The organism is Bradyrhizobium dasycarpum (assembly GCF_042019905.1).
Taxonomy (GTDB): domain Bacteria; phylum Pseudomonadota; class Alphaproteobacteria; order Rhizobiales; family Xanthobacteraceae; genus Bradyrhizobium; species Bradyrhizobium japonicum_B.
In genome coordinates this window covers 5,383,158-5,840,092 of sequence record NZ_CP169574.1, presented here as the reverse complement: position 1 = coordinate 5,840,092, position 456,935 = coordinate 5,383,158, and the positions used below count along the sequence as shown (strand labels likewise).

391 protein-coding genes, 5 tRNA genes, 1 other RNA gene, 46 pseudogenes and 1 riboswitch (2 of these 444 cut by a window edge) are annotated in these 456,935 nt (G+C 65.1%); of the genes and pseudogenes, 186 read left to right on the top strand and 257 right to left on the bottom strand.

All coding sequences use genetic code 11. From position 1 onward, the window contains the following. The 7 genes and pseudogenes from ACETMP_RS27850 to ACETMP_RS27820 form a co-directional block, all read right to left on the bottom strand. Positions 1-406: the 5' portion of an endonuclease domain-containing protein gene (locus tag ACETMP_RS27850; RefSeq protein WP_375158653.1), read on the bottom strand. It extends 2 nt beyond the left edge of the window; only the first 406 of its 408 coding nucleotides appear in the window; the start codon lies at positions 404-406; the stop codon is cut by the window's left edge — 1 of its three bases falls inside, at position 1. Between the two features lie 279 nt (positions 407-685). Continuing rightward, positions 686-1,459, bottom strand: a complete 774-nt coding sequence (locus tag ACETMP_RS27845) for an SDR family NAD(P)-dependent oxidoreductase (protein WP_375158652.1) — start codon at positions 1,457-1,459, stop codon at positions 686-688. Positions 1,460-1,604: 145 nt separating this feature from the next. Continuing rightward, positions 1,605-2,747: a pimeloyl-CoA dehydrogenase small subunit gene (gene pimD, locus ACETMP_RS27840; protein WP_375158651.1), complete on the bottom strand. Its 1,143-nt coding sequence runs from the start codon at positions 2,745-2,747 to the stop codon at positions 1,605-1,607. Positions 2,748-2,933: 186 nt separating this feature from the next. Further along, positions 2,934-4,126: pseudogene (gene pimC, locus ACETMP_RS27835) on the bottom strand (pimeloyl-CoA dehydrogenase large subunit). A 134-nt stretch (positions 4,127-4,260) separates the two neighbouring features. Continuing rightward, positions 4,261-5,448: an acetyl-CoA C-acyltransferase gene (locus ACETMP_RS27830; RefSeq protein WP_375158650.1), complete on the bottom strand. Its 1,188-nt coding sequence runs from the start codon at positions 5,446-5,448 to the stop codon at positions 4,261-4,263. Beyond that, positions 5,445-7,127, bottom strand: a complete 1,683-nt coding sequence (gene pimA / locus ACETMP_RS27825; RefSeq protein WP_375158649.1) for a dicarboxylate--CoA ligase PimA — start codon at positions 7,125-7,127, stop codon at positions 5,445-5,447. Before pimA ends, ACETMP_RS27830 begins: the two co-directional genes overlap by 4 nt. A 124-nt stretch (positions 7,128-7,251) precedes the next feature. Next, positions 7,252-9,348 carry a 3-hydroxyacyl-CoA dehydrogenase NAD-binding domain-containing protein gene (locus ACETMP_RS27820; RefSeq protein WP_375158648.1) on the bottom strand — a complete coding sequence of 699 codons (2,097 nt, stop codon included), beginning with the start codon at positions 9,346-9,348 and terminating at the stop codon, positions 7,252-7,254. 128 nt (positions 9,349-9,476) lie between these two features. Between ACETMP_RS27820 and ACETMP_RS27815 the strand changes: the two genes are divergently transcribed. The 10 genes and pseudogenes from ACETMP_RS27815 to ACETMP_RS27770 all read left to right on the top strand — a co-directional run bounded on the left by ACETMP_RS27815 (position 9,477) and on the right by ACETMP_RS27770 (position 20,823). Then, positions 9,477-10,343: an IclR family transcriptional regulator gene (locus ACETMP_RS27815; RefSeq protein WP_375158647.1), complete on the top strand. Its 867-nt coding sequence runs from the start codon at positions 9,477-9,479 to the stop codon at positions 10,341-10,343. Positions 10,344-10,409: 66 nt separating this feature from the next. Further along, positions 10,410-11,207, top strand: coding sequence for an ABC transporter ATP-binding protein (locus ACETMP_RS27810; RefSeq protein ID WP_375158646.1), 798 nt, complete (start codon positions 10,410-10,412; stop codon positions 11,205-11,207). Further along, positions 11,204-11,918: pseudogene (locus ACETMP_RS27805) on the top strand (ABC transporter ATP-binding protein). The gene ACETMP_RS27810 and the pseudogene ACETMP_RS27805 overlap by 4 nt, the downstream one beginning before the upstream one ends. A 13-nt stretch (positions 11,919-11,931) precedes the next feature. Beyond that, positions 11,932-12,811, top strand: a pseudogene (locus tag ACETMP_RS27800) (branched-chain amino acid ABC transporter permease). A gap of 2 nt (positions 12,812-12,813) precedes the next feature. Beyond that, on the top strand, positions 12,814-13,833 hold the full coding sequence (locus ACETMP_RS27795; protein WP_375158645.1) for a branched-chain amino acid ABC transporter permease: 1,020 nt from the start codon (positions 12,814-12,816) through the stop codon (positions 13,831-13,833). A gap of 38 nt (positions 13,834-13,871) precedes the next feature. After that, on the top strand, positions 13,872-15,107 hold the full coding sequence (locus ACETMP_RS27790; protein WP_375158644.1) for an ABC transporter substrate-binding protein: 1,236 nt from the start codon (positions 13,872-13,874) through the stop codon (positions 15,105-15,107). Between the two features lie 119 nt (positions 15,108-15,226). Continuing rightward, the gene (locus tag ACETMP_RS27785) at positions 15,227-16,450 is read left to right on the top strand and encodes an ABC transporter substrate-binding protein (protein ID WP_375162006.1); all 1,224 of its coding nucleotides are present in this window, start codon (positions 15,227-15,229) and stop codon (positions 16,448-16,450) included. A 258-nt stretch (positions 16,451-16,708) separates the two neighbouring features. Continuing rightward, entirely contained in the window at positions 16,709-17,938 is a 1,230-nt protein-coding gene (locus ACETMP_RS27780) for an ABC transporter substrate-binding protein (RefSeq protein ID WP_375158643.1), read from the top strand. A 178-nt stretch (positions 17,939-18,116) separates the two neighbouring features. Beyond that, on the top strand, positions 18,117-19,346 hold the full coding sequence (locus tag ACETMP_RS27775) for an ABC transporter substrate-binding protein (protein WP_375158642.1): 1,230 nt from the start codon (positions 18,117-18,119) through the stop codon (positions 19,344-19,346). Between the two features lie 193 nt (positions 19,347-19,539). Beyond that, positions 19,540-20,823 carry a glycerate kinase gene (locus ACETMP_RS27770; protein ID WP_375158641.1) on the top strand — a complete coding sequence of 428 codons (1,284 nt, stop codon included), beginning with the start codon at positions 19,540-19,542 and terminating at the stop codon, positions 20,821-20,823. 119 nt (positions 20,824-20,942) lie between these two features. Here the strand turns inward: ACETMP_RS27770 and ACETMP_RS27765 are convergent, their stop codons facing one another. From ACETMP_RS27765 to ACETMP_RS27735, 7 genes and pseudogenes are all read right to left on the bottom strand, one after another. Continuing rightward, a complete protein-coding gene (locus tag ACETMP_RS27765) occupies positions 20,943-21,467 on the bottom strand; it encodes an NADH-quinone oxidoreductase subunit B family protein (protein ID WP_375158640.1) in 525 nt (174 codons plus the stop codon). Between the two features lie 3 nt (positions 21,468-21,470). Next, positions 21,471-22,986, bottom strand: a pseudogene (locus ACETMP_RS27760) (NADH-quinone oxidoreductase subunit C). Between the two features lie 3 nt (positions 22,987-22,989). Further along, positions 22,990-24,429 carry a hydrogenase 4 subunit F gene (locus tag ACETMP_RS27755; protein ID WP_375158639.1) on the bottom strand — a complete coding sequence of 480 codons (1,440 nt, stop codon included), beginning with the start codon at positions 24,427-24,429 and terminating at the stop codon, positions 22,990-22,992. Then, positions 24,426-25,088, bottom strand: coding sequence for a hydrogenase-4 component E (locus tag ACETMP_RS27750; RefSeq protein ID WP_028138582.1), 663 nt, complete (start codon positions 25,086-25,088; stop codon positions 24,426-24,428). Before ACETMP_RS27750 ends, ACETMP_RS27755 begins: the two co-directional genes overlap by 4 nt. Position 25,089: 1 nt before the next feature. Continuing rightward, a pseudogene (locus ACETMP_RS27745) lies at positions 25,090-26,045 on the bottom strand (respiratory chain complex I subunit 1 family protein). Next, a pseudogene (hyfB, locus tag ACETMP_RS27740) lies at positions 26,042-28,041 on the bottom strand (hydrogenase 4 subunit B). The pseudogenes ACETMP_RS27745 and hyfB overlap by 4 nt, the downstream one beginning before the upstream one ends. 13 nt (positions 28,042-28,054) lie before the next feature. Beyond that, a complete protein-coding gene (locus tag ACETMP_RS27735) occupies positions 28,055-28,327 on the bottom strand; it encodes a helix-turn-helix transcriptional regulator (RefSeq protein WP_028138585.1) in 273 nt (90 codons plus the stop codon). 136 nt (positions 28,328-28,463) lie between these two features. Here ACETMP_RS27735 and ACETMP_RS27730 point away from each other — a divergent pair. Further along, a pseudogene (locus ACETMP_RS27730) lies at positions 28,464-28,631 on the top strand (MOFRL family protein); the annotation flags it as partial. A 225-nt stretch (positions 28,632-28,856) separates the two neighbouring features. Here the strand turns inward: ACETMP_RS27730 and ACETMP_RS27725 are convergent. Next, positions 28,857-29,378: a MarR family winged helix-turn-helix transcriptional regulator gene (locus ACETMP_RS27725; protein ID WP_375158638.1), complete on the bottom strand. Its 522-nt coding sequence runs from the start codon at positions 29,376-29,378 to the stop codon at positions 28,857-28,859. 176 nt (positions 29,379-29,554) lie between these two features. On the opposite strand from ACETMP_RS27725, the gene ACETMP_RS27720 reads away from it, so the two are divergent. From ACETMP_RS27720 to ACETMP_RS27710, 3 genes are read left to right on the top strand one after another with little or no spacing between them, the layout of a single operon-like run. Then, entirely contained in the window at positions 29,555-30,595 is a 1,041-nt protein-coding gene (locus ACETMP_RS27720; RefSeq protein ID WP_375158637.1) for a branched-chain amino acid ABC transporter permease, read from the top strand. A gap of 7 nt (positions 30,596-30,602) precedes the next feature. Continuing rightward, positions 30,603-32,372 (top strand): ATP-binding cassette domain-containing protein, encoded by a 1,770-nt coding sequence (locus tag ACETMP_RS27715; protein ID WP_375158636.1) that lies wholly within the window; start codon positions 30,603-30,605, stop codon positions 32,370-32,372. Continuing rightward, the gene (locus ACETMP_RS27710) at positions 32,369-33,100 is read left to right on the top strand and encodes an ABC transporter ATP-binding protein (RefSeq protein WP_375158635.1); all 732 of its coding nucleotides are present in this window, start codon (positions 32,369-32,371) and stop codon (positions 33,098-33,100) included. Before ACETMP_RS27715 ends, ACETMP_RS27710 begins: the two co-directional genes overlap by 4 nt. A gap of 39 nt (positions 33,101-33,139) precedes the next feature. Here the strand turns inward: ACETMP_RS27710 and ACETMP_RS27705 are convergent, their stop codons facing one another. After that, positions 33,140-33,772 (bottom strand): pyridoxamine 5'-phosphate oxidase family protein, encoded by a 633-nt coding sequence (locus tag ACETMP_RS27705; RefSeq protein ID WP_375158634.1) that lies wholly within the window; start codon positions 33,770-33,772, stop codon positions 33,140-33,142. A 119-nt stretch (positions 33,773-33,891) separates the two neighbouring features. On the opposite strand from ACETMP_RS27705, the gene ACETMP_RS27700 reads away from it, so the two are divergent. Continuing rightward, on the top strand, positions 33,892-34,776 hold the full coding sequence (locus ACETMP_RS27700) for a LysR family transcriptional regulator (RefSeq protein WP_375158633.1): 885 nt from the start codon (positions 33,892-33,894) through the stop codon (positions 34,774-34,776). Positions 34,777-34,929: 153 nt separating this feature from the next. Here ACETMP_RS27700 and ACETMP_RS27695 read toward each other — a convergent pair whose 3' ends face one another. After that, positions 34,930-35,349, bottom strand: a complete 420-nt coding sequence (locus tag ACETMP_RS27695) for a PaaI family thioesterase (RefSeq protein ID WP_375158632.1) — start codon at positions 35,347-35,349, stop codon at positions 34,930-34,932. A gap of 255 nt (positions 35,350-35,604) precedes the next feature. Continuing rightward, positions 35,605-36,774 carry a 4-hydroxybenzoate 3-monooxygenase gene (gene pobA / locus ACETMP_RS27690; protein WP_375158631.1) on the bottom strand — a complete coding sequence of 390 codons (1,170 nt, stop codon included), beginning with the start codon at positions 36,772-36,774 and terminating at the stop codon, positions 35,605-35,607. Positions 36,775-37,037: 263 nt separating this feature from the next. Here pobA and ACETMP_RS27685 point away from each other — a divergent pair, with 263 nt between their 5' ends. The 9 genes and pseudogenes from ACETMP_RS27685 (at position 37,038) to ACETMP_RS27645 (ending at position 45,978) form a co-directional block, all read left to right on the top strand. Further along, positions 37,038-38,054 carry a TRAP transporter substrate-binding protein gene (locus ACETMP_RS27685; RefSeq protein WP_375158630.1) on the top strand — a complete coding sequence of 339 codons (1,017 nt, stop codon included), beginning with the start codon at positions 37,038-37,040 and terminating at the stop codon, positions 38,052-38,054. 209 nt (positions 38,055-38,263) lie between these two features. Then, a complete protein-coding gene (locus tag ACETMP_RS27680) occupies positions 38,264-38,773 on the top strand; it encodes a TRAP transporter small permease (RefSeq protein WP_375158629.1) in 510 nt (169 codons plus the stop codon). Between the two features lie 2 nt (positions 38,774-38,775). After that, the gene (locus tag ACETMP_RS27675; RefSeq protein ID WP_375158628.1) at positions 38,776-40,095 is read left to right on the top strand and encodes a TRAP transporter large permease; all 1,320 of its coding nucleotides are present in this window, start codon (positions 38,776-38,778) and stop codon (positions 40,093-40,095) included. An 11-nt stretch (positions 40,096-40,106) separates the two neighbouring features. Further along, positions 40,107-40,568, top strand: a complete 462-nt coding sequence (locus ACETMP_RS27670; RefSeq protein WP_375158627.1) for a DUF3237 domain-containing protein — start codon at positions 40,107-40,109, stop codon at positions 40,566-40,568. 258 nt (positions 40,569-40,826) lie between these two features. Continuing rightward, a pseudogene (locus ACETMP_RS27665) lies at positions 40,827-41,635 on the top strand (crotonase/enoyl-CoA hydratase family protein). After that, positions 41,632-43,515, top strand: coding sequence for a feruloyl-CoA synthase (locus ACETMP_RS27660; RefSeq protein WP_375158626.1), 1,884 nt, complete (start codon positions 41,632-41,634; stop codon positions 43,513-43,515). The pseudogene ACETMP_RS27665 and the gene ACETMP_RS27660 overlap by 4 nt, the downstream one beginning before the upstream one ends. A 23-nt stretch (positions 43,516-43,538) precedes the next feature. Continuing rightward, on the top strand, positions 43,539-44,300 hold the full coding sequence (locus ACETMP_RS27655; protein WP_375158625.1) for an SDR family NAD(P)-dependent oxidoreductase: 762 nt from the start codon (positions 43,539-43,541) through the stop codon (positions 44,298-44,300). 13 nt (positions 44,301-44,313) lie between these two features. Continuing rightward, positions 44,314-44,733: an acyl-CoA thioesterase gene (locus ACETMP_RS27650; protein ID WP_375158624.1), complete on the top strand. Its 420-nt coding sequence runs from the start codon at positions 44,314-44,316 to the stop codon at positions 44,731-44,733. A 93-nt stretch (positions 44,734-44,826) separates the two neighbouring features. Further along, positions 44,827-45,978, top strand: a complete 1,152-nt coding sequence (locus ACETMP_RS27645) for an ABC transporter substrate-binding protein (RefSeq protein WP_028138603.1) — start codon at positions 44,827-44,829, stop codon at positions 45,976-45,978. A 193-nt stretch (positions 45,979-46,171) separates the two neighbouring features. On the opposite strand, the gene ACETMP_RS27640 is transcribed toward ACETMP_RS27645, so the two are convergent. Next, positions 46,172-46,900, bottom strand: coding sequence for a glutathione S-transferase family protein (locus ACETMP_RS27640; protein WP_375158623.1), 729 nt, complete (start codon positions 46,898-46,900; stop codon positions 46,172-46,174). A gap of 36 nt (positions 46,901-46,936) precedes the next feature. Then, positions 46,937-47,197 (bottom strand): hypothetical protein, encoded by a 261-nt coding sequence (locus tag ACETMP_RS27635; RefSeq protein WP_375158622.1) that lies wholly within the window; start codon positions 47,195-47,197, stop codon positions 46,937-46,939. Positions 47,198-47,309: 112 nt separating this feature from the next. Here ACETMP_RS27635 and ACETMP_RS27630 point away from each other — a divergent pair, with 112 nt between their 5' ends. Together ACETMP_RS27630 and ACETMP_RS27625 are read left to right on the top strand one after the other, a co-directional pair. Beyond that, positions 47,310-48,008, top strand: a complete 699-nt coding sequence (locus tag ACETMP_RS27630) for a YafY family protein (RefSeq protein WP_212087737.1) — start codon at positions 47,310-47,312, stop codon at positions 48,006-48,008. 5 nt (positions 48,009-48,013) lie between these two features. Further along, positions 48,014-48,337, top strand: coding sequence for a YkgJ family cysteine cluster protein (locus tag ACETMP_RS27625; protein WP_375158621.1), 324 nt, complete (start codon positions 48,014-48,016; stop codon positions 48,335-48,337). Here the strand turns inward: ACETMP_RS27625 and ACETMP_RS27620 are convergent. Beyond that, entirely contained in the window at positions 48,334-48,732 is a 399-nt protein-coding gene (locus tag ACETMP_RS27620; RefSeq protein WP_375158620.1) for a hypothetical protein, read from the bottom strand. The two genes, ACETMP_RS27625 and ACETMP_RS27620, sit on opposite strands and share 4 nt — an antisense overlap. Before the next feature lie 220 nt (positions 48,733-48,952). Next, the gene (locus tag ACETMP_RS27615) at positions 48,953-49,300 is read right to left on the bottom strand and encodes a DUF3307 domain-containing protein (RefSeq protein ID WP_049820470.1); all 348 of its coding nucleotides are present in this window, start codon (positions 49,298-49,300) and stop codon (positions 48,953-48,955) included. A gap of 415 nt (positions 49,301-49,715) precedes the next feature. Here ACETMP_RS27615 and ACETMP_RS27610 point away from each other — a divergent pair, with 415 nt between their 5' ends. From ACETMP_RS27610 to ACETMP_RS27600, 3 genes are all read left to right on the top strand, one after another. After that, on the top strand, positions 49,716-51,161 hold the full coding sequence (locus ACETMP_RS27610) for a TAXI family TRAP transporter solute-binding subunit (RefSeq protein ID WP_375158619.1): 1,446 nt from the start codon (positions 49,716-49,718) through the stop codon (positions 51,159-51,161). A 249-nt stretch (positions 51,162-51,410) separates the two neighbouring features. Further along, the gene (locus ACETMP_RS27605) at positions 51,411-51,629 is read left to right on the top strand and encodes a hypothetical protein (protein ID WP_028138611.1); all 219 of its coding nucleotides are present in this window, start codon (positions 51,411-51,413) and stop codon (positions 51,627-51,629) included. Between the two features lie 221 nt (positions 51,630-51,850). Next, positions 51,851-52,636, top strand: coding sequence for an enoyl-CoA hydratase/isomerase family protein (locus ACETMP_RS27600; RefSeq protein WP_375158618.1), 786 nt, complete (start codon positions 51,851-51,853; stop codon positions 52,634-52,636). Here the strand turns inward: ACETMP_RS27600 and ACETMP_RS27595 are convergent, their stop codons facing one another. Further along, the gene (locus tag ACETMP_RS27595) at positions 52,637-53,071 is read right to left on the bottom strand and encodes a DUF6157 family protein (RefSeq protein WP_375158617.1); all 435 of its coding nucleotides are present in this window, start codon (positions 53,069-53,071) and stop codon (positions 52,637-52,639) included. 17 nt (positions 53,072-53,088) lie between these two features. After that, entirely contained in the window at positions 53,089-53,733 is a 645-nt protein-coding gene (locus ACETMP_RS27590; protein ID WP_375158616.1) for a glutathione S-transferase family protein, read from the bottom strand. Positions 53,734-53,821: 88 nt separating this feature from the next. Between ACETMP_RS27590 and ACETMP_RS27585 the strand changes: the two genes are divergently transcribed. Together ACETMP_RS27585 and ACETMP_RS27580 are read left to right on the top strand one after the other, a co-directional pair. Then, positions 53,822-54,841, top strand: a complete 1,020-nt coding sequence (locus ACETMP_RS27585) for a helix-turn-helix transcriptional regulator (RefSeq protein ID WP_375158615.1) — start codon at positions 53,822-53,824, stop codon at positions 54,839-54,841. Positions 54,842-54,939: 98 nt separating this feature from the next. Continuing rightward, positions 54,940-55,188, top strand: coding sequence for a hypothetical protein (locus ACETMP_RS27580; RefSeq protein ID WP_028138614.1), 249 nt, complete (start codon positions 54,940-54,942; stop codon positions 55,186-55,188). Between the two features lie 55 nt (positions 55,189-55,243). Here the strand turns inward: ACETMP_RS27580 and ACETMP_RS27575 are convergent, their stop codons facing one another. The 4 genes from ACETMP_RS27575 to ACETMP_RS27560 all read right to left on the bottom strand — a co-directional run bounded on the left by ACETMP_RS27575 (position 55,244) and on the right by ACETMP_RS27560 (position 59,688). Then, on the bottom strand, positions 55,244-56,476 hold the full coding sequence (locus tag ACETMP_RS27575; RefSeq protein ID WP_375158614.1) for an EAL domain-containing protein: 1,233 nt from the start codon (positions 56,474-56,476) through the stop codon (positions 55,244-55,246). Positions 56,477-56,766: 290 nt separating this feature from the next. Beyond that, entirely contained in the window at positions 56,767-57,714 is a 948-nt protein-coding gene (locus ACETMP_RS27570; RefSeq protein ID WP_375158613.1) for a fatty acid desaturase, read from the bottom strand. A gap of 16 nt (positions 57,715-57,730) precedes the next feature. Continuing rightward, positions 57,731-58,747, bottom strand: coding sequence for an alpha/beta fold hydrolase (locus ACETMP_RS27565; RefSeq protein WP_375158612.1), 1,017 nt, complete (start codon positions 58,745-58,747; stop codon positions 57,731-57,733). 137 nt (positions 58,748-58,884) lie between these two features. Continuing rightward, positions 58,885-59,688: an MBL fold metallo-hydrolase gene (locus ACETMP_RS27560; protein WP_375158611.1), complete on the bottom strand. Its 804-nt coding sequence runs from the start codon at positions 59,686-59,688 to the stop codon at positions 58,885-58,887. 173 nt (positions 59,689-59,861) lie between these two features. Between ACETMP_RS27560 and ACETMP_RS27555 the strand changes: the two genes are divergently transcribed. After that, positions 59,862-61,064 (top strand): MFS transporter, encoded by a 1,203-nt coding sequence (locus ACETMP_RS27555; protein WP_375158610.1) that lies wholly within the window; start codon positions 59,862-59,864, stop codon positions 61,062-61,064. A gap of 34 nt (positions 61,065-61,098) precedes the next feature. Here the strand turns inward: ACETMP_RS27555 and ACETMP_RS27550 are convergent, their stop codons facing one another. Next, a complete protein-coding gene (locus ACETMP_RS27550; RefSeq protein ID WP_375158609.1) occupies positions 61,099-62,712 on the bottom strand; it encodes an acyl-CoA synthetase in 1,614 nt (537 codons plus the stop codon). Between the two features lie 209 nt (positions 62,713-62,921). On the opposite strand from ACETMP_RS27550, the gene ACETMP_RS27545 reads away from it, so the two are divergent. From ACETMP_RS27545 to ACETMP_RS27530, 4 genes and pseudogenes are all read left to right on the top strand, one after another. Beyond that, a complete protein-coding gene (locus ACETMP_RS27545) occupies positions 62,922-64,127 on the top strand; it encodes an ABC transporter substrate-binding protein (RefSeq protein WP_375158608.1) in 1,206 nt (401 codons plus the stop codon). 246 nt (positions 64,128-64,373) lie between these two features. Next, positions 64,374-65,441 (top strand): HlyD family secretion protein, encoded by a 1,068-nt coding sequence (locus ACETMP_RS27540; RefSeq protein ID WP_375158607.1) that lies wholly within the window; start codon positions 64,374-64,376, stop codon positions 65,439-65,441. Next, positions 65,438-68,213, top strand: a pseudogene (gene rbbA / locus ACETMP_RS27535) (ribosome-associated ATPase/putative transporter RbbA). The gene ACETMP_RS27540 and the pseudogene rbbA overlap by 4 nt, the downstream one beginning before the upstream one ends. Positions 68,214-68,215: 2 nt before the next feature. Further along, entirely contained in the window at positions 68,216-69,328 is a 1,113-nt protein-coding gene (locus tag ACETMP_RS27530; RefSeq protein WP_375162005.1) for an ABC transporter permease, read from the top strand. Positions 69,329-69,445: 117 nt separating this feature from the next. Here the strand turns inward: ACETMP_RS27530 and ACETMP_RS27525 are convergent. Continuing rightward, positions 69,446-72,499 (bottom strand): annotated as a pseudogene (locus tag ACETMP_RS27525) (AAA family ATPase). Between the two features lie 285 nt (positions 72,500-72,784). Here ACETMP_RS27525 and ACETMP_RS27520 point away from each other — a divergent pair. Then, entirely contained in the window at positions 72,785-73,276 is a 492-nt protein-coding gene (locus ACETMP_RS27520; protein WP_375162004.1) for a hypothetical protein, read from the top strand. Positions 73,277-73,577: 301 nt separating this feature from the next. On the opposite strand, the gene ACETMP_RS27515 is transcribed toward ACETMP_RS27520, so the two are convergent. The 3 genes from ACETMP_RS27515 to ACETMP_RS27505 all read right to left on the bottom strand — a co-directional run bounded on the left by ACETMP_RS27515 (position 73,578) and on the right by ACETMP_RS27505 (position 75,420). Next, positions 73,578-74,414, bottom strand: a complete 837-nt coding sequence (locus ACETMP_RS27515) for a hypothetical protein (protein WP_375158606.1) — start codon at positions 74,412-74,414, stop codon at positions 73,578-73,580. A 23-nt stretch (positions 74,415-74,437) separates the two neighbouring features. Beyond that, positions 74,438-75,148: a hypothetical protein gene (locus ACETMP_RS27510; RefSeq protein WP_375158605.1), complete on the bottom strand. Its 711-nt coding sequence runs from the start codon at positions 75,146-75,148 to the stop codon at positions 74,438-74,440. 195 nt (positions 75,149-75,343) lie between these two features. After that, a tRNA-Met gene (locus ACETMP_RS27505) sits at positions 75,344-75,420 on the bottom strand. A 309-nt stretch (positions 75,421-75,729) separates the two neighbouring features. Between ACETMP_RS27505 and ACETMP_RS27500 the strand changes: the two are divergent. Continuing rightward, positions 75,730-77,164: pseudogene (locus ACETMP_RS27500) on the top strand (coniferyl aldehyde dehydrogenase). Positions 77,165-77,282: 118 nt separating this feature from the next. Next, a complete protein-coding gene (locus tag ACETMP_RS27495) occupies positions 77,283-78,881 on the top strand; it encodes a GMC family oxidoreductase (protein WP_375158604.1) in 1,599 nt (532 codons plus the stop codon). Positions 78,882-79,123: 242 nt separating this feature from the next. On the opposite strand, the pseudogene ACETMP_RS27490 reads toward ACETMP_RS27495, so the two are convergent. Then, positions 79,124-79,884: pseudogene (locus ACETMP_RS27490) on the bottom strand (SDR family oxidoreductase). Positions 79,885-80,015: 131 nt separating this feature from the next. On the opposite strand from ACETMP_RS27490, the pseudogene ACETMP_RS27485 reads away from it, so the two are divergent. Continuing rightward, positions 80,016-80,529, top strand: a pseudogene (locus ACETMP_RS27485) (CvpA family protein). 125 nt (positions 80,530-80,654) lie between these two features. Continuing rightward, on the top strand, positions 80,655-81,437 hold the full coding sequence (locus tag ACETMP_RS27480; RefSeq protein ID WP_028138631.1) for an SDR family oxidoreductase: 783 nt from the start codon (positions 80,655-80,657) through the stop codon (positions 81,435-81,437). Between the two features lie 164 nt (positions 81,438-81,601). Here ACETMP_RS27480 and ACETMP_RS27475 read toward each other — a convergent pair whose 3' ends face one another. Then, entirely contained in the window at positions 81,602-82,078 is a 477-nt protein-coding gene (locus tag ACETMP_RS27475) for a DUF3775 domain-containing protein (protein ID WP_257176245.1), read from the bottom strand. A gap of 212 nt (positions 82,079-82,290) precedes the next feature. Here ACETMP_RS27475 and ACETMP_RS27470 point away from each other — a divergent pair, with 212 nt between their 5' ends. From ACETMP_RS27470 to ACETMP_RS27435, 8 genes are all read left to right on the top strand, one after another. Then, entirely contained in the window at positions 82,291-83,139 is an 849-nt protein-coding gene (locus tag ACETMP_RS27470; protein ID WP_375158603.1) for an MBL fold metallo-hydrolase, read from the top strand. Positions 83,140-83,381: 242 nt separating this feature from the next. Then, the gene (locus ACETMP_RS27465) at positions 83,382-84,224 is read left to right on the top strand and encodes a fumarylacetoacetate hydrolase family protein (RefSeq protein WP_126259631.1); all 843 of its coding nucleotides are present in this window, start codon (positions 83,382-83,384) and stop codon (positions 84,222-84,224) included. A gap of 152 nt (positions 84,225-84,376) precedes the next feature. Further along, a complete protein-coding gene (locus tag ACETMP_RS27460; RefSeq protein WP_135167272.1) occupies positions 84,377-84,988 on the top strand; it encodes a glutathione S-transferase family protein in 612 nt (203 codons plus the stop codon). Between the two features lie 16 nt (positions 84,989-85,004). Then, complete coding sequence (locus tag ACETMP_RS27455; protein WP_375158602.1) at positions 85,005-85,874, top strand: MBL fold metallo-hydrolase; 870 nt, start codon at positions 85,005-85,007, stop codon at positions 85,872-85,874. 208 nt (positions 85,875-86,082) lie between these two features. Continuing rightward, positions 86,083-87,231 carry an alpha/beta fold hydrolase gene (locus tag ACETMP_RS27450; RefSeq protein ID WP_375158601.1) on the top strand — a complete coding sequence of 383 codons (1,149 nt, stop codon included), beginning with the start codon at positions 86,083-86,085 and terminating at the stop codon, positions 87,229-87,231. 67 nt (positions 87,232-87,298) lie between these two features. Then, the gene (gene mbfA / locus ACETMP_RS27445; RefSeq protein WP_028138638.1) at positions 87,299-88,270 is read left to right on the top strand and encodes an iron exporter MbfA; all 972 of its coding nucleotides are present in this window, start codon (positions 87,299-87,301) and stop codon (positions 88,268-88,270) included. A 244-nt stretch (positions 88,271-88,514) separates the two neighbouring features. Continuing rightward, on the top strand, positions 88,515-89,987 hold the full coding sequence (locus ACETMP_RS27440) for an amidase (RefSeq protein WP_375158600.1): 1,473 nt from the start codon (positions 88,515-88,517) through the stop codon (positions 89,985-89,987). Between the two features lie 517 nt (positions 89,988-90,504). Beyond that, positions 90,505-91,746, top strand: a complete 1,242-nt coding sequence (locus ACETMP_RS27435) for a hypothetical protein (RefSeq protein ID WP_375158599.1) — start codon at positions 90,505-90,507, stop codon at positions 91,744-91,746. 25 nt (positions 91,747-91,771) lie between these two features. On the opposite strand, the gene ACETMP_RS27430 is transcribed toward ACETMP_RS27435, so the two are convergent. Beyond that, complete coding sequence (locus ACETMP_RS27430; RefSeq protein ID WP_375158598.1) at positions 91,772-92,860, bottom strand: Zn-dependent alcohol dehydrogenase; 1,089 nt, start codon at positions 92,858-92,860, stop codon at positions 91,772-91,774. A gap of 75 nt (positions 92,861-92,935) precedes the next feature. Then, a pseudogene (locus ACETMP_RS27425) lies at positions 92,936-94,721 on the bottom strand (acyl-CoA dehydrogenase family protein). A 228-nt stretch (positions 94,722-94,949) separates the two neighbouring features. Between ACETMP_RS27425 and ACETMP_RS27420 the strand changes: the two are divergent. Together ACETMP_RS27420 and ACETMP_RS27415 are read left to right on the top strand one after the other, a co-directional pair. Beyond that, positions 94,950-95,651, top strand: a complete 702-nt coding sequence (locus ACETMP_RS27420; protein WP_375158597.1) for an SDR family NAD(P)-dependent oxidoreductase — start codon at positions 94,950-94,952, stop codon at positions 95,649-95,651. Positions 95,652-95,764: 113 nt separating this feature from the next. Then, positions 95,765-96,595, top strand: a complete 831-nt coding sequence (locus ACETMP_RS27415) for an enoyl-CoA hydratase (RefSeq protein WP_375158596.1) — start codon at positions 95,765-95,767, stop codon at positions 96,593-96,595. A 214-nt stretch (positions 96,596-96,809) separates the two neighbouring features. On the opposite strand, the gene ACETMP_RS27410 is transcribed toward ACETMP_RS27415, so the two are convergent. Continuing rightward, on the bottom strand, positions 96,810-97,433 hold the full coding sequence (locus ACETMP_RS27410) for a GNAT family N-acetyltransferase (protein ID WP_375158595.1): 624 nt from the start codon (positions 97,431-97,433) through the stop codon (positions 96,810-96,812). A 68-nt stretch (positions 97,434-97,501) separates the two neighbouring features. Next, a complete protein-coding gene (locus tag ACETMP_RS27405; protein WP_257176233.1) occupies positions 97,502-97,705 on the bottom strand; it encodes a DUF1127 domain-containing protein in 204 nt (67 codons plus the stop codon). Positions 97,706-97,815: 110 nt separating this feature from the next. Between ACETMP_RS27405 and ACETMP_RS27400 the strand changes: the two genes are divergently transcribed. Further along, a complete protein-coding gene (locus ACETMP_RS27400; protein WP_375158594.1) occupies positions 97,816-98,715 on the top strand; it encodes a transcriptional regulator GcvA in 900 nt (299 codons plus the stop codon). A gap of 161 nt (positions 98,716-98,876) precedes the next feature. Here the strand turns inward: ACETMP_RS27400 and ACETMP_RS27395 are convergent, their stop codons facing one another. From ACETMP_RS27395 to ACETMP_RS27385, 3 genes are read right to left on the bottom strand one after another with little or no spacing between them, the layout of a single operon-like run. Further along, a complete protein-coding gene (locus tag ACETMP_RS27395; protein ID WP_375158593.1) occupies positions 98,877-99,290 on the bottom strand; it encodes a Rieske (2Fe-2S) protein in 414 nt (137 codons plus the stop codon). Further along, complete coding sequence (locus ACETMP_RS27390) at positions 99,290-100,399, bottom strand: amidohydrolase family protein (protein ID WP_375158592.1); 1,110 nt, start codon at positions 100,397-100,399, stop codon at positions 99,290-99,292. Before ACETMP_RS27390 ends, ACETMP_RS27395 begins: the two co-directional genes overlap by 1 nt. Before the next feature lie 25 nt (positions 100,400-100,424). After that, the gene (locus ACETMP_RS27385) at positions 100,425-101,483 is read right to left on the bottom strand and encodes an amidohydrolase family protein (protein ID WP_375158591.1); all 1,059 of its coding nucleotides are present in this window, start codon (positions 101,481-101,483) and stop codon (positions 100,425-100,427) included. Between the two features lie 144 nt (positions 101,484-101,627). Between ACETMP_RS27385 and ACETMP_RS27380 the strand changes: the two genes are divergently transcribed. Then, on the top strand, positions 101,628-102,110 hold the full coding sequence (locus ACETMP_RS27380) for a CinA family protein (protein WP_375158590.1): 483 nt from the start codon (positions 101,628-101,630) through the stop codon (positions 102,108-102,110). A gap of 166 nt (positions 102,111-102,276) precedes the next feature. Here the strand turns inward: ACETMP_RS27380 and ACETMP_RS27375 are convergent, their stop codons facing one another. The 12 genes from ACETMP_RS27375 to ACETMP_RS27320 form a co-directional block, all read right to left on the bottom strand. Beyond that, entirely contained in the window at positions 102,277-102,552 is a 276-nt protein-coding gene (locus ACETMP_RS27375; protein WP_028138652.1) for a DUF1488 family protein, read from the bottom strand. Between the two features lie 79 nt (positions 102,553-102,631). Then, positions 102,632-104,101: an AMP nucleosidase gene (locus tag ACETMP_RS27370; RefSeq protein WP_375158589.1), complete on the bottom strand. Its 1,470-nt coding sequence runs from the start codon at positions 104,099-104,101 to the stop codon at positions 102,632-102,634. Between the two features lie 196 nt (positions 104,102-104,297). After that, positions 104,298-105,632 (bottom strand): HlyD family type I secretion periplasmic adaptor subunit, encoded by a 1,335-nt coding sequence (locus tag ACETMP_RS27365; protein WP_375158588.1) that lies wholly within the window; start codon positions 105,630-105,632, stop codon positions 104,298-104,300. A 10-nt stretch (positions 105,633-105,642) separates the two neighbouring features. Next, positions 105,643-107,391 (bottom strand): type I secretion system permease/ATPase, encoded by a 1,749-nt coding sequence (locus ACETMP_RS27360; protein WP_375162003.1) that lies wholly within the window; start codon positions 107,389-107,391, stop codon positions 105,643-105,645. 258 nt (positions 107,392-107,649) lie between these two features. Then, complete coding sequence (locus ACETMP_RS27355; protein WP_375158587.1) at positions 107,650-107,919, bottom strand: GlsB/YeaQ/YmgE family stress response membrane protein; 270 nt, start codon at positions 107,917-107,919, stop codon at positions 107,650-107,652. Between the two features lie 110 nt (positions 107,920-108,029). Continuing rightward, on the bottom strand, positions 108,030-109,007 hold the full coding sequence (locus tag ACETMP_RS27350; protein WP_375158586.1) for an ABC transporter ATP-binding protein: 978 nt from the start codon (positions 109,005-109,007) through the stop codon (positions 108,030-108,032). After that, a complete protein-coding gene (locus tag ACETMP_RS27345; protein WP_375158585.1) occupies positions 109,004-110,419 on the bottom strand; it encodes an amidase in 1,416 nt (471 codons plus the stop codon). Before ACETMP_RS27345 ends, ACETMP_RS27350 begins: the two co-directional genes overlap by 4 nt. Further along, complete coding sequence (locus ACETMP_RS27340; RefSeq protein ID WP_135164504.1) at positions 110,416-110,613, bottom strand: hypothetical protein; 198 nt, start codon at positions 110,611-110,613, stop codon at positions 110,416-110,418. The genes ACETMP_RS27345 and ACETMP_RS27340 overlap by 4 nt, the downstream gene beginning before the upstream one ends. Next, positions 110,610-111,668: an ABC transporter ATP-binding protein gene (locus ACETMP_RS27335; RefSeq protein WP_375158584.1), complete on the bottom strand. Its 1,059-nt coding sequence runs from the start codon at positions 111,666-111,668 to the stop codon at positions 110,610-110,612. The genes ACETMP_RS27340 and ACETMP_RS27335 overlap by 4 nt, the downstream gene beginning before the upstream one ends. 2 nt (positions 111,669-111,670) lie before the next feature. Continuing rightward, positions 111,671-112,573, bottom strand: coding sequence for an ABC transporter permease (locus ACETMP_RS27330; protein ID WP_375158583.1), 903 nt, complete (start codon positions 112,571-112,573; stop codon positions 111,671-111,673). 231 nt (positions 112,574-112,804) lie between these two features. Further along, on the bottom strand, positions 112,805-113,758 hold the full coding sequence (locus tag ACETMP_RS27325; protein ID WP_024338965.1) for an ABC transporter permease: 954 nt from the start codon (positions 113,756-113,758) through the stop codon (positions 112,805-112,807). A gap of 227 nt (positions 113,759-113,985) precedes the next feature. After that, positions 113,986-115,644: an ABC transporter substrate-binding protein gene (locus ACETMP_RS27320; RefSeq protein ID WP_375158582.1), complete on the bottom strand. Its 1,659-nt coding sequence runs from the start codon at positions 115,642-115,644 to the stop codon at positions 113,986-113,988. Positions 115,645-115,843: 199 nt separating this feature from the next. On the opposite strand from ACETMP_RS27320, the pseudogene ACETMP_RS27315 reads away from it, so the two are divergent. Further along, a pseudogene (locus ACETMP_RS27315) lies at positions 115,844-117,438 on the top strand (ABC transporter substrate-binding protein). A gap of 128 nt (positions 117,439-117,566) precedes the next feature. Here the strand turns inward: ACETMP_RS27315 and ACETMP_RS27310 are convergent. Both ACETMP_RS27310 and ACETMP_RS27305 read right to left on the bottom strand, forming a co-directional pair. Next, positions 117,567-119,798: a CHASE2 domain-containing protein gene (locus ACETMP_RS27310; RefSeq protein ID WP_375158581.1), complete on the bottom strand. Its 2,232-nt coding sequence runs from the start codon at positions 119,796-119,798 to the stop codon at positions 117,567-117,569. A gap of 144 nt (positions 119,799-119,942) precedes the next feature. Further along, complete coding sequence (locus ACETMP_RS27305; protein ID WP_375158580.1) at positions 119,943-129,353, bottom strand: VCBS domain-containing protein; 9,411 nt, start codon at positions 129,351-129,353, stop codon at positions 119,943-119,945. 620 nt (positions 129,354-129,973) lie between these two features. Between ACETMP_RS27305 and ACETMP_RS27300 the strand changes: the two genes are divergently transcribed. Together ACETMP_RS27300 and ACETMP_RS27295 are read left to right on the top strand one after the other, a co-directional pair. Further along, entirely contained in the window at positions 129,974-130,705 is a 732-nt protein-coding gene (locus ACETMP_RS27300; protein ID WP_375158579.1) for a transglutaminase-like cysteine peptidase, read from the top strand. Between the two features lie 114 nt (positions 130,706-130,819). After that, the gene (locus tag ACETMP_RS27295; RefSeq protein ID WP_375158578.1) at positions 130,820-131,944 is read left to right on the top strand and encodes a lysozyme inhibitor LprI family protein; all 1,125 of its coding nucleotides are present in this window, start codon (positions 130,820-130,822) and stop codon (positions 131,942-131,944) included. Between the two features lie 164 nt (positions 131,945-132,108). On the opposite strand, the gene ACETMP_RS27290 is transcribed toward ACETMP_RS27295, so the two are convergent. The 6 genes from ACETMP_RS27290 to ACETMP_RS27265 form a co-directional block, all read right to left on the bottom strand. Next, on the bottom strand, positions 132,109-133,308 hold the full coding sequence (locus ACETMP_RS27290) for an ABC transporter substrate-binding protein (protein ID WP_257182515.1): 1,200 nt from the start codon (positions 133,306-133,308) through the stop codon (positions 132,109-132,111). Positions 133,309-133,440: 132 nt separating this feature from the next. After that, positions 133,441-135,279 (bottom strand): AMP-dependent synthetase/ligase, encoded by a 1,839-nt coding sequence (locus ACETMP_RS27285; protein WP_375158577.1) that lies wholly within the window; start codon positions 135,277-135,279, stop codon positions 133,441-133,443. A 91-nt stretch (positions 135,280-135,370) separates the two neighbouring features. After that, on the bottom strand, positions 135,371-136,159 hold the full coding sequence (locus ACETMP_RS27280; protein ID WP_028138669.1) for an ABC transporter ATP-binding protein: 789 nt from the start codon (positions 136,157-136,159) through the stop codon (positions 135,371-135,373). 3 nt (positions 136,160-136,162) lie between these two features. Then, complete coding sequence (locus ACETMP_RS27275) at positions 136,163-136,921, bottom strand: ABC transporter ATP-binding protein (RefSeq protein WP_126259595.1); 759 nt, start codon at positions 136,919-136,921, stop codon at positions 136,163-136,165. Continuing rightward, a complete protein-coding gene (locus ACETMP_RS27270; RefSeq protein ID WP_375158576.1) occupies positions 136,918-138,069 on the bottom strand; it encodes a branched-chain amino acid ABC transporter permease in 1,152 nt (383 codons plus the stop codon). Before ACETMP_RS27270 ends, ACETMP_RS27275 begins: the two co-directional genes overlap by 4 nt. Before the next feature lie 5 nt (positions 138,070-138,074). Continuing rightward, positions 138,075-138,950 carry a branched-chain amino acid ABC transporter permease gene (locus tag ACETMP_RS27265; RefSeq protein WP_028138672.1) on the bottom strand — a complete coding sequence of 292 codons (876 nt, stop codon included), beginning with the start codon at positions 138,948-138,950 and terminating at the stop codon, positions 138,075-138,077. Between the two features lie 275 nt (positions 138,951-139,225). Between ACETMP_RS27265 and ACETMP_RS27260 the strand changes: the two genes are divergently transcribed. The 4 genes from ACETMP_RS27260 to ACETMP_RS27245 all read left to right on the top strand — a co-directional run bounded on the left by ACETMP_RS27260 (position 139,226) and on the right by ACETMP_RS27245 (position 143,006). Further along, positions 139,226-139,975 (top strand): ABC transporter ATP-binding protein, encoded by a 750-nt coding sequence (locus tag ACETMP_RS27260; RefSeq protein ID WP_375162002.1) that lies wholly within the window; start codon positions 139,226-139,228, stop codon positions 139,973-139,975. Further along, on the top strand, positions 139,972-141,498 hold the full coding sequence (locus ACETMP_RS27255; RefSeq protein ID WP_375158575.1) for a permease: 1,527 nt from the start codon (positions 139,972-139,974) through the stop codon (positions 141,496-141,498). The genes ACETMP_RS27260 and ACETMP_RS27255 overlap by 4 nt, the downstream gene beginning before the upstream one ends. A 108-nt stretch (positions 141,499-141,606) precedes the next feature. Continuing rightward, positions 141,607-142,419, top strand: a complete 813-nt coding sequence (locus tag ACETMP_RS27250) for an MBL fold metallo-hydrolase (RefSeq protein WP_375158574.1) — start codon at positions 141,607-141,609, stop codon at positions 142,417-142,419. A 65-nt stretch (positions 142,420-142,484) separates the two neighbouring features. Further along, entirely contained in the window at positions 142,485-143,006 is a 522-nt protein-coding gene (locus ACETMP_RS27245; protein ID WP_375158573.1) for a hypothetical protein, read from the top strand. Positions 143,007-143,111: 105 nt separating this feature from the next. Here ACETMP_RS27245 and ACETMP_RS27240 read toward each other — a convergent pair whose 3' ends face one another. The 3 genes and pseudogenes from ACETMP_RS27240 to pcaB form a co-directional block, all read right to left on the bottom strand. Beyond that, complete coding sequence (locus tag ACETMP_RS27240) at positions 143,112-143,561, bottom strand: cupin domain-containing protein (RefSeq protein WP_375158572.1); 450 nt, start codon at positions 143,559-143,561, stop codon at positions 143,112-143,114. 285 nt (positions 143,562-143,846) lie between these two features. Further along, positions 143,847-145,103, bottom strand: a complete 1,257-nt coding sequence (locus tag ACETMP_RS27235; protein ID WP_028138678.1) for an aminopeptidase — start codon at positions 145,101-145,103, stop codon at positions 143,847-143,849. 113 nt (positions 145,104-145,216) lie between these two features. Then, positions 145,217-146,579: pseudogene (pcaB, locus tag ACETMP_RS27230) on the bottom strand (3-carboxy-cis,cis-muconate cycloisomerase). Positions 146,580-146,945: 366 nt separating this feature from the next. Here pcaB and ACETMP_RS27225 point away from each other — a divergent pair. Beyond that, positions 146,946-148,516, top strand: a pseudogene (locus ACETMP_RS27225) (winged helix-turn-helix domain-containing tetratricopeptide repeat protein). A gap of 22 nt (positions 148,517-148,538) precedes the next feature. On the opposite strand, the gene ACETMP_RS27220 reads toward ACETMP_RS27225, so the two are convergent. The 4 genes from ACETMP_RS27220 to ACETMP_RS27205 form a co-directional block, all read right to left on the bottom strand. Next, complete coding sequence (locus tag ACETMP_RS27220; RefSeq protein ID WP_375158571.1) at positions 148,539-149,267, bottom strand: hypothetical protein; 729 nt, start codon at positions 149,265-149,267, stop codon at positions 148,539-148,541. An 86-nt stretch (positions 149,268-149,353) separates the two neighbouring features. Further along, positions 149,354-150,064 carry a hypothetical protein gene (locus ACETMP_RS27215; protein ID WP_375158570.1) on the bottom strand — a complete coding sequence of 237 codons (711 nt, stop codon included), beginning with the start codon at positions 150,062-150,064 and terminating at the stop codon, positions 149,354-149,356. A gap of 136 nt (positions 150,065-150,200) precedes the next feature. After that, entirely contained in the window at positions 150,201-150,449 is a 249-nt protein-coding gene (locus tag ACETMP_RS27210; protein ID WP_375158569.1) for a hypothetical protein, read from the bottom strand. A 129-nt stretch (positions 150,450-150,578) separates the two neighbouring features. Beyond that, on the bottom strand, positions 150,579-151,553 hold the full coding sequence (locus tag ACETMP_RS27205; protein ID WP_375158568.1) for an NAD(P)H-dependent flavin oxidoreductase: 975 nt from the start codon (positions 151,551-151,553) through the stop codon (positions 150,579-150,581). Positions 151,554-151,677: 124 nt separating this feature from the next. On the opposite strand from ACETMP_RS27205, the gene ACETMP_RS27200 reads away from it, so the two are divergent. Then, positions 151,678-153,240 carry an AMP-binding protein gene (locus ACETMP_RS27200; protein WP_375158567.1) on the top strand — a complete coding sequence of 521 codons (1,563 nt, stop codon included), beginning with the start codon at positions 151,678-151,680 and terminating at the stop codon, positions 153,238-153,240. Positions 153,241-153,726: 486 nt separating this feature from the next. On the opposite strand, the gene ACETMP_RS27195 is transcribed toward ACETMP_RS27200, so the two are convergent. The 7 genes from ACETMP_RS27195 to ACETMP_RS27165 all read right to left on the bottom strand — a co-directional run bounded on the left by ACETMP_RS27195 (position 153,727) and on the right by ACETMP_RS27165 (position 159,361). After that, entirely contained in the window at positions 153,727-154,500 is a 774-nt protein-coding gene (locus ACETMP_RS27195) for a thioesterase family protein (RefSeq protein ID WP_375158566.1), read from the bottom strand. A 146-nt stretch (positions 154,501-154,646) separates the two neighbouring features. Then, positions 154,647-155,615 carry an NAD(P)H-dependent flavin oxidoreductase gene (locus tag ACETMP_RS27190; protein ID WP_375158565.1) on the bottom strand — a complete coding sequence of 323 codons (969 nt, stop codon included), beginning with the start codon at positions 155,613-155,615 and terminating at the stop codon, positions 154,647-154,649. Positions 155,616-155,807: 192 nt separating this feature from the next. Further along, entirely contained in the window at positions 155,808-157,208 is a 1,401-nt protein-coding gene (locus ACETMP_RS27185; protein ID WP_375158564.1) for an aspartate ammonia-lyase, read from the bottom strand. A gap of 36 nt (positions 157,209-157,244) precedes the next feature. Beyond that, entirely contained in the window at positions 157,245-157,781 is a 537-nt protein-coding gene (locus ACETMP_RS27180) for a hypothetical protein (protein ID WP_375158563.1), read from the bottom strand. Positions 157,782-157,827: 46 nt separating this feature from the next. Further along, complete coding sequence (locus tag ACETMP_RS27175; RefSeq protein WP_375158562.1) at positions 157,828-158,409, bottom strand: YqaA family protein; 582 nt, start codon at positions 158,407-158,409, stop codon at positions 157,828-157,830. Between the two features lie 66 nt (positions 158,410-158,475). Next, positions 158,476-158,880, bottom strand: a complete 405-nt coding sequence (hisE, locus tag ACETMP_RS27170) for a phosphoribosyl-ATP diphosphatase (protein WP_375158561.1) — start codon at positions 158,878-158,880, stop codon at positions 158,476-158,478. Positions 158,881-158,890: 10 nt separating this feature from the next. Further along, complete coding sequence (locus tag ACETMP_RS27165; RefSeq protein ID WP_375158560.1) at positions 158,891-159,361, bottom strand: hypothetical protein; 471 nt, start codon at positions 159,359-159,361, stop codon at positions 158,891-158,893. 228 nt (positions 159,362-159,589) lie between these two features. Here ACETMP_RS27165 and ACETMP_RS27160 point away from each other — a divergent pair, with 228 nt between their 5' ends. The 6 genes from ACETMP_RS27160 (at position 159,590) to ACETMP_RS27135 (ending at position 167,292) form a co-directional block, all read left to right on the top strand. Further along, a complete protein-coding gene (locus ACETMP_RS27160; protein ID WP_375158559.1) occupies positions 159,590-160,642 on the top strand; it encodes an ABC transporter substrate-binding protein in 1,053 nt (350 codons plus the stop codon). 86 nt (positions 160,643-160,728) lie between these two features. Beyond that, positions 160,729-162,525, top strand: coding sequence for a glucan ABC transporter ATP-binding protein/ permease (locus ACETMP_RS27155; RefSeq protein WP_375158558.1), 1,797 nt, complete (start codon positions 160,729-160,731; stop codon positions 162,523-162,525). A gap of 188 nt (positions 162,526-162,713) precedes the next feature. Then, positions 162,714-164,240, top strand: coding sequence for a D-alanyl-D-alanine carboxypeptidase family protein (locus tag ACETMP_RS27150; RefSeq protein WP_375158557.1), 1,527 nt, complete (start codon positions 162,714-162,716; stop codon positions 164,238-164,240). A 188-nt stretch (positions 164,241-164,428) separates the two neighbouring features. After that, on the top strand, positions 164,429-166,114 hold the full coding sequence (locus tag ACETMP_RS27145; protein ID WP_375158556.1) for a long-chain fatty acid--CoA ligase: 1,686 nt from the start codon (positions 164,429-164,431) through the stop codon (positions 166,112-166,114). Between the two features lie 12 nt (positions 166,115-166,126). Beyond that, positions 166,127-166,699, top strand: coding sequence for a DUF924 family protein (locus ACETMP_RS27140; protein ID WP_375158555.1), 573 nt, complete (start codon positions 166,127-166,129; stop codon positions 166,697-166,699). Positions 166,700-166,806: 107 nt separating this feature from the next. Beyond that, entirely contained in the window at positions 166,807-167,292 is a 486-nt protein-coding gene (locus ACETMP_RS27135) for a peroxiredoxin (protein WP_375158554.1), read from the top strand. Between the two features lie 228 nt (positions 167,293-167,520). On the opposite strand, the gene rnhA is transcribed toward ACETMP_RS27135, so the two are convergent. Genes rnhA through ispH form a run of 3 tightly spaced genes read right to left on the bottom strand, consistent with a single transcriptional unit; the run spans position 167,521 to position 169,940 of the window. Further along, on the bottom strand, positions 167,521-167,985 hold the full coding sequence (gene rnhA / locus ACETMP_RS27130) for a ribonuclease HI (RefSeq protein ID WP_375158553.1): 465 nt from the start codon (positions 167,983-167,985) through the stop codon (positions 167,521-167,523). After that, positions 167,982-168,965, bottom strand: a complete 984-nt coding sequence (locus ACETMP_RS27125) for a homoserine kinase (protein WP_375158552.1) — start codon at positions 168,963-168,965, stop codon at positions 167,982-167,984. Before ACETMP_RS27125 ends, rnhA begins: the two co-directional genes overlap by 4 nt. A gap of 6 nt (positions 168,966-168,971) precedes the next feature. After that, entirely contained in the window at positions 168,972-169,940 is a 969-nt protein-coding gene (ispH, locus tag ACETMP_RS27120) for a 4-hydroxy-3-methylbut-2-enyl diphosphate reductase (RefSeq protein WP_126260369.1), read from the bottom strand. 265 nt (positions 169,941-170,205) lie between these two features. On the opposite strand from ispH, the gene ACETMP_RS27115 reads away from it, so the two are divergent. Then, positions 170,206-170,901, top strand: coding sequence for a DUF1013 domain-containing protein (locus tag ACETMP_RS27115; RefSeq protein WP_028138702.1), 696 nt, complete (start codon positions 170,206-170,208; stop codon positions 170,899-170,901). 464 nt (positions 170,902-171,365) lie between these two features. After that, the gene (locus ACETMP_RS27110; protein WP_375158551.1) at positions 171,366-172,595 is read left to right on the top strand and encodes an IS4 family transposase; all 1,230 of its coding nucleotides are present in this window, start codon (positions 171,366-171,368) and stop codon (positions 172,593-172,595) included. Between the two features lie 60 nt (positions 172,596-172,655). On the opposite strand, the gene ACETMP_RS27105 is transcribed toward ACETMP_RS27110, so the two are convergent. The 5 genes and pseudogenes from ACETMP_RS27105 to ACETMP_RS27085 all read right to left on the bottom strand — a co-directional run bounded on the left by ACETMP_RS27105 (position 172,656) and on the right by ACETMP_RS27085 (position 178,679). Continuing rightward, positions 172,656-173,402 (bottom strand): OmpW family protein, encoded by a 747-nt coding sequence (locus tag ACETMP_RS27105; RefSeq protein WP_375158550.1) that lies wholly within the window; start codon positions 173,400-173,402, stop codon positions 172,656-172,658. Between the two features lie 192 nt (positions 173,403-173,594). Continuing rightward, entirely contained in the window at positions 173,595-173,864 is a 270-nt protein-coding gene (locus ACETMP_RS27100; RefSeq protein WP_028138704.1) for a hypothetical protein, read from the bottom strand. A 153-nt stretch (positions 173,865-174,017) separates the two neighbouring features. Then, positions 174,018-175,928, bottom strand: a complete 1,911-nt coding sequence (locus ACETMP_RS27095) for a propionyl-CoA synthetase (protein WP_375158549.1) — start codon at positions 175,926-175,928, stop codon at positions 174,018-174,020. A gap of 392 nt (positions 175,929-176,320) precedes the next feature. After that, positions 176,321-177,711, bottom strand: a pseudogene (locus ACETMP_RS27090) (tetratricopeptide repeat protein). Between the two features lie 203 nt (positions 177,712-177,914). Further along, positions 177,915-178,679, bottom strand: coding sequence for a tetratricopeptide repeat protein (locus ACETMP_RS27085; RefSeq protein WP_375158548.1), 765 nt, complete (start codon positions 178,677-178,679; stop codon positions 177,915-177,917). 448 nt (positions 178,680-179,127) lie between these two features. Between ACETMP_RS27085 and ACETMP_RS27080 the strand changes: the two genes are divergently transcribed. Continuing rightward, positions 179,128-179,898, top strand: a complete 771-nt coding sequence (locus ACETMP_RS27080) for a hypothetical protein (RefSeq protein WP_375158547.1) — start codon at positions 179,128-179,130, stop codon at positions 179,896-179,898. 69 nt (positions 179,899-179,967) lie between these two features. Here ACETMP_RS27080 and ACETMP_RS27075 read toward each other — a convergent pair whose 3' ends face one another. The 5 genes from ACETMP_RS27075 to ACETMP_RS27055 form a co-directional block, all read right to left on the bottom strand. Further along, positions 179,968-180,774 (bottom strand): SDR family NAD(P)-dependent oxidoreductase, encoded by an 807-nt coding sequence (locus ACETMP_RS27075; RefSeq protein ID WP_375158546.1) that lies wholly within the window; start codon positions 180,772-180,774, stop codon positions 179,968-179,970. 92 nt (positions 180,775-180,866) lie between these two features. Continuing rightward, positions 180,867-181,280 (bottom strand): DUF1850 domain-containing protein, encoded by a 414-nt coding sequence (locus ACETMP_RS27070; RefSeq protein ID WP_375158545.1) that lies wholly within the window; start codon positions 181,278-181,280, stop codon positions 180,867-180,869. After that, positions 181,241-183,361 carry a TRAP transporter permease gene (locus ACETMP_RS27065; RefSeq protein ID WP_375158544.1) on the bottom strand — a complete coding sequence of 707 codons (2,121 nt, stop codon included), beginning with the start codon at positions 183,359-183,361 and terminating at the stop codon, positions 181,241-181,243. Before ACETMP_RS27065 ends, ACETMP_RS27070 begins: the two co-directional genes overlap by 40 nt. 192 nt (positions 183,362-183,553) lie before the next feature. Next, the gene (locus ACETMP_RS27060; protein ID WP_028138712.1) at positions 183,554-184,501 is read right to left on the bottom strand and encodes a TAXI family TRAP transporter solute-binding subunit; all 948 of its coding nucleotides are present in this window, start codon (positions 184,499-184,501) and stop codon (positions 183,554-183,556) included. 334 nt (positions 184,502-184,835) lie between these two features. Next, positions 184,836-185,315 (bottom strand): hypothetical protein, encoded by a 480-nt coding sequence (locus ACETMP_RS27055; protein WP_375158543.1) that lies wholly within the window; start codon positions 185,313-185,315, stop codon positions 184,836-184,838. 191 nt (positions 185,316-185,506) lie between these two features. Here ACETMP_RS27055 and ACETMP_RS27050 point away from each other — a divergent pair, with 191 nt between their 5' ends. Continuing rightward, entirely contained in the window at positions 185,507-185,824 is a 318-nt protein-coding gene (locus ACETMP_RS27050; protein ID WP_375158542.1) for a hypothetical protein, read from the top strand. Between the two features lie 168 nt (positions 185,825-185,992). On the opposite strand, the pseudogene ACETMP_RS27045 reads toward ACETMP_RS27050, so the two are convergent. Further along, a pseudogene (locus ACETMP_RS27045) lies at positions 185,993-187,176 on the bottom strand (hypothetical protein). A gap of 53 nt (positions 187,177-187,229) precedes the next feature. Then, the gene (locus tag ACETMP_RS27040; RefSeq protein ID WP_375158541.1) at positions 187,230-187,856 is read right to left on the bottom strand and encodes an NUDIX hydrolase; all 627 of its coding nucleotides are present in this window, start codon (positions 187,854-187,856) and stop codon (positions 187,230-187,232) included. Between the two features lie 70 nt (positions 187,857-187,926). Here ACETMP_RS27040 and ACETMP_RS27035 point away from each other — a divergent pair, with 70 nt between their 5' ends. The 4 genes from ACETMP_RS27035 to ACETMP_RS27020 all read left to right on the top strand — a co-directional run bounded on the left by ACETMP_RS27035 (position 187,927) and on the right by ACETMP_RS27020 (position 191,841). Beyond that, positions 187,927-188,352: a PaaI family thioesterase gene (locus ACETMP_RS27035; RefSeq protein WP_375158540.1), complete on the top strand. Its 426-nt coding sequence runs from the start codon at positions 187,927-187,929 to the stop codon at positions 188,350-188,352. 264 nt (positions 188,353-188,616) lie between these two features. After that, complete coding sequence (locus tag ACETMP_RS27030) at positions 188,617-189,627, top strand: aldo/keto reductase (protein ID WP_028138718.1); 1,011 nt, start codon at positions 188,617-188,619, stop codon at positions 189,625-189,627. A gap of 16 nt (positions 189,628-189,643) precedes the next feature. Then, positions 189,644-190,978, top strand: a complete 1,335-nt coding sequence (locus ACETMP_RS27025; RefSeq protein ID WP_375158539.1) for a tetratricopeptide repeat protein — start codon at positions 189,644-189,646, stop codon at positions 190,976-190,978. A 281-nt stretch (positions 190,979-191,259) separates the two neighbouring features. Then, positions 191,260-191,841 (top strand): hypothetical protein, encoded by a 582-nt coding sequence (locus ACETMP_RS27020; protein WP_375158538.1) that lies wholly within the window; start codon positions 191,260-191,262, stop codon positions 191,839-191,841. Positions 191,842-191,845: 4 nt separating this feature from the next. Here the strand turns inward: ACETMP_RS27020 and ACETMP_RS27015 are convergent. Then, positions 191,846-193,406, bottom strand: a pseudogene (locus tag ACETMP_RS27015) (oleate hydratase). A gap of 94 nt (positions 193,407-193,500) precedes the next feature. Continuing rightward, on the bottom strand, positions 193,501-195,327 hold the full coding sequence (locus ACETMP_RS27010; RefSeq protein WP_375158537.1) for an AMP-dependent synthetase/ligase: 1,827 nt from the start codon (positions 195,325-195,327) through the stop codon (positions 193,501-193,503). Between the two features lie 209 nt (positions 195,328-195,536). Here ACETMP_RS27010 and ACETMP_RS27005 point away from each other — a divergent pair, with 209 nt between their 5' ends. Further along, on the top strand, positions 195,537-195,884 hold the full coding sequence (locus tag ACETMP_RS27005) for a DUF3088 domain-containing protein (protein WP_375158536.1): 348 nt from the start codon (positions 195,537-195,539) through the stop codon (positions 195,882-195,884). Positions 195,885-196,172: 288 nt separating this feature from the next. Beyond that, positions 196,173-196,481: a hypothetical protein gene (locus ACETMP_RS27000; RefSeq protein ID WP_375158535.1), complete on the top strand. Its 309-nt coding sequence runs from the start codon at positions 196,173-196,175 to the stop codon at positions 196,479-196,481. 36 nt (positions 196,482-196,517) lie between these two features. On the opposite strand, the gene ACETMP_RS26995 is transcribed toward ACETMP_RS27000, so the two are convergent. The 4 genes from ACETMP_RS26995 to ACETMP_RS26980 all read right to left on the bottom strand — a co-directional run bounded on the left by ACETMP_RS26995 (position 196,518) and on the right by ACETMP_RS26980 (position 199,752). Continuing rightward, positions 196,518-197,789: a flavin monoamine oxidase family protein gene (locus tag ACETMP_RS26995; RefSeq protein ID WP_375158534.1), complete on the bottom strand. Its 1,272-nt coding sequence runs from the start codon at positions 197,787-197,789 to the stop codon at positions 196,518-196,520. Positions 197,790-197,797: 8 nt separating this feature from the next. Next, positions 197,798-198,508, bottom strand: coding sequence for a RibD family protein (locus ACETMP_RS26990; protein WP_375158533.1), 711 nt, complete (start codon positions 198,506-198,508; stop codon positions 197,798-197,800). A 21-nt stretch (positions 198,509-198,529) separates the two neighbouring features. Continuing rightward, positions 198,530-199,204 carry an FABP family protein gene (locus ACETMP_RS26985; RefSeq protein WP_375158532.1) on the bottom strand — a complete coding sequence of 225 codons (675 nt, stop codon included), beginning with the start codon at positions 199,202-199,204 and terminating at the stop codon, positions 198,530-198,532. 299 nt (positions 199,205-199,503) lie between these two features. Continuing rightward, a complete protein-coding gene (locus ACETMP_RS26980) occupies positions 199,504-199,752 on the bottom strand; it encodes a hypothetical protein (protein ID WP_028138727.1) in 249 nt (82 codons plus the stop codon). A gap of 298 nt (positions 199,753-200,050) precedes the next feature. Here ACETMP_RS26980 and ACETMP_RS26975 point away from each other — a divergent pair, with 298 nt between their 5' ends. The 4 genes from ACETMP_RS26975 to ACETMP_RS26960 all read left to right on the top strand — a co-directional run bounded on the left by ACETMP_RS26975 (position 200,051) and on the right by ACETMP_RS26960 (position 202,219). Continuing rightward, on the top strand, positions 200,051-200,596 hold the full coding sequence (locus ACETMP_RS26975; protein ID WP_375162001.1) for a sigma-70 family RNA polymerase sigma factor: 546 nt from the start codon (positions 200,051-200,053) through the stop codon (positions 200,594-200,596). After that, a complete protein-coding gene (locus tag ACETMP_RS26970; RefSeq protein ID WP_375158531.1) occupies positions 200,593-201,234 on the top strand; it encodes a ChrR family anti-sigma-E factor in 642 nt (213 codons plus the stop codon). Before ACETMP_RS26975 ends, ACETMP_RS26970 begins: the two co-directional genes overlap by 4 nt. A 78-nt stretch (positions 201,235-201,312) precedes the next feature. After that, entirely contained in the window at positions 201,313-201,897 is a 585-nt protein-coding gene (locus ACETMP_RS26965) for an RNA polymerase sigma factor (protein ID WP_375158530.1), read from the top strand. A 19-nt stretch (positions 201,898-201,916) separates the two neighbouring features. Next, a complete protein-coding gene (locus tag ACETMP_RS26960; RefSeq protein ID WP_375158529.1) occupies positions 201,917-202,219 on the top strand; it encodes a hypothetical protein in 303 nt (100 codons plus the stop codon). Positions 202,220-202,281: 62 nt separating this feature from the next. Here the strand turns inward: ACETMP_RS26960 and ACETMP_RS26955 are convergent, their stop codons facing one another. Together ACETMP_RS26955 and ACETMP_RS26950 are read right to left on the bottom strand one after the other, a co-directional pair. Beyond that, the gene (locus ACETMP_RS26955) at positions 202,282-202,671 is read right to left on the bottom strand and encodes a DUF2177 family protein (protein WP_375158528.1); all 390 of its coding nucleotides are present in this window, start codon (positions 202,669-202,671) and stop codon (positions 202,282-202,284) included. A 164-nt stretch (positions 202,672-202,835) separates the two neighbouring features. Further along, positions 202,836-203,627 carry a DUF1295 domain-containing protein gene (locus ACETMP_RS26950; RefSeq protein ID WP_375158527.1) on the bottom strand — a complete coding sequence of 264 codons (792 nt, stop codon included), beginning with the start codon at positions 203,625-203,627 and terminating at the stop codon, positions 202,836-202,838. A 166-nt stretch (positions 203,628-203,793) separates the two neighbouring features. On the opposite strand from ACETMP_RS26950, the gene ACETMP_RS26945 reads away from it, so the two are divergent. The 3 genes from ACETMP_RS26945 to ACETMP_RS26935 all read left to right on the top strand — a co-directional run bounded on the left by ACETMP_RS26945 (position 203,794) and on the right by ACETMP_RS26935 (position 207,121). Next, on the top strand, positions 203,794-205,107 hold the full coding sequence (locus tag ACETMP_RS26945) for an NAD(P)/FAD-dependent oxidoreductase (protein ID WP_375162000.1): 1,314 nt from the start codon (positions 203,794-203,796) through the stop codon (positions 205,105-205,107). Positions 205,108-205,201: 94 nt separating this feature from the next. Beyond that, positions 205,202-205,900, top strand: coding sequence for a DUF1365 domain-containing protein (locus tag ACETMP_RS26940; RefSeq protein WP_375158526.1), 699 nt, complete (start codon positions 205,202-205,204; stop codon positions 205,898-205,900). A gap of 3 nt (positions 205,901-205,903) precedes the next feature. Then, positions 205,904-207,121, top strand: coding sequence for a class I SAM-dependent methyltransferase (locus tag ACETMP_RS26935; protein WP_375158525.1), 1,218 nt, complete (start codon positions 205,904-205,906; stop codon positions 207,119-207,121). Between the two features lie 65 nt (positions 207,122-207,186). Here the strand turns inward: ACETMP_RS26935 and ACETMP_RS26930 are convergent. From ACETMP_RS26930 to ACETMP_RS26870, 13 genes are all read right to left on the bottom strand, one after another. Next, positions 207,187-207,262: transfer RNA gene (locus tag ACETMP_RS26930), tRNA-Phe, on the bottom strand. 174 nt (positions 207,263-207,436) lie between these two features. Further along, complete coding sequence (yacG, locus tag ACETMP_RS26925; RefSeq protein WP_375158524.1) at positions 207,437-207,619, bottom strand: DNA gyrase inhibitor YacG; 183 nt, start codon at positions 207,617-207,619, stop codon at positions 207,437-207,439. A gap of 143 nt (positions 207,620-207,762) precedes the next feature. After that, the gene (locus ACETMP_RS26920; RefSeq protein WP_126260329.1) at positions 207,763-208,392 is read right to left on the bottom strand and encodes a Maf-like protein; all 630 of its coding nucleotides are present in this window, start codon (positions 208,390-208,392) and stop codon (positions 207,763-207,765) included. Positions 208,393-208,670: 278 nt separating this feature from the next. Next, positions 208,671-209,138 carry a low molecular weight phosphatase family protein gene (locus ACETMP_RS26915; RefSeq protein WP_375158523.1) on the bottom strand — a complete coding sequence of 156 codons (468 nt, stop codon included), beginning with the start codon at positions 209,136-209,138 and terminating at the stop codon, positions 208,671-208,673. Between the two features lie 71 nt (positions 209,139-209,209). Further along, positions 209,210-209,707, bottom strand: coding sequence for a UPF0262 family protein (locus ACETMP_RS26910; protein ID WP_028138739.1), 498 nt, complete (start codon positions 209,705-209,707; stop codon positions 209,210-209,212). Further along, a complete protein-coding gene (hisD, locus tag ACETMP_RS26905) occupies positions 209,704-210,999 on the bottom strand; it encodes a histidinol dehydrogenase (protein ID WP_375158522.1) in 1,296 nt (431 codons plus the stop codon). Before hisD ends, ACETMP_RS26910 begins: the two co-directional genes overlap by 4 nt. A gap of 147 nt (positions 211,000-211,146) precedes the next feature. After that, a complete protein-coding gene (locus ACETMP_RS26900; protein ID WP_028138741.1) occupies positions 211,147-211,596 on the bottom strand; it encodes a DUF2948 family protein in 450 nt (149 codons plus the stop codon). Between the two features lie 32 nt (positions 211,597-211,628). Next, a complete protein-coding gene (locus ACETMP_RS26895; RefSeq protein WP_375158521.1) occupies positions 211,629-212,339 on the bottom strand; it encodes an epimerase in 711 nt (236 codons plus the stop codon). Between the two features lie 104 nt (positions 212,340-212,443). Further along, on the bottom strand, positions 212,444-213,268 hold the full coding sequence (locus tag ACETMP_RS26890) for an alpha/beta fold hydrolase (protein ID WP_375158520.1): 825 nt from the start codon (positions 213,266-213,268) through the stop codon (positions 212,444-212,446). A gap of 129 nt (positions 213,269-213,397) precedes the next feature. Next, positions 213,398-213,907, bottom strand: coding sequence for a hypothetical protein (locus ACETMP_RS26885; RefSeq protein ID WP_375158519.1), 510 nt, complete (start codon positions 213,905-213,907; stop codon positions 213,398-213,400). A 191-nt stretch (positions 213,908-214,098) separates the two neighbouring features. Next, positions 214,099-214,407, bottom strand: coding sequence for an EthD family reductase (locus ACETMP_RS26880; protein WP_028138744.1), 309 nt, complete (start codon positions 214,405-214,407; stop codon positions 214,099-214,101). 236 nt (positions 214,408-214,643) lie between these two features. Next, positions 214,644-216,350, bottom strand: a complete 1,707-nt coding sequence (locus tag ACETMP_RS26875) for an FAD-dependent oxidoreductase (RefSeq protein ID WP_375161999.1) — start codon at positions 216,348-216,350, stop codon at positions 214,644-214,646. Between the two features lie 24 nt (positions 216,351-216,374). Continuing rightward, the gene (locus ACETMP_RS26870) at positions 216,375-216,563 is read right to left on the bottom strand and encodes a hypothetical protein (RefSeq protein ID WP_375158518.1); all 189 of its coding nucleotides are present in this window, start codon (positions 216,561-216,563) and stop codon (positions 216,375-216,377) included. A gap of 317 nt (positions 216,564-216,880) precedes the next feature. Here ACETMP_RS26870 and ACETMP_RS26865 point away from each other — a divergent pair. Beyond that, positions 216,881-216,955: transfer RNA gene (locus ACETMP_RS26865), tRNA-Thr, on the top strand. Positions 216,956-217,034: 79 nt separating this feature from the next. Here ACETMP_RS26865 and ACETMP_RS26860 read toward each other — a convergent pair. Both ACETMP_RS26860 and ACETMP_RS26855 read right to left on the bottom strand, forming a co-directional pair. Continuing rightward, a complete protein-coding gene (locus ACETMP_RS26860) occupies positions 217,035-218,162 on the bottom strand; it encodes an acyltransferase family protein (RefSeq protein WP_375158517.1) in 1,128 nt (375 codons plus the stop codon). Next, a complete protein-coding gene (locus ACETMP_RS26855; RefSeq protein ID WP_375158516.1) occupies positions 218,147-218,821 on the bottom strand; it encodes an SGNH/GDSL hydrolase family protein in 675 nt (224 codons plus the stop codon). The genes ACETMP_RS26860 and ACETMP_RS26855 overlap by 16 nt, the downstream gene beginning before the upstream one ends. Before the next feature lie 1,341 nt (positions 218,822-220,162). Between ACETMP_RS26855 and ACETMP_RS26850 the strand changes: the two genes are divergently transcribed. Continuing rightward, a complete protein-coding gene (locus ACETMP_RS26850) occupies positions 220,163-221,647 on the top strand; it encodes a hypothetical protein (protein ID WP_375158515.1) in 1,485 nt (494 codons plus the stop codon). Positions 221,648-221,690: 43 nt separating this feature from the next. On the opposite strand, the gene ACETMP_RS26845 is transcribed toward ACETMP_RS26850, so the two are convergent. The 3 genes from ACETMP_RS26845 to ACETMP_RS26835 all read right to left on the bottom strand — a co-directional run bounded on the left by ACETMP_RS26845 (position 221,691) and on the right by ACETMP_RS26835 (position 223,410). Then, positions 221,691-222,167, bottom strand: a complete 477-nt coding sequence (locus tag ACETMP_RS26845; protein WP_375158514.1) for a cyclic nucleotide-binding domain-containing protein — start codon at positions 222,165-222,167, stop codon at positions 221,691-221,693. Positions 222,168-222,264: 97 nt separating this feature from the next. Further along, on the bottom strand, positions 222,265-222,894 hold the full coding sequence (locus tag ACETMP_RS26840) for a ferric reductase-like transmembrane domain-containing protein (protein ID WP_375158513.1): 630 nt from the start codon (positions 222,892-222,894) through the stop codon (positions 222,265-222,267). A gap of 12 nt (positions 222,895-222,906) precedes the next feature. Then, positions 222,907-223,410, bottom strand: a complete 504-nt coding sequence (locus ACETMP_RS26835; protein WP_375158512.1) for a Twin-arginine translocation pathway signal — start codon at positions 223,408-223,410, stop codon at positions 222,907-222,909. Positions 223,411-223,816: 406 nt separating this feature from the next. Here ACETMP_RS26835 and ACETMP_RS26830 point away from each other — a divergent pair, with 406 nt between their 5' ends. Continuing rightward, entirely contained in the window at positions 223,817-224,824 is a 1,008-nt protein-coding gene (locus ACETMP_RS26830; protein ID WP_375158511.1) for an LLM class flavin-dependent oxidoreductase, read from the top strand. Positions 224,825-224,994: 170 nt separating this feature from the next. On the opposite strand, the gene ACETMP_RS26825 is transcribed toward ACETMP_RS26830, so the two are convergent. The 6 genes and pseudogenes from ACETMP_RS26825 to ACETMP_RS26800 form a co-directional block, all read right to left on the bottom strand. Beyond that, positions 224,995-225,870, bottom strand: a complete 876-nt coding sequence (locus ACETMP_RS26825) for an amidohydrolase family protein (RefSeq protein WP_375158510.1) — start codon at positions 225,868-225,870, stop codon at positions 224,995-224,997. A gap of 12 nt (positions 225,871-225,882) precedes the next feature. Continuing rightward, complete coding sequence (locus tag ACETMP_RS26820; RefSeq protein WP_375158509.1) at positions 225,883-226,278, bottom strand: RidA family protein; 396 nt, start codon at positions 226,276-226,278, stop codon at positions 225,883-225,885. 24 nt (positions 226,279-226,302) lie between these two features. Then, positions 226,303-227,106, bottom strand: a complete 804-nt coding sequence (hpaH, locus tag ACETMP_RS26815; RefSeq protein WP_375158508.1) for a 2-oxo-hept-4-ene-1,7-dioate hydratase — start codon at positions 227,104-227,106, stop codon at positions 226,303-226,305. 3 nt (positions 227,107-227,109) lie between these two features. Beyond that, positions 227,110-227,971: pseudogene (locus ACETMP_RS26810) on the bottom strand (fumarylacetoacetate hydrolase family protein). A 51-nt stretch (positions 227,972-228,022) separates the two neighbouring features. Then, entirely contained in the window at positions 228,023-228,640 is a 618-nt protein-coding gene (locus ACETMP_RS26805) for a flavin reductase family protein (protein WP_375158507.1), read from the bottom strand. A gap of 3 nt (positions 228,641-228,643) precedes the next feature. After that, positions 228,644-229,609, bottom strand: coding sequence for a Bug family tripartite tricarboxylate transporter substrate binding protein (locus tag ACETMP_RS26800; RefSeq protein WP_375158506.1), 966 nt, complete (start codon positions 229,607-229,609; stop codon positions 228,644-228,646). Between the two features lie 128 nt (positions 229,610-229,737). Here ACETMP_RS26800 and ACETMP_RS26795 point away from each other — a divergent pair, with 128 nt between their 5' ends. The 4 genes and pseudogenes from ACETMP_RS26795 (at position 229,738) to ACETMP_RS26780 (ending at position 233,325) form a co-directional block, all read left to right on the top strand. Continuing rightward, positions 229,738-230,529, top strand: a complete 792-nt coding sequence (locus tag ACETMP_RS26795; protein ID WP_375158505.1) for an IclR family transcriptional regulator — start codon at positions 229,738-229,740, stop codon at positions 230,527-230,529. A 140-nt stretch (positions 230,530-230,669) separates the two neighbouring features. Then, a pseudogene (locus tag ACETMP_RS26790) lies at positions 230,670-231,966 on the top strand (O-acetylhomoserine aminocarboxypropyltransferase). Between the two features lie 4 nt (positions 231,967-231,970). Continuing rightward, complete coding sequence (locus ACETMP_RS26785) at positions 231,971-232,753, top strand: alpha/beta fold hydrolase (protein ID WP_375158504.1); 783 nt, start codon at positions 231,971-231,973, stop codon at positions 232,751-232,753. Positions 232,754-232,821: 68 nt separating this feature from the next. Further along, on the top strand, positions 232,822-233,325 hold the full coding sequence (locus tag ACETMP_RS26780) for a DUF6496 domain-containing protein (RefSeq protein WP_375158503.1): 504 nt from the start codon (positions 232,822-232,824) through the stop codon (positions 233,323-233,325). 22 nt (positions 233,326-233,347) lie between these two features. Here ACETMP_RS26780 and ACETMP_RS26775 read toward each other — a convergent pair whose 3' ends face one another. The 3 genes and pseudogenes from ACETMP_RS26775 to ACETMP_RS26765 all read right to left on the bottom strand — a co-directional run bounded on the left by ACETMP_RS26775 (position 233,348) and on the right by ACETMP_RS26765 (position 235,492). Continuing rightward, positions 233,348-234,286 (bottom strand): TauD/TfdA dioxygenase family protein, encoded by a 939-nt coding sequence (locus ACETMP_RS26775; RefSeq protein WP_375158502.1) that lies wholly within the window; start codon positions 234,284-234,286, stop codon positions 233,348-233,350. Between the two features lie 28 nt (positions 234,287-234,314). Then, positions 234,315-235,269 (bottom strand): annotated as a pseudogene (locus ACETMP_RS26770) (aliphatic sulfonate ABC transporter substrate-binding protein). Between the two features lie 28 nt (positions 235,270-235,297). Next, the gene (locus tag ACETMP_RS26765) at positions 235,298-235,492 is read right to left on the bottom strand and encodes a hypothetical protein (RefSeq protein ID WP_375161998.1); all 195 of its coding nucleotides are present in this window, start codon (positions 235,490-235,492) and stop codon (positions 235,298-235,300) included. A 389-nt stretch (positions 235,493-235,881) separates the two neighbouring features. On the opposite strand from ACETMP_RS26765, the gene ACETMP_RS26760 reads away from it, so the two are divergent. Continuing rightward, positions 235,882-236,613: an SDR family NAD(P)-dependent oxidoreductase gene (locus ACETMP_RS26760; RefSeq protein WP_375158501.1), complete on the top strand. Its 732-nt coding sequence runs from the start codon at positions 235,882-235,884 to the stop codon at positions 236,611-236,613. 58 nt (positions 236,614-236,671) lie between these two features. On the opposite strand, the gene ACETMP_RS26755 is transcribed toward ACETMP_RS26760, so the two are convergent. The 9 genes and pseudogenes from ACETMP_RS26755 to phnG form a co-directional block, all read right to left on the bottom strand. Then, positions 236,672-237,283 carry a pyridoxamine 5'-phosphate oxidase family protein gene (locus ACETMP_RS26755; protein WP_375158500.1) on the bottom strand — a complete coding sequence of 204 codons (612 nt, stop codon included), beginning with the start codon at positions 237,281-237,283 and terminating at the stop codon, positions 236,672-236,674. A 24-nt stretch (positions 237,284-237,307) separates the two neighbouring features. Next, a complete protein-coding gene (gene phnN / locus ACETMP_RS26750; RefSeq protein ID WP_375158499.1) occupies positions 237,308-237,904 on the bottom strand; it encodes a phosphonate metabolism protein/1,5-bisphosphokinase (PRPP-forming) PhnN in 597 nt (198 codons plus the stop codon). Beyond that, positions 237,901-239,055: pseudogene (locus ACETMP_RS26745) on the bottom strand (alpha-D-ribose 1-methylphosphonate 5-triphosphate diphosphatase). The gene phnN and the pseudogene ACETMP_RS26745 overlap by 4 nt, the downstream one beginning before the upstream one ends. 11 nt (positions 239,056-239,066) lie before the next feature. After that, positions 239,067-239,767: pseudogene (gene phnL, locus ACETMP_RS26740) on the bottom strand (phosphonate C-P lyase system protein PhnL). A gap of 22 nt (positions 239,768-239,789) precedes the next feature. Then, complete coding sequence (gene phnK, locus ACETMP_RS26735) at positions 239,790-240,587, bottom strand: phosphonate C-P lyase system protein PhnK (protein WP_375158498.1); 798 nt, start codon at positions 240,585-240,587, stop codon at positions 239,790-239,792. After that, entirely contained in the window at positions 240,580-241,470 is an 891-nt protein-coding gene (locus ACETMP_RS26730) for an alpha-D-ribose 1-methylphosphonate 5-phosphate C-P-lyase PhnJ (protein WP_375158497.1), read from the bottom strand. Before ACETMP_RS26730 ends, phnK begins: the two co-directional genes overlap by 8 nt. Beyond that, positions 241,467-242,569, bottom strand: a pseudogene (locus ACETMP_RS26725) (carbon-phosphorus lyase complex subunit PhnI). Before ACETMP_RS26725 ends, ACETMP_RS26730 begins: the two are co-directional and overlap by 4 nt. Positions 242,570-242,580: 11 nt before the next feature. Then, positions 242,581-243,180 (bottom strand): annotated as a pseudogene (gene phnH, locus ACETMP_RS26720) (phosphonate C-P lyase system protein PhnH); the annotation flags it as partial. Positions 243,181-243,184: 4 nt separating this feature from the next. Next, positions 243,185-243,649 carry a phosphonate C-P lyase system protein PhnG gene (gene phnG / locus ACETMP_RS26715; protein ID WP_375161997.1) on the bottom strand — a complete coding sequence of 155 codons (465 nt, stop codon included), beginning with the start codon at positions 243,647-243,649 and terminating at the stop codon, positions 243,185-243,187. Between the two features lie 119 nt (positions 243,650-243,768). Here phnG and phnF point away from each other — a divergent pair, with 119 nt between their 5' ends. Next, positions 243,769-244,497: a phosphonate metabolism transcriptional regulator PhnF gene (gene phnF / locus ACETMP_RS26710; RefSeq protein WP_375158496.1), complete on the top strand. Its 729-nt coding sequence runs from the start codon at positions 243,769-243,771 to the stop codon at positions 244,495-244,497. A 131-nt stretch (positions 244,498-244,628) separates the two neighbouring features. Here the strand turns inward: phnF and phnE (ACETMP_RS26705) are convergent, their stop codons facing one another. The 4 genes from phnE (ACETMP_RS26705) to phnC all read right to left on the bottom strand — a co-directional run bounded on the left by phnE (ACETMP_RS26705) (position 244,629) and on the right by phnC (position 248,248). Next, positions 244,629-245,474, bottom strand: coding sequence for a phosphonate ABC transporter, permease protein PhnE (gene phnE, locus ACETMP_RS26705; RefSeq protein WP_375158495.1), 846 nt, complete (start codon positions 245,472-245,474; stop codon positions 244,629-244,631). Next, a complete protein-coding gene (phnE, locus tag ACETMP_RS26700; RefSeq protein WP_375158494.1) occupies positions 245,471-246,355 on the bottom strand; it encodes a phosphonate ABC transporter, permease protein PhnE in 885 nt (294 codons plus the stop codon). The genes phnE (ACETMP_RS26705) and phnE (ACETMP_RS26700) overlap by 4 nt, the downstream gene beginning before the upstream one ends. A 73-nt stretch (positions 246,356-246,428) precedes the next feature. Next, the gene (gene phnD, locus ACETMP_RS26695) at positions 246,429-247,364 is read right to left on the bottom strand and encodes a phosphonate ABC transporter substrate-binding protein (RefSeq protein WP_375158493.1); all 936 of its coding nucleotides are present in this window, start codon (positions 247,362-247,364) and stop codon (positions 246,429-246,431) included. A gap of 74 nt (positions 247,365-247,438) precedes the next feature. Beyond that, on the bottom strand, positions 247,439-248,248 hold the full coding sequence (gene phnC, locus ACETMP_RS26690) for a phosphonate ABC transporter ATP-binding protein (protein WP_028138777.1): 810 nt from the start codon (positions 248,246-248,248) through the stop codon (positions 247,439-247,441). A 173-nt stretch (positions 248,249-248,421) separates the two neighbouring features. Here phnC and ACETMP_RS26685 point away from each other — a divergent pair, with 173 nt between their 5' ends. The 3 genes from ACETMP_RS26685 to ACETMP_RS26675 are packed head-to-tail and all read left to right on the top strand — an operon-like array spanning position 248,422 to position 250,988. After that, positions 248,422-249,081, top strand: coding sequence for a chloramphenicol acetyltransferase (locus ACETMP_RS26685; protein WP_375158492.1), 660 nt, complete (start codon positions 248,422-248,424; stop codon positions 249,079-249,081). Beyond that, a complete protein-coding gene (locus ACETMP_RS26680; protein WP_375158491.1) occupies positions 249,078-250,271 on the top strand; it encodes an alpha-D-ribose 1-methylphosphonate 5-triphosphate diphosphatase in 1,194 nt (397 codons plus the stop codon). The genes ACETMP_RS26685 and ACETMP_RS26680 overlap by 4 nt, the downstream gene beginning before the upstream one ends. An 18-nt stretch (positions 250,272-250,289) precedes the next feature. Continuing rightward, positions 250,290-250,988, top strand: a complete 699-nt coding sequence (locus ACETMP_RS26675; RefSeq protein WP_375158490.1) for a DUF1045 domain-containing protein — start codon at positions 250,290-250,292, stop codon at positions 250,986-250,988. Positions 250,989-250,997: 9 nt separating this feature from the next. Here the strand turns inward: ACETMP_RS26675 and ACETMP_RS26670 are convergent, their stop codons facing one another. From ACETMP_RS26670 to ACETMP_RS26615, 12 genes and pseudogenes are all read right to left on the bottom strand, one after another. Next, positions 250,998-251,585: a hypothetical protein gene (locus ACETMP_RS26670; RefSeq protein WP_375158489.1), complete on the bottom strand. Its 588-nt coding sequence runs from the start codon at positions 251,583-251,585 to the stop codon at positions 250,998-251,000. Positions 251,586-251,668: 83 nt separating this feature from the next. After that, a pseudogene (locus ACETMP_RS26665) lies at positions 251,669-253,070 on the bottom strand (selenium-binding protein SBP56-related protein). Positions 253,071-253,412: 342 nt separating this feature from the next. Further along, the gene (locus tag ACETMP_RS26660) at positions 253,413-254,309 is read right to left on the bottom strand and encodes a dihydrodipicolinate synthase family protein (protein ID WP_375161996.1); all 897 of its coding nucleotides are present in this window, start codon (positions 254,307-254,309) and stop codon (positions 253,413-253,415) included. Next, entirely contained in the window at positions 254,228-256,564 is a 2,337-nt protein-coding gene (locus ACETMP_RS26655; protein ID WP_375158488.1) for a methyl-accepting chemotaxis protein, read from the bottom strand. The genes ACETMP_RS26660 and ACETMP_RS26655 overlap by 82 nt, the downstream gene beginning before the upstream one ends. A gap of 123 nt (positions 256,565-256,687) precedes the next feature. Next, positions 256,688-257,458, bottom strand: coding sequence for an enoyl-CoA hydratase (locus tag ACETMP_RS26650; RefSeq protein WP_375158487.1), 771 nt, complete (start codon positions 257,456-257,458; stop codon positions 256,688-256,690). Beyond that, complete coding sequence (locus ACETMP_RS26645; protein WP_375158486.1) at positions 257,455-257,937, bottom strand: MarR family winged helix-turn-helix transcriptional regulator; 483 nt, start codon at positions 257,935-257,937, stop codon at positions 257,455-257,457. Before ACETMP_RS26645 ends, ACETMP_RS26650 begins: the two co-directional genes overlap by 4 nt. A gap of 48 nt (positions 257,938-257,985) precedes the next feature. Further along, positions 257,986-259,647 (bottom strand): tannase/feruloyl esterase family alpha/beta hydrolase, encoded by a 1,662-nt coding sequence (locus tag ACETMP_RS26640; RefSeq protein ID WP_375158485.1) that lies wholly within the window; start codon positions 259,645-259,647, stop codon positions 257,986-257,988. 175 nt (positions 259,648-259,822) lie between these two features. Then, on the bottom strand, positions 259,823-261,067 hold the full coding sequence (gene serA, locus ACETMP_RS26635) for a phosphoglycerate dehydrogenase (RefSeq protein WP_375158484.1): 1,245 nt from the start codon (positions 261,065-261,067) through the stop codon (positions 259,823-259,825). Between the two features lie 149 nt (positions 261,068-261,216). Next, positions 261,217-262,449, bottom strand: coding sequence for a rhodanese-like domain-containing protein (locus ACETMP_RS26630; protein ID WP_375158483.1), 1,233 nt, complete (start codon positions 262,447-262,449; stop codon positions 261,217-261,219). Between the two features lie 71 nt (positions 262,450-262,520). Beyond that, positions 262,521-263,702, bottom strand: a complete 1,182-nt coding sequence (locus ACETMP_RS26625; RefSeq protein ID WP_375158482.1) for a PepSY-associated TM helix domain-containing protein — start codon at positions 263,700-263,702, stop codon at positions 262,521-262,523. Positions 263,703-263,704: 2 nt separating this feature from the next. After that, complete coding sequence (locus ACETMP_RS26620) at positions 263,705-266,029, bottom strand: TonB-dependent siderophore receptor (protein ID WP_375158481.1); 2,325 nt, start codon at positions 266,027-266,029, stop codon at positions 263,705-263,707. Between the two features lie 212 nt (positions 266,030-266,241). Next, entirely contained in the window at positions 266,242-267,126 is an 885-nt protein-coding gene (locus tag ACETMP_RS26615) for a dihydrodipicolinate synthase family protein (protein ID WP_375158480.1), read from the bottom strand. A gap of 179 nt (positions 267,127-267,305) precedes the next feature. Here ACETMP_RS26615 and ACETMP_RS26610 point away from each other — a divergent pair. The 3 genes and pseudogenes from ACETMP_RS26610 (at position 267,306) to ACETMP_RS26600 (ending at position 271,789) form a co-directional block, all read left to right on the top strand. Further along, positions 267,306-268,719, top strand: a pseudogene (locus ACETMP_RS26610) (FAD-binding oxidoreductase). A 9-nt stretch (positions 268,720-268,728) separates the two neighbouring features. Next, positions 268,729-269,424, top strand: coding sequence for a GntR family transcriptional regulator (locus tag ACETMP_RS26605; protein WP_375161995.1), 696 nt, complete (start codon positions 268,729-268,731; stop codon positions 269,422-269,424). A 343-nt stretch (positions 269,425-269,767) separates the two neighbouring features. Beyond that, complete coding sequence (locus ACETMP_RS26600; protein WP_375161994.1) at positions 269,768-271,789, top strand: YgiQ family radical SAM protein; 2,022 nt, start codon at positions 269,768-269,770, stop codon at positions 271,787-271,789. 116 nt (positions 271,790-271,905) lie between these two features. On the opposite strand, the gene ACETMP_RS26595 is transcribed toward ACETMP_RS26600, so the two are convergent. Then, on the bottom strand, positions 271,906-272,199 hold the full coding sequence (locus ACETMP_RS26595; RefSeq protein ID WP_028138794.1) for a hypothetical protein: 294 nt from the start codon (positions 272,197-272,199) through the stop codon (positions 271,906-271,908). A 350-nt stretch (positions 272,200-272,549) separates the two neighbouring features. Between ACETMP_RS26595 and ACETMP_RS26590 the strand changes: the two genes are divergently transcribed. The 3 genes and pseudogenes from ACETMP_RS26590 (at position 272,550) to ACETMP_RS26580 (ending at position 274,550) form a co-directional block, all read left to right on the top strand. Next, positions 272,550-273,008, top strand: coding sequence for an Rrf2 family transcriptional regulator (locus ACETMP_RS26590; protein WP_375158479.1), 459 nt, complete (start codon positions 272,550-272,552; stop codon positions 273,006-273,008). A 27-nt stretch (positions 273,009-273,035) separates the two neighbouring features. Further along, positions 273,036-273,718 (top strand): annotated as a pseudogene (locus tag ACETMP_RS26585) (class I SAM-dependent methyltransferase). 193 nt (positions 273,719-273,911) lie between these two features. Beyond that, the gene (locus ACETMP_RS26580; RefSeq protein WP_375158478.1) at positions 273,912-274,550 is read left to right on the top strand and encodes a cation transporter; all 639 of its coding nucleotides are present in this window, start codon (positions 273,912-273,914) and stop codon (positions 274,548-274,550) included. A 937-nt stretch (positions 274,551-275,487) separates the two neighbouring features. Here the strand turns inward: ACETMP_RS26580 and ACETMP_RS26575 are convergent. From ACETMP_RS26575 to ACETMP_RS26555, 5 genes are all read right to left on the bottom strand, one after another. Then, positions 275,488-275,628 carry a hypothetical protein gene (locus tag ACETMP_RS26575; RefSeq protein WP_375158477.1) on the bottom strand — a complete coding sequence of 47 codons (141 nt, stop codon included), beginning with the start codon at positions 275,626-275,628 and terminating at the stop codon, positions 275,488-275,490. Between the two features lie 155 nt (positions 275,629-275,783). Continuing rightward, on the bottom strand, positions 275,784-276,383 hold the full coding sequence (locus tag ACETMP_RS26570) for a hypothetical protein (RefSeq protein WP_375158476.1): 600 nt from the start codon (positions 276,381-276,383) through the stop codon (positions 275,784-275,786). 36 nt (positions 276,384-276,419) lie between these two features. Then, positions 276,420-278,132: a methyl-accepting chemotaxis protein gene (locus ACETMP_RS26565; RefSeq protein ID WP_375158475.1), complete on the bottom strand. Its 1,713-nt coding sequence runs from the start codon at positions 278,130-278,132 to the stop codon at positions 276,420-276,422. 56 nt (positions 278,133-278,188) lie between these two features. Further along, complete coding sequence (locus tag ACETMP_RS26560) at positions 278,189-278,644, bottom strand: protoglobin domain-containing protein (protein ID WP_375158474.1); 456 nt, start codon at positions 278,642-278,644, stop codon at positions 278,189-278,191. A 221-nt stretch (positions 278,645-278,865) separates the two neighbouring features. Continuing rightward, the gene (locus ACETMP_RS26555) at positions 278,866-279,876 is read right to left on the bottom strand and encodes a PAS domain-containing protein (protein WP_375158473.1); all 1,011 of its coding nucleotides are present in this window, start codon (positions 279,874-279,876) and stop codon (positions 278,866-278,868) included. A 711-nt stretch (positions 279,877-280,587) separates the two neighbouring features. Here ACETMP_RS26555 and ACETMP_RS26550 point away from each other — a divergent pair. Continuing rightward, the gene (locus ACETMP_RS26550; protein WP_375158472.1) at positions 280,588-280,899 is read left to right on the top strand and encodes a hypothetical protein; all 312 of its coding nucleotides are present in this window, start codon (positions 280,588-280,590) and stop codon (positions 280,897-280,899) included. Between the two features lie 695 nt (positions 280,900-281,594). Here ACETMP_RS26550 and ACETMP_RS26545 read toward each other — a convergent pair. Next, positions 281,595-282,779, bottom strand: coding sequence for an HWE histidine kinase domain-containing protein (locus ACETMP_RS26545; protein WP_375158471.1), 1,185 nt, complete (start codon positions 282,777-282,779; stop codon positions 281,595-281,597). Positions 282,780-283,014: 235 nt separating this feature from the next. Further along, complete coding sequence (locus ACETMP_RS26540; RefSeq protein ID WP_375158470.1) at positions 283,015-283,302, bottom strand: hypothetical protein; 288 nt, start codon at positions 283,300-283,302, stop codon at positions 283,015-283,017. 182 nt (positions 283,303-283,484) lie between these two features. Between ACETMP_RS26540 and ACETMP_RS26535 the strand changes: the two genes are divergently transcribed. The 4 genes from ACETMP_RS26535 to ACETMP_RS26520 all read left to right on the top strand — a co-directional run bounded on the left by ACETMP_RS26535 (position 283,485) and on the right by ACETMP_RS26520 (position 286,063). Beyond that, complete coding sequence (locus ACETMP_RS26535) at positions 283,485-283,643, top strand: hypothetical protein (RefSeq protein ID WP_375158469.1); 159 nt, start codon at positions 283,485-283,487, stop codon at positions 283,641-283,643. 245 nt (positions 283,644-283,888) lie between these two features. Next, positions 283,889-284,353 carry a hypothetical protein gene (locus tag ACETMP_RS26530; protein WP_375158468.1) on the top strand — a complete coding sequence of 155 codons (465 nt, stop codon included), beginning with the start codon at positions 283,889-283,891 and terminating at the stop codon, positions 284,351-284,353. 127 nt (positions 284,354-284,480) lie between these two features. Beyond that, positions 284,481-285,503, top strand: coding sequence for an LLM class flavin-dependent oxidoreductase (locus ACETMP_RS26525; protein WP_375158467.1), 1,023 nt, complete (start codon positions 284,481-284,483; stop codon positions 285,501-285,503). A gap of 98 nt (positions 285,504-285,601) precedes the next feature. After that, positions 285,602-286,063, top strand: coding sequence for a DUF2846 domain-containing protein (locus ACETMP_RS26520; RefSeq protein WP_375158466.1), 462 nt, complete (start codon positions 285,602-285,604; stop codon positions 286,061-286,063). A 192-nt stretch (positions 286,064-286,255) separates the two neighbouring features. On the opposite strand, the gene ACETMP_RS26515 is transcribed toward ACETMP_RS26520, so the two are convergent. Continuing rightward, positions 286,256-286,978, bottom strand: coding sequence for a hypothetical protein (locus ACETMP_RS26515; protein WP_375158465.1), 723 nt, complete (start codon positions 286,976-286,978; stop codon positions 286,256-286,258). A 338-nt stretch (positions 286,979-287,316) separates the two neighbouring features. Between ACETMP_RS26515 and ACETMP_RS26510 the strand changes: the two genes are divergently transcribed. Next, the gene (locus ACETMP_RS26510) at positions 287,317-287,715 is read left to right on the top strand and encodes a VOC family protein (RefSeq protein ID WP_375158464.1); all 399 of its coding nucleotides are present in this window, start codon (positions 287,317-287,319) and stop codon (positions 287,713-287,715) included. A 23-nt stretch (positions 287,716-287,738) separates the two neighbouring features. Here ACETMP_RS26510 and ACETMP_RS26505 read toward each other — a convergent pair whose 3' ends face one another. Further along, positions 287,739-289,058: an aminotransferase class V-fold PLP-dependent enzyme gene (locus ACETMP_RS26505; protein ID WP_375158463.1), complete on the bottom strand. Its 1,320-nt coding sequence runs from the start codon at positions 289,056-289,058 to the stop codon at positions 287,739-287,741. Between the two features lie 360 nt (positions 289,059-289,418). Between ACETMP_RS26505 and ACETMP_RS26500 the strand changes: the two genes are divergently transcribed. The 5 genes from ACETMP_RS26500 (at position 289,419) to ACETMP_RS26480 (ending at position 291,926) form a co-directional block, all read left to right on the top strand. Continuing rightward, positions 289,419-289,763: a DUF1236 domain-containing protein gene (locus tag ACETMP_RS26500; protein ID WP_375158462.1), complete on the top strand. Its 345-nt coding sequence runs from the start codon at positions 289,419-289,421 to the stop codon at positions 289,761-289,763. Between the two features lie 72 nt (positions 289,764-289,835). Then, positions 289,836-290,219 carry a hypothetical protein gene (locus ACETMP_RS26495; protein ID WP_375158461.1) on the top strand — a complete coding sequence of 128 codons (384 nt, stop codon included), beginning with the start codon at positions 289,836-289,838 and terminating at the stop codon, positions 290,217-290,219. Positions 290,220-290,455: 236 nt separating this feature from the next. Further along, positions 290,456-291,064: a hypothetical protein gene (locus ACETMP_RS26490; protein ID WP_375158460.1), complete on the top strand. Its 609-nt coding sequence runs from the start codon at positions 290,456-290,458 to the stop codon at positions 291,062-291,064. Between the two features lie 314 nt (positions 291,065-291,378). Further along, positions 291,379-291,501, top strand: coding sequence for a hypothetical protein (locus tag ACETMP_RS26485; protein WP_375158459.1), 123 nt, complete (start codon positions 291,379-291,381; stop codon positions 291,499-291,501). After that, a complete protein-coding gene (locus ACETMP_RS26480) occupies positions 291,498-291,926 on the top strand; it encodes a hypothetical protein (RefSeq protein WP_375158458.1) in 429 nt (142 codons plus the stop codon). Before ACETMP_RS26485 ends, ACETMP_RS26480 begins: the two co-directional genes overlap by 4 nt. 53 nt (positions 291,927-291,979) lie before the next feature. On the opposite strand, the gene ACETMP_RS26475 is transcribed toward ACETMP_RS26480, so the two are convergent. From ACETMP_RS26475 to ACETMP_RS26435, 9 genes are all read right to left on the bottom strand, one after another. Further along, entirely contained in the window at positions 291,980-292,438 is a 459-nt protein-coding gene (locus ACETMP_RS26475; RefSeq protein ID WP_375158457.1) for a hypothetical protein, read from the bottom strand. A 10-nt stretch (positions 292,439-292,448) separates the two neighbouring features. Next, the gene (locus ACETMP_RS26470; protein WP_028138811.1) at positions 292,449-292,667 is read right to left on the bottom strand and encodes a hypothetical protein; all 219 of its coding nucleotides are present in this window, start codon (positions 292,665-292,667) and stop codon (positions 292,449-292,451) included. A gap of 109 nt (positions 292,668-292,776) precedes the next feature. After that, complete coding sequence (locus tag ACETMP_RS26465) at positions 292,777-294,336, bottom strand: hypothetical protein (RefSeq protein WP_375158456.1); 1,560 nt, start codon at positions 294,334-294,336, stop codon at positions 292,777-292,779. Positions 294,337-294,429: 93 nt separating this feature from the next. Beyond that, entirely contained in the window at positions 294,430-295,572 is a 1,143-nt protein-coding gene (locus ACETMP_RS26460; RefSeq protein WP_375161993.1) for a glycoside hydrolase family 5 protein, read from the bottom strand. A gap of 2 nt (positions 295,573-295,574) precedes the next feature. Then, positions 295,575-295,931, bottom strand: a complete 357-nt coding sequence (locus ACETMP_RS26455) for a hypothetical protein (protein ID WP_375158455.1) — start codon at positions 295,929-295,931, stop codon at positions 295,575-295,577. Beyond that, a complete protein-coding gene (locus ACETMP_RS26450) occupies positions 295,928-297,736 on the bottom strand; it encodes a GumC family protein (protein WP_375158454.1) in 1,809 nt (602 codons plus the stop codon). Before ACETMP_RS26450 ends, ACETMP_RS26455 begins: the two co-directional genes overlap by 4 nt. A 215-nt stretch (positions 297,737-297,951) precedes the next feature. Next, positions 297,952-298,731 (bottom strand): sulfite exporter TauE/SafE family protein, encoded by a 780-nt coding sequence (locus ACETMP_RS26445; RefSeq protein WP_375158453.1) that lies wholly within the window; start codon positions 298,729-298,731, stop codon positions 297,952-297,954. 147 nt (positions 298,732-298,878) lie between these two features. Then, the gene (locus tag ACETMP_RS26440) at positions 298,879-299,205 is read right to left on the bottom strand and encodes a rhodanese-like domain-containing protein (RefSeq protein ID WP_375158452.1); all 327 of its coding nucleotides are present in this window, start codon (positions 299,203-299,205) and stop codon (positions 298,879-298,881) included. A gap of 20 nt (positions 299,206-299,225) precedes the next feature. Beyond that, positions 299,226-299,558 carry a helix-turn-helix transcriptional regulator gene (locus ACETMP_RS26435; RefSeq protein ID WP_028138816.1) on the bottom strand — a complete coding sequence of 111 codons (333 nt, stop codon included), beginning with the start codon at positions 299,556-299,558 and terminating at the stop codon, positions 299,226-299,228. A 95-nt stretch (positions 299,559-299,653) separates the two neighbouring features. Between ACETMP_RS26435 and ACETMP_RS26430 the strand changes: the two genes are divergently transcribed. Continuing rightward, on the top strand, positions 299,654-300,538 hold the full coding sequence (locus tag ACETMP_RS26430) for an MBL fold metallo-hydrolase (RefSeq protein ID WP_375158451.1): 885 nt from the start codon (positions 299,654-299,656) through the stop codon (positions 300,536-300,538). A gap of 109 nt (positions 300,539-300,647) precedes the next feature. On the opposite strand, the gene ACETMP_RS26425 is transcribed toward ACETMP_RS26430, so the two are convergent. The 3 genes from ACETMP_RS26425 to ACETMP_RS26415 are packed head-to-tail and all read right to left on the bottom strand — an operon-like array spanning position 300,648 to position 302,369. Then, positions 300,648-301,691, bottom strand: coding sequence for a zinc-binding dehydrogenase (locus tag ACETMP_RS26425; protein ID WP_375158450.1), 1,044 nt, complete (start codon positions 301,689-301,691; stop codon positions 300,648-300,650). Between the two features lie 13 nt (positions 301,692-301,704). Beyond that, entirely contained in the window at positions 301,705-302,154 is a 450-nt protein-coding gene (locus ACETMP_RS26420) for a class I SAM-dependent methyltransferase (protein WP_375161992.1), read from the bottom strand. Between the two features lie 14 nt (positions 302,155-302,168). Beyond that, positions 302,169-302,369 (bottom strand): hypothetical protein, encoded by a 201-nt coding sequence (locus ACETMP_RS26415; protein WP_375158449.1) that lies wholly within the window; start codon positions 302,367-302,369, stop codon positions 302,169-302,171. Between the two features lie 233 nt (positions 302,370-302,602). On the opposite strand from ACETMP_RS26415, the gene ACETMP_RS26410 reads away from it, so the two are divergent. From ACETMP_RS26410 to ACETMP_RS26390, 5 genes are all read left to right on the top strand, one after another. Continuing rightward, on the top strand, positions 302,603-302,929 hold the full coding sequence (locus ACETMP_RS26410; protein ID WP_375158448.1) for a hypothetical protein: 327 nt from the start codon (positions 302,603-302,605) through the stop codon (positions 302,927-302,929). 286 nt (positions 302,930-303,215) lie between these two features. Next, entirely contained in the window at positions 303,216-303,680 is a 465-nt protein-coding gene (locus ACETMP_RS26405) for a GreA/GreB family elongation factor (protein WP_375158447.1), read from the top strand. Between the two features lie 10 nt (positions 303,681-303,690). After that, positions 303,691-304,131, top strand: coding sequence for a nucleoside diphosphate kinase regulator (rnk, locus tag ACETMP_RS26400; RefSeq protein WP_049820418.1), 441 nt, complete (start codon positions 303,691-303,693; stop codon positions 304,129-304,131). A gap of 248 nt (positions 304,132-304,379) precedes the next feature. Beyond that, positions 304,380-304,643: a hypothetical protein gene (locus tag ACETMP_RS26395; RefSeq protein ID WP_375158446.1), complete on the top strand. Its 264-nt coding sequence runs from the start codon at positions 304,380-304,382 to the stop codon at positions 304,641-304,643. A gap of 124 nt (positions 304,644-304,767) precedes the next feature. Further along, positions 304,768-305,133, top strand: a complete 366-nt coding sequence (locus ACETMP_RS26390; protein WP_375158445.1) for a BA14K family protein — start codon at positions 304,768-304,770, stop codon at positions 305,131-305,133. A 104-nt stretch (positions 305,134-305,237) separates the two neighbouring features. On the opposite strand, the gene ACETMP_RS26385 is transcribed toward ACETMP_RS26390, so the two are convergent. The 3 genes and pseudogenes from ACETMP_RS26385 to ACETMP_RS26375 all read right to left on the bottom strand — a co-directional run bounded on the left by ACETMP_RS26385 (position 305,238) and on the right by ACETMP_RS26375 (position 309,169). Beyond that, entirely contained in the window at positions 305,238-306,293 is a 1,056-nt protein-coding gene (locus tag ACETMP_RS26385; RefSeq protein WP_375158444.1) for a tripartite tricarboxylate transporter substrate binding protein, read from the bottom strand. Further along, positions 306,286-308,373: an acetate--CoA ligase family protein gene (locus ACETMP_RS26380; RefSeq protein WP_375158443.1), complete on the bottom strand. Its 2,088-nt coding sequence runs from the start codon at positions 308,371-308,373 to the stop codon at positions 306,286-306,288. Before ACETMP_RS26380 ends, ACETMP_RS26385 begins: the two co-directional genes overlap by 8 nt. Positions 308,374-308,376: 3 nt before the next feature. Next, positions 308,377-309,169 (bottom strand): annotated as a pseudogene (locus ACETMP_RS26375) (enoyl-CoA hydratase/isomerase family protein). Positions 309,170-309,287: 118 nt separating this feature from the next. Here ACETMP_RS26375 and ACETMP_RS26370 point away from each other — a divergent pair. Next, on the top strand, positions 309,288-310,064 hold the full coding sequence (locus tag ACETMP_RS26370) for an IclR family transcriptional regulator (protein WP_375161991.1): 777 nt from the start codon (positions 309,288-309,290) through the stop codon (positions 310,062-310,064). Positions 310,065-310,079: 15 nt separating this feature from the next. On the opposite strand, the gene ACETMP_RS26365 is transcribed toward ACETMP_RS26370, so the two are convergent. From ACETMP_RS26365 to ACETMP_RS26345, 5 genes and pseudogenes are all read right to left on the bottom strand, one after another. Beyond that, positions 310,080-310,982, bottom strand: coding sequence for a hypothetical protein (locus ACETMP_RS26365; RefSeq protein WP_375158442.1), 903 nt, complete (start codon positions 310,980-310,982; stop codon positions 310,080-310,082). A gap of 86 nt (positions 310,983-311,068) precedes the next feature. Continuing rightward, positions 311,069-312,933: pseudogene (locus ACETMP_RS26360) on the bottom strand (tetratricopeptide repeat protein). 270 nt (positions 312,934-313,203) lie between these two features. Beyond that, a complete protein-coding gene (gene queD, locus ACETMP_RS26355) occupies positions 313,204-313,560 on the bottom strand; it encodes a 6-carboxytetrahydropterin synthase QueD (protein WP_375158441.1) in 357 nt (118 codons plus the stop codon). A gap of 82 nt (positions 313,561-313,642) precedes the next feature. After that, a tRNA-Arg gene (locus ACETMP_RS26350) sits at positions 313,643-313,719 on the bottom strand. Positions 313,720-313,980: 261 nt separating this feature from the next. Continuing rightward, positions 313,981-315,474 carry an ATP-binding protein gene (locus ACETMP_RS26345; RefSeq protein ID WP_375158440.1) on the bottom strand — a complete coding sequence of 498 codons (1,494 nt, stop codon included), beginning with the start codon at positions 315,472-315,474 and terminating at the stop codon, positions 313,981-313,983. Positions 315,475-315,839: 365 nt separating this feature from the next. Here ACETMP_RS26345 and rpmH point away from each other — a divergent pair, with 365 nt between their 5' ends. The 11 genes from rpmH to dapE all read left to right on the top strand — a co-directional run bounded on the left by rpmH (position 315,840) and on the right by dapE (position 325,529). Beyond that, the gene (gene rpmH, locus ACETMP_RS26340; RefSeq protein WP_008542748.1) at positions 315,840-315,974 is read left to right on the top strand and encodes a 50S ribosomal protein L34; all 135 of its coding nucleotides are present in this window, start codon (positions 315,840-315,842) and stop codon (positions 315,972-315,974) included. A gap of 27 nt (positions 315,975-316,001) precedes the next feature. Beyond that, entirely contained in the window at positions 316,002-316,388 is a 387-nt protein-coding gene (rnpA, locus tag ACETMP_RS26335) for a ribonuclease P protein component (RefSeq protein ID WP_375158439.1), read from the top strand. A 16-nt stretch (positions 316,389-316,404) separates the two neighbouring features. After that, the gene (gene yidC, locus ACETMP_RS26330) at positions 316,405-318,279 is read left to right on the top strand and encodes a membrane protein insertase YidC (RefSeq protein ID WP_375158438.1); all 1,875 of its coding nucleotides are present in this window, start codon (positions 316,405-316,407) and stop codon (positions 318,277-318,279) included. A gap of 114 nt (positions 318,280-318,393) precedes the next feature. Further along, positions 318,394-319,047: a ribosome biogenesis GTP-binding protein YihA/YsxC gene (gene yihA, locus ACETMP_RS26325; RefSeq protein ID WP_375158437.1), complete on the top strand. Its 654-nt coding sequence runs from the start codon at positions 318,394-318,396 to the stop codon at positions 319,045-319,047. Then, positions 319,047-319,412 carry a DUF423 domain-containing protein gene (locus tag ACETMP_RS26320; protein WP_375158436.1) on the top strand — a complete coding sequence of 122 codons (366 nt, stop codon included), beginning with the start codon at positions 319,047-319,049 and terminating at the stop codon, positions 319,410-319,412. The genes yihA and ACETMP_RS26320 overlap by 1 nt, the downstream gene beginning before the upstream one ends. 269 nt (positions 319,413-319,681) lie before the next feature. After that, complete coding sequence (gene argB / locus ACETMP_RS26315; protein WP_028138885.1) at positions 319,682-320,569, top strand: acetylglutamate kinase; 888 nt, start codon at positions 319,682-319,684, stop codon at positions 320,567-320,569. A 158-nt stretch (positions 320,570-320,727) separates the two neighbouring features. Next, positions 320,728-321,714, top strand: coding sequence for a DUF1036 domain-containing protein (locus ACETMP_RS26310; RefSeq protein ID WP_375161990.1), 987 nt, complete (start codon positions 320,728-320,730; stop codon positions 321,712-321,714). A gap of 194 nt (positions 321,715-321,908) precedes the next feature. Next, positions 321,909-322,598, top strand: coding sequence for a pyrimidine 5'-nucleotidase (locus ACETMP_RS26305; protein WP_375158435.1), 690 nt, complete (start codon positions 321,909-321,911; stop codon positions 322,596-322,598). A 147-nt stretch (positions 322,599-322,745) separates the two neighbouring features. Continuing rightward, complete coding sequence (dapD, locus tag ACETMP_RS26300) at positions 322,746-323,591, top strand: 2,3,4,5-tetrahydropyridine-2,6-dicarboxylate N-succinyltransferase (protein ID WP_375158434.1); 846 nt, start codon at positions 322,746-322,748, stop codon at positions 323,589-323,591. Positions 323,592-323,739: 148 nt separating this feature from the next. Further along, positions 323,740-324,366: a DUF805 domain-containing protein gene (locus ACETMP_RS26295; protein ID WP_375158433.1), complete on the top strand. Its 627-nt coding sequence runs from the start codon at positions 323,740-323,742 to the stop codon at positions 324,364-324,366. Further along, positions 324,363-325,529 carry a succinyl-diaminopimelate desuccinylase gene (gene dapE, locus ACETMP_RS26290; protein ID WP_375158432.1) on the top strand — a complete coding sequence of 389 codons (1,167 nt, stop codon included), beginning with the start codon at positions 324,363-324,365 and terminating at the stop codon, positions 325,527-325,529. The genes ACETMP_RS26295 and dapE overlap by 4 nt, the downstream gene beginning before the upstream one ends. 171 nt (positions 325,530-325,700) lie before the next feature. Here dapE and truA read toward each other — a convergent pair whose 3' ends face one another. The 3 genes from truA to def all read right to left on the bottom strand — a co-directional run bounded on the left by truA (position 325,701) and on the right by def (position 328,114). After that, positions 325,701-326,438, bottom strand: coding sequence for a tRNA pseudouridine(38-40) synthase TruA (gene truA, locus ACETMP_RS26285; RefSeq protein WP_375158431.1), 738 nt, complete (start codon positions 326,436-326,438; stop codon positions 325,701-325,703). Between the two features lie 110 nt (positions 326,439-326,548). Continuing rightward, a complete protein-coding gene (gene fmt / locus ACETMP_RS26280) occupies positions 326,549-327,472 on the bottom strand; it encodes a methionyl-tRNA formyltransferase (RefSeq protein WP_375158430.1) in 924 nt (307 codons plus the stop codon). 117 nt (positions 327,473-327,589) lie between these two features. After that, positions 327,590-328,114, bottom strand: coding sequence for a peptide deformylase (def, locus tag ACETMP_RS26275; protein ID WP_375158429.1), 525 nt, complete (start codon positions 328,112-328,114; stop codon positions 327,590-327,592). A 171-nt stretch (positions 328,115-328,285) separates the two neighbouring features. Between def and ACETMP_RS26270 the strand changes: the two genes are divergently transcribed. Next, positions 328,286-329,485, top strand: a complete 1,200-nt coding sequence (locus ACETMP_RS26270) for a DNA recombination protein RmuC (RefSeq protein WP_257178512.1) — start codon at positions 328,286-328,288, stop codon at positions 329,483-329,485. A 140-nt stretch (positions 329,486-329,625) separates the two neighbouring features. Then, entirely contained in the window at positions 329,626-330,981 is a 1,356-nt protein-coding gene (locus ACETMP_RS26265; RefSeq protein ID WP_375158428.1) for an MFS transporter, read from the top strand. 134 nt (positions 330,982-331,115) lie between these two features. Here the strand turns inward: ACETMP_RS26265 and ACETMP_RS26260 are convergent, their stop codons facing one another. From ACETMP_RS26260 to ffs, 5 genes are all read right to left on the bottom strand, one after another. Further along, positions 331,116-331,550 (bottom strand): hypothetical protein, encoded by a 435-nt coding sequence (locus ACETMP_RS26260; RefSeq protein ID WP_028138897.1) that lies wholly within the window; start codon positions 331,548-331,550, stop codon positions 331,116-331,118. A gap of 27 nt (positions 331,551-331,577) precedes the next feature. Beyond that, positions 331,578-332,180, bottom strand: a complete 603-nt coding sequence (gene recR / locus ACETMP_RS26255; RefSeq protein ID WP_028138898.1) for a recombination mediator RecR — start codon at positions 332,178-332,180, stop codon at positions 331,578-331,580. Position 332,181: 1 nt separating this feature from the next. Beyond that, positions 332,182-332,502: a YbaB/EbfC family nucleoid-associated protein gene (locus tag ACETMP_RS26250; RefSeq protein ID WP_028138899.1), complete on the bottom strand. Its 321-nt coding sequence runs from the start codon at positions 332,500-332,502 to the stop codon at positions 332,182-332,184. Positions 332,503-332,528: 26 nt separating this feature from the next. Beyond that, positions 332,529-334,352, bottom strand: coding sequence for a DNA polymerase III subunit gamma/tau (locus ACETMP_RS26245; RefSeq protein WP_375158427.1), 1,824 nt, complete (start codon positions 334,350-334,352; stop codon positions 332,529-332,531). 95 nt (positions 334,353-334,447) lie between these two features. Further along, positions 334,448-334,544, bottom strand: an RNA gene (gene ffs / locus ACETMP_RS26240) — signal recognition particle sRNA small type. A 211-nt stretch (positions 334,545-334,755) separates the two neighbouring features. On the opposite strand from ffs, the gene ACETMP_RS26235 reads away from it, so the two are divergent. From ACETMP_RS26235 to ACETMP_RS26220, 4 genes are all read left to right on the top strand, one after another. Beyond that, the gene (locus tag ACETMP_RS26235; RefSeq protein WP_375158426.1) at positions 334,756-335,175 is read left to right on the top strand and encodes an HIT domain-containing protein; all 420 of its coding nucleotides are present in this window, start codon (positions 334,756-334,758) and stop codon (positions 335,173-335,175) included. 10 nt (positions 335,176-335,185) lie between these two features. Next, positions 335,186-336,124 (top strand): NAD(+) diphosphatase, encoded by a 939-nt coding sequence (nudC, locus tag ACETMP_RS26230; protein ID WP_375158425.1) that lies wholly within the window; start codon positions 335,186-335,188, stop codon positions 336,122-336,124. A gap of 6 nt (positions 336,125-336,130) precedes the next feature. Then, entirely contained in the window at positions 336,131-337,081 is a 951-nt protein-coding gene (locus tag ACETMP_RS26225) for a sugar kinase (protein ID WP_375158424.1), read from the top strand. Positions 337,082-337,151: 70 nt separating this feature from the next. Then, positions 337,152-337,661: an Lrp/AsnC family transcriptional regulator gene (locus ACETMP_RS26220; RefSeq protein WP_028138904.1), complete on the top strand. Its 510-nt coding sequence runs from the start codon at positions 337,152-337,154 to the stop codon at positions 337,659-337,661. A gap of 64 nt (positions 337,662-337,725) precedes the next feature. On the opposite strand, the gene ACETMP_RS26215 is transcribed toward ACETMP_RS26220, so the two are convergent. Together ACETMP_RS26215 and ACETMP_RS26210 are read right to left on the bottom strand one after the other, a co-directional pair. Then, positions 337,726-339,075, bottom strand: a complete 1,350-nt coding sequence (locus ACETMP_RS26215) for a sensor histidine kinase (protein WP_375158423.1) — start codon at positions 339,073-339,075, stop codon at positions 337,726-337,728. Next, complete coding sequence (locus ACETMP_RS26210) at positions 339,075-339,797, bottom strand: response regulator (protein ID WP_375158422.1); 723 nt, start codon at positions 339,795-339,797, stop codon at positions 339,075-339,077. Before ACETMP_RS26210 ends, ACETMP_RS26215 begins: the two co-directional genes overlap by 1 nt. 183 nt (positions 339,798-339,980) lie before the next feature. Here ACETMP_RS26210 and ACETMP_RS26205 point away from each other — a divergent pair, with 183 nt between their 5' ends. From ACETMP_RS26205 to ACETMP_RS26195, 3 genes are all read left to right on the top strand, one after another. After that, positions 339,981-340,202 (top strand): hypothetical protein, encoded by a 222-nt coding sequence (locus ACETMP_RS26205; RefSeq protein ID WP_028138907.1) that lies wholly within the window; start codon positions 339,981-339,983, stop codon positions 340,200-340,202. Positions 340,203-340,275: 73 nt separating this feature from the next. Beyond that, positions 340,276-340,590 carry a cysteine rich repeat-containing protein gene (locus ACETMP_RS26200; protein WP_375158421.1) on the top strand — a complete coding sequence of 105 codons (315 nt, stop codon included), beginning with the start codon at positions 340,276-340,278 and terminating at the stop codon, positions 340,588-340,590. 9 nt (positions 340,591-340,599) lie between these two features. Next, complete coding sequence (locus ACETMP_RS26195; RefSeq protein ID WP_375158420.1) at positions 340,600-341,439, top strand: sterol desaturase family protein; 840 nt, start codon at positions 340,600-340,602, stop codon at positions 341,437-341,439. A gap of 12 nt (positions 341,440-341,451) precedes the next feature. On the opposite strand, the gene ACETMP_RS26190 is transcribed toward ACETMP_RS26195, so the two are convergent. The 4 genes and pseudogenes from ACETMP_RS26190 to ACETMP_RS26175 all read right to left on the bottom strand — a co-directional run bounded on the left by ACETMP_RS26190 (position 341,452) and on the right by ACETMP_RS26175 (position 347,763). Next, entirely contained in the window at positions 341,452-342,951 is a 1,500-nt protein-coding gene (locus ACETMP_RS26190) for a phosphomannomutase/phosphoglucomutase (RefSeq protein ID WP_375158419.1), read from the bottom strand. Positions 342,952-343,104: 153 nt separating this feature from the next. Next, on the bottom strand, positions 343,105-343,617 hold the full coding sequence (locus ACETMP_RS26185) for a TIGR02281 family clan AA aspartic protease (RefSeq protein ID WP_375158418.1): 513 nt from the start codon (positions 343,615-343,617) through the stop codon (positions 343,105-343,107). Between the two features lie 156 nt (positions 343,618-343,773). Further along, positions 343,774-346,248, bottom strand: a pseudogene (gene hrpB, locus ACETMP_RS26180) (ATP-dependent helicase HrpB). Positions 346,249-346,446: 198 nt separating this feature from the next. Then, entirely contained in the window at positions 346,447-347,763 is a 1,317-nt protein-coding gene (locus ACETMP_RS26175) for a UDP-glucose dehydrogenase family protein (RefSeq protein WP_375158417.1), read from the bottom strand. A gap of 202 nt (positions 347,764-347,965) precedes the next feature. On the opposite strand from ACETMP_RS26175, the gene ACETMP_RS26170 reads away from it, so the two are divergent. The 3 genes from ACETMP_RS26170 to ACETMP_RS26160 all read left to right on the top strand — a co-directional run bounded on the left by ACETMP_RS26170 (position 347,966) and on the right by ACETMP_RS26160 (position 353,319). Then, positions 347,966-349,033, top strand: coding sequence for an acyltransferase family protein (locus tag ACETMP_RS26170; protein ID WP_375158416.1), 1,068 nt, complete (start codon positions 347,966-347,968; stop codon positions 349,031-349,033). Positions 349,034-349,358: 325 nt separating this feature from the next. Next, positions 349,359-352,460: a DNA polymerase I gene (gene polA / locus ACETMP_RS26165; protein ID WP_375158415.1), complete on the top strand. Its 3,102-nt coding sequence runs from the start codon at positions 349,359-349,361 to the stop codon at positions 352,458-352,460. Positions 352,461-352,683: 223 nt separating this feature from the next. Next, the gene (locus tag ACETMP_RS26160; protein ID WP_375158414.1) at positions 352,684-353,319 is read left to right on the top strand and encodes a LysE family translocator; all 636 of its coding nucleotides are present in this window, start codon (positions 352,684-352,686) and stop codon (positions 353,317-353,319) included. Positions 353,320-353,438: 119 nt separating this feature from the next. Here the strand turns inward: ACETMP_RS26160 and ACETMP_RS26155 are convergent, their stop codons facing one another. Continuing rightward, positions 353,439-354,065, bottom strand: a complete 627-nt coding sequence (locus ACETMP_RS26155; RefSeq protein WP_375158413.1) for a glutathione S-transferase family protein — start codon at positions 354,063-354,065, stop codon at positions 353,439-353,441. A gap of 184 nt (positions 354,066-354,249) precedes the next feature. Here ACETMP_RS26155 and pyrE point away from each other — a divergent pair, with 184 nt between their 5' ends. Together pyrE and ACETMP_RS26145 are read left to right on the top strand one after the other, a co-directional pair. Then, complete coding sequence (gene pyrE, locus ACETMP_RS26150; RefSeq protein ID WP_375158412.1) at positions 354,250-354,813, top strand: orotate phosphoribosyltransferase; 564 nt, start codon at positions 354,250-354,252, stop codon at positions 354,811-354,813. Positions 354,814-355,028: 215 nt separating this feature from the next. After that, the gene (locus ACETMP_RS26145) at positions 355,029-355,808 is read left to right on the top strand and encodes a DUF2865 domain-containing protein (protein ID WP_375158411.1); all 780 of its coding nucleotides are present in this window, start codon (positions 355,029-355,031) and stop codon (positions 355,806-355,808) included. Positions 355,809-355,935: 127 nt separating this feature from the next. On the opposite strand, the gene ACETMP_RS26140 is transcribed toward ACETMP_RS26145, so the two are convergent. The 6 genes from ACETMP_RS26140 to ACETMP_RS26115 all read right to left on the bottom strand — a co-directional run bounded on the left by ACETMP_RS26140 (position 355,936) and on the right by ACETMP_RS26115 (position 362,821). After that, the gene (locus tag ACETMP_RS26140; RefSeq protein WP_375158410.1) at positions 355,936-356,367 is read right to left on the bottom strand and encodes a hypothetical protein; all 432 of its coding nucleotides are present in this window, start codon (positions 356,365-356,367) and stop codon (positions 355,936-355,938) included. A gap of 269 nt (positions 356,368-356,636) precedes the next feature. Further along, positions 356,637-357,308: a ligase-associated DNA damage response endonuclease PdeM gene (gene pdeM, locus ACETMP_RS26135; protein ID WP_375158409.1), complete on the bottom strand. Its 672-nt coding sequence runs from the start codon at positions 357,306-357,308 to the stop codon at positions 356,637-356,639. A gap of 42 nt (positions 357,309-357,350) precedes the next feature. Further along, the gene (locus ACETMP_RS26130) at positions 357,351-359,936 is read right to left on the bottom strand and encodes a ligase-associated DNA damage response DEXH box helicase (RefSeq protein WP_375158408.1); all 2,586 of its coding nucleotides are present in this window, start codon (positions 359,934-359,936) and stop codon (positions 357,351-357,353) included. A gap of 231 nt (positions 359,937-360,167) precedes the next feature. Next, positions 360,168-360,533, bottom strand: coding sequence for a nuclear transport factor 2 family protein (locus ACETMP_RS26125; protein ID WP_375158407.1), 366 nt, complete (start codon positions 360,531-360,533; stop codon positions 360,168-360,170). Positions 360,534-360,643: 110 nt separating this feature from the next. Continuing rightward, positions 360,644-360,994 carry a RidA family protein gene (locus ACETMP_RS26120; protein WP_375158406.1) on the bottom strand — a complete coding sequence of 117 codons (351 nt, stop codon included), beginning with the start codon at positions 360,992-360,994 and terminating at the stop codon, positions 360,644-360,646. A gap of 168 nt (positions 360,995-361,162) precedes the next feature. Continuing rightward, positions 361,163-362,821, bottom strand: coding sequence for an FAD-binding dehydrogenase (locus ACETMP_RS26115; RefSeq protein WP_375158405.1), 1,659 nt, complete (start codon positions 362,819-362,821; stop codon positions 361,163-361,165). Positions 362,822-363,084: 263 nt separating this feature from the next. On the opposite strand from ACETMP_RS26115, the gene ACETMP_RS26110 reads away from it, so the two are divergent. The 5 genes from ACETMP_RS26110 to ACETMP_RS26090 all read left to right on the top strand — a co-directional run bounded on the left by ACETMP_RS26110 (position 363,085) and on the right by ACETMP_RS26090 (position 367,521). Next, on the top strand, positions 363,085-363,603 hold the full coding sequence (locus tag ACETMP_RS26110; protein WP_375158404.1) for a hypothetical protein: 519 nt from the start codon (positions 363,085-363,087) through the stop codon (positions 363,601-363,603). A gap of 110 nt (positions 363,604-363,713) precedes the next feature. Further along, on the top strand, positions 363,714-363,908 hold the full coding sequence (locus tag ACETMP_RS26105) for a hypothetical protein (RefSeq protein WP_375158403.1): 195 nt from the start codon (positions 363,714-363,716) through the stop codon (positions 363,906-363,908). A 24-nt stretch (positions 363,909-363,932) separates the two neighbouring features. Continuing rightward, a complete protein-coding gene (locus tag ACETMP_RS26100) occupies positions 363,933-364,523 on the top strand; it encodes an SCO family protein (protein ID WP_375158402.1) in 591 nt (196 codons plus the stop codon). A gap of 247 nt (positions 364,524-364,770) precedes the next feature. After that, positions 364,771-365,706 (top strand): transporter substrate-binding domain-containing protein, encoded by a 936-nt coding sequence (locus tag ACETMP_RS26095; protein ID WP_375158401.1) that lies wholly within the window; start codon positions 364,771-364,773, stop codon positions 365,704-365,706. 171 nt (positions 365,707-365,877) lie between these two features. Continuing rightward, entirely contained in the window at positions 365,878-367,521 is a 1,644-nt protein-coding gene (locus ACETMP_RS26090; RefSeq protein ID WP_375158400.1) for a lysine--tRNA ligase, read from the top strand. A gap of 190 nt (positions 367,522-367,711) precedes the next feature. On the opposite strand, the pseudogene ACETMP_RS26085 reads toward ACETMP_RS26090, so the two are convergent. Together ACETMP_RS26085 and ACETMP_RS26080 are read right to left on the bottom strand one after the other, a co-directional pair. Then, positions 367,712-367,795, bottom strand: a pseudogene (locus ACETMP_RS26085) (carbonate dehydratase); the annotation flags it as partial. A 15-nt stretch (positions 367,796-367,810) separates the two neighbouring features. Beyond that, positions 367,811-368,464, bottom strand: a complete 654-nt coding sequence (locus tag ACETMP_RS26080; protein ID WP_375158399.1) for a helix-turn-helix transcriptional regulator — start codon at positions 368,462-368,464, stop codon at positions 367,811-367,813. A gap of 213 nt (positions 368,465-368,677) precedes the next feature. On the opposite strand from ACETMP_RS26080, the gene ACETMP_RS26075 reads away from it, so the two are divergent. Together ACETMP_RS26075 and ACETMP_RS26070 are read left to right on the top strand one after the other, a co-directional pair. Beyond that, complete coding sequence (locus ACETMP_RS26075) at positions 368,678-369,022, top strand: DUF952 domain-containing protein (protein WP_375158398.1); 345 nt, start codon at positions 368,678-368,680, stop codon at positions 369,020-369,022. Beyond that, positions 369,019-370,114, top strand: a pseudogene (locus tag ACETMP_RS26070) (quinone-dependent dihydroorotate dehydrogenase). The gene ACETMP_RS26075 and the pseudogene ACETMP_RS26070 overlap by 4 nt, the downstream one beginning before the upstream one ends. An 86-nt stretch (positions 370,115-370,200) precedes the next feature. Here ACETMP_RS26070 and ACETMP_RS26065 read toward each other — a convergent pair. The 5 genes and pseudogenes from ACETMP_RS26065 to ACETMP_RS26045 form a co-directional block, all read right to left on the bottom strand. After that, the gene (locus ACETMP_RS26065) at positions 370,201-371,526 is read right to left on the bottom strand and encodes an MATE family efflux transporter (protein WP_375158397.1); all 1,326 of its coding nucleotides are present in this window, start codon (positions 371,524-371,526) and stop codon (positions 370,201-370,203) included. A gap of 2 nt (positions 371,527-371,528) precedes the next feature. After that, the gene (locus tag ACETMP_RS26060) at positions 371,529-372,263 is read right to left on the bottom strand and encodes an MBL fold metallo-hydrolase (RefSeq protein ID WP_375158396.1); all 735 of its coding nucleotides are present in this window, start codon (positions 372,261-372,263) and stop codon (positions 371,529-371,531) included. An 18-nt stretch (positions 372,264-372,281) separates the two neighbouring features. Continuing rightward, the gene (locus ACETMP_RS26055) at positions 372,282-372,587 is read right to left on the bottom strand and encodes a DUF6460 domain-containing protein (RefSeq protein WP_018644944.1); all 306 of its coding nucleotides are present in this window, start codon (positions 372,585-372,587) and stop codon (positions 372,282-372,284) included. Between the two features lie 307 nt (positions 372,588-372,894). Continuing rightward, positions 372,895-374,770, bottom strand: a pseudogene (locus ACETMP_RS26050) (ATP-dependent DNA ligase). Then, positions 374,767-375,804 (bottom strand): ligase-associated DNA damage response exonuclease, encoded by a 1,038-nt coding sequence (locus ACETMP_RS26045; RefSeq protein WP_375158395.1) that lies wholly within the window; start codon positions 375,802-375,804, stop codon positions 374,767-374,769. Before ACETMP_RS26045 ends, ACETMP_RS26050 begins: the two are co-directional and overlap by 4 nt. Before the next feature lie 130 nt (positions 375,805-375,934). Between ACETMP_RS26045 and ACETMP_RS26040 the strand changes: the two genes are divergently transcribed. Beyond that, entirely contained in the window at positions 375,935-376,861 is a 927-nt protein-coding gene (locus ACETMP_RS26040; protein ID WP_375158394.1) for a methyltransferase domain-containing protein, read from the top strand. A 115-nt stretch (positions 376,862-376,976) separates the two neighbouring features. Beyond that, complete coding sequence (locus ACETMP_RS26035) at positions 376,977-378,206, top strand: ABC transporter substrate-binding protein (protein WP_375158393.1); 1,230 nt, start codon at positions 376,977-376,979, stop codon at positions 378,204-378,206. Between the two features lie 228 nt (positions 378,207-378,434). On the opposite strand, the gene ACETMP_RS26030 is transcribed toward ACETMP_RS26035, so the two are convergent. From ACETMP_RS26030 to ACETMP_RS25995, 8 genes and pseudogenes are all read right to left on the bottom strand, one after another. After that, positions 378,435-379,292, bottom strand: coding sequence for an amidohydrolase family protein (locus ACETMP_RS26030; protein ID WP_375158392.1), 858 nt, complete (start codon positions 379,290-379,292; stop codon positions 378,435-378,437). 3 nt (positions 379,293-379,295) lie between these two features. After that, positions 379,296-380,273 (bottom strand): aldo/keto reductase, encoded by a 978-nt coding sequence (locus tag ACETMP_RS26025; RefSeq protein ID WP_375161989.1) that lies wholly within the window; start codon positions 380,271-380,273, stop codon positions 379,296-379,298. 102 nt (positions 380,274-380,375) lie between these two features. After that, positions 380,376-381,308 (bottom strand): sugar-binding protein, encoded by a 933-nt coding sequence (locus tag ACETMP_RS26020; protein ID WP_375158391.1) that lies wholly within the window; start codon positions 381,306-381,308, stop codon positions 380,376-380,378. Positions 381,309-381,403: 95 nt separating this feature from the next. After that, entirely contained in the window at positions 381,404-382,486 is a 1,083-nt protein-coding gene (locus tag ACETMP_RS26015; RefSeq protein ID WP_375158390.1) for an ABC transporter permease, read from the bottom strand. Next, on the bottom strand, positions 382,486-383,244 hold the full coding sequence (locus ACETMP_RS26010; RefSeq protein ID WP_375158389.1) for an ATP-binding cassette domain-containing protein: 759 nt from the start codon (positions 383,242-383,244) through the stop codon (positions 382,486-382,488). Before ACETMP_RS26010 ends, ACETMP_RS26015 begins: the two co-directional genes overlap by 1 nt. A gap of 16 nt (positions 383,245-383,260) precedes the next feature. Next, a complete protein-coding gene (gene xylA / locus ACETMP_RS26005; protein WP_375158388.1) occupies positions 383,261-384,583 on the bottom strand; it encodes a xylose isomerase in 1,323 nt (440 codons plus the stop codon). Beyond that, positions 384,580-386,038 (bottom strand): annotated as a pseudogene (gene xylB / locus ACETMP_RS26000) (xylulokinase). Before xylB ends, xylA begins: the two are co-directional and overlap by 4 nt. A gap of 71 nt (positions 386,039-386,109) precedes the next feature. Continuing rightward, positions 386,110-387,150, bottom strand: a complete 1,041-nt coding sequence (locus ACETMP_RS25995) for a LacI family DNA-binding transcriptional regulator (RefSeq protein ID WP_375158387.1) — start codon at positions 387,148-387,150, stop codon at positions 386,110-386,112. 114 nt (positions 387,151-387,264) lie between these two features. Here ACETMP_RS25995 and ACETMP_RS25990 point away from each other — a divergent pair, with 114 nt between their 5' ends. After that, positions 387,265-387,795 carry a DUF1003 domain-containing protein gene (locus ACETMP_RS25990; RefSeq protein WP_375158386.1) on the top strand — a complete coding sequence of 177 codons (531 nt, stop codon included), beginning with the start codon at positions 387,265-387,267 and terminating at the stop codon, positions 387,793-387,795. A 30-nt stretch (positions 387,796-387,825) separates the two neighbouring features. Here the strand turns inward: ACETMP_RS25990 and ACETMP_RS25985 are convergent. Continuing rightward, a pseudogene (locus tag ACETMP_RS25985) lies at positions 387,826-388,291 on the bottom strand (GNAT family N-acetyltransferase). 54 nt (positions 388,292-388,345) lie between these two features. Beyond that, a complete protein-coding gene (locus ACETMP_RS25980; RefSeq protein WP_375158385.1) occupies positions 388,346-388,927 on the bottom strand; it encodes a helix-turn-helix domain-containing protein in 582 nt (193 codons plus the stop codon). Between the two features lie 169 nt (positions 388,928-389,096). Between ACETMP_RS25980 and ACETMP_RS25975 the strand changes: the two genes are divergently transcribed. Then, positions 389,097-390,089 (top strand): alpha/beta fold hydrolase, encoded by a 993-nt coding sequence (locus ACETMP_RS25975; protein WP_375158384.1) that lies wholly within the window; start codon positions 389,097-389,099, stop codon positions 390,087-390,089. Positions 390,090-390,093: 4 nt separating this feature from the next. Here the strand turns inward: ACETMP_RS25975 and ACETMP_RS25970 are convergent. Further along, positions 390,094-390,167: transfer RNA gene (locus ACETMP_RS25970), tRNA-Gly, on the bottom strand. Positions 390,168-390,341: 174 nt separating this feature from the next. On the opposite strand from ACETMP_RS25970, the gene ACETMP_RS25965 reads away from it, so the two are divergent. The 5 genes and pseudogenes from ACETMP_RS25965 (at position 390,342) to ACETMP_RS25945 (ending at position 393,324) form a co-directional block, all read left to right on the top strand. Then, complete coding sequence (locus tag ACETMP_RS25965) at positions 390,342-390,920, top strand: methylated-DNA--[protein]-cysteine S-methyltransferase (protein WP_028138953.1); 579 nt, start codon at positions 390,342-390,344, stop codon at positions 390,918-390,920. Positions 390,921-390,930: 10 nt separating this feature from the next. After that, positions 390,931-391,771, top strand: a pseudogene (locus ACETMP_RS25960) (helix-turn-helix transcriptional regulator). 56 nt (positions 391,772-391,827) lie between these two features. Beyond that, a complete protein-coding gene (locus tag ACETMP_RS25955; protein WP_375158383.1) occupies positions 391,828-392,187 on the top strand; it encodes a VOC family protein in 360 nt (119 codons plus the stop codon). A 143-nt stretch (positions 392,188-392,330) separates the two neighbouring features. Continuing rightward, a complete protein-coding gene (locus ACETMP_RS25950; RefSeq protein ID WP_375158382.1) occupies positions 392,331-392,732 on the top strand; it encodes an SRPBCC family protein in 402 nt (133 codons plus the stop codon). Between the two features lie 112 nt (positions 392,733-392,844). Then, a complete protein-coding gene (locus ACETMP_RS25945; RefSeq protein ID WP_375158381.1) occupies positions 392,845-393,324 on the top strand; it encodes a hypothetical protein in 480 nt (159 codons plus the stop codon). Here ACETMP_RS25945 and ACETMP_RS25940 read toward each other — a convergent pair. The 4 genes from ACETMP_RS25940 to ACETMP_RS25925 all read right to left on the bottom strand — a co-directional run bounded on the left by ACETMP_RS25940 (position 393,321) and on the right by ACETMP_RS25925 (position 397,772). Further along, positions 393,321-394,757 (bottom strand): MATE family efflux transporter, encoded by a 1,437-nt coding sequence (locus tag ACETMP_RS25940; RefSeq protein ID WP_375158380.1) that lies wholly within the window; start codon positions 394,755-394,757, stop codon positions 393,321-393,323. The two genes, ACETMP_RS25945 and ACETMP_RS25940, sit on opposite strands and share 4 nt — an antisense overlap. Positions 394,758-394,920: 163 nt before the next feature. Next, positions 394,921-395,973, bottom strand: a complete 1,053-nt coding sequence (locus ACETMP_RS25935; protein ID WP_375158379.1) for a hypothetical protein — start codon at positions 395,971-395,973, stop codon at positions 394,921-394,923. A 104-nt stretch (positions 395,974-396,077) separates the two neighbouring features. Further along, positions 396,078-396,494, bottom strand: a complete 417-nt coding sequence (locus ACETMP_RS25930) for a PAS domain S-box protein (RefSeq protein WP_257197594.1) — start codon at positions 396,492-396,494, stop codon at positions 396,078-396,080. Between the two features lie 141 nt (positions 396,495-396,635). Further along, a complete protein-coding gene (locus ACETMP_RS25925) occupies positions 396,636-397,772 on the bottom strand; it encodes a 2'-deoxycytidine 5'-triphosphate deaminase (RefSeq protein WP_375158378.1) in 1,137 nt (378 codons plus the stop codon). Positions 397,773-397,852: 80 nt separating this feature from the next. Further along, positions 397,853-397,932, top strand: a riboswitch (SAM riboswitch). Between the two features lie 74 nt (positions 397,933-398,006). On the opposite strand from ACETMP_RS25925, the gene ACETMP_RS25920 reads away from it, so the two are divergent. Next, a complete protein-coding gene (locus ACETMP_RS25920) occupies positions 398,007-399,194 on the top strand; it encodes an O-succinylhomoserine sulfhydrylase (protein ID WP_375158377.1) in 1,188 nt (395 codons plus the stop codon). A 115-nt stretch (positions 399,195-399,309) separates the two neighbouring features. Here ACETMP_RS25920 and ACETMP_RS25915 read toward each other — a convergent pair whose 3' ends face one another. From ACETMP_RS25915 to ACETMP_RS25905, 3 genes are read right to left on the bottom strand one after another with little or no spacing between them, the layout of a single operon-like run. Next, the gene (locus tag ACETMP_RS25915) at positions 399,310-400,302 is read right to left on the bottom strand and encodes an SGNH/GDSL hydrolase family protein (RefSeq protein WP_375158376.1); all 993 of its coding nucleotides are present in this window, start codon (positions 400,300-400,302) and stop codon (positions 399,310-399,312) included. Between the two features lie 11 nt (positions 400,303-400,313). Beyond that, entirely contained in the window at positions 400,314-401,093 is a 780-nt protein-coding gene (locus tag ACETMP_RS25910) for an SGNH/GDSL hydrolase family protein (RefSeq protein WP_375158375.1), read from the bottom strand. After that, positions 401,093-402,343 (bottom strand): OpgC domain-containing protein, encoded by a 1,251-nt coding sequence (locus ACETMP_RS25905; RefSeq protein ID WP_257178566.1) that lies wholly within the window; start codon positions 402,341-402,343, stop codon positions 401,093-401,095. The genes ACETMP_RS25910 and ACETMP_RS25905 overlap by 1 nt, the downstream gene beginning before the upstream one ends. A gap of 202 nt (positions 402,344-402,545) precedes the next feature. On the opposite strand from ACETMP_RS25905, the gene apaG reads away from it, so the two are divergent. Continuing rightward, positions 402,546-402,938 carry a Co2+/Mg2+ efflux protein ApaG gene (gene apaG / locus ACETMP_RS25900; protein WP_164718924.1) on the top strand — a complete coding sequence of 131 codons (393 nt, stop codon included), beginning with the start codon at positions 402,546-402,548 and terminating at the stop codon, positions 402,936-402,938. A gap of 964 nt (positions 402,939-403,902) precedes the next feature. Here apaG and ACETMP_RS25895 read toward each other — a convergent pair. From ACETMP_RS25895 to ACETMP_RS25885, 3 genes are all read right to left on the bottom strand, one after another. Then, complete coding sequence (locus tag ACETMP_RS25895; protein ID WP_375158374.1) at positions 403,903-404,922, bottom strand: Hsp33 family molecular chaperone; 1,020 nt, start codon at positions 404,920-404,922, stop codon at positions 403,903-403,905. 236 nt (positions 404,923-405,158) lie between these two features. Then, a complete protein-coding gene (gene argF / locus ACETMP_RS25890; RefSeq protein WP_375158373.1) occupies positions 405,159-406,094 on the bottom strand; it encodes an ornithine carbamoyltransferase in 936 nt (311 codons plus the stop codon). Next, complete coding sequence (locus tag ACETMP_RS25885; RefSeq protein ID WP_375158372.1) at positions 406,094-407,302, bottom strand: aspartate aminotransferase family protein; 1,209 nt, start codon at positions 407,300-407,302, stop codon at positions 406,094-406,096. The genes argF and ACETMP_RS25885 overlap by 1 nt, the downstream gene beginning before the upstream one ends. Positions 407,303-407,761: 459 nt before the next feature. Here ACETMP_RS25885 and ACETMP_RS25880 point away from each other — a divergent pair, with 459 nt between their 5' ends. Beyond that, entirely contained in the window at positions 407,762-408,271 is a 510-nt protein-coding gene (locus tag ACETMP_RS25880; RefSeq protein WP_257179407.1) for a GcrA family cell cycle regulator, read from the top strand. Positions 408,272-408,511: 240 nt separating this feature from the next. Here the strand turns inward: ACETMP_RS25880 and phoB are convergent, their stop codons facing one another. From phoB to ACETMP_RS25830, 10 genes and pseudogenes are all read right to left on the bottom strand, one after another. Further along, complete coding sequence (gene phoB, locus ACETMP_RS25875; protein ID WP_008143479.1) at positions 408,512-409,219, bottom strand: phosphate regulon transcriptional regulator PhoB; 708 nt, start codon at positions 409,217-409,219, stop codon at positions 408,512-408,514. 23 nt (positions 409,220-409,242) lie between these two features. After that, entirely contained in the window at positions 409,243-409,959 is a 717-nt protein-coding gene (gene phoU, locus ACETMP_RS25870) for a phosphate signaling complex protein PhoU (RefSeq protein WP_094892504.1), read from the bottom strand. An 11-nt stretch (positions 409,960-409,970) separates the two neighbouring features. Next, on the bottom strand, positions 409,971-410,792 hold the full coding sequence (pstB, locus tag ACETMP_RS25865) for a phosphate ABC transporter ATP-binding protein PstB (RefSeq protein ID WP_126257258.1): 822 nt from the start codon (positions 410,790-410,792) through the stop codon (positions 409,971-409,973). Then, positions 410,789-411,634, bottom strand: a complete 846-nt coding sequence (pstA, locus tag ACETMP_RS25860; RefSeq protein ID WP_375158371.1) for a phosphate ABC transporter permease PstA — start codon at positions 411,632-411,634, stop codon at positions 410,789-410,791. The genes pstB and pstA overlap by 4 nt, the downstream gene beginning before the upstream one ends. A 4-nt stretch (positions 411,635-411,638) precedes the next feature. Beyond that, entirely contained in the window at positions 411,639-412,628 is a 990-nt protein-coding gene (pstC, locus tag ACETMP_RS25855) for a phosphate ABC transporter permease subunit PstC (protein ID WP_375161988.1), read from the bottom strand. A gap of 190 nt (positions 412,629-412,818) precedes the next feature. Then, positions 412,819-413,832, bottom strand: coding sequence for a phosphate ABC transporter substrate-binding protein PstS (gene pstS / locus ACETMP_RS25850; RefSeq protein WP_375158370.1), 1,014 nt, complete (start codon positions 413,830-413,832; stop codon positions 412,819-412,821). Between the two features lie 143 nt (positions 413,833-413,975). Continuing rightward, a pseudogene (locus ACETMP_RS25845) lies at positions 413,976-415,275 on the bottom strand (ATP-binding protein). 45 nt (positions 415,276-415,320) lie between these two features. Beyond that, a complete protein-coding gene (locus ACETMP_RS25840; protein ID WP_257179403.1) occupies positions 415,321-416,376 on the bottom strand; it encodes a lysylphosphatidylglycerol synthase domain-containing protein in 1,056 nt (351 codons plus the stop codon). Positions 416,377-416,853: 477 nt separating this feature from the next. Further along, positions 416,854-417,150 (bottom strand): hypothetical protein, encoded by a 297-nt coding sequence (locus ACETMP_RS25835; RefSeq protein ID WP_375158369.1) that lies wholly within the window; start codon positions 417,148-417,150, stop codon positions 416,854-416,856. A gap of 2 nt (positions 417,151-417,152) precedes the next feature. Next, positions 417,153-418,547: an OmpA family protein gene (locus ACETMP_RS25830; protein WP_375158368.1), complete on the bottom strand. Its 1,395-nt coding sequence runs from the start codon at positions 418,545-418,547 to the stop codon at positions 417,153-417,155. Between the two features lie 164 nt (positions 418,548-418,711). Here ACETMP_RS25830 and ACETMP_RS25825 point away from each other — a divergent pair, with 164 nt between their 5' ends. After that, a complete protein-coding gene (locus ACETMP_RS25825; protein WP_375158367.1) occupies positions 418,712-419,770 on the top strand; it encodes a polysaccharide deacetylase family protein in 1,059 nt (352 codons plus the stop codon). A 107-nt stretch (positions 419,771-419,877) separates the two neighbouring features. Continuing rightward, positions 419,878-420,678, top strand: a complete 801-nt coding sequence (locus ACETMP_RS25820; RefSeq protein ID WP_375158366.1) for an SDR family oxidoreductase — start codon at positions 419,878-419,880, stop codon at positions 420,676-420,678. 177 nt (positions 420,679-420,855) lie between these two features. On the opposite strand, the gene boxB is transcribed toward ACETMP_RS25820, so the two are convergent. From boxB to ACETMP_RS25800, 4 genes are all read right to left on the bottom strand, one after another. After that, on the bottom strand, positions 420,856-422,307 hold the full coding sequence (boxB, locus tag ACETMP_RS25815) for a benzoyl-CoA 2,3-epoxidase subunit BoxB (protein ID WP_375158365.1): 1,452 nt from the start codon (positions 422,305-422,307) through the stop codon (positions 420,856-420,858). Between the two features lie 138 nt (positions 422,308-422,445). Then, positions 422,446-424,134, bottom strand: coding sequence for a 2,3-epoxybenzoyl-CoA dihydrolase (boxC, locus tag ACETMP_RS25810; protein WP_375158364.1), 1,689 nt, complete (start codon positions 424,132-424,134; stop codon positions 422,446-422,448). Between the two features lie 134 nt (positions 424,135-424,268). Beyond that, on the bottom strand, positions 424,269-425,087 hold the full coding sequence (locus tag ACETMP_RS25805) for an alpha/beta fold hydrolase (protein ID WP_375158363.1): 819 nt from the start codon (positions 425,085-425,087) through the stop codon (positions 424,269-424,271). 129 nt (positions 425,088-425,216) lie between these two features. Continuing rightward, on the bottom strand, positions 425,217-426,758 hold the full coding sequence (locus ACETMP_RS25800; protein WP_375158362.1) for a benzoate-CoA ligase family protein: 1,542 nt from the start codon (positions 426,756-426,758) through the stop codon (positions 425,217-425,219). Positions 426,759-426,879: 121 nt separating this feature from the next. Between ACETMP_RS25800 and ACETMP_RS25795 the strand changes: the two genes are divergently transcribed. The 5 genes from ACETMP_RS25795 to ACETMP_RS25775 all read left to right on the top strand — a co-directional run bounded on the left by ACETMP_RS25795 (position 426,880) and on the right by ACETMP_RS25775 (position 430,344). After that, positions 426,880-427,788 (top strand): helix-turn-helix transcriptional regulator, encoded by a 909-nt coding sequence (locus ACETMP_RS25795; RefSeq protein ID WP_028133942.1) that lies wholly within the window; start codon positions 426,880-426,882, stop codon positions 427,786-427,788. Positions 427,789-427,790: 2 nt separating this feature from the next. Beyond that, the gene (locus ACETMP_RS25790; protein WP_375158361.1) at positions 427,791-428,186 is read left to right on the top strand and encodes a group II truncated hemoglobin; all 396 of its coding nucleotides are present in this window, start codon (positions 427,791-427,793) and stop codon (positions 428,184-428,186) included. 94 nt (positions 428,187-428,280) lie between these two features. Continuing rightward, positions 428,281-428,961: a transglutaminase family protein gene (locus ACETMP_RS25785; RefSeq protein WP_375158360.1), complete on the top strand. Its 681-nt coding sequence runs from the start codon at positions 428,281-428,283 to the stop codon at positions 428,959-428,961. 100 nt (positions 428,962-429,061) lie between these two features. Continuing rightward, positions 429,062-429,793 (top strand): helix-turn-helix domain-containing protein, encoded by a 732-nt coding sequence (locus tag ACETMP_RS25780; protein ID WP_375158359.1) that lies wholly within the window; start codon positions 429,062-429,064, stop codon positions 429,791-429,793. Between the two features lie 116 nt (positions 429,794-429,909). Beyond that, a complete protein-coding gene (locus ACETMP_RS25775) occupies positions 429,910-430,344 on the top strand; it encodes a VOC family protein (RefSeq protein WP_375158358.1) in 435 nt (144 codons plus the stop codon). Positions 430,345-430,384: 40 nt separating this feature from the next. On the opposite strand, the gene ACETMP_RS25770 is transcribed toward ACETMP_RS25775, so the two are convergent. Continuing rightward, positions 430,385-431,170, bottom strand: a complete 786-nt coding sequence (locus tag ACETMP_RS25770; RefSeq protein ID WP_375158357.1) for an IclR family transcriptional regulator C-terminal domain-containing protein — start codon at positions 431,168-431,170, stop codon at positions 430,385-430,387. Between the two features lie 111 nt (positions 431,171-431,281). On the opposite strand from ACETMP_RS25770, the pseudogene ACETMP_RS25765 reads away from it, so the two are divergent. Beyond that, a pseudogene (locus ACETMP_RS25765) lies at positions 431,282-432,640 on the top strand (Rieske 2Fe-2S domain-containing protein). Positions 432,641-432,770: 130 nt separating this feature from the next. Further along, positions 432,771-434,220 (top strand): annotated as a pseudogene (locus ACETMP_RS25760) (glutamine synthetase family protein). 162 nt (positions 434,221-434,382) lie between these two features. Here the strand turns inward: ACETMP_RS25760 and ACETMP_RS25755 are convergent. From ACETMP_RS25755 to ACETMP_RS25725, 7 genes are all read right to left on the bottom strand, one after another. Next, on the bottom strand, positions 434,383-435,096 hold the full coding sequence (locus tag ACETMP_RS25755; protein ID WP_375158356.1) for an ABC transporter ATP-binding protein: 714 nt from the start codon (positions 435,094-435,096) through the stop codon (positions 434,383-434,385). Further along, the gene (locus ACETMP_RS25750) at positions 435,089-435,856 is read right to left on the bottom strand and encodes an ABC transporter ATP-binding protein (RefSeq protein WP_375158355.1); all 768 of its coding nucleotides are present in this window, start codon (positions 435,854-435,856) and stop codon (positions 435,089-435,091) included. Before ACETMP_RS25750 ends, ACETMP_RS25755 begins: the two co-directional genes overlap by 8 nt. Next, positions 435,849-436,793, bottom strand: coding sequence for a branched-chain amino acid ABC transporter permease (locus ACETMP_RS25745; RefSeq protein ID WP_375158354.1), 945 nt, complete (start codon positions 436,791-436,793; stop codon positions 435,849-435,851). The genes ACETMP_RS25750 and ACETMP_RS25745 overlap by 8 nt, the downstream gene beginning before the upstream one ends. A 13-nt stretch (positions 436,794-436,806) precedes the next feature. Continuing rightward, positions 436,807-437,724, bottom strand: a complete 918-nt coding sequence (locus tag ACETMP_RS25740; RefSeq protein WP_126257231.1) for a branched-chain amino acid ABC transporter permease — start codon at positions 437,722-437,724, stop codon at positions 436,807-436,809. 291 nt (positions 437,725-438,015) lie between these two features. Further along, on the bottom strand, positions 438,016-438,234 hold the full coding sequence (locus ACETMP_RS25735; RefSeq protein WP_375158353.1) for a hypothetical protein: 219 nt from the start codon (positions 438,232-438,234) through the stop codon (positions 438,016-438,018). Position 438,235: 1 nt separating this feature from the next. Further along, positions 438,236-438,895: an acyl-homoserine-lactone synthase gene (locus ACETMP_RS25730; RefSeq protein ID WP_375158352.1), complete on the bottom strand. Its 660-nt coding sequence runs from the start codon at positions 438,893-438,895 to the stop codon at positions 438,236-438,238. Between the two features lie 85 nt (positions 438,896-438,980). After that, a complete protein-coding gene (locus ACETMP_RS25725; protein WP_375158351.1) occupies positions 438,981-439,718 on the bottom strand; it encodes an autoinducer binding domain-containing protein in 738 nt (245 codons plus the stop codon). Positions 439,719-439,886: 168 nt separating this feature from the next. Between ACETMP_RS25725 and ACETMP_RS25720 the strand changes: the two genes are divergently transcribed. The 10 genes and pseudogenes from ACETMP_RS25720 (at position 439,887) to ACETMP_RS25675 (ending at position 449,997) form a co-directional block, all read left to right on the top strand. Next, positions 439,887-440,063 carry a hypothetical protein gene (locus ACETMP_RS25720; protein ID WP_375158350.1) on the top strand — a complete coding sequence of 59 codons (177 nt, stop codon included), beginning with the start codon at positions 439,887-439,889 and terminating at the stop codon, positions 440,061-440,063. A 280-nt stretch (positions 440,064-440,343) separates the two neighbouring features. Further along, positions 440,344-441,282, top strand: a complete 939-nt coding sequence (locus ACETMP_RS25715; RefSeq protein ID WP_375158349.1) for a LysR family transcriptional regulator — start codon at positions 440,344-440,346, stop codon at positions 441,280-441,282. A 145-nt stretch (positions 441,283-441,427) separates the two neighbouring features. After that, positions 441,428-442,329: pseudogene (locus ACETMP_RS25710) on the top strand (shikimate dehydrogenase). Positions 442,330-442,387: 58 nt separating this feature from the next. Further along, positions 442,388-443,517, top strand: a pseudogene (locus ACETMP_RS25705) (ABC transporter substrate-binding protein). A gap of 197 nt (positions 443,518-443,714) precedes the next feature. Beyond that, positions 443,715-444,590 (top strand): branched-chain amino acid ABC transporter permease, encoded by an 876-nt coding sequence (locus tag ACETMP_RS25700; RefSeq protein ID WP_375158348.1) that lies wholly within the window; start codon positions 443,715-443,717, stop codon positions 444,588-444,590. Further along, positions 444,587-445,584, top strand: a pseudogene (locus tag ACETMP_RS25695) (branched-chain amino acid ABC transporter permease). The gene ACETMP_RS25700 and the pseudogene ACETMP_RS25695 overlap by 4 nt, the downstream one beginning before the upstream one ends. Next, on the top strand, positions 445,581-446,324 hold the full coding sequence (locus ACETMP_RS25690; RefSeq protein WP_375158347.1) for an ABC transporter ATP-binding protein: 744 nt from the start codon (positions 445,581-445,583) through the stop codon (positions 446,322-446,324). Before ACETMP_RS25695 ends, ACETMP_RS25690 begins: the two are co-directional and overlap by 4 nt. Positions 446,325-446,336: 12 nt before the next feature. After that, the gene (locus ACETMP_RS25685; protein ID WP_375158346.1) at positions 446,337-447,074 is read left to right on the top strand and encodes an ABC transporter ATP-binding protein; all 738 of its coding nucleotides are present in this window, start codon (positions 446,337-446,339) and stop codon (positions 447,072-447,074) included. Then, positions 447,071-448,129, top strand: coding sequence for a Gfo/Idh/MocA family protein (locus tag ACETMP_RS25680; protein WP_375158345.1), 1,059 nt, complete (start codon positions 447,071-447,073; stop codon positions 448,127-448,129). The genes ACETMP_RS25685 and ACETMP_RS25680 overlap by 4 nt, the downstream gene beginning before the upstream one ends. Beyond that, on the top strand, positions 448,126-449,997 hold the full coding sequence (locus ACETMP_RS25675) for a bifunctional sugar phosphate isomerase/epimerase/4-hydroxyphenylpyruvate dioxygenase family protein (RefSeq protein ID WP_375158344.1): 1,872 nt from the start codon (positions 448,126-448,128) through the stop codon (positions 449,995-449,997). The genes ACETMP_RS25680 and ACETMP_RS25675 overlap by 4 nt, the downstream gene beginning before the upstream one ends. Positions 449,998-450,040: 43 nt before the next feature. Here the strand turns inward: ACETMP_RS25675 and ACETMP_RS25670 are convergent, their stop codons facing one another. Continuing rightward, the gene (locus tag ACETMP_RS25670; RefSeq protein ID WP_375158343.1) at positions 450,041-451,213 is read right to left on the bottom strand and encodes an ABC transporter substrate-binding protein; all 1,173 of its coding nucleotides are present in this window, start codon (positions 451,211-451,213) and stop codon (positions 450,041-450,043) included. 318 nt (positions 451,214-451,531) lie between these two features. Here ACETMP_RS25670 and ACETMP_RS25665 point away from each other — a divergent pair. After that, positions 451,532-452,793: pseudogene (locus ACETMP_RS25665) on the top strand (NAD(P)/FAD-dependent oxidoreductase). A gap of 128 nt (positions 452,794-452,921) precedes the next feature. Here the strand turns inward: ACETMP_RS25665 and ACETMP_RS25660 are convergent. The 3 genes from ACETMP_RS25660 to ACETMP_RS25650 all read right to left on the bottom strand — a co-directional run bounded on the left by ACETMP_RS25660 (position 452,922) and on the right by ACETMP_RS25650 (position 455,763). After that, positions 452,922-454,133 (bottom strand): ABC transporter substrate-binding protein, encoded by a 1,212-nt coding sequence (locus tag ACETMP_RS25660; protein WP_375158342.1) that lies wholly within the window; start codon positions 454,131-454,133, stop codon positions 452,922-452,924. Positions 454,134-454,207: 74 nt separating this feature from the next. Beyond that, positions 454,208-454,531 (bottom strand): 2Fe-2S iron-sulfur cluster-binding protein, encoded by a 324-nt coding sequence (locus tag ACETMP_RS25655; protein ID WP_375158341.1) that lies wholly within the window; start codon positions 454,529-454,531, stop codon positions 454,208-454,210. An 11-nt stretch (positions 454,532-454,542) separates the two neighbouring features. Next, the gene (locus tag ACETMP_RS25650) at positions 454,543-455,763 is read right to left on the bottom strand and encodes a cytochrome P450 (protein ID WP_375158340.1); all 1,221 of its coding nucleotides are present in this window, start codon (positions 455,761-455,763) and stop codon (positions 454,543-454,545) included. 83 nt (positions 455,764-455,846) lie between these two features. Here ACETMP_RS25650 and ACETMP_RS25645 point away from each other — a divergent pair, with 83 nt between their 5' ends. Next, entirely contained in the window at positions 455,847-456,353 is a 507-nt protein-coding gene (locus ACETMP_RS25645; protein WP_375158339.1) for a MarR family winged helix-turn-helix transcriptional regulator, read from the top strand. Between the two features lie 375 nt (positions 456,354-456,728). On the opposite strand, the gene ACETMP_RS25640 is transcribed toward ACETMP_RS25645, so the two are convergent. Next, positions 456,729-456,935, bottom strand: the 3' portion of a protein-coding gene (locus tag ACETMP_RS25640; protein ID WP_375158338.1) for a feruloyl-CoA synthase. The gene runs 1,647 nt beyond the window's last position; 207 of the gene's 1,854 nt are visible here — the last part of the coding sequence; its start codon lies off the right edge, out of view; it ends in the stop codon at positions 456,729-456,731.

Genomic DNA, 456,935 nt, shown 5'->3' with positions numbered 1-456,935 from the left:
ACGTTGGCGTTTTTCGCTTGCGCCGGTGAGCGAGGTGCATCGTTTCCGCCTCGCTCGAGCCATAGAGCTCAACATAGATCCGCTCCATCACCGCGGTCAGATCGTTTGAGAGCTCCGAATTCCAGAAGCGGATAATGCGATAGCCTTCGTTCTCGAGCCAGCGTTGACGTTCGCGATCGTGGGCGGCCGTGGCGTCTTCGTCGTGGTGTCCGCCGTCGAGCTCGATGATGAGGCGCTTGGCCGGGCAGAAGAAGTCGACGACATAAGGACCGATCGGCGCCTGGCGGCGGAAGTGCGAGCCGTCCATCGGAAGGTCTTTGAGGGCACGCCATAACATTCGCTCGTGCGGTGTCGTGTTCGCTCTCAGCTTCCTTGCGGCGGCGCGTCGGATCGATGTTGAGACCATTTGTGTGGCTTCACCCCACCCCGCTCGCGCTGTGCGCGATCGACCCCCTCCAGGGCAGGGCTATCGCACGTGCACATTTTGCAGGGGGCGTCATGCCCGGGGCTTGTCCCAGGCATCCACGTTCTTGTGCCGCGTGGAAACGCGTGGATGGCCGGGACAAGCCCGGCCATGACGCTGTAGAAACAGTCGGTGCCCCACAACTCACATGCGATGGCCCTGCCCTCCAGGAGAGGGCAAGTGAAGCGCGCTCGTACTGCAATTGAAAGTGGTGTGTCGCCGCTACACCGCGGCGGTGGTCACGCCGCCGTCGATGACGATGGTCTGGCCGGTCATGAAGCTCGAGGCGTCGGAGGCGAGGTAGGCGACGGCGCCGGCGATCTCGTCGGGCTCGCCGATGCGGCGCAGCGGCGTGGTCGCCGTGCGGCGCTTCAGGTTGGCTTCGTCTTCCCACAGCGCGCGAGCGAAGTCGGTCTTGACCAGGCCGGGCGCGATGCAGTTGACCCGGACGCCTTTGGGTCCCCATTCGCCGGCGAGCGAACGGCACAGCGCGAAGTCGGCGGCCTTGGAGATGCCGTAGGCGCCGATCACGGTGGAGCCGCGCAGGCCGCCGATCGAGGAGATGATGATCACCGAGCCATTGCCGCGCTCCGCCATCTGCGGGATCGCGAGCGCGGAGAGCCAGATGTTGCTCTTGACGTTCGAGCCCATGATCTTGTCGAACGCCTCATCCGTGATGTCGAGCAGCGGGCCGTAATACGGATTCACCGCGGCGTTGCAGACCAGGACGTCGATCTTGCCGTAATGCTTGGTGGCACCGGAGATCAGCGCCTCGACCTCGGCCTTGCGCGCGATGTTGCAGGGAATGACGATGGCGTCGCCACCGGCAGCAATGATGCCGTCGGCGACTTCCTTGCAGGCGTCGGCCTTGCGCGAGGAGACGACGACCTTGGCCCCGAGCTTGGCCAGCAGCTCCGCCGACGAGCGGCCGATGCCGCGGCTGGAGCCGGTGACGACGGCGACCTTGCCGGTGAGATCGAACGGGGTGTTTTTCATTTGCGCCCTCTCTTCTTGGTCATTCCGGGGCGCGCGTAGCGCGAACCCGGAATCCATTTCACCGCGCGTACTGCCGCCCGATGCATCCCGGGTTCATCGCTACGCGATGCCCCGGGATGACAGTCGTCGTGTGGCTCAGATCGACTCAGACCAACCCGCCCGCGTCGGCGACGCGGCGCTGGTGGTAGTCGGTGTCGCCGAAGGTGTTCTCGATCATGGTGAGGCGCTTGAAGTAGTGACCGATCTTCGCCTCCATGGTCATGCCGATGCCGCCGTGGAGCTGGATCGACTGCTGGCCGACGAATTTGGCCGACTTGCCGATCTGCACCTTGGCCGCGGCGATCGCGTTGCTGCGCTCCTTGGCGTTCTCGAAATCGTTCGCCATGGTCGCGAACATCGACATCGAGCGCGCCTGCTCGGCCGCGACGAACATGTCGGAGGCGCGGTGCTGCAGCGACTGGAACGAGCCGATCGCAACGCCGAACTGCTTGCGCGTCTTGATGTACTCGACCGTGGTCTTGAGCGATTCGTCCATCAGCCCGACCGCCTCGGCGCAGAGCGCGACGCGGGCCTCATCCACCACGCGCTCGATCAGCGCGAGCAGATCCTCGGGGTTGCCGAGCACGGCATCGGCACCGACCTCGACACCGGTGAAGGTGATGTCGGCGGCGTGCAGGCCGTCCTGGGTCGGATAGCCCTTCCTGGCGACCCCCTTGGCATTCGCCGGGACCAGGAACACGCCGATGCCGGACCTGTCGCGGCGCTCGCCCTTGGTGCGCGCGGTGACGACCAGCGTGTCGGCGTTCTCGCCGTTGAGCACGACGAACTTCTCGCCGTCGATCACCCAACCGTCACCCTTCTTCTTCGCGGTCGTGGTAACGTCGAACAGATCGTAGCGCGAATTCTTCTCGAGCTGGGCGAAGGCGAGCGTCTTGCTGCCGTCGATGATCGAAGGCACGTGCGCGGCCTTCTGCGCATCGGTGCCGGCATGGCGCAGGAAGCCGCCGCCGATCACGACCGTGGCGAGATAAGGCTCCAGCACCAGCGCCTTGCCGAGCGCTTCCATCACGATCATGGTCTCGACGCCGCCGCCGCCGAAGCCGCCCTCGGCCTCGCTGAAGGGCAGGCCGAGCAGGCCCTGCTCGGCGAGCTTGAGCCATACCGTTCTGCTCCAGCCGCCCTTCTCCGCCATGTATTTCTTGCGCTGCTCGAAATCGTAGGAATCGGTCAAGAGGCCGTCGATGCTTTCCTTGAGAAGCCGCTGCTCCTCGTTCAGATCAAAATCCATTTCTTTGGTTCCTCGTACCCGGAATTACTTTTGCTTCGTCATTCCGGGATGGCCCGAAGGGCCAGGCCCGGAATCCATTTCGCCTCAGCGTATGCGGCCCGATGGATTCCGGGCTCGCGACTTCGTCGCGCCCCGGAATGACGGTGGAAACATTGCCCTCCCCACCTCCGCGGAGAGGAAGCGGGATCACAGCCCCAGCACCGCCTTGGCGATGATGTTGCGCTGGATCTCGTTGGAGCCGCCGTAGATCGAGACCTTGCGGTTGTTGAAGTAGCTCGGCGCGATCTGGGCGGTCCAGTCCATGGCCTCGTTCGAGCCGTCGTCGCCGTGCACGTCGTAGGGCGCGGCGAACGGCCCGATCACTTCCATGAGCAGCTCGGTGGTGGTCTGCTGGATCTCGGAGCCCTTGATCTTCAGCACGGAGGACGCCGGATTGGGCTTGCCCTTGCCGTGCTTGCCCTCGTCGGCGACGACGCGCAGCTGGGTCAGCTCGAGGCGCCTTCAGCTCGATCTCGCAGGCCGCCAGCTTCTCGCGGAACGCGGCATCCTGGAGGATCGGCTTGCCGCCGGATTCGACCTTGCCGGCGAGATCGCGGATGCGGCGCAGCCGCTCCTTGGAGACGCCGACACGGGCGATGCCGGTGCGCTCGTTGCCGAGCAGGAATTTTGCGTAATCCCAGCCCTTGTTCTCCTCGCCGATCAAATTCTCGACGGGCACCTCGACGTCGTCGAAGAAAACCTCGTTGACCTCATGGCCGCCGTCGATGGTCTGGATCGGGCGCACGGTGACGCCCTTGGACTTCATCGAGAACACGATGAAGGAGATGCCCATCTGCTTCTTGGCATTGTTGTCGGTGCGGCAGAGGCAGAAGATCATGTCGGCGTGCTGCGCCAGCGTGGTCCAGGTCTTCTGGCCGTTGATGATCCACTTGTCGCCACGGCGCTCGGCCTTGGTCTTCAGCGAGGCGAGGTCGGAGCCGGAGCCTGGCTCGGAGAAGCCCTGGCACCACCAATCGTCGACATTGGCGATGCGCGGCAGGTACTTCTTCTTCTGCTCCTCGTTGCCGAAGGTGTAGATGACCGGACCGACCATGCTGACGCCGAAGGCGAAGCGGCTGCGGCGCCGGATGGGCCTGAAGCTCCTCGTTGAAGATGTAATGCTGCACGGCGGTCCAGCCGGTGCCGCCATATTCCTTCGGCCAGTGGCTGACGCCCCAGCCCTTCTTGTTGAGGATGCGCCACCAAGTCACCATCTCGTCCTTCGAGAGATGACGGCCCTCGACCATCTTGCGCCGCGTATCCGGCGGCACGTTGTCGCGGAAGAACTGCCGCACTTCCTCGCGAAACGCCTGCTCTTCCCTAGTGAATGCGAGATCCATCGGATCCTCCTGTGAGCGTTATTCTCTGTTCGTCACTCCGGGGCGCGCAACGCGCGAACCCGGAGTCCGGAAGTTTGTGGCGCGAGGTTCCGGGTTCATTCGCGTACCGCGAATGCCCCGGAACGACGGGCCGGTTACTGCAGCACCTCGAACAAACCCGCCGCGCCCATGCCGCCGCCGACGCACATGGTGACGACCGCGTATTTCGCCTTGCGGCGGCGGCCTTCGATCAGGGCGTGGCCGGTGAGGCGCGCGCCCGACATGCCGTAGGGATGGCCGACCGCGATCGCGCCGCCGTCGACGTTGATCTTGTCGGGGTCGATGCCGAGCTTGTCGCGGCAATACAGCACCTGCACCGCGAAGGCCTCGTTGAGCTCCCACAGGCCGATGTCGTCGACGGTGAGGCCGTGGCGCTTGAGCAGGCGCGGCACAGCGAAGACCGGGCCGATGCCCATCTCGTCCGGCTCGCAGCCGGCCGAGACGAAGCCGCGGAAGATGCCGAGCGGCTTGAGGCCGCGCCTGGATGCTTCCTTGTCGCTCATGATCACCGAGGCGCTGGCGCCGTCGGAGAGCTGGCTGGCATTGCCGGCGGTGATCGAGAAACCTTCGCCGCGCACCGGCTTGAGGCCGGCAAGGCCTTCGATCGTGGTCTCGGGACGCGGGCCTTCGTCCTGCGACAGCGTGACCTCCTTCATCGACACCGCGCCGGTGGCCTTGTCGGTGACCGCCATCTGCGTCGTGATCGGCGCGATCTCCTCCTTGAACTTGCCGCCCTGCTGCGCCGCCGCGGTGCGGCGCTGGCTTTCCAGCGAGTATTCGTCTTGGCGTTCGCGCGAGATGCCGTAGCGCTTGGCGACCACCTCCGCCGTGTCGATCATGGGCATGTAGACCTCGCCCTTGATCTTGAGCAGCGCCGGATCCTGGGCGTGGAAGCCGTTCATCTTGTCGTTCTGCACGAGGCTGATCGATTCGCCGCCGCCGCCGACCGCGATCTCGACGCCGTCGAAGATCACCGAACGCGCCGCGAGCGCGATCGCCTGCAGGCCCGAGGCGCATTGCCGGTCGATGGTGGTGCCGGCGACGGTGACGGGAAGGCCGGCGCGCAGCAGCGCCTTGCGCGCGATGTTGCCGCCGGTCGCGCCCTGCTGCAGCGCGGCGCCCATCACGACGTCCTCGATCTCCTTGGGATCGACCTTGGCGCGCGCGACGGCTTCGCCAATGGCGTGGCCGAGCAGCGTGGCGCCCTCGGTGGCGTTGAGCGCGCCGCGATAGGCCTTGCCGATCGGGGTGCGGGCGGTGGAAACGATGACGGCGTCGGTCAAGAACGACCTCCTGATGCTTGTTGAACGGATTGTGACGGTTTCTGCTGCTGACGCAATTCGTGGCGCGACAATTTTCCGACCGGCGTGCGCGGCAGATCGTCGACGAATTCGATCGCGGCCGGCACTTCGTGCTTGCCGAGCTTGCCCGCAAGCTGGCTGCGCAGCTCGTCGAGCGAGAACGGCTTTGCGCCCGGCTTCAGCTTGATGAAGGCCTTGGCGGCTTCGCCCCGATAGGGGTCGGGAATGCCGAGCACGATCACCTCGTGCACGCCTGGAACGGTGTAGATCGCCTGCTCGATCATCTGCGGATAGACGTTGAAGCCGCCGGAGATGATCATGTCCTTCTTGCGGTCGACCAGGAAGAAATAGCCGTCGGCATCGACATAGCCGATGTCGCCGGTGAGGAAACGGCCGTCGACGAAGGCGTCCGCCGAGCCCTCCGGCTTGTTCCAATAGCCCCTGGTGACGTTCGGGCCCTTGATACGGATCTCACCGACTTCGCCGGGCGGAAGCACGCGCCTGGGATCGTCCAGCGCGACGACGTCGAGCTCGATGCCGGGCAGCATCAGGCCGATCGAGCCGGGCTTCTCCGGCCCGGTGGGCGGATGGCCGGTGCCGGGCGAGCAGGTCTCGGTCATGCCCCAGCCGCTCTTCAGCTTCTTGCCGACCTTGCGCTCGAAGAAGCTCGCGATCTCCACCGGCAGCGGCGCGCCGCCGGAGCCGATGGTGACGAGCGAGGAGAAGTCCCGCTTGTCGAGGTCGGGGAGCGCCGCGATCGCGATCCACATCGTCGGCACGCCCGGAAAGTAGGTCGCGCGCTTGACCTCGATGTCGCGCATCACGGCTTCGACGTCGAAGCGCTGGTGCAGCGAGATCAGGTTGCCGCGGCTGAGCGAGGACAACAACACCACGGTGAGCGCGTAGATATGGAACAGCGGCAGCACGCAGATCACGCGCTCGATCACGTCGCCGCGCGTGGCGCGCCCCGGCTTGCCCCAGACATCGTAGATCGACACGGCGGAGGTGAGGTTGCCGTGGGTCAGCATGGCGCCCTTGGGCAGGCCGGTGGTGCCGCCGGTATATTGCAGCAGCGCGACGTCGTCGGCCGTCACGGATGGCCATTGCCCCGGCGCAGGCGCGCCTTCGACGAAGGCCCTGAAGGTGACGATGCGGGGATCGTCGGGGATCGCCGCCTGCGGCGTGCCGACCTTGCCCCACGTGTCGTCCTCGCAGACGACGAGCTTGTCGATCAGGCCCTTGTCCAGGAATTTGAGCGCGGTCGGCAACAGGGCCTGGAGGTTGGAGGTGACGAGCAGGCGCGCGCCGGAATCCGACACCTTGTGCGTCAGGGCGATCTCGCCGTCGAGCGGCGAGAGATGGGCCACGCGAGCGCCCGCCTTCAGCGCGCCGAAGAAGTTGACGGGGTGGTCGGGCGAATTGCCGAGGAACAGCGCGATCGACGTGCCCTTGCCGCAGCCGGCGCGGAGGAACGCGGCGGCGGCGCGCTCGGCCAACGCGGCGAGCTCGGTGTAGGTGATGGCGCGATCGCGGAATTCCAGCGCGGTGCGCGGACCGTAATCGGCGGCAGCCTTCGAGAGGATGTCCGGGAGCGTGCCCTGGGCGATGGGATCGTCCCAATGCACGCCCTCGGGGTAAAACTGTTCGCCGGGATGGGTCATGGATTCCCTAAACCACACTAGCCGTCATTCCGGGGCGATGCGAAGCATCGAACCTGGAATCTCGAGATTCGGGTTCGCCCTGCGGGCGCCCCGGAATGACTGAGAGCTGGAGCGCGACGCTCCATCAAGCGGCCTTCGACGCAGCCGCCAGTGACGCGAACGTCTTGCCTTCGGCGGCGAGCTTCTTCAACAGCGGCGCGGGCTCGAGGCTCGGATCGTTGGTCTCCTTGGCGTAGTAGGAGAGCCGATCGGCGATGTGCTTGAGGCCGACGCTGTCGGCCCAGAACATCGGGCCGCCGCGGTAGATCGGCCAGCCATAGCCGTAGAGCCAGACCACGTCGATGTCGGAGGGACGTGCCGCGATGCCCTCCTCCAGGATCTTCGCGCCCTCGTTGATCATCGGATACATCATGCGCTCGAGGATCTCTTCATCGCTGACGACGCGCTTCTTGCGGCCGAGGCGGGCAAGCGTCTCGTCGATCAGCTTCTCGACCTCGGGATCGGGCAGCGGCGCGCGGGAGCCGGCTTCGTATTTGTAGTAGCCCTTGCCGGTCTTCTGGCCGAAGCGGCCGGCTTCGCACAGCGCATCCGCAATCTCCGACTTGATGCCGCGGTCCTTGCGCGAGCGCCAGCCGATGTCGAGGCCGGCGAGGTCGCCCATCGCGAACGGTCCCATCGGCATGCCGAATTTGGTCACGACGGCATCGACCTGCTGCGGCAAGGCGCCCTCGAACAAGAGCTTCTCCGACTGCTTGCCGCGCTGGGCCAGCATGCGGTTGCCGACGAAGCCGTCGCAGACGCCGACCACGGCCGGCACCTTGGCAATCTTGCGCGCGATATTGACGGCCGTCACGAGGGCGTCCGGCGCGGTCTTGTCGGCGCGCACGATCTCACACAACTTCATGACGTTGGCCGGCGAGAAGAAGTGCATGCCGAGCACGTCCTGCGGACGCTTGGTCGACTTCGCGATCTCGTCGATGTTCAGATAAGACGTGTTGGAGGCGAGCACGGCGCCTTGCTTGGCGTATTGGTCGAGCTTGCCGAACACATCCTTCTTCACCGCCATGGTCTCGAACACGGCCTCGATGACGAGGTCGGCATCGCCGACATTCTCGATGCCGACGACACCGTTGATCAGCGCCATGCGCTTGGCGGGGGCATCGGCCGGGATGCCGCCGCGCGCCGCGGTCGCTTCCCAGTTCTTCTGCATGATGCCCATGCCGCGCTTGAGCTGTTCCTCGCCGGTCTCGATCAGGGTGACGGGGATGCCGGCATTGGCAAAGGACATCGCGATACCGCCGCCCATGGTGCCGGCGCCGAGGATGGCGACGCGGTTCACCGGACGCGGCTTGGTGCCTTCGGGGACGCCGGCGATCTTGGCGGCTTCGCGCTCGGCGAAGAAGGCGTAGCGCTGCGCCTTGGACTGGTCGCTGGCGACGAGCTTCAGGAAGCCCTCGCGCTCTTTCTTCAGACCTTCGTCGAAGGGCAGGTCGATGGCGTAGCCGACCGCGTCGGCGGCGGCGAACGGCGCCTCCAGGCCGCGCGACTTCTTGGTCATGGCGGCGACCGCGTTGGTGAAGATCGAGCGGTCGGCCTTGGCAGCCGCGATCTTGGAATCGTCGTCGCGCAGACGCCGCAGCGGACGCTTCTCCGCGATGAGCTTGCGCACGAAGGCTTCGCCGCCCGATGCCGGCCCCTCGACGATTTCCTCGATCAGGCCGTTCTTGAGCGCTTCCGCAGCGCCGATCGGGTCGCCGCCGACGATCATCTTGACCGCGAGCTCGGGACCGACCGCGCGCGGCAGGCGCTGGGTGCCGCCGGCGCCCGGCAGCAGGCCGAGCTTCACCTCCGGCAGGCCGAGCTTGGCCTCTTTCACCGCGACACGGAAATGACAGGCGAGCGCGACCTCGAGGCCACCGCCGAGCGCCGTGCCGTGGATCGCGGCGACCACCGGCTTCGGCGAGTTCTCGATCTCGGACAGCACGTCGTTGAGGGCGGGCGGCTTCGGCGGCTTGCCGAACTCGGTGATGTCGGCGCCCGCGATGAAGGTGCGACCGGCGCAGGTCAGCACGATGCCCTTGATGGCGGGATCGGCGATGGCGGCCTTGATGCACTCCAGGATGCCACCGCGGACCGCGGCGCTCAGCGCGTTGACCGGAGGGCTGTTGACCGTGACGATCCCGACCTCGTCATGACGCTCAAGCTTGACCACTTCGCTCACGGTGTTCCCTCCTTGGTGGGGATTAACTTTTCGATTTCGCGGTGCGGAATTTAATTCCGCATCTTGACGGCAGGGTTATTTTGAAGCACGTGGCTTGTCAACGACTCCGCGCAAGAAGCAGATCAGGGATGAAGCGTACAGGAAAGAAGACAGCGACCGATCGGAATTTCGTCGTCGCGCTTTCCCGCGGACTGGACGTATTGCGAGCATTCCACCCCAATGACGGCCTTCTGGGCAATCAGGAGATTGCGGCGCGCACCAATCTGCCGAAGCCGACGGTGTCGCGGCTGACTTACACGCTGACCAAGCTGGGTTATCTCGCGCCGGTTCCCCGCTTCGAGAAGTACCAGCTCACCCCCGCCGCGATGTCGCTCGGTTACGCCGCGCTTGCCAATCTCGGCGTTCGGCATTTGTCCGAGCCGTTCCGCGAGGAGGTGATGCGCGCGACCGGCGGCGCCGTCGCGGTCGGCGGCCGCGACCGTCACAGCATGATCTATTTCGGGCAAAGCCGCGGCAGCGAGACGGTCGGCGTTCAACTTGACGTCGGCTCCCGCGTGCCGATCGCAACCAGTGCGATGGGCCGTGCCTATTTCTGGGCGCTCGACGACGCGGATCGCGCGGAGCTGTCGCGCCTGTTGCGCGAGCATTACGGCAGCCGCTGGCCGAAGATGCGCGACGGGCTGGAGCGTTCCGGCGAAACCGTCGCGAAGTACGGTTTTGCGATTTCGGTCGGCGACTGGCACGACGACATCGGCGCCGCCGGCGTCGCGCTCAGGCTCAACGACGGAACCGGACCTTACGCATTCAATTGCGGAGCACCCGCATTCCGCTTCACGGAAGAGCGTTTGATCAACGACATTGGACCCCGTCTGCTAGCGATGGTAAGGAACATCGAAGCGGCGCTCGGGGGTCTGATGCCGCATTCCAAAAAAGACGTCAGCAAAAAGCTGAAATCAGGAGGGAAAGTTGCGCGTGTGGCCGAGGGGATCAGATAGCCTTTGTCGTCGTCGGGAGCGGTTCGCATCGCCCCGTCGCTCACTGCAAGACGTGAGCGAGACGAGATGACGCAGGCCCAGTTCGCGCAGGGGACATCGCCCCTGCTCGCCGTTCGCGACGTCAGCGTCGTGTTCGGCGGCATCGTCGCGCTCAACGGCGTGTCGTTCGACATGCACAAGGGCCAGATCCTCGGCTTGATCGGCCCCAACGGCGCCGGCAAAACCACGCTCTTCAACTGCCTCTCGCGGCTGTACCAGCCGTCGTCCGGCGACATCCTGATGGAGGGCGTGAGCATCCTGACACGGGCGCCGCACCGCATCGCAGAGATCGGCATTGGCCGCACGTTCCAGAACGTGGCGCTGTTTCCGAACCTCACGGTGATGGACAACGTCCGCGTCGGGGCGCATGCGAAGACCTCCAGCGACATCATCAGCGACTCCCTGAGGCTTGCCTGGGTGCGGCGCAGTGAGACCAGCATCAACAAGAAGGTGCAGGAGATCCTCGCTTACCTCGACCTCGGGAATGTCGCCCACACGGTGGTGTCCGGCCTGCCGTTCGGCACGCAGAAGCGGGTGGAGTTGGCGCGGGCGCTCGCGGCTGATCCAAAGATCCTGCTGCTCGACGAGCCGGCCGGCGGTCTCAACCACGAAGAGGTCCATGTGCTCGGCGACCTCATCCGCCGCATCCGCGACGAGCGTCACATGACCGTGCTGCTGGTCGAGCACCACATGGGCCTCGTGATGTCGATCGCCGACCACGTGGTCGCACTGAATTTCGGCAAGAAGCTCGCGGAAGGCACGCCCGCCCAGGTGCAGGCGGACCCGGACGTCATCAAGGCCTATCTCGGGAGCAAGGATCAATGACGCCACTGCTCAACGTCAAGGACCTGCGCGCCTATTACGGCCAGGTCCAGGCGCTCCATGGCCTGTCGTTCTCGCTCAACGAAGGCTCGCTCGTGACGCTGCTGGGTGCCAACGGCGCCGGCAAGACCACCACGCTGCGCGCGATCTGCAACATGGTGCGCTCCACCGGCGGCGTCGAGTTCGAAGGCAAGCCGCTGAACAACCGCTCGACCGAGAGCATCGTGCGGTTCGGCATCGCCCATGTTCCGCAGGGCCGCGGCACCTTCACCAACATGACCGTGGAGGAGAATCTCCAGCTGGGGGCGATCACCCGCAAGGACCGCGCCGGCATCGTCTCCGACATCGAGCGCATGTATGCGCATTTCCCGGTGTTGAAGCAGCGCCATACCCAGCAGGCCGGCACGCTGTCCGGCGGCGAGCAGCAGATGCTCGCGGTCGCCCGCGCGCTGATGCTGCGACCGCGGCTGATGCTGCTCGACGAGCCCTCCTTCGGTCTTGCGCCGCTGGTGGTGCGCGACCTGTTCGGCATCCTCGGCAAGATCAACCGCGAGGACAAGGTGTCGATCCTGGTGGTCGAGCAGAACGCCCAGCTCGCGCTTCGAGCTCGCCGACCAGGCCTACGTGATCGAGACTGGCCGCATCGTGATGTCGGGCAAGGCCAAGGACATCGCGAACAACGAAGAAATCCGCAAATCCTATCTGGGTTACTGAGGGAGCCGGGACAATGGAACTGTTTACCAACCAGGTCCTGGCCGGCATCGCCACGGGCGCGATCTATGCCTGCATGGCGCTCGCCGTGGTCATGATCTACCAGGCCATCGACCATCTCAACTTCGCGCAAGGCGAGATGGCGATGTTCTCGACCTTCATCTCATGGCAGCTGATGCAGTGGGGCGTGTCCTATTGGGCCGCCTTCGTAATCACGCTGGCATTTTCCTTCGTCGCCGGCATCGCGATCGAGCAGAATCCTGTTCAAGCCCCTCGTGAAGGCGCCGGTGCTCACCAACGTCGCCGGCTTCATCGCGCTATTTGCGATCATCAACTCCTCGGCGGGCCTGATCTGGGACTTCACGATCAAGCAGTACCCGACCCCGTTCGGCTCCGCACCGTTCCTCGGCAGCCAGCTGATCTCGACCCACCAGGCCGGCATGATCGGCGTCACCGTGGCGCTGCTGCTCGCGCTCTACTTCTTCTTCCAGTACACGCGGATCGGCCTTGCGATGCGCGCCGCGGCCTCGGTGCCTGAATCGGCCCGCCTCGTCGGCATCAACACGAGCTGGATGATCGCGCTCGGCTGGGGCATGGCGACCGCGATCGGCTCGATCGCCGGCATGCTGATCGCACCGGTGGTGTTCCTGGAGCCGAACATGATGGGCGGCGTGCTGATCTACGGCTTCGCCGCGGCGGTGCTCGGCGGGCTGAGCAGTCCGTTCGGCGCGGTGGTCGGCGGCTTCCTGGTCGGCGTGTTCGAGAACCTCGCCGGCACCTACATCCCCGGCGTCGGCAACGAGTTGAAACTCCCGATCGCGCTCGCGCTGATCATCTCCGTCCTGGTCGTCAAACCCGCCGGCCTGTTCGGCCGGCACATCGTCAAGCGAGTTTGATCATGAGCGCAGCAGAAGAAGTCGTCGCCGAAGGCCACGCGGCGGTCGAGGCGGTTCCGAAGCGGGCCATGACCCTGGGCACCGGCACCTCGCTGGTGGTGCTGGCGGCGCTGTTGATCGTGCCGGCGTTCGTCAAGAACTTCATCATCTTCCAGATGACGATGCTCCTGATCTACGGGCTCGCCGTGCTAGCGCTGAACATCCTGACCGGCGGAAGCGGCCAGTTTTCGCTCGGCCAGAGCGCGTTCTACGCCGTCGGCGCTTATACGTCGGCGGTGCTGATGGAGTACTTCAACGTCAATTACGCGCTGACAATTCCGGTTTCCGCCGTGATCTGCTTCGGATTCGGCTACCTCTTCGGCAAGCCGGCGCTGCGGCTGTCGGGCATCTATCTCGCACTCGCGACGTTCGCGCTTGCGACCGCGATGCCGCAGCTGCTGAAGTTGAACTTCCTCGAGCACTGGACCGGCGGCGTGCAGGGTCTCGTCGTCACCAAGCCGGACGCGCCGTTCGGCCTGCCGATGTCGCAGGACATGTGGCTGTACTATTTCACCCTGGCCGTGACGGTCGCGATCTACATCTTTTCGGTCAACCTGTTGCGCTCCCGCTCCGGCCGCGCCTTCATGGCGATCCGCGACAACGAGATCGCGGCCTCCTCCATGGGCGTCAACGTCGCGCTGTACAAGACGCTGGCGTTCGGCGTGTCCGCCGGCATCACCGGCGTCGCCGGCTCGCTCGGCGCCATCGCGGTGCAGTTCGTCGCGCCCGACAGCTACACCATCACGCTGGCGATCTCGCTGTTCCTCGGCATGGTGGTCGGCGGCGTCGGCTGGCTGCCCGGCTCGTTCGTCGGTGCGGCCTTCATCATCTTCGTGCCGAACATGGCGGAAAGCATCTCCAAGGGCCTCTCCGGCGCGGTGTTCGGCGTGCTGCTGTTCCTCGTCATCTACCTCGTGCCGCATGGCGCAAGGCAGGTCGCGATCGTGGGCCAGCAACTTGCCGGCAAGCTCAGAAGAAACTGAAACACTAGAAGACTGTTGTTTAAACGAAGGAGACCGAATTGCGATTTGGAAGAACACTGCGAGCCGCCGCGCTGGTCACGGCAACGGCGGCCATTGCCCTCACCTCCGGCGCTGCACTCGCCCAAAAGAAATACGACACCGGCGCGTCCGATACCGAGATCAAGATCGGCAACATCATGCCGTACAGCGGTCCGGCATCGGCCTACGGCATCATCGGCAAGACCGAGGAAGCCTATTTCCGGATGATCAACGACAAGGGCGGCATCAACGGCCGCAAGATCAACTTCGTCACCTATGACGACGCCTATTCGCCGCCGAAGGCGGTCGAGCAGGTGCGCAAGCTCGTCGAGAGCGACGAGGTGCTGGCCGTGTTCAACCCGCTCGGCACGCCCTCGAACAGCGCGATCCAGAAATATCTCAACGCCAAGAAGATTCCGCAGCTGTTCGTCGCCACCGGCGCCACCAAGTGGAACGATCCGAAGAACTTCCCCTGGACCATCGGCTGGCAGCCCTCCTACCAGAGCGAAGCCCAGATCTATGCCAAATGGCTGATGAAGGAGAAGCCCGACGCCAAGATCGCGATCCTCTATCAGAACGACGATTTCGGCAAAGACTACCTCAAGGGCACCAAGGATGGCCTCGGCGCCAAGGCCTCGTCCATGATCATCATGGAGGAGAGCTACGAGATCTCCGAGCCGTCGATCGACGGCCACATCGTCAAGATCAAGGCCGCCAATCCCGACGTGCTCCTGATCTACACCACGCCGAAGTTCGCGGCCCAGACCATCAAGAAGACCGCCGAGCTCAACTGGAAGCCGCTCCAGATCCTCACCAACGTGTCGATCTCGGTCGGCAGCGTGATGAAGCCGGCTGGTTTCGATGCCGCGCAGGGCGTGCTGTCGGCGGCCTATGCCAAGGACTCCACCGACCCGCAATGGGCCAACGATCCCGGCATGAAGAAGTGGAACGAGTTCGTCGACAAGTACATGCCCGGCGCCGACAAGACCGACACCGCCATGGTCTACGGCTACGGTGCGGCCTCGACCCTGGCCAAGGTCCTGGAAATGTGCGGCGACGATCTGACCCGCGCCAACCTGATGAAGCAGGCGGCTTCGCTGAAGGATTTTGCGCCGGACACGCTGCTGCCCGGCGTCAAGATCAACACCGGCCCCACCGACTTCGCCCCGATTTCGCAGCTGCAGATGCAGCGGTTCAAGGGTGAGAAATGGGAACTGTTCGGCGAGATCATCAGCGGCGACGTCGCCTCCGAGTGACACGCTGACGCAATAGTCCGAGCCCAAGAAGCCCCCACGAGCGATCGCGGGGCTTTTTGTTGACGTCACGGGTCAATCTTGTTCAATGCGGCGCCGATCCAACTCGGGGTGGGAGAATGATGACTTCCGTTCGATGTCAGGTTGTGGCACTGGCCGCAGTCGTGTTGTGCACTGCAATGGGCAGCCCGGCACTGGCGCAGAACAAATACGACACCGGCGCCTCCGATACCGAGATCAAGATCGGCAACATCATGCCCTATAGCGGCCCGGCTTCGGCCTATGCCGCGATCGGCAAGGTCGAGGAAGCCTATTTCAACAAGATCAACGCCGAGGGCGGCGTCAACGGCCGCAAGATCAAGTTCATCTCCTACGACGACGCCTATTCGCCGCCGAAGACAGTGGAGCAGGCGCGCAAGCTGGTCGAGGGCGACGGGGTGCTCCTGATCTTCGGCTCGCTCGGCACCTCCACCAACAGCGCCATCCGCAAATACATGAACGAGAAGAAGGTGCCGCAATTGTTCGTCGCGAGCGGAGCCTCGAAGTGGAACGACCCGAAGCAATATCCCTGGACCATGGGCTGGCAGCCCAGCTACGCCAGCGAGGCGCGCATCTACGCCAAGTACATCATGAAGGAGAAGCCGGACGGAAAGATCGGCGTGCTCTACCAGAACGACGATTTCGGCAAGGACTATCTGAAGGGGTTGAAGGACGGCCTCGGCGCCAAGGCCTCGATGATCGTGCTGCAGGAATCCTACGACACCTCCGAGCCCGCGATCGACGAGCACATCGTGAAGCTGAAGGCCTCAGGCGCCGACGTCTTCATCAGCATCACCACCCCGAAATTCGCCGCGCAGGCGATCAAGAAGGCGGCGGAGATCAACTGGCATCCGGTCCACATCATCTCCAACGTCTCGGCCTCCGTCGGCGGTGTGATCGAACCGGCCGGCCTTGAGATATCCCAGGGCATCCTGTCGGCGACCTACACCAAGGACAGCTCCGATCCGCAGTGGAATGCCGACGACGGCATGAAGAGGTTCCATGACTTCCTCGCGAAGTACGATCCCAAGGCCAACAAGCTCGAGACCGGCGTCGTGTTCGGCTATGCCGCCGCGCAGACGATGGTGAAGGTGCTGCAGATGTGCGGCGACGATCTGACCCGCGAGAACGTCATGAAGCAGGCGGCTTCCCTGAAGGATTTCGAACCCGACACGCTGCTGCCCGGCATCAAGATCAACACTGCGCCGGACAATTTCGCCCCGATCGAGCAGCTGCAAATGATGCGCTTCAAGGGCCGGAAATGGGAGCTGTTCGGCGACGTCATCTCCAGCGAGATGGGGCATTGAAGCCGCGCAAGGACGCAATTGAAAATAGCCTTGGCTTCACAAGACAACCTCTGCGCAGCTGAGTGACGGCCCGCTTCATCTCGCGCGCCGGAATATTCCGCATCCCCTCGAAAAAGAAGCACCTCGCCGCGATGGCACCGGCCGGCGTTCTCCTTGCTGGGCGCCCGAGAAGGGTATTCAATGCGTATCGGAGCGGCGCGCAATGATCGCTCTCGACAAGAACAATCGACACATTCAAACCGAGCTAGGGAGAGCAAGATGCCTGCAATGCATGTGCGATTGGGGGCCTTCTCGGCCGCCCTCGTACTGACTGCCACCCTGTCCACGACAGCGTTCGCGCAGAAGAAATACGACACCGGCGCATCGGACACCGAAATCAAGATCGGCAACATCATGCCCTACAGCGGACCGGCCTCCGCCTACGGGGTGATCGGCAAGACCGAGGAGGCATATTTCCGCAAGATCAACGCGGAAGGCGGCATCAACGGCCGCAAGATCAACTTCGTCTCCTATGACGACGCCTATTCGCCGCCGAAGACGGTCGAGCAGGCGCGCAAGCTGGTCGAGAGCGACGAGGTGCTGGTGATCTTCAATCCGCTCGGCACGCCGCCGAACTCGGCGATTCAGAAATACATGAATCAGAAGAAGGTGCCTCAGCTGTTCGTCGCCACCGGCGCCACCAAGTGGAACGACCCGCAGAACTTTCCCTGGACGATGGGCTGGCAGCCGAACTACCAGAGCGAGACGACCATCTACGCGAAGTATATCCTGAAGAACAAACCCGACGCCAAGATCGCGGTGCTCTATCAGAACGACGATTACGGCAAGGACTATCTGAAGGGCTTCAAGGACGGGCTCGGAGCCAAGGCGGCCTCGATGATCGTCATCGAGGACAGCTATGAGGTCTCCGAACCGACCATCGATTCGCACATCGTGAGATTGAAGGCCACGGGCGCCGACGTCTTCATCAACATCACCACGCCGAAATTCGCGGCGCAGGCGATCAAGAAGAACGCCGAGCTCGGCTGGAAGCCGCTGCATTTCCTCAACAACGTCTCGGCCTCCATCGGCAGCGTGATCAAGCCCGCCGGCTTCGAGAACGCGCAGGACATCATCTCCTCGCAATATTTCAAGGACCCGACCGACGCCCAATGGAAGACCGACGCGGCAATGACCGCCTGGAACCAATTCCTGGACAAGTACTATCCGGAAGCGAACCGCGCCGACGCCTCGGTGATGTACGCCTACATCGTGAGCCAGGGTCTCGTTCACGTGCTCAAGGCCTGCGGCGACAATCTGACCCGCGAGAACGTCATGAAGCAGGCCGCCAGCATCAAGGACTACGAGCCGGCCGGCCTGCTGCCCGGCATCAAGGTCAACACCTCGGCCACGGACTTCGCGCCGCTCTCGCAGCTGCAGCTGATCCGCTTCAAGGGCGAGCATTGGGAGCGATTTGGCGAGATCCTGAGCGGGGACGTCGGCGGCTGATCTTAACCAGCCGCTAAAGATGTCGTCTCAATCGACTAAAGACGCAGCTCCTGCGGCTTTGCCGCAGGGGCTTTTCCTTGAAGCTTTCGAGCAAATCGTATTGAATTGCGGCCGCGTCACCAAGAACCGTCAAGCCAAGAACAAGGACGCGCACATCAAGAAAAATAGGGAGATTGGAATGCCTGCAGTTACCGGCAAGATTGCCGCTGCGTCACTGGCGCTTGCGCTCTTTGCGGCTACGACATCCACCGCGTCGGCCCAGAAGAAATACGATACCGGCGCGACCGACACCGAGATCAAGATCGGCAACATCATGCCCTACAGCGGACCGGCATCCGCCTACGGCGTCATCGGGCGGACCGAAGCCGCCTATTTCAAGAAGGTCAACGACGAGGGCGGCATCAACGGCCGCAAGATCAATTTCGTCTCCTACGACGACGCCTACTCGCCGCCCAAGACGGTGGAGCAGGCGCGCAAGCTGGTCGAGAGCGACGAAGTGCTGCTCATCTTCAACTCGCTCGGCACGCCGCCGAACTCGGCGATCCAGAAATACATGAACTCGAAGAAGGTGCCGCAGCTGTTCGTCGCGACCGGCGCCACCAAGTGGAACGATGCGCAGAATTTCCCCTGGACGATGGGCTGGCAACCCAACTACCAGAGCGAGACGCAGATCTACGCGAAATACATCATGAAGGCGATGCCGAACGCCAAGATCGGTGTGCTCTTCCAGAACGACGATTACGGCAAGGACTACCTGAAGGGCTTGAAGGACGGCCTCGGCGCCAAGGCCGCCAGCATGATCGTGCTCGAGGAAAGCTACGAGACGTCGGAGCCGACCATCGACAATCACATCGTCAAGCTGAAGGCGTCCGGCGCCGACGTCTTCGTCAATATCACCACGCCAAAGTTCGCGGCGCAGGCGATCAAGAAGATCTCCGAGATCGGCTGGAAGCCGACCCACTTCCTCAACAACGTCTCGGCCTCGGTCGGCAGCGTGATCAAGCCCGCCGGCTTCGAGAATTCGCAAGACATCATCTCAGCCGCCTATCTGAAGGACGTGTCCGACCCGCAGTGGAAGGACGACGCCGGCATGAAGGCCTTCCTGGAGTTCATGGCGAAGTACTTCCCTGAAGGCGACAAGCTCGACGGCGGCACCGTCGTCGGCTACGGCGTGGCCCAGACCCTGGTGGAAGTGTTGAAGAAGTGCGGCGACGACCTCACGCGCGCGAACGTCATGAAGCAGGCGGCGAGCCTGAAGGACTTCCGCACCGAGGTGCTGCTGCCCGGCATCAAGATCAACACCGGCCCGAACGACTTCGCACCGATCAGCTCGCTTCAGCTCATGAAGTTCAAGGGCGAAAAGTGGGACCTGTTCGGCGACGTGATCAGCGCCGACGCCGGCGGCTAGCCCCGCGCCACCTGCAAATGCCACGCCCCCTGCGCCGACCGCGCAGGGGGCTTTTGCTTGCGCGTCGATCATGATGACGCGATTGCACAATCGAATAATGGCAGCGGCCGCTTACGCTTTTGCGCCCGATGCGATAGGCATGTGAGCGGCGCGTGACCCGCCAGCTTGTTCCGTCTGCTCAAGGCCTTTCGTGATGACCGATCGACGCCCCCTGCTCCGTGCACTCTATGATGCCGCCGTCGCCGCGGCCCATCCCAATGTGGTGCTGGCGCCGCACTTGCCGCCCGCGCCCAAAGGACGCGTGATCTGTCTCGCCGCCGGCAAGGGCGCAGGCGCCATGGCCGCAGCGGCCGAGCGGCATTATCTCGACACGCTCCGGCTCGCACCGGACCGCCTCGTCGGCATCGCCACCACGCGCCACGGCTACGGCGTGCCGACGCGCCGGATCCGCGTGGTCGAAGCCGGTCATCCCGTGCCGGACGAGGCCGGCCTGAAGGGCGCCGCCGACACGCTGGCGCTCGCAGGCGAGGCCGGGCCGGATGATCTGCTCCTCGTGCTGCTCACCGGCGGCGGCTCGGCCAACTGGATCGCACCGAGCGAGGGCATCAGCTTCGCGCAGAAGCAGGCGGTCAACAAGGCGCTGCTGCGCTCGGGCGCGCCGATCGGCGAGATGAACGTCGTGCGCAAACATCTCTCGCGGATCAAGGGCGGCCGTCTGGCGCGCGCCGGCAAGAATGCCGCCGAGATCGTGACGCTCGCGATCTCGGACGTGCCGCATGACGATCCTTCCGCAATCGCCTCCGGCCCGACCGTGCCCGATCCGACCACGCTGGCGGACGCACGCGCCATCGTCGCGAAATACAGGCTCGACATCGAAGACGCCGTCCGCCGCGCGCTCGACAATCCCGCCAACGAAAGCTGCAAGCCTGACGATGCCGCCTTCGCGCGCGCGCGTTTCGAACTGATCGCGCGGCCCAAGCAGTCGCTCGACGCCGCGGTAGAACTCGCGCGCGAATCCGGCTACGAGACCATCGACCTCGGCGCCGATCTCGAAGGCGAGGCGCGCGAGGTCGCCGCCGCGCATGCCAGACTGGCGCTGGAGGCGCGCGCGCAAGGCAAGCGCCTTGCGATCCTCTCCGGCGGCGAGCTCACGGTGACCGTGCGCGGCCAGGGGCGCGGCGGACCGAACCAGGAATATGCGCTGGCGCTGGCCAACCTGCTCAAGGACACGCCGGACGTTTCGGCGCTGGCCGGCGATACCGACGGCGCCGACGGCGGCGCCGGCCACCCCACGGACCCCGCCGGGGCGCTGATCGACGCGGCGACGTTCGCCAGGATGAAGGCGCAGGGGCTGCAACCGCAGGAATATCTGGACAACAACGACGCCACCGCGTTCTTCGAGGCCACCGGCGACCTGCTGCTGCCCGGCCCGACGCTGACGAACGTCAATGACATCAGGGTCATCCTGGTGGGTTAGGGCTCGCCCGTTCGACGCGATCGCGGCTTGGCCCAACCGCTTCGAGCCTGCCCGGCCACGATACCAGTGCCGCTCCGTGCCGAGCCGATCGAGGACATGAACGGCGGAGCGTGAGCGGCCTAGCGTTTGCCGCCGGCGTGCTCCAGCAGCGCGAGCAGGCCCTTCAACAAGTCCGTCGGTGACGGCGGGCAGCCCCTGATGTGCAGATCCACCGGGACCGTCTCGGATACGCCGCCGACGCAGGCGTAGCTGCTTCTGAAGATGCCGCCATCGACCGCGCAGGCGCCGACCGCGACGACCCATTTCGGGTCCGGCGTCGCGTTGTAGGTCCGCTCCAGGGCTTCCCGCATGTTCTTCGTCACGGGACCCGTGACCAGCAGCACGTCGGCATGACGCGGCGAGGCGACGAAGCGCAGGCCGAAACGTTCGACGTCGTAGAAGGCGTTGGAAAGCGCGTGGATCTCCAGCTCGCAGCCGTTGCAGGATCCGGCATCGACCTCGCGAATGGCCAGAGAACGCCCCAGCCGGGCCTGAGCAGCGCGGTCGACTTTCGCTGCAAGCTCGGCCAGCGCCGAACCATCCGGCGCTGGAGCGGGCTCCGTCAGCGAACGATGGGTGAGGCTTTCGAACAGGGTGTTGCGCATGGCTTAGAGGTCCACGCCCGAATAGGAACAGTTGAAGGACTTGTTGCAGAGCGGGAAGTCGGCGATGATGTTGCCTTCGATCGCGGTTTCCAGCAGTGGCCATTGGAACCACGAGGCGTCGCGCAGATGGCAGCGGTCGACGCGCAACTCGCCATCGAGTCGCAGCCACACCAGCACGTCGCCGCGGAAGGCCTCGGTCAGCGCCATGCCTTCACAGGCACCCCCGCCGCTCCGGGCCGGCAGCGCGGTCTCGAGGCCCGCCCGGCCCAAGCCGGTCGAGAATCTGCTCGATCAACGTGACACTCTGCTCGACCTCGCGAATTCGGATCCAGACCCGCGCATTCACGTCACCGGCCTCCAGGACCGGCACCTCGAACGACAGCGCGTCGTAAGGCCCGTAGGCCAGCGCCCGCCGCGCATCAAAATCGCGGCCCGAGGCACGGCCGACATAGCCGCCGGCGCCAAACTGGCGCACATATTCCGCCTTCACGATGCCTGTGGTGACGGTGCGGTCCTGCAGAGACGCCGTATTGTCGTAGAGCTCGATCAAGCGCGGAAAGACCTTGCGCAGCTCGGCGACCAGCGCGCGTAGCGCGGACACGCCGTCCGGCGCAATGTCACGCCTCACGCCACCGGGCATGATGACGTCCATCATCAGGCGATGGCCGAACGCGGCGTCCGCAGCGCGCAGGCAGCGCTCGCGCAAGACGCCGGTCTGGGCATGCATCAGCGCGAACGAAGCATCGTTGCAGATGGCCCCGATGTCGCCCAGATGATTGGCGAGCCGCTCCAGCTCTGCCATCAGCGCTCGCAAGAGGTTTGCTCGCCTGGGCGCCTCGATCTGCAGGGCCGCCTCCACGGCACAGGCGAAAGCAAAGGCGTAGGCGACGGTGCTGTCGCCGGAGGCGCGGCCGGCGAGCTTTGCCGCGGCCTCGAGGCTCGCCCCCTGCATCAGCGACTCGATGCCCTTGTGGGTGTAGCCAAGCCGTTGCTCCAGCCGCACCACATGCTCGCCGTTGGCAGTGAAGCGGAAATGGCCGGGCTCGATGATCCCGGCATGGACCGGGCCGACCGCCACCTGATGCAGCGCCTCGCCCTCGGCCGGCAGGAACTGGTACGGCCGCACGTCGCGCGATGCGCTGCGGCCGGAGAGCGGATAGGATTGGCCCCAGGCATCGTGATCGAGCCATGGCCGCAGATCGTCGGCAGCGGTCGGAACAAGCCCGAACAGGTCATGGATGGTCCGTTCCAGCCGAAGCGCCGGCGGATGACGGTTGGCGACGCTTGGAAATGTGCCGGCCCTACACTCGTAGCTGACGACCGCGATCGCGGCCGAGCCTGCATCGAGCATCGCCATATGCACCGCGGCCGGCTCGCCCCAGAAGCCGAGCAATGTGAGCTCCCCTTCGGCGAGCCGATCGATCGCCACCCGCCAGCCCTCCTCCGTCACGATCGCGCGCGGCCAGGGCCGGTGCGACGGCACCGCTTTGACATGGGGAATGCTGTCGAGGATGCCCATCGCCTATCCCAGCAGCTTCGCGACGTTCTGGAAGCCGGTAACCACCACCGGCGGCAGATAGATGCCGGCCATCAGCACCAATCCGAGGTGCGTGAACATCGGCACGTAGGAGGCTTCAGCGGGTGCGGTCTTGCCCTTGGGCTCGCCGAACATCACCACGCCGACCCGCAGGAAAAGCCCGCCGAGCGCGATGATGATGCCGAGCACCAGGATCACCGTCAGCCATGGCGCGCGGGCGAACGTCGAGCTCACCACCAGAAACTCGCTCATGAAGATGCCGAACGGCGGCAGCCCGACGATGGCGACGACGCCGAGCATCAGGCCCCAGCCGAGCACGGGGTTGGTCGTCGTGAGGCCGCCGATATCGGCGATCTTCTGTGTGCCCTTGACCTGTGCGATATGGCCGACGGCGAAGAAGATTGCCGACTTGGTCAGCGAATGCATGGCCATGTGCAAGAGAGCCGCGAAATTGGCGAGCGGGCCGCCCATGCCGAAGGCGAAGACGATGATGCCCATATGCTCGATCGAGGAATAGGCGAACATCCGCTTGATGTCGCGGCGCCGGTACAACATCAGCGCGGCGAAGATCACCGAGGTCAGGCCCATGGTCACCATCAGCGGACCCGGCGCGATCGCCTCGGAGTTGACCGCGAGCATCATCTTGAATCGCAGCAGCGCATAGAGCGCGACATTGAGCAGCAGACCGGACAGCACCGCCGAGATCGGCGTCGGACCCTCGGCATGCGCATCCGGCAGCCAGGCGTGCAACGGCGCCAGCCCGACCTTGGTGCCGTAGCCCAGCAGGAGGAAGACGAAGGCGACGTTGAGCAACGCCGGGTCGAACTGTGCGGCGTGCTTCACCAACACCGTCCACACCATGCCGTCGAGCCCCTCGCCCACCGCCGGGCGCGCCGCCATATAGACCAGGATGGTGCCGAACAGCGCCAGCGCGATGCCGACGCTGCCGAGGATGAAGTATTTCCATGCGGCTTCCAGCGCCTCATGGGTGCGGTAGATACCGACCATCAGCACGGTCGTCAGCGTCGCCACCTCGACCGCGACCCACATCAGGCCGATATTGTTGGCGACGAGCGCGAGGTTCATCGCGAACATCAGCATCTGATACATCGCGTGATAGAAACGCAGGAAGGCCGGCGTCAGCCGCCCGATCTCGATCTCGTGGTGGATGTAGCTCGCGCTGAAGATAGAGGTCGTGAAGCCGATGAAGGTCGTCAGAACTATGAAGACCTTGTTGAGATCGTCGAGCAGCAGATATTGCCCCGACGCCGGCTCGATCACGAACAGGGACAGCGACGTGAGGAAGGTCGCGAGCGCCGCGACGATGTTGAGCTTCGCCACCAGCATGTAGCCGGGCAGGATCGCGAGCAGAGCGGCCGAGAGGGACGGGATCAGCAGGATCGCACCGAGCGCATCGATCGTCATCGCCGCTCTCCCCGGAAGCGATCGAGTGCCTGTACGTCCACGCTGTCGAAGCGCTCGCGGATGCGGAACAGGAATATCCCGATCACGATGAAGGCGATCAGCACCGAGAAGGCGACGCTGATCTCGACCACCAGCGGCATGCCCTTGGCTCCGGTTGCCGCCAGCACCAGCCCGTTCTCCAGCGACATGAAGCCGACGACCTGGCTCACGGCGTTGCGTCGCGTAACCATGATCAGGAGCCCCAGCAGCACCACCGACAGCGCGAAGGCGAGGTCCTCCCGCGCGAGGGCGTCGGCGCCCGGCGTCACCCGCAACATCACCACCATCGACAGCGCGACGAGGCCGATGCCGGCCATCATCGTCAGCCCGATGCCGATCACGTTCTCGATCTCGCGGTGGATACCGAGCCGCTTGATGATCCGATGCAGCGCTACGGGAATGATGATGGCCTTGAACACCAGCGCGATCAGCGCCGTGATATAGAGATGCGGCGCTTGCTGCACATAGGCCTGCCAGCCCACCGACAGCGCCAGCACGCCGGCATGCAGCGCATAGACGTTGAGCAGCGCATAGAGCCGATCCTGGTAGAGCATCATGAAGCTCGCCAGCACGAGGGAGCCGGCGAGCAGATGGGCGATGTCGAATTGCAGGCTGCTCATCTCAGAGGCTCCCCGACACGAAGCGCAACAGCGTGGCAAGCAATGCCAGCATCAGCGCCGCGCCCAGGAATTCCGGAATCCGGAACACGCGCATCTTGGCAATCGCGGTCTCGAACACGGCAAGCAGGAAGCCGAGGACCGTCAGCTTGCCGAGATAGACCAGCGCGCCAAGAGCGAGCCTTGCAACGCTCGCATCCGCGGTCGCCGTGCCCCATGGCAGGAACACGCAGGCGATCAGGGAGACATAGAGCAGGAGCTTGAGCTGCGAGGACAAGTCGATCAGCGCGAGATGCCGTCCCGAATATTCCAGCACCATGGCCTCGTGCACCATGGTGAGCTCGAGATGGGTGGCGGGGTTGTCGACGGGGATACGAGCGTTCTCCGCCAGCGCCACGATGGTCAGCGCCACGAACGCCATTCCCAACGACACACGCAGGCCGACCGCGTCCGAGCCCATGAACTCGGCCACCGTGGAAAGCTGCGTCGAGCCGGCGATCATTGCGACCGAGAACGCGGTGATCAGCATCGCGGGCTCGGCGAGGAGGCGATCATCACCTCACGGCTGGAGCCGATGCCGCCGAAGGCGGTTCCGACGTCCATCCCGGCGAGCGCCTGGAAGAAACGGGCGCTGCCGAGCAGCGCCGTGATGGCGATGAGATCGGCGGTCCAGGAGAACAACAGACCATTGCCGAAGGTCGGCACCAGCGAGGCGGCGACCCAGGTGCCCGCGAAGATCAGATACGGAATGACGCGGAACAGCCAGGAGGCGTTGTCGGCGAGCACGACGTCCTTGCGCATCAGGCGGATGAGGTCGCGATAGGGTTGGAGCAGCGGCGGCCCGCGCCGGCGTAGCAGCCGTGCCTTCACCTTCCGCACGAAGCCCGTCAGCAGCGGCGCGAGTCCCAGCACCAGCGACATCTGCGCACCCTGGGAGAGGATGTCGCGCAGCCCGCTCATAGGGCCACCACCAGCAGCAGCACGACCAGCGCCACGAACACCAGCGTCAGGTAGCGGCGGATGCTGAAAAACTGCAGGATATTGATGCGGTCCGTCGCAAAGCCGATGGCCTTCGCGATCGGCGCGTACAGCCCATCCCAGATCAGATCGTGCAGTTCGACCTTGAGCCGCGCGGGAAGCGGCGAGGACGGCGGCGGCATCTCGCCGATCTCGCGGGCGCCAAAGATGACGCTGCCGAACACGCGGCGGATCGGTTGCGAGAAGCTGGAGGCCGAGTACTGGATTGCCGGGTCCGCGTCGGGATAGCCGCAATCCCAGGCCGGCGCGCGGCGTACGCGGTCGGAGGCGAGACGGTGAATGGCTGACGCCGCCGCCGTGCCGCACAGTGCCGCGAACAGGAACACCAGAAGGCCGTTATAGGAGCTGCGGCTTTCCGCGATCGGCACGATGGTGAGCCATTGCAATCCGACCTGATGCGGCATGATGTTGCCGACCATATCCTTGCTCACCGGCGCCAGTACGTCGATGAACAGCCCGGGCAGGATCCCGGCAATGAGGCAGAGGGCGGCAAGCGCCAGCATCGCGGTCAGCGAGAAGCGGTCAGTCTCGTGCGCCGACGCCGCGACATCCGAACGCGGCCGACCGAGGAAGCTGATGCCATAGAGCTTGACGAAGCAGGCCGCGGCAAAGGCGGCCGCGAGCGCCAGCAGACCGCCGACCGCCGGGATGACCAGCTTGAGGCCCCAGGAGGGAAGTTGCGGCGAAAGCAGGATCGCCTGGAAGGTCAGCCATTCCGAAACGAAGCCGTTGAACGGCGGCAATGCCGAGATCGCGACGCAGCCGACCAGCATCGCGAACGCCGTCTTCGGCATGCGATGGATCAGCCCGCCGAGCTTCTCCATGTCGCGCTCGCCGGTCGCGCCCAGCACCGCGCCGGCGCCGAAGAACAACAGGCTCTTGAACAGCGCATGATTGAAGACGTGCAGCATCGCCGCGGTGAAGGCGAGCGCCGCCACCCAGTCGAGCCCTTCCGCCTTGAAAGCCAGCGCCAGCCCGAGGCCGGTGAAGATGATGCCGATGTTCTCGATCGTGGAATAGGCGAGCACGCGCTTGATGTCGCGCTGCATCAGCGCATAGAGCACGCCCAGCGTCGCCGTCGGAGCGCCGACCAGCAGCACCACCATGCTCCACCACCACACCGGTTCGGGCACGAGATCAAAGACGATGCGCACGAAGCCGTAGACGGCGACCTTGGTCATGACGCCGCTCATCAGGGCGGAGACGTGGCTGGGCGCGGCGGGATGGGCGAGCGGCAGCCAGGCGTGCAGCGGCACCAGGCCGGCCTTGGAGCCAGCCCCCAGCAGCACGAGGATGATTGCGGTGCCAGTCAGCGCCGCGGAAGGATGCGAGGCTCGGATCGCATCGAAATCGTAACCGGCGTCGCTCGCGAGCAAGCCGAAGGCGAGCAGCAGCGCCAGCGTGCCGAAACTTGCCATCAGAATATAGACAAAGCCAGCGCGGACATTCTCCGGATCCCGGTGATGCGACACGACCATCGCCCAGGAGGTCAGCGACATGAATTCCCAAGCGACCAGGAAGCTGAAGGCATCGTTTGCCAGCACGACGACGTTCATCGCTGCGAGGTAGGCGGGATAGAACGGCAGCACGCGGCCGGGGAGTCCTCGTGCCGGCCGTAACCGAGCGCGAACAGGCTCGCAGCAGCGCCGCCGAGATTGACGACGACGAGGAAGAAGGCGGACAGCGCATCGAGCCGGAAATGCGCACCGAGCCAGGGCAGTCCGATCGGCAATATCGCGCTCGGCGCGGGCTGAGGGGAATTGAGCAGACCGGACAGCGCCGTGACGCAGAGCGTCGATGTTGCGATCAGGCAGCCGCCGTAAAGGATGATCGAGCCGCGCGGGTGCGTCGACAGCAGGATTCCGGCAGGCGCCAGCGCCAGCAGAGCCGCCACCGACCATAGCGCGACGGCGATCATGGCGGGGCCTCGATCATGGCTTGTCGTCCGCGCCCGGAGGTGGAGACCTCAACCGCACCCCGCGGCCCCCGGCGGTTGACACCGCTCCCTCCGCGATCAGCTCGATGCCGGCAACCGACAGCGCCTCAACCAGCTTCACCAGGGAATCGACATTGCCGCGGATCACCCCTTCGGAGGCCTCCATGCGCTGGATCGTCGGCAGCGACAGCGAACAGCGCTGCGCGAGTTCGCGCTGATCGATCCTGAGCAAGGCACGGGCGGCTCGAAGCTGCGCGGCGGTGATCACGGGCGAATGTCCGTGGCAGGTACAGTGATTGAGTTACCAAGCTTAGAGCGCGCAAAATGACGTTTCAAGCATCATCTTCTAGATGCAACGCATCATTCCCTTCGATGTCCTCGGAGCTTCCACCTGCCGGGCGTGTGGCGCGCTGTTCGATGCTGCGACCTTGCCGAAGGTGAAGGCGCAAGGGCTGCAGCCGCAGGCCTATCTCCACAACAACGACGCGACGACGTTCTTCGAGGCCACGCGCGATCTGCTGCAGCCCGGCCCGACGCTGGCAAACGTGAATGGTATCAGGGTGATTTTGGTGGGTGGATTGAGGCGCGCTTACCCTCCCCTGGACGGGAGGGCTATCGCATATGAGATGTGGGCTATGGGGACCGAGCCTCTCCACGTCGTCATGGCCGGGCTTGTCCCGGTCATCCACGTCTTTCTACGCAGCACTAAGAACGTGGATGCCCGGGGACAAGCCCGGGCATGACGACCTCTCGAATATCCATACGCGATAGCCCTGCCCTCCAGGGGAGGGTCAGAGTCAGAACTCGTTGGCGATCTTCGAGAGCATCGCGATCAGGGCTTCGCGGTTGCTTTGCCCGAGCAGATCGTTCAGCCGGGCCTCGTGCTTGGTGGCGACCAGCTTCTTGGCGCGGGCCAGCACGGCCTTGCCCTTGTCGGTCAGCACCAGGATATGCGAGCGGCGGTCGTTGGTGGAGCGGATCCGCGCGCAGAGGTCGCGGCTCTCGAGGTTGTCGAGCATCGCCACGAAGTTGGGCCTGAGGATGCCGAGGGTGGAGGCGATCTCGGTCTGGTTACGGCCGGGATTCTTCTCGACCAGCAACAGCACGGAGAACTGCGCCGGCGTGAGCTGGAGCGAGGCCATGCAGCGCAGGAAATTCTCGAATACCTTGAGCTGCGCCCGCTTCAGGACATAGCCGAGCTGTTCGGAGAGCTCGCCCAGCTGGAGCGCTTCGGTTTGGAGCTCGCCCGCCTCCTTGCGGCCCTTGCCCGCGTCGGCCGGTTTTTCGGAGGACTTTTCAGCGGTTCTGGAAACGGTCATCGCCTCGTGCTCGTAATCCCGTTAAATTCGGGACGGGTCGTTCCCCACCCTTGATGTTATATTTGATAATTGTTATGGACCATATCAAATATCGCATGCGTGTTTCAACGGCTGTGAGCGGACCGTCCACCGCAATCGAGCGGACCGGTTCGTAATATGAGGGGGAGCGTCCGGTCTTGAATACCACAATCATGCTGTTCCTGGTGCAGGACGGCATCACCAATGGCGCGATCTATGCGCTGCTCGGCCTGGCGCTGGTGCTGGTATTCGCCGTCACCCGCGTCATCCTCATCCCCCAGGGCGAATTCGTCACCTACGGCGCGCTGACCTATGCCTCGCTGGCCGCCGGCCAGATGCCGGGGACGGCAAAGCTCGCGCTGGCGCTCGGCATCGGCGCCTTCGCTTTCGACCTGTTCGTGGCGCGCAAGGCGCTGCACGGGCGGCTGGTCATGCGCAGCCTCATCACGAACATCGCGCTGCCTTCCATCGTGTTGGCGCTGACCGTGTACTTCGCCGCCCAGAAGCCGCCGGTCGCGATCTGCATCGTGCTCTCACTGGTGATCGTCGCGATGATCGGCCTTTATCTCTATCGCATCGCGTTCCAGCCGCTGGCGCACACCTCGGTGCTGGTGCTGCTGATCGCATCCGTGGGCGTCCACCTCGCGCTGCAGGGCCTCGGCCTTCTGTTCTTCGGTGCCGAAGGCCAGCGCGGACCCGCCGTGCTGTCCGGCGCCTTCACCGCCGGCGCGCTGCGCTTCACCGGCCAGAGCATCACCGTCTACGTCATCACGGGCGCGTTCATCGTCGGGCTCTGGCTGTTCTTCGGCCTGACGCTCTACGGCAAGGCGCTGCGCGCGACCGCCGTGAACCGTCTCGGGGCGCGGCTCGCAGGCATCCGCACCACCTTGTCGGGGCAGATCGCTTTCCTGCTGGCCTCCGTCATCGGTGCGCTGTCGGGCATCATGATCGTGCCGATCACGACGCTCTATTACGACTCCGGCTTCCTGATCGGCCTGAAAGGCTTCGTCGCCGCGATCATCGGCGGCCTCGTCAGCTATCCCCTGACCGCCGTCGCGGCGCTGGTGGTCGGCATCGTCGAGGCGTTCTCGTCCTTCTATGCCTCCAACTACAAGGAAGTGATCGTTTTCATGCTCTTGATCCCCGTGCTGCTGCTGCGCTCACTCGCCGCACCGGCGGTCGAGGAAGAGAAGGACTGAGGCCAAGATGCAGAGCCGGCTTCCCATCATTGTCTTCGCGCTCGTGATGGCGGCGATCCCGTTCATCCCGGGCATGCCCCCGTTCTGGATCGTGCTGCTCGACAATATCGGCCTCGCCGCCCTGGTCGCGATGGGCCTCGTGCTGCTGACCGGGGTCGGCGGTCTCACCTCGTTCGGCCAAGCCGCCTTCGTCGGCTTCGGGGCCTACACCACCGCGGTGCTGTCGACGGCCTACGGCGTGTCGCCATGGCTGACGCTGCCGCTCTCGCTCCTCGTCAGCGGCCTGTTCGCGGTGCTGCTGGGTCTGATCACCGTCCGCCTCTCCGGCCATTATCTGCCGCTCGGCACGCTCGCCTGGGGGCTCGGGCTGTTCTATCTGTTCAGCAAGCTGGAATTCCTGGGACGAAACGACGGCATCTCGGCGATCCCGCCGCTGTCGATCGGCACGTTCAAGATGCTCTCGCCCGGCTCGATCTATTACGCGATCTGGATCGCTGTGATCGTTTCGGCACTGCTGACGATGAACCTGCTGGACTCCCGCACCGGCCGCGCCATCCGCGCGCTCAGGCGCGGCCATGTCGCGGCGGAAGCCTTCGGCGTGCACACGCCGCGCGCCAAGCTGCTGGTGTTCATCCATGCAGCGGTGCTCGCCGGCCTCTCGGGATGGCTCTACGCGCATCTTCAGCGCGCGGTGAACCCGACCCCGTTCGGCGCGCATATGGGCATCGAGTATCTCTTCATCGCCGTGGTCGGCGGCGCCGGCTATGTCTGGGGCGGCGTCCTGGGCGCCGCGATCGTCGTGGTCCTGAAGGAGGTGCTGCAGAGCTATCTGCCGCTGATCCTGCCCGGCTCCGGCCAGGTCGAGACCATCGTGTTCGGCATCATGCTGGTGGCGCTGCTGCAGCTTGCGCCCGGCGGCCTCTGGCCCTGGTTGATGGCGTTCTTCCCCGAGCGCGGCGATGGCAAGAAGCCGGATACTTCGCTGAAGCTGGAGCACCGCGTCCGCGCACCCAGCGAGGCCGGCGTCCTGCTCCAGGTCGAGAAGGCGCGCAAGCAGTTCGGCGGCGTGGTCGCCGTGAACAACGTCTCCTTCGACGTACAGGCCCGCGAGATCGTCGCGCTGATCGGCCCGAACGGCGCCGGCAAGAGCACGACCTTCAACCTGATCACCGGCGTGCTGTCGGCGACCTCGGGCTCGATCTCGGTGCTCGGCAAGAAGGTCGACAACGCGCCGCCGCAGGAGATCGTCAAGCTCGGCATCAGCCGGACCTTCCAGCACGTCAAGCTCGTCCCCGACATGACCGTGCTGGAGAACGTCGCGATCGGCGCACATCTCCGCGGCCATTCCGGACCGGTTGCCTCGATGCTGCGGCTCGACCGCGCCGACGAGGCCAGGCTGCTTGCGGAGGCCGCCCGCCAGATCGAGCGCGTCGGCCTCACCGAGCAGATGCACCAGCTCGCAGGTTCGCTGTCGCTGGGACAGCAGCGCATCGTCGAGATCGCGCGGGCGCTCTGCGTCGATCCGATGCTGCTGCTGCTCGACGAGCCCGCCGCAGGCCTGCGCCACATGGAGAAGCAGCGGCTGGCGACGCTGCTGCGTGACTTGCGCGACGGCGGCATGAGCGTGCTTCTGGTCGAGCACGACATGGGTTTCGTCATGAACCTTGCCGACCGCATCGTGGTGCTCGATTTCGGCACCAAGATCGCCGAGGGCACCCCCGCCACGATCAAGACCAATCCCGAAGTGATCAAGGCCTATCTCGGAGTGGCGGCATGAGCGCGCTGTTGTCCGTCACCGACGCCCATGTCGCCTATGGCAAGGTCGAGGCGGTGCGCTCGGTCTCGCTCGAGGTCGGGGCCAACCAGATCGTCACCATCGTCGGCGCCAACGGTGCCGGCAAGACCACGCTGCTGTCCGCCATCATGGGCATCCTGCCGCTGAAAGGCCGCGTCGTCTTTGCGGGGCAGGATCTCGCCCGGCTCGACATCGAGGACCGCGTCGCGATGGGCCTCGGCCTCGTCCCGGAGCACCGCGAATTGTTCGTGACCATGAACGTCGAGGACAATCTCGAGCTTGGCGCCTTCCGTATCGAGAGGTCCAAGGCGAGGGCCTCGATGGAGCGGGTCTACACGCTGTTTCCGCGGCTCAAGGAGCGGCGCAAGCAGCTCGCCGGCACGCTCTCGGGCGGCGAGCAGCAGATGCTCGCGATGGGCCGCGCTTTGATGGGCGAGCCGAAGCTGCTGATGCTGGACGAACCGAGCCTCGGCCTCGCGCCGATCATCGTCGCCGACATCTTCCGCATCGTCGCCGAGCTGCGTGCCGCCGGCGTCTCCGTGCTGCTGGTCGAGCAGAACGCGCAGGCGGCGCTGAAGATCGCGGACCAGGCTTACGTGATGGAGCTCGGCGAATTCGTGCTCAGCGGCAAGGCCAGCGACATTGCCGCAAACGAGCGGGTGGCGGCGAGTTATCTCGGCTTCCAGCACGAAGGCGCGAGTGCGATCTGATCTTTCTTACCCTCCCCTGGAGCGTAAGAATGCAGCGACTTACGGAGCTACACCCGCCGCCTTCTCGCCTTTCAACGCCGCAATCTCCGCTTCCAGCTCCGCAATCCGCGCGTCCCTCGCTGCCAGCGCCGCGGCGACATCGCTTGCATCGAACTTCTGCGGGATGTGCTGCGGGCAGTTGGTGTCCCAAGCCGCGATCTTGAACAGGATCACCTGCTCCGGCCGCGCACGGTAGCCCTTCGGCATCAGCGAGGCCGTCAGCGCCTCGTCGTCCTCGACGACGCGCGCCTCGCCCCAGATCTTCACGCGGCGGCGATGGGCGTAGTCCATCACGAAGATGTAGGCCTTGGCGTTCTCCAAGAGGTTGCCTTGCGTGATGTATTGCCGGTTGCCGGCGTAGTCGGTGAAGGCCAGCGTCTGCTTGTCCAAGACCTTCAGGAAGCCCTTCGGGCCGCCGCGGTGCTGGATATAGGGTTGGCCGTCGGCCGATGCGGTGGCGAAATAGAAGCTGTTGGCGTCGGCGAGGAACGCGGCGAGGTTCTCGTCGACCTCGGTACGCCATCCTCGCTGCTCGGCATGGGCATAACCCTCGCGCGATCCCTTTCGGGTCTGGATCGATTTCACCGCCGGCGAAAAGGCGACGTCGCTGGCATAGGTGCGAGTTGTCGTCATCGGGATATCCCCTGGAATTCGGGCGCATGGTGCGTCTGTTACCAGCTACATGGACCTTCCGGAGGCTAAAACAATCGATCCGCTTGACACTTCATCATTGCAATATATGCAATAATGCGATGGACCGCCTCGAAGCCATGCATGTCTTCGTCACCGTCGCCGATCTCAGCGGCTTTGCCCCGGCGGCGCGAAAGCTGCGGCTGTCGCCCTCGGCGGTGACGCGACTGATCGCGGCGCTGGAGGAGCATCTCGGCGCGCGGCTGCTGCAACGAACCACGCGGCAGGTGACGTTGACCGACGTGGGGAGGCGCTATCTGGAGCGGGCGCGACGGATCCTCGCCGATGTCGAGGAGGCCGATGGCTCCGCACGCGAGGAGCGCAACCGGCCGAGCGGGCGCCTGGTGGTCTCGGCCCCGATCGGCTTCGGCCGGCTGCATGTCGGGCCGATCATGACCGCCTATCTCAAGCGCTATCCCGAGGTCGCCTGCGAGCTCCGCCTGTCGGACCATCTCGTCAACCTGGTGGAGGACGCCGTCGATGCCGCGGTGCGGATCGGCCACCTCGCCGATTCCTCGCTGGTGGCTCGCCAGGTCGGCGAGATGCGGCGGATCACAGTGGCGGCGCCGGGCTATCTCAAGCGTCACGGCGAACCGAAGACGCCGCAGGAATTGCTCGCGCACCAGACCATCGCATTCGGCCCGTCCGCCGCTTGGCGTTTCGTGCAGGACGGCCGTGACATCGAGGTGACGACGGCCCCGCGCTTCGCCAGCAACAGCGCCGACGCCGCGCTGCAATATGCCGAGGCCGGCGGCGGCGTGACACGGGTGCTGGCCTATCAGGCCGCCGAAGGGCTGAAGCGCGGGCGGCTGAAGATCGTGCTGGCGAAATACGAGCAGCCGGCGCTGCCGATCCACATCGTCTATCCGACCTCGCGCCTGCTCTCGGCCAAGGTGCGCGCGTTCATCGATCTCGTGGTGGAGACGGCGGAATGGAGGTTTGGGTGACCGCCTGTGTCCCGGACGCGGTGCGGCGCCGAAGTGCCGCTCCGCAGAGCCGAGACCCAGAAGGCGGCAGGGCTCCATTTCCAGACATGAATCCCGGCTCTGCGCAGCAGCCTTACACGCTGCAGCGCGTCCGGGACACCGAAAGCGAGACCATCACCCCTTCTTCGGCACCACGCGGAACGTCCCGCTCGCCCGCGCGATCACGGCATCGTCGGCTTTCGCCAGGCATTGCGCGAAACAGATGGTAGAGCCGGTCTTGATCGCCTCGCCCTCGACCGCAAGCCATTGGCCGATTTCGGCGGCACCGGCATAGTCGACCGACAACGAGATCGTGACCAACGAAGTCGACCAGCCCGTCGCCTGGGCACAGCTATAGCCCATGGCGGCATCAGCCAGCGCGGCAATCAACCCGCCATGGATCAATCCGCGCGCGTTGGTGTGCGGCGTCGCCAGCCGCAATCCCACGGTGACGCCTCTCTCGGTCTTCTTGGAGTAGAGCGGCTCCCAGGGATCGGTGAGCGGCGCTTTGCGGAAATGCGGCTCGAAGCCGGCGGGGATGTCGGTGAGGGCCATGGCTGTCTCGCGTTGCGTGTCAGCGGCATTGAACACGACGGATGCGACGGCCGCATCAATTACAAAGTTTCAAACGGCATTTGCGTGCGTGTTTGAAACGGGCGGGTGCCGCAAGCACAGATCCCGTAGGGTGGGCAAAGGCGCGTAGCGCCGTGCCCACGATCTCTGCACAATTGAGAAAATTGGTGGGCACGCTCACGCTTTGCTCACCCTACGCTCCGCTCGCAATGACGGGGGATGTGGCGGCGGCACGCCTTAAAACGGCAGCCCCACGTAATTCTCCGAGAGCGACGTCATCGCCGCCTGCGACTGCGTGACGTAGTCGAGCTCGGCGAGCTGGATGCGGGCGCCGATGCTGCCAGTGTCGGGGAATTTGTGCAGCATCGAGGTCATCCACCAGGAGAACCGCACCGCTTTCCAGACGCGTGCCAGCGCCTTGCCGGAATAGGCGTCGATGCCGGCGCTGGACTTCTCGTCGTAGAATTCGCGCAGCGCACCCGCCAGATAATGCGCGTCGCTGGCAGCGAGGTTGAGGCCCTTGGCGCCGGTCGGCGGCACGATGTGAGCGGCATCGCCGCACAGGAACATCCGGCCGAAGCGCATCGGCTCGGCGACGAAGCTGCGCAGCGGCGCGATGCTCTTCTCGATCGAGGGGCCCGTCACGAGGCTGTCGGCCGCCTCCTGATCGAGCCGGCGCTTCAATTCGTCCCAGAAGCAGTCGTCCGGCCATTGGTCGACGTGGTCGTCGAGCGAACATTGCACGTAATAGCGGCTGCGCCTGGTCGAGCGCATGGTGCAGAGCGCAAAGCCGCGGGCGTGATTGGAATAGATCAGCTCGTGGCTGACCGGCGGCGTGTCCGAGAGAATACCGAGCCAGCCGAACGGATAGACCCGCTCGAACTCCTCAATGGCCGAGGCGGGAACGCTGGCGCGGCTGACACCGTGAAAACCGTCGCAGCCGGCGATGAAATCGCAATCGAGCGTGTGGGTGACGCCGTCCTTGACGTAAGTTACGCGCGGGTGACCACCGTCGAAATCGTGCACCTGGACGTCCTTGGCCTCGTAGACCGAGACAAGACCGGCGGCCTTGCGCGCATTCATCAGATCGAGCGTGACCTCGGTCTGCCCGTAGATCATGACCGTCTTGCCGGTCGCGCCCTTCATGTCGATGCGATGACGGCGCCCGGAAAAAGCGAGCTCGATGCCTTCGTGCACCAGCCCCTCGGCATGTGCCCGGGTGCCCGCGCCGATCTGGTCGAGCAGCGCGACGGTTCCCTCCTCCAGCAGCCCGGCACGGATACGGCCGAGCACGTAGTCCGGGCTCTGCCGCTCCAGAATGACATTATCGATGTCGTAAGCGTGCAGCAGTTGCCCAAGCAACAATCCGGCCGGCCCGGCCCCGATGATTGCGACCTTTGTCCGCAATACTTGCTCCTCCCGATCCTGTAGGCTTTCGTGGCGGCCTGCTTGTCGCTTCAAGACGCTCAGGATAATTATACCATATAATCGTTGGGCAAAAGGGAGCGCGGCCGCCGCGAAGGGCGACAAATCCATGCAACAGGGCTGACGGTGGATGCGGCAGAGGTGCGCGCCAATTCCGGCTTGAACCCGTCCGCCATCTAGATAACATGTTAATTAATGAGACCGGGCCATCGAAGCCCACCGTCGACAACAGGGAGAGACGCGTGATGAGAAGAGCCTGTCTGGCATTGCTGCTGGCCGCGAGCGTGACGCCTGCCTTCGCGCAGGACAAGACCTTCGATCTGAAGATCTCGCACTGGGTACCGGCTTCGCATCCGCTGCAGAAGTCGCTCGAAGACTGGGCCGCGGCGGTCGAGAAGGATTCCGGCGGCACCATCAAGGGCAAGGTGTTTCCGGCCCAGCAGCTCGGCAAGGCGTTCGACCATTACGACATGGCGCGCGACGGCATCGCCGACGTCACCTACGTCAATCCCGGCTATCAGCCCGGCCGCTTCCCGATCGTCGGCGCCGGCGAGCTGCCGTTCCTGATCTCCGACGCCAAGGGCGGCTCGATGGGCCTGGACGCCTGGTATCGCAAATATGCCGAGAAGGAGATGAAGGACGTCAAATACTGCCTCGCCTTCGTCCATTCGCCCTCGTCCTTCCATTCCAAGACCAAGAAGATCGTGGTGCCCGAAGACGTGAAGGGCATGAAGATCCGTCCGGCGCACGCCACCATGGCGAACTTCGTCACCTCGCTCGGCGGCACCAACGTGCAGTCCTCGGCGCCGGAAGTGCGCGACATCATCGAGCGCGGCGTCGCCGACGGCGTCACCTTCCCCTGGGGCTCGCTGGTGCTGTTCGGCATCGACAAGGTGACCAAGTACGACATGGAGGCGCCGCTCTACACCACGACCTTCGTGTTCGTGATCAACAAGGACAAGTACAATGCGATGTCCGACAAGCAGAAGGCCGCGATCGACAAGAACTGCTCGGTCGAGATGGCGGGCGTGGTCGGCGAGCACTGGGGCAAGTTCGAGGATGCCGGCATCGCCAAGGTCAAGGCGGAATCCAACCACGAGGTCTACAAGCTGACGGCCGAGCAGACCGCAGCCTGGAAGAAGGCCGCCGAGCCCTTGGTGAAGACCTGGAGCGACGGCGCCAAGAAGGCCGGCGCCGATCCGGATGCCGCGCTCGCGGACCTCAAGGCCTCGCTGAAGAAGTACAACGCGCTGGCGGAGTAAGGCGCAGCAGCGGCCACGCGCTCACTGCACCTCTCCCGCTTGCGGGAGAGGTCGCGCCGAAGGCGCGGGTGAGGGCTCTCTCCTCTTGGGGGCTCTCGATTGTGGAAGCACTCTCTCCCCAACTCTCCCCGCAAGCGGGGGAGGGAGCGCACCTCCGTCGCGGACAAACTGAACCCGGCTTCGCTTGATTTAGATAGGAATCTTCCCCCATGAAGCGCTCCTGGATGGATCGCGTGATCGATTCGATCGAATGGATCGCGGCCGGCTTCGTCGGCATCGTCGCGCTCGACATCTTCCTGTCGGTGCTGCTGCGCAACACGCTGAACTATTCGATTCCCGACAGCTTCGACATCGGCCGCATGCTGCTCGGCATCCTCATCTTCTGGGGCATCGCCGCGACCTCCTATCGCGGCACCCACATCACCGTGGACCTGATCTGGGCCAATGTCGGGCCGCGCTACCAGCGCATGATCGACGTGTTCGCGACGCTGGTGCTGCTGTTCGTCGTGACGGTGCAGACCTGGACGCTGTTCGACAAGGTCCGGCTGACCTACAACGACAATGTCCAGACCTTCGACCTGCACATGCCGACCTGGCCATTCTTCCTCGTCGCCTGGATCGGCGACGTCTGCGCCGTGCTGCTGATCGCGATCCGCACGTACCGGCTGATCTTTCACCCCGAAGAGATGCAAGAACCAAAGATCAAGGTGACGGAGTAACCATGAGTACCGACGCCGTCGCCGTCATCGGCTTCGTATCCCTGTTCGTCCTGATGCTGCTGCGCGTGCCTGTCGGCATGGCGATGGGCCTCGTCGGCGTGACCGGCTTCAGCTACCTTGTCGGTTCGACGCCGGCCCTGAAGATGGTGGGCCAGGTCACCATGCGGACGGTGACCGATTACACGTTCGGCGTGATCCCGATGTTCCTCCTGATGGGCTCATTCGTCAGCAATTCCGGCATGAGCCGCGAGCTGTTCCGCGCCGCCAACGGCTTTGTCGGCCATTTGCGCGGCGGGCTCGGCATCGCCACGGTCGGCGCCTGCGGCGGCTTTGCCGCGATCTGCGGCTCCTCGGTCGCGACCGCCGCGACGTTCTCCGCCGTCGCCTATCCCGAGATGCGCCGGTTCGGCTATCCGCAATCTTTCGCCACCGGCGTGATCGCGGCCGGCGGCACGCTGGGCGCGATGCTGCCGCCGTCCACCGTGCTCGCGGTCTACGGCATCATCACCGAGCAGGACATCGGAAAGCTTTTCATCGCCGGCATCATTCCCGGCCTTCTGGCGATGACCATGTACATGATCACGATCTTCCTGATCGGCTATTTCCGTCCCGATTTCCTGCCCAAGGGCAAGGCGACGTCGTGGCGCGAACGCTTCGCCGGGCTGAAGGACATCTGGGCGCCGGTGCTGCTGTTCGTATTCGTGATCGGCGGCCTCTACGGCCTGCCCTTCCTGCCGCGCTTCACGCCGACGGAAGCCGGCGGCGTCGGCGCCACCGGCGCCTTCATCATCGGCGTGCTGACCGGCCGTCTCGATCGCGAGAAGGTGCTGGCCTCTCTGCTGCAGGCAACCCGCACCGCGGCCGCCGTGTTCACCGTGCTGATCGGCGCCCTGATCTTCGGCTATTTCCTGACGATGACGCAGACGCCGCAGAAGGTCACGGAATTCCTCACCGGCCTCGGCCTCGGCCCCTACGGCGTGCTGGCGCTGATCATGGTGATGTATCTCGTGCTCGGCTGCCTGATGGACGCCATGGCCATGATCATCCTGACCGTGCCGATCATCTTCCCGGTCATCATGCATCTCGGCTTCGACCCGATCTGGTTCGGCGTCATCATCGTCATGACCGTCGAGCTCGGCCTGATCCATCCACCGGTCGGCATGAACGTCTTTGTCATAAAAAGCGTGGTGAAGGACGTCTCCTTCACCACCATCTTCAAGGGCGTGATCCCGTTCGTGGCAACCGACCTCATCCGCCTCGTGATCCTGATCGCCTTCCCGCTGCTGGCGACCTGGCTGCCGACGCGGATGATGGCGAATTGAGAGGTGACGCGATGATCACACCCGCTCTCGAAACCAAATACGCCTTCACCATCACCGCGCGCATTGGCGACGTCGTCACCGCCGGCGAGACCGGGATCGGCGTCCGGCGCATCATCCCGATCATCGGCGGCGAGGTGACGGGCGCGATCACGGGCAAGGTGCTGCCGTTCGGCGCCGATTTTCAGACCATCCGCCCCAACGAGCTGATCGATCTCGAAGCGAAATACGCCTTCGAGACCGACGACGGCGCCGTGGTCTATGTCGAGAACAAGGGCATGCGCTTTGGCCCGGTCGAGCTGCTGCAGAAGCTCAAGCGCGGCGAGCCGGTCGATCCCAAGCTGATCTATTTCCGCACCGTACCGAAATTCGAGACCGGGCATGAGAAATATCGCTGGCTGATGGAGCACATTTTTGTCGGCTCCGCGGCGCGGCACGCGGACCGCGTCGTGATCGACGTGCATCAGGTGCTGTGAGAGCTACGACCTCGTCATTGCGAGCGCAGCGGCGCAGCGAAGCAATCCAGAGTCCCTCCGTGGAAAGATTCTGGATTGCTTCGCTGCGCTCGCAATGACGGAGAGAGGGGCAACAGCAGCGTGTCATAATGCCCCCGAGCCTCTGGCCGCGGCGTCAGACCCCGGCAACCGATCCCTGCCCCGGGGGTGATATCGTCCTGCCCTCCTTGACTCCCCCAAAATTCGTTATACAACATAACTATTCTGACAAGGACGCAAATGACACAGGGAAACGCCGAGACCGCTGCCGCGGGTGGCTCCGGGCTACTCCGATCGAGAGGGCGGACCGGGTTCTGACCGTGGGTTTGAACCGGCCGGCCAAGCGCAATGCGCTCAACGACGGCATCATCCTGGAAATCGGCGAGTGTTTTGCGTCCCTGCCCGAGGACATCGGCGCCGTCGTCATCCACGGCATCGGCGACCATTTCTCCTCCGGCCTCGACCTCTCCGAGCTGACCGAGCATGACGCGACCGGCGGCCTACTGCATTCCCAGATGTGGCACCGGGTGTTCGACCGCATCCAGTACAGCCGCGTGCCCGTGATCGCGGCCCTGAAAGGCGCCGTGATCGGGGGCGGGCTGGAACTCGCCTGCTCGGCGCATATCCGCGTCGCCGAGCCCTCGACCTATTTCGCGCTGCCGGAAGGACAACGCGGCATCTTCGTCGGCGGCGGCGGCTCGGTGCGGCTGCCGCGGCTGATCGGCGTCGCCCGGATGATGGACATGATGCTGACCGGACGCGTCTATAGCGCGACCGAAGGCGCGTCCTACGGCTTCGCACAATATGTGACGGAAGCCGGCAACGCGCTCGGCAAGGCGATGGAGCTTGCGACCAAGGTCGCCTCCAACGCGCCGCTGACCAATTTCGCCGTGCTCCAGGCGCTGCCGATGATCGCCGAGGCCAATCCGCAGACCGGTCTGTTGATGGAATCGCTGATGGCGACCGTGGCGCAGAGCGACAAGGAGGCAAAACGCCGGATCCGTGAATTCCTCGAGCACAAGACCGCAAAGGTAAAGCCGAAGCCATGAGCGCGCAGCCGTCCTCTTCCAGCATGGAGCGCGGCGCGAGCAGTTTCCCGCTGCGGCCCATCTCGTTCGGCGATCCCGCCGTCAACATCGAACGGCGCGACGACGGCACGATCTATCTCAGGCCGAAGCAGCCGCTCGGCGACTATCCGGTCCGCATCACCGATCGCCTGCATCATTGGGCGGCGACCACGCCGGATCGCGTCTTCATGGCGGAGCGCGAAGGCGGCCACGGCTGGCGCAAGATCACTTATGCCGAGCTGCTCGTCGCGAGCCGGCATATCGCTTCAAGCCTGATTGCGCGCGGCCTGTCGGCGGAGCGGCCGGTCGTGATCCTCTCCGGCAACTCGATCGACCACGCCCTGCTCGCGTTCGGCGCGTTCTACGCCGGCATTCCGTTCTGCCCGGTATCGCCGGCCTATTCGCTGGTGTCGAAGGACTACGGCAAGCTGTCCTATCTGATGAAGCTGCTGACGCCCGGCCTCGTCTTCGCCGAGGATGCCGACAAGTTCGCCGATGCGCTCGCCGCCAATGTCTCGCTCGGCACCGAGATCGCCGCCTCCTATGGCCGCGTGCGGGGCCGCGACGTCACGCTGCTCGCCGACCTCATGGCGACGCCGACCCGCAGCGATCTCGACGACGTCCATGGCAGGATCGGTCCCGACACCATCGCGAAATTCCTGCTGACCTCGGGCTCGACCGGCAATCCGAAGGCCGTCATCAACACCCAGCGCATGATCTGCGCCAACCAGGTGATGCTGCGCGAGACGCTCGCTTTCCTGAAGGACGAGCCGCCGGTCATCGTCGACTGGCTGCCCTGGAATCACACTTTCGGCGGCAACCACAATATCGGACTGACGCTCTACAATGGCGGCTCGATGTATCTGGACGCCGGCAAGCCGATGCCCGGCGGCATCGAGGAGACCGTGCGCAATCTCCAGGAAATCTCGCCGACGGTCTATTTCAACGTGCCCAAAGGCTATGAATCGCTGCTGCCCTATTTGCGCGAGGACCAGGGCTTGCGCGCAAAATTCTTCGACCGCCTGCACGCGATGTTCTTCTCGGGCGCGGCGCTCTCGCCGTTCATCTGGGACAGCCTCGACGAGCTTGCGGTGAAGGAAAAAGGTTATCGCGTCCCGATGCTGACCGGGCTGGGCGCGACCGAGACCGCGCCGTTCTTCATGTCGGTCAATCCGCGCACCAGCCGCTCCGGCCATGTCGGCCTGCCCGTTTTGGGCAACGACGCCAAGCTGGTGCCGAACAACGGCAAGCTGGAGGTGCGGGCTAAGGGGCCGAACGTCATGCCCGGCTACTGGCGCCAGCCCGACATCAGCGCGAAGTCCTTCGACGAGGAAGGATTTTACAAGATGGGCGATGCGCTCAAGCCCGCCGATCCCGACGATCTCAACGCCGGCTTCGATTTCGACGGCCGGGTCGGCGAAGACTTCAAGCTTGCCAGCGGCACCTGGGTCAGCGTCGGCCCCTTACGCGCGCGACTCACGGCGGCCTGCGCACCGCTGGTGCGCGACGTCGTCATCGCCGGCATCAACCGCGACGAGATTTCCGCGCTGGTGGTGCTCGATCTCGACGGCTGCCGGCTGATCAATCCGACGCTGCCGGCCGACGATCTCGTCGTCGCGACTCGCGACCGTCTGGTCCGCGAAGCCTTCCGCGAGCGCCTGACCGGTTTCCTCAGCCAAGCCACGGGATCCTCGACACGCATCACGCGGGCGATCCTGATGGACACGCCGCTCTCGATCGACAAGGGCGAGGTCACCGACAAGGGCTCGATCAACCAGCGCGCGGTGCTGGAGCATCGCACCGACCTGATCGAGGAGCTCTACGCTGACAATCCGTCGAACCGTGTGATATCGGTCGCCTAGAATCATCGCCAAAGGAGAACGCCATGTTGTTGAAGGATCAGGCAGCCATCGTCACCGGCGGTGCATCGGGACTGGGCGCGGCCACCGCGCGAAAGCTGGCGGCCCAGGGGGCCAAGGTCGCGGTGTGCGATCTCAATGCCAAGCTTGCCGAGACGGTTGCGGCCGAGATCAAGGGCGTGGCCGTGACCTGCGACGTCTCCGATGCCGCCTCGGCCGAAGCCGCGGTGGCGCAGGCTGCGAAAGCCCACGGTCCGGCGCGCCTGCTGGTCAATTGCGCCGGCATCGGCGTTGCCAAGCGCGTGGTCGGCCGCGACGGCCCGATGGCGCTCGCCGATTTCGACAAGGTGATCAAGGTCAATCTGATCGGCACCTTCAACATGCTGCGCCTTGCCGCCACCGAGATGTCCAAGCTGGAGCCGCAGGCGACCGGCGAGCGCGGCGTCATCATCAACACGGCGTCCGTTGCCGCCTATGACGGCCAGATCGGGCAATCCGCCTATTCGGCGTCCAAGGGCGGCATCGTCGGCATGACGCTGCCGATCGCGCGCGAGCTGGCGCAGTTCGGCATCCGCGTGCTCACCATCGCCCCCGGCCTGTTCCTGACGCCGCTGCTCGCGAACCTGCCGCAGGAGGCCCAGGACTCGCTCGCCGCCGCGATCCCGTTCCCGCGCCGGCTCGGCCAAGCCGACGAGTTCGCCGCGCTCGCGCTGCACATGGTCGAGAACGCCTACCTGAACGGCGAGGTGGTGCGCCTCGACGGCTCGCTGCGCATGGCGCCGAAGTAGAGGCGAGCGACGCATGTTCGTGAACCGGCGCGAGGTCCAGATCCAGTGGGGCGATTGCGACCCCGCCAACATCGTCTACTACCCGCGCTATTTCGCGATGTTCGACGATTCGACCTCGACCCTGTTCGAGGTCGCCGGCTTCTCCAAGCAGGATCTGGTCCGCAAATACGGCCTGGTGGGCATCCCCATGGTCGACACGCGGGCCACGTTCTACATCCCCTCGACCTATGGCGACTGGATCACCATTGAAACGAGAATCGAGAGCATCAAGCGCTCGAGCTTCGAGGTGAAGCACAACGTCTACAAAGGCGACGCGCTGGCGCTCGAGGGGTTCGAAACCCGCGTCCTGGTCGGCCGCGATCCCGTTAACCCCGACAAGCTGAAATCGGCACCATTCCCGGCGGAAATGGTAGCCAAGTTCACGGGGAGTTAGAGCCTGAAGCTAAATCGCCGCATCACCAAAAGAGGGGGCTGAAATACCCCCCGATTTCTGCTTTCAAAGAAACATGTAAAGGGAGGAAATAGAATGAAACGCTTTTACCTGACTGCCGCGATCGCCGCGGCGACGCTGGCCCTGCCGGCGCTGCCTGCGCTGGCCCAGTCCAGCGAGATCACCATCGGCATCACCACCACCACGACCGGGCCCGGCGCGGCGCTCGGCATTCCCGAGCGCAACGCGCTGGAGTTCGTGCCGAAGGAGATCGGCGGCGTGCCGCTGAAGGTGATCGTGCTCGACGACGGCGGCGATCCCACCACCGCGACCACGAACGCCCGCCGCTTCGTGACCGAATCCAAGGCCGACGTCATCATGGGCTCGGCGCTGACGCCGCCGACGATCGCCGTCTCCAACGTCGCCAACGAAGCCGGCATTCCGCATTTCGGCCTGGCCCCGTTCCCGATCACGCCGGAGCGCATGAAGTGGTCGGTCGCAATGCCGCAGCCGATTCCGATCGTCGGCAAGGTGCTCTACGACCACATGAAGGCCAAGGGCGTGAAGACGCTCGGCTATATCGGCTATTCCGACTCCTATGGCGATCTCTGGTTCAACGATCTGAAGGCGCAGGCCGTGCCGATGGGCATGACCATCGTCGACGAGGAGCGTTTCGCCCGTCCCGACACCTCGGTGACCGGACAGGTGCTGAAACTGGTCGCCGCCAATCCCGACGCCATCCTGGTCGGCGCATCCGGCACCGCGGCCGCGCTGCCGCAGACCGAGCTGCGTGAACGCGGCTACAAGGGCCTGATCTACCAGACCCACGGTGCCGCCAGCATGGACTTCATCCGCATCGCCGGCAAAGCGGCGGAAGGCGTGCTGATGGCCTCTGGCCCCGTCATGGCCCCCGAGGAACAGCCGGACAGCGCGCTGACCAAGAAGCCGGGCCTCGCGCTGAACGCGGCCTATGAGGCCAAGTACGGCCCGAACAGCCGAAGCCAGTTCGCCGGCCATTCCTACGATGCGTTCGAGATCCTGAAGCGCGTCGTCCCGGTGGCGCTGAAGACGGCCAAGCCCGGCACGCCGGAATTCCGCGAAGCCATCCGTCAGGCGCTGCTGTCGGAGAAGGACCTCGCGGCAAGCCAGGGCGTCTACAACTTCACCGAAAAGGACCGTTACGGCGTCGATGAACGCGCCCGCATCCTGCTCACGGTGAAGGACGGCAAGTACACGCTGGTGAAGTAGACGCCGCGAAAGATTTGAGACGACGAGAGCCGGCCCATCGGGCCGGCTCTTTTGTTTGGTGCTTCTGGAATGGCATTGCCACTGAGATCGTCATGGCCGGGCTTGTCCCGGCCATCCACGCCTTGTCACGCGGCGTGAAGAACGTGGATGCCCGGGACAAGCCCGGGCGTGACGAAGCGGATACGCCGCGTTCCTACGCCGCCTGCCGCAGCGGGGCCCAGGCGAATTCGGGGTAATACGTCTCCATCATGCGGTCGACAAAGGCGGTGAGGTTCGGAAAGGCCTCGGCGCGCTCGCGCAAGGCCGATTCGAAGAACGGCGTCAGGATGCCGGCGAGCATACCGAAGGCGGTGGCGTCGACGCCGCAGGGCTTGCTGCCCATCAGGTACGCCTTGTCGCCGAGCTGCACCGAGAGCGCAAACAGCGAGCGCACGGCGAGGTCGACGTCGTCATCGGGGGCGTGGCGGCCGAGGCCGGAGAGCAGATAGTTCTCGGCGACGCGGAACTGCGCATCCTCGCGCAGCTTCTCGCGGTTGTGCTCGGGTGCGCCGTCGAAGAAGTGCGCGGGTCCCTTGGCGAAATTCACCGGATCGACCCAGCGCGCCCCGACCAGCCCCCAGTAGATATGGTGCTCCACCATCCGTTCGAACGCCCAGGCCTGCGCACGCTCGGCCAGCGACAGGCCGGCATCGAAATCGAAGCCGTAGCGGCGCTCGATATGGGCGCGGATGAAGGTGGAATCAGCCACCGCCTCACCGCCGTCGTCGATGAACGGCAATTGCCCCTTGGGAGAGGCCGGGGGCATCGCCCGCTCCTTCCGGTAGGGTAGTCCCGCCATCTTGAGCTGCACCTCCGTCTTGGTGACGAAGGGGCTGATTTCCGGCAGGCCGAAGCCGGAGCCGAAGCCGTAAAGCGTGATCATGCGAGCTCTCCTGAACCTCTCGAAAGTCGACGGAACCTAGCGACGGGCTGCTGCCACCATGGTGGCAGCAGCCGTGATATGTTCTGCGAAGCGGGCTCCCCGCCAGGCGCGGCCCATCACGTGGCGGACCAGCGCATCCGCGGCCTGGGTCAGCGAGCGTGCCACGACGCTTGCGAGAGCAAACCGGAGATCGACGGCCATGAGATCGAGCGAAACGAGGCGGCCGAATGCCGATACGGACCACGCCTGTGCCCGCAGCATCGGAATCGCCGGGCCGAAATGGGTTGGAATGATCATGGACAAATCCCCTTCAGTCGATGTGTTGTCCCGGTATAGAACCCCCCTGCTGCCAACATCCTGTCAGCAGCCGCGCGCCGCTTGCTGAAAAACCACCGATAAGAGAATTGTCATGAGACGCGCCGACCGGCTGTTTCAGATCATCCAGGTGCTGAGGCGCACGCGTAAGCCGCTGACGGCGGACGCCATCGCGGCCGAGCTCGAGACCTCGAAGCGCACGATCTATCGCGACATCGCAACGCTGATCGGCCAGCGCGTGCCGATCCGCGGCGAAGCCGGCATGGGCTACATCCTGGAGAAGGGATTTGACCTGCCGCCCTTGATGCTGACGCCCGACGAGATCGAGGCGGCCGTGCTGGGCGCACAATGGGTCGCCGGCCATGCCGATTCGGCGCTGGCGCGCGCGGCCGAAGATCTGATGGCCAAGATCGCCGACACCGTGCCTGAACGCTTGCGCCCCTTCGTGCTGGAGCCGGCGAGCCGCGCGCGCCCAAGCTGGAACAGGGAGCCGGACCGCCTGGACATGGCGCGCACCCGCACCCAGATCCACGAAGGCAAGAAGATCATGCTGCGCTATCGCGACGAGCAGGGCCGCGCCAGCGAGCGCATGATCTGGCCAATCTCGGTCGGTTATCTCGAAGCGGTGCGGCTGCTTGCCGCCTGGTGCGAGCTGCGCGGCGACTTCCGCAGCTTCCGCACCGACCGCGTCGTGGAGGCGAACTATCTCGACGAGAAATATCCGGAACGACGCGACGTGCTGCGCGCAAGATGGCGGCAGAGTCTGGTCTGGGGCCCGCCAAAGGACACGTGACGAGGATGCAGGAGAGCTCCCCCATCGATCCGTCGAGCTGCTGCCAGAGTTGCGGCGCGTGCTGCAGCTATTCGGCCAACTGGCCGCGCTTCTCGATCGAGAGCGACGAAGAGCTTGCTGCGATACCGGAGACGCTGGTCAACGAACGCCAGTCCGGCATGCGCTGCGAGGGCGATCGCTGCTCGGCCCTGCAGGGAGACATCGGGAAAGCCACCGCGTGCGGCATCTATGCGACGCGGCCGGAGGTGTGCCGCACCTGCATGCCGGGCGATGCCGAATGCGCGATGGCGCGGCGGAAGTTCGGGTTGCCCGCGATCGCAATCGCTTAGGCAGGAACGGCTTCGCCGATCTCGTCGTCGAACTCGTCATCAAGCGGGGCGAGCACCGACAGCGGCTTGGTCGACAGCGTGATCGGCTTGCGGCCGCCCGACAGCGACGGCGAGGCTTTCGCAGCGCCCTCCCGCGACAGCGCATAGAGCGTCGAGCCGACACGGCCGCCGTTCTCGATCAGATCGCGCTCGCTGCAGCTCGCTGCGATCACGACCGCCAGCGAATGCAGATGGTTGCGGCGATAGCAGAACAGCGCCAGCCTGGCGCGCGCGTCAGGGGAAACACTCTCAACCAACCTCGGCAGGCCACTCTCGCTGGCGCGGTACATCTCGCCAAGGAGTTCGTCGCGAACCGGGCAGAAATCGCTTTCAAAGGCGTCGCGGCTTGAAAACATTGCAGTTCTCCCTCGTGTGAGGAAGATGCAGCGCAATTCTCTAATGAAAGGTTAACCACGCCGGCCGGTAGTCACCCGGGGTGCTTGCGCGTGGGCCGCGAATCGGAGGCGGAACGGCGTTGCAGATCGCCGTCATTCCGGGGCGGTCCAAAGGACCGAACCCGGATCTCGAGATCCGGGTTCTCGCTTCGCGAGCCCCGGAATGACAGATGCGCAGCCCTCAGTTCGCCGCCATGAAGATGGAAAGGCCGAAGCCGGTCAGATGATGCAGCGCCTGGTCGACGCCGATCAGGGTCCAGAACCAGGGATGCGCCAGGTCGACCCCGAAATTCGCCGAAACGAACCCCTTGGCGCGGTCGATCGTGATGTGGATCACGAAGTCGATGAAGGCCACGAACCAGAATTTCGGCGCCACGATCAGGATCAGCGGCAGTGCAACCGCAAGGTGAACGAGGCAGTGCACCAGAAGCGGCAGGGCCCAGCCGTGTTTCTGGTCCTTGCCGTGCGCCATCCAGGCGGTCTGGAGGACGAAGTCGGCGATGATGTGCTTGAAAGTGAGCAGCAACATCCAGCCAATGAGCGCTTCGACCGGAACCGCCGATGACATGGGTGGAAACGACAAGGCTGACGCCCTCATTGACGTGACAAGGAAAATTGGAGCGTTCAGCGCAACTTATTCTTGGACCAGGTCTGGACCGGTCAAATCGCCGGGAGGCGCGATTTATGACATCTCCCGCGGCGGAATGCAGCCGGGGGAACCGGAAATTCGCCAAGTGTGGCTAACCGGGCATAGGGGCAAGCCATGGTCGCGGAAGCCTCGCGTAAGGTTACCTTCGGCTCGTAATTTGCTTTCCGTGACCTTCGCGCTATCATTCCAAGTAGAGAATACCGTTCTTTTTTCAGACGTTTACGAATTTTGGGGCCTCCCCGCGATCGCATCCGCGAGCTGCCCGCCACCGAGACAATAAGGCCAGAGTGCTGCCATGAGTACTGAAGGCCCGATTTCGTCACTTGCCGAACCGCCGCCCCGGCGCCCCAAGGTGATCAAGACCAATCAGCAGCAGGTCTTCCTCTACGTCGTGCTGACCCTGCTGTTGTCGCTGGCCACCGTCTGGGCCGGCCGCGCGATGCTGCACAATTCGGAAACGCTGACCTTTGCCGTCGGCGCCCCCAACAGCGACGAGGCGCTGTTCGCGGCCAAGCTCGCCACCGTGCTGACGTCCAACGCCTCGCGCTTGCGGATCAAGATCGTCAACAACGCCGACGGCGCCAAGGCGCTCGCACAGTTCGACCGCAAGCAGGCCGACCTCGCCGTCCTGCGCACCGACGCCAAGGTCCCGCTGCGGGCGCGCACGCTCGCGATCCTCGAGCACGATCTCGTGCTCCTGCTGGGTCCCGGCAACAGGAAGATCAAATCGATCGCCGAGCTGAAGAAGAAGAAGGTCGCCGTTCTCGCCGAGAGCGAATCCTCCCTCGCCTTCGTGCGCAGCATTCTCGACATCCCCGACGGTCCGGATGCGGCGAAGATCCAGATGGCGCCGCAGGGCGCAACGCTCGACAAGCTGTTCGCACCGGCAAACGGCTTTGGCGCGGTCATCGCCATCGTCCATGCCTCCAGGGCGGTGCGGGACAAGGCCTATGAGCAGGTCGCCCGGCGCGGCGGCCTCACGCTCAACGCGATCGACGAGGCCAAGGCGCTGGCGCGCAGGCTTCCCGGCATTTCCAGCGAGACGCTCACGGCAGGCACGCTGTCGACATCCCCGCAAATTCCCGATGACGATCTCGACACGATCGGGCTGGAATGGCTGCTGGTCGCGCAATCCAGGATGTCCCCGAGCACGGCAGGCGAGCTCGCCCGCATCGTCTACGAGAACAAATCCGCGCTCGGGCTCGACAACGGCTTTGCCACCAGGATCGAGCCGGCCTCTGTCGAGAAGGACGCCTTCGTGATGGCGCACCAGGGCGCGGCCGATTACATCAACGACGACACCAAGTCGTTCATGGATAAGTACAGCGACTTGATGTATGTGGGCGCCGCCGCGCTCAGCGTCATCGGCTCGATCTTCGCCGCGATCTACGCCAAGATCACCCGCATCGCGCCGGAGAAGGCCAGCGAACTCTCCACCGCCATCCTCGACATCGGCGAGCGGATCGAGCACGCCCACTCGCTGGATCAGCTCGAATGCCTTCAGGACGAGCTCGAGGGCATCCTGCGCGGCGCCGTCATCGGACTGCGAGACGGCACGATCAGTACCGATGGGCTCGACACCTTCAAGCTGGGCTACGAGTTCGTGCGCGACGAGATCGGCATGCGCCGCGACTATCTGAAACGTCATGCCAGCGAGACCGAGAAGTCGGTGCCGGGCGCCGGCCCCGCCCCGCACGACGACAGCAATGTCGTGGTCGTGAAGACCGCCCAGAGCGCCTGAGCAGCCGGGTCGTTTGGGGCCGCCGCCGCTCTTGTTCCGACAAGCCGCATCGCCCAACGGCGTTGCCGCGCAGCGCCGGGACCCACGAGCCGCGGGATGCGCCGCCGAGGGGGCCCCGGCTCTGCAGCGCATCACGAGGTGCTGCGCTGCGTCCGGGCACGAGGCGGGGGCTGCGACCTCCGCCCTGTCGGTAGTTTGGAACCAGCGCGATCTGCAACCGTTGGTTCTGTTGCAACCGGAAACCGCCGCATGCGTGCACTCCTCATCATCCTCCTTCTGGGAATGCTGGCGGCGGCCGGCTATTTCGCCTATTCCGCAATAGCGGTCGAGGGTGAGCCGATTCCGACGGAAGGCTACGTGGCGCTGGCGCTGGGCGCGGGGTTTTCCATCATCGTCGGCGTCGGGCTGATGGTGCTGCTGTTCTTCAGCAGCCGCCGCGGTTACGACGAGCCGCCGCATTTCCGGTAGACCCTCATGACCAAGGCGGCCTGTGCCGCGGTCACCATCGGCGGCGTACTCAGCAGGTCTTGCTGTCGGACCGGCGGCGTGCTCTGGGTGCTCGAAGCGGTGCCGGGCATTCCGAGCCTGCGACAGCTTCGAGATGGCACGGCATCCCGATCTCGCCGAGACCGGCGGCGACGCCGAGGCGAAACGCCGCGCCCTCCAATACAAGTAGGATGGAGACAAGAATGTCGGACGTCACCGACGCAGCGACCAGCCCCCTGCTCCAACGCGACGGCGCACGCGCCACCATCCGCCTCAACCGGCCGAAGCATCTCAACCGGCTCCAGGCGGAAGACCTCGACGAGCTTGTCAGGCTGTTCGACCTGGTCGAGGCCGATCCAGCCATCCGCGTGCTGGTGCTGACCGGCACCGGCCGCGCCTTCTCCGCCGGGTATGACCTCAACTCGGTCGCCGAGCGCGCCGTCAGCGCAAACGAGCAGCAGAGCGCGGGCTCTGCCTTCGAACTCGTCGTCAACCGGCTGGAGGACCTCGGCGTGCCGACGATCTGCCGGCTCAACGGCGGCGTCTATGGCGGCTCGACCGATCTCGCGCTCGCCTGCGATTTCCGCATCGGCGTCGATACCGCCGAGATGTTCATGCCGGCGGCACGGCTCGGGCTGCATTATTACCGGAGCGGCATCAAGCGCTACGTCACCCGGCTCGGCGCCGACAACGCGAAGCGACTGTTCCTGACCGCGCAAAAGATCAGCGCCCCGGAGATGCTGCGGATCGGCTATCTCACCGCCATGGTGCCGGTGGAGTACCTGGACGAGGAGGTCGACCAGCTCGCGACGGTTCTCGCCGGCAACGCGCCGCAGGCGATGGCCGGCATGAAGCGCGCCATCAACGAATTCGCCCGCGGCGAGCTCGATGATCGCGCCGCCGACCAGCGCCACCGCGACAGCATGCGCGGCGAGGAGATCAAGGAAGGCATCAAGGCGTTCGCGGAGAAGAGAGCGCCGAGATTCTGATCACGCCCGCTTTGACCGCATCGCGCGCACCTGCGCGAGGTTGGGATCGCGGGCGAGCGCTTGATAGCGTTTGCTGTCGACCGCGTAGATCGCGATCCGGCCCTCACTATCAGCATGAACGCCCCAGCCGAAACGTTTACCGAGGCTCGACGCTCTCATGCAGGCCTGCCCCCGCGAGAAGAATGCTTCGCGCGCCGCGCGCTTCTCTGCCTTCGTGGTCTTCGCATCAAGCTCGCGTCCCGGCGCAGACGTCGCGAAGATCACATCGTCGGACGTGTACTTGTAAGGTGCCTTGGCAATCATCCCGTATTGCAGGCACGCCACCGTCGGCTGTCCTGCGCGCAGCGGTGGCTCCTCGCCGGTACGCGCGGGACAGTCCTCAGCAACACGGATGAAGGTGTTGAAGCAGTTGGTCGTGTGCGTCAGCTTCGTCATCGACAACCCTGATTCGATCAACCAGCAGCAACCTTAGCATGCTCCGCCGCCATCTCGTCATCCGCCGCGTTGATGCGCTGGAATGCGGGCCGCGAGGTCATGCGATCGGCATAGCGGACGAAGACGTCCTTCTTCGGCACGATACCGAACATCATGGTCCAGCTGAAGGCGACGCCCCACAGCACATCGGCAGCCGTCATGCGCTCGCCGAGCAAATACGGCCCCTTCGACAGCTGTGCTTCGAGCGCTCCTAACATGGTGTCGTAATCGGCATAGGGCGACTGCGTGATCGGCGCCGGCTCGCGCTGCATGAATTTATCGATCAGCGCCGGCTCGAACGACGAGCCGTAATAGGTGATCCAGCGCAGATAAGGCCCGCGCAGGGGATCGTTGAGCGCGGGCGTCAGCCCCGCCTGTGGAAACAGATCGGCGAGATAGATGGTGATCGCGACCTGCTCGGTCACGAGCGCCTCGCCATGGCGAATCGCCGGCACCTTGCCGAGCGGGTTGATGGCGAGATAGGCCGGCTGGCGCTGCTCGCCGGCCTTCATGTTGAGGACGTGGAGATCATAAGGTGCTCCCAGCTCCTCCAGCAGCACCCGCGTGCCGGTGGCGCGCGTCTGCGGCGAGTAATACAGCGTGATCCGGTTCGGATTGGTCATGGCAAATCTCCTGGGCGCCATCTGGCGAGGCGCGTCTTGTAGCGGCCCATACCTGACATCCTGTGTCAGGTATGGTTTAAGGGAGTTTATGCGCGCGAGCCGGATGCTTTCGATCCTCACCACCCTCCAGGCCAGGGGCCAGGTCACCGCGCCCGAGCTGGCGGAGGCCTGCGAGGTCTCGGTGCGCACGATCTATCGCGACATCGATGCACTCGCCGCCTCCGGCGTGCCGGTCTATGCCGACCGCGGCGCGGAGGGCGGCTACCGCCTGCTCGACGGCTATCGCGTGCGGCTGAACGGCCTGTCGCAGAGCGAGGCCGGCGCGCTGTTCCTCGCAGGACTGCCGGGCCCTGCGGCGGCGCTTGGGCTCGATGCGGCGATGATCGCCGCGCAGAACAAGCTGATGGCGGCGCTGCCCATCCACCTGCGTCAGGATGCCAGCCGGATGCAGGAGCGGTTTCACCTCGATGCACCAGGCTGGTTCGGCGAGGCGGAAGAGCCGAAGCATTTGCGCACGATCGCCGGCGCGGTGCTGCGCGGGACATTGATAAAAATCCGCTACCAGAGCTGGCGCGCGGAGAAGCAGCGCCGCATCGCGCCGCTCGGCCTCGTGCTGAAGGGCGGCAGCTGGTACCTCGCGGGCCAGGTCGATACCAGCGTGCGCACCTATCGCGTCGCGCGGGTGCTCGACTGCACAGCGCTCGATGACCGCTGCGAGCGTCCCGCCGATTTCGATCTCGCCGCCTATTGGCAAGCCGCGACACTTCGCCTCGAGGCCGAGATGCATCCCAATGTCGCGGTCGTGCGGCTGTCGCCGTTCGGCGTCAAGCTGCTCGACGCGCTGAGCCAGCCCTACGTCCGGGCACGCACGCAGCTTGAAGAGACCGCTGATGCCGACGGCTGGCGCATTGCGCGCGTGCCTGTCGGCAAGACGTCGTGGCACGCCGCCGCCGAATTGTTGCGGCTCGGTCCCGAGGCCGAAGTGCTGGAGCCCGCCGATCTCCGCGACAAGATGACGGAGATGACGCAGGCGATGGCCGCGCGCTATCGCGCGGCGCGGAAAACATCACACCGGCACATTTCGCCGCAGGCCACGAAACAATCCTGAAACACGATTCTCCTGATCCCGCGTGAACGCGATCGCATCTCGGCCCGACCGAGATGCAGGGACACAACAACGGCCCTAGGGCCAAATGGAGAATGAAGATGTTTCGTAAGCTTGCTCTCGGTCTGATCGCCGCCGGTTCGCTCGGCGTTGCCGCTCTGGCCCCGACCGCCGCTTCGGCCGGCGGTTTCCATCACCATCACGGTCATCACCACTGGGGTCCCGGCTGGGGCTTCGGCGGTATCTACCTCAACACCGGCGTCAGCAATTGCTACCAGGAACGCCTGGTCCGGACCCGTCACGGCCTGCGCGTGCGCGTCGTCAATGTCTGCGCCTACGGGATCTACTGAGCCCGCTTGCATCTGTTGACGAATCCCGGTCGCCTGGCGACCGGGGTTCGCCATCTCAGCCTGCGAGAGCTACCGGCGTCGCCGATGCCCCGTGCTCGTCGGCGAGAGCATTGCGCTCGGAGATCCACCGTTCGGCGCGCGATCGCCGCAGCGAGGGCGCAAAGAAGTAGCCCTGGGCGACATCGCAGCCGATCCGGCGGATGATCTCGAGCGCTTCGTAGCTCTCGACGCCCTCGGCCACGACCTTCATTTTGAACGCCTTCGCCAGCGCCACGGAGGCATCGACGATCTTCATCATGTCATCGTCGGATTCGCAGCCCTTGATGAAGGATTGGTCGATCTTCAGCTCGCTGAACGGCAGCCGCGCCAGGGCCGCGAGCGACGAATAGCCGGTGCCGAAATCGTCGATGGCCGTCCCGATCTTCTTGATCCGCAGCCGCACCAGGATGTCGTTGGCGCGATCGACGTCGGCCATGGCCGATGTCTCGGTGATCTCCACCGTCAGCGAGGTCGGCGAGATGTTCTCGCGGCGCAGGATCTCCTCGATCCGGTCAGGCAAGGCCAGATCGGACATCAGCGAGCCCGAAATGTTGACGGCAATGGTGAAGCCGGGATTGCGCTCGATCAGCTTACGGCCCTGCGACATCGCCGATGACAGGATGCAGTCGGTCACCTCGCGCATGAGGCCGGCCTCCTCGGCGATCGGAATGAAGACCATGGGCGAGACCATGCCGAATTCGGCGGTACGCCAGCGTGCGAGCGCCTCGGCGCCGACGACCCTTCCGGTCTCAAGCGAGATCTTCGGCTGAAACTCGACGAAGAATTCGCGGTCGGCGAGGCCGCGCATGATTCTCGCCGGCGTGATCGGGAGCTGCGGCGAGGTCGATGCCGCGGCCAGCGGCGCACGCCGCGGAGATTCGAGTGCGCTGCGCAAGCGGTTCAGATCGAGCGGCTTTGTCAGGCATCCGCCGACCGACAGCTTCAACCCGTTCGCGACCCGTCGCGTGGCCTTCATGATACGATCGTCGCAGCCGCTGATGATGACGATCGACATCTCGCGGAGGCCTCGCTCGGCGACGAAGTGCAACAGCTCCACCCCGTCCCGCTCTCCGAGCGACAGATCGAGCGCCATGATCTCGAAGGCCTCGCGGCCCAACAGCTCGGTTGCGGCCTCATAGGAGGACGCAACGACCGTCTCGTAGCCGAGTTTCGCCCCGATCTTGCCGATCAGGACCCGCTGCACCAGGTCGTCGTCGACCACCAGAAGACGGCCTCTCGTCGCACTCATCACCAGACTCTCCAGATGTCGGCGGCGTTGATGACCCAGCGCTTACAGCAGCGGTCTCGCCTGGTCATGAATACAACACGGCTAAAACTTTCCCGATCCGGAGGGATTCGTTAGGCATCTTCTTCGAGGCTCTAAGCCATTGATTTTGAACATGTTTATGTCGAGCGCGACGGCACGGTATCGTAATGCTCCGTGCCATCAAGCAAGTGCATGAACGCGTCGTAAAGCTCGCTATCGGAAGCCGGCAAACCCACGACAAGCTACGGGAATCTCCATCGGCGCTCGTCCGCCTAGCCGGCCCGCCGCTGCCGGCGAAACCACGTCCAGGTCTCGCGCGTCGTTCGGATGTAGCCGTGGCCGCGATGGACGATCTCGGCGTCGACGATTGCGTTCAGCTTCGGCAGCGCGTGAAACGGGATCGAGGGATAGGCGTGGTGCTCGACATGGTAGGGCATGTTCCATGCGAACCATTTGACGATCGCGGCGGTGTAGGTGGTGCGGGTGTTCTGGAACGCGCTGCGGGCGCGCTCGCAGCCGGTGTGCTCGGCATAGAGGTAGGGCCGCAGGAAGAACTGCCCGATGAGGAGCGGGACGATCCACACCCAAAGCAGCAGCGCCGAGGAGAACCACAGCGAGAGCGCCAACAGCAGGACATAGAGCGTGACATAGATCCGCGCCTCTCTGACGATGACGGCGCGCTTGCTCTCGGGGATCCACGGCACGGTGACGTTGCCGGTGACCGCGTGACCGAGCATCAGCCGGAGACGGCCGGCGACCTGGAGCAGGCCGCTATAGGCGATCGCGAGCTGCGTGTCGGATGTCGGTTTCACCCCGACGATCAGCTCGGGATCCTTGTCAGGATCCTGGGTGTAGCGGTGATGGTCCCAGTGAAAGAGGCAGTAATATTCGTAAGGCAATCCGATGATGAAGGCCGAGACGTGGCCCACGGCTAGATTGAGGCCGCGACCCCTGAACGCGGTCTTGTGCGCGGTCTCGTGCACCGCCATGAACAGGAAGGCGACGACATAACCCTGCACCGCCATCAACGGCAACGCCCAGAGCACGCCCCATCTCGACGAAACCACAGAGATCGCCGCGCCCACCAGCACGATCGCGCCATAATGGCCAGCGGTCTGCATGGCGCCCTTGAGATCGGAGCGGACCGACAGATCGCGCAGCATCGCCGGCGTCAGCGGCTTCAGGCGGTGGCCGGGTTCTGAAACGGTCGTGTCGGTCATGATCGAAATGCCTGTCCTACTTGCCGAGAAGCGCCGCGACCTCGGCCTTGAGGAAAGCCAGGTCGCGCGGATTGTTGACTGGGTTGCCGGCGCGATGGCCGTGCAGCGACGGAATCGGATGCAGCACGGCCGATTTCGCGTTCACCAGCCGGCGGAGCTCGTCCTCGTTGTCGCGGACGTCGAAATAGCGATCGGTCGCGCCCGGCATCAGCAGCATGTGAGCCTTGACGGCCGCCAGCGCGCGATCGAAATCGCCTGCGAACCTCGCGCAGCGGCTGATATCGCCGTTCTGCCAGATGCCGATCTGCGCCAGCAGATCATTGGCGTCGCGCCGGGCAAACGTCGCGTCCCAGGTGCGGACGAGATAATCCTCCAGCGAGGTGAAGCCAGCCTCGCGCCAGAGCTCGTCGCGATAGAAGCCGTGCGACATCGCCCAGCCGGCATAGACGCGCCCCATGGCGCGATAACCGGCGACCGGCTTCTCGGCGAAGCGGCCGTTGCGGAAGGCGGGATCGGCGGTGAGCGCGGCCTTCACGCTTTCCAGGAAGACGTAATTGTAGGGTGCGCAACGCGCACTGCCGCAGACCACGGCCGCGCGCGCGACCATGTCGGGATGCAGCGCCGCCCAGTGATAGGCCTGCATGCCGCCCATCGACCAGCCGTAGACGAGAGCCAGCTTCGAAATGCCAAGACGCTCGGTGAGAAGCCGGTGCTGGACCGCGATGGCATCGTGATAGCTCACCTCGGGAAATGGCGCGGGGGTATTCGACGGCGAGGATGACAGACCGTTGCCCAGGAGGTTCGGAATGACGATGAAGTAGCGCGTGGGGTCCAGCACACCGTCGGGCCCGATCAGCCATTCGGTGTCGATGTGCTGCGCGCTGAACGAGGTCGGATAGAGGATGACGTTGTCCCTGGCCGGGGTCAGCGTGCCATAGGTCTTGTAGGCGAGCTTCAGCGAGGGGACGACGGCTCCGGATTGCAGCGTGACGTCGCCGGCGTCGAAAATCTCGTAATCCTGCGGCCCCGTCATGCGTCCAACTCCCACTCACGCGGTCACAGCGCGCCGCGGCTTGCACGATGCATCGATCATGCCGGACCGCATGTGCGTCATTTCATTTATACTGTACTTATAGTACAGTTATTTAAGACAAGCAAGATAGATCCGGCTCAGGCGATGGCCGCCAAATAGCGCGCGACCGACGCCGCGAAGGCGGCCTTGGCCCCGCCGGCGATGTTGCGCCCCCACCACGCGCCATAGATGCGATCGAAGGCGAGCGGCTCGACGGCTGCCGCGATCCGCCGCACCGCGGCTGCATTGAGCGGCATGTAGTTGGGATAGGAGTACATGAAGCTGACGAAGCGGCGGTCCATCGTCACCTGCGCGATGTCGCCGGTGAGCAGCGCACCCCTGCCGTCCGCACTGCGCGCCGAGTGCAGCACGGTGGCGCCGGCGAAATGACCGCCGGTTCGCAGCAGCAGCACATCGTCGGAGATCCGATGGCTTTCGCCGGTCCAGTGCACGATGGAAGAATGCGGTCGCGTGACAAAAGCGCGATCGTCCGCGTGCAGATAGACCGGCACGCCGCCAAAGGTGTCGCTCCAGTCGGCGACCGCGCCGTAATAGTGCGGGTGCGAGATCGCGATTGCCTTCAGTCCGCCGAGCGCTGCGACGTATTGGATGGCTTCATCGGTTGCGAGCGGAATGCAATCCCACATGACGCAGCCGTCGCCTTGAGGCACCAGCAGCGCGCGCTGCCCGATGGCGAAGCTCGGTTCCAGGCCGATCCCGGTGAGGCCAAGATCGTCGCGGCCCACCACGCGATGCCCCCGCGCGAGCTCCTCGCGCGTGAGAAAGGTCTGCCCTTTCCAGTTCACGAACTGCCGCTCGTCCTCGCAGATCACGCAGGAGGCGGGCCGATTTCCGCCGCTCGGGAATTGCGCGCCGCAGGTTTCGCAGGTCCAGAGAGGCATGGCTCGAGCTCCGTAGGAAGATCTCAGGATGACATTGCGAACGCGCTTTCGGCAAGATCGATGAGCATCCGCAGCGACGGGAACCAACGCGGCGAGCACCCGTTACGTTCGGATCAACGCCAGATCGATTGGCCAATGGGATCACGACAGACGAACAGCATGCTTGAGTATCGATGACATCGCGGCCTCCCTCCCCGTCCCGTATCTGGCCTCTGTTCGCGCTCAACTTCTTCATGGCCGACATGCAGTCGGGCATCGGGCCGTTCGTCGGCGTCTTCCTCCAGGAGCGCGGCTGGGCGACCGGCCTGATCGGCACCGCAATGACGATCGGCAACGTCGCCGGCATGCTGGTCACGACGCCGATCGGTGGCTTCATCGATGCCAGCCGCAACAAGCGGATGTGGGTCGTAATTCCCGGCATCTGCGTGGTCTCGGCCTCTGCGATCATCCTGATCTCGCAGAATTTCTGGGCTGTGACGTTCTCGCAAGTGGCGCAATCGCTGGCGAGCGCCGCGATCGTGCCGGCCGTCACGGGCATCACGCTCGGCATCGCCAAGCAGAAGGGCTTCAACGCGCTCAACGGCCGCAACCAGGCCTACAACCACGCCGGCAACATGGTTGGCGCTGCGCTCTCGGGCTATCTCGGCTACAAGTACGGCTATTTTGCCGTGTTCGCGCTGGCCGCTCTTTTCGGCGCCATCGCGATCGCCTGCGTCCTGATGATTCCGGCCAAGGCGATCGACGACCGCGCCGCACGTGGCAGCAAGGAGGATGACCCAGACAGTGCCCCCGACGCGCTCTCGATGCTGCTCAAGCACCGCGCCCTGCTCGTACTCGCGCTGGCGCTGGCGCTCTTCCATCTCGGCAACGCCGCGATCGTCCCACTCTACGGACTGGCGGCGGTGGCCGAGGGACAGGCCAACGGCCCGAGCTTCGTCGCGACCACCGTAGTCATTGCGCAGGGCGTCATGGTCGTGACCTCGCTGATCGCGATGAAGGCGGCGAGCAAGCGCAATTACTGGCCGATCATCCTGATCTCCTTCATGTTCCTGCCCATCCGCGGCGTGCTGGCGTTCTTCGTCACGGGATGGTGGGGTGTGGTGCCGATGCAGGTGCTCGACGGCATCGGCACAGGACTGCAGACGGTCGCCGTTCCCGGCATGGTTGCGCGCGCACTCAACGGCACCGGTCGCATCAATCTCGGCCAGGGCGCCGTGATCACGGTGCAGGGCGTCGGCGCCAGCCTCAGTCCCGCGCTCGGCGGCTGGATCGCGCAATGGATCGGCTACGGGCCGACCTTCCTGCTGCTTGGCGGCTTTGGCCTCGCTTCAATGTTGCTGTGGTTCGCGCTCGGGGCAGCGGTGAAGAAGTACTGAGCTTCGCAGGAAGCGTCTCGCCTGTGGCCATCCTTCAGGTGCCAAAGCTCTTCTGCACCGCCTTGTCGAGCGTCTCGCCGCCGACGAAGCGCTGACGCAGCTCGCGCTTGAGCAGCTTGCCGCTCGGATTCTTCGGCAGGGCATCGACGAAGATGACGCGCTTGGGCACCTTGAAATGCGCCATCTGGCCGGCGCAATGCTTGACGACGGTCTCTTCGTCGAGCTTCTCGCCGCTCTTGACCACGACGATGGCCGTGACCGCCTCGATCCAGCGCGGATCGGGCAGGCCGACCACGGCGACCTCCGACACGGCGGGGATGCGATAGACCATCTCCTCGACCTCGCGGCTCGCGACGTTCTCGCCGCCGGACTTGATCATGTCCTTGACGCGGTCGACCACGGTGATGTGGCCCTCGTCATCGACGGTGGCGAGATCGCCGGAGTGAAACCAGCCGCCGGCGAACGCTGCCGCGGTCTTGACCGGATCGTTGTAATAGCCGGAGAGCAGGTGCGGCGAGCGGTGCACGATCTCGCCGACCTCACCCACCTCGACGTCCTCCATCGCGGTGTTGACGACGCGCGTCTCGACATTGAGCACGGGCTTGCCGGCGGAGCCGGCCTTGCGCAGCTGGTCCTCGGGCCGCAGCACGGTCGCGAGCGGCGCGATCTCGGTCTGGCCGTAGAAGTTCCAGAATTTGACGGCGGGCAGTCGACGCTGGAGCTCGAGCAGGACTTCCACCGGCATGATCGAGGCGCCGTAATAGCCCTTCTGCAGGGTCGACAGATCGGTCTTGTCGAAGTTCGGCGAGCGCAACATCGCGATCCAGATCGTCGGCGGCGCGAAGAACGACGTGATCTTGTGCGCCTGGATCAGCGCCAGGATGTTGTCGGCGGTCGGCTTGCCCGTGATGACGCCGGAGGCGCCGAGATAGACTTGCGGTCCCAGGAAGACGTCGAGCTGGGCGCAATGGTAGAGCGGCAGCGCATGCAGGAACTTGTCATCCACGCTCATGCCGCCGTCGATGATGCAGCTGACATATTGCCACATCACGGCTTCATGGGTCAGCATCGCGCCCTTGGGCAGGGATTCCGTGCCTGAGGTGTAGACGATCTGGGCGAGATCGCGGCTGTCGACCGACGCTTCCAGGAACGAGCCGTCGGCGTCGAGCAGATCGTCGAAGGTGGTGAGGCCCGCGGGCGCGGTCGCAGGATCCTCGCCCGGCAGCCAGATCATCTTCTCGACCGCGCAGTCCTTGGCGCTGGCTGCGCGCGCGGATTCGACGAAGTCGGGCCCGGCCGCGAGCAATTTTGCCCCGGAGCTCTTCAGGATGAAATTGATCTCGTCGGGATTGAGCATGAAGTTGACCGGCACCAGCACGGCGCCGATCCGCGCCACCGCAAAGCGCAGCGCGGCGAAGGCATGCGAATTGCGCGACAGCACCGCGATGCGGTCGCCCTTCCCGACGCCGAGACCGAGCAGGCCGCGGCCGAGCCGGTTGCAGATCGCGTCCATCTCGGCAAAGCTCCAGCTGACATCGCCGCAGCTCACGGCGAGCTTGTTTGGCTCGCGGCCTGCGGAGCGGCGCAGCAGGTCGCCGATGGAATGCTCGCGCGCTTTCGAGATGGTGGCTGCGGTGTCGCCGGTCATTTCCGTCCCCTGAATTGGCAATCTGCCGGATATCCACAGAGCATTGGCCACGCCGTTGCATTCGCCGGATTCCGATGTTTGCGCAAAACGTAGACGGCGCGATGAGCCGCGTCAATTCGGCTCGCATGCGCGGCGTCGTTACGCAAGAATTGCAATTACGCCGAGGCAATCTGAACCGGCGCACCAACTATAAAATCAGAGGAAATACCATGTGCCGGATTATTATGCGCGCCGCCTTCGCGGCCGGGCTCGCATCGTTCGCAATCAATCCATCCTTCGCCCAGCAGGCGCCGCTCAAGATCGGAGTGCTCTCCGACTTCTCCTCCGTCTATTCCGACATCGGCGGCATGGGGAATGTCGAGGCGACCAAGATGGCGATCGAGGATTTCGGCGGCCAGATGTTCGGCAAGCCGATCGACATGGTCTCGGCCGACGTGCTCAATAAGCCCGACGTCGCCTCCACCATCGCCCGCAAATGGTGGGAGACCGAGGGCGTCGACATGATCATCGACCTGCCGACCTCGGCGACCGCGCTCGCGGTGATGGAGCTGTCGAAGCAATACGAGAAGATCATGATCGTGACGGATGCGGCGAGCTCCGACATCACGGGAAAATCCTGCTCACCCTACACCGCGCACTGGACCTACGACACCTACGCCAACGCGCACACCGTCGGCAGTGCCATCGTCAGGAACGGCGGCGACACCTGGTTCTTCCTCACCGCCGACTACCTGTTCGGCCATTCGGTCGAGCGCGATACCGGCGATGTCGTGAAGGCCGCGGGCGGCAAGGTGCTGGGCAGCGTCAAGCATCCGCTCAATACGGCGGACTTCTCCTCGTTCCTGCTCCAGGCCCAGGCGTCCAAGGCCAAGATCATCGGCCTCGCCAATGGCGGCGGCGACACCATCAATGCGATCAAGCAGGCCGGCGAGTTCGGCATCGTCGCCAGCGGCCAGAACCTGGCCGCGATCGTGATGTTCATCTCCGACGTGCACAGCCTGGGCCTGAAGCTGGCGCAAGGCCTGATCGTCACCGAAGCCTATTACTGGGATCTCAACGACCAGACCCGCGCCTTCGGCAAGCGCTTCCTCGAACGCGTCAAGCGCATGCCGACGATGAACCAGGCGGCGACCTACAGCGCGACGCTGCATTACCTCAAGGCCGTGCAGGCCGCCGGCACCAGGGACACCAAGACGGTGATGGCCAAGATGCGCGAGCTGCCGGTGAAGGATGCCTTCACCGACAATGGCGTGCTGCGCGAGGACGGCCGCATGGTGCATAGCATGTACCTGTTCCAGGTGAAAAAGCCGGAGGAATCGAAGGGGCCGTGGGATTATTACAAGCTGCTCGCCGAGGTTCCTGCCGACCAGGCGTTCCGCCCACTCAAGGATGGCGGCTGCCCGCTGGTGAAGTGAGGCTGCGAGGATCGAGCCGATCGTAATCCGTCAATAATCCGCTCGTCCGCCTGACCCATTTGGACGGACGATCAGCAACGACGCCGCGCAGCCCAAAATAGAGGCAAGGATGCCTCGCGCCGCGGTCTGATCTGCATCAAGTTGCGACGCAAAATTCGCTGCATGTTGAGGCCGCCCCTTCCGCGCAATCAGCGGCCGGGCGCACGTCTCTCAACAATGGGCGCCACCTCACGGCGTTTTGAACAGATGAACTTGACTTCGGGTCGCGTCATCGCCGCGATCGCCGTCCTCGTTGCAGGTGGCGGCTACTATTATTGGCAGCACCGCGATACCAACACGCTGCCGGCAGGCTTTGCCCGCGGTAATGGCCGCATCGAAGCGGTCGAGATCGACATCGCGACCAAGACACCGGGCCGGATCCGCGACATCCTGGTTGGCGAGGGCGACTTCGTCCGCGCGGGCCAGGTGCTGGCGCGCATGGACACCGAGCAATTGCAGGCGCAGCGCCGCCAGGCCGAGGCGCAGCTGCAGCGCGCCGCGATCAATGTCGAGACCGCGAAGAGCCTGGTGAACCAGCGCGAGGCCGAACGCAGGGCTGCGGAGGCCGTGGTCGACCAGCGCGTCGCGCAGCTCGACACCACGAGCCGCAAGCTCGAACGTTCCGAACAATTGATCAAGACGAGTGCGGTGGCGCAGCAGGTCCTGGACGACGACCGCTCCGCCAACGCCACGGCCAAGGCGGCGCTCGCCGCGTCCCACGCTCAGGTCGCGGCATCCGAGGCCGCGATCAGCTCCGCCCGCGCCATGGTGATCGACGCCGGCGCCGCCGTCGACGCGGCAAAGGCCGCGATCGAAAGCATCAATGCCGACCTCAATGACAGCGTGCTGAAGGCGCCGCGCGACGGCCGCGTGCAATATCGCGTGTCGCAGCCCGGCGAGGTGCTCGCCGCCGGCGGCCGCGTCCTCAACATGGTCGATCTCGGCGACGTCTACATGACGTTCTTCCTGCCGACGGCCGCTGCCGGCCGGGTCGCGATCGGTGCCGAGGTGCGTCTGGTGCTCGACGCCATCCCGCAATACGTGATCCCCGCCAAAGCCACTTTCGTCGCCGACGTCGCGCAGTTCACGCCGAAGACCGTCGAGACCGAGGAGGAACGCCAGAAGCTGATGTTCCGCATCAAGGCGCATATCGCGCCCGAGCTGCTGCGCCAGCACATCGAGCAGGTGAAGACCGGCCTGCCGGGCATGGCCTATGTGCAGCTCGATCCGGCCGCGCAATGGCCAGGCAATCTCAACGTCAAGCTGACGAGATGAGCACCAGGGCCGCAGCCGAGCTGTCTGCCGCGCCCGGCAGCGTGGTGCAGCTCGATAACGTGGGCTTGAGCTACGGCAAGACCCGCGCACTGGAAGCGATCACGCTCGACCTTCCATCCGGCTGCATGGTCGGACTGATCGGCCCCGATGGCGTCGGCAAATCCAGCCTGCTCTCGCTGGTCGCCGGAGCCCGCGCCATCCAGCAGGGGCATGTCCACGTGCTCGGCGGCGACATGGCGAGCGCGCGCCACCGCCGCAACGTATGTCCCGACATCGCCTACATGCCGCAGGGGCTCGGCAAGAATTTGTATCCGACGCTGTCGGTGTTCGAGAACATCGACTTTTTTGGCCGCCTGTTCGGGCACGACAAGGCCGAGCGCAACAGACGGATCGCCGGTCTGCTGCGCGACACCGGCCTCGCGCCCTTCGCCGACCGGCCGGCGGCCAAGCTGTCCGGCGGCATGAAGCAGAAGGTTGGCCTGTGCTGCGCCCTGATCCACGATCCCGAGCTGTTGATCCTGGACGAGCCGACCACCGGCGTCGATCCGCTGTCGCGCCGCCAGTTCTGGGAATTGATCGCCTCGATCCGCGCGGGCCGGCCCGGCATGAGCGTGATCGTCTCGACCGCCTATATGGAAGAGGCGGCTCAGTTCGATTTTCTGATCGCGATGAATGCCGGCCGCGTGCTGGCGACCGGAACGCCGGCCGCGCTCAAGCAGCAGACCGGCGCCGACACGCTCGATGAGGCCTTCATCCGTCTCTTGCCCGAAGCCGATCGCGGCAATCATACCGATGTCGTCATCCCGCCGCGCGGCGAGGACCATAACGAGATCGCGATCGAGGCCGACCACCTGACCCGGCGCTTCAACGATTTCGTTGCCGTCGACGATGTCAGCTTCCGCATCACGAAGGGCGAGATCTTCGGCTTTCTCGGCTCCAACGGCTGCGGCAAGACCACGACCATGAAGATGCTGACCGGCCTCCTGCCCGTGAGCGAAGGCACCGCCCGGCTGTTCGGCAAGACCATCGATGCCCGCGACATGTCGGTGCGGCGGCGCATCGGCTACATGTCGCAGGGATTCTCGCTCTATTCCGAGCTCACGGTCGCGCAGAATCTCGACCTGCATGCACGGCTGTTCCAGCTGCCGGCAGATACCATCGCCCCGCGCATCGACGAGATGATCGCCCGGTTCGATCTCGCCGAGGTCGCCAATTCTCTGCCCGATGCGTTGCCGCTCGGGCTGCGGCAGCGCCTGTCGCTGGCGGTCGCCATGATCCATGCGCCCGACATCCTCATCCTCGACGAGCCGACCTCGGGCGTCGATCCGGTCGCCCGCGACCGCTTCTGGCAGATCCTCGCCGAACTCTCCCGCAAGGACAACGTCACCATCTTCGTCTCCACCCATTTCATGAACGAGGCGGAGCGTTGCGACCGGATCTCGCTGATGCATGCCGGCAAGGTGCTGACGTCGGACACGCCCGCGGCGATCATGGCGGCGCACGGCACCACGACGCTGGAGCAGGCCTTCATCGCCTGCCTGGAACAGGCAATCGCGGACGCGACCGAGCCGGCCGGCCAGCCAGCGGCCGCCCTGCCAGCACCCGCACCGGCCACCGCCGCGCCGCCCGCCCGGCGCAAAGCCGCATTTAATCTAACGCGCATGCTTGCCTATTCGCGGCGCGAGATGCTCGAAGCTGCGGCGCGACCCGATCCGGGCCACGCTCGCGATTCTCGGCAGCGTGCTGCTGCTGTTCGTGCTCGGCTATGGCATCAGCATGGACGTCGAGAATCTGACCTTTGCCGTGCTCGATCGCGACGACAGCGCGATCAGCCGCGACTACAGCCTTCAGATCTCGGGCTCGCGCTATTTCACCGAGAAGCCCCCGATCACCGACTACGCGGATTTGGACCGCCGTATGCGTGCCGGCGAGATCGGCCTCGCCATCGAACTGCCGCCGGGCTTCGGCCGCGAGGTCAGCCGCGGCCGCCATGTCGAGATCGGCGCCTGGGTCGACGGCGCCAATCCGACGCGGGCCGAGACGCTGCGCTCCTACGCCCAGGCGATCCACGCCACCTGGCTCGCGCAGAAGGGACGCGAACTCTATGGCGAGGCGGCGATCGCCGGCGCCTACCAGCTCCAGCTGCGCTACCGCTACAATCCTGACGTCATCAGCGTCGTCGCCATGGCGCCGGGGATCATTCCGCTGCTGCTGGTCCTGATTCCGGCGGTGCTCGCTGCGCTCGCCGTTGTGCGCGAGAAGGAGCTCGGCTCGATCGTCAATTTCTACGTCACCCCGGTGACGCGGCTGGAATTCCTGCTCGGCACGCAACTGCCCTATGTCGTGCTCGCCTTCGCCAATTTCCTCCTCCTGGTCGGCTTCGCGCTCACCGTCTTCGGCGTTCCCTTCACCGGAAGCTTTGCGACCTATGCCCTTGCCGCCCTGTTGTATGTCACGGCGACGACCAGCATGGGACTGGTGATCTCGGCCTTCATGAAAAGCCAGATCGCCGCGCTGTTCGGCACCGTCCTGATCACGTTGATCCCGGCCATCCAATATTCCGGCCTGATCGATCCGGTCTCCTCGCTCCAGGGCCTGGGGGCTGCAATCGGGCAGCTCTATCCCACCACCTATTTCGTTACGATCTCGCGCGGCACCTTCTCCAAGGGCCTCGGCTTCGACACGCTCCACAACGACCTGCTGGCGCTCGCCGTCATGGTACCCGTTCTGATGACCGCCGGCGCAATGCTGCTGAAGAAACAGGCCCGATGATCATGCGTCTCGACCACGTATTTCAGCTCGGGGTCAAGGAACTGCGCGGCCTGGTGCGCGACCCCATGCTGCTCGTGCTCATCGTCTATTCCTTCACGCTCGCAATTTATGCCGGGGCAAAGGCGCTGCCGGAGACCCTGAACCGCGCCGCGATCGCCATCGTCGACGAGGACCGTTCGCCAGTCTCGAACCGCATCGACCTGGCATTCACGGCGCCGTACTTCTCCGAGCCGCGCCTGATCTCGCAGTATGAAATGGATCGGCGGATGGACGCGGGGCTCGACACGTTTGCGCTGAACATTCCGCCGGAATTCCAGCGCGACCTGCTGGCACGGAAGTCGCCGGCCATTCAGCTGAACATCGACGCAACGCGGATTTCGCAGGCGTTCAACGGCGGCGGCTATGTCGAGCAGATCGTCAGCGCGGAAATCGCGGAGTTCCTGGCACGGACGCGCAATGCGCAGAGCGCGCCGATCGAGCTGACCCTGCGGGCCCGCTTCAATCCCGAGCTGAAGAAATCCTGGTTCGGCGCCGTCGACGAACTCATCACCTCGATCACCATGCTCTCGATCATCCTGACCGGCGCGGCGCTGATCCGCGAGCGCGAGCACGGCACGATCGAGCATTTGCTGGTGATGCCGGTCACGCCGCTGGAGATCATGGTCAGCAAGGTGTGGTCGATGGGGCTGGCGGTGCTCGTGGCCTCCGCGCTGTCGATCGTCTTCGTGATCAAGGGCTGGCTGGCGATCACGATCGACGGCTCGGTCGCACTCTTTCTGCTCGGGGCGGCGCTGCAGCTGTTTGCAACCACCAGCATGGGCATCTTCCTCGCCACCGTCGCCGGATCGATGCCGCAGTTCGGATTGCTGCTGATGATGACCCTTCTGCCGCTGCAGACTCTCTCCGGCAGCATGACGCCACGGGAGAGCATGCCGCAATTCGTCCAGGACATCATGCTGGCGGCGCCCAACACGCATTTCGTGATGCTGGCCCAGGCCATCCTGTTCCGCGGCGCGGGCCTGGAATCGGTATGGCCGCAGCTCGCAGCGCTCGCCGTGATCGGCGGCGTCTTCTTCGCGATCGCGCTGCGCCGGTTCCGCGCGTTTCTGGCGTGAGACACGGGGCCGCGCTGTAAAAAAGCGCGAAAACAACCCCATGCACAGTAGCCAAGTCCTTGCTTCGCCTGCAGGATTTACTTGGCTTGTCGGGCAGCCGAGGGGCGGGGGGCGGAGTTAGCTCAGCTCATTGCCCCGGGCCAGCATCCCGGGCAGCATCGCCTCGGCCTTGCGCTGCAGCGGCAGCGCGCCGCTTTCCGACGCGATCGCGATGGCCCCGCGCAAGGACGCGAGGACGGCCGCCTTGCTGTTCTCGCTGGCGACAGGCGTCATCACCGCCTCGCCGAACAGGGCCTCGGCCTCGAGCCCGGAAAATCCCTGCTGGCGGGCGGTATTGCGCGCCTCGCGCAGCATGTTCTGCGCCGCCTGAACATCGCCGAGACGCCAGGTCGCGAGCGCCAGGTAGATCGAGCTGCGCAGCACGGCCGAGGTATAGCCGACCGCCTTCGCCTCCTCGCGCGCCTCGGTCAGCATGCCGCGCGCCCGGTCGAACAGCCCCTGCTCCAGATAGGCCATGCCGAGGTGGCAGGCGAGCACCGGCACGAACAACCGGATGCCGTGCTTCTGCGCCAGCACAAAACCGTCTTCGAGGATGGCGGCGGCCGCCGCCGGCTCGCCCCGGCCGAGCATGAGCCAGCCGCCGCTATAAGCAGAGGCGACGCGATCGTAGGGACGGCCCGTCTCCTCGGCGATCGCGGCCGCCTGTCGCTGGAGTTGCTCGGCGGCGGCGAGGTCGCCCATGACGGTATGGGTGATGCTGTTCATCATGCAGCAGAGGAGCAGCAAGGAGCGCGGCGTCGTGCCGGTCGGGGCGATGGCCTGCGGCCCCTCCAACTGCGCGTGAGCCTCGGTCAATGTCAGCGCCGCCTCGCGAAAGCGGCCGGCGAGGAAATACGCCTGTCCGAGACCGTATCGAGCGAGATTGAGCCAACCCGCATTGCCCCACTTTTCGGCGAGCCGCACCACCTCCTCGGAAACCGCGACGGCTTCGACCGGCGCTCCGAAGAAGTTCTGTGCGCCGGCCCTGACGGTCATGGCCGCGACCTTGCGTCCGATGTCGTCGATCGCCCCCGCCCGGCGCTCGGCGTCCTTTCCGAGATCGAGCCACTCGGTCACCTGGCCGGACGCGATGAACGCCGCTCGCGCTTCCGTCCGCAAATCGATGGCGTCCATCTCCCGCAAAGGCGTCATCGGCGTCTTGTCCAGCGCGCCCATCGCGATCTCGAAATAGCTGGCCGCGTCCAAAAATGCCGAGCGGCTCAAGCATTTTCGACCCGCGCTCCTGCCGTGGCTGAAGGCCTTGAGCCAATCGCGGGCGCGCACCGCGTGATAGCACAGCGCGTCGGGCTCATCCGCGCCCGCCCCGTCGCTCTCCAGCCTTGCAAGAATGCGCGCGTGAATGCCTTCGCGCACCTTTTCGACCATGAAATCATAGGTCACCTGACGGACCATCTCGTGCCGAAACTCGACGACATCGCCCAAGTCGCTATCGATCCTGACCAGCAGTTCGGCGCGATCGAGCGATGCGAGGCAATCCTGCAGCGCGTCCTCGGGCAGCTCGAGCAGCGTACGCAGCATGGCGACGCTCGATCGCGGGCCCAGCGCAGCCGCGACCTGCAGGATGGAGCGCTCCGGCCGCGACACCCGATCGAGCCGCGCGGCAATGACCCCCTGAATACTCGAGGGGATACCGAGCTCCTCGATCGGCCGCACCAGGGCGAGATCGCCCCATTGACCGTGCAGGGTTCCGCTGTCCCGAAGCCCGCGACAAACCTCCTCGATGAACAGAGGGACATTGGCCGTGTGCGAGATGATCCGATTCTTCAGATCGTCGTTCGCCGTGGAGGGACCGAGCATGTCGGCCAGCATGGCCAACCCCGAATCATCGTCGAGAGCCTGCATCGCGACGATCTCCGCGCGGCAGCGCGCAATCCAGACCGGCATGCCGTTTGGCCTGGACGTGAGGAGGACGAGCAGACCCGGCACCTGAAGCGAAGCGATCGTCGCCACGATCGTATCGCTGGCCCGGTCGATCCAGTGCAGGTCCTCCAGCAGGAGAATAGTTGGCTGGCGACGGGCTATACCCTCGACGATGGCGCAGCTGACCTCAGCGATCGCGCGCCCGCGGGCATGAGGCCTCGAGCTGGTGCCATTGTGGATTCGAAATCGGTAGATCAAGCACTGCGTCGAGGGCGCAACGCTGAATCTCCTCCAGACCGTTCCGGGGATCTGAGGGGCCGGCGGCATCCTTGGCGGCCGTCTCCAGTGCAGAAAGCAAGAGACGCTTGAGCGTGCTGAACGGCGCCCCCTGCAGGTTCGGGCTGCACTCGGCGTCGATCAGGCGCCAGCCGTGGGGCCTGAGCTCCTGGACAAATTCGTGCGCGAGTCGCGATTTGCCGATGCCGGCATCGCCCAGCAGCAGAACCGTCTGCCGGCCCGCTCCGGCGTTCTCGACCGCACGAGCCAGTAACGCCCGCTCGGTCGTCCGATCGACGAATCGCGAGACGCTGCGCGCACGCCGCACCCGCCAGCTCGACAAGTCACTCGCCCCAACGATCCGATAGACCGGCACGGACTGATTGAAGCCGCGCAGCGGCTTGTCACCCAAAACTCGAATCGGACGTGCCCTTCAGCAAGCTGCTGGCAGGCCTGCGACACATAGATCTGATTCGCCTCGGCCGCCGCCTCCAGCCGGGCGGCCAGGTGCTGGGCCGCCCCGCCCATCTCGTAGACCTTGGAAAACTCGCTGGCGACCATATAGGCAACGACATGGCCGGAGTGGAGACCCACCCGAACCTGAAGGCTGGGGTCACCGAGACCGGCAACACGCCGGACCAACTCGATCGCCGCGTGGCAGGCCAGCGGCGCATGATTGTCGTCCGCGATCGGAGCACCGAACACCGCGGAGAGCCCGTCGCCCAATTCCTTGCTGACAATGCCCCCGAACTGACGAACCGCGCCTCTCATCGCAGCCAACGCCGGCTCCAGGCGCGAGACCGCCTCTTCCGGATCGAGATCAGCAACGAGCCCGGTCGAGTCCACGACATCGGCACGGAGAATCGTTACGAACCGCCGTTCACTCTCTGGTTCGGAGCGTCGCACGGCCACTCCGCATTTGGAGCACCAGCTGTCGCCTGGGTCGATCGCCGACTGACACGCGGCACAATGCATTTCCGTGCCTTCAAAAGTCGCAGCACCGTCCTTCGATCGGCGCTCGCGAGGAGCCTGACGCAAGATTACCTAACGGAAGATTCATGGCAATCGAACTTGCACGCAGGCGTGGCGGGCATCACCAGCAGGCCTCTCTCTGGACGAAATACAATTTCAGGTGATAGCGTTTACGCGCGCGAACATGGGGCCGCGCGTTCTGGGGGCGCCGAGGGCTTTCGCTTGGCCAACGAGCTTTTCTGGGCTGCGGGTCACCCCGATTGGTTGGATCATATCGAGGACAAGGCGATGGGCGGCAGGACATATAGCGGCAAGGCATTTCGGGACTTGATGAACAGTAATTATTACCCGCTGGCGAACATGAAGAAGAGCGTGGCCAAGCTCAAAGCGTCGGATGACATCGATCTGCCGACCCTGGAATACGGCCAGTACCACTTGATCCTGAACCCGCCATCGAAGTGGCCGCAGGGCAGCGCCAAGTACTGGCACAAGGAGAAGGGCCGGGCCCGCGTCGATCTCAGCACCCAGCCGAACACGGTGCCCTTGTCCAGGGACGAGCCCGGTGTCATCCCGCTGACGCGATGCGACTTGCTCGATGCCTGCGTCCGGAAGTGCTTCAACTCCGAACCGCCGATCCCGATGAAGACCAACATCATCGTCCATGCACCGAGCGATGCCTTCGCCCACCGCCACGAGATCCGGCTGGAATGGGAGTACAAGAAGGGCTCGGACAAGCCGACGCTGCTCAATCTGACGATGGTCTGCCCGTATAGGGAGTGAGCACCATCCCAGCCTCCGGCTTTACGGCAACGGTGCACTCAGCTCGATGAAGACGAATCGCGCTGGCCGAATTCTGAGTCAGACCGGCTGCATCGGTAATTCGGAAGCACGCTGTCGACTTGCATGTGCGCGATGGGACAGCCGCAACTCTCCAATTAGCGATCATCTGCAAAAACAAAAATGGCCCGCATCGAGCGGGCCATTTTCGTATCGGATCCGGTCGATCCGAATTTGGTTGCGGGGAGGCGCAACAGCCGCCCTCTGCGACTCCCCGCTCTAAGATTTGTCGCTTAGGCGTTGCTCAGTCGATTAGTTTTTGGAACTTCGATCTAAGAAGCGGGAACTCTTCGTAAAGATCATTTTCTTGACGAAACTTGACCAGGCCTTTGAGGTCTGCGTCATCAAGCGCAATGATATAGCCGTGGTCGTCAATCCTGCTATCTCGACACCGCTGTTCGAAAAGCGTCTTGTTTTTGAAAGTTCTGCATACCAGCAACCCGACCCGTCCTCGGCTTGGCGAAAACCGACCGATAAGTTGGTCTAACTCGGGGTTTTCCGGATCGCGGGTGTAGTTTTTGCATTCGACGAATATCTGCGGAGCAGGATAATGCGCAGCAACCCACTTAAAGAAGCCAGCGGTCACCATGTTTGTATAGGTAATGTCGATCCGCTTTCGACCGTCATGAATCTTGTGTTGTGAAACAGGCGATGTCAGCGCTGGGTAAAACAAGGCAGTAAACAGCGCTTCAACAGCCTTTTCGTATCGATCCGCATCGTCTTTTCCTGGGCTGAGGGAGACGACGTCATCAAGGAGCTTTGCCCAATCGGGTTGAGCTGCCTTCTGTAGCTCGGCAATCTTTTCGAGAGAGAGCGGGGGACGCTTTTTTGCCTCCTTGCTCTCTTTGTACTCTCTAAGAGCCGCCGGGTATTTCAGCGACTCTCGCACAATGGCCGCCTTGTCTCCCCCGTACTTCTTTACAAGCGCCTTCTTTGTAACTCGGCGTCTGCCGTTCTTCAAAAGCTCAACTAGGGCAGAACCGGCGTCGAGCTCGGCATGCCGCATGTGCGTAATCAAGAAATGACGATAATACTCGCCCGCGTCGAAATCGGGCTTTTGCCGTACAATAGCTTTCGGCACGAGCAGAAGCTTGCCAGTCTCAGTTAGCGGTAGCCTATCCAGCCGACTGACCCAAATCTTGCCGTGAGAGTCCCACAGGGGCCAGTATCAACGCCTTGCGTCGTTGGTATGCCGTGCTGGTCACACATGCGTTGAGTGTACTCGATCAGCGGCCCTCGAATGATATTCGTGGTCATATCAGAAATAATGTCGACGCTGATCCCCTCGATCATTAGGGCCGCATCTTCAAGATCAGTAAGAAGGCCGCTCTTTGCTGCCTCGCTAGTGCTTAGCGCGTGCCAAAGGACCTTGGCTGAACCTTTGCCAAGCGCTCGTCCTTGGGACTTCCCTTTGGATAGTCCAAGATGGGTTTCATTCGGTTCACGGAGAACTAGAAGCAACTCCTCCGCCTCACGATTTTTGCCGGCCTTGATTAGACCGAGCACTTGGCGAAAGAAGCTTTGAATTAGATGAACGCAGTTGTTGCCCCAATCTGACGGCACCGTCGCGAGTGCGGACGGGCTGATAAAAACCTTCGTGTCGTTTCTCGTATCAACGTCAACAAAATCCAATGACGGTTGAGTAAGGCCCAAACGAAACTTCTTTGAAATCCTCAACGGCACCCCCTGAATCAACCCGCAGTAGTTCTTCCTAGGTTCTATTTGATACCGAGGGTTGCCGGAAACGCGAGCGCTTTTGTCTTCGCTGCTGTTGGTAAGCTTCGTTTGCTGCGGCTCGCGCGAGAGCCCGGACAAACTTGCGCAGCGCCTCCTGCGCGTCCACGGGCAATTCAGAAAATGCAGGCTTACGCCGCGGCGGTAAGCGTAATTGAGGCAAGGACCGTCTCCGTGTCCAAGCTTCGTGCGCACCAGTTGGTTGCGGGTTCAGAGGTATTAGAATACAAAAAAAACCCTCGAAATCAAAATGATTTCAAGGGCTTATTGCTTATTTGGTTGCGGGGATAGGATTTGAACCTATGACCTTCAGGTTATGAGCCTGACGAGCTACCGGGCTGCTCCACCCCGCGTTAAACACTTGCACGCCTTCGGTTAAATGCCGGGACGGTCGGTTGAGGCCGGCGCTGTTCGCGTGGCTTTTCCAGTCCGTCCCAAAGGCTTCCTTGGAAGGCAACCCCGGGGCAGTGCCCATCGGGTGCGGGGCGTATGTATCAAGGCGGGCCGGCTTTGGAAAGGGCTGCGGGGACGTTTTTTTCGACTTTATGACAGGGGAATCGACCGATTTGCGCTGCTTTCCCTGAGGTCTTGCCAGAAGTTCCACAAAGGGACAGCTTGCGGCAACAAGATTCAGCTGAAACGCCGCTGAAGGGAGGAACGCCGTGGACAAATCCCTGACGAGCGCCCCGGTCGGAGCGCTGGAGGAGGCCTTTCATGCCATGGTTGCGCGGTCGCGGGACGAGCCCGCGCCCGGCCTTGCCGAGCGGCTCGACCGGCTGGCGCGGCTGCGCAGCGTCGTCGCCGACAACGAGGAGCGCTTCCGCCAGGCGATCTCGGCCGATTTCGGCCACCGCTCGGCGGTCGAGACGACCATCGCCGAGACCATGCTGCTGTTCTCCGAGATCCGGCATGCCACCAAGCACCTGAAGGCCTGGATGGCGCCGCAGCGGGTCGCGACCGCGCTGCAATTCCTCCCCGCCCGCAACCGGCTGATGCCGCAGCCGCTCGGCGTCGTCGGCATCATCGCGCCCTGGAATTATCCGCTGCAGCTCACGCTGGCGCCCGCGATCGGCGCGCTCGCCGCCGGCAACCGGGTGCTGATCAAGCCGAGCGAGCTGACGCCGCACTTCGCAGCCCTGCTGAAGCAGACGATCGCCGCGAGGTTCGATGCGACCGAGTTGCTGGTCACCGGCATCGAGGACGAGATCGCGCAAAGCTTCGCGCGCCTGCCGTTCGACCATCTCGTCTTCACCGGCTCGACCAGGGTCGGGCGGCTGGTCGCGGAGGCCGCGGGGCGCAACCTGACCCCTGTTACGCCTCGAGCTCGGCGGCAAGTCGCCGGCGATCATCGACGCCTCGGCCGACCTCGATGAAGCAGCCGAGCGCATCGCCTACGGCAAGCTGCTCAATGCGGGACAGACCTGCATCGCGCCGGATTACGTGCTGGTGCCGGAGCAATCCCTGCAGGCCTTTGCCGAGAAGGTGCGGGCCCAGATGCGGCGGATGTTCGGCACCGATCCTTCCAACAAGGACTACACCTCGATCATCTCGGACCGGCATTATGCGCGGCTCGAAAGCCTGGTCGCCGATGCGGCGCGGCACGGCGCAAAAATCCTGCAGCCGGCAATGGCGGACGATCCGAACTGGAAGGCGCACCGCAAATTCCCGCCGACGCTGATCGTCGGCGCGACCGCAGCGATGGCGGTGATGCAGGAAGAGATTTTTGGCCCGGTGCTGCCGCTGCTCGGCACGCGCGATCCGGCCGATGCCATCGCCTTCATCAACCATCGCGACCGGCCGCTGGCGCTGTACTGGTTCGGCAAGGACGGCGCCGCGCGCGACGAGGTGCTGGCGCGCACCGTCTCCGGCGGCGTCACCATTAACGACTGCCTGTTTCACTTCACGCAAATCAACCAGCCGATGGGCGGCGTCGGTGCATCCGGCACCGGGGCCTATCACGGTGAATGGGGCTTTCGCACCTTCAGCAAGCTGAAACCGGTGTTCTATCGCTCCAAGTTCAACCGCCTCGCCGACCTTTATCCGCCCTATGGCGGCAAGATCGCGCGGCTGGAGAAGCTGATGCGGTTCATGTCGTAGCGGTTCGTCATTCCGGGGCGCGAAGCGAACTCTGGTGCGCAATTGCGCACCATAGAATCTCGAGATTCCGGGTTCGCGCTTCGCGCGCCCCGGAATGACGATAGAGGGGGAAACTCAAGTGACTGACACATTCGATTTCATCGTCGTGGGCGCGGGCTCGGGCGGCTGCACCGTTGCGGGGCGGCTGTCGGAGGATGCGGGGACATCCGTCGCGCTGCTCGATGCCGGCGGACGGAACGACAATTGGCGGATCACCACGCCCTTCGGGCTCGCCTTGCCATACAGCCCAGCCAACTGGGCTTTCGATACCGTGCCGCAGAAGGGATTGAACGGCCGTATCGGATATCAGCCGCGCGGCAAGGGGCTCGGCGGCTCCTCGGCGATCAACGCCATGGTCTACATCCGCGGCCACAAGCGGGACTACGACCACTGGGCCTCGCTCGGCAATGCCGGCTGGTCGTATGCCGACGTGCTGCCCTATTTCAAGCGTTCGGAGAACAACTCCGATTTCGACGGCGAATATCACGGCAAGGGCGGCCCGCTGCATGTCAACAGGCTGCGCTCGGACAATCCGATCCACGACGTCTTCCATCAGGCCGCGCGCGAGGCGCAGTTTCGCATTCGCGAGGACTTCAATGGCGAGGAGCAGGAAGGCCTCGGCAGCTACCAGGCGACGCAGCACAATGGCGAGCGCTGGAGTGCGGCGCGCGCCTATGTGCAGCCGCACATGGACAAGCGCGCCAATCTGCGCGTCGAGACCGGCGCGCACGCCACGAAGATCCTGTTCGAAGGCAGCCGCGCGGTCGGCATCGAATATGTGCAGGGCAAGCAGACAAAGCAGTTGCGCGCCCGCCGCGAGGTGATCCTCGCCTCCGGCGCCTTCCAGTCCCCGCAATTGCTGATGCTGTCGGGTGTCGGCGACGGCGATGCGCTCCGTGCGCACGGCATCGGCGTCGTGCATCATCTGCCGGGCGTCGGGCGCAATCTGCAGGACCATCCGGATTTCGTGTTCGTCTACGCCTCCGACTATCCGCACTTCGTTCACGCTTCGCTCGGCCGGCTGCCGTCCCTGCTTCGCGCCGTCCAGCAATATCGCCGCGAACGGCGCGGCCCGATCACCACCAATTTCGCCGAGTGCGGCGGCTTCCTGAAGACGCGGCCCGACCTCGACGTGCCGGACATCCAGCTGCACTTCGTCATCGCGATGCTCGACGACCATGGCCGCAAGAAGCACAAGCAGGCGGGCTTCTCATGCCATGTCTGCCTGCTCAGGCCGAAGAGCCGCGGCAGCGTCTGGCTGAAAAGCGCCGACCCGCTCGCAGCTCCCATGATCGATCCGAACTTTCTCGGCGAGGACGACGATCTGGAGACCCTGGTCGCGGGCTTCAAGACCACGCGGCGGCTGATGGAGACGCCGGCGCTGCGCGCGCTGCAGAAGCACGACATGTTCACGGCGAACGTGAAGACCGACGACGACATCCGCGCCATCCTGCGCGAGCGCGTCGACACCGTCTATCATCCGGTCGGCACCTGCAAGATGGGGACGGATGCGATGGCCGTGGTCGATCCGGCGCTGAAGGTGCACGGCGTCGAGCGATTGCGCGTCGTCGACGCCTCGATCATGCCGACCCTGATCGGCGGCAACACCAATGCGCCGACCATCATGATCGGGGAGAAGGCGGCGGATATGATCCGAGCGGAGATGCGGGTGAGTTAGTCGCTATTTCCGCGTTGTCGTCTCAGTGAGGCGCGAAGCCGCCGCGTCATCCTCCGCTGCCGTCCCCGCGAACGCGGGGACGACCCCATATTCACGGGGAGGAGTTTGGCGAAGGCTCGGAGTTGCGATCTCGCACCAAACTTCTCCCTGTGATTATGGGTCCCGGATCTGCGCTCCGCTTCGCTGCGCTTGTCCGGGACGACAGCGGAGTGAAACTCGCTTGCCGAGCAATACGACGGCGGTCAATTCAACAAGAATCCGCCATCCACCGTGACCACGCTCCCCGTCATGTAACGCGACGCCTGCGAGGCCAGCAGCAGGATGGCGCCGTCGAGATCGGACTCGGCGCCGACGCGGCGCTGGGGGATGCGCTTGGCGAGGCGCTCGCCTGCCGGCGTCGACCAGAAGGCGTGGTTCATCTCGGTGTCGATATAGCCGGGCGCGAGCGCGTTGACGCGGATGCTCTGGCCTGCGAGCTCCAGCGCCATCGCCTTGGTCGCCTGGATGATGCCGGCCTTGGAGATCGCGTAGGGCGATACCGCCTTCAGCACGCCGGTGCCGAGCACCGAGGCGATGTTGACGATGTTGCCCGGCTGCTTGCGCGCGATCATGCGCCGCGCGACCTCGGTCGCGAGGAAATAGGCTCCTTCAAATTGGCGCCGATCACCGCGTCCCAATCGGCCTCGGTCTGCTCGGTTGCGAGCTTCTCGATGGCGATGCCGGCATTGTTGATCAGCACCGTGACCGGACCGAGCGCCGCTTCCGCGGCATCCACGGCCGCGGCGATCGAGGACGTATCGGTGACGTCGAGCGCGACGGCGGCAGCGCGGCCGCCCTTGCCGCGGATCTCTGCCTCCAGGCTCTTCAGCTTGTCGGCCTGCCGCGCCGCCAGCGCCACGGCCGCGCCATGGGCCGCCAGCACCCGGGCGAATTGCCGGCCGAGCCCCTGACTCGCGCCGGTGACGAGGATGGTTTCTTGACTGATATCGAACAGGCCTGACATGACGATTTCCTCGACGATTCCTGCGCGCGGCCCCCGGCGCTTTGGAGCCTTCAATACAGACGATTTTAACGATCTGAAACCGGAATGATCGGACTTGCGTTCACTTGCTCCGTCAAGGCAGGGTTGCACGCATGAACAGTTTCGATCTCGCCGTCTTCGCCGCGCTTGCCGTCGCGGTCGGCTTCGGCTTCAGGACCGGCCTGCTGCGCAGCGCCATGACCATCCTCGCCTATCTGCTCGCCGCGCCGATTGCGGTCGCGCTGATGCCGCTGATTGCGCCGCAGATCGCTGGCAACCCGAATTCGCCGCTGCTGCAGAACTGGATCTGGTTCTTCGGCATCTTCGTCGTGGTCGGCATGCTGTTCGGGCATATCGGCCGCATCGCGTTGAACGACACCATCGGCGAGGCCGGCATCGGCGACCGGCTCGGCGGCGCCGCGCTCGGCGCCGTCAGGGGTCGGGCTCGTCGCCACCACGTTGGTCCTGGTGTTCGACCAGATTGTGCCGGCCAATCGCCAGCCGCCGTTTCTGGCCGGCTCGCATCTGCGGCCGCTGTTCTCGATGGCAGGGCAGATGGGCTTCAAATCGCTGCCGCCGGAAGCGGCCTCCGCGATCGACCGCCTCAAGCAGGAGCGGCGGATCTAGAGCGCATTTGCATCGCTAGCGCCGGGTGCATGCATTTTGGTGCGAGCCCGCGGCTTATCAGCGGCGCCACGATTGGTTAAAGTGTCCGCTATCCAAACCTGCCTGACATTTACGGGAGTGAAACAGTGGATCTTGGGATCAAAGGTCGCCGCGCCATCGTCTGCGCATCCAGCAAGGGCCTCGGCCGTGCCTGCGCCATCTCGCTGGCGGACGCCGGCGTTCACGTCACGCTGACCGCGCGCGGCGCCGAGGCGCTGAAGAAGACGGCCGACGAGATCCGCAAGGCCTATCCCGAGGTCACGGTGACCGAGATCGTCGGCGACATCACGACGCCGGCCGGCCGCGAGGCCGTGCTGAAGGCCTGCCCCGAGCCCGACATCCTGATCAACAATGCCGGCGGCCCGCCGCCCGGCGATTTCCGCAACTGGACCCGCGACGACTGGATCAAGGCGATCGACGCCAACATGCTGACCCCGATCGAGCTGATCAAGGCGACCGTGGACGGCATGATGGCGCGCAAGTTCGGCCGCATCGTCAACATCACCTCGGCCGCGGTGAAGGCGCCGATCGACATCCTCGGCCTCTCCAACGGTGCGCGCGCCGGCCTCACCGGCTTCATCGCCGGCCTGTCGCGCAAGACGGTGATCAACAACGTCACCATCAACGGCCTGTTGCCGGGCCCGTTCGAGACCGACCGCCTGACCAGCACTGCGAAGGGCGAAGCCGACAAGCGTGGCGTCACGCCGCAGCAGATCCTGGCCGAGCGCGCCAAGCTCAATCCCGCCGGCCGCTTCGGCCAGCCCGACGAATTCGGCTATGCCTGCGCCTTCCTGTGCGGCGCCAAGGCCGGCTTCATCACCGGCCAGAACATTCTGCTGGACGGCGGCGCGTTCCCGGGGACGCTGTAGTTGCCGTAGTAGGGCGCCGAAGCTTCCACGTCGTCATGGCCGGGCTTGTCCCGGCCATCCACGACTTGCCGCAGCGCACGAAGAACGCGGATGCCCGGGACAAGCCCCGGGCATGACGGTCCTGCGCGGGACGTCTTTGGCTCTTCCCGTGCGAGCGTAGAAACTCACCGCTGTTTGGTCGGCTCGTCCTCGTCCTGCTGGCTTGGGCCTGATGAATCGGCCGTCGTGCGCTCGTCGCTCCAGTCGATGCCGAATGCATCGAGCCCGTCGGCGAGCAAGTCGCCGAGCATGGGTTCGCCGAGCAGATAATGCACCGTTTCGCGGCGCGGGCTGCGATATTCGGTGCGGGCCTCCGCCGCGCGGGCGCGCAGATCGTCCCAATCATCGATCGTGCCGTCACCGCGACCGAGCCAGGTCAGCGCGACGAGATCGAGCTGCTCGTCCTCGTTCAAGGCGATCATGAAGCTGCCGAGTTCCTGGACGACGGGATCGGAGCCGTCGTCCTCGAGGACGTCGAGCGCATCGTCATCGCTCGGGTTCGAGCCGGAATCCGGATCGGAATCGCCCTCCTTGACGTCGAATTCGCGCGCCTTCTCGATGATGAAGGCGACTTTGTCAGCGGAAATCGCAAGCTCTGGCATGGCTCCTCCTCCGGTTCCGGCGATAACGCCGCATCGCGTCAGATGATCCATTGCGCCAAGATGCGGAAGTGCGCATGTTTCCACCGTCTTTCCCGGTCATTCCGGGGCGCGGCGAAGTCGCGAGCCCGGAATCTTGAGATTCCGGGTTCGATGCTTGCGCATCGCCCCGGAATGACGGGAAGTGAAGCAAGAAAGAAATGGGGAGGCGTCGGATGCAGTGGAAGGTCGGTCGGGTCAAGATCACCAAGGTGGTGGAATTGGAGACGGTCGGCTCGACCCGATTCATCCTGCCGCTGGCGGGCCACGCGGAGATCTTGAAGCTGCCCTGGCTGATCCCGCATTTTGCCACCGACGAAGGCCGGCTGAAGATGTCGATCCATTCGCTGGTGGTGGAGACGCCTTCGCGCCGCATCGTGGTCGACACCGGGCTCGGCAACGACAAGCAGGGCCGCAACGTCCCGACCTGGAACAACCGCAGCACGCCGTTCCTGCAGACCATGAGCGCGGCCGGCTTTGCCCCTGAGAGCATCGACACTGTGCTGTGCACGCATCTCCATGTCGATCATGTCGGCTGGAATACGAGGCTGGCTGGCGGCAAATGGGTGCCGACATTTCCCGAAGCGCGCTACGTCTTCGGCAGGACCGAATACGAGCACTGGCGCGACCACTCCACCGAGCCGGACAAGGCGGCGGTGTTCAACGATTCCGTGCAGCCGATCGTCGATGCCGGCCGGGCCGATCTGATCGCGAGCGACCACCGGCTCTGCGAGGAGATCAGCATGATCCCGACGCCGGGCCACAGTCCCGGCCATATGAGCATTCTCATCCGGTCGGACGGCGAACAGGGCTTGCTCACCGGTGACGTCGCCCATCACCCTTGCCAGATGGCGCATCTCGACTGGTCCTCGACCGCCGATTCCGACCCGAGCCAATCGGCCAGGACACGACGCGAATTGTTCGGCCGCTTTGCCGACACGCCGACATTGGTGATCGGCGGCCATTTCGCGGCCGGCCACATCAGGCGGGACGGAGACGCGTTCCGGTTCGTGGCGCTGGGGTAACACTCGTGTCCCGGACGCGACGCAGCGCGAAGCGGCGCGGCGCAGAGCCGGGACCCATGTCCCGGCTCTCTGGGTCCCGGCTCTGCGGAGCAGCGTTGCACGCTGCACCGCGTCCGGGACACGATCGCGCCCACCGAATCCAGAAGCCTGCAATGCGGCGCGTTTTGAGCGGTTGAATTTCCAGCCGCCCTGTTCCATGAAGCTATTAACCGATCGGTCCAATCTTTCAGGGAGAAACGAGAATGAAGCTTGTTCGTTACGGCGAGAAGGGTGCAGAAAAGCCCGGCCTGATCGACAAATCCGGCCAGTTGCGCGACCTCTCCGCGCATGTGAAGGACCTCACGGGCGAGGCCTATTCGCCGGAGAGCCTGAAGAAGCTGGCAGGCCTCGATCCCGCCTCGCTGCCCGCCGTCTCCGGCAAGCCGCGCTTCGGCGCCCCCGTCACCGGCATCTCGAAATTCGTCGCGATCGGCCTCAACTATTCCGACCATGCCAAGGAGACCGGCGCCGACATTCCCAGCGAGCCGATCATCTTCATGAAGGCCAACACCTCGCTGTCCGGCCCGAACGATCCGGTCGAGAAGCCACGCGGCTCGACCAAGCTCGACTGGGAGGTCGAGATCGCCGCCATCATCGGCACCCGCGCCAAGTACGTTTCGGAAGCCGACGCGCTGAACCATGTCGCCGGCTATTGCGTCTGCAACGACGTCTCCGAGCGCGCCTTCCAGATCGAGCGCCTGGGCCAATGGACCAAGGGCAAGTCGCACGACACGTTCGGCCCGCTCGGCCCGTGGCTCGCGACCAAGGACGAGATCAAGGACGTGCAGAATCTGTCGATGTGGCTCGACGTCAACGGCCAGCGCCGCCAAACCGGCTCGACCAAGACCATGATCTTCTCCATGGCCAAGTGCATCTCCTATGTCTCGCAGTTCATGACGCTCTTGCCCGGCGACGTCATTACGACAGGCACCCCGCCCGGCGTCGGCCTCGGCATGAAGCCGCCGACCTTCCTCAATGTCGGCGACGTCGTCACGCTCGGCATCGAGGGCCTCGGCGAGCAGAGGCAGGAGATCGTGGCGGCGTAAGCCGTGCGCATCACTCTCCGTCGTCATGCCCGGGCTTGACCCGGGCATCCACGTCTCACAGTCTGACTACGCGGCCAGGCGTGGATAGCCGGGTCAAGCCCGGCCAGGACCGAGGAAACACCGTTCGCTCAAGATCGACCGCAGGATTTCCCATGAAGCTCACCTTCTCCCCCGCCTCGCCCTTCGCCCGCAAGGTCCGCATCGCCGCGATCGAGCTCGGGCTGATCGACAAGATCGAGCTCACGCCCGCCAGCGTCGCGCCGGGCACGGCCAACGAGGATTATTCGAAGATCACGCCGCTGAAGAAGCTGCCGGTGCTGATCACCAATGACGGCGACGTCATCCTGGACTCCTATGTCATCGTCGAATATCTCAACGAGATGGCCGGCGGCAGCCTGATTCCGGATTACGGCCCGCGGCGCTGGAAGGCCAAGACCAATCACTCCCTGATCAACGGCATGCTCGATTCCATGCTGCTGTGCCGCTACGAGAAGATGGTGCGGCCGCAAGGCCTGCAATGGCAGGCCTGGTCGGACGACCATTGGAACAGGGCCTGGACCGGCATGGCGCGCTTCGAGAACATGCCCGAGGTCCTGAACGGCCCGTTCGACATCTCGCAGATCGGCCTCGTTTGCGTGCTCGGCTATGCCGATTTCCGCTTCGCCGATTGCGGCTGGCGCAAGGCCTATCCGAAGCTCGACGCCTTCCATCAGAAGATGCTGGAGCGTCCCTCCGTGAAGATCTCGGTGCCGCCGGCCGCGTAAATCTTTGGGAGTTCTCATGAGCCTGAAATTCTCGGTCGGCGATCTCACCATCCATCGCATCATCGAGCAGGAGACCTCGTTCGTCCCGGCGCTGGAGATGCTGCCGGGATTGACGGCGGAGGTGCTGGCCGAGAACCGGGGCTGGATGCGCGAGGCAAAGGCGCTGGACGAGCAGGATGTGCTGCTGCTGTGCTTCCAGTCCTACGTGGTGAAGACTCCGCACCACACCATCCTGATCGACAGCTGCATCGGCAACGACAAGCCGCGGCCGCAGCGGCCGAAATGGAACATGAAGACCGACGACACGTATTTACGTGCTCTGGGTGCTGCCGGATTCTCGGTCGACGACATCGACGTCGTGATGTGCACGCATCTGCATGTCGATCACGTCGGCTGGAACACGCGGCTGGAGAACGGCCGCTGGGTACCCACCTTCCCGAAGGCACGCTACGTCTTCGCCAAGCAGGAATTCGACCATTGGTCCGCGCAGAACGCGAAGGCGGAAGTCCCACCCTTCGCCGACAGCGTGCTGCCGGTAGTCGCGGCCAACAGGCACGAGCTCGTCGGCAACGACCACGAGATCGGCGACCACGTCCGCATCCTGCCGACCCCCGGCCACACGCCGGGCCATATTGCCATCACCATGGGCCGCGGCAGGGACGAGGCAGTGTTCTCCGGCGATCTCATGCACTCGCCGCTGCAAACGCTTTATCCGGAGCTGTCGATCAAGTTCGACGTCGATCCGGCCAAGGCGGCAACGACGCGCCGCGGCTTTCTCGAGCGTTATTGCGACACCGATACGCTGTGCTGCACGGCGCATTTTCCCTCGCCCTCGGTAGGGAAGATCCGGCGCAAGGGCAATGCGTTCGTATGTGCGGCGGTGTAATCTAGCGCGGCTCGCGCCGCGAACTCCCATCCTCCCCTGGAGGGAGGATCGGTTAGCATGCAGCGAAGCGAAATGCGAACCGAGGTGGGGTGACGGTCTCTCCTCGTTGAAGCTGCCCGTGTTGAGAGATCACCCCACCCCGCTCGCGCTTCGCGCGATCGACCCTCCCCCTCCAGGGGAGATAAGAGACGGCCTCACGGAGGAAACGATGACCGCACTCCCCGACGTCCCGCTGCCCGCCGGCATCCGCTCGCGCTATGTCGACGGCGTCAACGGCTTGCGCATGCATGTGCTGGAGGCGGGCTTTGAGACCAAGGGGCGGCGCTGCATTCTCCTGCTGCACGGTTTTCCTGAACTGGCGTTCTCCTGGCGCAAGGTGATGCCGGCGCTCGCCGCGACCGGCTATCATGTCATCGCGCCGGACCAGCGCGGCTATGGCCGCACCACGGGATGGAGCGCTGATTACGACGGCGATCTTGCGCCGTTCTCGCTGCTCAACCTCGTGCGCGACGCGCTCGCCCTGGTGTCGGCGTTCGGCTACAGGCAGGTCGACGTGGTCGGACATGATTTCGGCAGCCCGGTCGCGGCCTGGTGCGCGCTGATCAGGCCCGACGTGTTTCGTTCGGTAACGCTGATGAGCGCGCCGTTCGGCGGAGCGCCGGCGCTGCCCTTCAACACCGCAGACGCGCCGGCCAAGCCTGCAGCCGAAGATCCCGTTCATCGCGAGCTTGCCGCACTGCCGCGTCCGCGCAAGCATTATCAGTGGTACTACTCGGCGCGCGAGGCCAACGCCGACATGCTCCGCGCGCCACAGGGCGTGCACGATTTCCTGCGCGCCTACTACCATCACAAGAGCGCGGACTGGACCGGCAACAAGCCCTACCCGCTCGAGTCATGGTCGGCAGGCGAGCTTGCGAAGCTGCCGACCTATTACGTGATGGACCTGAACGAGACCATGGCGGAAACCGTTGCGAAGGAGATGCCCTCGCCGGCGGCGATCGCCGTCAACCAATGGCTGCCGGACAGCGAGCTCGCCTATTACGCCGCCGAATATGGCCGCACCGGATTCCAGGGCGGGTTGCAATGGTATCGCTACGGCACCTCAGGCATGCTGAACAATGAGATGCAATTGTTCTCCGGCCGCAGCATCGACGTGCCCTCCTGCTTCATCTCGGGCCGGCAGGATTGGGGCACTTACCAGCGCCCCGGCGTGTTCGAGGCGATGCAGGCGCGTGCTTGCACGAACATGCTCGGCTGCCATCTCGTCGACGGCGCCGGCCATTGGGTGCAGCAGGAGCAGCCGGCCGAGGTCGGCCGCCTCTTGCTCGACTTCCTCGCGAAGGCCGGCACGGTCTGATTTGACCCGGAAACAATGGGCTCCTATATGATTTAGAATAATTCTAAACTACTGAAATAGGACAGCCGTGAAGACTTTTGCCGATCTGACCGAGCGCGAGGTGCTTGCGGTCGCGATTTCCTCGGAAGAGGAAGACAGCCGCATCTACATGACCTTCGCCGAGGATCTGAAGGAACGCTATCCGGATTCGGCCAAGCTGTTCGAGCAGATGGCCGAGGAAGAGCGCGGCCATCGCCACATGCTGCTGGAATTGTACGAGCAGCGCTTCGGCCAGCATCTGCCGCCGATCCGCCGCGAGGACGTCAAGGGCTTCCTGCGCCGGCGCCCGATCTGGCTGACCAAGAACCTGCCGCTCGACACGATCCGAAGGGAAGTCGAGACCATGGAGCTCGAGGCCGAGCGCTTCTATGCGAAGGCCGCCGAGCAGGCTGAGGACGTCAACGTGCGCCGGCTGCTCGGCGACCTCGCCGAAGCCGAGAAGGCTCACGAGCACACCGCCGCCAGATTGACCGACGAGATCCTCAGGCCCGACGTCCGCGCCGAGGAGGATCGTACGCGGCGGCGGATGTTCGTGCTGCAATATGTGCAGCCGGGCCTCGCCGGCCTGATGGACGGCTCGGTCTCGACGCTGGCGCCGCTGTTCGCGGCCGCCTTCGCCACCCACCAGAACTGGCAGACGTTTCTCGTCGGCCTTGCCGCCTCGATCGGAGCCGGCATCAGCATGGGCTTTGCGGAAGCGTTGTCCGACGACGGCTCGCTGACGGGACGCGGCTCGCCCTGGCTGCGCGGCGTCACCTGCGGCGCGATGACCACGCTCGGCGGGCTCGGCCACACCGCGCCCTATCTGGTGCCCGATACTTGGGCCAACGCGTTCTGGATCGCAACGGCGATCGCCTGCGTCGTGGTGTTCTTCGAATTGTGGGCGATCGCCTTCATCCGCTCGCGCTACATGGATACGCCGTTCCTCCAGGCCGTGTTCCAGATCGTGCTCGGCGGCGCCATCGTGCTCGCGGTCGGGATATTGATCGGGGCGGCGTAGCAACCTCACGCGCGCTGTCATGCCCCGCGAAGGCGGGGCATCCAGTACGCCGCGACAGCAGTTCGTTCACACAACTCCTGCCGCGGCGTACTGGATCGCCCGGTCAAGCCGGGCGATGACTCCGACCTTGTTGTCGGACGTCCCCAATGACCACCAACGAGACACATCAACCGCGATCAAACAGCCGTTGCGACGTTCGGCTAATCTGCGCATCATCCTCCAACAACCAGAGCGGGAGAACGCCGTGGCCGGATCGGAATGGAGTTTCAAGAGCGCGGTAGAATTGTTGGCCGCATTGAGCGCGAGGAAGGTCTCCGCGGTCGAACTTGCCCAGGACGCGATCGCCCGTATCGAGCGTCACGACGGCAAGATCAACGCGATCTGCGTCCGGGATTTCGATCGCGCCCTCGGTGCCGCGCGCGAGGCGGACGCCGCCTTGGCACGCGGCGAGCGCAAGCCGCTGCTCGGCCTGCCCGTGACGGTGAAGGAATCCTTCAACATCGCCGGCCTGCCGACGACCTGGGGATTCCCGCCGCAAAGGAATTTCAAGCCTGCCGAAGACGCGTTGCCGGTGGCACGCATCAAACAGGCCGGCGGCGTGATCCTCGGCAAGACCAACGTTCCGGTAGGCCTCGGCGACTGGCAGAGCTACAACGACATCTACGGCACCACGAACAACCCCTATGATCTCGGCCGCACGCCGGGCGGATCGTCCGGAGGATCGTCGGCAGCCCTCGCCGCAGGTTATTGCGCGCTCGCCACCGGCTCCGACATCGGCGGCTCGCTGCGGGTGCCGGCCTTTCATTGCGGCATCTTCGCGCATAAGCCGACTCTCAATCTCTGTCCGGCGCGCGGTGAGACCCCGCCGCCATTTCCGGCGATTCCGCGCGAGGACGACCTCGCTGTCATCGGGCCGATGGCGCGCACGGCAGCCGATCTCACCTTGCTGCTCGACGTCCTGGCCGGCCCGGAACCGCTGGACGCCGGTGTCGCCTACAAGGTCGAGCTGCCCGCTGCACGGCATCACTCGTTGCGGGACTTTCGCGTCCTGGTGATCGACAGCCACCCGCTGTTGCCGACTGATGGAGACGTCCGCGGCGCGATCGACAGGCTCGCAACTGATCTGTCGAAGGCCGGCGCGCGGATCGCGCGCGAGAGCGGTCAGTTGCCGGACTTCGCGGAAACGTCGCGGCTCTACATGCGCATGCTCCTGAGCTTCCTCGGCGCCTTCTTCCTGCCCGATGAGCTTGCGGATGCCCAAGCCCGGGCGAGCCAGCTTTCGCCTGGGGATCGCAGCCTCGGTGCGGAGCGACTGCGCGGCATCACCGCAAGCCACCGCGCCTGGGTGCTCGACGCAGGCAGCCGCGCCGGCCTGCGTGCGCAATGGCGCGCGCTGTTCAAGAGCTTCGACGCAGTGATCTGCCCGAATATGCCGACGCCGGCCTTTCCGCATGACCATTCGCCGGACCAGAACCTGCGGCGTATTAGCATCGACGGCAAGGACTACCCCTATTCCGATCAGCTGGCTTGGCCGGGGATCGCGACGTTGCCGGGCCTGCCTTCGACGGCCGTTCCGTTGGGTCTGTCGAAGCGCGGCCTGCCTGTCGGCGTGCAGATCGTCGGCCCGTTCCTGGAAGACCGCACCCCGCTCAGGCTTGCCGAGTTGATCGAGCGCGAGTTCGGCGGATTCGTTCCGCCGACGATGTTCGATGATTAGCCGCGCGTCTTGGCGAGAAGGTCTTGCGAGGCAATCCGGAAATCCGTCCGCGCTGCTCGATTGGATGGCTTCGGTTCCGCCTTTGCTCCTCGAGGCGACGGCGGAGAAGTCGCTCGCGATGACGGAGAAGACAATATCGAGATTCCGGGTTTGCGCTCCGCGTGCCCCGGAATGACAGGGCTGGATTCGATGAACGTCTGTAAAGCAATCGCTAACCAAACAATCTTTTCCCAAGCATCGGACAACCTGCACATCTGAAGATTTATACAACTGGCAATTGTTCGCCCGTCAAGACTGCAAGTCACGAAAGGATCGCCAGAGTCTTCGACCTCGAAGGCGTCACGACAATGCGCTGCGAAGCTCGAAGTGCTCGTGAACCTGGCGAGGGGTACCACTCGAATCCTGGAATGATTGCGTGAAAAACGACACAATCGAGATAGGCGCGCTCCGCAATCCCTATCATCGCGTCAATGCAGACCGATCGCTGCCCGAGAGATGGCGCATTCCGGTCGTCCTCATGCTGGCGTGTGGATTTGCCGGCCTTGCACTCCGTTACCTCGCCCGGGAGCACACCAACAGCGACGCCGTTCAGTTCCTGATCCCGTGGTACACCTTTGCTCGGGATCACGGTATTGGCGCGCTGGCCGAGCCCTTCACCAACTACACCCCATTCTACAGCTACCTCCTGCTGATCGCCGCCTCCTTTGATTGGCTCGGCCAGCCACTTTCGCTCGTGAAGACAATCTCGGCGATATTCGAGCTCGGTTGCGCGATCGTCGCCGCCCAGATGGTCTGGCGAGCGACAAAGGTTCCAGTGCGCGCGTCCATGGCCTTCTGCTCGGTTTGGCTTGCACCGACGGTGCTCTTCAATGGAGCGATGTGGGGACAGGCCGATTCGATCTGGACCTTCTTCGCGCTGCTGTCCGTGGCGATGTTCATGCGCAACCGAAATGGCGTTCTGCCTTTCGCCGTCGGCTGCTCGGTGAAAGCGCAGGGCGTATTCCTGGGACCGTTCGTGCTCGGCATGATGTTACGCCGCAAGATTCACCTGGCGTGGCTTGCAGCCATTCCGGGAGCCTATGCGATCCTCGCCATCCCCGTTCTCGTTGCAGGCCGATCTCTGGTCTCCGTGCTCGGCGTCTATCTCGGCCAAGCCAGCACATTTCATCACCTGACCATGAATGCAGCGAACGTCTGGGTGTTCGCAGGAGGAACGCCCTACACAGTCGGAGTCGCCATTGGTCTGGTGCTCGCGGCAGCGAGCGGGCTTGCCCTATCGATCTTCATCGCACAGTCCAAGCGGACCGGGCCGGAGTTCATTCTGCTCGTCGCATGCGCATCGCTCATTCTGATGCCGTACCTGCTTCCGAAGATGCACGAGCGCTACTTCTACGCGTTCGAGCTTGCGAGCATCGCCCTGGCCTGCCTCAACCTGCGCTATCTGCCGTTCGCGGTGATTGCCCAGGTCGACGGCGTTCTGTCCTATCTTGCATTCGAGAGCGAGATCGTCATGGGCCTGTTGCCGGCGGCGCTCTGCAACAGCTTTTTGGTGTTCTACCTCGTGCTCGATCTCCGCCAGGGCGAACGTGGATTTCGCCTTCCGAGACTGGCCTGGCTCGGCTTCATTGCGTCAATGGCAGGATTGTTCTCCTATTTGCTGTTCGCAGGTGCCGGCCTGAACATAACCCCTGCCTATATGCTCACCGCCGGCCTTGCCGCGCTCATGACGCTGCTGCTCATAGGGGAGTCGCGCGTCTGATCGGGCGGCGCCGGCATCAGCCCTTCTAGCTGTCGAACACGATCACGCTGCGCAGCGTCTTGCCGGCCTTCATGTTGGCGAAGCCTTCGTTGATCTCGTTCAGCTTCAATTTCGCGGAGATCCAGTCCTCCAGGTGCAGCCGGCCGCGCAGGTAGAAGTCCACCAGGCGGGGCATGTCGACGCGAAAATGGTTCGAGCCCATCGAGGAGCCCTGGATCCTGCGCTCGCGCAGGAAGTCGAAGCCGTGCAGCTCGATCTTCTGGCCAAACGGGATCATGCCGACGATGGTGGCGGTGCCGCCGGAAGCGAGCATGCCGAACGCCTGCTCGGCGGTCTCCTTGCGGCCGAGCACTTCGAACGAATGATGCACGCCGCCATTGGTGAGGTCGCGGACCTGCTTCACCACGTCGCCGTCGGCAGGGTTGATGATATCGGTCGCGCCCAGCTTGGTGGCGAGCTGGAGCTTGGCCGGATTGGTGTCGATGGCGATGATGCGGCCGGCGCCTGCGATCTGCGCGCCGTTGATCGCGGCCATGCCGACGCCGCCGCAGCCGATCACGGCGACCGTCTCGCCCGCCGTCACCTTCGCGGTGTTCACCACCGCGCCGTAGCCGGTGATGACGCCGCAGCCGATCAGCGCGGCGAGATCGAGCGGCATTTCTCTCCTGATTTTGACGATGGCGTTCTCGTGCACCAGCATCTGCTCGGCAAACGACGACAGGTTGAGGAATTGATGCAGCTTCTCGGGCTTCGACCATTGCATCCGGTTCGAGACGCCCGGCAGCATCTTCACCGTGGTGTCGGTGCAGAGCACGGTGCGGCCGGTGGTGCAATTGTCGCAAGTGCCGCAGAACACCGACAGGCAGGTGACGACGTGATCGCCCGGCTTGACGTAGGTGACATCGGAGCCGACCTGCTCGACGACACCGGCGGATTCGTGCCCGAGCACTGCGGGCAAGGGATGCGGATAGAGCCCTTCCATGAAGTGCAGGTCGGAATGGCAGAGGCCGGCGACCGCCGTGCGGATCAGGACCTCGCGCGGACCCGGCTTCGGCAGGCTGACATCCTCGATGACGAGCGGCTGGTTGACTTCATGGAGGACGGCGGCCTTCATCGGTGTTTCCCCGTTGTTGTGATTATCGTTGCGTGCAGGCTTTCACCACTCCCCCTTGGGAGAGGTGAAAGCAGCCTACGCCGCCAGAACCAGTTCGCCAACCTCGCTCATGCCGGCGTCGCGATCCCCAAGCAGCAGCTCCGCAATCCTCGCCTGCGCGGTATTTTCCGTCAGCCGGAACGGGTCGTTCGGCGACACCCTGTGGTCGATGACGAGGCGCGAGATCAGCAGGCGGCGCGCATCGCCGCGCATATCGTGGATGCGATGCGCCTCCCAGGCGAGCGCGACCGCGCTGGCGACATGATAGAGCAGGCTGGTGGCGCGGCGGGCATCCGCCTCGTTCTCGGACTTGCCCGCGACCTCGCGCGCGAAGCCGACGGCGCGATCCGTGAGGCCGCGCAGACGGTCGCGCCAAGCCTGCGGCACGGAGGCGCTGTCGTCGAGCCGGGCCTGCAGATCGGCCGCGAGCGCGGACTCCGCGCCGTGACGGCCGACCGCGCGTCGCAGCGCATCGATCGCGACGATGTTGCCGGTGCCTTCCCAGACCGAGCCGAGATGGGCATCGCGCAGCAGGCGCGCGGTGGCGAACTCCTCGATATAGCCGATGCCGCCGCGCATCTCGAGGCGCATCGCCGCAGACCTTGCGCGCATCGCGCGTGGCGCGGAATTTCAGCGTCGGGGTGAGGATGCGCAGCAGCGCCGCCGCATCCTGGCTGCCGGCTTCGGCGCGGTCGAGCGCGTCCGCGGTGAGGAAGCTCATCGACAGCGCCTGCTCGACCGGCAGCATGATCTTCAGCATCTGCCGCCGCCCAAGCGGCAGGTCGATGATGCGGCTGCCGAACACCACGCGGTTCTTCGCGACCGTCATGGCATCGTGATAGGCACGGCGCATCAGCGCTGTGGACTTGACGCCGTTGGAGAGCCGCGACGAGTTCACCATCTCGGCCATCTGCACGAAGCCGCGGTCGAGCTTGCCGACCGCATAGGCGATCGCGCCTTCGAGCTTGATCTCGCCGGAGGCCATCGAGCGCGTACCCAGCTTGTCCTTGAGACGCACGATCCGATAGTGGTTCTGCGCGCCGTCGTCGAGAAAGCGCGGCATCAGGAACAGGCCGACGCCGCGCGTGCCGGGGCCGGCGCCTTCAGGACGCGCCAGCAGCATCACGACCTTGGCATCCGCATTCGAGCAGAACCATTTTTCGCCGTAGAGACGCCAATGGTCGCCCTCCTGCACCGCACGCGTGGTCAGCGTGCCGACGTCGGAGCCGCCCTCCTTCTCGGTCATGAACTGGCCGCCCTGCGTCAGCTTGCTCATGTCGGTCGAGGTCAGGCCGTCGAAATATTTCGCCTTCAGCGCCTCGCTGCCGAAATTTGCCAGGAGCTTGGCGCAGCCGTCGGTGACGTTGATCGGGCAGCCCATGCCGAATTCGGTCTGGTTGAACAGGAAGGTGAAAGCATGCTTGGCCACCACGGGATATTTGTCCGGCCAGCCCATGATGCCCTTGCGGATCGAGAGCGCGTGAATGCCGAACTCGCCGAAGGCGGCATTCTCCAGCTCGCGATAGGCCGGGTGATATTCGATCGACTGCACGTCGCGGCCGAACTTGTCGCGCTGGTGCAGTATAGGTGTGTGCCGGTCGGCAAGCCGCGCGCATTCGTCGAGCCTGCCGCCGGCGAGCTCGCCGAGCCGGTCGAGATGCGGCTCGATGTGGCGAAACAGCGGCTCCGGCAGATGGATACGCAAGAGATCCGTCAGCGCGGGATCGGCGCGGTAGAAATTCATGCCTGTGGTATCTGGCGCCAGCAGGCCGGATGGCTCGGCCGCGACGCTGTTCGGCTGTGCTGGGGCCGGCTTGTGCATGATCGTCCTCTATGTTTCCGCCGTGGGGACATTTTGCGCTGATTTGGCGCTTGCCGCTTGGGATGATGTCGATCATGCTCCAGCCGCGGAGAGCGATAAAGCCGCAAATCGTCAGGGAGGCATGATCGCCGTGAAGGAGCAATTCGCTCTGCGGAATTGTGATCGCGCCGGCTGGTTGTTCGCGTCGGCATGCATAGATCTACGGCTCCCATCCCAAGAGATCACGCCATGGAACATCCGAAATACAAGATCGCCCTCGTCGTCGGCGCCGGCGAAGGCCTGAGCGCGTCGCTGGCGCGGCTGTTCTCCGCCCAGAATATTCGCGTGGCGCTGGCCGCGCGCAAGATCGAGAAGCTTGGCGCGCTCTGCAGCGCGACCGGCGCCAAAGCCTATGCCTGCAACGCGGCGGATCCGGAGGAGGTCGAGCGGCTGTTCGGCCTGGTCGAGCGCGAGATCGGCACGCCCGACCTCGTGGTCTACAATGCCAGCGGCCGCACGCGCGGGCCGTTCGTCGACCTCGTGCCGGCCGACGTCGCCAACGCGATCGCGGTCAGCGCCTATGGCGGTTTCCTGGTGGCGCAACAGGCGGCAAGACGCATGCTGCCGAACAAGCACGGTGCGATCCTGTTCACCGGCGCTTCGGCCAGCGTCAAGGGCTATGCGCAGTCGGCCTCGTTCGCGATGGGCAAGTTCGCACTACGCGGACTGGCACAGAGCCTGGCGCGCGAGCTGTCGCCGCAGGGCATTCATGTCGCGCATTTCGTGATCGACGGCGGCATTCGCAGCGCGGCGCGGACAGAGGCCGCGGACAGACCGGATTCGATGCTCGATCCCGATGCGATCGCGCAGAGCTATTGGAACGTCTTGCAGCAGCCGCGCAGCGCCTGGAGCTGGGAGCTCGAACTGCGGCCCTGGGTGGAGAATTTTTGAGTTCAGTTCGTCATTCCGGGGCGGTCCGCAGGACCGAACCCGGAATCTCGAGTTTCCGGGTCTGGTCCTTCGGACCATCCCGGAATGACAACAAATCGAAGGGGAGAGGCGACATGACCACGGAAACCACCATCGACACCGGCACCAACGAGCTCCTCTGCGTCATCCGCGACCGCGTCGCCATCATCACGCTGAACCGGCCGGAGGCGCGCAATTCGCTCTCGGACGCGCTGACGCCGGCGCTACGCACGATGATCCGGACCTGCGGCGAGGATCGCGAGGTCGGCGCGCTGCTGCTCACGGGCGCGGGCGAGGCCTTCTGCGCTGGCGGCAACGTCAAGGGCATGGGTGCGCATCGCGACCCCAAGAAGCTGGAAATGTCGCTGGAGGAGCGGATCGCCGATCTGCAGGAGCGGCAACGGCTGCTGACCGGCGCGCTGGTGTCGGTGCGCAAGCCGACCATCGCTGCGCTGCCCGGCCCCGCGGTCGGCGCCGGCCTTGCCATCGCCATGGCCTGCGACATCCGCATCGCCGCGCAATCGGCCTTCGTCGCCACCGGCTATGCCCGCATCGCGCTGTCGGGCGATTACGGCATCGCCTGGCTGCTGACGCGGCTGGTCGGCACCGCGCGGGCGCGCGAATTGATGTTCACCGGCGACCGCGTCGATGCCGCACGGGCGGAAGCGATCGGGCTCGTCAACCGCGTCGTGCCCGACGACAAATTGCAGACGGAGGCGTTTGCGCTGGCCAAGTCGCTCGCCGAAGGCCCGCGCCTCGCGCTGCGCTACATGAAGGACAATCTCGACGAGGCCGTGCTGTTCGACTTCGAAACCGCGCGCGACCACGAGGCCGAGCGGCTGGTGCGCCTGACCACGACCGCCGATCACAAGGAGGCGGTGCAGGCGTTCATCGAGAAGAGGAAAGCGGTGTTCACGGGGAAGTAGGCGCGCCTAACATCCACGGCGTCATTCCGGGGCGATGCGCAGCATCGAACCCGGAATCCATTGGGCCCAAAGCGAGCCGTGAAATGGATTCTCTGATGCGCAATTGCGCATCACAGTTCGCGCTACGCGCGCCCCGGAATGACGCTGGAGAGAGAAATCGCAAAGCAAAAAAACACCCGGCTCTGGCTTGGCCAGGCCGGGCTTCTCAGTCATGTCAGGCCGAGGCTGAGGGGCGTTCGGCCTGACGGGAAAGGGCGGCGAGGCGCCAGCTCGCGCAGGGGATGTCTTTCGGTGCGACCGAGATCTCCTTGTCGAAGCGCACCAGCTTCCAATCGTCGGGATGATTGACGAATGCGAAGCCGGATTTGCGCGCGAGCGACACCATGGTCTCGTTGGAGCGCAGCGTCTCGCCGAACATGTGCTCGGCGCCAAGCGCGGCGGCGCGGCATTCCAGGTTCTTCATCAGCGCGGTGGCGATGCCGTGGCCCTGCCAGCGGTCATGGACCGACAGGCCGAACTCGAGCGTTGCGGTTTCGGCATGCAGCGCATAGCGCGCCTCGGCGACGATGGTCTCGAAGCCGTCGACCAGCATGGTGGCGACGATCGTGAAGCGCTCGCGATCGCCGATCTGGAGGAAGTCGCGCAGCAACCCTTCCGGCAATTCGCTGACGGCGCCGAAGAAGCGATTGTAGCGCGAGCGGGTCGAGAGCGAGCGGAAATAATGCTGGAGCTCCTCGGTGTCGCGCGGCTCGACGAAGCGGACATTGAGCGCCTCGCCATGCCGGGTGCGCAGCGTGTCCGAATATTGCTTCAGGTCTTCGAGGCGAAGGGTGCCCATGACACATGCCATCCGGGAAAGGGAGCGCCGGCGCCCCTGTGGTCAGGCGGCGCCGGCCTGGCGGCCAATCAGGCCCGCCAGAAGGGTTTCTCGGCCTCGAAGGCGATGTCGGACCAGGACAGTCCGACGTCCTGGAGATCGCGTGCGGTCCATTGCGTGAGCTCGCGCCTGGTGCGGTAGCGCTCATGCCAGACGTGGAGCGTCTCGCCAATCTGCTCGATCAGGCCGGGCGCATGATGATTTGTCATCGAGTTGTGGGTCAAAGTAGACATTTCGAGCTCCTAGAGCTAACTTGGCTGCTAATATCTGCTTCTTGGTGCACCGCGACAAACGACAATTTGTACCTTTTCGCATGAAATAACGTCATGTATCCTGCTGCCAAATGACTGCCAGATTGCCGTCCCTGAACGGATTGCGGGCGTTCGAGGCTGCCGCGCGCCATCTCAGCTTCACGCTGGCAGCCAGCGAGCTGAACGTGACGCAGACCGCGATCAGCCATCAGATCCGCAGGCTCGAGGAGGAGCTCGGCATCCGCCTGTTCATCCGGCAGAACCGCGCGCTGGCCCTGACGCCGGAAGCGCGCGACTACCTGCCGGGCGTCCGTGCCGCCTTCAACGACCTGCGGCTTGCGACCGACCGGTTGCTGCGCAAGGACGACGACAAGGTGCTGACGGTGTCGACGCTGGCGTCGCTCGCCGCGAAGTGGCTGCTGCCGCGGCTGAGCGATTTCCAGGAGCAGCATCCCGGCCTTGATGTGCGCATCACCACCTCGACCAGCCTCGTCGATTTCCAGCGCGACAATGTCGATGCGGCGATCCGCTACGGCCGCGGCCAGTGGCCGGGCCTGCGTGCCGACTGGCTGATGGCGGACGAACTGTTTCCGGTGTGCAGTCCTTCGCTGCTGCACGGCGACAAGCCGCTGCGCCGGCCGGAGGATCTGCGCAACCATGCGCTGCTGCACACCTCGAACGCCAACAGCGACGACTGGCGGCTCTGGCTGACCGCAGCCGGCCTGCCGGCCGATATCGCCAGGCATCCCGGCATCACCTTCGACATGATCTTCATGACCATCCAGGCCGCGATCGACGGCATCGGCGTGGCGATGGGGCGAACCTCCTATGTGCAGGACGACATCGCCAAGGGCCGGCTGGTGGTCCCCTTCAAGATCGCGCTGCCGGCCGATGCCGGTTTCTACCTGGTCGCCCCGGAGGGCCGCCGCGAGGCGCCGAAGCTGACCGCGTTCAGGCAGTGGCTGATTGCTGCCACGCAGAACAAGACCTGACAGATCGGTGGCGTCTTCCCCCTGGGATGTCATTCCGGGGCGCCTCGAAGAGGCGAGCTATGATGCGCAATTGCGCATCAGAGAATCCATTTATCCGAGCATTGCTGTCGCACGATGGATTCCGGGCTCGCGCTATGCGCGCCCCGGAATGACGGCGAGAGTTACAGCTCCACCACGACGTAATCGCTCTCGACGCTCACCGGGATCGTCTCGGCGACATACGGCCCCTTCACCACGTTCGCACCCGGCTCGACATGGGCCGGATAGGCCTTCACGCGAAAGCGGCGGGGGTCGCAATAGGACTGGCCGGTGCGGATGTCGAACTCCCAGCCGTGCCAGGGGCAGCGGATGATCTCCCCAAGCTTGGTGTATTCGATCTCACCGGGATTGCTGGACTGCGCGAGGCCGATCAGCGGACCTTCGCACAGCGCCGCGCCCTGATGCGGGCAGCGGTTCATCAGGCCGAAAAATTCGCCCTTGATGTTGAAGACGGCGATCGGCCGTCCGTCGATCTCGAGGAATTTTCGCGTGCCCGGAGGAAGCTCGTCAACCGGCGCGATGACGTGTCTTGCCATCAGGAAATGCCGTACAGCTTCTTGGCATTGCCGAGGTAGAACGCCTCGCGGTTGGCCTCGCTGACGCCGGCCGGCAGTACGCGCGAGGGCTCGTCATAGTCCCAATGCGGATAGTCGGTCGCGAACAGGAGCCGGTCCCAGCCGATCCAGTCGATGACGTCGAACAGATCCTCGCGCCTTTCAGGATCCTCCATCGGCTGCGTCGTCCACCACACCTGCTCGCGGATATATTCCGAGGGCGGCCGCTTCACATGCGGCACCTCGCTGCGCAGGCGTTGCCAGGCCTTGTCGAGCCGCCAGGCCAGCGACGGCGCCCAGCCGAAGCCGGCCTCGATCATCACCATCTTCAGCTTCGGGAAGCGCTCGAACACCCCCTCCAGCACGAGGCTCGCCAGCGCCGATTGCTGGCACTGCGAATGCCCGACCATCTCCTCGATGTAGTAGCTCGGCCAGCCCGACGGCGTGATCGGGTTGCCGCCGAAGCCGAAGGCGTGAACGCCGACGGGAAGGCCGGCCTCCTCCGCAGCCTGATAGATCGGCCAATAGCGGCGCTGGCCGAGCGGCTCGACATTGCGGCTGAGCAGCAGCACCTGCACGAAGTTCTTGTCGCCGGCGCGCTCGCGGATCTCGGCGGCGGCCGACAGCCCATCCTCATTGCCGACGACGATCGAGGCCTTCAGCCGCTTGTCCTTGCTGGTCCATTTGTCGATCTGCCAGTCGTTGATCGCCGAGCACAAAGCGGCCGACAGCTCGTGATTGCGAATGCCCTGCCCGGTGTTGAGCGGATTGAGCACGCCCAGCTGGACGTTGTTGGGATCGAGCAGCTGCTTCTGCATGAAGGACAGCGAGGATCCCTGCGGCCCGCCCTCCGGCGGATAGGCGTCGCGGCGCGAGGCGTTGGGCTGCGCCTTTGGGTAAGGCGGGCCTTCCATCATGCCCTGATAGGCATGGACGCCGTAGACTTCGAGATGATGCTGCCAGCGTTTGGCGAGATAGGGATAGAGCTCGGTGCGGGTGGCGCGGGCCGGATGGATGTCGCAGTCCGCGATCGCGGTTTTGGCGGTCAGGGGGGACGCGGCTTCTTGGTTCTCGCGAAACTGGATATTCATCGCCTTGCCTCCTTTGGCAGCGGGCTCATTTCAGGCGGGGATAGGTCGCATGCGGATTGTCGATCATGATCTTGCGCACGAGATCGGGGGACAGACCTTCGGGCAGCGCGTCCTGGCCGTCGAATTGCCAGTGCGGATAGTCTGTGGAGAATAGGACCAATTCATCGGACTGCATATGCTCAAACAGGCGATTTAATGTCGCCTCATCCGGCGGCGCATCAAATGGCTGTAACGAGAAGCGGATGTTGCTGCGCACAATATCCAGCGGTGCGCGATCAACCCACGGCGTTTCCATCCGCACCCCGCGCCAGAACTTGTGCAGCCGCCAGAGATAGGGCGAGATCCAGGAGACGCCCGACTCCAGCATTACCATTTTCAGGCGCGGATATTTGGCGAAGACGCCCTCGACGATCAGGCTGGTGAGCTGGGTCTGGAACGCCTGGGCCTGACCGACATAATCCTCGATGTGGTAGGACCCCCATCCCACCGCGGTCGGCGGATTGTGATAGGCGGAACCGGCGTGGATACCGACCGGCAGTTCCAGCCGTTCCGCGGCCTCGTAGATCGGCCACAGCGCGCGCTTGCCGAGCGGCACATCGCCCATGACCAGCATCAGCACCTGCACGAAGCGCTGGTTCCGGGCACAGCGCTCGATCTCGGCCACGGCCTTCTCGACGCTTTGCGTGGGGATCACGATCGAGCCGCGCAGCCGCGGATCGCGGTCGAGCCACTCCGTCACAAGCCAGTCGTTCAGCGCACCGCAGAAGGCCGCCTGCATGTCCTCCGAGAACACCATCTGCACGCCGTAGAGCGGATTGCAGATGGCATGCTTAAGCTGGAAGGGATCGAGCACGTGACGCTGCATGTCCTTAAGGCTCTCGCCGGGCTTGCCTGTCTCGGGACGCCAGTCGGGTCGCGCCGTGATCGGCGACCTCTCGGGATAGGATTGCGAGATGAGGTCGACCATGCCGCGCGTCGTCACCTGATCGCGCCAGTAATCGTTCAGGTAGGGCAGCAGGCTGGTCAGATGCGGCACGGCCGGATGCACATCGCAATCCACCCCGCCGGCGATCAGGGACGCCATGACGTCTCCCTTCTCACGTTTCCTCGCTTGTCTCTTCTGTCCTCGCCATTCAATCAGGCCTGCCCCTCGCCCGCAACTCGGCCAAGGCTTCTGGCATATGCTAGGAAGGCGCAGCTCGGTTGCGGGAAAACAGAGGTTCAGGGAATGAAAGAACTCGTCGGCATTGCGGAACAGATCGCCGCCAAACTGATCGCCCGTAAACAGACCATTGCCGTCGCCGAATCCTCCACCGGCGGCCTGATCGCCGCGAGCCTGCTCGCGGTACCCGGCGCGTCCGCCTATTTCCTCGGCGGCGCAGTGGTCTACACCCGAGACGCCAGGCGCGTGCTGATGGATATTTCGGACGAAGGAATGAGAGGCTTCCGCTCCTCGTCTGAGCCCTACGCAGAGCTGCTGGCCGGACAGATGCGAACGCGCTTCAACAGCGACTGGGGCCTGTCCGAGACCGGCGCAGCCGGCCCCACCGGCAACCGCTATGGCGACGCCGCCGGCCATAGCTGCATGGCGGTTGCGGGGCCTATTCCGGAGGTGATGACGCTGGAGACCGGCAGCAGCGAGCGGTTTGCGAACATGCAGGTATTTGCAGCAACGGCACTGAAGTTGCTATTGAGGAAGCTGGAGGGGTGACGGCATCGATGCGGTGAGCCGGGACAGTCTTGCCACCAATACTGCTGTCATCGCCCGGCTTGACCGGGCGATCCAGTACTCCGAGGCCGTTGTGATTGAATCGATAGGCCGCGGCGTACTGGATGCCCCGCCTGCGCGGGGCATGACAGCAGAGAGTGGGACGATGTCACCGCCCCAAATGCCGCATGAAGATCCGCACCACATATCCCTGCACCCGCGGCGCTTCGTCATAGACATCCGACGCGATCCGCTCGATGGTCTCGCGCAGCGACAGGAATTGCGCCTGACGCGCGCTGCTTTCGGTGCCTTGCATGCCCGCGAGCTCGTCCATCGCGGCGTCGCTGATCTGGCAATGCACGACCTCGCCGTCGTTCAGCATGGTGAAGCGAAAGGCCAGCCGTTCATGGTCGTGGCCGATGATCCTGTCGCGCGTCAGTGGCATCAAGTCGTCCCGGTCGAGCCCCCGCGACGGACAATGCTGAAAATCGCTCCGCTTGTCAGCAGCAAAGAGCACCTTCGCCCTACTGGAATGCCACTTCGGCAAAGCTGCGGAGCTTGCGCGAATGCAGCCGCTCCGATTCCTGCTGCTTGAGCCGCTCCAGCGCCTTCAGGCCGATCTCGAGATGTTGGCCGACACGGCGGCGGTAGAACTCGCTGGCCATGCCGGCGAGCTTGATCTCGCCGTGCAGCGGCTTGTCGGAGACGCACAGCAACGTGCCGTAGGGCACGCGGAAGCGGTAGCCGTTGGCGGCGATCGCGGCCGATTCCATGTCGAGCGCAACGGCGCGCGATTGCGACAGGCGGCGGATCACCTCGGGCCCGGAGATCTCCCAATTGCGGTTGTCGACGCTCGCCACCGTCCCCGTGCGCATCAGACGCTTGAGCTCGAAACCTTCGAGGCCGGTGACGTCCTCGACCGCCTCTTCGAGCGCGACCTGCATCTCGGCCAGCGCGGGAATCGGCACCCACGGCGGCAGCTCGCGGTCGAGCACGTGATCCTCGCGCACATAGCCATGCGCGAGCACGTAGTCGCCGAGCCGCTGCGTGTTGCGCAGGCCCGCACAATGACCGAGCATCAGCCAGGCGTGCGGGCGCAGCACGGCGACGTGGTCGGTGACGTTGCGCGCGTTCGACGGACCGGTGCCGATATTGATCAGGGTGATGCCGCGATAGCCCGATACGACCAGATGGAAGGCCGGCATCTGCGGCATGCGCGCGGGCGCGATGCCGCTGATCGCACCGCCGCTCTGCGTGATGACGTTGCCGGGCGCGACAAAGGCATCGAGGCCGGCCTCTCCCGACTGAAGCCGCTGGTGACAGAGCTGCGCGAAAGCGTCGACGTAGAACTGGTAATTGGTGAAGATCACGAAGTTCTGGAAATATTCGGGATCGGTGCCGGTGTAGTGATACAGCCGGCGCAGCGAGTAATCGACGCGGGCGGCGCGGAACAGCGACAGCGGCTCGGGCGCACCGGGCTGCAGCTCGAACGTGCCGTCGGCGATGGAGTCGTCCATGGTGGCGAGAACCGGCACGTCGAACGCGTCGCGCAGCGACCGCGTCACGGGGGAATTCTCGCTGGTCGTGATGGCCGCCTCGATATTGATGTCGCGGCGATAGGCGAAATGGATCGGGATCGGCTCGGCCGATTCGCCGATCTCGACAGGCACGCCGTGATTCTGGATCAGCAATCCGATCTGCTCGGTGAGATAACTGCGGAACAGATCCGGCCGCGTCACGCTGGTTTCATGCACGCCGGGCCCGGCGACGAAGCCGTAGGCGAGACGCAGATCCAGCCTGGCATGCGTTGCGGTGGTGATGCGCACGAAGGGATAGTAGGCCCGCACCCGCGTCGCGATCGCCTCGCCGCCGACATAGGCCTCGAACCGGTCGCGCAGGAATTTTGTGTTGCGCTCGTAGATCTCTTCGAGACGGGCGACCGCAAGGCCGGCGTCGGAGAAGGATTCAGTGGCGATGGAGGGAGGAGATTGCATGGTTCGGCCGCCGGACGATTTTTGACCTGAGTCGAACTATAGCAAAGAAGGCAGTGCTGTAGGGTGGGTTAGCCCTGCAGATGCGCAAAGCGCATCTACTCGGCGCAATCCACCACTTCTGGTTCCGCGGATAGAGAAGCGGTGGGGTACGGCTTTGCCTAACCCACCCTACGAATTCATGACGCGCTTTCGCGCGTCATTTCTCCCTGAACGCTCGCATCAGCTGGTCGTGCAGCGGCTTCATCAGGTAGGACAGCATGGTGCGGTCGCCGGTCTGGACGAAGGCTTCCACGGGCATGCCGGGAATCATCTTGACGTCCCCGAGGCGGGCGATCTCTTCCGCCGGCATTGAGACGCGGATGGTGTAGTAGCTCTGGCCGGTGCGCTGGTCGGTGGTGACGTCGGGCGAGACGCGACTGACGAGGCCGTTGAGCTCTGGCGTGGTGCGCTGGTTGAACGCGGAGAGGCGCAGCAGCGTCTTCTGGCCGATCTGGAGCTTGTCGATGTCGACCGGATTGACCTTGGCCTCGACCTGGAGGTCGTCGGCCTGCGGCACGATCAGCATGAGCGCGTCGCCGGCGGTGACGACGCCGCCGACCGTGTGCACGTTGGATTGCAGCACCATGCCGTCCTGCGGCGCGCGGATGTCGATGCGGCGGAGCTGGTCTTCGGCCGCGACCTTGCGCTCGATCAGCTCGCCGATCTTGTCGTTGGTCTCGCGCAGATCCTTGGAGACTTCGCTCACCACGTCCTTGTCGACCTGGATGATCTGCAGCTCGGTCTCGGTGATCTTGCCCTTGGCCTGCGCGCGGGCAGCGATGTACTGCGCGCGCTCGCCGTTGAGACGCGCCGAGTCGCGTTCGAGCTGGGTCAGGCGCGAAAGCTGCACCAGACGCTTGTCGTAGAGATCGCGCACGCCGGTGAGCTCGTTCTGCACCAGCGCGATCTCCTGATCCTTGGCCTTCTCCTGGGCGCTGAGACCGGCGATCTCCTCGTTGAGCTGGGTGATGCGCTCGCGCAGCTGCGCCTTCTGTCCGGCGCGGCCGTTGACGCGGACGTCGAACAGCTTGGTTTCGGCGGAGAGCAGCAGCTTGACGTCGGGATCGTTGGCGCGTTCGAGCAGGGTTTGCGGAAATTCGATCCTGTCGACACCGCGCTGCTCGGCCTGCAATCGCGCCGCGCGCGCCTGCGCGGCGTCGAGATTCTTGGTGACGATGGCAAGGTTCGCCCTGGTGACGGTGTCGTCGAGCCGCACCACGATGTCGCCGGCCTTGACCCGGTCGCCGTCGCGGGCGCGCACCTCACCGACCACGCCGCCGGTCGGATGCTGCACCTTCTTGACGTTGGATTCGACCACGATCTGGCCCGGCGCGATCAGCGCGCCCGAGATCAGCACGGTCGACGCCCAGCCGCCGAGCCCGATGACCAGCACCAGCACGATGCCAAGTCCGAGCAGCAGATGAAACCTGATCGAGTCCCGGACGGTGTTCTTCGCGGCAGGCTTCGGGCCGCCGATGGCCATCGTGCTCATGGCTTTGTGCTCATGGTTTGGCCACTCCGCCTTCGCTGACGATCTTGATCGGCGCGGGCGGCGTCGCCCGCGGCTGCAGCACCTGGGCGAGCACCTGTTCCTTCGGGCCGAACGCCTGCATGCGGCCGTCGCGCAGCACCAGGATCTGGTCGACCGCCTCGACGCCGATCGGGCGGTGCGCCACCACGACGACGATGGCGCCGCGCTCGCGGGCGGCGCGGACGGCGCGGGTCAGCGCCTCGTCGCCTTCGGTGTCGAGATTGGAGTTGGGCTCGTCCAGCACGATCAGGAACGGATTGCCGTAGAGCGCGCGCGCCAATGCCACGCGCTGCGCCTGGCCTGCCGAGAGCGCGGTGCCCTGCTCGCCGACTTGCGTGTTGTAGCCTTCGCGCATCTTGATGATCATCTCGTGCACGCCGGCTTCTTTCGCCGCCGCGATGATGGCGTCGGACGTCGCTTCGGGATCGAACCGGCTGATGTTCTGGGCGATGGTGCCGCCGAACAATTCGACGTCCTGCGGCAGATAGCCGATGTGCCGGCCGAGCATGTCGGACGACCATTGATCGAGCGCGGCGCCGTCGAGCCGCACCTTGCCACGCACCGGCTGCCAGACCCCGACCAGGGCGCGGATCAGCGACGACTTGCCGGAGCCGCTCGGGCCGATCACGCCGAGGCCGTTGCCCGCAGTGAGCGTGAAGTTGATGTCCTGCACGATGAGGCGCTGGTCGCCGGGCGGCACCATGGCGACGCCTTCGACAGAGAGCCGGCTGGTGGGTGCCTGCAACTGCGTCGGCGTCGCCTGTGCCGGCATCTGCTCCAGCAGGCGGGTGAGGCGATGCCAGCTCTGGCGCGCGGCGACGAAGGATTTCCAGTGCGCAATGGCGAGGTCGACGGGTGCCAGCGCGCGGGCGGAGAGGATCGAACCGGCGATGATGATGCCGGCGGTCGCCTCCTGGTGGATGACGAGATAGGCGCCGACCGCGAGCACGGCCGATTGCAGCATCATGCGCAGCACCTTGGCGACCGCGCCGAGCCCGCCGGCGACGTCGCTGGCGCGCTGATTGCCGGCGAGATATTTTTCGTTGGCCTCGCTCCAGCGCTGGTTCATCCGGCCGGCCATGCCCATCGAAACCATGACTTCGGCGTTGCGGCGGCTGGCCTGGGCGAGATCGTTGCGCTGGGCGGCAAGGCCCATCGCCTCCTTCGCCGGTTGGCGGGACATGAATTCGGTGACCAGGGTCAGGCCGACCAGGATAATGGCGCCGATCAACGCGGTGACGCCGATCATGACGTGGAAGGCGAAGCAGATGGCGAGGTAGAGCGGCAGCCAGGGCAGATCGAAGAACGCGCTCGGGCCCATGCCGCCGAGGAAGGAGCGGACGTTGTCGAGATCACGCAGCGGCTGCAGACCTTCGTTGCGGCTGCCGACCAGCAGCGGCAGGCGCACGATGGTGTCGAACACGCGCTTGTTGAGCGCCTCGTCCAGCGCGGTGCCGATCCGCCCGAGGATCCGGTTGCGGATCATGTCGAGCACGCCCTGCGCCATGTACAGGAAGCCGGCGAGGATGATCAGGCCGACCAGGGTCGGAATGCTGCGGCTCGGCAGCACGCGGTCGTAGACCTCCAGCATGAAGATCGACCCGGTCAGATAGAGCAGGTTGATCATGCAGCTCATCAGGCCGACGCCGACGAACGCCGTGCGACAGGCGCGCAAGGCGTCACCGAGCTCTGAACGGCGGACGCCGGAGGCTGCCATCAGTCTGGTCTCTTTCTGGTGGGGCCAAAGCCCCTGATTTCACGGGCAATTCAGGCTACGCGTCCCGAATTAACATCATGTTGGCGCTGCGTCCAACGCGGGCCGGTTCATTCAGAACCCCGATAGGCCACATCTACTCCCGACGGCCGGGCACGCAAGCCCGGTATTTCACAGTCTTTGCGGCTTTTTGGTGCAGACGCGGCCGCCCCTCCCCAGGTCTGGAAGAGGCGGCAAGTTCCGATCGATCGGGCCGGGCTGCTGCTAGAGCCGGCCGCCGCCCCGCACCAGCCGCACCACCAGCAGCAGGATGACCGCGCCGATGGCGGAATAGACGATCTCGGAGACCAGGCCCGTGCCGAGGCGGATGCCGAGCTTGGGAAACAGAAGGCTCGCCACCAGCGCACCGCAGATGCCGATCACGATGTCGCCGATCAGGCCGAAGCCGGCGCCCCGCACGATCTTGCCGGCCAGCCAGCCGGCGACCAGGCCGACGAACAGGATGACGAGCAGGCCTTCGTTGGAAATGTGCATCGATGCGGTCCCTCTCCATCAACGCCCGGCATGGAACGGGAACCGGGATGAATGGAGTCTGAATGGCATGAAGCTCGCGTTGCCACGAGCCTGGTTGATCTCGTCCAAGACTATGACACCGCGGTGAAGGGCTCCGCCAGCACACACCTCGCCGCCCGGCCGGGCCCGACCTCCACATTCGCTGGCAGCTGCTCCAGGCAACGCGGCTCGGCGAGCTTGCAGCGGGGGGCGAAGGAGCAATTGTGGGGCATTTCGGCCAGCGAGGGCGGCGTCCCGGGGATGGTCTCCAACCGCTGGCCGCGCCTGGCGCCGTGGATGGTGGAGGCAAGCAGGCCCCTGGCGTAGGGATGCATGGGCGTGCGGACGATGTCGCGCAAGCTGCCCTGCTCGACGATCTGGCCGGCATACATCACCGCGACACGGTCGCAGATCTCGATGGCGACGCCGATGTCGTGGGTGACGAAGATCACGGACATGCCGAACTCGCGCTGCAGCTCGCGCAGCAAGAGCAGGATCTGGATCTGCACGGTGGCATCGAGCGCCGTGGTCGGCTCGTCCGCCAGCAGGATTTTTGGCCGACAGGCCAGCGCCAGCGCGATCATCGCGCGCTGGCGCATGCCGCCCGACATCTCGTGTGGATAGGCATCCAGCCTTCGCTTCGCCGAGGGGATGCGCACGACCTCGAGCATCTCGAGTGCACGAGCCCTGCCCTCCGCATAGGTCTTGCCCTCGTGGCGCACGACGCTTTCGGCGATCTGCGCGCCGATGGTGTAGACCGGATCGAGCGCGAGCGCAGGCTCCTGGAAGATCATCGAGACGGTCTGGCCGCGGAACGACGACAATTGCTCGTCGTTCATGGCGAGCACGTCCTGCCCCATGACGTTGACCTTGCCGGAGATCTGCGTGCGCTTCTTCGGCAACAGCCGCATCAGCGCGCGCAGCGTCACGCTCTTGCCCGAGCCGGACTCGCCGAGCAGGCCGAGCACCTCGCCATCACCCAGCGACAGGCTGAGGTCGTTCACGGCATAGACCGTGCGCTCACCGGTGAAGCGGATGTTGAGGCCGGAGATCTCGACGAGCTTGGTCATGACGGCAGTTTCGGCAATCGATCGTGATAATCGGTGGCACGCTGGAAAGCGGCGCCGATGGTGAGCAGGGTCGCCTCGTCGAAGGAGCGGCCGATCAGCTGCATGCCCACGGGCAGGCCGCTTCTGGTGAAGCCGGATGGAATGGTGAGCGACGGCAGGCCGAGGAAATTCACCGGGCGGGTGAACAGCGTCAGCCGCTGCAACAGCGCCGGCGCGTTCGGGCCGCCGCCGACATCGCTCTCCTCGATCGTCGGCGCCGGCACCGGCGAAGCCGGCGCGATCACCGCATCGACGCCTGCGGTTGCGGCGTTGTGCGCGGCGAGCGCGGGGCCGCGCCAGCGCATGGCCTCCAGATAGGTGATGGCGGGGACGGCGAGGCCGTTCTGAAGCCGCATCAGCACCTGTGGGCCATAATCCTGCGGGCGCTCGATCATCCAGCGCTTGTGGAAGGCGGCCGCTTCCGCGGCGAGCACGAGCTGGCTCGCCGAGGACAATTGCCGCTGATCCGGCAGCTCGACCTTGACGATCTCGGCCCCCTCGCGCCTGAGCAGCGCGATGGTCTCGTCCAGTACGCGCGCGACCTCGGCGTCGAGATCGTCGACATAGAACGAGCTGGGCACGCCGATCCTGAGGCCTTTTAGCGAGCCCTTGGTGGCGGCGACATAATCCGACGGCGGCTCGTGGCTGCACGTCGAGTCGGCGGGATCCGGGCCTGACATCAGGGCCAGCAACAGCGCGCAATCTTCGGCGGTGCGAGCCAGCGGACCGACCGTGTCGAGCGATTGCGACAGCGGCATCGCGCCGGCGCGGCTGACCCGGCCGACCGTGGTCTTCAGTCCCGTCACGCCGCAGAAATGCGCGGGCATCCGGATCGAGCCGCCGGTGTCGGAACCGAGCGCAGCATAGGTGAGACGCGCCGCGACCGCCGAGCCGGAGCCGGACGACGAGCCGCCGGTGATGTGGGCAACGTTCCAGGGATTGCGCACCGGGCCGTAATGGGCGTTGTGGCCGGTCGGGCCATAGGCGAATTCGGCCAGGTGCAGCGTGCCGAGGCGGACCTGGCCGGCATCCTTGAGCCGTTGCAAGGCGGTGGAGGTCACGGTCGGCACGAAGTCGCGGCGGATCAGCGAGCCGCAGGTCGCGACATGGCCGGCGTCATAGTACATGTCCTTGTGCGCAAGCGGCACGCCGTGCAGCGGACCGCGGACCTTGCCCGTAGCAAGCTCGGCATCGGCGGCATCGGCCGCCTTCAGCGCGGATTCTGCCTCAATCGACATGAAGGCATTGAGATGCGGCTGCCATTGCGCGATGCGGTTGAGCAGCGCGCGCGTCACCTCATGCGAGGACAGCTGCTTCATCGCGATCGCACGCGCGACCGCGGTGAGCGTCATCAGTGCGGGCTCGGTGCTCATTTCGACACCTTCTGCGTCTGCACGATCGGGTAGAGCGCGGGCTCGAGATCGAACGGCAGCGTACCGGCGATGGTCGCAAAGCCTTCGAAGGCAGGTCCGATGGAGTTGGAGATGCGGGTCGCGATCTCGTCATCCACGGGCACGCCGGCGATTTGCGCGATGGGCTTGATCTCTTTCGGTGTCGGTCTCGTCATGCGGTCATCTCCCTAGGCGCGCGGCTATGGCCAGAACCCGGAATTGCCATGTAACACGCGGCCTCGTGGCCCATCTTATCCAGCGCTGTCAGCTTTGGTGTCGCATTTGCGCAGAGCGGCTCCGCAAACGGACAACGGGTGTGGAAGCGGCAGCCCGGGGGCGGGTCGATCGGGTTCGGCGGATCGCCCGTGATCGGCGGCGTCTCGGTGCGCCTGTCGGGATCGGAGGACGGCATCGCGGCAAGCAGTGCGCGGGTGTAGGGATGTGCAGGACGATCCCAGACCTGGTCGACCGGACCGAGCTCGACCACCTCGCCGAGATACATCACCAGGACCCGGTCCGAGATGTAACGGACGACGTTGAGGTCGTGGCTGATGAAGAGATAGGTCAGGCCGAATTCGCGCTTGAGGTCGACAAGCAGATTGAGCACCTGCGCCTCGACGGATTTGTCGAGCGCGGAGACGGCTTCATCCAGGATCACCAGCCGCGGCGACAGCGCCAGGGCACGTGCGATGTTGACCCGCTGGCGCTGGCCGCCGGAGATCTCGTGCGGGTAGCGATTGGCGAAGTTTTCGGGGCGCAATCCGACCTTGCCGAGCAGCTCGCGCGCGAGGGTGCGCGCCGCGCCATCGGCCATGCCGTGCACCTTGGGGCCGAAGGCGATCGACTCCTCGATCGTGAGTCGCGGGTTGAGCGAGGCGTAGGAATCCTGGAACACCATCTGCATGCCGCGGCGCAGCTCGCGCAGGCTCAGCGACTGCCCCACGGTCATGCCATCATAGATGATGTCGCCGGTATCGCGCGGCATCAGATGCATCAAGAGCCGCGCGGTGGTGGACTTGCCGCAGCCGGATTCGCCGACAATGCCGACGGTCTCGCCCTTGGCGACGGTAAAGGAGACGTTGTCGACGGCACGTACGGTGCGCTTGGCAGCGAACAGCCCGCCCCGCACCGGGAAGTGCTTGGTCAGGCCGCTGACCTGCAGCAGCGGCTGCGCGACGCCGCCGACGTCCTCCACCGGTTCCAGCATTTCGACGGATGTGCTCTCGCTCATGGCTAGTTCCTGATGTCCATGGCGCTGCGCAGGCCGTCCGAAAGCAGGTTGAAGCAGATCGAGACCGCGAAGATCATCGCGCCGGGCAGGGCTGCGACCCAGGGATTGACGTAGATCGCGGTGCGCAGGGTGTTCAGCATCAGGCCCCATTCCGGCTCCGGCGGCTTGGTGCCGAGACCGAGGAAGGAGAGACCGGCGGCCAGGATCATCGAGACCGAGATGAGACTGGTGGCGTAGACGAAGATCGCGCCCAGCACGTTGCCGAGGATGTGCACGCGCATGATGGTGAAGGGCCCCGCGCCGGAGGCGCGCGCGGCCTCGACGAAATCCATGTTGCGCACGCCCGTGGTGACGCTCTCGGCGACGCGGGTGATCTGCGGCACGAACACGACGGTGAGCGACACAATGGAATTGAGGATGCCGGCGCCCAGTGCGCCGGAGATCGCGATCGCCAGCAGCACGGAGGGGAATGCATAGAATACATCGACCGTGCGCATGATGGCGGTGTTGAGCTTGCCGCCGACATAACCGGCAATGAGGCCGAGCGAGGTGCCGATGCCGAAGGCGAGGATCACCGGCAGGATGCCGATCACCAGCGACAGCCGCCCGCCATAGATCAGCCGCGCCAGCATGTCGCGGCCGAGCTCGTCGGTGCCGAGCGGATAACCAGGCGTGCCGATGTGACGGAGGCGGCGGATCATCGAGCCCTTGTAGGGATCTTCGAGGCCAAGCCAGGGCGCTAGGATCGCGGACAGGAAGATCAGCAGCAGCACCAGCGCACAGGCCATGCTGACCTTGTCGCGCCGGATGCGGCGGCCGACGGTCGCCCAATAACCCCGCGCCTTGGTCGTCGGCGCAGCCTGCAACGCGGCGTCGGCGGTGGCGGACAGGGGAAGCTCGCTCATCGGCTGGCTCCCTGTGCGCATTGCTTCACTCGGTGCAGGCCCGGAAGGCAGTGCACGTCTCCCGCTTGCGGGAGAGGTCGGCGCTCCCGGCGATGCGAAGCATCGTGCCGCGCGCCGGGTGAGGGCTCTCTCCTCTGGGGAGTCTCGCGAGCGGAGACACCCTCTCCCCAGCCCTCCCCCGCTCGCGGGGAGGGAGCGCACCTGTTGCGTGTTCACAGCTGGGCCCATCTTTTAGCCCCGCTTGATGCGCGGGTCGATCGCGGCTTGGGCGATATCGACCAGGAGATTGAGGAAGACGAAGAACAGCGCCAGGATCAGGATCGTGCCCTGCAGCAGCGGCAGGTCGCGCTGGAAGATCGCCGAGTTGAGCAGGAAGCCCGAGCCCGGCCAGGAGAACACGGTCTCGATCAGGATCGAGCCGCCGAGCATGTAGCCGAGCTGAAGCCCCATGACGGCCAGCGCAGTGGGCGCGGCATTCTTGATGACGTGACGGAACACACCGGTTTCGCGCAGACCCTTGGCACGCAGGGCCTCGACGAAATCCTGGCTCAGGATATCGCCGGTCAGCGCGCGCACGGTGCGGGTGACAATGCCCATGGGAATCACCGATGTGGTGATCGCCGGCAGCACCAGATATTTCAGATGCGCCCAGTCCCAGGCCCAGGAATTGGAGCCGCTCGGGCCGGCGCCGACCGCGGGCAGCCAGTTCAGCTGCACCGAGAAGATGATGACGAGCAGCATGCCGAGCCAGTAATGCGGCACCGACACGCCGGCGATGGCGAAGGAGGTCGCGACCTTGTCGATCCAGGTCTCGCGGAAATAGCCGGCGATCAGGCCGAGCAGGATGCCCATGGTGAAGCCGATGATGGCTGCGGCGATCGCCAGCGTGACGGTGTTGCCGACCGCGCGCATGACCTCGGCGAGCACGGGACGCCCCGTCGCGATGGAATTGCCGAGATCGCCGTGCAGGGCACGAAGCAGCCAAAGCCCGAACTGCACCGGCAACGGCCGGTCAAAGCCATAGGCGGTGCGCAGCTGCGCCGCGAGCTCCTGCGAAGCGTCGGCCGGCAGCACGGCGACGAGCGGATCGCCCGGCGTGATGTGCACGAGCAGGAAGCACACCAGCGCGACGCTGATGACGATCGGGACGACATAGACGATGCGTCTGGCGATATAGGCGAGCACTTGGATTACTCAATCTAGAGCGAGAATATCTCAGCCGTCATGGCCGGGCTTGACCCGGCCATCCACACTCTGCTTGCCCTGTCATTCCGGGGCGATGCGAAGCATCGAACCCGGAATCTCGAGATCCGGGCTCGCCCTACGGGCGCCCCGGAATGACGGACCCAGAGGAGAGACGTGGATGCCCGGGTCAAGCCCGGGCATGACGTGAGGATAGAGTGACGACCGCCTCACTGCTTGATCGACACCGGCGAGAAGTCGATGAACCAGCTCTTCGGCTGCACGACGCCTGTCACCTTCGGGCTCATGGCGCGCGGGCCGACGTCGTGGGCGACATAGAGGAAGGCGGCGTCGTCGACGGAGGCCGCGTGCAGCTCGGCGAGCGCGGCGTCGCGCGCGGCTGGGTCGAAGGTCTGGCGTGCCTTCTTCACCAGCTCGTCGAATTTGGGGTTGTTGATGAAGCCCCAATTGTTCGAGACCGGCGGCGCCATGCCCGATTGCAGGAAGCGCACCAGGGCGAAGAACGGGTCCATCGCCGCATAGGTGACGTTGGTCGCATTCGAGCCGTTGGCGCTGGGGTCCTTGGCGCCGCGGCGCCAGTTGGTGAACAGCGTGTTCCACTCGATGACGTCGAGCTTCACGTCGAAATAGCATTCGGCGAGCGCCTGCTGCAGATATTCGTTCATCGCCAGCGGCTGCATCTGGCCGGAGCCGGAGGCCGAGGTCTGCGTCTTCACCGTCAGCTTCTTGTTCGGGCCAAAGCCCGCTTCCTGCATCAGCTTCTGGGCGGCGGCCTTGTCGTACTTGATCTCGAAGCTCGGCTTGCCGCGCCAGGGATGGCCAGGCTCGAAGGTGCCGGTCGCCGGCACCATCAGGCCGGCAAGCAGGCCGTCCCTGAGGCCTTCGCGGTCGATGCAGAGGTTCGCCGCCTTGCGCACGCGGATGTCGTTCCAGGGCGAGCCTTCGACACGCGAGAACTGCCAGGGCCAGACATGCGGCTGCTCGTTGGCGTAGAGCTTGAAGCCCCGCTGCTTCAATTCGGGAATCGCGTCCGGCGCCGGCGCCTCGACCCAGTCGACCTGCCCGGAGAGCAGCGCCGCGGTGCGCGCGTTCGCTTCCGGCATCGGCAGCAGCACCATCTTGTCGACCTTGGGCACGCGTGCCTTGTCCCAATAGCTCGCGTTCTTGACCAGCTCGAGCCGCTCGCGCGGCGTGAAGCTCGCCATCTTCCACGGACCGGTGCCGGCGGCGTCCCTGGCAAACGCGGTCCAGGCGGCTTGCGACTTCGCCTTGGCGTCGGCGCCTTCGGCCTTGTCGTAGAAGTGCTGCCACTTCGCCGGGCTCGCCATGAACAGATTGGTGAGGTTGATCGGCAGGAAGCTGTCGGGCTCCTTGGTGGTGAGCTCGACCGTCAGGTCGTCGATCTTCTTCGCCGAAGCCAGCGTCGGCATGCGCGAGGCCGTGACGCCGACCTGGCTGGCGTCGAATTGCGGCGCATCCTGCTTCAGCACCTTCTCGACGTTCCACACCACCGCGTCCGCGTTGAACGGCGAGCCGTCGTGGAAGGTCACTCCGGGGCGCAGCTTGAAGATCCACTTGGTCTTGTCGGCATCGTCGACCTTCCACTCGGTCGCAAGGCCGGGGATCACCACGCTCGCCTTGTCGGCAGAAGACAGGTCCCAACCGGTGAGCGCATCGTACATGGTGAGGCCGGTGAAGCGATTGCCTTCAAAACCCTGATCAGGCTGGCCCAGCGTGCGCGGAATATCGGCAGCGGTCATGCCGATGCGCAGCACCGTCTCCGCGCTGGCCACGCGCGGCCAGGCGGCCGCCGTCGTTAGAGCGAGCACCGCGATCAGTGCCGCGCGTGTGTTCTTCTGAGTAAGCATCGCCTCAATCCTTTTCCGGCTTCGATGACTATTTTTGATGCAATCGTATGCAATGGCTATGCCAAAGAGAAACTTATTCTGCAGTTTGGCCCTGCGACGACAAGTCCTTGTAGGCATTACGCAGGTGCACGCGTCGCCCTGCCTATTCTGGCATCAAGATTGCAAGTTTGGTCTCGAAATCCCCTGGGAGCTCTGGACCATGCGTCTTCGTCTGTCGATTTGTCTCGCCGTGCTTGCGCTGGCGTCGTCCGCAATCTCGGCGCGCGCCGAAACCGTGCTGCGCTACGGCATCTCGATGGCGGACATCCCGCTGACCACGGGTCAACCCGATCGCGGCGCCGGCGCCTACCAGTTCACGGCCTACACGATCTACGACCCCTGGTGGCCTGGGAGATGGACGTCGCCGATCGTCCCGGCAAGCTGGTGCCGGGGCTCGCAACCGAGTGGAAGGTGGATGATGCCGACAAAACCAAATGGCGTTTCACGCTTCGCAAGGGCGTCAAGTTTCACGACGGCAGCGAGTTCAACGCCGATGCGGTGATCTGGAATCTGGACAAGGTGCTCAACGACAAGGCGCCGCAATTCGACAAGCGGCAGAGCGCGCAGGTGAAGACCCGCCTGCCCTCGGTCGCGAGCTACGCCAGGATCGACGACTTCACGGTGGAGATCACCACCAAGACGGTCGATTCCTTCTTTCCCTATCAGATGCTGTGGTTTCTGGTGTCGAGCCCCGCGCAGTACGACAAGCTCGGCAAGGATTGGGACAAGTTCGCCAGCCAGCCCTCCGGCACCGGCCCGTTCAAATTGACGAAGCTGGTGCCGCGCGAGCTCGCAGAGCTCAGCAAGAACCCCGACTACTGGAACAAGAAGCGCATCCCGAAGGCCGACAAGATCGTGCTGGTGCCGATGCCGGAAGCGCTGACGCGCACCAATGCGCTGCTGGCGGGCCAGGTCGATCTGATCGAGACGCCGGCGCCGGATGCGGTGCCGCAGCTCAAGGCCGCCGGCATGAAGCTCGTCGACAACGTCACGCCGCATGTCTGGAATTATCACCTGTCCGTGCTGCCGGGCTCACCCTGGACCGACATCCGCCTGCGCAAGGCGCTGAACCTTGCGATCGATCGCGAGGCGGTGGTCGGCCTGATGAACGGCTTGGCGAAGCCGGCGAAGGGCCAGGTCGATCCGTCCAGCCCGTGGTTCGGCAAGCCTGCCTTCGAGCTGAAATACGATCTCGCCGCCGCCAGGAAGCTGGTCGAGGAAGCCGGCTACTCCAAGACCAAGCCGCTGAAGACCACCTTCATCATCGCGCAGGGCGGCACCGGCCAGATGCTGTCGCTGCCGATGAACGAATTCCTGCAGCAGAGCTTCAAGGAGATCGGCATCGAGATCGATTTCAAGGTGGTCGAGCTCGAGACGCTCTACACGCATTGGCGCAAGGGCGCGGCCGACGAGATGAACGCCGGCATCACCGCCAACAACATCGCCTATGTCACCTCGGATCCGCTGTATGCGATCGTCCGCTTCTTCCATTCGGGGCAGATCGCGCCCGTGGGCGTCAACTGGGGCGGCTACAAGAACCCGAAGGTGGATGCGCTGATCGATGAGGCCAAGCAGACATTCGATTCCACCAAGCAGGACCAGCTGCTGGCGCAGGCCCACGCCCTGATCGTCAACGATGCCACGCTGGTCTGGGTCGTCCACGACACCAACCCGCACGCGCTGTCGCCGAAGGTGAAGCAGTTCGTGCAGGCCCAGCACTGGTTTCAGGATCTGACGACGATCGGGATGGAGTGAGGGCGGCAAACACCGCTGCCGTAGGGTGGGCCAAGCGCAGCGTGCCCACCATTTCAACATTGCTGCCCCAGATGGTGGGCACGGCGCTTTGCGCCTTTGCCCACCCTACGGCAGCGCCGATGCGGCGACTACTTCGTCAGCAGCGCATACGCTCCGGTCCAGTTCTCCGGCGGCGGATTGAGCTGGAAATCCTTGATGCGCGCCTCGTAGAGCCTGAACAGCTTTTCCAGCGTGTCGGCATCCTCGCTCTTGCGGCCGCGTTCGATCGCATCGAGTGCGCCCTGCCAGTCGCGGCTGCGATAGCAGCTGAGCATCTCGATCGTGATGTTGCGAAGGCGCTGGAACGCGGCGGAATGCATCACATCCTCACGGCCGGCGATGGCGTAGATCACCTCCGGCTCGGTCTTGCCCTTGACCATGATGAAGTCGAGCTCGAGGATCGCGAACTTGTCCTTGGCGGCGAGCGCCGTGCGGGAACCGACGATGATGGGAAAGCCGTATTCCTTCGACTGGCCCTCCAGGCGCGAGGCGAGGTTCACGCTGTCGCCGAGCACCGAATAGTTCTTCTTCAGGTCGGAGCCCATGTTGCCGACCACGCCGATGCCGGTGTTGAGGCCGATGCCGACATTGAGCGGGATGTAGACGTGGCCGCCCTCGGCGGCCTCTTCCTCGCGCTCCTTGTTGACCGCGTCGATCTGCTCCAGCATCTGGATCGCGGCCTCGCAGGCGTTGACCTCGTGCTCGGCATCGTCGAGCGGCGCGTTCCAGAACGCCATGATGGCGTCGCCCATGTATTTGTCGATGTAGCCCTTCCGCTCGATGATGACGTCGGTCAGTGGCGTCAGGAAGCGGTTCATCAGCGTGATCAGGCCTTGCGGGTCGTGCTTGTAGCTCTCCGAGATCGTGGTGAAGCCGCGCACGTCCGAGAACATGATCGTCATCTCGCGCTCCTCGCCGCCGAGCACGAGCTTTTCCGGCGACTGCGCCAGCTGCTCGACCAGGACCGGCGACATGTATTGCGCGAACTGCCCGCGGATCTGCACCCGCTGGCGCTGCTCGCGCACGAAGCTGGCGAAAATCAGCGTCAGATAGACCGCTGTGGTCGAGAGCAGCGGATAGGTGAAATCGATGAGGTAGCGGTACTGCGCGTAAAAGAACCAGGACACGCCGACCAGGATGGCGGCGAAGGTCGCACCCGCAAGCACGAGGCGCACCGGACCGAGATTGGGCGTGAAGATGATGACGAGCAGGCCGATGATCAGCGCGGCGAGCAATTCGACCCCGAGCGCATAGTTCGGCTGCGAGATCACCGCGCCGCTCAGCACGCTCTCCAGCACCTGGGCATGGATTTCGACCCCCGGCATGGTCGCGGACACCGGCGTGGTCTTGATGTCGTTGAGGCCGGCCGCGGAGGTTCCGACCAGCACCAGCTTGCCGGCGAACCTGCTCCGCGACTCGCTGTTGTCGAGCACGTCGGCGGCGGAGACGTAGATCGAGGGATCCCGACGCGCGTAGTGCACCCAGAACTGGCCGTTCTTGTCGGTGGGGATCTCGACACCTTTGATGCGGATCGACCTGATACCGGTCTGGTCAGTCCGGACCAACAGCGTCGGCGTGCCCGTGACGACGCGCAGAATCTCGAGGCTGAGCGAGGGCATGATGTTGCCCTGTGCGCGCATGATCATCGGCACGCGGCGGATGAATCCGTCCCGCTCATTCCTGATTGAAAACAGCCCGCGGCCGGCCGCGACCTTCTCGATGACCGGCACGTTGCGCAGCAAGCCTGGAAATTCGAACAGGAAGCGTTCGGCCCCCTCCTCCCCGACCGTCGCCACTCCCGTGAACGGAAGCGACTTGTCCAGCTCGGACAGGACGGCCGGAAGCCCGGTCTCGCCCAGCACCACACGCGAGCGCTTGATCGCGTCGGCGAGAATCTGGTCGTTGGTTGGCAGCTCACGCAGCTTGGCGCGCGTGGCGTCGTCGAGATAGCGCATCTGGCCAGCAACCAGATCCGGGTTGAGCCGGTCGGGCTCCGAAAACACCACGTCGAAGCCGATCGCCACCGCACCGCTGTTGGTGAGATTCTGGATCAGGTCGGCAATTCGCGTGCGCGGCCACGGCCACTGGCCGAGCTTGGCGAGGCTCTTGTCGTCGATATCGACGATGACGACCGGCCGCGCCGCCTTCTGGCGCGGATCGATCAGCTGAAACATGTCGAAGGTGCGCAGCCGCAATTCCTGGATCGGCGGCGGATCCCACAGCCGCGCGCCGGCGAACAGCACCAGCAGCGCAAGGCACATCAGCCGCGCGAAGCCGAGCTTCCGCGCAAACCACCGCCGCAGGATTTTCAGACGTTTCATGCCGATTGGACTTCCTGCCCACCGCACCGGGTCTATTCGTTGATCGCCATGACGGGATTGGCCATCACGCCGGCCGCAAAGGATAGGGATTTTTTGCCCGGATCAAAGCGGAATGAGAGCCGCTTCCCCCAGAGGGGCGCCCCTCTAGCTCACATGAAGGATGAAATCGCTCGCGTGGAGGTTGTCGGCAACAACGTTTTTCAGGAGAATCTTGTCGTTACCATCGAGATTGAGCAGGGTATCGGCGCCCTGCTGCTCTGCAAGCGACGAAACCTGCGTCCACGATGTGATGCTGCTGAACTGCCGCAGGTCGATCTTGTCGAGGCCCGTCTCGAAGTCGTTCACGGTATGCTGAACCGCCGGCTGCGACGACGTCGGGGCGAACACGAACTGGTCCTTGGCGCCGCCGCCGATCAGCGTATCGCTCTGCTCGGTCGCGAAAATGACGTCCTTGCCGGCGGTGCCTTGCAGAGTGATGCCCTGACCATCGGCTCCCTCGACGAAGATGAAGTTGACGGTGTCATAGTGGCCGACCGAGTCGGCAACGGTCAGTGTGATCTGGTCCGTCGCGGGCGGCTCGGGGATCTCATCGGAGCTGGCGCCGACCGGATCGTAGACGATACCCGCGCCGGTGGCGAGGCCCGTGTTGATCTGCTCGAGCGTGCCGGTCGTCGGATAGACGCTGGCGGTGCTGACATCCGGATGCGCGGTTGACAGGGTGACGGTGAACGTATTCGCAGCGGCGCCTGAATCGGTGTCGATGACGACGAGATCGGTGATGATGTCGTTGCCATTCTCGATGATGTGCTCGACCTGGAAGCCGGAGGTATCGATGACAGGCCCACCGCCGGCCTTAACGACCACATCCTCGGTTATCGTATAGGTGTCCGTCAGCTGCCCGCTCAGGCCGTTAGCGGAGTCGATGACGGTGACGCCGACGTGCAGGTTGAACTCGCCGCGGTACCCGGCCGGGGCAGTCATCGTCAGCCCCGAGTTCGCCAGCGATGCGATTTCTGTCGCCCCGATCAGCCACTGGCCGGCATCAGCGCCGGATCCAGCATGACCGACCGAGAAGGTCGCGCCAGCCGGATAGCCCGAGAGCTTGATCAGCAGCGTTTCGGACCCGTCGCTATCGACTGCCGCCGCAGTGATGGCCGGCAGCTTGATCGGACTGTCGGAGCCAAATCCAGGCATCGCGAATACGCGGGCTTCGACGTCGTTGCCACCGTCGCCCGAGGAGAACCAGGTCGCAACGATCTTGCCGTCCGAAGTCACGGCGGTCGGATTTGAGCGATCGGCCAAGAACAGCTGGTCGCCGGTCGTGATCTCGTTGATGACGAACGACGAGCCGACCGCGTGCAACGATGCATCAAAGCGCTGCCCCAGAAGTCCGAGGCTCCCGGGAGCGTCATGGCCCTGATAGGTAACGAGGAAGCCGCCATCCGGCAGGGCTTGCAAGGTAGCGGTGGTCGCATCCGAGACGCTCACCTCGTTGCCGATTGGCGCACCGGTCGAACTGAAATGCCTCAGCATCATCGTGTTCGCGTCGGTGTACGACACGACGATCGATCCGTCCTTCAGGACGGTGAGTTCGCCGCCATACTGATCGCCGGCGATAGTAGTGTTGACCTGTACCTCACCGCCGAGCTTGTTGCCTTGCGCGTCGAAGCGCTGGAAGTAGACGCCCCAACTGTCCGGCGCGTCCTGACCATAGGAATGCCATGACGCTACGAAGCCGCCGTCGGCGGTCCCGGCGACGGAATCGCCCTGCTGCTGGCTGGCAGTCGTGGTGTTGATCAAGAAGGGCCCGGACGTCGCCGTCCCACCGGCATCGTAGACGATGCCGTACGTGCCTGACGTGCTGCTGTCGGACGAGACGTAGGTGATGACGAAGCCGCCGCTCGACAGCGCCGCAAGCGTCGCGTTCTCGCCATAGCCGCTGAGGGAGATTTCGCCGCCTGCGGGCGAACCCGAGGCATCATAGCGCTGCAAGTGGATGGCCGCTTGATTGTTTGACCCGCAGGTCCAGCTCACGACGAACCCGCCGCCCTCGAGCCCGACCACATAGGGGCCAGACTGATCGCCCGCAGTCGCCGTGTTGACCCGAAACTCGCCGTCGACCCTCGCGCCGGAGCTGTCATAGCGTTGCGCGTAGATCCCGGTGCCGTCGCCGTCCTGTCCCTGCGACACCCAGGCGATGACGTAGCCCCCGTCCGAGAGCGCACCGACCGCGCTGTAAGTCTGGTCGTTCGCGGTGGTGGTGTTGACCAGGAACTCTCCTGCATCAGCGATCGGCGTATGGTCGATGTTGAACACCGGCGTATCGGCCACCGGGGTCACTTCCGTACCGAGCGTCGTCGCCTGGGCCGATACGCTGGAGCCGATCGCCGGCGAGGTGATATCAATCAGGATGGGCGTCGTGACCTCGCCGCCATAGGTATCGTCCAGGGCATGCACGTCGAGGCCGCCCGGCACGCCGCTGTAATCCGCGGCCGGCACGAAGCGGATCAGCGTGTCGGTGGCGAGGACGAGCGCGGCGGTGTTGCTGACACCGGAGATATCAATCCACTGGTCGCCGCCGGCAACTTCGTACTGCCACACGCCCTCGGCCGCCGTGGCGTGGGAGGCGGTGATGACGACGCCCTTGAAGCTGGCGCCGGCGTCGGCATCGTGGAAGCCGGCGGCAAAGAGCGCGCCCACGCTGGATCCGGCGGGTGCGACCGCATCTTCGCTGACCGCTCCGAGTTGCGCCCCAGCCAGCGTCGGCGCGTCGTTCCTGCCTGTAATCGTGATCGTGACCTCGGCCGTATCGCTCTGGCCCTGATGATCATCAAGCTCGATGGTCGAGACCACGGTCGCGGTCTGACCTTCGCCGAGGAAGTCCAGCGCACTGTCGGCGGTCGAATAGCTCCAGGTTACCGTGCCGTTGTTCTTGCCGGTGGTCGCGATCTCCAGCGCTTGTTTGAGCGCGGTTTCCTGGTCAGGCGTCAGGACCAGCGACGGATCATTCGTTGTCACGGACTGGTCGGTGATCTCCGCCGTCGGACGGTCGGTCAGGTCGATATCGGTGAAGTCGATCGAGCCGGTCGCGGCGGGCGCCGGGTTGGACGCGGCGGAGCCGGTGGTGTTCTCGAGCTCGGAGAAGCTCGCGGTCAGCGATGCCGTGGAGGTGTCAAGCGCCGGCGCATCATCGTTCGCGTTGAACGTGATCAAGGTGCCGCCATGGCCGTCGCTGCTGCCGGCAAAATGCCCGTTGCTGTAGTCGGCGCCGGTCAGGTTGAGGCTGATGTGGTTGCCGTCGGCGTCGGTGACCGTCAGCACGCCGCCGGTCGAAGGATCGGCATTGGCGACATAGACCGCGCTGGTGCCGACGCCATATTTGATGGTGGACAGGTCGATCGTGTCGTTGGCGGACAGTTGCGCAATCGATCCGCCAAAGGTCGCCGTGTCGATCTGAAGTGCAGCGCCGTCGCCGGCGAGCGTGATCGTTTGCGTGACGGAGCCCTCGAGTTTCAGCAACGCACCGTCATGGACGGTGGCGGAGCCCGTGCCGGACAGCGAGCCGAACAGTGTAAGCGTCCCGTCGTTGACTTCGATGGTACCAGTGTTGGTGATGGCGCCGGAAATCTTCGCCGTACCCCAGCTGTCGATCTCGTGTGCATTGACAATGGTCAGGCCGTTGCCGGCAATCCAGGCTCCGTTGAGCAGGTCGATGTCGCCCGCATTGACGATCGAGGACGCATTGCCGAAGACGCTGGTGCCGGAAACGGTCCAGGTGCCTCCCGCCTGATTGTTGAAGGTGGCGGTGGCAACCGAGATGTTGCCGTTGATGTCGCCGGCATTGTTGATCGTGATGGGGCCGCCGGTCTCGACGATCGCATACGTCGTCGAGGTCACCGTGCCCGCATCGTCAGGGCCGATCGTGCCGGTATTGTCGATCGTCGCCGTCCCGGTCGCGTTCTCCTGGATATAGATCGCGGCATGGCCGGTCGGAGCTGCGATCGATCCGGAATTGGTGATGTGCGTCGAGCCGGTCGCGCCCGTTCCGTTCTGCGTGACGCTGATGCCGGCGAGGCTCGTGCTGGTGATGCTGCCATGATTGACGATGGTGATATCGCCGCCGCCGGTCGCAAGAGCCGCCACGCCGACCGAACCAGTGGCGGAGCCATTATTGGTGACGCTGACGTCGCCGCCGCCGTGATCGAACGCGCCGATCGCGATGCCTGCGGCGTTGATGTCCGAATTCTGGCCGGTCGTGACCGTGACGTCCCCGGCGCCCCAGGTGAATGCCTCGATGCCGTAGCCTGCGTCGGCCGTGATCGTCGCGTCGCTCGTGACGATGACGTCGCCATTCACCGCGTTCGAGAAGGTGCCGTTCCCGCCGGGCTTGTAGCCGGCGATGATCCCGCCCGGCGTGGTGCCGTCATTGTTGAGCGTCGCGCCGGAATGGATCGTGCCATGCGCCTCGACGGAGATCGTGCTCCCCACGCCGGCGGCGATCGCCGTGGCGTAGTTGACGGCGACGATGCCGGAGCTGCCGGACGTGATGCTGTCGCCGGTCGCCAGGGTGACGCTGATGTCGCCGGCATTGAGGCTGAAGGCCCTGATGCCGTAGCTCGTCGCACCCGAGATCGTGACGTTCTCGCCGAGCGTGACCGTCACGTCGCCCGCGCCGCCGCTCAAGGCCGCGGCATTGATGCCGACACCTTGCGAGCCGGACACCGAGATCGTCGTCCCGGCGAAACTGTTCACCGTGACGTCGCCATTCCCGTAATTAAAGGCGTTGATGCCGTAACCGGCCGCAGCGGTGATGCTGGCATGGTTGTTGACGATCACAGTGGCATTGACCAGCGTGTTCGCACTGGTGCCGTTCGTGGCACCGGTATAGCCGGCTTCGATGCCGGCCGGCGCATTGCCGGCCAGGTTCGGGCTGCTGCCGGAATTGATCGAGCCGTAGGCGGTGATCGTGATGCCGCTCTCGGCCGCGCCGCCGATCGACGTCGCGCGATTGACGGCAACGATGCCCGAACTGCCCGATGTGATGGTGCTGCCCGCCTCCGTCGTGACGGTCTGGCTGCCGCTGCCGTAGCTGCGCGACCGGATGCCGTAGATGGAGCTGCCGGTGATTGCGCCGCCGGCGTCGATCTCGACGTCGCCGTTGCCCAGCGTCACTGCGTCGATGCCATACGCGCCACCCACGGCACCGCCAAGCTGGGTGATCGAGATGCCGCCGCTGTTGGCGACGTTCAAATTCTCGACAAGGACGCCGACCGAATTCGCGCCGGTGCCGGTCGCCTTGCCGGTGAGATTATTGAGGGTGATGTCGCCGGAGCCAGTCGCACTGTGGCGCAATGTGATGCCGTTGCCGGCGTTGCCCGTGATGTCCTTGGTCGCGGTCAACGAGATGTCGCCGACACCGTTCTGGGTCACGACGATGCCGTTTGCCGCGCCGGTCAGAGCGCCGGTCGGCATCAGAATGACGTCGCCGTGATCGTTGCTGGTTCCGCCCGATGCGGTGAGGACGAGCGCGTCTCCGCTCGCGCTGGTGATATCCGCATCGCCCGTGACGGTGAAGGTACCGCCGGTCGAAGCCTCGGCCGTGATGGTGCCGGTGAAGTCATGGCTCGTGGCATCGAGCCGGAGCGTATTGACGCCGCCGGCGAAGGTGACGGTCTGTGCATCCGCGCCGCCCAGCGCGAGGGTCGCGCCGTCGTCTACGATCAGCGTGCCGATGCCGGTGATGCCGCCGGAGAGATTCAGCGTGCCGGCCTGGACTTCGATCGTGCCGGTGTTGGTCACGGCGCCCGTGATCGTGTTGCTGCCGGAGACGCTGTAGAGATTGCCGGCATTGCTCAGGCTGCCGCCATTGATCGAGACGTCGGTCAGATAGAGCTTCGAGGCGCCGTCGACCGCGATCGTCCCGCCGGCATTGGCGATGATGGCCGTCGTCAGCTTCAGCGTGCCGCCGGCCACCGCCTCGATCAATCCCTGATTGGTGATGGCGTGAAGCAAGCCGGGGTCGATCGTCAGCGTGCCGCTGGTGACGGTGACCGTGCCTGTGTTGTTGAGGTCGGCGCCTTGGACCGCGCTCGTGCCGGTGGATTCCAGCGTGCCCGCGATCGTCACCGTGCCGTCGTCGATGGTGGCACCGGAGAGATCGAGCGTGGAGCCCGATGCGACCGACACGATACCGCCGGTGTTGGTCACCGCCAGTGCGGTCAGCTTCAGCGTACCGTCATTGATCGCGGACAGCGTGCCGGTGTTGGTGACGTCCTGGTGGTCGAGCTCGAGGCTCGGCGCCATTGGCCCGAGCGTGCCGGCATTGGCAACGGCGGCCGAGGTCGTGGCGGCGAGCGTCAGCCCGCCGCCGATCGCCTCGATCAGGCCGTTGTTGGTGATGGACGCATCGGTGACCGTGCTGATCCCAATCGCATCCAGCGTACCCACGACGGTGAGCGTGCCGCCCGTCAGGCTCGCACCCGACAGCGTCAGCTTCTTGCTCGCATCGACCTTGACGGTACCGCCATTGGCGATCGCGGTCCCGGCAACGGTGACGTCGCCGAGCGTCAGCGTGACCCCGCTTTCGACCGAGACGGCGCTCGTGCTCAAGATTGCGCCACCGTCGATCTTGCTGGCGCCGGTGACGTCGATCGTGCCACCGCCGTCGATCGTGCCGCCGCTGATGGTTGCTCCGCTGATCGACAGCTTGCCCGAGGCATCGACTGTGACATGGCCGGCATTGGCGACGCTGGAGCCCTGGTCGATGGTCAGCCAGCCATTCGCCAGCACCTTGATCGTGCCCCCGGAGGTATTGGAGACGGTCTGGTTGGCAAACTCGACCGTTCCGTTGACGTTGACCGTGCCGGAATTGTTCAGCGTGCCGTTTTCGATCAGGCTGGTGCCGTCGAGTTCAAGCGTCCCGAGAATCGCGACGGAGCCTCCGTCGACCGTCGTGTCTTCGACGACCAGCGTCGCGCCGGCCTCGACCTGCACGGTACCGCCTGTATTGGCGACATCGCTCTTCAGCACCAGCGTGCCGCCGGTCAGGTCGATCATGCCGGAATTGGCGATGGCGGTCAGCGTGTCGATCGTGCCGCCTGCTCGCAGGGTGAGCGTGCCCGCATTTGTGATCGTGCTGGTGTTGGTGACGACCACGCCGGATGTCCGGGTGATCGTTTCGACGTCGATCGCCCCCTTGACGGTGACGTGACCTCCGAGCGAGTTGGTGAACTTCGCGTCGGCATTCAGGGTAAGCTTGCCCTCGATGGTCAGCGTGCTGTTGTTGATCACCTCGGGCACCTTGTGGCCCGGCGCGGTGTCATAGTCGTCGAGGGTCAACGACTTGGCATAGGCGGCGGTATCGATCGTCACCGGATAGGACGGGGTCAGGCCGTGGAGCTGATCGGTGATGACGATGACGTCGTCATTGCTCGTCGGAACCGTGCCGGTGGCCCAGTTCGCCGCGTCCTTCCAGAAGCCGCCGGAGGGAGCGCCGGGTTTCTCGGTCGCGATCCACACCACCGCCGGCGCATCGGTCCCGGTGATCGTGACGGTGATGGTTTGTTGCGAGGCCCCGCCTTGCGAGTCCGTGAGCGTGACGGTGTAGACCAGCGTCAGCACCGCGCCTTGGGGGATGAAATCGGCGAGATAGACCGGCAGATCGGCCAGCGACCAGTTGATGGTGCCGGTGCCGTCCCCGGTGCTGTCGGCGCCGGCCGCGATCGCGACGGACATCGCGCTCTGGAACGCCGCAAGCGGCCCCGGCGGCACGCTGCCATCAGGCAGAGTCGCACTGGTCAGCGCTACCGACACGGTATGGTTGTCGGTGAGGTCGACGTCGTTGAAATTCAGCGTGCCCGACGTCGGAACCTCGCTGGTGAGCGGGCCACCCGGCACGCTGGTGCCGCCCTCGAAGGTGATGATCGGGACATCGGTGGTGATCACCGGCTTGTCGTTGGTCCCGGTGATCGTGATGGCGATCGGGATGAACTTCGACTCGGGGCTTACTGCGAAATTGGTGTCGACGCGGACCATGTAGGTCAGGGTCACGGTTTCGCCGGCGGCGAGGAAGTCGAAGACGTGGTCCGGGATCGTGTAGGTCCAGACCGCCGAGCCGTTGTTGTTGTTGCCGGGATCCGGGGCCACGCTGATCTGGATCTGCGTCGCCGCAATGGCCTGTTTCTGGAGCGCCGTGAGCGAGCCGGTGACGTCGTGCTGGCCAGCGTCCTTGTAGACATAGTTCGGCGCTTCGGCGAGGCTGATGCTCACCGTCGGCCGGTCGCCGAGGTTTTGGTCGACGAATCGGATCAGGCCGGAGATCGTGTCGGCATCCGTCGCGCCGGTGGCGCCGGCCCGCTCGATCAACGCGAACGCCGTCTTCACATTGCCGCTGGCGTCGAAGCTCTGCGCAATCGGTTGGCCGGGGATACGCACGATCGGCGGCGGGGACGTGCTGGGCCCCTCCTGCCCTTGCGGATTGAGGTTGACGAAGGTCGCGATCGCGATCGGGCCGGAGCTCGACTTGAACACCACGTCCAGGCTCATCGGCGTGAGCGTATCGGTGAAGTTCGTGGTCAGCTTGGTGTTGGTGTTGTTGTCGGAGAACTTCAGCGTGAACACGTCGGTGATCAGCTTCTGCACGTCCGGCGACATCAGCGCATTCGTGATCGAGACGTTACCGCCGCTGATCTGGATCATCTGGCCGGCCTGGTTGACCGTCGCGATCGGCAACAGCGTGACCTTGTCGAACAGGATGTAGGAGCCGGTCGTGCCGTTCGGCTCGACCAGCACCTGGAAGCTCGCTTGCGGCTGCGGATCGCCGCCGCCGGCGGGAACGACGAAATTGATCTGGGTGAGCACCGCGGTGCCGCGGATGCCCATGGTGGCGACCGGGGTGTCGATCTTCATGTCGCCGTGCTTGGCGGTCTCGCCGGCGACGAAGGTGATGGTGCCGGCGACGAGGCTCAGCAACGACGAATTGCTCGACCCGTTGGGGTCGTAGACCATTTCGTTCAGCACCATCCGCGCATTCGAGGACAGGCCGAACACGGTGCCGTCGATGAAGGTGATGCCGAGGGTCGAATCGGAGCCGGTCGAAACCACGTCGCCCTTTTCGACGTTGTCGCCGTTGTTCAGGATGACCGAGACGCCGTTGCGGATCGCGGTCGCGCTGCCGACGAGCTTGGTGACGTGGCCGATGACCTGGGCCGCGGCTGCGCCGGGCGCGGCTTGCGCAACCTGGACATAGCCGGTGAGCGCGCTGACGATTTCGCCGGTGAGGTGGGCGCCATCGGGCGAGGCGAGCGCGGCGCGCTTGTCGCCCCGGAAATAATCGTGAACAACGAACTCGTGCCCCTCGTGGGACAACACGAGATCGAGGCCTGTGCGCTTGAACTCGCCGTTGAAGATCAGGTTGGGGTCGGGAACGACGAACGCGCCCTCGGGCACGTGACCATGCGCTTTCGCCGTAAAGGAATCGACATGGGCGTTTCCGGGCGAGTGGGAACCCTTGCCGTCCAAGGAAATCGCGCCGTCAAACTGGCCAGCGTAATTCAACCGGGCACCGTGAAAAGGGTTAAAATTTAAGTAAGTATCAACTGCCTATGCTTGCATAGCATTAGCAAGTCCTTAGCGATACCACCTATTGCTTGTGTGATTTCGCATCACTTGGCGTCAGAAGCCCCACGGCTTCGACTCCCGTAAGAGGAGAGGAAGTAATTCATCAAATATATTGAAGTCGAATTCGGCCGTCTTGCGCGCATTTCCAGTCATCCAAAGTACTCTGCTGTATAGTTGCGGGAACAGATACTTACGTCATCTTTGCTTCGCGGGGTCCCGTCACATCCTGTGGCAAATACGGGGTTAAATCTGTGACCTAACTAACAGAACCCCATGAAATTGGGGGTGTTAGCCATTGCGCGCAGATTCGGCCCTCCCACAACCTGTGTCTGCATTTGTCTCCGTTTGGAGGCGGCCGGACAGCTCCTAGCCGGCGAATCGTAAAATTTTACGCAATCCGGGCAGGCCCATTTCAGCCTGTTTCCCGGTTTTGCCGCCCCAGCCAGGCGCGTTAAGCAGACCAAAACGGCCCGTCTCCCATTATCTCCCCGAAAGCAACAAAGCCCGGCACGCCGAGGTCGAGGGGGACCCGGCGAAGCCAGGGAAGGGGATGTCAGATGGAGACCGCTGCTCGCTCGCGCGCCTGGCGCGCAATCCTTGTGCTGTGTGGATTGATCCTTTTCGGATCGGCCGCCGAGCTTCGCGCCGGCTCGCTGCTGTCGCCGGGAGCCGGCGTTCTCGTGCGCAAGTCCGCCGAGCCGTTCGGCGTGTTCGCCTTCGCCATTTCGTCCGGCAGCCTGCGGCAGAAATGGCTTGCGCTGAAGGACAGGCTCGACGACGACATGGTGCAGCTGACGCTGTGCGACGGCGACCGGGACAATTGCGCATCGCCTGCGGCCCTGAAGCTGCTCGCCATCGTCGACCAGGCCCGCGCTCGCGACGGCCGCGCCCGCCTCGGCGAGACCAACCGCGCCATCAACCTGGCCATCCGGGCCGCCAATGACGGCATCGACGACGTCTGGAGCTCGCCGCTTGCGACCTTCGCGAACGGCACCGGCGATTGCGAGGACTACGCCATCGCCAAGCTGGCCGCGCTGCGGCTCGTCGGAATTGCCGCCGAAGACCTTCGCATCGTCGTGGTGCGCGACCTCAGGGCCGGTGAAGATCATGCAGTCGCCGCGGCAAAGCTCGACGGCCACTGGCTGATGCTCGACAACCGCCGCATGGCGATGCTCGAGGACGAGGCTGCGCGGAGCTACCAGCCGCTGTTCGCGCTCGACCGGTCGGGCGTGCTGAAATATGTCGACGAGCCCGTACGATTCTCCATGGTCGCTGCCGAGGTCCGTTGACCGGTCCGGCGGACTCATAGCCCGGACATCACTTCAGACTTCCCCCACAAGGCCATTCCACCGCGCCATGCGTGACGCTAGCATGGCCGAGGCCGTGCCGGGGGACGAAAGAGAATGCGCATCACCTTGCTGTCTGTGCTTGCGCTACTGGCATTGCCGGCCGCCCCGGCCCTGGCGCAATCCGCGCCGTCCGACCGCTCCATCGCCGATCGGCTTCCGCTATTCACCAAGAACAATTGCCAGCAGATTCGCGACCCCGGCAACCAATTGTTCTGCGGTGATGCCACGCTCGCGGCCGCCGCCGAGAAGCTGAGCACGGCGATCGAGGCGCGGCTCGCCCGCCTGCCCGATCGCCTGCCTGCGATCGAGGAGAATGCGATCTGGATCCGCCAGCGCAATCTCAGCTGCGGCATCGTCGGGCAGAGTCCCGTCCGCGCCGACGATTTCGATCGGGTGAAGGCGTGCCTGCTCAAGGTGACCGAGGAGCGCGCCGCGATCGTGCGCGATGCCGACTTCGACTGCCTGGCGGCCAACACCACGGCGGGCGCGCTGATCTGCGCGGACCCATCGCTGGCGCTGGCGGAGACCGAGCTCAATGGCCAGGTGCTCGGCCTGATCGGCAAGCTGGACCCGACCGCGGCGCGCTTTGCCTTCGCCGAATTTGGCAGGTGGACCCGCGAGCGCGATCGCAAATGCAACCTGGTCGGCAAGGAGAACGTGCCGCTGCAGGAGCTCGAATCCGCGGAGGACTGTCTCGCCGATCATCTGAGGCGCAAGACCGAGGAAATCCGCGCGGCCAAGGGAGACCCAAGGAAGGCGTTCGGCCGGCAGGTCGCAGCCCGCCTCCCCGATACCGACGCGATCGACTTCTGCGCGGCGCGGATCCATGCGGCCAATTCCTGCGGCAATTTCCTGCGCATCAACCGCGTCTACGCGCTCGACAGCCAGGTGACCGAGCAGGAGGCGCAGGTCACGGGCGAAATCGAGATGGCCGTGCTGGCGCCCTTCACCATGTGCAGCAAGGTCGCGACCACCTGCACCGGCACATGCTGGGACGCACGGACGGGCCGTCCGCAGGCAGGCGCCGCCAACAACGGGCGCTCGGCGGAATCCTTCAACGTAACGCGCCGCCTGCGCATCCAACGGACCTTTGCTTTCGTGAAGGCCGCCGACGGCTGGCGCTGCCGGGAGGACGAGCTGGCCCCGGTGAATGCGGGGACGGCGGGCGGGGGATCGTAGCTTGTCTCTTCTCCCTCTCCCCGCTCTTCGCGGGGAGAGGCTTGGGGTGAGGGGCTGTCTCTGCGATCACGGTGAGAGTTGGACTCGCGAAGTGTCCCCCTCACCCGCATCGCATCTTCGATGCGACGCGGCCTCTCCCCGCACGCGGGGAGAGGCCAGAAGCATCAGAACATCAGATTGTCCTTCACCAGCACCCAGCGGCCGCCCTTGACCTGCTGCACCTGGGTGATGGTGTTGGCGAGGTGGTCGGTCTTGGAGAACTTGGTCGGCGGCGAGTTGAAGATGTCGAGGAACTTCTCGCCCGATTCCAGCGCATCGAGCATCTTCTGGCCCGTGAGATCCTTGCCCGCCTTCTGCGCATAGAAGGCGAAGGTCATCATCGCATTGTAGCCGATGATGGCCTGCGTGTTGGCGTCGGCGCCGAACATCTTCTTGTAGTTGACGAGCCAGTCCTTCACCTTGCCCTTGGCGGTGTCCTCATAGGGAATCTCGAAGCCGCTGGCGGCGTAGAGACCCTCGACGGCCTCCTTGCCCAGTGCAGGAACCTCCATCACGTTGGTGGGGGTGGCACCGAGGAAGGTGACGTCCCAGCCGAGCTTCTTGGCTTCGGACATCGCCCCGATGGTCTCGCGGAGCACGGTGCCGAGCACGACGAGGTCGCAGCCGTCGGACTTCATCTTGGCCACCTGCGCGCTGAAATCGGAGGCGCCGCGCTTGTAACTCGTGATCGAAGCCGGCTGCGCCTTCATGGCGGTGAGCTGCTGATTGAAGCCGTCGAGCACGTTCTTCCCGTACTCGTCGTCCTGATGCATGATGCAGGGCTTCTTGAAGCCCTTCCATTCCATCATGTATTTCAGCGCGGCCCGGGTGCTCTCGACGTAGGGCAGCAGATTGTTGAACTTCAGCCGCTCCTGCGGCTTGGCCGGGTCGAACTTGAAGGTGAACTCGGCCGCCGTCAGCGGGAACAGCTGCAGCACGCCGGCGTCGAACAGGATGTCCTGCGCGGCGAGCACGGTCGGCGATCCCATCGGTCCCACCATCGCGAAGATCTTGTCGCGCTCGATCAGCTTCTGCGAAGCCAGCACCGCCTTCTTCGGATCATAGCCGCTGTCCTCGACGACCAGGCGGATCTTGCGGCCGTTGACGCCGCCCGCCGCGTTGATCTCCTCGGCTGCCATCTTCATGCCGTTGGAGACCGGAACGCCCCATCCCTTGATCGGACCCGACAAGTCCTGATGGGTGCCGACGACGATCTCTGTTGCCGAGATGCCCTCGTTGGTGACCTTGGTCTGCGCCGCGGCCGGCAGACAGGTGAGCACCATTGCACTCACAGCAAGGCCGAACGCGCTGAACGATTTCGACATTGACGTCTCCTCTCCTAAAGGCCCGTGTTACGCGAAGGGCGGGGGCCGTCGCTCCTTCGCTTTCTCAGATGCGACTTTTTTTTTGCGCATGCCCCTTCTCGGAAACCGACTTTTCCGGGGCATGCGCATGCGTCATGCCACAGCGCGCTGGCGATACATCGCTTCGATCTCGGCGGCATAGCGCTTGTTCACGAAGCCGCGCTTCAGCTTCATGGTCGGCGTCAGCTCCTCGTCTTCCGGCGTGAGCTGGCGCTCGATCAGGTAGAACTTCTTGATGGTTTCGACGCGGGCAAAATTGCCGTTGACCTGCTCGATCTCGCGCCAGATCAAGTCCTGAATCTCCACTGCCCGGCACAGGCTGGCATAATTGGTGAAGGGAATGTCGTGGTCCTGGGCGAATTTCTCGACATTCTCCTGGTCGATCATCACGAGGCAGGTCAGATACGGCCGCTTGTCGCCGATCACGACGGCATCGGAGATGTAGGGCGAGAACTTGAGCTGATTCTCGATCTCGGACGGCGTGATGTTCTTGCCGCCGGAAGTGATGATGATGTCCTTCATCCGGTCGGTGATGCGGACGAAGCCTTCATTGTCGATGGTGCCGACGTCGCCGGTGTGCAGCCAGCCGCGTGAATCGATGGTCTCGGCGGTCTTCTCCGGCTGGTTCAAATAGCCCATGAACAGGAAGTCGCCCTTGATCAGGATCTCGCCCTCGGGCGACAGCGCGACCTCGCCCCAGGGCACCGCGGTGCCGACCGAGCCAAGCTTGATCCGCTCCGCCGGCATCATGGTGGCGACGCCGCAATTCTCGGTCTGGCCGTAGACCTCGTGCACGTCGATGCCGAGCGCGAGATACCAGCGGATCAGCTCCGGCGCGATCGGCGCTGCGCCTGTGAAGGCGATGCGGCAGCGGTCGAGCCCGATCATGCGGCGGATGTTGCGGAAGGCGATGCGATAGGCAAGACCATTGGCGATACGCAGCGACAGCGGCGGCGGCTTGCCCTCGAGCCTGTACTCGACCATGCGGTAGCCGATGCCGATGGCGCGGCGATAGACCCATTGCTGCAGCGGCGTCGCATCCTTCAGCGCGATGGTGATCGCTGAGTAGAATTTCTCCCAGATGCGCGGCACCGCGAGGAAGACGGTCGGCTGCACCTCGCGCAGATTGTCCGGTACTGTCTCCGGGCTCTCGGCGAAATTCATCACCGAGCCGAGCGCGACCGAGATGTAATAGCCGCCGATGCGCTCGGCGACGTGGCAGAGCGGCAGGAAGATCAGCCTGTCCTCGTCCTCTCGCGCCGGGATGAAGTCGTTGGCATGCCGCATCTGGTGGATGACGCTGCGGTTGGCGTGCATCGCGCCCTTGGGCGGGCCGGTCGTGCCGGACGTGTAGACGAGGATGGCGAGATCGCCGGGGCCGCGGCTGTCGATCATCTCCTGCCACAGCGCCTCGCGCCCGACCATGTGATTGCGGCCGAGCGCGCAAAATTCGTCGAGGGACATCACCATGTCGTCGGAGAAGCCGCTGAGACCCTCCATGTCGAACACGATGATCTTCTGCAAGGACGGGCAGCGCGCCCGGCAGGCGAGAATCTTGTCGAGTTGCTCCTCGTCCTCGGCGAAGATGACTTTCGTCCCGGAATCGTTGACGAGGTATTCGACCTGGGACGAGGAATCGGTCGGGTAGATGCCCGAGGAGACGCCGCCGGCGCACAGGATGCCCATGTCGGCATGGACCCATTCCGGAACGGCGTTGGCGATGATGGAGGCGACCTCGCCGGGCCTGAAGCCGATCGCATGAAGCGCGTAGGCGATCTCCTTCGAGATTTCCAGCCATTGGCGCCAGCTCGTCGGCTGCCAGATGCCGAACTTCTTCTCGCGGATAGCCGGCCGATCGCCCCGCGTCTCCGCAGCGCGCAAAAAGCTCTTTGCGATCGTATCAGCGACCGTCAGCACCGCCGTTCCGGCCATGCGCGTCTCCTCCTTGTCGCTCTGCCCTCCGCTGCCTGCCTTGCCGGCGGTCTTTGCTTGCGGGCAATCCCATCTTACTGCCGGCGCTTCCTCACCGCCACGTCTTCTTCTTCTTCCAACGCCGCTCGCCTCGCGCGCCGGCTTCCTTGGCGCCAAGGTAGAACTCCTGGATGTCCTGGGAATGCATCAAGCGGTCGCAGCTGTCGTTCATGACGATGCGGCCGATCTCCAGCACGTAGCCGTAATGCGCCGTCTCCAGCGCCACCTTGGCATTCTGCTCGACCAGCAGGATCGACATGCCCTGCTCCTCGTTGACCCGGCGGATGATGGTGAAGATCTCCTTCACCAGCAGCGGCGACAGGCCGAGCGAGGGCTCGTCGAGCAAGAGCAGCGTCGGCCGGTTCATCAGGGCGCGCCCGATCGCGAGCATCTGCTGCTCACCGCCGGAGAGCTGGCCGGCCGGCTGGTTGATGCGCTCCTTCAGGCGCGGGAAATAGCCGTAGACGCGCTCCAGGTCCTCCGCCACGCCGTCACGGTCCTTGCGCGGATAGGCGCCCATCATCAGGTTCTCGCGCACCGACAGGAACGGGAACACCTCCCTCCCCTCCGGCACATGGCTGAGGCCAAGCCGGACGATCCGGTCCGCCTCCATGCGCTGGATCGGCTTGCCCAGGAATTCGATCGAACCCTTCTGCGGGTCGAGAATGCCGGAGATCGTCTTCAACACGGTGGTCTTGCCGGCGCCGTTCGCCCCCAACAGCGTGACGATGCGGCCGCGCGGCACCTCCAGCGAGATGCCGCGGATCGCCATGATCGGTCCGTAATAGCTCTCGATGTTGGAGAGCTTGAGGATGATATCGGGTGTCGCCGCAGCATCCATGCGTCAGGCTCCCAGATACGCGGCGACGACGTCGGGGTGCTGCTGCACTTCGGCGGGCGAGCCCATCGCCAGCACCCTGCCGTAGTTCAGCGCGATGACCCGGTCGGAGACGCGATTGACCAGCGACATGTCGTGCTCGACCATCAGCACGGTGATGCCGAGCTCGCTCTTCATGTCGCGGATCCAGAACGACATGTCGTCGGTCTCCTCGACGTTGAGGCCGGAGGACGGCTCGTCGAGCAGGATCAGCTTCGGTTCCGAGCACAGGGCGCGCGCCAGCTCGATCACCTTGCGCACGCCGTAAGGCAGGCCGGAGATCAGCTTGTCGCGATAGGGTTCGAGATCGAGGAATTCGATGACCTGCTCGACCCTGCGGCGGTGCACCTTCTCGTTGGCCCGCACGCTCGGCAGGAACAGCAGCTCCTGCCAGAGCTGCGTGGTCGAGTGCCGATGGCGGCCGACCAGAAGGTTGGAGAGCACCGTCGCATTCTCGAACAGCTCGATGTTCTGGAAGGTCCGGGCGATGCCGAGCTTGGCGATGTCGTAGGGCGCCTCTTCCGTGATGTCCTGGTCCTCGAAGAAGATCCGGCCCGACGTCGGCCGGTAGATCCGCGAGATCAGGTTGAAGATCGAGCTCTTGCCCGCCCCATTCGGCCCGATGATCGACAGGATCTCGCCCTTCTCGAGCGCGAAGGACACCGCATCGACGGCCTTGAGGCCCCCGAAATGCAGCGACAGGTTCTCGGCGCGGAAATAGCTCATCGGTTGCGCTCCGACTTCACGTAGATCTTCTGCCGCTTGAAGGTGGCGCGCTTGTAGAGCGGGAATAGCTGGAAGAAGAGCTTGATCTTCAGCCAGCGGCCGTAAAGGCCGAGCGGCTCGAACAGCACGAACAGCACGATGATGATGCCGTAGATCGCGCCCTTCAGGCCGTTGAGCGAGGCGAACGCCGCGACCTTCGACTGAATATCTCCCGCGGTGGCCGGGCCGGCGCCGAAGGCCGCCGCGATCCCGGCGATCACGCCGGGCATGTCGTCCTTGAGGTAAGTCAGGAACGGATCGATCATCACGATGAAGATCGCGCCCAGCACCGCGCCGTGCAGGCTGAAGGCGCCGCCGATCAGGATCACGATGATGAACTCGATCGAGAGCTGCAGCGTGAACATTTCCGGCGAGATGAAGGAGAGCTTGTGGGCGAACAGCACGCCGGCAAAGCCCGTGATCGCCGCCGAGATCGCAAAGGACTTCACCTTGTAGAGTGCGACATTGACGCCCATGCTGCGCGCCGCGGTCTCGCTGTCGCGGATCGCGACGAAGGCGCGTCCGGTCGGCGAGCGCAGCAGGTTGAGCGCGCCGACGATGGTCAGCACCAGGACGGCAAGACAGAGATAATAGAAGGTCGGGCTGTCGCGCGGCACCGTGACGCCGAGCAGCGACAGCGTCTTGACCCGCATGCCCTCGTTGCCGTGGGTCACGCTCTCCCAGCGCGCCAGGATCTCCTCGACGATCAGGGCAAAGGAGATGGTGGCGATGACGAGGTAGATGCCGGTGAGGCGCAGGGCGGGAAAGCCGACCATCGCGCCGATGATGCCGGTCAGGCCGCCGGCGACCAGGAAGTACACCGGGAACGGCACGTTGTATTTCTGCAAATATGCGGCGGTGTAGGCCCCGATGGCGAGGAACGCAGCGTGGCCGAGCGAGGCCTGGCCGGTGAAGCCGGTCAGGATCAGAAGCGCGACGCCGACGATCGCATAGATGCAGACGAACACCAGCTGGCTCATCAGATAGCTGGAGAGCACATAGGGCGCGATCAGCAGCAGCGCGAGCAGGATGCTGTACGAGACCCAATAGCCCGAATGCGGGAAAAGCTTGATGTCGTCCTCGTAATCGGTCTTGAACAGGAAGCGCATGGCGTTCAGACCTTCTTGCGGACGTGGTGGCCGAACAGGCCTTCAGGCTTCAGGAGCAGCACGGCGAGCAGCACGAGATAGGGCGCGACATCCTTCCAGCCTTCGGGCAGGTAGAAGCCGGCCATGCTCTCGATCACGCCAATCAGGACGCCGCCGACCACCGCACCCGGGATCGAGCCGAAGCCGCCGAGCACCGCGGCCGGGAACGCCTTGAGGCCGAGCACGAGGCCGACATTGGAATGGATGAACGTGATCGGCGCCAGCAGCACGCCGGCGCAGGTCGCCACCGCCGCGCTGATCGCCCAGACGATCGACACCACCCGCTTGACCGGAATGCCCATGTAATATGCGGCGAGCATGTTCTCGGAGCTGGCCCGCATGGCGGTGCCGAGCGTGGTCTTGTTGAAGAACAGCCACAACAGCGTGCACAGGATCATCGTCGCCGCGATCACCGACAGCTTGTCGTAGGCGAGCACCAGCGAGCCGATCCGCAGCACGCCCTGGCTGAACGGGGTCTCGATCTTCAGATCGTCGGTGCCCCAGATCATGCCGGCGATCGAGCGCAGGAAAAAGCCGAGGCCGATGGTCGCCATGATGATGGAGAACTGTGGATAGCCGAGGATCGGCCGCACCACCACGCGCTCCGCCAGCATGCCGAACAGCGCCATCGCGGCCACCGCACCGGCAAAGCCGATCCAGTAGTTCAGACCCATCATGCCGATGAAGGTGAAAGCGAAGAAGCCGCCGAGCATCATCAGATCGCCCTGGGCGAAATTGACGACCTCGGTGGCCTTGTAGACGAGCACGAAGCCGAGCGCGATCAGCCCGTAGACGCAGCCGAGCGCAACACCGCTGACCAGCTGCTGAACGAAATCCAGCATTGACGCGCATCCTCCCGATGCAACCGGCAGCTCTTCCCGACCGCCGTGCCGCATCTTGTGTCCAGTCGCTACGCAGTCGTTTCGCTGCGTTAGCGCCATTTGTCCGGAACCAATTCAGCCTGAACCGCCCGGCGCTGTCAACAAACGGTGACTTGTCGGTGTGACTTGCCTTTAGTCCAATCCGGATGACGGAATTTGCTGCAGCGCGATTCACCGTGCCGAAACATCTTCGGATCATGCTCGGAAGCGATGCAAAACCGGATGGTGTGGCCGTCATGAAGCCGGACAGCTCGGCGCTCGAAGTCATGGGGTTAATGAAGCGTTTTGACCGTCTGGCGGTCGACAGCCTCGATCTGACCGTCCACGCTGGCGAATTCTATGCGCTGGTCGGCCCCAACGGCGCCGGCAAGACCACGACTTTGCGCATGGTTGCAGGCCTGCTGCGCCCCGATGCCGGCAGCGTCTCGATCTTCGGCATCGATGCGCTCCAGGAGCCCGTGGCCGCCAAGCAGGTAATGGCGTGGGTCTCCGACGAGCCGATGATCTACGACAAGCTGACCCCGCTCGAATATCTCGAATTCGTTGCCGGCCTCTGGGGCATCGCGCCGCCGGTCTCCGAACCGATCGCGCAGGACCTGCTCTCCTCGCTCGGCCTCGCGCCGCACCGGCACGAGCGCTGCGAGGGGTTCTCGAAGGGCATGCGTCAGAAGGTGGCGCTGGCCGGCGCGCTGGTGCACGATCCCCGCCTCATCATCCTCGACGAGCCGCTGACGGGGCTCGATGCGGTCTCGGCCCGGCATGTGAAAGGCCTGCTCAGCGAGCGTGTCCGGGCCGGTTGCACCGTCATCATGACCACGCATATTCTCGAGGTGGCCGAGCGCATGGCCGACCGCATCGGTGTGATCGCTTCGGGCCGCCTCGTCGCCGAAGGCACGCTGACCGAATTGCGCCAACAGAACGGCGATGCCGACACCAGTCTGGAGGATCTCTTCATTGCGCTGGTGACGCTGCCGGAAGCCGCATGAGCTCGGCGACCGCGCTCTCCTGGTTCGCCCGCCACGAGCTCCGGCTCGCCTGGCGCGAATGGTTCGCCATGATGACCGGCGGACGGCGCAAGCGGACGCGCGCCGCAATCATCGGCCTGGTCTGCTTCGCCGCGCTGCTGCACCTGCCGGCCTGGGCGGTGATCGGCCGTTTCGCCGATCTGCAGCTGCCGCTCGACAAATCCTCGCTGATCGTGATCTCGGCGACGATCTTTCTCGCCTGGACCTTGATGTTGTCGCAGGCGATCGAATCGGTGACGCGGGTGTTTTACGCCCGTGCCGATCTCGACCTGATCATGTCCTCGCCGGCGCGGCTCGCCAATCTGTTCTCGGTCCGCATCGCCGCCATCGCGCTGACCGTCACCGCGATGGCGCTGCTGTTCTCGACGCCCTTCATCGACGTGCTCGTGATCGGCGGCGGCGCGCGCTGGCTCGCGGCGTTCGGGGGCGTCGTCGCCATGGGCCTGTCGGCCGCGGCGATCGCGATCGCCGTCACCATCCTGCTGTTTCGCCTGATCGGCCCGGCGCGGACGCGCCTGATTGCCCAGATCCTCGCCGCGATCATCGGCGCCGGCTTCGTGATCGCGCTTCAGGTCGCCGCGATCATGTCCTACGGCACGCTGTCGCGCTTCACCATTCTGACCTCCGGCACCTTGGCCACCTACGCCCCCGATGTCGACAGCATCTGGTGGTGGCCGGCGCGGGCCGTGATGGGTGACACCGAGGCCCTGCTGCTGCTCCTGGCGCTCGCTCTGGTGCTGCTTGGAAGCGTCATGGCGGTCTTCTCGCACCGCTTTGCCGACACGGCGATCGACGCCGCGGCCTACAGCACCTCCGGCGGCAGGCGTGCGAGGGAGCGGCCGTTCCGCAGCGGCTCGCGGCAACAGGCGCTGCGGCGCAAGGAATTCTCGCTGCTCTGGCGCGATCCCTGGCTGATTTCGCAGACCCTGATGCAGCTGCTCTATCTGGTGCCGCCGGCCTTGCTGCTCTGGCGCAATTTTGGCGATAGCTCGGCGGCGCTGACGCTGATCACGCCCGTCATCGTGATGGCAGCCGGGCAGCTCGCCGGCGGACTTGCCTGGCTGACCATCTCGGGCGAGGACGCGCCCGACCTGGTCGCGACGGCGCCGTTGACGCCATCCAGCCTCATCCGCGCTAAGATCGAGGTGGTGCTGATCGCGATCGCCGTCATCTTCTGCCCGCTGGTCGCGGCACTGGCTTTCGCCTCGCCCTATCAGGCCGCGATCAGTGCCGGCGCGGTCATCGTCAGCGCGGCCTCCGCGACCGCGATCCAGCTCTGGTTCCGGGTGCAGGCCCGCCGCAGCCAGTTCCGGCGCCGCCAGACCTCGTCGCGGCTGGCGACCATTGCCGAAGCCTTCTCCTCGATCGGCTGGGCCGCGACGGCAGCGCTGCTGCTCGCGCTCCCTGTCGCGGGCCTCATCAGCGGCCTTATCACCGCGGGCCTCGTTGCAGTCACCTGGAAGTTCAGCCCAAGGCGGGACTAGGATGAGGGGGCGACCGGTGCGACACTGACGCGCTGTTGATCGCCAGCTGTTGGCGCGGCTCGGCATTGCACGCTACACTTTGTCCTGGGCGTCATCGGGGACGGATTCATGTGGCGACTTGTTTCGGCGGCTTTGGCGCTGTTCGGCGCAGCTCTCTCACCTGCCCTCGCCCAGCAGCCCCAGCGCAGCGAGTGCCTGGCGATGGCGAACGCCGCGCCCCGTGCGATGCCGGTCGCGTTCCGGCAGGCGGCGGCTGCGGCCGAGGTCGAGATCAGCTATGCCGGCCATTCCACCTATTACATCGACACGCCCGGCGGCTTGCGCATCGCGACCGATTACAGCGGCGCCTATCAGGTGGGACGGCTGCCCGACGTCGCCACCATGAACCGCGCCCATAGCACCCACTACACTCTTTTCCCCGACAGGCGCATTCCCCACGTGCTGCATGGCTGGAGCGAGGACGGCAAGCCGGCGATCGTATCGGAACGCATCGGCGATGCCTTCATCCGAAATGTCACGACCGACATCCGCCGTTATTTCGGCGACGATGCCGGCTCCGACATGATCCGCGACGGCAATTCGATCTTCATCTTCGAGGTCGCGGGCCTCTGCATCGGCCATCTCGGCCACCTCCATCACAAGCTCGACGACAGCCATTTCGCCCAGATCGGGCGGCTCGATATCGTGATGGTGCCGATCGACGGCACCTACACCATGTCGCTGGACGGCATCTCCGAGATCACCAGGCGGTTGCGGGCCTCGGTGGTGCTGCCGATGCACCGCTTCGCGACCCCGCTCGACGACTTCATGCGCCGGATCGGCCAGCATTTCGAGATCGACCGGCACTCCGGGCGGTCCTTCCGGATGTCGCGGGATGCGCTGCCGTCGAAGCCGACGGTGATCATCCTCGACGGGGTCTGAGACGCAATTTTCTCCAAGCCGGCCGCCGGCCGGTCGTGTTGATCTGCCTGCAACAGGAGAGCGACATGACCGACTTTGCCAGACTCTTGCACGCGGACGGACCGAACCCCGAGCATGCGGCGGCACTTCAGCTCTATGGCCGCTTCGTCGGCGACTGGGATGCCGAGATCACCGCCCATGGATTCGATGGCACGAAACACACCGCCCCCGGCGAGATTCATTTCGGCTGGGTGCTGGAGGGCCGTGCCGTCCAGGACGTCTGGATGATACCCCGGCCGACGGGCGCGCCGGCCTTCCCGATCGCCGGCAATTGGTATGGCACAACGCTGCGCGTTTACGATCCAACCATCGATGCGTGGCGGATCTCCTGGTTCGATCCCGCCCGCAGCATCTTCCGTCACCAGATCGGGCGTCGGCGCGGCGAGGACATCGTGCAGGAAGGTACGACCGAAGCCGGCGAACTGACGCGGTGGAGCTTCACGGAGATCAGCCAGGACTCCTTCCATTGGCTCGGCGAAACCAAGCCCGCAGCGGCGCAGGATTGGCGGCTGATGGTGGAAGTCAAAGCACGACGGCGCTGGCCCTAGGCATCGGCCGGCCGAGATATCGAAACGAGAAGAGGGACCGGGATGTCGTTCCCGGCCTCTCTTCGTCGTGGCCGCTGGGAAGCGTCCTTGAAACTCTTTGTCCCGTCAGCCGGCACCCATCAGCGAAGCCGGACGGGGCGCGCCGGTGGAGACGAACATCTTCTTCAGCTTGTTGATGACGCGGACCAGGAAGCCGATCATCACAGGATTGGTCTTGCGGCAGAAGGCGATCTTCTTGACGTGGCCTTCCACGTGCCATTTGGCATGCGCGCCGTTGCGGAAGAAGATGACGTCGCCGGGGCCGTAGCGCTTGGGCGGCATGCCGTCGCTTTCGAGCACGATCGATCCTTCCATGATCATGATCGTCTCGTCGATGTCGTAGTACCAGTTGAAGCGCCCTTCGGTGCACTGCCAGATGATGGTCTGGGCGGTGCGATCTTCGCTGGTGGACAGGACGCGCGAGCGCGCGACCGGATTACCCTCGATGATCCAGGACGGCTCGATCGGGCTCGGCTCGAGGTCCACATTGAAACTGCCGACTTCAATCAATGCCATTTGCTTCCTCGGAAATGATATTTTGCGGCCGGCTCCGGCCGGGAGTGCTCGAAAGATGCACGGACGCTAATCGCCCGTTTCTAATTCTTTCTTACATCGATTTCGAGAATCAGCCGGAAGCAACACGTGCAGACGGTTAACGTCGTAATTCCCTTGCAAATCCGCGGACATGACCGGGTCCGTCCCGGGTGCGACAAAGTGCGCGCCGGCACCGGAACGGAGCCGCAACAATGCCGTTGCGGCCGCGCTCGGCCGCTCGTCAGCGATCAAACAGAGTGATCCAGACTACTTCGCCCACTCGCCCTTGCGGAACACCGGCACCTTGCTGCCATCGGGCAGGATGCCGTCGATATCGGTCTCGGCGGAGCCGATCATCCAGTCGATATGGATCAGGCTCTGGTTGCCGCCTTGCGCCGCGATCTGCTGCGGGGTGAGCTGCGCGCCATTGACGAAGCATTTCGAATAGCATTGGCCGAGCGCGATGTGAGACGCCGCGTTCTCGTCGAACAGCGTGTTGTAGAACAACAGCCCGCTCTGCGAGATCGGCGAGGAATGCGGCACCAGCGCCACTTCGCCGAGACGGCGGGCGCCCTCGTCGGTGTCGAGCACCTTGTTCAGCACCTCCGCGCCGCGCGAGGCCTTTGCGTCCACGATCTTGCCGTCCTCGAAGCGCACCGCGATGTTGTCGATCAGCGTGCCCTGATAGGACAGCGGCTTCGAGCTCACGACATGGCCGTAGACGCGGCGGCAATGCGGCGTGGTGAAGACCTCTTCGGTCGGGATGTTGGCGTTGCAGCTGATGCCGTTCTTGGAGAGCGAGGCACCGCCTTCCCATTCGTGGCCGTCGGCCAGGCCGATGGTGAGGTCGGTGCCCGGTCCCGAATATTGCAGGGCGCGAAAGCGCTGGCCGTTGAGCCAGTTGGTCCGCTCGCGCAGCACCGCATTGTGGCTGGCCCAATTGGCCATCGCATCCTCGCGATCGACGCGGGACGCCGCGAAAATGGCATCCGCGAGCTTGCCGACCGCGACCTCCTCGGGATCGTTGGGGAAGACCTGCTTGGCCCAGGACGGGCTCGGATAGGCGATGATGTTCCAGTTGGTGTCGAAATTGACGATCTTCTCCAGCGCGGGCTGGTACGCCATCGAATTCGCCTTGCTCGCGCGCGCCACCTTGGACGGATCCTCGCCCGACAGCAGCATCGGGTTGTCGCCGACGATGGCGAGCCGCGCGGTGTTCTCCGAGAACGCCTTGGCCATGCCCTCATAGAGCCAGCCGGCGGCACGATCGAAACTGCTGTCATGGCCGTGGCGATAGCGCGCCAGCGTCATCTCCTCGTCCGACAGGATCGGCGTCACGATACCGGCGCCGGCCTTGTAGGCATGCACGGCGATCCGCCGCACCAGCGGCAGCGCGATCGCGGGCGCGGTCAGCAGCAGATCCTGTCCCGGCCGCAAGCCCAGGCCCACCTTCACCGCCACCTCGGCCAGCCGGTCGAGCTTCGCGGGATCGATGGGAGCGTTGGAATTGCGGTGATCAGTCATGCCGGGCCCTCTGCCGAAAGTCTCTGGTTCAATCTAAGCCTAGCACCGCAAGGCGCAAGTGCGCGAGCACCTTGCGACACGGGGAAGATACGCAGTTTCACGCATATTGGTTTTCAACGCGTTGCCGATTTCAGCACCCGGTCAACCATGGCAGGCGCGAGTCCGAGGTAATTTTTCGGTGAGGTGAGCGCCTCGATTGTGACACGGTCGATGCGGCTCGAGACGCGGGAGTCGGAGGACAGCGCATCCGCCAGGCTCAAGCCTTTGTCGTTGGCGAGCCGGCAAGCGTCATAAACTACGTCATGGGCCTCCTGCCGGCCGAGCTGCGGCGCGAGCCCCATCATGACCGCTTCGGCCACGATCAGGCCGCGGCTGATCGCGAGATTGTCGTTCATCTTCGCCTCGTCCACCATGAGGCCCGCAAGTGCAAACTTCGCCTGATGCAGCGCGCCGGCGGTCAGCACGAAGCTCTCGGGGATGGCCATCCATTCGGCGTGCCAGGGACCCGTGGCGCGCTCGAAATCCTGCACCATGGCGTCGAGCATCAGGCCGGCGTGCTGGCGCACCGCCTTGGACGCCGCCAGCATCAGTTCCGACGAGATCGGATTGCGCTTCTGCGGCATGGTCGAGGAGGCGCCGCGCCCCTTGACGAAGGGCTCGTAGACTTCGCCGAACTCGGTCGAGGCCATGATCATGATGTCGAGCGCGATCTTGCCGAGCGAGCCGGTGACGAGCGCAAGGAAGTTCACCGCCTCGGCAAAGCCGTCGCGCGCGACGTGCCAGGTCGAGACGGGAACGCCGAGCTTCAGCTCGGCGCAGAGCGCCTCCTGCACCTCGAATCCCTTCTCGCCCAGTGAGGCCAGCGTCCCGGCGGCGCCGGCGAACTGACCGACCAGCACGCGCGGCTTCAGCTCCGCCAGCCGCTCGGCGTGGCGATCGAACATGGCGAGCCAGATCGCGGTCTTGTAGCCGAAGGTCACCGGCAGCGCCTGTTGAAGGTGGGTGCGGCCGGCCATCGGCGTATCGCGGTGGCGTCCTCGAGAGGTTCGCCAGGATGCCGCGGAGCTCGTCGATGTCGCGCGCCACGATCTCGAGCGCAGCGCGGAGCTGCAGCACCACGGCGGTATCCATGATGTCCTGGGTGGTCGCGCCCCAATGCACGTAGCGGCCGGCCTCGCCGCATTGCTTCACAATCTGATGCACCAGGGGGAGGATCGGATAGCCGACGATGTCGGTCTCCTGCCTGAGCAGATCGAAATCCAGCGCGGCGACGTCGGTCCGCGCCGCGATCGCCTCGGCCGCCTGCTGCGGGATCACGCCGCACCTGGCTTCCGCCTTCGCCAGCGCCACCTCGACCTCGGCATAGCGCGCGACCAGCCCGACGTCGGAGAACACCTCGCGCATCTCAGGCGTGCCGAAGGCGTCGCGGAACAGCATGGAATCGAGCACGGTGGTGGAAGCGCTGAAGGCGGGCATGGGTGTTTCTTCGTGGTTGGCGTCTTGTATGGCGGCAGCTTACGCAGCTTGCTCGACAGGGCAATCGACATTCGCTGTTCACCACATCTTCGATGCCGTATGATTTGCCGCGGCAGATGTTCTGCCCCGCCCTCCGCTCCGTGATCTGCGGCTTCCGCTGCGCTTCAGCACGTCAGGACGACAGACCGACAGTCCGATCCAACCGCAACATTCCAGCGACGGTTGTATTCCCTCCGAAAACCGCATGACTGCCATCACGCGATAGCGATGAACCAAGAGCGCCAGTCGGCAGACTCACGTTTTTCGACCCAAATTTCATTTTTGTCATTTTGCCTGCTCATTTCGTCACGAGGCTCGAGTTTCCACGTGCAGTTCTTGTTCCGGGACCATCTTCTCGATACCGACCGGCGCGAGCTGAGCCGCGAGCAGGTTCCCATTGCCGTGGAGCCGCAGGTTTTCGACCTCGTCGTCCACCTCATGCAGAACCGCGACCGGGTGGTCAGCAAGGACGAGCTGATCGACAAGATCTGGCACGGGCGCAGCGTCTCCGAATCCACCCTGACCAGCCGGATCAACGCCGCACGCAAGGCGATCGGCGACAGCGGCGCGAGCCAGGCGCTGATCCGCACCATCGCCCGCAAGGGTTTCCGCTTCGTCGGCGACGTCGAGGCCAAGAATGGCGCGGTGAGCGGCGCGATCGCGCCGGACCCTGGCCGCGCCGCCGGGGTGCCGCGCGCTGCGCTGGCGCTTCCCGAGCGGCCCGCGATCGCCGTGCTGCCCTTCACCAATATGAGCGGCGAGGCCGGACAGGATTATTTCTCCGACGGCATCAGCGAGGACATCATCACCGCGCTGTCGAAGCTGCGCTGGTTCTTCGTCATCGCGCGCAACTCATCCTTCGTCTACAAGGGCCGCGCCGTGCATATCCGCGAGGTCGCGCGCGAGCTCGGGGTGCGCTACGTGGTCGAAGGTAGCGTCCGGCGCAGCGGCGAGCGGGTGCGCATCTCGGCCCAGCTCAACGACGTCTCGACCGGCAGTCATCTCTGGGCCGAGCGCTACGATCGCGAGCTCGCCGACATCTTCGCCGTGCAGGACGAGATCACCGAGGCGATCGTCGCCGCGATCGAGCCGCAGCTCTATGCCGCCGAGAGCTTTCGCGCCGAGCAGAAGCCGCCCGGCAGTCTCGACGCCTGGGATCTCGTGATGCGGGCATTGTCGCACCATTGGCGTATCACCCGCGAGGACAACGCCGCTGCGCAAGCGCTGCTCGAACAGGCCGTCGCGATCGATCCCGCCTATGGCAAGGCGCTGGGCCTGCTCGCGACCAGTCACATCTTCGGCGCGCATATGGGCTGGGCCGACATGGAAGCTACGATTCCCATCGCTGAGCGCTCGGCGCTCGCGGCGGTGGAGGCCGACCGCGAAGACGCCTGGGCCCATCACGGCCTCGCCTACACCTATCTGTTCCGGCGCCGCTTCGATGACGCGCTGGCCGAGTTCGAGCTGGCGCTGCAGCTCAACCCGAATTTCGCGATGGCGCACGCCTTTACGGCGTGACGCTGTGCTATGCCGGCCGATGGCAGGACGGCGACGCCGCCGCGCGCCGCGCGCTGCGGCTCAGTCCGCGCGATCCACTCGCGGCGATCTATTGCGGGGTTGCGGCCTATGCCCGGTTCGTCGGCCGCGACTACGAGGGTGCCGTGCAGATGTCGCGGGAATCGCTGCGGCAACGCGGCGATTTCGTCGGTGCGCACCGCGTGCTGACGGCTGCCGCCGGGATGTCGGGAGATCCAACGCTCGCAGCGTCCGCCCTGGACGGTCTACGCCGCGCTCAACCGGCGGTCTCGCTCGCCTGGATCACGCGCGAGCTGCCGATGCTGCGGGACGAGGATCGGGCGCATTACCTGGAAGGATTGCAGCGCGCGGGAATGACGTGACAGCGGCTCGACAAATGATGCCCTAATCGTCGTCAGGCCCGAACAGCCTGATCTGCGGGATGCCGCCGCGCGGCCGGCCGGCATAATCGCGCGCATCGGAATCTTCGCGGATGTTGCGCGCGACGTCGTCCCAATCGGTGCGGTCGCGCATGCCGCGCTGCTCGCGTCCCTCATAGTAGTGGCGGCGCTCGGACCAGCGTTCGCGACGCTCGATGCGGCGCCGCTCGGACGCAGCGCGCCTCACGTCGGAATCCCTCGCCTTGGCATAGGCGTTGTCAGGTGAAGAGGCCGGATCGACTGACGCTTGCTGCTCGCCGGGCTTTGCGGCTCTCGGTGACGATGCGACCGCTGGCTTGGACTGTTCCTTGGACTGTTCCTTGGGCGGCTCAACCGCGGCCGCCTGCGAGGGTGGCGGTGCCGGCGGTTCGGCATTGGCCTGAGCGGGCTGCGCGTCCGGCTTTGCGGCTTCAGACTTTGCGGCTTCAGACTTGGCTTCGGCCTGCGCCGGCGCGGCGATCATGGCGCCGAAGGCTTGCGAGCCGGTGAGATAATTGACGCGTTCGGAGGGTGCGTTTGTCGCCACCGGCGCGCCGGCGGATTCGGCGCGCTGCGCCATCTTGCTGGTGTCCGGGCCCTGTTTGGACGCGACCGGATTCATGATGTTGCCGGCCACGATCCCGCCGCCCAAACCAATGGCGATCGCTGCAACGATGGTTCCGGCACCGACGAAATAGGCTGTCGAGGCGCGCATTGATCCACTCCCTCTTTGGAGCGAGCAACGCGCGTTGATTGCCGGATGTTCCTGGTGTGAAGGCAGTTCCGAAAGGAACTTGAGCGTCAGATCTGCTGTGCGACCTTCTCGAGGCCGATGATGCGGGCGAGCTTGCGCACTTCTTCTTTCTGGTCGTCACGCAACTGGAACAGCAGCGGCATCGCCGCCGACTTCAACTGCTGCACCTCGTCGCAATTCGGATCGATCGGCACGCCCGGCGCATGCGGATTGGAGAGCTTGTTGGCCGAGATCTTGCGGACGACATTGCGCAGCGCGGTCTCGACCGAGGGCCAGTAATATTCCTGCGACGACGACAGCTTCAGGCGGTCCCTGATGCCCGCGATCTGCATGTCGGACAGCAGCGTATAATTCTTCTGCGGCTGCGGCTTGGCCACCACCTTCGGCTTGGCGGGGACTTCGACCGCGGGAACCTCCGCCGCGGCGGGCGCCTCGGACACCGCCGGCTTGGGCATCGGGAAATCGGAGGGTGTTGCAGCAGCGAAGGCCTGGCGCAGCGGCTCGGTCAGCAAGGGTGCTTGCGAGAGCCTGTCGGCGGGCACCTGGACCGGCTCGATCGCGGCCGATGCCAAGGCGAGGGTCGGGACCAGACGGTCGGCCTTGGCGGCGCGGTTGGTTGCGAGCGGCTTGGGCGGAGGCGTCTGGGCGATCATGTCTTCGCTGACGCTGGGGACGCTGTCGCGGCCGAGAATGGCGGTGGTGGCGGCGCCGAGGACGAGGAAGCAGGTCAGCACAACGATGGTGATGGCTTTGGACAAACGTCTCTCCGGGAACCGACGCTTCACGAGTTTGTTAACGATGCCCGGGAAAAGGGCACGAATTATGGCTTGAGTGCGCCTTCGTTGCGACAATCAGCATGTCTGCAGCGACATTTTGCGTAAAAGGCAAAGGAAATCAGGCAGCTGCGGCCAGATCATAGGCGTCCTGGATGTCCGCGACGATCTCCGAGGCCTCCCAGACCGCGCGCGGCTCGACCGATTGCAGCGCCACCGTCCAATTGCCGCCCCGGCGGGTGCGGGGGACGCTGACGATGTCGAAGCGGACGTTGCGGCACAGCGGGTGGCGGGCCAGGGCATGAGCGACGCGGACGCGGATTTCGTCCAGCGAAGCCGCCGTTTTGCAATTGAGATAATCGAAGTCCATCGCCTGTCCCTCTCGGTCCTGATTGGCGGCCGTGAGAGGATTCTTGGCGGGCGATGGTTAATCTGCCGTTAAGTGGGCGGGCGGAAGAGCGCGGGATTAACCGTGATCGGGACGAGCGGAGCCGCAATTCTACGGAGAGCGTCTCGCCCTCGCCTCACGATATTCGGCGACCGTCCGCGCAACGAGATCGTCTACCGCAAGCACGTCGGTGACGCCCGAGGTGGAATGCCCGCCGCTCCAGATGTCGCGCCAGCGCTTCGGACGGCTCTCGCGCGCAGCAACGTCGATATCCGTAGCGATGTCGATCGGCCCGCGCGCCGGCAGATCGTCGGGATCAAGCCCGGCGGCCACGATCGACGGCCTCAACATGCTGGTCTGCAGGCCCGTGAACGCGGACGTCAGCAGGATGTCGTCGGCGCTGCTGTCGACCAGCATGCTCTTGTGGCGGTCATCCGCCATGCTTTCGCGCGTCGCGATGAACTTGGTGCCCATATAGGCGAGATCGCAGCCGAGCACTTCGGCCGCATACAGCGCGCGGCCGTCGCTGATGCCGCCCGCAAGCACGATGACGCCGTCATAGAACGACCGGACGGCGCGAACGAAGGCGAACGGGTTGAGCCAGCCGGTCTGCCCGCCGGCGCCCGCGGTGAGCAGCACCAGCCCGTCGGCACCTGCTTCGGCCGCACGTTCGGCATGACGGATGGAAGCAACGTCCGCCAGCACCAGCGCACCGGCATCGTGGAGCGGCTTCACCATTGCTGCGGGCGAGCCGACCGAGGTGATGACGATCTCCGGCCTGTGCCGCAGCAGCACGGCGAGGTCCTGCTCCAGCCGCGCATTGGAGCGGTGCACGATCAGGTTCGGGCAGAGCGGCGCTGCCTTGCGGCCGGTCTGGTCTTCGTGCTGGCGCAGCCGCGTCTCAATCGTGGTGAGCCATTCATCGAGCTGGTCCGTGCTGCGGCAATTCGCGGTGGGGAAGCTGCCGATCACCCCGCTCCGGCACGCAGCGACCATGAGCTCGACGCCCGACACCAGGAACATCGGCGCTGCGATCAGCGGCAGAGCGAGACGATCGCCGAAGCGTTGCAGCCGATCTGACGTCACGCAAATCTCCTTGTCACGCATGCCTTCCTCGCGCGGGCTTTGTGTTTCCTCCCGCAATCTCTGTGCTAGCGTCGTCGGCAACATTGGCACGTCAGAAGCCGGTGACAAAGCAACGAGGAAACATATGTCCGATCCGCTCCACGCATCGTCCCCGACTTGTGCGCAGACGCTACGGGCGCTGTCGCGCTACCCCGGCCGCACCGCCTTCTCCTGGCCCGGCGGATCGTTGAGCTATCGGGGCACCATCGATCTCATCGGACGCATCCAGGGCGTGTTTATGCGTCTCGGATTGCAGCCAGGCGCGCGCGTCGCCTTCCTCACCGCGAACCGCGCCGACACCTGGTGCGCCGGCGTCGCCGCGCAATTGTCGCGGCTCTGCATCACCTGGCTGCATCCGCTGGGATCGCTGGAGGACCAGCTGTTCCAGCTCGAGGATTCCGAGGCCGAGATGCTGGTGGTCGATGCGGCCGCCTTCCGCGACCGCGGCGGCGAGCTTGCGGCAAGGGCCGCCCGGCTGAAGGCGGTCTTCACCATGGGACCGGCCGGCTATGGTGCCGATCTGCTGGCCGCCATCGAGAGCGCCGGACACGCCAGCGCACGGAGCCTCGCCGGCCTCGACGATCTCTCCACGCTGAACTACACCGGCGGCACCACCGGCAAATCCAAGGGCGCGCTACGCTATCACCGCGAGAATGCCGGAGCCGCGGCCGCGATCCTCGCCGATTTCGAGATCCCCGACGCGGCACGCTACCTCACCGTCGCCCCGATCAGCCACGTCGCCGGCACGAAAGTGCTGCCGACCCTGATGCGCGGCGGCACGGTGCACATGCTGAGGGGATTCGATCCCGAGGCGGTGCTGACGACGATCGCACGCGAGCGCATCAATTTCACGCTGTTCGTGCCGACCATGATCTACGTGCTGCTCGATCATCCCGCGCTTGAAAAGACCGATCTCGCCTCGCTCGAGCTGGTGCTCTATGGCGCGTCGGCGATGTCGCCGAGCCGGCTGGTCGAGGGCATCGAGCGCATCGGACCGGTGTTCTCGCAGCTCTACGGCCAGACCGAGTGCTATCCGGTCTCGGTGCTGCGCAAGGCGGATCACGATCCCAAGACGCCGGAGCTGTTCCTGTCCTGCGGCTTCCCGATCGCGGCCTGCGAGGTCAGGATTCTCGACGACAACGACGAGGAGGTGAAAACGGGCGAGGCCGGCGAGATCTGCGTGCGCGCCCCGCATGCGATGGCGGAGTACTGGAGGCGGCCCGACATCACCGCCGAGACGCTCAAGAACGGCTGGGTTCACACCGGCGACATCGCGCGCCAGGACGAGCGCGGCTACATGTTCATTCTCGACCGCAAGAAGGACATGATCGTGTCCGGCGGCTTCAACATCTTCCCGCGCGAGGTCGAGGACGTGCTGTCGCAACATGCCGATGTCGCCATGGTCGCGGTCGTCGGCATTCCCGACGAAAAGTGGGGCGAGGCCGTCACCGCCATCGTCGTGCCGCGCGAGGGCGCAAGACCGGATCCGGACGAACTGATCAATCTGGTCAGGACGCGAAAAGGCTCGGCGCATGCGCCCAAGCAGATCCGGTTCGTCAAGCAATTGCCGATGACCGGCGTCGGCAAGGTCGACAAGAAGGTGCTGCGCGCAGGCTTCTGGAGCGGCCGGGACCGGATGGTGGGATAAATACCCGGGATTCTACGGGGCCGCTGTGTCCCCGACACCACAACGCGGAACGGAGTGGTTGGCAGCGCGGCCCACGCAATTGCCGGCGAATCGGGGAATCACCTAGACCGCTGCTGGGGCTGGGAAGCGGAGAGTGAGATGAGAGTCGCTTCCCTGGAAAGTGCGGTCGCCGCGGTCACGTTGATCACGGCTATCATCGTGGTGCTGTGGGAGATCAAGATCTTCTACGGAATGTGAACTGGCAGGATGCCCGGGTCGAACCCGACCTCGCATCCCTTCCGCGGCGGCGGAAGCCTGCCGTTCAATCCCGCGATACGCGACACAGCTCGCACACGATCGATGTCATAGCCCGGCGAAGACCGGCCGATCCAGTATTCCAGAGACGGCTGCTATTGTGTCGACGGGCTGCGGCTTACTCGATGCCCCGGTCAAAGCCGGGGCATGACAGTGAGAATGACGCGCGAGGGTCGGCTCCCTAGTCAGGCCTCAGCGCTTCTCGATCACCAGGCTCTGCACCGCGCGGCCAAAATAGCCCTGGCGGTCGGCGAGGCGCGACATGGCAAGCCCGCTGCCGTCGGCGCCGATCCAGGACTCGCCGTCGAGCAGGATCCACTCACCGACCGGCTGACGCGCGAAGCTCACGCTGAGGTCGGCATTGATGTAGGTCCAGGCGCGGAAGTCGAGCGTCGAGGCGGTGCCGTTGGAGAAATCGGCGGCCACCACGGCGCGCATGGCCTGCGAGATCGCTTCCCCCTCGATCAGCGGATGGTCGACGCGAAACCAGATCGCGCCGGCGCCGGCTTGGCCGAAGCGGCCGCGCGCGGCACGCATCGAAACCGAACGCACGAACGGGCTGGTGGCGGCGTGACCGTCCTCGGCCAGCGAGTCCTCCGGCGAGGGCAGCGTGACCGGCGGCTCCTCGACGTCGTCGGGCAGCGCCAGCGCCTGGCGCCGGATCTTGAGCACGGTCGCGCCGACCACCTGCACGCCGTCGGCAAGCAGCTTGATGTTGCAGAGCTGGATCTTGCGGCCCTCACGCAGGACCTCGGTCGCGATCGTCAGCGGCGCCACCGGGACGGGGCGCATCAGGTCGATGGTGACGCGCGCGATGTCCATCGGAGCAGGCGTCGGGATGCGCTCGGCCGCCCACGTCACCAGCGAGGCCGGCGCCGAGCCGTGCTGCATGCGCCGATCCCAGGGACCGGCGGCATCCGGGCTGGTGACGACGCTGTCGCCGTCGACGCGGTAAATCGCGGTCATCCGTTCAACCCGTCTCAGTTGACGTTCCCCGGACGCTGCGCAGCGCGTAGCGGTGCGCTGCCGACCCGGGGGCCATACGTTGCTGCGGTGGGTCCAGGCTCTGCGCAGCAGTGTTGCACGCTGCAGCGCGGCCGGGACAGGGGAAACTACAACGGCGGATCGATCGCTTCGTCGTATTCCTTCTTGAAGCGCGCGATCAGCTCGGCTGCGGGCACCACCTTGTCGATGCTGCCGATGCCCTGGCCGCTCCCCCAGATCTCCTTCCAGGCTTTCGGCTTGGCGCGTTCGCCGGAGGCGTCGGTGCCGAAATTCATCTTGGAGGGATCGGAGGTCGGCAGGTTGTCCGGATCCATGCCGGCGGCAAGGATCGAGGGCTTCAGATAATTGCCGTGCACGCCGGTGAAGAGGTTGGAATAGACGATGTCGTCGGCGCTCGAGCCCGCGATCATCTCCTTGTAGCGCTCGACCGCGTTGGCTTCCTTGGTCGCGATGAACGCCGAGCCGATATAGGCGAAGTCGGCGCCGAGGATGCGCGCGGCGCGGATCGCCTTGCCGTTGCCGATCGCACCCGACAGCGCGATCGGGCCGTCGAACCATTTTCGGGTCTCGGCGACGAAAGCCAGCGGCGAAATGGTGCCGGCGTGGCCGCCGGCCCCGGCCGCGACCAGGATCAGGCCGTCGGCACCCTTCTCGATCGCCTTGTGCGCGAACTTCTGGTTGATCACGTCGTGGAAGACGATGCCGCCCCAGCCGTGCACGGCCTGGTTCAGCTCTTCGCGGGCGCCGAGCGAGGAGATGATCATCGGCACCTTGTACTTGGCACAGAGCTGCATGTCGTGGTCGAGCCGGTTGTTCGACTTGTGCACGATCTGGTTGACGGCAAACGGCGCCGACGGCCGTTCCGGATGGGCGCGGTCATAGGCCGCGAGCTCCTCGGCGATCCGTGCCAGCCATTCGTCGAGCAGCTCCGGCGGCCGCGCGTTCAGCGCCGGAAACGAACCGACCACCCCCGCCTTGCACTGCGCGATCACGAGATCGGGCACCGAGATGATGAAGAGCGGCGAGCCGATCACGGGGATCGACAGACGCCCCTTGAACAAGGCAGGCATGGACATTGCGAGACGATCCTCTGTTGGCCGGTCATGGAAGGTTGGGCGCCATACCAACAAGGCAATCTTTCCACTGTCAAGTATTGCGTTTTGACGCCGGCACGGATGCTCGTTGCCGCAATTCCAAGCAACGGAATTCTTCTTCCGCGTTCAGGGCTCGCGCTTCGCGCGCCCCGGAATGACGGGAGGAGAGACCGCCTACCCAATCAAATCCGGATTGATCAGCCGCTCGAACGAGAACATCTCGTCCCACTTCTCCTGCGTCAGCAGCTGGCGTTCGACCACCACGATCTGGTGCAGCGACTTGCCGCTCTTGTAGCCCTCGCGCGCGATCTCGGCGCATTGCTTGTAGCCGAGGAGCGGCTTCAGCACTGTGACGATGCCGAGCGAGTTCAGCACCATGTTGCGGGTGTGCTCCTCGTTGGCTGTGATGCCGACGACGCAATTTTCGCGCAGGCTGTTGACCGCGCGCTCCATGGTTCGGATCGAGAAGAACAGCGCAAACGAGATCACCGGCTCCATCACGTTGAGCTGGAGCTGGCCCGCCGAGGCCGCCAGCGTCACCGTCGTATCGAGCCCGATGACGAGGAAGCTGGTCTGGTTGACCACTTCGGGGATCACGGGATTGACCTTGCCGGGCATGATCGAAGAGCCTGGCTGCAGCTGCGGCAGGTTGATCTCGTTGAAACCGGCGCGCGGGCCGGAGGCGAGCAGGCGGATGTCGTTGCAGATCTTGGTCAGCTTGCTCGCGGTGCGCTTCAGGACGCCCGAGAGCTGCACATAGGCGCCGGTGTCGGAGGTCGCCTCGACGAGGTCGCCGGCGAGGACGAAGTCGACGCCGGTCAGCGCGCTGAGATGCCGGACCGCGAGCTTGGGATAGCCGACCGCAGCCGTGACGGAGGTGCCGATCGCCGTGGCGCCGAGATTGATCTCGCGCAGCAATGCACGCGCTTCCGAGATGCGGTCGACCTCCTCGCCGATCGTGGTGCCCCAGCCGCGGAATTCCGCCCCGAGCGACATCGGCACGGCATCCTGCAGATGCGTGCGGCCCATCTTCAGAACTCGGTCGAACTCGCGCCCCTTGCCGAAGAAAGCTTCCTGGAGCTGCCGCAGCGCGGTCATGTAGCTCTCGAGCCGCAGGATCAACGCGAGGCGAAAGGCGGTCGGATAGGTGTCGTTGGTCGACTGGCCGTAATTGACGTGGTCGTTGGGGCTGACGTGCTGATAGTCGCCCTTGCCGAAGCCGAGCGATTCCAGCGCGAGGTTCGCGATCACCTCGTTGGCGTTCATGTTGGTGGAGGTGCCGGCACCGCCCTGGATGAAATCGGTGACGAACTGATCCATCATCTCGCCGGCGATGACGCGGTCGCAGCCGAGGATGATGGCGTCCGCGACCCTGGCGTCGAGCACGCCGAGATCGCGATTGGCCATGGCGGCGGCCTTCTTGACGTAACCGAGCGCCTTCACGAAGTAAGGCTCCTGGTTCATCGGAATGCCGGTGATGTGGAAGTTCTCCTTACCCCGGATGGTCTGGACGCCGTAATAGATGTCGTCGGCGATCTCACGCTGTCCGAGGAAGTCCTGCTCCGTCCGGCTCATGGGCGATCCTTGTTGCTTGCGCGCGAGACCACCACGTCAGTTCTGGCACAGCGCGCTGGTCACGAAAGTATCGGTGCGGCAGTCGTCCGGTTTGCGTTGCCGGCCGGGGATCAAGACCTTGGCCGAGCATTTTTCCGCGGAATCGGCATTCAGGCTCTTGCCTTCCTTGTAGCCCTTGCCCTGGCAGAGCTGGTCGGCGGCCTGCTTGCAGTCGGGCGCGCCGTTCGACGAGACCGGGCAGGCCACGCGCCCCGACACCATGGTCGAGGGCTTGGCCAGCCGTGACAGGTCATTCATGGTTTCGCTGGGGCTTTTGATCGGCGGCAGGATCGAGGGCAGCTTGTCGAACAGCTTGCCCATTTCATTGATCAGCCCGGGATTTTCCTCTTGCGCCGGCGGCACCGATGGAGCGGGGGTCGACGGTGGCGGCGCGGGCTGCGCGCCCGGCGCCTGCAAGCCGAGCGATGGCGGCGCAGATTGCGTCAACGCGGTCCCGCCACCCAGCAGGAGCGAAAGCACCGCGAGAATCAGCGTGCCCGGTCGCATGACCTGTTTGCCGGATCGATCCGTCATGACCACAACCGTAGCCGAACCAGAGGCGACGGCAAAGCGCGGAGGCTTAGATCAGCTTGACCGCCACCACGAAGCCGAGCACCAGCACGATGGCGCCGAGGGCGACCCAGAGTCCGAGATGCCGCTCGATCCTGACCCGGATCCAGTCACCGTAGCGGTTGAGCAGGATCGCGACGACAAAGAAGCGTCCGCCGCGCGCGACGATCGAGCACAGGATGAACAGGAGGATGTTGTAGCCGGCAAAGCCCGAGGTGATGGTAACGAGCTTGTAGGGAATCGGCGTCAGCCCCTTGAGCAGAATGATGACGGCGCCCCATTCCGCATAGGAGGCCCGGAAGGCGTCGACCTTGTCGGCGAGGCCGTAGACCTGGATCAGCCATTGGCCGACCGAGTCGAACAGCAGCGCACCGATGGCATACCCGACCACGCCGCCAAGCACCGAGGTCACGGTGCAGATTGCGGCGTAGAGCCAGGCGCGCTGCGGGCGCGCCAGCGACATCGGAATCAGCATCACGTCCGGCGGGACCGGAAAGAAGGAGCTCTCGGCGAAGGATACGGCACCCATGATCCAGAGCGCGTATGGCTTGTGGGCGGCGTCGATGCACCAGTCGTAAATACGTTTCAGCATGGCGCCGCGATGAAGCACCATGGGACGGATTTGTCCATGCCGAGATTGAGGCGAATTGTGAGGTTTCTAGTGGCGCTTGCGCGCGGCACGCCCCTCGAGCGCGACAATTGGCCGCCTGGTGGCCACGCGCGGTGACGCGACCTTGGGCAGCTTCATCGAGGATTTCGGCAGCTTCTCGGCGATGCCGAGCATGTCTTCCCGCCGCGCCATCTCTCGCCAGACGTCCTCGGGGCGCACGCCGGCAGAGGCCCAGAGCACGGTGAGATTGTACAAGAGGTCGGCGCTCTCCCTGATCACGGCCTCGGAGTCGCCATTGACGGCATCGATCACGACCTCGATGGCCTCTTCGGCGAGCTTCTTTGCCATTTTCGAGGGCCCGCGCTGAAACAGCCGGGCGGTCCGCGATGTTGCCGGATCAAGATCTCTGGCCGCGAGCACAGCCAGATATAGCCGCTCAAGCGAATCACTCATGGTACTCAAACTACTCTAAACAAATGGCGGGCGTGTTAACGCTCGGCAATAAAAGCAGAAAACGGGCCGGCGCGGCAAGCGCGACGGCCCGTTCGCCGATGAGGTAGGTCCGATCAGTTAATAGCAGCTGTAGCCGGAATAGCCGTGGGCGCAGGGGTTTTTGTAGCCGCCATAGGTGTAGCGGTTGCTCGAGGCCGTAATAATCGGGACCATAGCCATAGCCTGGGCCGCTGTAATAGGCCGGTCCGCCCTCGTAATAGTAAGCCGGACCGGGATCGTAGGCGTAGGCATTGCGGCTGGCTGCTATCGCCAGGCCGGTCGCGGCCAGGCCGAACATCGCTGCAGCGGCGGCGCCGCCACCGCCATGCCAATGACGACCGCCCGCGTAGGAGGCGGTGGGTGCAACGGCGGTCAGAGCCACCACGGCGGCGGTAGCAAGAACGGCCTTGCGGCCCGCAATCTTGGAGAATCGGTCGAACATGTCTTGGGCCCTCCTTTGGGACCTGGGAATGGATGCCTGCGGACAGGCTCATGCTTTCAAACCCGCATGACCTAAGTTGGGTTCCCCAACCCCAACACAAGCTGAACGGGATTGCGTAATCGTGACGCAACCGCCGCTCATCCGCCGTTCATGTTGGCGCGCGCACGGTGTCGCCGGCCGGCGCTGCGAGCGTCACGAAACCATAACAATGCGGGACCGGCGCAACTGATGTCGGAATTCAAGACGATCGCGCTTCGTTGCCTGCTGGCCCTCTCGATCCCGCTTGCGACACTGATCCCACGCGGTGTCAGCGCGGCCGAGACGCCTGCGCCGTCCTCCATCGCCATTCACTTCAGCTTCGACCGCCCGCCCGACGCGAGCATGGCGCCGTTCTTCCTTGCGGCGAAGGACGGCAGGTTCGGCGCCGAGCGTCTGAACGTGTCCTTCAGCAGTGCGGCCGGATCGCCGGCGGCACTCGCCCGCGTCGCCAAAGGCGACAGCGAGCTTGCTCTCGTCGACATCAACGAGCTGATCCGGTTTCGCGACAAGGAGGATGCGGCGTCGGTCAAGGCGGTGTTCGTGCTGTTCAACCGCACGCCCTACGCGATCATGGCGCGCAGGAGCCGCGGCATCCATCTGTTGCCCGATCTCGACGGCAAGACCGTCGGCGTTGCCGAGGCCGATCTGTCGATGCGGATGTGGCCGGCGCTGGCGCAGCAGAACGGCATCAAGGCATCGCGCGTCAAATTCCACAAGATCAGCGCGGCGGTGCGCGAGCCGATCCTGTCCGCGGGACAGGTCGATGCCGTCGCGGGCTTCAGCCATCTCTCGGCGGTGAACCTGCGCGACCGCGGCGTGCCCGGCGCCGACCTCGTGGTGCTGCGCTATGCCGACTACGGCTGCGAGGCCTATGGCTTCGCCGTGGCGGTCAATGCCGCCTTCGCCGCGGCAAAGCCGGACGCCGTGAAAGGCTTCGTCCGCGCCTTGATTGCCGGCATCGCCGCGACCGTCAAGGAGCCGGCGCGTGCGGCGGATGACGCCGCGAGCCGCGTCGACGGCGGCGACCGCGACCTGGAGCTGGAGCGCCTGCGTACCGTCCTTGCCGACAACGTCCTGACCGACGAGGTCAAGCGCAACGGTCTCGGCGGCATCGAGCCACGGCGCCTGGAGCGCTCGATCGACCAGATCGCGCAGGACTTCAAATTCCGCAAGCGGCCGACCCCCGGCGACGTCTTCGACGACCAATTCCTGCCGCCGGTCGCCGAACGGCTAATCCATTGAGAAAAACTGGCGGCTTCAGCTATATCTCCCGCGCATCCCTGCTTAGAATACGGGCTCCGTCGTCCGCCTCGAGCTTCGTCACCCGCATGTCCATTTTCCGTCTCTATACCCGCGTTCTCGAGTTGCTCGGCAACGAGGCGCGGCTGGGCTGGCTGCTCGCGGTCGCCAATCTGCTGCTGGCGGGCTCGCAATTCGCCGAACCCGTCCTGTTCGGCCGGATCGTCGACGTACTCTCCGGCAAGACCGTGGCCGGCTCGAACTCGGCCTGGCCGTTCCTGGCCGCCTGGGTCGCGTTCGGGCTCTTCACCATCCTGTGCAGCGCGGTCGTGGCCTTGCAGGCCGACCGGCTCTCGCACCGCCAGCGCCAGGCGGTGCTGACCGACTATTTCGAGCACATCCTGCAACTGCCGCTGACCTTCCACTCCGGCACCCATTCGGGCCGGCTGATGAAGGTGATGCTCAACGGCACCGACGCCTTGTGGCGGCTGTGGCTCGGCTTCTTCCGCGAGCATTTTGCCGCGATCCTCTCGGTCGTGGTGCTGCTGCCGCTGTCGCTCTACCTGAATTGGCGGCTCGCCATCCTGCTGTTCGTGCTCTGCATCGTCTTCACCGCACTGACGACCTTCGTGGTGCGCAAGACCTTCGGCATGCAGATGGAGGTCGAGGAGCAATATAGCGAGCTCTCGGCGCGCGCTTCCGACGCGCTCGGCAACGTCGCGCTGGTGCAGAGCTTCGTCCGCGTCGAGACCGAGGTGAAGGGGCTGCGCTCCGTCGCCGATCAATTGCTCGAAGCCCAGATGCCGGTGCTGTCGTGGTGGGCGCTGGTCACCGTCATCACGCGCGCCTCCACCACCATCACGGTGCTGGCGATCTTCACGTTCGGCATCGCGCTGCACGACCAGGGACTGACCTCGGTCGGCGAGATCGTGATGTTCGTGAGCTTCGCGACGATGCTGATCCAGAAGCTCGAACAGGTCGTGAGCTTCATCAACAACGTGTTCATGGAAGCCCCGCGCCTGCGCGAATTCTTCAATGTGCTCGACGCCGTGCCCGCCGTGCGCGACCGCTCCGACGCGATCGACGCCGGCAGGCTGTCCGGCCTCGTCGAGTTCAACGACGTCACCTTCTCCTATGACGGCAAGCGGCCGGCGATCGAGGATCTCACCTTCACCGCGCTGCCCGGCCAGACCATCGCGCTGGTCGGCCCGACCGGCGCCGGCAAATCGACCGCGATCGCGCTCTTGCACCGCGCCTTCGACCCGCAATCCGGCGTCATCAAGATCGACGGCATGGACGTGCGCGGCGTGACGCTGACCTCGCTGCGGCGGAACATCGGCGTCGTGTTCCAGGAAGCGCTGCTGTTCAACCGGTCGATCGCGGAGAATTTGCGCGTCGGCAAGCCGGATGCGACCGAGGCCGAGATGCGCCAGGCGGCCGCGCGCGCGCAGGCGCTCGAGTTCATCGAGCGCAGCGGCGGCTTCGAGACAAATGCCGGCGAGCGCGGGCGCATGCTGTCCGGGGGCGAGCGGCAACGCCTGTCGATCGCCCGCGCACTGCTGAAGGATCCGCCGATCCTGATCCTGGACGAAGCCACCTCGGCGCTCGACGCCGTCACCGAGGCCAAGGTGAATGCCGCTCTCGACGAAGTGATGAAGGGCCGGACTACCTTCGTGATCGCCCATCGCCTCTCCACCATCCGCAACGCCACGCGGATCCTGGTGTTCGAGAACGGCCGGGTGATCGAAAGCGGAACTTTCGATGAACTCGTGGCCAAAGGCGGCCATTTTGCCGAGCTCGCCAGGGCTCAGTTCATGGTGCAGGAAAGCGCACGGGCCAGCGTGACGGCCTCTGAGGCTGCCGCGACGGCCGCCAAGTCCTCCTAGCAAGTCCACACAGTGCCGTCGAAATTCGGCCTATTTCATTGCGGAATACCGCACCCGGCCCCCTATTCTCGACGCATCAGCCGGTATAGGTTCGCTGCGCCGCAAGCGGCGGCGCCGGATTTCAGACCGACAATCAGATCACGAGAGCCGCCGGGAACCGGTGGGCCTCCAAGGACCGGAATCGGATAGTGCACGCCCTACGCCCGCTGCTTCGCAAATCCTTGTTCAACGTGTTCGCTGCGAGTCTCGCATGTGTCGCGCTGCTGGCGCCGCGCGGGGCGAGCGCCGAAGCGCTGCTGCTGATCGAGGCCGACAGCGGCAAGGTGCTGCAGGCGGAAAACGCGACCATTCCCTGGTATCCGGCCTCCGTCACCAAGATCATGACCGCCTATGTGACGTTGAAGGCGGTCAAGGAGGGCAGACTGACGCTCGACACGCTGCTCACGGTTTCGCCGGTCGCTGCCTCGCAATCGCCCTCGAAGATGGGGTTCCGTCCGGGAACGCAGCTCACCGTCGACAACGCGCTGAAGATGGTGATGGTCAAGTCGGCAAACGACATGGCCGTGGTGCTCGCCGAAGGTGTCGGCGGTTCGGTCGACGGCTTCTCCGCGATCATGAACGACACCGCGAGGAAGCTCGGCATGACGCAGACCAGCTACGTCAATCCGAACGGCCTGCCCGCCGAAGGCCAGATCACGTCGGCGCGCGACCTCGGCATTCTCGCGCGCGCATTCCTGCGCGACCTGCCGGAATACGAATATTTCGTGCACATCCCGGCGATCCGCTTCGGCAAGCGCGTCACCGGCAATTTCAACAAGCTGATCGGCCGCTATCCCGGCGCCGACGGTTTCAAGACCGGCTTCATCTGCGCCTCCGGCTACAATCTGGTCGCCTCGGCCACGCGCAATGGTCGCCGGCTCATCGCGGTGGTGCTGGGCGCGAGCTCCGGCACCGCGCGCGCGGTGAAGGCCGCGCAGCTGCTGGAGCGCGGCTTCAGCCAGGACACTCTGACATGGCTTCGCCCCTCGCTGGGCACGGTCGACAACCTCGTGCCGGTCGACGCCTCGCCGCCGAACCTGCGCGACGAGATGTGCGGGCCCCACCGCAAGCGGCCGGCCAGCGACGACGACGATGCGCTGATTGCCGCCAATGGCGGCGCCACCGGATCGGCGTCCGCGACCGGCGGCGAAGCCCAGGTGACCTTCTTCACCGCCGGCCTGCAGCCGCCCCTGATGAAGGCCTCCGAGCTGATGGCCTCGGCGCCGGCGCCGGCCGAGCCCGTGCTGGTCTACACCGGCCCGACCCGTACCGGCACCGCCCTGATCGCGGCGGTCGCGGCCGATGCCGACCAGCAGGCGGCGTCCTCCAAGCCGCGTGGCAAGAAGTCGCGCGTGGCCAAGAAGCCGGATGCGGCCGAGAAGCCGAAAGACGCGGCCAAGGACGCCAGCAAGGACACCAAGACCGCGGCGGTGAAGCCGGAAGCCAAGCCGGCTGGGGTCAAGAGCAACGGTGGGAACAACGGGAAGAGCGACGGCAAGCACGACGCTAAGAGCGACCCCAAGATTGCGGCGAAGCCGGCAGCGCCCAAGCATGCTGCCGCCAAGCCCGATGCGGCGGCTAAACCCGCCGAGAAGCCTGCGGCCGGTGGCGATCAGAAGCCCGCCAAGCCCAAGGCCGCGACCAAGCCCGCGGCCAAGCCGGCCAACAACAGTTAACGGCGCACCCCGGGCCGATCCGGCCCGGCTTCGCACCTGCGACAGCCGTTCGCGACGATTCCAGTAGCCACTTCCCGACCTTTGCCCTAAGCGTCGACGGCTTGCCACCGGTTCCGGCAGGCTCAATACTGGCGGCAATGCGGCAAGCCCGAGACACAACGGGCTCTGGTCAATGAGGGGAGTTTTCCATGGAGCGCATCTGGCTCAAACAATATCCGCCCGGCGTGCCCGCCGATATCGAGCCGACTCAATACGCATCGCTGGTCGACCTGCTGGAGGAGAGCTTCACCAAGTTCGCCGACCGCAAGGCGTTCATCTGCATGGACAAGTCGATCAGCTACCGCGACCTCGACCAGATGTCGGTCGCCCTCGCAGCCTATCTTCAGGGCCGCGGACTGCAGCGCGGCGCCCGCGTCGCCCTCATGATGCCGAACGTGCTGCAATATCCGGTCGCGACCGCTGCGGTGCTGCGGGCCGGCTTCGCTGTCGTCAACGTCAACCCGCTCTACACCCCGCGTGAGCTCGAGCACCAGCTCAAGGATTCCGGCGCCGAAGCCCTCATCGTGCTGGAGAATTTCGCCCACACCGTCGAGCAGGTGATCGCCAGGACGGCGGTGAAGCATGTCATCGTCGCCAGCATGGGCGACCTGCTCGGCTTCAAGGGCGTGATCGTCAACCTGGTCGTTCGCCGCGTCAAGAAGATGGTGCCGGCGTGGTCGCTGCCGGGCTCGGTCTCCTTCAACGACGCGCTGTCCGCCGGCCGCGGCATGACCTTCAGCAAGCCCAAGCTCTCGCCGGGCGACGTCGCCTTCCTGCAATATACCGGCGGCACCACCGGCCTCTCCAAGGGCGCCACCCTGCTCCATCGCAACATCGTCGCCAACGTGCTGCAGAACGACGCCTGGCTGCAGCCGGCGCTGGCCGCGCCGCCGCATGTCGATCAGCTCATGATCGTCTGCGCGCTGCCGCTCTATCACATCTTCGCGCTGACGGCCTGCTACCTGCTCGCGGTCCGCGCCGGCGGCTGCAATCTCCTGATCCCCAACCCGCGCGACATCCCCGGCTTCATCAAGGAGCTGGCGAAATACCAGGTCAACAGCTTCCCGGCCGTCAACACGCTCTACAACGGCCTGATGCACCACCCCGACTTCAAGAAGCTCGACTTCTCCAAGCTGAAGATCTCCAACGGCGGCGGCATGGCGGTGCAGCGTCCCGTGGCCGATCAATGGAAGGCGGTCACCGGCTGCTTCATTGCCGAGGGATACGGCCTGTCGGAGACGTCCCCGACGCTGACCTGCAATCCGGCAACGGCAACCGAATTCACGGGATCGATCGGCATCCCCGTGCCGTCGACTTACATCTCCATCCGCGACGATGACGGCAACGAGGTCCCGCTCGGCCAGGCCGGCGAGATCTGCGCCAAGGGTCCGCAGGTGATGTCGGGCTACTGGAACAGGCCGGAGGAGACCGCCAAGGTGATGACCGCGGACGGCTATTTCCGCACCGGCGACATCGGCATCATGGACGAGAAGGGCTACACCAAGATCGTCGACCGCAAGAAGGACATGATCCTGGTCTCCGGCTTCAACGTCTATCCGAACGAGGTCGAGGAAGTGATCGCGAGCCATCCGGGCGTGCTCGAATGTGCCGTGATCGGCATCCCCGATTCCAAGTCGGGCGAAGCGGTGAAGGCGTTCGTGGTGAAGAAGGACCCCAACCTTACCGCCGAGTCGGTGATCAAATTCTGTCAAGAGCAGCTCACCGGCTACAAGGTGCCCAAGCAGATCGAATTCCGCGCCGACCTGCCCAAGACCAATGTCGGCAAGATCCTGCGCCGGCAGCTGCGCGACGAGAAGAAGGCAGAGGCGGCGTAAGCTGCACCGCTGATGACGGACGTCGATGACATCGCGCCATCAGGCATTCTTGCCTTCTGGCGCGAAGCCGGCCGCAAGCGCTGGTACGGGCGCGACGACGCTTTCGACGCAGAGATCAGGCGCCGCTTTCTTGCGCTGTGGCAGAAGGCGGCCGGCGGCGAACTGGCATCATGGGAAGACAGTGACGCAGGCGCCCTCGCGCTCGTCATCGTGCTCGACCAATTTCCCCGCAACATGTTTCGCGGCACGCCCGAGGCCTTTGCCAGCGACGCGCTGGCGCGCGAGGTCGCTCGCCGCGCCATCGATCGGGGTGTCGATGCCAGGGTCGATCCGATCCTGCGCGAATTCCTCTATCTGCCCTTCATGCATTCGGAGCACCTGCCCGACCAGCTGCATTGCGTCGCGCTGTTTCAAGACGCCGACAATGCCAACAAGGCTGACAATGCCGAGAACCTGAAATACGCCCGGGAGCACGCCGACATCATCCGCCGCTTCGGTCGTTTTCCTCACCGCAACCGCATCCTCGGGCGTTCGACCACGGAGGAAGAGCAGGCCTTCCTCGACAGTGGCGGTTTTGCCGGCTGATGACATCGCGGTGAAGGGCCGCCGCCTCCGCCGCTTTCACCGCCGGCAATATTGTGCAGGCCCGCCACACGGTCTAAAAAGCGGGACCGATTTCAGGGAGACTGACAATGGCGATCCAGATTGGCGACAAGCTGCCCGAGGCGAAGTTCCGCGTGATGACCGCGGAAGGCCCGCAGGTGAAGACCACCGACGATATCTTCAAGGGCAAGAAGGTGGCGCTGTTCGCGGTGCCCGGCGCCTACACCGGCACGTGCCACAAGATGCATCTGCCGAGCATCTTCCTCAACGCCTACGCCATGAAGGACAAGGGCGTCGACAGCATCGCGATCGTCTCCGTCAACGACGCCTTCGTCATGAACGCCTGGAAGCGCGACACCGACCAGCGCGACGAGGCCATCTTCCTCGCCGACGGCAACGCCGACTTCACCAAGGCGATCGGCATGGAGCTCGACGCCTCCGCCAACGGCCTCGGCATCCGCTCCAAGCGCTATTCGATGCTGGTCGAGGACGGCGTGGTCAAGAAGCTGAACCTCGAGGCGATGCCCGGCAAGGTCGAGGTCTCCGGCGGCGATACGCTACTCGGGCAGCTGTGAGCTTGGGGCGCCGCTCTTAGTGCCGTAGGGTGGGCAAAGGCGCGTCAGCGCCGTGCCCACCATCTTTCCCTATTAGAGGACGGTGGGCACGCTTGCGCTTTGCCCACCCTACGAAATTGCTCGGGCAGCTGTAGAATGATGCATTCCGGGGCGCCGCAGGCGAACCCGGATCTCGAGATTCCGGGTTCGGTGCTTTGCACCGCCCCCGGAATGACGAAACACAAAACCCTACTCCATCACCCGCTGCTGCAACCGCGCCTTCACGATGCCGTCGCGCGCGAGCTGATCGGCGCGTTCGTTCTCGGGATGGCCGGCGTGGCCCTTGACCCAGTGCCAGCGGATCTCGTGCTGCTTCAGCGCGGCGTCGAGGCGCTGCCATAGCTCGACATTCTTCACCGGCTTCTTGTCGGCGGTACGCCAGCCGTTGCGCTTCCAGCCGAAGATCCAGCCGGTGATGCCCTGCCGAACGTACTGGCTGTCGGTGTAGAGATCGACGATGCACGGCCTCTTCAACGCTTCGAGCGCCGAGATCGCCGCCATCAGCTCCATCTGGTTGTTGGTGGTGTGCGGCTGGCCGCCGTTCAGCTCTTTTTCCTTGTCGCCGAACCTCAGGATCGCGCCCCAGCCGCCCGGCCCGGGATTTCCCGAGCAGGCGCCGTCGGTATAGATCGTGACATTCGGACGCTCGCTCACGCCACCAGCCCCGAGGGCATCAACCCGTAGTCGCGCACGCTGCTGACGCCCTGGTGAAAGCGCAGCTTGCGGACATATTCCAGCGGATCCTTCGGCTTCACCAGTGCACCGGGCGGCACGTTGAGCCAGTCGACCAGCCGCGTCAGCAAGAAGCGGATCGCCGCTCCGCGGGCCAGCAGCGGCAGCGCGGCCTCTTCCGCCTCCGAGAGCTTTCGCACCCGGCCATAGGCGTTGAGGAAGGCCCTCGCCTTGGTGACGTTGAAGGAATGATCAGGCTCGAAGCACCACGCGTTGAGGCAGATCGCGACGTCGTAGGCCAGCATGTCGTTGCAGGCGAAGGTGAAGTCGATGATCCCGGAGAGCTTGTCGCCGAGGAAGAAGACGTTATCGTTGAAGAGGTCGGCGTGGATCACGCCTTCCGGCAGATCGGTCGGCCAGATTCCGCTCGAGAGATGATCGAGCTCGGCCGCGAGGAATGCCCGCAGGCCCGGCTGCACCTCGTCGGCGCGGTGTGAGGCCGCATCGAACAGCGGCCGCCAGCCCGAGACCGACAGCGCGTTGGCCCGCCTGATCCCGAAGTTCGCGCCGGCCAGATGCATCTTCGCCAGCCCCTCGCCCACTCCGGCACAATGCGCCACGTTCGGCTTGCGCGGCCACATGCCTTCGAGAAAGGTGATGATCGCCGCAGGCCGTCCCGCCAGCTCGCGCAGCGCCTCACCGTCGCGTCCCTTCACCGGCAGCGGGCAATTGACGCCGTGCTCGGCCAGATGCGTCATCAACGCGAGGAAGAACGGCAGATCGTTCTTCGCGACGCGCTTCTCGTAGAGCGTGAGGATGAACGACCCCTGGCTGGTATGCAGCAGGAAGTTGGTGTTCTCGACGCCCTCGGCGATGCCCTTGTATGAGAGCAATTCGCCGAGCTCATACTGCTTCAGGAAATCCGCAAGCTCGTCGGCGGCGACGTCGGTATAGACCGCCATCAAGGTCTACTCGGCGGCGGCTTCGGGACGCACCTGACGCGGCAGCGGGAAGAACTCGTTCTCTTCCGCGGCCGAGACCGTCTCCACATGCAGCGTGTAGCGCTCGGCGAAGGCGTCCATGATCTCTTCGACGATCACCTCGGGCGCGGAGGCGCCGGCAGTGATGCCGAGGCTCGTGAGGTTGCCGAACTTGTCCCAGTCGATGTCCGCGGCGCGCTGCGCCAGCACCGCGATCTTGCAGCCCTCGCGCTCGGCGACCTCGCGCAGGCGCTGCGAGTTCGACGAATTGGGGGCGCCGACGACGATGAGCGCGTCCACCACCGGCGCCACCTTCTTCACCGCGAGCTGGCGGTTGGTGGTGGCGTAGCAGATGTCTTCCTTGTGCGGGCCGTTGATGTTGGGGAAGCGCTCCTTCAACAGCGCCACGATCTCCGCGGTGTCGTCGATCGACAGCGTGGTCTGAGTCACGAAGGCGAGGTTGTTGGGATCCTGCGGCGCGATGGTCTTGGCATCCTCGGCGGTCTCGATCAGGGTCACGGCGCCGGCCGGAAGCTGGCCGAGCGTGCCGACCACCTCGGGGTGGTGGGAGTGGCCGATCAGGAAGATCTCGCGGCCACGCTTGAAATGGATCGCGGCCTCGCGATGGACCTTGGTCACCAGCGGGCAGGTCGCATCCAGCGAGAACAGATTGCGGGACTGCGCGTCGGCCGGAACCGATTTCGGCACGCCATGCGCCGAGAACACCACCGGCGCGGTGGTGTTCTCCGGGATTTCGGCGAGCTCCTCGACGAAGATCGCGCCCTTCTTCTTCAACCCGTCGACGACATATTTGTTATGCACAATCTCGTGGCGAACATAGACGGGGGCGCCATATTTATCGAGCGCCCGTTCCACGGTGTCGATCGCCCGGACCACCCCGGCACAGAAGCCGCGGGGAGAACAAAGCACGATCTTGAGGTCTGGTTTGGCTGACATTGAGCGATCTCGGGACCGAATCACCCGTTTCGCCTTCTGGCGGGGGCGGTCGATGGATGGAATAGGGCTTAAAACGGTCGGGTTGAACTATACCGCGATTTCCAAGGGAATTGGGCCCCCTTTCGGGCGCTGTCAAGGCACTATCTATAGCAGAACCATTGCGTGGCCAGCCCCTCCCGGCTTATATAACGCGAATTCCCTGTCATCGCTGATGACCACCGGTTTCGCCTCCAGAGGGGTGGGCGAAGCACAAAGGAGATTTGCCATGAGCAACGCACCTCTGATGCCCAAGGCGACCGCCGTCTGGCTGCTCGACAACACCGCGCTGACCTTCGACCAGGTCGCCGATTTCACCAAGATGCATCCCCTCGAGGTGCGCGCGATCGCCGACGGCGATGCGGCCCAGGGCATCAAGGGCATGGATCCCCTCTCCAACGGCCAGCTCACCCGCGAGGAGATCGAGAAGGGCGAGAAGAACCCGGATTACCGGCTCCGCCTCCAGGAGAGCAAGGTGGTGCTGCCGCCGCAGCCCAAGCGCAAGGGCCCGCGCTACACCCCGGTGTCGCGCCGCCACGAGCGTCCGAGCGCCATCCTCTGGCTGCTGCGCAGCCATCCCGAGCTCAAGGACGCCCAGATCATGCGTCTGGTCGGCACCACCAAGAGCACCATTGCCAGCGTGCGTGACCGCACCCACTGGAACACGTCCCAGCTCACCCCGATCGATCCCGTCACTCTCGGCCTCTGCTCGCAGATCGAGCTCGATTTCGAGGTACAGCGCGCCGCGAAGGAGAAGCCGATCGATGCGGCCTATGGCGGCGCCACGCTGCTGCCGGCCTCCGAGACCACCCGCAAGGACGAATACGAATCCGCGGAGAAGTCCAGCGACGACCTCAACGTCGACGCCGTGTTCGCCAAGCTGAAGACGCTCGGCGGCAAGAAGCAGGACGACGAGGAGGAGTAGGTCCTCCCTCTTCGTTTGCGATCGACCACAATGCAAAACGCGGCGGGAAAGCCCGCCGCGTTTTTGTTTTTGTCACCCCACCCTCGGTGTCGTCCCCGCGAACGCAGGACCCATAACCCCAGAGAGCAGTTCGGCGAAGACTCGTCGTCCGGTACTCCTACCGGCCGCAACCGAGAGATTCCGCGATATGGGTCCCCGCATTCGCGCTAGGGCATGCACATATCTGGTGCGGCGGATTGACTCGGGTCCGCCTTGGGGGATTCCAGAATCGGAAGTCTGTGTGATTCCTATTGCTGCACTCCATGGTTCGGACGGGGTGCTGCGATGTTGTCACGGATTGACTGGACGCTGGGCCGGTTCGGGGATCGTCGTCTCGATAAAGGGGGGCGGCGTTCGTCGAACGCATGGTTGCGGGCAGAACTGTCTGCCTTCGACAGCTCTCCAGGGGGAACCGCGCGCTGGAAGTGCGGTTCAACCGCTTTCTTGGCCATGACAAGGTGACGGTGGAGCGGATCATCGAAAGCTGGAGCGATAGCACGGTCGCTGCGGTGGAAGGCCGCCACGTGCTGGCCATCCAGGACACCAGCGAGGTCCACTTCAACACCACGCCGCAAAGCCGGCGCGGGCTCGGAGAAATCGGCAAAGGCAATAGCCACGGCGTGCTGCTGCACCCGCTGCTGGCTGTGGATGCCGATGACGGCAGCTGTCTTGGGCTTGTGAGCGGGCAGATATGGACGCGCGCAGGTCGCCGCACGACCTCGCACGACGATCGGGAATTATCGGACAAGGAATCGCAGCGCTGGATATCCTCTGCCGTGGCGGCGCGACCACTGCTTGCCAAGGCCGCGGTGGTGACGTTGCTGGGGGATCGCGAGAGCGATATTTTTGCCCTCTATGCCAGCTCGGCTGAGCAACACTTCCACATCATCGCGCGCAGCATGCATGATCGCAAGCTTGCCGACCGCAGCAGTCTGTATCAGGTCAGCGATGCCATGGCTGCGGTGGACCGGCGTACGATCCAACTGCCTGCGCGCGCCGCGCGGCCCGCTCGCCTGGCCCACCTCGAACTTCGCTTTGACGCAATCGAGCTTGCCCGCCCACAGACTAAGTTCCTGCACCATCTGCCGAAAAGCTTGCCATTGACGGTGGTCGATGTGCGAGAGGTCAATGTCGAAGCCGGCGTAGAGCCGCTGCACTGGCGGCTTCTCACCTCTCACGAGGTTGCCGGCATCGAGGACGCCTGGCGCATCGTCCAATGGTACAAGCAGCGCTGGATTATCGAGCAGTTCTTCCGCACTCTGAAGACGCAAGGTCTCAAGCTCGAAGACAGCCAGATCGGATCCGCCGATCGGCTTCTCAAGCTGGTCGCAATCGCCGCCAAGGCGGCCGTCATCACCATCCAGCTTCTGCAGGCCCGCAATGGTAGTCGCCAGCCTATTGGCGTTGCCTTCGACACCAGCCAAATTGGCGCGCTCATTGCCCTCAACCAGCAACTCGAAGCCGCGAGCAAACGACTAAAGAACCCATATCCGCCCGACCGCCTCGCTTGGGCCGCCTGGATCATCGGCCGTCTCGGTGGCTGGGATGGCTACCCATCGTCCAAGCCGCCGGGCCCCATCACCTTCAAGAACGGCCTCGAATACTTCCACGCCGTCGCGGCGGGATGGAGCCTCAGAGATATGTGCATGCCCTAGCGCATTCGCGGGGACGACAGCGGAATTCGTCGCGACGCCCATGTTCCCTTTTGGCGTCCCTCAGAACTTGTACGTCACGCCCGCGCCGACCAGCCACGGATCGATATGCGCGGTGCCGGTGACCGGCAGGCCGGAGACGGTCGCGCTATAATCCGGGCGCAGCCAGAGCTTCTTGACGTCGACGTTGAGACCCCAGTGCCGGTCGATCATGTAGTCGAAGCCGAACTGGACGGCGCCGCCCCAGGCGTTGCTGACGTGCAGGTTGGTGGTGGTGGCAACGATCGCGGGCGGGCCGGCGATGGCGGCGGGCGCATTGGCCGCCGAATTGTTGAAGAACACGGTGTAGTTCACGCCGGCGCCGACATACGGCTTGAACGCGCCGAACTGGTCGAAGTGATACTGCAGGGTCAGCGTCGGCGGCAGCAGCGTGGTCTTGCCGATCGGCAGGTTCGCGAGCGAGCCGGTGCCGGTGATCGAGTGCCGGGTCACGCCGAGGATCAGCTCGGCCGCGATGTTCTTGGTGAAGAAATAGCTGATGTCGAGCTCGGGAACGACCTGGTCGCTGATCGAGAGGCCGGAGTTCGGCGACGACAGTGAGGGCACGCCCGCCACGGTGACGGTCGAGCCGCCGCCGTCCGGCAGCACGCCGAGCGCACGCAGGCGAATCATCCACGGATTGAATGCCTCCACCGGCGGCGGCGCCTTCTTGTAAACCGGCAAATCGGCGGCCTGCACCGATGCAAGCGTGCCCGCGAGCATCGCGCCAAGAGTCGCAAGCCGCGCCAGGTTTCTTGTCGTTCTCTGCATTTCAATCCCCTTCAGCCATTTCCCGCGCATCGTTGCGCGACATGAGCGTCAGAGCAGAAAGGGGCCGCTGGAGGATTTGATCCCGATCAATTCAGGCGGACGCCGCCACGATTTGGGCACGGCGTTGCAGATGTGTCACGAAAAGCACCAACGCACGGCGCGTGGAGCGGCACCATAATGCCGCGACTCACATCACGGCCGCACGGGATTGTTCAGCATGTACTCGCCGAGGTCGCGCTGGCGGCGGTCGGCGCGGGCGGTGGCGGCATTGCGCTGGACGTCGCGGTCCTTGCGGCAGGCCACGTATTCCGGCGAACCCTGCGCATAGCCGCGGCCCTGGCACACCGCGTCGTCATCGTCGCCGCCCACCGCCACCGGATTCTGGTAGCGCGCGGAGCAGGCGGAGAGAGCGACGGCGAGAGCCAAGGCGATCAGCAGGCGTGGCGCGGCGGCAATTGGCATCGAGGGTCCCTTGTTGACCGACCCTGTTTAGCGGGGAATGAGGAGAATGTACGTCGGCAACACCGTCATTGCGGGGCGGTGCGCAGCATCGAACCCGGAATCTCGAGATCCCGGGTTCGGTTCTGCGAACCCGCCCCGGGATGACGCTTCGCGTCACACCCGCCCCTTCAGCGCCTCCCCGATCTCGTCGAGCGCCTTGGGATCCTCGATCGTCGCCGGCATGGTCCAAGAGTCGCCGTCGGCGATCTTCTTGATGGTGCCGCGTAGAATCTTGCCGGAGCGCGTCTTGGGCAGGCGGCCGACGGTGATGGCGAGCTTGAAGGCGGCGACCGGGCCGAGCTTGTCGCGCACCAGCGCAATGATCTCCTTCTCGATCTCGGCCGGCGGGCGTTTCACTCCGGCCTTGAGCACCAGGAAGCCGCAGGGCACCTCGCCCTTGATCGCGTCCTTGACGCCGAGCACGGCGCATTCGGCGACATCGGGATGTGAGGCCAGGATCTCCTCCATGCCGCCGGTGGAGAGCCGATGGCCGGCGACGTTGATGATGTCGTCGGTGCGGCCCATGACGAAGACGTAGCCGTCCTCGTCCTTGTAGCCGGCATCCGAGGTTTTGTAATAGCCGGGGAATTCGCTCAAATACGCTTCCTTGAAGCGCGCGTCCTGATTCCACAGCGTCGGCAGGCAGCCCGGCGGCATCGGCAGCTTGATGACGATCGAGCCCATCGTGTTGGGTCCCACGGGCTTGGCCGCCTCGTCGACGATGTCGACCTGATAGCCCGGCATCGGTACCGTCGGCGAGCCATGCTTCACCGGCAGCATGCCGAGCCCGACCGGATTGCCGGCGATGCACCAGCCAGTCTCGGTCTGCCACCAATGGTCGATCACCGGCACCTTGAGCTGCTGCTCTGCCCATTCCACTGTCGGCGGATCGGCGCGCTCCCCGGCCAGGAACAGCGTGCGGAACTTGGACAGATCATATTGCCGGATGAACTTTCCTTCCGGGTCCTCCTTCCGGATCGCGCGGAACGCGGTCGGCGCGGTGAAGAACGCAACCGCCTTGTGCTCCGAGATCACGCGCCAGAACGCGCCGGCGTCGGGCGTGCCGACCGGCTTGCCCTCATACATGATCGTGGTCGCGCCGTGCAAAAGCGGACCATAGACGATGTAGCTGTGGCCGACCACCCAGCCGATGTCGGAGCCGCACCACCACACCTCGCCCGGCTTGACGCCATAGAGGTTGAACATCGACCATTTCACCGCGACGAGATGGCCGCCATTGTCGCGCACGACGCCCTTCGGGATGCCCGTGGTGCCCGAGGTGTAGAGAATGTAGAGCGGATCGGTCGCCGCAACGGGCACGCAAGGCGCCTTCTTGCCCTCGTTCAGCGCCTTGCGGCGCAGGCTCGCCCAATCGTAGTCCCGGCCCGGCGTCAGATCGCAGGTGAGCTGCGGACGTTGCAGCACGATGCAGGCTTTCGGCTTGCTGCCGGCAAGCTTGATCGCCTCGTCGAGCAGCGGCTTGTACTGCACGATGCGGCCGGGCTCGATGCCGCAGCTTGCGGAGAGAATGAGTTTCGGCTGCGCGTCGTCGATGCGGGTGGCGAGCTCCTTCGCGGCGAAGCCGCCGAACACCACCGAGTGCACCGCTCCGATCCGCGCGCAGGCGAGCATCGCGACCACGGCCTCCGGCACCATCGGCATGTAGAGGATGACACGATCGCCCTTGGCGACGCCGAAATCCTGCATGATGGCGCCAAGCGCCTGCACCTCGTTCAGCAGTTCGGCATAGGTCAATTTGGTGACGCTGCCGGTCAGCGGCGAATCGTGGATCAGCGCGACCTGGTCGGCGCGGCCGCCTGCGACATGGCGGTCGAGCGCATTGTAGCAGGTATTGACGACACCGTCGCTGAACCAGCGGCCGTAGGTTCCTTGGCTGGAATCGAAGATTGTCTTGGCCGGCTGGATCCAGTCGATCTCCTTCGCCGCCTCGGCCCAGAAGCCTTCGGGGTCGGCGAGAGAGCGCGCATGGACCTCATGATAACGACTTTTACCGTCGACGTTCATTCCCGCGCTCCCGTCCCTTTATCCGCCTGGGCCCTGACCCTTGTGGCAGGACGGGCGTCCCGCCATGACCAGGATCAATCGCCGGCCTTGTTTGGGAGCTATTTTCCCGGGATCGGGCCGCGGTTCAAGCTGAAAAGGACGAGTCGTTTCTCCCTCTCCCCACTTGCGGCAGGGCTATCGCATATGGGGGATGGGCTACCCACATCGTCATGGCCGGGCCCGTCCCGGCCATCCACGGCTTTCCATCACGCACGGATAACGTGGATGCCCGGGCCTTCGCCGCGCCAAAGCGGCTTCGGCCGCGCAGGCGGGACAGGCCCGGGCATGACGACCTCTGCTAGATGTTCAGATGCGATTGCGCTGCCGCTTGCGGGGAGAGGCGAAGAACCCGCCTAGCTCTCGATCGCGTTCAGCTTCTGCAACCGCTCCTGCATGATCTTCTTCAGATCATAGCCCGGGCGGCCAAGCTCGCGTTGCGGGTACTAAGGAAATCGCGCTGGGACTTGCGCAGCTCGCCGGCGGAGCGCTTGCTCGCCGATTTCAGCACGCGCGCGTAGGTCTCGGCGATCTGGCGGTCGAGCACGCCGAGCTGCGGATCGGCGCAGATCACTTGCTCGACCTCGCGCTTTGCGGTGGCGCAATCGAATGACGGACCGCGGTCATCGGGCGAGCGCGCGTGCATGGGACCCGGGGACGCCGCGCCGAATTTCGCGATCTCGGCAATCATGGCTCGGCGGCCATTCGCTGCGTTCTCGTTGCCGGGGTCGAGCTTCAGCGCCATCTCGTAATCCGCCAGCGCCTTCTTACGCTCGCCCATCTTCTTGTAGAGCACGGCGCGGTTGTTGTAGGTCTTTGCGAAATTCGGATCGAGCTTCAGTGCGGCCTCGTAGTCGCTCAGCGCGGCCCCGAGCTCGCCCTTGAATTGATAGGAATCGCCGCGGTTGGTCAGGAAGTTGGCGCGCGGCTCCCGCCGGATCGCCAGGTCGTAATCGGTAATGGCCTTGTCGTACTCGCCCATCGCAGCATAGGTCAGGCCGCGGTTGTCGTAGTACTCCGGCACCTTGGGATCGCGCCTGATCGCCTCGCCGTCATCGGCGACCGCCTTGTCGAGCTGGCCGAGCTTCTTATAGGCCGCCCCACGATTGGTATAGGTGCGGGGCCGGTCGGGGTCGAGCCGCAGGGCCTCGTCGAAGTTCTTGATCGCCTTCTCGTTGTCGCCGCCGAGATAATAGGCCACGCCGCGGTCGGACCAGGCCTGCGCAAAGTCCGGCTTCAGCTTGATCGCCTGGTCGTAGTCGGCGAGCGCGCGGTCGAGCCGGCGCTGATTGGTGTAGACGACGCCGCGCAGCTCGTAGGCCTCTGCGTCTGCAGGATCGAGCTCGATCGCCTTGCTGAGGTCGGCCGCGGCGCGGTTGAGATCGCCGCCGGCCTCGCGCAGGAGGTCGCCGCGCAGGCGCCAGGCCTTTGCATTCCTGCCGTCGAGCGCAATGGCGCGGTCGATGTCCCGCAGGGCCTGGGTGAGGCCGCCCGAAGTCCGGGCATGGGCATCGGCGCGAACCAGCAGGGCCGCGGCGCGATCGGAGACGGGATTGGCGGTCTGGTCGATGATGGTCGTGCAGGTGGCCATCAGCTCCGCTGGAGCAGCCTTGCTGCCCATCACGCAGTCGGTCCCGGCCGAAGCCGGCGCAGCGAGGACGAGGCCCATCGCAGCGCTGAGCAGGAAGGCGCGAAACGAACTCTTGGCAAGCCAAAGCGCTTGCGCGGAATGATGCGTGCCGCACATGGCAGTTTGCTCCGTGACGTCGGGTTTTCACCATTGTCGCGGCGGGTACGGGATGGGTTCAATTCGGGCCTGTCCACGCCGTCGTGGCCGCGCTCGATCCGGCCATCCACGCCTACCCCCTCGGCACGAAGAACGGGGATGCCCGGGCCTTCGCCGCGCCGAAGCGGCTTCGGCCGCGCAGGCGGGACAAGCCGGGCATGACCTCAATACCCGTCCACCCCATTGATCTGTTGCAGCCGCTCCTGCATCGCCTTCTTCAGATCGTAGCCCGGCCGGCCGTACGCCGCGTTGCGGCGGGCGATGAACTCGTCCTGCTCACGCTGGAGCTTCCTGGCATCCGCCGGATTGCGCGCCTCCCGGATCGCGCGCGCGTTGGACCCGAAAATCTCGCGGTCGAGATCGGCCAGCTCGCGATTTCGGCAGATCGCCTTCTCCACGGCCCGGACCGCATTCCGGCAATTGAAGCTGGGCTTGCCGGCGACAGCCATCTGCGCGCCGATGCGCTCGAGCTCGCGCGCCATCGCCTTGTGATTGGCCTTGGCCTTCTCGTGGTTCGGATCGATCTTCAGGGCTGCGGCGAAATCCTGCACCGCCTTGGGCCTGTCGCCCTTCCTGAGCCAGAGCTCGCCGCGCGCATTGAAGATGTCGGCAAGCGTGGGATCGAGCAGGAGAACGCGGCTGTCGTCGGCGATGGCGCGGTCGACCTGATCGCGCCGCGCGTAGAGCGCCGCGCGCGCGATCAGCACCTTGATCAGATCCTCCTTGGCGGTCTTCTCGTTGTCGATCACGGCGGCGCAGGCCGTGGCGGTCCTGTCGATGTCGTCGGCCGCGGCCGCCGCGAGGCATGCTTCGACATCAATCTTGATCACCGCAGCCGGCTCGCCGCCGGTCGCAGCCTGGGCGGCGCCGAGCGAGAGCGCGCAGAGCAACACGGCACCTGACGATTGGATCAGTTTTTGAACACGCATGCTCGTCGCAGTCGGAAATCTTGCTTTCGGTCTTGCTTCGGTCTTGCCTTACGCCTTGCCTGGGGACCGTACAATCCATTAGGGCCGGATTGGTGCGAGCTTGTGGCACCGCGCACATCCGTTTCGGGGATCATCGTGTCGATATTCGAACGGATCATCGCATTCTGCTCGGCGCCATTGGCCTTATCGGCGCTGACGCGGCGGATCAAGTCTCCTGCCCGGCGTTTCTCGCCATCGGCGGCGCGCGGATCGCCTTCGTGCCGTCCAGTCCGCCTGGACGCTGGAGCCCGACCTCGCATTGGCCCTTTTTTCGCACCGGTGATGCTCGACGCCGGGTTCGACACCTCGCTGCGATCGCGCAGAATTGAGCGCTCACGCTTGTGCGGGACGACAGCGGAGGGTGAACGGCCACGTTGAACCAAACCCCGCCTTCCCAGACTCACTCGTGATGACGACCCTGACCGACGACCGTCGTGTGCGCGCGCGTGATGCGTCGCCCGCACGATACTTTTATCTGCATATGTCCCTGGCCTGCGCGGCCACCGCGTTTCTCGGTTTCGCGCCGACCTATTGGGTGCCGCTCGCGCACCGGACGCTGTCCGCAAGCCCCGTGATTCATTTTCACGGATTCTTGTTCTTCACCTGGTCGCTCTATTTCGTGCTGCAGAGCTGGCTCGCGGCCTCGGGCCGCGTGGTCAATCACCGTTCGCTCGGCATCGCCGGCGTGTCGCTCGCCACCGCGATGACGATCTTCGGCTTCCTCGCCTCTGTGCACGTGATGCAGCATTCCGCCGCGCTCGGGCAGCGCGAGGCCGGCATCGGCTTCTCGATCGTGCCGATGAGCGGGATCGCGTTCTTCGCGATCGTGTTCGTGCTCGCGATCGTGAACACGCGCAGGCCCGAGATTCACAAGCGGCTGATGCTGCTTGCTGCGGTCTCCATCCTCGACGCCGCCATCGCGCGCTGGTTCCTGACCTTCCTGGCGCCTCCCGGTCCGCCCGGCCTGCCGCCGGTGCCGGTCACGATCCCGCCGGCCGTCGTCGCCTCGCTCCTCCTCGTCGTCGCCATGGTGCGCGACTGGCGCGCCGAAGGCCGGGTCCACCCGGTCTATATCTACGGCACGCTGGCGCTGCTGGCGGTGAAGGTGCTGAACTGGCCGGTCAGCGAGACGGCGGCTTGGCATTCGTTCGCCGGCGGAATTCTGGCGCTGGCGCAATAGGTCGCTACACACTCCATCGTCGTCCCGGACAAGCGAAGCGCAGATCCGGGACGACAGCGGAGATTGACGCTACGCCCCCGCCTTGCAGGTGATCCCGCCGTCGACCACGAGCTCGATCCCCGTCACGTATTTCGACTCGTCCGACGCCAGGAACAGCGCGGCGTTGGCGACGTCGAAGGCATCGCCCATGTGTCCCATCGGCACCTGCGCATCGCGCGCACGCCACATCGCCTCGACGTCGCCCTTGGCGTAGCTGGCGGCAAGGCCTGCGGAATGTTCGACCATCGGCGTCTTCATCAGGCCGGGCAGGATCGCATTGACGCGCACATGCTGGCGCGCGAACTCGATCGCGGTGGTGCGCGTCATCTGGTTCATCGCCGCCTTCGAAGAGCCGTAGGTGACGTAGGAAATGCCCATGTGGCGGATCGAGGCGATCGAGGAGATATTGATGATCGAGCCGCCGCCCTGCTTCACCATCACGGGGATGACGTGCTTCATGGCGAAATAGGCGCTCTTGAGATTGACGCTGAAGACGCGGTCCCAGCTTTCCTCGGTGACCTCGACCACGCTGCCCATCTCGGCGATGCCGACATTGTTGTCGAGCACGTCGATGCGGCCATAGGCCTTCAGGCACGCCGCCACCATCGCCTCGATCTCGCTCGCGCGGGACACATCGGCCGTGAACGCCGTCGCCTTGCCGCCCTCGCTGGTGATGATGTTCGCGGTCTCCTCGGCCGCAGCGCCGTTGCGGTCGACGCAGAACACCTTAGCTCCCTCGCGCGCGAAGGTCACCGCGGTGGCCTTGCCGTTGCCCCAGCCGGGCCCGATCGAGCCGGCCCCCACCACCATCGCGACCTTGCCCTTGAGCCGATCCATCACATGTCTCCCTGCTTATTGGTCTTGTAGCCCGGGTGGAGCGCAGCGCAATCCGGGACCTCCGCCCCGGATTTCGCTGCGCTCCATCCGGGCTAAGGTTCTTTACAGATGCTCATCTTGGTGACGTTAGCACCAATGGGATGCCCGATAATCTCCGACAGCGTCTGGCACCGTCCGTCATGGCACAGCCGCCATTCGCCGGCCGCGCCGGAATTGCCGAGCACGACCTCTTGCATGGCGGCGCGCTTCGGCTGCCACTGAAACCAGCCGTCGACCAGCCGAGCCTCCGGCGGCGGCTCCATGCCGGGGCCGGTGCCCTTGACGCGGGCCTGCACCAGTTCGAGACCTGCGGCGGTGACGCGCCAATCCTCCTGCCAGTCGACCTTCGCGATCGAGTGCGTCCAGACCAGCGTAAAGGCGGACAGCGCCAGCGCCTTCACGCCCAACGCCGTGGCGAAGCAGAGGCTCACACTGCCTCGACCGGCGCCGGCGGACGCTGCCGCCATTGCCACAGTGCGAGCGCCGCAGCGAGCACGAAGCCGGCGGTGTCGCTGAACGGGAATTCGCCGAGCAGGCAGAACGCCGCACCGAGCGCGACCAGGCGCTCGATGAGCGTCAGCCGCGTGAACAGGAAGCCGATCGCGGCCATGCCGAACAGGCCGATCGCCACCAGCGCCTTCAAGGCCGCCAGCGCCACCGCGCCGTAGAAGCCGAGCTTGGCCGCCATGGGATCGCCGGCTTGCAGCATCAAGGCCGGCGAATAGACGAAGATGAAGGGGATGACGTAGCCGGCAAGCGCGATGCGCATCGCCTCCCAGCCGATCTTGTCCGGGTTCTCCTTGGCGATCGGGGCCGCCGCGAGCGCAGCCAGCGCCACCGGCGGCGAGAGGTCGGCCATGATGCCGTAATAGAACGCGAACATGTGGCTGGCGATCAGCGGCACCCCTAGCTTGGCGAGGGCCGGCGCGGCGAGCGCGGCGGTGATGATGTAGGTCGGGATGGTCGGGATGCCGGTGCCGAGCAGGATCGACAGCAGCATGGTCATGATCAGCGCCAGGAACAGGCTCTTCTCGCCGAGCCCGATCACCCAGCTGCCGAAGATGGTGCCGACGCCGGTCTGCGACATCATGCCGATGATGACGCCGACGATGGCGCAGGCCATGCCGACGGTGATGGCGGATTTGGCGCTCTCGGCCAGTGCGTCGCGGCAGGAACGCAGCGCGGCAAAGCCGCCGCGGACGAAGGCGGTGATCACGATCAATCCGACGACCACGCTCGCCACCGGCGCGATCTGGAGGCCGTCACGCGACAGCGCGGCGACGACGAGCGCGAGCCCGATCCAGAAGATGTAGCGGATGATTGTTGCCGAGACGCCGGCCGTGATGCTGGTGCCCAGGATCAGCGCCACGGTCAGCGCGAGGCCCATGCTGCCGGCATAGAGCGGCGTGAAGCCCTCGAACAGCATGTAGATCAGGGCTGCGAGCGGCAGCACGAGATACCAGCGCGTCACCAGCGCCTTCCACGCGCTCGGAATCTCCGAGCGCTTCATGCCGACGAGGCCGTGCTTGCCGGCTTCCAGATGCACCATCCAGAACGCGGACGCGAAATAGAGCATCGCCGGGATCGCCGCCGCCTTGACGATCTCCGAATATTGCACGCCGAGCGTCTCGGCCATGATGAAGGCGACCGCACCCATCACCGGCGGCATGATCTGCCCGCCCATCGAGGCCGTGGCCTCGACGCCGGCAGCGAAGGCACGGCGATATCCGAACCTGATCATCAGCGGAATGGTGAACTGGCCGACGGTGACGACATTGGCGACGCCCGAGCCGGAGATCGTGCCCATCATGCCCGAGGCGAACACCGCGACCTTGGCGGGGCCGCCGCGGGTGCGGCCGAACAGGCCGAGCGAGACGTCGGTGAACAGCTGGATCATGCCGGCGCGCTCCAGGAACGAGCCGAACAGGATGAACAGAAAGATGTAGGTGGCCGAGACGTAGATCGGCACGCCGTAGAAGCCTTCGGTGCCGAACGACAGGTGCGTGACGATCTGGTCGAAGCCGTAGCCGCGATGATTGAGCGGCGACGGCAGATATTGGCCGAAGAACCAGTAGACCAGGCAGGCGCCGCACATCAGCGGCAACGCCGCGCCCATCAGGCGCCGCGTGCCCTCGAAGATCAGCACCGCCAGCAGCGTGCCGACCACGAGATCGAGCCGCGTCGGGTCGCCGTCGCGCGCGATCAGGTCGGCGTAGAAGATCCATTGGTAGAGCCCGCAGAGGAAGCCGGCGCCGCCGATCACCCAGCCGAGCGCGCGGCCGGCATTGCTCCTCGCCGTGAAGTTGGCGATCAGGCCGAACGTGAGCAGAACGAGGAAGCCGACATGGACGCCGCGCACCACCTGGCTCGGCAGATAGTTGAAGGCGGCGACATAGAGCTGGAAGGTGGCGAAGGCGATGCCGATCCAATAGGCGAGCGCGCCCCAGCCACGCGGGCCGAAGCCTTCCGGGAAACCGTGCTCGAAATTGTCGAACTCGACCTTGACCTTCTCGGGCGCCTTCGCCGTGCCCTCTGCCTTTTCGAGCATATCGTTCGTCCTTAGCCTGTCCGCCCCGGACAGCGATGGCACATGGCCCCAAAACGTCATGCCCGGGCTTACCCCGGGCATTCACGACTTTCCTCTCTCCGTCATTCCGGGGCGATGCGCAGCATCGAACCTGGAATCTCGAGATCCGGGTCTGGTCCTTCGGACCATCCCGGAATGACGACGAAGAGAGACCTACTTGATCAGGCCTTTTTCCTTGTAATAGCGGATCGCGCCGGGGTGCAGCGGAACCGGGCTGCCGCTGGCCGCGGTCTCGAGCTTGATCTCCTTGCCGGCGGCGTGCGCGTTCACGAGCTCCGGTAGCGATTCGTAGACCAGCTTGGTCATCTGATAAGCGAGATCGTCCGACACGGCGGAGCTGGTGACGAGATAGTTGATCACCGCCGCCGTCGGCACGTCCTTGTCCTGGCCGGTATAGGTGTTGGCCGGAATGATCGCGGAGACGAAAGGAGGTCCGATCTTGTCGACCGTCTCCTTCGGCACCGACACCACCGTGATCGGGCTCGAGGTCGACAGGTCCTTCAGCGAGGCGACGCCAAGCCCGGCGGATTGCAGCGTCGCGTTGAGCTGCCGGTTCTTCATCAGATCGACGGATTCGGCGAAGGGCAGATACTCGACCTTGCCGAGATCCTTGTAGCTCATGCCGGCCGCGGCCAGGATCGCGCGCGAATTCAGCTCGGTGCCCGACTTCGGCGCGCCGACAGAGAGGCTCTTGCCCTTGAGGTCGGCCAGCGTCTTGATGCCGCTGTCGGCGGTCGCGACGATCTGGATGTAGTTCGGATAGATCGCGCCGATGGTGCGGAGCTTGTCGAGCTTGGTCTTGAAGCCGGCTTCTTCCTCGCCGTTCCAGGCGGCTTTCAGCGAATCGCCCAGCGTGAACGCCAGCTCGCCGCGCCCCTGCTGCAGCAGGATCAGATTCTCGACCGACGCCTTGGTGGCCTGCACCTGCGTCTTCACGTTCGGGATCTTGTCGCCGTAGATCTTCCCGATCGCGACCCCGAGCGGATAGTACACGCCCGAGGTGCCCCCGGTCAGCACGTTGATGAAGGATTGCGCCTGCGCGCAAGGTGCCGACGCCGCCAGAGCAAGAGCCGCGGCAACGCCGAAAATGGTCCGTTTCATGGTTGTTGTTCTCCCCAAACCAGTGGCGAAATTGGCTGGATGATGCCTGCGGGTCAACCCATCCAAAAGGCAAAACAGGACTGCGGTAAATGGCCGATCCGGCTCGATTTTTTCGGGAACTGGGGCTGCGGCGAGGCGGTGCAGCATAGACGGTCGCATAGGTGGACCAGCGCCACACCACGGACACCACAGCGTCATTGCCGGGCTTGTCCCGGCCATCCAAGCCGTTCCGCTGACCACTGAGAACGTGGATGCCCGGGACAAGCCCGGGCATGACGACCTCCGCTGGATGTTCAAATGCGCTTGCCCCGCCCGCAGGCGGGCAGACGCTCTCTCACTGGAACGTCATGTCCAGGCACTTCGAGATGTCGGAGCCGAGGCCGGAGGAGATGATGATGCAGCCACGCACCTTCTGCGCGGTGACGTCGGCGGCCCAGACCGCATAGCCGCCGGGACCGAAGAACGAGTTGGTGTTCGGCGGCTCGGTCTCGGTCGCATCGAAATCATACTTCCCGTCGGTCTCGAAGATGCGCGGCTTCTTGGTGCAGCCACCGTCGGTTTGGACGTTGATGACCTCCTTGTTGTCGCGGGTCAGCGCCAGCGAAACCTGGCAGCGGAAATATTCCGAGGTCTTGGTGTTGAAGAGATAGGTGTAGGACTTGCAAGTCGCCGTGTTCAGCTTGCCCGGGGCAAGGCCGCGGCTGCACGAAATGCGCTGGTTGTGGCTGAGCTGGTAATCATCGGCCCGGGCGGCCGGCGCCAGCGCCGTCAACGACAATGCAGCAGCCCAGCAAAGTTTGATCACATGGCGCATCCGAATCATCCCTATCGAAAATCTTGTCGAGTTGCGTTCTAGACGGAAAGCGGAACATAGTCGCGAGGGGACGGAGGGAAAATCACAAACTGCAGGACAAGACGTGATGCGCTGCGGCGCTTTCGCAAATTGACCCGGGTACATTGTTCGTGATTTGTTCAAGACCGATGCCCACGACTGGAGGATGGGACATGGCGTTTTCAACGAAGACATTTGCACTTGTTTCGGGCGCCTTGGTAGCGCTGCTCGGCGCGTTCGCTGCGCCCGCATGCGCGCAATCGACGGCAACGCCCTGGGAGCTCAAGCCCGACATGGGCTATGCGTATGACAGGGACGGCAAGACCTATTCCTACAAGATGGGCACCAGCAATGCCGGCGAGCTGCTGAAGGGCGCCAAGAAGGTGCCGAAGGGCACCCTGTTCTTCATCGGCCAGAACGGCCAGCTCTACATGCGCAGCGGCCCCTACCTCGAAGGCGACGGCAAGTTCAGGTTCGGGCCGGATCAGTAGGGCTGCGGCGGGCGGGACGACGCGCGGCCACACTCTCGGTGTCATCACCCGCGAAGGCGGATGATCCAGTATTCCAGAGGCCATTGTGATTGAATCGAGAGGCCGCGGCTTGCTGGATGCTCCGGTCGAGCCGGGCATGACAGCGGAGGATGCGGCAGGGCGACGGGGTTAAAACGCCGCCGCCAATTCCCTGGCGCCGGGTTTGCCGCTGTTCACGTCCATCCGATCGTCCGTCACCGCCAGCAGCTTGGCCACCGTGTTGTGGCGGATCGCAACCGGATTGCGCTCATAGCCGCCGCGCTGGAAGAAGTTCGAGGTCGGCACCTGCTCGCGCATGGCCTGCGGCATCGTCACCATGTCGAGCCCGGTGCCGTCGCCGGTGAGGTTCATCATCTCGAGGCTCGGCCGCCGAGAGCGGGCGCGAGTGTCCCTTGGCCCGGGCGAAATGCACCGACGTCAGCAGCTTGTGGGTCTGCAGCATCGGCCCGACGTCGATGTCGAGCACCATCGCATGCATGGCCCAGCCTTGGGGAGTGCTGCCCATCTTCTCGTGCTCCGACCAGGTGTCGGGCACCGACTTGGCATGCGCCACCATTTTCTTCAGGACAGCGAGCTTGTGCTCGAGGCGCATGCCGCGCTGGCCCTGACGTCCGCGCCACCTTCTCGGACAGCGCGCGGATGAGTTCGTGTCCCTGCTCCGCCAGCAGCTCGACGCTGTTGGTGGTCAGGAGCTGGTTGTAACCCATCGCGGTCGAAATCGCGCGCTTGCCGCCATGCTCGATTCCCGCCTGCACGTCGTGGCTGCCTGTGCCGCCGGTCTCGAAGGCGTAGACCCGCACGGCCTGCTCGCGCGTCAGCCCGGAGGCGAGCGCGTAGCGCGCATAGGCGCGCTTGAACTCCGCCTCGCTGGACGGACGCTGCGGCGTGAACTGGTAGATCTCCTGCGCCGCGCGCAGGAAATCGGCGACGACGGGAATGGGCTTGCGGAGCGGCCGATCCGGCGTTTCCTCCGGCTCCGGATTTACCGGCTTCTTCGGTCCGTTATAGAGCGGCGGATGCTCCAGCACGTAATCGTCGAGCGTCACCTGCTGCCCGCTGCGCCGCTTGGCATTGCGCCCTTTTCGCTTCTCCGAGATCTGGCTCCAATAGGCGCTTGCCTCGGCGTCGAAGGCCGCGCGCGCCGCCTGATATTCGGCGAGCTTGCGGCGATATTCGAGCACGGCCGGCGAAGCCCCCGCGCCTTGCGCAAAGAACTGCGACAGCAGCTGGGCGTTGGCGCCGCGGACGGACGGTGCGATCAGGACAAGCGCAAGTGGAACCAGCGCCAATGTGTTTCGAATCGATCGATGCATGCCGCCCTCTTAGCAGGCATCCGGTAACCGTCACGTTAACGCGCCGTTTACCATCAATTCCAGGCGAATACCGGCTGCTCCAGCTCGGTGACGCGGGTGTGCCGCCCCGCCAGCACCTCGCGGAACTGATAGATCAGCGCCGCCGTCGGCGCGTGGATCAGGCTCATCTGGTGATGGAACCGGATCACGCGGCGCGTGCTTTCGGGAATCGCCGTGAAATCGAAGGCCTCGTCGCGTTCGATCGTGTCGAGCGCGATGCGATGGACGGAGGCGACCTCGTCGGGATTCGGAATGATCGCGGCACTGTCGGCCGCCCAAACCACGACCGGCGTGATCAGATAGCCGGAGCGGGTCGGATAATCGTCGAGCAGGCCGAGCACTGCCTCGGCCGGAAGCTTGAGCGCGAGCTCCTCGTCGAGCTCGCGCAGCGCCGCCTCGACCGGCGTCTCGCCGGCATCGCAGCGTCCGCCGGGCAGCGCCCATTGGCCACGATGCGCGCGCAGGTGTGAGGCACGCTTGGTGAGCAGGAAGGCGGTGTCGCCACCGTCGTTGGATTCGGTCAGCGCCAGCACCACCGCGGCGCGCTTCAGCGCCGACGGCACGGCCGCGTCGGGCAGCCGCGCGAAGGACGCGCAGGCCGCTGCGATATTCCGCCGGGTGGCATCGCCGAAAGGTCTCATGGTGCTTGACTACACCAGGATCGCATCTGATGAAACGAGGCGAGACAGCGTTGCAGGGATGGACGGAGCGATGACGAGCAGGGCCGCGGCGAGGCTGAAATCAGAGGGCTGGAGCATCCTCGAGACCACCGGCTTCATGCATCTGGTCGGCCCGTTGTGGGAGCGCAAGGTCGACGGTCACTACGAGTTCGCGCTCGCGACCGAGGACAAGCACCACAACCGGCGCGGCATGGTCCAGGGCGGCGTGATGATGACTTTCGCCGACCGCACCTGCGGCATGACCGCCCGCTACGTCTCCGGCAAGGAGTTCATGGCGACGGTGCAGCTCGACACCCATTTCGTCGAGGCCGGCCAGATCGGCGACATCCTGATCTCGCGCCCGCGCGTGGTGCGCTCGACCCGCAGCCTGATCTTCATGAGCACCGAGGTGACAGTCGACGACCGCTGCATCGTGATGGCCAACGGCGTGTTCAAGATATTGAAGGGGCCGGCGTAGGCATAAGTTAGGCAGCCCCCGCTGTCGCCAAACACTCCGCTGTCGTCCCCGCACGCGGGGACCAATAACCCCAGGGAGGAGATATAGCGCAAGACAGGTCACTCCGAGTCTTCGCCAAACAACTCCCTGTGGTTATGGGTCATCGCGAGCGCAGCGAAGCCATCCAGAATCCCTCCACGGACACATTTCTGGATTGCTTCGCTGCGCTCGCAATGACGAGATGACGCGACTATGCTGGTGTCTGAAACGCACCGAGGACCGTCCATGCACTACCGCCAGCTCGGCCGCTCCGGCCTGAAAGTGTCGCCGATCTGCCTGGGCACCATGATGTTCGGCGGGCCAACCGATGAAGCCGCGTCGAAACGGATCATCGACAAGGCACGCGGGGCCGGCATCAACTTCATCGACACGGCCGACGCCTATTCGAAAGGCGCATCCGAACAGGTCGTCGGCCGCGCCATTGCCGACAACAGGCACGCCTGGGTGCTCGCGACGAAGCTCGCCAACCCAATGGGTGATGATCCCAACCGTGTCGGCCTGTCACGGCGCTGGGTGCTGCAGGCCGCGGACGAGAGCCTGAAGCGGCTCGGCACCGACCACATCGACATCTATTATCTGCACAAGGAAGACCATTCGACGCCGCTGGAGGAGACGGTGCGCGCGATGGGCGACCTGATCCGATCAGGCAAGGTGCGCTATTTCGGCGTCTCCAACTACCGCGCCTGGCGCGTCGCCGAGATCTGCAATATCTGCGACCGGCTCGGCATCGACCGGCCCGCGGTGAGCCAGCCCTATTACAACGCCATGAACCGCATGCCCGAGGTCGAGCACTTCCCGGCCTGCTCTTATTACGGCCTCGGCATCGTCCCTTATAGTCCTTTGGCGCGCGGCGTGCTCACCGGCAAGTACAAGCCGGACGCCACCCCCGACAAGGAGACCCGCGCGGGGCGCAACGACACCCGCATGATGCAGACCGAATGGCGACCGGAATCGCTTCAGCTCGCGCAGGAGATCAAGGCGCATGCCGAGAGCAAGGGCATAACCGCCGGCCAGTTCGCGGTTGCCTGGGTGCTCAACTCCGCCTTCGTCTCCTCGATCATTGCCGGCCCGCGCACCGAGGAGCAGTGGGACGGCTACATCAGCGCGCTCGACTATCGCTTCACCGCGGAGGACGAGGCGCTGATCGATCGGCTGGTCACCCCGGGCCATCCCTCGACGCCGGGCTACAACGATCCCGCCTACCCGATCGAAGGCCGTCGCGCCCGGACTGCGTGACCTCTCGGAGACGACGATGGCGCATCAGGATCGCTACGGCCTACCGCTCTCTACCGCATCCGACGTGGCTGCCGGTGCCTATCGCGACGGCGTCGACCTCATGCTCTCGGGGTGGACCCGCATGGCGGAGACGCTGGAGCGCGCCATCGCGGCCGATCCCGACTTCGCGCTGCCTCTGGTCGCCCGTGCCCGCGTGCACGCCTTCTATCAGCAAGGCGATCAGGCGCGGAGCAAGGCGGCGCTCGCACGCGAACTGGTGGCGAAGCGCGGCACGGAGCGCGAGCGCTCGCATGTCGAGACGCTGGCGCTGTCGATCGAGGGCCGGCTGCAAGAGGCGATCGCATCGACGCTGAGGCACATCGAGAGCTGGCCGCGCGATGCCTTGGTGCTGTCGCTGCCGCTCGGGGCGTTTGGCTTGTTCGCCTTCTCCGGCATGGACGATCACGACCGCGCGCGGCATGAGCTGTGCGAGCGCGTCGCGCAGCATTATGGCGAGGACTGGTGGTTCCTTACCATGGCCGGCTGGGCCATGACCGAGAATGGCGACGTCGCCCGCGGCCGCGCCGTCACCGAGCACGGCTTCAATTTGCGCCGGGCGAACGCCCATGCCACGCATGCGGTGCTGCACGCGATGTTCGAGGACGGCTCGATCGAGGCGGCCGATCGCCTCGTCGACGACTGGATTCCGACTTACGACCGCGCCGGCCTCTTGCACGGCCATATACGCTGGCACCAGGCGCTCGGCGCGCTCGAGCAGGACGATTCGGCACGCGCGCTCGCAATCTATGCCGACGTGCTCCAGCCTTCGGTCACGCAGGCGCCGCCGCTCAACGTCATCACCGACGCCGCCTCGCTGCTCTGGCGCCTGTCGGCGTACGGCCACACTGTGCCGAACACGCTGTGGCAGGAAGCCGACGCCGCCGCGCAAGAGATGTTTCCGAAGTCGAGCCTGTCCTTCGCCGACGTCCACATGGCGCTGTTCGCGGCGGCGACGCAGAACCACGCGGCGCTCGCCGCGCGCCTTGCGACGATCGAGCAGCGGCTCGCCGAGGGCAAGCTGCCGGCCGGCCCCGTCGTGCCGGCGATCGTCCGCGCGCTGGCGGCCTTTGCCGACGAGGATTACGCCGCATGCGTGCAGACGCTCGCGCCTGTTCTCACCGAGGTCGTGCGGATCGGCGGCAGCCACGCCCAGCGCGAGCTGATCGAGGACACCTTCATCGTCGCGCTGATGCGCAGCGGCGAGCTACCCCGCGCCCGCGCCCTGCTGGACGCCCGCCTGCACCGCCGGCCATCCCTTCGGGATCGGCGCTGGCAGACGGCGATGGGCCAAGGCGCGACGAGATCAGGATGAATTGCATCGCGCTCTAGCTGTTGTTTGCGCATGATCCTTTCGGAAGACCGCTGTGCGCTTTTCCGGATCATGCTCTGCCTCTGCCACGAAAAAAACACCGGCCTGACGGCAAGTGCCGGGCGGACGGGTTGGCGATGTCGGCGAATCGCCGTGGGGGTGGCGCGGTGGTATTCCAGGCGGGTCTTGCAGAACAAACGGGATCGCAACCAATTTGTGGTTCGATGGTTATGCTGCGGAACTTTTCCTCCGCCGCCACAGCCCTCCGGCACACGAGCCCGACGATGCGCCTTCGCCGACCGGTCCTCGCCGCCGCCTTGACCATGGGCCTGGCAAGTCCTTGTTTTGCCGAGACTTCCAACCCCATCCCGGTCAACAATCCGCCGGCGCAGCAGACTGCCTTCATCGACCTGCTGGCGCTGATGTCCGGCCATTGCAAGACATTCAAGGTCGCCGGCCGCACCTATGCCTGCAAGACGGTGGCCTACGCCCATGGCGACAAAGGCCGGGTCAATTTCGCGGTCGCGGTCGACGATCCCGCCGACGACAGCCACGTCGTGTCGTTCTCCGGCGAGAACGGCAAGCGTGCCGACGACAATTCCTACGAGCTGCGGATCGACCGCATGCTGCTCAACTCCAAGCACCGCCCCAAGGTCGACGGCCTGCCGGTGCCGGCCGAGCAGACCTCCACCGGCCTTTGCCGCCAGACCGGCAATTTCGCCGCCAGGAAGGTGAACGACGTCACCTGCTCCGCCACCGACAGCGAGGGCCGGCGCTACGAATTGCTGTTCGTCTCCGACGGCACGCCGGTCAGCGTGCGCCGTATCCGCCAGTCGGCACCGTCGATCCAGGACCCGTTCAAGTAGCTCTTCACGCGAACGCTTTCTCCAGCGTCGCAAAGATCACCGACAGCGATCTGTCGTGCCGCGTCACCGGCGGCACCGGGCGATCGACCTTCATGAGCTGATAGACCGCCATCTGCGCCGCACGCACCGAATATTCGACGGTGAACACGACGTCGTCGGGAATCTCGACGAACTGGCTGACAAAGGCGAGATTGACGGAATTCTTCGGCACCGGCAGCGGTCGGTCGGCCAGATGGCGCGGCATGAACATGCTGGTGATGTAGGGCATGCGGCAGGGGATGCAGATCGCATCCTCCAGCACGACGGGATCGAAGTTCAGGTGGCCGCAGAGCTCCTTCAGGATCTCGGCGCCGCCGCAATCGGACATCGGCTTGGCGACGAAATTTCCGACGCGGTCGGGATGCAGCGCGTAGCCCCAGAACACCTGCACGTTGTTCGGCTGCCCCGTGAAGTGCGGCTGGTGATAGAGCACGACCGACATCAGCCAGTTCGAGTCCTTGAACGTGACGAGACCGCCGGTGCCGGCCCGGTTGCCCGAGAACGCTTCCATCCGGTCAAAGAACCGTGGATCGCGGCAAGTGACGGTGAACGACAGCCAATAGGATTCGGGGATCGAACTGTTGAACACCGACGGGTTGCCGAACTCGGGACGTCCTTGCGCGATCGTCTCCCACAGCGCCCAGCCCTGGCTGTCCTTCTTGGTCAGGTGCGGCGGCGGCTCGGTCATCGTGCCGAGGCTCGAGGGCGTCCGTCATCGAGCCATTCTGGAAGAACACGATGTCGTGGTCCTCGAGCCGGACATTGGCCGTGCGGCTGTCGCGGTCGAGCGTGAGCTGGCGCACGCGCAAGCGCGCGCCCTCGGCCTCGAACGCCATGTCGGTGACGCGCGTGCCGCGCACGAACTGCACGCCCTGGCGCTTGAGCCAGTCGGAGAGCGGCCGCACGATCGCGTCGTACTGATTGTAGACGGTGCGCTTGACGCCGGCGAGCGTCTCGATGCGCGGAAACTCGCTCATGAAGCGATGCAGATAACGCTTCAGCTCGACCGCGCTGTGCCAAGGCTGGAAAGCGAAGGTGGTCTGCCACATGTACCAGAAATTGGATTCGAAGAATCCGGGTGACAGCCAGTCGGTGATGCGGCTGTTGCCGAGCGCCTCTTCCGAGGCCTCGGCGAGCCGCAGCAGCTCCAGCCGGTCGCGCGCGGAAAAGCCCATATGCGAGACGTCGATCTTGAAGCGGTTGCGGTCGACCAGACGTGCCCTGGAGTGCGCCGGATTCTCCACGTTGAAGGCGACCGTTTCGTCGCGCACGCTAAGGCCGGGATGCTCCAGCGAGGGAATGCTCGAGAGCAGGTCCCAGGTGCATTCGTAATGGTCGGTGGTGAGCATGCGGCCGCCGCGCAGCGAATAGGCGCCGTTTGCAAGCTGCGCGCCGTCGAGGCTGCCGCCGATCAGCGGCTGCGCCTCGTAGATCACGATGTCGTGCCCCGGCAGCTGCGCATCGCGAACGAGGAACGCCGCGCCTGCGAGCGATCCAATGCCACCGCCGATGAAATACGCCTTCATGACTTGCCTCGATTGCAGTTCGAATGTCGCGGCAAGATTGCATGGTGTAGCGGTAGCCAAAGTTGCGCTGGATCAAGGCGGAGGCGAAGCGCAATCACGTCGACGTTATCGGGGTCGGCTTCTTCGCGTAGATGTGCTCGATCTCGTCCGCGAAGCGGCGCTCGAGCGCGGGCCGCTTGTTCTTCAGCGTCGGCGTGAGCAGACCGGCCGCAATGGTCCACGGATCCAGCGTCCACCACACCGCTCGCGGTGTCGCGTAGGACGGATAGGCCTTCACGGCCGCGGCGATCCTGGCCAGCAGCGCCGCCCGCTCCGCCGCGCCGCCTTGCTGGCCGCGCGCCGCCAGCCGTTCCTTCTCCTCGACCCAGGCTTTGGCATTCAGCACGACCAGAGCGGTGAGGAACGGCCGCTGCTCGCCGACCACCAGCGCCTGCTCGAACAAGGGATCGGCGAGGATCGCCGTCTCCAGATCCACCGGCGCGATCTTCTCGCCGGTGGAGGTGACCAGGATGTCCTTGATGCGACCGGTGATGGTGATGCGCCCATTCTCGATGCGGGCTTGGTCGCCGGTATGCAGCCAGCCGTCGGCGTCCTTGACGCGGCGCGTTTCCTCCGGCTTGCGCCAGTAGCCCAGCATCACGCTGGGGCCGCGCACCAGCAATTCGTCGTTCTCACCCAGCCTGACCTCGACGCCGTCGAGGACGTGGCCGACCGAATGCGGATCGTTGTCGTCGGGGGTATTGACGGAGACCACCGGCGAGGTCTCAGTCATGCCGTAGCCCTGGAGCACGTCGAGCCCGAGCGCGAGAAACAGCCCGATGACGGGCTCCGCGATCGGTGCGCCGCCTGAGACCGCGACGCGCAGGCGGCCGCCGAGCTGCGCCAGCACCTTGTCGGCGACGAGGCGCTTGAGCAGCGGCCAGGCCAGCCGGTCCAGCAGCGACGGCACGCCATGGCGCTGCCGCGCGTCGAAGCGACGCCGGCCGACGGCGATGGTGAGGTCGAGCAGCGTGCGTTCGATCCAGCGCGCCGATGCGCGATGCTGCATGATCAGCGCGTAGATCCGTTCGTAGATCCGCGGCACCGAGACCAGCACCGTCGGCCGCACATGCTTCAGATCCTCCGAGAGCTGCGGCACCGAGCGCGCATAGGCGACACAGGCGCCGACCGCGATCGGGTAGTAGTAGCCGCCGGTGCGCTCGAAAGTGTGCGAGAGCGGCAGGAAGGACAGGAAGACGTCGTGCGGCTCGGCTTTGACGCGGCGCGCGATTGCCTTCACGTTGGCGACGACGTTGCCATGCGACAGCATCACGCCCTTCGGCCGCCCGGTGGTGCCCGAGGTGTAGACGATGGCGGCGAGATCGTCCGGCTCGATCGCGAGATCGGGCAGCGGCGCGGTCGCGCCAGGTGCTTGCGCCAGCCAGTGGTCGAGCCCGACGATGCGCGCATCCGGCGTGATGGGCCCGCCTGCATCCGCGCAGACGACGCGCTTGAGATGGTCGAGCGGCTGGCCGGTCGCCACGATTTCCTGCCAGCGCTCCAGTGTATCGATGAACAGGACCAGCGCGCCGGAATCGACGAGGACATAGGCAATGCTGTCGGGATTGTCGACGGCGTGCATCGGCACCGGCACCAGGCCACGCGACAGCGCCGCCTGGTCCATGGCGATATGCGCGACGCCGTTCGGCATCAGGATGGCGATGCGCTCGCCCGGCGCGAGCGCCTCCGCGGCGAGCGCCCGCCGCCACAGCTCGAATTTCGCATCGATCTCGCGCCAGGACTGGCTGACCCAGCGCTGGGCGGCCGCGTCGAAATGGCGATAGGCCTCCGCCGCCGGCGTCGCCTTGACGCGCCAGCGTAGCAGCTGCGGCAACGTCCTGATCTCGGCAAGGTCGTCCGGTTGACCCGTCGGCTCCAGCATGGCGCTCTCTCGCATCGAATCGATTCCCGACATTCGGTGCCTCGATACTAAAGCGCGATGAGATTCGGACGAATCGTCAAAACGCTTTAGGTTGTTGTTTGCGCTGATCTTTCCGGAAGACCGCTGCGCACTTTTCCGGATCATGCTTTAGACCGGCCAGTTCTTGGCGCTTTGATCCTCAGCAAGCTGGCCATGCTTTGGAGCGACCCATGACCCGCGACCGCCTGTTTCTGCTGCGCCCCGGATTCGAGGACCCGGCTTTTCCGGGGCGCCTGTTCTACTGCTGGCATTGCGCGCTGATCGACGGCGTGCTGGCCTCGTTTCCGCAACTTGCCGCAAAGCTCGACGTCGAGCGCATTCCGTGGCCGCGCCCGCGGCAGCCGGTGATCACACTGGTCGGCGAGCAGAACCAGTCGCTGCCGCTGCTGGTGCTTGCAGACGGAGCGACATCGCCGCACCAGACCGGCAGCTATCATGGCCGCGCCTTCATCGCCGACAAGGACGCGATCCTCGCCGCACTCTCCGAACGCCACGGCTTTCCCGATCCGCATCCGTGAGCACATAGCTCGCGCAATGTTTCGTCTTCCGGACGCCATCAACGACGAGCTTGCTCGCATCGTGACGACCAGTGAGATGATCGCATCATTCTGAGCGGCGTGAAATCTGGGGCGAACTGAAATCTGGGGCGATACTAAGGCAGCGTGGGCGCGACAATCGAGCGCGCGACCTTGTCTCGTTCACGAACGTTAACGTGTGTTCATCGGAACCAGCGTCTGCGTCGTTTCGACGCCGGAACGCTGCGCGCGCACGCCCGTTGTATCACGACATTCAACTGGAGTGATGACATGAAGTATCTCATTGTCGCGATGGCGGTCGGAGCTGCGGCGCTTGCCGGCGGAACGGCGGCGAACGCGGCCGGCACTTCGAGCGCCAAGCAGAGCGCGCAGGAAAGTCAGACCACCGACATCAGCGCGCACCGCAGGCACCATCGCTGGCATGGCCACCATCATCATTGGCGGCACAGCCACTACCGGCCGTACTACCGCAGCTACGGCTATTACCCGCGCCATCACGGCTATTACGGCGGCGGGCCGTACGGATATTATCGCGGCGGCCCGGGCGTGACGTTCAGCTTCGGCGGCGGACGCTGGTGAGACAGGAGAGGCCCGCAGCAATGCGGGCCTCTCTCTTTATTCCCGCAGGATCAGTCCCGCCGTCTCCAGGCCGCTGGCCAGCGCTGCTTCCACCGTGCCCATGTCGGGCCCGCGATAGAGCGCTTCACCGGAGAACAGCACCCTTCGATCGGCACGCGCCAGAATCGCCTGCGCCGCGCGCGTCCGCGGTGTCGCCCAGGAATAGGCGCCGCGGGCAAAGGGATCGTGCGCCCAGTTGGTGGCCTCCGCGGCCACGAGCTCGCCCGCGACGTCCTCGCGCGGCAGCCTGAAGATGGCGGCGAGCGAATCGAGTCCAGCCTCGATCAATCCTTGCGAATCGAGGCTGTCGAGTGCCGCGGTGCGCAGACCGCCGAACCAGCCGGTGAGCAGCGCATGCCGGCTCGGATATTGCGTCCACCACACCGGGATCCTTTCGTCTGACAGCAGGAAGGTCATGCCTGCGAGATCCCGTTGCCGCTCGCGCCACCATGGTCGCGCAAAGCGCAGCAGGATCTTGATGACATTGCCGAAGCCGATGTCGTTCGTGGCGGCAAGCTTCGCACGCGCGCTCGCCGGCAGGGCGATCTCGCGCAGCAAGGGCAGCGGCACGGTGAGGATCACCCGGTCGCATCCGAGTCCCTCGCCGCTGGCGCAGCGAACGACAACCAAGCGGCCATCCTCCTCGATCGCCGTCACCACGCAGCCGAGATGGATCGCGACGCCGTGCCTGCGGCAGTCCGCCGCCAGGAAGTCGACCAGCCCGCCGTAGCCGCCGTCGATGCGCGCCTGCGGAGCGTGCCCGCCATCCATCCACTCCTCGCGCAGCGCCAGCGTCGAGGCGCGCTCGGGATCGGCCGCGTCATAGCCCTCGACCATCCGCTCGATCGAATGGCGCATCGGCGCATAATCGTCCCCGGCAAAATGCCGGCGCAGGAATTCGGCAACGGGGAGATCGTCCTGCAAATCCCTCAGCACGGCTTGCAGCTCGGCCTCGTGGGCGTCGTCGTGCCGTTCGCGCGAGAGCGTCGTCCCGTCGAAGCTCCACTGCTCGCCTGCGATCTCCTGAAGCGACAGCCCGGCCTCGCGCAGCAGTCGACGCGTGAGCGGTGCTTCGCCGTGGACGAATTCGGCGCCGCCCTCGGCGGCATAGCCGAACTCCGAAGCCGGCAGCGGATGGATGCGGCCGCCGCAGCGCGTGCGCGCCTCCAGCACCGTCACCTTGCGGCCGGCACGCGCCAGCTCGCGCGCCGCGATCAGGCCCGCAGCACCGGCGCCGACGATGACGATGTGCTCCGACGCCTCGGACATGGCGGGCTTCACCGGCCTGTGGCCGGCGAATCGTTCCTGATCAGGTAGCGCAGCAGCAGGACGCCGCCGCCGAGCTCGCGCATGCTCTCCAGCGTCATCGCCGCGATCGGCGCACGCTTGTCGCCGTCCGCCTCCGTCGAGGAGAACACGAAGGGCGCACCGGTGGCGCCGTCGATCGCGGGACTGAGGATCAGGTTGAATTCGTCGATCAGGCCGGCACGCAGGAACGCCCCATTGGCAACGCCGCCGCCCTCGACCAGGAGGCGCTTCACACCAAGCTCGCGGTGGAGGATGTCCAGCACCAGCGCCAGGTCGATTTCCGACTTGCCAGCGAAGATGTAGGACACGCCCTCGCCGCGCAGCCCTGCAAGATGCGAATCCGGCACGCTCTCGGTCAGCACGACGACGATCGGGTCGCCGCCGATGTCCGAGCGGCCCCAGCCGATCTTGCCCTGCGCATCGAGCACGACGCCATAGGTTTTCGCGTCACGCCGCGCGAACCAGTTTTGGCGCGGAAATGTCTCGTGCGTCCCGGTCGGGTACGGCTTGCCCTTGGCGAACTCCGACCCGGTGACGCGGCCGATGACCCAGGCATCGCCGCCGAGCTCCTCATGGATCGTCTCGAACCAATCGGTGCCCGCTCCCTTCGGACGCCAGCGGCTGGGATGCGTGCGGCCGTCCAGGCTGGAGTGCATCAGACAGATCACGTAGGGCTTCATGCAATTCTCCGGAAATGCGCTTCACACCGTGGGCCGATCGCTCTTGTCATGGCCCCCTGCGCGATCGTTGACGATCATTGCGAGCGGATTGGGCTCTGGCGGTGCGACCAGCTGCAGCGTGTTGGTGTCGCGATGATTGAACGGCGCGCCGCGCACGAACAACTCGGTCTGGATCAGATAGGTCCAGCTGCCGTCGTCGTTGAAGGTGATGTCGCAGCGATAGGAATCGGTGCGGAACGCCTGTTCCAGGAAATCGGTCGAGCAGATCCCGTAGGCGGTGTCGCCGCGCCTGGCGGTGACCGAGATGGTCTTGTCGCCGGATGCGGCCTTGCCCGAGGCCAGCAGCACCTGCCCGCGCGGAATCGCCAGCGTCTGCATGATCAGCCCGGTCGCGGGCTCCCACAGCCAATAGCCGACCTGATCGTGGAAGGTGATGTCTTCCTCGGGCGTGTTGATGTGGATGTGATAGCGCAGCCCGTAGAGCAGTTGCGGGCCGTTGGCCTGCGGATCGATCGGGTCCATGCGGATGCGCTCGATGAAGGTCCGTCGTTCCGGCCCGTCCGCCTTCGGATTGATGTCGATGCCCTTGTCCGCCTGCCAACGACCGGCGAGGCGGCGCAGCGGACCGAGATTGGCAAGGCCGTCCGGCGAGACGTCGTCGGGCTCGGTGAAGATGTCGGCGGGAATAGGAAGCATGGAAGTCCTCGCGGCAGATTGCGAGAACAGCCATAGCATGGCGGCGCGAAGCTGGCGTGTGCTCACGCCTCACAATCGCGAATGGACATCGGCGTTGCGCGCGGGGCGATCGTCGGGCTTTTGAGGAAGACCGTGCACTGCCTGTCGCGAGCGTTCTCGGACAATACGCCGGATGGTCGGCATCAGGCGAAACGGTGCCGAACCTGTTCGTTCAACCGGTCACGCGCGGAGGATCGATGCGCCGATCCTCACCAGACGCGCGACATCGCTGCCGCTTCCGATGTCGGCGAAGACCGCTCTCAAGCTGCTTCCGACAGCGATTTCGCGCGCTGCTCGAGCATGGCGATCGTGGCGACCAGATTGTCCCGCCGCGCGCGAAGGTTAAGCGCGAGCAGCGGATAGGTCGGCTGCTGCGCGTCGAACACCCCGGCTTTGGCCTCCACTTCCAGAATATCCGTATTCAAGAGCCGAACGCGCCACCACAGATCGGCGATCAACGCATCGAGCCGGAGTTCGCCGGCAGTACCAGTACGGGACACTTCTTGCATCGCTTGCCTCAACCTGAAACGGGCCTCTCCGCCGAGGCCCGGCTTTGGTCAGAACTGAGCAAGCGGAGTGCCAAGGCCGACGGCCACGCCGGCGGACCTTCCGGAACTCGCAAAAACCCGCGTTCCGCAGTGATCCGGCGGCCGGCCCCGGTCGTTCTCGGTCCAAGAGGTCGCTTGTCGAGGCGCTATGATCGCTGCTATCCGGGCTTTGAATGTGCCAATCCGGGCTGAGGCTGGTTTTCCCCGGAGGGTTGCGGCGCGGCTGTCGATTGGTGCGAGCAAAGGGCCGAAGACAAAGGTGGATTGGGCTGATTTGATCGGACGCGTCGCCTCTGACGGCGACCGGGAGGCTTTCAAGCGGCTGTTCGAGCATTTCGCGCCCCGCATCAAGGGGCTGATGCTCAAAGCCGGCTGCAGCCCCGACGAGGCGGAAGAGATCGCCCAAAACAGCATGATCGCCGTGTGGCGGAAGGCGCACCAGTTCGATCCTGCGACCGCGGGCGCGCCGGCCTGGATTTTTACGATCGCGCGCAATCTGCGGATCGATTTGTTCCGCCGCCGGGCCCGGGTCGACCGTCTGGAAGCCGGATCTGAGCCGCCTGATGCAGCGGATCAAGCCGAACCAGCCGATATCCTGATTTCGCGCGGGCAGGAAGCCGCGCGGATCGCATCGGCGATCAAGCAACTCTCGGCAGAGCAATCCACGGTGGTGAAGCTATCGTTCATCGAGGAAAGACCGCATCCGGAAATCGCGAGCGTGCTCGGGATTCCGCTCGGGACGGTCAAGTCACGGATCAGGCTGGCGATGAACCGGTTACGCGACATTTTGGACGAAGAAGCATGACGATCAGCCATCATCCGCCGGAAGATCTTCTGGCCGATTTCGCGGCCGGCAAGCTGGAAGAGGCCTATCATCTGGTCGTCGGGGTGCACGTGGCTGGCTGCGCGCGCTGCGCACGCTTCGTGCAGGCCATCGAGCAACTCGCGGGCGCTGCGCTGGAGGATGTCGAGCCGGTGCCCACCGCACCGGATGCGTTCGATCGCGTGATGTCGCGGATTCACGACGCTCCGGCACATACAGCCGCGGCCCCCCTCACGTCCGACACGGATGATGATATTCCGCCGGCACTGCGGAAGTATCGCATCGGCAAGCGCCGACGTGTCGCGCCGGGTCTCAGCCTGCGACCGATCGAGCTGTCCGGCCCGGGCACGGCCCGTGCCTTCCTGCTTCGGTCAGCGCCAGGCTCGCGCATGCTCGAACACACGCACACCGGCACCGAGCTGACGCTCGTGCTCGAGGGCAGCTTCAGCCATGAGGGCGGACGCTTTGGCCCCGGAGATTTCGACTACGGCGACGACGAGATCGATCATCGTCCCATCGTCGGCACCGAAGGCCCTTGCCTCTGCCTGGTCGCGATGACCGGCGACCTGCGCATGAACGGCTTGCTCGGCCGACTGATCGGGCCCTTCGTGCGTCTGTAACCTGCTTCGCCCTTCTCCCGCCAAGTGATCCGGCCCTGCGCCCGGAGCGTTTCGTAGGAAACGCAAGGGAGACAGGACATGGCCTGTTCAAGTCCGGCAAATCAGGTGCCGAGCGAGAGGTTGCAGGAAGTGCTGGCCCGCGTCTCCGCAGGCGAGCCACGCGCCTTCGCAGAGCTCCATACGCTGACGCGCGGCAGACTGCGCAGGATCGCGCTGGCCGTTGGAGCCTCGCCGCACGATGTCGATGACATCCTCCAGGAAAGCTTCCTGAAGATCTGGCGCAACGCCGCTCGGTTCGATCCCGGTCGGGCATCGGCCATGACCTGGATGTCCGCAATCGTCCGAAACACCGCGATCGACCATCTGCGGACCAGGCGGCAGCCAAGTGTCGAACTGGACAAGGCGCTTATGATCCCGACGGCGGCCGGGCCATCGCCGGCCGAGGATTTCGATTACGCCGGCGCCGAACCGATAGCCTTGGGAGCATTGGCTCGCTTGCCGGCAGATCGCCGCAGGCTGGTCGCTCTGGCCTATCTCGAAGGTGAGAGCCGCGCGAGCCTGTCTCAGCGCTTCGGCGTGCCGGTCGGCACCATCAAGACCTGGCTGCACCGGACCATGTTGACGGTGCGCAAGGATTGCCTTGCCGCATCGGCCGCGGCCTGAAGCCGGCGAGAACCCGTGCATGGACGCCGAGATCATTGAATTTCCCGAGCATGGACGCGAGAGCCGACTTTTCGCCGCGACAGCAAGGCTCGAAGCGATCGTGCGAGAAGTCGAAAGTATCGCACCCGACGAGCCTGCAGCCGACGCCGATCGGCTGCTCGCAATGATGGAGCGCATGGGCGATCGACTGGTCGCTCTCGCATGCCTTTTGCTCGACCAGGAGTCGAAGCTGCAAGCTCAGAGGGCGCTCAAATCCCTGTCCGGCAAGATCGCGGAAACCCGGGAAGCGTTCGAGCAGCTCGGAGACCGGAAGCAGACCTGACGCGAGGCCCGCTGATGCGAGCTCAACCCAGCTCCGTCGCGCCAGGTCTTGGTTGCGCGGGATCAGTGCGCCAGCTTCTGCGCGACGACAAATCCGATCCAGGCACTGATGCCGGCGAGAAGCGATCCCCAGCAAACGTCCGCAAGAGTCAATCCGGTCGACCAGTTGCGCAGCGTCGCCTGGTTGGTCAGATCGTAGGTCGCGTAGGTGAAACAGCCGAGCAGCAGGCCGGATGTGAACGCGCGCAGCGCGCCGCCATCCTGCTGCGCGGGCAGCACGGCAAACCAAATCAAGCCGAGGGGGTACAACAAGTAAAACGCGGCCGCGGCCGCCAGGTTGGGCTGAGCCCGCAACATATCGCCCAGCACCGGCCGATACAGCCTCTCGACCATGACCGTGAGCCAGACCATGTCGATCGCAACGAAGGTCACGGCCACCGCAAGATAGGTCAAGAAAAGGTTCATGCCCGTGTTCCCAGTCCGGCTGCATCTGACCGGCTCATCGCGCCGATGGTCAGGTTAACGACCCGCAAGCCGTGACGGATCACATCGGCAAGTCACTTGCCTTTGCGGCCAGTCAGCAGTCCGCAATCGCCAGAGCATGATCACACGACCTGTCACGCCGGCCATGGGAAGAATGCGCTGGTGCGCGCCTGATACTGACGATATCGCTCGCCGCGCGATTTCAGCATCTGCTCCTCGAGCGGCGGTATTCCCGTCACATGGACCAGGATCCAGTACATGATCACTGGCGCCGCCAGGCTGGCCCAACCCCATGCATATCCGGGCGACAGCGCGATGACCGGGTAAGCCAGCCACCCCAGCCATTCGAAGAAATAGTTCGGATGACGCGACCAGCGCCATAGACCGACATCGCAGACGAGCCCGGCGTTGGATGGGCTGAGCTTGAAGCGCCGCAGCTGCCGGTCCGCCAATGCCTCCCCGGCGACGGCAATCAGGATGATGACGATCCCGGCATAGTCCTGCAGGCGCAGTTCAGGCGCCGGCGCGTGCGCCGCGAGGAAGACGGCGAACGGCAGCGGCACCGAGACCAGCGCCTGCGACTGCAGGAACAGGAACATCCGGCGAGGGGCCGCAGCTCCCCATTGCCGCGCATAGTTCGCATAGCGTGGATCGTCGATCCCCGCTGCGGAGCGGCGCGCAATGTGCGTTCCAAGCCTCACCGACCAAAGCAGCACCAGCCCTCCGACCAGCAACCGGCGTCCCGGGGAACCGCCGTCGAGCGGCCATAAAGCTGCACCCGCGCCGACGAGGCCGGTCGCGTAGGACCAGATCGCGTCGACCCAGCCGGAATTGCCGGTGCGCTGCTGAACGAGCCAGGCCAGCGCCATCAAAAGGCTGAGGGCCAAGGCAATGCCGCCGATCGCCTGAATGTGCAGAAGAATCATATCCTCACCGGAATCGACCTTTCTGGATACGGCCGCTGGCGGCGCCGGTTTCGATCGGCGGCGGGGCGCCGGACGGCCCAAAGTGATCCGCGCCATCTCGCCAAGCGTTCCCTGACCATTGTTTCGAGGGCCGTCGCTGACGGTACCGCAGTGGGGGCGACAGAGAATGCGTTTGGCCGTGATCGGGACGGGAATTGCCGGCAATGCCGCCGCCTGGCTCCTGTCGAAACGTTACGCCGTCACTGTTTACGAGCGTGAGCTGCAGCCGGGGGGACATAGTCATACCGTTCGCATCGACTATGACGGTGAGCCGATCGACGTGGACGTCGGCTTCATCGTGTTCAATGAGGCGAACTACCCGCAATTGACCTCGCTGTTCAGGCATCTGGGCGTGAAGACCATCGAGACTTGCATGAGCTTCGCCATGTCCGTCGATCATGGCCGCTTCGAATGGCGAGGCGGCGGCGAGACCGCGTTGCAAACGGCCTGCGGCCTGTTTGCGCAACCGCGCAACCTCGCATCGCCGTCCTACTTTCGCATGCTGGCCGAGGTCATGCGGTTCAACCGGCAGAGCGTCGCCGATCTGCACGCTGGCCGGCTGCACAACCTGGCGCTCGGCGAGTATCTGCGCAAGGAATCGTTCGGTTCGCGCCTGTTCTCCGACTATCTCGGCCCGATGGGGGCGGCCATCTGGTCGTCCTCATCGGATGACATTCTGTCCTTTCCGGCGGAGAACTTCGTCGCCTTCTTCAACAATCACCGGCTCTTGCACCTCGATCGACCGCGCTGGCGGACCGTGGAGGGCGGCAGCCGGCGCTATGTCGACAAGCTGACCGCTTTGTTCAAGCACAACATTCGGCTAGGCTGTGCGGTGACATCGATCAACCGAGCTGGGCCTGGCGTGACCGTCCGCGACAGTCATGGCGGTGTGGAAAGTTACGATGCCGTTGTGATGGCCTGTCACAGCGATCAGGCCTTGGCGGCCCTGTCGGATGCCGACGCCCAGGAGCGTTCGATTCTCGGGGCGATCAGATACGCCCCGAACACGGTCTATCTGCACCGTGATCCCAGTCTCATGCCCCGCCGGCGACAGGCATGGGCATCCTGGAACTTCCTGCGGTGGCCACGGCAAACGCCCGTCCGGAACGACGTCGCGGTGACCTATTGGATGAACCGGTTGCAGGGCATCGACGAGCGCAAGCCGTTGTTCGTCAGCCTCAACCCTCCCTTCGAGCCGGCGGCCGAACTGACGTTTGGAAAATTCAGCTTCGCCCATCCGCAATATGACCTGGCTGCATTCGCGGCGCAGCGGCGCCTTCCCACGATCCAAGGGCGTCGGCGAACCTGGTTCTGCGGCGCCTGGACCGGCTACGGCTTTCACGAGGATGGCTTGCAGGCCGGCATCTCAGTTGCCGAGGCACTCGGCAGCGAAGCTCCATGGCGTCAACCGGCCCCATTGCTGGCCGAGGCTGCCGAGTAGCACGATGGCCCGAACGACACCGACCAGAGCGGAGGATACGACAGCGCCCGCCGCACTCTATTGGGGGAAAGTGATGCACGCGCGGTGGCGCCCCGTGCAGCACAGGTTCACCTACAACGTGATGAACCTGCTGATCGATCTTGACCGGCTGAAGGAAGCGGACCGCCAGTCCGGGCTGTTCGGTGTCAATCGCGCGGCGCCCTTCAGCTTTCACGAGCGGGATCACGGTGACGGCAACAACGCGGGCCTCAGCCAATACGTCCGACGCCTCGCAGCGGAACGCGACATCGACCTCACCGGCGGCCGCGTTCTGCTGCTCTGTTATCCCAGGGTCCTGGGCTACGTGTTCAACCCGCTTTCGATCTATTTTTGCCATGGCGCTGCCGGCAATCTCGCGCTGTTGATCTACGAGGTCCGCAACACGTTCGGAGAGATGCATTCCTACGTCCTTCCGGTGCAAGGGGCGGAGCCGGGCTGCGCCATACGCCAAAGCCAGACGAAGGAGTTCTACGTTTCACCTTTCATGGAGATGGAAACGCATTACCGCTTCAGCGTTTCTCCTCCGCAACAGGATGTGAAGGTCAGAATCGTGCAGAGCAGCGAACAGGGCGCGATGTTTGCGGCGGCATTCTGCGGACGACGTCGTGCTCTGACCAGCCACTCCCTGTTGGCGGCGCTGTTCGCTTTGCCCTTCCTGACCATCAAGGTGATCGCAGCCATCCACTGGGAAGCGATGCGGCTCTGGCTGAAAGGTGTTCCTTACGTGCCTCGTTTGAAACAACGCGAGATCTGAACCATGGACCTGGCAGCCACCCATCAAGACCTTCACGTTGATGGCGTCCCGTTCTTTGCCCGCCTGGCTCTGCGCCTTGCATCGCAACTTCGGTGCGGCACCATTCATGTGCGCCTTCCCGACCAGAGAATGGTCACGTTGCGTGGCCAGCTTCCGGGTCCATCGGCCACGATCGAGCTCAACAATTACAGGTTCGCGCGCAGCCTCGTCGTCGGCGGCGATATCGGCATGGCCGAGGCCTATATTCGAGGCGACTGGTCCACGCCCGATCTTGCCCAGCTTCTCTACGTGTTCTGTCTCAACGAAGACCTGGTCGACAGCGCCTTTGCCGGAAACATGCTGGTTCGCCTGTGCCGGCGGGCGCTTCATCGCCTGCGCCGGAATACCAAGGAGGGATCGCGGCATAACATCCACAAGCATTATGATCTCGGAAACGAGTTCTTCGCCGCGTGGCTCGATTCCAGCATGACCTACTCATCGGCGCTGTTCCCGGCCGAGACCGCCGACCTTCCCGCCGCCCAACAGCACAAATACGAGCAACTGGCGCAGGCCATCGAATTGCAGCCCGGCCAGAGCGTGCTCGAGATCGGATGCGGCTGGGGCGGTTTCGCCGAATTCGCCGCCAAGACTTATGGCGCCAGCGTATTGGCCCTCACCATCAGCAAGGAGCAGCATGAATTTGCCCGTCGCCGGATCTACGAGGCCGGGCTTGCCGAAAAGGTCGAGGTTCGATTGCAGGATTATCGCGACCAGGACGGTCGCTTCGACCGCATTGCTTCCATCGAGATGATCGAGGCCGTCGGCGAGCAATTCTGGCCTGCTTATTTCAACCAGCTGAAGCAGCGGCTCAAGCCCGGCGGTCTCGCCGGCATCCAGGCCATCACGGTGCGCGACGAGCTCTTTGGCAGCTATCGGCAGCGCGTGGACTTCATCCAGAGATACATCTTTCCGGGCGGCATGCTGCCGTCGGCCAACATCCTGCGCGCGCTCGGCGAACGCTTCGAGCTGCCCGTCATTCGCGAGCGCCTGTTCGGACAGGACTACGCGAGGACGCTCTCACTCTGGCGCGACAATTTCAGCCAAGCCTGGACCGACCTCACCACGCTGGGGTTCGACGAACCCTTCCGCCGGCTGTGGGAATATTATCTTTGCTACTGCGAGGCCGGGTTCAGGGCCGGAAAGATCGACGTCGGGCAGCTGGTGTTTGCACGGCGGGGGTGAGGAAGCGGGTGGCTTCGCTGGTCGCGAGCCCGACGATGGTTATCGTGTGTTTGGGCTCAGGCGAATGGTGCCCAGGGGCGGAATCGAACCACCGACACTGCGATTTTCAGTCGCATGCTCTACCAACTGAGCTACCTGGGCGTGCTCCAAGAGAGGGGCCAAAGCCCATCGAGCGGGCGGGTTATAGTGGGCCGGAAGCGGCCTGTCCACCCGGCTTCGCCAAGAGGCTTCGCCGGGCGCGGCCCGGCTGTGCACAAGCTGCCGCGGCTGGCGCGCGGCGGGGCGGGCGGTCAACTAACTGATTGATATTTCGTGTTATTCCACGTCATCGACGTCGTCATCGCGGCCGGGGATGACGTAACTGCCTTTCAGCCAGCGGTTCAGGTCGACGTCGCGGCAGCGCGGGGAGCAGAACGGGCGGGTGGCTTCCGATTGCGGCTTGCCGCAGATCGGGCAGGTCTTGAGTGGGCTGGCGGGCTTTTTGACCTGATCGTCCATGATGTCGGCAGCTTGCGCGGGTTAGAGGGTTCAAGAGCCCGTCGGCGAACGGGTTCCCGGCGCGACGGCAGAGGCGCCCCGTCGGGCCATTCTACTGTGCATGGGGTTGCTTTCGCGATTCTGTCAGGCCGCGGCTGGCCGGCTCACACGGCGGTGGAATTGAGCCAGCCGAAGCGGATCGGAAAACCCTCGCCGCCGAGCAGCGTGGTGGTCTCGTAGAGCGGCAGGCCGACGACGTTGGTGTAGGACCCGACCATCTTCACCACGAAGGAGCCGGCGATGCCTTGCACGGCGTAGCCGCCGGCTTTGCCGCGCCATTCGCCGGAGCCGATATAGGCCTGGATGTCGTCCTCTGAGAGGCGCTTGAAGCGGACGCGGGTCTCGACCAGGCGCTGGCGGAAGGCTTCGCGCGGCGTGACCAGGCAGATCGCGGTGTAGACGCGGTGGTTGCGGCCCGACAGCAGGCGCAGGCACTGCGCCGCTTCGTCCACGAGGTTGGCCTTGGGCAGGATGCGGCGGCCGACCGCGACCACCGTGTCGGCGGCGAGGATGAAGGCGCCGCGCAGCTCGTCGTCGAGCTGCACCGATTTCAGCGCCGCATCGGCCTTGGCCCGCGCCAGCCGGTTGGCGCAGGCGCGCGGCAGCTCGCCCCGCCTCGGCGTCTCGTCGACGTCGGCCGGCCGGAGTGCATCCGGCTCGATGCCGGCCTGGTTGAGCAGCGAGAGGCGCCGCGGCGAACCGGAGGCAAGTACGAATTTGGGGCGGCCAAGCATCAGGTGATTTGGGGGATGAAGCGGGGGTGAATTGCGCGCGGAACCTATCGGAAGGGGGCTGATTTCACAACCCGGGAACCCGGGTTTGGTGATTCGAGGTTTCTGAAACGGCTGTGCCTGCGGTCTGTGACGCAGGTGTTACGGGCGCTCTCATGTCCCGGACGCGGCGCGGCATGAAATGTTGCGACGCTGAGCCGGGACCCATGGGCTTGCGCCTGGAGGTGAGATGGGCCCCGGCTCTGCAGCGCACCGCGAAGGGCGCTGCGTCCGGGGCACGATCAGCCTGACGCCGCGCCCACCTTGGCGAAGCGCCGGCGGATGCGCATCAACAGCTGGTCGCAGACGTCGCGATAGGCAGCTAACTTCTGGTCGCGGCTGCCCTCGATGGTGGTGGGATCCTGCGTCGGCCAGTACTCGACGTCGGCCGCGAGCGTCCGCGTCAGCTCCAGTGCCTTGTGGTGCGCCTCGGGCGAGAGCGTGATGATGAGGTCGAAATTCAGCCCCTCCCAGTCCTCCAGCTCCTCGAAAGTCTGCGGCTTGTGGGCGGAGATGTCCTGGCCGAGCTCGGCCATCACCGCCACGGCGAACGGATCGAGCTCGCCCTTTCTGGTGCCCGCGGACTTCACATAGAGGCCCTGCGGAAACATGTGCAGCAGCAGGCTTTCGGCCATCGGCGAGCGCACGCTGTTCATCGCGCAGGCGAACAGCACCGATTGCGGATCGCGTGCGCGTGGCGGCGCCGCCATCGCGCCTAGCCTCTGTCGATGGAGGGCATGGCCTTGTCGGAAAACCGCTGCACACTTTTCCGGGCCATGCCCTAACCCTTCCAGTGCAGGACGGTAATGAGCGTGAACAGCCGGCGCGAGGTCTCGAAATCCACCCGCACCTTGCCCTTCAGCCGCTCCTGCAGCGTGCGCGATCCCTCGTCATGGATGCCGCGACGCCCCATGTCGATGGCCTCGATCTTGTCCGGCGTCGCGGTGCGGATCGCCTGGTAGTAGCTGTCGCAGATCATGAAGTAGTCCTTCACGATCCGCCGGAACGGCGTCAGCGACAGCAGATGCGCGACCACGGGCGTGCCGTCCTCGCGGCGGATGTCGAACATCAGGCGGTTGCCGGTGATGCCGATATGCAGCGTGAACGGGCCCTTCCCCTCCGCGCCCTCGGGCGCGAACAGGTTCTGCTCGATCAGGTCGTAGATCGCGATCGCACGCTCGTGCTCGATGTCAGGCCCGGAACGGCCGATCGACTCTTCGTCGAGCGTGACGCCGACGATGCGATTGGTGGAGTCGTCCTGTTCGGGCGGCTTTGTCATGACAGATTGAGGCGCAATCCAATCGAGCGCGAATGAGCGTCCAGCCCCTCCGCCTTGCCGAGCGTCATCGCGGCCGGTCCCAGCGCACGGAGCTGGTCCGGGCCGCACTTCAGGATCGAGGTACGCTTCATGAAGTCGTGCACCGACAGGCCTGAGGAGAATCGCGCTGAGCGCGCGGTCGGCAGCACGTGGTTGGAGCCGCCGACGTAATCGCCGATCGCCTCGGGCGTATGCGGCCCGAGGAACACGGCGCCGGCGTTGCAGATCTCCGCGGCAAGAGCATCGGGATCGACAGTCATGATCTCGAGATGCTCGGCGGCGATCGCATTGGCGAGCGGAATGCTGTCGGCAAGGCTCTTCACCATGATGACGGCGCCGAAATCAGCCCAGGACGCGCCGGCGATCGCGGCGCGCGGCAGCGTCTTCAATTGCGCCTCGACCGCCCTCTCGACGTCGGCGGCAAGGCGGGCCGAGTCCGTGATCAGGATCGATTGCGCGCTGGCATCGTGCTCGGCCTGCGCCAGCAGGTCGGCGGCGATCCAGTCGGCATTGCCGGTGTCGTCGGCGATCACGAGCACTTCGGACGGACCGGCAATCATGTCGATGCCGACCTTGCCGAACACCAGCCGCTTGGCGGCGGCGACGTAGGCATTGCCGGGGCCGACGATCTTCGCGACGGGCGCGATGGTCGCGGTGCCGTGCGCCAGCGCGGCCACGGCCTGCGCCCCGCCGACGCGGTAAATCTCGGTGACGCCGCCGAGATGGGCGGCCGCCAGCACCAGCGGATTGAGCTTGCCGTCGGGCGAGGGCACCACCATCACGAGGCGCGAGACGCCAGCGACCTTGGCGGGCACCGCGTTCATCAGCACCGAGGACGGATAGGCCGCGGTGCCGCCGGGCACGTAGAGGCCGGCCGATTCGATCGCGGTGTAGCGCCAGCCGAGCTCGACGCCGAGCGCGTCGGTGAAGCGCTCGTCCTGCGGCAATTGCCGCCGGTGGTAGCTCTCGATGCGGTCGCGCGCGAGCTTGAGCGCATCCAGCGTCGCGGCATCGCAAGCCCCGGTGGCGGCCTCGATCTCCGCGGCGGTGACGCGCAGGCCGGAGGCATCCAGCTTGAGGCGGTCGAACTTTGCGGTGGCCTCGAGCAGGGCCGCGTCACCGCGCTTGGCGACGTCGTCGACGATGGCACGCGCGGCAGCCTCGACGTCGGCCGAAGCCTCGCGCTTGGCAGCGAGGAAGGCCGCGAATCGCTGGTCAAAATCGGCGCTGCTGCGGTCGAGGCGAACGGGCATGTCTGGCTTGGCTTCTGGCTGGTCCCGGGGCGGATGGGCGCACCGGGTCCCATGCTCAATGGCGCGGCGGGGAAGCGGCGTCAACCCTCGTAGGGGGCCGGTCGCCCCTCAGGGCCTTGGGGCGGTGGGGCTGGTATAGGGGTCGCCTCACGTCTCACCCTCGATCTCCATCCCCGTTCCCAGTGCGTCCGCCCCGAGATCGGTCAGCTCGCATTCCAGGCATTCGACATCGAGCCGGATGGCGCCGCCTTGGGCGAACAAAAGCAGGGCACTGCCGGCGGGCTCCTCGGCGCGCCCGTCTCTCGGGTGAAACTCGATGCCGACGAGGTCCAGCACCTTGTCCGGAGCAGCCAGGTCGATGTTGCGCGACTTGCAGGCGAGCACGCGGTCGAAGCGGAGCGCGGCGACCAGCCGGCGCGGCTCGGCCTCGCCCTCCAGCGTCTGCTCCCAATCCAGCCGGCTCATTCCGACCACAAGCCGCTTCTCGCTCTGTCGCCAGATGATGTCGGAGGCCTGGACACGGGCGTCCTGGACATGGGTCGAGATCACGGCGAGATCGTCGGCGTCGAGTGCGATCAGTTTGAGCTGGGGCGACATCGCCGACGCTTCTCCTTCGGAACGGACAGGCCTCAACGCACGCGGGCCGCGAAATTTCCCCACCAAATTAACGGACCGGCCGGCCAGAGGCTATTGATATCCTCCATCTCCAGCACCTTCCGCGGATACCCCTCCCGGGCGACGCGGATCATGGCGCGGCCGATCTGCTCGGTCGAGGTGACAAGCCGCGGCGATATCAGGCGCAACACCGACCAGAGCGGCCAGGTTGCGGTATAGACCGCCTGCACCCAGGCCGTCTTGGAACGGGCGCCATGCAGGGGCTGGATCGCCCCGGGCCGGAACATGTACGCGGCCCTGAACGGCAGCTTGAGCAGATCATTCTCGGTCTTGCCCTTGATCCGCGCCCACATTCGCGAACCCTGCTCGGTGGAATCGGTGCCGGCGCCGCTGACATAGGTGAAGACCATCTGCGGGTTGAGGCGCGCCAGCGTCGTCGCTGCCGCAAGCGTGAGATCATAGGTGAGGTGGCGGTAGCACTGCTCGCTCATGCCGATCGAGGAGACGCCGAGGCAGAAAAAGCAGGCATCGAAGCCGGTCAGCTGCGTTTCGATCGCCGAATAGTCCAGAAAATTATCGTGGATGATCTCGACGAGCTTGGCATTGCGCACGCCGGTCGGGCTGCGGCCGACCACGAGCACATTGTCGATTCCGGGGTCGACCAGGCATTCGCGCAAGACGCCCTGCCCGACCATGCCGGTCGCGCCGAAGATGATGACCTGCATCGGGATGGGCCCCAATGGCGTCGCAGCTCATGCGGCGATCGCCCTGTCGAAAGGATACACCGATCGGCGTTCCCGTGCGATCAGGGCGATCGCAAGGTGAGGTCTCACTCCCTGAAGAAGGCCAGCAGGTCGGCGTTGATGGTGTCGGCATGCGTGGTCGGCATGCCGTGCGGAAAGCCCTTGTAGGTCTTCAGGATGCCCTTCTTCAGCAGCTTGGCCGAGAGCGGCGCGGAATCGGCGTAAGGCACGATCTGGTCGTCGTCGCCGTGCATCACCAGCACGGGCACGTTGATCTTCTTGAGGTCATCGGTGAAGTCGGTCTGCGAGAACGCGACGATGCCGTCGTAATGCGCTTTCGCGCCGCCCATCATGCCCTGGCGCCACCAGTTCTGGATCACCGCTTCCGAGGGCTTTGCGCCGGGACGGTTGTAGCCGTAGAACGGGCCGGCGGGGAGGTCGCGATAGAATTGCGTGCGGCTGGCGGCGAGCTGCTTCTGGAGATCGTCGAACACGCTCTTCGGCAGGCCGCCGGGATTGGCGGGGGTCTGCACCATCAGCGGCGGCACCGCCGAGAGGATCGCGGCCTTCGCTACCCGGCTCTCGCCATGGCGCGCGATGTAGTGCACGACCTCGCCGCCGCCGGTGGAATGGCCGACATGGATGGCGTTCTTGAGGTCGAGATGCGCGGTGACGGCCGCAAGGTCGTCGGCATAATGATCCATGTCGTGACCGTCGGCGACCTGTGCCGAGCGGCCGTGGCCGCGGCGGTCATGGGCGACGACGCGGTAGCCGCGCGTGACGAAGTACAACATCTGCGCGTCCCAGTCGTCCGACGACAGCGGCCAGCCGTGGCTGAACACGATCGGCTGGCCACTGCCCCAATCCTTGTAGAAGATCTCGACGCCGTCCTTGGTGGTGATGGTGGGCATTGTGGAACTCCTCTTCAAGTTCGAGTCATTCCGGGGCGCGCGTCCGCGCGAACCCGGAATCTAGAGAATGTTGCGCGAGATTCCGGGTTCATCGCTGCGCGATGCCCCGGAATGACGAGATGTCAGTGATCAAGCAAACGCCATCGGCTTGAAGCGGCGCCAAGCGCCGATGGTGAGCACGACGAAAAACACCAGCACGATGCCCTGCACCACCGCGAACACCGGACCCGACGGCGGCGCCGGTGGCACGGACGGCGCGAGCGCGGCCAGCGCCGGCACCTTGAGGAACGACTGGATCACCAGCACGAAGCAGTTGAAATAGAGCGAGATCATCGCGGTCACGACATAGACCGGACGCCAGACGCCGGCGAGCTTCATGCCGTAGAGCGCGACGCAGGCGATCGCGAGCAACAGCAGCGAGATGAGCCCGATGACGTGCGAGGGCAGCAGCTTCTCGAACGGAAACAGGAAGCCGGTGGCGCTGGTGAGGATGGTGAAAGCCAGGAAGATCGCGGTGAGGCCCGGCATCGATTTCGAGCCGAGCAGGCCAAACATCACGACGAGGCCGGCGGCGATGGCGATCAGGCTGATGACGACATGGACCATCGTGAAGGCGGGCAGGCTCAAGCCAAGGACCATGACATCTCCTCCTACGCTCCATTGAGGTTCAGGAAAATAATATTACGGTCCTCATCGGATTACCACCTGCGTTGTCGTCGCATGAATGCGCGAAGCCATGCGTCATCGTGCGAATCGACAAACGCATGGCTGAATTTTTTGCACGGCTGTCACAAACGTGAGCAGGCCTCAACGAAAGTCGGATCGAAGTCTCACACGTCCTTGGTGTCGAAGATCAAGAGATCGGCGCCGCCGCTGGCGAATTTCGGCACGTCTGCGCCGGTCGCCTTGCCTTCCGGGCTGCCGAATGCGGCCTGGATATCGGCCACGCTGTCGAAGGTGAGAATGGCGACGAGATGGATTCCGGACGGCCCGGTCGGGGATGCGACCGGCCCCTTGCTGACGGCGTATTTCTTCAGGCCGGGAAGTTTCTTGGCGAGCGGAATGTGCGTCTCGGCATAGTACTTGTCGAAGGCGGCAGCATCCTTGGGCGTCTTATAGAGCACGACGACTTCAGCCATTTGGTCCTCCCTTATACGTCATTGTTGGTAAATCCTCATGGTGAGGAGGCGCGTGAGCGCCCCTGCGGACGATGCTTGCGCATCGCCGCGCGAACCATGCAAGCCCGGCAGTTACATCCGGGCCTTCATCCTTCGAAACGCCGCTGGTGCGGCTCCTCAGGATGAGGGGATAGTCTGTAGTTGCCGGCACAATGGCAAGCCTCATTCGACTTGCCATTCTCTTGACTTGTCGTTGCCTAAAGCGCCGGTTTTGCGGCATCGCCGAGATAGCCGTGCAGGGAGGCCACGACCTGGGCGCCCTCGCCGATGGCGCCGCCGACGCGCTTGACCGAGCCGGAGCGGACATCGCCGACGGCGTAGACGCCGGGCACCGAGGTCTCCAGCGGCGCCACGAGGCGGCCCTGGTTCTGCTCGGACTGCGCGCCGGTCACGACGAAGCCGCCGCGATCGAGCGTCACGCCGCAGCCGTCGAGCCAGGCGGTGGCGGGATCGGCGCCGACGAACAGAAACAGATTGCGGATGTCGGCGGAATCCACGTCGTCGGACAGCCGGCTCTTCCAATGGATGCGCCGCAGCAGCGAGGCCTCGTCGCCTTCCAGCGCCGTGATCTCGGTGTTGAACATCAATTCGATGTTCGGCGTCGCTTCGATGCGCTCGATGAGATAGCGCGACATGCTGGCCCCGAGACCGCCGCCGCGGATGATCATCAGGACGCGCCTGGCGTGACCCGACAGGAACACGGCGGCCTGGCCTGCCGAATTGCCGGCACCGACCAGCGCGACCTCCTCGCCGGCGCACAGCCGCGCCTCGATCGGTGAGGCCCAATACCAGACGCCGCGTCCCTCGAACTTGTCGAGGTTTGCGATCTCGGGCCGGCGATAGCGCGCGCCGCTCGCAACCACGACCGAACGCGAGCGCAAGGGATCGCAGCCGTCAAGCGCCACCGCGAACGCGCCGTCCGTGCGCGTGCAATCGAGCGACTTCACCGTCACCGGAATCATGATGTCGGCGCCGAATTTTTGCGCCTGGGTGAAGGCGCGCGCAGTCAGGGCCTGGCCGGAAATGCCGGTGGGAAAGCCCAGGTAATTCTCGATGCGCGCGCTGGCGCCGGCCTGGCCGCCGAAGGCGCGGATGTCGAGCACGGCGACCGACAGCCCTTCGGACGCCGCATACACGGCGGTGGCGAGCCCGGCCGGCCCGCAGCCGACGACGGCGACGTCGTAGATGCGGTCATCCTTGGCGCCGCCGATCATGCCGATGGCGCGCGCAAGCTCGATCTCACTGGGATTGCGCAGCACCGCGCCATCGGCGGCGACGACCAGTGGCCAGTCCTCGGGCTTGGGCGAATAACGCGCGATCACCTCGGCGGCGTCGCGATCGCGCTCGGGATCGAGCAGGTGATGCGGCTGGCCGTTGCGGGTGAGGAAGCCCTGCAACCGCACCACGCCGGCCGAATGCGGCGGCCCGATCAGCACCGGGCCGCCGATGCCGCCCTGGATCAGATTGACCCGGCGCAGGATCAGCGCGCGCATGATGCGCTCGCCGAGCTCGGCCTCGGCGACCAGCAGCGCGCGCAGCCGATCCGGCGGCAGCAGCAGGGTCTCGACATCGCCCTCGGCGCGGCCGTCGACCAGCGCCGGCTGGCCCGAGAGCTGGCTGAGCTCGGCCAAAAATTGCCCCGGCCCCTGGTCGATGATCGGCGTGACGTGACCAAGCCCGTCGCGCTGGGTGATGGCGACGTGGCCTTTCAGCACCACGAACATGCCGGGTCCGGGCTTGCCGGTCTCGAACAGGAACTCGCCGTCCTCGTAGCTGCGGACCTCGCCGAAATGCCTGATCCGCTCGATCTCGGCCGGCGTCAGCGTGGGAAAGGTCTGTTCGGGGCGGGTGAACCGCGACATCAGCGCGTCACCATTGCTTCGTTGCGGTCCGTCCTGCCCCATCGTCATTCTCACCATTGCAATGTCTCAAGTGCCGGCTTTCCCGGCGGTGCCCTCATCGAGGGAACCATCGTCGTTTGGAGAGGGCTCAGCGCCAGCGGCGCGTTCGCGCGCCTGCAGCTTTCGCCGCTTCAGGTTTTCGCGCAGCGCCGATTTCAGCCGGTCATCCCGGGACGTCTTCGCCTGGCGCACGCTCTTCTCGTTCTCGTCAATCATTGGGATCCGATACCGACCATCGGCGATACCATGCCCGGAGATTGCGGCAGCTCAAGAGGCTGCTTGCGATCCGACCGTGCGAAACTCGAAATGGACCGAATCCGATCGCTTGGCCACCTGGCCAGTTGGTGGGGATCAGCGGACCTCGAATCGGCGGAAAGCCGGTGGTTTCGAGCCAAAACGAGCATTTTGGCCCCGATATCGGCCCGATTTTCTCGATTTGACCGGCCTAGCAAGCTTGCGCGGGAGGGGGGCTTGTGGCAGATATCGGCCCGCTTGGCAGGGCCCTTCGGGCGCCCGATTCTTCACCAGCACATGCTGCCGTAGCTCAGTGGTAGAGCACTCCATTGGTAATGGAGAGGTCGACAGTTCAATCCTGTCTGGCAGCACCATCCATCCTGCTGTGAACATTGATTTTATCGAACATTCGGGCCTGAGCCAGGATTATGGCTGCGGACCGGCGCTGCGTGCTCACGCCATGGCGGGGCGGCGGACAGCCTCACCGCGCACCGGCAGCAACGAGGCACGGATCAGCCGCTGCGCCGGTTCTTCGAAATAGCGATAGGTGACATGCGACGCCAGCAGCGTGATGCCGATGAAGGTTGCGAAGAACGCGTCGTCGTAGAGCGGGATCGGGACCTGCATCAGGGAAAAGCCCAGCACCATCGCCAGCTGGATCGGGAAATGCAGCAGATAGCTTGAATAGGTCACGTTGCCGGCCGCCTCGACGATTCGTTGCAGCCGGGCCGGCAGAACGATATCGCGCGAAAGACTATAGAGCAGCAGCGGCGTAAAGATCAGAAGCAGCAACAGGCCGATCGATCGCAGCTGGCCGCCAGTTAGCCAATATCCGCAGACCACGGCCACGACGGCGAGCCAAGCGGCGCCTTCGGCCGCCCGCGCACGAGCGGGCGAGGACTGCAAGGATTGGCGCGCCATCGCCGCGAGCCCGCCGACATAGAAGTAGGTAAAGCAGTCCGCGACCTCTCCGGGAATCGTCAGACAGACGGCGATCAGCGCCACATTGAGCCACCAGGAGCGGGTCGCCAGCAACAGCATGAAGAAGGCAAAGTAGACCAGCACCTCGACCGACACCGACCAGATCGGGCCGTTGAAGCTCAGCGCATCCTGCGACGTCGCGGTGCCGGCCATCACGAGCTGCAGCACGAAATGCGTGAGATCGTTGTTCTGATACACGAACGACGATCCGTGAAGCCCGGCGTAAAGGGGCTGCAGCAGAGCCACGAGCAGGAGCGTGGCGAGGTGCAACGGGTAGAGCCGCGAGAAACGCAGGACGAAGAATTTCCAGCCGTCGAGCACCCGGTCGGCGATCACGCCGCGATACTTCCAGAAAAAGATGAAGCCGCTGATGCACCAGAAGACGCGAACCGCATAGGGCCCGCTCCCATAGAGCGGCGCGAGCAGCCAATGGAGCGGCAGTTGATCCTGGAGAAGCCCCACCTCCCTGTCGCCAACGAAGGCGAATTGGCGATAGTGAAACACCAGAATCGCGAACGCCGTCAGGAAGCGTAACAGCTCCAATCCGAGCAGCTTGTTCGCTCGCGCAGGAGCAATCATCGGCGTCAGCTCGCCTTGCATGCGACGGACGCTCCCTGCAGGACGGCCTGATTCCACAGCTGATACCCGGCAGCGTTCAGATGCACCCCGTCGATCGTGTGCGGCACCGGCATGGGGGGCAGCGCGGCAAAGGTCGCGCCGCCGCGGCTGGCGAGCTCAGGCAAGGCGGAATTGTAGCTTTCGATCAGGCGCATCGCTTTCGCCTGCGTTTCGGCGGCCAGACTCGGTGAAACCTCGAGTGGGGGCACCGCCAGCACGACAATGCGGGCTCTCGTCTGCGAAAGCTTCGCCAGCAGCGCGCTGTAGTTCGCCTTGAACTCCGGCAAATCACGCGCAGCTCCGAGCCCGTCGTTGATGCCCAGGGCCACCACGATCGCAGCGGCAGACCTGCCGTCGAGCACATCCATCAACCAATTGCCGAGGTCGCTGGTGGTGGAGGCGCCGCCCAGGCCGGCATTGACGATGGCATGACCGCAGTGCTCGCGCGGCAGCGCGGCGGCTTCGACCAGGCTGTCACCGAGAACGATGATGGGATCGTCGACCCTGGCCAGCGTATAATGAAGGATGATCTGGCGGTTGCGTCGATGCGATTCGAAGAACGCCTGCTTCTTGGCGACGGAGGTTCCCGCCGCAACAGCGCCGATCAAGACGACCGCAAAGCCGATAAGCACCCTGTTCATGTATCGGCTCGAAACGTACCCAAGTGTTGTGTACCCAAGTGTTACGCACCCAAGTGTTGAGCTTCGAAGTGCCGAGTTGCATCGACCGAGGCATCGCCTGCTCTTCGACGTCAACGGCGCCACGCAGGAATGGCACACAAGATCACATCGCCGGCCCAATAAAATGCGATCAAATTGATGCAAATTGGAATGAATGCGTGCATCTGTCCGGCAGCATCATTCGCCTCGCGCCGACCGCGCACGGATCGGCGTTCTCGCGGCCTGAAACGCCCGAGTTTTGCTCTTCGCTTTCGCCCTCTCTTGTGGAGAGGGCGCAGGGAAGGCCGGGTGCCGACAGGCACCCGCGGTCCGCTGCGCGAAATGCACACGCAGAGAGAACCGCACAGCAGCATACAGGTGGTGCCGATCACTCGGCCTTCCCTGCGCGATGGTCGGACGGCTTATGCCGTGCTCTCCCGGGAGCCGAACTTTCCTTCTGGCCTCCCTCGCCCCGCGAATTGATGCAGTCTGCCCGGTTGGGCTCGCTCGCATCTCCGCTGGACTTGACCGTAGCAACGACGGCCAGGACCACACGGTTTTGCCGTACGCACGGCCCGCCATGTCGCCGCAGTATTCCCGTGCCCCGTCGACGAAGCCGGAAACTTACGGGCGAGACGAAGCCTAGCAGCGCCGTTCGTCCGCACGAAGCCTCGGGCTCACAGGGATTACCCGCCCTGCCCGCACCTCTCGTGCCGACGCTGCCGCGTCCACCGCAAGCCCGGCTCGCGATCAAGACGACCTCGAGATCGCCCCTCCTGGTTGAGCCGGGATGAGCGACACATACGCCAAAACCGAATTTCGGTAAAGTGGAATATTTTCGCGGGAGGGACTTGACGGGTTTCGGGGTGTTTTGCCCGACGGGTCGCGATGGGGCGGCCCAGGTAAGGTTAATCCTTCCTTTCGATTGTCGGTAAAATTTTATCCATTATCGTGCTCGTCATTGATGACGAACCAGAGGTTTCGAGAGTGCTCGCGTTTTGCCTGATCGTGACTGGGACTGCACTGCTTCTCTCCGGCATCGTTGCCTTCGGGTTTCATAGAAATTCGCTGCACGCGATGGCGTTGCTGTAGCCGTATCAAGGCACGGGTTACGGGGGAGGGGCGACCTGCCCGCCGCAGCTCGAGGCGTAAAGGCGGAAGCGATGCCCCTTCCGCGGCTTACCGGTCACTACACACGCTGCGCGCGACACGGTAGTATTCCATGCAGTCAAAGTTGACGCTCCGCCGATATTTGATTCGGCAGCGCGCACTCGGCCTTCACTGCCGAAGCTCACTTTACGGTTGTCCAGATTTGAGGAAGCTATGCCGGAGCGCCGCTTTTATATCGCTTTTGGATTTGACGAAGATGGGGACGTAGACAGATTTTATTTCTCAGAACGCCGCGATCCAGTGGAAAGATGGGTTGCGAACGGTGGAAAGCTCCCGAAGAGCCGTGAAGGCAAGCCATCATCTGAATCAGCGGCAAAGAAAATTAGGCCACGCAAAGACGTTAAAGCCGACTCTTTCCAAAAGATTACAGGAACATTTCTCGACGCTATGAACAAACTACATCGGGTTATCCCCCGAACGATGACTATGCTGCCGTTGGCTGAACAATTCGAACTCAATGATAGATTTTACAAGCCACTAACAAAAGCCAGCACAAGAGTTCTCAAATCCGAAGGATTCGAGATATACGAGTGCGCATTCGATCAATTGAGACTTCTGCATCGAGCTAGGCAAGATTTGACAGCGCTTAGAGACGGTCGCACGAGTCTCCCAGACATGTTTCTGATGGGCCTCATCAGCTCCTATGATGTTTTTCTGGCCAATCTCTTACACTTAGTTTTTCTTCTCAAACCGGAGATGCTGTCGTCGTCGGAACGAAATATCTCGTTCAAGGATCTTGTTGAGTTGGGCTCAATAGAGGCCGCCCGAAATCAAATAATTGAGAAAGAGATTGAGACGCTCCTTCGCCAAAGCCATCACGCTCAATTTGATTCACTTGAGGCAAGGCTTGGTATTCCGCTGCGGAAGGACTTAGAAATTTGGCCCGATTTTGTCGAAATCTGCGAAAGGCGGAATCTTGTCACTCACACCGGTGGGATTGTCTCAAGGCAGTATCTCAGCGTTTGTAAGGAGCATAATGTTCCTTTAGACAATCTAAGCCCTGGGGATCAGCTATCCATCTCACCAAAATATCTAAATCGCTCCATTGACATCATTTCTGAACTCGGATGGAAGCTAATTCAAGTTGTTTGGCGAAAACTGAAGCCGGAGGAAATCGCTAGTGCGGCGAGTTCGTTAAACCGAGAGAGTTACGAACTACTGCTTCGCCGCCGATTCAAGCTGGCTCGCACGATGCTGAAATTTGGGCTGGACTTCAAAAAGCAGGGCGACGAAGAAACTCGTCGGATGATGGTCGTAAATCTTGCGATTGCCGAGAGATCCCTTGAAAATGCCGAGGAAGCAAAAAGAATTCTAACGCGCGAGGACTGGTCGGCCACCAGCAATAAGTTCAAGATCTGCGTCTCCGCTGTGCAGGACGACATCAACGCAGTGCTCACATGCTTGCCGAAAATATCAGACGAAGAAATTTCCAAGGATGAGTTTAGAGAATGGCCCGCGTTTCAGTGGGTCAGAGTCAACCCCGCATTTGTAGCGGCCTTCGAGGAAAAATTTGGCGAAGCATTTGAACCAGATCGAGGCTCAGCCGATGACATCGGGACGCCCCAATTAGCAGCGCTTTCCGGCCCAAACGAAGGCGAAGGCTCACAATTCGAAAACACTGAGACCGGCAAGGCGTAGATAGCGAGACCAAGCGCCACCCTACGCACTACACTATGCACCTTCAATTGTCGTTATCCGCTGCGCGCCTCGCAAACCGCTCGTCCGACCGGCGCAGGCGCCGGCACAGCTCGCGGTTGATGTTCTGCAGGACGATCACATAGGCGTGGATGTCGGTCTTGTAGCAGGCGTAGAGATTCTTGGCGGTCAGCTCGTACAGCACCGTCGGCACCTCCGCGACCACCGTTGCCGAGCGGTTCTGCATTTCGATCAGGGTCATCTCGCCGAAGAAGTCGCCACGCTCGAGAACGGAGATCGGGATGACGCGGCCCGAACTCGCCCGCTTGCTGACCGCGAGCCGGCCGGATTTCACGATGAACATCGAGCGGCCCGGCTCGCCTTCCGCAACGATTGTCGCACCGGGCTCGAAGCGGCGCTCGGCCAGCATCGACACCAGGAGGTCGAGACCTGGGTCCGACAGGCCGCCGAAGAACGGCGTCGCGAGCAGGAACGCTTTCAGATCTGGGGCCGTGGCGTTCATGGCGCGAGGTTACGCCCCGTCACCATTCGGGACAAGCTGAGCGGCAGGGCCCGGGCCACGGACGCGTTGGTCCTGAATGCGATTCGCTGCACCCGGGCTACGGGCTTTCCCCGCGCAGCGTCCTCCGCTTTCGCCTCACCTTGAGGTCCATCATGGCTTTCGCGGCCGCCGCGAGAACAGCTGCGCACAGCACGGCCTTCGAGAACGTCTCCATCGTTCCCTCGATCAGGAGGCAATGGATCACGCTGCCCACGACGATGACGATCGCCAGCGGCATGTGAATGAAGCGCCAGGTGCGCGGCCGCAGCTCGAGCCGCCGGCGCAGGAGGGCGAGGAGCGCGACAATGAAGATCGCCCACATCGCGGTCACGCCGAACGGCGAGAACGGCGTCGGCGACGAATAGGTCAGCGCGTCGATCATGTCAGGCGGGCTGGTGATCCAGAGGCCGGCGACGTGGATCATTACGGCCAGCACCAGCGTGCCGCCGATCCAATGATGGGCACGACGGCCACGATAGGCCGACAGCGGCGCCAGATATCCGCCGATCAGTAGCGGCTGAACCAGCACGAGACCGAGGGCGACGATCCCGGCGAAGCCGGCGAGGATGTAGACCGGATCACGCCAGGCGAGCTGCTCGCTGGTCGCAGCCAGCGCGGTCGGCACGCCGACGGCCAAGGCCAGGGCGATCCAGACCAGGATCGCCCGTGCCGATTTCCATCCCGCCATCCGCGCGCCCGATCAGGCCGGCTGCAGCACGAAATGCGCCTCGAGGCTGGTGTCCTTGGCGCTCCGCATCACCGGCCGCAGGAACACGGTTTTGAATTCGCCGCTGTCATAGGCGAGGTGGCCATGCGGCTGGCCGAAGATTGGAATGATCTGCGGCATTTCCAGCCGGAACCTGCCGTCCTTGTCGGTGAGCGTGGCGCCGTGGCTGTGCGGCTCGTGCTCCCGGCCTTCGACCGTGTGCGCCCAGATCTGGATGCGCTGGCCGGCGAGCGGCGCGCCGTCGCCGGCGCGGCGCACGGTGCCGCTCATCCAGAAGCCGCCCTTGCCGATGCGATCGACGATCGCCGCCCCCTTGCGGTAATTGTTCGCCCCGCCCGACATCGATTCAGTGGCCGCGAGGCCGTTCGCACGCGCGGGCACCAGCAATCCGGATACGCCGGTCGCGAAAACCCCGCTCGCCAGGACGGAGCCGCCGGCGACGAGGAGGCTGCGGCGGTTGAATGCGACCATGGTCATGTCAATTCCTCCTGGACTCACGTGCCGGACGCGGTGCAGCACGCAGTGATGCGCCGCAGAGCCGGGGCGTACAATCGCGGCTTGGGCCCCGGCTCTGCAGCGCAGCGTTTCCGGACGATGCTACGCATCGCCTAAGCTGCACCGCGTCCGGGACACGCGACTGCCTGCGGTCGCTGCGCAGATACAATAGCAGGTCTGGAACGCCCAGTTGAGAAGACCGGCGCAACGGATCGCAATAACAGTGTCGTGAACGGGCGCGGACCGCTCGAACGGCTTCGCCGGATGGGTCGAGCGGAGCCGCACCCGTCCGGCTCGTTCCACGAGACGATCGGTTTCGCAAGTGCCCTACCGATCCTGCGCACCGACACTACATGTGATGGCGCAGCCCTCCACCCGGTACCCCCACATGATCCCCTTCTCCGTGCTCGACCTCGCGCCGATTTGCCAGGGCGGCGATGCCGCGCAGGCGTTCCGCAATTCGCTTGACCTCGCCCGGCATGCGGAAGGCTGGGGCTACAAGCGGTTCTGGCTCGCCGAGCATCACAACATGACGGGGATCGCGAGCGCGGCGACATCCGTGGTGATCGCTCACATCGCCGGCGGCACCAGGACGATCCGCGTCGGCTCCGGCGGCATCATGCTGCCGAACCATTCGCCGCTGGTGATCGCCGAGCAGTTCGGCACGCTGGAATCGCTGTATCCTGGGCGGATTGATCTCGGGCTCGGGCGGGCGCCCGGCACCGACCAGTTCACCGCGCGGGCGCTGCGACGAGACCTTGCGACCACGTCCGAGAATTTTCCGCAGGACGTTTTGGAGCTGCAGGCGCTGCTCGGCGACTTGCAGCCGAACCAGGCGATCCGCGCCGTGCCCGGCATGGGCACCAAGGTGCCGCTGTGGATTTTGGGATCGAGCACCTTCGGCGCGCAGCTGGCAGCGATGCTGGGGCTGCCGTTCGCCTTCGCCTCGCATTTCGCGCCGCAGATGATGATGCCGGCGCTGCGCGAATATCGCGCGCGGTTCGAGCCGTCAGCACAGCTCGCCAAGCCCTATGCGATGATTGGCGTCAACGTATTCGCAGCCGACACGGACGAAGCAGCGCAGCGCATGTTCTCTTCGCTGCAGCAGGCGTTCATCAACCTGCGCCGCGGCACGCCGGGCCCGCTGCCGCCACCGGTCGACGACATGGACGCGCTGTGGTCGCCGGCGGAGAAGGCCATGGTCGGCCAGTCGCTGTCCTGCACCGCGGTCGGCTCGCCCGATGTGGTCGAAGCCAAGCTGAAGGCACTGATCGCCGAGACCGGCGCGGACGAATTGGTCACCACCGGGCAGATCTACGACCATGCCGCGCGGCTGCGCTCGTTCGAGATCGCCGCGGCGGTGCGGGAGAGATTGGCGAAGCAGCCGGTGGGGTGAGGCAGAGCAGAGCCCGACTGTCGCAGCTCCCTCCCCCGCGTGCGGGGGAGGGGCTGGGGAGAGGGTGTCCCCACAATGGGACAATCTCCTAGAGAATAGAGCCCTCACCCCCGCTCTCTCCCGCAAGCGGGAGAGGGAGCGCAGTGCGTTCGTGGCGAGCCTTGAGCCTTCTAATCCGGAAAGCCGAACAGCTTGGCCGGATTGTGCACCAGGATCTTCTCCAGCTCGGCCTGATCAGGCGCGTAGCGGTACATCAGCTCGAGCAAATCGGCATCGTTTGGCGGCTGCTTGACCGAGACCGGATGCGGCCAGTCGCTGGCCCAGACGCAGCGGTCGACCGCCGCCTCGATATAGGCGCGTGCGATCGGGATCACGTCGTCGTAAGGCGCGCCGGCCTTGGAGGTCTTCTCGCCGAGCGACAGCATCACCCAGAAATTGCCCTTCTTGAGCAGCTCCAGCATCTTGCGCAGGTTCGGATCGTCCTTGCCGGCCTCGGGGTCAGGCCGCGCCATGTGGTCGATCAGCACGGGCACATCGAGATTCTCGTACTTGGCGACGCTCGACATGATGCCGTCCTTCTCGGGCTGGATCTTGACGTACCAGCCGAGCTCGCGGATGCGGGCGATGGCACGGGCGAAGTCGGCGTCCGACAGCACGGCGCCGAGCTCCTGACGGAAGCTGAAGCGCGCGCCGCGCACGCCGGCATCATGCAGCTTGGCGAGATAGGAATCGCTCGCTTCGGCGAACACCAGCGCGTTGGCGCAGCCGCGATAGTTCGGGCCCATCGCTTTGAGCCCGTCGAGCACGACGGCGTGATCGGCGCCATAGGTCGTGGTCTGCACGATGATGCCGCGCTCGATGCCGAGCGTCTTGTGCATGCGCAGCGCCGCTTCCCAGGTCGCACTCGGCATCCGATAGGCCGCGCCGGGGCGCTCCGGATATTTGTCGATCGGACCCAGCACGTGGAACTGGCTGTCGACGGTCTTCGGCGGCGGCGCCTTCACCGGCCGGCGGGGATTGGGATCGAACGGCAGATAGGTCGGCATGCAAGCGCTCCTTCAGTCGATCACGGCGGTGAAGTCGCACTGCACCAGCGCGCCGCCATCCATGTTGTCCATCGGCAGCGCGTGGCGCGCCGGGCGCGAATGCTCGTCCGGAAACATCTTGAGCCATTCGACGTTGATGGGCCCGCGGTTGCCGCGGTCTTTCAGCCACACCGTCATCTTGATGATGTCGTCCGTGCTGCCGCCGGCGGCCTCCACCGTCGCCTTCATGTGCGCGAACATGTTGGCGCATTGCGCCTCGAGGCTTTCGGGCATCGCGCTGGTCGCGGGGTCGCGGCCGAGGATGACGCCCGACATCACGAGATTGCCGATGCGGCAGGCGTTCGGAATCGGATTGACGTGCTTGAAGCCGCCGATGTGGATGCTCTTGCGCCGCTTCTGACTTGTCATGGTGCGCTCCCTTTTATTGTTGGTTCAGACGAACTGGCACGACACCGAGCCGAACGGGCCGTAGTCGGCGTGGAAGGTGTCGCCGCGGCGGATATCGACCGGACGCGTGAACGATCCCGCCAGCACCACTTCGCCGGCCTTGAGATGCTCGTCATGCGGCGCGAGGCGGTTGGCGAGCCAGGCGATGCCGTTGGCGGGATGATTGAGCACGCCGGCGGCAAGGCCGGTCTCCTCGACCTCGCCGTTGCGGAACAAGAGCGCGCCGATCCAGCGCAGGTCCGCATCCATCGGGCGGATCGGCCGGCCGCCGAGCACCAGCGCGGCATTGGCCGCGTTGTCGGAGATGGTGTCCATGACCTTGCGGGTCTTGCCGGTCTCGGGATCGACGCGGTGCATGCGCGTCTCCAGGATCTCCAGCGCGGGCGTCACGTAGTCGGTGGCATTGAGCACGTCGAAGATGGTGCAATCGGGCCCGCGCAGCGGCGCCTTCAGCACGAAGGCGAGTTCGACCTCGATGCGCGGCGCGTGGAAGCGGTCGAACGGGATCGGGGTCGCGTCGGCATAGAACATGTCGGCGAACAGCACGCCGTAATCGGGCTCGGAGATGCCGACCGCGTTCTGCATCGCCTTCGAGGTCAGGCCGATCTTGTGCCCTTTGATGATCCGGCCTCGGCTGAGCTGGAGTTTCGTCCAGGCGCGCTGGACCGCGTAGGCATCCTCGATGCTGAAATCCGGATACTCCTTCGAGAACATCGGGATCAGCGTCTTGGTGCGTTCAGCCTCGTCGAGGCGCGCGGCAAGGCGTTCGATCGTCGCAATGTCCAGCATGATCTAGCTCTCCGCCGCGACTTTGTTACGCAGCACGCCGATGCGGCTGGACTCGACCTCGACGACATCGCCGACCTTCAGCCAGCGCGGTGGATCGAAGCGCGCGCCTGCCCCCGTCGGCGTGCCCGTGACGATCATGTCGCCGGGCTTGAGCGTCGCAAAGGTGGAGAGATAGGAGATCAGGAAGTCGAACGGAAACATCAGCCGCTCGGTCGTGTCCTGCTGCCGCACCTCGCCGTTCACGCGCGTGACGATGTCGTGCGGTCCGCGCGGGTCGAGCTCGTCCGACGTGACGATCCACGGGCCGATGCTGCCGGAACGATCGAAATTCTTGCCCTGCGTGACGTTGAACTTGCCGTGGCGCAGCCAGTCGCGGATCGTGCCCTCGTTGCACAGCGTCATGCCGAAGATGTGCGACCACGCCTGGTCGCGCGGAATGTGACGACCACCCTGCCCGATCACGATGACGAGCTCGCCCTCGTAGTCGAGCTGCTCGGAGACCTTCGGCTTCTTCCAGCGGCTGGCCGGAGCCGGTCATCGACGACATGCTGCGCACGAACAGGCTGGGATATTTGGGCAGGTCCGAACTGTCCTTGTATTCGGCGTTGCGCTCGGCGTAGTTGACGCCGATGCACCAGAGCTTTTCCGGCGCCAGCACCGGCGGCAGCAGGACGAGCCCCTCCAGCGCGTAATCAGGCTTCTGCCCAGCGACGGCTTCCCGCGCCTCGGAAAGCGCGTTGGCCGCGATCAGCGTCTTCACGTCGGAATAGTCCCGGCCGATCCGCCTGGTGAGATCGACGACGCCGCCTTCGACGGCCGCGCCGTAACGCGGCTCTCCGTCCACAAGATAGCTCAGGAGTCGCATTGTCATTCTCCGATGATGTCGAGGCGGCCGGGCCGCGACCGGCCCGCGCGCTCAGTCTTTCGATTTGGGCGTCTGGAACACCGTGTTCAGCGTCACGATCTCGCCGAGACGGGCGTAGCGGGGACCGCCGATGCGCGCGATCGGATCGAGCGCCCTGGTCTCGACCTTGCCGTCGTTCGCGAGGCCGTCGCGCAGATGGAACATCACGACTTCGCCGACGATGAGCCGGCTCTTGGCATCGCCGAACTCCAGGCATTGCCGGAAACGGCATTCCATCGCGACCGGCGCGGCCGCGAGCCGCCGCACCTTGATGTGCTCGCAGGGCAATGTCTCCAGGCCGAGATGCTCGACCTCGCTGATTTCAGGCGGATGCTCGACCGAGCTGTCGTGCACCGCATTCATCAGCGGGGTATCGGCGATGTGGATGACGTATTCCTCGGTATCGAGGATGTTGTGCGCGGTGTCCTTGTAGTCGGCGCCCTTGCGGCCGACGCTGATGGCGAGCATCGGCGGCTTCTGCGAGACGAAGGTGAAGGCGCTGAACGGGGCGAGGTTGAGCACGCCCTTCGCTGACAGGCTCGTGACCCACGCGATCGGCCGCGGCACCACGATGCCGGTCATCAGCCGGTAGATGCGCTCCGCGCCGAGCTCGGTGGGATCGATCCGCATCGATCAATCCGCCCTGATGTTGGCCTTGCGCACCACCGGAATCCACTTGGCGTCCTCGCGTTCGAGATAGGCCCTGAATTCGGCCGGCGTCATCGGCGTGGCCTCGCCGCCGAGCTTCTCGAACTTGTCGGCAATGGCGGGGTCCTTCAGGATCGCGACCAGCGTCTCGTGCAGCTTGTCGATGACGGGCGCCGGCGTGCCCGCGGGCGCGAACAGGCCGGTGAAGGTCTGGCCGTCGAAATCCTTGTAGCCGAGCTCGGCGAAGGTCGGCACGTCGGGTAGCGACTTCAGCCGGTGCGGGCTGGTGACGGCCAGCGCGCGGAACAGGCCGGCCTTGATGTGCTGCAGACTGACCGTGAGCTGGTCGAACGCGAACTGCACCTGCCCGCCCAGCAGGTCGTTGATCGCCGGCGCGTTGCCGCGATAATGCGCGGTGACCCATTGCAGGCCGAGATTTGACTGCATCAACTCGCTGAGCAGATGGTTGGTGGTGCCGGGGCCGGGCGAGGCCATGGTCAATTTGCCGGGCTCGCGCTTGGCGAGATCGAGGAATTCCTTGAGCGTCGTCGCCTGCACCGACGGATGCACCTCGAGCACCAGCGGCGTCATCGAGATGGTCGTGATCGGCAGGAAGTCCTTCTTCCAATTGTAGGCGTCGCGCTTGTTGATCTCGGTCGCGAACAGCACCGGACCGTTGGCGCCAACGAACAGCGTATAGCCGTCAGGCGCGGACTTGGCGAAAGCCTCGCCCGCGATCATGCCGCCGGCGCCGGCCTTGTTCTCGATGATGAAGGGCTGGCCGAGCTTTTCCTGCAGCTTGTCGGCGACGATGCGCGCGGCGCTGTCGACATTGCCGCCGGCGGGATAGGGCACGATCAGCTTGACGCTGCGTGCCGGCCATTGCTGGCCCAACGCGGGGCCCGTCAGCATCGCGGCAGCGGCAGCGATGGCAATCCAGATTAATCTCATGTTAACCTCCCGGCAGCGCTTCAATTTCATGCCGAGTGCCTGCCGTTCTGCAAGGCAACTCGATTCGGCCGCAATCTCCAGATGCGCGCTTTACCTGTCGAGTGAATTGTGGCGTTGTTGTCCATATTATGGACAGAACCAAGTTCGCCCGCAACACGACCTCACCCCGGCAGGGCGCGCAGGCGATCCGGCGCGCGCTCGCCGTGCTGCGCATCCTTGCCGCAGGCCGCGAGGCCGGTGTGCCATTGGCCGAGGTCGTGCAGGCGACCGGCCTCACCCGCCCGACCGTGCATCGCATCGTCCACGTGCTGATCGAGGAAGGCATCGTCGAACGCAACGCGCGCAGCGGCCGCTACGCGATCGGCAACCAGGTGCCGGAGCTGGCGCTGGCGCGGCCGCGCCCCTCGCGGCTGCTGGTTGCTGCCAATCCGTCGCTGCGGCGAGCCTCCGCCGAGATCGGCGACACGCTGTTCCTGACCGTGCGCACCGGCAACGACACGCTGTGCGTCGATCGCAGGATCGGCGTCTATCCGATCCAGGTGCTGTCGATCGAGGTCGGTGCGCGGCGGCCGCTCGGCGTCTCCAGCGCGGGCGTCGCCATCCTCGCCGCGATGCCGGCGCAGGAGGCGCGAAAGATCGTCGCGGCCAACGAGAAGCGGTTCGAGGCTTACCGGACCGATACGGCGACGGTGCTCGGCGAGATCACCGCCGCGCGGCGGCTGGGATACGGCATGAGAGAGATCGGCCTCGTGCAGGGCACGAAATCGATCTCGACCTGGATCAAGACGCCAGACGGCCGCCCTGCCGCGGCCATGACCGTTTCCGCGGTGCGAACGAGGCTCGGCCCAAGGCGCGAGCAGGAGGTCGCGGAGATCCTGTTGCGGGAGGCGAAGATCATCGAGCAGGCGATCGGGGGTTGAGGCCTAGACGGCGCTGCCTCGTCTCTCCCCGCAAGCGGGGCGAGGGGGCGCACCGTCTCCGCGGCGCTGTCAATGGGCTGACGTGGCACACCGTTTTGTGGCACAACGCCCCCACCGACGACCGACCAACGAGGCCATGCATGCCCGCGCCGAAACCGCCTGCCTTCGAGACCCTGAGCCTGCATGCGGGCCAGCATCCGGATCCCGTGACCGGCGCCCGGGCGGTGCCGATCTACCAGACCACGTCCTATGTGTTCCAGGATCCCGATCACGCCGCTGCGCTGTTCAATCTGGAGCGCGCCGGCCACATCTATACGCGCATCTCCAATCCGACCACCGGCGTGCTGGAAGAACGGCTCGCCGCGCTCGAAGGCGGCGTCGGCGCGATCTGCACCGCGAGCGGCATGGCCGCGCTGCATCTGGCGATCGCGACGCTGCTCAATGCCGGCGATCACATCGTGGCGTCGAGCTCGCTCTATGGCGGCACCATCAACCTCTTGGCGCACACGCTGCCGCGCTTCGGCATCACGACCGCGTTCGTCAAGCCGCGCGATCCTCGAGGCGTTCCGCAGCGCCATCAGGCCGAACACGAAACTTGTCATCGGCGAGACCATCGGCAATCCCGGGCTGGAAGTGCTCGACATCCCCAAGATCGCGCAGATCGCGCATGACGCGAAGATTCCGCTGCTGATCGACAACACCTTTGCCACGCCCTATCTCAGCCGTCCGATCGAGCTTGGCGCCGACATCGTCATGCATTCGGCGACCAAATGGATCGGCGGCCACGGCATCGCGATCGGCGGAGCGATCATCGACGGCGGCCGCTTCGACTGGCGCTCGTCCGGCAAGTTCGGCGTGCTGACCGAGCCCTATGGCGGCTATCACGGCATCGTCTTCGACGAGCAATTCGGCACGGCGGCCTTCATCATGCGCGCCCGGACCGAAGGCTTGCGCGATTTCGGCGCCTGCCTGTCGCCGACCAACGCATTCCAGCTGCTGCAGGGCGTCGAGACTCTGGGCGTACGCATGGACCGCCACATGCAGAACACCCACCTGGTGCTGGAAGCCCTGAAGTCCAACAAGGCGGTCGACTGGGTGTTGCATCCCTCGCTGGAGACGCACACGGATTATCAGCTCGCCAAGCAGCTCCTGCCGCGCGGCGCCGGCTCGATCATCTCCTTCGGCATCAAGGGCGGACGCCCGGCGGGACGCAAATTCATCGAGAGCCTGCGCATGATCAGCCATCTTGCCAATGTCGGCGATGCCAAGACGCTGGTGATCCATCCCGCCTCGACCACGCATCAGCAGATGGACGCCGAGCAGCTCAAGGCGGCCGGCATCGGCGAGGAGCTGGTGCGGCTCTCGGTCGGCATCGAGACCGCGAGCGACATCATCGACGATCTGGCGCAGGCGCTGCGCATCTCGCAGAAGGTCTGACACCATGAAGCTCTCCGTCAACGGCTCTGATGTGTTCGTCGCAACCGGCGGCCGCGACTTCGACAAGTCCCTGCCTACGGTCGTGTTCATCCACGGCGCCGGCTTCGACCATTCGACCTGGGCGCTGCATACGCGCTGGTTCGCCCATCACGGCTTTGCCGTGCTGGCGCCCGATCTTCCCGGTCACGGCCGCTCTGCCGGGCCTTCGCTCGGCAGCATCGCCGAGATGGCGGACTGGACCGCGGCCCTGCTCGATGCGGCAGGCAGCCCGAAGGCGCATCTGATCGGCCATTCCATGGGATCGCTGATCTCGCTCGAGACCGCCGCCCGGCATCCCGACAAGGTCTCCGCGCTGAGCCTGATCGGCACGGCTGCGACCATGACGGTCGGCCCGGATCTGCTGAAGGCCGCCGAGGCCAACTCACAGGATGCCAACGACATGGTCTCGATCTGGGGCCTCGGCTTCAATGCCGAGCTCGGCGGCAGCCTTGCGCCGGGCTTGTGGATGCATGGCGGCGCGCAGGCGGTGCTGAAGGCGTGCGAGCCCGGCGTGCTGTTCAAGGATCTGTCGGCGTGCAATTCCTATGCGAATGCGCTTCAAGCCGCTGCGAGCGTCAAGGTGCCGACAACGCTGATCCTAGGCGAGCGGGACATGATGACGCCGGCGAAGGCGGGCAAGGCGCTCGCCGCGGCAATCCCGCATGCAAAGACCGTGGTTGTGCGGGGCGCGGGGCACATGATCATGGCGGAACGCCCGGACGAATTGCTGGCGGCCTTGCGGAGCTGAAAAGGGATCAATCCTCCACGTCATGCGTTGCGGTCGAATATCCCTGTGGCTCCCAAGGGAACTCGACCATGCCAAGACAAGAGATCATTCGCAAAGCGAAGCAGGACAAGCGCGCCGGAAAGTCGCCGAGCACGCAGGCCGGTGAATTCGTCAAGGACGAGATCGACAGGATCCGCAAAGGCAAGCACGGCGCCCGCTCGACGAAACAGGCGATCGCGATCGGCCTCTCCGAGGCACGCCGCGCCGGCGTCGACCTGCCGCCACCGCGCAAGGGACGCACCAAGAAGGCGACGCGCCGCAGCGCTCAATATGCCTATGAGGTCGGTCAGGGCAAGCGCACCGCGAAGCGCCGCCCGAAGGTGTCGCGCGCCGTCGAAGGCGTGTTGAAGAAGGAGCCGCGCTCGACGGCGTCGCGGAGCGCGCTGTCGAAGCAGGGCAAGCGTGCCGCGAGCCGGCGGTCCGCCGCATCCCGTTCCGCCGCCGCGCGCAAGGCCAGCCACACCAAGGGCGCCAAGGTCCGCTCCAGTGCGGCGAAGAAGGCGGCACGCACCAGGGCGCGCCGCCGGAGTTAGATGGAGCGCCGCGTCGGCGAAACTACTCGGCAGCCTCGCTGAGATCGAGCCGTGCTCGCGGTGCCTCTCCGGTCACCACCGAAACTCGCTCGCCCCAGCGTTCCCAGGGATAGTAATCCCAGATCGCATGGTGCTGGCTCGCCCAATTGTCCCACACCAACAGCGAATTCGGCTGCCAGTTGACGCGCGTCTGCAGCGCAAGCTGGCTTTCGACATGCCGGAACAAGAGCTGCAGAATGGCGTCGCTTTCCCGCCGCGTCAGTTGCACGATGTGAGAGGTGAAGGACGCATTCACATAAAGGAACTTTCGTCCCGTGCGCGGATGGATCGCCACCACCGGGTGCTCGGTCTGCGGATAGGTCTTGCCGCGATCAGGCTTCGCACCGTAGCCGGCGGTCCAGGCCAGCGCCCCGTCGTGGATCGCGGTCAGGCCGTCGAGCAATTGCCTGATCGGATCGGACAGGAATTCGTAGGCGAGATACATGTTGGCGAAGGCAGTATCGCCGCCGAGCGGCGGGGTCTTCGTCACCCGCAGCAGCGAATAGGCAATCGGACTGGGATCGCAGGACACATCGGGATGCCAGCCGTCGCCGGCAGTGAAGCGTGAGTCCCGGCCGGTCTTCCATGACAGGAATTCCGGATCGAACGGACCATCGCCCTTGAAGCGCGTGGCGGCGAGCTCATGCCGATGCAGCGACTTGCCGAAGCGGCGCGCGAGGCGCTTATGGTCCTGCGGCGACAGTTTCTGGTCGCGAAAGATCACGGCAAGATTCTCGTCGAGCGCCCGCCTGATCTCGGCGAATTGCGGCTCGCTCAACTCCCTGGAGAGATCGATACCGGAGATCTCCGCGCCGACGGTCGGCGAGAGCTGCCTCACCTTGATCGTCTCGAACGGTTCGCGCTGGTGGGTGTTCCATCGTTCGATCGCGAGCTTGTCGTTGAAGTCTTTGTAGAAACTCATACTGCTACTCCTTCAAAGGATGCTCCGCTCAGGAGCCCGAATTCCAATTCCAGACGATGTCGGAGACGCTGACCGGCTTCGGAATCAGGCCGAGCTTTGCGAAGCGATCGGCAACCGCCTGCTGGCTCCTGATCACCTCGCCGTCGATCGGCACCACGCTGAAGTTGGAGCGATCGACGAAGCGCCTGACAGCCTCGATGTCGACGCCGGTAGCTTCGGCCTGCGCCTTGGCGACCTCCTCGTGATGACCGTTGGCCCAACTGCCTTCGGAGGCGAAGGCGGCATTGAGCTTCGCGACCAGCGATGGGTACTTGTCCACGAAGTCGGCACCCGCGATGTAGAAGGCATTCGGCCTGTGCACGTCCTTGTCGAAAGCGATGACGCGCGCCTTTTTCCTTCAGCTCGGCGAGCGCGAGATAGGGATCCCAGATCGACCAGGCATCGACCGAGCCCTTGATGAAGGCAGCCGTCGCGTCCGCCGGCGCGAGCGGCGCCGGCGTGATGTCGGACCAGGACAGGCCGGTTTTTTCGAGCGCGGCAACCAGTAGATTATGCGCGCTCGATCCCTTGCCGAAGGCGACGCGCTTGCCCTTGAGATCGGCCAGCGTCTTGATGGCCGAGTCCTTCGGCACGATGATCGCCTGGGTGTTGCCTTCCGATTTCACCGCAGCGACGTAGCGTATCCTGGCGCCGCCGGCCTGCGCGAAGATCGGCGGGGAGTCGCCGACGAAACCGAAATCAACGCTGCCGACGTTGATGGCCTCCAGCAGCGGCGGACCGAACTGGAAGTCGACCCACTTGATCTCGATGCCGAGCGGCTTGAAGGCGTTCTCGAGCGTCTGGCGCTGGCGCACCGCCGGGAAGAAGCCGCCCTTCTGCGTGCCGATGCGGATCTCGGCCGGCTTGTCCTCGGCGCGCGCGGGCGAACCGGCCGCACTTGTCAGCAACAGAGCGCCGGCGATCATGTGACGTCGCGTGATCATTTGCAAAGTCCTTTCGGTCTACTGGTGCTCAGATTGAGACAAGGTGCCGGCGCTCGGCGAACACGGCGCGTGCGGCGCGTTCGGCGTCGCGGGCCGAACGGAATTGGCGGCCTTCGAGGCTGTCGAACAGTCGCTCGGATGAAAAGAAGCGGAAGCCACGATCGTCGCTGGCGATGATGCCGGCGGTGCGGTCGTGAACTTCGATGATATAGGCTTTGGGCATGGCTGCTCGTTCGCCGAACGGGTCGGCGCTCCTGTCAAGAGATTGCGATCGGGACTTTGGCTCGGCGATCAGCAGCAACAACAGGCGCCGGTCGCGGCCGAGACGCAGCGACGCATCATGCGCTTGCGCATGTCGCTTCTCACTCGCTGGTCATTCGATCTCATGCGGCAGCTTCCGGCTCGACGATGCAGTTTCGATGCTTCGAATATCGAGGGAAAGACTCGATCGGTCAATGAAATGGCTATCCATATTTGCCGCGGTCGCGTGCGCGCACTTCTCCGCGCAGAAGCCGTCGCAGCCGAAATCATCTCGCGATGATGTCAACACGCTAGGGCTCCACAGCGTGGTACCGTTACCCAGAGAGGCGAAAAGAAATGCGGGAGGACGACATGACGAATGCTCTAAAGGGGCGCACGGCGCTCGTCACCGGCGGCTCGCGCGGGATTGGCGCGGCTGTCTGTCATGCGTTGGCCGATGCAGGTGCGGCGGTGGCGATCAATTGCCGCGAGCGAATTGGCCAGGCTGAACAACTCGCGGGGGAGATCGGCAGGCAGGGCGGGCGCGCCATCGTGGTCGCCGCCGACGTCTCGCAGCGCGAAGCCGTGGCTGATATGGTCGATCGCGTCACGGCCGGGCTCGGGCCGATCGACATCCTGGTCAACAATGCCGGCATTGCGATCACGCGCGGCATCGACGATCTCACCGAGGACGATTTCGACCGCACCATCCTGGTCAACCTGAAATCGGCCTTCCTGTGCACGCAAGCGGTGCTGCCATCGATGCGCGCGCGGAAATGGGGCCGCATCGTCAACATCTCCTCCGGCGCCGCGCGCGGCGCCGGCTCGATCGGCCCGCACTACAATGCGTCAAAGGCCGGCATGGAGGGCCTGACGCGCGGCTATGCGGCGCGGCTGGTCAAGGAGGGCATCACCGTCAATGCGGTGGCGCCGTCGCTGATCGAGACCGACATGATGAGCGGCCAGCCCGCGCTCGTCAGCCGCATCCCGCTCGGCCGCTTCGGCACGGCGGATGAGGTAGCGAAGACCGTGATGCTGCTGGTCGACAACGCCTACATGACCGGACAGACCATCGCGCTGAGCGGCGGGATGGCGTTCAATTAGAGGGATGACTCTACCTCTCCCCGCTTGCGGCGAGAGGGAGACGAGAGAGCGCGGACGATCACCACATCGTCGCCGCGGCCCGTTCGGGCCAGGCGCGGTCATATTCCGCGCCGCCGACCTTGTTGTCGCTCATCTCGGCGAGGATCTGGCCCGGCGTCGGCAGCGTCTTCGGGTCGATGCGCTTGTCGGGATTCCAGAGGTCGGAGCGGACGATGGCGCGGGCGCATTGGAAGTAGATCTCGTCGACATGCATCACCATGACGCTGCGCGGCGCCTTGCCTTCGACCTTGAACGAGGCCAGGAGCTCGGGATCGATGGAGAGATGCGCGCGGCCATTGGCCCGGACCGCATTGCCGGAGCCGGGAATCAGGAACATCAGCGACACCCGGGGATCGCGCACGATATTGCGCAGCGAATCGACCCGGTTGTTGCCGCGACGGTCCGGCAGCATCAGCGTCTTGGGATCGTGGACACGGACGAAGCCGGCCAGATCGCCGCGCGGCGAGCAGTCGATGCCCTCGGGCCCAATGGTGGCGAGCGCGGCGAATGGTGCCTTCTCGATGAAGACGCGATAGAGCGGCGTGATATGGTCGGCGACTTTCACGGTCGAGGCGTCGTTGGTGACGCCGTAGATGGACTCCAACTGCTCGACCGTTTCGATCACCGACATTCCGCTCTCTCCGTGGTGGACCGGCTATTCCTGCCGGCCTTCGCTCCTGATGACGCGCACGAGCTCGCGGCTGTGATCCTCTGCGCTGCCGGCGTTGAGGATGGTGATGTCGGCCTGCGCCGTCGCGTCGTCGATGCTGCGGGTGAGACGTTCGGCGATATCGCCATCGCTCTGCCGTGCCCGCGCGGCGAGCCGTTGCGCCAGCACCTCCGGCGGTGCCGTGATCGCGACCACCACGACATTGGCATAGATTCGGCGCAGCCCGCCGATCACCGTGCGCGAGACGTTGGCGACGACCGTGCGTCCGGCACTGATATGGTCGTTGATGTCGCGCGGCAGCGCGTAGGAATGACCGTGTGCGTCCCAGTGCACGGCGAAGTCGCCGTACTCGCGGGCGCGGCGGAATTCATCCGACGTCAGCGCGTCGTTGTCCTCGTCGGCGGAGGATTCGCGCGTCACGGCCCGGCGCGGAAACACGACGCCGGGATCACTGGCGCAGGCCGCCTGCGCCAGCCGCAGCAGCGTATCCTTGCCGGCGCCGCTGGGGCCGACCACGAGCACGAGCCGGCCGGGGCCGATCGCGCCCGCCTTCCCCTCGGCCGTGGTCGCGGTCTCGCTCATGCGACGCGGTGTCCCTCGCGCCAGACGCTGCGGACCACCGGAACGTTTCCTGCAACATGCACGCGGATCAGATCAGCGCGCTTGCCGGTCGCGATCTCGCCGCGATCGGTGAGGCCGACCGCCTCGGCGGGCGCCTTCGTCACGGTGCGGATCGCAGCGGGAAGGCTGATGGCCGGGACATGGTCGGGCAATTGCAGCGCGCCCATCAGGAGGCTCGAGGGAATGTAGTCCGACGACAGGATATCGAGCAGGCCCTCGCGGGCGAGGTCGACCGCGGCGATGTTGCCGGAGGAGATCCGCCGCGCACGACGTTCGGCGCGCCCATCAGGATGTCGATGCCGGCCTGGTGCAGGGCACGCGCGGCTTCCAGCGTAGTCGGGAATTCCGCGACCGAGACCCGGTCGCGCACGGCATCCGCGACGTTCTCCTCGGTGGTGTCGTCGTGGCTGGCGAGCGGGATGTCGTACCGATGCGCCAGCGCCACGATCTCGCGTATATTGGTTGCGGCGTATAGCTTCGATACTCGAAGCGCTTGGCGAACAGCTCGTCGAGCTCGGCATCGGTCTTGCCGCCGCCCTTGCCGCGATAATAATCGCGCAGCTTGACCTCGTCGCGGAACTGGCGCTGGCCGGGGGTGTGATCCATCAGCGACATCAGCTTGACGTCGGGACGGTCGATCAGCTCCTGGCCTCCTCGACCACGCTCGGCATCGGGGTTTCGCAGCGCAGATGCAGGAAGTGATCGGCGCGCAGCAGGCTGGCCTCGCGGGCGGTGGTGATCGCGGCGGCCAGCACGCCGGCGCGGCCGTCGACCTCCTCGGCGCCGTCCTCGCGCCAGACCCGGAGCGAATCGAACACGGTGGTGATGCCCGATGTGGCGAGCTGGCCGTCATAGGAGACCACCGCCGCGACCGGATTCCAGAACACCTTCGGCCGCGGCACGTAATGGGCTTCGAGATGGTCGGTGTGAAGCTCGATCAGGCCGGGCATGACGAGATCGCCGCCGGCATCCTCAGCACCTGCGGGCGCCCGGCCCTCCCCGATCTCGGCGATGCGCCCGTCGGCGAGAGCGAGCCAGCCCTGCTCGATCACCCGCTCGGCCAGCACGATCCTGGCGTTGGCGATCACAATGTCCTTTGGCTTGGCGTTCATTTCCCTGTCCCTCAGGCCGCGGCGGCAAAGCTGGTGACGTCGACGATGCGGTCCGCGATCAGATGACGGATTTCGTCGTCATGGACAATAGCGACCATGGCGACGCCCTGATGCTTCTTTCTTCGGCGATCAGCTCGACCACCACAGCGCGGTTGGCGGCATCGAGCGAGGCGGTCGGCTCGTCGAGCAGCAGGATCGGCAGGTCCGAGATGAAGCCGCGCGCGATATTGACGCGCTGCTGCTCGCCGCCGGAGAAGGTCGCGGGCGGCAGCCGCCACAGCCGCTCGGGGATGTTGAGGCGATGCAGCAGTTCGCCGGCACGGGCCTGTGCATCGGCACGAGCCGCGCCGTTCACGATCAGCGGCTCGGCGACGACGTCGATTGTGGCAACGCGCGGCACCGCCCGCAGGAACTGGCTGACATAGCCGATGGTGGCGCGGCGGACGTTGAGCACCTGCCGCGGCTCGGCGCTGGCGAGATCGATCAACGCGCCGCGATGGCGGATGCCGATGCGGCCGCTGTCGCAGCGGTAATTGCCGAAGATCATCTTGAGGATCGACGACTTGCCGGCGCCCGACGGACCCGACAGCACCACGCATTCACCCGGATCGACCTGGAAGGTCACGCCGCGCACGACCGGCAGCTCGATGCCGCCCTGCAGGTGCATCGTGAAGGTCTTGTTGGCATCGGCGATATCGATCATGGCGGTCATTGCAAAACCCATATCGAGAGACTCATGGCGGCAGAATCGAGGAGACGAGGAGTTGCGTGTAGGGCTCGCGCGGATCGTCGAGCACCTGGTCGGTGAGACCGGTTTCGATGACCCTGCCACCCTTCATCACCATCACCCGGTGCGACAGCAGGCGCGCCACCGCGAGATCGTGGGTGACGATGATGACGGCAAGATGCAGTTCGGCGACGAGGCTGCGCAGGAGGTCGAGCAGGCGGGCTTGCACGGAGACGTCGAGGCCGCCGGTCGGCTCGTCCATGAACACCAGCCGCGGCTCGGTGACGAGGTTACGCGCGATCTGGAGCCGCTGGCGCATGCCGCCGGAATAGGTGCGCGGCGCATCGTCGATACGTGCGATGTCGATCTCGACCCGGGTGAGCCAGTCGGACGCGGTCTCGCGGATGCGGCCGTAATGGTTCCAGCCCACCGCCATCAGCCGCTCGCCGACATTGGCGCCGGCTGAGACCGCCATGCGCAGGCCCTGGGCGGGATCCTGGTGCACGAAGCCCCAATCGGTGCGGAACAGGAAGCGCCGCTCGGCTTCACCGAGCGTGGCAAGATCGCGGGTGATGCCGTCGCGCATCCGGTAGGAGACGTGGCCGCCGCTGGCCGCCAGCTGGCCCGACAGCAGCTGGAGCAGCGTCGACTTGCCGGAGCCGGATTCGCCGACGATCGCCAGCACCTCGCCGGGATAGAGCGCGAACGAGACGTCGCGGCACGCGGCGATGTGGCCGAAGGACTTGCTGAGCGATGTCGCGACCAGCAGCGGCTCGTCGTTCTCAAGCAGATCGTGATCAGCCATGTGAGCTCGCCTTCTCCTTGTACGGCGCGGCACTTTCGCTGCCGTGATGGCCGGCGGCCTGGCGGCCCTCGCAATAATCGGTGTCGGAGCAGACGAACATGCGGCTGCCCTTGTCGTCGGTGACGATCTCGTCGAGATAGGAATTCTCCGCCCCGCACAGCGCGCAGGGCGCGTTGAAGCGGTAGGGTTCGAACGGGTGATCCTCGAAATCGAGCGACACCACCTGCGTGTAGGGCGGGATCGCGTAGATGCGCTTCTCGCGGCCGGCCCCGAACAATTGCAGCGCGGGGCAATTGTCCATCTTGGGATTATCGAATTTCGGCGTCGGCGACGGATCCATCACGTAGCGCGCGTTCACCTTCACCGGATAGGCGTAGGCGGTAGCGATGTGGCCGAACCGGGCGATGTCCTCATAGAGCTTCACATGCATCAGGCCGTATTCGGCGAGCGCGTGCATGCGTCGCGTCTCGGTCTCGCGCGGCTCGAGAAAGCGCAGCGGCTCCGGGATCGGCACCTGATAGACCAGCACCTGGGTCTCGCTCAGCGCCGCCTCGGGAATGCGGTGACGGGTCTGGATCACGGTCGCCTCCTCCGTCGCCGTGGTGGTGGCGACGCCCGCGGTCTTGGCGAAGAATTTCCGGATCGAGATCGCGTTGGTAGTGTCGTCGGAGCCTTGGTCGATCACCTTGAGCACGTCGGAAGGCCCCAGGATCGCGGCGGTCACCTGCACGCCGCCGGTGCCCCAGCCATAGGGCATCGGCATCTCGCGGCTGGCGAACGGCACCTGATAGCCGGGGATCGCGATCGCCTTGAGGATGGCGCGGCGGATCATCCGCTTGGTCTGCTCGTCGAGATAGGCGAAATTATAGGCCGGCGCGTTCATTCCGCGGCCTCCTTCATGGCTTCGGGCGCTTGGGCATCCGCGAACTCCTGCCGCAGCTTGCGCAGCAGGCCGAGCTCGGACTGGAAGTCGACATAGTGCGGCAGCTTCAGGTGCTCGACGAAGCCGGTCGCCTGGACGTTGTCCGAATGCGACATCACGAATTCTTCGTCCTGCGCGGGGGCACGCACCTCCTCGCCCAGCTCGCGGGCACGCAGCGCCCGATCGACCAGCGCCATCGACATGGTCTTGCGCTCGCTCTGGCCGAAGGCGAGGCCATAGCCGCGGGTGAAGCACGGCGCCTCGGTCGCGGAGCCCTTGAACTGGTTGACCATCTGGCACTCGGTGAGCTCGATGGCGCCGAGCGGCACCGCGAAGCCGGCATCTTCCGCGAAGAACTCCACCTCGACCTCGCCGAAGCGGATCTCGCCGGCAAAAGGATGGTTGCGGCCATAGCCGCGCTGGGTGGAATAGCCCATCGCCAGCAAGAACCCTTCGTCGCCGCGCGCCAGATTCTGCAGCCGCAGATCGCGGTCTGCCGGAAAATTCAGTGGCTCGCGAGTGAGATCGCCGACGCCGGCGCCCTCCCCGCCTGCGGCGAGGATTCGATCAAGCCGTCGCGGCCGAGAATGTCCGTCACGCGCGGCGTCGGGGCGGTGGAGGCATCGGCGGTGGCCGGCGTCTCCGGCGCAGATCCCTGCGCGAGCGAGGGATCGAGCAGGCGGTGCGTGTAGTCGAAGGTGGGGCCGAGGATCTGGCCGCCGGGAATATCCTTGAAGGTCGAGGACACCCGCCGCTGCACCCGCATCGCACCAGTGTCGACCGGCTCGCTGGCGCCGAAACGCGGCAGCGTGGCGCGGAAGGCGCGAACCAAAAAGATCGCCTCGATCAGATCGCCGCGCGCCTGCTTGATTGCCAGCGCCGCAAGCTCGCGATCGTAGAGCGAGCCTTCGCTCATGACGCGGTCGACGGCGAGGCCGAGCTGCTCCGAGATCTGGTCGAGCGTGACCTCCGGAACGCTCTGGTCGCCGCGCCGCTTGTGGGCGAGCAGGCGATGGGCGTTGTCGATGGCGCGTTCGCCGCCTTTGACTGCGACATACATGCTTCAGCTTCCTTGCTCACGACGCGCGTGGTGCGGGGGATCGCGACCACGGCGTCATCGGCGACCAGCACGACATCGATGCCGCGCGGAAACAACGCCTCGTTGACCTGCAGGCGCTCGAACAGATCGAACGGCTTGATCGACGCCTGGAGCCTCACGGCGCCGTCGATGCCGGGACCGCGCAGCTCGAAGCTGCGGCCTGCGTTGAGGCTCTCCACCTGGAGGATGATCGTGGTGGAGCGATCCGGATATTCGCTGGTCCCGAGCGCGAAGCGTTCGAGCGGCGGAAGCGCGGCGCCGTCACCGATCAGCGCGAAGCTCGCTACCGAGCTATCCTGCACCAAAGGCGCGCCGGTGTGGAATTTCAGCCATTTCGCCGCGTCCGGGCTCGCCGCCATCCGCGCGTCGAGCCAGAGCGGAGTGTCGTGGTCGAACAGCGTCAGCGCGATCGCGGCGGTGCCGCGCATCATCGTATCAGGCGCCCCCGCCATCGGCACGATGCGATGGACCGAGCCAGGCCGCGCCATCGCGTCCATCACCGAGCGAAAGGTCGATTGCGCCGACAGCACCTTGTCGGCGAAACCCGGCGGCAATTCGGCAATCGTGGTCATGATCTCACCCCTCACCGCGCACCATGGTGTAGAAATCAACCTTCGTGGCGGCGGTCTCCGCCGCCGCCTGATTGCGGCGAATCATAAGCTGCTCACGCAACGGCGCGATTACATCCCGCTCCACCGCGCCGCCGAAGTCGCGGGACTGCACCAGCGCATCGCACAGCGCGATCAGCCGCGCCTTCTCGCCGTCACGCCCGAGCGTGTAGCCGAACCCGACCTCGCCGCTCGCGAGCTTCACCGCTGCTCGCGACACGGTGGCTTCGCCGAGATTGAAGGGTGCGCCGTCGCCGCCGATCCGGCCGCGCAGCATGACGAGGCCATTTTCCGGCGCGCGCAGATCCTGATGGTCAGGGATGCGTAAGTCGCGGAGGCGGGCGGCGATCTCGCCCGCCTCCGCGTGCGCCAGCACGGCCATCGCGGCCTTGCGCTGGGCTTGCTGGTTGTTGTGCTGGGTCACCCGATTCACCGAACCTTTGACGGAGCTTGCCGCATCGAAGTTGTCTATGATAATAGACAACTTCATACGGGAGCGCCATGACTGTTTCGTGACAAGTGCGTGATTTCTGGGCTAGGCTGACCGGCGATATGAGCATGCAAGACACTGCATCGTCCGGCGTCGCGCTGTGGCGCCTCGTTGCCGACGGCATCGAGCGCGGCATCGCCGATGGCCGCTTCGCGGCCGGCGACAAATTGCCGGGCGAGATGGAGATCGCCGAAACCTATCGCGTCAACCGCCACACCGTGCGGCGCGCGCTGGCCGCCCTCGCCGAGCGTGGCCTGGTGCGCGCCGAGCGCGGCAGCGGCACCTATGTCGAAGCGCAGAAGCTGGCTTATCCCCTGCGCTCGCGCACGCGGTTCTCCGAGATCGTCGGTGCCGGCGGCCGCGAGCCGCATGGACGGCTGATCGAGGCGACCGACGATATCGCGACGCGCGAGCTCGCACGGGAGCTGGGACTGAAGGCCGGCGCGCCCCTGGTGCGGATCGAGGCGATCCGCCTCGCCGACCGCACCCCGATCTGCGTCTCCACCACCTGGCTGTCGGCCGAGCTGTTCCCGAATGCGGGCGCCGTGTTCGCGGCGACGCGCTCGATGACGAAACTGCTCGCCCATTACGGCGTGCGCGACTATCGGCGCGGCGCGACCCGGATCACCGCAGGCATCGTGGACGCCACCGACGCGGCGCGGCTGGATCTCGCGCTGGGACGCCCGATCCTCGTGGTCGACGCCACCGACCACGATCTCCACGGCAAGCCGCTGATGACCAAGCATTCGCGCTTCGCGGCGGAGCGGGTGGAGTTTGTGGTGGAGCCGTAGCTCCTCTGCCAGTTGAAGTGAGAGATGCCGTAGGGCGGGCAAAGCGAAGCGTGCCCACGACCTTGATCATGTCGGAGAAAATTCGCGGGCACGGCGCTGACGCGCCTTTGCCCACCCTGCAGCACCGACGGTCAGGCGACTGCTCGCTTGCCGATAATCGCAAAGCGCAGCTTGCCCGAGATGAAATCGATCGCGGCGACCGCGACCAGGATCAACAGGATCAGGAACGACACCCTCTGCCATTCCAGCACACGGATCTGCTCGGCGAGTTGCAGGCCGATGCCGCCGGCGCCGACGATGCCGATGATGGTCGCCGAGCGGGTGTTGGATTCGATGTAGTAGAGCACCTGGCCGGCGATGACGGGCAGCACCTGCGGCATCAGGCCGAAGCGGATCTCGTGCAGGGCACTGCCGCCGGAGGCGCGGATGCCCTCGACCTGCTTCTTATCGGCGCCCTCGATCGCCTCCGAGAACAATTTGCCGAACGCACCGAAATCCGACACGGCGATCGCCAGCACCCCGGCAAACGGCCCGAGGCCCACGACATTGATCCACACCAGCGCCCAGATCAGGGTGTCGACGCCGCGGATCGAATCCAGCACGCGGCGAACCGGGAAGCGCAGGATGCTCGACGGCACCACGTTGCGCGCTGCAAGCAGGCTGACGGGAAGCGCGAACACGGCGGCCAGCGTGGTGCCGAGCAGCGCGATCGACAGCGTCTCGCCGAGCGCCTTGAGATAGACCGGCAGCGAGGAACCGGGATCCGGCGGGATCATCATCAAAGTGATCCAGCCGAGCTGACTGAGGCCGGCGAAGAAGCGCGACGGCGAGAAGTCGAGATCGACCAGGCCGTAAATCAGGATCGCGAACGCCGCGACGATCATCGCCGGCATCGCCAGCCGCGCCGAAGCGGGACGGTCGAACACGTCGGGATAGCGGGCGCGAAGCTCTCGCGGATCGACCTCGTGCGGCGTCACGTCCGCGCCTCCTTGCCGAACAGGCGGCCGCGCAGCCAGCCCGTGCTGATGTCGATGAGGAAGACGGCGACGATGATGGTGAGCAGGATGGCGCTGACATCCGAGTAATAGAACTTGCGAATGGCGACGACGAGCTCCTGGCCGATGCCGCCGGCGCCGACGAACCCCATGACGGAGGCCTCGCGGACGTTGATCTCGAAACGCAGCAGCGCGTAGCTGGCATAGCCCGCCGTCACCTGCGGCACCACGGCAAAGCGCATGCACGACAGCCAGCTTGCGCCGGTCGAGCGGATGCCCTCGACCGGCTTTATGTCGGCGTTCTCGACGACCTCCGAGAACAGCTTGCCGAGCGCACCGGTTGAATGGATCGCGATCGCGAGCACGCCGGCCATCGGACCCAGCCCGAAGGCAATCACGAACACCAGCGCGAACACGATGCCCGGAACGGTGCGGGCGAATTCGAGCAGGCGCCGGACGACGAAGCGCAGCCAGGGTGCGGGCGAGGTGTTCTCGGCGGCGAGGAAGTTCAGGCCAAATGCGAGGATCGCGCCGATCAGCGTGCCGACGTAGCTGATCAGCAGGGTCTCGCCCAGCATCTTCAGCCATTTGCGCCAGCCCCAGAGCCACTCGCCGACATCGGTCCAGACCCGCTGGCCGCTGTCGAGCGTAAAAATGCGGTCGAAATAGCTGACGAAGTTGCCGAAATAGCTGAACAGCGTGCGCAGATTCACTTCCGCGCCGACCGCGGCGAGAACCAGCGCCGCGGCGAACATCGAGGCTCCGAACAGGAGGCGGAGCCGCCTGCGTGCCACCGCCTGCCGATAGGCGGCGTTGAGCACGGCGAGCTGCTGCTCGGGAAGGATCGAAACCGCTGTTGTCATGGGCTTGAGATGAAGTCCCGTCAAAGAAAGAGCCGGGTCGATCGACCCGGCTCCAGTGGTATCGTCGTGATACTCAGGACGCCTTCTTCTTACGCAGGGCGTCGACGAACTTGATCAACTCGATCGTGCCATCCCAATCCTTGGTGGTGGCGGGATGGAAGCCCTTCTTCTGGCCGTCGGAGAGGCGATCGAACGCGGCCTTGTCCTTGGTCGGCGCGTCGAAGAACGCCTTCACAATGGCGGCCTTGGCGTCTTCCGGCAGGTCGGAGTTGAAAGCATAGGGACCATTGATGATCGGCGCCGATTTGTGGATGATGCGAAAGTCGTCCTTCTTCATCGCCGACCCGTCGGCATTCTTCAGCATGCCCTTGGTCAGCATCTGCGCGAGCGTAGAATCGTCGTCGCTGGTCCACTGGTTGGCGGCAACCTCGACCGTGCCTTGTGCCAGCGCCAGCATCGCGTTCTCGTGGCTGCCGGTGAAGACGACCTTGCCGAAATAGCTGTCGGCGTCATGGATACCCAACTTGTCGAGCTCGAAGCGGGGTACGTTGTTGCCGGAGGTCGAGTTCGGGTCGACCAGGCCAAGATTCTTGCCCTTGAGCTGATCGAGGGTCTTGTAGGGGCTGCTCGCCTTGACGAAGAACACCGAATAATAGCCGGTCGAGCCGTCGGCGTTGACGTCATTGGCGAAGGCCTCGGACTTGACGCCGGTCAGGCGGGCGCGAGCGAACGCGGCCGAGCCGTAGCTCGCGATGTGGATGTTGCCGGCGCGCTGGCCTTCGATCACGGCGGCGTAGTCGTTGGCAATGCGCAACGTGACCTTTACGCCCAGCTCCTTGGAGAGATAGCTCATGAACGGCGCCCAGCGTTCGGTCACGCCGGAGGCGTTCTCGGCCGGCACGACCGCGAAGGTCAGCTCGGGATGTTTCGCCTTCCAATCGGCAGCCAGGGCTGAAGTCGTGAACGCGAGCGCGGCGGCGCCGGCGAGGACCAGTCTGCGAGTGATCATGTTACCCTCTTCATCGGTTGGGGTCGGTTGACGCAAAAACTTGCAAAGAAGACTTGCAACGAAACAGGTTTCGCTCAGGCGGCCGCGGCCGTTCCGAGCGCGGGGACGCCCGCGGGCGCCGGCGCAGGCATGGCGCCCATGACATCGGCGGCTTCGAGATCGTAGAGCTCGCGCGCGACGTGATCGGTCAGCGCGGCCGGCGCGCCGTCGAACACCACGCGGCCCTGCGCCATGCCGATCAGGCGATCGCAATAGCTGCGAGCGAGGTCGAGCGAATGCAGGTTGCAGAGCACAGTGATGCCGAAATGCTTGTTGATGCGCAAAAGCGCATCCATCACGATCTTGGTGTTGCGCGGGTCGAGCGAGGCGATCGGCTCGTCGGCGAGGATGATGTCGGGCTGCTGCACCAATGCGCGCGCGATCGCGACGCGCTGCTGCTGACCGCCGGAGAGCTGGTCGGCGCGCTGGGCGGCGAGCGAGGCGATGTCGAACTGTTCCAGTGCGGACATCGCCAGCGCCTTGTCCTGCTCCGGCCAGATTTGCGACAGCGAGCGCCAGGCCGGCATCGTCGCGAGCCGTCCCATCAGGACGTTGGTGAGGACATCGAGTCGGCCGACCAGATTGAACTGCTGGAAGATCATGGCCGACCGCGCCCGCCATTGCCGCAGCTCCTTGCCGCGCAATGCGGTGACGTCGACGCCGTCGAACAGGATCCGTCCCTCGCTCGGCGTCACCAGGCGGTTGATGCTCCGCAGCAATGTCGACTTGCCGGCGCCGGATCGCCCGATCACACCGACGAAGCCGCCGGGAGAAACTTGAAACGAAGCATCGTCCACCGCGGCTTTTGCGCCGAAGCGACACGTCAGACCATCCACCACCAGCATGCAGGGCTCCAGAGTAGCTGGAGCCAATCGCTAACGTCCATGCTTAACACTTGTGTGACACGACCGTTGCAGCGCAGCGATCCTGCACAGCTCATTCCCTGTCATCGCTACGTCATGACATTGTCATGAATCCGCTCGAAGAGGTACGCCCGCCTTCGCACTCCGGATTCGACATGGCCGCCAAAGCTCTTTCAGTTCAGCCGACCATCGATCCCTCGGCCAAGCTGCACGAGGCCCGGCTCGGCGCCTATACCGAGGTCGGCGCCCGCACCATCCTGCACGAAGTGGCGATGGGCGATTATTCCTATGTCGTGAACGATCTGCAGATCACCTACAGTACGATCGGAAAATTCTGCTCGATCGCGGCGATGACGCGCATCAACCCCGGCAACCATCCGATGCACCGCGCGACGCAGGCGCATTTCACCTATCGGTCGAGCGCCTATTTCGACGGCGAGAGCGATGATGCCGAGTTCTTCGAATGGCGGCGGCAGCATCACATCCATATCGGCCACGACGTCTGGATCGGCCACGGCGCGATCGTGCTGCCGGGCCGCAACATTGGCACGGGCGCAGTGATCGCCGCCGGCGCCATCGTCACCAAGGACGTGCCGGTCTACACCATCGTCGCCGGCAATCCGGCCCGCATCGTGCGGCGGCGATTTTCGGAGGAGATCGCCGGGCGTCTTGCGAGGCTTGCCTGGTGGGACTGGGATCACGACAAGTTGCGCGAGGCCCTGCCCGATTTCCGCAAGCTCGGGATTGAAGATTTTCTGGCGGCATACGAAGCACGGGCAACTCTCCCTGCCAGCAAACAAAGCGCGGTCGCGTGACAGATATCTTGCTTGAAGGCGGCCGGACCCTGATCGGCACCGAACTCGTCGAAACGTCATTGGCGGTGTCCGGACAGGACATCACCGCGATAGACGCCTCTCACGGCCGGGCGCGGCTGGCGATCGATGCACGCAACCTATTGGTGCTGCCCGGCATCGTCGATCTTCACGGCGATGCCTTCGAGCGGCAGATGATGCCGCGCGCCGGTGTCGACTTCCCGATCGATGTCGCGCTCGCCGACAGCGACCGCCAGGCCATCAGCAACGGCATCACCACGGTGTTTCACGCCACCACCTGCTCCTGGGAGCCGGGCCTGCGCAGCGCGGACAATGCGCGCGGACTGATGGAGGCGATCGAGCGGCAGCGTCCGCAATTCGCCGCCGACACTCGCTTTCATCTGCGGCATGAAACCTACAATCTCGACGCCGAGGCCGAGATTACGCAGTGGCTCGTGGAAGGCCGCGTCGACTTGTTTGCCTTCAACGACCACATGGACGGCACGGTCGCCGACATGGCCAAGCCACGCAAGCGCAACCGCATGGTGGAGCGCACCGGCTTGTCGGGCGAGGAATTCGACCGCCTGGTCGAGCGTGTGGTCTCGCGCGCCGATGAGGTGCCGGCTTCCGTTGCGCGTCTGGCCGCCGCGGCCCGTGCGGCCGGGGTGCGGATGCTCTCGCACGATGACGCGACGCCGGCGATGCGCCGCGAGTTTCGCGAGCTCGGCGCTTTGATCGCCGAGTTTCCGATCAACGAAGAGACGGCGCAGGCGGCGGCAAGCCACGGCGATGCCATCGTCTACGGCGCGCCGAACGTCGTGCGCGGCGGCAGCCACACCGGCTGGACCAAGGCCTCCGACATGATCGCCAAGGGGCTCTGCTCGGTGCTGGCGTCGGATTACTATTATCCCGCCCAGCTGCTCGCCGCGTTCCGGCTCGCCGCCGATGGCGTGCTGCCGCTGACCGAGGCCTGGAATCTGGTCTCTGCCGGCCCTGCGCGCGCGACCGGCCTGACCGATCGCGGCGTGCTCGCGGAAGGCCGCCGTGCCGACATTCTGCTGGTCGACGACGATGTGTCGATGCGGCCGCGGCTGATCGCAGTGATATCGGGCGGCAAGCTGGTCCATCTCACCGATGCGACGCGGCTCCTGAGTGCGGCGGCGATGCCGCGCGAAGCTGTCGCCGCGGCCTAAACCGGCTATGCTCGCGCGATGACAGGCTTTCCCCGCTACGCGATCTATTTTGCCGCAGGCAACAACAGCCCGCTCTCCCGCTTCGGCGCCGAGCTGCTCGGCTACGATGCCTATGCCGGCAACGAACTGCCGTTTCCGCGCGAGGCGCTGGAGGTCGCACCTGACTGGCGCGATATCAGCGCCGATCCGCGCAAATACGGCTTTCATGCCACGCTGAAAGCGCCGATGGCGCTGGCATCTGGCAGGACCGAAGCCGAGCTGATGACCGCTTGCGCGACCTTCGCCGGCAAGACGCGGCCGCGTCCCGTGATCCGGCCCGTCGTCGATGCCATCAGCGGCTTCATCGCCGTCATTCCAGCCGAGCCGGTCGAGGCGCTGCAAGAGCTCGCCGCCGATTGCGTCCGGGATTTCGACGCTTTCCGTGCGGCGCTGACCGCGGAGGATCGCGCGCGGCGCAAGCCGGAGAAGCTGAGCGAACGGCAGCGCGACTATCTCGACCGCTGGGGCTACCCTTACGTGATGGAGGAATTCCGCTTCCACATGACGCTCACCGGCCGGCTGGATGCAGAGCACCGCGGGCCGATTCTGGAGATGTTGCGGGGACGATTTGCTGCGCTTGATCTTGGCACGCTGGCGATCGACCGCCTCGCACTGTTCAAGCAGGACGAGGCGAAGGCTCGCTTCCGCATCATCGGTGAGTGGGCGTTGACGCGGTAGGCCTCACTGCTAGCTCCCAAGATTGAAGGCGAGCGCCACGGCGCCGACCAGAACGAGGCTCGTCGCCCAGACTGCATCCAGATTGAACCAGCTTCGCGAGACGAACTTCAATCCCAGATAGCGGTAGACCAGCCAAGCCAGACATCCACCGGCGCTGACCATCGCGATAACGTGCACCAGGGACACCAGCACCGCCATCCCGACATTTGCCTTCATCAACTCGCCCGCCGCCTGATGGCCGGCATCGAGCTCGAAGGCCTGGCATAGCCCGAGATAGATCGGCACGAGCATCAAGGCGGCGCCGTGCGCAATGGCAACGGCAAATGACCACAGCGCCAATTGCGTCGGCGGAATTCGTGCCAGCGCGCGCGGATGACGCCGGTCGACCAGCCGATAGACGCCGAAGCCGATGACGAGAAGGCTGGCGACCAGCTGGATCGGACGCTGCCACTCCGCCAGCACGAGCAGGAACGCGAATGGCAGCAGCACGAGAAGCGTTGCAAGGAGATGGCCGGCCGACAGGGCGCACAGCGCGTGGAAAAGCGCGCGCGGGCTCTTGTCCATGAGCCCGGCCGAAACAGCGAGCGGCCATCCCATCCCTGGATTGACCCCGTGATAGAGACCGCTCGCAACAAGCGCGAGCCACAGCCAGCCGAGTGCCGGGCTCGCGTGTCCCCAATCTAGACCGACGGGTAGCAAAAGGAGTCCGTCGAACAATCGCCGCCCTCGAGCCTGATCTGGTGCGCACGATATCCGTCGGGGAAGCTCACGAAATAGTCCTTGTCGAGCCTCGAGGCCTCCGTTGCGACCGACATTGGCCATGACCTCCACGCCCGGAACCCCATCGGGATAGAACTGGTCATCCCAGGTGGAATAGAGCGAATTGGTCCAGTAAACGCGCCTGCCGTCGCGGCTGATCTCGACCATCTGCGGACCCGCCGCAAATGCCTTGCCATTCGGATGCGGCGTGCGGCGCGCGATACCGCCGATGTGGACCGAGCCCGCGTGCTTCGGCTTGCGCGGATCACTGACGTCGTACTGGCGCATTTCACCCGTGCCCCAGCACGAGACATAGAGAAACCGGTCATCCATCGACAGGTCGATGTCGGTCACCAGCGGCGGCACGGCGCCAAAGCCCTGGAGCAGCGGCGGGAGCTTCTCCTTTGGCGCTGGCTCGGGTGGGATCGTCGCGGTCTTCTCCGCATGGAATTTCCCGCCTTCTCGCCACCACGTCCAGATCGATGCTTCGAGATTCGTGGTGTCGACCACGACGCCGACGAAGCCGTACTCGCGAACCGGATCGTGCGCCGGTCGTACCTCCAGCGCCATTTGATGATTGGCGCCGAGGTCGATGGTCTGGACGTTGCGACGTGCGCGAAGATCCCAGAAGTGGAGACGATGTCCATATTTGTTCGCGAGCAGATCCTCCGGGACGATCCCGTTCTCGAACTGCGGCGGCAATGCCCATTCGCTCGTCACCATGTAGTCGCGCGGCAGATTCCACCAGAAATCATAGTGCAGCGTCTGTGGACCGCGGTCGATCTCCCATCGTCCCAGGACCTCGAAGGTCTCGCAATCCATGATGAAGACGCCTGGAGGGCCGTCGGTACCGTCCTTGCCGCCGCCGCCCAGCGTGCTGACGTAAATGCCGTCTGGCCCGCAATGGATCGTGTGAGGCCGCGAGTAGCCGGTCTTCTTGAAGACTTCCTCTGGCTCGATGATCTTGTGGATCTTGGCTTTAGTCGGATCGGGCTTGGTATCGATGATGTAGATGCGCGACGAGCGCAGCCCGGGAATGATGAGATAGCGCCGCTCGATGAAGGCATGTCCGGCGAGCGGCGACAAGGCGGAGGAGCACGCATTCCAGCCGAAGTGATGAAACTCATCGCCCTTGTTGGGCATCGTCACGGTGTGGACGATCTGGCTATAGGTCGGCGATCCCGGCTTGACGTCGATGACCGCGAGAGCATCCGGCTTCGAGAAGTCCGGACTGAGCAGCAATGTGTAGGCAAAGTTCTCCGCAGGTGCTTCCATCGCAAGCTTGGGCGATGCGTGAAAGGTGGGATCCGGCCTCATCGTCATGGCACTGCCTCCCTGTTCTGTCGGTTTGCGCCAACCTGACTCGGGATAACGGCATCGTGAAGAGGTATTGCGCGATGTGTTGGGATTCTCCGCGGGGCCGGTTGGCGAGCGTACAATATGCCATCGCCGAGCTGCGCGAAACTGGCGGAATCGCGTTAATTGGACGCCCTACGGCCGGCGAAGTGAGGTTGGAGGGCGGCCTCTCTCTCGATGTCGTCCCCGCGAACGCGGGGACTCATAACCCCAGGGAGTGGTTATGAAGCGAGCTGCCAACTCCAAGTCTTCGTCATCTGCGCGCGCTTGAGGCGCGCTTGTCGGGACGACACTGAATGTTTGGCTCCGCTATTTCCCCCACCGCAGCGCCAGTGCATCGCGCTCCCTGGCGAGTTCCAGCAATCCCGCGCGCGTTGCCGGATGCAGCGGCTGGAGCGGATGCCGCACGGCTTCCGACTTGATCACACCCCCGGCCTGCATCATGACCTTGCAGGCGATCAGGCCGCATTGGCGGTTCTCATAGTTGATCAGCGGCAGCCAGCGTTCGTAAGCGGCCTTTGCCTTCTCGCGGTCGCCGGCGAAATAGGGATCGATGATCTGGCGGATGCCGTCGGGATAGCCGCCGCCGGTCATCGCGCCGGTAGCACCGGCGTCGAGATCGGCGAGCAGCGTGATCGCCTCCTCGCCGTCCCAGGGGCCTTCGATGTCCTTGCCGCCCGCCTCGATCAGGCTGCGCAGCTTTGAGGCCGCGCCTGCTACCTCGATCTTGAAATAGCGGATGTTCGAGAAGTCGCGCGCCAGCCGTGCGAGCAGCTCGACCGAGAGCGGCGTGCCGGCCACCGGCGCATCCTGGATCATGATCGGAATGTCGATCGCGCCCGAGAGCACCCTGAAGAATTCGACGATGCCCTTCTCGGGGACCCGGAAGGTCGCGCCGTGATAGGGCGGCATCACCATCACCATGGCCGCGCCCGCCGCCTCGGCCTGCTTGCTGCGCGCCGCGCACACGGCCGAGCTGAAATGGGTGGTGGTGACGATCACGGGAACCCGTCCCGCGACATGCTCCAGCACCGCATGCATCACGCTCTCGCGCTCGGCATCGGTGAGCACGAACTGCTCGGAGAAATTGGCGAGGATGCAGAGGCCGTGCGAGCCGGCATCGATCATGAAATCGATGCAGCGGCGCTGTCCCTCGAGGTCGAGCTCACCGCGCTCGTCGAAAATGGTGGGCGCGACCGGGAACACGCCGCGATAGGGGCGCTGGGCCTTGTGGGGGGTGACCGGCATCGAACTCTCCATCCCTGATGCGTCTTGCGTCCGGCGCTGCGCTCACGGCGCGAGGCGGCACAGATGTAGCCGCCGCGCGGACCGGCGGCAATGCCGAACGCACGATCTCGGAATGGAAGAATGAAGCGAAACCAGGCGGTCTTCACCGCGCCCAGGAAGCCCTCAACCGCGACGCGGAGACGATCGGCATCGGCCGACATCTTCTTGACGGATTCCGACAGAACCGTGCCGGCATTGCCGGTCTCCTGGTTGAGCCTGGCGACGCTGCCGATGGTGTCGGTGACCTCGCGAGTGCCTTGCGCCGCCTGCTGGAAATTGCGGGAGATCTCGGTGGTGGCGGCGCGCTGCTGCTCGACCGCGGCGGCAATCGCCGTCATCTTCTCGTCGATGGCGCTGATGGCGCCGCCGATCGAACGGATGGCGGCAACCGCCTGGCCCGTCGCGGCCTGGATCTCCTCGACCTGGCGCGAGATCTCTTCGGTCGCGGTCGCGGTCTGGGAGGCGAGGCTCTTGACCTCGCCGGCGACCACGGCGAAGCCGCGACCGGCCTCGCCCGCGCGCGCGGCTTCGATGGTGGCGTTCAAGGCCAGAAGGTTGGTCTGGGCGGCGATGGCGTTGATCATCTTGACGACTTCGCCGATGCGGCTTGCGGTCTGGTCGAGGATCTCGACCGTCGCATTGGTCTGCTCGGCCTGCGCGACGGCTTCGCGGGCCTCGCGGGCGCTGGACTGCACCTGCGCCGAGATCTCGCCGACGGATGCGGAGAGCTCCTCGGTCGCGGCGGCGATGGTCTCGAGATTGTTGGTGGCTTGCTCGGCGGCGGAGGAGACCGCCGCGGTCTGGCTGCTCGACTGCGAGACCAGCGAGCGCACGCCGGTGGCGGTGGCATCGAGCTCACGCGTCGAGGCCGCAACGCTCTGGATGACCGCCTGCACCGTGTCGTCGAAGCTGCGGCAGGCGGAATCGACGGTGCCGGAGCGCGCGAGTTGCAGCGCCTGCTGCGATCTGCGCTCCCGGCCCAGCCGTTCCGCGGTGGCTGCGCTCTCGCGCAGGCTTTCGAGCGCGGCGGCCATGGTGCCGAACTCGTCGGGATGCCGGGATTGCGGCACCGGCGTCGCATAATCGCGGGCGCTGATGCGGGCGATGGCATCGAGGATGGCGCGTACCGGCCGCATCAGGCGATTGCGCACCACGAACACACCGGTCAGCGTCACGGCCAGCGCGAGCAGGAATGCGAACGACTGCACGATGAGGTTGGTGAGGGCTTTGGCCTGGACGGCTTCCGCACGCGCGATGGACAGGTCGAGAGCCTTGTTGGCGACCGCGACGATCGGCGCGAAGGGCGACTGGCACAACGCGTTCCATTCCGAGGCGGGCATTGCCGGCTTGCCGCTGCCGTCGAGATTTTTGGTGAGATCGCCGATCTGCTTGAGCACGCCGTCGGTCTTGGCCCGCGCCTCCTTCGCCGCATTGACGACATCCGCCGTCACGTCGGGCGCGGCCAGCAATTCCTCCAGGCCGGTCCAGCCGGCGGTGACGATGCCGTTCCAGCCGGCCACGGTCTGCTTCTGAGTCTCGTCGAGCGGCTTCGAGGTGTTGATGTTGGGACGGAGGGTCGAGCACTGGATGCCGTAACGGTCGCGGACCTGCCAGGCCAGGCGGCGGGCCTGGATCATGCGGGCAATGAAGGGATCGTTGGTCCAGGCGCGGTTCGACACCGCGGTGGATGCCAGATTCGCGGTCTCGATCACCTTGGTGACGCCATCGTACCAGGGCGCGGTACGCTCGACCTTGCGCTCGGCGCGCGGCAACCTGGCCTCGTCGTAGAACAGCTGGAACTTCGGCGCAGCCTCGCTCCAGCGCTGTTTCAGCGTGCTGGCGAGCTCGTCGCGGCGGGCGAACTCGACAGTGGAGAGCGCCGCGACGATGGCATCATAGCCGGCCTGCTCGGCCTTCTCGGCGGCGCCGAGCTTGGCACGCGGATCGTCCTCGCCGAGCAGCGCGCTCTGCGCATCGCCGCGATTGTTGCGCAATGCGAGCACGCCCTGGAAGATGGCCTTGTCGGCAGCCGCAAGCCGCTCGGTCTCCAGGCTGTCGCTGTAGCGGCCGAACGCCCCGAGCATCTGGAACGCGGTGCTGGCCAGCGCGCCGGCGGCCAAAAGCGCCATCAGAACAAGAAGTAGCTTGCTTACCGATTTCTTAAAGAATGACATGGCCAAAGGGACCTGCTTTACACGAGCGGGCACCTTGCACCGTGACATGCCAAGGTTTGGTTAAGACTTTAATCAAAGACCTTCAGTCGTACTCCGCCGTCTCTCCCGGCAGACCGCGTTCGCTCACGCGACCTTGGTGAAGTCAGGCGGGCGGCGCTCTGCAAAAGCCGTGAATGCTTCGCGCGCCTCGGCGGTGCGTAGGCGCTGGGCGAACTGCTCGCCTTCGGCCTGCATCTGCGCGACCAGCACCTCTCCGTTGCGCATCAGGCGCTTGGTGGCGGTGAGGGCGCCGGCCGGTTGCCGGGCAAGGCGCTGCGCGAGTGCAAGCGCCTCGGCATCGAGCTTGTCGAGCGGCACCACGCGGTTGGCGATGCCCCATTGCAGCGCCGCCTGCGCCGGCACCGCCTCACCCAGCGCGAACATCTCGTAGGCACGGGCATGGCCGATGCGCGCCGGCATCAGCAGGCTGGAGGCAGCTTCCGGCACCAGCGCGAGGCTGACGAAAGGCGTCGACAATTGCGCGTTGTCGGCGAGCACCACGAGGTCGCAATGCAGCAGCATCGTGGTGCCGACGCCGACGGCGCGGCCCTGCACCGCCGCGACCAGCGGCCGGGTGCAGCGGGCCAGCGACTGGATGAAGCGGACGACGTTGCGGCTGCCTTCGGACTTGCCGGTTGCGACCGCGGCGAATTCGCCGACGTCGTTGCCGGCGGTGAACATGTCGCCCTCGCCGCGGATCAGGATCACGCGAGTGGAGGCGTCGCCCTCGGCGCCTTCGATGGCGTCGGCGAGCTTGCCGTACATCGCATCGGTCAGCGCGTTCTTCTTGTCGGGACGCGCCAGCGTGAGGGTGAGGATGCCGCCATTGGTCTCGATGCGGACGTGCTCGGTCATGGGTTCGCTCCTTCTATTCGTCTGAATGGCTTGTCGTCCGAAGGCCTTGGAAACTTGTCCTGAATGCTGGTCAGCCAGCGCGCGACGATGTCGATCTCGGCAGCCGTGAATCCGTCCGTCAGGGCCGCGTTGATCTCCGCCGCGCCAGCTTTCGCCTGCGCCAGCGCGCTGCGTCCCTTCGGCGTCAGAAAGATGCGCCAGGCGCGTCCGTCCTCGCGGTCGGCCCGCCGCTCGATCAACTTCGCAGCCTCGGTGCGGTCGACGAGGCCGGAAATGCCGGCGGGCCCCATGTCGAGCGCCGCGCCCGCCTCGCCCATCAAGACGCCATCCTGCTTGCCGAGGATGAACAACAACCCCGCCTGCGCCGGCGTCACCTCGCTCTCCGGGCGCGACGCCATCCAGCGCTGCAAGCGGCGCTGCGCGACGCTGAGCAGGTAGATCAGCCGATGATGCCGCGCGTCGGCGCCATTATTTCGCATGCGAAATATCTAGCTGAGCGCGCGGTCGTTGTCAAACGAGCCGTTTGGCTACGGTGCGCAGGCGAAGCTCGCCGCTTCCGTCACCGGTCCCGATTTGTAGTGCGGCCATGCGGGCCAGCGGCACAGCGGCAGCGCACGCAGCGTCGTGAACGAGGGCGCCTCGACCTTCTGCTCGGCCACTTCGAGATCGCCGGGCGCCTTGCCCTTCTCGACCCAGTCGACCAGCACGCTGAGCATGTCGACATTGGCCGGTGCGCCGGAGCCGACATGGTCGACGCCGGGGGCGGTGTAGAGCCGCGCGAACTCCGCCGTCTCGGCCTTGCCGAGCTTGCGCTCGACGCTCTCGAAATAGCGGATGCCGGCATAGGGGCTCTGGGCATAGTCGGCCATGTGCTCGAGCATGATCAGGCGGCCGCCGCGCGCGCGGAAGCGGCTGAGATCGGGATCGGTCGAATCCATCAGCTTCGACACTTCGAGCAGCCGCGCCTTGTGCTCTTCCACCTTGTAGGTGGTGACGTCGAGCTTGGGATCGCGCGCGAAGACATATTGGATGCCGCCGGCGCCGTAGATCCAGGCGATGCCGTTGTTGGGCGCGGGCGGTTGTGCCGGCGGCGCGGTGCCGAGCCACCACGCGGTCCAGCCGCCGGTCGGACCGATCGCCGGAATGTCCTCGCCCGAGACGCCCCAGCCTGGATAATCGTCGAGTCCGTTTTCGAGCGGGAACGGGAATTTGTAGGTCGCGTGCAGCGTCTCGATCGCCTTGATCTGCGCATCGGTGAGACACTGATCGCCGCTTTGGCCGGTCGCGCAACGCAGCGTCTCGACCTTGAAGGCGGCCTTGCAGGCGACGGGGTTCTGCACCAGCGCATCGTCGGAGCCGTCGGCCTTGTCGCAGGCCGCCCGCACCGCCTCGCCGACGAGCTTCACCTGCGCCGGATTGATCCAGCCCGGCCCCATGGTGACGAGACCCGACCGCGTGCCGGCGTGCTGCAGGCCGACCCAGTTGATGACGGGAACGCGGGCGAAGATGCCGTCGAAGTCGTCGGGATAGCGCTGCGCCATGGTGAGACCCTCGCGGCCGCCCTCGGACGAGCCCATGAAGTACATCTTGTCGGGCTTCTTGCCGTAGGCACGCTCCATCAGCGCAACCGCAACGTCGCGCACTCTCTTGTAGGCGCGGTGGGCGAAATTCTCGAAGGCCTCATCGTTCAGCGCAAAGACCTGCGGCGGCTCGCCCGGCTTGGTCTCGTGGCCGGAATCGGTGCCGTAGGTGACGAAGCCGCGCGCCAGCGGCGACGGCTTGTCGAAGGGATAGGCCGGCGGCAGCGCAAGGCCGGTGATCAGCACGCCGTTGAACCCGCCGCCGCCATATTGCAGCAAGCGTCCGTTCCATTCGACGGGAAGGTTGACCTGGAATCTGATCGGCGGCGCCTTGGGATCGGTAGGGTCGATATGACCGAGCACCTTGCAGAAGGCCGGGTTGGCCGGCGTGATACGCGCCGACGGCGTCGGACCGCGTTCGGCGACAATGAGCTGTGAGGGCGCTTGCAGCGTTGCGGAATCTATCTTTACGGCGTCGGCGCCGCCAACGAGGCCCTTGCAGACCGTCTCTGCATCCGCTGTCAGGGTCGCGGCCCCCGCAACGTTCGCGCTCAGGGCCGCCGCCGTACCCACCAGCCATGCGCACAGCTTCGCTCTCGTCAGCGTCATCGTTTCCACCCGGTTGCGTTCTCGTTCAATCCAACAGCGTCCGCATTGAATGCGACCTTCTGCCGGCCGTCAACCAAGCGCTGCAGCCTGTTGCGATGGAATCAGAGCAGGCTGCGGCTTGTTGCTTGACGCGCTTTCTTGACGCGAACCGGTATCCACTTCGCTTGAAACCGCTTCAGTGCTCGAACACCAGCCGCGCGCCGATCGTGCCGTCGAGGCTGCGGATCTGCTGCAGCAGCGCTGCGGAATCCTGCCCCGCGAGATCGGCGTCGAGCACGACGTAACCGAGATCGCCCGATGTCTCCAGATATTGCGCGGCGATGTTGATGTCGCGCTGAAGGAAGACCTCGTTGAGCCGCCGCAGCATGCCCGGGACGTTGCGATGGACATGGCTGAAGCGTGCACCGGAAGGGCGGAGATGCAGCTGCACTTCCGGGAAATTCACCGCGCCCATGGTCGACCCCGTGACGAAATAGTCGACCAGCTTGCGCGCGACCTCGCCGCCGATCCGCTCCTGCGCCTCCTCGGTCGAGCCGCCGATATGCGGCGTGAGGATGACGTTCTCGAGGCCCTGCAACGGGCTGTTGAAGCGATCCGCGTTCGAAGACGGCTCGACCGGAAACACGTCGACGGCCGCACCGGCGAGGTGACCGTCGCGCAGGGCGCGCGCCAGCGCATCGAGATCGACCACGGTGCCGCGGCTGTTGTTGATCAGGAACGAGCCCGGCTTCATCGTCCGCAGCTGCTTCTCGCCGATCATGCCCGCCGTCTCCGGCGTCTCCGGCACGTGCAGGCTGACGACGTCGCTCTGCGCCAGCAGCTCGTCCAGTCGCTCCACCGGCTCGGTGTTGCCGTGGCGAAGCTTGTCGGTGCGGTCGAAATAGATCACGCGCATGCCCATGGCTTCGGCGAGCGTCGAGAGCTGCGAGCCGATATTGCCGTAGCCGACGATGCCGAGCGTGCGGCCGCGCACCTCGCGGCTGCCGGTCGCCGACTTGTCCCAGCCGCCGGCATGGGCCGACACCGAGCGCGGGAAGATCCGCCGCAGCAGCATCACGATCTCGCCGATCACGAGCTCGGCGACGCTGCGCGTGTTGGAGAAGGGCGCGTTGAACACGGGAATGCCGCGCTTGCGCGCCGCCGCGAGATCGACCTGGTTGGTGCCGACGCTGAAGCAGCCGACCGCGAGCAGCTGGTCGGCGACCCCGAGCACCTCATCGGTGATCTGGGTGCGCGAACGGATCCCGAGCAACGAGACGCCGTCGAGCGCCCGGCGCAGATCCGCGCCGTCGAGCGCCTTGGTCAGCCGCTCCACATTGGTGAAGCCCGCGCTCCTGAAAAGGTCGACAGCGCTATCATTGACGCCTTCGAGCAGCAGCGCCTTGGCGTTCCGCTCAGGGCCTTGGCCTGGGGCTGACATGGTGTCTCCGTGGATGATGAGCTTTGCCTGAGCACATAGACCGCGGAGGATGCGCAGTACAATAGGGGGCTGATACGGGAGAAGATGGCGATGCGAGAGATACCTGGCATCCCACCAACTCCGTCATCTGCACGCGACGGCCGGCAGAATCAAATCACGTAAAACCCGTGCGTGCCGTCGCGGCGGAGCTGCTCGACGAGGCCATATTCCCAATCGAGATAGGCCTGCATCGCGGCTTGCGCGACATCGGTGCCTTCATAGGGACGGCGGTAGCGGTGGGCCGGATCGGGCCTAGGCAGCACGCGCGGCGGGCCGAACTCGAGCGTGGCGCCATAGCCGCCTTCCAGCACATAGACCTCCCACCCCATCTGCGCCAGCCACGACGCCGTCATGTCGGCGCGGACGCTCCTGTCGTCGGTGAGCAGAATGCGCGCCCCGCGCACCGGAGCCGCCATGTCGGTTTCCTGCACGAGCTGGCCGCCCGGATAATGCCGGAAGCCCGGAAGGTGGCCGGCTGCATATTCCTCGGCGTCGCGTACGTCGAAACGGTACAGCGTGCGATCCGTCTGCGCGACCAGCGCCGCCATCTCGCGCGCGCCGATGTGGCGCACGCCGGCGCGATAGGCGACATCGCGCGCATTGGCAGGGCCGCCCGCGAATGGCCCGATCTCCCCGCGCCTGTCAGCACCGTGGTCGAGGCTGTGCCCCGCCAGCGTCCAGCCGATGGTGCCGTTGCGCAGCGCGCGCACCTTGTTGGGCACGCCGGCATTGATCAGCGACTGGGTGCCGATGATGGAGCGGGTGCGGCCGGCACAATTGACGATGATGGTGGTGTCGGGATCCGGCGCGGCCTGCCCTGCGCGCAGCACCAATTCGGCGCCGGGCACGCTGACCGAGCCCGGAATGTTCATGGTCGCATATTCGTCGAAACGGCGAACGTCGAGGATGGCGATGTTGGCCTTGTCGGCGATCAGCTTGGCCACCTCGTCGGCGCTGAGCGAGGGCGTGTGCCGCCGCGCTTCGACCAGCTCGCCGAACGCTTTCGAATAGGAATTGACGTCTGCGAAGACTTCATAGCCTGCGTCGCGCCACGCCTTCAGCCCGCCGTCGAGCGCGCTGATACGGGTATAGCCGAGCGCGGCCAGACGCTCGGCGCCGCTCGCGACCAGCCCGTCTCCGTCATCATAGAGCACGATCGGCACGTCCTTGCGCGGCAACCGCGTCTCAGCCTCGATCGCGATCCGGTCGGCGGCCATGTTGGCCGCGAACAGCGGATGCCCGGTCGCAAAGCCTGCCTCGTATCTGAGATCGAGCAGCGCGATCTCCTCGCGCAGCAGCAGCGCGCGGCGGATATCGGCGGGAGTGACGGTCGGAAGCTTCATGGCACGGACCCTAGCGAAGACAGGCCATGGGCTTTTGACCGATTGCAAGCGCGTTGGCTAGCCTTGTCGGCTCACTCGCCGGGGACGAGCCGTCCGAGCGGTGGCGGCGCCGAACGGCGCAGCCTGCGGCGCGACAGGTAGAGCAGGATTCCGGTGATCGAGAACAGCGGCATCAGGATCGCGGCAACCATGAAGGCGAGCTTGCCGGGCCAGCCCAGGATCGCGCCGCGATGGATGTCGTAGATGGCCGCGATGATCGTCCCGCCGAACGTCTTATCGGTAAAGCGCTCCGCGGAAGCCAGCTGGCCGGTGACGGCATCGATGCGGAATTCGTCGCGCGTGGTTTCGAGCAACGAGGCCTTCCCCCACGACCGGATGCGGATCGTCGTGCCCGGTCCGCCCGGCAGCGTCAGCAGGGCTCTGGAGAACCGATCGCCCTCCTCGCGCTGGAACGTGGTCCATGCCGGATCGAAGCCGATTGACGGCACCGGCCCGGAGTTGGCCAAGCGCGGCGGCTTTGCAGGCATCTTCGCTGCGGCGGCGTGCGGACGCGCCAACAGCCAGGTCACGCCGTCCTTGTACCATTCGAAGGAGAAGTACAGCCCGGTGAGCGCCATCGTCAGATAGACCGGCAGGACCCAGGTGCCGATCACGGTGTGCAGCGAGCGATGCAATCCGCGGCCGCTGAGTCCAACGTTCGGCTTCAACCACATCTTCACGCTGCCTGCCCGACGCGGCCAGCGCAGCACCAGGCCCGACACCAGCATGACGATCAGGCCGAGCGCGATGGTGCCGGTAATCGGTCGTCCCCAGCCCTTGCCGTCGCCGGGGATGAGGAGCCAGCGATGCAGCCGGCGCACCGTCGCGAAGAACGCCTCGCCGCGGGGCGAGCCCAGCACGCGCGCGTCATAGGGATCGACATAGAGCGAGGTCGGCCGGTCGCCCCGTTCGTCACGCGCAAAGCGGACATGGACCGACGCCGACGGATCGCTCGACAGCGTGACCGCCGAGACTTTGCCGAGATCCTGTCCTGCCGTCAGCCGCGCCACCAGCTCATCCGGCATCAGCGCCGGTGCCAGACGCGGCGCGACCTGCATGATGCCGGCATTGAGATGATCGACGATCTCGTCCTCGAAGCTCATGATCGCGCCGGTCAGCGCGATCACAGACAGCAGCAGCGCGAGAATCAGGCCCGCAATGGAATGGACCTGGAACAGGACCGCCTTGATGGTGTGTCCAGTCCGCGCCGCCATGACTAGAACTTCACCGTCGCCGACAGCGACACCCGCCGCGCATCCCCGAGGGCGACGTTCAAGGCATTTCCGGTGCTGGACGTATAGTAAAGCTTGTCGAACAGGTTCTTGACGTTGAACTGATAAGTCACGGGCAGATTATTGATCTTCGTGTCGTACGTCGCAAAAATGTCCGCCACGGTATAGGCCGGCATGAAGAAGGTGTTGGCCGAGTCGCCCGCCCGATCGCCGACATAATGCGCGCCGCCGCCCAGCCGCAGGCGTCCGGGGAGCCTGTCGCCGAAATCGTAGACGAGATAGAGCGAGGCCGTGTTCATTGGAACATTGAACAGCCTGGCATTGCCGACAACCGGATCATCGCTCACCCGTGCGTCGGTATAGCCGTAACTTCCGATCATGCTCCATTCGTCGGTCAGTCTGCCCGTCACGTCCAGCTCCACGCCGCGTGACCTGGCCGCGCCGGTTGTGCGCGCCGCAGACTTGCCGCCGCCGATATCGTCCAGCACCAGCACGTTCTTCTTCTGGATGTCGTAGACTGCCAGAGTGCCCGACAGCCGTTTGTTGACATCGAATTTCAGACCGGTCTCCCACTGCGTTCCTTCTTCAGGCGCAATGGTGGAATCGACAACGAAGCCGGCCGTGAACGGCGGAATAACCGATGTCGGCTTCAGCGACTGCGTATAGCTCACGTAATAGGAGAGCTGGTCGTTCAGCTTGAAGATGACGCCGCCGAGCGGCAGAACCTTGTCGCCCGAAAGATCGGTAGCGGTGACGAAACGGGGTCGCCCTTTTCCCGCGAGTTGCTCATATTCCATCCAGCGCACACCGCCGACCACGGACAGCCAATTCGTCAGGTGAAACGTGTCCTGGGCAAAGAAGCTGCGGGTGCCGAGCTTGTCGGTCTGCTCGCTGTCGGTCGCCGAGACGGTCGTACCCGGCACGACCAGTCCATAAACCGGGTTGTAGAAATTGAAGCTCGGTGTCGTCTGGCGAATCAAATCGTGGCGATCGATCGTGCGGTACAGCGCCTCGCCGCCGAACAGAATCTCGTGGCGGAAACCGCCCAGCCAGACGTCGCCTTGCAGATAGGAGGTACCGTAGCTGGCGTTGCTCAGCGAGTTGCGCGTCCCGTCGTTGCTGCGGGTTTCAACACCGGTCGCGGCGTTGACGCCGGTGATGCGAAGCTGGTTCGCGCTGAAAGTCTCGGTGTTGTAGCTGTAGGCCGCCGTGACCTTCCAATTGTCGTCGAGCTTCTGCTCGACGGAAGCCTGCACCAGGTCGGACGTGCCCCACATGTTGTTGAAGGGCTCGTCGAGCCGGCGCGTCTTCGGGATCGTCAGTGGAGCGCCCTTGACGAAGGCCGTGCCGCGGTCGAACGGAGTGATGAACTCGCGGTGCTCATAGGTGAGCTGCACCGTCGTTGTATCGCCGTACCAGGCCAGCGACGGGTTCGCCAGCATCTCGCGATGGCGGCCGAAGTTGCGCCAATAGTCCTCGCTGACGCCATAGCCGATGAAGCGATAGGCGAGGCCCTGATCGCCGATCGGGCCGGTGACATCGAGCAGGCCGTCGGCACCGCTGCGATTGTTCGCATAGGTCGAGCCGAGCAGCGTGACCGAGCCGTGCTGGTAGAGCTCCGGCCGCTTGCTGACGGTGTTGACGATGCCGCCAGGATCCATGATGCCGTAGAGCAGCGTGGCCGGCCCCTTCAGCACCTCGACGCTTTCGACGGCGGGATTGAGACTGCGGCCCTGCACCAGCGGCATGCCGTTGCGCATGATCGAGCCGTCGCGATTGTCGCCGAAGCCGCGGCGGATCACCGCGTCCTGCGTGCCCGCAAGCGTGTTGGCCTGGGTGATCCCGCTGATGTTGACCAGCGCATCGTCGATGTTTCGCGGCAGCTGGTCTTTCAGCACCTGCGCAGGCACCACGTTGACGGTCTGCGAGGTATCGAGCGGCGAGGCGCCGCTGCGCAGCGTGGTCGCGCTCGGCATCGCGCGGTAGCCGAGCTTGGCGGCCTGTTGCGCGGCGGCGTCAGCTGCGGCGCGCTCGGAGGGCGGCGGCGCGGCGGGTACCGGATTGCGATCGCGCCGCCGCGCGGCGGTCTGGAGGCGGCGTGAGGATTGGTCCGAAGCGCGCGCCGGTTTCGACCGCGGTCTCGGAGCCTCCACCGTCACGGGCGGCAGGGCCGACTGCGCCTGTGCGGTCGTGGTGTTGGAGTGGCATTCGGCGAGCAGCACGGCTGCTCCAATGAGAAGACCTGCACGGCGCTTGCCGGCACGGTAACGATGGCTGCTGACGCGTCGGCCATCCAGATGAGCACGCACGTTCGATTCACTTCCAGGTCGGACACGGCATTGAAGCTCGCGCGTCTAACAGCCACCGTGCGCGAAGAGAACCGCAAGCGGAGTTGAATCGCTCTAGTGTTGAATCGTTCTAAGAAGCGAGCGGCAGTGAACGGCAATCTCCAATTGCCGTCGGGCGGCCCGCGACACGTCGCACGCGAACTCGCGGCGACGTATCAGGATTTCGTGCGGTCTCACGCGATCGCAGGCGCCATCACCTCGTCGAGCTTGCGCTTCAACGCAGCGCCGTCGGATGACGCGCGCAGCGGCGGCCGCACCCGCAGCCAGGCTGCATCGCCGGTCTGTGCCGCAAGGATCGCTTTCAACGTGGCGGTGGACGACGGTGTTCTCAGCACGATATCGATCGCGGCCTGCATGCGCGCTTCGACGTCCTTGCCGTCGACCATGCCCTTGACCAGCTCAGGCACGACATTGGCCATGCCGCAGATGGTGCCGGCCCCGCCGGCGGCCATCGCGCGGGCGATATCGGCCTCGTTGCCGACGGTGATGGCGAGCTCGGGCGCGGCGGCACGGAAGGCCTGGAATTGCTTGAAGTCGCCGCTGGAATCCTTCAGGCCGGCGATCACCTTGCCGTAGCGCTTGCGCAAGCTGGCAGCAACGCCGGTCGGAATCGCGACGCCCGACACCTGCGGAATGTGATAGAGATAGGCGCGCAGCCTTTCGTCGGCGACGCCGTCGATGATCGCGGCGAACGCATCCTCGATGCCGTCAGGCGTGACGTTGCGATCGAAGTAAGGCGGCAGCACCAGCACATGACGCAGGCCAAGGTCGAGCGCCGCGCGTGAGAGAGCGATGCTGTCCGAGAAGGCGGGAAAGCCGCCGCCGATCCCGATACGGTCGGCGGCAACGCCGGCCTTGAGCACCGCCTCCACGGTCGCGATGCGCTCGGCGACGCTGAAGGTGGTGCCCTCTCCGGTGGTGCCGAACAACACGACGCCATCGACGCCTTTGCCGAAGAGCTGTTTGGCGTGAGCTGCGAGCTTTGCCGAATCCACGCTGCCGTCGGCCGTCAGCGGCGTCGCCGATGCCACCCAGAACCCGCGAATTGCCTCGGTCATCACACTGCCCTTTGCTTTCGATCCCGAACTAAGCCGCTGATCTTCAACGATCTTCCGAAGCTTGCCCGGGCCTTGTTTTTACTTTACTTTTGGTCTTGTACCTTACATACAAGGTATACGCAAACCCTTTCCACCGCGAAGGCGCGCCTGAGGCGCGGCCAGCTTCCGAGGAGGTCCGCATGAACATGGTGAGCCCCATCGGACGACCCGAGCAATTGCTCGGCGCCCTGCGCGACAAGCTCGGCGCGGCTGCCGTGTTGACCGGCACCGACGTGCCCGCGCGCAATTGCAACGACTGGAGCGCGAGCCTGCCGCAGACACCGCTCGCGGTGATCCGCCCCGTCGACGCGCAAGGCGTGGCCGACGCGATTGCCACCTGCCGTCAGGCCCATCTGCCGTTCGTGCCGCAGGGTGGACTGACCGGACTGTGCCGGGGCGCCTCGCCCGAAGCCGGCTGGGTCGCGATCTCGCTGGAGCGCATGACCGGCATCGAGGAAATCGATGCGGCCTCCGCGACGATGACGGTGAAAGCGGGCACGCCGCTGGAGACGATCCAGAAGGCCGCGGATGAAGCCGGCTTCTTCTTTCCGCTCGACCTCGGCTCGCGAGGCTCCTGCGCGATCGGCGGCAATCTCTCCACCAACGCCGGCGGCAACCGCGTGATCCGCTACGGCATGACGCGCGAGCTGGTGCTCGGGCTTGAGGTCGTGCTGCCCGACGGCACCATCATCACCGGTCTCAACAAGCTGATGAAGAACAACGCCGGCTACGACCTCAAGCACCTCTTCATCGGCTCCGAAGGCACGCTCGGCATCATCACCCGCGTGGTGCTAAGATTGTTCCCGAAGCCGCGCTCGACCATGGCGGCGCTCTGCGCGCTGAAGGACTATGCCGCGGTGGTCGCGCTGCTCGGCGCGGCGCGCAGCGGGCTCGGCCCGCTGCTGTCGGCCTTCGAGGTGATGTGGCCGGACTATTGGGACGTGATCACGAATCGCGCCGGCGTGAAGCCGCCGGTCGCCGCCGGCCAGGGCCTCTACGTGCTGGTCGAGGCGCAGGGTACCGACGAGAGCGTCGACGCGCCGCGCTTCCAGGCCTGGCCTCGAGGAGCTGATGGAGCGCGGGCTGCTGGCCGATGCCGCCGTGGCGCAATCGCTGGCGCAGACGCAGGCGTTCTGGCGTGTGCGCGACATCTGCGCCGAGTTCGGCCAGGTGCTGGGGCCGCACATCTCCTACGATATCGGCCTTGCGGTGGCGCGGATGGACGAGTTCGTCACGCGCTGCAAGGCGGCGCTCGCTGACGGCATCAAGAGCTGCGAGAGCGTCTATTACGGCCATATCGGCGACGGCAATCTGCATCTGGTCTCGTGGGTTACCGGCCTGTCGGTCGCGCAGCAGCCGAAGGACGAGATGGACGCGATCATTTACGGTCTCGTTCGCGAAATGGGCGGCAGCGTCTCCGCCGAGCACGGCATCGGCACGCTGAAGAAGCAATGGCTGGGCCATGCCCGTAGCGAAGCCGAGATCGCGCTGATGCGGACGCTGAAGGCGGCGCTCGATCCCGATCAGCTGCTCAATCCCGGCAAGGTAATCTGAGGCATGCAGATCCGCTCGCTCAAGCTCGATGCGCCGAAATCGCTGTCGCAGCGGGTGATGCAGCGGCTGCGCCAGGCGATCATCGACGGCGAGTTCGCGCTTGGCGCCGCCATCTCCGAGGAGATGGTGGCCAATTCCTTCGGCGTCAGCCGCACCCCGGTGCGCGAGGCCATGGGCCAGCTGCAGGCGCAAGGCCTCGTCATGATCCGGCCGCAGGTCGGCAGTTTCGTGTTCACCCCGAGCGCGGACGACATCAACGCGCTCTGCACCTTCCGCATCGCGCTCGAGCCCAAGGCCGCCGAGCTCGCCTATGGTCACGATTGCGACGGTGCAATCGCCTCGATGAGCGAGGCGATTGCGGCGATGGAGCCGGCAGTGGCGGCGAAGGACAACATCGCCTATGGCCGCGCGGACACCGCCTTTCACGAGGCACTGTTCGCCCATTGCGGCAACCGCTATCTGGCCGAATCCTATCAGCTGGTCTCCGGCCGCGTCGCCGCGCTCCGCACCAACCTGACCTCGCCGATCGACGTGCGGACCCGCACCTCGTTCGACGAGCATCGCAAGCTGCTCGATCTGTTCGCGCGCGGCGAGCTCGCCGCCTTCGAGGAATTGATGACCACGCACATCACCAATTCAGGCGTGGTCTATGCCAAGGCATTGAAGGTGGAGGCCTTGAAGGTCGAGACCCCGAAAGCGGATTGAGCGCGATCATTTCGCGTCCCTCGAGCCCGGCCTGTCCAGGAAATCCAGCGCGGTGTTGATCTGCTCGAGCTGGTGCTCGATCTTGTCGCGATCCTCGACCGACGGCGCCTTTTTCGAGCTGTTCCACGAGCTTCTGCTTCCGCAACAGCAAGTTCTCTATGACCGTGCTCACAGCTCCCCCATCGCCACAGGCGGACGTTCGCGGGCGCGCGCGAGCGGGGCTCGCCGCAACCCTCCATCAGAATGTCCATCGAGACGGATGGTTCCTGGCGACCCGGGAACCTTCGATCTTTCGCGCGTCCGTCGGTTGTATTCGGGAGCTCGGGGTCCTATGCGTATCCGCATGGACACCCAGATCGCCACTGCCACAAAGCCGCTGATGGCCCAGGCCCGGCCGCGCAAGCCGGCGCCGTTCCTTCCCATGAGCCGCGCCGAGATGGATGCGCTCGGCTGGGACGCCTGCGACATCGTGCTGGTGACCGGGGACGCCTATGTCGACCATCCGAGCTTCGGCATGGCGATCATCGGCCGCCTGCTGGAGGCGCAAGGCTTTCGCGTCGGCATCATCTCGCAGCCCGACTGGCACTCGGCCGAACCGTTCAAGGTGCTGGGCAAGCCAAAGGTGTTCTTCGGCGTCACCGGCGGCAACATGGATTCCATGGTCAACCGCTACACCGCGGACCGACGCATCCGCAGCGACGACGCCTACACCGCGGGCGGCGAAGGCGGCAAGCGGCCGGACCGCTGCACCGTCGTCTACGCCCAGCGCTGCCGCGAGGCGTTCAAGGACGTCCCGATCGTGCTCGGCGGCATCGAGGCCTCGCTGCGCCGGATCGCGCATTACGATTATTGGTCCGACAAGGTGCGCCGCTCGGTGCTGGCCGACGCCAAGGCCGATCTGCTGCTCTATGGCAATGCCGAGCGCGCCGTCGTCGAGGTGGCACATCGGCTCGCCGCCGGCGAAGCGCCTCGCGCGCTCGACGACATCAGGGGTGTCGCGCTGTTCCGAAAAGTCCCGGAGGATTACACCGAGCTGCACGCCGACGATCTCGATTCCGCCGACGAGGGCGCGACGCGCCAGAAGGGCGCGACCGTCATTCGGCTGCCGGCGCTGGAGCAGGTGGAGCAGGACAAGGAAGCCTATGCGCGTGCCTCGCGCGTGCTGCACCGGGAGAGCAATCCCGGCAATGCGCGGCCGCTGGTGCAGCGTCACGGCGACCGCGATCTCTGGCTCAACCCGCCGCCGATTCCGCTGACCAGCGAGGAGATGGACGCGGTCTACGACCTGCCTTACGCGCGCGCACCGCATCCGTCCTATGGCGAGGCGAAGATCCCGGCCTGGGACATGATCAAGTTCTCGGTGACGATCATGCGCGGCTGCTTCGGCGGCTGCACCTTCTGCTCGATCACCGAGCACGAGGGCCGCATCATCCAGAACCGCTCCGAAGGTTCTATTCTGCGCGAGATCGAGAAGATCCGCGACAAGACGCCGGGCTTCACCGGCGTGATCTCCGATATCGGCGGCCCCACCGCCAACATGTACCGGATGGCGTGCAAGGATCCCAAGGTCGAGGCGGCGTGCCGGCGGCCGTCCTGCGTCTTCCCCGAGATCTGCCCGAACCTCAACACCTCGCATGACGACCTCATCCGCCTCTATCGCAAGGTGCGCGAGACCCGTGGCATCAAGAAGGTGATGGTCGCCTCCGGCGTGCGCTACGACCTCGCGGTCGAGAGCCCCGAATACATCAAGGAGCTCGTCACCCATCACGTCGGCGGTTACCTGAAGATCGCGCCGGAGCATACCGAGCGCGGGCCGCTCGACAAGATGATGAAGCCGGGCATCGGCGCCTACGACAAGTTCAAGCGCATGTTCGACGCCGCGGCCGAGCAGGCCGGCAAGAAATATTACCTGATCCCGTATTTCATCGCGGCGCATCCGGGCACGACCGACGAGGACATGATGAACCTCGCGCTCTGGCTGAAGAAAAACCGCTACCGCGCCGACCAGGTGCAGACCTTCCTGCCCTCGCCGATGGCGACCGCGACCGCGATGTACCACACCGGCGTCAATCCGCTGCGCGGCGTGCGCCACGGCGGCAGCGACAAGGTCGAGGCCATCAAGGGCCTGCGCCAGCGCCGGCTGCACAAGGCCTTCCTGCGCTACCACGATCCCGACAATTGGCCGGTGCTGCGCGAGGCCCTGATCGAGATGGGCCGCCGCGACCTGATCGGCTCGCAGCCGCACCAGCTCGTGCCGGCACACCAGCCGCCCGGCACCGGCAAGGCCGCGGGCACGCGGCGACCAATGCGCCCCGGCGGCAAGACGCAGAAGTTCACGACCAAGGGTCTGCGGGTAATGAAGTAGCGGCTGGCTTACCGCCTAAAGCGCGATGCGATGAGGATGAATCGTCATCACGCTTTAGGTTGTTGTATAAGCATGGTCTTTTCGGAGAACCGCTGCGCACTTTTGCGGATCATGCTTTAGAGCGCCAGCACGACCTCGCCCGACACGGCATCGGTCACGCCGCGTCCGTTGCCCTGGTCCTCAAGCACCGACCTGAAGCTGTCGAGGGTCTTGATCATCGCCGATCGCGCGGCGACCAGCGCATCCTGGCTGGACCACGTGCCGATGAGGCAAAAGGTTTGGTCTCCGGTCTTGATGATGACGCCATGCTCGAGGCCAGGCCATTTGGCCTTGCCGTTGCGATGCGCGTCGAGAAAGGCGGCTTCCTCGCCCTGCTTCACCCTGAACTTCACCACGTTGTAAACCTGCATGACGCGCCTCCGAAAAATGGACTGATGAAAACGGGCGTCGTGTGAGGGACAGGACGAAAAGTCCATAACGTCGCCCCGACCGAATGTTGCTCCTCGCACATGGAGCCGTCACCGTGACAAATCGGCATGTCTGTCGGGCCGCCTGCGATGGGTCAGGCCAGCCAGAACCAAAAATGTCGAAAACAACCCCATGCACAGTAGGCCGCGCCTGCAGGATCAATGGCTTACGGCTCGTCCGACGCGACCGATGTGTCGGGCAAGAACCTGTTGCCTCGTCGGGCAAAACAGGGGTGCCGCGCCGTCTCCGCATCTGGTTGACTTTCCCGCCGTCATGTAACATATAAAGTTACATGAAGCGAGACAGCCGACTATCCGGCGTGCTGCACGTCCTCTTGCACATGGCGCAGCAGCCGGGGCCGTTCACATCCGAGACACTGGCGAAAGCCATGGACACCAACCCCGTGGTGATCCGACGCATCATGGCGGGCCTGCGGGAGATCGGTTACGTGCGCTCGGAGAAAGGGCACGGCGGCGGCTGGACGCTCGCCTGCGATCTTTCGAAGGTTACGCTGCGCGATATCTATGCCGCGCTCGGGAGTCCCTCGCTGCTGGCGATGGGCAACCGCACCGAAGCACCCGGCTGCCTGGTCGAGCAGGCCGTCAATGCCGCGCTCGGTCAGGCCTTTGGCGATGCGGAGGCGCTGCTGCTGACGCGCCTCGGCGAGGTGACGCTGGCGATGCTGAGCGACGATCTTCGCAAGCGCCTCGGCTCGCGCAAGCCTCACGGCATGAGCGCGCATCACGCCTAACGCGCACGATCCGGCAAGGACAACGCCATGACCAACATTCAAGATATGTTCTCCGATCCGCAAGCCGTGGCGAATTACACCGAGGGACCGCCGCGCTTCGTGCCCGGCTACAACGCCATGCTGTCGATGGCGGCGATCCTGCTGGCCGAGCGCGCGCGTGAGGCGGCGCGCATCCTCGTGCTCGGCGCCGGCGGGGGCCTCGAGTTGAGGACGTTTGCGCAAGCGCAGCCGCGCTGGAGTTTCGACGGCGTGGACCCGTCCGCGGCGATGCTGGCGCTGGCCGGACAAACCCTGGGCCCGCTCGCGCCGCGCGCGCGTCTGCATCAAGGTTACATCGACGATGCGCCGGAGGGTCCTTTGACGGCGCCAGCTGCCTGCTGACGCTGCACTTCGTCGATATCGCGGAGCGGCGTCGCATTGCTTCGGAAATCCGCCGCAGGCTCAGACCGCGCGCGCCCTTCGTGGTCGCGCATTTGAGCGCGCCCGACGGCTTCGAGGAACGTCCGCGATGGCTGTCGCGGTACTCCGCGTTCCTGGCCTTCTCCGGCGTCGAGCCCGACAAGGCGGCAGCCGCGCGAGACGCCGTTACCAACCATCTGGAGATCCTCACGCCGGCTCAGGACGAGGCGGTCCTGCGCGAGGCCGGCTTCTCCGACCCCGTCCTGTTCTATACCGGCTTCGCCTTCCGCGGCTGGGTGGCCTACGCGTGAGGCGGCACGGCTTCGTCAACCGGGCCGGGCATCATGCAATGCCGGGTACGCCCGGGCGCGCAGTCACGACTCATTCGCCGGTGCCACAGGCCGCGTCCGTTCTGCCTTCAGAATCGGACAGCGCTGAAGGGGCACTTGGCCGATTGCACGCTGCGGCAAATCCTCCCATATTCACCCAGAGCGGAGGCGTCATATGTCTGGTTGCGGCGGTTGCTGCGGCAGTGAAGCAAGGTTCGAGGGTCTTTCCGCAGATTACCGGCGACGGCTCTGGCTGGTCATCGGAATAAATGCTGGGATGTTCATCGTTGAAACCGGCGGCGGCCATCTGGCCGGCTCGAAGGCGCTGCAAGCGGACGCGCTGGATTTCCTGGGCGACGCGCTGACCTACGGCATCACCCTTGCCGCGATCGGCACCTCCGCGATAACCCGTGCAAAGGCAGCCTTGTTCAAGGGGCTATCGCTATTCTTGATGGGCTTGTGGGTGTTTGGATCGACGGCCTATCACGTGCTGATCCTTGGCATTCCGCAGGCGGAGATCATGGGTGCCGTAGGCTTCCTGGCCTTGGCGGCAAACGTCACGAGTGTCCTTCTGCTCATGCGGTACAAGGATGGTGACGCCAACGTCAGGTCGGTCTGGCTGTGCTCGCGGAACGATGCCATCGGCAACGTCGCCGTCATGATCGCGGCGGGAGCTGTTTGGCTCACGGCCTCGAAATGGCCTGACCTGATTGTCGCGGCCCTGATGGCGGGCCTGTTCCTTTCCTCAGCGATGCAAATTCTCCGTCAGTCGCTGGAGGAGATGCGCCGGCCGTCGGGTGCACCCGCCGAGTAGCCTCCTGCCGGAGGTGCGTAATCGGCCCATGGGCCGTCACATCTGGCGAGACGTCATCTGGCGAGACTTCTTGGGAAGCTGCTGAGATGAACCCCGCAGCTTCCCTTCTTCGATCAAGCAACGATCTTGTTACCGTCGGGTCGGATCGTTGGACCCGCCAGGACGGATCGTCTGGGGACCGCCCTGGCCGGCGGCACCCGGGCCATTCCCGCTGGTCCCAGCGCTGGATCCACCGGCCGTGCCGCCCCCGGCACCAATACCGCCCGGGCCTGGTCCGGCCGCGCCCGTCGTTCCGCCCGCCGAGCCGGCGCCGGTTCCTCCGGCTCCCGCGCTCGCACCCGCGCCGCCCGCTCCACCTGCGCCTCCGCCCGCGCCCCCCGCACCGCCTGCCTGCGCATGGGCAAAACCGATCGACGCGCCGGCAAGCAACGCACACATGGCCACTGAGAAGATTGTCTTTCGCATTGTTCAGTCTCCGGTTGACGATGACATGCCAATCAAGGCCGCATGCAAACGTTCCTATGAGATTCGTCGCAGGCTCCGCAGCTCGTGGAAGCGATCATGCGCTGCGTCGAACAGGATCTGGTTCCAGCGGTCACGCGATGCCCCTTGCACGAAGGGAGTATAATTTTCGGCAAGCTGCCATTTGTCGGAGCGCGAACTAGAATCAATCAAGTAAGCGCGGCGGAGGCGAGGATGGGAAAAGAAACGAGATGCTGTCCTGATCTCGGGCTTCCTGATCACACTGTGCCGCTCTGCGAACGCGGCAACCAGGCACCCTGCACAGCGGCGCCACCCTCTTGTGCGTCTCCATCAGGCCATGATCTATTTGCCGGTCGGACCGTCCACCCGCTATCGCGTTGCACCGCACAGTTCCATCAACGAGTCTTCTCAGAGCTTCACAGCCCCGACTGAAAAACACGATGTCTCAGCAGCGTCAGGCGACGTGATTGATCGCTCCAGCGATGAGTGCGCGCGAGAAGGAAGCAAGCAGATCTTGTCCGCCATGGTTCGATATGCGGACTTCGTGGAGCGATGCCGCCACTTCGGCGATGGCCCAGAAGGCGACGTTTTTCATGGCGTTTCGCGCCAGTGCGAGCCGTGGGTGTATTGGTCTCAAACACGGCGGACGTGGTCCCACAGCGCGTCGCGATCGTACAGGCGAATGGCGTCCACCCTTCAATCCGGCTCCCATCAGTAGACTGGGTTGAGTGAAATCACAGAAAGCTGTACTCACTCGAAAACCAAATCATCAGGCAAAATCCGCTTGGGCAACTGATCTGCCGCACTGCAATCTATCACCGCGCGGATCTTGGCTCGAGGGAGCCTGCCATTACGCCTCATTAGGTCCTGTATTGCAAACCCGCCATCGATGCTGATTGTCTTCAAGGAGGCAAGGATATTCGAGACCCGACCGGATGAACCAAATGGAAGGAGCAGTCGTTCATATTCGATCTGGCGCTTGCCAACATCCTCCAATTCATCGACCGTATAGACGGGGCTCTGATGCAAAAAGCAGATGCGATAGGCCGGCATGATCACAGGCGCCAAACGTATCCCCACATATTCTTCGAGCTCGCGACCCATGCCCGCTTCGCCATAGGCTTTCGACATTCGCGTGCCTTTGCTTTGAATGATAAAACCCGGAGGCGTCTTCGTCGCATCCACTTGGTAATGGACGAGATCGCTAGCTTCCTCCCGAAGACGACTTGGCTCGTATTCCTGCAGGGAAGGTATGCTCCTGTTGCGATGGTAGAGCCTCAGCCACGTGTTCAGTAGATCACGTTGGCGAATTGCTTTCACCACAGAGGTCCCTATGCTCTGGAAGCGCATCTAGTCCGCTCTCTCATGAAGGCCTGAAGCTCTCGCTCAGGCCGCCCGAAGACTGGCCAAAAACTTGTCCAGCTCGTCCTGCAGTCGCCGACTCTGGACGGAAAGTGATTGAGCTGCCCCCAACACTTGCGAGGACGCGCCCCCGGTCTCGATTGTGCTTCGACTTACCTGCAAGACATTGGCTGACACCTGCGCTGTTCCCTCTGCAGCTTGCTGGACGCTCCGGGCAATCTCTTGTGTTGCCATTCCCTGCTCCTCCACAGCGGCGGCAATCGCCGTTGCAATTTGCGAAACATGGCCCATGGTTCCACCGATCTCCTTAATGGCGCTTACGGCATTCTCAGTAGCTCCCTGAATCTCCGATATCTGGCGTCCGATTTCGGTGGTGGCCTTCGCCGTTTGTTCTGCAAGACCTTTCACCTCGGAAGCAACGACAGCAAATCCTCGACCAGCTTCACCAGCGCGCGCGGCCTCAATCGTTGCGTTGAGCGCCAGCAGATTTGTTTGAGAGGCAATTGCACTGATCATCTCCGCAACATCTCCAATCCGGGCAGCCGCTTCCGACAGCTTCTCTATTCTCGCGTTTGCAAGGACGACCTGCTGTACGGCTCCCGCTGCGATTCGGGTGGATTCCTGAACCTGACGGCCAATCTCCCCGACGGAAGACGACATCTCCTCCGTTGAGGCTGCAACGGATTGGACATTCGTCGAAGCCTCTTCGGAGCCGAGCGCAACAGACTCCGACAAACGTAAGGTCGTGTCAGCTGCTCTCGTCATTGTGGTGGCAGACTCTTCGAGCTCGGTCGCTGCTCCGGAAACCGTTCGAACGATTGCGCCCACGGCAGCCTCGAATTCGCCGGCCAATCTTTGCATCTCCGCTTTGCGCTGTGCTGCAGATCTTTGAGCGGTATCTCTCTTTTGCTCCTGCTCAAATCCAAGTTTGGCCTGAAGCGCTTGCAGGTTTCTCAACGCTATGCCGAGTTCGTCGTCACGTTCGACATTAATACGCGTGTTGAATTTTCCCTGGGCGACCGTGTCCATCACGTCGTTGAGCTGCCGGACAGGATCTCCGATAGCCTTCATGGTCGACAGCCCGATCAGCCCTCCCAGTAACAGGGCAGCCAAGTCGACCGCCAGCACCATGCCCTTCTGAAGTCCAAAGGAATCCGCCGCGCCATCCAGCGTGAGCAGCCCGATGCCGCTGATCACCAGCAAGCTGGCTGCCATACCTGCGAGCAGGGTAACAATGCGAGCGCGCAGCGTTCGCGTGAAGGGCGCGACCAGATCGGCCCAGCCGCGCTTTCGGACGATCCCCGCGTGCAATCGGTAGCGCCCTCCTTCCCCATTCATGATCAGCTTGTAGACGCGTGCCGCTTCCTCACGATGCGATGCCGGTAGCTGCGAGCGAATGGACATGTAGCCGGTGACAACGCCGGCTTCCCAGACTGGCGTCGCACTCGCGAGAACCCAGTAGAAATCGCCGTTCTTGCGTCGATTTTTGACTGCACCCGACCACGGCTTGCCCGCCTGCAGGGTGCGCCAGAGGTCTTCGAACGCGACCGGCGGCATATCAGGATGCCGAATGATGTTGTGAGGCTGCCCCAAAAGCTCGTGGGCCTCAAATCCACTTGCCTTGACGAACTCGTCGTTGAAGTAGGTCAGTTTGCCTTTTAGATCGGTCTTCGAAACGATCAGCGTGTCTTCCCCAATCGGGTATTCCGTGGTCGTAATCGGGAGATTGTTGCGCATGTGGTATCCCAATGATTTTGGTGCAAAACAGCGGAATTCGCGGTGCAAGCAGAGGGTTAGTCGACAAGCCAAGAGGAGTATGTTGAGAGCGCGAGCGCAGTATCCAGCGCGACGTATTTGTCGAGTGTAACAATCAACGCCGATTTCAATCCCATCGGTACAGGCGCTTGCAGCACCTTTTCCGCAAAACGGGATTTGATGAGCGCATAGCCTGCGATGTACCATTTGGGATCAAGGCCGATTTCGTAATGCTTGATTCCGATCATCGTCACGCTTCTCTGATAGGCATCATCGAAGCCGCTGTTGAAGAGCGCGCGCCAATGCTCTTTTTGCTTGATCTTCAGCCGCTCGATTGTCGGCTCATCGAGCAACAAGCCTGCTTCCGACTGTCTGGTGTCGCGATAAAATGAGGCAATGATCTCGGTGCTTGGCTCATCGAGGAAACGCCAAAGCTGCCGCGCAAGTGACTGCGATTGTCGATCGATCCCCAAATACCGAACGAGATCTTGCATGAAGTCCCGGCCACGTCGGCTGCGATTAATTTGGCCGAGCGTACCTTGCTCCAATTAACTCCGTGTTAGCCAAATTTTGCGCCCGGGCCTCACCGAAGTCGGCAGTCTGAGCGCCATCGAGAGTAACTCTCGGTAGCAGCCCTGCAAAATTGGCGACACGCCTGGGGCGGAGCCGCAACAGCGAAACAATTTTGAGCCGCGAAGGTTCTGACCAAGCCAAATTAGCGCGGTCGCAGGCCCGGCTTGCCCGTCTTTGAAAAAAGAAATTCAACACCGGCATCGCGAAAAGCCTGTTCAATAGCGGAAAGCGGCGCATTATCGGTGGGCGCGGGTCCATCGATCTCTTCCAATCGCCTGATTATGGAGCGGGATACTCCGGAGGCCTTGGCCAAGTCCCTGACGGACCATCTAAGGAGGCCGCGAGCGGCTCTTACCTGTGCGCCGGTGATCTGCTGGCTTTCGCTGGGGACTTTCTGAGGCTCAGGCTCAAGGTCGATATTTAGACCCACCCATTCTGTCACATGGCCTTGATCATCAAGTAGCGGCTGTCCGCGAGATCGCTTCCACGTAAAACTTCCGTCTGATTGACGGATCCTGTGCACAACCTCGCAGCTGGCTTTCCTGCGAAGCGCGTCTTGCCATGTGCGACTGGTTTGCTCCCTGTCGTCGGGATGCACGAGATCTATCCAGCCTCTATCGAGGACCAAGTCTTCGTGGTCACTCCGCTTATGCTCCCAATTCATCACCTCTCGGATACTGCCGTCTGCCTTCGCAACCCAAACGATAGCATCAGTGGCCTGGACAAGCGCTCTGTAGCGTTCGTCAACGTGCCGGAGCAGACTTTGTCGCTCCTCGGACTCGGTGACGTCGCTGCAAACCCCGAGTGCTTTTTCAGGAATTCCATCCGAGCCAACGAGCACGATGATCTGGCAGAACAACCATGCAGTGCTGCCACCGGGGCGAATAACGCGGAATTTCCGTTTGACGGCAGACGCGCGCCTTATGACCCGCTCAACTTCGGCTTGGGGCTTGCGGTCTTCAGGGTGAGTCACCTGAAGGATCGCGGCAAACGAAGGAGTCACCTGCCCAGGATCGAGACCTAGAAGATCATAATACCCCTTGGACCACCGCATCTCGTCCGTGCGCAGATCCCAGGTCCAGCAACCAAGCCGAAGTTCGCGCTCCACCAGCCGCAAGGTTTCTGCGGCCGGTCCCCCTAAGAGCTCAAGCATTTGTATCGTTCGCCCTTTTGCAGGGAACTTAGCTTGCGTCTCGCAGGTTCGCAAACCCCAGGCTATGAGCCTTCCAGCTCGTTGACGTATTCTTGCAGCCGCGCATAGTCACCGCTGGCGAAGCGTGTCGTCAAACGCTCGTTCCTACCGTTCATAAGCCGGCTTGCCTGAGACCCTCGCACCGCCTGCCTGCGCATGGGCAAAACCGATCGACGCGCCGGCAAGCAACGCACACATGGCCACTGAGAAGATTGTCTTTCGCATTGTTCAGTCTGCGGTTGACGATGACATGCCAATCAAGGCCGCATGCAAACGTTCCTATGAGATTCGTCGCAGGCTCCGCAGCTCGTGGAAGCGATCATGCGCTGCGTCAGATATCTAATTCCTGCGGTCACGACGTCCCCTTGCCGCCACTCCTGCGGCCAGCGCCGCCAGGCGTGAGCGCCTTTCTCGCAAAGTAATCAGGCCGGAGAAAGACACGTGGGCCATGAAATGCAAATCAGAATGCATTGCTCGATCTGATGCAGCTGGTGAAGTGACGCGGCGAGAGCTCAGGTCGGGCATGAACCGATTGCGCGCCTGCTGCGGCGAGAGGCGGCCGGGCGTGGCGAACAAGTTCATTCCGCGGAAGAGTTTCTTCCTGCACTCCTGGAACCATTGTTCCGCGAGCCTATTGGCTCACTGACACAAACTTCTTTCGGGAGATAGTTCATGAGAATTCTCACAGTCTTGGCAGCCGCGGCCAGTACACTTATCGTGACCGCCGCTGCGGCAGCCCCGCTTTCTCTCGGCACATCGCCGACGCCGGAGAGCAGCCTTCAGAACGTTCGCATGGTCTGCAACGAAGACGGACGGTGTTGGCGCCAACGTAGCGAAAGGCGCGTCATCATCCGCGAAGGGCGCGATGCCTACGGATATGCACCACGTGAGCGCTACATCGAGCGGCGCGGCTATGGCTATGAAGATCGCGGCGGCGTCGGCATCCGCGCTCCCGGCGTGAGCGTCGGGATCGGCACCTACTGAGAGACGAAGCGAGCCGATGCAAGAGGTCGCGGAGCAATCCGCGGCCTTTTGTGTTTCTCAGGCGACCGGGCCGCGGGTGGCTACGCGGAGGAAAGCTGATGCATAGACAGCATCGATCACCTAAATCGTCACGCTGCTCTGGCTATTCCGGGCGTGGAACGCCATATCACCGATATCACCGCCCGCCCCTCGGCTATCATCGGTGACTGAGAGCATCACGCTCCCGCCGCGACCAAGAGGCGGTCAACATGTCACGAATCTCCCCGTCCATCGTGTACGAGGGGCGTGTTCCGCCCGTGCTGCTACCGATCTTTTTCGTGCTGCCGATCGCTTTTGCGATGCTGCTTCAATGGTAGATCACTTCGCGGGACCCACACCATCTGCTCAGGCCGGCAGACCGCTCCGCCAGGCGGCGTCGGCGCAGCCGTCCCTGGCTTCGAAGCTGGACGTCAAGGCATCGCACGCTCGCGACAGAGCCCGGAATATGCCGCTGGGCGAGGAGCGTGCAGAGGCGATGCAAGAGGCTATGATCCTCCGGAACGCTGTCGAAATGCTCAAACACCTCGGCAAGCGGGCCAGCTAAGCCTGCCCACGGCGGGCAAGACCCGGCAGACCGAGTCTTGCGCCGCCGGCACGACTTGCCGTCCACCTGGGCTACCGGGGGGTCGATCTCTCACGGCCCAAACAAGACCAGCTCACGCGACCGCGGCGACCGAGCCGAGTGGCACGTCCAGTGCGTAAACAAATCCGCTCCGTTCAAATGCAAGGCTCACCTGCCCGGTCAATTGCTGGCCCAGAGATCCCATCATCCGGGTGCCGAAACTCCGCCGCGTTGGCGGCTCGACCGGAGGCCCGCCCCTTTCGGTCCAGACCAGGCGAAGCCGCTGCGTCAACTCGTCGATCGCCCAGGAAATCTCGACGCTGCCCGTCTGGACGGACAGGGCGCCGAACTTGGTCGTGTTGGTGCACAGTTCGTTGAACGTCATCGCAAGCGCAATGACCGCGACGGAGGTTATCCTGATATCCGGTCCATTGAAGTGGAAACGTCTGTCGCCCTGACTGTCGTAGGGCTCCGTTGCGCTGCTCAGCGTGTGGGTAAGGCTCGCATCGGCCCAACTCACCTGCATCAGCAGATCATGGGCACGCCCCAATGCGAGCAGCCTGCCCTCCATGGCCTTCTGTCCGTGCTCGATACTCGGCGCTCCGCGGAAGCTCTGGGACGCGATCGCACTCACCATCGCAAGCGTATTCTTGACGCGATGATGGAGCTCGCCGAGGATCAGCTTCTGCAATTTGTCGGCGGCAGTTCGTTGCTCGGCGTCGATGCCGGCCTGAATGATCAGGGCCCGCGCGTCGATCTCGGCCTGTTCGAGCAGCAGGCGAAGACTGTCGTTCTCGGCGGACAGGGAAGCCTCCTGCTCCGACCGGGAGGGGGAGGCGCGCGCGGCGTCAAACGCGCCACCTTGCGTCCAGTCGCCTGCCGTCGGAACGATCTGCAAAGCACCTGCGCCCACCATGGTTTTGAGCTCGGTGATCATTTGCTCGACACTGAGCGGTTTACCGAAGAATCTGCTGTCCGCCGGCCGTTCCGCCTCGGACGGCTTGACCTGGCCAGACACCAGAATGATCTTGATCGAGGGCCAGCGCTCGTGCACCGCGTGGGCGAGCTTGAGGCCATCGATACTTCCCGGCATTTGAATGTCGGTCAGCAGCAGCGAGATGTCCGATCGGGACTCCAGAACCGAGATTGCCTCATCGGCATTGATCGCCTCGATGGGACAGAACCCGGCATCCTCCACGATGTCGACCGCACGCATCCGCAGGATCATCTCGTCCTCCACGACGAGAACGTTCGGCACCTGAACTGGATCTGTCGACATGGTGATCTCGCTCTTTCTCGGCGGGCCGAGGTAGTCTCGGCACCCGCGAATGCTCGTAAGCCGATTGCGTGGACCGAGGCCGCGCCCATGGCTGCGCTTTTCGAGAGGAGAAGGCCAGCCAATTCGCCGTGCCCGGGGTGTCTCGTCTCAGCGCACCGGTCTGATGCGGACTGGGCTGGTTCGGAGGGGAAAAACTGGGGCCTGATCCCTCAGGAGAACTGATCGAACGACCGAACTATCGAGGGGCCGTCACGAGGCGAGCTTCCTGGATCTTCGTTCCAGAGCCGGCGTGTCGCAAACAGGACGTGGTAAAGTCCGGCCAGATCTGTGCCGAGCAATCCGGGAAAGCGGCCCGGATTTCGAGCCGGTCGCCTTTGGCCAGCGCCACGAGCTCATCCGCCTGCACTGCTGGAGCAAAAGGCGGCAAAGCGATCACCGCCGCTCCGAGGAGCATGAAAATCGCAAGGGACGACAGGGATCTCATCATATTGTTCTGCTGACTTCTGGTCTTCGATCCCGCCACGTTCGAGGATCCGTCAGGACAACAACCATCACGAGATATCGTTCCCCTCCTCAACTCAGCTGTTTGGCCTGGTTCATTCCTATGCCAGATGGCCTTGTGCAATCGAGCGGAGCGCCGCGCGGTGGCACGATGGATCTGAACCATTGGCCCCGCCAATCGTCTTCCTCACTGGAGGAAAACAAATGATGGAAGACCAACTCGCCCGCCAAGAGCAGGTCGCTTTTCGCTTAGAACAATCCAAGCGCCTGCTGCGAGGCGCGAAAGATCCCACGACCACGCAGCGCATCGGGAAGCTGATCGGCGACCTGGAGCGAGAGCAAGCGGAAGCAAGCGAAAAGTGAGTCGCCGCTGGCGCGAACGCGCCCCCAAGGTTGCGCCAGCGGCGACATGGAGCGGGCACCGCGTCGATGGCAGCGACAGGTCGTAGCCGCCATTCGACGACATGAAAGAGCCCCGCCAGCTGACATCGGATCGCCAGCGTTAACCCTGTCGGCAAATGATTCGCCGCAGATCGGCCACCGCCGGCAAAGTTGACTTATTGGTGCGGAGAATTCTCAGCGGCACTAACCAAGGTTAGAGGCGCGTTATGCTGAGAATGGCGTTGTTGGGCCTCCTCATCCTGCTGAGCGTGGGAATGCTGTCAGCAATGGAGCTTACGGCTCCACCGCGGCGCGCCGCCGCCATCGTCCCGCCGCCTGCCGAGCAGAGCGCGGGCATCTCTGCATCGCATGATGCGCTGGCGAAGGCCGATCGCCTCGAAATTGCCGCTGCGAGCGGCGCAACGCCGGCAGAGGCAGCTTCGATCGAAAACCCTGTTGCTCGCCAGGACGTCCATGTCGGCTCGCCCGCACCGGCACCAATCGTCCGTCCCCGCCGCGATGCCAAGACGCGGGCGACCGCCATGCGTCCCAAGCCGAAGCCAAAGGTGACCGTCGTCAAACGCACTACCAATGTTCAGCGTGCAAAAGCCGCCAGCGAGACCGAACATTGTCGACTCAAGGCGTTCGGCGGCCTACTCAAAGCGCTGAATTTGACCGGTTGTGAAATCTGAGGATTCCACAAGCAGTCCGAGCCTGTGCCCAGCTTCCTCCAAGAGGCGCTTAGGGGGACACGCCTTGTTGCCATTTTCCCTCGGCCGGCGTCTCGCAAATTCGGCCGGTCATCCCTAGATTGCCCGCATGAAAAAGATCGGATTCCTCTCCTTCGGGCACTGGACGCCCTCGCCGCAATCGCAGACCCGCTCCGCCGGCGACACGCTGCTGCAATCGATCGAGCTGGCGGTCGCGGCCGAGCAGCTGGGGGCCGACGGCGCCTATTTCCGCGTGCACCACTTCGCGCGGCAGCTCGCCTCGCCATTCCCGCTGCTCGCCGCCGTCGGCGCCAAGACGAGCCGCATCGAGATCGGCACGGCCGTCATCGACATGCGCTACGAGAACCCGCTCTACATGGTGGAGGACGCCGGAAGCGCCGACCTCATCGCCGGCGGCCGGCTGCAGCTCGGCATCAGCCGCGGCTCGCCCGAGCAGGTGATCGACGGCTGGCGCTATTTTGGCTATCGCCCGGCCGAGGGCCAGAGCGATGCCGACATGGGACGGCGCCATGCCGAGGTCTTCCTCGATCTCTTGCGCGGCGAAGGATTTGCCGAGCCCAATCCGCGGCCGATGTTTCCGAACCCGCCGGGCCTGTTGCGCCTGGAGCCGCATGCGCAGGGCCTACGCGAGCGGATCTGGTGGGGCGCCGGCTCGAACGCCACCGCGATGTGGGCGGCCAAGCTCGGCATGAACCTGCAGAGCTCGACGCTGAAGAACGACGAGACCGGCGAAGCTTTTCACGTGCAGCAGGCCGCCCAGATCCGCGCCTATCGTGCGGCATGGAAGGAGGCAGGCCATGCCCGCGAGCCCCGCGTGTCCGTCAGCCGCAGCATCTTCGCGCTGATGAACGATCGCGACCGCGCCTATTTCGGTGGGGAGCGCGGCGGCGAGGACCAGATCGGCTTCATCGATCCGCAGACCCGCGCGATCTTCGGCCGGAGCTATGCGGCGGAGCCGGACGCGCTGGTCGAGCAGCTCAAGCAGGACGAGGCGATCGCCGAGGCGGACACCTTGCTGCTGACGATTCCGAACCAGCTCGGCGTCGATTATTGCGCGCACGCGATCGAGGCGATCCTGACACAGGTGGCGCCGGCGCTGGGATGGCGCTGACATCAGCCGGTGCTGCACGACCAGAAGTCGCGATTGACTTCCTACACTACCCCCGCCAAATATCTCCCCGGGGACTATTGGACTCATCAGGGGGCGGAATGCGCTTGTGTCCGGGGATCTTTGTCGTTGCTTTCATGCTGGCGGGATGCGCGTCAGGGCCGACGGGCAGCACGGCTCTGACAGATAACGTGAAGGCAAATACTGCAAGGCTGGTGGTCTATCGCTCATCCGCGCTGGGTTTCGCGGTCCAGCCAAGCTATTCGGTGGATGGCGGCGTCATTGGAGGCAGTCAGGCTGCGGGCTTCGTAGCCTGCGACCTGGCGCCGGGCCGCCACGAGGTTGCGGTCAACAATCTTCCGCTGAGCAGCAATCTGTTTGGGCAAGGAAGTGAGAAGGTGAGCCTCGATCTGCGCGCCGGCAGCACCACCTACCTCTCTGCCCAGCCGCAGATGGGAATCCTCACGCCCGGTGCAATCACGCTGATCCAGGTCACGGAAAGCCAGGGCCGTGCCGACGTCGCCGGCTTGCATCAGAGCAACAGCTCATGTGGCAAGGCGTGATCTGAGGCGCTTCGCCAGGATGGGGCGATCGCCGAGGCGGACACGCTGCTGTTCACCATCCCGAACCGGGTCGGCGTCGCCTATTGTGCGCATGCGATCGAAGCGATCTTGACGCATGTGGCCGCCGGGGCGTTGGGATGGCGGTGAGGGGAATCACCGATTCGAGCGGATGACGTCCCGCACCCGAGGTTCTCAGACCATGGCCGCGACTTTCGGAAAGAGCTGGCTGAGCACATCCGTGTCGACGCCGTCCGTGCCGCGCCACCAGATCGCCGGGTAGGTCCAGTCATTGTTGTGATCGGCGGGTCGGTCCCGGAACTCATACGGCGTAAACGCCTGCAGGAAGCCGCTGCGGCCAGCCGGCTTTAGAACGCCGCAATAGCCGAGAATCTGGATCAGGACGCATCGCTCCGCGCGGTTCGACTTGATCACCTTGCCGATGCGCTTCTCCAGCTCATTCGGCCTCGCGTCCGGAGCGAGGCCTGAGACAATGCCGACGATCTCCGCCAGGATCGAACAATCCTCCTCTGCGGGCTCGACCGGATCAGCCTTTTCGAACTGTGCGAGATCGAACCAGCAGTACAGGGGATCGGCATGACGAATGCCGCCCCATTTCCATCTCTCGAAGCTCAACATGTTGAGGTCCTCTTGCTCGGGGCCCGCGTGACCGTAGCGCCCGCAGATGCGGCAATGCAGCCGGCCACTGGGCACTCGACGGGCGGTCTGCTCCAGAAGTCCATGAAGAGGGAACTGCGCGGCACCGGCGAAGCTGCCCAGCGCCGAGCGCAAGTCGAGCCGGCGGGTGCTGAGGCTGGCGAGGAAGGCGTCCGCCACCCGTCCCAGATTCACGCGAGTCCGAACGGACATGAGCCGCGCGACGATGTCGTCGTGCGTCACGGTGATGGGATCGAACATGTAACCGGCTTGACGGGCATATTCGAAATCCGCCCGATCAACCGTCTCGTTTTGCTTCCAGCCCCTTGGCGACCAATACGCATCGAAGAGGATCTGAAGGGCTTTCCGTCGTAAGGCACGAACCGTCTCCGCACGCCGTTGCGGTCTAGGCGCAAATGGGCGACCGTTGGATCGCCTAAGTTTGTAGCCCACTCACAGTCAGAACAAAATTGCGAACCCAGTGCATGGGAGAGCCCAGCGACTGGCGAGCGAACTTTGGCGATCGCGTAGCTGGACCCAGGTCATGCTATCCTCGTATTCTGGCGGCGAGATTGCCGCCATTTCGCCGGGCCCGCACGATGAACCAGCATCTGTCCCTCGTCAGTCTCGTGGTCGCGGACTATGATGCAGCGATCGCCTTCTTCACGCACGCCCTGAATTTCGAGCTTTGCGAGGACACGCCGCTCGGTGGCGGCAAGCGCTGGGTGGTCGTGCGGCCCCCGGGCCATTTCGGCACCGGCCTGCTCCTGGCGCGGGCGGACGGTTCGGCGCAGACCGCGCGCATCGGCAACCAGACCGGCGGGCGCGTCTTCCTGTTCCTGGAAACCGATGATTTCGAGCGCGATCATGCACGCATGATCGCCGCCGGCGTGCGTTTCATTGAGGCACCACGGCATGAAGCCTATGGCCTCGTGGCGGTTTTCGAGGACCTCTGCGGCAACCGCTGGGACCTGATCCAATCGGTCAAGCGCAGCTGAGGCACCAGGGCGGCTGCCCGCCTTCACCCCGTCTTCGTGCCGGTAATGACGGCCAGCGCCTCGACGAGGCGGTCGAGATCGGCCTCGTCAGTGTAGAGGGCGGGCGTCACGCGGATGCACTGGCCCCTGGCGACGCCGGCCCGGCGCACCGTCAGGATCTTGTGACCGTCCCTGAGCTTCGCCACCGTCGCGTCGTTGTCGACCTTGCTGGTCTTGCCGGCGAGACGGAAGGACGTGATCGCGCCATATGAGCCGGCTTCATCCGGCGTCAGAATCTCGATATCCTTGAAGCCGCGGACGCGCCTCACCCAATAGTCGCGCAGATGGCGCAGGCGCGCCTGCTTTGCCGCCGCGCCGATCTGCTGATGCAGCGCCACGGCCGTGGGCACCGTCAGCACCGTGGCGAAATTGACCGTGCCGGTATGCACCCGCGAGCGGATGTCCTCTTGCGGAAAATCCTCGTCGCACATGTTGCGGTCGATGGCGGCGAGGCGATCTTTCCTGATGTAGAGGAAGCCGACGCCGAGCGGCGCTCCGATCCATTTGTGCAGATTGAATCCGACGAAATCGGCCCCGAGCTCGCCGACCCGGAAGTCGATCTGTCCCCAGGAATGGGCGGCATCGACCATGGTGTCGATGCCCTTGGCCTTCGCCATCCGGGAGATCTCGGCGACCGGCATGACGAAACCGGTGCGGTGGCTGACATGGGTCAGAAGGAGAAGCCTCGTCCTCGGGTTCGCCTCGATGGCGCGGGCATAGGCGTCGAGCACCGACTGGCGGGTGGCGGGCTCCGGCATGTCGATCTTGACCACCTCGACGCCGCGGCGCGCCTTCAGGGCGTTCATCGCATATTGCATCGAATCATAGTCGAGATCGGCATAAAGCACGGCATCGCCGGGCTTCAGCCTGTTGTAGCCGCCGATGAGGAGCTGCAGCGCTTCGGTCGCGCCTCGGGTCAACGCGATCTCTTCGACCGCCGCGCCGACCGCCTCCGCCACCCTGGCGCGCACGGCCTCGAAATCCGTACCCGCGCGCAGCCGCGCGTAATAGGTGTTCTGATTGTTGACCATATCGGCCTGGCGGATGAACTCGCGCCTCACGGGCTCGGCCATGATGCCCCAATAGCCGTTCTCGAGATTGACGATCTCGGGCGTCACGGCATAGAGCCCCTTCACGGCCGCCCAATAGGTCTTGTCGGTGGCGATCGCTGCCACCGAACCGGTCGGCTGCGCCTGAAGGCCCTCGGCCGCCATCGCCGGCGCCGCTAGCGGTGCCACGGCCGCTGCCGCGAGGCCCTTGAGCATCGAGCGGCGGTCAGCCGAAACGGTTTTGTTCAGTTGCATGTCAGCTCTCCCCCAAAGGCGCTTTCAAGCGACGTGGCGTCCGGCGCGGAAAAGAGCAACGGACGATGCAACCAGGATGACCGAAGCATGACAATGCGATGATCTGGAGTCGGGCTTCGCAGGACTACGCGAACCGGAGCCTCTACGTTCAGTGCATGTAGCCGATGAGATAGATGCCGCCTCCGACAATCAGGATCGCCGGCACGGCCCACAGGATCAGTACAGGCATTTTCCTCTCCTCCAATCAGCTGCTCCCGAGGACGTAACGGGAAAAAATGGCAAACGTTCCGCCGCGAACGGAACAGGCAGGGGGATGGCGAGTTCATCGCAGCGCCGCATACAGCGGCGAGGGAGAATGCGATGAAGAGATTCATGCTGATATCGGCCGCCGCCCTGCTCGTGTCGACCAGCGCGATGGCGCAGACCACCGTGACGACGACGACCGGCGCCGGGCACGGCGCAACCGTGCAGATCGAGCCGGAATATCGCACCAAGATCCGGTCCTACGTCACCGAACGCAAGATCCGCCCGGTCGAAACGCGCGAGAAGATCGTGGTTGGCTCGCCCGTGCCGCGCGACGTCGAGCTCGCGACTGTTCCGAGCGACTGGGGGCCGTCGCTCACAAAATATCGCTACGTCTATTCGGGCAGCCACGTGATGCTGGTCGATCCCGAGACGCGCATGGTCGTCCAGCAGGTCGACTAACGCCGCTGTGGCGGGCCGTGGAGGAGCGGCCCGCCGCGCATTTTCCATTGCATCATTGCCCGGTGGCGCCTGATGCCGATCATCCGATATTTCATGTTTGCAAGCGGCTTCATCCTGGCGCTGCTGTTCGCACTCGACCGCTCTCTGCCACCGCTCGCCGAACTTTCTACAGAGACCAGTGTCGATCGCAGCGTCATTCGCATCCACTCGGCACGCGCCTGGCCTGAAAAGATCGTCCTCGACACGTCCACTCAGATCGCAACCGCCGTCTCCTCGCCCTTGCTCGCAAACGAGCGGCAAGACGATCATGCCAGCCAAGCGGTAGCGATGGCGACGCCGGAGAAGCCGGACATGAAAGTCATGGCCGCATCTCCGCCCGACGCTGTTCGCGCAACCAGCCCTCGCTCGAAGCGGACAGCGCGTACGGCGTCGTCCGCTTCTTCGATGGTCAGGTGAAGGTCGGAGCATTCTGACAGAAGCAGGGCCTCGGCAGAGGCGCGCAACGCGCACAGCGTCGCGGTCGGGCACATGAACAATGAATGAATGCGTGCTTGGCCGCCTCGCGCCGAGGAACTTCGCATTGTTGCTGATTCATTGCGTCAGCATGTCCGACAATGAGGAACGTTTGCGCGATTGCCAGTTTATCCCGAGCCTGATTTGGCACTTTTTAGAAAACCCTGGAGGAGACTGACATGAGGATCCTGAAACTCTCCGCGGCTGCGGCCGCGCTGCTCGCCGGCACGGCGCTCGCCGTGGCACAATCGAGCTCGACGGTCGGCACCGGCGGTTCGTCGGCGGGCGGCGGCACCAGCAGCTCGACGGTCGGTACCGGCGGCTCTTCCGCCGGCGGCAGCGGGTCGGGCTCTGCCTCGACGCTCGGCACCGGCGGCTCGTCGGCCGGCGGCGGCACCAGCAGCTCGACCGTGGGCACCGGCGGTTCGGCCGCGGGCAGCGGCTCGGGCAGCGGCTCGGCCTCGACGCTCGGCACCGGTGGCTCATCGGCCGGCGACGGCAAGAGCTCGTCCAGCGTCGGCACGGGCGGTTCGGCCGCGGGTAGCGGCTCGGGCAGCGGCTCGGCCTCGACGCTCGGCACCGGTGGCTCATCGGCCGGCGACGGCAAGAGCTCGTCCAGCGTCGGCACCGGCGGCTCGGCCGCAGGCAGTGGCTCGACCGTTGGTCAGTCGGGCGCCTCGAAGTCGCCCGGCATGGGCGACGGCAAGTCCGGCAGCCATGCCAGCGACACGGGCCTGGAAAAGGGCAAGGGCCACAACAAGGACGAGTGGAAGAAGGACAAGAACTAGTCCGATCCCGGGAGCGGCCACGTGCCGCTCCCTTTGTCCATGTTGAGGAGGAGCCGCAATGAACAAGTCAATCGTTGCGATCGTGGCGCTGGCCCTGATGGGTAGCGCTGCATCGGCGGAAACTATGGAAAAGACCGGCAAGACGGCATCGGGCGAGACCTGCAAGGTCACGGTGGTGAAGCACGCAGACGGCAGCATCAGCGCGGCCGGCTCGTCGGGTTCGGGCACCACCGGATCAACGGCGTCGAGCGGCTCGCTGTCGAGCTCGAGCTCGGCCGGCGGATCGTCCGTGAACGTGCAGGCGGGCGGCGGCCATGTCCGAGCTCGTCGTCGACGTCGGGCGGTCCTGGCAGCACCAGCGCCAGCACCATCACCGTCAACGGCTGCACGATCTCGACCTCGTCACCTTGAGATTCATCGAAAGGATCGAAACATGAGGACTTTGCTTACGACCTCGGCGGTCGCAGTGCTGCTCGCCGCCGCGTCACCGGCGCTCGCGCAGAAAAGCATCACCGGCGGAAGCGCCGGCTCGGCCGCCGCGGGCGGCACCTCGGCCTCGACGGTTGGCACCGGTGGTACGTCCACCTCGGCGACGGGCAGCACCGGCTCGTCGATCGCGGCCGGTGGCAGCGCCGCGGCGGTGAACGGCAAGACGCAGACCGGCGTCAGCATGAACAAGGGCAACGGGCCGGTGCTGAATTCCAACGCCCGCGCGCAAGCCCATGAGGGCGGCACGTTCAGCCGCTCGCATACGCGGACCAAGGTCAAGGCCGGGCAGGAGGTGGGCTCGACCACGAAGACCATGTCGCACGTGCCGGGCTCGAAGCCGACCATGTCGACGACCTCGACGACCTCGCGCTAAACCTCACCACCAGCCGCCCGAGCTTGCTCGGGCGGCTGCTTCCTGGATCCCGTTCAGTCGGCCCTCAGGCTGTGGCTGATCCGCGTGACGATGCGGTCCCAGCGTCGCTTCTCGGCCGCGGGATAATTGATCAGCACGCAGTGCACATAGCCGCGCGAGAAATTGCAGCGGTTGTACCAGATCTTGTCGCGCTTGATGCTGGAGACCACGAAGAATCTCGGCGACACGCGCTTGTAGATGATTCCGGAGGGCGGATTCTTCTCCGCCAGAAATTGCGCCGGCGAAAGACCCTGCCGGTTCGAGACGGCTTGTATCGTGAAATCGGCCCTGCCGTCGCTCGTGCGAAACCGCTGGCCGTAGCCGTCGGGCTTGCCGGCCATCTCCGTGAACAACGACGTGGGAATGTCGATCGACGTTCCGGATTCGGCGATCCGATAGGTCGTCCAGCTCTCCGCGCGAGCGGCAGACAGCGTGGCAAGCAGCGCGAGGGTGGCAGCGAGCGTCGTTTTCATATCCGCCTCTTCAATTGCGGGGCATCAGTTGCAGCTCCATCAAGGCAATCCGTTGCAGGTCGGCGAGATCGCGCTCGCCCGCGCCTGCCGTGCGCAGGATGGATTCGGCGAGCGCATTGACGTGCGAGGCGTGGACCGGCTCCGGCAGGCTCGCGACCGCAGCCTCCAGGGCGCGCGTCATGATCTCGATAACCTCGGGGGAAAATGCAGCGTTGGAAAAGTTCTTCATCGCGCGCGCCGACCGCATGATGCGGACCGCGGCTCAACGCCGGGAAAAAATGGAAGTTCCTGCGTCATAGCGTCAGGCCGGTGCGCGAGACCGCGAGCCCGAGGCCGAGCTACGCTGCGGGCTGGTACTGCGGGAGAGGCTCGATTTCCGCCTCCTCGCTGGCGACCGCCTGCATCCTCACATGGCTGCCGATGACGAGGCCGGTGAGCGAGAGCATCAGCCCCAGCGCGAGCGGCGCGAACAAGGCCTCCTCCTGGAACAATCCGTTGAGCAGCACGACCATGACGCCGAAGCCGGCGAGGCCCTGGGTTAGATAGCCCGACGAGGCATAGAGGCGCCAGGCCTTCAGCCCCATCGCGAAATAGAAGGCTAGCAGCGCGAGGGCGCCAATGCCCATCTGGTACAACAGAACGCCAATGGCGCTCTCGACCGCGCCATCGATCGTTCCGGCCGCCTGCGCGGCGCTCCAGTCGATCGAAAAATAGCTCTCCGACAGATTGCCGCCGATGCCGAGGCCCCGGCCGAGAGGTCTCTGCACGAATCCGTCCAGCCCTCCCATCAGCCCAATGATGTGATAGTCACCGATCTGCAGGCCGAGGCGGATCGCGATGATGGCGAAGGCGATCATGCCGAGGAAGCCGAGCAACAATGTCACCACGGCGCCGAGCAGCCGGGTCGCGATCCAGGCCGCAACCACGAAGATCACCACGATGATCGCGCCCTTCACGCTGCAAAGAACCAGCAGCGGCAAAGCTGCGAGGGCCAGCAGCGGCCGTCCCACCGAGAACAGAAACAGGGCGAGAAAACCGATCCCGTAAGCGAAGCTGATCGGGTGCATGTTGGGACCATTGATGCGCAACAGCTTCGACAGGCCGAACCCTTCGAGCAGGGGCGTGTTCAGAAAGTCGAAGCTGAAGCGGTCCTTGAGATCGACAGGCACATTTCCGGTCTGGCGCATCTGGGCTTCCCAGACACCCGAATGAGTCGCCTTGAGCTCGTCGAACCCCCAGAACGTGTAGCTGTTGGTGATGGCGAGCCAGACATCGCGGAAGACGAGCTCGACATAGCCGCAACAGATGAGGATGGCCGCGAGCGTGACCAGGAACGGCGTAATGCGCACCTCATAGGTCGCCGCCGTCAGCAGCGACAGCTGGAACAGGAACAGCGGCAGCACGATATTGCGCAGATAGACCGCCGCCGGCTGTCCGTCCTGGATGAAGCCGATCGCGAAATACAGCGACACCACGGCGAGGGTGACGACACCCCAGCGCATGATCCGGTTCACCTCGGCCGATTGATTCCTCTGGCCCAGCACGTAGAGGCCGAACGTCGCCAGCCACATCACCGAGCAGATGAGGAAATTGTAGCCCTTGATGAAGTCGAGGTCGGACGGCAGCGGCACCAGCGGCGACAGGATCGAGACGAACAGGTTCTGAAAGAACAGGACGAAGATCGCGATGGCCGGCGCATAGGTCGGGACCACCACGACGATAGCGATGCCGACCAGCACCTCGACGGCAATGGCGAGGATCGGATTGGCGAGGTGCAGGATCGGAGCAGAGCCGATCGTTGCCACGGCCAGGCCGAAGATCAGGACCAGCTCGCGCCAGGCCGGCGGCGATGGGCCGGCCTGCGCCATCTCGACCTGCGGTGAATCCCCGGCGCTCATCGATCGTTCCTTGGATCGTTCCTTGGCATCGCGCGGCCGGCACGATAGCGGGACGATGTGTAAAGATGCGTTAACGATAGCGGACCCGCGCCATCAGCGGCGGCCGGCCCGGGTCGCGCCGAGCAAGGCTCGCATCACGTCGGGATCGGGCCTGCCGGTGGTGCGGTCGACGAGGCCGAAGCCCTGTGCCAGCTCCCAATGCGCCCAGCCCCAGCAATGGTCGCGGGCGTAGGCGGTGACCTCGGCCAGCCAGCGCAACCGGCTCTCTCTGGGCGCGCCGGCCTTCAGCACGCCGAATTCGTTGACGATGATCGGCCGCGCGAATTGCTGCTGCCATTGAAGAGCGGGCGCAAGCCAGCGACCTGCCGCCGGCTTGTCCCTGGCGGCGGCGACCGCGACATCGAGCATGCCCAGCGCCTTGGTCGCGCCCCTCAGCTGTAGATCCTTGCGCAGGGCCTGAACCCTGGGATCGCCGGCATTGATCGGATAAGGCAGATCGATGATGTCGTGCAGCGGATCCTGTGCGTCCCAATGGGCCTGATGGGTGAACACCATCGGATCATAGAAGTGGATGGCATAGACGACGTCGGGGTCGGGCAGCGGACGGAATCGCGGCAGCGAGTCCGCGCGCTGCCAGTTGACCGGACCGACGACGAGGGTATTGGCGGGAAGCAATTTGCGCACGAAGGCGGCGAGCGCCTCGACCTCGGTCTGCCATCTGTCGGCGTCGATATCGGGCTCGTTGAGCAGCTCGGCGAAGACGCGGTCGGCCGGAAAGATTCGAATGACCTCGGCAAGGCCGCTCCAGGCCTCCTGCATCTGACGCGACGCCGCGTCCGGATCTTCCTTGTGCAGGCGGTTGAAGCGATCGCCGGGGTGAAGATCGACGGAGATGGCGTAGCCGAGCGCGGTGAGCTGCTTCAGCGCCGCATCGAGCACGCGCAGCGTCGCCTCGCGCTCGTCCTTCGCGGCGAAACGAGGCATCACGCGCTCTGCCGGCACCGGCAGCCGGACATGGCTCATTCCCGCCCTGCGCAGCTGCTGCAGCAATTCAGGGCTCGGGGCGGCACCGTTGATCCAGCCGTCGGCATTGAAGCCACGAGACAATGCGGCGAGCCTGTTAGGAGCGACCGTCTGCGGCACGGGCACGCAATCGCCGGCGAAGACCGGCGGGCCCGACGAGATCAACAGCAGCAGCATCGCGCTGGCCAGCAGGCGACCACGCCAGCCCGCCATCGTCACACCGCAAGTCCCAAGGCACCGCCCTCGGGGTGCGGCGCCTGCGAGCCGGCAGGCGCATGATTGACGACGAGCCCCGTCGGCACGGCCTCGTACCGCGACAGCGCCGCGGTCACGCGGCGCATCGCCGCCGAACCGAGCTCGCCGGCGCGCGCCACCAGGACGATCAGGTCCGCATGCGCCGCCAGCGCGATGGCATCGGGCTGCAAGGCGAGATTGCCGGCATGGACGATGATCAGATCGAACTCCGAACGAATATCGTCCTCAGGCCGCGCATCGGCCTTGCGGCCGGCGCTCAGGAGTTCGTCGATCGACTGCAGTCCCGCCGTGGTCGACCCATCATTCCATTCCGTCACCGGCGGCTGGTGTCCTTCGAAGCCCCCTGCAGCCGGATCAGGACGCTCATCATGCCGCGTGTCACGGCGGCGCGATTCAGCGAGCGCGCAACGGTGTTGCCGCCGGCACTCTTGCCGACCGACAGCACCAGGGCGACCTTGCAGCCGCGCACCGGCACGCAATCGATCCGCTCGAGCAGCGGCCGCAGATAGGTACCGAGATCAAGCTCGCCGGGAGACGCAATCGGTTTCTGCCAGACGGTGCTGGTCGCGGTCGCGGTCGAAAGTTCGGGGATGCGGGCCCAGACAGGAAGCCGCGGCATCGCGTCCGGCCGGGCCGCGGCAGCCGGAGGCTGGGCTTGCGGCGGAGCTTGTGGCTGGAGCTGCCGCGCCTGCGTCTCCGCCACGGCTGCCTGCATGGGAGCCTCGGTCGGCGCGGATTGATCGGACAGGCTCGTCGTCACCGCGACGGCAGCGGTCGACGTCAGCAGCGAGCCGATCGCCAGCGCCGCCAGCAGCAGCGCGAGCGGCGGGCGCGTCGAGCGCAGCGGCGGAATCGCCGCTGAGGCGATCTTGGTCTGCGAGGCCTGCAGCTGACGCTGCTCGTCGGTGGTCTTGAACCGCGACAGGAACTGCTCGTAGATGTTGCGGTTGGCGTCGGCGTCGCGCTGCAGCTCCTGCAGCTTCACCAGCGCCTGCCCGTCGACCAGCATCTTGGTCTCGACCGCCTTGAGCTGCTTCTCCAGCGCGTTCTGCTGCTCCAGCTGCGCTTCATATTCGGACTTCGCCGTCTCGATGTTCTTCTTCCGCTCGACCTCGATCTGCCGGTTGATATCGGCGAGCTGGCTGTAGGAGATCGCGAGATCGGGATGGCGGTCGCCATACACCGCCTTCTTCTGCGCGATCTGGTCATTCAAGGTCGAGCGCTGCGCCCGCAGCATGCTCAGGAGGTCCTGCTTCACCGGCCCTTCGACATTGGCCTTGAGATCGCGCTGCACCTGGTCATAGCGCGCCTTGGCTTCCTCGGTGCGAAGACGCGCGGCGGAGACCTGCTGATTGAGATCGGTCACCCGCAATTGCTGCGTGGTGGAATCCTTGCCGGCATTGAGGATCTTGTGCTCGAGCCGGAAGGCGGCGACGGCGTCTTCCGATGCGCGCAGGCGCTCGTTCAGCGTCTTCAGCCGGTCCTTGAGCCAGTCGGCGGCCTCGTCCGTGGCCGCGGTGCGGACGCGGCCCTGGCCGGCGACGAACGCCTCGGCGATCGCGTTGGCGTAGGAGGCGGCCCGTTCCGGACGGTTCGAGGTGAAGGAAATCGCAATGACGTAGGTGAGCCCGCGGCGCGTTATCTCGAGGCGGCTGCGGAATTTTTCGAGCAGGCGCGTCATGTCGGTATGGCCGCCCGCGATGTCATCATCGTCAGCGATCTTGAGCTGCTCGATCAGGGGGCGGAGAAACCCGTCCGATTTGGCGATCTCGATCTGGCTCTGAAGCGCCGCGGCGTCCTGGCCGATGCCCGGCAGGACGTCCTGCTCCGTGGTGATGCGCAGCTCCCGGGGATCGAGCACGACCAGGGCCGTCGCGGCATAGCGGACCGGCAGGATCATGAGAACGATGACGCCGAGGGCGAACAGTGCGAGCGCCAGCGTCAGGATGCGCCGGCCGTTCTCGCCCAGGAACGCGAGCGCGCCGGAGACGGTCAGCGATCCCCTGATCAGCGCCGGCGCGGCGCCGTCGGGCCCCGTGCGCGCAGCCCGTGGCGCTTCCCACGAAGCCGCTGGCTCCGTCGGGGCGATGCTTCGCGGAGATGCGCGGCTACCGAACGCCATGGGGTTGGACTCGAAATCAACTGACTGTCATAGCTCAGAGGCTTGCTACACCGTAAATATCCATGGTTAACCGGCGGTTACGGCCGGCGGCGCGAAGCAGTTAGGAGGCGCGGCTCGGCCATGCCGGCAGCGACGGCGCCCGGAACCGCCGGCGGTGCAGGCCGATTTTGGCGCGCACCGCGCCGAGGCGGCTCTGAAGAATCACCAACGATGGATCAAATCCAGCCCAGGCTACGAAGCAGCATGTAGACAGCGACTGCGAATATGAGCGCCGCAAATACGGCGTTCAACGCACCCTTGCGGCCAGCAAGGGAGGTTGCGGAGCGCGCGCCGAGAAGCCCTCCAACAACGCCGCCGACGATGAACAGCCCCGCGAGAGACCAATCCACAAGGCCGGACAGGGCGTAGTTCGCCGCAGTTGTTAGCCCGAACGCGGTGACCGCCAGGAGCGAGGAGCCAACCGCGTACAAGATCGGCATGCCGGTGGCGGCAATCAGAGCGGGCACGATCAGGAAGCCACCGCCGATCCCGAAGAAGCCGGACAAGGCGCCTGTGGCGAGGCCCAAGCCCACAAGCTTCGGAAGATTTTCCCGATTGAGTCTCACCGACGGCTCCCCCTCGCCGGAACGGCCCCTCAGCATCAGCACGCCCACGACCATCATGACGATGGCGAACAGAGCGAGAAGATTCTGACCATCGATGATTTTGCCGAGAGTGGAGCCAAGAAAGGCGCCGGCTATGCCAGCGAGCGCGAACACCGAGGCGCAGCGCCACTTCACGTTGCCGGCGCGGACGTGGTTCGCCAGACTGGCGGCAGCGTTCGCCGCCACCGCGATGGCGCTGGTCCCGATCGCGACATGAGGATCCGCCACACCGACCAGATAGATCAGGAGCGGGACGGCCAAAACCGAGCCGCCGCCTCCGACCAGCCCGAGCGAGAAGCCGACCAGCGAGCCGGAGGCGACGCCAAGCGCGCCTTGGGTCAGGGATAGCATCGTGAGCTCCTCTTGCGATCATGCCGCTACGGCACGTGGTCGTCCGGCAATGCCGGGGCGATCACAGCAAGACGGGCCATGCAACGGGAGGCGGCCGCCGCGACGATCGGTCCGGCACCAGGCTGCATGTGGCGTTGAGCCCGCGGCTCAACGCCGCCCGCCTTCAACCGGGAGCCCCGCCTTGCGCCATGCGTCGAGCCCGCCTGCCACGATGAAGGCTTCGCAGCTTCGGTCCAGTTTCGACGCGAGGCGGGACGCATTGATCTGGGTACGGGCGCCGCTCTTGCAGTGGAAAATGACCTGCTTGCCCTGATGCGCCGCAAGGTCGGCCTGATTGAGCTTCGACAGAGGCAAGTTTCGAGCGCCCACGATCCGTTCGCGGGCGTGTTCATCCGCTTCACGGATGTCGATGAGGATGGCGCCCTTCTCGACGAGATTGCGCGCTTGTGCGGGATTGATCGTGGGTAGCGACATTCCTGGCTCCTTCTGTTGGCTTATCGGCGTTTCGCTCTGACAGGCGCGCAAAACAGCCTATAGAGTGTGGCGAAGAGCTGCTCGATGCGCGGATCGGCGATGCGATACCAGAGCGTTTGGCTCTCCCTTCGGAACGCGACGAGCCCCTCCTCGCGCATTTTCGCAAGGTGCTGAGACAGGGCCGATTGCGACAGGCCGACGGCTTCAGCGAGGGAACTGACGTTGTCCTCGCCGAATTCAACCAGTCTGCACAGAATCATCAACCGGCGCTCATTGGCGAGCGCCCGCAAGATACCGGCGACCTCGACGGCCTGTTTCTCGAAGGTTTCCGGATCAAACGTTGGGGACGCCATCGGCCCGCCTCTCTTATTTTAGATATTGCTTATTTAGAATCTACTAATATATCCGTCAAGACCCAACCGGACGCTGACATCAGGAGGTTCCAGACATGTCACGACCCATCATCCAATCTTTCTTCGACGAGCCGACCAACACGGTGAGCTACCTGGTCGCCGATCCCGCAACCAAAAAGGCCGCCGTCATCGACCCGGTACTCGACTACGACCACAGCTCGGGCGAGGCGGATACGCGGTCCGTCGAGGCGATGCTGAAGGCCGCCGAAAATGCCGGCAACACCATCGAATGGGTGCTGGAGACGCACGCGCACGCCGACCATCTCTCAGGCGCGCCGTTCATCAAGGCGAAGACCGGCGCGAAGATCGGCATCGGGGAGCACATCAAGGACGTCCAACGCATCTTCCGGCCGATCTTCAACGCCACCGACCTAAAGACCGACGGCAGCGACTTCGATCATCTGTTCCGCGACGGCGAGCGCTTCAAGATCGGCGAGTTCGACGCCGAGGTGTTCTATACGCCGGGACACACCCCGGCGGACATCGCCTACAAGATCGAGGACGCCGTGTTCGTCGGCGACACGCTGTTCATGCCGGACTACGGCACCGCGCGCGCCGACTTCCCCGGCGGCGATGCTCACAAGCTTTACCGTTCAATCAAGCGGCTGCTGGCGCTGTCGCCGGAAACACGGCTGTTCATGTGTCACGACTACAAGGCGCCCGGCCGTGATGCGTTTGCGTGGGAGACCACGGTACGCGAGCAGCGCGAGAACAACGTCCACGTCAAAGACGGTGTATCGGAAGACGAATTCGTGGCGATGCGTCAGGCGCGCGATACGAAGCTCTCGGCACCGAAACTGCTGCTACCTTCCATTCAGGTCAACATCCGCGCCGGCAAATTCCCGCCGGCCGAGGCCAACGGGGTGCGCTATCTCACGATCCCCGTGAAGCTGAAGGGCGGCGCGCAAACCTGCGTATAGGTCCAACGCGGTCGCACATGATACCGCCTCTCGACAAGTAAGAGGCGAAGGCCGGACGCGCGGCAATTCGGACGCCTACGTGGAGGCCGTGCGTCCCCCGCCGCCGCGCTCAGCTGATGTTCAGCAGGATTCGCCCCGACGTGCCGCTGCGCATCAGCTCCAGCGCGTCGTTGACGTCGTCGAGTGCGAACTGGTGGGTCACGATGCCGCGGTAGTTCACCTTGCCGGCGTCGCTGAGGCGAACGAGGCGCGGGATATCGCGCGCCGGCTGGCATTGCCCGCCTTCCGAGCCCTTCAGCACTTTCTCGAAGTGGAGCGGCAGCGTGTAGATCTCGGCCTTCTCGCGCGGCACGCCGACCAGGATGCAGCGGCCTTTCTTCGCTGTGATCTCGTAGGCGAGCTCGATCAGATTCTTGACGCCGGTTGTCTCGACCACCTTGTCGGGTCCCTCAGTGCCGGTGATCGACCGGATTTCGGCGGCGACATCCTTGACTGCCTCGGAGTTGATGGTGTGGGTGGCGCCGAACTGCTTCGCCATTTCGAGCTTGTTGTCGAGGCGGTCGATCGCAATGACGGGATAGGCGCCGACCATCGCAGCAAATTGCACGATGTTCAATCCGACCCCGCCGACGCCGAACACCACCACGGCTTCGCCGATGGCGATCTGGGCATCGTTGTTGACGACGCCGAGCGCGGTCGTCACGGCGCAGCCGAGCAGCGGCGCGCTGGTGCGGTCGATCGTATCAGGAACCGGCGTGACGCGATTTTCCGACACCACGGCATATTCGTTGAAGGTGGTGACCCAGCCGGCATTGAGGCGCTTACCGCGCCAGGAATAGACCGGTGTGTTGGACTGGACGCCCTTGCCCGGCCGCCAATGCATGACGACGGTGTCGCCCTGCTTGCAGGAGACCACGCCCGGTCCGGTCTCGACGATCGTCGCCAGCGCCTCGTGCCCCAACAGGTGCGGCAGGAACTTGTCGACGCCCTTGACCGCGTCGATCTCGTTGATCTGCGCGCCGCAGATGCTGGACGTATGCACGTGCGCGAGCACCTGACCGTGTTCGAGCCTGTCCGGCAAGCTGAACTCGTCGACGATCAGCGGCTTGCCCGATTCGACGAGGATGGCCGCCTTGGCGGTCTTGATGTCCATGAGGAGCGCCCGATCACTCGAAATAGATGAATTCGTAGTCGCCGGTGTAACCGAGCTTGCCGTACAGCCAGATCCATTCCGAGGTGTGCAGGATGGACTCCGCCGTCAGCGCCCAGCATTCGAGGTTGTGCAGTTCGGCGACGGTCCGGTAGCCCTCGACCATGACGTATTTGTTCTTGCCGACCCGCTCGATCTCCTTGAGCGCCGCCTCGAGCTCGTAGAGCCGCAGATTGTGCAGGGTGCCGAGCGAGATGACGAGGTCGAAACTGTCGTCGCCGTAGGGATAGATATCCTGGGCGCGATAGTTGAAGAGGTAGGGCTTCACCTGCTCGTGCGCATTGGCAAGACCGTGCTTGGAGATATCGAAGCCGACGACCTTCAAGCCCGGCAGGATCTTCTGCATCTCGTAGAGCAGGAAGCCCTTGCCGCAGCCGACGTCGAGAACGCTGGATCCGTCCTTCAGACCATAGGTCTCGATCAGCGCCTTGGCGACCGGCGCCCAGCGCCCCTCGATGAAGCGGTATCCGCCGTAGCCGAAGCGGCGGTCGCCATCCCAATATCGGCCTCGTATTCCCGCGCCTTCAGCGAGCAGCCGATCTTGTCGTCGTTCATGCGGGCCATGTAGTCGCGCTTGGTCGCCGTATGCAGTGGCGTCACGATATTCAGGAGTCGTCCCATTGAGTCCTCTGATTCCAGGCGCGTTGCGATTGTCGCGATTGGCCGGAAAGGCTCGGATCGCAACTTGCGAATCGCTTTAGCATCTAGGGACGCGATCATCATTGCTTCAGATCAATGACGTGGACTCCGGCGCCGCGCCGCCGGCGTCCGGCGTCGGTTTCTGCCGCCGGCGGCGACACGAAGCCGCGTGGAACAGAATGCGGGGCGCGGCGTTCGCTGCAAGGGAGCCCGTCATGCCGACCAAGCCGACCATCGCCCGCATCTGGCGCGGCCGTACCCGCGGCGATCTCGCCGACGCCTACCAGGCCTACCTGCAGGCCGAGGGCATTCCGCCGCTGCTCGAGACCGCGCTCGGCGTGCAGCAATTGCGCGAGGACCGCGACGAGGAGACTTGGTTCACGACCATTTCCTATTGGGCTGACATCGCAGCCATGACGGCTTTCACCAAGGGCGAGCCCACCAAGGTCCATCATCTCGCGCGCGACGCGGAGTTCCTGATCGAGCTGCCGCAGCGCATCGAGATCCACCGCATCCTGATCGACCAACAAGGGCTACGGTAAAAAAGACTGCGCTACGGAATCTGAAGCTCACATTGCCGCTTGGTGACGAGATCCGACCGCTCGCGGCTGTGCGGTTTCGCCGCAATGTCTCCGGCGGAATGAGTGATTATATCTGGCATGTCATGGCATATGTCGTCGACATAGACGCGCGCACCGCGCGCTTCGGTCTTCACGCCGGCCGCCTCCAAGCAGGCGGTTAGCCGGACGGTGCTTGCGCCGTCCGGGCTCTTTTCCAGCTTTCGTGACCTCTCCCTCCGAGGTCGTATTGAAGCAGAAGGAGTGTGCCGTGCTGCCTCTTCCAAAAATCGCGCTCACCGCATCGGACTATCTTCGTCTCGAACAGCTTGCCCGCCGCGCCGCCCAACGAGGTGATCTGGACGGGATCTTCCTTCTGGGCGAGATCAACCGCGCCGACATCGTGCCGGACGAGATGAACGATCTCGATTCCCGCGTGACTGTCGGATCATGGGTCACTTTTTGCACCAACTGGGGCGTTCCACGCCGCACCGTGCAGTTGGTCTGGCCCGAGGAGTGCTGGTCGGATCCCGCCCGCATCTCGATCCTGTCACCTCTGGGAGCCGCTTTGATCGGCCTGCAGGTCGGCGATCACATGCCGTACCTCGTCGCGGGGTGCCTGAACGTCGTCAGGGTTCAGAGCGTCACGCGATCAAACCCGAACGTGGTCAAGCTGTTTCCGGCGAGCCGGCGCAGCAGGCCGCTCGACGACGATCCCGGACCCACTGCAGCCTAGGAGACATCAAATGCACAATTTCGAAGCCGAGATTCGGCGAGACCAGCCCGCGTTGCCGCCGATCAGGATCGCAGAGGACGATTCGCGGCGTTTGAGCTCGCTGGCGAATTCGACCATGGATCTGTTTCCCGATGTCGCCCAGTTTCTGGCTCGCGAGCTGGACCGCGCGACAGTCGCGGAAGATAACGACTTGCGCGGCGTGGTCAGGATGGGCTCCAAAGTGACCTATCGCGATGACAAGGGTGCGAGCCGCGAGATCGTGCTGGTCTATCCGCACGAGGCCAACATCGCGCTCAGCCGGATCTCGATCCTGACTCCCGTTGGGGCGGCCTTGATCGGGCTCTCGGTGGGACAGCGCATCGCGTTCGAGACGCCGGACAAGCGCGTCAGAGCACTGACCGTTCTGGCTGTCTCCGAATCAGAAATGATCGACAGACCCGACCGAGCATGACTCACTCGCAATAGCGGGCGCGCCGCTCCGGATGCGCCCCTTTGCGAGGGGGACCTGCCGCACGGATTTGACCGACGACCTGGAAGTTGCTCCTGGAACTTGCTGCAGCACAACGAAGCCACTTCCGAGCCTCGCTACCATGTCCCGGCAGGCGAACTCACGGGAGTGGCGAGGAGGTCGGCATCGTCGCGGAACACCTCGTCGTCCTCTGCAATTGACTCTCGTCAGGCACGGGAACGGAAACAGCCATGAAGAATATCAGTGCCGGCCAGATTGCCCTGTTGGTTACGCTCGGAGCCATGTTGATCCTGACGGGCGTCTGGGGATTTTCGGTCTGGGAAACCAGCAGCGGCGTCGAGATGGGCAAGCACGGCTGGATCGCGCTTGGCCTCGGAGCTTTCTTCTCACTGCTGATCGGCTGCGGGCTGATGGCCCTGATGTTCTTCAGCAGCCGCAGCGGTCACGATGAGGTCGCCGATCCCTTCCGCCGCCGGGACGGCGAGGACAGCTAGCCGCATCGCATGCATTCTTACCAACAGTTCATTTTCTGCGACGCTCTGACGCTCGCCCGGCATGAGAGGAACGGAGCGGGCATGCGGCCGTTGCTCCGGCATCCTCGACAACATGGAGTCCGACATGACAATGCGTAAGACTTTCGTCGTCCTTGCGGCCGCTGGAGCGATGCTCTCGACGGCGGCATCACCGGGGCTTGCGGCGCCTTTGCCGATCGGAAATCCCGGTGCTGACTCAGGCGTGCAGCAGGTGCAGTACCGGCATTGGCACGGACATGGGCATGGCTATTACGGGCATCATCGCCGCCACTACGGCGGCGGCGCGGCCGTGCTTGGCGGCCTCGCGGCCGGTGCAATCATCGGCGGCGCAATCGCCAGCAGCCAGGCTCAAGCCAACGCCACGTCATACTGTGCGCAACGCTATCGCTCCTACGATCCCGGCTCAGGAACTTATCTGGGTTACGACGGCCTGCGTCACCCCTGCCCGTGACGCGCGCATGAGCCTGCGGCAGCCTCCTCGCTCCGAGAGAGGCTGCCGACATTCGGCAAGGGCTTGCGATCCATTCAAAGGCGAAACAAGCGCAGCCCGCACGTCTATTGCACCTCGATATTCGCGTCCTTGATCAGCTTGCGCCAGCGTTCCTCCTCCTGGGCGACATAACGATCGAGCTGTTCCGGAGCGCTGCCGACCATGATGAGGCCTTCGTTCGCCTCCAGCTTCTTGAAGGCACCGGACTGAACCGCCTTTGCGATTGCTTGATTGAGACGCGCTATCACCGGAGCAGGCGTCCTGGCCGGCGCATACAATCCGTACCAGGATTCGGCAGCGTAGCCGGGCACCCCGGCCTCGGCGACGGTGGGCAATTGCGGAAACGCCGCTGACCGCTCGGCGGACGTGACGGCCAGCGCCCGGAGCTGACCTGCAGCCACCAGCGAGGCCGCGCTTGCCACCGTGGTGAACATCACGTCGATCTGCCCGCCCAGGAGATCACTGATCGCAGGCGCCGCACCCTTGTAGGGAACCGCCGTCATCTTGACCTTCGCCATCGCATTGAACAGCTCGCCGGCGAGATGCGCCGAGGTGCCGGTGCCGAAGGTTCCGAAATTGAGCTTGCCCGGATTGGCCTTGGCCTCCGTGATCAATTCCGAGATCGAGTTGATCTTCGATGCCGGGTTGACCACGACGATGTTGAACGAGCGCGCGATCAGCGAGATCGCCGCGAAATCCTTGTGCGGATCGAACGGCAGCTTGTTGTAGAGGCTCGGATTGACCGCGTGGGCGAAAGTCGCCATCAACAGCGAATAGCCGTCAGGCTCGCTGGTCGCCACCGTCTGGGTTCCAATGATGGTCCCGGCGCCCGGCTTGTTCTCGATGATGACGGACTTGCCGAGATCCGCCTGGATCTCCTGCGCAGTCGTTCGCGCCATGATGTCGGTGCCGCCGCCGGCTGCGAAGGGCACCACGATCCTGACGATCTTGTCGGGATATTCCGCGCGCGCCGGCGTCAGTCCGAGCCCCCGAGGATTGCACAGGCGAGAATGGCGAGACCTCGCCAGCGCCGCGAGGCAAGAGCCTTCCCACCAGCTTCGTCGTGCTTGATGATGTCGCCAATGGCCATCTCGAGGATCCCTCCGCGTTTGCTTAGACATTGAGAACGACCAATCCGTCCGCTGCCTTCACGCCCTGGCCCGCCGGCAGCACGATCATCGGATTGATCTCGGCCTCCGCCAGGCGCTCGCCGAGCTGCGCAACCATGCGCGAGAACGCGACCACCGCTTCTGCAAGCGCTTCGACATCGCATGCCGGCCGGCCTCGAAAACCGTCAAGCAGCGGCCAGGTGACGAGATCGCGCGCCATCGCTCGCGCCTCGGCCAGATCGAGGCCGCCATTCGGCGGAAGCAGACGCATCGTTGTGTCCTTGAACAATTCGGCCGCGACACCGCCCATGCCGAGCAGGATCGCGGTTCCCAGGGAATCGCGATGCATTCCAAGGATGATCTCGACGCCACCTGAAATCATCTCCTGAACAAGGAATTGATCGGGTCGCTTCCCGGTCCTGGCCTCGACCTCATCGGTCATCGCCGTCAGGCGACCACCGATCACGTCAGCGGTCAGATTGACCACAACGCCGCCGACATCGCTCTTATGCGCGATCTCGCGCGAGAGGATCTTGAGCACGACCCGGTCACCGAGGCTGCGCGCCGCCTGTTCCGCTTCGCGCGCCGTTGCGACCAGTTTCTCCGCAGCGACAGGAATCCCGAAGCGGGCGAACAGCGCCTTGGCCTGTGCTTCATCCAGTGGTCCGGCCGGGATGTCGCTGACATCAACCGTTGTCGGGGACGAGGTGGGTTTCTGGACCTGCTCCGGCATTGTGGCCCGCAACAGCCCATCGAGCGCAGCGCTGCAACTCTCGGCACAGGTATAGGCTGGGACACCGCGCCGCGTGAGGACTGACACCACCTCGGGCGCATAGGGACTGACATAGGCAATGACCGGCTTGTCGCTGAGCGGCAGGCAGTCACGGATGGCGTCGGCCAGCAGGGCCGGCGAACCCACCGCCGACGAGCCGGCAATGACGACCAGCGCGTCATAGGACGGACTTGCGAGCAGGATGCGGATGGCGCCGCGCAGCAGCTCCGGCTGCAGGCCGGCCAGGGTCACGTCGATCGGATTGCGATCGAGATTGGCATGCGATCCCGACTGCAAGGCTCGCAATTGCGCCGCCGTCTCCGCATCGGGTGCGGGTGTCGTAAAGCCGGCGACGCCGAGACTGTCGGACACGATCGTGCCGGCGCCGCCGGTCGAGGTCAGGATCGCAATGCGCCGGCCGGAGAGTTTCCGTCCCGCGGCAAGGACGGCGGGAATGTCGAGCAGATCTTCGAACGTCCTGGCGCGGATCACGCCGAGTTGCGTGAGCAGGGCGTCGTACATGCGGTCGGAGCCGGCCAGCGCGCCCGTGTGCGAGACGGCCGCCTGGGCGCCCGCCTCCGATCGACCGATCTTGAAGGCGACGACGGGCTTGCCGGCGCGGCGCGCCCTGAGGACCGCCTCCCGAAAACGAAGCGGATTGCGGATCGCCTCGATGTAGAGTGCAATGACTCTGGTGGCATCGTCTTCGGCGAGGAAGTCGATGAAGTCGGAGAGCCTCGAGATCGGCCTCGTTGCTGGTCGACACCAGCTTGGACAGCCCGATTCCGCGTGCCGCGGCGCGCGACAACACGGCACCGAGAATCCCCCGCTCTGCGAGATCAGCCCGATGGCCCCCGCCGGGAAGTGATCCATCGCCAGCGCGCCCGACGCCGACAGCACGATATTGTCGGTGAGATTGACGAGGCCAATCGTGTTCGGCCCGAGGATCCGCATCGAGCCCGCGGCTTGCATGAGTTGCTGCTGGCGCGCCGCCCCTTCTGCTCCGGTCTCGGTGAAGCCGCTGGCAAGAACGATCGCCGCGGCCGCTCCGCGCTCGGACAATTCGCGCACCGCGATATGCGCGCGCTCGGCGCCGACAAGGACAAGGCCGACATCAGGCACATCAGGCAGCGAGGCGACGTCCGCGTAGCATTTGAGGCCGCCGATCTCTCCGACCTTCGGATTGACGGGATAGATCTCACCCGCAAAGCCATGCTTCTGGAGATAGGACACCGGGCGGCCCGACGTCTTGCTCGGGTCCGCCGATGCACCGATGACGGCGATGCTGCGCGGCCGGATCAGGCGTTCGATCGCATTCATCGCTCAATCCTTCGACGAGGATTGCGCGAGGAACGCCGCCACGGCGTCGCGATGCTCCGCGCTGGTGTAGCAGATAGCCTGCGCCTGGCTGCCGAGGGTGAAGATATCGTGGGCGGAATGCTCGAAGGTCTCGTTCAAAATCTTCTTGCTCAGCGCCAGAGCAGTGGGAGACCCCTGAGCCAGTTCGGCCGCCCAGGCCTGCGCGGCCGGCAGCAGCTCTGCCGCGGCCACCTTGCGGTCGGCGATGCCGAGCGCAAGCGCCTCGTCAGCCTCGACGACCCGTCCCGTGAAGATCAGCTCCTTGGCCTTCGCGAGCCCGACCCGGCGCGGCAGGAAATACAGACCCCCGCCGTCGGGGATCAAACCGCGCTTGATGTAGGACCAGGTGAATTTCGAGCGTTCCGTGGCCATGACGAAGTCGCAGGCCAGCGCGGTATCCGCACCGAGGCCCGCCGCGGCGCCGTTGACGGCGGTAATCGTCGGCTTCGGCAGGCCCAGCAGCAACGACTGCACGTGGTGCACACTTTGCTGGCGGCTCCAGCCATTGAAGGCGACCTCGCCCTGCGGCGCCTCGAGGCCGGCGTTTCATGCCGCTGATATCGCCGCCGGCACAGAAGGCGTTGCCGCGTCCGGTCAGCACCAGAGCTTTGATGGACCTGTCGCGGGACACGGTGTCGAGCGCGCCGACGAACTCGGCGCGCATCTCGTCGTTCATGGCGTTACGGCGTTCCGGGCGGTTGAAGGCGATGGTCGCGACAGCAGTTTCGACGGAAAATTCGATGAGCTGATAGGACATGGCGTTTCCTCATCAAGCCAGCGCGGGCCGGGCATTCTTCTTCCACCGTTGATAGCGGCTTGCCTCCGCTGGAACATCCGTCTAATTCCACTAAATGGAAATGCTGGCGGAGCTGGGCATGATGCGGGCGCGCAGATATGCGGGCGGGGTTGATGGCAACCGGTCGCTCGAACGAGGGATCGAGATCCTCCGGGCGTTCCGGCCCGGCGTCGACACGCTGGGCAACGGCGAGATCGCGGAGCGTTGCGGCTTGCCGCGATCGACCGTCAGCCGGCTGACACGAACGCTGGTCAATTCCGGTATGCTCGACGAAGTCCGTAGCGAGCGGGCCTACCGCCTGGCTGCGTCCGTCATCAGCATCGGCCACGCGATGCGGACGGGATCACCCGTTCTCAACGCGATCGGACCGATGATGCGGGCCGAATCGGCGAAGCGCCGGCTCAACGTCGGATTGGCTACCGCGGATCGCACCATGATGGTTTATCTCGAATCGATCCGCTACAGCCCGCGCGCGGCGCTGCGCAACGTAGTCGCCGGTCAGCAGGTCCCGATGGAACTGACGTCGCTGGGCCGCGCTTACCTCGCCGGCGTCGCCGAGTCCGAGCGCGAGCGATTGCTGAAGCAGTTCAGGCGGCGCAGCACGGCTGCCACCAGGGCGCTGCTCGCAGACGTCAGGAGATCGATCAGCTCTGTCGCGCGCGACGGCTATTGTGCCGTATCCTGGCAGCCCGCTGTGCTCGCCGTCGCAACACCTGTCGTACTCGACGGGCTTCCGGTCTATGCCCTCAACATGAGCCTGCAGAATGTCGACCGGTCCGATGCGCTGGCGAGCGAACTCGGCGCGTACCTCAATGCCTTCGCGGCGAAGTGCAAGGAGGTGCTGGCGGACGGCTGAAGCGATCGGCGCCCTTTACAACTTTCCATAGACCCGCCCGGCGACCGCCTTCAGGCGTTCGACCGAGCCGGACTCCGGATGCGGCTTGACCGGTGCGAACAGGATCGAAGCCTGCCTGCCCTTCTTCCAGACGAAGATGTTGACGGCGTTGCCGTTGCCCTTGGTGCAGGAATGCTCGCCGAAGGCTTCGCTGCCAAGCTCGGGAATCGCCACGTGCGTGCAGGGGCCTGCGCGCTTCATCATGCCGGCGGCGGTGTCGCGCGAGGTCGCGATCACCGCGACGGTCATGGTATTGGCCTCGCGGTCGAACATCATGCAGCTGCCTGCGCCGGTGCTCTGCACCGTCAGCGTGCCCGCATCGAGGAAGCCGTCGGCATCGGCGGCCGTGAGCCACTCGCAATTGCCGAAGCGCTCGCTGCTCTTGCTCACGCTTCCGATGGCAATGCGCGCGGCTTCGCTGAGCGGTCCGAGCAGCGCATCGTCGGCACGCCGGCCGATCGGATAGACGGTAAGCTGGAGAATGTAGTCGCCCGACAAGGCGACGACCGAGGCCTCCTGGCGCTCCGCGCCGGCGGCGCTCGTTCCGCCCCGGCCTTCGTCGCCGATTCCGGCCACTGCGCTCAGCTTCATGCGCTCGCCCAGCGTCTTGACGAAGGTCGCGTACAATTCCCTGGCGCGGTCCTTGTCGGGATTGCGGAACACGGAGAGCATCATCGTGTCGCCGCGCCCGGCCTGGTAGATGCAGCCTCGGCCGTCCTGATTGGAGATCAGCGACCATTTGAGCGCCGGCATCGCGCGGGCGAGCTCCTGGGCGCTGATGAACGGACAGGTTTCCGCCGCGGCGGCGGGAAGCACCGGAGCGGCTGCGATGGCAAGGAATAAAACGAGGCGGGAGAATAGATGATCGATAATGCGCATCGGACGAACTTACCATCGAAACGGCGCGCCCGACGAGATGAACCTGAGAACTGCTATCTCGCTGAATTCAAGCTACGGGAATCCTATCACGCAGCCCCCGGTGCCTTCGCCACCGTCAGGTCATTCAGGAACTGCTCCATGAGCGGCTTGTTGCCAAACCGGCGATAAGAACGCTCTGCCTCCAACGAAAATGTCGGTTGGGCGGTTACCAGGTTTGCCATCGTCAGCTGCGCCGCTTCTACATCACCGCGCCGCCCTTGCAGCGCAGCCTGGATCAGCAGGCAGTTGGCATCGCGCGGCGCCCTTACAAGGCATTCGGAAATCACGCTAGCCGACTCGTCGCGACGGTCCGCGGCGTAAAGAGCCTGGCCATGCACATAGGCGTAATATTCCGGCGCCATGGGATGAAGGCGACGTGCCCGCTCGGCATTGGCAACGGCGTCCGCGTAGTCCCCGAAACGGACTTGCGCTTTGGCCAAAGCCATCATGCTATCGGGGTCATTGGGATTCAGTTCGACGGCGCGCTTGGCGGCCTGCAAGCCGCCCGCATAATCGCCCTGCACCGCCAGTCCGAAGCTGATCACCTGATAGCCGAGCGAGAGATTGGGATCGAGGCGCACAGCCTGGCGCGCTTCGCTGAGACCTAATTCCAGCTCATGCGCTGTCGCCCGACCATTCGACCTCTTGGCCACATCCGCGATGTAAGTGAGAGCCAAGCCCGCACGGGCGGCGGCATAGGCCGGGTCCATTTCCAGCGCGCGCTGATATAGGCCGCGTGCCTCCATCAATGCTTCCGCATCCTGGACGCCGTGCCGGTAGCGATGACGGGCCCGCAGGAGAAGATCGTAGGCCTGAAGGTTGTCGGTCGGACGTTGCGCGGCAGCGATGGCTTCACTTCGGACGATATACGGCGCGAGCTGGGCGACGATTTCCGTGGTCAGCTCGCTTTGTACGGTGAAGACGTCGGCAACCTGCCTGTCGAAACTGCGCGACCAAAGGTGCGCGCCCGATTTCACGTCGATCAGCTGCGCCGAGACGCGAAGCCGGTCCCCTCGCGGCGCGCGCTGCCTTCCACCACGTAGGAAACGCCCAGCTTTGCCCCGAGCCTGCGCATATCGCTTTCTTGCCCGCGCACGGCAAAGGTGGAATCGCGCGCGATGATCTGAAGCTCGGAATTCCTTGCAAGCGCCGTGGTCACATCCTCGGTCAGCCCGTCTGCAAAGTACGACTGGTCTCCGCCCATGGTCGCAAAAGGCATGACCGCGATTGACGGGCGCGGGTCGGCACGGGTCTGGTCGAAAGATAGCGCGGCCGGGAGCCGGCTGACCATCGCCGCCAGGGACAGCGGTTGGATCTGGGTGCCGATTAGGACGAGGGCTATTGCGGCAACGCCATACGACCAGCGCGCAGCGGTACCGCGTAGAACGCGCGGGACTTTTCGCCAGCGAGCCCACGGGGATTGCGCGCGCCGGACACGGTAGACATTGAGACGTTCGGGAATGTTTTTGGCGCGCCTGCGGCCCACACGCGCGAACACCTCGCCGCGATTGCGGTCTGCGGCCATGACGACAGCGCCGCTGACGAAGATGCTGCCGGGATCGGCCATCGCCTCAAGCCGTGTGGCGACATTGACGCCGTCGCCGTACATATCGCCATTATCCTCAATGACATCACCGAGGTTAATGCCTATCCGCAGCTCGAACGGAGCGTTGTCGAATCCTTGCTGAATGGCAGAGCCTGCATCGACGGCTTCGTTGACGCTTGGAAACATCGCCAGAAAGCCATCCCCGGTCATCTTGAAGATGCGTCCACCATGCTGCGCGACCGTGGGTTCGATCAGATTGTCGAACACCGTGCGCAGCTCTTTGTAGGTGGAGGCCTCGTTCTCGGCCATCATCAGGCTGTAGCTGACGATGTCGGCGGCCATGATCGCGGCGAGCTTGCGTTCCATCAACGGTTTCCCTGTACAGGGGCCAGGCCAGGCACAAGGCCAGGCACAAGTGGCATTGCGGACATTCGACGCCAGCTTGAAACTAAGCCTTCCACCCCACATGCGGTTATCAACACAGCTCATATGTGCGTGAGCAATGAGACCCGTCCGACGGCGTGCAGGCAGCGGCACGCCGCAGACGGTTGACCCCGGGTTTCCGATATGGCGGAGAAGGTGAGCGGCGGGAACTCGTGGCGACGGCGAGGCCGGCGCCGGGTCAGCGCGCCGTCGTCACTGCCCGTTATATTCGGCCCAGCAATCCGCCGTCTCATAAACGCGGACCGCCCACAGCTGCGGCAGGCTCGGCTTCAGCCGGTCCCAAATCCATATCGCGATATTCTCGGCGGTCGGGTTCTCCAGCCCTTTGACCTCGTTCAGGCAGTGATGATCCAGCGCGGCCATGATGTCGGCGAAGCATTTCTCGATGTCGAAGAAATCGGCGACGAAGCCGGTATGCGGATCGACCGGTCCGTCCAATTGGACCTCGACCCGGTAGGAATGTCCATGCAGCCGGCGGCATCGATGGGTCTCGGGCACGTTCGGCAGCCGATGCGCCGCCTCGAACTTGAACGCCTGCGATATCCTCATTCCGCTCCTCACACGGCGAAGCCATCCGGTCTCGGCCCGTCTGGCGACCAGATGCTGCTTTGTCCTGACCTTCGTCGAAGAATGGCGCGCCCGGAACGATTCGAACGTCCGACCCTCAGATTCGTAGTCTGATGCTCTATCCAGCTGAGCTACGGGCGCGTGTTTCGCAAACAGCGCGGGCATAGCCCGCGACGCAGCCTCGGCGGAGCCGGAGGGGGTGCGAAAGAGCGCTCTGACTAACCGCTCTTGTCCCGATTGGCAAGATCCGGGATCGGGAGATTTTGCAGGGAAATGACGGTTTGAACGTCATTCCGGGGCGATGCGCAGCATCGAACCCGGAATCTGGCGCCAAACCTCGGGATTCCGGGTTCTCGCTGCGCGAGCCCCGGAATGACGGGAGGCTGTCGGCCACTGGCCGACTTACGCCCGCTGCCGCTCGTTCCGAATCGAGAGCAGCTCCACGGGGCGGTCGGGAATGACGATGCGGAAGGTGGCGCCGATGGTGCCCTCGACGAGGTGGATGTCGCCGCCATGGGCGCGGACCAGCTCGGCGGCGATGGCGAGGCCCAGCCCGCTGCCGCCGGGGCGCCCGGAGGTCTGGAACGCCTCGAACAGGTGCTCCCTGGTCTTCTGCGGCACGCCGGGACCGGTGTCGGAGACCTCGATGATCGCCACCGCGCCTTCGCGCTTTCCGGTGATCCGGATCTGCTGCGGGCCGCCGTCGCCGGAGGAATGACTCTCCAGCGCCTGGGCGGCGTTGCGGACGAGGTTGAGCAGCACCCGGAACAGCTGGTCGGGATCGGCGTCGACCGCCAGCCCGCGCTCGATCGCGGCAACCCAGGCGATCGAGGCGTCCGAGGCAAGGCCTGCGGTCTCGCGCACCTCCAGCACGACCGGCTCGATCAGGATCATGCGGCGGTCGGGCGCAGCCTCCTGGGCGCGGCCGTAGGACAGCGTGGACTGGCAGAAGGCGATGGCGCGCTCGAGCGAGCGCACCAGCTTGGGCGCAAAGCGCTGCACCCGCGGATCCGGCACGCTGGCGAGCTGATCCGACAGCAGCTGGGCCGAAGCCAGCAGATTGCGCAGATCGTGGTTGATCTTGGACACGGCGAGGCCGAGGGCGGCGAGCCGGCTCTTCTGATGCAGCATCGACATCAGATCGCGCTGCATGTCCGACAATTCACGCTCTGCGACCCCGATCTCGTCGCTGCGTTGGCTCGGCACGATGATTCCCGCCGAGCTTTCGGGATTCTCGTGGAAACCGACCAGGCTCGCGGTCAGCCGACGCATCGGGCGCACGAAGAGATAATGAAGCGCGAGATAGACGAGGCCGGCGGTCAGCGCCGCGATGATCAGCGCGACCACCACGAGGTTGCGGGAGAAACGGTACATCTGCTGCCGCAGCGGCAGCTCATCGGTGACGATCTCCATGAACTGGGCCGTGCCGACGCCTGGCCCGACGATCCGGATGGCCTGGTTGCCAGTCTCCAGCATCATCCGGAACGAGCCGGTGATCGCCTCCCACGCCGTCATGTCGCGCAGGTCGATGTCATGCTCGATGGTGGCTGGAATGTTGTCGCTGGCGAGCAGCCGGCGCTGCTGGCCCATCTTGATGGCAACCGCGCGGGCATTGATGCTCTTGAGGATCTGGCGGGACAGCGAATCGGGAACCATGCCGAGCGGCGCCGCATCCAGCACCAGCGCCGCCGTGTTCGCCGCCGCGACGCGGTCGTTCAGCCGGTTGACCCAGAAATTGGCAATGGCGGGCACATAGAGCAGGACGGCCGCGATCATCACCAGGGGCACGGTCAGCAGCAGCAACTTGCCCGACAGCCCGAGCCCGCCGCGGGCGCGCATCACCGGCTGGTCCGGCTGATCCTGATCCTGGATCGGCTGGCGGTCTGTCGCTGCCACGAAATTCGCCCTCGCTGCCTGGCGGGTGAAGGATTGGCGGTAGAAGGATGCGACCCGGGCCCGGTTCGGTCAAAATTACAGATCGCTAATCTGCCGAGGTGGGATGTAAGCGCTGATATCGCGAGTCGCCACCTCAAGGGTTAAAAACCCCGCACAAACAGCGATATTCACGGAAATCGCGCGCTTGTGCGGCGTTGACGAAAAACAAGGCGCTCGCTTATAAGCCGCGCGAATTGTCCGCGATGACCCGGTGCGACGCCGGGAGCGGCTCTCTTGGGGCCGGAAAAGGGCCCGTTTTGGGCCGCATCTTCCGGACTTTACCATCAATTCTACAGGCAAATTGCCCGGTCAGCGGAGAAAAACCCGTGAAGCGGACTTATCAACCCAGCAAACTGGTGCGCAAGCGCCGTCACGGTTTCCGTGCCCGTCTCGCCACTGCCGGCGGCCGCAAGGTTCTCGCCGCCCGCCGCGCGCGCGGTCGCAAGCGTCTGAGCGCCTGAGCCAGACCCCCTTTTTGGGATTTCATCATGGATCGGCTGAGGCAGCGGGCGGATTTCCTCGCCGTTGCCAATGGCGCGCGGGTGAACAGTCCTGCGTTCGTCCTGCAAAGCCGTCCCCGCGATGACGGCGGCCCGGTCCGGATCGGCTTCACCGTCACCAAAAAGAACGGCAACGCCCCCGAGCGCAATCGCATCCGGCGCCGGCTTCGCGAATTGGTGAAGCGGCTCGATCCGGTGTCGATGCAGCCCCATCATGATTATGTGCTGGTCGGCCGAAGGGACGCGCTCTCGCGCCCCTTCGCCACCATGCTCGACGATCTGCGCATAGCGTTCACGAAGCCCGCGCGGCATACGGCCAAAGCGCGCGGCCACAGGCCGGGTCCCGCCGCAGCGACCAGCCGCAAACCAGATTGATGACGAGACAATCGAGATGACCGACAATCGTAACACCATCCTCGCCGTCATTCTGTCCGGCCTGGTGCTGATCGCGTGGCAGTATTTCTACAACGTGCCGCAGATGGAGAAGCAGCGCGCCCAGCAGCAGACGCAGGCCGAGTTGCAGAAGGGCACAACGCCCCAGCCGAGCGCGTCCGCGACGCCAGGTGGCGCGCCGGCGATGCCCGGCAGCGCGCCGCAGCCCGGCGCTGCCCAGCCGTCGACGCCGGCGGTGAACCAGGTACAGCCGATCGTCGCCCGCGAGACCGCCATTGCAGCCAGCCCGCGCGTCAAGATCGAGACGCCGCGGATCGTCGGCAGCATCTCGCTGAAGGGCGGCCGCATCGACGACATCGCGCTGGTGCAATATCGCGAGACGGTCGATCCGAAATCGCCGCCGATCGTCCTCTATTCGCCCTCGGGCACCGCCGAGCCCTATTACGCCGAGTTCGGCTGGGTGGCGGCGACGGGCGTGACGGCAAAGATGCCGGATGCCCAGACCGTCTGGCAGCAGGAGGGCAGCGGCAGCCTGACGCCGTCGACGCCCGTGATCCTGAAATGGGACAATGGCGACGGCCTCACCTTCCGCCGCACCATCGCCGTCGACGACCATTATCTTTTCACCATCAAGGACGAGGTGAACAACGTCGGCAATGCGCCTGTCACGCTCTATCCGTTCGCGCTGATCTCGCGCCACGGCGCGCCGCAGGTTTCCGGCTATTATATCCTGCATGAAGGCCTGATCGGCTATCTCGGCGACGAGAAGCTGAAGGAATATGGCTACAAGCAGGTCGACGAAGCCAAGCAGGTGAATTTCAACAACGTCACCAATGGCTGGCTCGGCATCACCGACAAGTACTGGGCCTCGGCGCTGCTGCCCGACACCAATGCGCGGCTGCAGGCGCGGTTCTCGTCGAACCCCGTCGGCAAGGTTCACACCTATCAGACCGACTATCTGCTCGACCCCGTCACGGTCGCGATCGGCGGCACCGCGACGGCGAACGCGCGGCTGTTCGCGGGCGCCAAGGAAGCCGGCGTGGTCGGCATCAACTTCCCGCTCGCCGGCCATGGCGGCTACAACAAGGAGCTCGGCCTCAACCATTTCGATCTGCTGATCGACTGGGGCTGGTTCCACTTCCTCACCAAGCCGATGTTCCTCGGCCTCGACTTCTTCTTCCGCTTCTTCGGCAATTTCGGCATCTCGATCCTGCTCGTCACCGTGATCGTGAAGCTGTTGTTCTTCCCGCTGGCGAACAAGTCCTACGCCTCGATGGCGAAGATGAAGTCGGTCCAGCCGCAGCTGCTGGCGCTGAAGGAGCGCTACCCCGACGACAAGGTGAAGCAGCAGCAGGAGATGATGGAGATCTACCGCAAGGAGAAGATCAATCCGGTCGCCGGCTGTCTGCCCGTGCTGATCCAGATCCCGGTGTTCTTCGCGCTCTACAAGGTGCTGTTCGTCACCATCGAGATGCGGCACGCGCCGTTCTACGGCTGGATCAAGGACCTCTCGGCGCCGGACCCGACCAACCTGTTCAACCTGTTCGGGCTGATCCCGTTCGATCCGACAACCATTCCCGTGTTCGGCTATTACCTCGCGCTCGGCATCTGGCCGATCATCATGGGCATCACGATGTGGTTCCAGATGAAGCTGAACCCGACGCCGCCGGATCCGACGCAGCAGATCATCTTCAACTGGATGCCGCTGATCTTCACCTTCATGCTGGCGGGCTTCCCCGCGGGCCTCGTGATCTATTGGGCCTGGAACAATCTGCTCTCGGTGGTCCAGCAGAGCTACATCATGCGCCGCAACGGCGTGAAGGTGGAGCTGTTCGACAATCTCAAGGCGACGTTCGCGCGGAAGGCGACGTAGGTCTCTCTCACTTTGTCATTCCGGGATGGTGCGAAGCACCAGACCCGGATCTCGAGATTCCGGGTCTGGTGCTTCGCATCGCCCGGAATGACAGTGCAACAAAAGAGTCTTCGCATGACCGACGACAAAGATGCGAAGCTGATCGAGGCCGGGCGCAAGCTGTTCGCGCGCGACTGGCAGTTCATCTGGGCTTCGCCCTCGATCCAGACGCTGCCGCCGATGGCCGGGCTGGAGGTCGCCTTTGCCGGCCGCTCCAATGTGGGCAAGTCGAGCCTGATCAATGCGCTCACGGGGCGCAACGCGCTGGCGCGCACCTCGCATACGCCGGGCCGCACCCAGGAGCTGATCTTCTTCGAGGTCCCGGGCAAGACCGACCTGCGTCTCGTCGACATGCCCGGCTACGGCTATGCCAAGGCGCCGAAGAGCCAGGTCGCGTCCTGGACCGAGCTGATCCACAAATTCCTGCTCGGACGCGCCAGCCTCGCTCGCGTCTACGTGCTGATCGACGCACGCCATGGACTGAAGGACGTCGATCTCGAAGTGCTGGACACGCTCGACCGCTCCGCCGTCAGCTACCAGGTCGTGCTGACCAAGGCCGATCAGGTGAAGGCGTCCGAGCTGCAGGCGCGCATCGCCGAGACCGAGGCTGCGCTGGCCAAGCATCCGGCCGCGTTCCCGAACGTGCTCGCGACATCGTCGCGCAGCTCGACCGGCATGGAGAGCCTGCGCGCCGCGATGGCGAAGCTCTTGGAAGAGCGGAGCAAGTAATGCCGGCCCATCGCCTCCTGATCGGGCTTGCCGGATTGATGGGCGCCGCCGGCGTCGCGCTGGCCGCGGCCTCCGCGCACGGCGCGGATGCGAGCCGGCTTGCCACGGCGAGCGCCATGCTGCTGTTTCACGCAACGGCCATCCTTGCGACCACAGCGCTGCTCGCGCGCGGCCTTCTGCATGGCGGAATTGGCCTCGTCGCCGCATTCGGCCTCGTGAGTGGCGCCGCGTTGTTCGCGGGCGACCTCACCTTGCGGCAATATGCGGGACACTCGCTGTTTCCGATGGCAGCACCGACCGGCGGAACGGTGATGATCGCGGGCTGGCTGGCGGTGAGTGTGGCGGCGGTGGCCGCGAGGAAGTGACGCTCCCTCTTACCCTCCCTGGAGGGGTCCGGGACGAGCGTAGCTCGCCCGTGGGTCGCTACGTATGAGCGAAGCGAGATGCGTAGCGGGGTGGGGTGAAGATCTCTCCCCATCCAACAGTGTTCGTGTGGAAAGATCACCCCACCCCGCTCGCGCTACGCGCGATCGACCCTCCCCTCCAGGGAGGGTAAAAAGGAACGCCACACTTTGCGCCGCGCCCGCCAATCGGATAGAACGCGCACCGACCGTCCCGCCAGCGAGACCGCGACATGACCGACATCTCCCCGCTCGACCAGGCCCGCATCCTGTCCGAAGCGCTGCCGCACATGCAGCAATATGACGAGGAAACCATCGTCATCAAATATGGCGGCCACGCCATGGGCGACGAGGAGACCGCGAAGAACTTTGCCCGCGACATCGTGCTGCTCGAACAGACTGCGATCAATCCCGTCGTGGTGCATGGCGGCGGGCCGCAGATCGCGACCATGCTGAAGCGCCTCGGCATTCAGTCGGAATTCGCGGCCGGGCTGCGCATCACCGATGCCGCGACCATCGAGATCGTCGAGATGGTGCTCGCCGGCTCCGTCAACAAGCAGATCGTCGGCTACATCAACGAGGCCGGCGGCAAGGCCGTCGGGCTGTCGGGCAAGGACGGCAACATGGTGAAGGCGTCGAAGACGACGCGCACCATCGTCGACCCGGGCTCCAACATCGAGAAGGCGATCGATCTCGGCTTCGTCGGCGACCCCGAGAAGGTCGATCTTACGCTGCTCAACCAGCTGATCGGCTACGAGCTGATCCCGGTGCTGGCGCCGCTCGCGACCTCCAAGGACGGCCAGACGCTGAACGTCAACGCCGACACCTTTGCCGGTGCGGTCGCCGGCGCGCTGAAGGCCAAGCGCCTGTTGCTGCTCACCGACGTGCCGGGTGTGCTCGACAAATCGAAGAAGCTGATCCCGCAATTGTCCGTCAAGGATGCGCGCAAGCTGATCGCCGACGGCACCATTTCCGGCGGCATGATCCCGAAGGTAGAGACCTGCATCTACGCACTGGAGCAGGGCGTCGAAGGCGTCGTCATCATCGACGGCAAGATGCAGCACGCGGTGCTGCTCGAGCTGTTCACCAACCAGGGCACGGGAACGCTGATCCACAAGTGAGAGACGAGAACACGAGAGACGCCGTCATGGCCGGGCTTGTCCCGGCCATCTACGATCTTTCGTCCGGAGCCAAGAACGTGGATGCCCGGGACAAGCCCGGGCATGACGAGCGGAGAGTTCAGCGCCCGCGCTGCCGCTCCCGCCTCACCCGCTTTCTGATGACGCTGCCGGCCGCGACCGTCTCGTTTTTCTTCTCCTCCGCCCCCGCCTTCGCCGACCTCAAGATCTGCAACCGCATGTCCTATGTGGTCGAGGCCGCGATCGGCATCGACGACAAGGCGGCGACCGCGACGCGCGGCTGGTTCAGGATCGATCCCGCCACCTGCCGCGTGGTGGTGCAGGGCACGCTGACCGCCGACCGCATCTTGCTCCACGCGCGCGCGCTCGGCGTCTATGGCGCCTCCCCGATCCCGCAGAGCGGTCGCGACATGCTCTGCGTCGCCCAGGACAATTTCGTCATCGCGGCGGCCCGGCAATGCCGCACCGGCCAGGCCCAGGCCGCCTTCACGCAAGTGACGCCGACGCAAGGCGCGGACGGCAACCTCATTGCCTACCTCGCCGAGGATTCCGAGTATGACGACGAGCAGGCACGGCTTGCCGGCATCCAGCGGCTTCTGGTGATCGCAGGCTATGACGCCGCGCCGATCGATGGCGTCGACGGACCGAAGACACAGGCCGCGCTGGCCGCGTTCCTGAAGAGCCGCGGCCTGTCGTCGGACATCGTAGGCTCGCCAAGCTTCTTCAAGACCATGGTCGATGCGGTGCAGACGCCGTCTGCGACCGGCCTTACCTGGTGCAACGATACGCCGCACAAGGTGATGGCGGCGATCGCGACCGACGACGGCAAGTCCGTGACCAGCCGCGGCTGGTATCGCATCGATCCCAAGACCTGCCTGCATCCTGACGTGACCGGCCAGCCGAAGCAGATCTTCAGCTTCGCGGAGGCCGTCGACGCCGACAACCGCACCGTCAAGCTGAAGGACAGACCGCTGAACTGGGGCGGCGACAGGCAGCTGTGCACGCGCGAGACCAAGTTCGAGACCAATGAGCAGACCGATTGCGGCGCGCGCGGATTTTCGGCAACGGGCTTTGGCGCGGTTGACATGTCGAGCGGCGGCAAGACGCTGCGCTTCGCCGTACCGTGATGGTGATGTGATGAGGGTAGCGCCACAAACTCCGCCGTCGTCCCCGCGAAGGCGGGGACCCATAACCACAGGGCGTTGTTTGAGGCGAACGCATCACTCCGAGCCTTCGCCAAACTTCTCCCTGTGGTTATGGGTCCCGGATCGGCGCGCGCTTGAGGCGTGCTTGTCCGGGACGACGAACTGAGAACGTTGACATGACCTCTCCCCGCACCTTCGACCACGTCGACACCTGGGTGTTCGACCTCGACAACACGCTCTATCCGCATCACGTCAATCTGTGGCAGCAGGTCGATGCGCGGATCGGGGAGTTCGTGTGCAACTGGCTGAATGTCGGCCCGGAAGAAGCACGCAACATCCAGAAGGATTATTACCGGCGCTTCGGCACCACCATGCGCGGCATGATGACCCTGCATGGCGTTTCCGCCGACGACTATCTCGCCTACGTCCACAAGATCGACCACTCGCCGCTGGAGCCTAACCCCGCGCTCGGCGAAGCCATCGCAAGATTGTCCGGGCGCAAGCTGATCCTGACCAACGGCTCGGTCGACCATGTCGATGCGGTGCTGGCGCGACTCGGCTTCGCCAGCCATTTCGACGGCGTGTTCGACATCATCGCCGCCGAATTCGAGCCGAAGCCGGCGGCGCAGACGTATCGGAAATTCCTCTCCGACCATTCGGTCGATCCGACCCGCGCCGCCATGTTCGAGGACCTCGCCCGCAACCTCACCGTGCCGCATGCGCTCGGCATGACCACGGTGCTGGTGGTGCCGGACGGCACGAAAGAGGTGGTGCGCGAGGACTGGGAACTGGAGGGGCGGGACGCCGCCCATGTCGACCACGTCACGGATGATCTGGCGGGGTTCTTGGCGGGACTGTCGCGGTGATTTCGTAGCCCTGATGACGCTGCGCTCCATCCGGGCTACGGGTCTTCACGGGTGATGACACAGAACGCAGCCTTGACTCCACCCCTGCAAATCCCGAAAAAGCGCTCCAATTCACACGAAACCACGCCTTCCCCAGAGGAAATCCCGATGTCCCTTGCAGCCCTCGAATCCACCATCAACAGCGCCTTCGACGCGCGCGAGACCATCTCGACCTCGACCAAGGGCGAGGTGCGCGAAGCCGTGGATCAGGCGCTGGAGACCTTGGACAAGGGCGAGGCGCGCGTTGCCGAGCGCGGCGCCGACGGCAAGTGGAAGGTCAATCAATGGCTGAAGAAGGCGGTGCTGCTCTCGTTCCGCCTCAACGACATGGGCGTCATTCCGGGCGGTCCCGGCAAGGCGACCTGGTGGGACAAGGTGCCATCGAAGTTCGAGGGCTGGGGCGAGAACCGTTTTCGCGATGCCGGTTTTCGCGCGGTGCCCGGCGCCGTGGTGCGCCGCTCGGCCTTCATCGCCAAGAACGTCGTCCTGATGCCGTCCTTCGTCAATCTCGGCGCCTATGTCGATGAGAGCACCATGGTCGACACCTGGGCCACCGTCGGCTCCTGCGCGCAGATCGGCAAGCGCGTGCACATCTCCGGCGGCGCCGGCATCGGCGGCGTGCTCGAGCCGCTGCAGGCCGAGCCCGTGATCATCGAGGACGATTGCTTCATCGGCGCGCGCAGCGAGGTCGCCGAAGGCGTGATCGTGCGCAAGGGCGCGGTGCTGTCGATGGGCGTGTTCCTGGGCGCCTCGACCAAGATCGTCGACCGCGAGACCGGCGAGGTCTTCATGGGCGAAGTCCCCGAATATTCGGTGGTGGTGCCCGGCGCGCTGCCCGGCAAGCCGATGAAGAACGGCCAGATCGGCCCCAGCACCGCCTGCGCCGTCATCGTCAAGCGCGTCGACGAGCGCACGCGCTCCAAGACCAGCATCAACGAGTTGCTGCGGGATTGATGCAAGGCGAGTAGCGAATGGCCAGTGGCGAATAGGACGCGCACCCTACTCGCGATTGGCCATTCACCATTCGCTGCCAGGATCGAACCCACTCTGCCTCCATCGCGACCAATTTCCGGGCGGCCCCGTTCCGCCCGGAGCCGTTCGCATGCGCTGGACCTGGTACCTCTTCCGCTTCGATGGCCGCATGAGCCGCGCCGGGTTCTGGTGCAGCCTGATCTTGGCCCTGTGCGGCATGATCCTGCTGGTCTTGCTCTGCCTGAGCGTCCTGTCCGCCCTCGGCAGCGAGGTCAAATCCTTCAATCTGAATGCTGAGGACGTCTTCAAGATCATCGATCCCGCGGCCTATCGATGGTCGCTGCTGGACAATTTGCCGCTGCTGCTGCTCAAGCTGGCCGCAACCGCATTGATGCTCTGGATCGATCTCGCGATCATGGTGAAGCGCCTGCATGACCGCGACAAGAGCGCGTGGTGGCTGCTTGCCTATTTCGTGCTGCCGGGCCTCTATAAGCAGTTCGAGGACCGCCTCCCGGACAGCTATTGGATGCTGCCGCTCGGGCTCGCGAGCGTCATCCTCCCCCTCGCCGCCTTTATCGAGACCGGCTTCCTACGCGGCACCGTTGGGCCCAATCGGTTCGGTCCTGATCCGGTAGCCGATGGCGATTCGACGTCCGCCGCGTCTCCTGCGAAACGCTGGGACCAGAGCCGGGAGATCGAATTTGTCCCGCCCCGTGCTAGCCCACCCGGCGGGATGCATGTTAAGCGGGACGCATGACCGATGCTCTCTCCATTGCCCGCGACCTGATCCGTTGCCCCTCAGTCACCCCGGCCGATGCCGGAGCGCTCGGGGTGCTCGAAAAAATCCTCTCCGCTGCCGGCTTCACCTGTCACCGCGTGACGTTCAGCGAGGAAGGCACCGCCGACGTCGACAATCTCTACGCTCGGATCGGCACCGATGGTCCGCACATCACCTTCGCAGGCCACACCGACGTGGTGCCGCCCGGGGACGAGAGCGCCTGGAGCGTCGGCGCGTTCTCGGGCGAGGTGAAGGACGGCGTGCTGCACGGCCGCGGCGCGGTCGACATGAAGGGCGGCATCGCCTGCTCGGTCGCCGCGGTGCTGGAGCATCTCGCCGCCAACGGCGGCAAGCCGCGCGAGGACGGTGCGGGCTCGATCTCGTTCCTGATCACGGGCGACGAGGAAGACGTCTCCATCAACGGCACCATCAAGCTGCTCAAATGGGCCGCCGAGCGCGGCGAAAAATTCGACCATTGCGTGCTCGGCGAGCCTTCCAACGTCGAGACGCTCGGCGACACTATCAAGATCGGCCGGCGCGGCTCGCAATCCGGCACGCTCGTCGTCGACGGCGTGCAGGGCCACGTCGCCTATCCGCACCGCGCCGCCAATCCGGTGCCTGACATTTCGCGGCTGATCGTGGCGATCTCCGACGAGCCGCTCGACCATGGCAGTGCGCAATTCCAGGCCTCCAATCTCGAATTCGTCTCGGTCGACGTCGGCAACAAGGCCTTCAACGTCATCCCCGGCGAGGCCCGCGCCAAGTTCAACATCCGCTATAACGACAACCACACCCAGGCGAGCTTGCGCGAGCTGGTCGAGACGCGTCTCGCCAAAGCCTGCGGCAACCGCATCAAGGCCCGCATCGTCTGGGAGCCCTCGAACTCGAACGTGTTCGTGACCAAGCCGGGGCCGTTCACCGATCTCGCGGTCTCTGCGATTGAGGAGGTGACGGGGCGCAAGCCCGAGCTGTCGACCTCAGGCGGCACCTCGGACGCGCGGTTCATCTCCGGCTATTGCCCGGTGATCGAGTTCGGACTGGTCGGCCAGACCATGCACCAGGTCGACGAGCGCGTGCCGGTTGCCGATCTGGAGAAGCTGACGCGGGTGTATCGCGGGATTTTGGCGCGGTATTTTGGGTAGGGTATTGCTGCCGCTCAACTCTCCGTTGTCATCGCCCGCGAAGGCGGGCGATCCAGTATTCCACCAGCGTCAGTGATTTGAACCGAGAGGCCGCGGCGTACTGGATGCCCCGCCTTCGCGGGGCATGACGGCGGTGGGTGTGGCGAGAACGCAAACGACCAAGGCGCGCACTCAATAATCCACCTTCATCAGATACAGTCCCTCCGGCGGCGCGACGATGCCGCAGGCGGCGCGGTTGCGGGCGGCGAGGGCTGCGGAGAGATCGTCGGCAGTCCAGCGGCCCTCGCCGACCCACACCAGCGATCCCACCATCGAGCGGACTTGGCTGTGCAGGAACGAGCGCGCCGAGGTGAGAATCGTGATCTCGCGGCCGTCGCGCGTGACGTCGAGTTGGTCGAGCGTCTTCTCCGGCGACTTGGCCTGGCACTCGGTATCGCGAAAGGTGGTGAAATCATGCTTGCCGAGCAGGCGCTGGGCTGCCGCATGCATCGCCTCGGCATCGAGCTTGCGCGGCACGCGCCAGGCGTGGCCGGCATCGAGCGCGAGATTGGCGCGGGTGTTGATGACGCGATAGCGGTAGTGCCGCTTCACCGCCGAGAAGCGTGCCTCGAAGTCGTCGGGCACGATCTCGGCCTCCAGCACCGCGATCGGATGCGGGCGCAGATGCGCGTTGAGCCCGTCGCGAAAACGGCCCGGCGGAAACTGCTTGTCGACGTCGACATGCGCGACCTGGCCGCGCGCATGCACGCCGGCATCGGTGCGGCCGGCGCCATGCACCCGCAGATCCGCTCCCGTCATCGCCTTCACCGCAGCCTGCAGCGCGCCCTGGACCGACGGCAGCGTGTCCTGCACCTGCCAGCCGAAGAACGGCGCGCCGTCATATTCGATGGTGAGCTTGTAGCGGGGCATCGATCCGACTTGATCCGGTGTCATTGCCGGGCCTGCCCCGGCAATCCATCGCCTGGAGACAGTCTTGTTGGAAGATGGATACGCGGGTCAAGCCCGCGTATGACGGTTGGTTAGCTGAATTTGGCTCCCGCCTTCAACGGCGCGCCGCGCAGAAAGTCCGCGGCCTGCATCCGGCCCTTGCCCTCGCGCTGGAGCTCGACGATGCGGATCGCGCCCTCGCCGCAGGCGATGGTGAGTTGATCGTCGAGCACCGCGCCCGGCTCGCCCGCGCCTTGCGCCAGCTGACAGCGCAGGATCTTGACGCGCGCGTTCTCCAGCTCGGCCCAGGCGCCGGGAAACGGCGACAGGCCGTGGATGTGGCGCAGCACCTCGCGCGCCGGCTTGCGCCAGTCGATCCGCGCCTCGGCCTTGTCGATCTTGGCGGCATAGGTGACGCCGTCCTCGCTCTGCTTCCTGAGCTGGAGCCCGCCGCGATCGAGCGCGGCCATCGCCCGTACCATCAGATCGGCACCGAGACGCGAGAGCCGATCGTGGAGCTCCGCCGCCGTCATGTTGTCCGTGATCGCGAGCCGCTCGGCCATGGCGACGTCGCCGGTATCGAGACCGACATCCATCTTCATCACCATGACGCCGCTCTCGGCATCGCCGGCCATGATCGCGCGGTTGATCGGAGCCGCGCCGCGCCAGCGCGGCAGCAGCGAGGCATGCAGATTGTAGCAGCCGAGTTTTGGCGCATTGAGGATCGCCTGCGGCAGGATCATGCCGTAGGCGACCACGACGGCGGCATCGGCCTCGAACGCACGAAATTCATCGAGCGCCTCCTGGGTCTTCAGCGTCTTCGGCGTCAGCACGGGCACCCCGAGCTTTCGCGCAGCCTCCTCGACCGGGGTTGGCTGCAATTGCAGCCCGCGCCGCCCGCCCGGCTTCGGCGCACGGGTGTAGACCGCCACGATCTCGTGGCCATGCGCGACCAGCTCGAGCAGCGTCGGCACGGAGAAATCGGGCGTGCCCATGAAGATCAGGCGGAGGGGCATGGGAAGAACCTGCGAGAGACGCTATTCACTGACGGTCATTCCGGGGCGGCTCGAAGAGCCGAACCCGGAATCTCGAGATTCCGGGTTCGATGCTGCGCATCGCCCTGGAATGACGGATTACTCCGCCCGCTTGGCGGCCTTCTCGAACTTCTTCAACACGCGGTCGCGCTTGAGCTTCGACAGATAGTCGATGAACAGCACGCCGTTGAGATGGTCGATCTCGTGCTGGATGCAGGTGGCATAGAGGCCTTCGGCGTCCTCCTCGTGCACCTTGCCGTCGAGATCGGTGAAGCGCACGCGCACCTTCGCCGGGCGCTCGACCTCCTCGTAATATTCGGGGATCGACAGGCAGCCTTCCTCGTAAACCGACAGCTCTTCCGAAGAGGCGATGATCTCGGGGTTGATGAAGACGCGCGGCAGCGGCTTGGTCTCGCCGTTCTCGTCGCGCTTGGCGAGGTCCATGGTGATCAGCCGCAGCGGCTGCGCGACCTGGATCGCGGCGAGGCCGATGCCGGGCGCGTCGTACATGGTCTCGAACATGTCGTCGGCAAGCTTGCGGATCTCCGAGGTGACCTTCTCGATCGGCTTGGAGACCAGGCGCAGCTGCTTGTCGGGCAGGATGATGATTTCTCTGAGGGCCATGGCCGCGATTTAAGCCCCATGCCCGATGCGGTCAATGCAGCCCGGAACCCTGTTAACTCCTCGCTAACCATAAAACTTCAGGTTTCGTTAACCATAAAAATTAACGGAGCATTTACCATAAATGTTCGCTATTCGTTCGTATGCCCAGGCGAATCGGCTAGAAGGGTCGGCATGAACGACATCATCTTCATGCTCGGCGACTGGCCGGTGCGCGTCGTGGACGCGCTGATCGGCTTCGGCGCCCTGGTTCTCATCCTGCTGGTGGTGATTGCGGTCGTAATCGCGCGGTCCGGACGGCGCGGCGCGGAACTCGCGATGGCGCACGCGATCCGGGCCGACGAGCTCGAGGAGCGCCTGAGCGAGGTGCTGCGGGCCCAGAGCGAATCCTCCGGCCGGGTCGACGCCATGACCCAGGCGCTCGCCGGCCGCCAGGCCGAGATGGCGCGGGCCGTCAACGAGCGACTGGATTCGGTGACCCATCGCGTCGGCCAGTCCATGGAACATTCGACCCGCAACACCATGGAGAGCCTGCGCGCGCTGCACGAGCGGCTCGGCATCATCGACAGCGCGCACAAGAACCTCACCGACCTCACCACCCAGGTGACCACCTTGCGCGACGTGCTCGCCAACAAGCAGTCGCGCGGCGCCTTCGGTCAGGCGCGGATGGAGGCGATCGTCCAGGACGGGCTGCCGAAGGGATCCTACGAGTTCCAGTTCACGCTCTCGACCGGCAAGAGGCCGGACTGCGTCGTGTTCCTGCCCGACCAGCGCCCGCTCTGTATCGACGCCAAGTTTCCGCTGGAGGCGATGACGGCGCTGCACGATGCCCGCACCGACGAGGAGAAGCGCCTCGCCACGCAGCGGCTGCGCGGCGACGTGATGAAGCATGTCAGCGACATCGCCGAAAAATATCTCGTCGCCGGCGAGACCCAGGAGATGGCGCTGATGTTCGTGCCGTCGGAATCGGTCTACGCCGAAATCCACGACGGCTTCGACGACGTGATCCAGAAGGCCTATCGCGCCCGCGTCGTACTGGTGTCGCCCTCGCTTCTGATGCTCGCGATCCAGGTGATGCAGCAGATCATGAAGGACGCGCGCATGCGCGATGCCGCCGACCAGATCCGCACCGAGGTGATCAAGCTTGGCGACGACCTCGGCCGGCTGCGCGACCGCGTGCTGAAGCTGCAGAAGCATTTCGCCGACGTCAACGAGGACGTCCGCCAGGTGCTGATCTCCGCCGACAAGATCGAGAAGCGCGCGGGACGCATCGAGGAGCTCGATTTCAGCAAGAGCGACGCCCCGGAGGGACCGCGGCTGGTGGCGACGGCCGCAGGCGAGCTGTTTCCGCGCAAGCTCCAGGCGGGAGAGTGATTCTAGGTCGTCATGGCCGGGCTTGTCCCGGCCATCCACGGCTTTCCGGCGGCATTAAGAACGTGGATGCCCGGGACAAGCCCGGGCATGACGGACTTTGTGGCAGAGGCAGCGCCGCCAGAATCTGCTAACACGACCCCATGACCGCACCCGACGCGACTTCGCCCGCCGCCGCTCCTGCAACCTCCTGGCGCGACAGCCTTGCCGTCTACCTGCAGCCGCGGGTGCTGATCGTGCTGTTTCTCGGCTTCTCCTCGGGGTTGCCGCTGGCGCTGTCGGGCTCGACGCTGCTGGTGTGGATGGCCGAGGCCGGGGTCGATCTCGGAACGATCGGGCTCTTTGCACTGGTTGGAACGCCGTACACGCTCAAGTTCCTCTGGGCGCCTCTGGTCGATGCCTTGCATGTCCCGTTCTTCACGCGCACCTTTGGCCGCCGGCGTGGATGGCTGGTGTTCTCGCAATTGCTGCTGATCGGCGCGATCCTGCTGCTGGCGCTGACCGATCCGGCGCGCTCGCCGCTGTTCGTCGCGTTTGGTGCGCTCTTGGTCGCGACGATGTCCGCGACGCAGGACATCGTGGTCGATGCCTTCCGCGTCGAAAGCCTGCCCGAAAGCGAGCAGGCCGCCGGCATGGCGGCCTATGTCGCGGCCTATCGCATCGGCATGCTGATATCGACCGCGGGCGCCTTGTTCATCGTCACCGGCTTCGAGGCGATCGTCCCTCGTGGCGCCGCCTGGATGTGGGGCTATGTGGTGATGGCGGCGCTGGTGCTGATCGGCACGGCGACGGCGCTGGCCGCCACCGAGCCCGCACAATCCGGGCGCGCCGAAGCCGCCACGCGGGACGAGGACGCACTCACGCGGGTGTTCCATGCCGCGCTGGGCGCGTTCTCGGAATTCCTGCGACGCAAGGAAGCATGGGTCGTGCTCGCCTTCGTCGTGCTGTTCAAGTTTACCGACGCGTTTTCCGGCAACATGACCGTGCCGTTCGTGATCGACATCGGCTTCACGCGGAACGACTATGCCGTGATCGTCAAGGGCGTCGGCATCGTGGCGACCCTGGCCGGCGGTTTTGCCGGAGGCTTCGTGGCCCGGCGCTATTCGCTGGCCACGAGCCTGTGGATCGGCGGCATCGTCCAGGCGATGTCCAACCTGTCATTCTCATGGCTCGCGCTGGTCGGCGTCAATGAATGGGCGCTGACCCTCGCCATCACCTCCGACAATTTCTGCAACGCCATCGGCACCGTGATCTTCGTCGCCTATCTGTCGGCGCTGTGCCAGAACCCGCTGCATACCGCGACCCAGTATGCGCTGCTGACGGCGCTCGCCGCCGTGGGACGCACCTATTTGTCATCGGGTGCGGGCTATCTGGCGAAGGCGACGGGCTGGCCGATGTTCTTCGCGATCTCCGTCCTCGTCGCCATTCCGAGCCTGATGCTGCTGGCTTACTTGCAGAAGCGCGGGCACTTCGAGGCGCTGGGGCCGGTGCGGGTGTAGGCGCCTCTGTCATGCCCCGCGGAGACGGGGCATCCGGTACTCCGAGACAGTCGTGATTGACCGAGAAGCCGCGGCGTCTGGATCGCCCGCCTTCGCGGGCGATGACACCGGAATCGGGGAGACGACTCCAACCCCTACTGCTTCTTGATGATGCTCCACTTCGTGATCACGGCTTCGCTCATCTGGCCGGCATCGCTGGCGCAGGCGATCTCGTCGACCTTGACCGAGATCTCCTTGCCGACGAACGATTTCAGCTGCGTGGCCTGCGCGTCGCTGGAGGTGACGAGCTGGAAGGTCTCGGGGCCGGTTTCGAGATTGCACAGCCCGTTCGGCGCCGGCAGGCGACGCGGCTCGGAGGTGATCTGATACATCGGAACCCGCTTGCCGTTCTTGCCGTCGCGCACCTTCATGGCGTTCAGCTCGCCCGACAGCACGTCGCCATTGTTGATCGGCTTGCCGGGCTTCGACGGCGGCGGGGCCTCGTCACCCGGCTGCGCGGAGATGGCCGGGGTCACCAGCATCGCCATCGTCGCAACCAAAGCCAATCGTGTGGCGAAAAGTTTCGTCATGTCGTCCGTTCCGTGATCTGTGAATGGCTAGAACAGGGTGCGCTGCCGCATCGCTGCCGATAGCGTACCTTCGTCGAGATAATCAAGCTCGCCGCCGACGGGAACTCCATGGGCGAGCCGTGTCACCTTCACATTGGCGTCCTGAAGCAGGTCGGTGATGTAGTGCGCCGTGGTCTGACCGTCCACCGTCGCATTCAGCGCCAGGATGATCTCGTGCACCTGCGAATCATGGGCGCGCGCGACCAGCGCGTCGATGGTCAGATCCTGCGGGCCGACGCCGTCGAGCGGCGACAATGTCGCGCCCAGCACATGATAGCGCCCTTGAGTCGCATTGGCCCGCTCCAGCGCCCAGAGATCGGCGACGTCGGCGACGACGACGATGATGGCGGGATCGCGCTTCGGATCGGTGCAGACGGTGCAGGGATTTTGCGTGTCGATGTTGCCGCAGGTCTTGCAGACCTGGACCTTGTCCAGCGCCACCTGCATGGCGGAGGCCAGCGGCATCATCAACGCTTCGCGTTTCTTGATCAGATGCAGCGCCGCGCGCCGCGCCGAGCGCGGACCGAGGCCCGGCAGCCGTGCGAGCAGCTGGACCAGCCGCTCGATCTCGGGACCTGCAACAGCGCCCATATTACTGGCCGAACAACCCCGGCGGCAGGCCGAGCCCGCCGGTGAGAGCCTGCATCTTCTCCTGCATCGCGGCCTCCGCCTTGCGGCGCGCATCGCCCATGGCGGTGACGAGCAGGTCTTCCAGCACCTCGCGCTCTTCCGGCTTCATCAGCGAGGGATCGATCTTGATGCCCTTCACGTCCATCTTCGCGGTCATGCGCACGGCGACGAGGCCGCCGCCGGAGATGCCCTCGACTTCCACGTTGGCGAGCTGCTCCTGCATCTCCTGCATCTTGGATTGCAGCTGCGCCGCCTGCTTCATCATGCCGAGAAAATCAGCCATCGGTGTCTGTCCTTGAAAAGCTCGGCTCAGAGATCGTCGCCGTCGGAACCGTCGGGCGGATCGTCACTGCCATAGTCGGTGCTTATATCGGATTCCGGCGTCTCGGGGGCAAGCCTGCGGACCTCGACGACCTTGGCGCCGGGGAAACGCGACAGCACCTCCTGCACGCGCGGATCGGCCTCGGCGGTACGCGCATGCTGCTGCTTGGCGGCCTGGTTCACCGAGCGCAGCGTCGGCTGGCCCTGCTCGTTGGAGACGACGATGGTCCAGCGCCGGCCGGTCCACAGCTCGAATTTCTTCGCAAGCTCCGAGATCATGGTCTTGGAGGCGTTGGGCTCGAGCGCGACTTCCAGCCGGCCCTCCTCGAAACGGACGAGCCGCATATCGCCTTCGAGCGCGCCCTTGGTGATGAGATCGCGCTTCTGCCCGGCCAGCGCAACGAGCTGGGTGAAGCTCGTGATGCGCAGTTGCGGCGCTGCCCCTTGCGGATCCGGCGCCGGCGCCGCCATCTGCGGCCGGGCCCCGCCGCCCCCGAACGAAGGCGGCGAGGCGGTCGGCATGCGAACCGGCGCCGCGGACGTCACCGGCGCGGCCGGCGCGCTGCTGCGTGCAGCACTGCCACCGCTCACGACCGGCGAGCCGCCGCCGTTCTGCTCCAGCATCCTGATGGCTTCATCGGGCGTCGGCAGGTCGGCGACATAGGCGATACGCACCAGCACCATCTCTGCGGCCGCCGCGGGCCGTGTTGCGGCCTGCACCTCGGTGATGCCTTTGAGCAGCATCTGCCACATCCGCGACAGCACGCGCATCGAGATCTTCGAGGCGAACTCCCTGGCGCGCACGCGCTCGGTCTCGCCGTAAGCGACGTTGTCGGCGGTCGCCGGCACGATCTTCACGCGGGTGACGAAATTGACGAATTCAGCGAGATCGGAGAGCACGACGATGGGATCGGCGCCGACGTCGTACTGGTCGCGGAACTCCTTGAAGGCAGCCGCGATGTCGCCGCGCGCCAGCGACTCGAACAGGTCGATCACGCGGGTGCGGTCGGCAACGCCCAGCATCTGCCGGACCGCATCGGCCTTCACGGCGCCTGCCGCATGCGCGATCGCCTGGTCGAGCAGCGACAGCGAATCGCGCACGGAGCCTTCGGCGGCGCGGGCGATGATGCCGAGCGCCTCAGGCTCGATCTCGACGTTTTCCTTCGCGGCGATGTTGGCGAGGTGCTTCATCAGCACGTCGGCGTCGACGCGGCGCAGGTCGAAGCGCTGGCAGCGCGACAGCACGGTGACCGGAACCTTGCGGATCTCCGTCGTCGCAAACACGAATTTGGCGTGCTCCGGCGGCTCCTCCAGCGTCTTCAGGAAGGCGTTGAACGCCGCTGTCGACAGCATGTGGACTTCGTCGATGATGTAGACCTTGTAGCGGGCGCTGGCCGGCGCATAGCGCACGCTGTCGTTGATCTGGCGGACGTCGTCGACGCCGGTATGCGAGGCCGCGTCCATCTCCAGCACGTCCATGTGCCGGCTTTCCATGATCGCCTGGCAATGCACGCCCAGGGTCGGCATGTGGATGGTCGGGCCCTTCACCGAACCATCCGGCATCTCGTAGTTGAGTGCGCGGGCCAGGATGCGCGCGGTGGTGGTCTTGCCGACACCGCGGACGCCGGTGAGGATCCAGGCCTGCGGAATCCGCCCGGTCTCGAACGCATTGGAGACGGTGCGGACCACGGCCTCCTGGCCGATCAGATCGTCGAATGAGGATGGACGGTATTTGCGCGCCAGCACCCGGTACGGCGCGTTGCCGGCCGGACCGGCGCTATCGGGATTGGAGGGGGCGCCAGCGTCGGTCATCGGTCGATCCGCAATGAAATGTCTCTTGGCCGGCTTTTGCGGAAAGGAGCGCGCTGGCGGCTGGTGCCGCCGGCGCTGGTTTGCTCGAAAAACAGGTAGGAGACTGACGAGCGACCCGATCCGGACCTCGTTAGGGCTGCTTCCTTCCGGACCTGACCCGGTTGGCGAGTGGCTCGTCCACCGCCAATCTCCCGGTCCCTATTTGGGGCCAAAGGGAGCGGAAAGCAAGCGGGGTCTACGGCTGTTCCGGCGGCCGTTCGGGGGACTTCCAGGCCCGAACCGCATCGTTCCGCCCTCGAACGGCGCGCCCTACCGGGTCCGGAGCATAAGAACTACGGCGCATACGCATGTTGTCTGGGGACCTGGTCTCTGCGACGGTAAGAATCAATCCAGAGAAGCCTTCATGCCCGAACCCGCCTGGTCGCTCCACTCCCGCCTGAAAGAAGACACCATCGACATCGGCGATTTGCCGCTGTCCAAAGTGCTGGTCATCAAGGACGCGCATTATCCCTGGCTGCTGCTGGTGCCTCGCCGACCCGACGCGGTCGAGATCATCGATCTCGACGAGGTGCAGCAGGCGCAGTTGATGACCGAGATCTCCCGCGTCTCGCGCGCGCTGAAGGAGGTCACCAAATGCGACAAGCTCAATATCGCGGCGCTCGGCAATCTGGTGCCGCAGCTGCACGTTCACATCATCGCGCGTCGCACCAGTGACGCCGCCTGGCCGCGGCCGGTCTGGGGCGTGATGCCGCCCTTGGCGCACGATGCCGCAGAGGTTCAGAATTTCATCAGTGTGCTTCGCCGCAAGATCTGGTTGGGTTGAAAGATCGATAATGTCAGCATTCGACGCATTTCCGCTGGGGCAGCCGGCCTTCGTCACCAACATCCTCGACCGCGCCGCGCATCTGCGCCGCGACGAGGAGAAGCTGTTCGCGATGGAGCAGAAGCCGTCCTCGCGCGCCTATGTCGTCTACCGCGACTCGTTGCTGGTCAAGCGCGAGGGCGACAAGGTCCGCGCGCTGCTCACGATCGACGAGGCGCTGAAGTGCGGCGCCAATCCCGGCACGATCTTCCTTGGGCTCCGCGACGGCGCCGCGATGTTCGGCATGGGCCTGTCGCAGGCTGCCGCCGAGAAGCTGGTGGGGCGCGAGGACTACATGTTGACCGAGCTGCGCGGCATGGCGATGCAGGGCGCGATCCCGCCCGGCGAGCTCTCGGCGATCGCGATGGCGAAGTCGATGGTGAGCTGGCACCAGCGCCACGGCTATTGCGCCAATTGCGGCGCGCGCAGCGCGATGAAGGAAGGCGGCTGGAAGCGCGACTGTCCGGCTTGCAAGGCCGAGCATTTTCCGCGCACTGACCCGGTCGTGATCATGCTGGTGGCCTCCGGCGACAAGTGCCTGCTCGGCCGCCAGAAGCAGTTTCCGCCCGGCATGTATTCCTGCCTCGCCGGCTTCGTCGAGGCCGCCGAGACCATCGAAGATGCGGTGCGCCGCGAGATCCTGGAAGAATCCGGCATTCGCTGCACCGACGTGCAATATTACATGACCCAGCCCTGGCCCTATCCGTCGTCGCTGATGATCGGCTGCAGCGCGCGGGCCGTGAGCGAGGATATCGTCGTCGATCGCATGGAGCTGGAGGACGCGCGCTGGTTCACGCGCGAGGAGGCCGCCCTGATGCTGACGCGGACGCATCCGGACGGGCTCGCCGGCCCGCATCCCTTCGCTATCGCCCACCACCTGCTCGGCCGCTGGGTCCACGACAAGAGCTGACCGCCGATGGCGCAACTTGGGGCCGCGCCGCGCATTCTCTGCGTCGGCATTCCCGTCCGCGACCTCACCTTTCGGGTCGCGGCCGTGCCTGCGCGCGGCAGCAAGGCCAACGCCACGCATCTCGCCGAGATCTGCGGCGGCAATGCCCTCAATGCCGCCATCGCGATCGCACGGCTCGGCGGCCGCGTCGCATTCACAGGACCGATGGGTGACGTTGGCGAGACATCGAGCAGCTTCATTCTCGCGCAGATGGCGCAGGAGGGCATCGACACCACGCACATCGTGCGCATGCCCGATGTGACCACGCCGGTCTCCGCGATCATGATCGAGCCCTCGGGCGAGCGGACGCTCACGATCTATCGCGATCCCCGTCTATGGACCGTGAAGCTGCCCGACGCCGAGAAACTGCTCGCCGATTGCCGGGCCCTGCTGGTCGAAAGCCGCTGCGCCGCGTTCGCGATCTCCCTCTGCACCGAGGCACGCCGGCGCGGCATTCCCGTCATTGTCGGCGTCGACCGCGCGATGGCGTTGCAGGACGGCCTGCTCACGGCGGCATCGCATCTGTTGTTCGCCAGCGAGCAGGTGCAGGAGACCGCCGGCATCGCCGACGACGGCGGGGCCTTGAGGCGTCTGGCCCGGCTGACGCCCGCCTTCCTCGCGGCCACCCGCGGTCCGAATGGCACGATCTGGCTGAACGAGACAGGCGCGCTCGAGGAGACGCCGGCCTTCGCGGTCGAGGCGGTCGATACGCTTGGCGCCGGCGACGTCTTCCATGGCGCCTTCACGCTAGGCTTGGTCGAAGGCGAGGATGTGCGGGAGGCGCTGCGCTTCGCCGCGGCCGCAGCAGCGCTGAAATGCACCCGTCACGGCGGTGGTCTCGCTGCCCCGCAACGTATTGAAATCGAAGAACTTTTGCGCTCCGCCCCAGTCCTGGGAGCCGGCGGGGGGCCGCGATAATGAGCTTGCTCTAGAAATATTTTCTCTATATCAGGGAAATACACCCCTGAAATGGAACAAAGTTCTTCAAATGACTGATGTCGCCGTCCAGGTCCCCGAGACCAGCCGCCGCCTCGATGCCATCGATCGCAAGATCCTGATGGTGCTCCAGGAGGATGCCTCGCTGTCCGTCGCCGAGATCGGCGACCGCGTCGGCCTGTCCTCGACCCCCTGCTGGAAGCGCATCCAGCGGCTGGAGGCCGACGGCGTGATCATCAAGCGCGTCGCCCTCGTCGACCAGAACAAGATCGGCCTCGGCATCTCCGTGTTCGTGTCGGTCGAAAGCTCCGACCATTCCGACGCCTGGCTGAAGAAATTCGCCGAAGCCGTCAGCGCCATGCCCGAGGTGATGGAGTTCTACCGCATGGCCGGCGACGTCGACTACATGCTGCGCGTCGTGGTCGCGGACATGCAGGCCTATGACGTGTTCTACAAGAAGCTGATCAGCGCCGTACCGCTGAAGAACGTTACCTCGCGCTTCGCGATGGAGAAGATCAAGTCCGTCACGGCATTGCCGATTCCCGCGGTGGTGGCGGCCTGACGCCGATTCTCATTCTGACGCGTTTTCTTCCCGCGAGCCGGTATCCACTTCGCTCGAAAACGCCTCAAGTCGGCTGAAACACCGGCAGGGTGACGCTGACGCGCGTGCCTCCGCCCGGCGATGCGCCGATCTCGATCGTTCCGCCATGGGCCTCGACCAAATTGCGGACGACCGCGAGGCCGAGGCCGGCACCGCCGGTCGCGCGATTGCGCGACTTCTCCATCCGGTGGAACGGCTCCAGCACGGTCTGGCGTTGATCGGCGGGAATGCCCGGCCCCTCGTCGTCGATCGACACGACGACGGCACCGTCCTTCAGGGCCGCGCGCACATGTGCGGCATGGCCGTAGGCGAGAGCGTTGTCGATGATGTTGGCGAAGACCCGCCGCAAGGCGAGCCGGTCGCCGAGCACGACGACGTTGCGCGCACGCTCGTCCGCGACCAGATCGACGACCGCGCCCTGGACGCGGCGGTCGTGAACGTCGCCCGCCACCAGCGCGGCGAGCTCGATCATTTCCTGCGACAATCCGCCGGCGCCCGCCCGCGTCGACAGCAGCGCGTCATCGAGCAGCCGGATCATGTCGTCGATATCGGCCACGGCCCGCTGCCGCTCGGCATCGTCGGGAATGTGCTCGACGCGCAGCCGCAACCGTGTCGCAAACGTCCTGACGTCATGGGCGATGCCGCCGACCAGCGTCATGCGTGCACGCAGCATCTCGGCAAGCCGTCCCTGCAGGCGGTTGAATGCGGCGATGACGGCGCGGATCTCCGGCGCGCTGCGTCGCGCATCCGGCAATGGCGGCGGATCGGCCGACAGGTCGACGCGATCGACCGCGGCGGCGAGTTGCGCCAGCGGCCGCGTCTCGCGTTGCATGACGAGCAGCGCCAGCAGCGCCACGACCGACCCGAACAGGCCTGCCCCGAAGCCGACGGGCAGGCCGAACGGGGTGACCGGCAGGCGGGTATAGGCATCGATGATCAGCAACTCGCCGCTGCGCAGACCGATGCGGAATTCGACCGCGTTGGCCATCAAGCGCGCGAGGCGGGGAAACCATCGACTGGCGCGATGGTTCGGCGGCGACACGATCTCGACCGGACGGCCTGCAAGGCCGGCCGCATAGCTGTCGCGCAATTCCTGCTGCTGCGGCGGGGTCTCCCCGCCGACCGGCGCACCCGAGGGTACGATGCGCACCGTGAACTGCGGCGAAGTCACCGCATCGAGCACCTCCTGCCGTGAGCCGGCCGCCGTCCGCTCCAGGAGCGTGGCCAGCGCATCGAGACGCGCGGGCGAAGGTCGCGTCAGCTCGTTCTCGCGGAGGGTGGTCCGGTAGAAGATCGCGACGACCACGGTACTCACCAAGATGAATCCCACCAGCCCGATCAGGGCGAGCCGCGCCGCGAGTGTCACGCGCAGCATCACGACACCTGCTTGACGGACGCGGTGAACAGATAGCCGCCATTGCGCACCGTCGTGATCAGGTTGGAGCCGGGGCTGGCGCCATCGAGCTTGCGGCGCAGCCGCGAGATCAGCATGTCGACGGTGCGATCAAACGGCTCCGCCGAACGTCCCCGCGTCCAGTCGAGGATCTGGTCGCGCGTGAGCACCCGGCGCGGCCGCTGCACGAAGCAACCGAGCAGGTCGAACTCGGCGCTAGTCAATTGCAGCTCCGGCGACTCGGCCTCGACCGTCTCGACACTGCGCGCATCGAGATCAATCACGAAGCGGTCGAACGCAAACCGCCTGACCAGCGGCTTTGCCGGAGCCCCGCTGGCACGGCGCAGGATGGCGCGAACCCGCGCCAGCAGCTCCCGCGGACCGAACGGCTTGGTGAGATAGTCGTCCGCCCCCATCTCGAGGCCGACCACGCGATCGATCTCGTCGCTCTTGGCGGTGAGCATCAGGATCGGGAGGGAATCGTCGGCGCGCAAGCGGCGGCAGATCGAAAGCCCGTCCTCGCCCGGCAGCATCAAGTCGAGAATGACGAGGTCGGGCCGCAGGCGCTGGAGCATCGAATCCATCGCCTTGCCGTCGGCGACGCAGGCGACCTCAAACCCCTCGCGCCGCATGAAGTCGGCGACGAGGCGGCTGATCTCGGGATCGTCCTCCACCATGAGGATCGTGGCCGAATGCGCGTTCATCAACCGCATCTTGGACGATCACGCGGTCCGCGCAAGGGCAGCGGCGCCGTTGTTACATAGTGTTACACGGTGTCGACAAAGCCCTAACAATCGTTTCGTCCGGGCAATGCGGCGCAGACGCCGCGGCTCCAGTCTCCGCTCTACGGCTCCCGTTCACGGCAGCCCCCAGAAGGAGACGACGACATGACCAAGCTTTTCCTCACCTCCCTCGTCATCGGCACCCTGTCGGTCGCCGCGGCGGCCGACGCCAACGCCTGGACGAGGTCGGCGACAGCAACCGGACCGCGCGGCACCTCCCACGTCACCGCGACGGGAAGCTGCGCCTACGGAAGCTGCACGCGCAGCGTGACGCGCACCGGTCCTGCCGGCAACACCTACACCCGCACCGGCACGATCTCGCGCTGACGCAGCGCCGCCATCGCCGCGTCAGCCCCGCGCGGCGACGGCGAGCCTTGCCTGATCAGAAAGGACCATCACGGTGTCATCGATCTTCAATCCCATCGCACTGTCGCGACTTGCAGCCATCGCCGCCCTCGGCGTTGCGACCGCGACCTGCGCGCTTGCCCAGACCCAGCTGCAAACCCAGATGACGCCGCAGATGCGCAGCGAAGCGAAGAGCCTGATGCAGGCCTGCCGCACCGACTTCGACAAGCTTTGCAGCAACGTCACGCCGGGCGGCGGACGCGTCCTCGCCTGCCTGCAATCCCATGCCGGCCAGCTCTCCTCGTCCTGCGCCCAAACGTTGCCCCGTGCCCAGGCGCTGCGCAACAGTGCCGGCGCGGCGCCGAAGTAGGAGGATGCCGTGGGCTACGCTTCACTCCTGCTCGATCCGGTGCTCCGGCGCATGATCCTCGCAACCGCGCTCGGCCTGATGCTGCTCGAGTACGGCATCGGCCGCCTCGCGCACCGCGATACCCACGACTGGCGCGAGAGCGTTGCCTCGTTCGGCGTGGCCCTCGGACAGAATCTGCTGCGCGCGGTCGAGGCAGGCATGCTCGCGATGCCGTTCGCGTTCCTGTACGAGCACCGCCTGTTCGACTTCGCACAGACCGGTCCGCTTGCACTCGCAGGGTTATTCCTGGGCAGCGAGTTCCTGTACTATTGGCAGCATCGCGCCTCGCATCGCATTCGCTGGATGTGGGCGACGCATTCGGTGCATCACTCGACAACGCGACTGAACTTGACCGCGGCGATCCGGCTCGGCTGGACCGGAAACGTCTCGGGCAATTTCCTGTTCTTCCTGCCGCTGGCGCTGATCGGATTTTATCCGCTCGCGATCGTGGCAATGCTCGGCATCAACCTGCTCTACCAGTTCTTCATCCACAGCCAGTTCGGACCGAAGCTCGGGGTCCTGGAATGGGTGCTCAACACGCCGAGCCACCATCGCGTGCATCATGCCTACAACGAGCCGTGCCTCGACAAGAACTACGGCGGCATCCTGATCGTGTTCGACCGCCTGTTCGGGACCTTTGCCGAACATCCCTCCGACCAGCCGCTCCGCTTCGGCCTCGTCGGCGGCGTGCAATCCTTCAACCCGATCCGGATTGCGCTCGGCGAATGGACCGCGATGCTGGGCGACGCCCGGAAGGCACGGGGTGCAGGCGCGAAGCTCCGCACACTGTTCGGCCCGCCCGGAGGCTGAGCGCGTTAGCGCTCAGATCTTCTGGTTGTACTCGCCGACCTCAGGATGCGTTCGCAGCACGCTGTTCACCATCTCGAACATGTCGTGCATGCGCTGCTCGGAGACCGGGCTCTCGACCACGACGACGAGCTCGGGCTTGTTGGAGGAGGCGCGCACCAGGCCCCAGCTGCCGTCCTCGACCGTGACGCGAACGCCGTTGACGGTGACGAGATCGCGGATCGACTGGCCGCCGATCTTGGCGCCCCTGGCCTGCAGGCCCTCGAAGTGCTTCACCACCTTGTCGATGACGCCGTATTTGGTCTCGTCGGCGCAATGCGGCGACATGGTCGGCGACGACCAGGTCTTCGGCAGCGCGTCCTTCAGATCCGCCATCGACTTGCCCGGCGCGCGGTCGAGCATGTCGCAGATCGCGATCGCCGAGACCAGGCCGTCGTCATAGCCGCGGCCGAACGGCTTGTTGAAGAAGAAGTGGCCCGACTTCTCGAAGCCCGCGAGCGCGCCCATCTCGTTGGTGCGGCGCTTCATGTAGGAATGGCCGGTCTTCCAATAGGCGACCTTCGCGCCCTGCTTCTGCAGCACCGGATCGGTGACGAACAGGCCGGTCGACTTCACGTCGACCACGAACTGCGCGTCCTTGTGGATCGCCGACATGTCGCGCGCCAGCATCACGCCGACCTTGTCGGCGAAGATCTCCTCGCCGGTATTGTCGACGACGCCGCAGCGGTCGCCGTCGCCGTCGAAGCCGAGGCCGACATCGGCCTTGTGATGCAGCACCGCATCGCGGATCGCGTGCAGCATCTCCATGTCTTCCGGATTCGGATTGTATTTCGGGAAGGTGTGGTCGAGCTCGGTGTCGAGCGGGATCACCTCACAGCCGATCGCCTCCAGCACCTGCGGTGCGAAGGCGCCGGCGGTGCCGTTGCCGCAGGCCGCGACCACCTTCAGCTTGCGCGTCAGCTTCGGACGGGAGGTGAGATCGGCGATGTAGCGCGCCGGGTAATTCTCGTGGAATTGGTAGGAGCCGCCCGCCTTGTTCTTGAATTCGGCATTGAGCACGATCTCCTTCAGCCGCGTCATTTCGTCGGGACCGAAAGTGAGCGGACGGTTGGCGCCCATCTTCACGCCGGTCCAGCCGTTGTCGTTGTGCGAGGCCGTGACCATGGCGACAGCGGGCACGTCGAGATCGAATTGCGCGAAATAGGCCATCGGCGTCACCGCAAGGCCGATGTCGTGCACCTTGCAGCCCGCGGCCATCAGGCCGGAGATCAGCGCATATTTGATCGAGGCCGAGTAGCCGCGGAAATCGTGGCCGGTCACGATCTCCTGTTTGACGCCGAGCTCGGCGATCAACGCGCCCAGCCCCATGCCGAGCGCCTGCACACCCATCAGGTTGATTTCCTTCTGGAACAACCAGCGCGCATCGTATTCGCGAAATCCCGTCGGCTTCACCATCGGCTCGGATTCGAAGGCGTAGGTGTTGGGCAACAATACGGATTTCGGCTTCGGGAACATGAGACGGTCTCGTGAATGGGCAGGAAATGAGGCAGCCTTAGCGAATGCCAGGCCACAGCGGAAGGCGGGAATGCAGGCTTATGGCCGATAATTGCGGCAGTTTGGTAACGAAGAAACGTTACCGCGAGGGCGGCTGATCGCAACCGGCTCTGCCTATTGCTCCAGCACCATCTGGCCGTTGGCGTATTCGAACCGCTTCAGGCGGGACAGGAAGGAGAGGCCGAGCAGGTTCTCCGACAGCGCCGCGTCGGGCAGCACCATGGCGTCGACGTCGCGCACGATGAGACCGCCGACGTCGAGCATGGCGATGCGGGCGCGGGCGGCCTTGATGGTGCCGTTGGCGGTGGAGACGGTGGCGTTGTACTCGCTGCGCGAGGGACGCAGGCCAAAGCGGGCCGCCGAGGTCTCATTGAGCGCGACCACGGAGGCGCCGGTGTCGACCATGAAGCCGATGCGCTGGCCGTCGATCCGGCCCTCGGTCTGGAAATGACCGCGGCCGTCGCGGGAAATGGCGAGGCTGCGGCCGCCGCTCGGCGCGGTCGACGCAACCGCGACCGTCGTGCGCGGCGCTGAGGTGGCGGAAGCCGAGCTCATCTTGTCCGCCATCTGCGCCATGAAGGTGCCGAGGCCGATCATGACGGCCGCGATGATCATAATGTTACGCATCACACCACTTCCGAGCCGAAAGCCCGATTTCACCACGCGGCACGCCCGACCGCGAGCGGAGCTGCGGCCGGGACGGTGTCATTTTGGCGAAAAGGATGAGCGGACGGTTAACGCGGCGACCTAAACTCTCAAGCGCGGGGCGAGGGAGAAGACACGTCACGTCCCGCGCGGCTTCGCTCGCCGGGTCGGCAGCGCATTGGCCGGATCGTCGGGCCAGGGGTGGCGCGGGTAACGGCCGCGCAGGTCGGAGCGCACCGCGCTGTAGCTGCCGCGCCAGAAGCCTGGGAGATCACGCGTTACCTGCACCGGGCGCTGTGCCGGCGACAGCAGCTCCAGCACCAGCGGCACCTTGCCGGCCGCGATCGAGGGATGGGTGTTGAGGCCGAACAATTCCTGCAGCCGCACCGCGATGGTCGGCCCCTGCTCGGCTTCGTAGTCGATCGCGAGCACACTCCCCGTAGGCGCCTCGAAATGCGTCGGCGCCTCGCGGTCTAGCCGCGCGCGCATCTCCCAGGGCAGCAGCCCCATCAGCGCGTCCGAGAGGTCGCCCGGCGAAATGTCCTTGAGCGCGATCTTGTCGTAGAGCGCCGGCACCAGCCAGTCGTCGCACCGGGCGATCAGCCCGGCGTCGGACAAATCCGGCCAACTGTCGCCCTCGGCCTTGCGCAGGAACATGACACGGTCGCGCCACTGCTTGGCGGCCTTCGACCAGGGCAGCCGGTCGAGCCCCGCGGCGACCAACCCATCTGCAAGAATGCGGGCGGTGTCCTCGGATGGCGACACGGCGAGGGTCGATTCGGACAGCGTGATCGCATGCAGCACGCGCTTGCGCCGCGCCCGCAGCGCCATCGCGCCGCGGTCGAACGAGATCTCGTCGGCGGTCTCGATGTGCTCGGCGAAATGGTTCTCGATCTCGTCCTCGGTGATCTGCGCCGCGAGCAGGATCCGCCCGCTCGCCGCCGTGCCCGTCATCTCGCCGACCGCGATATAGGGCGCGCGGGCGAGCGAGGAGGTCTGCTCGACCGCGGCGCCGCGGCCATTGGCGAGCACGAAGCCGCCATTACCCCGGTTGCGCGCGACGCGGTCCGGAAAGGCATAGGCGAGCATCAGGCCGGTCGAGAGCTCCTCCGGCGGGCCGGCCTTCTCCGAGGCCGCGACCTGCGAGGCCCAGCGCCGCGCGAGGTCGCGCGCGCTCGCTGCGCGCGGCGAGCGGTCGCGGCGGAACTGGTCGCGCCGGTGCTCGAGATCCACGCTGTCGCCCCCGAGCCCGCGCTCGGTGATGATGGCCGCGATCTCGGCGGCGGCCTCGCCTTCGCCCGCACGGTGCGAATCCACGATCATTCGCGCCAGCCGCGGCGGCAGCGCCAGCGCGCGGAGGCTTTTTCCTCCGCGGTGATGCGGCCGGCGGCATCGAGCGCATTGAGCTCCTCGAGCAGGCTTTTGGCTTCCTTCCAGGCCGGCCCCGGCGGCGGATCGAGGAACGACAGCACGGCGGGGTCGCCGACGCCCCATTGCGCGAGATCGAGCACCAGCGAGGATAGGTCCGCGCTGAGGATTTCCGGCTGGGTGTAGGGCGCAAGCGAAGCCGTCTGCGGCTCGTCCCAGAGCCGATAGCAGACACCGGATTCGGTGCGGCCGGCGCGACCGCGGCGCTGGTCCACCGCCGCGCGCGAGGCGCGTACGGTCTCGAGCCGCGTCAGGCCGATATCAGGCTCGTAGCGCGGCACGCGAGCGAGCCCGGAATCGACCACGATGCGCACACCCTCGATCGTCAGCGAGGTCTCCGCGATCGATGTCGCCAGCACGACCTTGCGCGTGCCCTTGGGTGCCGGCGCGATGGCACGGTCCTGCACGGCGGCGTCGAGCGCGCCGAACAGCGGCACGATCTCGATCGAAGCGTCCTGCACGCGCTCGCCGAGGAAATTTTGGGTGCGGCGGATTTCGGCGGCGCCCGGCAGGAAGGCCAGCACCGAGCCGCTGTCGGCGCGCAGCGCGGATGCGATCGCGTCCGCCATCTGCCGCTCGATCGGCGCATCCGCCTTGCGGCCGAGATAGCGCGTCTCGACCGGAAAGGCGCGGCCCTCGCTTTCGACGACGGGCGCATCGCCCAGCAGCTTGGCCACGCGCGCGCCATCGAGCGTCGCCGACATCACGAGGATGCGCAAGTCTTCGCGCAGGCCGGTTTGCGCATCGCGCGCCAGCGCGAGGCCCATGTCGGCGTCGAGCGAGCGCTCGTGGAATTCGTCGAACAGGATGGCGGCAACGCCTGAGGAGTTCGGGATCGTCGAGGATCTGGCGGGTGAAGATGCCCTCGGTCACCACCTCGATGCGGGTCGTGCGCGAGATCTTCGAGCCGAACCGGACGCGGTAGCCGACGGTCTCCCCGGTGCGTTCGCCCAGCGACTTGGCCATGCGGTCGGCGCTGGCGCGTGCCGCGATACGGCGCGGCTCCAGCACGATGATCTTCTTGCCCCTGGCCCAGGACGCGTCGAGCAAGGCCAGCGGCACGCGCGTGGTCTTGCCGGCCCCGGGCGGCGCCACCAGCACGGCGGCATTGCTGGCCTCCAGCGTGCGCGAGAGCTCGTCGAGCACGGCATCGATCGGGAGGGGCGTGTCGAAACTGCGGGGCAAGTGTCCATCCACTCGTCATGCCCGGCCTTGTGCCGAGCATCCACGTCTTAACCTCAGGCTCCGTCATTCCGGGATGGTCCGAAGGACCAGACCCCAGGTGCGCAATTGCGACCGGGGAATCTCAAGATTCCGGGTTCGCGCTATGCGCGCCCCGGAATGACAGAGCCACAAGGGCCATCGCGAATAACGAGTCTTCCGTCAGCCCTGCACCGGCGGGCGGCCGACGCTCTCATAGACGAAGCCGGCGGCTTCCATGTCCTCGGGGCGGTAGATGTTGCGGAGGTCGACGACGACGGGCTGCGCCATGACGCTCTTCAGCCGGTCGAGATCGAGCGCGCGGAACTGGACCCATTCGGTGACGATGACGAGCGCATCGGCCCCTTGCGCGCAGGAATAGGCGTCCTCGCAATAGGTGATGTCGGGCAGCTCGCCCTTGGCCTGCTCCATGCCGACCGGATCGAACGCCTTGACCTTCGCGCCCATGTCGATCAGGCCTGTCACCAGCGGGATCGACGGCGCATCGCGCATGTCGTCGGTGTCGGGCTTGAAGGTGAGGCCGAGCACCGCGACGGTCTTGCCGCGCAGATTGCCGCCGAGCGCCTGGCTCACTTTGCGCGCCATCGCGCGCTTGCGGTTCTCGTTCACGGCCAGCACGGATTCGACGATGCGCAGGGAGACGTCGTAGTCCTGCGCGATCTTGATCAGCGCCTTGGTGTCCTTGGGGAAGCAGGAGCCGCCGAAGCCGGGACCGGCATGCAGGAACTTGGTCCCGATGCGGTTGTCGAGGCCGATGCCGCGCGCGACCTCCTGCACATTGGCGCCGGCCTTTTCGGACAGATCGGCGATCTCGTTGATGAAGGTGATCTTGGTCGCGAGGAACGCGTTGGCGGCGTATTTGATCATCTCGGCGGTGCGGCGCGCGGTGAACATCAGCGGCGCCTGGTTCAGCGACAGCGGGCGATAGATATCGCCCATCACCTTGCGGCCGCGCTCGTCGGAGGTGCCGACCACGATACGATCAGGAAACTTGAAGTCGCGGATCGCGGCGCCCTCGCGCAGGAACTCGGGGTTCGAGGCGACCACGACGTCGGCGCTGGGATTGGCCTCGCGAATGATGCGCTCGACCTCGTCGCCGGTGCCCACAGGCACGGTCGACTTCGTCACCACGACAGTGAAGCCGGAAAGCGACTGCGCGATCTCTTTCGCGGCCGCGTAGACGTAGGACAGATCGGCGTGGCCGTCGCCGCGGCGCGAGGGCGTGCCGACCGCGATGAAGACGGCATCGGCTTCTGCAACCGGCTTCTTCAGGTCGGTGGTGAAGTCGAGCCGCTTGGCCTTGACGTTGGTCGCGACCAGCTCGTCGAGGCCAGGCTCATAGATCGGGATCTCGCCGCGGTGGAGCGCCGCGATCTTCTTCTCGTCCTTGTCGACGCAGGTGACGTCGTGACCGAAATCAGCAAAGCAGGCGCCGGACACCAGTCCCACATAGCCCGTGCCGATCATCGCGATACGCATGAAAATCCCTGTTTTTAGATTGGTTAACGAAAATGAAACCCCGGCGCGGGGCGGTTTAGCATTTTCTCGCAGGGAAGGAACAGTCCGCAGCGAAAAAAGCGGCACGGGAAGTGAATCGGTAAAGAAGTGGGAAACCGTAGCGGCCCCACACTGACCCACCCCCGAACAGGACGGGGCGGAACACGCCTCGAAAAGAGACACCATGGCACCATCAGGCACAATCGTAGGCAGCGGAGGCGTTGAGGCCACGGCTGCCGCACGTGTCGACTGGGTCGACTACGCCAAGGGCATCTGCATCATCATGGTCGTGATGATGCATTCGGTGCTGGGGGTCGAGCTCGCCGCCGGCGAGACCGGCTTCATGCATGTGCTCGTAGCCTTCGCGAAGCCGTTCCGGATGCCGGATTTCTTCCTGATTTCGGGCCTGTTCCTGGCGCTGGTGATCGACCGGGACTGGCGGACCTATCTCGACCGCAAGGTGGTGCATTTCGCCTATTTCTATGTCGTCTGGGTGACGATCCAGTTCGGCTTCAAGGCGCCGGCTTTCGCGGCGGAGACGAGCTGGCAGCATGTCGGCCTGATGTATTTGGAATCCTTCATCGAGCCGTTCGGCACGCTGTGGTTCATCTATCTGCTGCCGATCTTCTTCGTCGTCACAAAACTGACACGCAAGCTCCCGCCGCTCGCGATGTGGCTCGTCGCCGCCGCGCTCGAGACGGCCCGCATCACGACCGGCTGGACCGTCATCGACGAGTTCTGCGCCCGCTTCGTCTATTTCTATTCGGGCTATCTATTCGCCCCTTACGTGTTCGCGCTGTCGGATCGCGCGCGGACGCATCCGGCGCTTGCGCTCCTGGCGCTCGCGACCTGGGCGCTTGCCAATGCCGGCCTCGTCGTGTCGGGGGCCAGCGAATGGAAGCTGGTCTCGCTGGTGCTCGGCTTTGCCGGCGCCTGCGCCATCATCACGATGGGCACACTGCTCGCCCGCGCCCAGTGGATGAACGTCCTGCGCTTCTGCGGCGAGCATTCGATCGTGATCTATCTCGCCTTCTTCCTGCCGATGGCGGCGACCCGGACGCTGCTGCTGCGCACCGGGATCATCCCCGACATCGGCACGGTGTCGCTGGTCGTCACCATCGCCGGCGTGATCGGTGCGCTCGCGATCTGGCGGGTTGCACTGCGCTTCAATGCGCGCTTCCTGTTCGAGCGGCCGGACGCGTTCTGGATCGCGCCGAAGAAAGCGTCGCCGGTGTTGCAGGCGGCGGAGTAGCTGCGATCCCGCTGTCGTCGCCCGGCTCGCCGTCTTCGCTGACGCTTCGTCGGCCCAAAACCGACGAGTCCGGCGAAGCTTTCGCGTAGCCGGGACCGGGCGACCCAGTATTCCAGAGATAGCAATTATTGACCGATGCGCCGCGGCGTACTGGATTCCCCGCTAGCCGCCTGCGCTAAAGCTTCGGCGCGCCCAAGACGGAAGCCTCGGCGAAGCCTTGGCGTAGCCGGGTCGCGGGGAATGACAGTGGGGATAGTGGCCGCACCGAGCCAAAAATCCCCCTCTTCAGGCTGTCAAAGCCCGCAAAAATTCATACATTGCGGCCATGCCCAAAACATCGCCGAAGACATCCTCGAAGAGCTCAGCCAAGGCTGACACCAAGGCCGCCGCGACGAAAGCCGCCGACAAGCCTGCTGCCAAGGCGACCGCTGCGCCTGCTGCTGCCAAGCCGGTTGCGGCCAAGGCCGCCGGCAAGGGCGACCACGTGTTCCTGGTCGACGGTTCCTCCTACATCTTCCGCGCCTACCACGCGCTGCCGCCGCTGAACCGCAAGTCCGACGGGCTGCAGGTCAACGCCGTGCTCGGCTTCTGCAACATGCTGTGGAAGCTGCTCCGCGAGATGCCCGAGGACAACCGGCCGACGCATCTGGCGATCATCTTCGACAAGTCGGAGATCACGTTCCGCAACAAGATCTATCCCGAATACAAGGCGCACCGGCCGCCGGCGCCTGACGACCTGATCCCGCAGTTCGCGCTGATCCGCGAGGCGGTGCGCGCCTTCGACCTGCCCTGCCTGGAACAGACCGGCTTCGAGGCCGATGATCTCATCGCGACCTATGTGCGGCAGGCCTGCGAGCGTGGCGCCAGCGCGACCATCGTCTCCTCCGACAAGGACCTGATGCAGCTCGTGACCGATTGCGTCACGATGTACGACACCATGAAGGACCGCCGCATCGGCATCCCCGAAGTGATCGAGAAATTCGGCGTGCCCCCGAACAAGGTGGTGGAGGTGCAGGCGCTGGCCGGCGATTCCACCGACAACGTGCCCGGCGTGCCCGGCATCGGCATCAAGACCGCCGCGCAGCTGATCACCGAATATGGCGACCTCGACCAATTGCTGTTCCGCGCCGGCGAGATCAAGCAGCCGAAGCGGCGCGAGGCGCTGCTCGAGAATGCGGAGAAGGCCCGCATCTCGCGGCAGCTCGTGCTGCTCGACGACAAGGTCGAGCTCGAGGTGCCGCTCGACGACCTCGCCGTCCACGAGCCGGACGCGCGCAAGCTGATCGCATTCCTCAAGGCGATGGAATTCACCACGCTGACGCGGCGCGTCGCCGAATACGCGCAGATCGATCCCGCCAATGTCGATGCCGACCCCGGCTATTCGAGCGGCGCCAGCGTGTTCACGCCGCTGCCGCCCTCGGACGTCGTGCCCGCTCCGGGAACCGGCACACCGCCGCAAGCCGCACAGAGCCGCCCCAACAAGTCGGCAAGCAAGGAGGACAAGGCTGCGAGCCCGAAGGGCGCGCCGATCTCGCTCGCCGCCGCGCGTGAGGAGGCGCTGCGCAAGCTTCCGGTTGATCGCAGCAAATACCAGGCGATCAAGACGCTCAAAGAGCTGAACGCCTTCATCGCCCGCGTTCACGATGCCGGCCATGTCGCGATCGAGATCAAGGCCAGTTCCATCGATCCGATGCAGGCCGATCTCTGCGGCATCGCGCTGGCGCTGGCGCCGAACGATGCCTGCTACGTGCCGCTGGCGCACAAGCAGTCCGGCGGCGGCGCCGGCCTGTTCGACGCGGGCCTCGCGCCCGACCAGGTCAAACATGCGGATGCGATCGAAGCGCTGCGGCCGGTGCTGGAATCGGCCGGCATCCTCAAGATCGGCTTCGACGTCAAGTTCAGCGCCGTGATGCTGGCGCAGCACGGCATCACCCTGCGCAACATCGACGATGCGCTCCTGATCTCCTACGTGCTCGATGCCGGCCGCGGCTCGCAAGCGCTGGAATCGCTGTCCGAGCGCTGGTTCGGTCATGCCATGATGAAGGAGAACGAGCTGCTCGGCAGCGGCAAGGGCAAGATCACCTTCGACCAGGTGCCGATCGACAAGGCCGCCGCGCTCTCGGCCGAAGGCGCCGACGTCGCCTTGCGGCTTTGGCGCGTGCTGAAGCCGCGGCTCGTCGCCGAGCATATGACCACGGTCTACGAGACGCTGGAGCGGCCGCTGGTGTCGGTGCTCGCGCGCATGGAGCGGCGCGGCATCTCGATCGACCGCCAGGTGCTGTCGCGGCTGTCCGGCGACTTTGCGCAGACCGCCGCGCGCGTCGAGGCCGAGATCCAGGAGATCGCCGGCGAGCCGGTCAATGTCGGCAGCCCCAAGCAGATCGGCGACATCCTGTTCGGCAAGATGGGACTATCAGGCGGCACCAAGACCAAGACCGGCGCGTGGTCGACCACAGCGCAGGTGCTGGACGAGCTCGCCGAGCAGGGCCACGACTTGCCGAAGAAGATCCTGGAGTGGCGCCAGGTCTCCAAACTGAAATCGACCTACACCGACGCACTGCCGACCTATGTCAATCCGCAGACCCATCGCGTGCACACGACTTACGCGCTGGCGGCCACCACGACGGGCCGGCTGTCCTCGAACGAGCCGAACCTGCAGAACATCCCTGTTCGTACCGAGGACGGCCGCAAGATCCGCCGCGCCTTCATCGCGACGCCCGGGCACAAACTGGTCTCGGCGGATTATTCGCAGATCGAGCTGCGGCTGCTCGCCGAGATCGCCGACATTCCCGTGCTGAAGCAGGCGTTCCGCGACGGCCTCGACATTCACGCCATGACGGCGTCGGAGATGTTCGGCGTACCGATCAAGGGCATGCCGAGCGAGATCCGCCGCCGCGCCAAGGCGATCAATTTCGGCATCATCTACGGCATCTCGGCGTTCGGACTTGCCAACCAGCTCGGCATCGCGCGCGAGGAAGCTTCGGCCTACATCAAGAAGTATTTCGAGCGCTTCCCCGGCATCCGCGCCTACATGGACGAGACGCGGGACTTCTGCCGCAGCCACGGCTACGTCACCACGCTGTTCGGCCGCAAATGCCACTACCCCGACATCAAGGCCTCCAACGCCTCGGTGCGCGCCTTCAACGAGCGCGCCGCGATCAACGCGCGGCTCCAGGGCACCGCCGCCGACATCATCCGCCGCGCCATGACGCGGGTCGAGGACGCCCTCACCGCAAAGAAGCTGTCGGCGCAGATGCTCCTGCAGGTGCATGACGAGTTGATCTTCGAGGTACCCGACGCCGAGGTCGAGGCGACGCTGCCCGTCGTTCAGCACGTGATGCAGGACGCGCCGTTCCCGGCGGTGCTGCTCTCGGTGCCGCTGCACGTGGATGCGCGCGCGGCGAACAATTGGGACGAGGCGCATTGAGGCTGCTTTCCCCGGATGCTGCGCAGCGCGCCGTCCTTCGCGGCGTGATGCGCTGCTGATCCGGGGTCCATGCCGCATCGACCGGGTCCCGGCTCTGCGGCGCACTGGTCCACGCTGCGCCGCGTCCGGGACACGGGAGCTGAATTGTCCTCGGTGCAATTGCGCGATGGTCCGGCACGGCCTCGCATATTAAAACCAGTGCATCGCCCGCACCGGTCCCGCCATGCCCCACACTTCCGCCCTGCTCGGCTTCGCCCTCGTCTGCCTCGGTCTCGTGCTGACGCCGGGACCGAACATGATCTATCTGATCTCGCGCTCGATCACGCAGGGACCGGCGGCCGGCATCGTCTCGCTCGGCGGTGTCGCACTTGGCTTCGTGTTCTACATGCTGTGCGCGGCGTTCGGCATCACCGCGCTGCTGCTCGCCATTCCCTTTGCCTATGACGTGCTGCGCTTTGCGGGTGCGGGTTATCTGCTCTGGCTCGCCTGGCAGGCGGTGAAGCCGGGCGGACGATCGCCGTTCCAGGTCAGGAAGCTCGCGATCGACAGCCCGCGCAGATTGTTCGCGATGGGCTTCGTCACCAACCTGCTCAATCCGAAGATCGCGATGCTGTATCTGGCGCTGCTGCCGCAATTCATCGACCCCGCCGCCGGCAGCGTGCTGACGCAGTCGATCATGCTGGGCGCGATCCAGATCGCGATCAGCGTCAGCGTCAACGCGATGATCGCGCTCGCGGCCGGCTCAATCGCGCTGTTCCTGGCAAGCCGCCCGAGCTGGATGCTGGTGCAGCGCTGGCTGATGGGCACCGTGCTGGCCGGGCTCGCGGTGCGGATGGCGGTGGAAGCGAAAAAGGTGTGAGGCACGTTGTCATGCCCCGCGAAGGCGGGGCATCCAGTACGCCGAGGCAGCGCGGCTAGAATCGAACCGCCGCGGCGTACTGGATCGCCCGCTTTCGCGGGCGATGACACCGTCCAAAATCAATCCAGCTTCGCCTCCATGCCCCGCTTCACCGCCGGGCGGGCCATCAGGGCCTCGTACCAGCGCTTGACGTTGGGGAAGTCGGCCAGTTCAACCTTGTGGCGAGGGTGGCGCCAGGCCCAGCCCAGGATGGCAAAATCGGCGATCGAGAGCTCGCCGGCGACGAAGTCGCGCCCGTCCAGGCGGCGGTCCAGCACACCGTAGAGCCGGCGCGTCTCCGCCATGTAGCGCTTCAGGCCGTAGGCGCGGTCCTGCTCGTTCTCGAGCGCGATGAAATGGTGCACCTGGCCCGGCATCGGACCGAAGCCGCCCATCTGCCACATCAGCCATTCGTAGACGGGGATCCGCTGCCCAAGCGATTTTGGCAGGAATTTGCCGGTCTTTTCACCGAGATAGAGCAGGATCGCGCCGGATTCGAAGATGCTGACGGGCTTGCCGTCGGGCCCCTCGGGGTCGACGATCGCGGGGATCTTGTTGTTCGGGGACAGCTTGAGAAATTCCGGCGCCATCTGCTCGCCCTTGGTGATGTTCACCGGGATCACCTTGTAGGGCAGCCCCATCTCCTCCAGCGCGACCGAGATCTTGCGGCCGTTCGGCGTGTTCCAGGTGTGCAGCTCGATGGTCATTCCCGTGTCCTTACCCAAGAGGCGTCTCGCCCGATCCGGGCTCTCAACTACTCCAGAAGGTCGCGGCCCCACAACCGGCGGCCGGGGATGGCCGATCCCTGTTGACGAGGGACGCCCCCTCTGGAATGTCGCTTCCGTCGCGGATAAATTGCGCCGCCTCCAAAAAGCTGTTCGAGGGACCGCCGTGTCGAAATCTGCCTCCCGCGCCCGCCTGTTCGAAATCATCCGCCGGCGCTCATTCGGCCGCGGCGAGGTGACGCTCGCGTCGGGCCGCAAGAGCGATTTCTACTTCAACCTCAAGCCGACCATGCTCGACCCGGAGGGGGCGACCCTGCTCGCCGAACTGACCTACGAGGCGCTGAAGGACGACAATCTCGATTTCATCGGCGGCCTCGAGATGGGCGCGGTGCCGCTTGCCGGTGCGCTGGCGCAGATCTCCTGGATCAAGGGCCATCCGATCGCGGCGTTCTTCGTGCGCAAGAAGCCGAAGGAGCACGGCGCCAAGCTCGCGATCGAGGGCCTGCCGAAGGGCGAGACGCTTGCCGGCAAGCGCGTCGTGATCGTCGAGGACGTCACCACGACCGGCGGCTCGGCGATGAAGGCGGTGGAATCCGTGCGCGAGACCGGCGCCAATGTAGTGCTGGTGCTGACCATGGTTGACCGCGAGGAAGGCGCCACCGACACCTTCGCCGCGGCCGGCCTGCCGTTCCGCTCGCTGTACAAGGCCTCGGAATTCTTGAAGGGGTAACTGCTCTCGTGTCCCGGGCGCGGCGCAGCGCGTAGCGGTGCGCTGCGTCCGGAGCACGAGTTCGTCAGGACTGCCCCCTCAACCGCTCATTTACCATCCGGGCTTATGGTGAATCATGTGCTGAGACCCCCTGGGGTCCCGGCCGGTTCAGTAGCGTCGGGTGGAGTGAGCGTTTGCGTACAGTCCGGTCCCATGCGCGCCCGCGGCGTCGCGCGATGCTTGCAGCCGCCATCCTTGCAGCGCCGCTGCTTGCGGCTCCCGCTCCGGTTTCGGCCGAAGGCCTGTTCGACTTCCTCTTCGGCGGCATGCAGCAGCAGCGGCCGCAGCGCGAAGTGCCGCAGCAGGCGAACTCCTACGTCGATCCCTTCAGCGGTCAACAGAACGGCGGAACGCCGCAATATGTGCCGCCGACCCGCGCGGCGGCTGCAGGCGGCTCCGGCCCGGCCTTCTGCGTGCGCAGTTGCGACGGCAAATATTTTCCGCTGATGCGCGGCCTCGTCTCGCCGGCGCAGATGTGTCAGGCGTTCTGTCCTGCCAGCGCGACCAAGGTCTATTTCGGCTCCTCGATCGACGGAGCCCATTCGCAGGCCGGCGAGCGCTACGCCGACAGCGAGAACGCGTTCGCCTACCGCAAGGCGTTGCGCGCCGACTGCACCTGCAACGGCCGCGAGCCAGTCGGCCTCGCCCCGGTCGATCTGGCGCTGGACTCCTCGCTGAAGGCGGGCGACGTGATCGCCACCACCGACGGCCTCGTCGCCTATACCGGCATCCGCGTCGGCAACGACCAAGCTGCGGACTTCACCCCGGTCGCGTCCTATCCCGGCCTCACCGCTCAGGTCCGCGCCCGCCTCGGCGAGATGAAAGTCGCGCCGGTGCGCGCGGAAACGGTGTCGGCGGAGGACCCCGCTGCGGAAATCGTGCGTGAACCGCTGCCCAATGTGACGGTGCCGAAGACGACGGCGCAGAAGCCGGCGAAGCGGGCGGGGCTGGATTAGTTACTTCCGTCATTCCGGGGCATCGCGCAGCGATGAACTCCGGTGCGCGAGTGCGCACCTGAGAATCTCGAGATTCCGGGTTCGGTGCTAACGCATCGCCCCGGAATGACGGCTCGCGAGCGCGCCGTCACCTCCCGATGATCACCCCGATCACGTTCGGCGCCGCCAGATATTTTTCCTCGATCGCCGCACGCGCGGCGGCGCGGTTGTCCGGCGTCAGCAGGCCGCGCTTCTCGGCCAGGATCATCCAGCAGAAACCCCACCAATCGGTCAGCATGCCCTGATCGCCGACCAGATCGTAACCCTGCTCGGCCGCGAAGATGCGCGCCTGCGCTTCGTCCAGCGTGTCCAGAAACAGATGATCCTCGGCCGCGAACAGGTCGTCGCTGACGTCGTCGATGGTGTAGCCCCAGATCGACTGGCACACCGCGTTGAACTCACGGTCGAACTGATCGTCGTCGATGCGCTGGCGCCGCGCCGCCTGATGCAGCCGCGACAGCGAGCGCGCGAAATCGGCGATCCGGGTGAGGGCAAATTGGTCGAAGGCGATGGTGGACATCTAGTCCTCGCAAAGTCTGACAGACGCTAGATATTGTGCCGGCGATGTGCCGAATCACAATGATATATCAAAGACTTGCTAAAGTGTTCTTAATTCGTTCTAGGTGCGTGCGGAATCGAAAGGGGCCGCCCGAGGCGACCCCTTGCCGGTTGCAATCTTGTTCGGGATGAAATTCCAGCCCCGGCGAGCGTGACGTTAAAACCGACAACGGGCATTGCGCGATTCCGGGAAAATACCGACCGTAGTGCTGTCCTAATGCAGGCGGCGCCTCAATGGCAGCGCGACGCCGCGATGGCGTGGACGCGGCGGTCGCCGAGGAGATGGGCGACAAAGCCATTCGCCGGAAAGATCTTTGCGAAGGCTGGATCGCGGATGCTGAGGCCCCCCGCGTAAGCACCGAATGCCGGCATCACGGCGCGCATCCCGTCGCTGGCGAAGCAGCGGCGCTCCATCGAACGGCCGCGCGCCGAGACGCGCGCCTTCGGATGCAGATGGCCCGCGATCTCGCCGTGGGCGCCGGTCGGCTCGTGGCGGAAGGTGATCGGACCGATCGCGACTTCGTCCGCGATGGTGCCGCCGAGATCGCGCGGCAGCTTGGGATCGTGGTTGCCCGAGATCCAGATCCAGTCGCGGCCGGTCTGGAGTGCGGCGACGGCATTGCGATCGTCCGGCGACAGGCGCTCATGAGCGCTGCGGTCGTGAAAACTGTCGCCGAGCGCGATGACTGTTCGCGGGTCATGGCGGGAGATGACAGCAGCGAGCCGGCCGAGCGTCGCGATGGTATCGTAAGGCGGCAGCAGCACGCCACGCGTGGCGAAGCTCGACCCTTTCTCCAGATGCAGGTCGGAGACGACGAGCAGGCGCTGCTCCTCCCAGAACAGCGCGCCTGAGAGATCAGCCGCGAAGGTCACATCGCTGATCGTGACTCTGGAAACGCGCATGTCCTCGACATCTCCCGAAATCAGCGCGCCTGCCGTCACGTCTTACCCGCTTCTATCCATCGCCTCTTTGACGAGCTCGTCGGCGGCTTCGGCCAAAAGCTCGTCTGCAGCTTCGCCATAAACTGACTCGCGGCCGATTTCCAGCATCACGGGCACGGCGAGCGGAGAGACGCGGTCGAGTTCCCGGTGCGTGATGCGGCCGTGGATGCGCATCAGCATGTCGCTGAGGCGGCGCAAATCGAGCAGGCCGGTGGCGGCATCGGCCCGCGCGGCGCGCAGCAGGACGTGATCGGCCTGGTGCTTGCGCAGCACGTCGTAGACGAGATCGGTCGAGAACAGCACCTGGCGGCGGCTCTTCTCCTCGCCGGTGTGCCGGCGCGCGATCAGGCCGGAGATGATCGCGCAATTGCGGAAGGTGCGCTTCATCAAGGCTGACTCGGCGAGCCAGGCCTCGAGATCGTCGCCGAGCATATCGGGGTCGAACAGCGCGTCGAGATCGATGCGGCCATCGCGGATCATGAAGGACATGTCGCCGAGCGCCCAGACCGCGATGGCGTATTCATTGGCGACGAAGCCGAGCGGCCGCGCGCGGGCGCGCTCCAGCCGCCGCGTCAGCAGCATACCGAGGGTCTGGTGCGCGAGCCGGCCCTCGAAGGGATAGCAGACCAGATAATGCTTGTTGGCGCGCGGGAAGCTCTCGACCAGCAGCTCGCGCACCCCAGGCACTTTGCTGGCGTCCTTCTGCAGCGACAGCCAGTCGCGCACCTGCTCCGGCAAGCCGCCCCACGCGCGGCTGTCGTCGAGCAGGCGGCGCACGCGTTCGGCGAGATAGGTCGAGAGCGGAAACTTGCCGCCCATATAAGACGGCACCTTCGGGTCCTTGTCATGCGCGCGCGAGACGTAGACCTGGTCCTCGACCAGGGTCTCGTAGCGCACCACCTCGCCCGAGAACACGAACGTGTCGCCGGGGCTGAGGCCCTCGATGAAGGCCTCCTCGATCTCGCCGAGCAGCCGGCCGCCGCGGGCGATCACGCCGGTCGATCCGCTCCCGCCGCCGCGCGAGCGCACCAGCCGCACCTTCAGCATGTCGTCCTCGACGATGGTGCCGACATTCATGCGGTAGCTCTGCCGCACCTTGGGATTGGCGACGCGCCAGCGCCCCTCCTTGTCCTGCTTGATGCGGGCGAAGCGCTCATAGGTCTTCAGGGCGTAGCCGCCGGAGGCGACGAAATCGACGACGTCGTCAAAGTCCTGCCGCGACAGCTCGGCGTAGGGCGCGGCGGTACGAACCTCGGCATAAAGCTCGTCGGAAAGGAACGGCTCGCCGCAGGCACAGCCGAGCACATGCTGAGCCAGCACGTCCAGCGCCCCGGTGCGCAAGGGCGGCGTGTCCTGCGCGTTCTCGGCAATGGCGTCGATCGCGACGCGGCATTCCAGCACCTCGAACCGATTGGCCGGCACCAGCACCGCGCGCGAGGCTTCGTCGAGGCGATGGTTGGCGCGGCCGATCCGCTGCATCAGGCGCGAGGAGCCTTTGGGCGCGCCGATATTGACGACGAGATCGACGTCGCCCCAGTCGACGCCGAGGTCGAGCGAGGAGGTGCAGACGACGCCGCGCAGTCGTCCTGCCGACATCGCGTCCTCGACCTTGCGGCGCTGGGCGACGTCGAGCGAGCCGTGATGCAGCGCGATCGCAAGGCCGTCGTCGTTCATGCTCCAGAGATTCTGGAACAGCATCTCGGCCTGGCTGCGCGTGTTGACGAAGACCAGCGTGGTCTTGTTGGCCTTGATCAGCTCGTAGATCTCGGGGAGCGCGTGGCGCGCGCTGTGACCGGCCCAGGGTAGTCGCTCGCGCGTGTCCAGCATCTCCACCTCGGGCGGCGCGGCGCCGCCGGCGACGACGATGTCGGCTGCCGCTTCCTGGCCGTCGGGCTGCGGCACCAGGAAGCGCGCGAGCTGCTCCGGCTCGGCCACGGTCGCCGACAGGCCGATCGCCCGCAGCTGCGGTGCCAGCCGCCACAGCCGCGCGAGCCCGAGCGAGAGCAGATCGCCGCGCTTGGACGTCACCAGCGCATGCAGTTCGTCGAGCACGATGCGCTTCAGGGAGGAGAACAGGAACGGCGCGTCGTCGGAGGACAGCAGCAGCGCAAGCTGCTCCGGCGTCGTCAGCAGCACGTCAGGCGGATAGCGCCGCTGCCGCTGCCGCCGCGACACCGGCGTGTCGCCGGTGCGGGTCTCGACCTTGATCGGCAGCGCCATCTCGGCGATCGGCCGCTCCAGATTGCGCGCGATATCGACGGCGAGCGCTTTCAGCGGCGAGATGTAGAGTGTGTGCAGGCCGCCGGAACGTTGCACGCTGCGGCCGGTGGAGACGAGACTTTTCTTCTCAGCCGCCTTCCGTTCGGCCGTCTCGGTCGACAGCTCCACCAGCGTCGGCAGGAATCCCGCCAGCGTCTTGCCGGCGCCGGTCGGCGCGATCAGCAGGGCCGAGCGGTCCTCGCGCGCCTTCTCCAACAGCGCCAATTGATGCGCACGCGGCGACCAGCCGCGGCCTGCGAACCATTGCTGGAAGCGGCGTGGCAGCAGCGCGGCGGGCTCGGCCGATGTCTGGAGGATACGGGGCGGCACACCACGACAGGTAAGCCGTAGGGATGGCTTCGTCGAGGGGTGCCGCCTTCGCCGCCCGCACGAGGACGGCTATCGCTTTGGCATTTTACGCGCTTCGAGCGCGCGCCTCGCCCTTCGAGACGGCCGCATCTGCTGCCACGCATTCCGCCCTCATCCTGAGGGCCCGCCAACGGCGGGCGTCCCGAAAGATGGCCGCGGCGAGATCCCTCCTACACGAAGGCCAGCGCGCTCTCACGCCCCGGACGGCACCTGATCGAGAAACCCGGTCACGCTCTTGATCCGCCCGTCCTTCAGCACAGCGAAATCAGTGCCCTTGATCGGGCTGTCGGCGCCGTCCGGACCGAGGCCCCAGGAAAAGCGGATGTGGTCGCCGAAGCCGTTGGGCTCGCCGATCAGCTGGAATTTGAAATCGGGAAAGCGCTGTTGCACGCCGGCGATCAGGGCCTCGATGCCGTCGCGGCCGTCGCCCTTCATCAAGGGATCGACGTAGCTCGCATCATTCGTCCAGTGTTCGCCGAGCAGCTCGCGGCGCCGGTCGGCCGTGCGCTCGTTCCAGAGCTCGATGTAGCGGCGGGCGATGGTGTTGGGATCGGTCATGATGCTCTCCTTCGATGAAGCCGTGTTCGGCTGACCGTCATCATCGAAGATTCACGCGCGCTGATCGATTACCTCGGAAGTCATCAACGCGCGTGAAATTTTCGCGAAAATTACTTCGCGGCAGTCACCATGATCTCGACGGTGTATTGCGGCGCCGCCAGCTTGGCTTCGACCGTGGCGCGCGCGGGGGTGTTGCCAGGCGACACCCAGGCGTCCCACACCGCATTCATCTCGCTGAAGGTCTTCATGTCGGTGATGTAGATCGTGGCCGAAAGCAGCCTCGACTTGTCGGTGCCGGCCTTGGCGAGATGACCGTCGATGGTCGCCAGGATGTCCTGGGTCTGCTTCGTCACGCTTTCGCCGGCGGCCTTGTTGGCGACAACGCCGGCGAGATAGACGGTGTTGCCGTGCACGACGACCTGGCTCATGCGTGGGCCGGTTTCGAAACGCTGGATGCTCATTGGGGATCTCCTCACTGGAATGGCGGCCCTGTCTAGCCCAGCACCCCGCGCTCTGCCACCCCCGACACGCATGCGTGGCCCGGCACGCATGCGTGGCCGAACGCGCATGCATGTCCGGACGGATTTGCATCTCGGCCGGACGATGCGTGGCGCAACGCAAGGGGCGGTTCAGCCCACCGCCTTTGCTGCCGAGCGGCCCGCATTGCGGCCCGAGAACAGGCAACCGCCGAGGAAGGTGCCTTCGAGCGAGCGATAGCCGTGCACGCCGCCGCCGCCGAAGCCGGCGGCTTCGCCGACCGCATAGAGCCCGGGAATGACGCTGCCCTCGCCGCCGAACACGCGGGACTCGAGGTCGGTCTCGAAGCCGCCCAGCGTCTTGCGGGTGAGGATGTTGAGCTTGACCGCGATCAGCGGCCCCTGCGCGGGATCCAGGATCCGGTGCGGGGAGGCGGTGCGGATCAGCCTGTCGCCGATATAGCGGCGCGCATTGTGGATGTTCATCACCTGCGCATCCTTGACGTAAGGATTGGCGATCTCGCGGTCGCGCGCCTCGATCTGCGTCCTGATATGGTCGAGCTTGAGGAGGTCGCTGCCGGCAAGCTTGTTCATCTCCGCAACGAGATCCTCGAGCTTGTCGCGCACGATGAAGTCGACACCATGGCTCTTGAAGGCTTCGACCGGCGCCGGCGCGCCCTTGTTGGCGGCGCGCCGCAAGGTCATGCGCCAGCTCTTCCCCGTGAGGTCGGGGTTCTGCTCCGATCCCGACAGCGCGAACTCCTTCTTGATGATGCTCTGGGTCAGGATGAACCAGGAATAATCATAGCCGGTCGACATGATGTATTTGAGCTGGCCGAGCGTGTCGGAGCCGGGGAAGAGCGGCGCCGGCAGCCGCGTGCCGGTGGCGTCGAACCACATCGAGGAGGGCCCGGGCAGGATGCGGATGCCGTGGCGCGGCCAGATCGGCGACCAGTTCTGGATGCCCTCGACATAATGCCACATGCGGTCGCGGTTGATCAGCCGCGCGCCTGATTTCTCGGTGATGCCGATCATGCGGCCGTCGACATGCTCGGGCACGCCGGAGATCATGAATTTCGGGGGATCGCCGAGCCGCTTCGGCCAGTTCTGCCGGACCAGTTCGTGATTGCCGCCGATGCCGCCGGAGGCCACGATCACGGCCTGCGCCTTCAGCGCGAACTCGCCGACCACATGGCGCGATGAGCTCTTGCCGCGCTCGACAGCGTCGGGGGCGAGGACGGCGCCGCTGACGCCGTCCACCGTGCCGTTGCTGATCGAGAGCGCGTCGACGCGGTGGCGGAACCTGAAGCTCAGCCGGCCGCTCTTCATCGCCTCGCGCGCGCGGCGCTCGAACGGCTCGACGATGCCGGGCCCGGTGCCCCAGGTGACGTGAAAGCGCGGTACCGAATTGCCGTGCCCCATCGCGTCGTAGCCGCCGCGCTCGGCCCAGCCCACCACGGGGAAAAAGCGGTGGCCCATCGCCCGCAGCCAGGCGCGCTTCTCGCCGGCCGCGAAGGCGACATAGGCCTCGGCCCATTGCCGCGGCCAGAAATCGTCGTCGCGGTCGAAGCCGGCGGCGCCGATCCAGTCCTGCATGGCAAGGTCGACGCTATCCTTGATGCCGAGCCGGCGCTGCTCCGGCGAATCGACCAGGAACAGGCCGCCGAACGACCAGAATGCCTGGCCGCCAATCGACTGCTCGCCTTCCTGGTCGACCACAATGACGCGCTTGCCCGCGTCGGCAATCTCGGTGGCGGCCACAAGGCCCGACAGTCCCGCCCCGACGACGATGACGTCTGTTTCCTCAGCCATGCATGTCCCCCTCCATAGTTCCCCCTGTAATCGCCCGGATTGAAGCCGGCGGTTGTACCTGAGATCAAGGGTGCGGCGCGTAAGACCTCGTTAACTTGTTCCACTTTGGGATAGAGCGCCTCCGAGTGCAGCGCGGACGCAACACTGGATTTGAATTTGTTTTGAGCCAGCCGGCCTGCCTAGACAAAACCTCGGTTACGACGGACGCTAGCCGTGCATCACCACCTGACACGCAGATTCGAATTCGACTGGGGCGGGGGCCAATGAAGTTTCTGACGGGGTTGCTTGCGGCGGTTCTGCTGATCGCTGGCATGGGGGCTTCTCACGCGGTGGTTCGGATCGCGGATGACCGCGGTGGCCGGATTGGAACCTACGTCGACAAGTACCAGGATCTGCGTCAGTCAGGCGAGACCGTCATCATCGATGGCCTTTGCGCATCCGCCTGTACCATCGTCCTCGGCGCCATCCCGCATGACCGCATCTGCGTGACGTCCAGCGCGACGCTCGGGTTCCACGCCGCCTGGGATTTCGGCAGCAATGGCCGCGCCGTCACCAATCCCGAGGCGACCCAGATGCTCTATTCGATGTACCCGTCGCAGGTGAGGCGCTGGATCAGCCAGCGCGGCGGTCTCACCCCGCATATGCTGTTCCTGCGGGGCAAGCAGCTCCAGGCCATGTACAAGCCCTGCTACATGGACGCGCAGGCCTCGACCATCAAGCCGTCGCGCCGGTCTCTTCCGCAAGCGGACCAGATCGAATCCGCCCGGGGCCAGCTGCGCTGACGTTCTCGACCTGACCGGAGCGTTCTGTCCCGCCGGCGGCGCCTTGCCCGCGGGCGGGCCAAAGCCTATGTGAAGGCCTGGAAACCGGGCCTTCGCCCTCGATCATTGTCATGGCTCAACCCCTGCATCCGACGCATCCGTTACAGGACAATTCGTCCACTGCCGGCCGGACGCCGTCCGTGCTGCTGTGGGCGGGCGCGGCGACCTCTGGATTGCTCGTGCTCGGCGCGCTGGCGCTGTGGTTCCACTACGGCACGCAAATGTTCTTCGAAATGATCCGGACCGGCTTCGCCGCCTGCTTCTGATCCGCGACAGGAAGTTTCCCGCTCATGAGCTCCGCCACCCGCCCGCTGGTGATCGCGACCGCATTCGCCGTAAGCCTCATTGTGGGGCTCCTGATCATGTTCTGGGCCATGGGCGGGATCAGCAAGGTGGCGCAGCCGGCTGCGATCGGCGGCCCGTTCCAGCTCACCGACCAGCACGGCAAGGCCGTCACCGACAAGAGCCTCAAGGGCAAGCCCACCCTGATCTTCTTCGGCTATACCCATTGCCCCGACGTCTGCCCGACCTCGCTGTTCGAGATCTCGGAAGTGCTGCGCGTGATGGGCAAGGATGCCGACAAGGTCAATGCCGTCTTCATCTCGGTCGATCCCGAGCGCGATACGCCGGCGACCATGAAGGACTACCTGTCGAGCTTCGATCCGCACCTCGAGGGCCTGTCCGGCGATCCCGCCGAGACCGCCAAGGTCATCACCTCCTACCGGGTCTACGCCAAGAAGGTCCCGACCAAGGACGGCGACTACACCATGGACCATACCGCGCTGATCTACCTGATGGACCGCGACGGGAGGTTCGTCTCGCCGTTCAACCTGAAGCGGACGCCGGAAGAGGCGGCGGCGGAGTTGAAGAAGTATCTCTGAAGGCCCAGCAGTCTGCCGCGAACTCCGCTGCAACCTCTCCCGCTTGCGGGGAGGTCGGCGCGAAGCGCCGGGTGGGGGCTCTCTCCACGGAGGGGCTCTCGCCTAGAGGAGAAACCCTCTCCCCCGCCCTTCCCCGCAGGTGGGGGAGGGAGCGCACCTTCATCCAGCCCGCATTCGGCGCTCGCGTTCCCGGCGGGATGGTCTATAACGCCCTCCGATCCCAACGAAATTCGTTCATTTCCGGCCGATGGCTCCATCGCAACAGGCGAAATCGACCAAATCTGCCCGTAGCTTGCTGACCGGGCTGGCCGCTATCGCGTGCCTGCTCGCGAGCCTGCCCGCCGCCGAGGCCCAGGCTCCGGCCAAGCAGCCTCCGGCCGCACCCCAGGCCACGCCGCAGATCGCGCCTCAAGCCGCCCCGCAGGCCGTGCCCGGGTTCTGGGACCCGCGGCGGCGACCGGAACGGCCGGACCTGTCGCGCCTGACCGTGATCCGCTTCCTGACCGAGACCGATTATCCGCCGTTCAACTATACCGGCGCCGACGGCAACCCGGCCGGCTTCAATGTCGATCTCGCCCGCAGCCTGTGCGAGGAGATCAAGGTCACCTGCACGGTGCAGATGCGCCGCTTCGAGACGCTGGTCGACGCGCTCTCCTCCAACCGCGGCGATGCCATCATCGCCTCGATGGCGGTGAGTCCGCAGCTGCGCGCCCGGGTCGACTTCACCGATCCCTATTACCGCGTGCCGGCGCGTTTCGTCTCCCGCAAGGACGCGGTGATGCCGGAAATCCGGCCCGAATATCTCGAGGGCAAGAAGGTCGGAATCATCGCCGGCTCCGCGCACGAGGCCTATCTCAAGGCCATGTTCACCGACGCGGAGCTGCACGCCTATCCGAGTGACGAGGCGATGCGCGCCGCTTTGCGCAAGGGCGAGGTCGATTTCATCTTCGGCGACGCCATCTCGCTGGCGTTCTGGATCAACGGCACCGATTCCGGCGATTGCTGCGCCTTCTCCGGCGGCCCCTTCGTCGAGAGCCGCTTCTTCGGCGAAGGCATCGGCATCGCCGTGCGCAAGGGCAACGACGTGCTGCGCCAGGCCCTGAACTGGGCGCTGTTCCGCCTCTGGGAAAAGGGCCGCTACACCGATCTGTGGCTGCGCTATTTCTCGGTGAGCCCGTTCTGACCATTCAGTCCCGTCATTCCGGGGCGCGCAAAGCGCGAACCCGGAATCTCCGAGATTGTGGCGCGAGATTCCGGGTTCACATTGCTGATGCGCGTGCCCCGGAATGACGACCAACGTTTTTTGCATTCTGCCGGGAAATCGCTATTTTCCGCGGCCCGGAGGCCCTTCTTGATGTCCGTTGTCGATCCCAGCATGAGCCCGAGCGATCTGCGTGCGCTCGCCGAACAATCCAACGCCTGGCCGTTCGAGCAGGCCAAGGCCATCGTCGCGCGGCTGAAGAAGAGCCCGAAGGACGAGGTGCTGTTCGAGACCGGCTACGGGCCGTCCGGCCTGCCGCATATCGGCACGTTCGGCGAGGTCGCACGCACCTCGATGGTGCGGCACGCCTTCCGCGTATTGACCGAGGACAAGGTCAAGACGCGCCTGCTCGCCTTCTCCGACGACATGGACGGCTTCCGCAAGGTGCCCGACAACGTCCCCAACAAGGAGATGCTGACCGCGCATCTCGGCAAGCCGCTGACGCGGGTGCCGGATCCGTTCTCCAACGAATACCCCTCGTTCGGGCACCACAACAACGCACGGCTGCGCGCCTTCCTCGATCATTTCGGCTTCGACTACGAGTTCGCGAGCTCGACCGATTATTACACGTCGGGCCGCTTCGACGCGACGCTGCTCAAGATGCTCGCCGCCTACGACAAGGTGATGGAGATCATCCTGCCGACGCTGGGCCCCGACCGCCGCGCCACCTATTCGCCGTTCCTGCCGATCAGCAAGACCACCGGCATCGTGCTGCAGGTGCCGATGATCCGCCGCGACGTCGCGGCCGGCACCGTGACCTATGTCGACCCTGATACGAACGAGGAAGTCGAAACGCCGGTCACCGGCGGCAACGTCAAGTGCCAGTGGAAGGCCGACTGGGCGATGCGCTGGGTCGCGCTCGGCGTCGACTACGAGATGGCCGGCAAGGACCTGATCGATTCCGTGAAGCTCTCAGGCGCGATCGCCAGGGCGCTCGGCGCCACGCCGCCGGAAGGCTTCAACTACGAGCTCTTCCTCGACGAGAAGGGCCAGAAGATCTCGAAGTCGAAGGGCAATGGCCTGACCATCGACGAATGGCTGCGCTACGCCTCGCCGGAATCGCTGTCGCTGTTCATGTATCGCGAGCCGAAGGCGGCCAAGCGGCTGTATTTCGACGTCATCCCGCGCAACGTCGATGACTATCAGCAGTTCATCGACGGCTTTGCCAAGCAGGACGGCAAGCAGCAGCTCGGCAATCCGGTCTGGCACATCCACAACGGCAAGCCGCCGAAGGGCGACATGCCCGTGACCTTCCAGCTGCTGCTGACGCTGGTGTCGTCGTCGAACGCGGAGAATGCCGAGACGCTGTGGGGCTTCATCGGCCGCTACCGTCCCGGCGTGAGCCCGCAGACGCATCCCAAGCTGGACGCGATGGTCGGCTACGCCATCAATTATTACCGCGACTTCGTCGCGCCGACGAAGCAGTTCCGCGTGCCGACCGACACCGAGCGTGCGGCGCTGCAGGACCTGCGCGATGCGCTGTCGCAGCTTCCGGCGGACGCCTCGGCCGAGGACATCCAGAACGTCGTCTATGAGATCGGCCGCCGCGAGCCGTTCCTCGACCAGGTCAAGAAGGGCAAGGACGGTCGTCCCGGCGTCACGCTGGACTGGTTCAACATGCTCTACCAGGTGCTGCTCGGCCAGGAAAAGGGCCCGCGCTTCGGCTCCTTCGTCGCGGTCTACGGCGTGCAGAACGCGGTCAACATGATCGACGGCGCGCTGGCAAGGAGCGCGTAAGAAACGCGATGCCCTTCGCTACCACATACGGCTGCTGTCCCGGCGAACGCGGGGACCCATACCGCGCGATCTATCGGAGAGAGGCGGTCCTTGTACCGACATAAGCGCAACTACGGATCTTCGCCTAACCCCTCCCTGGGGCTATGGGTCCCGGCATTCGCCGGGACGACAGTGTGATCGGAGCCGCCGCTCAGATCGACCTCAGCACGTAGCGCCTGTTATCCTTCTGCGCCGGGCGCGCATTCATCGGATAGAGCTTTGCGAACGCGGCGATACCGCGGCCCCGCAGTCACTGGCTCGTCCACACGATCCGCGCGATCCACGCCACCTCCCCCGCCGCCATCGTGCGCACGGCTTGCGAGGCGTTAAGCAATTGCAGCTCCACGACCTTCGCGGTACGGCGCCTCAGCGTTGCGATCGTCATCTCGCCCGTCCTGCTTCGCACCACCACGCGATCGCCCTTGCGGATCGGCGCGCCCGGCGAGACCAGGACGATATCGCCGTGGCGGTAAACGGGGACAAACTCATCGCCGGAAATCTCCAGCGCAAAGCCGTGGCTGTCCTCGGTGGCCGGAAGCGCGGTTTCGGTCCAGGCCTTGCCCGAGGGAAGGCCGGACTCGTCGAAGGCGCCGCTCGCGCCGGCCAGCGCGAAACGAAGCAGCGGCACGGAGCGGCCGTCGCCCGCGTCATCGTCGACCAGCCGCGCAAAGCTGTCGAACGAGGCATCTGCCGCCGCCAGCGCCTTGGCGATCGATTCGGTCGAGGGCCAGCGCTCGCGGCCGTCCGAAGTGACGCGCTTGGACCTGTTGAAGGTGGTGGGATCGAGCCCGGCGCGCTTGGCCAGGCCGGACGGCGACAGACCGGCGCGCGCCGCCAGCCGATCCAGCGCGATCCAGATCTGGTCGTGAGTGAGTATCCTCTGCGCTTTGGCCTGCCTGACCATGCAAGGTCCAGCCCGTCGCAACTCAGGAAAACTGTCCTCAAATCAACCGGTTTTCCGCTTTTCGCGCAAGTGGCGGCGATTTCACCGGACCGGAAAGGCTTGAGGCCTTGAGTTCGGCAGGGGCGGCCTTTACGGTCGCGCCGGGGTTGTTGCGGACCCGCACGAGACGAAAAAACCCAAAAGACTCAAAGAGCAAACAGGACTGCGCAAGCGGTGGTCAAGATCTACAAAATCTGTCCGGCCTCGGCCTGGCGTGAGGCGGAACGGCAGGGTGTCTACCGGGGCAGCGCCGACGATGCGCGCGACGGGTTCATCCATTTCTCGACCGCCGACCAGGTTCCCGAGACCCTGCGCAAGCACTATTTCGGACAGCGTGCGCTGTTCCTGGTCGAGGTCGACGGCGACGTGCTCGGCAGCGAGCTGCGTTGGGAGCGCTCGCGCAACGACGAGCTGTTTCCACATCTCTATGGCGAGCTCGATGTCGGCGCCGTGATCGCGGTGATCAACCTCAACATACGCTCCGACGGCGGTCACGATGTTCCGGAGCTGCTGCCGTGATCCGCGCGTTCGACGCCTTTTCCCTGCCGGTGCTGCGCTGGCTCGATCCCGAGGATGCGCATCGCCTCGCGATCCAGGGCCTGCGCTTCCTGCCGCCGGCCAAGCCGCGAGCCGATGATCCCAAGCTCGCGGTGCGCGCCTTCGGGCTGAATTTTCCCAATCCGATCGGCATGGCCGCGGGCTTCGACAAGAGCGCGGAGGTTCCGGACGCGTTGCTGCGACTCGGCTTCGGCTTCGTCGAGATCGGCTCGGTGACGCCGAAGCCGCAAGCCGGCAACCCGCGGCCGCGGCTGTTCCGCCTCGAGCGCGACGAGGCCATCATCAACCGCATGGGCTTCAACAATGACGGCGCGGACGTCGCCTTGCGCCGGCTCGCCGCGCGCGCAGCACGGCGGCATCGTCGGCGTCAATGTCGGCGCCAACAAGGATTCAACCGATCGCGTCGCCGATTACGTCAAGCTGATCGAGACCTTTGCGCCGGTCGCGAGCTACTTCACCGTCAACGTCTCCTCGCCGAACACGCCGGGCCTGCGCAATCTGCAGGAAGGCGCCCTGCTCGACGATCTCCTCGCGCGGGTGATCGACGCGCGCGAGCGTGTCCGGCAGAAGGCCGGCGACACGCCGGTGCTGCTCAAGATCGCGCCGGATCTCAGCCTCGCCCAGCTCGACGACGTCGTGCAGGTCGCGCGCTCGCGCCGGGTCGACGGCATGGTCGTATCGAACACGACGATCTCCCGGCCGAGCACGCTGCGGGAGGAGACGCGCGCCAAGGAGCAAGGCGGCCTGTCGGGCCGGCCGCTGTTCCGCCTGTCGACGCGGATGGTTGCGGAGACCTATGTGCGCGTCGAGGGCGCCTTCCCCCTGATCGGCGTCGGCGGCGTGGATTCCGGCGGCGCCGCCTTGACCAAGATCCGCGCCGGCGCCAGCCTGATCCAGCTCTACTCGTCGCTGGTCTACAAGGGCCTCGGCCTCGTCGACGAGATCAAGCGCGACCTCACCTCGACGCTGCTCCGCACCGGGCGGGATTCCCTGTCCGAGATCGTCGGTGCGGATGCCGCGACGCTCACGGCGGAAGACTGGCCGGGGATGTAGGGCAGTCGCGTGCCCCGGACGCAGCGCGTCCAATACGCAACGATGTAGCCCGGATGGAGCGCAGCGAAATCCGGGCTACTATTCGTCTACAACTTGGAAAACGTCGCCCTGAACTGCGCCGGATAGCGCACCGCCTGCAGGCCGCCGCGCGAGAGATAGGAGGCCAGCAGCGCCCACCACAATCCGGCATTGCCGAACGATTGCAGCGCCCACCAGGTGCCAAGGAAGATCGCGAGCGAGGCCAGCATCAGATTGCGCATCTCGCGCGCCCAGGTCGCGCCGATATAGATGCCGTCGAACCCGAAGGCGAACACGCCGGGAATCGGCGCGAACGCGACGAAGGGCAGGAATTCGCGCGCGGCGCGGCGAACTTCCTCGCTCGCCGTCATGAAATCGATCAACGCCGGCCCGAACAGCGCGAACAGTGCTGCGACGACGATGGCGAAGCCGAGCCCCCAGAGCAGCACCAGCCGGGTCGAGGCGGCAAAGCCTTTTGCGTCGCGTGCGCCGAGGGTGCGCCCGCAGAGCTGCTGGGCGGCGTTGGCGAGACCGTCGAGGAAAAAGGCGCTGATGAACAGGAAGTTGTTGAGCACGGAATTGGCCGCCAGCGTGACGTCGCCGGCCTGCGCGCCTTTCGCGGTGAAGAACAGAAATACCGTGATCAGCGCCGCGGTGCGGATCATGATGTCGGAATTCACCGCCAGCATCCGCAACAGCTTGTCGCGGTCGAGCAGCGTCCTGTACGGGACCGCGAAGCCACCCTCGGCATAATGGCGGCAGACGATCACGCCGAGGGCGAACCCGACCGCTTCCGAGACCAGCGCGGCGATCGCGGCGCCGGCGATGCCGGCGTCGTAGACCAGCACCAGCAGGATCGTCGCCGCCATGTTGACGAGGTTGATGACGACCTGAAGCAGCAAGGCTGAATTGGCGCGGGCCTGGCCGATCAGCCAGCCGAGGATGACGTAATTGGCGAGCGTGAACGGCGACGACCAGATCCGGATCCCGAAGTAGGTCTGCGCTGCCCGCGTCACATTCTCGCTGCCGCCGATGAGGTCGAACAGCCCCGTGGCCAGCGGCACTTGCAGCACGATCAGCGCGGCGCCGATCAGGCCGGCGACGATGAAGCCGCGCGCCAGGATCGCGGTCGGCTCACGCACCTCACCCGCGCCCAGCGATTGCGCGGTGAAGGCGAGCGTGCTCATGCGCAGGAAGCCGAACAGCCAGAACAGGCAGTCGAAGACGATCGACGCGATCGCGACGCCGCCGAGCAGCGCCGCATCGTCGAGGCGGCCGATCGCCGTGGTCGAGACCACGCCGATCAGCGGCGTGGTCAGGTTGGCGACCATCGCAGGACCTGCGATGGCGAACACGTCTCGTGTGCCGACTCTGGGATGGACGGGCGCGTGCATGGTCAGAATACGACGACCATGCCGTCCTCGGCCGCCATGTAGGGCAACGCGTCGAGGCGCGACAGCATATCGTCGCTCATATGGGTGAGCACGAGCCGTTTGGCGCCGATCGCGGGCAGATGCTGTTCCAAGGTCTTCAGGCTGAGATGGTTCTTGACGACCTTCTCGTACACATAGGCCTCGGCAATGAAAAGATCGGCGCCATGCGCCAGCGGAATGAGCGTCTCCGTCCATTCGGTGTCGGCGCTGTAGGCGAGCGTGCGGCCTTCGGCCTCGACGCGGTAGGCGAGGAAGGGACCACCGGATTCGCCGTGCACGACGGGATAGGGCGTCACCGTCACGGCGCCGAACGTCCGGCTTTGTCCGGGCGCGAGCGCGACGATATCGAGCTCGAAGCGCTGTTTGGTCTTCGAGGAGTGCTCGAACAGCGCCTCCATCACCTCACGCAGGCGCCTCTCGATGCCTTGCGGGCCCGCGATCGTCAGCGGCCGCGTCCGCCGCGAGAACTGCGCGTCGAGCAGCAGGAACGGCAGCCCGGCAAAATGGTCGCCGTGGAAATGCGTGATCAGGATCAGATCGATCTCGTCGCACGCGATCTCAAGCCGCTTCAGCGCCGGCAAGGCCGACGCGCCGCAATCGATCAGGAAGTTGGCCTCGCGCCCGGAGACATGGAAGCAGGTATTGAGCCTGCCGCCGGAACCGAAGGCGTCGCCACAGCCGACGAAACGCAGTTGCATCGGCTGCGGGCTCCCAGCCTACCGACCGCGCGGCGCGCCGAACACGCGCGAGAGCAGCCAGATCGGGATCACGATCACCGCGCCGAGCAGGAAGTAGCGCCACAGCCAGTTGATGGTATCGAAGCCGAGATCCCACAGACGCTGGAACAGGAGGCGGATGCTGTAGATGATGTTCCAGGGATCGAATCCGATCGCGGCCAGCACGACGCCGACCAGAATCGAGAGCAGGACCAGCCGGAACGCGACCGCCAGCGGCGAGCCGCCGAGAAAGCGGTTCAGCCCATCGCTGCGGCCGGCCGGCAAATCTCTGACGTCTTGGACCATCGCAAACTCCTCGAGAAGGATTCGACCCCATTATAGGGCACGGCGAGGCACATGGGGAACCCAGATCGGCGCGTCAATCGGGTTACCGGAGTTTAATTCGGGCACGCCCGAGCGTATCGATCGTGCGCGCTGGTGGCCACGGGCTCCTAAACCTCTTCCGCGTGCGGGAGAGGTCGCGCCGTAGGCGCGGGTGAGGGCTTTATCCTCCAGGAGACTGTCCCAATGCGGAGAGAACCCTCTCCCCGACCCTCTCCCGCAAGCGGGAGAGGGAGCACAGCGCCATCGCGGCGGGATCGCGCCTCATACCTCACACCTCAATCTCCGCCGCCTCCGCCTTCAGCATCCGCTCCAATGTCTCCAGCCGATCGGCCTCGCGCGGCGGCTTGTCCCAGCGCAGGCGGCTGATGCGGGGAAAGCGCATGGCGACGCCGGATTTGTGCCGCGGCGAGCGCTGCAGGCCCTCGAACGCCACCTCCAGCACCAGCCCCTTGTCGCCCTCGTGCACGACATGGCGCACGGGACCGAACTTCTCCGTGGTGTTGCGGCGAACGAAGCGGTCGATCTGCAGCAGCTCCTCGTCGGTGAAGCCGAAATAGGCTTTGCCGACCGGCACCAGCTCGTCGCCGCCCTCGCCCGCGGTCCAGACGCCGAAGGTGTAGTCGGAATAATACGACGAGCGCTTGCCGTGACCACGCTGCGCATACATCAGCACGGCGTCGATGATGTGCGGATCGCGCTTCCACTTCCACCATTGGCCCTTCGGCCGTCCCGGCAGATAGGGCGCATCGCGCCGCTTCAGCATCACGCCTTCGACGGCGTCCGCATCTTCTCCGGCTCCCGCACTCGCGGGATCGGCGCGCGCGGCGGTCAATGCGTCCCAGCTTGCGAAAGGCACGGTGGGCGACAGGTCGATGCGGGGATCACCGAGCTTCGTGATGAAGCTCTCCAGCCGCTCGCGCCGCTCCGCGAACGGCAGCTCACGCAGATCGTTCTCGTCGTCGCCTAGCAGGTCGTAGGCGCGAAGGTGGATCGGAAACTCCTTGATCAGCTTGGGCGAGACAACCTTGCGGTTGAGTCGCTGCTGCAGGACGTTGAAGCTCTGCACGCGGCCCTCACGCAGGATCAGCAGCTCGCCGTCGATCGCACCCGGCAAATGCAGCGAGGGCACGAGGTCCGGAAAGCTGCCCGTGATGTCCTCGCCGGTGCGCGAATAGAGCCGCGCCGTGATGTGGCCGCGCTCGTCGCGGCCGGCAACAGCCTGAACGCGGATGCCGTCCCATTTCCATTCGGCGATGTAGTCGGCCGGATCGAGCCCGGCGAAATCGGTGTCCTCGATCGCATGCGCCAGCATCACGGGCCGGAACGGCGCGGGATCACGGTTGACCGGCTTGTCGCCGCGGCCTTCCAGCCACGCGAACAGGTCGAGATAGGGCGGTGCGAGGCCTGGCCAGATCAGCTCGAGCTCATGCGGATCCTTGTCGCCGAGCGCGGCCGCCGCGGTCTTGGCAAGGCGCGCCGAGATGCCGATCCGCAAGCTCCCGGTGACGAGCTTCAACAGCGCCCAGCGGCCGGTCTCGTCCAGCTCGTCGAGCCAGCGCTCGAGCTGCTTCGGCAGCTCGGTCTTGCCGAGCGTGCGCAGCGTAGTGACGACCTCGGTGAGCGTTGGGGGTGGCGGGTTGTTGTGGTTGCGGGCGTGCGGGGACTCATCAGCATCTCGCCCGGAGTACCCCCTCCCTGCCCCTCCCCCGCAAGGGGGAAGGAACAGTTGGGCTCGTGCGTCCATCACTCGCTAAGCTACTGTCAGTTTTAAATCGCGTCTGCTGCGCCGCGCTCCGCTGCGCTCCCTCCCCCCTTGTGGGGGAGGGCGGAGGAGAGGGGTGGCTCAGGATAGACTCGTTGTCGTAGACATCTCGCCTCGACCACATCAGAGCGACCGTCTCCGAGAGATCGCCGACATAATCGTAACTCAACCCGAACAGCACCTCATCCGTGCGCGACGCGATGAGGTCGCGGATCAGGGCCGGCTTGGCGTGCTTGAAGCTGAGCGCCCCGGTCAGCGCGGCCAGCGCATAGCCGCGGTCGGGGTCGCCGACCTCGCGGAAATAGCCGGTGATCAGCCGCAGCTTGTTGTTGCGGCCAGGCTCATAGGCGAGACGGTCCAGGAGCTCGGCGAAGCGGTTCATGCCTCGGCCTCACCCGTGATCGGCGTCTCGCTTTCCTCCTCGTCGCCATAGCCGACGAGATCGAGCGGTTGCGCTTTCAGGCCCTTGCTCCGGCACCAATGCACCAGCGCGTCTTCCTGGCCGTGGGTGACCCAGATTTCGCCGGCGCCGGTCGCGCCGATCGTGGCGGTGAGGCCGTCCCAATCGGCGTGATCGGAGATCACCAGCGGCAGCTCGACGCCGCGCTGCCGCGCCCGGGCGCGCACGCGCATCCAGCCCGAGGCGAAGGCGGTGACGGGATCGGGAAAGCGCCGCGTCCACAGGTCTGACGTCGCCGAGGGCGGTGCCAGCGTGATGGTGCCGGCCAGCGCCGCCTTCTTGACGCCCTTCACCGGCCGGAGCTCGCCGAGATCGATGCCGCGGCTCTGGTAGTAATGCGTGATCGTCTCCATGGCGCCATGCAGGTAGATCGGGGCATCGTAGCCGGCCTGCCGCAGCAGCTTGATCACGCGCTGCGCCTTGCCGAGCGAATAGGCGCCGACGAGATGCGCGCGTTCGGGAAACAACTCGACCGAGGCGAGCAGCTTGCTGACCTCATCGGCGGCATCGCCATGCCGGAATACCGGCAGGCCAAAGGTGGCCTCGGTGATGAAGACGTCGCAGGGCACCAGCTCGAACGGCGTGCAGGTCGGATCAGATGCGTCCTTGTAGTCGCCGGAGGCGACGATGCAGGTCTGCTTGCACGTCACGGCGATCTGCGCCGAGCCCAGCACATGGCCCGCCGGGTGAAACTTGACGCGAACATCGCCGAGCCGGATCTCCTCGCCATAGCGGATCGCCTGCGTTGAGCCGGCGAAGTTCTCGCCATAGCGCAGTCGCATTATGTCCAGCGTTTCCTGCGTCGCCAGCACCGCGCCATGGCCGGCGCGGGCATGATCGGAATGACCGTGGGTGATCACGGCCCGCTCGACCGGGCGGACGGGGTCGATATGGAAGCCGCCGGGCTTGCAGCACAGGCCGGCAGCAGCTGGCAACAGGATGTCTTGAGGTCGCATGGTCGTGATATAGGCAGTGGGCGCTTCAAATTAAGCTGTCATGCGCGGGCTTGACCCGCGCATCCATCTTCTTAAAGAGTTCTGTTTTTGATGGATTGCCGGGTCAAGCCCGGCAATGACGAGTAGTTCCATGCCGCTCCGCCTGTTCCTGACCTCCGGCGATCTCATGGCCGACCGCCGCTTCGAATTCGCGCGCGACCTCCAGCTCAAGGGCGATCTGCCCGCGGCCGCCGACCTGCTGGAGCAGGCGATCGAGCTGGCGCCCGACTTCACCTCGGCCTGGTTCACGCTCGGCGAAATCCGGCAGCAGCTCGGTGAGCGCGACAAGGCCATCGCGGCGTTTCGAGAAGCGCGGAGGTGCGACCCCGGCGACCAGCACGGCGCCGGTCTGCACCTGATGCGGCTCGGCGAAGCCGAGATGGCGGAGATGCCGAAGGCCTATGTGCAGGCGCTGTTCGACCAGTACGCCCCGCGCTTCGAGCACGCGCTGATCAACGATCTCGGCTACCGCGCGCCGAGCCTGATTTTCAAGGCGGTGCTGGCCGCGCGCGTCGCCGCGAAGAAGCCGACCTACTTCAAGCGCACCATCGATCTCGGTTGCGGCACCGGCCTTGCGGCCGCCGCCTTCGCCAAGCAGGTCGATCATTTCATCGGCATCGATCTGTCGCCCGGCATGATCAAGCAGGCGCGCGCCACCAACCTCTACGCCGAGCTCGAAGTCGCCGACATGATCGAGGGCCTGCGCACGAAGCATGACGCGAGCGCAAACCTCATCGTCGCTGCGGATGCGTTCGTCTATCTCGCCGATCTGGCGCCGGTGCTCGACGAAGCGAGCCGCGTGCTCGCATCGGGCGGCGTGCTCGCCTTCACGCTGGAGACGCATGACGGCAGCGGCATCGTTCTCGGCGAGGGCCTGCGTTATGCCCATCCGGCGGAATATGTTCGCGGCGCCATCGCCAAGGCGAGCCTGAAGCTGCTGACGCTGGAGCCGGCCTCGCCGCGCAACGAGAACAACGAGCCGGTGCGCGGTCTCGTCGTCGTCGCCGAGAAAACTTGAGTCTAGGCGCTAGGCGCCGCGCGATTAAGCGTCATTGCGTCGCAAAGAAGCGACTTCCCACTTGCGAGCCGTGCTGCGTTCCCAGCACAATGCGCGCACCAGGGAGAAACAAATAATGACGAAGAAACCATCGCGGCGCGATTTCAGCACCGCCGCGCTTGCCACCATCGCCGCATCCACCTTGCCCGCGCCCTACGTCTGGGCCGCGGAGAAGAAATACGATGCGGGCGCCAGCGACACCGAGATCAAGATCGGACAGACCGTGCCGCATTCTGGCCCCGGCTCGCTCTACGGCGTGCTGGGACGAATCGGCGAAGCCTATTTCCAGATGCTGAACGAGAAGGGCGGCATCAACGGGCGCAAGATCAAGTTTCTCACCATGGACGACGCCTACAGCGCGCCGAAATGCGTCGAGGCGACGCGGCGCCTGGTCGAGCAGGAGGAAGTGCTCGCGCTCTACGGCTCGCTCGGCACCGCGCCGCAGACGGCCGTGCACAAATACCTGAACTCCAAGGGCGTGCCGCAGCTGTTGCTCAACACCGGCGCGTCGAAGTGGAACAATCCGAAAGAGTTCAAATGGACGATGGCGGGCCTGCCGCTGTATCCGACCGAGGCGCGCATCCTGGCCCGCCACGTCGTCAGCGTGAAGCCGAACGCCAAGATCGGCATCCTCTACCAGAACGACGATTTCGGCCGCGACTTCCTCGGCCCCTTCAAGAAGGTGCTGGCCGATGCCGGCGGCACCGCGCAGGTGATCATGGAGCAGACCTATGATCTGACCGAGCCGACCGTCGATTCCCAGCTCATCAATCTCTCGAAATCGGGCGCCGACGTCTTCTACAACATCTCCACCGGCAAGGCCTCGTCGCAGTCGATCCGCAAGGTCGCCGAGCTCGGCTGGAAGCCGCTGCAGCTGTTGTCGGCCGGCTCGACCGGCCGCTCGATCCTCAGCGCCGGGGGCCTGGAGAACGCCACCGGCATCGTCGCCATCCGCTACAACAAGGAGGTCGGCCTGCCGAAATGGGAGAAGGACCCCGACGTGATGGCGTTCGAGGAATTGCGCAAGAAATACACGCCGGCCATCGACCCCGACAACACCATCGCCTTTGCCGGCTACGGCCAGGCCGTCACCATGGGCGAGATCCTGCGCCGCTGCGGCGACGAGCTCACCCGCGCCAACGTGCTGAAGCAGGCCTCGAACCTCAAGGGCTTCCACTCGCCCTACTTCCTCGACGGCGTCACCTACAGCTACACGCCGGAGGACTACACGCCGATGAAGACTCTGTTCATCTCCACCTTCACCGGCAAGGACTGGGACATCTCCGACAAGCCGATGTCGGAGTAGGTAGGGCGCGACCCGTTCACCTCTCCCGCTTGCGGGAGAGGCGTAGGCCGCCTCCGGCGGCCGTCGACGCCGAGGCAAAGCCTCGGCTATGGCGAAGCGCCGGGTGAGGGCTTTCTCCTCTTGGGGATTGTCCCATTGCGGAAACACCCTCTCCGCAGCCCTCTCCAGCAAGCGGGAGAGGGAGCGCAGCTCCGTCTTTGCAGCGATCGAGCCTTCATTTCATCTCGCTCAGGCGCTGACGCGCGATACCAGCCGGTACGCCCGCGCCGCATTCACAGCAAAAGCCTTGTCCCGCACCTGCGGGCCGAGCTTCCTCAGGCAGGCTTCCAGCGCGCTCTTGATCTCGCCGTAGCTTCCCGCAAGCAGGCACACCGGCCAGTCCGAGCCGAAGATCAGCCTGTCCTCGCCGAAACAATCTGCGGCGTGCGCGACAAACGGAAACAGGCGCTCCGCATCCCAGTCGTTCCAGACTGCCTCGGTCGCAAGGCCTGAGATCTTGCACCAGACATTGCCGCAGGTCCCGAGCGCCTTGATGTGGCCCGACCATTCGGCGCTGCCGCCGTCGGCGATCGGCGGCTTGGCCGCGTGGTCGAGCACGAAGCGCGCTTGCGGAAAGGCCTGCGCGGTTGCGATCGCGGCGGGCAGCTCGCGGGTGCGGACGAGAAAATCGTAGGCAAGATCACGCGCGAACACTGCCGTGAGCCCACGCTGGACGTCCTCGCGCAGCAGCCAATCGGGATCGGCTTCGTCATGCACCTGGTGGCGGATGCCGACGAGCTTGTCTCCGCCCGGCAAACCGCGCAGCCGGGCGAGCGTATCGCTGAGCGCCCCGTCGGTCAGGTCGGCCCAGCCGACGACGCCGATCACCGACGGCGTCGCATGCGCGATCGCTAAGAATTCCTCGGTCTCCTCGAGCGAGGAGCGGCATTGCACCACGATGCTGGCATCGATGCCGTTCGCCTTCAGCAATGGCGCCAGATCGGCCGGGCCGAACGCGCGGCGGATCGGCACGAGCTCGTCCGCCGCCATCCAGGAATAGTCGGCGCGCGCCGGATCCCAGAAATGCTGGTGGGCATCGATGATCATGCCTTACGCTCCCGTCGGCAGCGGCGCGCGCGCATCGACGAGGTTTCGCGCACGCAGCTCCTGCCAGAACGCAGTCGGCACGGTCTTCTCCGACATCGCGATGTTGTCGGCAACCTCGCTGGCGTTGCGCGCGCCCATCACGGCGACGGTGACCGCCGGATGCGCCATGCAGAACTGGAGCGCGGCGGCCCTCAGCTCGGTGCCGTGCTTGCGGCAGAGCCCGTTGAGCTCCAGCGCCCGCGCGACGAGCGAGGCATCGGCGTCCTGATAATTGAACTTCGCGCTCGTGTGCGGATTGGCGAGGATGCCGCTGTTGTAGATGCCGCCGAGCAGGATGCCGATCTTCTTGGCCGTGCAGACCGGAAACAGCGCATCCAGCGCGCCCTGGTCGAGCAGCGTGTAGCGCCCGGCGAGCAGGAAGCAGTCGACCGGCACGGCTTCCGCGAAGCGAACCGGCATCTCCGACTGGTTCATGCCGGCGCCGATCGCCTTGACCGTGCCGTCCTCGCGCAGCCGCTGCAGCGCGCGGAAGGCACCTGTGACGGCCTCGTCATAATGATCGTCGGGATCGTGCACCAGCAGGACGTCGACGCGGTCGAGCCCGAGCCGGCCCAGGCTTTCCTCGACCGAGCGCATCACGCCGTCATAGCTGAAGTCGAACACCGGCCGCTCGCGCGGCGTTCCCTTGTAATGCTCGTCCTCGGCGGCCGCGCGTTCAGGCACACGCAGCAGGCGGCCGACCTTGGTCGAGATGGCGTAGGACTCGCGCGGCTGTTGCCGCAGGAAGGCCCCGAGCCGCCGTTCGGCGAGGCCAAAGCCGTAGAGCGGCGCGGTATCGAAGAATCGTACCCCGAACGACCAGGCGCGCGCGATCGTCGCCTCCGCATCGGCATCGCTCACAGGACTGAACAATCCGCCGAGCGGGGCGGAACCGAGGCCGATCGAGGTGACGTCGAGCGAGCCGAGCCGCGATCGTTTCATTCCCATGGCCTTGTCTTCATTCCAACAGTCCGGATCATCTCTCCCGCTTGCGGAAACCGCAAGCGGGAGAGGCATGCAGGAACGCGGGGCTGGCGGGCGCTCCTACTTCAACATCTGCGCGACGTTGTCCTTGGTGACGAGATCGAGGCCGGTGTAGACGATCTCCGGCACCTTCTCGCCCTTCTTGATGGCGAGCAGCGTATCCATGGCCTTCTCGCCCATCTCGAACGGACGCTGGCCGACCAGCGCATTGGCATAGCCGTCGCGCAGCAGCTCGAGCTGCATCTTCAGCGTATCGGCGACGACAAGGGTGAACTTGCCGGAATCGATGTCCTTCTTGTTCCTGGACGCGAAGGCCTTGAAGCCTTCGGGCGCGAACATCGGCCAGCCGCCGATGGGCACGATCGCGGCGAGATCGGGCGTTGCGGTGCGCATGTCCGTCATCTGCTGCACCGCCAGTGCGGGATCGTCGTTGCAGAAGGTCGGGGAGCCCGCGACCTCGGCCCATTTCGAGCCCTTCAGCGCCTCGCGCACGCCGTCGACGCGCTCGGCGAGATTCTTGGCACCTGGGCCGCCGGAGACCATGGCGTATTTGCCGCCGTCGGGCCGCATCTTCAAGAGTTGCTTGCCGAGCGCGACGCCGAACTCCTTGTTGTTGGTGCCGATATAGGCGAGGCGCTTGGACCCGGGTGCGTCGGCATCGAAGGTGATGACGGGAATGCCGGCGGCGGTCGCCGCCTCGATCGACTTGGTCATGGCCGCGACGTCGGCGACCGAGATGGCGAGACCGTCGACCTTCTGGGTGACGAAGTCCTGGATGATCTGCGCCTGCGTCGCCGGCTCGTGCTCGACCGGTCCCTTGTAGATGCACTCGATGTTGCCGAGCTCCTTGGCCCGCTTCAGGCAGCCGTCGCGCGCGAAGTCGAAGAACGGATTGTTCATCGCCTTCGGCACGATGACGAAGCGGTAGTTCGCGGCGAATGCCGGCGTCGCCATCATCGCAACCGCGATGCCGGCCAGAAGAAATTTCCTCATCGTCTCCTCCACTCTCGTTTGGTGCCCGTCCTTTTCAGATCGTCCGGGAAGCGGACAGGCGGCGTTTTCGTTGCCTTCCCGAGAACCACGTCAATTCAAGTCATCCGCGAGCGGATGCGGTCGACCAGCACGGCCAGGATGATGATCACGCCGACCAGCGTCTGCTGCCAGTAGGAGGAGACCTGCGCCAGCACGAGGCCGTTGCGGATCACTTCCAGCAGCACGCAGCCGACGATGGCGCCGAGCGGGCCGCCGATGCCGCCGGCCAGGTTGGCGCCGCCGATGACGGCGGCCGCGATCACATTGAGCTCGTAGGAGGTCGCCATGTTGGCCGGCGCCGACCCGAGCCATCCCGAGATGATGATGCCTTGCAGGCCGGCGGCCAGCGCGCAGATCACGTAGACCTCGATCTTCACCCGCACCACCGGAATGCCGGTCAGCTCGGCCGCCTTCTCGTTGCCGCCGAGCGCGAAGACGTGGCGGCCGAACGCGGTGTGGTGCAGCACCACGGCCATCGTCAGCGCGAGGATCACCAGATAGATGAACGGCACGGGCACGCCGAGCACGTCGCCCGAGGTCGCGGCGTAGAAATAATCGGCGTCGGGCCCGCCCGGAAAGCTGCCGCGGCCGTTGGAGACGACATAGCCGAGCCCGCGCACGATCGAGAGCATGCCGAGCGTGGTGACGAAGGGCGACAGGCCGAGCACGGCGATGCAGAAGCCGTTGACGAGCCCGGCGATCAGCGCCACGCCGAGCCCGGCCAGGACCGAGACCAGCAGGATCAGCCCGGGCACGTTGGCGAGCACGGTCTTGCCGTCCGCCGCCATGTGCACGAACAAGGCGCCGGCGGGCGAGCCGGGCGCCGACAGCTCGGTCATGACCATCGAGGTGATCATGGCGGAGAAGCACATCATCGAGCCGACCGAGAGGTCGATGCCGCCGGTGATGATCACGAAGGTGACGCCGAGCGTGGCGATGGCGATGAAGGAGAAGTTCTTCGCCACGTTCTGCATGTTGCCTTCGGTGAAGAAATACGGGCTGGCGAAATGCATGATCACCAGCAGCACCGCCAGCGCGAGCAGCACGTAGCCGGTCTGGGAGGCGAAGATGCCGCGCTGCCACCATTTGATCCGGCCCACATTGGTGAAGCTGATCGGAGATTCCATGGGCATGGCCATTATGCCGCCTCCTTCGCGCCGGTGATGAGGGCGGTGACTTCCTCCGGCGAGGTCTCGTGGATCGGCTTGTCGGCTCGCTTCTCGCCGCGGCGCATGACGATGACGCGGTCGCATACCGCGAACACGTCGGGCATGCGGTGCGAGATCAGCATCACGGCAACCCCCTGCTCCTTGAGCCGGTGGATCAGGCCGAGCACCTGCTCGACCTGACGCACCGAGATCGCGGCGGTCGGCTCGTCCATCATCACCAGCCGCGCATTGGAGAGCCGCGTGCGCGCGATCGCAACCGCCTGGCGCTGGCCGCCGGACATCTGCTTGACGAGATCATCGGGCCGCGTTTCCGAGCGCAGCTCCCCGAACAGCTCGAGCGCCCGCGCCGCCATCGCCTTGTGGTCGAGCAGCGCGACGGGCCCGAACCTTCGCTTCAGCTCGCGACCGAGGAACACGTTGGCCGCCGCCGTCAGATTGTCGGCCAGCGCGAGGTCCTGATACACGACCTCGATGCCGACCGCGCGGGCATCGACGGGCCGGCTGAAATGGACCGCGCTGCCGGCAAAACGGATCTCGCCATGGCTGGGACGGAAATTGCCGGCGATGATCTTGACCAGGGTCGACTTGCCCGCGCCGTTGTCGCCCATCAGGCCGACCACCTCCCCCGGCATGACCTGCAGGTCGACCTCGTGCAGCGCGCGGATGGCGCCGAATTCCTTGCCGATGCCGGTGAGCTCGAGGACCGGTGTGGTGTCAGCATGTGCCATCGGCGGTCTTTCTCCCTCAGACATGACGATTGACCAGCGATTCCAGATATTCCTGCCGCCCCGAGCGCGGCTGCGGGTCGAAGCCGGGCTGAAGGGCGCGGTCGGCGAGATCGGCAAGCGAACGCTGGCCGGCGAGAATCGCCCGGCCAGCGGGGCCCGACCAGCCTTCGTAGCGCTCGGCAAGTGGGGCGGTAAGCACGCCGGCGTCGACCATGTCGGCGGCGGCGAGGAAGGCCCGCGCGCAGGCATCCATCGAGCCGACATGGGCGTGGATCAGATCGTCGGGGTCGATCGACTGGCGGCGGATCTTGGCGTCGAAGTTCAGCCCGCCCGAGGTGAAGCCGCCGCGGTTCAGGATTTCGTGAAACACCAGCGCCAGCTCCGGCACGTTCATCGCGAACTGGTCGGTATCCCAGCCGAGCAGATCGTCGCCGCGGTTGATGTCGAGCGAGCCGAACACGCCGAGGGCCTCGGCGAGCGCAACCTCGTGGTGGAAGGAATGGCCGGCGAGGATGGCGTGGTTCTGCTCGATGTTGAGCTTGACGTCCTTGAGCAGATCGTAGCGTTCGAGGAAGCCGTAGCAGGTGGCGACGTCGAAATCATACTGATGCTTGGTCGGCTCCTTCGGCTTCGGCTCGATCAGGATCGGACCCTTGAAGCCGATCTTGTGCTTGTGCTCGACGACGAGCGAGACGAAGCGGCCGAGCTGGTCGAGCTCGCGCTTGAGATCGGTGTTGAGCAGCGTCTCATAGCCCTCGCGCCCGCCCCACAGCACATAGTTCTGGCCGCCGAGCCGGTGCGTCACCTCCAGCGCGGCGCGGACCTGGCCGGCCGCGTAGGTGAAGATCTCGGGGTCGGGATTGGTTGCCGCACCCGCCATGTAGCGGCGATGCGTGAACAGGTTCGCGGTGCCCCAGAGCAGGCGGACCTTCGCTGATGCCATCTTCGCTTCGAACAGATCGGCGATCGCGTTGAGATTGGCGACGGACTCGGCGAGCGAAGCGCCCTCCGGCGCCGCGTCGACGTCGTGGAAGGTGAAGTAGGGCACATCGAGCAGGCGGAACAGCTCGAACGCGACATCGGCCTTGGCCCGCGCCTGCGCCATCGCATCGCTGCCGTGATGCCAGGGCCGCAGGAACGTCTCGCCGCCGAAGGGGTCGCCGCCCGGCCAGCAGAACGAATGCCAATAGCAGACCGCAAAGCGCAAGTGATCCTCAAGCCTGCGGCCGTGGACCATGCGGTCCTTGTCGTACCAGCGGAACGCGGGCACCGGTCCCGCGTCCTGGCCGGCAAAGGCGACAGGTGCGCTCGCATCGAAGAATTTGGCTGACGCGTTCACTTCAGGGACTCCTTCAATGCGGGATAAAGCTCGCGCCATCGCCGATAGGCTTCGTCATAGGCGGCAGCGAGGGAAGCGCGGGGCGTGAAGCTCGCGAGCCGTCGCGGCCGGGTGCAGATCGCCTCGGCTCTCTCGCCGGTGGTAGCGAGCCGGCCGAGCCGCGCGGCGCCGAGGGCTGCCCCCACCTCGCCCTCTTCGACGCGGTGAACGGGAATGCGGAGCACGTCGGCACAGATCTGTGCCCAGAGCGGCGAGCGCGAGCCGCCGCCGACGAGATCGACCTCGGCAATCGGCCCGCTCGCCTGGCTCAGCGCCGCCAGATTGTCGCGCGCGGCAAAGCCGACGCCTTCGAGCACGGCCTGGACGATCTGGCTGCGGCCGGTGGCACCGCGCAGACCGACAAAGGCGCCGCTCGCGGCGGCATCGTTGTGCGGCGTGCGCTCGCCGTCGAGATAGGGCAGGAACCTGATCGGGCTGGGCGCATCGACGCGCTCGCCGAGCGGCGCCAGCAGCGTTGCAGCCGGCACCTCCATCACATCGGAGAGCCAGGCCAGCGAAGCCGCAGCCGACAGCATCACGCCCATCTGATGCCAGAGGCCGGGCAGCGCGTGGCAGAACGCGTGCACGGCCGAGGCCGGCGCCGGCGCGAAGCGATCGGTGACGCGGAACAGAACGCCCGATGTTCCCAGCGACAGGAAGGCATCGCCGGGCGCGATCGCGCCGAGCCCGATCGCGCTCGCGGCATTGTCGCCGGCGCCGCCCGCGACCACGACATCCTTCCTCCAGACCCCAGCGCTGCGCAAAATCCGGAGCGAGCACTGCGCTCGCCGCGCTGCCCTCGACGAGGCGCGGCATGTGATGAAGGTCGAGCCCGGTGGCGTGCAGCAACAAGGCCGACCAGCGCCGCTCGCCGACATCGAGCCACAGCGTGCCGGCGGCATCGGACATGTCCTCGACCATCTCGCCGGTGAGACGATAACGCACATAGGCCTTGGGCAGCAGCACCTTTGCGACGCGCTCGAAAATCTTCGGCTCGTGCCGCGCGATCCACAGCAGCTTCGGCGCCGTGAAGCCAGGCATGGCCAGGTTGCCTGCGATCGCGTGCAGCGACGGACAGCGCCGCTCCAGCACCGCGCATTCAGCCTGCGAGCGGCCGTCATTCCAGAGGATCGCCGGGCGCAGCGGCTTGCCGTCCTCATCGAGCAGCGTCGCGCCATGCATCTGGCCGGACAGGCCGATGCCGCGAACCCTCGCAACCTCGCGCGGATGGCGGCTTGCGAGATCGTCGACCGCGCCGATCGCCGCATCGACCCAGGCATCGGGGTCCTGCTCGGACCACAGCGGCGCCGGATGCGACAGCGCGAGCTCGCGCGCGGCGGTCGCGACGATCGCGCCGGCTTCGCTCACGAGCACCGCTTTCACGCCGGACGTGCCGATGTCCAGTCCGAGATACAAATCGTCCTCCTCTTTCCTCATTGCGCTGCACGATCTTGATGTCGCGCTGTTCGCCACGGCCCGTTCGATAGCTAGGGCAGATTGTCCCGCATCACGATGTCGATCCTGATCTTCTCCTGTTCGCGCAAGATCGGCTCGCCGCGGGCGAGCGCGAGCAGCACGCGCACGGCGGCGCGCGCTTCATGCCCGGGGTTCTGCGAGATCGCGGCATCCATCACGCCCTGCAGCAGCAGGCGGCGCGTCAGCACGGTGACGTCGTGACCGACGAACACTACCTTGTCACGGCCGGCATCGTCCAACGCCTTGGCGACACCTTGCGTGCCGGCGCCGACATTATAGAGGCCGACGATGTCGGCATGCTTGGCGAGCAGCCGCGCCAACACCTGCTCGGAGCGATCGTCCTGGTCGCGCCCTTCCAGCACCGGCAGCACGCTGAGACCGGGGAATTCCGAGGCCATCACCTGGTTGAAGCCGAAGATGCGTTCGGCATGGTCGCGCAGGCCCTGCGAGCCCGCGACGATCGCGACCTTGCCGGACTTCTGGCCGACCAGTCGTCCGACCAGCGCGCCGGCGGTGCGGCCTGCCGCGATGTTGTCGATGCCGACATAATGGTGGCGGCGCGACGACGGCACGTCCGACACCAGCGTCACCACCTGGGTGCCGGCATCGACGAGGTCGTTGATCGCGGCGCGAACGCTGGGGTGATCCAGCGCCACGACGGCGACGCCGTCGCAATCGCCGGAGAGCGCCTCGAGCGAGGCCGCAAGCACGGAGGGATCGAACACGTCGGTTGCGACCATCTCGACGCTGAGGCGGCGGGCCGAGAGCCAGCCCGACATCTCGCCAAGATGGGCCTCGATCTGCTGCATGAACGGGTTCGGCCCCGACGGCATCACGAAAGCAAAGCGGCGGGCGCGGCCGCGGGCAAGCTCGGCGGCGGCGACATGGGGCTGAAACGAATTGCGCTCGATCGCCGCCTTGACGCGCCGCACCGTCTCGGGCCGCACGCCCGGCCGGTTGTGCAGGACGCGGTCGACCGTCGCGAGGCTGACGCCCGCCTCGCGGGCGATGTCCTTCAGCGTCAGCGCGCTCGCGGTCAGGGTCTCGGCCATGGGCTGAAGGCTAGCAGAGGTGTTTTGAGGTACGCAACTCATTTTGAAGAGGCACCGGTCATTTTGGCCGGTCCGGCGCTAGGAACGGCTCTCCCCGAGGGCCGTTGCTGCCGGGTGCGTAACGACATCACCCATGATCCCGGCGAAGGCCTCAGCCCGACGCTCGAGCGCAACATCCAGGCGCTGGTGGAGCGCCGCCACGGGGAACAGCGGGCCGCCTCTGGTCAGGAGAGGCTCGCCGATGCGATCACGGCCTTCACCGGGAGCATGATCTTCGTTTATCTCCACCTCGCGATGTTCGGCTTCTGGATCATCGCCAATCTGCATTGGCTGCCCGGGATTCCGGCTTGGGACGAGAGCTTCGTCGTGCTGGCGATGATCGCTTCGGTGGAAGCGATCTTCCTCTCCACCTTTGTCCTGATCTCGCAGAACCGCATGACCACCGCTGCGGATAAGCGCGCCGATCTCGACCTCCAGATCAGCCTGCTCGCCGAGCACGAGCTGACCAAGGTTGCCCGCCTGCTCACGCAAGTCGCCGAGCGGCTCGATGTCCAACCTGACTCCAAGCGCGAGCTGGAGGAAGCCGCCCGCGACATCGCGCCCGAGCGCGTGCTCGACAAGCTCGAGGAGACGCGGAAGGGTTGAGGCTCGACGCGCCTCACGCCGTCTGCAGGTTCAGCTTGCGGTGAGATCGAGCGTCAGGAAAAGGCTATTGGGATCATCGCGATACCCCTCGAACGGACCGCAGAGGACGAAGCCGTGGGCCTGGTAGAGCGCATGCGCCGGCTTGAAATAGTCCCATGACCCGGTCTCGAGGCTGAGCCGCGTCAGACCGCGCGCGCGGGCCTCCGCAATGATGTGGCGGAGCATCTGGCCACCGAAGCCGCGCCGCCGCGTGGTCTGGAAGCGTATGCATCGACTTCACCTCGCCATGGACGGCCGAAAGTGTCTTCAGCGCCCCGGTGGCGACGAGCAGCTCGCCGTCCCAGCCGGTCCAGAACGCGACATCGTCGGCGCGAAGGCCTGCGAGGTCGAGCGCATGTGCGCTGCCCGGCGCGGTCTGTGCCCGCGCGGACGTGACGTGATGATCGAGCAGCGCGACGACGCGCGGATCGAAGGTATCGCCGGTGCGAATCTGCATGGTAGGCCTCATTTCAAGTTCGTGCGCGGGTGCGGGCGCCTGCGATCAGCGACATCACATCTTCCCGTAGGAGGAGCCGCGCCGCGTGATGATGACGTAGCGCGCGTCCTGCTTGGTTTCGTTCTCGAAGGTCACCGCGCGCATCACGTCGAAATCCAGGCAGTCGCCCTCGCGCAGGCGCACCGTCTTGGCGTCGATGTACACGGCGATCGCGCCCTCCAGCATCAACAATTGCTGGGTGAAGGCGTTGCGGCCCCAGGGGCTGTACGGCACCCGTGCACCGGCCGGCAGATCGACGACGATGATCTCGATGCCGCTCGCCGCATCCGTCGGCGAGGCGTGCCGTCGTCGATAGCCGCTGTCGGGGTCGCGCCAGTGCGGCTGGTCGGCGAGCCGCACCAGCCGCTCCGGCGGCTTCTCGGCGAGCGCGACGACATCGCTGAGCGTGACGTCGAGCGCGGCGCAGAGCTTGTTCAGCAGCGTCGCCGTCGCACTACTCTGCGCCCGCTCCACCCGCCCGATCATGGCCCGGCTGACGCCGGAGCGGCCGGCGAGCTCGTTCAACGTCATGCCCGCCTGCGTCCGCAGCGTCTTCAAGCGGCGACCGATCGCGCGGTCGAGTTTCTGCTGGTCCATCGGCTCTCATCCAGACATCACCCGGCGCAGGGACCGCATCCGCCGGGCGAGAGAAGCTTAAGGCGGGCGAGGCGGCTGTGCCGGGAGCGGCAGGCTAACATATTAGAATCTTTGCGAAGCCTGCAGCGCGGATTAGGATCGCCGACTGCGGTGACCGGGAGGCGATGACATGGGCGAGCCGACGCAGCGGACGATCAAGGCCAATGGCATCAGCCTCAACGTCGCCGAGCACGGCAAGGGGCCAATGGTGCTACTCTGCCACGGCTTTCCGGAAGGCTGGTACTCCTGGCGGCACCAGCTCGAGGCGCTGGCAGCGGCCGGCTACCACGCGGTCGCGCCCGACATGCGCGGCTATGGCAAGAGCGATCGGCCTGACGCGATCGATCAGTATACGATCCTCCATATGGTCGGCGATCTCGTCGGCGTGCTCGACGCCTTCGAGGCGGAACACGCCGTCATCGTCGGGCATGATTGGGGCGCCACGATCGCCTGGCACACGGCGCGCCTGCGGCCTGATCGCTTCCGCGCCGCTGCTATCCTCAGCGTGCCCTATCGGCCGCGGAGCCCGGTGCGGCCGACGAGCGTCATGCCCCAGACGGCAGATGCGCAGTTCTATCAGCTGTACTTCCAGGAACCGGGCATCGCCGAAGCGGAATTCGAGCGAGATCCGCGCGCAACGCTCGGCGCTATGCTCTATGGCGGCTCCGGCGAGGGAGCGGCGGCGATCCGCGCCAATGCCGAGCGCCAGGGCCGGACCGTCGGCGTCGGCATGGTCTCGCGCAAGGACGGGATGCTGCCGAAGGTGCAGGTGCCGCTTCCGTCGTGGCTGAGCGCCGCCGACCTCGACTATTACGGCGCCGAATTCGGCCGCAGCGGATTTCGCGGGCCGCTCAACTACTACCGCAACATCGATCGCAACTGGGAGCTGATGGGTGCCTTCGAGGGCGTGAAGGTGACCGTGCCTTCGCTCTTCATCGCCGGCGATCACGACATGGTCGTCGCCTTCCCCGGCGCGGCCGAGCAGCTCGCCAACATGAAGCAATGGGTGCCGCAGTTGCGCGGGATCAGGATGCTGCCCGGCTGCGGACACTGGACGCAGCAGGAGCGGCCGGCGGAGGTGAACGCGGAGATCGTGGAATTTCTGCGAAGCCTGCCGAAGTAAGCGTTGGAGCGGGCGAAGGGAATCGAACCCTCGTATGCAGCTTGGGAAGCTGCCGTTCTACCATTGAACTACGCCCGCGGAAGCGCTGCTCCGCGCCCGTCCTGATTAGCCGAGACGGCGCCTGCCGCCAAGCGGTTTGGCGCAGCCGGCCGAACGCTTCTTAACGTTTTGGCAAGATTTTGGGTGCGCCGGATTGTGGCGGTGTTATGATCTTATGTCTGGGGAGCAACGTGCACTGAGTGGGGCGTGTGCATGGTGGGGCGCGGCTATTCGATATTCGACACGGCCATCGGCCGCTGCGGCATCATCTGGAGCGGCACCGGCGTCGTCGCCGTGCAATTGCCGGAAGCGCGGGAGATCGACACCCGCCGCCGGATCTTCCAGGTCCATCCCGAGGCGCGCGAGCAGCGGCCGTGCGAGAACGCGGAGCTGGCGATCGAGGGCATCGTGAGCCTGCTGCAAGGCGGCGACCCTGACTTTTCCGAGGTCAGCCTGGATGCCGGCGGCGTGTCCGGCTTCAATCGGCGCGTCTATGAATTCACCTGCTCGATTCCGCGCGGCGAGACGCGCACCTATCACGAGGTCGCCAAGGCGCTGGGTGCCTCAGGCGCGGCGCATTCGGTGGCGCAGGCGATCGCCAGAAATCCCTACATGCTGATCGTGCCCTGCCACCGGGTGCTGGAGGCCGGCAATTACACCGACCGGCTCTCGCCCTATGGCGGAGTGATCTCCAAGCGGCGGCTGCTGGCGCTGGAGGGCGCCCATCCGGTCGCCAGCAAGACGCTGTTCGAGGTGCTGCTGCCCGTTGCTCCGCCGAGGCCGTCCACCTAGATAAGGCGGCATGGATGCGACCACGCTGCTGACGACACAATCGATGACGGTCTGCGAGTTTCGCTGCGACGCGGGACCGGACGATACGCCGTTTGCCGAATGCCGCACCGGGCATTCCATCGCCTATGTGCGCTCGGGCAGCTTCGGCTGCCGTTGCCGCGCCGGGTTCTTCGAGCTGGTGGCGGGCTCGATGCTGGTCGGCGCGCCCGGCGAGGAATACACCTGCACCCATGAGCATGTCAGCGGCGACGTCTGCCTGGGATTCTTCTTCGGCGAGGACATGGTCGATGCCCTCGGTGGACGGCGCGAGATCTGGCAGGTCGGCGCCACGCCGCCGCTGCCCGAATTGATGGTGCTGGGCGAGCTCGCCCAGACGGCGGCAGATGGCAACAGCGACATCGGCCTCGACGAGGTCGGCCAGATCCTGGCCGGCCGCTTCGTCGACGTCGTTTCGGGCAAGCCGCGCAAGCCGGCCACGCCCAATGCGCGCGACCGCCGCCGCGCAGTGGAGGCCGCGCTGTGGATCGACGACAATTCCCACGCCGAGGTCGATCCTCGAGCAGGCCGCCAAGCATGCGGGCCTCAGCCCGTTCCACTTCCTGCGGCTGTTCTCGAGCGTGCTCGGCGTCACCCCGCATCAATATCTGGTGCGCTCGCGGCTGCGGCACGCGGCACGGCTGCTCGCGGACGACGACATCACGGTGACCGATGTCGCCTATGACGTCGGCTTCGGCGATCTCTCCAATTTCGTCCGCACCTTCCACCGCGCGGCCGGCGTATCGCCGACCAAGTTCCGCCAGGCCTCGAAGGGGATGCGCAAGATTCTCCAAGAGCAGCTTGCCCTCAACTGACTAGCTTCGTCTCCGGCGCGCGCCAGTCTCGGCGCGCTTTGCACATGGAGACGAACATGTACGACCACATCGGACTTCGCGTTGCCGACCTCGACGCCGCGACGCGCTTCTACACCGCGGTGCTGGCGCCGCTCGGCTACGTGCTGTGCTCCAGCGGCGACGGCTATGCCGGCTTCGGGCCGAAGGATGCGCCGGCCCTGTGGCTGCACCTCAACAAGGGCCGCAAGGCCGACGGCGCGCACATCGCGTTTCGCGCCGGCAGCCATGACGCGGTCAAGGCGTTCCACAGCGAAGGGCTGAAGAGCGGCGGCCGCGATAACGGCGGCGCCGGACCGCGCAAGGATTACAGCCCGACCTATTATGCGGCGTTCCTGATCGATCCCGACGGCAACAATGTCGAGGCGGTCTGTGCGTGAGCCATGACCTGAGGTGCCTCATACGCCGTCATTCCGGGCTGGTGCGAAGCACCAGACCCGAATCTCGAGATTCTCAGGGCGCAACGGCGCGCCGTAGTTCGCGCTTCGCGCGCCCCGGAATGACTCCAACGAAGGGACTTCCCATGGCCTCCATCCACAACGATATCTCCCTACCCGCCGCGGCGAACGACGTCTGGGACGCGGTACGCGATTTCGGCGCGCTGCATGAACGGCTGGTGCCCGGCTTCGTCACCGCCTGCGCGCTCGACGGCGATGCGCGCATCGTCACCTTCGCCAACGGTTCGGTGGCACGCGAGGTGCTGGTCGATTGCGACGACGCGCGCCGGCGTCTCGTCTACGCCATCAGCAACGAACGGCTGAAGCACTACAGCGCCTCGGTGCAGGTGATCGCCGACGGCGAGCGGAGATGCCGCCTGGTATGGATCATCGACATGCTGCCGAACGAGCTTGCAGCTTACGTCCAGGGACAGACCAAGGATGCCGCCATCGCCCTGCTCAGGGCGTTTCCGGCTGCCGCGGCCTGACCGCCCTCTGTGAGTTTTCGCACAGAGCTCCGCCCTCGCCGGCCGTAACCATCGCGGCGTGCGTCCGGTTGGCCCCGCTGTCCCGGCGGGCTGCGCACGCGAGGAGCATGCCATGAAAGGTGCGGACAAGGTGATCTGCCAGGCGGCCGCCGTGCTGCTGCTGTTTTCTGCCGCAAGCACGCCGGCGAAGGCGCAGTTCGCCGGATTCGGCGGAGGCGGCGCCGGCGGCGAGGACATGATGACCCAGATGGCGCCGATGCTGGAGATGATGAAGGCGAAGATGGGCAAGCGCCGCTTCGCCATGATGATGCAGACCATGGGCCCGATGATGAGCCGCATGATGGAGAACGGCGGCGGCGGACTTGGTAGCATGATGGGCGGCGGCGGCTTCAGCGCGCCGAATTACGGCGGCTACACGCCGATGGCCGGAAGCGGCTATGTGCCGACCGGGCTCGGCGGCATGGGCGGCGGCGACATCATGGGCATGCTCGGCGGCGCCGGTGGCGGCGACATGATGGCGATGATCCCGCAATTGATGCGGCTCGCCAATACCGGCGGCGGCAGCAGCCATCGCCGCCACAAGCATCGCTAGTCGACGGCACCCGACAGCGCTGGCCTGATCGCAGGCTTGCTGCCGCGCGGTCCCCAGCGCGTCAGCACGACGCTGGAGGATGAGAGCAGACCGAGCACGACCATCGAACTCGCGGCCAGCCAGAAAAAACTCTGCGCGCTGGCCTCATGGGTCGACAGCCACCAGCCGACGGCCGAGATATAGACCAGCCGCGCCGTCTGCGCCAGAACCGGCCCGATCACCTTGGCCGCGCCCTGCGAGGAGAAATACATCGTCGTGGCGATGCCGAAAAAGGCGTAGAACGGTCCGACCGTCGAGAGATATTGATGGCTCGCCGCGCGCACGGCCGCGCTGTCGGTGAAGATGTCGATCCAGAGGTCGGGGAACATCGCAACGACACAGGCCGGTGCGCCGACGGCGACGAAGGCCGCCGCACTGGCGATCCAGGCGATGCGCCGGGCGCGTGCAATGTTGCCGGCGCCGATCGCCATCCCGACCATCGGCACGCAGGCGATGCCGAACGAGAACGCGATCGAGGTCAGCAGGAATTCGAGCCGCGCACCGATGCCATAGCCGGCGAGGATCGTGGTCCCGAACTGCGCCAGCATGTGGGTGAAGATCGAGATCGTCAGCACCGATTGCAGCGGCGAGAAGCAGGCGATGGCGCCGACCTTGAGGATGTCGAAAAACATCGCCCATTGGATGCGCAGCCCGCGCAGCTTCGGTGTGACGCGCGCGCGCCCGGAGAACAGGTACCAGGCCATGATGCAGATGTTCATGGAATAGGCGATCAGCGCGCCGGCCGCGACGCCGCGCATGCCGAATTGCGGCACCGGCCCGAGCCCGAGGCCGAGCATGCCACCCAGCACGATCTGCCAGACCGCCGAGTTGAGGATCAGGAACGACGGCAGCTTCATGTTGCCGGTGCCGCGCAGCACGCCGGCCATGGTGTTGAGCAGCCAGGGCAGCACGGCGCCGCCGAAAAACACCTGCGTGTAGGCAATTGCATGGGTCAGCACATCGCCGCGGCCGCCGAGCATCTCCAGCACTTTGGGCCCGAAGATCAGCATGCCCAGCATGAAGACGAGACCGAAGCTGATGCCGATCAGGATCGCGTGCGCGGCGAGCGTGCCGGCGCGCTCGCGATCGCCGGCACCGAGCGCGCGTGCAATGGCGGACGCCACCGCGCCGCCCATGGCGCCGCCCGACATGGTCATGGTCAGGATGATGGTCGGGAACACCAGCGCCATCGCCGCCAGCGCCTCGACGCCGAGCCGGCCGATATAGGAGGTTTCCGCGATCACCGTGCAGGTGCCGGCCGACAGCGCGATCGCGTTGGGCCAGGCGAGGCCGAGCAGCGTGCGCAGGATCGGCCCGTCGGTCAGCGCGTTTCGCACCGGCGGCGGCAGCGGCCGCTCTTGCTCATCGACCGGGATCTCGGCGATGTCGGACATGTCCTCTCCGGGGCACGGGCGCCCCTTGCGGCGCGGCAATGCTTGGGTGTGGCAATCAATTTGTTCGCGCGGGGCGCCGGGAGGCTTGTTAGCACGGCCATGGCCGATTCCTCCTGCGCCGGATGCAGGCGTGCCCTGCGGCAGCGCATTCCGATGGGCAGGGCTACTCGATCGACCAGACCAATGGCGGGCGGCAACCGGCGGCGGGGCGCAGATGCACGGCGATATGCCGCCCGCAGCCTGCGGCGAGGCCTTCGAACAGCCCCTCCAGCACCTTGGCGCAAGCCGGGTGATAGTCAGCGACGTCGTCCATCAGCTTCCACGTCTGCTGGCGGACCTCGAAGGCACCTTCGGATCGTGCGGTCTCGACCGCATCATCCTGCGCGGCAAGCAGCGCGTTCAGGAACGCGACGAATTCGCTTGCCCCGCCGCGGCTCATCGCCAGCGCGGCCGCGACGTCGTCGAAATATTGCATCCCGATCAGCTTGCCGGTGAGGCGCAGCAGATAGCCGGCGTCTTCAGGACCGAACAGCTGCACCATGACGGGCGCGGCGGTGCGCACATATTCCATCGCGTAATTGCGATAGGCTTTTTCCAGACGCGGTTTCGGCCAGCTCGCCACGGGAAGCGCCGGCGCGGTCTTCGCATCGAACAGCGGCGCCTCGAGGTGGCGCGCGAACACCAGCCGCTGGTCCGGCTCGAGCGGATGATCGTATTGGTGATAGTAGCCTTCCAGCCCATCCTGGCCGTCGACGCTCTGCTTGGTGCAGACGAAGCCGAGCCTGAGATCGCCGAGGGCTGCGCCATTGTTGGCGTGCCAGCCGCGCAGCATCGCGCGCGAGACCTCGCCCGGCACGCCGCAGATCGCTGTGCCCTTCCAGATCCAGCGCGGCGGCGGATAGCGGATCCAGGCCTTGGCGTCGCTCTCGTACATGTACTCGACATGCACGCCGCCGATCCAGTTGGAGAGGTAGTGATATTGCGCGGCCGCCACCGCCGGCGGCAGATGATCGATCCCGAGCTTCGCGAGGCCCGGCAGGAAGCGCTCCTGCTGCTGGCGGCGAAACACGCGGAAGACGAACTCGGCGGCGTCAGCGGTGCCGCGCCGCGTCACGACGGTGAGGATGAGTCCGGTGAAAAAAGCGTGATAGAGGTCGGCGACCGCGCGCCAGCGCTTCCATTGGGCTTCCTGCGCGGCGTCCAAAGCGGCGGCCATGTTCGCTCCCGATCGTTGTTTCGATCGAGTGTGTCACTGCACCCCGCGGCAGGCAACATCACGCCCGTGCAGGGCGCCCTGCGCGATGACCCGTCAATTCCGCATCACGAAGTTTGCGGCGGCGCCTTGGCCGCGCGCTCACGCTCGACCCGCTCGGTGACATCGCGCGCCATCGCCACGGATCCGAGGACGTTGCCGGCGGAATCCCGCACCAGGGCGAACGTCATCTCGATGTAGAGCTTGCGTCCGCTCTTGTGCAGCGCGCGGGTCAGCGTCGGCTTGCCCGCAAGCTTCATGCTGCCGCTGGCGAGCGCGGCCTCAAAGCCCTTCCAGTGCGCGGCGCGCAGATGCTCGGGAATGATCAGGTCGAGATTCTGGCCGAGCGCTTCCGCAGCGGAGAAGCCGAACAGGGCCGCCGCGGCACCGTTCCAGCGCATGATCGTTCCCGAGCGATCCGAATAGATCAGCGCATCCGCGACGCCTTCGGCGATCCTTGCATCGAGTTCGGATGGATTGGTCATATGCTCACCTCGTAGCCCGGACAAAGCCACCGGGTCGGCGCCGGAGCGCCGCCCGATGACAGGCTCCGCGTAATCCGGGATCGTGCCACAAGTGAGACTGCCCCGGATTTCGCTTCGCTCCATCCGGGCTACAGGATCGGGCTACACCCGAAAATGCTTCGATAGTTTGAGGCCCTGGGCCTGGTAGTTGGAACCGATACGCTGGCCGTACATCGCATCAGGGCGGGCCAGCATCTTCTCGTAGACGAGACGGCCGACGATCTGGCCGTGCTCGAGGATGAACGGCACTTCGCGCGAGCGCACCTCCAGCACGGCGCGCGCGCCCTGTCCGCCGGCGCCGGCATAGCCGAAGCCGGGATCGAAGAATCCGGCATAGTGCACGCGGAACTCGCCGACCAGGGGATCGAACGGCACCATCTCCGCGGCGTAGTCGGGCGGCACCTGCACGGCTTCCTTCGAGGCGAGGATGTAGAACTCGCCGGGATCGAGGATCAGGCTGCCGTCCGGACGGGCCGACATCGGCTCCCAGAAATCCTCCACCGCGTAGCCGGAGCGGCGATCGACGTCGACGACGCCGGTGTGACGCTTGGCGCGATAACCGACGAAGCCGCCCGCTTTCTCGCCGGAGAGATCGACGGAGACGGCGACGCCGCCCGACAGATCGGCATCGTCGACATCGACCAGACGCTCGGCGGCGTGCAAGCCGTCGAGTTCGTCGGCGTTGAGGATGGCATCGCCGGTGCGGAAGCGCACCTGGCTGAGGCGCGAGCCTTCGCGCACCAGCACCGGAAAGGTCTTCGGGCTGATCTCGGCATAGAGCGGGCCGTGATAGCCGGCGCCGATCATGTCGAAGCGGCGGGTGCCGTCGGCGATCACGCGGGTGAAGACGTCGAGCCGGCCGGTGGAGCTCTTGGGGTTGGCGGCCGCGACGATCTCCGGCGGCAGCGCCAGGCTTTCCAGCAGCGGCACGATGTAGACGCAGTTGGTCTCCAGCACGGCGCCGTCGGCGAGGCTGAACTCGTGCAGCTTCAATTCGTCGATGCGCTCGGCGACGGTGGCGCCGGGACCGGGCAGGAAGCTGGCGCGGACGCGATAGGCGATGTCGCCGAGACGCAGATCGAGGCTGGCCGGCTGGATCTGGCTCTCGACGAAGTCGTAGGCGGGCCGGATGAGCCCCGCCTCCGCCATCGCCGCGATCATGCGGTCGGGCAGGATACCATTGGCGTCGGGCGCGACCGTGAACGTCAACCGGGGGTCCTCATCAGGGCTCAAATGCATCCGGACACGCCGGAAATACAGGTCTTTTACGGCTATCCGATGGACGCCTTGACGGAAAGGGCATTGCCGAATATGAGCATCACTTATCCCGTGGTGATTTGAGCCGGCCGGCTTGCAGCCACGTTAAATAAGTCGCTAAACAGGCCGGGGACCTCTGTGATCCCGGCCCGTGGAGATATCCAGGCCGGTTTTTTTGTGACCGTTTTCGCGTTCACGGTCATGTCGGAGGGTCCTATGTCGAAGTCGCCTGCTGCTTACCGCCCCGAAACCCGCCTGGTCCATTCCGGCACCCTGCGCTCGCAATATGGCGAGACCTCGGAGGCGCTGTTCCTGACCCAGGGCTATGTCTACGACACCGCCGAGCAATGCGAGGCGCGGTTCAAGGGCGAGGACCCCGGCTTCATCTATTCGCGCTATTCCAATCCCACCATCGCGATGTTCGAGCGCCGCATGATCGAGCTCGAGGGCGCCGAGGCCGCCCGCTCGGCGGCGACCGGAATGGCCGCGGTGACGACCGCGATCCTGGCGCCGCTGAGGGCCGGCGATCACGTCGTGGCCTCCCGCGCACTGTTCGGCTCGTGCCTCTACGTCGTGCAGGACCTGTTGCCGCGCTACGGCATCGAGACCACGCTGGTCGACGGCCTCGACCTCGACCAATGGCAGCGCGCGCTGCGGCCCAACACCAAGACGTTCTTCCTGGAGAGCCCGACCAATCCGACGCTGGACGTGCTCGACATTCCCGGGATCGCCGAGATCGCGCACAAGGGCGGCGCGCGGCTCGTCGTCGACAACGTGTTCGCAACCCCGATCTGGCAGAGCCCGCTCGCGCTCGGGGCCGACGTCGTGGTCTATTCCGCGACCAAGCACATCGACGGCCAGGGCCGCTGCCTCGGCGGCATCATCCTGTCCTCGGAAGCCTTCATCGCCGAGCACATCCACAATTTCATGCGCCAGACCGGGCCGTCGATCTCGCCGTTCAACGCCTGGGTCCTACTCAAGGGCCTGGAGACGCTCGGCGTGCGTGTGCGCGCGCAGACCGAGACCGCGGCGCGCATCGCCGAGGTGCTGGCGAGCCACCCGAAGATCTCGCGGCTGGTCTATCCCGGCCGCGCCGATCATCCGCAGGCCGCATTGGTGAAAAAGCAGATGCGTGGCGGCTCGACGCTGGTCGGCTTCGAGGTCAAGGGCGGCAAGGCGGCCGCGTTCCGCGTGCTCAACGCGCTGAAGCTGGCGAGGATCTCGAACAATCTCGGCGACGCCAAGAGCCTCGTCACGCATCCGGCCACCACGACGCATCAGCGCCTGAAGCCGGAAGACCGCGCCGCGCTCGGCATCGGCGAAGGCTTCATCCGCTTCTCGGCGGGGCTCGAGCATGCCGACGATCTGATCGAGGACCTGACGGCGGCGCTGGAGCAGGCGTGAAGCGAAGCGAGGTCTCGTAGGGTGGATTGGCCGAAGGCGCAATCCACCTCTTCTGCATCCGCGGAGATAGACCGTGGTGGGTTACGGCTTCGCCTAACCCACCCTACGCACCCTCTTACATCGGCCGATACGTCCGCACGTCAGCGGGCACGTTGACGCCGAGCTTGATCTGGCCGACCGAGCGGATGATGTCGTCGCCGAGCAGCTGGGCGAAGCAGGCATAGCCCCAATCGTTCATGTGCAGGCCGTCGGCGATCACGAAGCCCTCGACCGGAATGGCCTGCTTCTCGTGCCAGTCACGCATCACCTCGAAGCGCGGGAAGATTCCGACGTGACGGAGCTCGGCGACCTTGCTGAGCAGCTTCACCATCTTGCCGGCGCTCTCGGCGCGCTGGTTGACGGCCGGCGAATATTGCGGATCGACCAGCACGATGTCGGCGCCGCCCGCGGCCTGGATGCGGCTGATGCCGTCCTCCACCATCTTGGCGGTTTCGCCGGGATCGAGATTGCGCAGCACGGCGTTGGTGCCGACCTGCCAGATCACGAGATCCGGATGCATGTCGATCACCTGCGTCTGAAGGCGCTTCATCATCTCAGGCGCGTCCTCGCCGCCGACACCGGCATTGATGACGCTGATGTCGGCGGTCGGATAGTGCCGGCGCAGCTGCGCGGCGAGACGATTCGGGTAATTGAACTCCGGCGAGCTCGCGCCGAACCCTTGAGTCGAGGACGAGCCGAACGCGACGATGACGACGGGCAGCCCGGCGACGAGCTTGCCCGCGACGTGCGGCAGCGAGCCCATCGCCTTCGAGCCGCCCTTCGGCGGCTGGCACGGCACGCGGTTGAAGATGTCGCTGGCGGATTTGGCGGCCTGCTTCACCTTGTCGATGGCGCGCGCCGTGATGCCGCGCTGCTCGGGCGAGGTCGCGGCGACGGCGGTCTGGGACGGCGAGGCGGGCGCGGGATCAGCCGAGTGTGCGGGGGCGGGTGTCGCCTGCATGGCCGGCGTCTGGGCCTGCAATTGCGAGGCCGGCATCAGCGACAGCAGCACTGCGGCTGCAGGCGCGGCCAGCCATGCCGTCAGGCAAAAAGGGCGGAGAGAACTCATTAACGCTAACCTCAATTTTGCTGCTGGGCCGGCTCCCGACGGGCTGCGTCGATCACGAACTGTGCCAACGCCCGGCCAAGGCAATCATGGACCTGCTTCGCCAGCTCGGGCCCGCGGGACGGGCTGAACAGGTCGAACTGACCCTGGTCATTCCACTGCCGCATGATCGCGAAGCGATCGAACAGCGGAATGTCGTGCTCCTGCGCCACCACCCGCATGTTGTCGAGATAAGGCGGCGCCGAGATCATGGTCTCCGTACGCGGGCTGTATTGCAAGTTCATCAAGACGACGTCAGCCCCTGCATTTTGCAGCGCAACAACCCCCTCGGTCACCGCGCTACGAAATTCGTCGGGATCGATGGATCGGATAGCATCCACGGTCCCGGTCTGCCAGATCACCAAAGTAGGCGCTTTTGCTTCCATCAGCTTAACGAACGTGGACGCGGTCTCCTCTGCCGTCTTCTTGCTCTGTATTTCTACGGAGACGTGCACCACCTCGGACGCCGGCAGCTTCTCCTTGAGGATCGCCTCCATTCGCGCCGGATAGGAGCTGCTCTCCGAGGATGGAATCGTGGTCGAGCGGCTGCCGATGACCAGGATGTCGAGCGGCTTGCCGGCCTGGAGCGCATCGGCGACCTTTGTCAGCCGGCTTTCGCTGGTGAGCAGATAGGACGGCAGTTCACAGGCTGCGGGCGCATTGGGGGCGGCAGGCGCAGCATCGCCCGCGCGCGCCACGGGCGCGGCGAGGCTACCGCATAGCAGGATCAGGCTCAGGAGAACCTTCGCCTTCATCAGCCCCCTCCCGCCAGATCGGCGTTGCCGACGGCGTTCTTGGTCTTCGTACCGCTCTTGTCAGCCACGCGCTTGTACCACGAAATCACCCAGGCTACGCCCCACATGATCAGCACCCCGGAGAGACTAATTAGCGCATGCATGGCCGCGCCGCCGGAGACTTCGGCGAGGATGAAATGGCCGGCAAAGGCCAGGAAGACGCCGAGGCAGAAGATCTCGAGGGAATGCTGCCCGCATAGAATCAATGGTCGCAGCCAGCGCGATTTCAAGCCCGGCCAATCCCGGGGCAGGAAGCGCACGGTGAGCGCCGCCAGCGCCAGGAAATGCGTGAAGCGCAGCACGTCCAGATCGGTCTTGTTGATCGGATACATCCATTGCTCGACCAGCTTCGGCATGAACTGGGAGAGCTGCGGCACATACCAGGTCAGCGTCACGTAGAACGACGCGATGAGATAGGCGATCGCCAGCCACATCGTGACGCGTGATGACAGAATGCGCGACATGCGGCGCGCCCCTCCGAGCGCGCACCAGGCACCGAACACGAACAGCAATTGCCAGGCGAAGGGGTTGAAGGCCCAGAAGCCGTTCGGATACGCCGACAGATACAGATCATACTCCCAGGTCACCGCGTAGAGCACGACCGAGAGGGCGAGCGTGACGTCGGGCCGCCATTTCATCGACCACAGGATCAAAGGCAGCGCCAGCATCAGCACGATATAGAGCGGCAGCACGTCCATGTTGACGGGGCGGAAGCGAAGCAGCAGCGCCTGCACGATGGTGACGTCGGGCTGCTTGAGGAAATCCATGATGCCCATCTCTTCGGTGTAGAGCGGGTTCTCGAAGCTGGTCGCGACGTAGGAGATCTCGGCAAGGAAGATCGTGAACAGGAAGACGTGGGCGACGTAGATCTGCCAGACCCGGCGCAGGATGCGCGCGGTGGCGATGACGACGCCGCTCTCCAGCATCGCCCTGCCGTAGACGAAGGCGGCGGTGTAGCCGGAGATGAAGATGAAGATCTCGGTGGCGTCGCTGAAGCCGTAATTGCGGATCGTGAACCAGGTCAACACACTGGGCGGCAGATGGTCGATGAAGATCAGCCACAACGCGAGCCCGCGGAACAGGTCGAGCCGGAGTTCGCGCTCGCCGATGGCGGGCAGCGTGATGGCCGGCGCCCTCGCGCGCGGCTTCGCCCCCTCAGATGCGGCAGTTCCCGTGATCGTCGATCCCGTCACTTGGTCGGCAATGGTCATCGGGGCGCAAAAACCTTCCGCAAATCGCGGCGTGTGTAAGGAGTGTACCGGTCCGGTCGTTACCCCGCAAAGCGGCCGGGTGCCATGGGGTTTTCCGGTGCCTTCCCTGGGGTGTCATTCCCTTCGAATTCTGGCGGGACGATGTCGCCAAAGCCGTCCAGGGCGTTTGGTTCCGGAGCCGGATTTCGCTATGGTAGCAGCCATGTACCGCGCCGTGACCCGCCAAATCGAAGTGACCGTCGAGCCGAACTTTGTTCCGGAGCAGTCGTCGGCCGACCGCTCCCGCTACTTCTGGTCCTACACCATCGTGATCACCAATTCGGGCGAGGAGACCGTGCAGCTCAAGACGCGGCACTGGATCATCACCGACGCCTCCGGCCGCCAGCAGGAGGTGAAGGGCGAGGGCGTGGTCGGCGAGCAGCCGATCCTGGCCCCCGGCGAGCGCTTCGAATACACCTCAGGCGTCCCGCTCTCGACCGCCTCCGGCTTCATGACCGGCCGCTACCAGATGGTCAGCGAAAGCGGCGAGCGCTTCGAGATCGACGTGCCGGCGTTCTCGCTGGACAGCCCGGACAGCAAGCGGGTGTTGAATTAGGAGCCGGTCGTGTCCCGGACAAGCCGCAACGCGCGAGCGTTGCGGCGCAGTCAAGTAGGATGGGTAGAGCGCAGCGAAACCCATCACGCATCTGCTCGCGGAAGGGCGATGGGTTTCGCTGCGCTCTACCCATCCTACGAGATCGAGCTTATGGCGGGCAGCTCAGCTTGCAGACACGCCTTCTTGTTCTCGCGGCTGAATTCGCCCGAGCTTTGCTTGCGTCTCCACCCTCAAATCCAAGAGGGCGCAGGGAAGGCCGGGTGCTGACAACGCACCCGCGGTCCGCTGCGCGAAAATGCACACGCAGGAAGAACCGCACAGCAGCATACAGGTGGTGCCGATCACTCGGCCTTCCCTGCGCGGTGGTCGGACGGCTTATGCCGTGCTCTCCCGGGAGCCGAACTTTCCTTCTGGCCTCCCTCGCCGTTCGAATTGACGATGCCGTCCGCCCGGTCGGGCTCGCGCACATCTTCGAAAAGCTTGACCGTAGCAACGACGGCCAGGACCACACGGTTTTGCCGTACGCACGGCCCGCCCTTTCGCCGCAGTATTTCCAGCCCTGTCGACGGAGCCGGAAACTTACAGGCGAGACGAAGCCTAGCAGCGCCGTTCGTCTGCACGCGGCCACGGGCTCACAGGGACGACCCGCCCTGCCCGCACCTCTCGTGCCGACGCTGCCGCGTCCACCGCAAGCCCGGCTCGCGATCAAGACGACCTCGAGATCGCCCCTCCTGGTTGAGCCGGGATGGGCGACACATACGTCAAAACCGAATTTCGGTAAAGTGGAATATTTTCGCGCGGGTGGATTGACAGCAGGCGACACAGCAAGGGGCGGTAGGGTGGGTTAGCCGAAGGCGTAACCCACCCTTGTCTGCATCCGGAGGAGCAGAAGAGATGGGTTTACGCCGAGCGGATGCGCACATCCGCGCGGCTAACCCACCCTAGGAGAGCTGCGAGAGCTCGCTCACGCGTCTTCCACGCCCGCCTCGTGCGGCGTGAACTGGTAGACCGACGAGCAGAACTCGCAGGTCACGACCACCTTGTCGTCCTTGACCATCGCGGCGCGGTCGTCGGGCGAGAAGCTTTTGAGCATCGCGGCGACCGCATCGCGCGAGCAGGAGCACCGCGCCTTAAGAACCAGCGGATTGAACACGCGCACGCCGCGCTCATGGAACAGGCGGAACAGCAGCCGCTCGCCGGACAGCTCGGGATCGATCAGCTCGACGTCCTCGACCGTCTCGATCAGCGAACGTGCCTCGACCCAGGCATCGTCCTCGGTGACGGCATGCACCTCGACGCCGTCGGGGGCATCCCCAGGATGCAAGTCCGCCTGCCGCGCGCGCTCAGGCGCCTTCGGCAGAAACTGCATGAGCATGCCGCCGGCGCGCCAGCGATGCTTGCCGCCGTCGCTGGAGCGCCATTCCTCGCCGACCGCGAGACGCACCTTGGTCGGGATCTGCTCGGAGCGCAGGAAATATTCGTGGGCGGCGTCTTCCAGGCTGCCGCCGTCGAGCGCGACCAGGCCCTGGTAGCGGCTCATGTCGGGGCCCTGGTCGATGGTCATGGCGAGATGACCGCGGCCGAGCAGCGCGCCGGAACGCATGCCGGATTCCCGGGCCTCGCCGAGACGCGCGGCATCGAAGCGGGCATAGGCGCGCAGGCGATCCGGCGCCTGGTAGTCCACCACCAGGAACGACACCGGACCGTCGGTCTGGGCCTGGAGGATGAAGCGCCCTTCGAATTTCAGCGCCGAACCGAGCAGCGTCGTCAGCACGATGGCCTCGCCGAGCAGCTTGCCGACGGGCGCGGGATAGTCGTGCTTGGTCAGGATGTCGTCGAGCGCCGGGCCAAGCCGCACCAGGCGCCCGCGCACGTCGAGCGCATCGACCTCGTAGGGCAGCACGGCGTCATCGATCGGAACTGCGGATGGCGCGCGAACCGGGCCTTCGGACCCGGTCTTCATGTCAGGAGATTGGGAAACCATGGCGCTCTATCTGGGGTCGGAGGTGGGAAATGGAAGGGGCGCCCCAGGGCGCGCAACGCGCGAGCCCGGGACCCATAACCACAGGACCACGTCATCCTGCGAGGTGGCAACTCCCAGTCCTCGCCAACCACGGCCTGTGGTTATGGGTCCCGGATCGGTGCGCCGCTGCACGGCGCTTGTCCGGGACGACAGTGGTGAATGCGGCGGCCACCGCAGCCACTGCTTTTTCGCCCGGGCTACTTCACCGCATCGAAGCACCAGGCCAAGATCCCCTTCTGCGCGTGCAGGCGGTTTTCGGCCTCGTCGAACACGACCGATTGCGGCCCGTCGATTACTTCATCAGTGACCTCCTCGCCGCGATGGGCGGGCAGGCAATGCATGAAGAGCGCGTCTCGCTTGGCGAGCGACATCAGCTTGCCGTTGACCTGGTAGGGCTTGAGCACGTTGTGGCGATGCTCGCCTTCCTTGTCGCCCATCGACACCCAGGTGTCGGTGACGACGCAATCGGCGCCGCGCACGGCGGCTTCCGGATCGGTGCCGAGCACGATCGGCGCGCCGGTCGCCTTGATCCAGTCGCGCATAGCCTTTTTCGGCGCGAGCTCCGGAGGGGTGGCGACGTTGAGCTGGAATTTGAAGCGCTCGGCGGCGTGCGCCCAGGACGCCAGAACGTTGTTGTCGTCACCGGTCCAGGCCACCGTCTTGCCCTCGATCGGGCCGCGATGCTCCTCGTAGGTCATGAGGTCGGCCATCACCTGGCAGGGATGCGAGCGCCGCGTCAGGCCGTTGATGACGGGCACGGTGGCGTTGGCCGCAAGCTCCAGCAACGCATCGTGATTGAGGATGCGGATCATGATGGCGTCGACATAGCGCGACAGCACGCGCGCGGTGTCGGCGATGGTCTCGCCGCGGCCGAGCTGCATCTCGGCACCGGTGAGCATGATCGCCTCGCCGCCGAGCTGGCGCATGCCGACGTCGAACGACACCCGGGTCCGCGTCGAGGGTCGCTCGAAAATCATCGCCAGCGTCTTGCCTTCGAGCGGCCGGACCGGCTGATGCGCCTTCTGCTTCGCCTTCATCGCGCTTGACGCGGCGAGCATGCGCTTGAGCTCCGACAGCGGGAGCTCGTTGATGTCGAGGAAGTGCTTCGGCGTCTTGTTGGGAGACTTGCTCATCAGCTTGCCGCCCGCTTGCTCTGGCCGGCCGACAATGCGGTGCAGGCGCGCTCCAGCCGCCCGACGCTATCCTCGATCTCGGCTTCGGTGACGATCAAGGGCGGCAGGAAGCGCACGACATTGTCGCCGGCCCCGACGGTCAGGAGCTTTTCGTCGCGCAAGGCGGCGACCAGATCGCCCGAGGGCACGACGGCCTTGATGCCGATCAGGAGGCCCTCGCCGCGCACTTCGCAGACGATGTCGGGGTGACGGTCGATCACGGAGGCGAGCTTCTGCTTGAGCAGCAGCGACATCTTCTGCACGTGGTCGAAGAAGCCGGGCTTGAGCATGACGTCGAGCACGGCGTTGGCCGCGGAGATCGCCAGCGGATTGCCGCCGAAGGTCGAGCCGTGCGAGCCGGGGCCCATGCCGGCAGCCGCATCCGCGGTCGCCAGCACGGCACCGATCGGGAAGCCGCCGCCGAGCGCCTTCGCCAGCGACATCACGTCGGGCGTGACGCCGGTGCGCCGATACGCGAACAGATCACCGGCACGGCCCATGCCGGTCTGCACCTCGTCGAAGGCGAGCAGCAGGCCCTTCTCGTCGCAGAGCTGGCGCAACGCCTTGAGGAAAGCGGGCGGTGCCGAACGCACGCCGCCCTCGCCCTGGATCGGCTCGATCAGGATACCGGCGGTATCGGGGCCGATCGCCTTCTTGACGGCTTCGAGGTCGCCATGCGGCACCTGGTCGAAGCCGTCCATCGGCGGACCGAACCCTTCGAGATATTTTGCAGATCCGGTCGCGGCGAGCGTCGCCAGCGTGCGGCCGTGGAAGGCGCCTTCGAAGGTGATGATGCGGTAGCGCTCCGGCTGCCCCTTGGAGAAGTGATGATGGCGCACCAGCTTGATCACGCCCTCCAGCGCCTCGGCGCCGGAATTGCAGAAGAACACCAGGTCGGCAAAACTCTCGTGGCACAGGCGCGCGGCGAGCTTCTCGCCGTCCGGGCTCTGGAACAGGTTCGACATGTGCCACAGCTTCGTCGCCTGCTCCTGCAACGCCTTGATCAGATGCGGGTGGCAATGGCCGAGCGCATTGACGGCGACGCCCGAGGTGAAATCGAGATAGCGATCGCCATTGGTCGCGATCAGCCAGCAGCCTTCGCCGCGTTCGAAACCGAGGTTGGCCCTGGCGAAAACGGGGAGCAAATGCGGGGCTGCGCTGTTAGTCATGACGGTCACTTGATGTTGCGGACGGTGTGAGGCGTGCATTGCGCAACGCACCATCCACCGGCCCGGAAAAACGAAACGTGCCGCCTTTTAAGGGCGGCACGCGCGACTATCTTAGGCCTGGTGAAACGGGTGTCAATGCCGCCCGAAAGCCCCGGGAAACGGTGATTCCGTAGTCTTGCGGTGGCGATTTTGCGGGTTTTTGACCACGGAACATGTGGAAGCGAGTCGGCGGACTCTTGCGCGTGAGTCACGCCATATTGTAGCGTTTGGCTTGTCAGATACGACATCTCGTGCGGCAGTTCTGATCCCAAGAGTCCTCATGTACCGGCGTAAACGTTCGGGCGTCAGTTGCGCGCCCGGCGAGCCCTAAGGGATTCGAGCAGCACGGGTTTTTCGAGGCTTAGGCATTCGCCGCACGGACCGCCAGGATGGCAGCCGCGCGGCGAGGGAAAGGGTGCAATGACGGTTTTGACCTGGTCCGACGATCGCGTCGAGCAGCTGAAAAAGCTCTGGGAGGCCGGATTGTCGGCCAGCCAGATCGCAGCAGAGCTCGGCAATGTGACCCGCAATGCCGTGATCGGCAAAGTGCACAGGCTCGGTCTGTCCGGCCGCGCCAAGAGCCCTTCGTCGGCCGCGCCCCGGCCGCGCAAGGCGCGTCCCGCCCAGCACATGATGCGGGTGACCCGCCCGATCGCGCGCGGCAACACCGCGCTGGCGCAGGCCTTCGAGGTCGAGGTCGAGGCCGAACCCGTCACCTACGACAACGTGGTGCCGATGAGCCAGCGGCTGTCGCTGCTCGAATTGAACGAGGCGACCTGCCACTGGCCGGTGGGCGATCCCTCGAGCCCGGATTTCTTCTTCTGCGGCGGCAAGGCTCTGTCCGGCCTGCCCTATTGCGCCCAGCACTCGCGCGTGGCGTATCAGCCGGCGGCGGATCGGCGCCGCGCGGCACCGAAGCCCACGCGCTGAGTGAGATCTAGCTGATCGCAAAGGCGGCAGTCGTCACACGACGGCGCCTCAACCAACTCGGTGTCATCCCCGCGAACGCGGGGATCCAGAACCACGGGGCGCAATTGTTGCGCGCGATGGTTACTCCGAGTCTTCGACAAACCACGCCCTGTGGTTATGGATCCCGGCTCGCGCTGCGCGCGCCCCGGATGACGCCGGAGATCGCTGCCGGAGCTCGCCAAACCAGCTCTCGCTGGAGCTTTACGTCTGCTCCGCCTTCGCGAAGCGATCGTCCAGTGCGTAGCCGGCGCCGCGGACGGTGCGGATCGGGTCCTGCTCACGGCCGAGATTGAGCAACTTGCGCAGGCGGCCGATATGGACGTCGACGGTGCGCTCGTCGATGTAGATATCGCGGCCCCAGACGCTGTCGAGCAGCTGCTCGCGCGAGAACACGCGGCCGGGATGCTCCAGGAAGAACTCCAGCAGACGATATTCGGTCGGGCCGAGATCGATCGGGCGGCCCGAGCGCGCGACGCGGCGCTTGTCGCGGTCGAGCTCGATGTCGCCATAGGCCAGCACGGTGGCGAGCCGCTCGGGACTGGCGCGCCTGAGCAGGCCTTTCACGCGCGCGAGCAGCTCCGGCACCGAGAACGGCTTGACGATGTAGTCGTCGGCGCCGGTCGCAAGGCCCCGCACCCGCTCGCTCTCCTCGCCGCGCGCGGTGAGCATGATGATCGGCAGCTGCTTGGTCTCGGGCCGGGTGCGCAGGCGCCGGCACAGCTCGATGCCGGAGAGGCCCGGCAGCATCCAGTCGAGCACGATCAGATCGGGAATGTGTTCCTTGAGGCGGGTGTCGGCGTCGTCGCCGCGCATCACCGTCTCGACGTCATAGCCGTCGCCTTCGAGGTTGTAACGCAGAAGCTCGGTGAGAGCTTCCTCGTCCTCAACCACCATAATGCGTGCGCCCATGTTGTCGTCGCTCCTTGAGGTCTTCAGGTATTCGGGATCGTCGTGGCGAACGTGGTCATGTCGCCCTTCGGCCGCTTGTCGGTGATCGCCTGGCCTTCGATCATGTAGAACACGGTCTCGGCGATGTTGGTGGCGTGGTCGCCGATGCGCTCGATGTTCTTGGCGCAGAACATCAGATGGATGCAGAACGAGATGTTGCGCGGATCCTCCATCATGTAGGTCAGGAGCTCGCGGAACAGCGAGGTGCAGATCGCGTCGACCTCCTCGTCGCCCTTCCACACCGCCATCGCCGCCGGCAGATCGTGCGCGGCATAGGCGTCGAGCACGCTCTTGACCTGCTGCTGCACCAGGTCGGTCATGTGCTCCAGGCCGCGGAACAGCTTGAGCGGATGGAAGTCGGTCTCCAGCGCGGCGACGCGCTTGCCCATGTTCTTGGCGAGGTCGCCGATGCGCTCGAGGTCGGTCGCAACGCGCATGGCGCCGACGATCTCGCGCAGGTCCACCGCCATCGGCTGGCGGCGGGCGATGGTGAGCACGGCGCGTTCCTCGATGCGCTTCTGCAGCGCGTCGAGATCGGCGTCGATGGCGACGACGCGCTGGCCGAGCGCGACGTCGCGGCGGATCAGCGCATCGACGGAATCGACGATCATGCGCTCGGCGATGCCGCCCATCTCGGCGACCAGGCGCGTGAGCTCCTGGAGGTCGGTGTCGAAGGCCTTTGCGGTATGTTCAGTACCCATGTTGCGTCTCCTCAGCCGAACCGGCCGGTGATGTAGTCCTGCGTCCGCCGGTCGGTCGGCGACGTGAAGATCTTGCTGGTGTCGTCGAACTCGATCAGCTCGCCGAGATACATGAAGGCGGTCTTGTCGGAGACGCGCGCCGCCTGCTGCATGTTGTGGGTGACGATCGCGATCGTGTAGTTCTCGGACAATTCCTGGATCAGCTCCTCGACCTTGGCGGTCGAGATCGGGTCGAGCGCCGAGCAGGGCTCGTCGAACAGGATCACCTCGGGCCGCACCGCGACGGTGCGGGCGATGCAGAGGCGCTGCTGCTGGCCGCCGGAGAGCGACAGGCCGGAGGCGTTGAGCTTGTCCTTGACCTCATTCCACAGCGCGCCGCCGCGCAGCGCCTTCTCGACGCGGTCGTCCATCTCGGACTTCGAGATCTTCTCGTAGAGGCGGATGCCGAAGGCGATGTTCTCGTAGATCGTCATCGGGAACGGGGTCGGCTTCTGGAACACCATGCCGACCCGGGCGCGCAGCAGGTTGAGGTCGAGCTTGGGGTCGAGGATGTTGGTGTGGTCGAGCAGCAGCTGGCCGGTGGCGCGCTGGCCCGGATAGAGGTCGTACATCCGGTTGAAGATGCGCAGCAGGGTCGACTTGCCGCAACCGGACGGGCCGATGAAGGCCGTGACGCGGTTGGTGCCGAGCGCCAGATTGATGTTCTTCAGCGCGTGGTGCTCACCGTAGTAGAAGTTGAGGTTGCGCGCGGTGACCTTGGCCGGCGCCTCGGGCAGCGGCTGCGAGCCGGGGTGAACGCTCGGCGCGCTGACGGAAACAGACATTTCACTCATTTTGCAGTCCTCTCGGCACCAAGGATGCGGGCGCCAATGTTCAGGGCAAGCACGGTCAGGGTGATCAGCAGCGCGCCGCTCCAGGCGAGCTGCTTCCAATAGGCGTAGGGGCTCTGCACGAAGTTGTTGATGGTGACCGGCAGGTTCGCCATCGTCTTGTCCAGGCCGAGGCTGAAGAACTGGTTGGACAGCGCGGTGAACAGCAGCGGCGCGGTCTCGCCGGCGACGCGCGCCGTGGCGAGCAGCACGCCGGTGATGAGGCCGGAGCGCGCGGCGCGATAGGCGATGCGTTTGATCACCAGCGAGCGCGGCAAGCCCAGTGCGCTGGCGGCTTCCCGCAGCGGGTTCGGCACCAGCAGCAGCATGTCCTCCGTGGTGCGCACCACGACCGGGATCACGATCACGGCGAGCGCCAGCGCGCCCGCGATCGCCGAGAAGCCCCGCATCGGCACCACCACCGCGCCGTAGATGAACAGGCCGATGATGATCGAGGGCGCCGAGAGCAGGATGTCGTTGATGAAACGGATCACCGAGGTCAGCTTGTCGTTGCGGCCGTATTCGGCGAGATAGGTGCCGGCGAACAGGCCGAGCGGCGCGCCGATGCCGACGCCGATCGCGGTCATGATGATCGAGCCGACGATGGCGTTGCGCAGGCCGCCCTCGGTCGAGCCCGGAGGCGGCGTGTCCGCGGTGAAGATCTGCACGTTCAGGCCGCTGAGGCCGTTGTAGAGCAGCGTGACCAGGATCAGCGCGAGCCAGGTGACGCCGAAGGCAGCGGCGGCGATGCAGAGGCCGCGGATGACGACGTCCCAGCGGCGGCGGCGTGCATAGATCGGGTTCATGGCTTCACTTTCCGGCCTTGGTTTCCAGGCGCATCAGCATCAGCCGCGCGGCCGCAAGCACGAAGAACGTCAGCACGAACAGCAGCAGGCCGAGCAGGATCAGGCCGGACTGGTGCAGGCCGTCGCTCTCGGCGAACTCGGATGCGATCGCCGCCGAGATCGTCGTCCCCGGCGCGAAGATCGAGGAGGAGATGCGGAACGAATTGCCGATGATGAAGGTCACCGCCATGGTCTCGCCGAGCGCGCGGCCCAGCGCCAGCATGACGCCGCCGATGATGCCGACGCGGGTGTAGGGGATCACCACGCTGCGCACGACTTCCCAGGTGGTGCAGCCGACGCCGTAGGCGGCTTCCTTCAGGACCGGCGGCACCGTCTTGAACACGTCGACCGAGATCGAGGTGATGAAGGGCAGCACCATGATGGCGAGGATCAGCGCGGCGTTGAACAGGCTGAGATAGGACGGGGGGCCTGCGAAGATCGCTCCCAGCACCGGGACGCCGTCGAACACCCTGATCATGAACGGCTGGAAGGTGTTGGCCAGGAACGGGCCCAGCACGAAGAAGCCCCACATGCCGTAGATGATCGAGGGAATGCCGGCGAGCAGCTCGATCGCCATGCCGATCGGGCGGCGCAACCATTGCGGACAGAGCTCGGTGAGGAAGATCGCAATGCCGAGACCGACCGGAATGGCGATCAGCATCGCGATGAAGGAGGTGACGAGCGTGCCGTACATCGGCCCGAGCGCGCCGAGCACGGGCGGATCGGCCGACGGCGCCCAGCGCTGCGTCCACAGGAAGGAGAGGCCGTATTCCTTGATCGCCGGGAACGCGCCGACGACCAGCGACATGATAATGCCGCCGAGAATGAGCAGCACCGAGATCGCGGAGAGCCGCGTGATCCAGTAGAAGGTGACGTCGCCGAGCTTGAACGCGCCCAAGGCCTTGGCACGGTCATACGGTCCGGCATCGTCGATTACATCGCTCTGAACGGCCATCTCTGCCACGCCGATCCCCTGTACCCGTTATATACGCTTTTGCTGGTCTCGTGCCCCGGATGCGACGCAGCGCGAAGCGCTGCTGATCCGGGGCCCAGTTCTTGGAGGTGCCGGCTCTGCGGAGCAACACACTGGACGATGCTTCGCATCGCCAGGGCTGCACCGCGTCCGGGACGCGAGAGGGGAGCGCCTAGCTCTTGATCTCGGCAGCCCAGGTCTTCTCGATCTGCTTGACGACCGTGTCGGGCATCGGGATGTAGTCGAGATCCTCCGCCATCTTGTCGCCCTTCTCGAACGCCCACTTGAAGAACTTGATGGCTTCCTGGGACGCCGCCTTGTCGGTCGCATCCTTGTGCATCAGGATGAAGGTCGCGCCGGTAATCGGCCACGAGGCTTCGCCCGGCTGGTCGGTCAGGATCACATAATAGTTCTTGGAGCCGGCCCAGTCGGCGTTGGCGGCGGCAGCCTGGAAGGCCGCAACGGTCGGCTGCACGGTCTTGCCGGACTTGTTGATCAGGGCGCCGTAGGTCAGCTTGTTCTGCTTGGCGTAGGCATACTCGACATAGCCGATCGAGTTCTTGGTCTGGCTGACATTGCCTGCGACGCCTTCATTGCCCTTGGCGCCAACGCCCGTCGGCCACTCGACCGCGGTACCGGCACCGACCTTGCTCTTCCACTCGGCATTGGTCTTCGTCAGGAAATCGGTCCAGATGAACGTGGTGCCGGAGCCGTCCGACCGACGCACGACGGTGATGGCGTCCGAGGGCAGCTTCACGTTGGGATTGAGCTTGGCGATCGCCGGGTCATTCCAAGTCTTGACCTTGCCGAGATAGATGTCGCCCAGCAATTCGCCGGAAAACACCAGCTCGCCCGACTTGATCCCTTCGAGATTGACGACCGGCACCAAGGCACCCATCGCCTGCGGCCACTGGATCATTCCGTCCTTTTCGAGCTGCTCAGCCTTGAGGGGCATATCGCTCGCGCCGAAGGTCACGGTCTTGGCCTGGATCTGCTTGATGCCGCCGCCCGAACCGATCGACTGGTAGTTCAGACCGTTGCCGGTCTCCTTCTTGTAGGCGTCGGCCCACTTGGAATAGAGCGGGAACGGGAACGTCGCGCCGGCGCCGGTGATGTCGGCCGCAAAGGCTGCGGTCGCCGATGCGGCGACCAAGCCGGCAGCGACCATCGTCTTGAGGAAATTCATGCTGGTCTCCATTGGGGGAGCGAAGCGCCATCCGCGCCCGATCGCGCTCCCCACGCCGCCCCTGTAGGAGCGGTCCGCTGTGCTTTTACGAAGGTTTCGTGACAGCTGGATGACACAGGCAAGCAATTGATATTGCTTGAATTTCAGGCCACCGCGGGAGTCTTGATCTGGGGAAAACAGGCGGTGAAAGTGGCGCCCTGCTTGGGCACGCTTTCGATCAGGAGCCGGCCGCGATGGCGGTTAAGAATATGTTTCACCAGCGATAATCCGAGCCCGGTGCCGCCCTGCGAACGGCTGTCGCCGACGTCCACGCGGTAGAACCGCTCGGTCAGCCGCGGCAGGTGCTCGGGCGCGATGCCAGGCCCGAAATCGCGGACCATGATCCGGATTTCCTGAGTTCCGTCAGTGGCCGTGCCCGAGCTCAGCGACACGATGACGCGTCCGCCGGAGGCGCCGTATTTGAGGGCGTTCTCGATCAGATTCTCGAACAGGCGGAGCAGCTCCTCGCGGTCGCCGGCGATCATCACCGGGCTGTCCGGCAAATGGATCTCGACCTCGACCTGGCGCTCGCGCGCCAGCGGCCCGAGCCCGTCGGCGACCTGGCGGATGATCGGCAGGAGATCGACCAGGGTGTCGGGCCGGACATGGGCCGACAGCTCGACCCGCGACAGCGACAACAGATCGTCGATCAGGCGCGCCATGCGGGTGGCCTGGTTGTGCATGATGCCGAGGAAGCGCTCGCGCGCCTTGGGATCGTCCTTGGCCTGGCCCTGCAGCGTGTCGATGAAGCCCGACAGCGCGGCCAGCGGCGTGCGCAGCTCGTGGCTGGCATTGGCGACGAAGTCGGCCCGCATCTCCTCGACCCGGCGCAGCGGCGTCTGGTCGTGGAAGGTCATCAGCATGCATTTGTCGGCGCCGCCGAAGCTGGTCGGCACCGGCACCGGCGTGATCATGAGCTCCATCCAGCGATCGACCGGGACATGATCGAGATAGGTCGCACGCCGCGGCTCGGTGGTCGCGATCGCCTCGCGCAGCGCCGTGATGATCTCGGGCGAGCGCAGCGCCGAACTGGGCGAGCTCGTTCCTGCGCAGCGCCGGCGCGAGCTGGGCGGCGGCGGCATTGAGGTGGATGACGCGGCCGGCGCGGTCGAGCAGCACCGCCGGATCCGGCATGCCGGAGACCACCGCGGCCACCGCCGCGCTCTCGACCGGGTTGATGCGCCCGACGTCGTCGCGCGAAGCGGCGGGATCATGCAGGCGCCACGGGATCAGCGCAGCGGCGGCGATGCAGAGGAACACGATCGCGGCGTGCAGCGCCGACAATTCGCCGAGCGAGACGACGACGGACAGCGCCAGCGCCGCAGCGATCAGGATGATCGTCGAGTGCCGCAGTCGGTCGGACCAGGGCTGGGCGGAGGGAGAAGGTGGGGCGTCGATCGCCATCGGGGCGGGCTTCTCCTGGGAGCTTTGTCTCAAAGCCTGGCGCCGTCAGGCGCCGCTGTCGCTACGCTCTCGCACATAAGCGGCTTCGCGCGCCGGACCGGGATCGAGCTTGAGCGCTGCCTGCTGCAGGCGCTTCGATCGTGCGCCGATGATAACTTCGCGAAACGTCAGCAAGATTACAGAAATGACGAACGGAGACAGATAATAGAGCACCCGGAACAGCAGCATGCCGCCGAGAAGCTCCTCGCGGTCCATCTGCCAGAGGCCGACCAGCATGGCGGCGTCGAACACGCCGAGCCCGCCGGGCGAATGGCTGGCGAAGCCGAGCAGCGTCGCCGACACGAAGATCACCGCGACCACCACGAAGCCGACATTGGGCTCGTCCGGGACCAGCACGTACATCGCCAGCGCACAGAAGCCGAGATCGATGATGCCGATCGCGATCTGGAGCAGCGTCAGCGGGCCGCCCGGCAGCACCACGGTCCAGGGCCCGCGGCCGACCACGCGCGGCTGGGTCCAGACCCAGACCACGTAACCGACCAGGCCTGCGATGAGCATCAGTGCCAGCGTCCGGTTCAGCCACGGCGGCAGCTGGTCGATCGAGGCGGCGGCCTCGGGGTGATAGGCGATGCCGAGGCCGAGCACGGCGGCATTGCCGAGCCAGAAGGTCAGGCCGGCGAGAAAGCAGATCTTGGCGACGTCGATCGCGTTCAGCCCATAGGCCGAATAGATGCGATAGCGCACCGCGCCGCCTGTGAAGACGGAGGCGCCGACATTGTGGCCGATCGAATAGGAGGTGAAGGCGGCGAGCGCGTTGATGCGGTAGGGCACATGGTCGCGGCCGATCGCGCGCACGGCGAACAGGTCGTAGAAGGTCAGGGTGAAATAGCCCGCGGCGACGAACAGCGCCGCCATCGCAATCTGGGTCGGCTCGGTGCTCTTGATCGCCTCGAGGACCTCGTTGAAGTCGATGCCGCGCAGCATGTGGTAGAGCACATAGCAGGCGATGCCGATGACCGCGACGCTGATCACAACGCCAAGCTTATGCAGGACTTGCTTCTCGCGCAGAAACGACGTCGCCCTGCGTATGGCTTCCAGCATCTAGACCTCGAACAACGCTTCAGCGGCCAGAACGGCCGGCGGACAGGCGGACGGCGCTTGGGCACGCGACGACCCCTCGCCGCCGGCTCCGGCATCGCGCATGCCCCCTGCCCCTCCACTAGCGCGTTTTGGGGCGGAGTGGAATTCGCCAATTCGAACAAAAACACGTGCCTTCAATATTTTAGGCAGGGTCCTGGCTCCTGATGCAGGGTTTGGCGCCTTCGGCGGCAAGGCTTGACGCGAATCTCCCTGGCAATCCTGCGCAGAGGCCGTGAAGTTTTGATGATTTCGGCCGCACAATGTTCCGTCACGCCTTAGGCTGACGTCAATCTATGGGCGGCGCCCGGCTGTTGAAAGAGGGCGGCTCCGGACCGCGTTGAGGACTGCCGATGCGCCGGAAGGTCGCGGGGCCGAAAGGCAGGCCGGGAGCCGCCGGATCGCCGCGCCGACACGGTCCGATCCTCGCGGGCCGCAGGCTCAGGCCGCAGGCTGGCTGCGCGCGACCACGCGGTCGCGCAGCCAGGCGCCGATGGTGCAGCCGACGAGGTAGCAGGCGAACATGATCAGGCCGAGGTCGAGCCAGTAGCCGAAGCGGCCGGGGACCACATGGGCGAACGAGGCGGCGACCAGGGCGGCGGCGAGCGCTGCGAGCCAGCGCGCGGTCACCTTCGAGGTGCCGTTGCCGCGCTGGACCACCGAGATCCAGCCCATGCAGAAGCCCAGCAGCACCGAGCCGATCAGCCAACCCAGATGGAACGAGACGAGATAGGGCATCGTCACCTCACCAGAAATTCGATGCGGCGGTTCTGCGCCTTGCCGTCGTCGGTATCGTTGCCGGCGACCGGCTGCGTGCTGCCATGGCCGACCGCGGTGAAGCGGCTCGCGGGCAGGCCGGCCTTGACCAGATAGTCGATCACCGCCTGCGCGCGCTTCTCGGAGAGGGCCCGGTTGAAGCCGTCCTCGCCGTCGGCATCGGTATGCCCGGCAACCTCGATATTCACGGCTGGGCAACGCAGCGCCGTCTCGATCAGATGATCGAGGATGGCGGCGGAATCCGGATCGATGTCGGCGCGCTTGGGCGTGAAGCGGATCTTGCCCTTCGCCAGCAGGTCGGTGAACAATTGCTGGCACACGGTGCCGTCGACCGGCCCTGCCGCGGGCTTCACGGCGATCTCCGGCTTGTACTGCCAGTGCTTGGGGAAGTCCTTGCCGAGGCCCGCGCGGATGTCGTTGGCGGCCCCCTCGTAGAGCGCGTCGCCCGACAGCTTCACCTCGCGATCGGACACGACGAGCGTGCCGGTCGACAGCCGCGACAGGGCGCCGAGCGCGGCGACCACGGCCGTGTTGAAGGAGCCGGGAGCGCCGATGCTGGCCTTGAGATTGTCGACCACCTTCTCGGTGAAGAACTTTCGCGCGGCGCTGGCGGCGATCGCCGCATGCACGTTGTTGTCGGGGACGTAGCCGGTCAGCGTCACGGTCGCCGCGACCGGATCCTTGTAGGCCTGGAAGATGTAGGGCGGCGCCTTGACGTCGTTGGCGGCGACGGAGAAGCCCTCGGGCAGGTTCTTCAGCGCAGCCGCGATCGCCTCGCGGCCGCCGAGCTCGCGCGCCATGCCCGACAGATTGACCTTGGTGTCCGTGATCGTGATCTTGCCGTCCTTCAGCTTGCCGATCTGGTCGAGCAGCAGCATCGCGGCGGCTTCGAACCGGGGCGGCGCACCGCGCGCCAGCCCCATCTGGTCGGCCACCTCGGCGCCGCCGACCTCCTTGCGGGCCGCCTCGGTCAGCCGCGCCTTGATCGACGGCAGCGGCGCGGAGCCCGACAGCGTCACCCGCACGACGTCGCGCTCGGCGTTCCAGACGAACGGCTGGGCCTCGGGAACGAGCCGGGTCCGGTCGTCGACCAGGCGCACGCCCGGGACGGTCTCGACCGCCGTCACGGCATCGCGGCGCCCCTCCTCGGAGAAGGCGTCCGCGACCAGGCTGACGTCGCGGCCATCGACGGCGATCCGGGTCTTGTCCAGAACGGTCCCCTTCAGCGCGGCCGAGCTGCGGGCCGACAGGTCGGCCTCCACCGGTAAGGTGTTATTCCAGGCCGCAAATCCCCACATGACGGCCAGGGGAATCAGCCCCAGCCACCATTTGCTGGCCCACCTGAAAAGCTTCTGCATTCGACGACCCGAACTCTGGAACCGGAGACAAAACAAACCCTTGGCAGGCTGTCAAACCGGAAATGGCGCCCTTCCGAAGGCACGGATCAGACAATCGGAATAACTTTTTCTTCAAGGGTTCTTCCGTAAGTTGAGGACGGAATGCCAGAGTCCGCCGACGGGTCATGAAACAACTGCGTAACAACGTCATCCGCGCCGGGCTGGGAGCACTTTATTTCAGCGGGGCGCACCATCTGCTGCGCCCGCTTTTGTCGGGCGTCGGCGCCATTTTCATGCTGCACCACGTGCGGCCGGCCCGCGAGGCCGCGTTCCAGCCCAACCGGCATCTCGAGGTCACCCCCGAATTCCTGCGTGCCACGCTGTGCCACTTGCGCTCGATCGACATCGACATCGTCACCATGGACGAGCTGCATGAGCGGCTGGTGCAGGGCCGTTTCGACCGCCGCTTCGCCGCCTTCACCTTCGACGACGGCTATCGCGACAATCTGGACCACGCGCTGCCGGTGCTGCGCGAATTTGAGGCGCCGCTGACGGTCTATGTCGCGAGCGATTTTGCCGAAGGCACGGGACGGCTGTGGTGGACGGCGCTGGAGGCCGTGATCGCCAAGGCCGAGCAGATCGACATCAGGATCGGCCGTTCCGCGCTGCGGCTCGATGCGACGACGCCCGCGGCCAAGCAGGCCGCGTTCGACCGACTGCACGACTGGCTGCGCGCGCTGCCGGGCGAGCACGATCTGGCGCGGGAGATCGAGGCGCTCTGCGCGGCGTACGACGTCGACATGGCCGCGCTATGCCGCAGCCTCTGCCTGTCCTGGCCCGAGCTGAAGACATTTGCCGCCGATCCGCTGGTCACGATCGGCGCGCATAGCGTCAGCCATTGCAACCTCGCCAAGCTGGCGGAAGACATCGCCGCGCAGGAGTTGGCCGTGAGCCGCGCGCGGATCGAGCAGGCGCTGGAGTGCCCCGTGCTGCATCTCGCCTATCCCTATGGCGATCGCGAGGCCGCAGGCGTGCGCGAATTCGGCATGGCTGCGACGGCCGGCTTCAAGACCGCGGTGACGACGCGGCCCGGCATGCTGTTTGCCGAAAATGCCGGCCAGATGACGGCGCTGCCACGCGTCTCGCTCAACGGCAATTACCAGGACGCGCGCATCCTGCCGGTGCTGACCTCGGGCGCCGCGACCGCGATGTGGAACGGTTTCCGCCGGATCGCCGCGGCGTAGCTGCTCCAACCTCCGCCGTCGTCCCGGACAAGCGCGCCCAGGCGCGCGCCGCCTTCCTTGACTCCCCTGCGGCCCCGCCCAAAACAGCGCCAACCAAGGGAGGCCTCATGTTCAACGACCTGTTCTCGCTCAAAGGCCGCGTCGCGCTGGTGACCGGCGGCTCGCGCGGCATCGGCAAGATGATCGCGGCGGGATTTCTCAGCGCCGGCGCCGCAAAGGTCTACATCACCGCGCGCAAGGCCGGGCCGTGCGAGGCGACCGCCAAGGAGCTCACCGCGCAATATGGCGGCGAATGCATCGCGCTGCCGATCGACATCTCCACCGTCGAAGGCTGCGACCGGCTCGCCTCCGAGATCATCAAGCTGGAGCCGAAGCTCGACATCCTCGTCAACAATGCCGGCGCGGCGTGGGGCGCGGAGTTCGATGAATTTCCCGAAAGCGGCTGGGACAAGGTGATGGACCTCAACGTCAAGTCGCTGTTCTTCCTGACCAAGGCGCTGGCGAAACCGCTGCGCGCGGCCGCAAGCGCCGAACGTCCGGCCAAGGTGATCAACATCGCCTCGGTCGACGGCATCTTCGTCAATCCGGGCGAGACCTATTCCTATGCCGCCAGCAAGGCCGCGGTGATCCACCTGACGCGGCGCATGGCGACCAAGCTGATCAAGGACAACATCAATGTCACCGCGATCGCGCCGGGCGCCTTCAAGTCCGACATGAATCGGGCCGCACGCGACCACGCCGACGAGGTCGCCCAGCGCATTCCGGCGCGGCGGATCGGAAGCGATGAGGACATGGCGGGTGTGGCGATCTACCTCGCCTCGCGCGCGGGCGATTACGTCGTCGGCAACACCATCGCAGTCGACGGCGGCGTGGTGTACGCCAATGCGGGGCTGGAGATCGCGGGATAGGGAGACGGGTTTAGGGCCTCGCCCTCACCACACCCTCAGTGTCATGCCCCGGCTCGACCGGGGCATCCAGTACGCCGCGGCCCATCGATTCAATCACAACTGTCTCTTGAATACTGGATCGCCCGGTCAAGCCGGGCGATGACACCGTTTGCGTTGTGAGAGCTTCGAACCTGTCTCTTACGACTCGATCTTCACGTATTCGAAATCGCCGGGCTTGTTGTCGATCCCGACCTTCGGCGGCGAGATCCAGGAGGCGTACTTGCCGGTCTCGGTGACGGGCTGCATCAGCGAGGTGATGAAGTCGCCGTCGCTGGCCGACGGCAGCCACTCGTCCTTGCGCCTGGCCCAGGTGGCATCGTCGATCAAAAGGCCGTCGGGCGTGGCGTGCACGTCCTTGAACTCGCCAATGTGGCGGTGGAAGGCGACGTTGGGAAGCGTCAGCTTGAAGTCGTAGCCGGCGGTCGAGATCACCTTGTTCCAGCGCAGCATGCCCTTGACGCAGTCCTGGCTGTAATCGTCGCGCAAGCGCATGTTGAGCGCGGTCAGCGCCGGCTCGTCCACCAGCTTGATCTCGCCGTTGATGAACTTCAGCACCGGATAGGTGGCGTTCTTGAGCTGGTGGTCGTCCTCGATCTGGGTCTCGTGATAGCGGCCCTTGATGCCGGCGTTGAAGGCGTTGGCCGCGTTGGTCGAGACCTCCGAGCCGAACAGGTCGAGCGACAGCGTGTAGTGCAGGTTCAGCTTCTTCTGGATGGTCGGCAGGTCGATCACCCCGAGCGCACGCACCTTGGCGATGTCGGTGGGATCGGTGATGCCGGCGGCCTTCATCGCATCGCAGGTGCGCTGCACGACGCGGGTGATGCCGGTCTCGCCGACGAACATGTGGTGCGCTTCCTCGGTGAGCATGAAGCGGCAGGTGCGCGACAGCGGATCGAAACCGGACTGCGCGAGGCTGTGCAGCTGCATCTTGCCGTCGCGATCGGTGAAGTAGGTGAACATGAAGAAGGACAGCCAGTCCGGCGTCGCCTCGTTGAAGGCGCCCAGCATGCGCGGCGCATCGGCATCGCCGGAGCGGCGGCGCAGCAAATCATCGGCTTCCTCGCGGCCGTCGCGGCCGAAATATTTCTGCAGCAGGTAGACCATGGCCCAGAGATGGCGGCCTTCCTCGACATTGACCTGGAACAGGTTGCGCATGTCGTAGAGCGAGGGTGCGGTCTTGCCGAGATGGCGCTGCTGCTCGACCGAGGCCGGCTCGGTGTCGCCCTGGATCACGATCAGGCGGCGCAGCATGGCGCGATGCTCGCCCGGGACTTCCTGCCAGGCCGGCTCGCCGTAGTGCTCGCCGAACGGCACGACGCGGTTCTCCTCCTGCGGCGCAAGCAGAATGCCCCAGCGATATTCGGGCATGCGGACGTAGTCGAACTTGGCCCAGCCGCGCGGATCGACGGAATAGGCGGTGCGCAGATAGACCAGTGATTCCTGGAAACCTTCCGGCCCCATGTCGCTCCACCAATCCATGTAGCCGGGATGCCAGCCCTCCAGCGCTTTCAGCACCTGGCGGTCTTCAGCGAGATTCACGTTGTTCGGGATCTTGGTCGAGTAGTCGACGTTCATGATGTTCATGTTCATGGCCGTGCTCCTTGTTTCTTGTCCCGGACGCTGCGCAGCGCGAAGCGGTGCGCTGCTGAGCCGGGACCCACTGTCTCGTCCGCTAGGGGTCCCGGTTCTGCGCAGCGTCACTTCGTGCCGCAGCGCGCCCGGGACACGCTAGACTCGCGTCATATCGAATTTCGGCTTCTGGCCGCTGCCGTAGCGGCGCAGCGCGCCTTCCTCGCCGACCGCGTTGGGGCGCTGGAAGATCCAGTTCTGCCAGGCGGTGAGGCGCGCGAAGATCTTCGATTCCATGGTCTCGGGTCCGACGAAGCGCAGGCTCGCTTCCATGCCGGTGAGACTGTCGGGCGAGAAACTGGCGCGCTCCTCGAGAAACACGCGGACCTCGTCGTCCCAATCGATGTCGTCGAGCGCGAAGGTGACGAGACCGAGCTCCTCGGCCTGCTCGGCGTCGAGGCTGGTGCCGAGCGTAGCTTCCGCGCGCGCGACATCGGAGGGATCGGCCTGGAAGCGCGATTGCAGCCGCGTCAGGCCATGGCTCATCGGGTAGGGGCCGAAATTCATGGCGGACAGTTCGATCGACGGCGGCGGGCGGTTGTCGCCCTGGCGCGTGCCGATCAGCATGTAGGAGCGGTCGGCGGCGAAGACGAGCTCGGCCAGCGTGCCGGCAAAGCAGGAGCCGGGCTCGACCAGCGTCACCAGCGTGCGCGAGGTAACGTCGATGCGCTTGAGTACGCGCTTCCAGTAATGCCTGATCTCGTTGACCAGCCAATGCGCCTTGTTGGCTTCGAGGAAAGCATCGCAGGCGAGCACATGGGCGCGATCGCCATGGCTCTTGAACACCAGCATGGCGATCTCGAGCTCGTTGATGCGCAGATGCAGGATGGCGTCGTCGAGCTCGCGCGCCACTTGCAACGGCCAGAACGCGGCGCCCTGCGCCATCATGCCGTCGATGTCGGCCGGCGGCGCGGCCTCCGGCGCCTTGATCGAGATGGTGGCGATCCGGGCGGTGCGATCGATGTCGACGGTGACGAAGCCGTAACGGATGCTGTTTTCGTCGATCACGCGCTTGAGCGGCGTCAGCGCGATGCCCTTGCCGCTACCCTTGCGTTTCGAGGCCGCGGCGAATTCCTTGGCGCGCTCGGCGATTTTGGCTTCCAGCTTGGAGTTCGGCGCGATCTCGTCGACGAGGCGCCATTGCACGGCGCGCTTGCCCTTCACGCCTTCCTCGATGGTGCAGAAGAAATCGGCGTGGTCGCGGCGCACCTTGCGCTTGTCGACGACGCGGGTGAGGCCGCCAGTGCCCGGCAGCACCGCGAGCAGCGGCACTTCGGGCAGCGCCACGGCGGAGGAGCCGTCGTCGGCGAGGATGATGTGATCGGTGGCGAGCGCCAGCTCATAGCCGCCGCCGGCGGCGGAGCCGTTCACCACGGTGATGAAGCGCTGGCCGGAGTTCTCCGAAGAGTCTTCCATGCCGTTGCGGGTCTCGTTGGTGAACTTGCAGAAATTGACCTTGTGGGCGTGGGTCGAGCCCGCCAGCATGCGGATGTTGGCGCCGGCGCAGAACACGCGGTTCTTGGCCGAGCGCATCACCACGACCTTGACCTCGGGATGCTCGAAGCGCAGCCGCTGGAGCGCGTCCGCAAGCTCGATATCGACGCCGAGATCGTAGGAATTGAGCTTGAGCAGGTAGCCCTCGAACAGGCCGCCGTTCTCGTCGACATCCATGGTCAGCGTCGCGACGTCGCCGTCGACCGCGAGCTTCCAGTGCTTGTAGCGGGACGGTTCGGTCTGGAAATCGATGAATGTCGCGCCGCCTGCGAGGCGCCGATCTTCCCCGGCCATGGGTCATCCCTGAGCTTGATTATGCATTTTCGCCGCAGCGTTAGATGCACAATAGTGCATATTTTCGAACGCGTCTAGCCCCTTAATCGCGATAGCATGCACTTTGTTTCATGCGCGGCGGTTCTTTGCTGCCGTCACGCGGCGCGGCCTTGCAGGCCCTGGTCATCGCGCAGCGCCGCTCGTGCGAATTGCTCGACCGCCTCCAGCGTCGCCGCCGGGGCCTCGCGATACGGCGAATGGCCCGCGCCCAAAATGATTTTCACGTCAACCGGGCAGTAGCACTCTTCCTGCGCGATCTCGACCTGGCGCAGGGTGCCGTACTGGTCATCCCTGCCCTGGACGACCAGGACAGGCACGCGGATATAGGCGAGGTATTCGCAGATGTCCCAGTCGCGGAACTCCGGATCGAGCCAGGCGCCGTTCCAGCCGTAGAAGGCGTTGTCGACGTCCTTGTGCCAGCGCGCCAGCTTTGTCTTGAGGTCGGTGGTCTCGAACGTCGTCTTGATCGCGGCGATGGACTTGATGGAGATGTCCTCGACGATGAAATGCGGCGCGATCAGCACGAGGCCGCTGAGACGATGATCCTGATGCGCTCCGGCATAGATCGTGGCGATCGAGGCGCCGTCGGAATGGCCGAGCAGGAGACCACGCTTGAACGGAATCGCGTCGAGGATTTTCGGCAGCACGTCCAGCGCCTCGCGCTGCATGTAGTCGAGCGGCCGCGGCAGCGCGACGGGGCTCGACTGACCGTAACCCGCGCGCGAGTAGAGGAAGATGCCGGCGCCGGTGGCCTGCTGGAGCTTCTCGGGGAAATCGCCCCAGAGCCCGACCGAGCCGAGGCCTTCATGCAGCATGACGATGGTGGGCGCATCGGCCGTTTGCGGCGCGAGCCATTTGTATTCGAGGCTGGCGCCATCGATGTCGAGGAAGCCGGTGGGGGTGAGGTTGGTCATGGTGTCGTTTCCATTCATTCCGTCATTCCGGACAGCTCGCGACGCGAGCTGATTCGGAATCTCGAGGTTGGAGTCCATGGCTCGAGCTTCCGGGTTCGCGCTTCGCGCGCCCCAGAATGACGAAGCCACTCAATGCGCCCCTTCCCGCAATTTGAACCGCTGAATCTTGCCCGTCGCTGTCTTCGGCAGCGACTCCACCACATCGATCCAGCGCGGATATTTCCACGGGCCGATCTTCTGCTTGACGTGCTCCTTGAGCGTCTCCTGCAGGTCCGTCGTCGTCGCGCCCGGGCGCAGCACGACGAACGCCTTCGGCTTCAAGAGGCCCTCCGGATCGGCTTCCGGTATCACGGCGGCTTCCAGCACGGCCGGATGCGTGATCAGCGCGCTCTCGACCTCGAACGGCGAGACCCAGATGCCGGAGACCTTGAACATGTCGTCGGCGCGGCCGCAGAAGGTGTAGCGGCCATCCGAGTCGCGGACGTATTTGTCGCCGGTGCGGGTCCAGGGCCCCTCGAAGGTGCGGCGGCTTTTGTGGCGCTGATTCCAGTAGCCCTCGCCGGCCGAGGGCGCATCGACCAGGAGCTCGCCGACCTCGCCGTCGGCGACGTCCTGCCCGGCCTCGTTGACGAGCCGGACCGCATAGCCGGGCACCGGCTTGCCGGAGGAGCCGTATTTGATGTCGCCGGGCGCGTTCGACAGGAAGATGTGCAACAGCTCGGTCGAGCCGACGCCGTCGAGGATGTCGACGCCGAACCGCGCCTTCCAGTTATTGCCGACCGATTCCGGCAGCGCCTCGCCGGCCGAGGTGCAGATGCGCAGAGCCTTGCCGCCGCGCTCGGCCTTCATGGTCTCGTCGTTGAGCATCGCCGCGAACAAGGTCGGCACGCCGTAGAAGATCGACGGGTTGTAGCGGTTCATCAAATCGAACATGCGGGCCGGCGTCGGACGCTCGCTGTTGAGGATGACGCTGGCGCCGACCGACATCGGGAAGGTCAGCGCATTGCCGAGGCCGTAGGCGAAGAACAGCTTCGCGGCGGACAGACACACGTCGCTCTCGCGAATGCCGAGCACCTGCTTCGCATAAGTGTCCGCCGTCGCCTGCAGATTGGAATGAATATGGCGCACGCCCTTGGGCATGCCGGTCGAGCCCGACGAGTAAAGCCAGAACGCCGGCTCGTCCGGATGCGTCGCGGCGGTGGTGAACTGGTCGCTTTCGCCCGCGATCTCCTCCGCGAGCTGCTTGTGGCCGTTCTGCTTGGCGCCGGAGACCACGACATGCCGAGGATCGGGCATGCGGCCGACGACGTCCCTGATGACGGGATAGAGCGCCTCGGACACGAACAGCACGCGCGCGCGGCAATCGGCGAGGATGTAGGCGTATTGGTCCGCCGTCAGCAGCGTGTTGAGCGGCACCGGCACGATGCCGGCGCGGATCGCGCCCAGGAATACGACCGGAAAATCGACCGTATCCAGCATGATCATCGCCACGCGCTCCTCGCGGCGGACGCCGAGCCGGCGCAGCATGTTGGCGGCGCGCCGGGTCTGCTGCTGGAGCTCGCCATAGGTGAGCCGCGAGACGGTGTCGTCGAAGGCCAGCTTGTTGCCGCGGCCCTCCCCGACGTTACGGTCGAGCAGCCAGGTCACCGCGTTATAGGATCCCTCGCTCACGGACATCTCCCCCGAATTTAGAATTATAATTCATAGAAAGACACCGCATCGGCTTGCTGTCAATGCCAGCAGGCACTATGTTTCATTAAAACGCGCCGCAGGACCCCTGTAAAGAAGGCTCATGAGCGAAAGTCCCGACGCCGAATCCCGCTTCCTCGAACAGCTCGGCCAGCGCGTGCGCACCATGCGCGCGCTGCGCGGCATGTCGCGGAAGGTGCTCGCCAAGGTATCAGGCATCTCGGAGCGCTACATCGCGCAGCTCGAAAGCGGCAAGGGCAATGTCTCCATCGTGCTGCTGCGCCGCGTCTCCGACGCGATGGGCGCCCATCTCGAGGACCTGCTTCCCTCGGCCGAGCCGACACCGGACTGGCAGATGTTTCGCGATCTCCTGCGCAAGGCAACGCCGGCGCAGATTGCCCAGGCCAAGGATCTGCTCGCGGGGGGCAGCGCCACCGCGCCGCGCCGCGCGCCGTTCTGCGGCATCGCGCTGATCGGGCTGCGCGGCGCTGGCAAATCCACGCTCGGCAAGATCCTGGCGAAGAAGATCGGCTGGAGCTTCGTCGAGCTCAACAAGGAGGTCGAGCAGCAGAACGGGCTCTCGGTCGCCGAGATCATCGCGCTCTATGGCCAGGAAGGCTTTCGCCGCATGGAGCAGGCGGCGCTGCAGCAGCTCCTGGCGCGCAACGAGCTGATGGTGCTGGCGACCGGCGGCGGCATCGTCTCGGAGCCCCTGACCTTCGACCAGATCCTGACCTCGTTCTACACGATCTGGCTCAAGGCCGAGCCCGAGGAGCATATGGCCCGCGTCCGCCGCCAGGGCGATCTGCGCCCGATGGCGGACGATCGCTCCGCCATGGCGGAGCTGCGCAACATCCTGCTCAGCCGCGAGCCGCTGTATTCGCGCGCGACGGCGGTGGTGGATACTGCCGGCCTGTCCGTCGATGCCGCCGCTGCACGGCTGATCGACGCGGTGCGGCCGGTGCTGCAGAACGAAGCCCGCAGCTTCGGGCTGCGCAGCGTGGCGCTGTAGAGATGACCGACGGCACCGTCACCACTTCCATGTTCGAGCGGATCGGCGGCAGCGCTACGATCGACGCTCTGGTCGACCGCTTCTACGATCGCATGGACAGGCTGCCGGAGGCGAAGGTGATCCGCGCGATGCATGCCGACGACCTCGGTCTGATCAGGGACGTGTTGAAGCGCTACCTCACCGAATGGACCGGCGGACCGCGCCTCTATACCCCCGAGAAGGGCCATCCGCGGCTGCGCCAGCGCCACCTCGGCTTTGCCATCGGCGATGCCGAGCGCGACGCCTGGATGCTCTGCATGCGCGGCGCGATGGAGGAGACGATCACCGATGCCGCCGCGCGGCAGGATCTCGACAAGGCGCTGTCCGGTCTTGCCGACTGGATGCGCAACCGGCAGTGAGATGGCGGCAGCGCCTCAGCACAAGTCGAACACGCACCGTGCACCCGTATGGTGTGAATTGAGTTCCGCGGCGATCGCCTGCTAAGCTCGCGATATGACCGACATCCTCCCTGATACTATCCGCCGCCTCTACACCGATCCCGGCGAGTATATCGACAGCGATCATCCCACCGTGCAGCAATTCGCGACCGACGCCGTGCGCGCGGATGCTGATGCCCGCGAGAAGGCGAGCGTGCTCTACAAGGCGGTGCGCGACGGCATCCGCTACAACCCCTATGTCAGCATGCGCGTCGCCGAGACCTTTCGTGCCTCGAGCGTGCTCGCCGCGGGGCAAGGCTATTGTGTCGGCAAGGCCGCGCTCTACGCCGCCGCCTGCCGCGTCCACGGCATCCCCGCACGAGTCGGCTTTGCCGACGTCAAGAACCATCTCACCACCGAGAAGCTGCGCGCGAGCATGGGCACGGATATCTTCACCTGGCACGGCTTCACCGAGGTGCATGTCGACGGCGCCTGGCGCAAGGCGACGCCGACCTTCAACGACACGCTGTGCGCCAAGGTCGGCGTGGCCCCGCTCGATTTCGACGGCCACACCGATGCGCTGCTGCATCCCTTCGACGGCGCGGGCCGCGCCTACATGCAATACGTCAACGACCGCGGCACCTATCACGACGTCCCGGCAAAATTCCTGATGCGCGAGATGGCGCGGGATTACGCCAAGATGCAGGGCGAGGACCTGTCGGGCCGCGACATGGAGCGCGAAGCGGAGGGGCGGTAGCGCGATGGATGCACGTCCCGATGTCATCCGTCGATCTGCCTCGCCACGCCTCGCGCGACTGGTCTCCAGCATCTCATTCTACCGCGAACACGGCCTCGGCTTGGCCGCCTTCCGGCATGCCGCGCCGCTTGCGCTGCCTCTGCTGGTGAATTTGGGAACGCCCTTCCGTATTGCGCTCGGTCACCAGCCGGAGACGGCCGACGCGCGACCGAGTTTCGCAGCGGGACTCTTTCCCGGGCCGGTCCTGATCGAATCCGACGGCCACGCCGAATGCGTCCAGGTCGATTTCACGCCGCTCGGGGCGTATCGCTTCTTCGGGGGAGCCGTGCCCGATCTGACCGCGCGCCTGGTCGGCCTGGACGACATACTGGGCCGGGATGCCGAGAACCTCCGCGAAAGAGTGGCCGAGGCGGCCGGCTGGCAGCGGCGATTCGAGATCGTAGAGCACTTCGTGCTTCGCCGCGCGGTGCACGAACCCTCGCCGGCGGTGGCCTTCGCGCTGGAGACGCTCTGGCAACGCGCAGGCGCGGTCAGGATCGCCGACATCGCCTCCGACATCGGCTGGAGCCGCAAGCATCTCACGCGCCGCTTCCACAACGAGATCGGCGTTCCGCCAAAGACGCTGGCCCAGATGCTGCGCTTTCATCGGGCCTGCGCGCTGGCCCGGATCGACGGCACGGGCGGCTGGGCCGCAATTGCCGCGGACGCGGGCTATGCGGACCAGGCGCATCTTGCCCGAGATTTCCGCATCTTCAGCGGCGAGACGCCGACCGCATGGGCCACGCGGCTCGATGTCGTCGATCCGCGCCTGATGCGGGACGGCGGGGGCTAGCGCCTCGACAGCGCCGGACCGGGCAGGTCCCATTTGTTCAAGCCGGCCGCTTTGATCCGGACTAACGTCGGCTTCGCAATACGCTTGCCGGCACCTGCACGAACTTGGAGAATGTCATGAGCCAGCCCAACGGCCACGAAGCACCGCGCCTCTACCACACCATGCGCTGCAAGGATGCGGAGGCGATGATCGCCTGGCTGAAGAACGTTCTCGGCTTCACTGAACGCGTGGTGTACCGCAAGGAGGGCACGGTCGTTCACGCCGAGCTGGCGTTCGGATCGTCGATCCTCATGCTGGGCTCGCATCGCGACGACGCCTACGCCAAGCAGGTTGGTGACATCGGCGGCCGGCGGACGGATGCCGTCTACCTGGCTGTTGATGATCCCGACGCGCTCTATGAGAAGGTGAAAGCCGCAGGCGCGCCAATCGAGATGGAGCCCTGCACGACCGATTATGGCAGCCGCGATTTCGCCGCGCGCGATCCGGAGGGCGGGCTCTGGAGCTTTGGCACCTATTGGCCCAAGGTCGGTGAACAGCCGCTACCGGGATAGCCAGAGGGTCGACCGCAGCCGCAGGCGCGCCGAGACGCAGCTACAAGAGTTGCGAGCGGACGGAGTCCGCCCCTTGCCGGAGCAGCGGCAGGAATCTCTCGATCAATTCCTGCGCCGGCACGCGGTCGACATGGGCGCCCATGTTGATGGCGGCGACGATGACGCCGTCGTAACGGCGCACGGGGACCGAGATCGAGCGGAAATGCGGCTCGGCCTCGCGATCGACCAGGGAATAGCCTTGGGCGCGGTCGGCGGCGATGCGCGCAAGCAGCGCCTTGGGATCTGTCACCGTCTGCGGCGTCAGCGCCTCGCGCGTCATCGCCTTCAGGCGCGCGGCAAGGCCGGCATCGTCGAGCTGGCCGAGCATGGCGCGGCCGACCGAGGTGCAGAAGGCAGGCAGGCGGTAGCCGATCTCCAATCCGCCCGAGAACACCCGTGCCGGACTGCCGCGGGCAATGAACACGACGTCGTCGCCATCGAGCACCGCGAGCGAGGAGATTTCGTTCGCCGCACTCGCGACGTGATCGAGCACGGGCTGGAGCACCGCGACGAGCTGGTTGGAGCGCAGGTAGGACGCCGCCAGGGTCAGCACATGCGGGGTCAGCGAGAACAGCTTGCCATCGCCCGAGACATAGCCGCCGCGCTGGAGCGTGAACAGCATGCGCCGTGCGGTGGCGCGCGGCAGATCGGCGGCGCGGGCTAGATCGCTCAGCGTCATCGGACCTGTGTTCGTGCCGAAACATTGCAGCAGGCGCAGGCCGCGATCGAGCGCCTCGACGAAATCCGTCGCGCGCTCCTCGCTCTCGCTGCGCTTCAGCTTGGGCATGGCGTGGGACAATCCTGCAAAATAGTGCTTGCTGCCTTTCCAAGGCATGTCATAATTCGCCCATTCGTTCAATAGGCGAACAATCGCCACTCCACTGAGGACGCGACGGCCATGATGAGCCAGGAGCAGAACGACCTGATCACCCGCACCGGGCCGAAGGATCCGTGCGGCAAGCTGATGCGGAGCTATTGGCAGCCGGCGGCGCTGGTGGACGAGCTCGAGGGCGCTCGCCCGATCCGTCCGGTCAAGCTGCTCGGCGAGAACCTGGTGCTGTTCCGTGACGAGACCGGACGCTACGGCCTGATGGATCGGCACTGCGCCCATCGTGGCGCCGACCTCGCCTTCGGCCGGCTCGAGCATGGCGGCCTGCGCTGCGCCTTCCACGGCTGGCTGTTCGACGCCACCGGCCAGTGCATCGAGACCCCGGCCGAGCCGAAGGATCTCGAAGCTCTGCCAGAACATCCGGCAGCGCTCCTATCCCGTGGTGGAGAAGAGCGGCATCATCTGGGCGTATCTCGGCGAAGGTGAGCCGCCGGCATTTCCTGAGATGGACTGCTTCGTCGCGCCGGGCAGCCATACTTTCGCGTTCAAGGGCCACATGGCCTGCAACTGGCTGCAGGCGCTGGAGGTCGGCATCGATCCCGCGCATGCCTCCTATCTGCACCGCTTCTTCGAGGACGAAGACACCGCCACCGCCTACGGCAAGCAATTCCGCGGCGCCTCCGCCGGGTCCGATCTGCCGATGACGAAGATTCTGCGCGAGTACGACCGCCCGATCATCAATGTCGAGCACACCGAATACGGCCTGCGCCTGATCGCGCTGCGCGAGATCGACGCGGAGCGCACCCATGTGCGCGTCACCAACCAGCTGTTCCCGCACGGCTTCGTCATCCCCATGAGCACGGAGATGACGATCACGCAATGGCACGTGCCGGTCGACGACGAGAACTGCTACTGGTACGCGATCTTCACCAGCTATTCGAATCCGGTCGACAAGCAGAAGATGCGCAACCAGCGGCTCGAGCTCTATGAATTGCCGGATTACAAGTCGCGCAAGAACCGCAGCAACGATTACGGCTTCGATCCGCACGAGCAGCAGACCGCGACCTATACCGGCATGGGCACCGACATCAACGTCCACGACCAATGGGCGGTGGAATCGATGGGTGCGATCCAGGACCGCACCAAGGAGCATCTCGGTTCGAGCGACAAGGCGATCGTGCAGTACCGCCGGCTGCTGCGGCAGGAGATCGAGAAGGTCTCGGGCGGCGAGAAGCCGATGCTGTTCCTGGACGAGGCCAACGCGCGCTCGATCCAGGGACCTGCGACCATGGACGGCATCGGCCCGACGCGGGGCTGGGAGACCTATTGATGGAAGTCGACGTCAAGCGCCGCCGCGGCGCGCCCTGGACCGCGCCGGTGCCGAAGGAGATCGCCGACAACATGCACAAGCTGACGGCGGCGGAGTGACCTCCATGCACAGCCCCCGTAGGGTGGGCAAAGGCGCAACGCGCCGTGCCCACCATGTTTCCATGGGGACGATGGACACCGTGGGCACGCTTCGCTTTGCCCACCCTACGGCGGTTGAAGGAGTGGTGAAGTGACTTTCGTCGCGCGTCATGCGCTGTGGTCGGACGAGCAGAGGGACGCCGCGGCGCGCATGCGCCGCATCGTCGAGGAGAGGAATCTCGAGGTCATCCGCCTCGCCTTCCCCGACCAGCACGGCATCCTGCGCGGCAAGACCATCATTGCCTCGGAGGCGATCGCCTCGCTGGAGAGCGGCTGCTCCATCACCACCACCATGCTCGCCAAGGACACTTCGCACCGCACGGTGTTTCCGGTGTTCACCGCGGGCGGCGGCTTCGGCATGAAGGAGATGGAGGGCGCGGCCGACGTGCTGATGGTCGCCGATCCCGCGACGTTCCGCGTCCTGCCGTGGGCGCCGGCCACCGGCTGGGTGCTGTGCGACTTGTATTTTGGCGACGGCCGCCCCGTCCCGTTCGCAACGCGCGGGCTTCTACAGGCGCGTGCTCGATGAACTCGGCACGCGTGGCCACGATTTCGTGGCCGGCCTCGAGGTCGAATTCCACATCTTCAGGCTCGACGATGCGCATCTGCGGCCCGAGGATGCCGGTCAGCCCGGCACGCCGCCATCGGTGAGCCTGCTCAGCCAAGGCTATCAATATCTCACCGAGCAGCGCTTCGATCAGATGGAGCCGGTGCTGGAGATTCTCCGGCGCGACATCGTCGCGCTCGGACTGCCGTTGCGCTCGGTCGAGGTCGAGTTCGGGCCGAGCCAGTGCGAATTCACCTTCGCGCCGAAGAAGGGCCTGGAGCCCGCCGACAACATGGTGCTGTTCCGCTCCGCCGTGAAGCAGATCGCGCGCCGCCACGGCTACCACGCCACCTTCATGTGCCGGCCGAAGCTGCCGAACGTGTTCGCCAGCGGCTGGCACCTGCATCAGTCGATCGTCTCGCGCGCGAGCGGCGAGAACCTGTTCATGACCAAGGCGCCGGCGGAGAACAGCGGTGAGCCGCTCAGCGCGTTCGGCAAGGCCTACCTCGCCGGCCTGCTCGACCACGCCCGCGCCTCGACATTGTTCACCACCCCGACCATCAACGGCTATAAGCGCTACCGCTCCTATTCGCTGGCGCCCGACCGCGCGATCTGGGGCCGCGACAACAGGGGCGTGATGATCCGCGTGATCGGCGGCGCGGGCGATGCCGCAACGCGCCTGGAGAACCGCATCGGCGAGCCAGCAGCGAACCCCTATCTCTACATGGCCTCGCAGATCCTGTCCGGCCTCGACGGCGTCGACCGCAAGCTCGATCCCGGCCCTTCCGCCGATACGCCCTACGAGACCAAGGCCCCGCTGCTGCCGAAGAGCTTGCGCGATGCGGTCTCGGCGCTGAAAGACGATCCGTTCTTCCGCGAGAAGCTCGGGGCGGAGTTCGTCGACTACTACACCCACATCAAGAACGCCGAGATCGATCGCTTCCTGTCCGAGGTGACCGACTGGGAGCACCGCGAATATTTCGACGTGTTTTGACGTCGGGGCGCACTCTCTCCGCTTTCATTGCGAGCCAACGGGTCCGCGCGAAGCGCGGCCCGATGACAGGCTCCGCGAAGCAATCCAGAATCCGTCCGCGGAAAGACTCCGGATTGCTTCGTCGCTCCGCTCCTCGCAATGACGGCGGGGCGAGAGCGGCGGCTAAATTCCTAGATATTTATGCTGCAGATCCGGCGCGGCTAGCAGCTCGTCGGAGGTGCCGCTCCATACCGTCTTGCCGCGCTCGATGATGTAATGGCGGTCGCAGATGCGGGCGAGATGGTCGACGTTCTTGTCGACGACCAGGATCGACTGCCCGCGGCTCTTGAGCAGCGACAGGCAGTGCCAGATCTCTTCGCGGATCAGGGGTGCGAGGCCCTCGGTCGCTTCGTCCAGGATGAGAAGCTTCGGATTGGTCATCAGCGCGCGACCGATCGCGAGCATCTGCTGCTCGCCGCCGGAGAGCTGATTGCCCATATTGCCCGCCCGTTCGGCGAGGCGCGGGAACAGCACGTAGATCGCCGCCAGCGTCCAGGGATTGGGGCTGTTGAAGCGATCGGCCGCAGCCGCCACCAGGTTCTCGCGCACGGTGAGGTTCGGAAAGATCTGGCGGCCCTCGGGCACGAGACCGACGCCGAGCTTTGCAATCCTGTAGGACGGCAGCTGCCTGACCTCGGCGCCCGCAAACCGGATCGCGCCGGCGCGGGCCGGCGTCAGGCCCATGATGGAGCGGATGGTCGTGGTCTTGCCCATGCCGTTGCGGCCCATCAGCGAGACCATCTCGCCCGGCTTGATCGACAGCGACAGGCCGAACAGCACCTGGGACAGGCCGTAGCAGGTCTCGATGCCGTCGACGTCGAGCAGCGTGTCAGCCATGATGCGTCACCACATGCTGGTCGCCGAGATAGGCCCGCTTGACGTCTTCGTTGGCCCGGATCGCGGCCGGATCGCCGGAGGCGATGACGCGGCCATAGACCAGCACCGAGATGCGGTCGGCCAGCGCGAACACCGCCGGCATGTCGTGCTCGACCAGAACGATCGAGACCTCTTTCCGCAGCTCCTGCAGCAGCTTCACCATGTTCTGGGATTCGGTGGCGCCGAGGCCGGCCATCGGCTCGTCGAGCAGCAGCAATTTCGGCTTGCTGGCGAGCGCGACCGCAAGCTCGATCTGGCGTCGCTCGCCATGGCTGAGCTTCGACACCAGAACATCAGCGCGATGGGCGAGGCCGACGCGATCGAGCGCGGCATGTGCGGCATCGCGCAGGCCCTTCTCCTTGCGCGCGTCGGCAAAGAAGCGGAACGAGGTGCCGGCATGCGCCTGCGCGGCGAGCGCGACGTTGTCGGCGGCGGTGAAATCGAGCAGCAGCGACGTGATCTGGAACGAACGCGCCAGGCCGAGCGCACAGCGGCGATAGGCCGGCAAGAACGTGATATCGCGCCCCGCCAGCGAGACGGTGCCGGAATGCGGCGCGAGATGTCCGGTGAGCTGGCTGATCAGCGTGGTCTTGCCGGCGCCGTTCGGACCGATGATGGCGTGCAGCTCGCCGCTGTTGACGTCGAGCGAGACGTTGTCCGTCGCGATGATGCCGCCGAAGCGGCGCACCAGCTTTTCGACGCGGAGCAGGGGCTCAGCCACGGCCAGCCCTCCCGAGCGCGCCCATGATGCCGCCGCGGCCGAACAGCACGATCAGCAGCAGCAGCGGGCCCATGATCAGCGCCCAATATTCGGTGATCTGCGACAGCAGCTCCTCCAGCAGCAGAAACACCACCGCGCCCATGACCGGGCCGAACAGCGTGCCCATGCCGCCGAGAATCACCATCACCATGAGGTCGCCGGAGCGGGTCCAATACATCACGGCCGGGCTGACGAAGTCGGTGTTGTTGGCGAGCAGCGCGCCGGCAAGGCCGCACATGGTGCCGGAGATGACGAAGCAGACGAGTTGATAGCGCTTGGCGGGAAAGCCGATCGCCTGCATGCGCTGCTCGTTGGAGCGCAGGCCCTGCACGACGAGGCCGAAGCGCGAATTGACGATGCGCCAGATCAGGAAGATGACGCCGAGCAGGCAGGCGAGGCAGAGATAATAGAACTGCGTGCGGTTACCCAGGTCGATCAGCCCGGAGAAGTCGCTGCGCTTGTAGACGGTGAGGCCGTCATCGCCGCCGTAGCGCGCAAGGCCCGAGGCGACGTAATAGGCCATCTGCGCGAAGGCGAGCGTGATCATGATGAAATAGACGCCGCGGGTACGCAAGCTGAGCGCGCCGATCACCAGCGCATAGATCGCGGAAGCCGCCAGCGCGACCGGGAACTGGATGAAGCCGGACCCGATGCCTTCGTGCGCCAGCATGCCAACGGCATAGCCGCCGATGCCGAGATAGGCGGCATGACCAAAGCTCATCATGCCGCCGAAGCCCATGATGAGGTTGAGGCTCGCCGCCGCCAGCGCCAGGATGATGATGCGGGTGAACAGCGTCAGGATGAAGATGTTGCCGGACAGATGCGAATAGAGCGGCAGCAGCACGAGGCCCGCCAGCATCAGGGCCGTGACGGCCTTGCTCACAGTCAAACCCTTCATCGACGCAAGCTCTTCATCGACGATTGGCCGGAAACAGCCCCTCCGGCCGCACCACCAGCACGATCGCCATCAACAGGTAGATCAGCATGGAGGACAATGCGGGCGCGGCGGTGGAGGCGGCGGCGCCGCTCAGCACCTGCCGGAGCAGGTTGGGCAGGAAGGCGCGGCCGAGCGTGTCGATCATGCCGACGAAGATCGCGGCGAGGAACGCGCCGCGGATCGAGCCGATGCCGCCGATCACGATGATGACGAAGGCCAGGATCAGGATGTTCTCGCCCATGCCGATCTGCACGGTGAGGATCGGCGCCTGCATCAAGCCGGCAAGGCCGGCGAGCGCGGCGCCAAGACCGAACACCAGCGTGTAGAGCAGCTTGATGTTGATGCCGAGCGCACCGATCATCTCGCGGTTGGAGGCGCCGGCGCGGATCAGCATGCCGATGCGGGTCCGCATCACGCCGAGATAGAGCAGGAGCGCCACCAGCAGCGCCACGATGATGATGGCGAGGCGATAGGCCGGATAGTGAATGCCGGGCAGGATCGGCACCGGCACCGTGAGCCAGGCCGGCAGCGGCAGCGCGAGGCCCGCCGGGCCCCAGATCAGCCGCACGGCTTCGTTGAAGAACAGGATCAGGCCGAAGGTCGCGAGCACGTGGTCGAGATGGTCGCGGCCATAGAGATGCCGCAGCGCGCTCACCTCAAGCACGATACCGAGCACCAGCGTGGCGCCCAGCGCCATCAGCGCGCCGAGCAGGAAGCTGCCGGTCCAGGCCGCGAAGGTCGCGGCGAAATAGGCGCCCATCATGTAGAGCGAGCCGTGCGCGAGGTTGACGAGATCCATGATCCCGAACACCAGCGTCAGGCCGGCGGCGAGCAGGAACAGCAGCAGGCCGAACTGCAATCCGTTCAAGAACTGTTCGACGACGAGCAGCATCAAGACTCTTTCAGGCGCACGCAGCTTCGCGCCGATGTTCGAACAATGTCGCCATCAGTGAAAGAGCTCCCCCTGCCTGTTCAAGGCCGAAAAATGGGTAATGGCAGTATCGTTCCGAGGCAAGAGCGATTCGACACCTGACATGCACTTTGTTGCATGCGCCTGCATGCGGGCAAAATGACCTTGCAAGAAGGCTGCCGCGCCAGGCTGGGGCAACCTGCCGCACCCAAACGATGATCCTCCCCCGTTGCCGGGGAGAGGATGTGACATTCATGGGATCCCTGGATGCGTCTAGTGCGACGTCATCTGCTGGGGCAGGTCATCCGGTTCGGCGAGCACGCTGTTGGCCGTGGAGGCTTCCAGCGCCGCCATCCGGAACAGATAGGCGAGCGTCGTCAATCCGGTGTCTTCCGCCATTTGCGCCAGCTCGAGCGCCATGTCGGACATGTAGCCGAGAGTCTCGTCCCTGCTCTGCGCCATGATCTGGCTGTCCCGCATCATGTTCGACATCTCAGGCGCTCTTTCGTTGCGCGGCAGCGGCGCCGCAGAAGTTGGCTCTGGCGATACAGTCGATCCGTGGACCGTCCTGCTGGACCACGCTCGTCATCCCGATGCGGTCACGCACGACGTCGAGCGACTCCTGACGAATCTCAATCGTTGCCGCCATGGTCCAGGAATTTTCCACCAGGGCCGGCAATCCCAGCGGCGTGACGACGAAACCGATGTCGTGAAACCGCGGCAGCCACCAGGTTTCCATGACGAGACAAAGCCGCTCGATGCCCTGCTCGAGGCAAAACTCCTGCGCCGCCGCCATCAATTGCAGATTGAATGCGCCGTCGCGGCGCTCGCGCGAGACGAAGAAGCGCGACCATTCCCAGACCAACGGGTCCGACGGACAGCCGCGGACCGAGGCGAGATGCGGGAACACCTCGCTCATCATCGTCGGCCTGGTGGTCGGATACAGCCGGGAGCCGCCGAGCACCCGGCGGTGTTCCAGGGCCAGCAGGTAGATCGCGTCGTCATTGTCGTAGGTGTCGATCTCGCGGCCGTCGGGCTTGCGAAGCGCCTCCCATTTCCGCTCCTCGACAAATATCTCGTGGCGGACCCGGAAATGCTGTTCGAGGACGCCTTCGTAGAGGTGCCGATTGACGGCAGAAATCACATGAATCATGAACTCCCCCATGGCTCGCAATACGGGGAGCCTCAGGGAAAACGGCCGAGCCGACTATTGGGAAATTTCCCAGTAGGCGAATGTTTCAGAGATTGATGATTCTCTGGCGGATCGCGATCGCCACCGCGTGCGTCCGGTTGACGGCACCGAGCTTGCGCGCGGCAGTTGCAAGATGCTCTTCCGCGGTGCGCTGCGTGATGTGCAGGATCTCGCCGATCTCCCAGGCGGACTTGCCTTGCGAAGCCCAGGCGAGCACCTCGCGCTCGCGCGGCGTCAGGCGCATCGACGGATGCGGTCTCGGATCGAGCAGACGGCGGATGTGATCAAAGCCGTACATCCCGATCAGGTGCAGCGCCGGCTTGCTGCGCGCATTGAGATCGAGGTGGACGCCGGCGAGCGAGACGCCGGCCTCGTAGCCGGTCAGGCCGTGGATCGGCACGACGAAGCCGCGCGACATGCGGAAGTCGGCAGCGCGCCGCATCACCTCCACCGCGCCCGGCTCCAGCTCCGGATCGTACGGCGCTTCGGACCACTCGAACGGGTTCACGGTCTGCCGGCATTTGCGGATCACGGGATCGACGCGGTCGTAGCTCTTTTGGGTATAAAGGCTGAACCACTCGGCCGGCCATTTCTTGGCGAGCACCATCTGGGAAAAGCGCTGCTCGGGATTCGGCAAGCCCGTCACGATGATATGTTCGAAGCCGTAGCGGCCGAACGCGGCTGCAAGCGCGTCCATGGCATCCGGAACCCTGGTATAGGTTCCGAGCCCCTCGATGAAGTCGAGCGCCTCGCGGCCATAATCAACGCCATCAACGGCGGACATCGGTGCGTTTCCTGACCTTCGCCCTCGCCTATAGCACGTATTCGGGCGGCGCCTCAAATTCGCTGCGACCGTAGTTTCCCGGTCCTCATCCAACCTGAAGATTTAAACTACTTGTGGCAGAATTGGCGGCGCCATACACCTCAACGTGTCCGAAGCGGGAACACCACGATGGAAGACGAGGACATCGCCCTCAACAGCGTGCTCGGCCTGGAATTGAATCGCATGTTTTTCGCCGTCCGCGACACGGCAAACAAGCAGAAGATCATCGAGTTCGCGCGCGCAGTACTGGAGAGCGAGCGCGCGGAGCTGGCCGACAGCGTCTCGCCCGAGGGCCCGGCGAGCTGAAGCGCGATTGCAGCAGGCGATGCCGATGCAGCGGACCGCGCGACGATGCCCTTCCATTCGAACGAACTGATTTTAATCGAAACACTCTGACAGCTGCCTTCCCTTCTCCCCGATCACGCTCTCGTGCCCCGGACGCAGCGCAGCAGCGTTGCGCTGCAGCGCGACGGGTACACAGGAGCGATTTGCAGCCTGCATCCACATCCTCAGACACTTACTGCTGGATGACATCGCCGCTCTCGTGAGATGATCGCGCCCCGATCCTGTTTCGGATGCCAAGAGCATGATGACGCTGCGCCAAGTCGAAGTGATCCGTGCCGTGATGGTGACGGGCACCATCGGCGGCGCGGCGAAGCTGCTCAACGTCTCGGCGCCGGGGATCAGCCGCCTCGTCAAGTACACCGAGCGCTCGCTCGGCATCCGCTTCTTCCAGCGCCAGAACGGACGCTACTTCCCGACGCCGGAAGCCGAGAACATCTTCGAGCAGATCAACGGCGTCTACAAGAAGGTCGACGATCTCTCCGAGATCATCTCCAAGATCGGCCGCGGCGGTTTGTCCGAGCTGCGGATCGGCTCGGTGCCCAGCATCTCCCAGGTGATGGTGCCCCGCGCGATCGAGCGCGTCCGGCGCCGCTATCCCGATCTCGGCATCGACATCAACATCCTCAAGCTCGAGGAGGCCATCGACTATCTGATGCTCGGCCGCGGCGAGTGCGTCGCGATGAGCTACCGGCTGGAGCATTCCGCGCTCGACTTCATGCCGCTCGCCTCGGGCGAATTGTATTGCATCGTGCCGCCCGGCCACGAGCTCGCCGGCCGCAAGCAGGTCTCGGCCGCCGAGATCACCCGCTATCCGCTGATCGGCATCGATCCCAACGATCCCTACGGCCGGATCATGGCCGAGATCTTCGCGCGCAACCGGCTCGACTACAACATCACCATCCGCGCGCGCTTCGGCACCACGGTCTGCGCGCTGGTGAAGGCGGGGCTCGGTATCGCCATCATCGACCAATTCACCGTGGCTCATGGCGGCTATCCCGGGATCGAGCTCTTGAAGATCGCCGAGCCGACGCGGTTCGACACCTACATCGCGGTCAAGCGCGGCGCGCCGCTGTCGCTCCACGCCGAGGCCTTCATCGAGGCGCTGCGCGCCGAGATGCGCGCGGTCGAGCCGTCCCGCGGCAACGGTAAGGCCGTTTCGGCGCGCACGCGGAAGAAATAACATGATGTTAGGTTTGTCGGATAAATGGGTAATTCTGTTAGCCTAAGGACAGGCTATCGTCGGGGAGCTGGAAGCCCATTGGAATTGCGCGGGTTTCCCCGCTAATGACCGGCACCGAACGCTCCATTTGAGACGATAGCGAACCATGTCCACGCGCGGATACGCCGCCAGCAAGAAGCTCCTCACCGGCCTGATCGGCGCGCCGATCGCGCATTCCGCGTCCCCTGCCATGCATGAACGTGCCGCCGAGGCGCTCGGCCTGCGCGGCCACTATCAGCTCATCGAAATTGCCGGCGCCGATGTGGCTGGCCTTGTCGTCCTGCTCGAGGGCGTGCGGCGGCTCGGCTTTGCCGGCGTCAACGTCACCTACCCCTACAAGGAAGCGGTGGTCCCGCTGCTCGACGCGCTGGCGCCCGGTGCGGCCGCGATGGGCGCGGTCAACACGGTGGTCGTCGAGACGGCCGCCTGACCGGCCACAACACCGACACCACGGGCTTTGCGCGCGCGGTGGCGCCGCTGCTGGCGCCGGCGGGGAACGCCGTCGCGGTGATCGGGGCCGGCGGCGTCGGCAAGGCGATCGCGTTTGCGCTGGCGGACCTGAAGGTGTCCGATATCCGCATCTTCGACAGCGAGCCGGCGCGCGCCGCGACGCTCGTCTCCCTGCTTGCGCGGCAAGGCGGCGCAGGGGGCGCGGCAAGGTCGGCGGCAAGGGTCGCTGCAAGCGTCGAAGATGCACTTGATGGCGCAACCGGTCTCGTCAACGGCACCCCGGTCGGCATGCTGCCGAGCCGGGCCATGCCGGTCGCCGCCGCGCTGCTGCACGAAAAGCTGTGGGTGGCGGATGCGGTCTACTCGCCGCTGATCACGCCGCTGCTGACGGCGGCCGAAGCCAAGGGCGCGCGGATCATGACCGGGCGGGAGCTCGCGATCTATCAGGCGGCCGACGCGTTCGAACTGTTCACGGGCCTTGCCCCATCGACCGAGGTCATGGGAGAGGCATTCGACGAGGTGATGGCGGCACGAAGCTCAGCCTATCACGCAGCGTAACCGAAGCGGCCGGACACAAGGCCGCGGACCCTATCTGAGGAAAACGGGAGGAGACATCATGAAATCGACCCTGCTGGCAGGCGCCCTGCTTGCCTTCGCGACCGCAACCGGTGCCCACGCCCAGGCGATCAAGCTCGCCAACGTCGCCGAGCTCTCCGGCGGCGGCGCCACCGTCGGCACCAATTGGAAGAACGGCATCGACCTCGCGATCGAGGAGATCAACGCCAAGGGCGGCGTGCTCGGCCGCAAGCTGGAGGTCACCCACGCCGACTCGCAGTCCAACCCGGGCGTGGCGCGCGCTCAGGTCCAGAAGGCGCTCGATGCCGAGCCCTATGTGCTGCTCGGGCCCGGCTATTCCGGCTCGGTGAAGGTCACGGCCCCCTCGCCGCCGAAGCCGGCATCGCGCAGATCATGGGCGGCGAGGCCGCCGAGCTGACGCAGGGCGGCAACAAATTCCTGTTCCGCACCTCGTTCGGCCAGCAATCCTCGATGCCGAAGGTCGCCAAATACATCCACGACGAGATGAAGGCGAAGACGGTCGCGGTGGTCTGGGTCAACAACGATTTCGGCCGCGGCGGGCGCGACGTCGTGATCAAGGAGCTCGACCGGCTCGGCTCCAAGGTCGTCGCCGACCTCTCGACCGAAGCGGGCCAGGCCGATTTCGCCGCCGACGTCGGCAAGATCAAGGCCGCCAATCCCGATGCCGTGTTCGTCTACCTCAACGAGGAAGAGAGCGCGCGCATCCTTAAGGAGCTGAAGCGCCAGGGCGTCACCGCGCCGCTGATGGGCGAGACCACGCTGATCGGCCAGAAGGTGATCGAGCTCGCCGGCGATGCCGCCAACGGCGCGCGCGGCCATGTCGGCCTCACCACGGATGCGCCGGTCGACCTGGTCAAGCAATTCCGCGAGAAGTTCTCCAAGAAGTACAATTACGTCCCCGACCACAACGGCCTGAAGGGCTATCTCGCCGTCTACATGGTGAAAGCCACCACCGAGAAGATGGGCAAGGCCGACCCGAAGAAGTTCGCCGACACGCTGCACGGCCTCACCATCAAGGCCGCGGACGAGCCGGGCATCCTGATGGACGTCACCTTCAGCGACACCGGCGACATCGACCGCCAGAGCTTTCTGGTCGAGGTCGTGGAAGGCAAGCAGGTCGTGAAGCAGGTGCTGCCGAAGGTGAAGTGAGGCCTTTCCTTCTCCCTCGCCCCGCTCTTCGCGGGGAGAGGGTCGGGGTGAGGGGTGCTTCTGCAATCACGGGTGGCGGTTGAATTCGCGGAGAAAGCCCCTCACCCCCACCCTCTCCCCGTAAGAACGGGGAGAGGGAGTGAGAGCTGAGTTCGCGTCGACCCGACCCATCGGGCTCTAACGATCAACGAGAACCCATGTCCAACCTATTCGATCTTCTGGTCGCGGGACTCGCCACCGGCGCGATTTACGCGCTGGTCGCGGTCGGCTTCACGCTGCTTTGGCAGACCTCGCAGACCATCAATTTCGCGCAAGGCGAGTTCGTGATGCTGCCGGCATTCCTGATGCTGGCGGCGATGCATGCCGGCGCGCCGTTCTGGCTCGCGATCATGCTCGGCATCCTGCTGTCGATGATCCTGCTCGGGCTCGGCTTCAAGCTGCTGCTGGTCGACCCGATGATGCGCCACGGCGTCTTGCCGCTGGCGATTGCGACCATGGCGCTGGCGATCGGCATCAAGGAAGCCGTGAAGCAGTTCTACAGCGCCGAGGCTTCACCGTTCCCCTCGGTCGTGCCGACCGGTGACGTCTCCATTCTCGGACACGCGGTCTCGCTGCAAAGCATCGGCGTGCTCGTCGTCGCCATCCTCGCGGTGGTCGGCCTGACCACGCTGCTCAACCGCACCTCGCTCGGGCACCAGATGCAGGCCGCGGCGCAGAACCCGACGGTGGCGCGCATCATCGGCGTGCCCGTCGAACGCATGATCCTGCTGACGTTCCTGATCAACGCCTTCCTGGTCGCGCTGGCTTCGCTTCTGATCACGCCGATTTACCTCGCAAAATTCTCCTCCGGCGAGGTGCTGGGCCAGGCCGCCTTCATCGCCGCGATCGTCGGCGGCTTCAACCAGGTGCGCGGCGCCATCGCCGGCGGCCTGCTGATCGGCGTGCTCGACAATCTCGCCGCCGCCTATGTCTCGACGCAATATCGTGCCGCCGTGCCGATGCTCTTCCTGATCGTGGTCATCCTGTTCCGACCGCAAGGTTTGCTCGGCCGCGCCGAGGAGCGCACGGTATGAGCGGTTTCGGCAAACCCCTGAAGATCGCGCTCGGCCTCGCCGTCATCGCCGGCCTGATCGTCATCCCCATGAACTTCAACCGCTACGGCCTGTTCATCCTCAGCCAATGGGCGGTGATGAGCATCGCCGCCATGGGCCTCAACCTCACCCTCGGCTATGCCGGCCAGGTCTCGCTGGCGCAGGGCGCCTTCGTCGGCATCGGGGCCTATGCGGCGGCGATCATGACGACGCATGGCTGGCCGCTGCCGGCGGCGATCCTGGTCGCGATCCTGCTCAGCTTCGCGGTCGGCTGGGTGCTCGGCTATCCCGCGCTGCGCGTCCAGCACCATTACCTCGCCTTCGTCACCCTGGCCTTCTCCACCCTCGCCTTCCTGGTGTTCCGCAACGAGAGCTGGCTCACCGGCGGCATCTACGGCATCTCCAACATCCCGCGGCCGCATGTTTTCGGCCTCGCGACCAACAAGCCCCTGCCCTTCTACTACGTCTGCCTCGGCTCGCTCGCGATCGTGTCGCTGGCGGTCTGGTGGCTGATCCGCTCGCCCTGGGGCCGCGCCTTCATGGCGCTACGCGAAAATCCCTTGCGCGCGCAATCGCTCGGCATCGACACGCGACGCTACACGCTGATGGCATTCGCGATCGGCTCGGCGCTGGGCGGCGTCGCCGGGGCGCTCTATGCACCGCTGACGCAATATATCGATCCTGTCCCCTTCAACCTGTCGCTCTCGCTCGACCTCCTGATGATGGTGATCGTCGGCGGCGCCGGGTTTTATTTCGGCCCGTTTCTCGGCGCGATGATCGCGGTGCTGCTGCCGGAATGGCTGCGCTTCACCGAGGGCTATTATTTGATGCTGTACGCGGTCGCGGTGATGCTGCTGCTGATCTGGTCGCCGACCGGCATCCTTGAATCCTCGATCGCTATCTCGCCCAACGTCGCACCAAAGCGGCGTCCGCACTGCGCGCCGTCGCAAAGTCGCGCCTGGAGACGGTGCAATGAGCGCAGTGCTGGAAGTCTCGGAGATCAGGAAGAATTTCGGCGGCATCAGCGCGGTCGACGGCGTCAGCTTCGACGTGCGCGAGGGCGAGATCCTCGGCCTGATCGGCCCGAACGGCTGCGGCAAGTCGACCCTGTTCAACTGCATCCTCGGCCAGCTCACGCCCTCGGGCGGCGAGGTCAAGCTCGACGGCAAGGTCGTCACCGGTCTGCGCCCCGCCGAGCTCAACAAGCTCGGGGTCAGCCGCACCTTTCAGCTGCTGCAGGTCTTCCCGAAGCTCTCGGTGCGCGAGAACCTGATCCTCGCCGGACAGGAGCACCAGGGCAGCATGGCCTCGCGGCTGGTCGGCCGCTCCGATGCCGGGCTGACCGAAGCTGCCAACCAGATGATCGGCTTCTTCAAGCTCGATCATCTCGCCGACGAGCCCGCCGGCGGCCTCTCCTACGGCCAGCAGAAGCTGCTCGACGCCGCCATGGCCTTCATGGGCGGCCCGCGCCTCGTGCTGCTCGACGAGCCCGCCGGCGGCGTCAACCCGTCGATGCTGGCGGACCTCAAGGAGCGACTGGTCGCGATCAACCGCGAGAAGAACGCCACCTTCGTCGTGATCGAGCACAACATGGAGTTCGTGATGTCGCTGTGCTCGCGCGTGATGGTGATGGCGGAAGGCAAGGTGCTTGCGATGGGACGGCCCGACGAGGTCCGCAAGAACCCCGCCGTGATCGAAGCCTATCTCGGACATTAGGGAGCGCGAGCCATGAGCGACCCGATCCTCTCGGTTCACAATCTCGTCGGCGGCTACGGCAAGATGACGATCTTGAACGGCACCACGTTCTCGGTGCCGCCGGCGACCATCACCACCATCATCGGCCCCAATGGCGCCGGCAAATCCACCGTGTTCAAGGCGATCTTCGGCCTGCTCAGGCTGCGCGAGGGCAAGATCAGCTTTGCCGGCCGCGACGTCACCAATCTGAGCCAGCGCGCGCTGCTCAATGCCGGCGTCTGCTACGTGCCGCAGGGCCGCAACATCTTCCCCGAGCTGTCGGTGCGTCACAATATCGAGCTCGGCGGCGTCGCGGCCGAGAAGGGTCTCGACCTGCCGAAGCGGATCGAGGCGGCGCTCGACCTGTTTCCGGCGCTGCGGCGGAAGTCGACGCAGCAGGCCTCGACCCTGTCCGGCGGCGAGCAGAAGCAGCTCGAGATCGCCCGCTCGCTGCTGCTCGAACCCAGGCTGATGCTGATCGACGAGCCCTCGATCGGCCTGTCGCCGCTGATGGTGCAGCAGACCTTCGACATCCTCAAGTCCTTGCGCTCCCGCGGCGTCACCATCCTGATGATCGAGCAGAACGCGCGGTCGGCGTTGGAAATCTCGGACATCGGCATCGTGCTCGAGCTGGGCCAGACCCGCATGGTCGACGACGCCAAGCGCATCCTGAACGATCCTCGCATCGGCCAGCTCTTCCTCGGCGGCGCCATGGAGGAGAGTGCGGCATGAGCGCGGCAATGCGCATCGCCGTGGCCGGCGCCGGCCTGATCGGCCGGCGCCATATCGAGTTGATCGCGGCATTGGAGGACTGCGAGCTCGCCGGCATCGCCGATCCCTCGCCCGCCGCGAAGGATTATGCACTGGCGCACAACGTGCCCTGCTATCCTGATCATCGCGCGTTGCTGGCACAGGAGAAGCCGGACGGTCTCGTCATCGCCTCGCCCAACACGCTGCATTTGCCGATGGCCCTTGATTGCGCCGCGGCGGGCGTTCCGGCCCTGATCGAGAAGCCGGTGACCGAGACGGTTGCCACTGCGCAGCGCCTGTGCGCCGCGGTGAGGCGCACCGGCGTGCCGATGCTGGTCGGTCACCACCGGCGGCACAATCCGATCATCAAGTCGGCCCGCGAGACGGTGGCAAGCGGCAAGCTCGGCCAGCTCACCGCCGTGGCCGGACTTTGGCTGCTGAAGAAACCGGACGATTATTTCGATGTCGCCTGGCGGCGTGAGGCGGGCGGCGGTCCGCTGCTGATCAACTTGATTCACGACATCGACAATCTCCGCTTCATCTGCGGCGAGATCGTCGAGGTGCAGGCGCTGACCTCGAACAAGGTGCGCGGCTTCGCCGTCGAGGACACCGCGGCGCTCCTGCTACGTTTCGCCAACGGCGCCCTCGGCACGGTGACCGTGTCGGATGCGACGCCGGCACCATGGAGCTGGGAACTCACATCGGGCGAGAACGCGGTCTATCCCAGCCAGGACCAGCCCTGTTACGTCTTCGCCGGAACCGACGGCTCCCTCTCGGTCCCGACCATGGAGCTGTGGTCGTATCGACAAGATCCCGGCTGGCACGCGCACCTGGTCCGCGAACCGGTCGCATTTTCGGCTTACGATCCGCTCGCAGAGCAGCTTCGGCATTTCCTGGCCGTGATCGCCGGCCGCGAGCAGCCTCTGATTTCGGTCGAGGATGCGATGGGCACGCTCGCCGTCGTCGAGGCCGTCAGCGAAGCGGCGCGCACGGGACAAAAGATCTCGCCGGGGCAGATCATGGAGCAGGCCGCATGAACAAGCGCTCGATCGCCACCGTCTCGCTCTCGGGCACGCTCGACGAGAAGCTTCGCGCCATCGCGGCCGCCGGCTTCGACGCGGTCGAGATCTTCGAGAACGATCTGTTGTCGTTCGGCGCAAGCCCGCGCGACATCGCAAAGCTCTGCCGCGATCTCAACCTGAATATCTGCGCGTTCCAGCCGTTCCGCGATTTCGAGGGCATGCCCGAGCCGCAGCGCTCGCGCAATTTCGCACGCGCCGAGCGGAAGTTCGATTTGATGCAGGAGCTCGGCACCGATCTCCTGCTGATCTGCTCCAACGTCTCGTCCGCCTCGCTCGGCGGCATCGATCGCGCCGCTGACGATTTTCGCGAGCTGGGCGAACGCGCGGCCAAGCGCTCCTTGCGCGTCGGCTACGAGGCGCTGGCCTGGGGCCGCCATGTCAGCGACTATCGCGACGCCTGGGAGATCGTGCGGCGCGCCGATCATGCGGCGATCGGCATCGTCCTCGACAGTTTTCACGCGCTGGCACCGGGATTTCCCACCCGCGCGATCGCATCGATCCCCGGCGACAGGATCTTCATGGTGCAGCTTGCGGACGCGCCGAAGCTCGAGCTCGACATCCTGTCGTGGAGCCGGCACTTCCGCTCCTTCCCGGGTCAGGGCGATCTGCCGGTCGTTGAATTCATGACCGCGGTCGCCGCGAGCGGCTATGCCGGGCCGCTGTCGCTGGAGATCTTCAACGACCAGTTCCGCGCCGGCTCGGCCGCGCAGACCGCGCTCGACGGCCTGCGCTCGCTGATCCTGCTGGAAGACCAGCTGGCGCCGGATTGGCCGAAATTCGCTGCCGAGCCGCTGGCGCCGAAGGCGAAGAGCCGCGGCACCGGGTTCATCGAATTTGCCGTCAACGAGACCAAGGCCGGAGATCTCGCCCGCCTGTTTTCGCAGCTCGGCTTCCGCAAGACAGGCCAGCATCGCAGCAAGGCGGTGGAGCGCTGGTCGCAGGGCAAGGTTGAGCTCGTCATCAACAGCGAGACCGACGGCTTTGCCCATTCTCACTACGTCACGCACGGCCCTGGCGTCTGCGCCATCGCCCTCGACGTCGACAATGCCGGTCTCGCGATGCAGCGTGCCGAGATGCTGAAGGCGCGCACCTTCTATCAGCCGGTCGGACCGGGCGAGCTGGAGATTCCCGCGATCCACGGCGTCGGCGGCAGCCTGCTCTATTTCCTGGATCAGGCCGGCAAGAACTGGGACACCGATTTCGAAGCGATCACGGGCAACGCAGACAAGGACGCGCTGCTCGCCGTCGACCACATCGCGCAGTCGATGCCCTATGACGAGATGCTATCCTGGCTGCTGTTCTACACCGGCATCCTCGACCTCGAACGGCTGCCGCAGATGGAGATCGCCGATCCCAGGGGCCTCGTGCAAAGCCAAGCCATCGTCAACGCCGACCAGAGCCTGCGCGTCGTGCTCAACGGCTCCTCCGCCAACCGCACGCTGCCGGCGCGATTCATCTCGGAATTTTTCGGCTCAGGCGTGCAGCACGTCGCATTCTCGTGCCGGGACATCTTTGCGACGGTTGCGGAGATGCGCAAGCGCGGCGCGGATTTTCTCGACATCCCCGCCAATTACTACGACGACATCGAAGCCAAACACGACCTCGCGCCCGAGCTGATGGCGCAGCTGCGCGCCAATCACATCCTCTACGACCGTGAGGGCGACGGCGAGTTCTTCCAGGTCTACACACACATCTTCGACGAGCGCTTCTTCTTCGAGATCGTCGAGCGACGGAATTATCAGGGATTTGGCGCGGCCAATGCGGGCATACGGCTCGCGGCGCAGGGGCGCGAGGTGCGCCCTGCGAGCGTGCCGCGGGTGTAGGCCTTCGCCTCTCCCCCACGCGGGGAGAGGGGGAGGAAAAAGCTCACTTCATCTTGCACTTGTCGTGGAAGCGATCCTGGTCGTTCTCGACGATGGTGGCGACGGTCTTCAGGGCGAGCTGGCCTTCGGAATCCTTGACCACATCCTGCAGGTAGAAGTTCTGGATCGGAATGTGGTTGTTGCCGTACTTGAACGTGCCGCGCACCGATTTGAAGTTCACCTTCTCCATCTCGGCCTTCATCGCGTCCTTCTTGGAGGTGTCGCCCTTCACGGCGACGACGGCGCTGTTGATCAGGTTCGCGGCGTCATAGGACTGCGCGCCATAGAAGGTCGGGCGCAGGCCGGGGTACTTCTTGCGGTAGTCGGCGACGAAGCGCTTGTTCTGCTCGTTGGGAAGGTCGTTGACCCATTGCTGCGCGCCGGGCACCCCGAGCGCGTTCTCCTTCTGCAGCGGCAGCGAGAGCTCGTCGATCGTGAAGGCGGTGTAGAGCGGCATCGTGCTCTTCAGTCCGGCCTGCGCATATTGGTTGAGGAACTGCACGCCGGCCGCACCTGGATAGAACACGAAGATCGACTCGGCGCCGGAAGCACGCGCCTTGGAGAGCTCGGCGGAGAAGTCGAGCTGGCTCGGCCACACCGTGTATTCCTCACCTACGACCTGCCCCTTGAAGGTGCTCTTGACGCCGGCCAGCATGTCCTTGCCGGCGGCGTAGTTCGGGCCGATCAGGAACACCGACTTGACGCCCTTCTGATTCATATAGGTGCCGACCGCCTGCGGGGTCTGGTCGTTCTGCCAGGAGGTCGAGAACACGTAAGGCGAACAGAGCTCACCGGCCAGCTGTGACGGGCCGGCATTGGCCGAGATCAGGAAGGTCTGCGAATCCACCGCGGTCTTCAGCGAGGCCAGCAGCACGTTCGACCAGATATAGCCGACGATGAAGTCGACCTTGTCGGACTGCACCAGCTTCTCGGTCTTCTGCTTGCCGACATCGGGCTTCTGCCCGTCATCCTCGTAGATCACCTCGACCGGCTTGCCGCCCATCTTGCGGCCCAGATGGTCCAGCGCGAGCTCGAAGGAATTGCGCATGTCGTTGCCGATCACGGCGGTCGGGCCGCTGAAGGTCGAGACGAAACCGATCTTGATGGTGTCGCCGGCGAAAGCCGGGCTCGCCAGCGCCAGCGCCGCTGCGCCCGCCAGCCAGAATGCCGTCCTCATAATCACTCCCCTCCTTATGATTGAGCCCGCAGGCGGGGTGATCGCCGCCCCGGGCCTTCTCTATTCAACGCAAAATCTGTCGCGCCGCCAATGGCTCAGCGCCCGCTCCTGCACCATATTTCGCCCCGATCGCGGATGGCAAGAAATATAATTCTACTCAACTCGGCCGAGACCGGCTTCAGGTCTGGCGCCGCGGCGCCTTCTTCGCGCCGGATCGATACACCCCGCCTATGCCGCGATTGATGGCCTCTATTGGACCGCGACACCCGATCCGCACTTAAATGTGCAGGAAGCAGCAGCGAGATTCGAGGGCGTATCATGGCCGCACATCCCCATCGCGTCGTCATCGTCGGCGCCGGCTTCGGCGGGCTGGAGGCGACCTACCGGCTCGCGGGCGCGGACGTCGAGATCACGCTGATCGACCGCCGCAACCATCATCTGTTTCAGCCGCTGCTCTACCAGGTCGCGACCGCTTCGCTCGCGACCAGCGAGATCGCCTGGCCGATCCGCCATCTCATGCGCGACCGGCCCGAAGTGACGACGCTGTTTGCGACCGTGAGCGGTGTCGATGCGGCACGACGTTGCGTGCTGATCGACGACGGCAGCGAGGTGCCCTACGACACGCTGGTGCTGGCGACCGGCGCGCGGCACGCCTATTTCGGCCACGACGAATGGGAGCAATGGGCGCCCGGGCTGAAGACGCTGGAGGATGCGACCACCTTGCGCCGTCATATCCTGGTGGCGTTCGAGCGCGCCGAGCGCGAGACCGATCCGGCGAAGCGCGCGGCGCGGCTGACCTTCGTCATCGTCGGCGCCGGCCCGACCGGCGTCGAGCTCGCCGGCACCATCGCCGAAATGGCGCGCCATACGCTGCCCGGCGATTTCCGCAACATCGACACGACGAAGGCGCGCGTGGTGCTGATCGAGGCGGGGCCGCGCGTACTCGCCGGCTTCGCCGACGACCTCTCGGCCTACGCGCAGGCGTCGCTGGAGAGGATCGGCGTCGAGGTCGTGCTGGGACAGGCCGTCACCGAGATCAACCGCGACGGCGTCGTGTTCGGCGGCAAGCTGCTCGAGGCCAAGACCAGGATCTGGGCCGCCGGCGTGCGCGCCTCGCCCGCCGCCGAATGGCTCGGTGCACCGCACGATCGCGCCGGACGTGTGCTGGTCGAGGCCGACCTCACCATATCAGGCCATCCCGAGATCTTCGCGATCGGCGACACCGTCAGTGTCAACGCCTGGGACGGCAAGCCGGTGCCTGGCATCGCGCCGGCGGCCAAGCAGCAGGGCCGTCATGTCGCCGAGACCATCAAGGCCCGCCTGCGGGGGCTGCGACCGGCCCGTTCCGCTACAAGCACGCCGGCAGCCTGGCTCAGATCGGCAAGCGGGTCGCCGTCATCGATTTCGGCCGCTTCAAGCTGCGCGGCGCGATCGCGTGGTGGATCTGGGGCATCGCCCACATCTACTTCCTGATCGGCCTCCGCCACCGCCTTAGCGTCGCCCTGAGCTGGCTCTGGATCTACGCGCGCGATCAGCGTGCGGCGAGGTTGATCACGCAGGGATCCAGCAAGGTGGTGTAGACTGCTCCTCTCGTGTCCCGGACACGGCGCGGCATGAAATGACGCGACGCAGAGCCGGGACCCAGTCGTCATGGGCCCCGGCTCTGCAGTGCAACGCTACGCGCTGCACTGCGTCCGGGGCACGAGACCTACTTCACGAGCTCACACCCGCCTTCCGCCAGCGGGCGGAAGGCCTGGTCGGCGGGAATCGTCGAGACCAGCTTGTAATAATCGTACGGGTATTTCGACTCCTCCGGCTTCTTCACCTCGAACAAGTACATCGGATGCACGACGCGGCCGTCCTGGCGGATCGTGGTGTCGCCGAACAATTTGTCCTTGCCCTTGAATTTCTTCATCTCGGGCACGGCATCCTTGGCGTTGTCGCTGCCGGTCGCTGCGACGGCGTTGAGATAAGCGAGCGTCGAGGCATAGACGCCAGCCTGATTGCCGCTCGGCATCTTGCCGTTCATGCCGGGCCGTGCGGCGAAGCGCTTGGCGAAGGCGCGGGTGTCGTCATTCATGTCCCAATAGAAGGCTTCCATGAGCTGCAAGCCCTGCGCGACCTTGATGCCCATGCCGTGAATGTCGTTGATGAAGAGCAGGAAGGCGACGAGCTTCTGTCCGTTCTGCTGGATGCCGAACTCGGCGGCCTGCTTCACGGCGTTGATGGTGTCGCCGCCGGCATTGGCAAGGCCGATCACCCGGGCCTTCGAGCTCTGCGCCTGCAACAGGAAGGAGGCAAAGTCGGAGGTGCCGAGCGGATGCTTGGAGGATCCCAGCACCTTGCCGCCGTGTCCTTCGATGTATTTCTGCGCCTCGGCCTCGATGCCCTTGCCGAGCGCATAGTCGACCGTGAGGAAGTACCAGTCCTTGCCGCCGCGCGACATCATCGCGGCCGCCGTGGTGTTGCCGGTGGCCCAGGTGTCGTTGACCCATTGGATAGTGTTGGGCGAGCAGGCCTTGCCGGTGAGATCGGAGCTTGCGGTCGACGACGCCAGGAACGTCATGCGGCTGTCGCGCAGCAGCGTGTTGATGGAAAGACCGACCGCCGAATTCGGGACGTCGACGATGGCATCGACGCCTTCGACATCGAGCCATTTGCGCGCGATGGCGTTGCCGACGTCGGCCTTGTTCTGGTGGTCGGCATAGACGATCTCGACCTTGATGCCCTTGCCGCCGCCGTTGAAATCCTCCGCCGCCATGCGTGCGGCTTCCACCGAGCCCATGCCGTTGGTGTCCTGGAAGATGCCGGAGATGTCGTTGAGCACGCCGATCCGGACGACATTGTCCGATATCTCGGCATTCGCCGCGCCGGCGACCAGGCTCGCGGCCAGCGCGAACGTCCACTTCAGATGTTTCATGTTTCCCTTCCCTGTTGATGCGTTGCGCGCCGGACGTTGCCGGGAGCGGTCGAAAGATCAGTTGGCTTCGCAGGTCAGACCTGCCGTTCCGGCAGCCTCACGACGAGCCCATCGAGCTCCGGCGTGATCGTGATCTGGCAGGACAGCCGGCTGTTCGGCCGCCGCTCGCTCGCGGTGCCGTCAAGCAACGCGTCCTCGTCGTCGGCCATCCCAGGCAGGCGCGCGAGCCAGCTGTCATCGACATAGACGTGGCAGGTCGCGCACATGGCGTTGCCGCCGCATTCGGCCAGAATGCCGTCGAGGCCGTGACGGGTCGCCGCCTGCATGGCGCTCTCTTCACCTGAGGTCTCGACGCGCTCGGACGTGCCGTCGGCATGGATGAAAGTGATGGCGGGCATGCAGCTCCTCGTCAGGCCGGGGTGATGGTCACAGGCAGGCTGTCGAGCCCGCGCAGCGTGTTGTTGAAGCGGCGTTTCGGCTCGCCCGTGATCTCGATTGTCGCGACACGGCGCGCCAGCGCGGTCAGCATCACCTCGCCTTCGAGGCGGGCGACGAGCTGGCCGACGCACATGTGGATGCCCGAGCCGAAGCCGACATGGCCGGAGGTGCGGCGGGTGATGTCGTAGCTGTCGGGCCGGTCCCAGCGCCTGGGATCGCGATTGGCGGCGGCGAGGAACATCAGAACCTTCTCGCCCTCGCCGATCGTGGCACCTGACAGCTCGACCTCGCGTGTGGTGGTGCGGAAGAAGGTCTGCACCGGGCTTTCGAACCGCACCGCCTCCTCGAAGGCGTTGCGCGCCAGCGTCGGATCATCGCGCAGGCGCTGCCACTGGTCGGGAAAGCGCGCGAGGCAATAGACGGCGGCCCCGATGCCGTTGACCGTGGTGTCAAGGCCGGCCGACAGCAGCGAGCGCACCAGCAGCGGCGCCTCGGTGGCCGTGATCTCGCCCTGGTCGACGCGGGCATGAATGCAGGCCCCGAAGCCGCCGGGCGCGAGCTTGTCGCGCTGGCATTGCTCGGCGACATAGGCCTGGTGCGGCGCCGAGCGCGCGATCGCCTGCTGGCGCAGCTCATTCGGCGGGCCGAACGCGTTGAACACGACGCTGGCGTAGGGAATCAGATGCTCGCGTCCCTCCGGCTTCAGGCCCAGCGCATCCGGAAAGATCGAGAGCGGATAGGCCTCGGCGAGATCGGCGATCGCGTCGAAGCTGCGCTTCTCCAGCAGCGCGTCCACCCGCTCCTCCGCCGCGGCGGCGAAGCGGTCGCGCACCTGCTTCATCGCGGTCGGCGACAGCACTTTCGACAGCACGGCACGGGTGCGGGTGTGCGCGGGCGGGTCCGCCTCCAGGATCAGGCTCGGCGGCCGCCACGGCGTCTCCTTCTTGAAGTCGGACAGGCCGACACCGCGGCTGGAGCAGAAGGTCGCGGGATCGTTCAGCACCGCATGGACCTCGGCATAGCGCGCTACGCCATAGACGTTCCACTTGTCGAGATAGACCACCGGCCCCGCCTCGCGCAGCCGCTGATGTGCGGGATAAGGGTCGGCGAAGAACGTCATGTCGAACGGATCGACGTCGAGGTGCGGGACGGACGCAGGGCCCGTCGATACCGGGGTGCCTGATGCGGTCATGGAAGACCTCCCTCATTTTGATCTTGTGAAAGGGCGGCGCATGCCATTAGGTCTTTGGGCCCACCGCGAGTCAGAACCCCGACATGCCTGCGCCTTCGACCAGATCCCGGCAAAAGCCTGCGCCCGTTGAGGCGGGGCCGACGCTCGATCTCGACCGCTACGTCCCCGCGTTCGTCACCTTCATCGCCAACAAGCTCTCGAACAGCGCGACTGCGTTCTATCAGCGGGAGTTCGGCGTCAACGTCACGGAATGGCGGATCATGTCGCTGCTGGCGATCGAGCCCGGCATTCCGGCCTCGCGCATCTGCCACGTCATCGGCTTCGACAAGGGGCCGGTGAGCCGGACGCTGGCCGGCCTCGAGAAGCGCGGCCTGGTCTCGATCCGCACCGACCCGAATGACGGCCGCACCCATTCGATCGCGCTGACGGCAAAGGGCCGCGCCACGCATGACAAGGTGATCGTGGCGGCGCTCGAGCGCGAACGGCGGCTGCTGTCGTGCCTCAGCAAGGACGAACGCGAGGTGCTGATCAACCTGCTCCGCCGGCTGCACGACAATCTCGGCGCGGTCACCGGCGGCACGGAGCCCTGACGGGTCGCGCTTCAGGCGCCACCTTCCGTCACGTGCAGGCATGCGCCGGCGTTTGCCGACGGCACCGTTCGAGCCGAGCATTGTTTCCTCCAGGATCGGACCCGGCAGTTTCCCTGCCGTCATCGCTTCCTGGATGGTTCGCACAAATTAGTTGCCTCGGCAACAAAATAATCGGAAGTATATTGCGGCAGGCGGCTGTCCGTTTCGCCAGCACCTTCGCGCATACCGATCGTCATTCCGGGGCGCGTAGCGCGAACCCGGAATCCATCGTGCAGCCATCTATGCGGGAAAATCGATTCCGGGTTCGCGCCGCAGGCGCGCCCCGAATGACAGCGAGATGAGCTACGCGCCCTCCTACGCTGCTCCTTCATTGGCTCACGACAAGCCGACCCATTCCGACGATGCATCATCGTTCAACCGCGTCACCGCATCGGCGCGCCGCGCCAGCACGGCGCGCTGGTTGATGTAGCCCTTGTCGGTGATCTCGCCGCCGTCGACCGACGGCGGCTCGGCGAGCAGCAGCGCACGCGTGGCGTGACCAGAGGAGTTGGGGCCCTGCTGCTTCAATCTTGCGAGGCCTTG

Bases quoted from the DNA above. Each gene is read 5' to 3' on its own strand.
- ACETMP_RS26920 (WP_126260329.1), bottom strand. From the start codon at position 208,392: ATGCTTGGCCGCCCCAAATTCGTACTTGCCTCCGGTTCGCCGCGGCGC.
- ACETMP_RS27365 (WP_375158588.1), bottom strand. From the start codon at position 105,632: ATGAGCACGATGGCCATCGGCGGCCCGAAGCCTGCCGCGAAGAACACC.
- ACETMP_RS26485 (WP_375158459.1), top strand. From the start codon at position 291,379: ATGTCCGAGCTCGTCGTCGACGTCGGGCGGTCCTGGCAGCACCAGCGC.
- ACETMP_RS26965 (WP_375158530.1), top strand. From the start codon at position 201,313: ATGGCCTGTTCAAGTCCGGCAAATCAGGTGCCGAGCGAGAGGTTGCAG.
- ACETMP_RS26655 (WP_375158488.1), bottom strand. From the start codon at position 256,564: ATGTCATTCTTTAAGAAATCGGTAAGCAAGCTACTTCTTGTTCTGATG.
- ACETMP_RS27415 (WP_375158596.1), top strand. From the start codon at position 95,765: ATGACCACGGAAACCACCATCGACACCGGCACCAACGAGCTCCTCTGC.
- ACETMP_RS26960 (WP_375158529.1), top strand. From the start codon at position 201,917: ATGGACGCCGAGATCATTGAATTTCCCGAGCATGGACGCGAGAGCCGA.
- ACETMP_RS27245 (WP_375158573.1), top strand. From the start codon at position 142,485: ATGACCGACTTTGCCAGACTCTTGCACGCGGACGGACCGAACCCCGAG.
- ACETMP_RS27040 (WP_375158541.1), bottom strand. From the start codon at position 187,856: ATGAGACCTTTCGGCGATGCCACCCGGCGGAATATCGCAGCGGCCTGC.
- ACETMP_RS26025 (WP_375161989.1), bottom strand. From the start codon at position 380,273: ATGAAACGATCGCGGCTCGGCTCGCTCGACGTCACCTCGATCGGCCTC.
- ACETMP_RS25770 (WP_375158357.1), bottom strand. From the start codon at position 431,170: ATGCCCAAGCTGAAGCGCAGCGAGAGCGAGGAGCGCGCGACGGATTTC.
- ACETMP_RS26990 (WP_375158533.1), bottom strand. From the start codon at position 198,508: ATGAAGCCCTACGTGATCTGTCTGATGCACTCCAGCCTGGACGGCCGC.
- ACETMP_RS25825 (WP_375158367.1), top strand. From the start codon at position 418,712: ATGAAACAACTGCGTAACAACGTCATCCGCGCCGGGCTGGGAGCACTT.
- ACETMP_RS26860 (WP_375158517.1), bottom strand. From the start codon at position 218,162: ATGCAAGGCGAGCTGACGCCGATGATTGCTCCTGCGCGAGCGAACAAG.
- boxC (WP_375158364.1), bottom strand. From the start codon at position 424,134: ATGGCCGGGGAAGATCGGCGCCTCGCAGGCGGCGCGACATTCATCGAT.
- ACETMP_RS26320 (WP_375158436.1), top strand. From the start codon at position 319,047: ATGCCGGCCCATCGCCTCCTGATCGGGCTTGCCGGATTGATGGGCGCC.
- ACETMP_RS26260 (WP_028138897.1), bottom strand. From the start codon at position 331,550: ATGACGAAACTTTTCGCCACACGATTGGCTTTGGTTGCGACGATGGCG.
- dapD (WP_375158434.1), top strand. From the start codon at position 322,746: ATGTCCCTTGCAGCCCTCGAATCCACCATCAACAGCGCCTTCGACGCG.
- hisE (WP_375158561.1), bottom strand. From the start codon at position 158,880: ATGAGTGATTCGCTTGAGCGGCTATATCTGGCTGTGCTCGCGGCCAGA.
- ACETMP_RS27770 (WP_375158641.1), top strand. From the start codon at position 19,540: ATGACCGATCGACGCCCCCTGCTCCGTGCACTCTATGATGCCGCCGTC.
- ACETMP_RS26525 (WP_375158467.1), top strand. From the start codon at position 284,481: ATGAAAAAGATCGGATTCCTCTCCTTCGGGCACTGGACGCCCTCGCCG.
- ACETMP_RS25720 (WP_375158350.1), top strand. From the start codon at position 439,887: ATGGAAGACGAGGACATCGCCCTCAACAGCGTGCTCGGCCTGGAATTG.
- ACETMP_RS26385 (WP_375158444.1), bottom strand. From the start codon at position 306,293: ATGTCTAAGCAAACGCGGAGGGATCCTCGAGATGGCCATTGGCGACAT.
- ACETMP_RS26560 (WP_375158474.1), bottom strand. From the start codon at position 278,644: ATGCAAGATCTCGTTCGGTATTTGGGGATCGATCGACAATCGCAGTCA.
- phnD (WP_375158493.1), bottom strand. From the start codon at position 247,364: ATGATCACTCGCAGACTGGTCCTCGCCGGCGCCGCCGCGCTCGCGTTC.
- boxB (WP_375158365.1), bottom strand. From the start codon at position 422,307: ATGAACATGAACATCATGAACGTCGACTACTCGACCAAGATCCCGAAC.
- ACETMP_RS26100 (WP_375158402.1), top strand. From the start codon at position 363,933: ATGAGCTCCGCCACCCGCCCGCTGGTGATCGCGACCGCATTCGCCGTA.
- ACETMP_RS26265 (WP_375158428.1), top strand. From the start codon at position 329,626: ATGACCGCACCCGACGCGACTTCGCCCGCCGCCGCTCCTGCAACCTCC.
- ACETMP_RS27270 (WP_375158576.1), bottom strand. From the start codon at position 138,069: ATGCGCTTCCTGTTCAAGACCGATTACGAGGACGACATCAAGCTTTTC.
- ACETMP_RS27145 (WP_375158556.1), top strand. From the start codon at position 164,429: ATGGAGCGCATCTGGCTCAAACAATATCCGCCCGGCGTGCCCGCCGAT.
- ACETMP_RS26895 (WP_375158521.1), bottom strand. From the start codon at position 212,339: ATGCAGGTCATCATCTTCGGCGCGACCGGCATGGTCGGGCAGGGCGTC.
- ACETMP_RS26755 (WP_375158500.1), bottom strand. From the start codon at position 237,283: ATGTCGGTGATCGAAACGGTCGAGCAGTTGGAGTCCATCTACGGCGTC.
- ACETMP_RS26835 (WP_375158512.1), bottom strand. From the start codon at position 223,410: ATGACCATGGTCGCATTCAACCGCCGCAGCCTCCTCGTCGCCGGCGGC.
- ACETMP_RS25925 (WP_375158378.1), bottom strand. From the start codon at position 397,772: ATGCATTTGAGCCCTGATGAGGACCCCCGGTTGACGTTCACGGTCGCG.
- queD (WP_375158441.1), bottom strand. From the start codon at position 313,560: ATGAGGATATCGCAGGCGTTCAAGTTCGAGGCGGCGCATCGGCTGCCG.
- ACETMP_RS26785 (WP_375158504.1), top strand. From the start codon at position 231,971: ATGAAGCTCTCCGTCAACGGCTCTGATGTGTTCGTCGCAACCGGCGGC.
- ACETMP_RS25975 (WP_375158384.1), top strand. From the start codon at position 389,097: ATGGGCGAGCCGACGCAGCGGACGATCAAGGCCAATGGCATCAGCCTC.
- ACETMP_RS27545 (WP_375158608.1), top strand. From the start codon at position 62,922: ATGTGCCGGATTATTATGCGCGCCGCCTTCGCGGCCGGGCTCGCATCG.
- ACETMP_RS27560 (WP_375158611.1), bottom strand. From the start codon at position 59,688: ATGCCTCTCTGGACCTGCGAAACCTGCGGCGCGCAATTCCCGAGCGGC.
- ACETMP_RS27210 (WP_375158569.1), bottom strand. From the start codon at position 150,449: ATGGACTTCGATTATCTCAATTGCAAAACGGCGGCTTCGCTGGACGAA.
- ACETMP_RS27075 (WP_375158546.1), bottom strand. From the start codon at position 180,774: ATGGATCGGCTCAAGGGCAAGGTCGCGATGGTGGTGGGGGCCGGCTCG.
- ACETMP_RS26590 (WP_375158479.1), top strand. From the start codon at position 272,550: ATGAAGCGAGACAGCCGACTATCCGGCGTGCTGCACGTCCTCTTGCAC.
- ACETMP_RS27460 (WP_135167272.1), top strand. From the start codon at position 84,377: ATGAAGCTCACCTTCTCCCCCGCCTCGCCCTTCGCCCGCAAGGTCCGC.
- ACETMP_RS25675 (WP_375158344.1), top strand. From the start codon at position 448,126: ATGAACAAGCGCTCGATCGCCACCGTCTCGCTCTCGGGCACGCTCGAC.
- ACETMP_RS27320 (WP_375158582.1), bottom strand. From the start codon at position 115,644: ATGCTTACTCAGAAGAACACACGCGCGGCACTGATCGCGGTGCTCGCT.
- ACETMP_RS27375 (WP_028138652.1), bottom strand. From the start codon at position 102,552: ATGCCACTGACGCGCGACAGGATCATCGGCCACGACCATGAACGGCTG.
- ACETMP_RS27410 (WP_375158595.1), bottom strand. From the start codon at position 97,433: ATGGGCACCCTTCGCCTCGAAGACCTGAAGCAATATTCGGACACGCTG.
- argF (WP_375158373.1), bottom strand. From the start codon at position 406,094: ATGAGCAAGTCTCCCAACAAGACGCCGAAGCACTTCCTCGACATCAAC.
- ACETMP_RS27815 (WP_375158647.1), top strand. From the start codon at position 9,477: ATGAAGCGTACAGGAAAGAAGACAGCGACCGATCGGAATTTCGTCGTC.
- ACETMP_RS26010 (WP_375158389.1), bottom strand. From the start codon at position 383,244: ATGGCACATGCTGACACCACACCGGTCCTCGAGCTCACCGGCATCGGC.
- ACETMP_RS27455 (WP_375158602.1), top strand. From the start codon at position 85,005: ATGAGCCTGAAATTCTCGGTCGGCGATCTCACCATCCATCGCATCATC.
- ACETMP_RS26970 (WP_375158531.1), top strand. From the start codon at position 200,593: ATGACGATCAGCCATCATCCGCCGGAAGATCTTCTGGCCGATTTCGCG.
- ACETMP_RS27620 (WP_375158620.1), bottom strand. From the start codon at position 48,732: ATGTTTTCAAGCCGCGACGCCTTTGAAAGCGATTTCTGCCCGGTTCGC.
- pstS (WP_375158370.1), bottom strand. From the start codon at position 413,832: ATGAATTTCCTCAAGACGATGGTCGCTGCCGGCTTGGTCGCCGCATCG.
- ACETMP_RS25755 (WP_375158356.1), bottom strand. From the start codon at position 435,096: ATGGCTGACACGCTGCTCGACGTCGACGGCATCGAGACCTGCTACGGC.
- def (WP_375158429.1), bottom strand. From the start codon at position 328,114: ATGGCCCTCAGAGAAATCATCATCCTGCCCGACAAGCAGCTGCGCCTG.
- ACETMP_RS27575 (WP_375158614.1), bottom strand. From the start codon at position 56,476: ATGAGTGCGACGAGAGGCCGTCTTCTGGTGGTCGACGACGACCTGGTG.
- ACETMP_RS26570 (WP_375158476.1), bottom strand. From the start codon at position 276,383: ATGCGCTTCCAGAGCATAGGGACCTCTGTGGTGAAAGCAATTCGCCAA.
- ACETMP_RS27385 (WP_375158591.1), bottom strand. From the start codon at position 101,483: ATGGCGTCCCTGATCGCCGGCGGGGTGGATTGCGATGTGCATCCGGCC.
- ACETMP_RS26830 (WP_375158511.1), top strand. From the start codon at position 223,817: ATGATCCCCTTCTCCGTGCTCGACCTCGCGCCGATTTGCCAGGGCGGC.
- ACETMP_RS26685 (WP_375158492.1), top strand. From the start codon at position 248,422: ATGGCCGCCAAAGCTCTTTCAGTTCAGCCGACCATCGATCCCTCGGCC.
- ACETMP_RS27220 (WP_375158571.1), bottom strand. From the start codon at position 149,267: ATGCGCGCCTCGACAGCCTATTTCGTCGGTGCCGGAACCATCGTTGCA.
- ACETMP_RS25690 (WP_375158347.1), top strand. From the start codon at position 445,581: ATGAGCGCAGTGCTGGAAGTCTCGGAGATCAGGAAGAATTTCGGCGGC.
- ACETMP_RS27265 (WP_028138672.1), bottom strand. From the start codon at position 138,950: ATGCTGGATTTCGTTCAGCAGCTGGTCAGCGGTGTTGCGCTCGGCTGC.
- ACETMP_RS26490 (WP_375158460.1), top strand. From the start codon at position 290,456: ATGAGGATCCTGAAACTCTCCGCGGCTGCGGCCGCGCTGCTCGCCGGC.
- ACETMP_RS27310 (WP_375158581.1), bottom strand. From the start codon at position 119,798: ATGAAACGTCTGAAAATCCTGCGGCGGTGGTTTGCGCGGAAGCTCGGC.
- ACETMP_RS26225 (WP_375158424.1), top strand. From the start codon at position 336,131: ATGGCGCAACTTGGGGCCGCGCCGCGCATTCTCTGCGTCGGCATTCCC.
- ACETMP_RS27715 (WP_375158636.1), top strand. From the start codon at position 30,603: ATGCAGAGCCGGCTTCCCATCATTGTCTTCGCGCTCGTGATGGCGGCG.
- fmt (WP_375158430.1), bottom strand. From the start codon at position 327,472: ATGCCCCTCCGCCTGATCTTCATGGGCACGCCCGATTTCTCCGTGCCG.
- ispH (WP_126260369.1), bottom strand. From the start codon at position 169,940: ATGTCAGCCAAACCAGACCTCAAGATCGTGCTTTGTTCTCCCCGCGGC.
- ACETMP_RS27030 (WP_028138718.1), top strand. From the start codon at position 188,617: ATGCACTACCGCCAGCTCGGCCGCTCCGGCCTGAAAGTGTCGCCGATC.
- ACETMP_RS26170 (WP_375158416.1), top strand. From the start codon at position 347,966: ATGGCACCATCAGGCACAATCGTAGGCAGCGGAGGCGTTGAGGCCACG.
- ACETMP_RS26520 (WP_375158466.1), top strand. From the start codon at position 285,602: ATGCGCTTGTGTCCGGGGATCTTTGTCGTTGCTTTCATGCTGGCGGGA.
- ACETMP_RS26090 (WP_375158400.1), top strand. From the start codon at position 365,878: ATGTCCGTTGTCGATCCCAGCATGAGCCCGAGCGATCTGCGTGCGCTC.
- ACETMP_RS27240 (WP_375158572.1), bottom strand. From the start codon at position 143,561: ATGGCATTGATTGAAGTCGGCAGTTTCAATGTGGACCTCGAGCCGAGC.
- ACETMP_RS26900 (WP_028138741.1), bottom strand. From the start codon at position 211,596: ATGTCGCCCCAGCTCAAACTGATCGCACTCGACGCCGACGATCTCGCC.
- ACETMP_RS26080 (WP_375158399.1), bottom strand. From the start codon at position 368,464: ATGGTCAGGCAGGCCAAAGCGCAGAGGATACTCACTCACGACCAGATC.
- ACETMP_RS26760 (WP_375158501.1), top strand. From the start codon at position 235,882: ATGACGAATGCTCTAAAGGGGCGCACGGCGCTCGTCACCGGCGGCTCG.
- ACETMP_RS27020 (WP_375158538.1), top strand. From the start codon at position 191,260: ATGCGCCTTCGCCGACCGGTCCTCGCCGCCGCCTTGACCATGGGCCTG.
- ACETMP_RS26640 (WP_375158485.1), bottom strand. From the start codon at position 259,647: ATGACGCTGACGAGAGCGAAGCTGTGCGCATGGCTGGTGGGTACGGCG.
- ACETMP_RS25820 (WP_375158366.1), top strand. From the start codon at position 419,878: ATGTTCAACGACCTGTTCTCGCTCAAAGGCCGCGTCGCGCTGGTGACC.
- ACETMP_RS26205 (WP_028138907.1), top strand. From the start codon at position 339,981: ATGACCAAGCTTTTCCTCACCTCCCTCGTCATCGGCACCCTGTCGGTC.
- nudC (WP_375158425.1), top strand. From the start codon at position 335,186: ATGTCAGCATTCGACGCATTTCCGCTGGGGCAGCCGGCCTTCGTCACC.
- ACETMP_RS26310 (WP_375161990.1), top strand. From the start codon at position 320,728: ATGACGCTGCCGGCCGCGACCGTCTCGTTTTTCTTCTCCTCCGCCCCC.
- ACETMP_RS26410 (WP_375158448.1), top strand. From the start codon at position 302,603: ATGCCGACCAAGCCGACCATCGCCCGCATCTGGCGCGGCCGTACCCGC.
- ACETMP_RS27660 (WP_375158626.1), top strand. From the start codon at position 41,632: ATGAGCGCGCAGCCGTCCTCTTCCAGCATGGAGCGCGGCGCGAGCAGT.
- ACETMP_RS26250 (WP_028138899.1), bottom strand. From the start codon at position 332,502: ATGGCTGATTTTCTCGGCATGATGAAGCAGGCGGCGCAGCTGCAATCC.
- ACETMP_RS26175 (WP_375158417.1), bottom strand. From the start codon at position 347,763: ATGCGTATCGCGATGATCGGCACGGGCTATGTGGGACTGGTGTCCGGC.
- ACETMP_RS27650 (WP_375158624.1), top strand. From the start codon at position 44,314: ATGTTCGTGAACCGGCGCGAGGTCCAGATCCAGTGGGGCGATTGCGAC.
- ACETMP_RS27590 (WP_375158616.1), bottom strand. From the start codon at position 53,733: ATGACCAATCCGAACCGGATCACGCTGTATTACTCGCCGCAGACGCGC.
- ACETMP_RS26295 (WP_375158433.1), top strand. From the start codon at position 323,740: ATGCGCTGGACCTGGTACCTCTTCCGCTTCGATGGCCGCATGAGCCGC.
- ACETMP_RS26855 (WP_375158516.1), bottom strand. From the start codon at position 218,821: ATGAACAGGGTGCTTATCGGCTTTGCGGTCGTCTTGATCGGCGCTGTT.
- ACETMP_RS27260 (WP_375162002.1), top strand. From the start codon at position 139,226: ATGAAGCCGGACAGCTCGGCGCTCGAAGTCATGGGGTTAATGAAGCGT.
- ACETMP_RS26065 (WP_375158397.1), bottom strand. From the start codon at position 371,526: ATGCACGCGCCCGTCCATCCCAGAGTCGGCACACGAGACGTGTTCGCC.
- ACETMP_RS25655 (WP_375158341.1), bottom strand. From the start codon at position 454,531: ATGCCCGCCATCACTTTCATCCATGCCGACGGCACGTCCGAGCGCGTC.
- ACETMP_RS27565 (WP_375158612.1), bottom strand. From the start codon at position 58,747: ATGACGGGGCCGCAGGATTACGAGATTTTCGACGCCGGCGACGTCACG.
- ACETMP_RS27450 (WP_375158601.1), top strand. From the start codon at position 86,083: ATGACCGCACTCCCCGACGTCCCGCTGCCCGCCGGCATCCGCTCGCGC.
- ACETMP_RS27010 (WP_375158537.1), bottom strand. From the start codon at position 195,327: ATGCTGGAGCCGACGGGTCAACCGGACGACCTTGCCGAGATCAGGACG.
- ACETMP_RS25920 (WP_375158377.1), top strand. From the start codon at position 398,007: ATGTCGAAGTCGCCTGCTGCTTACCGCCCCGAAACCCGCCTGGTCCAT.
- ACETMP_RS26995 (WP_375158534.1), bottom strand. From the start codon at position 197,789: ATGTCCGAGGCGTCGGAGCACATCGTCATCGTCGGCGCCGGTGCTGCG.
- ACETMP_RS26190 (WP_375158419.1), bottom strand. From the start codon at position 342,951: ATGTTCCCGAAGCCGAAATCCGTATTGTTGCCCAACACCTACGCCTTC.
- ACETMP_RS25715 (WP_375158349.1), top strand. From the start codon at position 440,344: ATGATGACGCTGCGCCAAGTCGAAGTGATCCGTGCCGTGATGGTGACG.
- ACETMP_RS27135 (WP_375158554.1), top strand. From the start codon at position 166,807: ATGGCGATCCAGATTGGCGACAAGCTGCCCGAGGCGAAGTTCCGCGTG.
- ACETMP_RS27395 (WP_375158593.1), bottom strand. From the start codon at position 99,290: ATGGCAAGACACGTCATCGCGCCGGTTGACGAGCTTCCTCCGGGCACG.
- ACETMP_RS27380 (WP_375158590.1), top strand. From the start codon at position 101,628: ATGAAAGAACTCGTCGGCATTGCGGAACAGATCGCCGCCAAACTGATC.
- ACETMP_RS26850 (WP_375158515.1), top strand. From the start codon at position 220,163: ATGCCGGAGCGCCGCTTTTATATCGCTTTTGGATTTGACGAAGATGGG.
- ACETMP_RS27005 (WP_375158536.1), top strand. From the start codon at position 195,537: ATGACCCGCGACCGCCTGTTTCTGCTGCGCCCCGGATTCGAGGACCCG.
- ACETMP_RS26020 (WP_375158391.1), bottom strand. From the start codon at position 381,308: ATGAGGAAATTTCTTCTGGCCGGCATCGCGGTTGCGATGATGGCGACG.
- ACETMP_RS26530 (WP_375158468.1), top strand. From the start codon at position 283,889: ATGCTGAGAATGGCGTTGTTGGGCCTCCTCATCCTGCTGAGCGTGGGA.
- ACETMP_RS27700 (WP_375158633.1), top strand. From the start codon at position 33,892: ATGGACCGCCTCGAAGCCATGCATGTCTTCGTCACCGTCGCCGATCTC.
- phnC (WP_028138777.1), bottom strand. From the start codon at position 248,248: ATGCTGGTGGTGGATGGTCTGACGTGTCGCTTCGGCGCAAAAGCCGCG.
- phoU (WP_094892504.1), bottom strand. From the start codon at position 409,959: ATGGGTACTGAACATACCGCAAAGGCCTTCGACACCGACCTCCAGGAG.
- ACETMP_RS27540 (WP_375158607.1), top strand. From the start codon at position 64,374: ATGAACTTGACTTCGGGTCGCGTCATCGCCGCGATCGCCGTCCTCGTT.
- ACETMP_RS27530 (WP_375162005.1), top strand. From the start codon at position 68,216: ATGCGTCTCGACCACGTATTTCAGCTCGGGGTCAAGGAACTGCGCGGC.
- ACETMP_RS27050 (WP_375158542.1), top strand. From the start codon at position 185,507: ATGGCGTTTTCAACGAAGACATTTGCACTTGTTTCGGGCGCCTTGGTA.
- ACETMP_RS26840 (WP_375158513.1), bottom strand. From the start codon at position 222,894: ATGGCGGGATGGAAATCGGCACGGGCGATCCTGGTCTGGATCGCCCTG.
- yidC (WP_375158438.1), top strand. From the start codon at position 316,405: ATGACCGACAATCGTAACACCATCCTCGCCGTCATTCTGTCCGGCCTG.
- ACETMP_RS25940 (WP_375158380.1), bottom strand. From the start codon at position 394,757: ATGTCCGACATCGCCGAGATCCCGGTCGATGAGCAAGAGCGGCCGCTG.
- ACETMP_RS26390 (WP_375158445.1), top strand. From the start codon at position 304,768: ATGACAATGCGTAAGACTTTCGTCGTCCTTGCGGCCGCTGGAGCGATG.
- ACETMP_RS25645 (WP_375158339.1), top strand. From the start codon at position 455,847: ATGCCTGCGCCTTCGACCAGATCCCGGCAAAAGCCTGCGCCCGTTGAG.
- ACETMP_RS26475 (WP_375158457.1), bottom strand. From the start codon at position 292,438: ATGAAAACGACGCTCGCTGCCACCCTCGCGCTGCTTGCCACGCTGTCT.
- ACETMP_RS26670 (WP_375158489.1), bottom strand. From the start codon at position 251,585: ATGGGATGGCCGCTCGCTGTTTCGGCCGGGCTCATGGACAAGAGCCCG.
- ACETMP_RS27550 (WP_375158609.1), bottom strand. From the start codon at position 62,712: ATGACCGGCGACACCGCAGCCACCATCTCGAAAGCGCGCGAGCATTCC.
- ACETMP_RS27140 (WP_375158555.1), top strand. From the start codon at position 166,127: ATGACGGACGTCGATGACATCGCGCCATCAGGCATTCTTGCCTTCTGG.
- ACETMP_RS27255 (WP_375158575.1), top strand. From the start codon at position 139,972: ATGAGCTCGGCGACCGCGCTCTCCTGGTTCGCCCGCCACGAGCTCCGG.
- ACETMP_RS26445 (WP_375158453.1), bottom strand. From the start codon at position 298,731: ATGCTATCCCTGACCCAAGGCGCGCTTGGCGTCGCCTCCGGCTCGCTG.
- ACETMP_RS27470 (WP_375158603.1), top strand. From the start codon at position 82,291: ATGCAGTGGAAGGTCGGTCGGGTCAAGATCACCAAGGTGGTGGAATTG.
- ACETMP_RS26055 (WP_018644944.1), bottom strand. From the start codon at position 372,587: ATGGTCCAAGACGTCAGAGATTTGCCGGCCGGCCGCAGCGATGGGCTG.
- ACETMP_RS26870 (WP_375158518.1), bottom strand. From the start codon at position 216,563: ATGATTGACGAGAACGAGAAGAGCGTGCGCCAGGCGAAGACGTCCCGG.
- ACETMP_RS27675 (WP_375158628.1), top strand. From the start codon at position 38,776: ATGAGTACCGACGCCGTCGCCGTCATCGGCTTCGTATCCCTGTTCGTC.
- ACETMP_RS27615 (WP_049820470.1), bottom strand. From the start codon at position 49,300: ATGTTGCTGCTCACTTTCAAGCACATCATCGCCGACTTCGTCCTCCAG.
- ACETMP_RS25700 (WP_375158348.1), top strand. From the start codon at position 443,715: ATGTCCAACCTATTCGATCTTCTGGTCGCGGGACTCGCCACCGGCGCG.
- ACETMP_RS27710 (WP_375158635.1), top strand. From the start codon at position 32,369: ATGAGCGCGCTGTTGTCCGTCACCGACGCCCATGTCGCCTATGGCAAG.
- ACETMP_RS27810 (WP_375158646.1), top strand. From the start codon at position 10,410: ATGACGCAGGCCCAGTTCGCGCAGGGGACATCGCCCCTGCTCGCCGTT.
- ACETMP_RS27355 (WP_375158587.1), bottom strand. From the start codon at position 107,919: ATGCACATTTCCAACGAAGGCCTGCTCGTCATCCTGTTCGTCGGCCTG.
- ACETMP_RS25955 (WP_375158383.1), top strand. From the start codon at position 391,828: ATGTACGACCACATCGGACTTCGCGTTGCCGACCTCGACGCCGCGACG.
- yihA (WP_375158437.1), top strand. From the start codon at position 318,394: ATGACCGACGACAAAGATGCGAAGCTGATCGAGGCCGGGCGCAAGCTG.
- ACETMP_RS26650 (WP_375158487.1), bottom strand. From the start codon at position 257,458: ATGACCGAGCACGTCCGCATCGAGACCAATGGCGGCATCCTCACCCTC.
- ACETMP_RS27275 (WP_126259595.1), bottom strand. From the start codon at position 136,921: ATGAGCTATTTCCGCGCCGAGAACCTGTCGCTGCATTTCGGGGGCCTC.
- ACETMP_RS27195 (WP_375158566.1), bottom strand. From the start codon at position 154,500: ATGACCGCGATTTACCGCGTCGACGGCGACAGCGTCGTCACCAGCCCG.
- pstC (WP_375161988.1), bottom strand. From the start codon at position 412,628: ATGGCCGTTCAGAGCGATGTAATCGACGATGCCGGACCGTATGACCGT.
- argB (WP_028138885.1), top strand. From the start codon at position 319,682: ATGACCGACATCTCCCCGCTCGACCAGGCCCGCATCCTGTCCGAAGCG.
- ACETMP_RS27555 (WP_375158610.1), top strand. From the start codon at position 59,862: ATGACATCGCGGCCTCCCTCCCCGTCCCGTATCTGGCCTCTGTTCGCG.
- ACETMP_RS27035 (WP_375158540.1), top strand. From the start codon at position 187,927: ATGACGAGCAGGGCCGCGGCGAGGCTGAAATCAGAGGGCTGGAGCATC.
- ACETMP_RS25830 (WP_375158368.1), bottom strand. From the start codon at position 418,547: ATGCAGAAGCTTTTCAGGTGGGCCAGCAAATGGTGGCTGGGGCTGATT.
- ACETMP_RS27600 (WP_375158618.1), top strand. From the start codon at position 51,851: ATGTCGGACGTCACCGACGCAGCGACCAGCCCCCTGCTCCAACGCGAC.
- ACETMP_RS25805 (WP_375158363.1), bottom strand. From the start codon at position 425,087: ATGACCAACCTCACCCCCACCGGCTTCCTCGACATCGATGGCGCCAGC.
- ACETMP_RS26220 (WP_028138904.1), top strand. From the start codon at position 337,152: ATGACTGATGTCGCCGTCCAGGTCCCCGAGACCAGCCGCCGCCTCGAT.
- ACETMP_RS27125 (WP_375158552.1), bottom strand. From the start codon at position 168,965: ATGGCGGTCTATACCGACGTCGCCGCCGACGAGCTTGCGGATTTCCTG.
- ACETMP_RS27235 (WP_028138678.1), bottom strand. From the start codon at position 145,103: ATGACTGATCACCGCAATTCCAACGCTCCCATCGATCCCGCGAAGCTC.
- ACETMP_RS26460 (WP_375161993.1), bottom strand. From the start codon at position 295,572: ATGGCGGGCTGGCGTGGTCGCCTGCTGGCCAGCGCGATGCTGCTGCTG.
- pimD (WP_375158651.1), bottom strand. From the start codon at position 2,747: ATGGATTTTGATCTGAACGAGGAGCAGCGGCTTCTCAAGGAAAGCATC.
- ACETMP_RS26950 (WP_375158527.1), bottom strand. From the start codon at position 203,627: ATGATTCTTCTGCACATTCAGGCGATCGGCGGCATTGCCTTGGCCCTC.
- ACETMP_RS26015 (WP_375158390.1), bottom strand. From the start codon at position 382,486: ATGGCCATGCCCATGGAATCTCCGATCAGCTTCACCAATGTGGGCCGG.
- ACETMP_RS27750 (WP_028138582.1), bottom strand. From the start codon at position 25,088: ATGAGCAGCCTGCAATTCGACATCGCCCATCTGCTCGCCGGCTCCCTC.
- ACETMP_RS25670 (WP_375158343.1), bottom strand. From the start codon at position 451,213: ATGAGGACGGCATTCTGGCTGGCGGGCGCAGCGGCGCTGGCGCTGGCG.
- ACETMP_RS26880 (WP_028138744.1), bottom strand. From the start codon at position 214,407: ATGGCTGAAGTCGTCGTGCTCTATAAGACGCCCAAGGATGCTGCCGCC.
- ACETMP_RS25650 (WP_375158340.1), bottom strand. From the start codon at position 455,763: ATGACCGCATCAGGCACCCCGGTATCGACGGGCCCTGCGTCCGTCCCG.
- ACETMP_RS26160 (WP_375158414.1), top strand. From the start codon at position 352,684: ATGCCCCACACTTCCGCCCTGCTCGGCTTCGCCCTCGTCTGCCTCGGT.
- dapE (WP_375158432.1), top strand. From the start codon at position 324,363: ATGACCGATGCTCTCTCCATTGCCCGCGACCTGATCCGTTGCCCCTCA.
- ACETMP_RS25885 (WP_375158372.1), bottom strand. From the start codon at position 407,302: ATGACTAACAGCGCAGCCCCGCATTTGCTCCCCGTTTTCGCCAGGGCC.
- ACETMP_RS26395 (WP_375158446.1), top strand. From the start codon at position 304,380: ATGAAGAATATCAGTGCCGGCCAGATTGCCCTGTTGGTTACGCTCGGA.
- ACETMP_RS27285 (WP_375158577.1), bottom strand. From the start codon at position 135,279: ATGGCCGGAACGGCGGTGCTGACGGTCGCTGATACGATCGCAAAGAGC.
- ACETMP_RS27065 (WP_375158544.1), bottom strand. From the start codon at position 183,361: ATGCTCGAAAAGGCAGAGGGCACGGCGAAGGCGCCCGAGAAGGTCAAG.
- ACETMP_RS25835 (WP_375158369.1), bottom strand. From the start codon at position 417,150: ATGCCCTATCTCGTCTCGTTCCATCTGGGTTGGCTGATCGGCTCGGTG.
- truA (WP_375158431.1), bottom strand. From the start codon at position 326,438: ATGCCCCGCTACAAGCTCACCATCGAATATGACGGCGCGCCGTTCTTC.
- ACETMP_RS26305 (WP_375158435.1), top strand. From the start codon at position 321,909: ATGACCTCTCCCCGCACCTTCGACCACGTCGACACCTGGGTGTTCGAC.
- ACETMP_RS27100 (WP_028138704.1), bottom strand. From the start codon at position 173,864: ATGCCAATTGCCGCCGCGCCACGCCTGCTGATCGCCTTGGCTCTCGCC.
- phnF (WP_375158496.1), top strand. From the start codon at position 243,769: ATGAGCATGCAAGACACTGCATCGTCCGGCGTCGCGCTGTGGCGCCTC.
- ACETMP_RS26805 (WP_375158507.1), bottom strand. From the start codon at position 228,640: ATGCGGATCGATCCCACCGAGCTCGGCGCGGAGCGCATCTACCGGCTG.
- ACETMP_RS26430 (WP_375158451.1), top strand. From the start codon at position 299,654: ATGTCACGACCCATCATCCAATCTTTCTTCGACGAGCCGACCAACACG.
- ACETMP_RS27335 (WP_375158584.1), bottom strand. From the start codon at position 111,668: ATGAGCGAGAGCACATCCGTCGAAATGCTGGAACCGGTGGAGGACGTC.
- ACETMP_RS27645 (WP_028138603.1), top strand. From the start codon at position 44,827: ATGAAACGCTTTTACCTGACTGCCGCGATCGCCGCGGCGACGCTGGCC.
- ACETMP_RS25685 (WP_375158346.1), top strand. From the start codon at position 446,337: ATGAGCGACCCGATCCTCTCGGTTCACAATCTCGTCGGCGGCTACGGC.
- ACETMP_RS27345 (WP_375158585.1), bottom strand. From the start codon at position 110,419: ATGAGCACCGAGCCCGCACTGATGACGCTCACCGCGGTCGCGCGTGCG.
- ACETMP_RS27655 (WP_375158625.1), top strand. From the start codon at position 43,539: ATGTTGTTGAAGGATCAGGCAGCCATCGTCACCGGCGGTGCATCGGGA.
- ACETMP_RS26765 (WP_375161998.1), bottom strand. From the start codon at position 235,492: ATGCCCAAAGCCTATATCATCGAAGTTCACGACCGCACCGCCGGCATC.
- ACETMP_RS25785 (WP_375158360.1), top strand. From the start codon at position 428,281: ATGACCGACATCCTCCCTGATACTATCCGCCGCCTCTACACCGATCCC.
- ACETMP_RS27165 (WP_375158560.1), bottom strand. From the start codon at position 159,361: ATGTTCGACCGATTCTCCAAGATTGCGGGCCGCAAGGCCGTTCTTGCT.
- pdeM (WP_375158409.1), bottom strand. From the start codon at position 357,308: ATGCGCGTTTCCAGAGTCACGATCAGCGATGTGACCTTCGCGGCTGAT.
- ACETMP_RS27340 (WP_135164504.1), bottom strand. From the start codon at position 110,613: ATGACGAGACCGACACCGAAAGAGATCAAGCCCATCGCGCAAATCGCC.
- ACETMP_RS25730 (WP_375158352.1), bottom strand. From the start codon at position 438,895: ATGATTCATGTGATTTCTGCCGTCAATCGGCACCTCTACGAAGGCGTC.
- ACETMP_RS26120 (WP_375158406.1), bottom strand. From the start codon at position 360,994: ATGAGCATCCAGCGTTTCGAAACCGGCCCACGCATGAGCCAGGTCGTC.
- ACETMP_RS27795 (WP_375158645.1), top strand. From the start codon at position 12,814: ATGAGCGCAGCAGAAGAAGTCGTCGCCGAAGGCCACGCGGCGGTCGAG.
- phoB (WP_008143479.1), bottom strand. From the start codon at position 409,219: ATGGGCGCACGCATTATGGTGGTTGAGGACGAGGAAGCTCTCACCGAG.
- ACETMP_RS26380 (WP_375158443.1), bottom strand. From the start codon at position 308,373: ATGAATGCGATCGAACGCCTGATCCGGCCGCGCAGCATCGCCGTCATC.
- ACETMP_RS27370 (WP_375158589.1), bottom strand. From the start codon at position 104,101: ATGCAATCTCCTCCCTCCATCGCCACTGAATCCTTCTCCGACGCCGGC.
- ACETMP_RS26480 (WP_375158458.1), top strand. From the start codon at position 291,498: ATGAGGACTTTGCTTACGACCTCGGCGGTCGCAGTGCTGCTCGCCGCC.
- ACETMP_RS26535 (WP_375158469.1), top strand. From the start codon at position 283,485: ATGATGGAAGACCAACTCGCCCGCCAAGAGCAGGTCGCTTTTCGCTTA.
- ACETMP_RS27390 (WP_375158592.1), bottom strand. From the start codon at position 100,399: ATGAATATCCAGTTTCGCGAGAACCAAGAAGCCGCGTCCCCCCTGACC.
- ACETMP_RS27775 (WP_375158642.1), top strand. From the start codon at position 18,117: ATGCCTGCAGTTACCGGCAAGATTGCCGCTGCGTCACTGGCGCTTGCG.
- ACETMP_RS26510 (WP_375158464.1), top strand. From the start codon at position 287,317: ATGAACCAGCATCTGTCCCTCGTCAGTCTCGTGGTCGCGGACTATGAT.
- ACETMP_RS25950 (WP_375158382.1), top strand. From the start codon at position 392,331: ATGGCCTCCATCCACAACGATATCTCCCTACCCGCCGCGGCGAACGAC.
- ACETMP_RS26825 (WP_375158510.1), bottom strand. From the start codon at position 225,870: ATGCCGACCTATCTGCCGTTCGATCCCAATCCCCGCCGGCCGGTGAAG.
- ACETMP_RS26935 (WP_375158525.1), top strand. From the start codon at position 205,904: ATGGACCTGGCAGCCACCCATCAAGACCTTCACGTTGATGGCGTCCCG.
- ACETMP_RS27430 (WP_375158598.1), bottom strand. From the start codon at position 92,860: ATGAAGGCCGCCGTCCTCCATGAAGTCAACCAGCCGCTCGTCATCGAG.
- ACETMP_RS26775 (WP_375158502.1), bottom strand. From the start codon at position 234,286: ATGAGTTTCTACAAAGACTTCAACGACAAGCTCGCGATCGAACGATGG.
- phnN (WP_375158499.1), bottom strand. From the start codon at position 237,904: ATGAGCGAGACCGCGACCACGGCCGAGGGGAAGGCGGGCGCGATCGGC.
- ACETMP_RS27350 (WP_375158586.1), bottom strand. From the start codon at position 109,007: ATGACCAAGCTCGTCGAGATCTCCGGCCTCAACATCCGCTTCACCGGT.
- ACETMP_RS26780 (WP_375158503.1), top strand. From the start codon at position 232,822: ATGCCAAGACAAGAGATCATTCGCAAAGCGAAGCAGGACAAGCGCGCC.
- ACETMP_RS27080 (WP_375158547.1), top strand. From the start codon at position 179,128: ATGACGACCCTGACCGACGACCGTCGTGTGCGCGCGCGTGATGCGTCG.
- recR (WP_028138898.1), bottom strand. From the start codon at position 332,180: ATGGGCGCTGTTGCAGGTCCCGAGATCGAGCGGCTGGTCCAGCTGCTC.
- ACETMP_RS26820 (WP_375158509.1), bottom strand. From the start codon at position 226,278: ATGACAAGTCAGAAGCGGCGCAAGAGCATCCACATCGGCGGCTTCAAG.
- ACETMP_RS27435 (WP_375158599.1), top strand. From the start codon at position 90,505: ATGCTGGCGTGTGGATTTGCCGGCCTTGCACTCCGTTACCTCGCCCGG.
- ACETMP_RS26845 (WP_375158514.1), bottom strand. From the start codon at position 222,167: ATGAACGCCACGGCCCCAGATCTGAAAGCGTTCCTGCTCGCGACGCCG.
- polA (WP_375158415.1), top strand. From the start codon at position 349,359: ATGCCCAAAACATCGCCGAAGACATCCTCGAAGAGCTCAGCCAAGGCT.
- hisD (WP_375158522.1), bottom strand. From the start codon at position 210,999: ATGCCCGTTCGCCTCGACCGCAGCAGCGCCGATTTTGACCAGCGATTC.
- ACETMP_RS26185 (WP_375158418.1), bottom strand. From the start codon at position 343,617: ATGCGTAACATTATGATCATCGCGGCCGTCATGATCGGCCTCGGCACC.
- ACETMP_RS26155 (WP_375158413.1), bottom strand. From the start codon at position 354,065: ATGACCATCGAGCTGCACACCTGGAACACGCCGAACGGCCGCAAGATC.
- ACETMP_RS27705 (WP_375158634.1), bottom strand. From the start codon at position 33,772: ATGACGACAACTCGCACCTATGCCAGCGACGTCGCCTTTTCGCCGGCG.
- ACETMP_RS27465 (WP_126259631.1), top strand. From the start codon at position 83,382: ATGAAGCTTGTTCGTTACGGCGAGAAGGGTGCAGAAAAGCCCGGCCTG.
- ACETMP_RS26115 (WP_375158405.1), bottom strand. From the start codon at position 362,821: ATGGCTGAGGAAACAGACGTCATCGTCGTCGGGGCGGGACTGTCGGGC.
- ACETMP_RS27765 (WP_375158640.1), bottom strand. From the start codon at position 21,467: ATGCGCAACACCCTGTTCGAAAGCCTCACCCATCGTTCGCTGACGGAG.
- ACETMP_RS26210 (WP_375158422.1), bottom strand. From the start codon at position 339,797: ATGAACGCGCATTCGGCCACGATCCTCATGGTGGAGGACGATCCCGAG.
- ACETMP_RS25790 (WP_375158361.1), top strand. From the start codon at position 427,791: ATGACCGACGGCACCGTCACCACTTCCATGTTCGAGCGGATCGGCGGC.
- ACETMP_RS26365 (WP_375158442.1), bottom strand. From the start codon at position 310,982: ATGCGCATTATCGATCATCTATTCTCCCGCCTCGTTTTATTCCTTGCC.
- ACETMP_RS27625 (WP_375158621.1), top strand. From the start codon at position 48,014: ATGCAGGAGAGCTCCCCCATCGATCCGTCGAGCTGCTGCCAGAGTTGC.
- ACETMP_RS25935 (WP_375158379.1), bottom strand. From the start codon at position 395,973: ATGGCCGCCGCTTTGGACGCCGCGCAGGAAGCCCAATGGAAGCGCTGG.
- ACETMP_RS27300 (WP_375158579.1), top strand. From the start codon at position 129,974: ATGGAGACCGCTGCTCGCTCGCGCGCCTGGCGCGCAATCCTTGTGCTG.
- ACETMP_RS25680 (WP_375158345.1), top strand. From the start codon at position 447,071: ATGAGCGCGGCAATGCGCATCGCCGTGGCCGGCGCCGGCCTGATCGGC.
- ACETMP_RS27520 (WP_375162004.1), top strand. From the start codon at position 72,785: ATGGGCGGCAGGACATATAGCGGCAAGGCATTTCGGGACTTGATGAAC.
- ACETMP_RS25965 (WP_028138953.1), top strand. From the start codon at position 390,342: ATGGTGGGGCGCGGCTATTCGATATTCGACACGGCCATCGGCCGCTGC.
- ACETMP_RS25745 (WP_375158354.1), bottom strand. From the start codon at position 436,793: ATGAAGGGTTTGACTGTGAGCAAGGCCGTCACGGCCCTGATGCTGGCG.
- ACETMP_RS26500 (WP_375158462.1), top strand. From the start codon at position 289,419: ATGAAGAGATTCATGCTGATATCGGCCGCCGCCCTGCTCGTGTCGACC.
- ACETMP_RS26580 (WP_375158478.1), top strand. From the start codon at position 273,912: ATGTCTGGTTGCGGCGGTTGCTGCGGCAGTGAAGCAAGGTTCGAGGGT.
- ACETMP_RS26910 (WP_028138739.1), bottom strand. From the start codon at position 209,707: ATGACAAAGCCGCCCGAACAGGACGACTCCACCAATCGCATCGTCGGC.
- ACETMP_RS26045 (WP_375158395.1), bottom strand. From the start codon at position 375,804: ATGCGACCTCAAGACATCCTGTTGCCAGCTGCTGCCGGCCTGTGCTGC.
- pimA (WP_375158649.1), bottom strand. From the start codon at position 7,127: ATGACCCATCCCGGCGAACAGTTTTACCCCGAGGGCGTGCATTGGGAC.
- ACETMP_RS26795 (WP_375158505.1), top strand. From the start codon at position 229,738: ATGGACAGAACCAAGTTCGCCCGCAACACGACCTCACCCCGGCAGGGC.
- ACETMP_RS26730 (WP_375158497.1), bottom strand. From the start codon at position 241,470: ATGAACGCGCCGGCCTATAATTTCGCCTATCTCGACGAGCAGACCAAG.
- ACETMP_RS26145 (WP_375158411.1), top strand. From the start codon at position 355,029: ATGCTTGCAGCCGCCATCCTTGCAGCGCCGCTGCTTGCGGCTCCCGCT.
- apaG (WP_164718924.1), top strand. From the start codon at position 402,546: ATGTACCGCGCCGTGACCCGCCAAATCGAAGTGACCGTCGAGCCGAAC.
- ACETMP_RS27025 (WP_375158539.1), top strand. From the start codon at position 189,644: ATGGCGCATCAGGATCGCTACGGCCTACCGCTCTCTACCGCATCCGAC.
- ACETMP_RS26465 (WP_375158456.1), bottom strand. From the start codon at position 294,336: ATGAGCGCCGGGGATTCACCGCAGGTCGAGATGGCGCAGGCCGGCCCA.
- ACETMP_RS27095 (WP_375158549.1), bottom strand. From the start codon at position 175,928: ATGAACGTCGACGGTAAAAGTCGTTATCATGAGGTCCATGCGCGCTCT.
- ACETMP_RS27070 (WP_375158545.1), bottom strand. From the start codon at position 181,280: ATGGCGGCAGCGTCCGCCGGCGCCGGTCGAGGCAGTGTGAGCCTCTGC.
- ACETMP_RS27185 (WP_375158564.1), bottom strand. From the start codon at position 157,208: ATGAGCCGGACGGAGCAGGACTTCCTCGGACAGCGTGAGATCGCCGAC.
- ACETMP_RS26030 (WP_375158392.1), bottom strand. From the start codon at position 379,292: ATGATCATCGATGCCCACCAGCATTTCTGGGATCCGGCGCGCGCCGAC.
- ACETMP_RS27610 (WP_375158619.1), top strand. From the start codon at position 49,716: ATGAGTACTGAAGGCCCGATTTCGTCACTTGCCGAACCGCCGCCCCGG.
- ACETMP_RS26060 (WP_375158396.1), bottom strand. From the start codon at position 372,263: ATGCAACTGCGTTTCGTCGGCTGTGGCGACGCCTTCGGTTCCGGCGGC.
- ACETMP_RS26505 (WP_375158463.1), bottom strand. From the start codon at position 289,058: ATGCAACTGAACAAAACCGTTTCGGCTGACCGCCGCTCGATGCTCAAG.
- serA (WP_375158484.1), bottom strand. From the start codon at position 261,067: ATGTCAGCCCCAGGCCAAGGCCCTGAGCGGAACGCCAAGGCGCTGCTG.
- ACETMP_RS27000 (WP_375158535.1), top strand. From the start codon at position 196,173: ATGAAGTATCTCATTGTCGCGATGGCGGTCGGAGCTGCGGCGCTTGCC.
- ACETMP_RS26890 (WP_375158520.1), bottom strand. From the start codon at position 213,268: ATGCCCACCATCACCACCAAGGACGGCGTCGAGATCTTCTACAAGGAT.
- ACETMP_RS26035 (WP_375158393.1), top strand. From the start codon at position 376,977: ATGACGAAGAAACCATCGCGGCGCGATTTCAGCACCGCCGCGCTTGCC.
- ACETMP_RS25915 (WP_375158376.1), bottom strand. From the start codon at position 400,302: ATGAGTTCTCTCCGCCCTTTTTGCCTGACGGCATGGCTGGCCGCGCCT.
- ACETMP_RS25840 (WP_257179403.1), bottom strand. From the start codon at position 416,376: ATGCTGGAAGCCATACGCAGGGCGACGTCGTTTCTGCGCGAGAAGCAA.
- ACETMP_RS26550 (WP_375158472.1), top strand. From the start codon at position 280,588: ATGAGAATTCTCACAGTCTTGGCAGCCGCGGCCAGTACACTTATCGTG.
- ACETMP_RS25880 (WP_257179407.1), top strand. From the start codon at position 407,762: ATGACGGTTTTGACCTGGTCCGACGATCGCGTCGAGCAGCTGAAAAAG.
- pstA (WP_375158371.1), bottom strand. From the start codon at position 411,634: ATGAACCCGATCTATGCACGCCGCCGCCGCTGGGACGTCGTCATCCGC.
- ACETMP_RS27175 (WP_375158562.1), bottom strand. From the start codon at position 158,409: ATGCTGAAACGTATTTACGACTGGTGCATCGACGCCGCCCACAAGCCA.
- ACETMP_RS26110 (WP_375158404.1), top strand. From the start codon at position 363,085: ATGAAGTTTCTGACGGGGTTGCTTGCGGCGGTTCTGCTGATCGCTGGC.
- ACETMP_RS27180 (WP_375158563.1), bottom strand. From the start codon at position 157,781: ATGACGGATCGATCCGGCAAACAGGTCATGCGACCGGGCACGCTGATT.
- ACETMP_RS27200 (WP_375158567.1), top strand. From the start codon at position 151,678: ATGTCCGATCCGCTCCACGCATCGTCCCCGACTTGTGCGCAGACGCTA.
- hpaH (WP_375158508.1), bottom strand. From the start codon at position 227,106: ATGCTGGACATTGCGACGATCGAACGCCTTGCCGCGCGCCTCGACGAG.
- ACETMP_RS26800 (WP_375158506.1), bottom strand. From the start codon at position 229,609: ATGAGATTAATCTGGATTGCCATCGCTGCCGCTGCCGCGATGCTGACG.
- ACETMP_RS25735 (WP_375158353.1), bottom strand. From the start codon at position 438,234: ATGTCGAACATGATGCGGGACAGCCAGATCATGGCGCAGAGCAGGGAC.
- ACETMP_RS26105 (WP_375158403.1), top strand. From the start codon at position 363,714: ATGGCTCAACCCCTGCATCCGACGCATCCGTTACAGGACAATTCGTCC.
- ACETMP_RS25775 (WP_375158358.1), top strand. From the start codon at position 429,910: ATGAGCCAGCCCAACGGCCACGAAGCACCGCGCCTCTACCACACCATG.
- ACETMP_RS26425 (WP_375158450.1), bottom strand. From the start codon at position 301,691: ATGGACATCAAGACCGCCAAGGCGGCCATCCTCGTCGAATCGGGCAAG.
- ACETMP_RS25895 (WP_375158374.1), bottom strand. From the start codon at position 404,922: ATGGTTTCCCAATCTCCTGACATGAAGACCGGGTCCGAAGGCCCGGTT.
- ACETMP_RS25945 (WP_375158381.1), top strand. From the start codon at position 392,845: ATGAAAGGTGCGGACAAGGTGATCTGCCAGGCGGCCGCCGTGCTGCTG.
- ACETMP_RS27695 (WP_375158632.1), bottom strand. From the start codon at position 35,349: ATGGCCCTCACCGACATCCCCGCCGGCTTCGAGCCGCATTTCCGCAAA.
- ACETMP_RS27635 (WP_375158622.1), bottom strand. From the start codon at position 47,197: ATGATCATTCCAACCCATTTCGGCCCGGCGATTCCGATGCTGCGGGCA.
- ACETMP_RS27595 (WP_375158617.1), bottom strand. From the start codon at position 53,071: ATGACGAAGCTGACGCACACGACCAACTGCTTCAACACCTTCATCCGT.
- ACETMP_RS27780 (WP_375158643.1), top strand. From the start codon at position 16,709: ATGCCTGCAATGCATGTGCGATTGGGGGCCTTCTCGGCCGCCCTCGTA.
- ACETMP_RS26215 (WP_375158423.1), bottom strand. From the start codon at position 339,075: ATGCTGCGCGTGACACTCGCGGCGCGGCTCGCCCTGATCGGGCTGGTG.
- ACETMP_RS26370 (WP_375161991.1), top strand. From the start codon at position 309,288: ATGATGCGGGCGCGCAGATATGCGGGCGGGGTTGATGGCAACCGGTCG.
- ACETMP_RS27055 (WP_375158543.1), bottom strand. From the start codon at position 185,315: ATGCGCCATGTGATCAAACTTTGCTGGGCTGCTGCATTGTCGTTGACG.
- pstB (WP_126257258.1), bottom strand. From the start codon at position 410,792: ATGAGTGAAATGTCTGTTTCCGTCAGCGCGCCGAGCGTTCACCCCGGC.
- ACETMP_RS26125 (WP_375158407.1), bottom strand. From the start codon at position 360,533: ATGACCGATCCCAACACCATCGCCCGCCGCTACATCGAGCTCTGGAAC.
- ACETMP_RS26675 (WP_375158490.1), top strand. From the start codon at position 250,290: ATGACAGGCTTTCCCCGCTACGCGATCTATTTTGCCGCAGGCAACAAC.
- ACETMP_RS27115 (WP_028138702.1), top strand. From the start codon at position 170,206: ATGAGCAACGCACCTCTGATGCCCAAGGCGACCGCCGTCTGGCTGCTC.
- ACETMP_RS27680 (WP_375158629.1), top strand. From the start codon at position 38,264: ATGAAGCGCTCCTGGATGGATCGCGTGATCGATTCGATCGAATGGATC.
- ACETMP_RS25660 (WP_375158342.1), bottom strand. From the start codon at position 454,133: ATGAAACATCTGAAGTGGACGTTCGCGCTGGCCGCGAGCCTGGTCGCC.
- ACETMP_RS27570 (WP_375158613.1), bottom strand. From the start codon at position 57,714: ATGACCGACACGACCGTTTCAGAACCCGGCCACCGCCTGAAGCCGCTG.
- ACETMP_RS27060 (WP_028138712.1), bottom strand. From the start codon at position 184,501: ATGAAACGGACCATTTTCGGCGTTGCCGCGGCTCTTGCTCTGGCGGCG.
- ACETMP_RS25930 (WP_257197594.1), bottom strand. From the start codon at position 396,494: ATGACCAATCCATCCGAACTCGATGCAAGGATCGCCGAAGGCGTCGCG.
- ACETMP_RS26985 (WP_375158532.1), bottom strand. From the start codon at position 199,204: ATGCTTCCTATTCCCGCCGACATCTTCACCGAGCCCGACGACGTCTCG.
- ACETMP_RS27585 (WP_375158615.1), top strand. From the start codon at position 53,822: ATGCGCGCGAGCCGGATGCTTTCGATCCTCACCACCCTCCAGGCCAGG.
- ACETMP_RS27755 (WP_375158639.1), bottom strand. From the start codon at position 24,429: ATGACGATCGATGCGCTCGGTGCGATCCTGCTGATCCCGTCCCTCTCG.
- ACETMP_RS26980 (WP_028138727.1), bottom strand. From the start codon at position 199,752: ATGCAAGAAGTGTCCCGTACTGGTACTGCCGGCGAACTCCGGCTCGAT.
- ACETMP_RS27295 (WP_375158578.1), top strand. From the start codon at position 130,820: ATGCGCATCACCTTGCTGTCTGTGCTTGCGCTACTGGCATTGCCGGCC.
- ACETMP_RS26595 (WP_028138794.1), bottom strand. From the start codon at position 272,199: ATGCAGGTTTACAACGTGGTGAAGTTCAGGGTGAAGCAGGGCGAGGAA.
- ACETMP_RS26575 (WP_375158477.1), bottom strand. From the start codon at position 275,628: ATGAAAAACGTCGCCTTCTGGGCCATCGCCGAAGTGGCGGCATCGCTC.
- ACETMP_RS27785 (WP_375162006.1), top strand. From the start codon at position 15,227: ATGACTTCCGTTCGATGTCAGGTTGTGGCACTGGCCGCAGTCGTGTTG.
- ACETMP_RS27105 (WP_375158550.1), bottom strand. From the start codon at position 173,402: ATGCAGAGAACGACAAGAAACCTGGCGCGGCTTGCGACTCTTGGCGCG.
- ACETMP_RS27400 (WP_375158594.1), top strand. From the start codon at position 97,816: ATGACTGCCAGATTGCCGTCCCTGAACGGATTGCGGGCGTTCGAGGCT.
- rnpA (WP_375158439.1), top strand. From the start codon at position 316,002: ATGGATCGGCTGAGGCAGCGGGCGGATTTCCTCGCCGTTGCCAATGGC.
- ACETMP_RS26235 (WP_375158426.1), top strand. From the start codon at position 334,756: ATGCCCGAACCCGCCTGGTCGCTCCACTCCCGCCTGAAAGAAGACACC.
- ACETMP_RS27420 (WP_375158597.1), top strand. From the start codon at position 94,950: ATGGAACATCCGAAATACAAGATCGCCCTCGTCGTCGGCGCCGGCGAA.
- ACETMP_RS26915 (WP_375158523.1), bottom strand. From the start codon at position 209,138: ATGGCGGCGCCGCCACGCGCACGCGATCCGCAATCGGTGCTGTTCGCC.
- ACETMP_RS27405 (WP_257176233.1), bottom strand. From the start codon at position 97,705: ATGTCTACTTTGACCCACAACTCGATGACAAATCATCATGCGCCCGGC.
- ACETMP_RS27685 (WP_375158630.1), top strand. From the start codon at position 37,038: ATGAGAAGAGCCTGTCTGGCATTGCTGCTGGCCGCGAGCGTGACGCCT.
- ACETMP_RS25740 (WP_126257231.1), bottom strand. From the start codon at position 437,724: ATGCTGCTCGTCGTCGAACAGTTCTTGAACGGATTGCAGTTCGGCCTG.
- phnK (WP_375158498.1), bottom strand. From the start codon at position 240,587: ATGGCTGATCACGATCTGCTTGAGAACGACGAGCCGCTGCTGGTCGCG.
- ACETMP_RS26885 (WP_375158519.1), bottom strand. From the start codon at position 213,907: ATGGTCCTTGGCTTGAGCCTGCCCGCCTTCACGATGGTCCATGTCGTC.
- ACETMP_RS26450 (WP_375158454.1), bottom strand. From the start codon at position 297,736: ATGGCGTTCGGTAGCCGCGCATCTCCGCGAAGCATCGCCCCGACGGAG.
- ACETMP_RS25905 (WP_257178566.1), bottom strand. From the start codon at position 402,343: ATGACCATTGCCGACCAAGTGACGGGATCGACGATCACGGGAACTGCC.
- ACETMP_RS27280 (WP_028138669.1), bottom strand. From the start codon at position 136,159: ATGGATGCTGCGGCGACACCCGATATCATCCTCAAGCTCTCCAACATC.
- phnE (WP_375158494.1), bottom strand. From the start codon at position 246,355: ATGACAACAGCGGTTTCGATCCTTCCCGAGCAGCAGCTCGCCGTGCTC.
- ACETMP_RS27155 (WP_375158558.1), top strand. From the start codon at position 160,729: ATGTCCATTTTCCGTCTCTATACCCGCGTTCTCGAGTTGCTCGGCAAC.
- ACETMP_RS25725 (WP_375158351.1), bottom strand. From the start codon at position 439,718: ATGTCCGCCGTTGATGGCGTTGATTATGGCCGCGAGGCGCTCGACTTC.
- ACETMP_RS27725 (WP_375158638.1), bottom strand. From the start codon at position 29,378: ATGACCGTTTCCAGAACCGCTGAAAAGTCCTCCGAAAAACCGGCCGAC.
- ACETMP_RS26615 (WP_375158480.1), bottom strand. From the start codon at position 267,126: ATGACCGAGGCAATTCGCGGGTTCTGGGTGGCATCGGCGACGCCGCTG.
- ACETMP_RS27250 (WP_375158574.1), top strand. From the start codon at position 141,607: ATGTGGCGACTTGTTTCGGCGGCTTTGGCGCTGTTCGGCGCAGCTCTC.
- ACETMP_RS26630 (WP_375158483.1), bottom strand. From the start codon at position 262,449: ATGAAGCTTCCGACCGTCACTCCCGCCGATATCCGCCGCGCGCTGCTG.
- ACETMP_RS27475 (WP_257176245.1), bottom strand. From the start codon at position 82,078: ATGCCAGAGCTTGCGATTTCCGCTGACAAAGTCGCCTTCATCATCGAG.
- ACETMP_RS25995 (WP_375158387.1), bottom strand. From the start codon at position 387,150: ATGGCCGAGACCCTGACCGCGAGCGCGCTGACGCTGAAGGACATCGCC.
- ACETMP_RS26495 (WP_375158461.1), top strand. From the start codon at position 289,836: ATGCCGATCATCCGATATTTCATGTTTGCAAGCGGCTTCATCCTGGCG.
- ACETMP_RS27605 (WP_028138611.1), top strand. From the start codon at position 51,411: ATGCGTGCACTCCTCATCATCCTCCTTCTGGGAATGCTGGCGGCGGCC.
- ACETMP_RS26645 (WP_375158486.1), bottom strand. From the start codon at position 257,937: ATGCGAAATAATGGCGCCGACGCGCGGCATCATCGGCTGATCTACCTG.
- ACETMP_RS26545 (WP_375158471.1), bottom strand. From the start codon at position 282,779: ATGTCGACAGATCCAGTTCAGGTGCCGAACGTTCTCGTCGTGGAGGAC.
- ACETMP_RS27580 (WP_028138614.1), top strand. From the start codon at position 54,940: ATGTTTCGTAAGCTTGCTCTCGGTCTGATCGCCGCCGGTTCGCTCGGC.
- ACETMP_RS26440 (WP_375158452.1), bottom strand. From the start codon at position 299,205: ATGTCGCTACCCACGATCAATCCCGCACAAGCGCGCAATCTCGTCGAG.
- ACETMP_RS26245 (WP_375158427.1), bottom strand. From the start codon at position 334,352: ATGACCGACGCTGGCGCCCCCTCCAATCCCGATAGCGCCGGTCCGGCC.
- ACETMP_RS27190 (WP_375158565.1), bottom strand. From the start codon at position 155,615: ATGTCCATGCCTGCCTTGTTCAAGGGGCGTCTGTCGATCCCCGTGATC.
- ACETMP_RS26555 (WP_375158473.1), bottom strand. From the start codon at position 279,876: ATGCTTGAGCTCTTAGGGGGACCGGCCGCAGAAACCTTGCGGCTGGTG.
- yacG (WP_375158524.1), bottom strand. From the start codon at position 207,619: ATGGACGATCAGGTCAAAAAGCCCGCCAGCCCACTCAAGACCTGCCCG.
- ACETMP_RS27330 (WP_375158583.1), bottom strand. From the start codon at position 112,573: ATGAGCGAGCTTCCCCTGTCCGCCACCGCCGACGCCGCGTTGCAGGCT.
- ACETMP_RS27845 (WP_375158652.1), bottom strand. From the start codon at position 1,459: ATGAAAAACACCCCGTTCGATCTCACCGGCAAGGTCGCCGTCGTCACC.
- rnk (WP_049820418.1), top strand. From the start codon at position 303,691: ATGCACAATTTCGAAGCCGAGATTCGGCGAGACCAGCCCGCGTTGCCG.
- ACETMP_RS26270 (WP_257178512.1), top strand. From the start codon at position 328,286: ATGAACGACATCATCTTCATGCTCGGCGACTGGCCGGTGCGCGTCGTG.
- ACETMP_RS26040 (WP_375158394.1), top strand. From the start codon at position 375,935: ATGCCGCTCCGCCTGTTCCTGACCTCCGGCGATCTCATGGCCGACCGC.
- ACETMP_RS26140 (WP_375158410.1), bottom strand. From the start codon at position 356,367: ATGTCCACCATCGCCTTCGACCAATTTGCCCTCACCCGGATCGCCGAT.
- ACETMP_RS26600 (WP_375161994.1), top strand. From the start codon at position 269,768: ATGGACACCCAGATCGCCACTGCCACAAAGCCGCTGATGGCCCAGGCC.
- ACETMP_RS27640 (WP_375158623.1), bottom strand. From the start codon at position 46,900: ATGATCACGCTTTACGGCTTCGGCTCCGGCTTCGGCCTGCCGGAAATC.
- ACETMP_RS26565 (WP_375158475.1), bottom strand. From the start codon at position 278,132: ATGCGCAACAATCTCCCGATTACGACCACGGAATACCCGATTGGGGAA.
- ACETMP_RS26470 (WP_028138811.1), bottom strand. From the start codon at position 292,667: ATGAAGAACTTTTCCAACGCTGCATTTTCCCCCGAGGTTATCGAGATC.
- ACETMP_RS25795 (WP_028133942.1), top strand. From the start codon at position 426,880: ATGAGCGAAAGTCCCGACGCCGAATCCCGCTTCCTCGAACAGCTCGGC.
- ACETMP_RS26945 (WP_375162000.1), top strand. From the start codon at position 203,794: ATGCGTTTGGCCGTGATCGGGACGGGAATTGCCGGCAATGCCGCCGCC.
- ACETMP_RS27290 (WP_257182515.1), bottom strand. From the start codon at position 133,308: ATGTCGAAATCGTTCAGCGCGTTCGGCCTTGCTGTGAGTGCAATGGTG.
- ACETMP_RS25910 (WP_375158375.1), bottom strand. From the start codon at position 401,093: ATGAAGGCGAAGGTTCTCCTGAGCCTGATCCTGCTATGCGGTAGCCTC.
- ACETMP_RS26625 (WP_375158482.1), bottom strand. From the start codon at position 263,702: ATGGCGGCGCGGACTGGACACACCATCAAGGCGGTCCTGTTCCAGGTC.
- ACETMP_RS25980 (WP_375158385.1), bottom strand. From the start codon at position 388,927: ATGGACCAGCAGAAACTCGACCGCGCGATCGGTCGCCGCTTGAAGACG.
- ACETMP_RS26435 (WP_028138816.1), bottom strand. From the start codon at position 299,558: ATGGCGTCCCCAACGTTTGATCCGGAAACCTTCGAGAAACAGGCCGTC.
- ACETMP_RS26415 (WP_375158449.1), bottom strand. From the start codon at position 302,369: ATGGGACGACTCCTGAATATCGTGACGCCACTGCATACGGCGACCAAG.
- ACETMP_RS27670 (WP_375158627.1), top strand. From the start codon at position 40,107: ATGATCACACCCGCTCTCGAAACCAAATACGCCTTCACCATCACCGCG.
- ACETMP_RS27160 (WP_375158559.1), top strand. From the start codon at position 159,590: ATGTCGGAATTCAAGACGATCGCGCTTCGTTGCCTGCTGGCCCTCTCG.
- ACETMP_RS27085 (WP_375158548.1), bottom strand. From the start codon at position 178,679: ATGCGTGTTCAAAAACTGATCCAATCGTCAGGTGCCGTGTTGCTCTGC.
- ACETMP_RS26095 (WP_375158401.1), top strand. From the start codon at position 364,771: ATGGCTCCATCGCAACAGGCGAAATCGACCAAATCTGCCCGTAGCTTG.
- ACETMP_RS26875 (WP_375161999.1), bottom strand. From the start codon at position 216,350: ATGGGGCAGGACGGACCGCAACGAAGCAATGGTGACGCGCTGATGTCG.
- ACETMP_RS26515 (WP_375158465.1), bottom strand. From the start codon at position 286,978: ATGTTCGATCCCATCACCGTGACGCACGACGACATCGTCGCGCGGCTC.
- ACETMP_RS27630 (WP_212087737.1), top strand. From the start codon at position 47,310: ATGAGACGCGCCGACCGGCTGTTTCAGATCATCCAGGTGCTGAGGCGC.